Here is a 461,373-nt window from a genome sequence, read left to right as displayed (position 1 = left end):
TACATGATTACTGTACTGATTCAACTGCGCAAGGAGTACACCCTGGAGTCACTACACGGAGAAACTGCCCTTGAGGAAATATTGGCAACGCTGGAGATGGTCGACAAAATGTTCAGTAGGAACCCCGTATTCGTAACCGCCATTTTCAAATTGTGGTTTGATGCGTTAGGGCGTAAAACTATCTCGTTGCCAATGGTAGAAAAATTTCTGGGCCAGTCTCGTGCAGCCGTCAAAAAAATAATTACCAAAGGTGTGGATCAAGGTGAGTTCCCCGATGACGTCGACCCCCAAGCCTTTGCCATCACTTATCTGTCATTTTTATACGGCTTAATCTATCAATGGATGGTTTCTCCTGATGAGGTAGACCTGTCAAGTTCTCTGGAAAGCTTTAAGGGTTACTGCAAGTTAATGCTAAAAGCTGACAGCTAAATCTACTTATTGCCCAATTTATTAGTAATCTCTAACAGAACAGAAATCTCTCTAATCGCAGTTTGTGCCTAGCACCCTCGCGGCTCTTCCATTAAATATCGTCGAAACACAATAAATAACGGCAACACATCAAACGCAACTAATAATTGTCAACCTTGTTTTATGGTGGCATTATCGCCCTAAACATACTTAATACAATTAACTAAGTATGTTTAAAAAGATAAAAGGGCCCTAAACACGGTTTTTAAAAACAATACCAGCTTAAACCTAGAGAAAATCAACACAATGAGCGATATTTTCAGAAATTCATTGAACTCTGCTGAAGAAGTAAGGCAATTAGAAAAATGTTCTCTTTCTGACATGATGCCTGTCAAAACAATCTATGAAGCATTAAAAATTGCAGCCAACCGCAGCCCCGAAAAATCGGCTATCAAACATATAGAAACACCTGAAGACCTCTCCCCGAGAGATATTAACTTTGCAACTTATCTGTCTCTCGTCGAGCAGGCAGCTAATTTGTTTTACCGACATTCAGCCGGCAATCCTCCAATTGTTGCCGTTATAGGCCCTTACTTACCAGAAACCTTGATCGCCATGTGGGGAGGCGCAGTTGCCGGGCGATATGTGCCTATCAACCCATTTCTATCATTGGAACATACCGTAGAGATAATAAAAGCTGCCAAGGCAACCATTTTAGTAACAGCCAACAGTAGCTGCGGTGCCAATAATGAAAATACCTTGGCCGCGATTAAAAAATCAGTTACCAGCTTAAAAACGATTTTTATCTATGGCGATGCTACCGGCGAAGAGCAGAAATTTAACGAAGCCCTCAAAGAATCACGAACTGGCGGTCTTGATTTCAACCCGGCCAGCAGCGGCGATATCGAGTGCGCTTATATGCATACTGGCGGAACAACTGGAGCTCCAAAACTCGTCCGCCACTCTCACCAAGGCCAATTGATTCAAGCCTGGTTATGCGGTATCGCCATGGGTCCTGATGAAGACGCAATTGTCGGGCATGCAATGCCTAACTTTCATCTAGGCGGAGCTATTGCTAACGCATTGCGTTGTCTGCTGTTCAGACAAACATTGGTCTCTCTTACCCCTGATGGTTTTAGAAATAAAGATTTAGTGCCAAGGTTTTGGGATATTGTCGAGCGATTTGGCATGACATCAATCACTACAGCACCCACCACAATCGCAGCCGTTCTCAGCCACGACGGACCCGGACCCGCAACATTAAAAGAGTACACCTCGGGTGGTTCTAGTCTTGCCCGAGAGCTCATCCATTCATTTCATCGAAAGTACGGTATATGGTTGAAAGAGGTGTGGGGCGGCACAGAATTTCACGGGATACTCTCCTTTCACTATGGATCTGACGTAGAGCCGCGAATTGGTTCTTGTGGTCGTGTTGTACCCTTCCACAAAGCGATGTCAGCCATTCTCGAGGGGAATAAATTTGTCCGGGCGGCTGAACCAGGGGAACGAGGAACCATTATCGCAGCCGGACCAACCACAATGAGTGGCTTTGTTGACAGCAGTAAAGATTCCGAGTTTTTTATAGAAGGTGGTCCCGACGAACTTCAATGGGCAACTACCGGGGATATCGGCTTCGTCGATGAAGACCACTTTATCTGGATCTATGGTCGAGAAAAAGACGTCATTATTCGAGGGGGGCATAACATTGACTCGGCCATGATTGATGATGCACTCATGTCCCACCCAGACGTATTACACGCCGCCGCTGTTGGCAAACCCGATGCCAGTAAAGGCGAATTGCCAATGGCCTACATTGAGCTGCGGCCAAACGCCAAAACAACCGCTGACGAAATTCTTCTCTTTGCACAGCAGAACATCCCCGAGCGGGCAGCTGTACCAGTAGAAATTGTGGTAATTGATGCTATCCCATTGACCGGAGTCGGCAAGGTATCCAAACCACCTTTGCGAAACGATGCAATTCTCCGCGTGGTTAAAGAGCAATGCCTGACGTCAATGCCAACAGAGAGCATCAGCATCAAAATCTCCGAAGATGGTGGTCGAACAACGGCCATTGTGGAACTAGCGCAAGACAGCGAAGCCGAAACAGAAAATAAAATAAAGAAATTAGAAGCAGCACTGGGGCCATTTACGTTTGCTTTCAAAGTAGAGGCCCTGCAGAAAAGCATCTAAACCCGGAGGCTAGGTGCAACCACCTCACCCACTCCGAAGTAAAAGAACGAGGAAAAACCAATGAGCTACCTCAAACCCAGAACAGAATTGCGAACTCACACCGTAGAAAACATGCCTCCGCCTTTAGAGAATGTTAATGCGTTCGATATGGATCTCGCTTTGAAAGAAGGCGTTATCAGAGAAGGTGGTGATTGGGCGATAAAAAACCTGACAAGCCTTGGTGCCAAGGTACTCGACCCTGAATGGATCGACAAAGCTTCACTGGCCAATAACAACGGTCCAGAGCTGCGCCGCTTTGATCGCTTTGGGCAGCGAGTGGACACGGTTGAATTTCACCCCGCCTGGCATGATGTGATGGGTTTAGCTTGGGAGCATGAAGTTCACGCAATGCCCTGGATACATAACAAAACCGGCGGCCACGTTGCCCGGGGTGCGGCAGAGATACTGTTTTCTCAGCTTGAATGCGGCGTGCTCTGTCCGACTGACATCACTTATGGGATTGTGCCCATGTTGCGCAAGCAACCAGAAATGGCCAAACAATGGGAAAGCCTAATGCTTTCCACTCAGTACGACTCGCGCCCTATTCCCCACTGGGAAAAGACCGGTGTTAGCATTGCTTTTACTTCAACTGAAAAGCAGGGTGGCTCGGATATCCGCAGCAACTCAACTCTTGCTAAACCTACTGGAAAGACCGGCCCCGGCGAAGAATATCTTATCACTGGTCATAAATGGTTTTGCTCAGCCGCAGGTGCTGACGTTATTTTCGTGGTGGCTCAAACTGCAAATGGCCCCGGTTGCTTTCTTGTACCACGCTGGCTGCCTGATGGCACACGAAACCCAATTTCTCTTGAGCGGCTTAAAGACAAGCTCGGCAATAAATCTAACGCATCAACCGAACTGGAATTTGAAAGCACTCATGGCTGGTTGATCGGAGAAGAAGGTAGAGGCATACCCACTGTTATGGAATTTATGCTTCACACGCGTTTTGGATGTGCACTGATTCCCACGGGAATGATGCGGCAGGCACTATCACAGTCAATTCACCATTGCTTGCACCGAACCGCATTTGATAAACGCCTGATAGATCAACCATTAATGCGCAAAGTTCTGGCAGACATGGCCATTGAATCAGAAGCTGCTACCACATTGATGATGCGCGTTGCCCGAGCATTTGATGCATCGTCAACCAATGAAGACGAACGTGCATTTGGGCGAATCACAGTGGCTGTTGCCAAATACTGGATTAACAAGCGAGTGGTTTCTGTTGTACATGAAGCCATGGAGACACTGGGGGGCGTAGGCTATATAGAGGAATCCGTCATACCCCGGATTTATCGAGAAGCCCCTATCCATGGAATTTGGGAAGGGCCGGGAAATGTCATTAGCCTGGATATTCTTAGAGCATTCCGCAAAGAGCCTTTGGCGGGCGAGGCCTTTTTTGCGGAATTAGATGCCGTAAGGGGTGAAGATCGACGACTGGATGCGACCATCACCGAAATAAAGAAACTGGTATTTGAGGACAATATGCCAGAACTGGACGCCCGTTACCTCGCAGAGCGCATGGCTGTTGCTATGCAAGCGTCACAGTTAATTAAATATGCACCCAATGCTGTTTCTGACGCTTTTTGCCTGACTCGGCTTGAAGGCCAGAGTGGGTACGCCTTTGGCTCAATACCAAGCTTTGTTGATATTGACGCCATTATCAAACGCGCATGGCCCGCGGCTTAAACTCTTTTTTAGAAATAACCGCCGCATCATTGAAGGGAAAAACAGGAACCTGAATATCAGGTTCCTGCCAATCAAACGTTAATGTTGCCGAGCAATCGTATCGACGCATTAGCTTTCCATATTAAGCCTGTTTACGTGCGTATTGATAACTCAACCACCATTACCCTTAAACGGAAAACGATAGCCACACTCGCCCAAACCATACCCCACGGTGGTTTCACCGTTTTCGCCAACAAGTTGATATTCCATAATCTGTTCGGTCATGCAGAACGTATCGAGGGGAATAAACCAGCGGAAGATATTCTTGGCGGTGAACTCCCATTCCCGTCCCTTCTCATCCACCACTTTCCAGTGCATGGATTTAATCCCCTTGTTGTCGTCGTAATATTCATTTTTAGGTGTCATCGATTTCACCCCCAACCACTCGCTACCGTCGTGCATCATTTTGAGATAAGCAGACTGGCCATGAATGGACTGACCGTGAACAGTTGCAAAGGTGATATTTTTGCCCGGGAAATAGGGCCAGGCTAAACGATAAGTATGCATAATGTCCCAGTTGCGAGGGCCATAACTCAGATCTCGATAACCGCTGCCATTATTAATACTCACCACTCCCTCATCGCGAGTGGTAACAGACCCGGTGATTCGGTATGGCCCCTCAAGGTGCACATTCATCATCTCTTTTGCAAATGTGCCTTCCTCATCCTGACTCATTTCCACACAATCAATCATGGGTGGGTTATAGATCCCTTCCCAGGTCAGGTCGAAAGAAAAATCCTTGCTGGAAAACTGAATGCGGGATGTTTGTAATGGTTCAGATGCCGTAAATTTAACACCTGCAATTTCAAACCCGTCAGCCAGCCTTTCGCTGAAATAAGGAAGGTTCATATTAATACGGGTAAACAACGGCTCACCGTCTTTGAAAAAAATCACAAACCCGTTGGACTCTTTCTGGTTTTCCAGAATACCCACTCTAATCATGCAACCAATACGGGTATCCGGGTCATAACAACCGTAAAAATAGCTCTGATTCCATTTTTCGTTATCGGTAGCCGGTACGTAGCCTTCCGGGTCCCATTGCTTTTGTTCGCTCATTCGTCTTTCTCTCATTTATTCGTTGAAGTGGTTAACCGCCATTACCTTCCCAGGGCAGCCGGTAACCACTTTCGGCCAATCCATAACCCACGCTGCCATCGCTTAAGGTGTATTCCATAAATTGCTCGGTGAGCACAAAGGTATCGAGCGGGAACAGCCAGTTAAAAATATATTTGGCGGTAAATTGCCAGGTACGATCTTTCTCATCGACGATGGTCCAGTCCATGGTTTTAATCGCCATGTCGTCTTCACCATAAGTATTCTTGGCATCAACACTTTTAATGCCAATCCAGTCTTCACCATCGTGCATCATTTTCAGATAGGCGCTGTGGTTATCGGTAGAAACACCGTGCACGATCGCAAAAGTAATATTTCTTTCAGGAAAGTACGGCCAGGCCAGGCGATAATGCTGCATCGCGTCCCAGTTGCGGGGGCCGTAGGATACATCTCTGTAACCCGTGCCATTAATATCGATTGTTTCTTTATTGCGAATAGTAATGCTGCCCGTGATGCGATACGGGCCTTCCAGGTGTACATTCATCATCTCGCGGGCAAAAGAGCCATCTTCATCCTGGCTCATCTCAACGCAATCTTTCATCGGCGGGTTAAAGATGCCTTCCCACACCAGATCACAAGCAAAGTCTGCTTCGTCAAACTGCACCCTCACTTTATTGAGTTTCTCAAGAACGGTGATTTCCATACCGGCGATTTTCATGCCGGGGTTCATTCTTTCAGGTGTGTAAGGCAAGTTCATATTGGCGCGAGTGAACAGCGGCTTGCCATCTTTAAAGAACACAAACCAGGTATTAGATTCGTTTAGGTTCTCTTGAATCCCTACACGAATAAAACAACCCACTTTGGTATCGGGGTCATAACAGTGACACACCAGGCTTTGATTCCATTTCGGGTGGTCAGTCGCAGGGACATAACCTTCCGGGTCGACTATTTCATTCATGCAGTTTCTCTCTTTAAAGTTTTTCTTTTTCACACGCCGTGTCATAGCGGCGCTCGTTAACAATTTAAATAGAACTCAGCCTGCAACCAGCTGATAAGCCATTCGAATAACCATGAACCACAAAGCTGCACTTGCAACCAGATACATGCCAAAGCGCGCCATTACATGATTGAAAGTGCAATGAATCAGGCTGTGCAGCACTCGAAAAATGGCAAATACCCAAGCCGTTATCAAATAGGTTGGATCGACCAGACCAAGGGTAAATATGGCCAGCACTACGGCATAAAAAATCACCGGTAGCTCAAACAAATTTTTCAGGTTATCGGAAGGGTTTGAAACATCTGGAGGTGACCGTTCCTGTAACGCCTGTGACGTTATTTCTTCATCCACAAAGTTTTCATTGATGAAAGGGATTCGTTTGGCAAACAGGTAAACCCAAACCAGCATAGTGAGTAAAAACATGGTCAAAACAGGTAAGAAAATTTCATTCGGATTCATCATATTTTCCTTTTAGCTTTTTTAATAATGCTGGCAGTAACAGTGCCCGATTATGGCGTTACAGATAAAACAAAAGCAGCATGGCTGCCCTGCCCAACCACTTTCAATATCGGAAAACAAATAACCCGAAAAATGGTATATCTAGGGAGTCAAAGGCAAATAATCAGTAATGCAGCGCAAATCGCCACACACCACGCATCAAAAGTGTGTCGCAGCCAACGCGGTGCATGTTTCAATTCCATAAACTGAAACCCCACCAGCCAGATTTTCACAAAAGCCATGATAATGACACCAGACACTGCCAATGAAACATTTCCCTGCGTACTCTGGGCGGTTTGACCAAACCACCAGCCAATACCGGTAGCAACAACCAGAAGCAGCCAGGTCAACGTAAACGGGTGAGTAATCAAAGCCTGTTTATTCGTCATGGATGGGCCGTCATAGAAGGTAAAAAAGTGCAAACAGCGCAATCCATAGCAGATCAACCAAATGCCAGAAAATAGCGCCACTCTCGCAAGTGCGAATATTCGCGGTATTGATAGTCGGCTTGCGGCTGGTAGCTCTTAACACCAACAATACGGCAATGCCAATAAGCACATGCACGAGATGAATACCGGTAAACACAAAGAAATACATGAAAAAATCATTGGTTGACGGATTAAACCCCGCGCTTATTTTGTCACCCCATTCAAAGACCTTGTTTATAACAAAACCAAAGGCGCATAAAAGTGCTAATGAAAAATAGCCACTCACGGAGCTGTCGTGCCCGGTTCGGCATTTTTCGACGCCCAGCGCCACAAACCAGGAACCGGTCAACAATAGCAACGTGTTAACAATACCTGTCCACAAATCCAGATGCTGACGAGACGCCGCAAATACTTCCGGCTGTTGAATGTGTCCCAAAGCGATAAGGATAAAAAAGACAGCGAATACAATCAGGTCTCCCGCCACAAAAACCCAAATACCCTCTTCTCCCGGTATTTTGGTTTTCAACACGGGTTTGTCGGGCGTATTTTGCACCGTCGGTTGGGTTCGCAATCTAAAACTCAACGATTATTCAGGCTGCACTTTTTTTGCTGCCTGCAACAGGGTTAAACTGGAAATCAGTATCCAGAGAAAAAAGGCGATATAAGGAATCCACATAGCAACGATACCGTGCCAGGCGAATAAGCCATCCTTAAAAAACAGAATAAGCTGGCCTGGTACATATAAGACCGCTGCCCAGATATTGAGGTAAGCAACCCAGCGAGGGAAAGGCTCACGACCTTCTTCAGCGAACAGGATAGGCAATGCAATCGCGACACACCAACTACAGAAAACGGGTGCCGAAAACAGCGCCAGAAAGTAAGCCAAATCGGCAAACATCTGAACATTAATGGCGTGAGCGGCATCGACTCGATAAACCATCATGGCCCAGCTAAAGCCCACCAGAATAGCGATTATGGTTCCCAGTCCTGCCATCATTAATTGAACATAGGACAAGCCAGCGGTGCGTTCAAAACGTCGTGTTTGCAAAAATATGCCCGCCCCCATAGGACCCAGGAAAGTCAACGCAATAATCATAAATACCGTGCCGACCCGAATTTGAAACAAATTCTCGGTGGCTTTGCGGACAAACTCCAGGGCGGATTCATCGGCACTGAACAGGGGAGGAATCATGCCTCCCAAGACCGAACCACCAATAACAAAAAAGATCACAGCCAGCAGCCCGGACCAACCACAAATGACTAATGTTCTTTTGAATAAGGGGTCGTTATTTGATTGCAGCATTGTTAGCTCCTTTTATTAAATCTAATGTACGCATCCCGCGGTCGCGGGTCTATGACTGAAACCAGTCATATTCTATAAACCGTTAGTGTCCCAGACGAGCCAGCAACTGAGTGCGCCCACTGACTCCCAGCTTTTTATAGATGCGTTTCAGGTGGTTTTCCACCGTATATATTGAAAGACACAACTCGCGACCAATGAGTTTGTTGCTGTATCCCTTCATCAATTCGAAAACAACTTGTTGCTCTCTTTTCGTCAACAGGGCAACGATATCGCCCGGCAACGTCGTTCCAGGCATCGGCCTGGCAAAAAAATGAGCACGCAACGACTCCTCAACCAGATAATCCTTAGCTGAACCAAGCCAGCTATCCAGTGTATTCATCGCCCGATCCACGCCAAGATGCCAACCTTTGCGCCGCTCAGGTTCAAACATCATTAAACCGATGACCAGAGATAAATCCTTCGACAAAACCTTCTTGCAGGTAGCGGTTTCCCAAAAACCCTCCTGCCCAAGGGTTTGCCAGTAACGCTGGTTTTCGGCCTGATACGATACCGGCACCATCTGCGCATCTTTGTAATTAACCCCTGTAAAACCGCATTCGGGGTGATCATTCAATGCATGCTGCAACATGGGATCGTATTGATGAATACTGCGGGCATAGAGATCGATGATCCAGTCCTGCACACCGGTATGAAAGAGAAAATTTACAGGCTGGCTTGGTTGTTTGCGATCATGCAGTAACAAAGCCACTGCGCTGGCATTGGCCCGTTTGACGCAATCCTCCCCGAAAGACGCATTGAGCTGTTGAAACTCGGCATTATCGGTCAGCATATTGACTCTCCAGTTTTGGATCCGGGCAATTATTTTCGGCCAAACGTCGTAATAATATTGCGAAAAGCATCTTCACTTTCCTGAGCGGTTAGCGGCGGAACATAAGGCGTGTGTAAAACGGTATGGGATGCTGCGCTCTGATGCTTTTTCAGTTGCTCACGGCATTCATCCGGGGTGCCGGCAATAGCAAATTTTTCAACCAGAGCATCTGAAGTCACGTGTTCCAGGGCTGCCGGCCCGTCCTTCAGCAATCCTGCCACCACAGCATCCCGATCTTCTGATAACCCTTCATAATCGGCAATAAAGGTGGTAATCGGATAGGCAGCATAACAACCAACCTGAATGCGCGCTCGCCTCAGTGCTTCCTCACGATCTTCTGACACGCTGCAAATCAGATAGTTAGTGACGTCAATATCCGCCAGAGTTTTACCCACCCGTTTGGCACCTTCCTCAATATGCGGATTCATATGCTCTTCAATAAAACCGGGTGACAATAAGAACCCCATCGCACCATCCGCTTTTTCTCCGGCAAGACGCAACATCGCTGGCCGTAACGCGCCTATATAAATAGGCACTTCCGGACGAACCATTGGCCGAGAACCAAAAGGGTTAACAGGTGGTGTCGAGAAACGGTAGAACTCGCCCTGATACTGTAACGGCTCACCAGTGCGAATGTGCTGCCAGTAAAGACGCATAATATGAATATATTCACGCATCCGCGTCGCTGGCCGATCAATATCAGTGCCATTGTAATGCTCGGCAAAGCTCGCGCCACCTGGCCCCACAACCAAACGAACCCGTCCCCCCGACAGCTCATCTATGTCAGCCGCCGCATTGGCCATTTCAAAAGGAGTGCGCTGGGCAGCAGCGGCAAGACCAATACACAAGTCTATATTGTTTGTTGTTACGGCCGCCTGGCTCTGAATAATAAAAGCGTTGCGATAAAATTCGTATGCCCAGACTGAATCAAATCCGGCATCATCAGCAAGCCGCGCCAGTTCAGCGAATTTATGTATTGGCTGATTAAGCCCGGGCATGGAAATACCCAATTTAGATGTAGATTGAAGACTCATCACATACTCCTTATTTGTTTATTCCTGATTCATTGCTGGCTTACCCTATTGGCAAAATTCAGCGAGATATTCGCCAAATTAACCCTGTCCTGTAAACTGCGCATCACCGTAGGTGCCACCTCTACCGCTATTCCCAATTTTTCTATTTCCGTTGCCTGATGGGCATCAGCCTTGTCAATAATCAGCCCGTCAATCAGCTCTTTGTAATACTCCGCGATCGATAACACCGTACAAGGCATATTTAACTCCCGCAGCATTTTTGCCGTTGGCCCCTTAATTGCTTCACCGGCAACGATGGGCGACACAGCAATAACCGGCGCGTTACAGGCTTTAAGGGCGGCGCTAACACCTGACAATTCCAGCATGGGGCGAACACTCACAAACGGGTTTGACGGGCAGATAATCACCGCTTGAAGTGCAGAAGATGCTAAAAGCCCAATGAAGTCTGGCTGCGCCACTGCCGATTCAATTCCGGCGAAACCAAAGCCGGTCACTACCGGCTCACAGCGTTCGCGAACAAAATAATGCTGGAAAGAAAGTTCACCCGATTGGGTATAAACACGGGTGGAAACCTTATCATTACTCATCGGTAAAATTGGGTGCTCTACGCCCATCTTTTGACAGAGGTAACGGGTAACCTGTGTCAGATTGTTCCCTTCATCTAACAGCTGCCGTCTTAACAAATGAGTCACCAGATCACGGTCACCTAACTGAAACCAGGTATCGGCGCCATAGTCTTGTAACATTTGCATCGCATTCCAGCTCTCGCCAGCCAAACCCCAGCCTTGCGCCGTATTGTTTCTGCCTGCCAGGGTATACATTAACGTATCAATGTCCGGAGAAATCGGTAGCCCTAAGTGCTCAAAATCATCTGCGGTGTTTGCAACAACCGTCAGCTCATCGGGCTGCAGAATTTTCGACAACCCCAACGCCAGCTTGGCACCCCCCACCCCGCCACTCAGGGCGATAACAGGGGTTGATGATTGCTGATTATTCTGGCCCATTTACCCTCTTCTTAATCTGTTTTGTAGCTCTGATTTATAGCTCGGATTTATAGTTCTGTTTTATAGCTCTATATTAATTTGTAATAATTTTTCGTCGCTTCTGTTTGTGGTTAACCATTCGCTGTTAACGGAAAAGATCCTGCTCCCGAGCGCGAATTAATCCCTTCGACCCCTCTACGGACTTTTTTAAAGACACGCCTCTAACCAGCACCACGGGAATAGCATTATCTGCCTGGCCCATCAAAATTGAGGCTGCGGCAGCCAGCTCATCGGCAACAGCAATTTGAGTCACCTCTAGGGGGCGAGCAAACAGGTCAGCTTTACCAACTTCGTCAACAACGGCCTCAAAACCGGAAGTGCCTATGGCAAAACCGGCAATACCGTTTCGCCAGGCTCGCCCCGCACTGTCACTAATAATAATATTCAGGTGTTCTACCCCGGTCGCCAGCTGTAATTGATGCCGAAGCTGATCCGCACTGCTATCCGGATTCTGAGGTAACAGCAATACACGGGGATTGTCGGGACTGCTACTGATATTCGACTGATCAATACCTGCATTTGCGTGCACGTAGCCAAGTCGATGCTCCACAATCACGGCACCCGGACGGTGCCTGATCACTTCTACCGATTCATCTAAAATCAACTGAACCAGCCGTGGATCTTTCTCTACCTTGTTAGCCAGTATTTCGGCCTCATCCGTCACGCTAACGTCATTCAGGTAAGCGTAACGATCCTCGGCTTTTGAAATCACCTTTTGGGCCAAAACCAGGCAATCCCCTTCCAGTAAACGAATAGACATTTTTTTCAGGGAGGCGAGAATTATTGACACCAGATCATCACCAGGCTCCACCAGTGGAAAACCTTCGACAGCGATCAGCCTGAGTTCGTTAGCTGACACGATAATCAGCCTGCCCGCTCAACACGTTCGACCGCGGAATTTACCAGCGGCACTAACTCAGAAGCATTATAGGTACTGGCTATTCGATCCTCTGGTGGCTGCTGATAAAGTGTCGTTCGCTGACGAGGTACCCGCCCTTGATAATCAATAAATGCATCCATTTTTTCCGGGGGCATTTCCTGACCATGTTGAGCTCCGGCAGCCCGCGTGATCGACTCATTCATAAGCGTACCGCCAAGATCATTCGCACCGGCTTGCAAAGCCAGTTCATTACCACCTGGCCCCATTTTCACCCAGGAAGTCTGAATGTTATCAATATGCGTATGAAACACGAGCCTGGCCACAGCGTGCATTAATACAGTTTCTCGCAAAGTCGGCCCCTGCCGCGAACCTCCTTTTCGATAAATTGGTGCCTCATCTGCTACAAATGGCAACGGCACAAATTCGGTGAAGCCTCCGGTTTTACGCTGTAAATCCCGCACTCGGATAAGATGCCTGGCCCAATGTCGAGGGTGATCCACATGGCCAAACATAATGGTGGCTGTCGTTCGCAAACCGACCTCGTGGGCTGTTTCCATAACCCGCAACCACTGTGCGGTGTTAATTTTGTCAGCACACAATATTGCTCTTACTTCGTCATCAAGAATCTCGGCCGCCGTACCAGGCAAACTTTTTAGCCCGTGTTCTTTTAGCCGGGTCAGATAGCTTTTTAAATCCAGCCCAAGTGTTTCAGCACCCTGGGTGACTTCAAGTGGCGAAAAGGCATGAATATGCATATCCGGTGTTGCCGCTTGAATAGTTTTTAAAATCTCAAGGTATGTGTTGCCATCGTATCGAGGATGGATTCCCCCCTGCATACACACTTCGCTGGCACCCCGTTGCCAGGCCTCCTGAGCACGGCGGGCAATCTCAGCCTGTGAAAGGTCATAGGGTTTGCCACGCAGTTCTTCCGACAATTTTCCTTTTGAAAAAGCACAGAACTTGCAGTTGAAATAACACAGATTGGTATAGTTAATATTGCGATTAACGACGTAGCTTACCTCATCACCGCAAACGCGCTTTCGAAGCTCGTCAGCCTGCTGACAAACATAGGCGAACTCCGGCCCTCGCACCTGAAACAGGCGCACTATCTCCTGCTCAGTCAATAGCTCGCCATGAAAGGCCTTGTTCACAATTGACTGAAGCGCGATATCCACCTGACGCATTTCAATCGGTGAAGCGAGCTGCTCTACAACCTCGGCAGGGGCCTCTTCGCTTCGACCGGCTACCCAATCGTCGGTCCGCGGATAGCCTTCACTATCAATTGAGCGTAATACCCGCTGTTTCAATGAATTTGCCAGCCAGCGATCTGGCTCCAGCGCATAAGCCGGATAAATACTCAGACGTTCATGCAGGTGTTTTCCTGCCAAATCGGTTTCCCGAGCCAGCTTGGACAAATGCGGCCAGGGAGCCTCCGGGTTTACGTAATCTGGTGTTACCGGGGATACACCACCCCAGTCATTAAGCCCCGCGTTCAATAATTGGGGCAATACACCGGGGCTAAGGTTGGGAGGTGACTGAATGCTCATCTCACTGCCAAAAATTAGTCTGGCTACTGCGATTGTCCAGAGCAGTTCGTTCAGGTCTGGCTCCGGTGCTTGAGCCATTTTTGTGCCCTGTTTGGCGCGAAAATTCTGAATAATAATTTCCTGAATATGACCATATTGCTGATGCAATTGTCGCAAATCCAGCAACGACTGAATGCGCTCTAACCGAGTTTCACCAATACCAATCAGAATACCACTGGTAAATGGCACTTTGGCTTGCCCGGCATCGGCGATAGCTTGTAACCGTTTGGCAGGATCTTTGTCTGGAGAACCGTAGTGAGGCATGCCCTTTCCACACAACCTTTCTGAACTGGACTCCAACATCAGCCCCATGGAAGCAGACACCGTGCGAAGCCTCATCAGCTCATCCGGCGTCAAACAGCCGGCATTGATGTGGGGTAACAGCCCGGTCTCGTCGAAGCAGGCTTTGGCTACGGCGTAAAGGTAATCAATGGTCGAATCACAGCCCAGTTTCAACAACGCTTCTCGGGCTGCCTGATAACGCAATTCCGGTTTTTCGCCGAGGGTAAACAAAATCTCCTTGCAACCCTGAGCTTTGGCTTGCTTAACCGTCTTTAAAACCTGCTCAATGCTTAAAAATGGGGTTTCGAGCTTTTTTGGTGTCTGGGCAAAAGTACAGTAATGACAAACATCACGGCAAAGTTGAGTAAGCGGTATGAACACCTTACGAGAGTAGGTAATAACATTGCGATAATTTTCATCCCTCAGCGCCCTGGCGCGCACCATCAGCGAAGCAGTATCGTCGTGTGTTGCCAGCGCCAAAGCTTCGTTATCCGAAGGAAGGCAACCGCCGTTCTGCCAGGAAGAGGAATCAGCCATGAACATTTGCCGGTTGTTGAAATTCATGGAATAACGGGCGAGATTGAACCTGTTCTGTTGATGAGCCCTCCAAAGGGTAATCTATCAACGCTGTCTGACAGATCTTCTCAAGGCAGCGGCCGGTTTCAGAATCGTCTTGCAACAACCTGCTATCCATCAATTTGTGCAAGTCCTGTGGACTATCAATATCGAATTGCATATCGGGCATAGACACAATAGAAAAATCGATGCCTATCCGTTGGGCTTCAATCTGATGCCGCCGCAAACTGTTCACACCATATTGAAAGCAGAAACCTTCGGTGACTTTTCCTACAGGGCAGATCAAAAGATTACTGCCTTGCTCTGCTCTGTCAGGCACTATCGTAATGGTTGGATGTTCGGGGTAAGTTTCAACTAACGAGTCAATTCTTGCTGTTTTCAACAAAGGTAAATCACTGTGAATCACCATCATGGAGCGAATCTTGCTGGCATTTAACCAGGCGGCTCCCTGCGCAACAGCACTATTTAATCCAGACAGATCTGGTTCGGGAACATTCGACTCCCATAAAAACTCGCAACCCGCATCTAGCGCAATTTTCTCGATCTCTGGGTCATCCGATATCACTAAAACCCCTTCAAGCCGGGTTGAAGCGAACACGTTTTTTATCACATCACACGCCATCGCCCGAGCCAGACTCTGGCGCTGACAAGGACTCAATACCGAGCTCAGGCGCTGCTTGGCACCGGACAGGGCTTTTATTGGTATCAGTGCCCACATGGCACTATCGGCCGACCGACACAATGCGCCTAAGCATCATCTATACCCGTAATTCGAATACCTGAATGACATTGATATTGCTTATTAATAAAGATAAGTAGCGATGTCAGCGCCTCTGTTGCGGCTGAATTAGCGATGGAACCTGCATGAATCCCCCGCATTCCCGCAGCTTCTACCAACTCAACTACCTGCTGCCGCGCTTCTTTTTTGTTACCACATACCAGCACATCGCAGGGCAATTCCGAGCCTTCTTTCAGGTGATGTGCGGCAACATTTTGAAAAGCTGAAACCACCTGCACATCATCACCCAGAAAGTCTTGCGCACGCACAGCGGCAGAGCCTTCTTCAGGCAATTGCACTCGCGCCACTTTGGGTGGAACCAAAGGTACGGTCACATCAACCAACACTTTGCCCGACAACGCACCTTTTACCGATTCAAGTGTACTGAGCTGATGTGAAAATGGCACCGTCATAACCACAATATCAGCAGCGTTAGCGGCATCTTCATTCGTCATCGCTGCAACCGAAATAGCGTCACTACCGCGCGCTTTGGCAATAGCCGATAATTGCTCAACCGCATCAACCGCTTTGCCCAGTGTCCGCGAGCCGATAATCACCGGGTATCCGGCCTGCGACCAGCGGCGCGCCAGACCTGTACCTAAATCACCCGTTCCACCCAGAATAGCTATCGTTTGTTTATCAGACATACTTCACTCTCAATTTTTATAGTAAATGCCGACTTTAATGTAATAAGAGCCAGTTTTAATAAAACATCGATGTTATCAATTACCTGCCTCGGCACTCGCTCGACGGGCATGTAAACTTGTCATTTACCTGTTTAGCGAACGGATTAGAGTCCCTGTCCCTCTGGCCGGTGTTTTGGCCAAGCCGCCAGCAACGAACCCAGATCAGAAGGTGGACTGCCGTGAATAATCACTTTGTCGGCACCGGAATCAAGCAGCATTCTCATATAGCCGGCACAGGTATCCGCATCACCCACCGCGTTGCAGTCGTTAATCCACTCTTGCGGGAACATATCCCGAAACCGGCGCAATGTATCCAGCTCACGGGACACACTTTCATCCCCCATACCACCTTTTGACTTACCGGCATCCTCCATCACAGCAGCCTTTATCTGCTGCGCCTTGTCGGGGTCCCAACCATTCACACGAATCAAAACATCGATATTGGGTAACATAAAATAAGTAATCATACGGCGTACAATATAGTTAAGCATTTTCTCTTCGCTAACATCACAGGCCGTTACTGCCACGCCACATATTTTCACATCGGCAGGATTGCGGCCGGCTTCTTCCGCGGCTGTCTTCACCACCTTAACTGAATGCTCTACTGCCTGTTTGTTCAAACATGAATATAAAATAACACCATCAGCATGCCGTCCTGCCCATGCCAGAGTCTTGTCACCCATTGCCCCCATATAGATTGGCGGCGGTACTTCCAGTGTCACCCCCAAAGCGGCATTGTCGAGCTTCCAGCCATCGTGCTCCGCCGTCACCACCTCGCCACGCCATAACGCCTTGAGTGTGTCGATATAGCGCCCAATTAACGGCATGGTCGAACGAGGTACGCCAAACATATCCGACAATTTAGGCTGGCCATGCCCCATACCCAGAATAAACTTGTTGCCCGTCATCAGCATCATTGTGGAAGCATATGAGGCAACCACCAGCGGGTTGCGCGTTTGCAGGTTCTGAATAAGCCCGGAAGCAATCGTCGAGTTTGGCGCTGCGGCCAAAGCTGCACCACTGAGCACACCAATATCTTTAGTGCCGGGGCGTTCGCTGATCCAGACCGTCGACAAGCCAATTCGCTCACCTTCTTTAGCTTGATCAATGAGTGGTGTTGGATCGGGAATATGCCCGCCAAGTGTCCAATAACCAAGTTCGGGGTAATAAGGATGCGTCATTGTAAATTTACTCCTGTAAGAGGTATTCAACGCTGAAATTCAGCCCTGCAATCGCGTCGAAGTTGTTTAATTATTGTTTTCACCCACTAGCGTCAGCAGCTCGGAAAGTTCTGTTATCCGAAAATCCGGTTCTACTGCTTCACCGCCAATGTGCATCGGTGTGATCATGCCCTCTTCCGTAATGAGGACGGTTTTGATGCCCACAGATTTAGCCCCGGCAATATCCTGCTCAAGCGAATCGCCTATAAACAAAACCTGCTCGGGATCAAGGCCGGATTTGTTCAATGCCACTTCAAAAAAACCTTTATCGGGCTTACAAGAGGCGGCTGCTTCTGAACTGGTGATATGGTCAAAATATTCCGCAAGATTCCCTCGCTCAATCAATGTATCCAATTGGTGAATATCACTGTTGGATACCACGCTGGTGTATAGCCCTTGAGCTTTCAGTGATGCCAACGTCTGGTGGCAATCCGGTTTCAGTTCCAGCTGAGTAACCAGACCGTTTTCCATCAAGTTCGAGCACCAACTGATCTCCTCCGCAGGTGACGACAACTCAATCTTGGCGAAAAACTGGCGACAAATCTCTTCAAAATAATGCTGAAAAAGGTAAAAAGAACGCTCTGTAAACTTCACATCGGCTGCTTTTGTGGCCTCCATCAAGCGAGGTACCAACTCTTCTGCAGACAGCCCGAGACTGTGGCGTTCACGCACCTGCTGGCACACGCTCAACATCACATCAGGGTACCTGCTGTAACTGTAAAGTGTACCGCCCACATCGAAGAACAATCCTTTAATCATCATTTGACCTTAACTATTGATAGCTTGCATGTGCACTGAGTATTGCTCGGCTGGTTATATACTTCGAGCCGATTGCCGGAGGGCAAACAACTCGAAGTACCGTAATATTTACGCTGACAACCCAAGCTGAGCGGAAAGCTCCTGAACTGCATCAGGGTCCGGCTCGAACCCCATGGGTTTATTCCAGGCTCGCCCCAACATTAATGTCTTTTCACTGGTTTCCAGCACCAGCTTTTCTATTGCCTCGGCTTGATCACCTTCCGCGTTCGCAGCAATGGCGGAGCCAATAACATCACGCAACAAACGTGCTTGCTGCTGCAATTGAACGAAACCATTCTCGGGGTTTTCCAGCGCGCTACTGGCTGCTTCAATCGCTGCCTTTAGGCTCACTTTGGTTTCATCATCAACAACCAGCTCGATCAACCGTTGTGCCACATTCGAGTGCTCCTGCAAATCCTTTCGCATCGTACTGTGTACCAATGGCAAATGGCCTAAGGTGATATCCAGCGCAGCCAGAGAAAGTTGAATCTGTTGTTGTGCCAGCTCGTTTTCTGTATCAATAGCCGGAACAACGTTGTCTTTCAACGACTTGATAATGACCTGTAATTGAACTTCGATATCCGGGATCATGCCATTGCCTCCTCTAAGGTTTTTTTCAATCCTGCCAGCAACAAATAACTGATAGAAGAAAGCCAACAAACCACAACATCCTGGTGGCTTTTACCGCCTTTAGAGACCCGATAACCAGTACCCATGCATATGATGGCGGCCTTCCAGGTATTCATTACGTCGTAGTATTTCAACCGTACCGGATCAACCGGCAGGCCGGTGGCTTTTTCGTATTCTTTCAACAAATCGGCCGTCGGCATTAAACCGCTGGCCAAGTACGTTTCACCATCTTCGGCAAAATGACCAAACTGATAAGCCGTTAACCAACCCAGATCCTGATGTCGGTCACCCAGACTAACCAGCTCCCAATCCAGCCAGGATGTTATTTCCGCTTTATCTTCATCAAACAGAAAATTACCACTGCGCAGGTCATTGTGAACAATGGAGACATGATCAACTGGTGGTGCATTGCGCTTTAACCAGTTAGCCGCAGCCTGAATCAAAGGCTCTTCCTCGCCGCGATCTTCTTCCCAGACACGGTGCCACCAGTTAATCTCCTTGACCACACTTTCATTACTACCGGCTTCTACTTTGTCGAAACCGGCAATATCAAGAGCACTGGCGTCAAATTTATGGAGGTTCGCAATTTGAGCAACAACCTGGGGAGCCAGTTTTTTCCGTAGCTCCGGCCCAAAGTTCAAACCCACACCCGTCACCTGGGTCGATGGAATTGCCGAGGGCTTTGCCACCCCCGTAACGAAACCGTAGACAATGGCGGGATAAGGCAGAAACTCGCCAGTTTCGTCAATCCAATAGCTTTTGGGAACCGGCATAATTCCAGCATCGGCAACTACCTGAACAATCTCGGCTTCGCGCAAGAAGCTGGTTTCAACCACCGGCTCCATTGGGCACATCCGTAATACCATCGGGGTAACGACTTCTTCAGAAGAGCTGCCATCCTCGCCATGCCAATGTAGCTCAAACGCCATCTGTAACATGGATGCACCGCCAGATAACCAGCGAGGTTTTTCCAGTCGAAATTCGCCAGACACCTTATTTTCAAGCAGCTTACGAGTACCCTCTACCAGCTCGTCCAAAGTGACCGGTGTATAAGTGCCAGTTCTTTTAGCACGATTCTGCATCTTACGTGTCAACACCGCATCAACCTCGGCATCGGTAGGAAACCGTTGCCTCAACTGCTCGATAAATGCATCAGTTGGATATTGCCGATAATCAATTGTATTACTTTGACTGTTACTCATTCACTGCCCCTCCTAATTAAAATGGACCATTTTTATTGACGAACTCAAGGTAATCCGCCGGCCAGCACACTTCCAGCCAGGCAAATCCCGGCTGACCATCATAAGTGGCACGCGCAGCGCCCTCTCGCAACACAATATCCGGATCGGGGATCAATGGATAGTGCCCGTAGAACGCCGCCACAATCTCGGTTTCCCTGCCAGCCTCATCATAAACTGTTGTCTTGAGCGACTGCTGCCAAAGGTCCCGATCAAACTGAACATCTGTTTTAATATCGGTAATTTCCGCCAATATACCGTCTTTACAGACGTATCCGCGTAGATTATCCCGGCCAAGTGCAAAATAACGCCAGTAATGAACAGAGACACAACCATCAGCAGATTTACCTTCGAACCAGTTGTAATGCTGGAAAGCACCCCAGACACGCGAACCCCAACTGTGGTCCCGATGAGCAAAGGCATCAAAAATAGTTTCCTTGCCATTCAAGACAAATCGGCCTTTGGCACGGCCCGCCTGCTCAATACGATTCACCGCTGTATACCCCGGGCAACCGTCCTTATGAGAGCCGTAGGCATAAGGAGGGTGTAACGCATCAAAACTGAACTCAATTGTCGCCTCATCAGTTTTCCAACACACATCTGCGTGCTGGAATTTCAAATCCTGCTTAAGGGAATAGTTTTCAATTTGCCAGTCAGAAAAATCCATATCATCAGAAATTTTTCTGTCGGCCAAACGCTGTTGAATTGGCTGACTTCCAACACCGGGACCGAATATCGCCAGCGCCGCACCGGCTTCCCCCGCTTTGTTGACCCAAGTATAGGTAAATGCGGCAATGCCCTCATCGGGTAAATGAATCGTATAAGGAATGGACTCTCGTGCAAACTCAGCGTCAGGGAGTTCATGCCTATTGTCATGAACTGGATCGATGGCCAGATCAGCTCGAGCAAGTTTGATTTCGTCGTACATTGCATTCCCCCATTAATTGATCTGCTTTCTCATTTCTTTATTTATGTATTTATGTATTGCACTTTTGACGTATTACATTGGCGCCAATATTGAAAAGATATACTAAACGCTCACAACTTGATCAACTTGACTATTTGCGAAAAATACTTGATCTTTTACGAAATTACTCTCAAGCAAGCAAACCATTATGTATCTAGTAAGAAGTGGCGCTATCTCCGGGTTTGAGTCACTCGTACAGAACTTCGGTGCAAACCCTGTTCAGCTGATTCACGAAACAGGGTTGAGCGATGCTCTGTTCCGCAACCCCAACAGCTATATTTCCTACGCGAAAATGGCACTACTGCTGGAAAAGTGTGCGGTCAGGTGTGGGGCACCCCTGTTTGGCCTTTTGCTGGCAGAGAGAAATGCTCCTGGTGTTCTCGGCGATCTGCCTACGACTATTTCTCAGGAGCCCACTGTCGGGCAGGCGCTAGCCGAGCTGGATCGTCATATCTACCTGGTAGCCAATGGCGTTCACATTGCACAGATAACACATGGTAAAGATGTTCAACTGGTGATGAGTTTCGACTTCCAGACCCCCCTAGGTCTCAATCAGTTGACACAGCTATCCGTTGCCCACATGGCTAATATTACCTCCCGGTTAACGGGTTTAGACCGCTACGCATTAAAACTTAATCTGGTTCAGCCACCGCCTTCCGGGTCAACTGATACCCGCAGCCGGTATTACCCGCAAACCCAGTTCAGCAGCACCTTTGACGGCCTGATTCTGCCAGCAAAAGTGCTGCAACAGAAAACCAGTCTTGACGAAACAGCAATACAGTTGCATTTTCAGCAGCAACTTAATCACCTTCAAGCGTGCTACCCGAATAGCCTGCAAAACCAGGCACGGGTTATTATCGGTCAACTTCTGCCATCAGGTGAATGTAGCATCGAGAAAGTAGCCGCCAATCTGGATTTACATCCAAGAATGCTGCAGCTGAAATTACAGCAGGAACAAACCAACTACCGGGATCTGCTCAATAAAACGCGACAAACCATTGCCGAACAGCACCTGGCCCAGGGCTCTATATCCATAACCGATCTGGCACTGAATCTCGGCTTTGCCGAAGTTGCCGTATTCAGCCGAAGCTTCAAAAGCTGGACGGGAATGTCACCAAAGGAATGGCGGGCAAAGCACAAGTCATCATAGTTAAAAGTGAATAAACTCTAGAAGCCCGTACCGTTGTTCCGGGCGCGCTGTCGAAACTTGAGCGGCGACATACCAAGTTCTTTGGAAAAGTATCGGGTCAAGTGACTCTGGCTCGAAAAACCGGACTCAAGCGAAATGGTCAAAATATCGATATCCGTATTTGCTAACAGTTCTTGCGCTCGCTTTATTCTTTTCAACAATAACAAATGATGCGGTGAAACACCCACTTCCTCCTTGAATTTTCGTGTCAGGTAGGATGGAGAGATATTTAGCTCATGCGCAATATCCTCCACACGTATTCTGTTCTTGATCTCCAATGTTAACCGCTGCAGGGTATACGCCACCTGCCGGGAATAAAAATCCTTCGTCGGTTTCAGACCATTATCTTTTTTGCCAAGGTAGTTGAGAATATACAACTCCAGAGCTAACAGTTGTGCCTCAATATAGGTTTGCGGGGGCTTTTCCGAAGCTGACAGAACATTGGTTAAATGATTGCACGCAGTATAAATGTAGGCGTTAGTAAACGAGCCAACAAATACACTGTCATCAGATTGACTCAGAATTTGATCATACAGGTCCTGCAAACAGTCACAGGTAGCAGGATTCTGAAACATCACGGCTACCACATCCACCTCGCGGTTAATGCTCCATCGCATGGCCTGGTCGCGAGGAACAATTGTGATATCACCCGGCATGGCATAATCAACAGACAGGTTTTCCCGATCAATCATGCGTCTTATTTTCGCACGCCCACCATAAATCACGGTCAATAGTGGATACGTTAAGGGTTCTATATCGTACTCATCCAGATAACCGTGCCACCGTTGTATCAGACAATTGGAAACCCCCATGCCAGTCGCTTCGACGAAGGCGTCAATGCCATGCGATTGATTGATAACTCTGGACTGTTTAATCATTGCATCGGGAACTGACAAATTTTTCATAATTATTTTTTCCAATCACAAACAGAACCAAAAACGGTAACCTTTACGGGTATCGTCATTCGTTTTATAAGCATTATGTAAAACTACAGGAAATCAGACACCTTCACCATCACAGAAAAGCCACTATTTGGTATCCGTTGACAAACGATTCGCTAAAGAACACAGCACCTGCACCGAAAATCAAGAATGTGAAAAAAATACAATGGATTATGAAAGACTCACTTTTACGAGAGTTGTAGAATCTTCCCCATAGTGGTATTTAGATAAAACAGTAACCTGCAAACTGGAAGGTTTTGTTCCGATGAAAAAAACCGGAGCACCCAAAAACAGATACAGGCAGAGTCACGAAAACAATAACAACCCGATGTACCCGCATACATATTGTCAGGCAACGTCATTTGAGGGGTAGATCACCGGCGATCGGCAACAAGCCGATAAAAATCGAAAAATTCACCCAAAAACAGAAGGTAACGCCATGTACCCGGACATCACAACAGACATTCCCGCCCTGAATGTTAAACACGACAACCGCCACAAACTGGATGGATCAGAGCTGGCAAGAGAATCTACCGCATACATGATTGAAATCCCCGAAGAGAACATTGGTGGCTTTCTCTACACTTGGGTCAACGGCTTGGGTAAGGCCGGTGCAGCAGTAACGCTATTTGGCGCTGGCGTTGGAGATACACCAATTTTTGAACTCTGCGATGACATCCCCGTACCGGCTGAAATGGACTTCTATGATTGGCACGTTGGCGGCCTCCATAAACAATTGAAAGAGCCACTCAAAACGGCTTCACTTACATTCAAGAGCGAGCGTGTCAAAGTGGAATATCACTTTGAAGCCAACCATCCTGCCTACGCCTACAGCACTCACGAAAACGGCTGCCCACAGTGGATTGCCAACGACCGCTTTGAACAGCAGGGGCGTGCCCACGGCAAAGTCGAATTTGACGGGCGCACCATTGAATTTGATGGCTACGGGCAACGAGATCACTCTTGGGGAACCCGCGAATGGGCCGTTAATCAACACTGGAAGTGGGTTCATGCACAGGCAGGCCCAAATCTGAGCCTGCATTTCTGGGAGCTGTTTGCACTGGGCAAAAGCCATTTATGTGGGTTTGTTTGCAAAGAGGGTGAAATGGCACAGGTTGTAGCGGTCGATACCGACTTCTCATGCAATAAAGGGTTAAGCCCAAAATCAGTGTCAGCAAAAATCACTGACAGTAAGGGGCGAATAACCGACCTTAGCGCGACGGCTTACCACGCGTTCCCTTTCCCGGTTCACGAGCTGATCACCCTTTTTGAATGCCCCCTCAACCTGTCCATTGATGGCGTCGACGGCGGTGGATGGATGGAAATGATGTGGCCCAATGACCTGATTGGTTATATGAAAGACAAAACCATCGATTAAGACTCGGCAGTGAATAACAAAACAAAGTAATGAACTCCCACGGGAAAAAATTATGACAGTTAACTCAAAACAGAATAGAACCGATTTCGAACCCGAAATCGAAAAAATGCTCAATGACTCCCTGCTCGTTAGAGCGGAGCCTGCCTATAAGGTGAGAACACTTCCGGAAGTACAAACATCACTGGAATCTTTTTTTAAAAATGAATCATCACTCATGTCACCCGGCGTAGAAGGCCTGAAACGACTCGGTGGAGGCGCCTCAAAAGAACAATTTGTCTTTAACTTAACCCAGACTGGCGCCCCAACTCAACGCTGTGTCTTGCGCATGGACCCGCTGGAGAGTGCAGTAGTCACCAGCCGGGAAAGAGAGGCAGCTATTCTGGATTTAATGCAGGGCGTCGTACCGGTACCCAAGGTGTTATGGGCCGATTACAACGGCGACAAACTCGGTCGGCCAGCAGTAATCACAGACTTTATCTCAGGGGTGACGAAACCCAGCAACAGCACCAGTAACGTTTCCGGCTTCGGCACAGCTTTTGACAAAACTACCCGTGAAGCACTGAGCAAACCGTTCATGAAGTACTTCGCCGCTATGCATTCCGTTGACTGGCGCGATTGTGGATACGACTGCTTTCAGGCACCAACAGAAGACCCATTTCAGGCGGCCCGCTGGCAGCTTAATTGGTGGACAAAAGTCTGGCACGATGATGTTTCCGAGGGCTACCCATTAATGGGGTTGGCAGAGCAATGGATGCGAGATAACTTACCCGCAGCAAATCCTGATGATCTGGTGTTTGTTCACTCGGATTATCGAACCGGCAACTATCTCTATGACGAAGAAACACTGGACATCACTACCATCCTCGATTGGGAACTGATTCATATTGGTGACTACCACGAGGATCTTGCATGGGCCGCTATCAGAAGCTGGAGTACTGTTGAAGATGGCGTGCTTTTAGCCTCGAGCCTGATGCCTCTCGAAGAACTCTGTGGCCAATACAGCGAAATGACCGGTCGCCCGGTTAATATGAACTCTTTGTATTTTTATCAGGTGCTCGGATTATACAAATGCGTCGCTATCTGCTTGGCAACGTCTGTCAACGCCGCTCGCAATACCCACAATCATCAGGACGCGCTGTTAAGCTGGTTGGCCGCCGCCGGTTATGCGTTCTTGTCCGACCTTCACGCATTACTAGAAAGAGGAAACGCCAAATGATCCCCTCTACAGAACTACGACTAAATACCATGATGCGCGCCATGAGCGAGAGTATTCTTCCTGCGCTGGACCCAACTGACTCACTTGCTCAAGAGCAGGCAGGCCTTCTGATGGGGCATATTAACGCCCTGATTCAGCAGCAAGGAAAAGAAGCCGAAATTGATCAACAGGAATACCATGATCTGTCCGAGCTGGCCCATCAACTGCTTTCAATTGCTGACGGTGGCGAACAAACTCAAGCGGCCATGTCGGAAGTTTCGAAAGCAATAAAAAACGCTTGTCGAATATCACTTTCTATTGCAACAGAAAAGCTCATCATTGCCGACGACGCCAGCGCTGCCTTTAAAGCAGCTGCCCGGCAACCTATTCTGGATTACGCCCGCCTATCAACGAATCGTGGGCAAGAGTGGTTTAAGCCAATGGGTTTCTGAAGACCACCTCTTCTCCCATCCAAATCACTTGTTAATAAATAGGAGAAGACGTGCTGTTGTCCAAAATCAGGCACTGGCAAAACAAAGCACCACGAAAAAGGGCTTCCATTGTGAAGCCCTTTTTTACTTTTCGACACATGCATCTTTAGATTACGCTGACTTTAGGTTACATTGTAATGATGCTTGACGCGAACAACTATCATAAAAACCTTTAGACTATCCGGAACCAAACATGACCTCCCCAATCCTGATTGACAATAACAACGGCGTGGAAACTGTCACGCTAAACCGTGCCGAGCAAATGAACGCAATAGATGTCGATATGGCGAAAGCCCTGTCCGAATATTTCACTCAGCTAGCTTCCCGAAAAGAGGTTCGCGTTGTCATACTGCGCAGCGAAGGCAAACACTTTTCTGCTGGCGCCGACCTGGATTCTCCGGCTTTCGTGAAAGACACAGAGGGCCGTATCCATAAACAGCTCGACATGCAGCAACTCTATTCCGGCATCATCCGCGCAATGCGTTATTGCCCGCAGCCCATCATCTGCCTGATTCAGGGCGCAGCTGTCGGTGGAGGTTTCTCTCTCACTCTTGGTGCAGATGTCCGCATCGGCTGCCCTAACACACGTGTTAGTGCGGCCTACTTGCGAATTGGTCTTGGTGGTTGCGATATGGGCTCAGGTTATTTATTGCCCCGATTGATAGGTATGGCAGCAGCTTCGGAATTATTATTAACCGGTAATTTCATGCATGCAGAAAGAGCCCTGACAACCGGGTTGTTAAGCCAGGTCGTTGAGCTGGAATCTTTATTGGCAACTGGGGAATCATTGGCTGAAGACATGTTAAAAGCCTCGCCACTAGGCCTGAGGTTAACTAAAGAAACACTCAACATGTCGCTCAATGCCGGGTCGTTTGATGCTGCATTAACAATGGAAGACCGTCAACAAGTCATGCTCCACGAGACCTTCGATCACACAGAAGCGGTGGATGCCTTTAAAGAAAAACGAGCCCCTATATTTGAAGACAAATAAAAACCAAAACAAATAGTTACTGTTTTGAGCGTATAAAAAAAGAGGCCATATAGACCTCTTTTTAATTGCAACTACTAAACAAACTGTACTTAGTAGCGATATCCCACTGTTAATCCGTAAGTCCTGGGACGACCGGCGACACGGGAAGCTGCTTCGGATGAAGAGTTAACCGCATTCCAGTAATACTCATCCGTTATATTTTTACCCCAGAGCATTACTTTCCAGTGACCGTCTTCAGATTCATAACCAATACGTGCACCGACAGTTGTATATCCATCAATTTCCAGGTAATTGTCGGTAATGGATTTATGAAAACCTGCTGCAAGACCGTTAACTGGAGATGCGCCTGGTGCAGGAGCGTATGCCAGCGTGATATCGTCAGCATCAAAGGCGCCGTCCGAATCGGACTGACCGATCACATTCACGCCCATAAAGAACGTGCCGCCGTTATCCAAAGACGTACGATAATCCAGATCAGCACTATAAGTTAGTTCCGGAGTCAGCGGTAAGTCATTACCCGACAAATCACGCAGGTTACCCAAAACATCGTAACCCTCGTATTTGTCCACCTCAGACTTCACGTAAGTGGCAGCAATTGTCAGAGTTAGCTCATCAGTTAATTGCGCTGTGATATCTGTCTCAATACCGGTGATGGTTGATTCTGGAACGTTAACAAGACGATCTAAAGTGCCAAATACTGGATCCAAAAGCTTGCCGCGGACCTGCTTGTCCTCATAATCGTAGTGGAAAACTGCACCATTCCACTGCACAGAACTATCAGCTAATGAAACCTTGAAACCTGCTTCGTAGGCTAATACAGACTCTTCTACCACTGGAGCAAGCTGAATATGCGTCGCTGCGGCAATCGTAGGAAAGCTGCCCGCTTTATAGCCCTGAGAAATATTGGCATAAATCAAGGCATCATCTGAAGCCTGCCAATCGAGTCCAATACGCCAGGATACATTATCTTCAGCTAGCGTTTCCTTAAATGGGAATCCCGGAACGCCTTCCAGCGTTGGTCCATTTAGCGCAGCGCAGTCAAATGGATCAATCGGATCAAACGGAACCCCTGCAAGAGTTCCGAGGAAATTGAATGTAAAAGTACCATTACTGTTCAACCCCGTACCGCTAATATCTGGCTCGCCTGGTGCATTGTACGGATAGAAAAAGCAGACTTCGCCATCAATTTCCGTATCAGTGTAACGAGCACCCGTCTTCAACGTCAGGTCTTCAGCTATATCAAAATCCACATTGCCAAATATTGCGTAGGACTCAATATCCTGCTCGTTGGTAGTACCACTACGATTAATACTGACTCCAGCACGGTTACTGGTACTATTCAGTAATTGCAGCAGTTGATCTTCATAGGTGCTGCTATCTTCATAATTCGCACCAACCACCCAACGCAAGTTATCGCTATCTCCCGACAAGCGTATTTCTATAAAAGTGGACTCAATATCTCCTTTTGTATGGAGAAAATCAGCTGTAGATAACGCATAGCCGTCACCATCTTGCACCTGATTTTGCTCATAATCACTGTGAGCAGCCAACGCCGTCAATGTCAAACTGTCACTCAGGTCAAAATCACCACGCACAGAGGCTTGAATAAACTCCTTATCACCCGAGTTTTCAAAAGACCAGTCAGCCGACTCAGGATCTTCCTCGGCGAAAGGATGCGCAAACTGCAGAGGCGGATTTACCATGTCGGCATCAAAACGTTTTGGAACCGCGGCTATAAATTGCGATGCCTGTGGATCAGACTTGTCTGTCCAACCATTGATATTCAAATTGATTTCAGCACTGTCAGACGGCTCAAACCGGACCGAAAGTCGCGCAGCAGTATATTCTTCTTCACCATTTTCCTGGTTAGTTGTTACGCTTTCCTGCCAGTCATCGGCATTCACCGTTTGAAAAGCCAAGCGTGCACTCACGGTATCACTCAAGGCCCCATTAACAAATCCATTGGCTTCAACCCGGTCAAATTTGCCATAACTCAAATCCCCGCCATAGGAAAATTCTTCCGTTGGTTTGGCGGCGATAAAGTTAATCGCCCCGCCAGTTGAGTTCTGACCAAACAATACGCCCTGCGGTCCTTTCAACACTTCTGCGCGCTCCAGGTCATAAGCACTATGAGCCGCCATCACCGGAAACGGCAACGGAATCTCGTCCACATACAAACTCGTGGCCGGGTATACACCCAAAGAGCTTTCATTAAAACCAACACCTCGCAGTGTAAGAATCGGCGTATTTTGCTGGCTGGTGGCAAATGTCAGTCCAGGCACAGAGGAAGTAATCTCTTCGAGGCTCGTCAGTTTTTGCTCCGCCAGTTTCTCTCCTGAGATGGCTGAAATTGAAAGGCCAATATCATTGGCACTCTCTGCCCTTTTGTTCGCCGTCACAATTATCTCTTCAAGTGCAGCGTTGGCCACGGTTGGCACCAATTGCGCTGAAAGCAACAAACCGGCAACCACCGCTTTCCTCTTAAAGCAACTCAAATGATTTAAATTCACTATTCCCATTTCTGCTCCCCTCGCTAAAAATTAAGGATTTTAATTATTTAAGCCAATCCATTTACAACACAAAACACAAATGAATTGAATTCATTTGTGAGACTAGCAAACAATAACAAATTTTGTCAACAACTATAAAAGTCAGAAAAACAAGCCATAAGCTGGATAAAACAGGGAGAAAACAGTGATAATCTTATGCGCTACAGCATGAAATCAACACAAAATAATGAATACAAATCATTAAATAAGAGCATTATCGTTGGCGCGCAAATCCATGAATCCGGAAATTACCGTTAAGCAAACGAAAGGAGCGGCCGAATATGTAGGCTACGAAACCATAGTCAAGGCCGCTAATGAGTTATACTTATTTAAAACAACGCAACTCTTTACTCGTGTTACTCGTGATTCCAGGCCCCGCCAGAGTCAGGCGGCCGCCCACACACCGATACAGCGAACCACCCCAAAACTCTTATTGGCAAAGCAAGATATTCCATTACTGCCTAATGCCGATTACTATAGGAAGCGGATGTTGAGTAAAACTCAACAGCGCTAACGGTTACAAAAAAGCAACTACAGTCATAATAAGGCTCCCATGAAAGCAACCCGACTCGAAGGCTCACAAGGCATTTACCTGACAGCCGATATTGGCGGTAATCCAGCCAACCCCGCTGTCATTTTTCTTCATGGCGGCGGCCAGACACGTCACTCATGGAAACAGGCCGCCAGTGAACTTGTCGCCATGGATTATCATGTGATCTCACTTGATCTGCGCGGACACGGCGAAAGCGACTGGTCGCCAACTGGCGATTATTCACTGGATGCCCACATCGCCGATCTGAAAGCCGTTGTTGCAATGCTTGAAACACCGGCCGTACTGGTCGGCGCCTCCCTGGGAGGCGTTATCTCCCTGGTTGCGGCAGCAGAGTTTACCTCCAGCGAGATTTCGGCAATTATTCTGGTTGATGTCGTGCCAAGAATGGAAAAGTCTGGAACAGACGCGATACGGGCCTTTATGTCAGCCAACGAGCAGGGTTTTGAAAGCGTCGAAGAAGCCGCTGATTCTGTCGCAAAATACCTCCCCCACCGCCCCAGACCAAAAAACACAGAGGGTCTGAAAAAAAACCTCCGGGTCGGCGATAACGGGCGCCTATTCTGGCATTGGGACCCCGCTGTCATGAATGGTATTGACGACCCCAGTTACTTCGCCATGCGGATGGAGGCCGTAGCCCCACAACTCGATCAACCAATACTGTTATTGAAAGGTGACAAGAGCGAGATTGTCTCGGAAAACGGCGTTGCGGCCTTGCAACAGATTGTGCCCCAGATTCAATACATCGAAATTGATAACGCCGCACATATGGTAGCGGGTGACAACAACGACGTTTTCAACGCCGTTATTGAACAGTTCATTCGGGAGAACTCTCCACCCATAAAACTCTCCACCCATAAAACTGGCCACCCATAAACTGGTGCCCAGGGAGCCATTACCAGGGTAGCTACTACCGGAAAAGCCAGCCCCGAAACTTGAGGTCGCAACCCGGAAAGCAACGATACCGGCTCTCAGGATAATTTGCCCGGCCTGATGCTCACATCAGGCCGCTGAAATACCACCATTCATACTAATCGCCTGACCGGTCAGCTTGGCAGCACCAGGGCCACATAAGAACAAAATCAGCTCTGCCATATCTTCAGGCATGACAACACCAAGATTTGCCAGCTTACCTGCACTTTCAAACAACTTGGCAGAAAAGGGGTCCGACATGATTCGCTCGTTCAGCGGCGTACCTCCAACCAGAGAAGGCGTCAAGACATTAACCCGAATACCATCTCTTTTAGCCTCAATCGCCAGCGTGCGCGAGAACACCACTATCGCCGCCATACCACCGCCAATCACCGATTCTCCCGGCGTTGGAACCTTGGCAGCGTCAGAGGCAATATTAAGAATAACCCCAGCCTTTTGCTCCCTCATGTAAGGCAAGACTGCACGACTCATCAACATGGGCGGCAACGCCTGACCGGTCAGTATTCCGGCAATCTCATCCATGTCGGTTTTAAATAATAATTTAGGGAAATACTCGGCCGCCACAGAGTTGATCAAAACATCAATACCCCCAAGCGCAGCATATGCCTGATCCACTGCAGCCTGAGCCTGAACGGGGTCATGAGCGTCCGCAGCAATAAACTCCACTTGAACATCAGGCTTTACTGCTTCTACAGTAGACTTTGCCTGAGCACCTCTGTCCCGACTCCGCCCAATCAAGGCAATCCGCTTGCAACCATGCTCCGCAAACAAAATAGCAGCAGCCAAGCCGATTCCCGAGGTTCCACCGGTAATCACTACTGCACTTTCAGAAATCTCTCTGACTTTTCCGATTGTATCTGTACTCATAAACGTGTATCTCTCTCGTTGTATCTGATGTTAAATCCAGCGGCTTGTTTGATATAAATCCGCCTGAGCATAACTTCCCGCGACCGCAACCTACTCACCCTTGTGCACACCCTCATCAATCATACCGCCTTAAAACATGACAACCAGCACACCCTCGCGCTTGCCAACAGCATCAGCCATTAGAGACAGAAAACACTCGACGTATTCTGCACCATGCCGCAGAGCACCAAACGTCTTGCAGCTCTCACAGCACCCAATAATGCAATCGATCATAGTGGCCACGCATGCCACTCAACTGTTTTACTCAACTGTTTTACTCAACTACTCTTTGCACGGACCCGGCTGCATAACAAATATTAGTGAATATAATTTATTATGCTATCAAAAATAAAATCGCAATAAAGCCAATATGCGCAGACAATAGCACTAAAATATTAATGAGTAAACTTCATTTATAACCATAAAATTTACACAAGGAAACCGATTTTTAACCATCCTGGCTTCAATCACCCCAAAATCGCCTGACAACCTGTTTGATAAACAAACACCATCGAAATACACTAGCATCCGAACCTTAGACGGAAGAGCTTTTCGCAAACGAACTTCATCGTCGGCATGCCGGTATTTTGTCCGCCAGTTGCTGACATACCAACATCTGCCGGGAGACAACCGCCTCCCGACAACACCATAATACTAACGAGTACGAGCATGACGCTGATCGAAAAAACGCAATCAAAACGTACAAGAAATCTGCGTTTACCACCCGAGAAACGCGTTGCAGATATCATCGCAGCAGCACGAAAGATACTGTCAGAAAAAGACTACGAAGCCGCCTTAATTTCAGAAATTGCAGAAGAAGCCGGAATTGTCGAAGGAACCATTTATCGCTACTTTGAAAACAAGCGCGACCTATTCATCAAGGTAGCGGAAGACTGGTTTGAAGAAATACTCAGCCAGAACAAGAGTTTTGCCAAAGTCGATGGCACCCTGAATCAACTAAAAAGTGTTATCTGGTGGGTACTGTCAATCATTCACAAAGAGCCCGCACTCACTCGCTTTGTTCTGATGGAACTTCGCCCGCATCCAGACTACACAAAAACACGGGTATACGAACTCAACAAAAAATTCACAGAAGAAGTCATGGCTGTATTCAGAGAAGCCATGAAAAGCGGCGAACTTGATGACAAATACGAACTTACTTTTGTCAGAGACATGGTCTTTGGCTGCATCGAACATCAAACCTGGTCATACTTGAGACACCTTGGAGATTACTCAACCGATGACCTGTCAGAAAAAATTGCCAATATCATGTACAACGGCCTACTCAAAAACAGCCCCAAGAACGACAACAATATTGACAATGCCATCAGCCGACTTGAAACCATTGTGGACGAGCTGAAAATTCATTCGCATCAGGTATAGAAATAAACAATCGGAGACTCCAACACCTTTCACGCAAACCTAACGGGAAAAAGCACCACCTCTCTGCCCAACAACAGGAACAACCGGCTCATAGGCTCCCGCTTTAACAATCGCATAGCGGTAGGCATAGTCACCAAACAACCTCAGCACCGCAGCCGAAATCAACAACCAAGCGGCCATTCCCGCAAAATCATTAATCATTATCGCCAGCATCAGAAGGCCGCAAGGGATCACAACACCAGTCAACCCCGCACCCAACAGGTACCAGCGTTGCACTGCTCCTCGAAGAAGAGCATCCAATGAAGCTTTGACCGCAATCGTTCTTTTTATAGAAGCGATATAGGCCGCAGAAATAAAGAGTGTAAGCACAGCAAGCACTACCGCCAAATTAACCAACAAGGATTGCTGCTCCTGATTGGACTCGGAGCAGAATAAGGCAATATAAATAATCAACGCACTCAATCCGGAATGAGCGATAAAAGAAGCGGGCAAAAACAAAGTACGCCACAGAGTGACTGCTTTCATGGATCGCAGCATCATTCCGGCATACAACACCACCAGCACAGCCAAACCATCAGCGAGTATTTCCAGATATCGCTGAAAACCACCAAGATCAAAAAACAATTCCGCAGCCAGCAGCAACAAGGACGTAGCCATAAACAAGCTGATAAAGAGCGTTCCTCTAGCAACCCAGGATGTTTTTACCCGGGTCACTGCACGCCAGGCAATGAGCGCACGCCCACCCAAATGCGCCATCAGTGCAATAACAGCCAGGCCAACAAGCGCAACCCCCGCCATCATTGCCCACAGATTATCAAGGGCACTTCCAAGCAAAAAAAGTGCTGCGCCAACCCCCTCCCCAAGAAAACTGACCACTTCGAGAAATTCCATGTGCTCCACAAAGCGAACACCACCTGTGACAAATTCACGTTTTGTCGTTACAAAATACTGTTCTGCCCGGATAGCCCCAACGCTATTATTCATGTTGCCAACCCCTTTTCCAAACCTCTGCATTTAAAACAAGATAATGATCGAAACCCCATTCAAGGCGTCAAATAATGAACACTGGGCTTGGTTCCTGCCTCTGGCGCCAACGTAAAGGAATCTCTCTGCTCCAGCAGACGACTGACATTACTTTTCGGATCATCCAAATCACCAAAGTGTCGGGCGATGGTTGGGCAAGTTGAAACACAGGCCGGCTCCAAACCCTGATCGATTCGATCCACACAGAAATCACATTTGATCACCGTTTCCTCAGTCCATTTCTGGTATTTAACCTCTTCGTACTCAGTCAGGCCGTCACCGAAATAACCTTCATCGAGAAGCCCCTTCCCAACGTAATGACGATGACCATAGGGACAGGAAACATCGCAACTCCGGCAACCAATGCACTTCGAGCTGTCGACTCCGACAATGCCGTCTTGCCGCTGAAAACTCGCCCCCGTTGGGCATACTTCTACGCAAGGAGGCTCATCACAGTGATTGCATAAAATCGGCAGAAATTCCCGTCGCGCATTAGGGTATTCACCCACTTCCCGCTCATGCACTTGCGCAAAGTAAATACCCGGCGGTGTGCCGTTAGAAGCCTTGCAGGCAATAGTGCATGCCTGACAACCCACACAGACTTTTAAGTCAATCACCATACCTAAACGAGACATGAAATCTTACCCCCACAAACTTTTGAGACAATGTCACTAAAACCGGTAACGACACCTCGACATACCCGTATCATTTGCGCACCCCCAGGTGACTGACTTTCAATTTTGGACTGGCATCAAGCGAGCCGCCCAGCGCGTCGATATTGTCGAGACTGTAATCAATAATAGAACCCGCATGGGCGCCGCCTTTTTTCCGGGAGCGCGGCGGTAGAATACTGGCCCAGTTGCCCGCAGAATGATCGAGTCCGACACACTCCGGATGAATACACTCGGTCAACTTGGCTACACTCTCGACCTTACTACCGGAGGCGTTTTCAAGTTCTATCACATCGCCATCCCTGATACCTTTCTGTTCTGCCGTTTTGCGATTCAGCAGCACAACCCCTGCATAGGGGTAATGTTCACGCAACTCAGCCAGCCAGGGGTTAAAGCTGGAAAAACTGCCGGTCATAAAAGGCCATTTGAAAGTGACTGCATACAAGTCAAAACCCGGCTTAACCGTTCGATACCCCGGACCGGGAACCCAGTCTGGCAACGCCTTATACCTGGAAACATCCCAATCAACCCCCATGTCATGGGTTAATCTCTCAACCTTTTTACCGGCGTCAAGAATATATTCGTAATAAATCGGGATACGCGGCGAATAGAAAGGTCGTGGATACTTTTCTTTTACGGTTTTCTTCCACTGAATTCGACCATCCCGCTCCACATCCTTGAGCGTCATGGCACCCCCCGTCATCGACTGAATCCAATGCTCGGTGATATCTCTGTGCGTGTACTTTATTTCAGGCTCCAGTTTTGCACTGCCACCCAGCTCCATAAAGTGATTCACAAGCTGATTAAATTCCGGCAACACTCCCACCTTGTCGATCAGATCTATCCAGGTATCCACAAAGTGCTTTCGCCCAATATCAATAACCGGCTGACGCAGATTGATACAATATTCGTCGGTTACGGTTGATCCCATGGTGTCGGGAATATTATTGGCCCCCATATCGAGGCGCTCCAGCTGTGTTTGGGCGGGCAAAATGATGTCTGCAAACTCAGCGGTTTCATCGACGTGAGGCACAATCGATAACTGAAAACCAAATTTCTTCTGATACTCGGCCTGGAACTTCGGGTTGCCCTCATTCATCACATCGTTTGAAACGATCTGCACATAAACTTCGGTGTTATGAGGCACCTTGTCGTTAAAATTCTTTGGTTCAACAACATTCAGTTTGGCGGTAGAAGAGCCCATATAAATACCCGCCAGCGTCAACGAATCGCCCGCCATGGTGGTCGGTTCGGACGCCTCTTTGGGAGGAAATGGCCCGGGAAAATTATCGGCGTAGGTGGCATTTTTACCTGGCACTATAAGACCATCCGACTCCTGCATTCCGGAACCCCTGCCCATCCAGACACTGTTTTCAGAGAACTCAGGATGATGTGCATAAACGCAGTCCGACAACAGTCCACCAGGCACATCGATAGCGCCCACAATGGTATTCAACTGCGCAATAACAATGCCGGATTCATGCGCGCCTGCATGCTGACTCAGCCCTTTATACCAGTGGGCGCAGGCGGGCCTTAAGGGCAGATCATGCCCATCTATATTAATGGTTTGACCGATGGCTGCAGCTGCACCAAACTCACCCGCAATGCGCTCAATCGTGGCGGCAGGAACCGTGGTAATTTCCTCGGCGTATTCTGGCGTGTATTTCTGTAAATGCTCTTTAAACAATACAAACGCAGGTACACAGGGCTCACCATCAACTTCAAAATCACCATCCATTGCGGCGTTGGCAAGCGTCTTGTCGTCATGACACTTCGCCCGCTGATCATTAATATCCCATATCATGGGTTTGCCGCTGTCCGCGCTCCGAATATACCGACCATTCACACGGCGAACCAGATAAGGTGCATTACTCAACCTATTCAGAAATGCGGCGTCATAGACACCCAACTTATTGATCAGCACATTCATCATTGCCAGCATCAACGCAGCATCTGTTCCCGGCCTGATAGGTATCCACTCGTCACCCACTGACGCGCTATTTGAGCCCCAGGGATCAACCACTACCACTTTCATACCCCGAGTTCGGGCCATCGACATTTCAAGCGTTGAGGATACGGCTGCCCAATTTGACATCGCCCCTTTATTGGAGCCGAACAACATCAGATAGTTACAATGATGGAAGTCGGGGCCAGCATGAAACCCGCCATGTACCTGCTGCAACACCGGGTGCACGTTATTACCACAGAAGGATTTTGAAGCAGTCGCCAGATTAGGGCTACCAAAAGACCCCAGCATACATCCGGCAAACCATGGAAAAGTAGAAAAGTCTGTATAACCCAAAACCAACCCGGTTGGATTGGTTTCATGGCAATGCCTGAGCTTTTCAGCAGCGGTATTAATTGCTTCTTCGTAACTGATTTCGACCCAACCCGGATCCACTCCCAAACCTTTTTCCGGGTTCGTTCGCTTTAAAGGGCGAGTAACTCTTCTGTTGCTATAAGAGGTCATAATCTGTGCATGACCCTTCGCGCACAGTCGCCCCTGACTAAAGGGGCAGTCTGGATCACCCTTGACTTCGACAACGATACCGCCTGTTTTTTTAGCCAACATGCCGCAAGTTCCGGCAGGGCACCCGTAGCAGGTTGTTTTAAACCATTCACCTTGCTCTGTCGTTTTTACGTTTTTTGCTGCAACGGTTTGCATGGAGATTACCTTTAGCTATCTATATTGCACCTGAATCTTGAGATGTAACATGGAGTACGCTTTTACGGAATTCGGTGCAGCATTACGCACCTTACCAAGCTCTTACTATCTCTTTCAGAAACCCCGGCCAAAAAGAGTATCCCAGTTTTCAGCTTCCATTATTGATTCAGGTCAACTTTGACAAACTAAATAAATAGTATTCTTTAAAAATAGCAAGTTAGACAAAATTAAAACATATCATATTGTTATAAAAGGTTTTTTTGTAAAAAATAAAACAAAATTAAATTCATTAATAAGGATTTATTGAGCAGACCGAGCACTCATAACGATCAAAACAAGCATAAGTGCCGATTAACCCCTACCAACCACGCCCGGATTCATACAAAACCAACAAAAAACAGAAGACAACTGCAATGAGTGAAACCCACCCAAGCACCGAAAACCTGAAAGCAACCAGCCTGCCTAGTGTCTGCACGACAGAATGCCAACCGTGGGAGCTGCAGCTAACGCCAACCAAACAGGAAAGCGTCGCCACAGAAACACCCGTCGCTATCACTTTCAACGGAATCGCCTACGCGGTAATGATGGCAACACCGGACAATCTCCACGACTTCGCCTTAGGGTTTTGCATCAGCGAATCAATCCTCGAAGACCCTGACCAGCTACTGAGCTGCGAAGCAGTTTCCAGCGACGCGGGGCTGGAACTCCGCCTGGAGATCACCGGCAAGCCGTTTGCAAAACTAAAAGCAAGGAGGCGCAATCTCACCGGTAGAACCGGGTGTGGATTATGCGGAGTTGAAGCCCTAAACCAGGCGATTCCCGACTTGAAACCTGTAACCGATCAGAGTCGAATCACGCACCAGGCCTTGCAAGTCGGCCTGAAAAATCTTTCAAAACTACAATCCGTCAACCAGCAGACAGGCGCGATGCATGCTGCAGCCTGGTGCGACAGCAACGGCAGCATCAAACTCATTAGAGAAGATATCGGAAGGCATAACGCACTGGATAAAATGATTGGCGCACGAATTAGCGCCGACCAAGATGATACTGGATTTGCGCTAATCACCAGCCGCGCCAGTTATGAAATGATCATGAAAGCAGCGAGAGCGAATATAGGCATTATGGCTGCAATATCAGCACCAACATCACTAGCAATAGAACTCGCCAGAAAGTGCGGCGTCGGGCTGGCAGCATTCACCCGCCACAACCGCCACACAATCTACACTCACTACGAGCGCTTTCTGGAGGCTTCCAAAAATTCCTATACTGCATCTGAATAATCAGACGTCACCGCCATTCAGACACCAAACTCATACGCAGACGGTTGTTACAACGCCTGCTTTGAGCGATTAATCACCTTAACCTGGGTAAACTCCTGTAACCCCTCCAAACCAAATTCCACCCCAATTCCAGACTGCTTTGCCCCTGCAAAAGGAACCGTAGGATCTATATCCAGGTGAGTATTGATCCAGACCGTACCACTATCCACCTCCTGCGCAATCTCGCTGGCCTTATCCAAATCTTTTGACCAAACCGATCCACCCAGACCCACCTCAAGCCGGTTTGCAGAGGCTATAGCGTCATCGATATTCTTATACGAGATCACCGGCAAGACCGGACCAAACTGCTCCTGATCAACGATATCATCACCATCCTTCACATCCCGCACAATTACCGGGCGAATAAAATAACCTTTACCACCCTCAATCTTCCCACCACACAGGACCTTGCCGGATTTGGCTGCACCATCAATCAACCCAAGTAATTTTTCGTATTGCATCCTGTTATTGACCGGGCCGAATTGAACTCCGTCACCAAAACCGTCACCCACTACCGCCGCCTCAGCGTGCCGTACCAGCTCATCACAGAGGTCATCATAAATACTTTCATGAGCATAAACCCGCTTAACCGCCAGACACACTTGCCCGCAGTTTAAAAACGCCGCCTGGTACAACTTCGCCGCAACATCTTTGACATCCACATCAGGCAGCACAATAGCCGCATCATTGCCGCCCATCTCCAGAGTAACGCGCTTCAACGTACCTGCCGCACTCGCCATTACGCGCTTCCCGGTTTGCGTCGAGCCGGTAAACGACACCTTCGCCACCCCGGGGTGCTCAGTTAAATATTGACCCAGATCATTTTGATCTATCACAGTATTGACCAGTCCGGCCGGAAAAACCTCAGCACAAATTTCGGCCAGAATAGTTGCCGATACCGGGGTCGTCGGCGCAGGCTTAATGATGCAACTATTTCCCGCAAGAATGGCATTTGGCACTTTGAAACAGGCGATATGCAGAGGAAAATTCCAAGGGATTATACAAGCGACAACTCCTAGCGGCTGCCGGTGCAATTCGACTCGCTTCTCCTCATTATCAATCAGGGTTTCAACCGGCAAATCCATATCGGCAAAAATACGAACAAAGGCCTCAGCCCAGGCAACCTCGCCTTGCGCATCAGGTAACGGCTTGCCTTGCTCAAGGGTAATCGCTTTCGCCAACTCTTCCGCACGAGCATTCAGCCCATCAGCCAGTTTCATCAACGCCTGCCGACGCTCCGCAATCGATGTTTTTCGCCAAAGCTTCTGAGCTTCAGCCGCCGACTCAACGGCCCGATCAACCAGCGCCTCATCAGATCTGGCGATAGTGGCAAACGCCTCCTCTGTTGCAGGATTAATGACCCCCATCACCCCAACACCCTCAACCGGCTTACCACCAATCCACAACTTATAGTCAGACATATCTAGCCCCCAGCTAATGTTTTACAAGATTATTAAAAACAACAAACGCTAAAACCACCGCAGCAGCCCCGCACACACAAAACAAGAGTATATAATGAATTCAACTTATTACAAAAACAATCAGAAACCTTCAAAAAAAGCACAGAAAATACACAAAAAACCTAAAAAACAGAAAAACAGCTTGCGACAGAACAAAAGCCTATTGATATAATAAATCTTATTCATTAGCATTAGATATGACTACGCCATGAGCATAAAGAAGCAATCGTAACGCGTCAACGGCACCCAAAAACTCCGAAACAGTGTGCAAAAACCACCTTGGGTGAACGCGACTTACAACAGAATCTTTCAGCGGGCGAAAGCGCTGTACTTTTCAATCAATCGATTCAGAACAAAAATTTGATCTTGCTCCCAAAGCGCTTGGCAATACCAATTCAGATGAAAGCACCGGGCAAGAGAAGATGAAAAACGATTGCATTAGTTGAGCATATGAAAAACAACGTACATCAGCTCAACATAACTTTTACACAGGATATAAATCAGGCCACCCGCTACTGGAGCAATTAAAAATGCAAACCAACTTACATACCCCCAGGCGACGCAACCCGAAACAAGAGCACCCATCAAAGCAAAAATAATTGCCGCAATATTCCCGTATCGAAGAATGAGACGAATAGCGAAAAAAGAATCCTGCATAAGACAACCCCTTAGCAAAAATATAAACAACAGCAGATACGAAAACAATTACAGGCGACTAGAAATAGACAGTTTACGCCAAGCATCAAAACAGGCGTTTGTCGCAAATCAAGCACATACACCAAAACAAAAATGACATTAACCGCTCAACGACTACTTTAGAAAAATAAAAAAACAGCAACAGGAAATAAAATGACTACCTATAAACAGCTTCCCCGCTATAGATATTTCGTACTGGCATCCCTGTGGCTGACCATCATTTTTCTGTATCTCGACCGCGCCAATATCTCTATGGCCGCACCATTTATCAAGGAAGAACTGAACCTGAGCGCCACAGAAACAGGCTTGATATTAAGCATATTCTATTGGGGTTACATGGTGGGCCAAATTGCCGGGGGCGTTGTATCCGACCGTTACAACATCAGGCGATGGACATTGGTTCTTTATTTTTCCTGGGTAATCACCACCATGCTGACTGGCCTTTGCCGCACCGCAGGCCAACTCGCCTTTATTCGAGTACTGTTCGGCATTGGCGAAGGTGCCGTTATCAACCCGGTTACAAAACTTCAAAACCATTGGGCTTTCCCCCAGGAACGCGGTTTTGTAAATGGTATTTACGTTTCGTCCGGCTATCTTGGTCTTGCGGCGGGAATCCCCTTGGTAGGCATGCTTATTTCGGTATTCGACTGGCGCATGATGTTTTATGTTACCGGAGCGGTAACACTGCTAGGCGTTATTGTTTTTTGGCTCTTTGTGTACGATCACCCAGGCGATCACCCCCGAATATCTGAAGAGGAAAAAAATGCGCTACAAGACGCGCTAGTAAAAGATCGTGTCAATTACGACCCTACGCAGGCTAACCAAGCTCCATTATCGTTTTTTCAGGGTGTGAAAATTCTATTTAGTGATTGGACATTCTGGGTGATCTGCACCAGCATTTTCTTTATTCTTGGCGTCTACTTTACCTGTTTTGCCTGGATTCCCGGGTTTCTGGTTATGGAGCGGGGAATGTCCAGCCTTAACAGCGGACTGTCTCTCACTCTCCCCTACTTAGCCGCTGCAGTTGGAGCAATTGTTGCCGGTTATTTGGGCGACAAGTTAAACAGCCGCAGCGCCGTTATTATTCTGGCAACCCTGCTAACAATCCCCCCCATTCTCGGCCTGTTTTTCGTCGAAAGCCCACAATTAACCATCACCATGCTTTGCCTGACATTTTTCTTTAATGCCGCTGCCGTCAGCAAGTTTCTGGTTCTGACATTTGATCTGTATCCAGCCGAAATTATCGGTGTCGCCCTGGCGGTAGAAATGGGCTTGTTTGCTGGCTCCGGAGGCATAATCGGGCCAATCTTGATTGGCTACACTTACGATCTTACCGGATCTTTTTTTACCGGATTTGCCAGCATGGCTGCAGGTATGATGATCGCAGCCATCATGATGGCTGCGATTTATTTCCATGAACGAAAATTGAAAATCCAGAAAATGCTGAAACTCGCACAAGCGTGAAATGATTGGGATAAACAGCAAAGGGCTGAAGCAGCACAAGTAAAGGCTGCTTCCGCTACTCAGAAAACGCTGATAAGCGCCGATTTACAACAAAAACCATGGCACGGAAAAACGGCAAATTAGAACCAGCGCTACTTACGCACTAGCTCCCTATCCCAGCAATCACTGGTAACACCCTCTTTCTTCAACTTGAATTTTTCAACACGATCGCTGGGTGTTTTTGGCAAACTATCTCTGAACGCGATGTAACGAGGCACAGCAAAATAAGGCATACGCGACTCACACCATTGCACCAGCTCAACTTCGCTGACGGTATACCCCTCCTTCATCACGATAACCGCTTTAACTTCTTCTTCGCCAAGCTCTGAAGGAACACCCACCACGCAAGACTCCAGTACCGCATCGTGCGCATTAATTCCGGCCTCCACTTCAAACGAGGAAATATTCTCCCCCCTGCGACGAATCGCTTGCTTTTTCCGATCGGAAAAATAGAAATAGCCATCATCATCCCGATACCCCAAATCACCCGTGTGGTACCAAAGGTTCTTAGTCAGCTCCAGCGTCGCTTCGGGCATCTTGTAATAACCGGGTGTACCTACATACGGTTTTTCCGGGCGGGTAATAATTTCACCAACAGTACCGTTCGGAACCTCGATATCATTCTCATCAACAATTTTGACACTATACCCTGTAATAGCTTTACCACAGGATCCGGGGCGCCGCTCATCATACGGGTTAAAGAGACATAACAGGCACTCCGTCAACCCATACAACTCTTGCAAACGAGTATTAAAACGCCGCTCAAAATCATCCCAGATTCCTACAGGCGCGGCAGCACCCAACATCAGACGCAACGGGTTATCTCCGTCATCTTCACGAGGCTCCTGCTTCATAAGTAACGGAATAATACTGCCGATATAATTTGCAACTGTGCAGTTGTATTTGCGGCAGTCATCAAACATCCGACTCACGGAAAACCGCTTCATGTGTACCGCTTTTGCTTCGGCCATGATGGCGGGACCAACACTCAAGACAATCGCGGCGACATGGAAGAACGGTAGCGCGTTATATAACACATCATCTTCCGTATAACGGGCAAAGTGCTGTGCCGTTTTACACACCTCATACCAGTAGTGATGCGAAATCATGACCCCTTTGGAGGGACCGGTAGTGCCAGAGGTGAAAATGATGGATGACAATTCGTTGTATTTCAGCTCCACCTCGGGTGGCCGCTCAGAGTGATCCAGCAATTGCTCGAAAGAAAGCAGCTCCGCCCTCGAAATCCCTTTTGTTGTAACACCTGAACCGCTGGGGAGAACAACAACAAACCGTAAATGGTCTACCAATTCGGCAATGCTGGCCAAGTGCTCCAGGTACTCCTCGTCGATAACAATACCCACGCTATCTGACTGATTGATCTGGTGAGCCAAACCGTCTCCACGCTGTGCAATATTAATAGGAACGTTCACCGCCCCAAGGCGATTGAGCCCGAACCAGCAATAGAGAAATTCAGGGCAGTTGGGCAACATAACGGCAACTTTATCGGAATGCCCCACACCAAGAGCGCCAAAACCATTGGCAATTTTGTTAGTGCGGCTATCGAGTTGCGCAAACGTGATCTTTGTGTCGATAAACTCAAAGACAATATGGTCGGGATTATTTTCAGCTTTCTCCTGAACAATACGGGTTAATATTTTTTCTTCCGTAGCATGCTTTTTCATTTGCCAGGATTGCCACTTGCTCTCGGCATTTACAAACTTATCGTCCCAAGCCCCCATCTTCTACCTCACTACTATTTTTTACCAACAGATACTTATATTTATCGATCTTCAAGGAATAAGAACTGCCCTGCCGCAGACACCACCACACTCCAGCGAGTCGAACGCTGACACAGCATTCTGCATAGGGTAAGTTTCAATTGCCGCTTTCAGCTTTCCAGCATTTGCCAACGCGATAACGTCGGCCAAATCCTGATAACTACCACTGTAAGGTTTCATAATTGAAGCACCCCATGGCAGATCAACAGACGAGACCTGGCCCGCTTCAAAAGGTATCGACCCACCACTTAAGCCCACCACTTGTATTGCGCCGTAAGGTGCAATAATGGACGAAGCCAAACGCAAACTTTGATCATTGCCTACCAAGTCGATAACTACATCAACCCCGGTCTGAGCGGTGTAATCCAGAATCTTTTCCCCTGTAGTATCACTGGCAATCACTTGCATATCAGTAAACGGCTCAACAGCCAGAAGTGCCTGCTCGGAAATATCAATGGCAATAATTTTGGCATCGGTCAGCTCACGCAAAAACTGCACGGCGAATTGCCCCAAGCCACCAACACCGATAACTGCAGCCGTTGTGCCTGGCACTAACTTGTCTTTTGTCAGCCGGACTGAATGATAGGGAGCCAAACCGGCATCAGCCAGAATAGCGGCAAATGTCGGCTCCAGATCACCGATAGGAATCACCGACGAAGCTGGCACTGCAACGTAGTCAGCCATGCCACCATTAACGCTGACACCCGGCGTAGGCGGCGGCACTGCTCGCTCGCCCGATTGCTGGCAAGCATTTTCACGACCGTGAGCACAGGCTTTGCAACTGCCACATGACCAGCAGGGATGCACCACCACCTTGTCGCCAATACTCAACGAACTGTCACCACCCAACCGCACAACCTCACCGGCTATTTCATGCCCCAAAGTAATATCTCTGGGCATAGCACCCAAGCTGTCGTGCCGAATGTGAATATCCGTTTGACACAGACCTGCAGCAAGCACCCGGAGCAATACTTCGTTCTCCTTAATAACCGGAACGTCCACAGGTTCATAACTGACAACCCCTGCCGACTTAAACCTTACCGCGTTCATGGTTTGGGGAATGCCTGTATTCATCATGCGCTCCATTATTATTCAGCTTATAGGCGGGATTCCCGCTTATGGTTTTAAACGCTTACTGCTTTTATTGTGTGTTAATAACGCCTTTGGCTTTCAAGTCGTCAATCGCTGTTTCGCTGTAGCCCCAGGCAGCCAAAACCTCTGAACTATCCTCACCAATAGCTGAAGGCGTTTTTGTGATTTCCGATGGCGTATGACTAAACCTCGGCGCAGGTGCCGGATTGATAACACCATCGATATCAACATGAGTCTTTCGATATTGGTTGTGCGGGTGATGAACGGCTTCGTTAATATCAAGAACGGGAGCAAAACAGGCGTCAGAGCCGTCGAATATTTCACACCATTCAGCCTGGGTTTTACTCAGAAAAACGCTGCCAAAACGATCGCGCAGCGCCGGCCAACCGGCCTTATCATTCTGCCGGGGCAACTCATTCTGGTCGAGGCCGAGACGATCTAACAAATCGGCGTAAAACTTCTTTTCCACTGCGCCCACAGAGACATAACGGCCATCACTGGTTTCATAAACATCATAGAAAGGGGAGCCTGAATCAACCACATTCTCCCCCCTATCAAGCGACCAAAAACCCGTTTGATAGTAACTGTAAACCAATGACATGAGATTGGCCGTTCCGTCAGAGATCGCTGCATCGACCACCTGCCCGGAACCACTGTTTTTTACCTCGTATATCGCCGCCAGTATGCCCATCGCCAGATACAACGAGCCGCCACCGAAATCGCCCACAAGATTCAAAGGTACCGTGGGTGGCTGACCTTGGCGCCCAATCGCATTGAGTGCACCGGTAATGGCAATATAGTTAATATCGTGGCCTGCCACCTGACTCAACGGGCCATCCTGCCCCCAGCCCGTCATCCGGCCATAGACAAGAGAAGCGTTGCGCTTGAGACATTCATCGGGCCCAAGTCCCAGACGCTCCATAACGCCTGGGCGGAAACCTTCAATCAGCACGTCGGCTTTACTGATCAGATCAAGAACCGTTTCTCTGCCTTCTACCGATTTTATGTCAATTGCCAGAGAACGTTTGTTACGGTTGAGCAAATCATATTTGGGTGGCACGGGAATACCTATATCCGATGCCACCAGGCGATCAATCCTGACAACTTCTGCACCCATATCTGCCAGCAACATGGCACAAAAAGGCGCGGGTCCTATGCCAGCCATTTCAACTACTTTCAGGCCCTTCAAAGGTCCCATGCGTCTCCCCCTTGTTTTATGAGTCACCCGCTAGGCGATCAAATCTAATATACCGGCCCGTGCTGTCCACAAAGCTCGCTCAATGTCTTAAAAGATTCTCTCGCGTTTCGCGTCGATCCCCTCCAGCATGGCTTCGAGGCGATTCTCAAACATGGCATCTTTAAAGAAAGACTCATCCGAGGTATCACCCTCAAAACTCATGGTTTGCAATCCGGCTTCCTTGGCTATCTGAGCCATCACCATCTGGCCGTTAGTGGAGGAGCGGCAAGTTCTGGTCGCATGAAAAACAATGCCATCGGCATCATAATCCCGACACTCCTTCATTATCGTATGCTTCAAAAATTTCGAGTGATGATTGAAAGGGCAAAGAAGATAGTGTTGCGCAATCCCCATAAGCGGGTCGTCAACATCGATAAGTTGGGGTTCGTTCCAGAACGAGCTATGGGTATAACGACCTGCCATCACAGCCACATCGTACTTGGCAAATTTGTTTGCAAGCCACCCGACTCTATTCCAGTTCATGAAACCGTCAAAGATCAACCGATACTTTTCATTAGGAATAGCAGGCGTACCGTCTACCAGGCGTTGTTCAATCTCCTTCTTAACTGCCTCGAAGTAGTCAACCAACTCCTGATTTCCCGGCAAAAAGTTAATCGGTGCAATACTGGCGATCCAGTCCCAATACACCGCCGGAGCAGGTTTTGCCCGACACAACTCCATCGCTTCGAGACGCAGCTCTCCCGCACGTTTGATGTAGTACATCGCTTCCCGAAGACCTTCCCAGTCAAATTTCCGACCAGACTGCACTTCCAGGAACTCAATAAGTTTGTGTAGTTGCTTAACAACAAATTTCGAGGCCTCTTCCCATTCTTCACCCTTCAAGTACTCTGCATCGTCATTGTTGCCCCAAATCAATGGGTACGACACTTTGAAGAACGGAAGCTTTTTGTCGAACAATCGATAAGAAATTTCGTCCCACTGCTGCCCGGTACTACAGCCTGCATAACTGTTGACAAAAATGTCTGGCAACGGCAGCCGGCTGGCCAGCAGCTCACGGGCTTCAAACTCCTGCCTTTCTCCATCAGTCATTGAACCAACCGCCTCTTTGCGGCGAGCACTTTCCTGAGAAAGCACCGCACAACCAAGAGTTGTACGAGCATAAGAACACACCTCATTAATGAAGCCGTATTCTTCGCCCGCCCGTTGTGCAGGTCCTTCTTCGTGTAACGCGGCCATCCGCGCTGCGTAGGCTTCACTGTGGCAATATTCCAATCCGGCAGCCTGAAAGAGTGGATTCACCGCCGAACCGTTATACCAAACCACCTTCGCACCCCTTTCATTGGCGCTGAACAGACGATCCCAATAATCCTTAACCATTTTGCCGCCTTTTTGAGTACTCTCAAGACGGTTAGATGAGGGCGCCTTGCTGGCCGACAACCTATCGTTGGTAGACATACGCTACTCCTTTCAATTGTATTTACCTAAAGTCCTAGAATCCGCGCCGAATCATTTCTACGAATGATTCGACTCGTGTACGAATTGACTCATACGGAATGCCTTCATGCTCTGTCTCCAGACGGAGGTGCGGCACCTTATGCCGCTCAAGCCCTTTGCGTAACTCTGGAAAATAGAGCATATGTGGCTCACAAAACTTGGCCATTAACGTCACAACACCATGAGCACCACTCTCTTTTACCGAATTAACAAGGTAATCTGCCCACTCAACACTCTTCTGCGCCCGGGTACAACAAGGCACGTTAACGTTCCTGTTAGCATACCAATCCGTCAAGGCGTCAAAAGGATCTCCAGCTTCTGGAACATCCGTCGATATATAGCGGAATCCGGTGAAAAGGTCGTCGTCTACGATCACGGCACCACAATCTTCAATCAGCTCCATAATTTCCGGTCTTGGCGCATGACACATATGTCCGGAAAGGTGTAACTTAACCAAGTCGGGACTGCCCGACTGAGCCTCTTCCAGAAGGGGAACAAGCTTCTTCAGCATTTCGGTATGCTCTTCAATATGCATAACCATGCTGGACTTAACCAACGTCTGCATTTGCCGAGGACTGATTTTTATGCGCCCCGCCTTTCGAAGCGCATAGACTTCCCGAAGAAGCTGTCTGTTTTCGTTATAAAGCTGAATACTCCTCGAAAGCGCCTTCGCTGTCAGAGTGACCCCACATAGCGTCTCCAACTGCTCTTTCACTTTGTTATTTTTAACACTGACCTCTTCAAAGGTCGTAGGCTCATCCATTGAGGCGGGATACTGAGCAAGGAAAACCTTCTTTTTGTCTTGCTCCTCTGGCTTATCCTGCAATTGAAACCAAATCGCATCGACCGCCCCCAACAATGCAACACAGTGATCGACAGCAAACAGTGCATCAAAAACTTCAAACTTGTTGGTGACGGCCTGATCCACAACACTGCGGGTGTAGCCGCAGTAATATTCATGCAACAACGTCCGACCCAAGGTTATTTGCTCGCTATCTTCCTGAATCAACACAGGCAACGCACCTGCTGCATGCACCAATTCAGAAGGGAAGTTCATGGGAAACAAACCGACTACTTCACGGTTATTTTCCCGCTTCCACTGCCTGGCATACTCCAACGGCTGCGCAGCGCAGCGCTCCAGCTCAGCAAAAATTGACTCCACATAAACCTCCAAAAAATCAGATATAACAGAAACACCAGCCACGGCTTGACAGATCACAGCAAGGCAAAATACTAATGAATATGACTCATTATATCAATAACATTTTAAAAATTTTAGCCCCAGAGGAACCGTTAAGCCGAAACACTAACTCTGATAACCACTGACAGCTCAAGCTCTGCAAGCCTGACTACAAAGATCAAAGAACACCTCGACAGCTCTCGACAGCAGCGCCAACTGCATCCCCCAAACCGCTTACAACAATACGCGCAGTTGCATTAATAACTTAAATTCATTAGTATTCAAAACAAACTAAGCCGCTCTAACGCACCACCAGCAGGAAGGACGCAGACAAGAGCAGCATTCTACTCTGGCCAGTCAGAATTCACTGAGAGGCGACAAAATGAAAGACCATATTATGGGTATCGATTTTGGCTCCACGACCGCCAAAACAGTTATCCTTGATCTGAATGGAGCCATCGTCGCAAGCAATGTCTCCCAATTGGGAAGTGTAAGCGGTGCGGCGGTAGAAGCTTCTATTGCTACGACGCTGAAACAGGCCGGGCTAACCCAGGACAGAATTGCACGCACCGTCAGCACTGGCTACGGTCGACGTCTGATAGACATCGTTGACAAATCCTACACCGAGATTACCTGCCACGCCAAGGGTGCCATCGCCATGGCCCCTGAAGCAAAAATGGTTATTGATATTGGCGGCCAGGACAGCAAAGTCATTGCCATCGACAAGAATGGCATGGTAGACAATTTCGCCATGAATGATCGCTGTGCGGGCGGTACAGGCAAATTTTTCGAAGTGCTGGCCAGAGCAATGGAAGTGGATCTGGACGAAATGGGACAGCTGGCATTAAAAGCGGTTGAAGACTTCTCCATATCCAGCATGTGCGCAACCTTTGCCGAAACAGAGGTGATTTCACTATTGGCTGAAGGTAAACCCAAAATCGAAATTCTCGGCGCGGTTCACAGAGCGATTGCGAAACGAACAATGGGGCTTGTTGCTCGCGTCGGAAAAAGAACCCCTACCGTCATGACCGGCGGCGTTGCCAACAATGTGGCTGCACTGAAAGCCATTGAACAGGAACTCGGCTCACCCCTGATCAAGCCCGCTCACCCTCAAATTGCCGGGGCTCTTGGCGCAGCTATCCTGGGGCTGGAGGAATACCGGGGAATGTCAAAAAAAGATATTGTCGGTGACGAGCCGGATCTGATTGACCCCCACCGATCTAACGAACCAAAGTGCAAGCCGGATGGATTAATGAGCAAAATAAAGAACATCGTCAATCACTGACGCACCTAATTGCTTTAATTTTATATTGCCTGGTATACAATTCTGCTTTGGCTCCCAAGCCCAGCAACAGGTATTGTTTTTAGCAAATGACCACCACACCAAAGATCCGCAATTCCAGACTGCCTCCGATGGAGCGCAGAGCCGACATAATGGCCGCTGCGCGTAGTGTTATTGCGGAAAAAGGTCATGAAAACATCTCACTGTCTGAAATTGCCCAGCGAGCGGGCATTGTAGAAGGCACCCTGTATCGATTCTTTGAAAACAAGCAGGAAATGCTATCTACCGTTGTAGCCGAGTGGTACCGGGAAGTAACAGAGAACGCCCCCAGCGTAGAAAGTATACGCGGCACGTGGAACAAGCTGCGTAGCCTCATCGCCAGAGATTTGAAAATCATCAAGGAACACCCGGAACTAACCCGGTTCATACTGGCTGAGATTCGTCCCGATCCTACCTACACAAAAACAATATTCTACAAGCTGAATCGCCGCTATGCCGACGAAATTAAAAACCTCTGCGCAGAAGCTATAGAAAAGGGAGAGTTTCGCGATGATGTCTCACCTAACCTGCTACGAGACATGGTCTTCGGTTGTATTGAGCACAGTACCTGGGCTTACCTGAGAGGTGCTGGCGACTTTCCATTGGACGAAACTGCCGACGGCATAGCTAATGTAGTCTACGAAGGCATGCTTAAGCAACGGCCAACAACACCTTCCGATCTCGCCCAAATTGCTGAACGACTGGAAACCATCACCAGTAATCTTGAAAAAAAATTGCAGCAACCTTAACCAAGAACTGCCACAAACGAGACTCCATCCATTCAATACCAATCCTCTGCCTCAAGCAAACGGGAATGGTATTTTACGAACCGCCCCGAATTGATAGTACGGATCAATATTGTTAGAATGCGTACTTCTTTGTTCAGCAATATTTACTCTCTCGTTTCAACTTAACAAGCTGCGAATAACACCCAGAGGCAATATGTCCGAATCTGATCTGTTGCAAGAACTATCCCCGGAAGGCGTTCTTCGCCTGACCATGAATCGCCCTGAAGTTCATAACGCCTTTGACGACCACCAAGCTTTGAGGCTAATTAACGCACTGGAAGCCGCCGCAACCAATCCAAATGTCAAAGTAGTTGTGCTTCAGGGAGAGGGAAAAAGCTTCTCCGCCGGAGGTGATATTAACTATATGCGCCGCATGGGCAGCAACACCTACGAAGAAAATATTGCCGATGGCAGTCAATTGGCGAAGTTGATGAAAACGCTTAACTTTCTGCCTAAACCCACCATCGTGCGTGTGCAAGGTGCAGCCATGGGTGGCGGTGTTGGTCTGGTATGTTGTTGCGATATTGCTATTGGCGGCCCAAAAGCCAAGCTAGCGTTGAGTGAAATCAAAATCGGTATGCTGCCTGCCACTATTTCTCCCTATGTAGTCAGAACCATCGGCGAAAAAGCATCTCGCAGGCTGTTTATGACAGGCGAAATGGTGAATGCAGAGTGGGCATTAGCTCTGGGCTTTCTGAGTGAGGTTGTCGCAGAAGACACTCTTGATGCCCGCATCGACGAAATAGCAGGCATGCTGCTAAAAAATGCGCCCCAAGGACTCGGCAAAGCCAAACAGCTGGCATTCGATGTTTCTCAGGGTGAGATCAACGACACAATGATTGAAAATACCGTAAAATTGATCGCTGATGTGCGGGATTCAGATGAGGGCCGTGAAGGACTGAGCGCTTTTCTGGAAAAACGCGCGCCAAACTGGTAAAAAGACCACTCGTCAACATTCGTGTTGGATTTTTACACCTTTGACTTGAACATTCCATGTAATCTACGAGGAACACAACATGACTGAAAACAAAATCGTGCGTGTCGCCAACGCGCAAGGCTTCTGGGGCGACAGCCTGCTGGGGCCGCTGCGCCTGGTTGAAGAAGGACCGGTAGATTACCTGACCTTTGATTATCTCGCCGAAATCACCATGAGCATCATGCAAAAGCAAAAGATGCGCAAACCGGAAACCGGTTACGCCATGGACTTTCCTCCGATGGTGAAGAAAATCCTGACGACCTGTAAAGAAAAAGGCATCAAAATCATTGCCAATGCCGGTGGTGTAAACCCTAAAGCCTGCCTGGAAGCGACCAAACAGGTTGTTAAAGACCTGGGGCTCTCTGGAATCAAAATTGCTATTGTCGAAGGCGATGACATTATGGACCGCCTTGACGAACTGGCTGCCGCTGGTGAAAAGCTGGAAAACATGGATACCGGCGCCTCTCTCGATTCCATCCGCGATCGCATTACCAGCGCTAATGTCTACATCGGTGCAGCACAAATTGTTGAAGCCCTGAAAGACGGTGCAGACATTATTATTACTGGCCGTGCGGCCGACCCATCTCTGGTTGTCGCACCCCTTGTCTACGAGTTTGGCTGGTCACTCGAAGACTGGGATAAAGTCGCTGCCGCTACAATCATGGGCCACATTATGGAATGTGGCGCTCAGTGTACTGGTGGTAACTACACAGGCTGGAAACAGGTCAAAGACTTTGCCCGCATTGGCTATCCGATTTGTGAAGTCAGCGAAGACGGCAGCTTTGTGGTCACCAAACACGAAAATACCGGCGGCCTGGTATCGGTGGAAACTGTGACTTCGCAGCTTATGTACGAGCTTGGCGACCCGAACAATTATCTGAGCCCGGATTGTGTTGCCGATTTCACCACTATCAAGATGGTTCAGCAAGGTGAAAACCGTGTTGCGGTATCCGGTATCAAAGGCCGTCCTGCTACACCAACGTTCAAAGTCTCCATCTCGTATGCCAATGGCTACAAGATTCTCGGCACCCTGTGTATCACAGGCCCCGATGCTATCGAAAAGGCACACTTGATGAAAGATATCGTCTTTGAACGCATGGCCATGCACGGCGTGGAAATACCCGAAGAAGACCGGTTTCTGGAATTATTCGGCACCAATGTTCTGTATAAGGGCCTGGTTCCCGCCAATGATCAACCTCATGAAATCATGATGCGCATAGGCGCCAAGGGACAAGATCAAAAAGCTCTGGAAGTACTGGGCATGGAGATCGCGCCTTTGGTCACGTCTGGCCCTCCCGGACTCACTGGTTTTGCTGGTGGACGTCCACGCGCCACAGAAATTGTCGGTTACTGGCCCGCACTTATCGATAAAAGCTTGATCACCACCACCCACACTGTAGAGGAAGTATAACCATGGCTAAAGTACAGTTAATGGAAATTGCTATCGCACGTTCCGGTGACAAAGGTGATGGCAGCAATGTCGGCATCATGGGTAAAACACCCGCTATTTACGAGTTTCTGAAAGAAAACCTGACAGAAGAAGTTGTTAAGGACTTCTTCAAGGAGATCTGCTTCGGCAAAGTGAAACGTTTCGAGATACCGAACCTGCAAGTATTAAACTTTCTGTTGGACGACTCGCTCGGCGGCGGCGGTACTGAAACCCTGATTCTCGATGCACAGGGCAAAGTTCACGGACCCGGGTTGTTACATATGGAAATGGATGTGCCAGACGAGCTGCTACAATCTGTCCGTAATTAAGCGACACTGACCTCAATACTGTAAAGGGAAAATAACCCAATGACTGCTGCATTATCTGTACTGGAAAAACTGAAAATTCAGGCACAGAAGCAGCAAAAAAGGGTTATTTTCCCCGAACAGAATGATCCCAGAGTGCTCGAAGCAGCAGCAACCCTGCAAAGAGAGAACCTCTGTAAACCTGTCTTTCTTGTCACACCAGACGCGCCTACAGACTGCGAAATATTTTCAGAACAGCCGGAATATCAGCAGTGGCTAAACAAAGCTGAAGCCATACTGGTTGAACATCAGCGGAAGAAAAATCTTACCGCAGAACAAGCTCGACAGGCACTGAAAGAACCACTATTACTAGCAGCCGTATTACTGAATGCGGGTTATGTTGATGCGGGCATTGCAGGCTCCCTTGCCACTACTGCCAATGTCTTACGAGCCGGAATTAAAGGCGTCGGGCTAACCCCCGGCACTCATCTGGTATCCAGTACATTCCTGATGGAATGGCCCGACAAGGCGCTTACTTTCGGGGACTGCGCTGTAAACCCTGACCCAACGGCTGAGCAACTAGCTCAAATAGCCATAGACAGTGCTGCAACTCACTTCAAATTGACCGGAGAAACACCCAAAGTCGCCCTGCTCTCTTTCTCCACCAAAGGCTCGGCAGAGCATCCGAATATCGACAAGGTTCGCGAAGCACTCAGCCTTGTTAAGCAACAAAAACCCGAATTAGATATTGATGGTGAACTGCAGTTTGACGCCGCGTATGTCGAAGAAATCGGCACCCAAAAAGCACCGGGCTCGGCCGTAGCTGGCCACTGTAATGTATTCATCTTCCCCGACCTGGGCGCTGGCAACATAGGTTACAAAATTGCTGAACGATTAGGCGGCGCCAATGCTATTGGCCCGGTACTACAAGGCATGGCAAAACCCTGGCTGGATCTATCACGCGGCTGCAAGCCTTCAGATATTGTCGACGCCGCCGTGATCGGCGCCGTACTTGCCTAACGCTCTAAATACTGTAATTTATCCGGCACACCGTCCCAGTCCTCAGCATCGGGCAACGGTTCTTTTAGCTCAGAAATAACCGGCCAAATATTCGCCAGCTCGGCGTTCAGTTGCAAAAACTCCTGCTGCCCTTCCGGGAGATCCTCTTCCGCAAAAATGGCTTCCACCGGGCACTCCGGCTCACATAAAGCGCAATCGATACACTCGTCAGGATGAATAACTAAAAAATTGGGGCCCTCGTAAAAACAATCTACGGGACAAACCTCAACGCAATCCGTATGTTTGCATTTAATGCAATTTTCAGTGACAACAAAAGTCATTTGGGACTACCTTTATTTATTAATTTAACTGGTCCATAAAAGCGGATAAATTTCAATAACCCGTATTGCGAGAAACTTCCCCGTCTGACAACTCCATAAAGGAAATCCCTTCCATTTTTACTGGTACACCGCCATAGTGTTTTCCTTCAAGTCCTTCTGTAAAAAAACCTGCAGTCGTCATAAGAGTTGCGCCTTCAATCCATCCTGCATTGCAATCAATCTTGAGCTAGAGAGCGCGGCTGTGCGCAAATAAAGAGTTTTCTGATATTCAGGATTATTCATTAAGGCTATGAAACTCGACACCGATGGGTATTCAACAATAAGAATATCGTCCCAGTGCTCATCAGCCGTCATGATTAAATCGGCGACAGCATGGCCCGCATAAACTATTTTTACAGGAACCTTTTCAACCAATGGCATCGTCGCCTTAGCGTACATTCCATAAGCCTCGCTACCGGAACAGGGCTCACCCACAAAGCCTTCCGGAAAATCAGCCTGATCCCTGTAACGCAGCAAGTTGAGCATCACAACCGGTTTATCTTGATCCAGTTCTGCCAGTTTAGAAATATCGATCACAATTGATCCCATTTGTATCAATTCCGCGTTGCCCGCTATTTAGCCCCCAGGCTCTGAAGAGCCAGAAAGCGACTTCTACCCCATCGATAAATTCGGCTGCCCGGTTGCCGCAGTAACCCCGCCGTCAACGGGAACAATTGCACCCGTCACATAAGAAGCGGCATCAGAAGCAAGAAAAGCGGCCACCTGAGCAATCTCTTCTGGTTGTGCTGCTCGCCCCATCGGTATCGCCCCGGTTACCTTCGCTATAAGAGGTGCATTCTCGGTAATAGGTGCTGACAACGGCGTATCAACAAAACCGGGGCAGACCGCATTAACACGAATGCCATCAACTGCATGATCAATCGCCAGTGCCCGGGTGTAATTAACAACACCACCTTTGGCGGCGTTATAACAACTCAGCCCGTAATCACCTGCCATTCCGGAAATAGACGCATTATTAATAATCACCCCACCACCTTGTTGACGCATATAGGGAATCGCGTAATGGCAACAGTGGTAAATGGAATAAAGATCGATCTCCAACACTCTCTTCCAGTCTTCAAATGCCAACTCGGGTGTTTTCGCCATAGCCGCAATTCCGGCGTTATTAAAAACAACATCGAGCCGACCTAACTTGGCGACTGTTGAATCCACCATGGTTTTTACTTGGGCGTTATCGCTGACATCGCACTTTAAAAAAATGGCATTATCGCTGCCCAATTCACTAACCAAGTCCAAACCCTTCTCTTCATTCAGGTCTACAACTGCAACTTTGCCACCATCCTCAACAAAAAGTCGGCAAAACGCCTCACCCATACCCGACGCACCACCAGTGACGATGGCCACTTTGTCCTGAAAACGTTTCATACGAAAATTTCCTGTTCCGGTTTCTGTTTTTTCACACTGAATCGGTGAAATTGATTGAACTTCACTTTGCTAATACATCGAAGCGCCCGCATCGACAGGTAAGATAATACCGTGCACATAACGAGCCTCGTCCGAAACCAACCAGCCAACAGCGTTGGCCACGTCTTCTGGCTGAATAGCTGCCACCGGCAAGCTGTGCATGCTTTTAATGATTTCCTGCGCTTGTTCTTTCGTTCCTCCGGTCCCACCACTAAACAGGTCGTAATAGAATTGATTCTCTGACATCGGCGTCGCTACCGAAGTGGGGCAAACCGTATTTACCCGGATATTATTTGGCCCCAACTCAGTCGCCAGCGCCCGGCCAAGGCCGGTAACTGCGTGTTTGGCCGTGGCATAATGTCCAAATCCAGCATTCCCACCTTTAATGCCGGCAACAGAAGATATCAAAACAATGTTTCCTCGCCCGGCCTCTAACATATGCGGTATGGCCGCTCGAGCGGTATTCCAGATACCCGTAACAGACACATCCATCATCCGCTGCCATTCGTTGTCGCTTAACTGATGGATGGGAACCCCGCCCGAAAAAACACCCGCGTTAGCAACCACAATATCCAGTCGGCCAAAACGAGCCATGATTTGCTCAACCACTTTTGACATATCATCAAATGATCGGACATCAGCCGCAAATGAAAGACATTTGCCACCGACCTCTTCTACCATGGCAATTGTTTTGTCTCTGTCATCAAGTGTCGTCGTTTGATAAGGAACTGTGTCGTCCGATTCTTTAAATCTACCGGTAATAGCTATTGAGACACCTGCTTTCGCTAATTTAATAGCAATAGCTCGGCCAATCCCGCGAGCTCCACCCGTTATCAATGCCACCTGGCCCTCCAGTGGTCGTTCCCCCATCACATTCCCCTCATCGTTATCGAATAAATATCAATCTGTTTTTTTAGTGAACACCAACATGCGTTCCATTCAACCTTGCACGTGAACAGATGTTCCACCATCAACCAGCAAATGCGCTCCCGTGGTAAAACTCGAGACAGGGCTGGATATGAACACCACCGAATCCGCTATTTCTTCAGCGGTCCCCAATCGACCAAACAAGCTGCTATCAACCGTTTTCTGGTAGAGGTCAGGCATGTTTTTTCGAATGTTGTCCCAAGCGCCATCTTTAAAATAAATATCTCCCGGTGCGATGACATTGACCCGAATACCGTCCTGCCCGAGCTCCAGCGAGAGAGATTTCATATAGTGTGTAATACAAGCCTTGCCTGCCGCGTACACAGGAAAATCTGGCGTGCCGTACGTTGACACTTTCGACCCAATATAAGTCAGCGCACCACACTCAGAACGCTTAAGAGCTGGCAACGCGGCCTCGATCAAACTGGCGGTAGCTTTAATATCAGTATCAATCATCACCTGCCAGTCGTGTGTTGAAAGACCACTGACGTTGTGTACCACAATATCCAGTTCACCTACTGACTTGACCCAATCCGCAAGCGCCTCGGCGTCATTGATATCTACCGAAGCGCCCCGGATAGTGACGTTGTAAACCGACATCCGCTGGCACATGGCATCTACCTTTGATTGTGATCTGCTGCAAAAGGCGACGTTAGCGCCTTCACGAGCGAAACACTCCACAATGGCCGCACCGATGCCGGCAGTGCCACCCGTAACGAGAACATTCAGCCCCGACAATTTAAGATCCATACATCCTCCGTTGATTAATACCCACCCAACAACCGTGAACCAGACCGATTAATCGACCAGATCCATCACCACTACCGGTATCTCTCGAGTTGTTTTTTTCTGGTATTCAATCTGGATAGGCTGCTCTTCTGTAATCGCTTTCCAGTATTCTTCACGTTCCGGGCTCGTAATCGTTCTTGCGACGGCCTTTGAATGAAAACCACCTACCTGTATTTCGCAGCTGGGGTTCGCCAACAGGTTTTTGTACCAAACGGGGTGCTCCACTGTCCCCCCCCTTGAAGCAACCACCACGTAATTGCCTTTAATGCGATAGTACTGCAGCACGTTCTGCCGCAGCTGCTTCGATTTTGCGCCGATAGCCGACAACATCAGACAGGGAACTATTCCACCGATGCCAATCAAGGCTGTGTCCCACATATGTGCTTGTTCAGGATCACGTTTATACAACTCCAGATGGGCTGCCAACTGCGCCTTAACCTCTTCCGGGAGCGCTGCCATCTCATCTTTTGTCTTTACGTCATTTTGATAATACAGATGATCTTTATCCATTTTTTTTCTCCTTATTCGGCGTATTAACAGCCGTTATCTGATTCAACTTTTTCTACCTGCCCCGATTGCGCTGATTTATAGAGCGCGTCAATCACTTTCATATTTTCAATAGCATCGTCTATACCCCAGCGAGGTTGAGTACCCGTCAGAACACATTCTGAAAAATGTTCCAACTGCACCGCATAACGATTCACGGCATCAAACTCAAATCGTTCGACGCCCTTATCAGTGGACAGTAGTACCGGCGCATCTTCATTCAGCATATGCGTCACCCGAATCACCCCTTTCGAGCCGTACACATTGAGATAGCAGATATACTCATGCTCCAGGCTAGACTTAACCGTCGCCAGTGCGCCAGATTCAAACATTAACGTTCCCAGAAAAGTGGCATCAACATCGTGACGAGTGCGTTGAGCACCAAACACCTGCGTTGGTGTCTCGCCCATTACCAATCGAGTTGCACAAACGGTGTAACAACCGGCATCAATGAACCCACCACCACCCAGCTCGGGCTTCCAGCGGATATTGTCTTCGTCAGCCGTAAAGTTCACCGTTAATGCCGAGCTGATATGAACAACATCGCCAATCACTCCTTCAACAACCCATTTAGCGGCCTGGTTCAGCTGAGGATTAAACCGGTGGGTAAAAGCTTCATAAAAAAGCACGTTGTGTTCGCTGAGAATTTGTTTAATCTCTCTCGCCTGCGCCGTATTTAGTGCCACAGGTTTTTCCAGCAAAATATGCTTGCCTGCTTCGGCTGTTTTGCGCGTCCACTCCAGGTGCATGGATATAGGCAGCGGATTAATCACCACATCAATGTCCGGGTCGTCCAATAATTCCTGATAGGAGCCATAGGCCTTCTCTACGCCACACTTGTCGGCAGCGCTTCTTGCGGCTTGCAGATTGCGGCTGGCTAAGGCCGTTACAACAGAGTTATCCGTTTCTCGCGCGGCGGGAATATGCGCAGACAGGCCAATATCCGCTGTACTTAAAATGCCATATCGAATTTTTTTCATAAAACCCCGTGGATTCCTCTCTACAGAACAATGCCTGATTTGATTTTTTGATCAATCAAGTCATTGCCCGGTTGACAGCTTTGGTCAAGGCTTGCTTTCTTGTCAGCAGGTAATTGTTGCCAGTTCCCCTTGCTCAGGCTGACGCCAGCTGTGACTTCCTTGATCCATTGATCCGTGGAGTCAACACCGCAGAATTCGGCAATAGTTCGAAGCTGTTTCTCAGGATTTGCACAGAAGCGGTCATAATCCACATGAAGCACTTGTTCATCAGGCATATTGGAAAATATGTCGAATCCTTTTTTGATGTCGGCAGACCATGCGTGACCAAGAATCTCAATGGGTATTGACCAGTTGTCCATGGCCTCCTTGGTCAAGTTTTCCGGCAATAAAAACTGAAATTCTTCAGGAACCTTATCGACGTGAGTTCGATCATCTGAAAGGAAGGGGTTCACTCCCATATACTCCTCAAGTTTTTGTCCCATGATGACAAACTTGAACCCGACATGATTCCGCATTGAGTAGCAGGTATCCCTGCCATCCCGAAACATGTGTATATATCGGGATTCGGGCCACATCTTTAGCATTTCCTCAACATAGACGATGCTGGTTCCAGAGCGTTCGACCCAGACTTTCTTGTCAAGACGAAGCATCAGCCATGCCCACAGGTCTTCATAGTGCTGTCGTATACCCTGGAGAGGTTGAGCTCGCACCACAGGCTCCAGCTCGTCGTAGAGTTGATCAGGGTAATCTGAAATATGGGGCAGGAATGTCATGCACAAGGCGGGAACATAAGTTTGTGCGTTGAATTTTGCCCCGTTTTTTTTGTAGGGGTAAAGCATTTCCTGATATGGACAACCCAATCTCAGCATGTGATTCATCAGGTCGGGCTTCAGATTGATGCGGCGCCAGAAATCTTCACCGTCTATTTTTTCTTCCGTAAACGCCCAATCCAAGTTTGACTGAAGATTACACACATCAATAAGAAATTCGGAAACACTGAGTATGTCCGTGTGCTGATTAAGTAGACTTGACATCATGGTAGAGCCACAACGTCCTGAACTCGCAATGATTGTACCGCTCATGATTTATTCCTTTACTAAAAAAATACGCCTGCTAAGGCTTTTATTATGTTTCTGCTAAACCCCGTTAAAGAACTGTGCCATCGGCGATGCGACGTTCGATTAATTCCATCCCGGGACGGCAGGCTTCCAACAGAATTTTCTGCTGATCCTCAGGTAATTTCTTCCATGCGCCACCACTTTTCTTAACTTTACTGGCAGTGGAATTCAGCCAGTCCTCAGGGCAATCCACCCCCAGGAACTCAACGACGGTTTTCAGCTGTTCGACAGGGTTGTCACAAAACCGGTCGTAGTCGATATGGATTACATTCTCTTTGGGTAGGGAGGCTAAGGTTTCAAACCCCTGTTTAATGTTGTCAGACCACATTCCTCCAATCATGTCCAACGGTAGAACGTATTTATCAAACGCCTCTACATCGAAACACTCGGGCAAGAGGAAACGAAGATGCGAAGGAACCTTGTCTACATTTTCACGATCGTCAGAAAAGTATGGGGATACTCCCAGATACTCTTTTATTGCCTCTCCGCCAAGGACTATCTTGAAGCCTTCGTGCACGGACATTGATCGAGCCGTGTCCATACCATTTCTGAACACATGAATGTATTTTCCTTCAGGCCAAACCTTCCTTATCTCACTAGCAAATGGAACACTACCTCCGGATCTTTCAACCCAGGTTTTTTTGCCGAACTTGTTCATCAGTATGGCAAACAGGTCTTCAAAATGATCACGAAGGCTTTGCACAGGTTGCGCTATGACTTGAGGTTCCAGCTCATCGCAAAGCGCATCGTGGTCATCCGTAAGATGGGGCAACATTGTCATTTGCAATGAAGGCACTCCGGTTTGTGCTGAAAACCGCGAATTCGGATCACGGTAGGGATAAAGCATTTCCGGGTAGGGTCGATCATTTGCGAGCAGGACATTCATTATCGGCGGTTTAAAATTTATCCGCTGCCAGAATTCCTGACCGTCGATTTTTTCACTCCCAAATGCTGCATCAAGTTCATAACCGTTACTCGCAATATCAATAAAAAACTCTGAAACACTGAGAATGTCTGCGTGTGTATTAATCAGATTCGACATCATGGTTGAGCCACAACGGCCTGAACTAATAATGAATGCGCCCGTCATTTTCACCCCTTATATTTTTCAATTTGGTTTTAATATCTATTTGTTTTTGCTAACTATTCGATTTTTTACTTGCTTTATTAAGCGCCCAAAATGCCCTTATAAGCATTCATTACAGCGTCCACTACGGACTTCTCACCACTGACCTCTGCAATGCCGTCTGCAGTCAATGCTTGTAGCGTGCACTGCCCGGTAGCAACCAGTGCCCAATCAGAAAACGGCAGCCGAATTTGCATATCAGAATCTGCTGGGGCCTGTGCCAAAAACTCTACAGCGCCATTTCGAATAGCCAATCCGTACCCGACACCCTGATCCGTAAAATGTATCAGTACCGTCGCAGACAGTTGTTCAACACCCTCAGGGTTAAAGTGATTTTCCATCAGTTTGACAATAGTGGCGGGTGAAGAGTTAGCAACGGTAGCCGGATGCATATTGGTCAATGGCGCTTTTTCTGGCCGTTGAGGGGCTGGAATTTTGCCTTCCAGCTCACAGGCTTCTGTTAGAAGGAAGTTACGCGTTTGAATACCACTGCGTGTTGTTTGTGCCATTTTTCGCAACACGTCGGCTTTCAATTGTTTTGCCTCTGTATTGTCAGGTTCAACACTCAGCGCGTACGACATCAGCTTGGCAACCAGATTGTATTGCTTCGCCGCCATGGCTTTGCGGCCACGATTTATTACCGCATCAACACCACCAAAACCTTCGACGATAACCTCGCCCATCTCCTGCTGAGTGGGTGGATGTAAATCTGCAGTATCCGTTGCCCACCAACCAATAACACCCAAATAAATACCACGAACAATGTATTCCACATCAATATAGGCAGGAAACAGCGCAAGGTTTTCGTTCACATGTTTAGGCAGGTGAATCTGCTGCACCAAGTCGTCGGGACTCAAACCACGGTTGATCCCTTGCAGCGTTTGCTGAAATAAGAATGCATAGGCGTCGCGATGTAAAGTGGCTAGCTCATAGACATTTTCTTTCCCGGAAACCGGATTTCCATGACAGCCAATCAGGTGTTCAGGGCAGATTTCACGTATCTTATCGATACCCTCAATCAGGTTAACCGGGTTTCGATACTCACCGCCTCGCAAGGTATACAGCGGAAACATCACCGGCATAATCGCGGTGTTGTGTTGTATCAAGTCATATTCAGGGAAATAGCTGATCAGGCTATCGGGAGCATCGGCCATGGCATGATGAAAACAAACTTTGACGCCATTACTAATTCGAAATAAAGTAAGCGAACATTACCCGGAGATATAAGCCAAATCCGGATGGCCAAAAAACGATTTCAATAGTCGTGGCAATTTTTGCAAACGTCGAAGCTGCCGGTAAACAGTGCTCCGAAGTTGTTCTTTGCTGTTAATGATCTTTTTACCGACGTGATGGTATTTGATATAGCCCCAAACAGACTCGTCAGGATTCAGCTCCGGCGAGTACGGCGGCAGGAAGAACAACCTGAGCTTGCCGTCGAGACTCTCAACATAGTCTCGAACCCGACGAGCATGATGAACCGGGTGGTTATCGAGGATCAGGAAAACCGGCTTGTCAACGTCTTGCACCAGAGCCTTGAGGAAACCAAGAAACGCATCGGTGTTCATGTTGCCCTGAATGGTCTTAAAGCGAAGCTCGCCGCGAGGCGAGATGGCCGAGATCAGATTGATGCTGAAGCGACTGCCCGTATTACGGATGATCGGAGTTTCACCCCTGGGTGCCCAGGTGGTGCCACTGTGATAATCAGACCGAATGCTGGCTTCATCGCCGAAATAGATGGTGGCGCCGACTTTTTTTGCTTCCTTGCGAATTTCCGGGTAGGTCTCTTCTTTCCATTGTTTCACGGCCTCTGGCTTTTGCTGGTAGGCCCGATGCAGGGGTTTCTGAGGCGTCAGCCCCAGGTTTCGAAGCAGACGACCGACCGAGACATCGCTTAACCGGACGTTGAACTTTTGCCGGATGAGCTCACGCACTCGGCCCCGAGTCCACAGGGCAAAATCAAACTTCAACTGGTCCGGCGTAAAGGTCGTTATCCAGATATACAGCTCCCGGATCTGAGCACCGCTCAGTTTCTTGGGACGACCGGAAATCTGCTTGGCCTTGAGCGCGTCAAAGCCACCCTCGCGGTAGGCAGCCAGCCATTCATAGATTCGTGCTCGGCTCATCCCCAGCGCTTTGATGACGACTTCTGGACTCTCGCCATCCATGACCCGTTGAACGGCGCGAACGCGAATGGCTTCTAATGTTTTGTGATCAAGTTTACGACCGTCATCGTGGCGCATGTGTGTAAATATCCGATAAGCTTGGCGAACGGAGCCTACATTATAAATGATGTTCGCTTACTTTCGAACCCATTAGTAATAACTACTTCATCGCCATCCTGAACTTCGTGAGTAACCGGCAAATGGCCATTAACATTTAGTGCAGGGTCTTCAAACTGGGGAATACAAAAGCCGTAGGTTGCTGATGAATCTGGGCCTGTTTTAGGCAAGTACATACCCATCTGCTTAATGGCTCGATCAACTGCATGGCGCAATGTACCCGGATCAACTAATCCAAAAATACTGTTTTCAGTTTGCGGGTGCCCGTAAATAGGAATGTCCCGATCGGGGTGAGCTTCAAGAATAGCTCTGGCTCCACCGGTGTAATGATTGTGGGAGAAAATAATGGCTACAATAGGTTTGTCGCTGATTTCAGCTTTACGCCTGAGCAACTCTTCACCACAACCGCGATTTAAACCCGTATCAATAAGAATAAATCCGCTATCACTTTCAACCAGGGTAAAGTTCGCGACTGCAAAACCCGTCAGGCAATGCACGCCATCACGAACCTTCTGCATCTTAACTTGGCCCCAAGGGCCTTCCACCATGATCCGGTTATAGTCTTCATTGAGAACCGCACCATGCCCGGCAGTACCCGTCTTATCGTCCATTTCACCTCGGTAAAATCGGGGTGGCTGGTAATTATTTTCCATGGGTTAATTCCTATCTCTTTGAATTTTTTATTTGAATTTTATTTATTGTTTAATCGCAAAAGCCTGGACGTAATCACCTATTGGAGACCCCATGGTACCGGCCCCTCCCGCCACAATAACCACGAACTGGCGGCCACTAGCGGGCGAAACATACGTCATCGGGTTGGCACTTCCACCTGTCGGCAGGCGAGCTTTCCAAACCACTTTACCTGTACGAATATCAAACGCTCTAATTGCCCGCTCGTGGGTAGCGCCAATAAAGGCAAGACCGCTGCGCGTGGTAAAAGAGCCACCAAAATTGGGCGAGCCTATAGTTAGCGGGACTCCATACTCTGTACCCAAAGGCCCACTGTCCCGCCCTGTACCAAGAGGTACTGACCACAGAAGTTTGCGGGTAGTGAGATCAACAGCACTCATGCGGCCATAAGGTGGTTCGTTACAAGGCACTTGTAACGGTGAAACAAAAGTACCCCAAACAAACGAGTACGGTGTTCCATGCATTGGCGCACCGCTAATATGGTATTGCTGCTGCTCGTCATTGTTAGATGCTTCTCGAGGAATCAACTTAATCATAGAGCCAATATGCATATTGTTGACCAACATCACGCCGTGTTCAGGGTCGACCGACACGCCTCCCCAATTCATGCCACCACCCACACCGGGGTAAACGAGCGTGAATTTTTCCGAACCAATCGGCGTGTAAGGGCCTTCATAACGAATCTGATGAAACAGAATACGACACCACAGCTGGTCAAAGGGGGTGATACCCCACATATCCTTTTCTTCCAAAGTCTCGGTAGAAAATGACGGCATTTCCGTCGAAACAGGCTGTGTGGGAGACATCCAATCACCGGACATGGCATCGTTAGGAACGGGTTGCTCCTCTACATCAGCCAATAGTTCGCCAGTGCGGCGATCCAACATAAAGACTTGACCCTGTTTCGTGGGCTGCAGCAGTGCCGGTACTTTTTTGCCGTCCACTTGAACATCTACTAATGTGGGTTGTGACGCTACATCGTAATCCCAAAGATCATGGTGCACCGTTTGGTAATGCCATTGCGGCTCACCAGTTTCAGCATTCAAAGCAACAATAGAGGAACTGTATTTATCCATCTCCGCAGTGCGATGACCGCCCCAGTGATCAGGCGTTGCATTACCGGTTGGCACATAAACCATGCCTAGTTCTTCATCGCCGCTCATTGGTCCCCAACTATTAGGCGTGCCACGAGTGTAGATTTCACCCTCTTCTGGTTCACCGTGCTTGCCTGGGCGCCCCAAATCCCAAGCCCATGCAAACTCTCCGGTAATCACATCAAAGGCACGAATCACTCCGGACGGTTCACCAACCATCACGTTGTCGGCAATCCAGCCATTAATCACCACGTTATTACGGACTACAGTCGGTGCCGAACTCATATAGGAAAAGCCCGGATCTAATTTGCCCATACCGCGTTTTAGATCAACCATACCGTTGTTACCAAAGGACTGGCACAACTTACCGGTGTTTGCATCGACTGCGAAAAGGCGAGTATCAAAAGCTGCCGCGATAATACGCTGAGGACATTCACTGGCAGATTCTGATTCAGCATAGGCGACTCCACGGCAAGTTCTCACCACTGAGCCTCCTGTAGGGTCAACCTCGGGATCGTAGCGCCAGCGCTCTTTTCCTGTTTCAGGGTCCAGCGCTATAACAATATTGGTTTGGGTGCAAAGATACAGCGTGTCATTAACCATCAACGGTGTAGCTTGAAAATGGCTTTTTTGACCTTTTTGAACAACCCCGGTTCGATAGCTCCAGGCTGGCTCCAGTTGATCGATATTTTCAAGATTGATTTGCGTTAATGGCGAAAATCGAGTGCCTGCCAGGGTGTTGCCATAATGCGGCCATTCACCATTTTCAGGGCCAATAAGTCTTGCATCGACAGCAGTATCAACGGTCTGAGGAAACTCCCCTGGCTCGTCGTTAGGTTTTAACGCCGACCCCAACAGAAGCAGTAAACTGGCGATAGAAATCACCAGGCATACTTTTGCGCCAGCAATAATCCCACCAGAGGATCGCAGCCATCGCGATATATAAGGAAAGGCCAGCCAGATACCAAAACCTGCCGGAATACATACCCGCGGCGCCAGTGCCCAACCATCAAATCCGGCTTCATAGATCGACCATATGAACGTGATCAAGACAAACAGCGAATACAACCATAAAGAAGATGCTTTCCCCCTCCACAACTGGATGCCCGCGCCAAGCACAATAAGCCCACTAATAAGGTAATAAGAAGAACCACCGAGCAAAACCAGCTTCATACCACCGCCGATAAGCCCGAGAGCAAATAATGACAATAAGGCTGCAAGAACCCATGGTCGTCTGTTTTTTGTTGAAACGGTTTTCATTCATTACCCTCTTTTTGTCGATTCTGCGGCGACTTTTTCACTCTATTTAGCGGTCACACTGCCCCGTTTTATGGCATTAAGTTTATCCAGATAATACCGGCATTCCTCATGGAGCTTTGCACGGGTGACGTGATAATCAGACTCAAGATCGCAGACTAATCTACCACCATGCTGCCCGCTGTGGGACTATCAATATCGATTCCAGGCATGCTTGTTATACACGTCTATTTCACCTAACCCCGAAAAACAAACAGATGTGTTTTTTTGTTTGCCAAAAATTGCCTTCCAATAACCGGCTAGAGCGTAACATGTAACTGACCAGTTGAACAATGAGGGTGAGGCCATCCGTTAGCAACTTAGATAACCCCACCCACACGTCTCCTTTTTACAATCTATCGCTTCTTTTAGAACCTGTAAGTGATATCGGCACTCCACATACGGGGTGGCCCATCAAACCCATAACGGTAACCGCCAATGCCATTCAACAGGAAAATCGAGGTCTCGTACTGCTTATCTGCGAGGTTTTTCACCGACAGAGACACTTCCCATTTTTCAGCGCTATCCAACAAATACGCTCTGGCATTCACCGTTCCATAACCATCCACTGTGGAGGCCGGGTTATCGGCAGGGTCATTGGTAAACTCATCTCTGGCACGACCGTCTAACTGCAGCCCCATAATGTTGTCGCCAACGTAAAACTCATAGTTAATCGAACCAGCCAATGTCCAGGATGGTGCAATTGGCATTTCCCAATCATCCACAAACCCCGCACTGTTCGGTACGTCGTAGAGTGTGGATTCCAAAATGCCTGCGTTTAGTTTCAGAGTCAGACCTTCGATAGGTCTAACGGTTAAATCGAACTCTGCACCATAGAGTTCAGCATCGCTATTGGTGAGATATGATCCAATATCAATAAAGCTGAGGGTGTGGTAGTCGGTGTAGTCATAATAAAACGCCGCCGCATTCAAACTCGCTTTTTGATCCCAGAACGTGGTTTTTATTCCCACTTCATAAGCAATCAGTTCTTCTTCTTTATAAAAGTAATCATCTATCGCCAACCCAGCCGATACAAAGCCATGGTTATAACCCGGTGCTTTGGTACCGCGACTAATAGAGCCGTAAATCAACATATCGTCGGTAGGCTTGTAGTCCAGCTCGATTTTGGCGTTCCATGAATCCTTGCTAAAACTGTTACCGCCAGTAGTATCGTTCAATAGATCTTCCGACAGCAGAGCACCACCGGCAACATCAGTTGTATGCTTAAACGCTGCCCACTGGTCGCGACCTGGCGCACCGGTTGGTGAGCCGTATTGCGCAAAACGAGAGTCCATCTCTTTTTCATCTTTAGAAAACCGAACACCGGCAACCAAAGTGAATTTTTCATTGAGGTCAAATTCTCCGTTAGCAAAAACGGCGTAGCCTTTCAGTTCCTGTTTTGCATCGGCATCAAACAACAAGCCGCCAGGCAAGCCAATTAAATGCCCCACATCCACAAATAATGGCGCAATCTGATCAACATTCTGACTTTGCTCCAGATAATAGGCACCCACGGTATAGCGCTGCTCTCCCAGGTCGATAAACGCCCGCAGCTCTTGTGAGAACTGATGACTGGAGTTGTCGTAATGGGTTTGACACAGCCACGCCTGAATACCGTCGCAGTCCTCCAACAGGTCACGTGTGTATTCGTTATAAGCCGTGACCGAAGTAAGTTCGACACTATCGGAAATGGCCCAATCCAGCGTGTTGGACACTGTTCTAGAACGCGCACGCTTGAGCTCTCTGGGTCCACCTTGATCCACTTCTTTGTATTTGTGAACAGGAGCAAAACCAAAGCCATCGAGTGTGCCCTTAGGTAACGTACTTAACAAACCATCGGTAGGGCTTTGAGTAATGGCGTCGCGCCATACACCAGAGGTATTACCTTGCGAAATACTCTGACTGATTTTCAGCACATCGGAAATGTTCTCTGTTGGCTGAAATGCCAGCGTCAAGCGCACGGACTCATTATCCGTTTCTCCGGCGTCGGGTTGATTGCCTGTTTGGTGATCAAGGTAACCATCACTCTTGGAGGTATAACCCGCAATACGGAACTGAAAATTATCCGTCACAGGAACGTTAACAAAGCCGGAAACACGTCGAGTAGCATAAGATCCAAAGCCTACTTTAATTTCGCCCTCAAACTCCTCTGTCGGGTCGTTGCTGATAAAGTGCATCACGCCGCCCGTACTGTTACGGCCAAATAAAGTGCCCTGTGGTCCACGCAAGACTTCCACACGCTCCTGATCGTAAAGCGGAAACGAACCGGCACCTGTGGTAACAAAATACACATCGTCAACATAGGTGGCGATCGGAGCTTCAGTGGCATCGTTGTAGTCGTTCTGAGTCACGCCTCGGATGGAGTAGTTAGGGTTGGTACCCGGGCCAAAAATGGCCGTGTGTTCAATATTAGGGATAAAGTTAACTATGTCATTCGAACTCTGCATACCTAAAGCTGATAACTCATCTCCCGATAAGGCCGAAACAGAAATACCCAGATCACTAGTGCTTTGCTCCCGCTTCTGAGCCGTCACGACCACTTCTTCAACAGTCGAGGCAATGGCCCTTCTTTTAGGTTGATCTTCGGCTAATGCCCCACTGGCAAGGCTGGCTGCCAACAGTGCGCTCACCCCCATCGTGCTCGCTAAATAACGCTTATTCTTATTCATGATATTCACTCTCTATTTTTTATGTGACGCCACCGTTATGGTGGCTATCGAGCCAGTACCCTACTACTCACTACCCGGATACCGGATTTCGACTCTTTTATCGCAACGAATATTTTTAAAAAAATGCTAAATTTCAACGATCTACTCTTGCTGAAACCTCTGTTATGCACACCCTATAATCAAGCGGCTCATAGGTATTTCGCCCTCTTGCATCAACTGGTTAACACTGACCAGGTCAACAGCATGAAACATCACCAAAGCGCCTAATAAAGGCCACGATTTTTCATAGCTCTTTCAGTGCAGCCGTCTCCACAGCCCTATGTTTTTTGCGAACAGGAATACGTTATGAGCGTTATTCATCGATCAACATATAAAACTCGAACGCCGTTTTGTATGACATAGAACTGTCACCTGAACTGTGACTAACACATTCCAGTTTTTCTAATTTTTATATCGCTCTCATCCTTATCAAGCACCTGCTGTGCGCTCCACCTTCACGGGCACACCGGTCATCCAGGCCATATAGCTTCGAGGCTCATGGGTATCTGCTCCCGTCGGGATCAGCTGGTTGTAGTTGGCACCCGGTTTATTTGAGGCTACTTTCAGACCGAACGCTTTCTTGTGACCAAAACCATGGGTCATCGCAACCGCTCCGGGGCGAAGATCGTTATTTATCAGCACCTGTGTCTCGACGCTGCCGTAATCGTTATAGACACGGATGGCATCTCCATCGAATAGCCCCAGCCGCTCGGCGTCTGACCCGGATATATTTAATGGGTTGGCGTTATTGATACCCTTGCGGAACATAGGCACATTACTTAACCAGCCGTTATGCATATGAATGGTGCGCATGCTCACCAGCTTCAATGTATCCGGACCTTCATTTTGCAGTTGAATGAAAATCTGTTCGCAGCGGTTCTGTAATCCAGCTTCTGCAAAATTAGGTGGGCAGCAATTAATTTTTCCATCCTGATGAAAGATGGCTTTTTCGTAAACGGTGCTCTTGGGCGACTGTTCAATCATCGCTGTGCGGTGAGGCATTTGACTGATTTTGTCAGTGGAGAGATCACGGCTGGCCAGCATTTGATTAAGCGTTGAAAAACCATTTTCGTTCAACTCGCGCTCAAACAGTTCACTGGGCCCCATCTCTAATGCCAGCTTGCACAAAATCCACCAGTCATCACGACGTTCGTGTTTCGGAGCAACAAGGGTCTCGGTGTGCTGCACATAAGGTCTTAACTGTGCGCCATTGGAAAACAAATTAATGTCTTCGCGCTCTAGCCAGTCCGTCGCAGGGTAAACGTAATCACACATCTCCACCGTGTCAGTCGGCATGATGTCGGTAGCAACCATTACCTCAAGCTTTCTAAATGCATCTCTAAGCTTTGCTTCCGCAGGTACTGACAACAGTGGATTACCCGTGAGCACAACAAGGGCCTTTATATCGCCGTTGTTAATCAGCTCTGGAAGGACAGTAGTGGGCAGAGGGTTATAGTTATGAGCAAGGGTTAGAGTACCAACCGATGTTTCGATAGAAATCTCTTTTTCGGGCAGGGGTCCATCTGTTCGACAAAACCCATCGGGCAGGTAAGTGCCACCCTCCTTGCCAAGATTACCCGTCAGAAAATTGATCATTTCCGACAACCAGAAAGCCATCGTACCCTGGCGCCCTTGATTGACGCCGGTTGAGATATAAACAGCGGCCCCGTCTGCAGCCATATATTCGACTGCAACTTCGCGTATGGTATCGGCATCAATACCGGTAACCGTTGCAACCCGCTCAGCGGGATACTTCGCCGCGAAGTCCAAGACTCCGTCCACATTTTTTCCATATCGCTCGATCAGAGCTTGATCGAAGCCTCCGCGAACATTGATTTCATTTAATAGCGCGGCCAGAAAATACACATCGGTATCGGGTTTTATTCTGAGGGTCTCGCCAGTTTCCGGTGTTGAAGATTCAATTTTTCGCGGATTAACAAAACGAACCTTGCCCCCTCTAGCCTTGATCTGCTTAAGGGTATCGCCATTGTCGTTAGGAACTGACACCAGACTCCAGTGGGAGACCTTGGGGTTAGATCCAATACATAAAAGATATTCGGTGTTATAGAGGTCAGGGGCCATCCAGATAGACGGGCTGCCATACATCTCACCTGCGGCATAACTTTTGTTACTGAAATCCTGAGACAGCGGATTAAAAATCATCCGAGTCGGTATCTGCTCGAAAAAGCTGCCTACCAACCCATATAAGCGGGAGTTAAATCCTATAGGGTTGCCAAAATATACGGCGATAGAATCGGGCCCGTATTTATCTCGTACTGCTCGTAACTTCTCTCCTGCCTCCGCCAGAGATTGCTCCCAGGGAATTCGCTCAAAATCACCCTTGTCTTCAGCGCGTGAGTTTTTCCTTTTTAGTGGATAATTCAATCTGTCAGGATCGTTGTGCACTTCCAGCCACGACAACCCTTTATTGCAAGGTGTGCCCTTGCAGGGGTGGTCCGGGTTCGGTTTTAATTTTGTCACTTCTCCCTGATCATCCAGCTCGGCAAGCATGGGGCAATAGGGTTCACAAATTCTGCAAAATGTTTCTTTTTGAGCAGTCATCTACACTATCCTCAGAAAATAATTAAATTTTCAGGCACGTTCCGCCTTCAAATTTGAGCACTTAATTCCCACCGGCCACGGCCAACATCTCATGTACAGCGGTGAGCTTTACTCTGGGTCTGTTTTGAGCCCGACCGGCAACCCGCTCTTGATGATCGATTTTTCCCCAGGCCTTTTTATCAACAACATTTGGCTGTCGTTCAGCAACAAGATCAGCCACCTCCATATAATTAAGTGCACTAATATTGAGCTGATTGTTTTTCAGATCTTTGAGAAAACATTGCACCGTATCCCGGGCACATTTTTTATTGGAGCCGATAACGCCTTTGGCGCCGCGCTTTATCCAACCGGTTACATAAACACCTTTCAGCGGTCGGCCTTGATCGATCACTCGACCGCCCTCGTTCTCGATGACACCGTATCGGCTATCAAAAGGTAACCCCGGGAATGGCGTACCGCGATAACCAATCGCTCTGAGAATCAAACCAGCATCGAGCAACGATTCTTTTTCGGTAGCCCGCGGCTGTAACTGACCGTTTTCGTCATGCACCAGGTGGTTGGCAACAACCAACACCTGCTCAACACGGCCATTGCCAACGAGTTCAATCGGCGAGGATAGAAATCGAAACACAATGCGTTTATTTCCCGCAGTGGGTACAGATTTAGCCAAACGCTGCAAAGTGACGACTTTGCGACGAGTCACCCAATCGGCATCGTCTAAAACAACTTCATTAGCCTCGGGAAGATCATCTGCTTCAACGACAACGTCGACACCTTTAATGTGCTCCAGCTCCTCAAGCTCGGGGTTATTAAACGCGCCTTGTAGATGGCCGCGACGCCCCAGTAATACCACTTCTTCTATCTTGCTATTGCGCAGCGCTTCAAGCGCGTAGTCAGCAATATCGGTGCGCTCAAGTTCGTCGACAGGCATGGTTAGAATACGCGCAACATCAATCGCTACGTTCCCGTTTCCTACGACGATTGCTCTCTTACAAGACAAATCAAACTTAAGATTGCTGTAATCAGGGTGCCCGTTGTACCAAGCAACAAATTCTCGTGCCGCCCAACATCCATCCAACTCTTCCTCCCCAGGAATACCCAACCGGGTATCGCTGCTAGCACCGGTTGCATAAAATACGGCGTCGTACCAATCCGTTAGTTCCGAGTGACGAATATGTTTTCCGACTTCCACGTTGCCAAAAAAGCGAATTTCCGGACGTTTAAATACGAAACCGAATTGACGGTCGACAACTAACTTCTTCTCAGGATGATCCGGAGCAACCCCGGCCCTGACCAGCCCCCAAGGTGTTGGCAAACGCTCAAAAATATCAATCGAGACCTCAATGTCATGCTGTTCTAACAGCTGTTCTGCGGCATACATGGCAGCGGGGCCACTACCCACAATGGCAACCCGGCAGGAAATATTTGCGACGCTCATGCGGCCACCCCGGAGTGAGAAGTTTTTTGTGCCAGATCGATAAAATATTCGCGGTTAATATCTTCATAGTGCCGCCATTTTTCAGGCAACGAACCGGCCTCATAAATCGCCAAAACCGGGCAAGCTTTGACACAGGCACCGCAATCTATACATACCTCTGGATCAATGTATAATTGCTCGGCAGTCTCAAATTTTTTGTCGTCTGGACCCGGGCTGATACAGTCGACTGGACAAATCTCCAGGCAAGAGTAGTCCGCCACACAGGGTGCGGTTATCACGTAAGCCATGTTGTTTCCTCTCTAAGAAATTTCCCGCGCACTAAAACATAGGCGCAAAATTATCGAATATTATTTACCCCATATCGCCTCGAAAGCCCGATAGACTTTTTCCCAGTTATTGTCACGGTCAGAGATGCAAGCATCCCCGGATTGAATAGCACCTTGTAAAGACACCACACCAGTCATCACGTCAGCCCATTTTGAGTGCGATAGCTCAAGATGTACCGCGCAATCACCGGGGTCTGAATCGATATATTCAGCCGCTCCTCGCCTCAATGCCAAACCAAACGAACAGTTGAAATCGGTAAATGTGAATTTAATGGTTACTTCAAGATCGTTGATCGGTTTTGGGTCGACATTATTTTCAAGTAATTTAATGAAAGTTCCCGGCGGGGTTTTAAGCACCATGTCAGGGTTGGCTGGCGGCAGAAAATCATTGGCAGGCGGAAGGTTCTTGTCGATTTTCCCTTCCAGATGCAGTGCATTAGTCAGCAGAAAATTACGGGTTTGTATACCTGTACGCGTGGCTTGCGCCATTTTTCGCAACGCATCTGCCTTCACTTGTCTGGCCCGGCTGTTCTCTGGGTCAACGATTAACACTGAAGATAATAGTTTCGCTGCGAGATTATATTTTTTCTGATGAAACGCCAATTCGGCCCGGTCGATGACGTTATCGGCGCCACCAAAGCCTTCTAATATAATCTGGTGATATTCTTCTGGCTGAGGCGGGTGAAGGTCTGCGGGATCTCCCGCCCACCAGCCTACGAACCCGCGATAGATACCACGGATAATATATTCCAGATCAATATAGGCTGGAAAAAGAAATTCCTTCTCCTGAAGGTATTTGGGGAGCTTGATTTCTGCTATCAGTCGCTCGGGATTTAAACCAAGGTTAATACCCCGCACTGTCTGCTGATAAAGAAAGGCGTAGGCATCTCGATGAGCGGTTGCCATCTCGTACACTTCTTCTTTGCCAACGACGGGAAAGCCGTGACACCCGATCATATATTCCGGCTTGATCTTACGAATGCAATCAATACCGGCAATCAGGTCCTGCGGAATCCTGTAGGTTTCAGCCCGTAATGTATAAAGCGGAAACAGCATGGGCATGATCGCCGCATTGTGTGTCACCAGGTCGTAATCGGCATAATGCACAATCAAGCTATCAGTCGCATCAGACGAGGTATGATAAAAAGTGATACTGACACCGTCGATGTTGATCTTCTCACCATCGGCAACAAGGTGCGTCGGTGACATGTGCCCGATGCCATTTAGCTCGGGAGTATCAAAAACCGGAGAATTAAACCCGTACATTACCCGGGCATCGTCCCCTTCCTCCGGCAAATACTGCCCCACCTGCGTTTGCCCACCCCGCATGGTGGCGGCATTCTTAAAGCCCAGTAAGTTCTGCTCTACCAGAGGATGACTATATATAAAGACATCGGGATATGCCTCGGCTATCGCCGCGGCCCCTGCTGTGTAGTGGTGGTGAGAATAGATAATAGCAACAATAGGCTTGTCACTAAATTCAGCTTTGAGTCTTAACAACTCTTGGCCACTGCCAAGGTTAGTACCGGTGTCTACAAGAATCCACCCATTCTCACTTTCAACAAAAGTGCTATTGGCATAACCAAAACCGGTCACTACCTGAACGCCCGGACATACAGGTTTGCACTCAACCTTTCCCCATGAGCCATCCCGAATAAAGGCCAGGTAGTCTTCATTCACCAAGGCCCCATTGTCGGCCCGGGTTACTTTATGGTCTAAACCACCACGGTAAAACAATGGTTCGGCCAACGCTGTAATGCTGAATGGTTTATTCATCTTTCACTCGTATATTCGTGCAGGCTTCAAAATCAACCGTGCTTGTCTTCCACTCTTATTTCGGGGAATTTTTCAAAGTAGTAAGGATAACGAGCGCGAATTTCTTCACGGGTTACACTAAAATCCTTCTCAGGCTTATAGATCAGCGCCCCACCGTGTCGGCCACGAGGATGATCTGCTACGTATTTGTCCATTGCTGCTTCTGCAGCGTCGGTCCACTCTAGATCTGCACTCTTATAGATACCCTTAAGTGTGCTCATGTTGTCTGCCATGTACGTGTGGAAATAAACATGGTGCACGCGAGCAGGGTCGAGCTTGTCGATATCTCTAACCAGCCCTTTCAACATGTAATCGATCATATCGATGGAATCACCCATCGCCGCATGGGGGTCAGGTTTGTCATAACATTCACGGTATAGATAGGCCATCATAGTGGCGTTGGACATCATGGAAGATGCGGGATCACGATGCGTAATGACAAACTTAACGTCATCAAAAACTTCGTCTATGACCGGTAAAAAGGGTAAGTGATGGGGGCTTTTTAATATCCACCTTTGGCTGTTGCCTCGCGACCACTGCAACACCTGAAGCGCTCTCTTCAGAAAGGTATACAACCTTTTCGGGTCCATATCATTCCAGAACCACTGCCGCCACTTTGGCGTATCCACATGATTGAGATTGACGACAGGTAACCCATCCATATGAAAAAGTAGACACTCTTCTTGAGTACCATCGTAAGGGACGTCAATCATATTCTTGAAATATGGGCAGATGTTATACCACTCTTCCAAGCCTTTCTCATAAAACGGTGCGCGGTTATCTTCTTCTTCACCGCTAAACTGTTTTAAGGAAGGTACTGGTTGCCAGCCTTCCCAAAACTTCATCGAATTAAATCGTTTATCGGCCGACATAATATTACTGAGGTTAGTCGTGCCAGATCGAGGCAGGCCTGCAATCAGTACAGGCGATTGGATTTTTATATCATTGATTTCTGGGTGTCTCAGAAACAGCGCTTCCATTCTGCTACGCTGAATAATACTGTCCGCAAAAGATGCCGCAAAAAGCCCTTTACCCGCCTCACTCATACTATTGTCACGATTCGCTTCTTGCATAAAGCGATCAAAAGAATCAAAAATATATTCATCGCGAAACAGAGGTACATCTAACTGACTTTCCGCAAATTCAACCACGGCTTCAATCGTATAATCAATAGGAACAGCGGCCCTTGCCGCCAAGGTCTTCTGCCCCTTTTCTGAAATCTTTGGATCTGCCAGGTCGTCAATGTAAATCGTTGACATATAAAACATTCCCTCTAGTTAGTACAATTATTAAAAGCTTCGCTCGATGACCCACATCAACATATGCAGGGGAGGACTGAGCGCACTTTTTATTATTAATGTGGCACAGCGGGCAGACCTACTCGCCTACTGTCAAAATTAGTTCCTGTCTATGCAGGTTTCTTATCTATAGTTCTTTAATAGCCAACAAAATTTATTACAAACAAATAACACGAGATTAATATTAGAACTCCGACCTTCTTTGTACTTGATATATTACGACAGCTGCTTGATAATTTACGACACGCCCTATTGAGGTAGAAATATGTATTTAATTCGCAGCGGCGCTTTCGAGGGCCTAGGGAGGTTAATTCAATCTCTCGGCGCCAACCCTGTCACCCTTGCCAAAGAAGTTGGATTAACTCCGGCACAGTTCCGAAATCCCAATGGCTATATTTCCTACAATAAAGTGGCCGAGCTGCTGGAAAAAGCGGCGGTTGCCTGCAATACACCATTTTTAGGGTTAATGCTTGCCCCCAGGCAAGATATGGGTGTATTTAGAGATCTGGTCGCCTCCATTTGTCAGGAACCAACAGTTGGTGATGCCATCAGAAAAATGGACCATTACTTGTATCTGCACGCCAGTGGCATACATGTAACACAGGAATCTCGGGGAGAAAATATTCGAATTCACATTAAATTTGATTTCAATACACCCTTCGGCACAGATCAACTACTGCAATTCAGTGTTGGCCGTTTGATTCATCTAATAGAAACATTGATGAATGGTGATCCATACCGATTCGGAATATTTTTGCAGCAATCTATTCCTGCAGGAACCATTATCCCCGACAAACCACCTTTCTCTCAGATACAGTTTTCTGGCCCTTTTGACGGCATGCAAATAAGCGCAAAAGCTTTGGCTCAAAAACCAAATGTCGATAAAAATGCTTTGCAAGTACATTTCAACGAATACCTGCAATACTTGAAAGAACGCTACCCAAACAACCTGCAGAATCAAACGAAGGAAATCATAGGCCGGTTACTGCCCTCTGGAGATTGCAGCATTGAGAAAGTAGCAGTAAATCTGGATTTACACCCCAGAAACCTGCAAAGAAAATTACAAAAAGAAAACACCAGCTACGGGGCGCTATTAAAAGAAACACGCCAAACAATTGCAGAACAATATCTACACTATGGACAAATCCCGATTACCGACCTGGCGCTAAATCTTGGTTACGCAGAAGTTTCGGTATTCAGTCGCCACTTTAAAGCCTGGACAGGGTATTCACCCAGAGAATGGCGGCATAAGCAGTCACCGCCAAATAACGAGCAATAGCAGCTGGAATAAAAAGAGGGTTTAACATGCTGCAATTTTTACTTTTGCAAACTCGATAAACCCTCTTCTAATGCTCTGACTATTTCTGCCGGAATTAGAACGGCCCCTGCTTTTTCACAAAATCAACATACTCTGGTGGCCAGCCTACTTCCAGTTGCCCGCGGCCAGGTTTGCCGTCAAATGTTGCACTGGCGCCACCCTCCATCAAGTGCAATTCGTCACTCGGAACAAGATTGTAGTGAGCAAAAAAGTTGGCATTAACCACCGTTTCTCTTCCTGCTTCATCCTGGATAATTGATACCAGCTTTTCTTGCAGAAGATCATCGGTAAACGTGACATCTGTATCCAGCTTGGTGATTTCTGCCAGCAAACCGTCTTTACAAACATAACCTCGTAAATTCTCACGACCTGCTACTAAATATTTCCAGTAATTAATCGCTATTTTGCCGTCGGAGCTTTGCCCCTGGAACCAGTTGTAATATTGAAAAGCACCCCACTTACGAACACCCCAGCTGTGATCACGATGTCCGTGACTATCAAAAGGGATTTCCCTTCCGTCTATCACAAATCGGCCTTTAACCCGACCAGATTGCTCAATACGATTAGTGGCCACATACTGAGGGCAACCGTCTTTATGGGCACCATACGCATAGGGAGGGTGAATGGCATCGAAACTGAATTCTAACAATGCTGTGTCGGTTTCCCAACGCAAGTCCGCATGCTGGAATTTAAGATCCTGTCGCATTGAAAAGTTGTCAATTTGCCAATTGGAAAAATCCATATCTTCAGGCACTTTCCGGTCTGCCAGGCGCTGCTGAATCGGCTCGTCACCGACTCCCGGCCCGAAAATAGCCAGAGCCGCACCTGCTTCACTGTCTTTGTTAACCCAAGTGTAGATAAACGCTTTAATGCCTTCTTCGGGTAACGTAACAATGTAAGGAATAGACTCCCTGGCAAACTCAACATCAGGCAATTTGTGACGGTTATCGTGGACAGGGTCAATCGCCAAGTCAGGGCGAGCAAGTTTAATATCCTGGTACATTTTTTTACCTCAAAACTGGAATATTAGCGGGTTTCAGCAATATGCTTTGCCGCGATATAAGCAAACGTCATGGCGGGCCCAAGGCTGGTACCACCACCGGGATAATAGCGCATCACAGTATTGGCGTCTATCCCCACCGCATACAATCCTTCAATTACCGAGCCGTCTTCGCTAACCACCTGAGCAAGTGCATTTGTTTCCACTCCAGCCAGTGTACACAGATCACTGGGGCGTATTTCAAGGGCATAGAATGGCGGTTTATCGAGCGGTGCCAATCCGGGGTTTGGCTGGTGGGCGGCATCCCCCATATAAGCCGAGTAAGCATCTTCCCCACGACCAAATTCAGAATCTTTTCCCTGCTGTGCATCTTGATTAAAGTGCGCAAACGTATCTTCAAGCACCACAGCTTCCACACCGATGGAATCGGCCAGAGCCTTAATGGAGTCAGCCTTGATCAGGTAGCCTTTTTTAATCCAGGATTTCTTCGGAAAGGGCCAGGGTTTTACCATTCCCATGCCATACTTTTTGATAAAACGGGAATCTGCCAGCAACCAGACTTTTTCAACACCCAGGCGCGCGCAATTCTCACCAAAAGATTGGTAGTGAAACCCCTCGTTCAGGAAACGTTTACCCGTAGCGGCATCCACCATCATGCTGCCTGGGGAATGACGGTCAAAAAATAACGAAGGGAAAATGGCTGTGCTGCCATCACTCCGTTGGCATTTCGAGGCTGGCACCCAGATAGCATTCGCTACATTGTCCGCTTTAAACACCCCACCGGCCTTTTGCGCCATGATAATACCGTCGCCGCGACTGCCTTCCGGTTGCACATTGTAGCCAGCCGCTGTTTGTGGAATGTACCTTGCCCGCATTTCCGGGTTGGCGCCAAAGCCACCGCTGGCAAGAATAACCGCTTTGTCCGCACGGATTTCTTCTCTCACGCCATTGATCTCTACGACAACCCCCACCACCCTGTTATTGTCCACAAGCAAGTCGCGCACTCGCGCGTTGTGACGAAGTGTGACCCCCGCATCCTCTGCAGATTTCAGAAGACGGGCAGCAAGCGCATTACCGTTGGCCAAAAAGGTACCGCGACCATATTTCAATTTATCCATAACAAAGCTGAAAAATCTCGAAACCGTCGTTTTAAACGCAGCAAATGATTGACGCCATTGCTGCATTGCCACTGCATCCGCAGGGTTCAGCTGCATACTGCCAAATAACCCCATCTCAGGGATCGGCGGACGCAGCTTGTCAAATAATGGCCCAAGCAACGTGCCACTGTATTCTGCTGTTAACAGGCAACGCCCGATGTTGTGACCCGGCTCAGACGGCTCATAATCGGGAAAGTTGGTAGCGGTCAGTTTAAGCTCTGTGTTGTCTTCCATGTAATCGAGCATTTCTGTGGCTTTATGAATATAAGCTGATAACTTTTCTGCGTTATATTCATCACCAAGAATGGCCTTTACATAGCGTTCAGCCATCACAAAATCATCATCAATACCCAGACTTTTCTGGTATCGATTGGCGGGCACCCAGACACCCCCACCGGAACAAGCTGTCGTGCCGCCAAAATATTCGGTTGCCTCCAGCAGCACGACATCCAAGCCATGAAGGGCTGCGACTGTCGCAGCAGTCAACCCTCCGGCACCAGAGCCCACTACAATTAGGTCGGCACTCATTATTCACCCCTTATTAATTCTTGATTAGCTCAAACAATACGACTCGAGCAGTAATGTTATTTGGAAATATGTTATTTTTAGTTATCGATTCATCATTCATTCAACGCGTCGCGTACGCTGTCAGCCTCAACCCAGCGCTTTATCGCTTCGTGATTATGGCGCAGCATAAACTCGGCATCTTGCAAAATCATATGGCTCTTTGCCCGCGACTCCATTGCCAGCTGTTGGCGATCAAGATTGCCCACATCCTCAAGAAATATTTCAGCAAACCGGCAAGTGTGGTGCTCTTGCTGAAGGCGTTGTTTAACATTTCTTGCCTTTGGCGCAAACAATCGCGCTTCCCAACGCGTGGTTTTACGTGAGGCGGGCCAAAACTCCATCGTGAAAAAACCACCAGGGGAGTAAAAGATAATGTAATTTGGAAACAGCCAACCTATCTCCGTGGCCCAGTCAGTTGCCTTGCTTGGATTAACCGATGGATGGTTCATTATCGTTTCGACATCGCTCTTGTCAGCCGCACCAAGCACATTTCCAGAATCAATTCCCGCGTAAGCCAGTTTCTCAACAGCCGCGCTGTCAGGTATCTGATAATCGGGGTTGCCAAACGTGGTCATCGCCCTATGCGAGCCTAAATTTCTCGCATGTAAGGGTTTAGAAAAAGGGTTACTTTTATTCGAAAATGTTGTGCCAAGGGTATTCGTATGCAAACAAGGTACGTGATAAGACTCGGCAAAAGCATCCGCGGTGATTTTCCAGTTAGCATTCTGCGTTGCAGAGATAACACTCGCATTATCCGCCGAAGGCGCTGGAAGCCCCTTAAACGAACGACCAAATTCTCCCAAAAATTCTTCGAGCGACACTTCCGGCTTTGTTTGCAAATTAATGAATATCCAGCCTTCCCACACTTCGCAGGCGATGGGAGTAAGGCCACACTTATCCAAATCGAGATCGAAAAAGCTCTCTCTGTCAGGCACCCCCATGCAGTCGCCATTGTTGCGGTATGTCCAGCGATGATAATTACAGACAAACCGGCTGCCCTTTCCATGTCGTTCAAGTACCAACATGTTGGCGCGATGAGAGCAGACATTGTGGAATGCCCGAATCCTGTCCTGCTTATCGCGGGTTACCAACACAAAGGCGTCGCAGACTTCCACATCTTTAACAAAAAAGGTGTCTGACTCTGGCAACTGTTCAACTCTGCCCATGCACAACCAGGCACGTCCAAATACTCGTTCACGCTCAAGCTGATACCACTCTTCAGAAATATAGGGTTCTACAGAGACTGGCGCGGTACCCAAACCGTTGGGTACCGTTAATGAAGGAAACTCTCGCTTGGCGCTCTGCCTTACTTTGTCATCCATCAAACCCTCCTGAAAAAACCCATTCACCCACCGAAGGGCGAGGGGCCTTTTTCAATGTGAATATTGTGTGGAAAGGGCGAGAGCCGAGCCCGGGGCTGCTTGTGTAACTCAACAGACATAGAGGCATGCACCAATGAAAGCAGCAAGCAAAATAATCTTCCTTCTTCCTCCGGCATCGCATCAAGCCCATAGTCCTCGAGCCAGGATAGCGCATCCTCAGCCCGTCCAAGCATGGCATCGTAAAATTCTGAAATCTCTTCCATCGACGCTCGTGAGCGCTGGTCCCAGCGAATATCATTGGTTTTACCGGCCCAGAAAGGAACGAACTTCTCCAAGTCCTCAAACCCTTTAGGTAAGGTCGTCGGCTCTGTCATGATTCGCTCCCCCATGTCACCTAATACAACACGCTCAATACTCGACCACAATCTTGCCAAAATGCTTACCAGCAATCTGGTGACGGAAAGCATCGGCAAGCTCGCTGAGCTTATAAGTAGAATCAATGACCGGTTTGATACCACTGGCATTAATAGCTTTCACCATGTCTTCTTGCATTCTGCGGTTACCCACCATCACGGTTTTGATCTGAATCTGTCTGTGGATCATCAAGCTCAGGTTCACTTCTGCGCCGAAACCTTCGAGAATACCAACAGACGAAACATTGCCACCAATACGGCAAGCCGTAATAGATTGGTTCAGCGTACTACCTCCTACGTCCAACGCATGATCAACGCCCCCACCAGAAAGCTCATAGACCTTTTGGCCCCACTCTGGTGTTTCTTTGTAATTAATCAGTACATCGGCACCTAAAGCTTTCATGCGCTCGAGCTTTTCATTGGAGGAGGATGTCGCAAACACAGTAGCGCCCGCCGCTTTCGCAAACTGAAGCGCAAAAATGGAGAAACCACCACTACCTTCAATTAATACTTTGTCACCAAATTGCAGATCACAATCGGCAAAAAGACTACGCCAGGCAGTTAACGCGGCGCAAGGTAATGTTGCCGCTTCTGTATAACTGTAACCTTCCGGCATCAACGTCAGAGAATGTTCATCCACAGCACAAAGTTCGGCACCATAACCATCACAGCTGTCACCAGGGATTTTGGCAATAGTTTCAGGGGTACCAGCTCCATCTATCCAATCGGGGAAGAACAAAGACATCACTTTGTCACCTACGGCCCACTTTTTAACATTCGAACCCACCGCAACAACCTCACCAGCACCATCAGACATTGGGACAATGCCTTCGCCTTTGGTGGGTTTAATTCCAGATACCACAATGTAATCATGGTAGTTCAGTGAACTGGCATGCCAGCGAACCAGCACCTGATTGGACGCGGGTGTTGGATCAGGCAAATCGATGTATTGAAAACTCTCAAGGCTGCAGGGTGCTTTCACAAAACAGGCTTTCATATTAACTCCTGGTAACAAGTAGGTAATTTCTGCCTTAACCAGCAGAAGGAATTTGAAAATCCCAGGGCAGGCGGAAACCGCATTCCCCAAGACCGTAGCCAATAGTACCGTCATCGAGACGATATTCCATCATGGATTCTGTACAGATAAACGTATCTACCGGAAAATGCCAGCTAAACAGCGACCTGCCACTAAAACCATATTTTTTGCCATCTTCATCTTCGATATCCCACCGAACACGTTCGATAAACAGGCTTTCTGAATAGGTGATCTTCTCATCAACAGAGGTGACCTGACGCCATTCTTTACCATTATTCACCATTTTCATGTAAGCATTTTCACCTTTCAGAGAAATGCCATGAACACAGACCGCAGACACATTGTTGTCAAATAAAGGCCAAGCCAAACGATAGTGTTTTAAACCATCCCAATCTCTCGGCCCAACTGCCAGATCCCGGAAACCACGGCCATTGGATATTGAAACGTCCAGACCATCTCGCAACCTCAACTCGCCGCTTACAGAACAAGGTCCTTCCAGATGTGCAGTAGCAATATTCTCGGCAAAAGCGCCATCGTTATCCCGAGTCATGGCGATAGAGTCATGCATGGGGTGGATAGCGGTGAAGGTTAAATCAAAACTGAAATCCCGATCTTGAAAGCTGATACTCGCGCGCTTTTGCGCATCAACGCCAAGAATTTTCATGCCCGCTATTTCGATGCCATTCTCCATGCGCGCGGAGGTATATGGCAGGTTCATGTTAATCCGGGTATACAGCGGCAAGCCGTCTTTGAAGAATACCAGCCATGAATTACTTTCCTGTTTGTTCTCCATAATACCCGCGCGAATAAAGCAGCCTATGCGGGAATCCGGATCATAGAATGTAAAATAATGACTTTGATTCCAAAGAGGATGTTCGTTTGCCGCGCAATAGGCTTCCGGGTTTAGTCTGCTGTTCATAAATAATCCAGAGTCTGAAAATCAAGATGTTTAACCGGCGACATAGCCGCCATCAACAGACAAACAAGACCCCGTTACAAAGGAAGCCAAATCAGACAACAACCAGATAGCCATTTGAGCAATTTCTTCTGGCTGCCCAAATCGACCAATGGGATGAACCGACTCCAGATACGTTTTCAACTCAGGAACTTCCGCAACTTTTTCCAGCAACATTGGGGTCGCAATAGCACCAGGTAATATGGCATTGACGCGGATATTCTGGCTTGAGTAATCAATAGCAACCGCTTTTGTCAGTCCGCACACGCCGTGCTTTGCTGCTGCATATTCCGTTGATTGTGGAAAGGCCACAACACCAGCAGCAGAAGCCGTGTTCACTATCGAGCCACCACCAGACTTAAGCATTGCCCGCAACTCATGCTTAATGCAGAGAAATACCCCGGTCAGATTGATCCCCACACATTTATTCCACTCTTCCAACGACAGGTCCGCGGCGACCTTGCTCGACTGTGGGTAGCCCGCATTATTGAACGCACCATCAAGGCTACCATAGGTTTCAACCGTCGTATTCACCATGTTAATAACGCTGTCTTCGTTGGCGACATCTGTTTTAGTAAAGGTAACACTGCCCGGTCCGGCCGCCAGAGAAGCACACAGATTCTCAGCTTTTTCTTCATTTAAGTCGGCGATGACGACGTTGGCCCCGGCCTGTGCCAAAAGCGTAACACCCGCCTCTCCCACTCCGCTTGCGCCACCGGTTACTATGTATGTTTTATCTTTAAAATTCATTGCACCCTTTCCTGTTAACAGCACTGCTGTGAAGATCGACACCCGTGACTAAAACCATTAGGGAAGTCTTATTTTTTACCCAGAATCTGATCCACGATATCAGCAATATTGGGATTGCTGACAGCCTCAACAGAACGCCAACCTACATGATTGTCCGGACGAACCAGCACGGCACCAGCATCACTGATACCCGACACCTCCTGCCATTCCCCGTTGAGGTCGAGATAATCCGCACCGGCAGCCCCTATAGAGACAACCTTAACCGGCACACTCGCCTTCGCAGCAGACGCTTTCCATTCAGCATTCTCTGGCCCGGTAATCAGTGCGAACGTTTTACCTTCTACCAGATCCAGGGTGGAAATCCGCTTGCCATTCAATTGCACCCAGGCATGAGGAAGTCGATGCCCGGGCCTTGTAGTGGGGATATAGTCGTCTCCCATCGGGCTTTTTTCCGGTAGCGGGGTGCCGTCACTTATCACTGCACCGCATTCGTAGCTAAAACCAATCTCTCTATCCTGAGCCTGGAACTCCGCACGTTGTGTTTTAATGACTTCCTCAAGACGGGCTCTACGACTGGCACCGTCATCCGTGTCGGCAAACAGGTTCAGCATTGCCTGACGATTAACCTCGATCGGTGCCCCTGGAATCATGCCAAGACCGGCATCTATCACCAGATGATTCTGGAAAGTAAACAGTGCCCAGCTGACATTGCGTCCGGTAACTGCGCGACGCTCAGCCTCATAGGAGTCGAGCAGACTTTCATCAGCTTCTCCTTTAAGTACACTCGCCAGCTTCCAGGTCAGATTATGGGTATCCTGAATTGCCGAGTTGAGACCGAGACCGGTGGTGGGGGGATGCCTGTGAGCCGAGTCTCCCACCAGAAATACCCGTCCATCCCTGAAGCGTTCCGCCAAAACTCCCTGCACTTTCCACTTGTTGGTGTGCATCACCTCAATGGCGGAATCGGCGGGGATTCTGAGCAACTCCTTAATTTTCTCCACAAGCTCGTCCAGCTCGATAAAATCTACCGTATCTGGGTCAAACGAGAAATGCATTAACCACTCCTCAGAATGACGATCATAGTTGCTCGGCCCCATAGCCACCATGACACCACTACCCCAGGAACCGCCATTCTCGGGGTTGATAAACCAGCGAATCATGGGTGAATCGTCGTCCAGATACTGCGAGAAATCGGCTTTGAAATGCACAGAAATCATATCGAACAGCCGTTCGATACCTTCCATTTTGATTCCCAGCTTTTCACCGACAAAGCGTCCGCCATCACAACCGAGCATGTACTCCGCTTTAACCCGGTAATGCTCACCCGTTTCCCGAACAAGGATCTCTGCCGTTACGCCTTCTGGGCTCTGTTCAAAGTCGACCAGTTCATGGCCAAAATTGAGATCTATTAACTCCTGCTGACAGGCAAACTCATACATCACTGGCTCAAGGTGTAACTGCGCATAATTTGCAGGCCAGCAGGGACTGTGCTTTTCATACTTCCCTTTGAGACTGCCGCCGCCAAAAGCATCCATAACATGAATGGTTTTACCATCCAGCGGGCCGTTGCCACCCAACGAAGTATACCAACCTACCGACGCCATATTTTCTGCAGGGGTACTGCGCTCATAAATCGTTTCACTGAGGCCTATCTCGCGAAAAATTTCCATAGTGCGAGCGTTCAGGTAGTGCGCTTTAGGCGCAGGAGAGGTTGTCGGGTATTTTTCTACCAGATATGACTTAATACCGAGCCGTGACAAAAAAATCGCAGACGAGAGGCCGCTGCCAGCGCCCCCCACAATTAATACGGGTATTGAAATTTCTTTCATGGAGTAACTAACCTCATTTCATTCAGTGATATAGCTTTAAGGCTGATTCTGGTGTCTCTTCAATAGCGCAACTTACTGGCACAGTTTGTTAGCCCGACAGACCAAGACAACCCTACCTTGATTTTCTATGTTTATCTCTTTGCATAGCAGACTGCACACGCACGGGTCGTGCGGAAAGATCCGCGGGCAACCTTTATTATTATCAAAAGCAACTATCAATAAGCCGTTACAAAAACCGGCTGTATTAGCCGTGTCGCTATCAACCATCCTTGCGGAAATCGCTCATAAGTATCAGTGACATCCGCCACAAACATAGCCTCTGGCGTTATTTCTGACTGCCTGCCACGGAAGACCGTCATCAAAAAACCTGCTTTAGCAGTGTCTGGCCCGGTTGCCGAAATCAGAAAATTACTAACGACATGGCGAGTAGCCACTACAGCATTGGCTTGTCGCGCCGCAAAAAAGATTCCGATCGCCTCACGACCTCTATGCTCACCGGCATTAGGAGAAGGCTCGCCAAAGGTCAACATGCCGTCCAATGTAAAAAAATCCGCCACTTCAGCAGCCCGGCCATGGTCGATAAGACTGAAGAAACGGGAGGAAAGATTGATAATTTCCAGGCTTTGCAGCGCTTCCATCACAGTTACTCTTTTATTGTTCTTTTGTAATAATTTGATCCAGCATCATACAGCTCGAAGGGTTACTGCAAAGGCACGTCATCACCCATACCTCGAGGGCCAATATGGGGTCTTTTCTTAAGCTCCAGCTCTGCTTCACCCGCCTCCAGGCGCCTGCATAAATCTTCAGGATCCACATCAACACCAATAGGGTTTTCCTTGAATTCTTCGGTGTAAAAGAACGCTGTGGATTCTTGAACCGTATCGAAGTTCTCAACCTGCAATTCCACCTGATTGCCATCCGGATCCCGGTAGTACATAGACGTGGTTGGACCGTGGTTAATACACCAGAACGGCTCAATCCCCTCAGCTTTCAGCCGTTTGTAATTCTCAAGTAAATCGGCCATGGATGCGTATGTAAAAGCGCAGTGATCGAAACCCTGAGTACCTGCCTCAGGCTTTTTCAAACCAGGAATATGAATAAACGCAAAACGGTGGTGCTCTTCGTCATAGGTAATAAAGGACACCACCTCATTACCAAAAGTGAGTGTTGCATCCAGTACTGTCTGGTACCAGGAAATCATGGGTTTGTAATTGGATGTACGCATGACCACATGCGCAAGCTGAACTGGTTTAGTCATTCTATTCAAAACTCTCCAGAAGCAATAATTATTAATTCGCAATTGAGTCAGTTACATGAAATTGCGGATTCTACGCCGCAACTCAGACTTTCTTAATCTCGAAATGAAATCTATACAAATTTGTCCAAATGGTCAATAGAAGTTTCAGTTTAAAAACAAGGGTTACGCGCCGTTATCGATCACCAGCCCATTTACGATGTCTGAATGTGAAGGGGCAGTTGCGAGCAGCGACTGAAGGCACGATTGAACCAGGATCTGTTAAGCAGTATATTACTTGACCACTTGGAAAGCATTGAGTATTCTTAACCACAAAAATGCGCTCTGCTTTTGACCTTCTCCGAATCAGGGAAATCCAACCGTTTTCCTCGGGGTCTGACAGACTTGCCGAGCCAGACTTCTCAGAATATGCGCCCCTGCGTAACCCCTGCAACAACCAAACACAAGCAACGAGATATAAGTAATGTACGATATTGAAAGATTAAAGCTGCAACAGAATTTTAAAGACAAGTCTCACTGGGTTTGCCCCGCCAACTTCTATAAAGATGTTAACAATGGTTTAGCGGGCAGGGAAATTCAGATTCATGATGTAACTTTGCGCGATGGCGAACAAACCTTTGGAGTCGCCTATAGCGTTGCCGAGCGCGTACGTATCGCCGAAGCTCTGGATGATATTGGTGTGGCGCGTATTGAAGCGGGGATGCCAATCATTTCAGCAGAAAACCGGGCCGGAATTAAAGAGGTGATTGCCTCAAACCTGAATGCTGAAATCACTGCCCTGGTTAGAGCGCACAAAATGGATATTGACCTCTCCGAAGAGTGCGGCCTGAAGACCGTTATTGTTGAGCATTGCCTCAACCCTTACGTTAATCAGGAGGGTTATGGCCTGGATACCCCCGGAATCGTCGCCCGGTGCGCTGAAAGCATTAACTACGCTCAGGAAAAAGGCATAAAAGCCATTTTCATGGGGTGGGATATGACGCGTATCGATGATATGGATTATCTTGAAAACTTTTATAAATCACTCGCGTCACAGTGCGATCCTGCAGCCATTGTGCTGGTAGACACATTCGGCGCAGCATTGCCCAGAGCGGCTGGTTTTCTGGTTCAAAAAGTGAAGGAGTGGGTTCCTGGGATTACCATTGAATACCATAATCACAACGAATTCGGACTGGCAAACGCCGGTGTTCTGGAGGCCGTATCATCAGGCGCAGATGTCGTTCATTCCGCCGTCAATGGGTTGGGAGAAAGGACAGGTAACGCAGCAACTGAAGAAATTGCCGCCATGCTGGAACTCATGGCCGGCGTTAAAACCGGTATTGATCTTAGCCGACTGATGGAAGTATCCATACTGGTTGAAAATGCCTCACGCCGCCCGGTACCGGCCAATAAACCCGTTGTTGGCAGAGGCCTGTTTAACGTCGAAACCGGTGTCGCTGTTGACCTGATAACAAAAATGGAAAGCAAAGGCTTTGATATGTCAGTGTCGCCGATGGTGCCGTCCATTGTTGGACAGCCAAAAACCGAACTTGTGCTCGGCAAAAACAGCGGTAAGGCAACCATTGAATATCATCTGCACCGACATAACCTGACCGCCACACCTGACCAGACTGAAGAAATTCTGGGACAAGTCAAATCAGAAGGTCGCCTGCAAAGAACACTGCTGTCTGACCCGCAGTTCCTGGCGATATGTAATAAGGTGCTCTAACACACCACACAGACAGAAAGATTACTGAATAAATTCAGTAGCCGGGAACTCATTACCCTCTTCTTACCCACTTCGGGATTTAAGGATTACACACTCTTAAATCCCGTTTTTTTTACAGCCCGGCTATCCAACAAGCCGTTTAAGAAAACCAGAAAACACCTTACAACAACACCCGCCTGAAATCCGCCAGTGCGTCGGCGAGAAACGCATTAAACTTGCCAGCCAATGCACCATCTAATGCGCGATGATCCCAACTAAGGCTCAAAGGCAGAATCAACCGGGAAACTATCTCGTCGCCCTGCTTTTGCAGTTGCTCCCTAGCCTTACCCACACCCAAAATTGCTACCTCCGGCGCATTGATAATCGGCGTAAAATACGTACCACCAATACCTCCGAGAGAAGAAATAGAAAACGACCCACCTTGCATTTCGTCCGGCTTTAACTTTCCTTCTCGGGCTTTTGCAGACAGCCCTCTGATTTCCGAAGCTAACTCATACACACCTTTTTTATCTGCATCACGAACCACCGGCACCACAAGACCTTTCGGGGTGTCGGCAGCAAAACCAATATGGTAGTAACGCTTCAGCACAATATCATCACCATCCAAACTGGCGTTGACTTGAGGGAACTGCTTGAGAGCTGCAACACAAGCTTTCATAAGCAGCGCTAACAAGGTCACTTTATTATCAGGTTGCTCGCTATTTAACTGTTGGCGAAACATCTCTAACCCGGTGATATCGGCATCTTCATGATTGGTAACATGAGGGATGGAAACCCAGTTCCGGTGTAATGCAGCGCCACTTATCTTTTGAATCCGGGACATAGGCTGCCGCTCAACCTCCCCGAATTTGGAAAAGTCTACCTCAGGCCACGGCATTAAACCCTGCAGCCCCAGTGTATTCGATACTTCAGATCCAGCCGATTGCATTTTTGTTTTTACAAAATTCTGCACATCTTCTTTGGTTAACCGTTGCCGGGGGCCGGTTCCCTGAATTCCCGCCAAAGATACGCCCAATTCTCTTGCCAAACGGCGCACAGAAGGCGACGCGTACACATCCTGACTATCAGAGTGAGTATGCTCAGAAGCAGTACCAGAACTCGCAACTAACGCAGTAGCCTGCCCCTTTTCAGCATCAACCTTTTTCGCCTCAACTTGCGGTGTAGCACCGCTGTCCGATTTAGCCGTTTCAGTTTGAGCAGCCTTCCCGCAATCAGCAACAGCCTGATCATCACTAATCTGCTCAGGGCCTTCTCGCTCAATAACTGCTATCAGTGATCCTTCGTCAAGCTTATCCCCAAGCGCCACCTTCAGCTCACGGAGCGTACCCGCAAACGGGGAGGGAATTTCCATTGAGGCTTTGTCGGACTCCACAGTAATCAGGCTAGTGTCTTCTAGAATATGGTCGCCTGGCGCTACCGAAATTTCGATAACCTCTACCCCGGCTGCACCGCCAATATCCGGCACAAACACCTCAACTTTATTGGCAACCACATCGTTAGTAACCACATCGTTAGTAACCACATCAGTCGCCGACGCGGCCTCAGCCGGGTCGGTTTCACACGCGCCCTGACTCTGAACAGGTTCTGGAGAGGTCATCAATTCAGGCTCGGACAAGGCTGGTTGTTCAGAATTTTCTTCTGACGATTCCTCAACAATGGCCACGAGAGAACCCTCATCAACCTTATCGCCAATGCTGATCTTTAACTCGACAAGCTTACCTGACAACGGCGATGGTATATCCATCGTGGCTTTATCTGACTCGACGGTAAATAGCGTATCTTCAGCCGCAACAAACTCACCCGGCGTCACTGCTATTTCGATCACCTCAACTCCGGTGGCACCCCCAATATCAGGCACAATCACATGACTTAATCTAGCCAATTCTCTCTCCAATTTTTACAGCCAGCACACCTTGGCAATATTCATGGGCCTCTGATTAATCAGTTATTCCGCACCCCATACACACTCTTTACTCGCAATGGCTGCACGGGGTTAATCAGAGGCTCTTTATTATTTCGAAATCACCCCTTAGCAGTCCCAAGGGGCATCGGCTCCCGTTTCTATTGCATATTGATCAATAACTTTTGAACACAACGCCGAATCTATCCGCCCTTGCTGGGCAAGACGACTAACACTGGCCAGTACAATATGGTATCGATCCATCTCGAAGAAACTTCTCAACGCTGGCCGCGTATCACTGCGGCCAAAGCCATCAGTCCCCAATGTTGTAAAGTCTGCATCAACGTACTCGCTGATTAGCTGTGGCAATGCGCGAATATAATCAGTGACCGCAATTACCGGAAGTTCGCCATTAAACGACTTGCCAACATGATGCTCTTTACGCTGGGCTTCAGGGTGCAGCAAATTCCAACGCTCGGTATCTCGCGCTTCGCGGGCCAACTCTGTGTAGCTGGTGACACTCCACAATTCGGCACTGATCTGCCATTCACTGGCAAGTAGCTCTGCCGCCGCAACCACTTCCGGCATAATAGCGCCAGACCCCAATAAGCGAACAGTGCCAACACTTTTGGCGGCCTCAATGGTTTTGTAGCAGTAGGCGCCGCGAATAATATCTTCTTCAACGCCAGCAAGCATTGAGGGCTGGGCATAGTTCTCGTTCATTAATGTCATGTAGTAAAAAACATCTACCTGATCTTCTAGCATCTGCTTCATGCCATGATTCAGAATAACGGCAACTTCACAGGCAAATGAAGGATCATAAGCACGACAATTGGGCACCGTTGCAGCCATGATATGACTGCTGCCATCCTGGTGCTGCAGACCTTCTCCTCCCAATGTTGTTCGGCCCGAGGTGGCTCCCAGAAGAAAACCACGCACGCGCTGGTCGGCACCAGCCCAGATAAGGTCAGCAACCCGTTGAAAACCAAACATCGAGTAATAAATATAAAACGGTATCATTGGTGTTTGGTGAACCGAGTAACTGGTACCTGCCGCAACCCAGGAACTAATAGCTCCGGCTTCGTTGATACCCTCTTCCAGAATCTGTCCGTCCTTCGCTTCCAGATAACTTAGAATGGAGCCAATATCTTCCGGCTCATATTGCTGCCCGGCGCTGGAATAAATACCAAACTGCTTAAACAGGTTGGCCATGCCAAAGGTTCGCGCTTCGTCAGCGACAATCGGCACCACACGAGGCCCGACCTCTTTGTCTTTCATTAAGCTCGCCAGCATGCGGACAAATGCCATGGTGGTCGACATTTCTTTTTCAGCGGCTTCCGTTGCGAACTTACCGTAATTAGCCAGATCGGGAACCATCAGCGCTGGCGCCTGCGACTTGCGTTGAGGCATGAAACCACCCAGTTCCTGGCGGCGTTCAAGAAGGTACTTTAATTCCGGACTATCCTCAGCGGGTTTGTAAAAGCTCAGGGATTCAACCTGCTCATTGGTCAAAGGCAATTGGAATCGATCTCTGAATTCCAGCAACGCACTACTATCCAGCTTTTTCTGCTGGTGTGTCGTCATCTTGCCTTGACCAGCTTCACCCATACCAAAACCTTTTTTAGTCTGGGCAAGAATAACGGTCGGGCTGCCCTCATGCTTTTGGGCAGCATCGTAAGCGGCATAGATTTTTACCAGATCGTGGCCACCGCGCTTCAGTCGATCAATCTGTTCATCCGTCAGCCCCTGTACTAATCTAGCCAGCGACTCATTTTGACCGAAAAAGCTTTCTCGATTATAACGGCCATCTTTGGCGGCGAATGTCTGAAATTGACCGTCAACGGTCTCTGAAAACGCCTTAATCAAAGCACCTTCTGTATCACCCGCAAACAACCCATCCCAATCGGAACCCCATACCAACTTAACGACGTTCCAACCCGCACCCGAGAACAACGCCTCCAACTCATCGATGATGCGGCCATTGCCGCGAACGGGGCCATCCAATCGCTGCAAGTTGCAGTTCACGACCCAGATCAGGTTATCCAGCTTTTCACGTGCAGCAAGTGTGAGTGCCGACATACTTTCTGGCTCATCCATCTCCCCGTCGCCGAACACTCCCCAGACTTTTCTGCCTGAAGTATCCAGCAAACCACGATGATTCAGATAACGCATAAAGCGCGCCTGATAAATCGACGAAATTGGGCCAATCCCCATTGACCCCGTAGGAAACTGCCAGAAGTCCGGCATCAACCAGGGATGAGGGTAACTCGATAAACCTTGCGCACCAACTTTTCCTGCCGAAATTTCCTGCCGATAGTGCTCCAAATCGGTTTCACTGAGACGGCCTTCAAGAAACGCTCGAGCATAAATGCCCGGCGCCGAATGCGGCTGATAGAAAACCAGATCACCGTCAAAGTCATCTGTGCTTGCACGATAAAAATGATTGAAGCCAACTTCAAATAAATCGGCAGCACTGGCGTAACTGGCAATATGTCCGCCCAGCTCTCCGTAAGCCCGGTTCGCCCGCACCACCATTGCCAGTGCGTTCCACCGCATAATGGAGGCCAGTCGCTCTTCTATCGTTAAGTCGCCGGGAAAATCAGGCTCACTTTCTACCGACACGGTATTGATATAAGGGGTTCTAAGGCTGGGGCGCCACTGAACGGATGGCAACCTCGCCATGGCAGCAAGCTCATCCATAATCGCTTTCGCCTGATCCACACCGGAATACCGAATGACACTTTCAAACGCCTCTTTCCATTCCAGCAATTCTTGCGTATCTATACCCTCGCGCTCTGACGCGGAAGAAGCAAAGCCAATATTATTTGCACCGACTGAACTCATAACACCCCCGATTATTTACTGGATAGTATAGACGCCCGAGGAAAGTATTTTTCACCAATATTGTTGACTAAAACCGTAATTTACAGCATATTATTCTGACTAATTACATTTTTTCAGAATAATGAACCTCGATTCTATTGATTTAAAGATTCTTAAAGAGCTCCAAAAAAACAGCGCTCTGTCAAATGTAGAGTTGTCCAGAAGAGTGCACCTTTCACCCTCACCCTGCCTGGCACGTGTTAAGGCGCTAAAAGAAGCAGGCGTAATCCGCAATTATGTTGCGTTGCTAGACGCCAACAAACTCGGGCTTCAACTGAACGTGTTTATTTTTATCACGTTGAAGGATCAGAACCGGCACTCTCTGGAAGAGTTTGAAGCCACAGTATGCAGTTACGAAGAGGTGATGGAATGTTATCTGATGACAGGCGATTCGGACTATCTGATACGAGTCGCCACTCGAGATATTTCAGCGCTGGAGCATTTCATTGTAGAAAAGCTGTCACCTATACCCCAGGTGGAAGGCATCCGCTCTAGCCTGGCGCTAAAGCAGGTGCGCTACAAAACGGCACTGCCCTTGCCACTGAAGCCTGCCTGATTCCGTTTTACTCATCAAGCATTGCGAAGCCGGTTTAGCGGCCAGGTATCAAAATAAGTGCCACACCCCACGTCATCCGAGCCAGGCCTACGCCACTCCATCATCGCCATGGTGGATTGTGCATTACCGTATAGCCTCCAAGGTGTGTGGCTAACGGCTACACCGTGAACAATATGCTCCCGATCATCCACATCGACGACTCTCATCTCTATCGCGATCACGTAATCACCGTTGCGAACCACTTTCGCCGAGCCCGATTTTGCTCCACGCACTTTACCATCAACCAGTGCATACCCATGCTTGAACTGATGTTGCTTGCCTGCTGGAGCGAACCTATCAAACGCAAAAATGGCATGAACAACATAACCTTCACCAAAATGCGCATTATTCCAGGTCATCGGTGAAAAATTATTCTCGGGTCTCGGCCCCCAGCTATGATCCATAGTCGAAACACAATCAACAGAGTATGTTTCATCACCGATGGTCAGCACCCCTTTAGCTCGAACCGACATATCAAAATGCGACGCGTAGGCAGAACCAAAACCGGTATTGGCGATAGCAGCCTCTTGGTCATCCGTAGCTAATGGGTCCATAGAAGCATCATGAATATCATAGGGTTCCATAATGCTGGTGAAATCGAGATTAAATGCCACCCCATTCGCTTCGTATACCAACGAGTATTCTCTGAGTGACTTTGCGTGAAACGACAACCCGCTGGGCAATACGAATTTTGTTGCTTTTTCTGGTAGCGGATTATGGTTGATGTAATCAATATAAACCGCGTCATCAAGACTATCTGACCAGTTGTCGATGATCTCAACATCCGAAACCGTGACACCAACGCCAGCGCGGTGAACAATATAAATCCAGCAAAAAATATTTTGCTCAGGAATATAAATATTGAAATAGCCCGTCTCAGCCCAATCGTGCGGAATATCTACAGGAATATGAAAATTGAGGTCACTTTCTTTGATCATTGTATCCATCTACGTTTGCAAAACTTAACGAGCTGTATAACCACCATCGACGGCAATACCCGCACCGTTTACAAATGAGGCTTCATCAGACAACAGCCACTTAACCGCATAACCTATTTCTTCAGGCTGACCAAATCGACCAATGGTATGTCGGGCCAGAGCGATGTCGTGATGTTCCTTAAAGTTTGGATCATTCACGAGGTCTTCCGTCATCGGCGTCACGATCATGCCAGGCATGACAGCATTCACCCGCACACCTGTAACGGCTGCTTCACAAGCTGATGCCCGGGTAAGTCCCATAACGCCATGTTTGGATGCACAGTATTCGGAGGCATAAGGGTTGGCAACAGCACCGTTTCCGGAAGAGGTATTCACAATAGCACCACCACCCGTTTTACGCATGGCGGCAATCTCGTATTTCATACAGAGAAAAACGCCTTTAAGATTGACATCTAATACCCTGTCCCAGTCGTCAACCTCAAGCTCATCCACCAGCTTGTTTACCATAGGCAAACCGGCATTATTAAAAGCCCCATGTAATTGACCAAAGCGCTCTACCGCCAGATCAACCATTGCTTTAACCTGATTAACATCACAGACATCCACTCGCATGGACTCGATACCGCCGCCAAAACCGCGAATCAATTCGGCGGTTTCGGCGGCAGAATCACCATCAAAGTCTGTTACAACCAAGTTGGCATTAAGTTCGGCCAGTATTCTCGCTGTGGCCCGCCCGATTCCGGAACCAGCACCAGTAATCACTATTGTTTTGTTGGAAAACATCAGGCGGCTCTCTAACTAAACAACGGACTAAGGTCACCCAGCAAATCTATGACAACTTTTGTATTGAAATACTCTTTCGTGCTGAATAATTTGCCATCCCGATATTCCTGCAAAAATACATATTGCTGGTGATAGTCACCCGCATCCGGCGTTCCATGCCCCTTGCACTCTACAATCAATTTATTCGGATCAGCCAACCCCTGAATCCGGATATCATAAAACTTGACCCGTAAAAACTGATCGGCAAACTGAAATACACCACTACAGGCCGCCTTCCCCTCTGCCCTGTCGGGCATACCGATAGAAGGCCCATAAGGGAATTCCATAATGACATTTTCATGGAGGTTGTCATACCAACCATCCATATTTCGCCCAAAGTCTTCAAGCACTTTTGTGGCGAGCAGAATATTACTTTTACGAAGTGCCTCGGCGTCTTGCGACATGATATTTCCCCTTTTAAGTTGCATGAAAGCCCGGCTGCGCAAAGAACGCTACAATGAAGCGCGCAGCCAGATAGGCTATGATTTTCCAAATATTCCGGTGTTCAACATTTCGGTATCCATAAATTCAATCACCGACGAAAATCTGTCTCCCTTCACCGTCGCCACAAATGCGTAGTACGGCTGTTTATACGGACCAGTAGGACCCACACCTTCACCGGATGCAAGCATCACCACACGATCGCCATCGACGATGGGGTCTTCAAATGTGAGTGCTGGTGGTTCAATAAAGTCCGATAACGCCGGCAGCAGTTTTTCAATCATTTCCTGTGGGCCATAATACTTGCCCGAAGCCTCGGTAGTTCCAATGACAGTGTATTCACCGTCATCTGCAAGCAGGCCAAAAGCTGCCGGGAAGTCCATTGACTCGATGGATCGCATAAACTTGTCCGCCACATCACGAGTAGACATATTTTCTCCTTATTTTTGTAACCGCATGAATATTTTTTCTGCACCGTGCTTGATAAACACGTCAATGATTCTGAAATCGCAACGTCGGTGCCACCCCTTGAAAAACTGCCAAATATTGACAGGTTGGTCAGCTTACCCCTATTCTGCCGATCCGACAAGACGCCGAAATCAGACAAACAACCATGGATGACAGGGGTATCTCATGAGCAATAGACTGACAAATAAAGTCGCGGTGGTAACTGGCGGCGCTTCCGGCATTGGCGCAGCAACTTCAAGGTTGTTTTTAGCCGAGGGGGCGCGCGTTGTAATTGCCGATCTCAATAAAACCACTGACACTGACCTTATCAATACCATAGAAGAAGTCGGCAGAGATCACTGCCTATTTATTCAAACAGATGTCACTAACGAAGAACATGTCAAAGCTGCGGTAGATCTCGCAGTCACCACATGGGGCCACCTAAACGCCGCTGTTGCCTGCGCAGGAGTACCCGGTCAAGGTAGCGATATTGAGTTGGAAGAAAGCGAATGGAACAAGATTATGGACGTCAATGCCAAGGGCGTTTTTTTTGTCACCAAACACGCTGTCCCGGAAATGATTAAGGTCGGCGGCGGCTCTATTATCAATATTTCGTCGGTATACGGCGTAGTAGGCGCGCCAGGATTTGCGGCCTATTGCGCATCGAAAGGTGCGGTGCGCACCTTTACAAAATCCACGGCAATAGAACACGCCCAACAAGGTATTCGCGCAAACTCTATTCACCCCGGAGTAACCGAAACACCGATGCTACAAGGTATTTTTGATCGGTCAGAGAATCCCGAAGAAACCCGGGCAGCGTTTTCGGCACAACAACCAAACGGTGAAAATGCTTCGCCAGAAGATGTCGCCTGGGGTTGCGTCTATCTCGCCTCCGATGAATCCCGTTTTGTTAATGGCGTAGAATTACCAATTGATGGTGGCATATTAGCGCGATGATAAACAAACAGAAGCGATGGCGGCAGAGGTCTGCGAACTAAATCCTTATTCCGCCATCGCTCCAAATCGGTTTATGTCTCGGACGACGACGCCTGAGGGTCAGTCCGTTTCAATAAATTCACGCAGAACATCAACTGTCTGTCTTCTTATTTCAATGATTGATCTTAGCTCACTATTGATTTTGATAGTCAAAAATGACTTTCTCTTCAGCTAGGTAGGCACTGATTTTCTTTACATCAATAAACTGCTCTTCATCCTGCTGCAAAATAGCACTGGCTTTTTGCCCTTCGGAAGACGACATGGCAGCCTGCATTGCATCCATGCTTTCCCACCAAACCTCGGTGAGGCCATCAGCAGGTCGCTGCCAGCCCCGCTCGGCAGCAAACGCTTCAATTTCAGGGGAAGGTATTTTGTGGCTCTGAATATATTTCACAAAACCCATTGCCCTGGCATGCTCTTTAACCAACGTTCCATGTTCTACCAGCCAGCGACGCTTAAACTGCTCATCAGTCATCTCCGGTTTTTTCCAGACATCCACAACCATCTTTATCATCGACTTTCTCCTGAAGTACTGTTCACGTTAATGATCCGAACGCTCTGACACAACCATCTCAACACGAATATACTTCGCCGAAAAAATAAAAAGAATCATGCTTAAAATCAAAGAAATGGAAGTAAACAAAAACAACGCATATCGCAAACTTTCAGGGCCCAGATCCGGCTCAAGATAATCACTGAGCATGCCCACTGACACCGGACCCAAACCAAGTCCTATCAGGTTCACCATTAACAAAACAATGGCGGAGGATACGGCCCTCATGCCGGGCTCAACCAAACTATGGGTTACCGTGATTAAGGGTGCCAGATACCCAGCCAGCAAAATTGCAGGCACGATAAAAAACATCAAGGCCTGTATGCCACTCGTGCTAAAGAACATAGCAATGACAAAGGGCAATGGCAAACCATAAGTTGCCACCAGTATCCAGGGGTACCAACGCACATCTTTGGCAGCAAACTTGTCCGCGAAGTAACCCGTGGCCCAGGTTCCCAGCGCACCACCCACACCAATGGAAATAGCGAGCCAGGTACCGATTGTGCCAGTTGAAAGCCCATAGCTCCGAATCAGAAATGATGGTGTCCAGCTGAACAGGCAATAACCTGTAAAGGCGCACATGGATCCCCCCAGAACCATCAAGCGGAAAGTTTTCTTCGACCAGAGCAATTGCACGGTATCGGCGAAGCTCGGAAGCTGGTCAGCGTTTTTAGCCTGGGCAGATGAATGTACAAGACGCGGAGGCTCGGCAACCGTGAACCTCATCAGCACTGCGAGCAGCAACCCGGGAATACCGACAGCCATCAATGCCACGCGCCAGCCAAAATATTCTTGCAGCCAACCACCAAGAAGAAAACCGACTAACATGCCCACATTAACACCGCTATTATAAAAACCTAACGCGCTGGCACGCTCCTTCAGCGGAAAAATATCAGAGATCATTGAGTGAATGGGTGGACTGCAACCTGCCTCGCCTACGCCCACGCCCATTCTCGCAAACAGCAACTGAACATAACTCTGGGCGAGACCACACACGGCCGTCATCAAACTCCACAAACCCAAGCACGAAGCCACTATATTGCGACGATTTGAACGATCTGCCAGACGGGCAATAGGCAGCCCCATCGTTATATAAAACACAGCAAACGCAAACCCTGTGAGCAGCCCCAGCTGAGTGTCCGACAGGCCAAGTTCAACTTTTATGGGTTCTTGTAAAATCGCAAGAATTTGCCGATCTACAAAATTGAACATATAGGTAACTGAAAAGATACCTAAAACGTAGTAGCGGTATTTTTTACTCTTATATGATTTATCCGCATCAATTAATTCCACAACCACCCCCTTGAAAACCATTTTTATCCGTCAGGTCTTGTATTTCTGATCTTGTCGTTATTCATTTACCGTCCGTAAACACTGACTTTTTTGTGATCTTCCTGCTCAACATCCATAAGATCAGCCACTTGAAATAACATCTATCTTTTCAGCGTATCCCCAATAGCAAAAAATTATTTGAGCAAGATGTAAAGCGTATTTGGTCAGCACACAAGAGTATCATCAACATTACTTGATTGAAGCAAACAATAATACTAAAAATAAAAAGATGGAAGCTCTGAATTGACGAAAATAGCTCCACGCATAAGCGGTTTCTATGTGAAGTAGCCTCTATAAAAATAGCCTCTATAAATAGATGACTACCAATGAACAAACAGCCACTCTCCCCAGCAATCTACCTGAACGATTCATCTTATTAACGAAAACCATATTGACTTAAATAGATCACTTGGTCAAGATTGAGAGTAGCGATGAAAAATACGCTGATGATCAAAAATAAAAAACTCCGGGGTTATTGTGTATTTGATACAAGAGGTAAGCCGGTCATTATTACCGCTGGCAGTAGCAGCATTGACCGTATTGCCCGCTCGAGTCGTCCGTTTATGAGTAATCAACACCTTATGGGATGGCATCGATTCATTCCCGGCTTATGTTCAATGAAGCCAGTTTCACTGCGGTACAGCCGACGCCGTAGATGGCGCCATAACTGTCATCTACCAAGGCTGTTACCAGAGGAGAAGAATCTCAATGAATACCAAATTTGACCCGAATTCCCAGGGTACCCTTACCGCTAACCTTGGTCTTTCAAATGACCCGGTGCCACTGGAGCCTTATCGCTCGCAAACATTTTTCAAGCTGGAAAGGGACAAAATTTTCCGCCGTGCGTGGTTATTAATGGGGCGCGTAGAAGAACTGCCCGAGCCGGGGGCATATGTGGTCAAAGAAGTGCCTCCCTGTAACGTATCCTTGATTATTACGCACGCAAAAAATGGCTCAATTCAGGCTTTCTATAACAGTTGCTCCCACAGGGGCAGTAAAATCGCCACGGAGACTTCCGGCAAATTAAGCCGTTTTGTCTGTCCTTACCATAAATGGACCTACAGCAATGATGGTGATTTGATAGGCGTACCTGACCAGGCCAACTTTTTTGATATCGATAAAAAGAGCTGTGGCCTTACACCGGTGGCTACTGATACCTGGGAAGGTTGGGTATTTATTAATCTGGCAACAGAGCCGGAAGTCAGCCTGGAAGAATTTCTGGGGCCGATGAAAGAACATCTTTCAGGCATGCTATACCCCGGTGCCGATAACCCGGTCGTGTTTTCTGCCAAACTGGATGCCAATTGGAAAGTTGTCGCCGACGCATTTATTGAGACTTACCACATACCACACATTCATCCGCAGACGATCGGCTCGACGTTCTCCTCCCCAATAAACCCGCACTCCCGATTACTGGATGCCTACTCTCTGGGAACCCACCAGGCTGTCTCTATGTACGGCAACCCCGACTACCAGTTAAACCCGAACAATCAAGCAGAAATACTCGGTCATAGCGGTGGTGATGCTGGCAGTGTTATTGCTGCCAGCAATCAGGAAGCGGCAGCTGCCTTCCTCAAGCACCCGGCCATAAACCCAACTGCCTCAACCCATTGGTCGATGGACGTCAATAACCTGTTCCCACATGTTCAGATTGATTGTGGGCCCGGCGGATTCTGGACTCACTATTTCTGGCCACTCACACCCAACACATCCCTGTATGAAGGTCGCTTCTATATGGAAAAGGCATCCAACATGCGCGAGCGCTATTTGCAGGAGCTCTACCTCGGTAGAGTGGCCGACATCATTCTTGAAGATCTTGTTAATGTTGGCAGAACCCAAGAGGGCATAGACACTGGCGGCAAAATGTTCATGCAACTGCAGGACAGCGAAGTGGCTATTCGGCATTCCATGAGCAGGATCATGAAGTGGGTTGAAGCCGACACTGTTAGGGAGGCCCTGTCATGACTGAGCAATCAAGTTTACTACCCAAAGGTTTTGAGGAACTGACACCTTTTCTGAATAAGTGGGCCACAGCAACAAGTGCAGAAAGACTGGCCGCCAGAGTAACCTCCTCAATGGAAGAAATTCGTGAATTTTACGATGCAGTACTTCCTCGAGCTGATGAAGCCATGACTTTAATTGACGAGTACTCGCTGGACAATCTACCTGAAGATGTCGCTCGTTTATGCCAACTCGTGCTGGGGCTCTGCCAGGCAGCAATGGCGGTAGAAGTTCATAATAACCCTCGGGTACCTAATACCCCTTTCCCAAATGGCATCAGCCTGTTAAAGGGAACGGCGCCGTTTGGCTAAACAATTGCAGAGCTTTAACCACACAGTTTTTGAATAAATGGAGAAGTACATTGCAGAATCAATTGGAACATAAAGTCGCCATGGTAACAGGAGCCGGATCGGGGCTGGGCCGCGAAAGTGCAATCAAGATGGCTTCCAGAGGCGCCAGTGTGGTTGTCTCTGATCTACACCTTGAAGCCGCAGAAGAGGTGGCCAATGAGATCGCTCAGTCTGGCGGTAATGCCATCGCGGTGACCTGTGATATCGGAAAAGAAGACAGTATTGAAGCTGCCATTGAAAAAACAGTTTCCCATTATGGGAGAATCAATGTTCTCCACAACAATGCCGCATTGACATCGCCTGCCGCCCTCGAAGCCGACGTTGACATTCTGACCATTCCCACCGAAATGTGGGACAGTATTATGCAGGTAACCGTAAGAGGCACAATGTTGGGCTGCCGTTATGGCGTTAAGGCCATGCTGAAAACCGGCGGCGGCAGTATTATCAACACATCATCGATGTATGGCGTATCGGCGTTCAACCGTCAAACCGCATATGGAGTATCCAAGGGTGCTATCAACATCCTGACAGAGTATGTCGCCACATCCTTCGGACGCAAAGGTATTCGTTGCAATGCCATTGCCCCGTCCATGATCAAAACACCACTGCTGATGAGTTTTATTCCAGAACCATTGATTCAGCTTAATGAAGACGCAACCCTGACGCCATTCCTGGGTGAGCCTGAAGATATCGCCAATATCGTTGCTTTTCTGGCTTCTGACGATTCCCGCTATCTAACAGGGCAAGTCATTCGTGCTGACGGCGGTACTACTGCCCACCTGCCAACCTACTCTGATGCAAGACGTTTTTTTGGGGATGACTAATCACGCTAAAATCAGTCCGTTACTTTCGGTCATATAGCTTCTAACAAGTAATGTTTGGTAAATGGCGACAAAAAAAGAGGGCACATGTGCCCTCTTCTTCACATAACCAGTATTTAAAAGTTCATACTGAATGTTACGCCATACTCAGCAGGCCTTGCTGCATAACGAACAATATCGTCGTAGGCCTGAATGGTGTTTTGCCAGTAATATTCATCCGTAATATTTTTCCCCCAGAGCATCACTTGCCAACGCTCGTCAACTGAACGAATACCTATATTCGCATTAACTATTGTGTAGTCCCTGATTTCAAAGTCCTTTCGCACACTTGAATCCGGCGTCAGAATTCCAATACTTTCAGACTGACCAATCAAGCTGACACCAATCATTCCTTCAAGCTGATCAGTGAGCGCAAGCGTATAATCACCGCGCAAATTGAAAGTCACTATTCAGGAAATCGCGTTCAGGACAGCGTTGTATTTGCGCAACACTAAGAGAAGAAAACATTCAGACAGCAAAAATAACTTACATTCGTTCCAACAGTTCCCACCTCAACTCACTGTTCGTCGAGAAGCGGCTTACCCTTACTGCGAGTATCAGACCTGATTAAGGTTTCCTTTTAACAGTGGAATTTACGATATCAAATCAAGCCCTGTGAGCTAACATATCCAGAGCAAACTCAGTTTCAAGACCATTATCACTACACCAGGCGCGAGCAAGATTGGTTAAGGCCTTACTGTGCTGGACAACTAGAAGAGATAAGTCGTTATAAACGGTTTCGCCCTGAAAGCTCTTCAACAGCTCGGTAATTCCGCTCGAAAGTTTAGCCGTGTATTCAACGAGCAGGCCCGTATCAACATCGACATTACGGTAGGCCTCTTCAGCCGTTTCAATCATTGCCTGCACAGATAAAATGGATTGTTGATCTTCACTCTGCAACACAGCAACCGCTTGTCCAGCCAAAACCAATAACAACCGCAACTCCTCCCGAACAAAACGGCGTCGATAAGGAATTCGTTCCAACACGCCCTCGACAGTGCGGATAGCCAAATGTAACTGCTCTTGAACAGGTTTGTTGTCGGCATCGACAGCAGGCAATACCACCTTCTTTAACGTGGTCAAAACAACAGACAGTTGAAAATCAATATCAGGCTGCATCGGTCAACTCCTCCATATACTCCCGAAGTTGCTCGAGAAGCATATAACCTATCTTTGAAAAGGTTGTGATCACAATATCCTGATGAGTTTTACCGCCCTTCGCTGCTCTATAAGCCGTACCCAGTGAGTGCACCACCGACATGAAGTTGCACAGAACCCGGTAATAGAGCAACCGTTCTTTATCAACACTTAAACCCGAATAGTCTTCATAACGGCGAAAAAACTCCTGTTCTGACAGTAACCCACAAACCAAGTGCGTCTTGTCATCTTCAGCCACATGACCGAAAAGCTTATAGGTTGACCAGGCAAGGTCCTGGTGCCTGTCACCAACCAGCGCCAACTCCCAATCCAGAAAAGCCGTGATATCCAGGGATGTTTCATCAAATAAAAAATTACCGCTACGGTAATCACCATGCACAAGTGAAGGCGTTTCGATGGATGGTGCATTGGCTACCAACCATTGATACGCGACCTCTAACAAGGGAATATCGGCGCCACGGTCTTCTTCCCACACTCGCCGCCACCAGTTGATTTGCTTGATCACACTGCTATTGGTTCCAACTACCGGCTTCTCAAACGAGGGCAACACACCCTCCTCGAAAACAGGCAACGTATGCAATGTCGCCAGGTGCCGAACAAATTGATCCGCCAGCTTTTCTCGACGCTCGGGACCAAAATTAATACCTATGCCTGTCACCTGTTTGCTGGCAACTGTTGAAGGCTTTACCACACCATTAGCAAATGCGTAAACCAGTGCAGGGTATGGATAAAATTCGGCCTCGGCATCCAGCCAGAAACAATCGGGAATCGGTAATTTATTTTTCAACAGAGAAAGCAATTCGAACTCGCGCTTTCGGCTGGTCTCAACCACCGATTCTGCAGGCTCCATACGGACAACCATTGGCGTAACAACACCTGCTTCAAACTGGTCGTTTTTTTCGGCGCTAACAAAATCAAAAGCCATCTGTATTTTTGAGGCTCCGCCGCTTAACCAGCGTACGTTCATCACTGAAAAGTCACCTTGGTAATATTTGCCAATCAGCGCTTTGGTCGCTTCCTCCATTTGCCGGAGGGGTATATTTTCAAACACGGCGCCAGAGCGCCCTTGCATTTTGCGGGTTAAGACTCTGTCTATTTCTGGCTCAACGGGATATCGCTCGCGGACACCCGCTATAAATTCACTGCTCGGATGCTGACGTGTATCGTTTAAAACCGCTGACATGAAGCGCTCCTAATAGCATGGAAAACTTTTTTCACACACAGCCGAAGTTAGTTATTTCTTTACAACCACCCACGGTCGGACCAAAGATATCGAGCACAGTCAAACGCTTTAGACAAATGCTGATTTTATTTCAGCTTTCACGCCTGCAATGGCTTTGTCAGCGACTTCTGGCCCCATATTCAAACCTTCGGTATGAAAGAATTGAATATTGCCAACGCCCATTAACCCAAATATATGCTGAATATAGAGGCTCTGCGTATCCAGCGGCGTTCCTTGATACATACCTCCGCGCGCAGTCACAACATAAACCGGGCGGTCTTCCAGCAGCCCCACGGGGCCGGTGTCGGTGTACTTGAATGTTTCGCCCACTCGAACGATGTGATCAATGTAGCTCTTGAACACTGCAGGTACACCGAGGTTGTACATCGGCAAGCCGATCACCACCGCTTGCGACAATCGCCATTCTTCTATCAATCGGTCAGACAATTGAAGTGCAGCTTGCTGCTCGGGAGAGCGGTCATCCTTTGCTGCAATAAAAGCCTGAAAAAGAGCCACATCAAGATAAGGCGTATTCTCAATGGACAACTCCCGATGAGTCACTTCTGAGTTAGGGTGTTTACTTTGAAGCTTCTTAACCAGCTCTGTACTTAGCGCGGATGACTTGCCCTGATCGCCGAAAAGGCTACAGGTAATATGCAGGATAGTGTTCATATGTCTTCTCTTTTCATTTGATTAACCCGATTATTGAAAGGTTGTTTTTAAACGCTCGGCCCAGCAACAAAGCAAGCGCATCCCATGTACGTCATGCAAGAAATTTGCTGCATCTTTCAATACAATTCAGTTACCGGATACTTTATCCATTAACGCACCAAAGTCTTGCGGCAGTTCTTCACCGCGCCAGGCGATATGCTGGTCAGGCCTCACGAGTAAATATTCACACTGATAAATACTTTTAGCGTGCGGTTCATCCACATTAAGAACTTCCAGAGGAATATCGCTGCTCTCTACACACGAACTCATATCCGCGTCACCGAAATTAATCAGCGTAAAGTATTTGCCTAGCTTTTCATGAATGGAAACACCGTCCTCTAAAAACAGGTGAGGCAACCTGCTGCCGGGCCAGGTTGATGGCTGATATTCGATAGGGTCTACTTCCGGAGCCCCTGCTTGTGAAAAAATGATCGGGGATTCGTAACGATACCCCAGCTCAACACCCCAACTTTCATTTTCAGCGTTACCCAATGCTTTAATCTGTGCACCGAGTTTTTCACGATTCTGTTGTGCATCTGTAGTATCGGAGTCGATATCTCCTGCGGCTGCATACAACTCTGTCATTTCGATGCGAACCCCCATATGCCGTTTAGACGCATTAAGATGCCACCAAGCAGTGGTACGTCGCTCGACATCGTAAGCGTTGAACAGCTCTGGTCCGCCCCAGCCCTGTACCTGTGCGGCAACAACCCAAGCCACACCGCAGGCATCGGCAACGCCAGAGTTCATGCCGTAGCCACCCGTAGGAATATACTGGTGAGCCGCATCGCCAGCAATAACCACCCTGCCGCTATGATATTTCTCCGCCACTACAAAATGTGCAGACCAGGGGTTTGCTTGTAAAATTTCATACTCAAAATCGCAGCCAATCCAGGATTGAAGCACCTCATCTGCATCCCAGGTACTGCCGTCATCTCCCGGCGGTAACCACGCTTGAAGCGTCCAGGTATCAATATCATTCTGAGCAATCAGCGTGCCTGCACCATTCTGGTAGTGCCAAGTCACACCCCAATTCTGGAGCAATTGGGTATCGGTAGAGTGAAAATGAACCATAAAGGCACTGGCAACATTTTGCTCGCCTTCCAGCTCAATACCGAGAGTGCGCCTTACTCGACTGCCTCCACCATCACAGCCAATCAAGTAAGAACACTCAATAATGGATTTTTCGCCAGTGACGGGTGAAGACACCTCAACCACTAAGTGGTCGGTATGCTCTTCAAGCACACCCTCGAATTTGGTTCCAAAACGCACATCCACCAGAGGGTTAGCATCAATTTTGGCTTTCAGTACAGGCTCAATCGCTATCTGGCTAACACGTAACGGCTGCTGACCAGCTTCGGACCCATCGTTATTCTCTCTAATTCTGGCTTTCACTTCATTCGCTGAAGGGTATTTGAAACGATGCAATTCATAACCATTCATATGAGTAACCCAGGCGATATCGAAAGGGTTATCACCATGAACACCTGCTTTACGAATATCTTCGACAACCCCCAGTCGGCTAAACAACTCCATGGACCGCCCGTTGGTAAGGTCCATTTTAGGGTGGCGCGTAGTCTCCAGGTTACGTTCAATAAGAATAGACTCCACTCCGTAACGGGCAAGCTCAAGCGCGGTGGTCATACCAACCGGACCACCACCAGCAATCAATACTTTCTTATCGGCCATTCTCTATCTCCAAAAAGCCTTATTTATATATTGGCAGAATAATTCATTAATTAAATTTTCCACTTGGTCAGTATATAATAAATAAGCAGCCCCCCACTATCAACAGAACTTCACATGATTAATGGAAATATACGTATGCCAGTGGGTGTTGAGACTGTTTCATGGAGCACAAGAACCAATAAATCAGTTCATGCAATAGAGCCAGAAAGGTCAAAAAAGAGCTGTTGCGAGTGAGCCTGGTGAGACGCTGATGCCGACTACAGCGATATACCAGAGAACAAATTTAAGGTAACAATTTCAGATAAAAACGATTTCAAAAAGGAAAGCGATATTCCTCAGAATTTCAGCTTCAGAAAAAACATCCCTGCCGGTCAACGCTTTATATTCTGTTGAAATCGTAAAAGGCGTGCCCGCCACACCAATTATCAGATAATAAAGCCTTGCGGGGTCGCACTGGCGAACAGAGCCTTCACTTTGACCACGACGGATCATATCAATAACCATATTAAAATGGTCGCGCAAAAAGTGATCAATAACCCACTTTAAGCGAGGTGTGTCCTGATTGCCTTCTGAGGTAAATATTCTATGGATCTGCGGAGAGCCTGCCGAAAATCTTACGAAGTCCTCGATAAAAGTTTTTAGCTCTGCCCGAGCGGACTGCTCGTCATTGGCATTTATGTCTTGCCGGGTTTTTTCAATATAGTTTTTTACTACATCTTCAACCGTTGCAATCCATAGCTGGTCTTTTGACTGAAAATGGTAAAGCACCAATGTGTGTGTAACACCCGCCCGTTCTGCAATAGCACGAGTAGACGCGCCTTCAAAGCCATGCGAGCCAAAGCATTCAAGTGCAGCCGACAGTATTCTTTCACGAACCGCATCACCGCGGCGTTGCCTGTTTTTCTTTTTAACGGTTTCCAATGAAATCGACTCTTGGTAGCTTTTAGAACAGTGGTCATCATTATCAGCCGCCATACTAGCACGTATGGCCTGGAACATGTAATATCAGCCACGACTCGCAAACTTAACAGTCTGTTTTTATTGAGTTCAATCAGGTAAATCAACAAATAATCAGGGAATATGGTATGTCGCAGAGCTACGTGCCGCCACTTTCCCATTCGCAGTAATTTGACTGTGCATGTACACAGAGCCTCTGGTTATCCGCACAAAATCAACTTCCATCTCCACCCAGGCCTCGGCCGGAACAGGCGCGATGTAATCCATATTGAGGTTCCGCGTCGGCAAGTGTTTGCCAGCAAGATCAGTGAACGGTTTTATCGCGGCAATCTGAATATCGGCAAATGTCGCAATAGCCCCACCATGACACATTCCGGCAATGTTCAACTGATGCGGACTGACACGAAAAGCGAAGACATATCGGCTGTTGACCTCCTTCCTGTACACAGGTCCAAAATGGTCACCAAATCCGTTATCAAGTTTTACCAGCTCAAAGCCATCCGGTACTACACGAGACATAAATTCTCCAAATCACCTTATTTGATCAAAGCAAGTAACTTTACAATAAATTAATGGATAACACCTCAAAAAAAACCGCGCCCCTTTAGGAGCGCGGTTTCAATGACCGGCTTTCTTGAGTCGATAAGACCCAATACCTTCGATCAGTACTTGTAGCCTACAGTCAGGCCGTATGTCCTGGGACGGCCAGCCACTCGGGCACCACCTTCAGACGAAGCAATAACCGAGTTCCAGTAATATTCATCAGTGATGTTCTTACCCCAGAGCATAACTCTGAAACGCCCATCATCAGACTCATAACCAATACGGGCACCGACTGTGTAATAGTCTTCGATGACAAAGTAGTTTTCTGTAATAGACTTGTGGAATCCGGCATCGACACCCAAAGTGCCTCCTCGTGGAAGAGTGTCGTAAATCGACAGGTCATCACCATCAAATACGGCATCCGCATCCGACTGGCCAACCACATTGACACCCATAAACAATGCGCCACCATTTTCCAACGGCGTCCGGTAATCCAGATCCAGGCTATAAGATAATTCAGGAGTCAGAGGCAAACTTTCTCCAGACAGGTCTCGATTATTTCCATACGCATCAAACGCGTAGGGAACACCATTTAATGTCATTGGGTAATCGTCAACTTCCGAGTCCAGGTAGGTAACAGCCATGGTCAGCGTCAGTTTTTCTGTTAGCTGTGCGACAATATCCGTTTCAACACCCGTAATGGTTGATTCCGGTATATTTACCAGTCTATCCAACGCTCCGAACGGGATCACTTCCGTTTTACCCCGAACCTGCTTGTCTTCATAGTCATAGTGGAACACAGCTCCATTCCATTGAATGGAACCATCGGCCATGGTCATTTTAAAACCAAGTTCATAGGCCAATACCGACTCTTCGGTAACCGGGGTCAACTCACTGTAACTATTTGCTGCCAGAGTGGGGTAGCTGCCCGCCTTATAACCCTGCGAAACATTGGCGTATACCAAAGCATCGTCCGTTACCTGGTAGTCCAGTCCCACACGCCAGGACACATTATCTTCAGAAAGTGTATCTTTGTAAGGGAACCCGGGCACACCCACGCCAGGGAGTCCATTAAGGGTGAAACAATCATCTAATCCTATGGCTTCAGGAGTCCCAGTAACACCACCAAGAATGTTGAAAAGCGCGGCCACATTACTACCAAACCCGCTAGTATCAATCGTTCCAGGCGCATTCTCTGATGCATAGTTGCAGCTGAAAGCATCAATTTCGGTATCGGTATAACGCACACCAATTTTAAGAGTTAAATCTTCAGCAAGGTCATAATCAATATTCCCAAATACAGCATAGGATTCTATTTCCTGCTCAAGAAGTGAGCCATTCTGATTGATATATAAAGTCTGCGGACGATATGTTGTGTTATCTGTATAACGAAGCAGCTGATCTTCTGAGGTCTCGCTGTCTTCATAGTTGGCACCAACCACCCAACGCATGGAGTCAGTCTCTCCAGCCAGACGAATTTCAGCAAAGGTCGACTGAATATCAGCCTCGTTGTGAATAAACCCGGCAAGCACCAGAGGAGAACCGTCTCCGTCCTGAGTCTGGTTCTGCTCATAGTCGCTATGGGCAACCAGGGCTGTCAACGTCATGCTGTCATTAAGTTCAAAGTCACCACGAACAGACGCTTGAATGAAATCCTTATCACCTGCAGGCTCGTCATCTGACGACCAGTCGGCAGATTCACCTTCTTTTTTGGCAAAGGGCACCGCAAACTGTGTTGCAGCATTGCCTGGCGCCTGATCAAACCGCTTGGGTGTGGCAGCAATCATCTGCAATGCCTGCGGATCAGACTTGTCCGACCAGCCGTTAATATTCACATTGATCTCTGCTGTATCACTGGGCTCAAAACGCAACAAGAGTCGAGCAGCGGTGTAGTTCTCTTTACCATTTTCTTCATTGGTCGTGACACTCTCCTGCCAGTCACTGGAGTGAACCCGCTGGAATGCAAGACGAGCAGCCACAGTATCGCTCAACGCACCGCTGACGAAACCGTTGGCTTCAACCTTGTCAAAAGTGCCATAACTGACATCCCCACCAAACGAGGCTTCCTCGGTAGGCTAGGCAGCAATAAAGTTAATCGCGCCGCCAGTGGAGTTCTGGCCAAACAATACACCTTGCGGGCCTTTCAGCACTTCCGCGCGTTCAAGGTCATAAGCACTGTGTGAAGCCATCGCCGGGAAAGGCAACGGAATTTCATCCACATACAGGCTGGTAGCCGGATAAACACCGATCGAGCTCTCGTTAAACCCGACCCCCCGCAATGTCAGAATAGGTGTATTTTGCTGGCTGGTAGCAAATGTTAGCCCCGGCACTGCGGAAGTAATTTCTTCAAGACTGGTCAGCTTTTGCTCTGCCAGCTTGTCCCCGGGCAAAGCGGTAATAGAGAGGCCGATTTCATTGGCGCTCTCGGCACGCTTTTGTGCCGTTACTATAATCTCTTCCAAAGCTGCATGCGTTGTGGCAGAGCCAAACAACAATGCAGGCATCAGGAGCGACGCGGCGACTATTGGTTTTTTCTTAAAAAGTTCACTCATCATGATTCCCCTCTAGTGATTAGTGATTTTTTGATTGGTTCTTTATTATTTGTAATTACTATTATCTCTCTGGCCAGCGCTATTATTCTGTGTAATATGTGCTGGTCCGCCGAAGATATCACCTCTTCTATCCACAGTTCAACTGGTAAAAAAACAGCAAGAAGAGCAACTGGCTGCGACCCTACTGACATTAGACCAGCTTATTACAGCAGGCAAGCTTTTTGTTTCAGCCTCCCAATTAGTTCTTCATTTAACCAACCGGAAGCAAACCCGTGTTGCCAAAAGAAACAATTCTGTCATTTTTAGCACCCATGTTTATATCATCGTTGGACTGTTTTCAGACCCGCCGCAAACAAGATTCAGGGAAATGAAGAAATTTATGTGTTTGAGTCAGCAGACGTTATCTGTGGCTGGCCATTAACCCTCTGGCTGTAACATATAGCGGCAGTAGCTTTTCAATGCTTCAATAGACTTTCGCAGGTCGGTTTGCTGCGGCGAGACAAGCCACTGATAAACCAGACCAAACAAATTAGACATGTAGGCGGATGCAAAGGATTCCGCTTCAATATAAGCGATCTCACCGTTTTCCATGCTTCTTTTTACCAGCAGTACAATCGCATCCCTGCCCTCCCGGTTGCAAGCCTCTAGCTGGCTGCGCAATGGCGATTCTTTACTGACTGACTCATACCACAACAGGTACATAACCTTGATGTTTTCCGGCTCCTTGCGGAACATGGCATCCACAGCATCAATTCTGGCGAGTATTGCATCGAGACCTGATAACCCTTTGGTGTACTCCCTGATGTATTCCACCCAGAGCTGACGATGCCGGGCAATAATGACACTGAACAGGCCATCCCTGGTACCAAAACGGGCGCTGGCCAGACCACGACTGTAACCTGCACGCTCGCCGATCTCTTTCAGGGTGGTTTTCTGTGTGCCGTGTTCAAGTATCAGTTGTGTTGCCGCTTCCAACATCTTTTTGTCAGACAACTCTGTACGCTCAGCCTGTGTTCTCTTTGTTGCCATAGTTGCTCGCAATGAAGCTTAATCAGGTTTTACCTGCCTACCTGATTAGCCGGTTTCAAAACAAATGTGCAATAGCCTTTAAGGTTTTCCAGTGATTTACCCAAATCAATATCTTCCGGAGACACCAGCCATTGATAAATCAGACCGAACATGTGCGATAAATACGCAATCGTGCAGGAGTCGGCATCGATGTCGCTGGAAATATCACCCGAATCGATGCCTTCCCGGATCACTTGCACCAATCGATCACGACCATGGCTGTTATATTCCTGCAATTGCTTGTGCAACGAAGAATGATCACTGACCGACTCGAACCAGATAGTATAAACCGCACGTACTTCTTCAGGCTCATTATTGAGAATAGCTTCCACGGCATCTATTCTCGCCAATAATGCATCCACCCCCTTTTTACCTGCCGTAAATTCAGAAACGTATTGCCTCCACTTCTGTTCGTACAGCGCTGTTATATGCCGGAAAAGATTCTCCTTTGAACCAAATCTGGAGCTCGCCAGGCCACGGCTGTATCCAGCACGCTCACCGACTTCCTTTAAACTTGTTTTATGCGTACCTCGCTGAATAATCAGCTGTTTCGCTGCCATCAACATCCGGCTATCAGACAGCTCGGTTCTTTCAGCCTGGGTTCTTTTGGATGTCATTAAACAATGCCCCGCCGGTGACTGGCAGACGACTGAAGACTAAACAAATGCACCTTGTTGCACACCACAACCGATTTCAATGGCTTCTCACGATTTTATACCCGGCACGATACTACCCAAAATAAAGATTGATGGAAAGTGAACAGAATGCCCGACATTGTTAATAGGGATAACGGCTAAAGGAATACAACACAGGGTCGTACCGAAATAGCTTCAGCTATCCGGCTCACTGTGTGACAGGCAATACTCGGCAAGTTTTTCTTCAGCCTGGTCTCCAAACAGTATCTGACAGGCTTTTTTAAGCCCCGGAGCATTAATCAAGTCTTCATGGCGGACAACCAGGGATATTTTGGATCTCCGCCGCAGAAAATCCTCCAGTTTGGTAATCATCTCACGGCGCGCAGCCAGCTCAATTTCACCCCGGAGGTATTCGGCATTTTCAATCAGCAACTTGCTTCTTGCCGGGTTTTCCCTTATTGCTTCCAGTATTTCCAGAGCGTTTACCCCATAGCGGCGCCATAACCTTGTCGTCAGAGGCTCTGATGAAGAGGAATCGGTCATGGCATCCAGTTTCATCAGTTCAGCCTGATGCAAAAACTCATCGTGAAGTTCCTTGTCGGGTTCTCCGTACCATTTCTTATCCGGGTATGGAATATCTATGCCCAATGATGCAATCAGGTCAGTCACTTCATTCCCCACATTCAGGCAATCAGTCAGTTTGCCGCCAAAAATACTCAAATGCCGGTCTTGAGAGTGAACCTCAATCTGGTGCTTGCGGGACAGTTTCACCCAATCGGCGATCCCATCACCGCCTTTCTGCGCCAAGGGCCTGACACCACATCTTTCAGCAATAATATCGTCTTTCGTTAAGGGGCTATCCAGATCCAGCAAGGCATTCACATTACTGAGTACAAAATCACGATCTGCATCTGTTACCCGGGTTTCCGGTTCATCAACCTGTGTATCGGTAGTGCCAATACAGGTTTTTGGCCCCATCGGAATAACAAAAAACAGTCTCCCATCGCTGGCAAAGAATGCCAAGACCCGGTTGCTGTCGGTGATTTTGTCCACCACCAGATGAATCCCTTTGGAAAACAGGTGGCGATATTCCGTTTGCAGCCCAATGCTTTTATTGTATCGATCAACCCAGGGGCCGCAGGCATTAATCAGAACTTTTGAGCGGATAGTGATTTTTTCACCACTGATCGTATCCACCGCCCGGGTCAGCCAGGTGTCCTGATCCCTCACCGAGTTTTCAGACTCGACATAGTTTGCCGCAATACAATCGTAATCCATTGCTGTACGAATAAAATTAAAGACAAACCGCGCATCATTATCATAGAGATAACAATCGGAGTATTCAAAACCGCCCTGCGCGTTGGTGGTATTAATGACAGGATCAAGTTTCTCCAGCTTCCTGACAAAATGATAGCTGGGCGCCCTGGTAACAAACCGGCCAATCACCCAGTAAAGTAATGTGCTCAGATAAACCATGAAAACCGGAAACCGAAACCCTTTGGCGATGGTGGTCAGAAAACGAATTTCCTTCACGGTTGAAGGGTAACTTGCCATCAGGTGGTTGCGGCTCTTGCAAAGTTTATTCACAAGAAACAGTTCACCGCTTTCCAGATACTTGATTCCGCCCCAGGCGAGGTTCGATGACTGAGAACTGGTGCCTGATGCAAAGTCCTGACGATCGATCAGGGCCACTTTGACTCCCTTCGCAGACAGCGCCGCAGCCGAGACCGCACCGTTGATGCCTCCCCCCAAAATCAGGACATCGAAAGTTTCACTGGCAAGTTTTTCTATATTACTGTCTCTCAGACTCATCGACTTAACCGCACTTCTCTTCTCACTAACCGCCTAAACTACCAGGCTTGTTGATTAACCGGGCAACACAATCGTGCCAGTCCGCCAGCAAAGCCCGCCGACTATTTGCCGTTAACTGTGGATTGAATTCTTCTCTGGCTTGCCAGCCTGCGTGTAACCGCTCAAAACTTTCGAAAACACCGCTGCCAATACCACTGAGATAGGCAGCACCCAAGGCTGTTGTCTCCAGCATCGCCGGCCGCTGTACCTTCATATCCAGAATATCTGCCAGAAACTGCATGAACCAGCGATTGGCAACCATGCCACCATCCACTCGTAATACAGAGGGAGAAATACCATCTTCTGCCATAGCGGCAAACAAGTCCGCCGTCTGGTAAGCAACGGATTCCAGTGTGGCTCGAACAATTTCGGCAGGCCCTGTGCCCCGCGTCAATCCAAAAATGGCGCCACGCACTTCGGGATCCCACCAGGGAGCGCCAAGCCCGGTAAAAGCCGGAACCAGATAGACACCATTATTGCCAGACAGACTACGGGCCATTTGCTCTGACTGACTGGCCTTTTCAATTAACCCGATACCATCCCTCAGCCACTGCATAGCTGCACCCGCGATAAAAATTGACCCTTCTATAGCATAGGTAGGTTGGCCATTCAGCTGGTAGGCAATCGTTGTCAGCAGGCGGTTTTTTGACAAAACAAGCTGTTGCCCCGTGTTCATCAGAACAAAACAACCTGTTCCATAGGTACTTTTTATGGAGCCTGGCTCGAAGCAGCACTGTCCGACTGTTGCCGCTTGCTGGTCACCAGCTACACCCGTGATGGGAATAACCTTGCCGAATAATGGCAGATCCGTTTCACCAAAATTATCCACGCAATTCAACACTTCCGGCAGAACCGGGGCGGGAACATTAAAGTGCCTTAACAATTCTTCGTCCCACTTACCACTGTCGATATTATAAAGACTGGTACGGCTGGCATTAGTGGCATCCGTTACATGGGATTTGCCACCGGTTAACCGGTAAACAAGAAAACTGTCGATCGTGCCAAAAGCCAATTCACCTCGTTCTGCCGCCCGCCGGGCACCAGAGACATTATCCAGAATCCAGCTGATTTTTGATGCAGAGAAATAAGGGTCGATCAGCAGTCCGGTACGTTGCTGTACATCCTCTTCGGCGCCCTGCTTCTTTAGTACGCCACAGGCTTCAGCCGTTCTGCGGTCTTGCCAGACAATGGCGTTATAAACAGGCTTTCCTGTGCTCCGTTCCCAGACAACCGTTGTTTCCCTCTGATTGGTAATACCAATACTGGCAATTTCAAACCCTTTGGACTCGGCCTCCAGCATTGCCTGACGGCTGGTTTCCAAGGTGGTTTGCCAGATAGTTTCCGGATCGTGTTCAACCCAACCCTCATGGGGATATATCTGGGGAAACTCCTGCTGCGCCACAGAAATTTGATTCGCCTGGTTATCAAAAACAATCGCACGACTACTTGTAGTCCCTTGATCTATTGCCAGGACACAGGGTTTATTGCTCATGATCAGAACTCACTGTTGAAATTTGTTGAAATACCATTGCACAGTTCCTCTATACTTAGACATTTAACATGCTTATTCAACAAAAATATGTGATCCTGAGTGGACTAAACCTTACGTTTCAGTTGAAAGCCCTGCACATTTGGGAAAATAATTGTGTCGTGCATTTATCACTGATTGGCAATGGAGAAACCTATGACGCTTGATACAAAGGAAAAACTCAGTCGCTTAACCGTCACCTTACACTGGCTAGTGGGTGTATCCATTATCGGCCTGCTCGCCGTTGGCACCTACATGGAAAAAACAGAAACGCTTTTCCTTTACCCCCTTCATAAGTCCTTTGGGGTCATCATTTTCATCGTGGTCCTGGCCAGGGTATTTTGGCGTATTAAAAATGGCTGGCCACCACCGGCCAACCGCTACAAAAAAATCGAACAGGTCTTAGCGAAAATTACTCACTGGGTATTGATTCTGGGAACCGTCATCATGCCGATCTCCGGTATGATCATGTCAGGCGCCGCAGGTCATGGTATACACATCTTCGGCCTTGAGCTGCTGGCCATGAACCCAAACCCTCAGAATCCGGAGGAAATGCTTCCACTCAACAAGCCTCTTGCCGGAATCGGCCATGAAACACATGAAATCATTGGCAAAGTAATGATTGTCGCCGTACTGCTACATATCATTGGCGCATTCAAGCACCACTTAGTGGATAAAGACGGTACATTGAGAAGAATGCTGGGAGCTGATCTCCGTAGCGAATAAAATTTTTGTTCCAATTACACGTTCCGTTTCTTGTTCACACCAGTTGAATCGGTGTGGGCAAGAAATGGAAATCAAACCTAGCTGTCATCAGAAAAAATAGCACTTTCGCAAATATACCCAAGAGCCCTGGATGTATTCTTGATGGATTTATCATCCTGCTTATCAATCATATAGGTACTATAAAGCGCAATAACAACAGCCAAAGCATCCGCGACGTCGTCAGTTGTTCTGGTGCGACTTTTGCCACGCTTTTTTATCGTTCCAGTTGACTTTTTTGCCATCTCGGAGACTTTTTTGATCATGCCGAAATAAATCTCTTCAACATCCTTATCATGGGGCATGGTATCTCTGACAGCCACAATAATAGCCTTGTGCTTTCTGAAGGTTTCCACCATAGATCGCACGGCATCCGAAACATCCTTTCGTTCAGCGGCATCCGCGTTGGATGTCCAAGTGCCCAGATTCACCGAAAGTTCCTCGGTAAAATGATCCAGCAACCGTGTCACCAGTTCGCCTTTATTCTTGAAATGCAGATAGAAGGTTCCGCGAGAAATTCCGGCTTCCTTGGATAACTCCTCGATCGTCAACGCTGCAAACGTATTGCCTTTTTCCAACAGCCTTTCAGTAGCAGACAAAAGCCTCGATTCAATAGAGGGCTTCTGGCCACCGCGTTTCGCACGTGTTCGCCTCGTAGGTCTAGATGGGATATTCAAAGCCTACCGCTCCTTCCAACTGGTCAGTCAGGATTATACATATTCCTGACATTGAGATGACCTTTCTTGATAAAAAAAACGATAGCAGAAATCTGCTACCGTAAAGTCGAGAGGATTTTCTTAGAGGCTGTGTTTTCAATAAACTCAGGCTGCTGCTTCCTGTAGAGAAGGGTTATCTTCATCATGAATAATCACCATGCCCGCATCACCATCCAGCGTGATGGTGGCGCCATCCGGTATCAGTTCAAGTGCGCCTGGTATTTGCACTCCGGGTAAACCATATTCCCGCGCCAGCAGCGCCCCGTGGGAAATCAGGCCTCCAGTTTCCAGCACGATCCCTGTAATCAACATAAATACGGGGGTCCAGCCTGGGTCTGTAGAGTGCACAATCAGGATTTCACCTTTGTTCACTGTACCAATCTGCGACAGTTCACGCACGACACGAGCAACACCTGTAACCTTGCCAGTGCTGGTCGTTTTACCCGTAAATACGCCGTCACCGTGTTGCGCAACTGCATCCACATTTGCTGCCAAACCAGCCTGAATATACTTGGAAGGGTGAACAACTTTTCTGTCAATGGCATCAAAATTCTTCTTACGTGCTTTAATCTTTGCCTGAGCCAGAGCCATATTCGCTTTACCATCCAGAGCGTCGTAGAGCTCCTCTTGAGTCAGGAAATAACCATCATGGGCTTCGCTCAAGACACCGCGCTCTTCACAGCGACGCATAATTTCTTCGTAACCCAATTTAATGGCATAGGTAGACCAATCCATCACCTCACGCTCGTTATCACGGTACAGCAAGCTGTTGTGCGAGAAATCGATCAGGAAGCGGAATTGCTGCGCCTTCACCAGACCGTTTTCCTGAGCAAGCAAATTCTGATAGACATGCTCTATGGTCTCTTCAAGCTGTTCACGTATTTTCTCTTCCTGAATAAGAGGGTCTGGCGTTCCCATCAACCCTTTGAAGAGAGCAACATCAATGCCGGGATTGTCAGCACGGCGGTCAAATTCAATATCCCGATCAGAGTGGCCACGGTGACCGGAAAGGCGCATATGTTCCTCATGTAGCTTCTTGAATTCCGGTCCATTAATGCACTGCTCCACGTAATCGAAGAAACGGGCATCAGGGTACTGTTTCAGCAATGAAGTGAGTTCCGGCGACTTGTAAATCAGGTCAGCCATTTTCCACAACCGATGATTTTCGATAGTCGTGATCGTGGGTTCACGGGTGCCGGTAACCAGAGTCATCATCAGGTTGGTGCGTTCACCGTCATACCAGTTTTCCAGTATCCAGTTAGTCCAGCCCAGCGATTCACGCATGTGCCACAACAGTCCGTTCCAGGGCGGGTCATAAGACGAGATCTCGAGGCGAACAACCTTGGCGATGTACTGACGTAAATCGTAGTCAGACATAGCACCCAGCGCTTCAACAGAGAGAGGCTGAGTCTCTTCACGGTATTTTTCATTATTGATAAAATCATCGCGAATTGCGCGCCACCAGTTGAGTCCCATGTCCGGGCGCTCTTTCTCCACCTTCTGGAACATGTTGAGGTAACGTTCCCAGTCAAACGGCGCATTTAACGCTTCTTCATGCCAGGCTTCAGGAATCTTTTCCAGCATAGCCGGACGCAACTGAGGCGGCACAGCCAGCTTAATCAGTTCAAGGTCGTTCTTGCAGTTGTAATAAGAAACGCCCTTGTGGTATCGCCACAGACGGCCTGAAGTGTAGTCGAGTTCGGGGTAACCATAGGCATGAACACCGACACTGTGACATTGATTCAAGCCCCAGCAACGCCAGGAAAACATCAAGGGTGAGATTGCACCGGTCCACATTTCTTCAGGGAAGGTGCGCGACCAGATGACGTCGTATTCCAGAATGTCGTCATTGCCCTGCACACTGGCGGTAACATCGGCATCCCAGGAAAACTCTACACCGGTAATCGGTCGGGCCTGGAGCACATAAAACTGTCCACCTTGATAAGCCCACTCGATATCTTGCGGGAATTCGCCGTATGTGTCCTGAATGCGGGCACCAAGAGCAGCCAATTCCTTGATTTGTGTATCGGACAAGGAGAAAGCTTCGCGCTTTTCCCCGGCTGTTTCCTCTTCAGCAATACCCAAGCCAGTTTCCTGATTGCGAATAATGCTGACTTCTTTTGAGCCCAGGGTTTTGTTAAGAATTTTCAAATCACCGTGGCGAACAATCAACTCATCCGGAGTAACAATACCTGACACGACGGCTTCGCCCAGCCCCCAACTTGCATTGATCATGATCTCGTCAGTTGCCGCATTCAGCGGGTTACCGGTGAACATCACACCGGACACTTCCGACTCAACCATGGTCTGAACCACAACAGCGATGGATGACTCAAAATGATCGAAACCTTGGGAGTTTCGGTAAAACGTCGCTCGAGCAGACCACATGGATGCCCAATCGCGCTTAACGGCGTCTATCAGATTATCCGTGCCCCGAATATCCAGGTAAGTATCGTGAAGCCCTGCGAAAGATGCGCCCTCCAAATCCTCTGAAGTACCGGAAGATCGAACAGCAACATAAAGATCACTGCCCATTTTCTCATAAGCGTTAGCAATATCTCGGGCGACCGATGCTGGAACTTCCGCTTCGGTAATCCAGTCACGAATTTTTTCCATGCACTGGTCCAGCTGAACAGCGTCATCATAATTAACGGTGGCCAACTCGTTGGAAATCATTTCACGCAGGTTTTCCATATGGCTGACATAAGCTGCCGTACCCACAACAAACCCGGGAGGCACATCAAAACCGGCCGCGGTCAAGCGACCCAGGTTAGCGCCTTTACCACCAACAGTCGGCAATTCAGTTGCCAGCTCATCTTTAAACCAGATTATATTCGGACTAGTGCTATGCATTTTTTGACCCCTTGATTGCTTTTGAAACATTGGATGCCATGAAGACTTCCGATTATATTTAGAATAAGTGTCAAATTATAATGAACATTGTGTTCATTTTTCAACTGATTTTATAGAACCATTTGTTCGAATGGTGCAACTTACTTAGATAGTTGTGCTGCTATAAAGGGTTATCGGACAGCTAGCGCCGAGAAAAGTAAACCAGCAGAAATACAGAAGCCAGAATCAGAGCAGAGCCAAACAGCTGCTCGGCGGACAAGACTTCACCGAGCAACAAAACCCCACACATAATGGCTATTGCAGGTGTAACATATGCAAAAGTACCCAGGATAACCGGACGTGTTGCATGAATCAGCCAGTAATAGGCTGCGTATGCGAGAAATGAATTGAAAAACGCCAAATAAAACAATGCCGTTATCGACTGCGAGCTCCATTGAGGCTCTTCGGGACGTTCAAAAGCATAACTAATCACCCCCATAAGCACAGCCCCAACCATAATATGAAGCGCTGCTGTCATAATCGATTGTGTGTTAATTGTGTATCGACGCAACACCATAGAGCCTGCCGACCAGCAAAAAGCAGCAATCAAAATAGCTCCGTAACCGTAGAAAGGGATTTCCTGCTCCGCCAGACCGAAACTCATCAACAGAACCAGCCCGGCAAGACCAAGGAGAATACTTGCCCAAGTCAGTTTACTAACCCGATCGCCAGCCGAACCAAACGAACCGAACCAGGCAATCCACAGCGCCGAGCTACTCATAATCAAGGCCGTCTCACCCGATGGCACCCATTGCTGCCCCCAAGCTGTAAAACCACTAGAAAACACCTGCATAATCACGGCGGTGCCACAAATGAATAACCACTCTTTCCTGGAAGCCGGTAACTTTTCACCACGCCAAAATGCGAACGCCAACATCAATGGCGCGGCGATTAACAAACGGATACTACAAAACAGGAAAGGCGGAATCTCTTGAACAGCAACTCGAATAGCCAGGTAGCTCGTACCCCAAACCAGATAAACCAATATCAAGGCAATCGCTATATTTATGGATTTCGTCAAATCAACACCCTTATCTGAAAAAACCCCGACCAACGTTAATTGATCGGGGTTATAAGAGCTTACTACTTAGCGGTTAGAAATTATAGGCGAATGAGACACCATAAGTTCTTGGTTTGGAGGCAAGACGATAAACATTATCCAGCCCCTGAGTCGCATTGTTCCAGTAGTACTCATCTGTCAGGTTTTTGCCCCAAAGAGCAACTTCCCATGTCAGGTCGTCAGCCTTCACACCGATACGGGCATCGACAGTGGTATAGGCATCCACATCGAACATATCGGGGTCTGCAAAGACACCTGGGCGAGTTGCCGGTGATATCTGAGTGCTGGCAAGTACTGCCTTATCAGCAAAAAGACCCGTAGTTTCGTCCTGATGTACGACACTAAGGTCAACAAACCCTAACAGAGCATCTCCTACAGGCACTTCATAGTGCGCACGAGCAGAGATATGCAACTCTGGCGTGTGAGGGAAGGAAAGGCCATCGTAGGAGATATTGTTACCTAAAGGTCCAAAACTGTCAGAAGACTTTGGCCCTTTATCCACTTCCGTTTCGGTATAGGAAACATTCAAAGACACCGTCAGATTCTCAGTTGGCAACAAGTCCATTCCCAGTTCAACACCTTTCACGGTTGATTCAGGAACATTGACCAAAGCCTCCAGAGAACCAAAGACATTGTCAAAGATACGGCCACGTAACTGTTTGTTTTCATAGTCGTAGTACCAGGCCGCACCATTCAGACGCATGGCCCCATCCATCAACGTGCTCTTGAAACCCAACTCATAGGCCAAAACAGATTCCTGGGTCACAGGGTGAACCTGAGCATCCGTCGAGGAGTTTACAGCGGGAATACTGCCTGACTTGTAACCTTTACTGAGGTTGGCATAGACCAGGAGATCGTCATTTGCTTGCCAGTCCAGTCCAATCCGCCAGCTGGTATTGCGCTCATCCAGCTCTCGCTTAATCAGCCCGGGGACATAGAAGCCCGGGGTGCCTGGCACAAATGCCAACGGATCCATACCTGGCTGAAGAAGCCCTGAAGTACATCCGCCAGGCTGAATGGCGGCGGGATCAGCAGGACCGACACCTAACCAGAGGCCTGAAAACAATGCGGCCATCGTGCCGTCACCCGTATCAGATGTACAGCCCTCGTATTCACGATCATCTTCCGTATGGCGCATACCCACGTTTAACGTGAACTGCTCATCGATGCTCCAGGCAATGTTACCGAATATGGCCTTGGTTTCTACTTCCTGATCAGCTGTTGAAAGCGCTTCTGCAATACCAAAGGCCGCTACCGAATTCTGTGAAAAGAAGTAGGTGGTATCGTCTTTCGATTCATCCTCTGTGTAATTAACACCCACTACCCACTTGATATCATCCATATCACCGCTCAGACGCAATTCCTGGCTAATGGATTCAATACTACCGTCATTTCTCAGGGTGAAATTCTGAAGGTTTGCACCATCAGTATCCTGATAGAAATCCTGTTCGTAATCGGAATAGGTGGTAATTGACGTCAACGTCATGGTGCCGGAAAGGTTGTAATCAAACCTTATGGAAGACTGCATAAACTGATCATCACGCTCAAGCGGGTTCGCCGGATTCGCATCCCAGTCGGCATCTTCGGCATCATTCCCTGCTCTCGGATAAGCGTCGTAAAGCGGGTTAGCACCTGCGTCAACCGAATGGTGCGCTTCGATCAGCTGGCCTGCCTGGGTGTCAGATTCATCCTTCCAGCCCTGCAAAGTAAATTTCACACTCAAGTCTTCAGTCGGCTCCCATTCAGCGAGAAAACGCGCAGCAAAGACATCCTGCTCACCCAACTCGTCATTGCGGGTATAACTTTCCTGCCAGCCTTCGTCTGATTGAATCAACATACCACTCAAACGAACCCGAAAGTTGTCGGCAAGAGCACCACTCACATAGCCTTTGGTCTCAAACGTATCGAAAGAGCCATAACTAGCTTCAACGCCAGCCTCAAATTCATCGGTTGGTTTTTCGGCAATAAAGTTAACCGCACCACCGGTGGAGTTCTGACCAAACAAAATGCCTTGCGGACCTTTCAACACTTCGACCTGAGCCAGATCAAAGGCGATATGCCTGGTCATGACCGGATACGCCATAGGCGCTTCATCCAGATAGATGGAAACGGTGGGCGCAGAAGCCAGCGAGTTATCATCAAACCCGATTCCCCTTAAAGCGTAAGTTGGCGTACCACGAGGGGTTTTTGTAAAAACAAAACCCGGCACCACTTTACCGAGGTCACTGGCATTTGAGATACCCGTTTCTTTTAACGTATCCGAAGAAAGCGCATTGATGGACATACCAACATCCTGAGCACTCTCGGACCTTTTCTGAGCAGTAACCACAATTTCTTCAAGCGCTGCTGCGGTAGCATCAAGTGATACCAACGGTGCAAGCCCTATCATCATGGAACCCCATAGAACATTTTTCTTAAACGTTTTCATAGTTTTGTTCCCCGTAATTTTAGATGTATCTATCAATCCGCATCACCAATGCTTCCCTTCGTTTCGAGCGCAACGGCACACCAAAACTTCCGATACATTTGTTCTATCTTCGATGCGGCAGGGGACTATATTCTTAAATTAAACACACTGTCAATTATTAATTGACTATTAGTTGATGTTATAGATACTCAAAGGCCATATTAATCTCACCAGTATCTACCCCAAAAGTGCAACGCAACCGGCATACGGCAAGTTATTCGCCTGATGCGGACACCTCGGGAAAAGCAAGATCGTGATATCCAACGGAATAGGCAAAACAGGAGGGAATTATGAGACCATTGAAATTACCGGCGTGATGCTTCTCCCACTGATTTTGGCGGGAAATCTACCCTTTCATTAGCAACGAAGAAGCAAACAACCGACTTCAGGCAAGCGTCAATGCCGAGGCAGCACTCATCCGAAAAAGTGACAATACAATGGGGAAATACCTTTCGACCCCGGGTCAAAAAAATTCTGCAGGGTTATCAAAGCTTCAGCCAGCGCCATCCCAACCTGAAAGTGGCGGGCAGTCAAAATTCCGGAGTAGTAACAAGCCATCCCTCACTTTTAAGCCCACAAGGGCCTTGAAACACGATATTTATGTGCTAGCCTTTGATAGGCCGGAAATTATAAATACAGGTAACCCTCATGGACAGAATCTGGCGGCTGCGTTTCACTGCAGCCATTTTTCTCACTTGCGTTTGCGCTTCTTTATCACTCTGGGCCAATCACCATAACGACAACGAAACCGTAGTGGTTGTATCCACCCGTCTGGCGATGGTTGCCAGACTGGACCCTATCACTATTGAAGTCAGCAAAGTCTACAAAGAGGGTGAAGATGAAGTTCGCACGGTTGATCCTCGCCGGGACGTGCCCCCGGGAAGGAGTATTGTCGGCTGGGTGAATCATGTCACCCAGCAAATGGAGGCCGCCGGATTTGTACGCCGAGAACGGGAAAATGAACACGGCGAAATTACCTATGAGTTCGTCAAGCAGGCCCCGGTCATTGCACGTATATCGTCCCTCATGACCATCACTGGCGAAGCCACAGTAACCCGCAGCATCAACGTAGCGTTGGACCTGGAAAAACCACCCTGGCCTACGGTGAGAGAACAGACGCAGACATGGTTTGACCCCAGTGTAACCATGGAACAACAGGGCCGGATTCTGGCCGACTATAAACGCTGGGTCAGCTCAAGCATTGATCACTTTATCATTACGAATGAACGCAATTCTGTGGCGCTCACAGACGAAAAAAAGGAACAGTTGCGAAACCTGCAACGCACAACGGTCAGGCAGACAAAACAGGCTTCCATCGAAGGTGGCAAACCTCCCACTATCAGTGTCGAAGTCAGCTCACGAGTAGTTAACCGAAAACTGGGGGTAAACTGATGAACACATACGCTTTTTCCTTTGGCCTGCTACTATTATTACTCATACCTTTTTCCTACACCCAGGCTGATCCGACCGAAATACAAATCACCGTCGCCTACAAACTGACAACCACCCCCGCAGAAATTGAAGTCACCGCCTCACACACGGAACAGGTTTCCGATTCGGCAGAACGAAAAGAAGTGGAAGTGGTGCGCTCCGGCGGATTAGCAGGTGCGCTCGGTGGCGTCACCACAGCCATCGACACGGCGGGTTATACCAAAGTGAATACGATTGTTCGCAACGGCAAAACCTATGACATTTATGAGCAATCAGGAAGTTCCAGTGCCCAGTTGCAGGGCACAACGACAATTAAGGTTCACTCAACACCAACTTCTGAGGGAATACAACTACACGCCGGATCAATCACTGTTCACATCACAACGGAAGGCGATGCTCCCGGCAACACGCTCAATGACAAAAAACAGCAACTCAGAGTTGATCTGGAACGACTGGGCGCCCAGATCATCGATCAACTCAACAGAGCTGTTCCCTTTTCACAAAGCGATATCGACAGTCTGTTTAGCTATCAGCCCACACCCATTACAAAAACCATCACTTATCGCGTCAAGGGAGAACAGCGAGAGCTTTCCATTACTGTCAACTCCGAGGCCAGCAGAATAATTGATGCGCCCCTCGGAGAGGATGTGTGAAACACCGAAAACGGCAAATCACCGCCAGATTAATTCTCGCAGCCGTTTTTGCAACATCCTGTCATGCACTGGAAGAAGAGACTCTTTACGGCTTATGGTGGACACCAGGGGGGAATATTGTCGATATTCGTCCCGATCACCACGGCAAACTGGTCGGCACACTGGTGCATGTGCTGCCGGGAAATCAGGCCATCGGCTTCGCTCGCGGCCAACTGGCACTGACTAGCTTTCAGTTCAACGACAGCAGTCATGACATAAAATTTGAAGTATCTACCCGCCCGATAGATACGGCAGAAAATTCCCCTGCAGAAATTGGCTGCCGGTCACCCGACTGGATTGCCTTTGAAGGCAAGCTGACAACACCTGACCGTATTTCTGGCGAAGCCGTTGCGCCTGAATTTAGCCTCACCGCTACCGACACCTGCACGATGGTCAGCGAAGACCGGTTCACATTACCACCCTATCGCCGCTTTCAATTTTCGGAAATAGCACGACTCCCCGATCGTCAGATTTTCGAAGCAACGGTTATCGGCAACCCCTACCAAAAACTCACAGCCAGTGTTGACTACCCCCAGGGGTTGCCTCATTCCCGTGGTTTTCCCACCATTAGGGTAAGCACTGTGAATGACGAGCCAGTGCCATATGCTGAGGTTGTCTGGCAAGTTACGAGTACTGTCGGCAATAGCGGCATAGCACCTCGACACTACCGCACAGAAACCAATGCAGAAGGCGAGGCCGCACTCAGATTTACCTTGTTACCCAATGGCCGGTTTGCGCCGATCAACCAGATGCGCCAGGAAAACGTTCCTGCAACCCTGCCACAGGGTGAATGGCTGATCTCGGCAACTGTACCAGAGCTGGGAATCAATCAGGCAGTCAATTTCACCCAGTTACTGGATGGGCCAGATGCACTGATCAGTTTTATGTCTGGCAACCGGCCTGCATCGGAACTGGTCATTCCCATTGAGAATATTGGCGAGGATCAGGCTGTCGCCCTTCAGGTAACCGATTTAACCCACAGCGGCCTATCCGAAATCACTGTAAAACTGGTCGCCCACGAAATGCACTACCCAAAAACAAAAACCGATCCGTTACCCTACCCGGATGCCCATCCATACGACGAGACTCTCTGCGTTATTCCCCGAAACCCGTCTCGCCCCGGCATCTACGATTCAAACCCGGATCTGACCATCACCTTTGGACCAACCCCTCGAAACTGCCACCTGAAATTGCCCCGTCGCGCTGAAGGAATCAGGGTAATGGCCAAAATAGACCAACCAACACTCAATGTTCAATACCTGAATGTGTATCTCTCCTCCACACAAGCCAACGAATCAAAACTGCGTTCTTACCTAAAAACAGCTTATGAAAACCTGGACTACTTCCGCCAACCCGCACGCCAGGCACCGTCGGATCAGCTACAGTTGATTCGCCAGAAACTGGGCTATATTGACAGGGCTTTTGCGCTGCTGAACGACCCAAAAGGTAACGATGGCAAGATCAATAACCGGGTACAGTTTTTTGCCGCCAACGCCTACGCCGAGCTGTTAAGAGAGAGCGCCTACCAACACGAAAGTGATATGACAGCTTCACTTTACAACGGGCTTGGTCGGGACAGCCCGGAAAGAGTACGCGTGCCCGTGCGCAACGCCCACGAGCAACAACAACTGGTTCGGGCATCCATCAGGGCTGTGCAATCCATTAATTGGGAGGCTGGCCGCAATGTGCTGCTATCCCGAATTCCCACTATCGACCAGCTAAGCGCCACAATGGATCAGATTGTGGCCATGCCCTTTGAAATGGCCTGGATCATCGTCAGCGGTGAAACCTGGGATGGCACCAATCAGGACGCTGTGGACCGCCTGCTACTGGGCCTGGACATCGCCAGTTTCAGAGTTGCGACACCGCGTTGGCTGAATGATGCCTGGGAAATGGTGCAGCGCAGAAAACATACCCGCAGGGCTCGTCAGCGCATAAAAGAAGCGCGCAATGCCGGACTTGATGACATGCATATGCACGACGCTTACGACAATGACCGCTTCCGCCGCCGCATGCGTGAGCAGCAACACAACATGACAGCCGATGAAGCGGCCCAAATGGATGATCGGCTCAACGCATTGCTGATACAGGCTGCCTGGGAAAACAAGGATATTCCATCAGACCTGCGGCAGCGATTGCGCTACACCATGAATCGGGTTGCCAATTCAAGATCTGGCCGCAATCTGGCAAGAGCGTTAGATGAGCTTGAAGAGATTATCCATCGCACCCCCGAGTTAGCTAACTCAGCACGTGGCAGGCTGGCCGTTCGCATCGGCGCCATGGAGCACTGGCTGAAAGCGATGAATGAGGCCGCTCATTGGCGCAGTCTGGTTAAACAGCGCAAGGCCCGCATGCTGCGCAAGGATCAGCACTTTGTTTCGGCTGATGGCAAAACCGAGGTATTCGTGGAATACCAGATAACACCTCGCCGCCGGGTAGACTACGCCATTGCCCAGCACTTTGACGATCGCATTGAGATTCACGTTGTCGACCTGACAGGACAGCTTCAATCCCTGGGCATTACTGTAAAAAAATCCAAGCGCCGCCAGCACCGCGAAAAGACGGCACTCTACGGCGAGCTGTTTGAAAAGGCCATGCGCGAACGCTTCCCGGACAAAACCATCCTAGTCAAGGCCACGGAACTCTACTGGCGAGAAAGCAATGTGGAGGCTCGACTAAGCCAGCTCACCCGCACCATGGGCTTATTACGCTAAGTAGATGAACGCAGATGGAAGCAACTTAAACGGTTATTCCGGTTATGATAGAACAAACTGATGTGGCACCAACAAGGTGGGGCCATGAAAAACTGGTGATTATATGTCTGAGGCAATTTACGGGTTTGACTGCACAACAATCAGTGGAGAGCAGCAGTCTCTCGCTGATTATCAAGGCAAGGTACTGCTGATTGTGAACACAGCCAGCCAATGTGGATTTACGCCACAGTACAAAGGTCTTCAAAAACTGTATGACGAATTCCGCGATCAGGGCTTTGAAATTCTCGGGTTTCCCTGCAATCAGTTTGGCGCTCAGGAGAAAGCAAACAATCAGAATATTCAAAATTTTTGTGAGCTGAATTACGGTGTCAATTTCACCCTCTTCGCCAAGATAGAAGTAAACGGTGTTAATGCTCACCCGCTCTACAAATACCTCAAAAAAGAAGCAAAGGGTTTATTGGGTAGTGAACCTGTAAAGTGGAATTTCACCAAATTTTTAGTCGACCGAAATGGAAACGTTATACGGCGTTACGGGTCTATAGATACACCGGAAAAAATTCGCAAACATATTCACAAATTGCTCAAACAACATTAACCACTGTGACATCCTCCCTACCCGGAGATATCTTTCACACATCCACGCTCTGCTTTTATAAAATCAGAATTTATTTATAAAATTTTCCTGATAGTTTTTACCAATCATCACCTGGCTGCACCATAGCGGTACAACGTTGTGGTGCATGCAATCAAGAATGGTGCGCCTTAAATGCGATTTTTTTGTGCGAAAAAATTCCGTTACGGTGCAAAAAAAATTCTCATCAGCAACCAACACGAACCACTTTCTCTTTTTTAGAGAGAAAATGAAATATCTGTAACCTTATGATAAAGATAAAAAAAGAACCCATTATCAGCGACGAATCCGGCACTTGGCACGCATATTGAATTATCAGGTCAGATCATTTTTTTAATCTGCCATGGAGTTTTTTATGTCCCCCTTTGCAATAAAAAAGATAGCCTCTTGGTGTGTTGCCACCTTGACCTTCCTGTCGCTCGGTTCTGCAAATGCCGCAAACATCGGCTGGCCAGAAAAAGAAGAGCTGAAGTTCGGCTTTATCAAACTGACAGATATGGCCCCCATTGCCATTGCCTATGAAAATGGCTATTTCGAAGACGAAGGTCTGTATGTCACTATCGAAGCACAGGCCAACTGGAAAGTACTGCTGAACGGCGTGATTGATGGCACCCTTGATGGCGCGCATATGCTGGCAGGGCAACCTATTGCTGCCACGATGGGATTTGGTACCAAGGCTGACATCATCACCCCATTCTCTATGGATCTGAACGGCAACGGTATTACTGTTTCCAATGAGATCTGGGAACAAATGAAGCCAAATATTCCCAAAATGGCGGATGGCCGTCCGGTGCACCCCATCAAGGCCGATGCACTAAAACCAGTGGTTGAAAAATACAAGGCCGAAGGCAAACCTTTCAACATGGGTATGGTATTCCCGGTTTCCACTCACAACTATGAACTGCGTTACTGGCTGGCCGCTGGAGGCATCCACCCCGGCTATTACGCGCCGCACAAAGGGGATATCTCTGGCCAGATTGATGCCGATGCATTGCTTTCCGTAACACCGCCTCCGCAAATGCCAGCCACACTTGAAGCCGGTACTATTTACGGCTACTGCGTGGGAGAACCCTGGAACCAGCAAGCAGTATTCAAAGGCATTGGTGTGCCGGTGATTACTGACTATGAAATCTGGAAAGACAACCCGGAGAAAGTTTTCGGCATCACCAAAGAGTTTGCCGAGAAATACCCCAATACGACACTTCGCCTGACTCGTGCGCTCATCAGAGCCGCCATGTGGCTGGATGAAAACAACAACGCTAACCGCCCTGCCGCTGTAAAAATTCTGTCCCAATCCAACTATGTTGGCGCAGATTACGACGTCATTGCTAACAGCATGACCGGCACCTTCGAATATGAAAAAGGCGACAAACGCGATGTGCCTGATTTCAACGTATTCTTCCGTTACAACGCCACCTACCCTTACTACTCAGACGCCATCTGGTACCTCACTCAAATGCGACGCTGGGGTCAGATTGCTGAAGACAAGAGCGATGACTGGTACAAGGAAATGGCCGCTAAAGTCTACCGCCCGGACATTTACTCGAAAGCTGCTCAATCACTGATCGACGAAGGTCTGGCTGATGCCAAGGACTTCCCAGACTTCACCAGCGAAGATGGCTTTCGCGACCCCCAGACACACTTTATCGACAACATCGTATACGACGGCACCAAGCCTAATGCCTATATCGATAAATTTGCGATCGGCCTGAAAAGTGGAGACAAGCTCTAAGCTTGTCTTCCTCCCGGCATCGTATGAACACCAGGGTTTTACAGGAAATTCACCATGATTACCTCCGTATCCTTCGCCAACAAGTTTGAAAACAAGGCAGCTATGTCAGAGATGATGAAAAGCTTTATATCGCATGCGCTCAAAACTGTGGGCATTCCGCTCCTCGGTATCGCAGTATTTTTGATGGTGTGGGGTGGTGCCGCACAGAGCATTGACACCTCCCTCGGTAAGTTCCCGGGCCCTGCAGCGGTCTGGGAGCAGTTCGGCGCGCTCTATGACGAACATGTCACCGAACGGGGAAAAGAAAAAGCTTTCTACGAAAGACAGGAGGCACGTAATGCCAAACGTCTGGCGGTTGACCCGAACTTCGAACCAAAAATTCGGGCCTATACCGGCAAGGAAACGTTTCTTGACCAGATCATCACCAGTCTGGTCACGGTGATGAGTGGCTTTTTCACTGCTGCCGTATTTGCCATTCCGCTGGGGATTGCCATAGGCCTCAGCAAGACACTGAATACAGCGGTGAATCCGATCATTCAGATATTCAAACCGGTTTCACCTCTGGCATGGCTGCCTTTGGTCACCATGGTCGTTAGCGCCTTATATGCGACACCGGACCCGATCATACCAAAGTCATTTCTGAACTCGATGATTACCGTAACTCTGTGCTGTATCTGGCCAATGGTCATTAACACGTCTGTCGGCGTTGCGTCTATTGACAGTGATCTGGTGAATGTCAGCAGGGTATTGCGCCTACCCGCACTGCGCCATGTACAAAAAATTGTATTACCCGCCTCTATCCCGATGATTTTCACCGGCATGCGGATGTCTCTGGGCATTGCGTGGATGGTATTGATTGCCGCAGAAATGCTGGCACAAAATCCGGGGCTGGGAAAATTTGTCTGGGATGAATTCCAAAACGGCAGTTCCGACTCACTGAGTCGAATCATGGCTGCCGTAGTCGTTATCGGTTTCATCGGTTTCCTGCTGGATCGCGGCATGCTGGAGATGCAGCGCATTGTCTCCTGGGACAAAGCCAGCGCTTCACGCTAGCCTGCAACAACCGCCAGCAATTAGTTTTCTGGAGATTAATATGAGTACATTTCTCGACATCACTCACGTAGATATGGTGTTTGATACACCCAAAGGTCCGTTTACCGCTTTAAAAGAAGTCGACCTGAAGATTGAAAAAGGCGAGTTTGTCTCTTTGATCGGGCACTCCGGCTGCGGCAAATCAACCGTGCTGAATATCGTAGCAGGGTTATATCAGGCATCCCGTGGAGGGGTAGTTCTTAACGGCAAGGAAGTCTCCGAGCCGGGCCCGGAACGCGCTGTGGTATTTCAGAATCATTCACTGTTGCCCTGGTTGTCGGCCTACGAAAATGTTGAGCTGGCTGTTAAACAGGTATTTGGCAAGTCAAAAAGTAAAGCCGAAACCCGTGAGTGGATTGAACATAACCTGAAACTTGTACATATGGATCATGCTATGGACAAACGCCCCGATGAAATTTCCGGCGGCATGAAACAGCGTGTCGGTATTGCACGGGCACTGGCCATGCAACCCGACGTACTGCTGATGGATGAACCCTTTGGCGCCCTGGACGCACTGACACGCGCCCATATGCAGGATTCGCTGATGGAAATTCAGAACGACTTAAACAATACCGTGATTATGATTACCCACGATGTTGATGAAGCCGTTTTGTTATCCGATCGCATCGTGATGATGACTAACGGCCCTGCCGCTACTATCGGAGAAATACTGCCCGTAGAGCTGGAGCGTCCAAGGGATCGCGTCTCACTGGCATCAGACCTTGAATACATGCGTTTGCGCTCCGCCGTGCTGACATTCCTTTACGAGAAACAGCGCAAAGTCGAAACCATCTCACGAAAAACCACCTCTTCCAAAAAGAACGCCGGTGACAAAAAAACAGCGGCAGCTTAAGGAAGTTCTATTCAACTTTCGACCATCTTGGTCGCTTTTTAAATTTATCTTCAGGAGTAGTCATTAATGAAAAAATTCCAAAAGAGCTTGTTGAGTGTTGCCGTGGTATCTGCCGCAACCGGGTTCACATCACTGTCAATTGCTGACGAATTTACCGAAGCTCTTACCAGTGGCAAGGCCTACGGTGACTTTCGCCTCCGCTACGAGGCTGTCGATCAGGATAATGCGCTGAAAGACGCCGATGGTCTTACCCTCCGCTCCCGTATCGGTTATACAACAGGCACCTTTAACGGTTTGTCCGCTACCATTGAAGTAGAAGACAGCCGCGTTGTTGCCGGTGTTGAGGATTTCAATGCGGCAGGTCTCAACAATAACGGTACTTACTCTGTTATTGCAGACCCTGAAACCACTGAGCTGGATCAGGGCTATATCCAGTACAAAACAGATTCATTAACGCTGAAGGCTGGGCGCCAGGTTATCACTTACGACGGCCACCGCTTTGTTGGTCACGTAGGATGGCGTCAGGACCGTCAGACATTCGATGGCTTCACCCTGCAAGCAACACCAGCCAAAGGACTCACGATAAATTACGGATTCATTGATGAACGCAACCGGATTTTTGCAGAAGATCGTGACATTGATTCAAAAGATCACCTGTTTAATGTTTCCTACGATACAGCTATTGGTAAATTGGTGGGCTACAGCTACTTGCTGGAAGATGAGGATGCTGATGTAGAACTGGATACCTATGGCGCCAGCCTGACCGGTGCTGCTGATATCTCGGAAGGTACTAAACTTTTGTATAGCATTGAGTACGCTACACAGGAAAATGAAACGACCGATATTGATACCGACTATATGCTGGTCGAGGCAGGCGTAGCTGTCAGTGGTATCACCGCAAAACTGGGTTACGAAGTGCTGGGTTCAGATGACGGAATGGGTGGTTTTGCCACACCGCTGGCCACGCTGCATAAATTTAACGGCTGGGCTGATCAGTTTCTGGCTACCCCAGCCCAGGGCCTGAAAGATGCCTACGTTTCTGTCAGCGGAAAACTGGCTGGTGGCGCATGGGCAGTTGTGTATCACGATTATGAAGCCGACGAAGACACCGCAACTATTGATGACTTCGGTGATGAGATCAACATCTCCTACGCGAAAAAATTCGGCAAGCACTACTCAGCAGGCATCAAATATGCCGCCTACGATGCGGGTGATACAGCAACGGGTAAAGTAGATACTGACAAGCTTTGGGTTTGGGTAGGCTTTAGCTTCTAAACAGTCAAAATCTGACTGACCTCCGGGTTGCAATATCTGGACCCGGAGGTTTCATCCGCAAGCCACTACTGCCCCCTATAAATTCGAGGAATCCGCTCAGGCATCCGCGTCAACAACTCATAACCGATAGTACCCGCACAGTGAGCAACCTCATTCACGGATAGCTGTTCTCCCCAGAGAATCACTTCATCACCAATCTGCACACCAGGCAAATCCGTGACATCAACCGTGATCATATCCATCGATACCCTGCCGACCAGAGCAGCGCGCTGCCCATTAATCAGCACCGGCGTGCCACTGGGAGCATGCCTGGGATAACCATCGCCATAACCAATGGTTACCGTGGCTATACGAGAATCCCGCGGCGCGCACCAGCTCCCGCCATAACCAACTGATGCTCCACGAGCGACATCACGCAATGCAATTACAGCGGACTGTAAAGTCATTACCGGTTTTAGATCAGCTTGCGCCGCGCCTTCCGAAGACTCAGATATCGGAGAGTTACCGAATAACATATACCCGGGTCGATTCCATTCAGCTCTCGATTCTGGCCACGCCAACATTCCTGCAGAATTGGCAAGGCTTCGAGATACGGGTAACCCATCAGTCACCGTATTGAAAAGTGCCATCTGTTTACGGGTAAGATCATTATCAAGTTCATCCGCGCAGGCGAAATGCGTAGCTACCACGATATCCGACTGCACATTGGCGCTATCGACTAACCGAGGATAAATAGTTTGCAGTTGATTTGGTGAAACCCCCAACCGGTTCATACCGCTATCAACTTTTAACCAAACTTTAATAGCGGTATCTAATGCTGCCTCTAAAATAACGCCTGCCTGTTCTTGACTGGCGACCATCAACCAGAAATTCTGCTGCGCCGACAACTCAACTTCCTCGGCAGAAAAGGCACCTTGTAGCAGTAGCACAGGAATATTTATGCCTGCTTCACGCAACTCCATCGCTTCTTCAATGCAGGCAACACCAAAAGCCGACGCAAGCGGCTCAAGTGCACGCGCGACTTCGATAGCACCGTGACCATAGGCATTTGCCTTAATGATCGGCATCGCCTTCCCGGTACCGGACAATTCGCAGGCAATGCGGTAATTATGTTGCAACGCAGCCAGATTAATTAGCGCTTTTGCAGGACGGGCCATTCAAGCTCCTTAACAGCACAGACAATCCCGAAGGACGAATCGAAAAACAGTCAATAATGATATTTTCGTGCGCTGAATAATGATTGCGCCGACAGCCAAACATCGCCCACCTCGCCTTCACCTACCGGCACACCGTCAATCTCAATCACGGGTACAATTTCCTTTGATGAGCTGGTCAGCCACACCTCATCCGCCTCTCGTAGTTCCTGCATGGAAACCACCCGTTCTTCCACGGGAATTGAGCCGTCCTTGCGCAGAATATCCACCAGAATCTGCCGCGTAACACCCGGCAAAATTTGACTGTCCAGGGGAGGCGTTGCTACCACACCATTTTTGACCACAAAGACATTGCAGGCGCTGGCTTCAGTCAGCTCATTGCGATTATTGAACAGCAGGGTCTCGTCGTAACCTTGTGCAAACCCCTGCTGGAAGTGCAGTACATTGCCAAGCAGCGCTGTGGACTTGATATCGCAGTGTTCCCAGCGCATATCCTGCGTTGTGCACACACGGTATCGCTTTGTTTTGCTTTTATCTGCTAAAGGCTCTGGTGCGATTTCAAAGGTATAGGCAAATACCGTGGGTTTCACCCCCTCAGGAAAAGCGTGGAAACGCCGACTGTCTGCACCACGGCTCACATGTAGATAAATACCCAGATTACCCGCACCATTTCGAGCAATTAACTGTTCGCAGATCTGCTGCCATTGCTGATGATCAATCTCACAATCGATCGACACATCGGACAAGCCCTTTGTCATCCGCTCCAGATGCGGTTTAAGCCCGACTATCCGACCATTGTAGGAAGGTATCACCTCATAGATGCCATCACCAAATAGAAAACCCCGATCCATCGGCGAAATTTTCGCTTCGCTCATTGGTAAATACTTACCGTTCAGAAAAACTGTGCTCATTCGTACCCTTTGTGTTTTGCTGAACCGCTAACCGGCAAAACCGGTTAACCGCCGCAGCTGAAATATCATATCCGCGCCATCTTCGGCCAGAAGACCGTCTTCAGTCAAAGTGTTTTGCCCGCTAATGCCATCAACACTGCCACGATCAGACAGGTATTGTAACTCGGCCCGGTTATCGAAATCTGCCAGCAGATCAATCTCCCGTAACCAGCCTAACAGTACCACCAATGCATGGCAGCCCCAATTGGATACATCCGCCACCACCAATTCGTCGCAGGTTGAAACGGCGGGAATAATATCCAGTTGCATAAGTGCTTCCCGTATGTTCCCCATGCCAACTTCATTTCCGCCATCGCCAATCGCAATCGTGGGGCAGCGAGCCATGCCAATCAAAACATCGTAACAGTGGCTATAATGAGCAATCGATTCGCCCCGCATATTATAATAGCCTCCATCCACCGCTTGCCCCGGTTGTTCAATCGAAATCACCACAGCAGGGCAATAACGCTCCAGTAACTTACCCGCTTCCTGCTGCCGGTCACGGGTTGACGCCCCCACCGCAATCGGTACCACACGAAAGTCATTCTCGAGCACACTCGCCAGCGGCGTAGCGCAAGCCAGCACTGGCTCCTTGCCAATCGCAGCCAATGCCCGATAAAGGGCGATGGCGCCCACGGGGCCGTCGGTTTCGAATGTATCCTTTACCGGGAATCCAGTGCCGATCATCACCGTGCCGCAGCAATTATCCAACAGCTCGGCCGCCCGAAGACAATAACCGGATCGCAAGGCCGGGCGGACTGTTGCCATTCCCCGCAGGTTGCGACTGACAAGCAAACGTTCTATCTGGTCGCTGAGTGTTTCAGCCTCATTGATAGCAATATTTACAGGCATGGCCGTGGCTCAGTGGCATTAAAGCGATTATGTGCTTCTGCATTCAGTACACGGCATTGCTCCAGACTCACCGACTCAAAGCTGACTGTGCCACCTGGTCGCATTTGGGCAAGCCTGTCCGTATCCAACCTGATAACAGAACCAATCTTCGGATACCCACCAATGGTTTGCCGATCATTAAGCAGCACAATGGGTTGACCATCTGCCGGAATCTGAACGGCGCCATGGCAAATACCTTCCGACAAAATACCCTCAATATCGGCCTTGATTGCCGGGCCTTCCAGCCGATAGCCCATACGATCGCAGTGGTTGCTGACCGCATAACTGGCAGCAAAGAAGATTTGCTGCTGGGAGGCTGGGAAATAGCGATGCTGGTAGCCGGGCAACATTCGCAGGGTTGCCGTCATACTGTAGGCCGGTTGCTGCGCTGCCGCCAGAAACCAGTTGCGACCTGACGAAAATTCCGGGCAATCAAGGCAGTCATTCGCCTTTAATGCCTGTCCATTCAAACCACCGATGCCCTCTCGCACAACTGTTGCAGTACTTCCGAGCCGCGGGGCCACCTGAAAACCACCCGTCACCGCCAGGTAAAGCCGAAGCCCGACAGAGGCATACCCGACTTCAATCACATCACCTTTCTGAAGCCGGTGGCTTCGCCACTGTTCCCGCCTCTCGCCATTAACTTTAAGTGGCGCTGCAGCGCCAGTAATGGCGAATCTGACCGACTGCTGCGCCTCCAAAACCAGACCACCAACCGACAACTCCAAAGCCGTTGTTCCCGGTTCGTTTTCACACAACCGGTTGGCCCAATTAAACGCTGTCATATCAAGAGGTCCGCCGTTGGTCAGGCCGAACCGGTGTTGCCCAAACCGACCCTGATCCTGAATCAGGCAGAGAATACCGGGGCGCAGTACTTTTAAACCACTCATCAAAGAACTCCGCTTCCGTTAGACAACCGTCGATCCAGGCAGAGTACCACCGAGATGCAGAAATTCGGCTTTATCAATTGCCCGGAAGCGCACTCGATCCCCAACAGCAACCGGCATCGCCGACAGCCCCTCTCTGCTCAATGCCTCTGGATGAAACATTGGCACAGGACACAAGCCGATCAGGTTCCACCCCCCTGGAGAAGTGGCCGGATAAACTGCCGTCTGGCGGTCTGCAATCGCTACCGCTCCCGCAGGCACCTGCAAGCGGGGCGTTTCCAGACGTGGGGTAGCAATGCGCTCATCCAATTCACCAAGATAGGCAAATCCCGGGGCAAAGCCAATGGCATAAACCCGATACTCGCGGCTTTTGTGAATATCGACCACTTGACCCGGAGTCAGCTTGGCCCGCGCCGCTACTCTGCCAAGATCCGGACCCGCTTCGCTACCCCCGGCGCAACCATAGAATACGGGCAGCTCCACCAGTTTGCCGGATGAATCCTGTTCTGACGACAACCTTGAAAAATCATCGCGCACCATTTTTTCAACCGATTGGTGATCGGTCTTGCTGGCATCAAACAACACCAGCAAAGAAGCATAGGAAGGGACCAAATCCACAAGCAATGGACCCATACTCTGATCGAGCTGCCTGGCCAACTGCTGTATCTTTGCTAATGTTCGGGGGCTAAACTCAGATAAATCGCCTCTCTCTTCACCCCCTGCCGAGAGGTAGACAATCAGGGCGTTTTCACCCGCCACCTCAATCTTCACGCGCCATCAGCTCCCTGATCAACTGAATCACCGCAACACTTTCAGCGTTGTCGCCGTGCACACAAAGACTATCCACATCCAGAGCCAAAACATGTCCGTTCAGCGTGGTAATTGTTGCCTCCGACTTCAACTGTTCAACCTGAGCCAGCATTTTTTCACGAGTATGAACTGCTTCCGGTCTGTCACGAGCCAACAGTGTGCCATCATCGTCATAGCAGCGGTCGGCAAACGCCTCCAGCCATAATGTAATACCGTGCTTTTGCGCTTCATGGCGATGCTCGTCCGCAGCCATTGTGGACTGGATCATCAGCGGTAATGGCTTGTGGTAACTGGCGATAGCCTCAAACACAGCCTCACGGACATTGAGTTTGGCCATCATATCGTTGTAGAGGGCGCCATGGGGTTTCACATATTCAAGCTCGAGTCCCTGAGACCGTGCCATACCCTCCAGAGCGGCCATCTGGTAATGCATAAAGGCAACGATCTCTGCCGTGGAACAGGCCATGGAGCGGCGCCCGAACCCTTCCGGGTCAGGGTAGCCCGGATGCGCCCCTATCTGCACGTCATACTGTGCCGCCAGTGCGAGTGTATGACGCATGACGGCGGGACCACCGGCATGGAAACCACAGGCAATATTAGCCTGATCAATGTGTGGCATCACCACCTCATCAACCGCATGGCCATCAAGCGCTGCATTTTCACCAAGATCGCAATTGAGTTTGAGTTTCATGGTCATTGATCGTCAGCGTATTCTGTTCGGTTTCATTACGTTGCTTTATACCTTAGACAAAAAAATGCGGCGTTAACCATTTTCCAGGTCTGTCACCAGCATGGCACCCGGGCTATGGGTAATACACAGGGGCGGCTTTGCCTGCTCCAGCACGACTTGAGGCGTAACGCCGCAGGCCCAGAATACCGGAATCTCACCGCTGTACACCGTCACTGCATCGCCAAAATCAGGGCTGCTAAGGTTTCCAATACCAATAAGCGAGGGGTCGCCGATATGCACTGGCTCCCCATGAACATCCGGAAACTGGCGTGATATTGCAACAGCACGACTCACATCCTCGGGTTTAAATGGCCGCATACTCACCACCATATTTCCCTGAAAAGGTCCCGCTGCCTGACAGGGGATATCCGTGCGATACATCGGAACGTTGACAGCCTCACTGATGTTGCGAATCTCCAGACCGGCACCGAGAAGTGCTTCTTCAAAGGAAAACGAGCACCCCAGTAAAAAGACCACCAGATCATCTGACCAGTACCGGTTAATATCATTGACCTCATCAACCAGCAAACCTTCCCTGAAGATCCGGTACATCGGCACATCAGTGCGAATATCGATACCCTCACCCACATCCTGCATGCGCCAGTCTCCGGGGTTGCCGACACTCACCAGAGGACAGGGTTTCGGATTCAAATTGCAAAACTGCCGGAAGTCTGCAGCCCAGGCAACCGGCAGGATAACCAAATTACATTGCACATAACCCGCAGCCAGCCCCGACGTATGCCCCCGGTAGCTACCCGCTCGAATGCGTTGACGCAATTGTGATGGCGAAAGCTGTCGCTCCATACCCATTCCCTGTAAAAAACACGGCTACAACACCGCAAAGCATACGGAATTATACGTGTGAATGGGGTAAGGCAGATACCCGTGCTTCAGTCAAAGCCAACGACTAGCAATATCTATACAAGAGGGGGGAAGTGCTGGCGGCTACTCAGTACCGTTCTTACTCACAATACTGTATTCAAAGTGCTTTTCCGCCGACAGTGAATTATTGATCAGGCAAATCTGCTCGGCCTTCTCGAGCAACTTGCCTGCCCTTTCAGCATCGGAATCAGCTGATATGGTGAGCGCAACCGTTGTGGTGATATCGGTAAAGCTGGTGACATTACCGACTTTATCCAGCTTACCCTGCGCTTCGCATTCAATGGATAGCCAGGGAAATTTCGACGCACTGGCAACAGCTCTGAAAGACAATATCAGGCAACTCGCTACCGAGGCCATCAGCAGAGATTCCGGTGACCAGTCATCTCCGCTGCCGCCATACTGAACAGGTGGCGATACTTCGATATCAGCAAGCCCATCGGCTGCCACAGACAAGGCGCCCGTCGCAGATGCATTCGCCTCCACCAGGTAAAAATGAGGTAGCGGTTGCATTGATATCTCCTCAGAAAATCCGGTTACGTCCCATACACCAACTGCTCGCACACCCGTTGGCAACGTTTCTTAAAATACACAGCCAGAACTAAAAATCCACTACAAAGTTTGCATGCATACTGCGCCCTGGGGCAAGCAGATTTTCAGACGCCGATGAATAGGTAATATCGAAAAGGTTTTTCATTTCCATGACCAGACGGAAATGGTTATCTTGACCAAACTCGATACCGGCTGAGAGGTTGGCCGTTACCCACCCAGCATTTTTATCAACCACATTCAGCTCGGACTCTTCATCCGAACTGCTTTCACCACGGGCATAGGCATCCAGCCAGTAGTTGCCAACGCCGTGCAGGTGCCCTCCATATTTGATCCCGGCAATACCACTGAGTCTCGGTAAACCGGAATCATCGGTATCGAAAGTATCAAACCGGTTTTCCCGTTTTGACCAGGTTAACGCCGTGTATAAAGTTGTCGCATCACTGAGACGATATTCAACAGCGGATTCAAGGCCAACCGTTGTCGCCTCGCCAATGTTTACATAGATTTCCGCAGGTGTTCTTGTTGTACCACCAATACATGTGGGGGAAGCGTCACAGGCCACGTGATCGATATAATTTTTTGCATCTGTCTGAAATGCCGTCAGATCAAACTGTAACTTGTCATTGTTATAGCGCCAGCCCAGCTCGAAAGTATCTGATTTTTCAGGCTCAAGTGCCGGATCAGGATTGACAAAAGTCCGCGCCACCCCACCTATGGCCAACTGCAATAAAGACGGATAAATGTAACCTTCTGAAAAACTTGCCCGCAGCACCGAACCCTCACTCAACTCCCAGGTAGCGGCCAGCGAGGTAATCAGCTCATTGTCATCTTTGGGCGGCGTAATCAGTCCCGGACGCGTACTTTCTTCCAGCTCGGCATCCACCCAGTATTGGCGAATGCCCGCAGTCAAAGCCAGCCGATCCGTCAGTTGCCATTCATCCTGAACAAACAGCGCACGGGTTTCCAGTGTTGCTTCATCATATATTTCAGTGGCCAGAGTCAAAAATGGATTGAGATGCAAATACTCCTGCCTGTCCTGCTTCACCTGATCATCCGTATATTGAATGCCTGCAATCAAATAGTGGCCTTCGGCAGGGTGAAAGTCTATTTGCGCCAATCCGCCAACCGTCACCAGTTCAGACTGGGAAAACGTTTCCTTTTCAGTGCCAAACACCTGAGACCAATAGGTTTCAAACTCACGATCACTCACCTGTCGATAACCATTCACCTGCACCTTTTCCACAATATCAGACGGGTTGTCCCAGGTATAAAAAACGCCGACCTTTTCCCGGTCACGTTGTGGAATCTTCATCGCAAATTCGTTAAAGGGAAAGGCAAATCGCACCTCGTCTTCCACAAAAACTTCCGAATAGGCGTCGTGATCATCCCAGATCAACGCCAGTTCATGGCGGCTTCTCTCGCTGCCTGCCCAGTGTTTTGCCAGATAAACAGAGCGGCTGTCACTGGCTGAAGAAGTATTCTCTATTTCTCCTTCCGGCGTATCCCGATCACCCTGCTGATCCTTGGCAAAGGAAACCCGGTAATCAAAACCGGACCAGGAACCATAACCACTGAGAAAGTACTGCTCTCCCTCGGTAGCAGAGTCCCAGCCGGTAGAGGCCGTTACCTGAAAAGGTCTTTCTCCTCCTTTGCGAGTGATAAAGTTGACTACACCACCCATGGCCTTTGGCCCATAAAGCACAGACCCGGCACCCTTGATCACTTCCACTTTTTCCACCATGGAAGGGTCCAGCGTCAGCGGTACCCCCTCACCCCGGTGATCAGTTATTTCCTGACCGTCAATCAACACGGCCACTCTATAGGAATCTTCACCGCGAATGCGAATTCGCTTCATACCGGCTTGCCCGGCATCGGTGATGGTTAAGCCCGGCACATCGCGAAGCACTTCAGCCAGAGACTCAGCAGCTTTCCACCTTATTTCCTCCGAAGTAATCAGTGATGCCGCATGCGGACAATAAAGCAAAGGCTTCGGCGTCCGGGTACCAGTAATCAGTATTTCAGTCATCGGACCCGGTTTCTTCGCACTTTCCGCTACACAGGTTGCATCCTGACAATCTGATCGAACTGATGCTCCAGCCAAATGACTGACCAACGCTGATGTAACAGTAACTGCCAATATCGTTTTTTTCATGTACATATTCCCTGCTTGCCTCTGTTTACCCAGCGCTCAGGCATTGATCTGATAAGTAAATTTCAATCGCTTCTGTATCGGTGTCCATGATGCTTTCATGCTGTCGAATATCAACCAATCGTTGATACGCAGACTCATAATCCGGGCAAGGTTGGTAACGCCCGGTATCCGGCGTATTGAATAACAACCCACAATATTTGAGGCTTCGCATCGGTAACGGAGCCACCCGTTCCATACCTGTACCCGACTTCAGCCAACCAAGCGTAAGATCAACGGCCTGCTCACAGTTGATACCCCACTGCTTTTCCAGCAGTGTTCTATCTACCGGAAAACGTTCATTGCTCGCTGCATCTATATCTGCGCTACTCCCGGCTCCATAGAGACACCGAGGTTGACCACAGAGGGCAGCGACCACACAGATAATTGACACCTTACGCCACATGACGAGAGTCTAAGGGCCGCAAACCATATTTTTCTTGATGGCGGTCAAGGGGAACGGCGCGGATTCAGTTCATTCTTCACGCAGTTGATTCATGACAACTGAGACCCGCCAATGAGCACAGGAAATATCCCGGTTTTACTGAAACTGGCGTTACTGCTTTGTGCCTTTGCCTGCAACGTGAATGCTGCTTATACCCTCGATCAGTTCCAACTGGATGACGTTCAGGGCTGGTTCCCCTCTGCCAGCGAGCTGGAAACACAGACCCAGGAACCGGGTTACCGGCTGATAAAGGAGGGCAACACGGTCATCGGTGCTCTGCTGTTGACCAGTCAGATAAACCCGATACCGGCCTACTCCGGAAAACCCATTTCTACACTGGTAGCGATAACCCCTGATACCCGGATAGCCGGACTGAAAATAGTGCAACATGAAGAACCGATTCTTGTCGTTGGCGTAAAAGAGACCGACATAAGCCATTTCATCAACCAGTATTTGAATCTGAAAAGCACCGACAAGGTTCGCGTGAACGCCTCGGACCGCCCCGGCTATGTCAGTGTTGATGGCATAACCGGAGCCACCATTACGGCGATGGTGCTTAATCGCAGCATCATGTCTTCGGTAGAGAAGGTTTGTGCCGCGTTGCAATGGCCTGTTCAGGATACAACCGCCGGAGAGAGGGTGAATGTAGTCAACGCAGAGCTTTCCCTTGAGCAACGCTGGCAACAGCGAGCGGACACCTGGGCAAGTCAGAAATTCGAGGCGTGGACAATTGTTGGCGCGCTACTGTTACTGACTTTGATCCTGCTTTTTCAAGACTGGCTGGTCAGACGACCAGCTTTATTCAGATGCTTGCGCTACGGATTCCTGATCTTTACCGTTATCTTTATTGGTTACGTGTCTTCTGCACAACTATCAGTTGTGAATATTCTGGCCTTTATCCAAACCATCATTCATAACTTTACCTGGGACACTTTAATGATCGACCCGGTCGCCTTCTTCCTCTGGTCATTTGTGGCCATTTCGGTGCTGCTCTGGGGAAGAGGCGTTTTCTGCGGCTGGCTATGCCCTTTCGGGGCCATGCAGGAACTGATACACGATCTGGCCAGTAGACTGAACATGCCTAAGTTTGAATTTAGCCCCATGATTCACGAACGCCTGTGGGCATTGAAGTACCTGATTCTGATCGTGCTGGTAGGCATTTCGATGGATTCTTTTTCAACAGCAGCAAAACTCGCCGAAGTAGAGCCGTTCAAAACCAGTTTAACCATGAAATTTATGCGCGACTGGGGCTATGTAACCTATGCTGCAGGACTATTAACTATCGCAGCATTCAACTCGAAATTTTTCTGCAAGTACCTCTGCGCACTGGGTGCCAGCCTTAGTATTTTAGGTCGTTTTAAGATTTTCGACTGGCTGCGACGCCGCAATGAATGCGGAAAACCCTGCCAATCCTGCGCTGCGCGGTGCCAGATCAATGCCATCAAGCCAACCGGGGGAATTGTTGACAATGAATGTCATCATTGCCTTGAGTGCCAGCTTATCTATTGGGATGAACACAACTGTCCACCATTGGTCGAGAAACGCAAAAAACGTGAAAAACGTGAAGCGAACGCGAGGATAAAGGCAGCCAATCTTTCATAACGCCCCGGTTACGGCGATCTCTTTTAAAATCCTTGACTTTAATCAACACAGTTTTCCCGCGACAAGGCCACACTAAAAAGAGGGTTATTCAACTCAGAAGTGTATTCCAAGGCTCGCTCCAAGGCAAAAAGGGAAATCAAAAATGACCATTCACTTGAAACCAATTACGGCTGCATTTGCAGTGGCCGCATTCACTATCAGCCCCTGGGCAATAAGTGCGGAAGAAAAATCAGATCATCCCGGCACCAGCGGATCCGAAGTTCGCTACATGGGTGCTCCCACAATGGCCTCAGATGTAGACATGACGCTGCATCCTAATGGCCCCAAAATTACTCCGCAAGAGTGGAGTGAGTCCACAAAAATATACTTTGAGCGCTGTGCCGGTTGCCACGGGGTTCTCCGTAAAGGCGCTACCGGCAAGCCTCTGACCCCGGACATCACACAGCAACGCGGCACAGAATACCTGAAAGCACTGATTGCGTTCGGCACGCCCGGCGGCATGCCAAACTGGGGTTCATCCGGCGACATGACCGATGCACAAATTGATGCCATGGCTCGCTATATTCAACACAATCCATCACAACCTCCCGAATTTGGCATGGCAGACATGAAGGCCACCTGGAAAGTACAGGTGAAACCGGAAGATCGCCCCAAGAAACCACAAGGCAGCTTTGATATTGGAAATGTTTTCTCCGTCACTTTGCGAGACAGCGGCCAGGTTGCCCTGATCGACGGCGACAGCAAAGAGATTATATCCATTATCAACACAGGCTACGCTGTGCATATCTCCCGCCCGTCCAGCTCGGGCCGTTACATGTTCGTCATTGGTCGCGACGCCAAAATCAACATGATCGACATGTATATGAAGAAACCACAGACAGTAGCCGAGATCAAGATTGGCTCAGAAGCACGCTCTGTGGAAACCTCCAAATACAAGGGTTACGAAGACAAGTATGCGATTGCCGGTTCTTACTGGCCGCCCCAGTATGTACTGATGGATGGCGAAACGCTGGAACCGAAGAAGATCGTCTCTACCCGAGGCTATACGGTTGACACTCAGGAGTATCACCCTGAACCACGTGTTGCGGCCATTGTCGCTTCCCATGAACATCCCGAGTTTATCGTCAATGTGAAAGAAACCGGTAAGATTTTGCTGGTCAACTATGAAGATCCAAAGGCCCTTCAGGTGACCGAACTGGAAGCTGCCCGTTTCCTTCACGACGGTGGTTGGGATTCCACCAAACGCTACTTCCTGACGGCGGCCAACAAGTCAAATAAGATTGCTGTCGTTGACTCCAAGGAACGTGAAATGGAAGCGCTGATTGACGCAACCCAGATCCCCCACCCCGGTCGCGGAGCCAACCTGAACACCAAAGCCTACGGCCCGGTCTGGGTCACCAGTGCTCTGGGTAGCGACGAAATTACTCTGATCGGCACTGATCCTAAAAAGCATAAGGAACACGCCTGGAAAGTACCCAAAGTACTTAAAGGTCAGGGCGGTGGTTCGCTGTTCGTCAAAACTCACCCAAAATCGAAAAACCTTTGGGTAGACACTCCACTTAATCCTGACACCAAGATTAGTCAGTCCATTGCCGTTTTCAATTCTGACGATTTGGATGCCGGTTACGAAGTGTTGCCAATTGCGGAATGGGCCGGTGTTGCCGATCGGGGGCCTGCCCGAGTTGTGCAGCCGGAATACAACAAAGCTGGCGATGAAGTCTGGTTCTCGGTGTGGAATGGTGCTGAAGCCGAATCTGCCATCGTAGTGGTGGATGACAAAACCCGTAAGCTGAAAGCAGTGATCAAGGATAAGCGCCTGATCACGCCAACGGGTAAATTCAATGTCACCAACACCATGAAGGATATTTATTAACTCATTACTTACCTTGATGACTTACCTTTGAAAAACTGGGCCCCTGTAACACAGGGGCTTTTTTTATGGTGGGCGCCCTTTGTTTACAGCTCTTTTCTCCTGCAGGCAATCAATATCAACAAGAGATCACCAGCAATTTTTTGCTTCAGGAGAGCCGATTTTTTCGCCTTGACTTTCATCAAGCAATCTTTCCAGAGGAAAGAGTAGAGTGTTATCGCCTTACCTGTTTTCAGGAGGGGTTACCTATATTAATAAAAGGAAGATAGCGATGTCTGAAGATAACGATCTGAACCCCGGTTCAGGTGAGATTCCTCTTATGCAGAAGGTGCTGGACAACCCTTTCATTCTGCTGTTCATCGGTATTGCGATACCAACCCTGACCTACATAGTCTGGGGAATTATGGAACTGATTTCATTACCCATTTCGCAATAATTCGAAACCAGCTTAACGCGGAAAAATAAAAACTGGACTTGTATAAGGGGAGCTACCATGTCAAGCATCTCACCTCCAGCGAAGAAAATCTGGTGGAAAGAACCAATAGAAAAAGGCGAACTGCTCTGGATATCTGTGGTTGTCGTTTGGGGAATCATTCTCACTCTGATGATGCCGTTCTGGCATATTTACGGCGAACAGAACCTCTCCAGCGAAGCCTACAAAACTACTCCCGCCGCTTATCTGGCAAAAGCTCAGGCGGTGGTTGATCAATATACCGTTCGAACAGATGGCGATCGGAAAATACCCGTGGTTAAACCGCCAGCCGGCACCGATATCTATCTGGTAGGCAGACTATGGGAATGGTGGCCTCACTTTGAACTCAAGAAGGGTGAAACATACCGGCTTCATGTTGCCTCCATTGACTGGCAACACGGCTTTTCTCTCCAGCCAACCAATCTCAATGTACAGGTACTCCCTGGGTACGACATGGTATTAACCGTCACCCCCAACAAAACAGGCGAGCACACCATTGTTTGTAACGAATATTGCGGAATCGGGCACCACAACATGCTGGGCACGATTTACGTTGTTGAATAGGGGGAAGTCATGACTACTCACATTTTCCGAACCTGCCCGGACACCGGACTGAAATGGCACCGCCCGGCAGAAAATCTGATGAAACTGCATGCAGTCGCTGCTGTCGTATTCCTGTTAGTTGGTGGCGTCCTCGGCCTGGGAGTCGGTTTAACACGCTGGCCAGAAGTGCATCTGCTGGCCCCTGATACCTTTTATCAGGTGCTGACCGGACACGGCATTAACGTACTGATTTTCTGGATCATCTTCTTTGAAATGGCAGTCCTGCTGTTTGCCTCCTCAATTTTACTGGGCTGCCGAATGGCAACTCCGAAGCTGGGGATGGGCGCCTTCCTGCTGATGGTGTTAGGCGCGGTACTGAATAATTACGCCGTGCTGGTGAAAGGCAATTCCAGCGTTATGATGACGTCTTACGTGCCACTTCCTGCGGATGCACTGTTCTACGTCGGACTGATTCTGTTTGCTGTTGGTGCGCTGATTAACTGCTTTATTTTCCTCGGCACACTGGTGATCGCCAAAGAAGAGAAAACCTACGAAGGTTCAATCCCTCTGGTAACATTTGGGGCTTTAACGGCCTGTATTATTGCAATTTTCACTATTGCCTCAGGCGCTATTATCCTGATCCCCACCCTACTCTGGAACCTCGGCTTTATCAGCAATATCGATGCGGGTGTTTATCGCTTAATCTGGTGGGCATTTGGTCACTCTTCGCAGCAAATCAATGTGGCCGCCCATGTGTCGATCTGGTATGCGATTGCAGCAATCCTGTTTGGTGCCAAACCGCTATCCGAAAAAGTCAGTCGCTTTGCATTCCTGTTATATATCGCTGTGCTGCAAATTGCCTCAGCTCACCACCTGCTGGTAGATCCAGGCCTCAGCTCCGAGTGGAAAATCTTCAATACCAGCTATGCCATGTATCTGGCAGTGATGGCGAGTATGGTTCACGGCCTTACCGTGCCCGGTTCCATCGAACACGCACAACGTGCCCGTGGATTCAGTGCAGGATTGTTCGAATGGCTGCGCAAGGCGCCCTGGGGCAACCCGGTTTTCTCAGGCATGTTTATATCCCTGGTGGGCTTTGGCGTACTGGGAGGCATAACCGGTGTGGTCATGGGCGCAGAGCAAATCAATCTGTTAATCCATAACACTATGTATGTTCCGGGCCATTTCCACGCCACCGTCGTGATCGGCACAACGCTCACCTTTATGGCTATCACCTACTGGCTGGTGCCCATCCTGTTCCGTCGACAACTGATCTGGAAGAAACTGGCCAGCTGGCAACCGTGGATTTTTGGGCTGGGCATGACTGGCGTGGCGCTGTTCCTGATGGGTGCAGGCACACTGGGTGTACCACGCCGCCACTGGGATATTCTGTTTACCAGCGCCGACGGCGGTTACGAGTTCTCTGCCGCTGCCTTAACCATGATGAGTCTCAATGGCATGTCGGTAATACTCGCCGTGGTGGGTGGCGCAGCCTTCTGTCTGATCGTGGTTGGATCGTTATTGTTTGGTAAAAAGATTGGCGAGAACGAGAAAGTGGGCGACCCCATGATTGTGCCACCCGTTTCAGACGAGGAATACGCAACCAATACTTCATCATGGACCATTCCGGGAACCCTGGTGCTGGTCGCTGTATTCTTCGTCGCATTCGCGCTGTATTACTTTATTAACTGGAAGTATCTGTCACAAACCTGGGGTTTGAGCTAACGGCCCTGTTGTGAAAAAGGGGGCTTTCGCCCCCTTTTTCAAGTGACCGGAACAACTTTCGCATAGGCCACCTGTATCAGGAAACATTGTGTTTGCCCAACTAGTCGATATTTTCAAACTGCGTATCGGGGTTTTGATGGCCATTACCGCTCTGGCGGGGTTTGCAGTCACACCCGGGAAATCACTCTCCAGCCTTGAAGTACTGGTACTCGCACTGTCGGTGCTGGGAGCCTCTGCTGCCGCTGGCGCTTTCAATCAATATGCAGAACGCGACCTTGATGCACGCATGGCACGCACACGATCCCGCCCCTTTGTCACCGGTGCCGCCTCGCACAACAAATCCTGGCTGTGGCTGATTGCCGCACTGCTACTGATATCGGTTGGCATGGCGTGCTGGATGTTTAACTTCGCCAGCGGATTTCACGTGTTTATGGGTGCTTTTGTCTATGGCGTCGTTTATACACTCTGGCTGAAACAACGCACCGTCTGGAATATTGTGATTGGTGGTGCCGCCGGCAGCTTTGCTGTTCTTGCCGGTGCAGCAGCGGCAGATCCCTCACTGAATATGCCATCATTACTGCTGGCTGCGGTGCTATTCCTGTGGACACCTCCTCACTTCTGGGCGCTGGCAATTGTACTCCACAAGGATTACGCCACGGCCGGTGTCCCCATGCTACCGGTTGTAAAAGGTGATGAGACCGCCGCAAAAATCATTCTGGTCAACATTCTGATTCTGGTTGCCGTTTCACTGTTGCCAGGCTTCTACGGCATGGGCTGGGTTTATCTGTCTGGCGCGATCCTGGGCGGAGCCTACTTTATCTATAAAGGGGTATTACTGGTTCATGATGCCAACCCCAAAACTGCCATACGATGCTTTATTGCCTCTCTCGTTCAGTTAACCCTTTTGTTAATCGCTGCCATGATCGACCCGCTGCTTTAGCTTGCCAGTGAATAGAAATGAGTACTTAATGAGATTATTAATTCCTTTTATCGTCTTTTGTTTATCCGCAAACTGGCAACTTGTACTCGCGCAGAACACCGATCACCCGGCAGCAGTTGCTGACGGATTTGACCGATCTAACGCATTGGAAATCAGTCAAACCGCCATCGGTAACAAAGTAGATGACTATTTGTTTTTTACCAGTCAGGGCGTTCGCAAAAACCTTTCTGAGTACAAGGGAAAACCTCTGGTTATCAGTCTTATCTACACCTCGTGTCATCATATTTGCCCCACTACAACCAAACACCTGGACACGGTCATCGGTAAGGCCAGGAATGCGCTCGGCAAAGACAGCTTTCACGTCGTAACCATCGGCTTTGACACGGATAACGATACCGCAGATGCCATGCGGATATTCGCCAAACAGCAATCAGTACGTGCAGATAATTGGGATTTTCTGGCTACCGATAAAAAAACCATTACGTCGTTTTCGAAACAACTGGGGTTTCAGTTTTTTCCTTCAGCGAGTGGTTTTGACCATCTCATCCAGACATCACTGCTGGACAAAGATGGAGTGGTAGTCCGCCAGGTTTATGGTATTCAGTTCGACACGCCTCACTTGATAGAACCCCTCAAGCAACTGGTGTTTGGCGAGCAGCCCGATCAGTCGTTCTTACAACACATCGGCGGCAAAATCCGCTTGTTCTGCACCGTGTATGACCCCTATTCGGATACGTACCAGTTTGATTACTCCATTTTTGTAGGCCTTGTAGTCGGATTGGTAATGGGTGGGTTTATGGTTTTTTTACTGATCAGAGAATGGAAAAGCAGCAACGCTGCAAGGAAAGGAAACCGGTTGTGATAAGACGGCTGGAGGCGCAGACACTGGCTCTGTTGCAAAAACTGGAGAAAGGTTTTAACCACCTATTCGGGGAAGATCAAAACCCCTGGTATCAGCTGGGCGCCCTTTCCTTTTACTTTTACTGGATCGTAGTTATTACAGGTCTTTATCTATTTATCTTTTTCGACACCAGTATCAACGGTGCTTTCGAATCGATGGAAGCACTTACCCACCATCAGTGGTATGCGGGCGGTATCGCACGCAGTTTGCACCGATATGCCTCAGAGGCAATGGCAATCACTGTCAGCCTGCACATGTTACGAGAATTCTCTCTGGGCCGTTTTCGCGCTGCCCGCTGGTTTTCATGGTTTAGCGGCATACCGTTACTGTGGTTGCTTTTTGCCTCGGCAATTGGTGGTTACTGGCTGGTGTGGGACCAGTTCGCCCAGTACATTGCCGAAACCACCTCTGAGTGGTTCGGCTGGCTGCCACCCATTGGCGATTCGCTGGCGCGAAACTTTATTTCCAACCAGACCTTGAGCGACAGGTTCTTTTCGCTACTGGTTTTTCTGCACATAGCACTCCCCCTGTTCCTGCTGCTAGGAATGTTTATCCACATCAAGCGAATCAAGATGCCCAGAACCAGTCCGCCAAAAACCCTGGCCCGGCTGACATTACTGGCCTTCCTTGTCTTATCGTTAATCAAACCTGCTATCAGTATGAATAAAGCTGACATGTCAACGGTGGTCAGCAGTATCAACCTCGACTGGATTTACATGAATGTCTACCCACTGCTCGATATCCTCGGATTTGGCCAGGTCTGGGCACTGCTGGTAGGGTTTTCATTTCTGGCGGCGATACTGCCCTGGTTGTCACCCGATAAAAAAATCATATCAAAAGCGGCCGAGGTCAACCCGGCAAACTGCAACGGCTGCAGCTGGTGTTTTCAGGATTGTCCTTTTGAAGCCATCACCATGGTTGAACACGAGTACAAAAAAGGGCACCGACAAGCGCAAGTTGACCCCGATCTTTGTACCGCCTGTGGTATCTGTGCAGGCTCATGCCCTTCCGCCACGCCCTTCCGCAATGTGGAAGAATTAGTGTCTGGCATCGAAATTCCCGATTTCTCGCTGGATCACCTGCGTGACGAGACCCGTCAGAAAATAGAATCCCTCAGCGGCCATCAGGGAATTCTGGTTTTTGGCTGCGATCACGCACTCGATATCAACAGCATTGAGGATGACCAAACAGCGGTGATCAGCCTGCCTTGCAGTGGCTTGCTACCGCCTTCGTTTGCCGATTACGTTTCCCGTCAGCCACAGGTTAGCGGCGTTATTGTGAGTGGTTGCAGCGGCGAGAACTGTTATTTCCGCAAAGGCAGCGAATGGACTGAGCAGCGCTTTAACAGTGAGAGAATGCCACACCTGCGCACCAAAGCAGGCCAGCAGAAGGTTAAATTGTTGTGGGCAAACAAAGGAGAAGAAAGAGCCCTGCAAGAGGGCATTTCGCAGTATCGATCGGAACTGGCAGCGGCAATTTCTAATCAGGATGACACCATATCAACACACGTGCAGGCCGTAACTGAGCCAGAGGAAAAGCAGTATGACTAGCCACAAAACCTGGAAGTCATGGCTCGGTCAGGGACTTTGCTTCGGCCTGTTTATAGTGTTTATTGGCTATTTCTCAAATTCTCCGGTTTATCACCGAGGTGATGCCAATCAGGCAATGATAAAACTCAGCCTGCGACACTCGGGAAAGATTCTCGGTGAATGTCGTGAACGATCAAAAGATGAAATGGCCAAACTTCCGGAGAACATGCGTATCAGCAAAATCTGTCCACGCGAACGTTCACCGCTTCTGCTGGACATGCTTATTGATGATGAGTTGATCTACAGCAAGGCACTGCCACCGAGAGGCCTGCATAAAGACGGCATATCATCCATTTATTTTCGCAAGTCCGTTCCGGCGGGGAACATAAAGTTAAAGGTTCGCATGAAAGATCACATTGATATGGCGGCGTTCCCCTATCAGCTGGAAACGCCCGTAACACTCAAACCAGGACAAGTGCTGGTCATCGATTTCGATTCAAAGGAGAAGCAATTTACGCTTTTGTAGCACCATGGGGATCAACCACTTCCATTTGCCAAAAACCGCTGCAGCAGCTCAAAAAAAATAAGGCTAGAGGACAAAATAATAATGAAAAAAATAATATTTCTGTGCTTAAACGGTACGCCACTTTTTTGCTCCAGCAGGCGCAGCAACCAGTCAGAAAAGAAATAAAGAATTGCCGCCACCAAAGTAAAAAGCACTATTTCCACAATTTTCTCCGTTATCTTTTTAATGTCACAGGTATACGGCAAAAACAGTTTTTGAACCAGTTTACAGATCAAGAATAATGCAAAAAAACTCATCAGATAATCCGCAGAAAACACTGGCAAAAATCACCTTGGCGGTATTGGTTGCTACAGTGCTGATCAACTTACTCAGCGCTTACATTCGTCATACCGAATCGGGACTTGGCTGTCAGCCCTGGCCGGATTGTTACGCTGTCATCGGCCAGTATGTTGCCGCTGAAAAACCGGGAGATATAGCACAGAAAGCATTAGCACCTGCCATGGTCGCCAAACAGATACACCGCACTGTCGCCACACTTCTGGTTATCGGGGTTTTGCTACTGATCCATCAAAGCCGCAAACCCATGGCTATGAAAAACGCCAATCAGTCGCTGCCCTATCTGCTACTGGGGGTTATTGTGCTGTTATCCATTGTTGGCCCTGCCAGCTACCTGAAAACACTTCCCGTTATCGCCGTGATCAACTTGTTAGGCGGGCTCGCCCTGACGGGAATCAGCTGGTGGCTCTACCTGCAATTGAGTCAACAGATCTGTTCTGAAAACACACCACTGCAAATAGCCAAATGGCAGCCGTTACTGTGGCAGCTGGCAGGGTTGTTGCTTATCCTGCAAATCGCTCTGGGAGCCTGGCTGAGTGCCAATTTTGCAGCCTCGGCCTGCAACGCTCTGTTCTCCTGTCAGGCAACGGGAGATTACCTGAACACCGGTAGTGGCAGTTTCTGGTATTTCCGCGAATTGCAACTGGATAAAACCGGGCGCGTTATGTTCGATGCCAGTTCGTTGGAAATTCATCAGATGCATCGCTGGTCGGCAGTGCTGACAGGCATGACATTACTGCTCGCAGCAGGCAGTTTGTTGCGGCATCTGCCGCACCTGTCCACCCTTGTAGCAGGGCTTGTGCTGACGCAGTGGTTACTGGGTGTACTGATTATTGTTTTTAAGATCCCCATGACTTTAGTCATGGTTCACAATCTGAATGCTGCCCTACTATTGCTATCGGTAATGTCTGTTAACTTTCGATTGATATCCATAAAAAATGTTTAATTTTCAAGACCGTTACAATAAACAGATCGCGTTCTGGCTGTTTGTTTGCGCCACTGTCATCCTCACCATGATTCTGCTCGGTGGCGTAACAAGGCTCACTCACTCAGGTCTGTCCATGGTGGAATGGCAACCTCTGATTGGCATTATCCCGCCCCTCAATGAGGCAGACTGGCAACAGGCCTTTCACAAATACCAGCAGTTCCCGGAGTACCAGAAAATCAACCATGGTATGGACCTGGAAGGCTTCAAAATGATTTTTATGTACGAATACCTTCATCGGCTCCTCGGTCGTTTTATTGGCGTACTGTTTTTATTACCACTGCTGTTTTTCTATTTCTGCCACAGAATCCCAAAAGGGCTTACCCATAAGCTGGTCATCATTTTTCTGCTGGGTGGGCTGCAGGGGCTGCTGGGTTGGTATATGGTAAAAAGCGGACTGGTGGACAACCCCCGTGTCAGTCAGTATCGGCTTACTGCTCACCTGGGGGCGGCGGTGTTCATTTATGGCTATATTCTCTGGGTGGCTTTCGGTCTGGTTGGCAAGCACCAGCAACGCTGGTATCCGGCTGGCCTAAGGAATTTTTCATACCTGTTAACCAGCCTGATATTCCTGATGATACTATCCGGCGGACTGGTGGCAGGAACACGAGCCGGACTTGCGTATCCCACCTTTCCGCTGATGGGAGATTCCTTTATTCCACAAGGACTCTATAGCATGGCACCAGCCTGGCTTTCTGCATTTGAAGACATCACAACCATTCAGTTTAACCACCGTATGCTGGCCTACCTTATCCTGACCCTGGGTCTTCTCCTGGTAATCCATATCTGCCGCAGCCATGTGAGCGCTCAACTGCGTGCTGCGAGTTACTGTCTGGTCGCGGCTCTTCTGATTCAGGTTACGTTGGGGATCACCACACTACTGCAACATGTGCCTGTTGCATTGGCGTCGTCTCATCAGGCTGGAGCGATAGCACTGTTCACTGTCGCGCTTTTTATCAGCCACAACCTGCGCAGGCAAAAAACCTTCCTGCCTGCGGTAGCCTGCTCTTGAACAGAATAACGGTTATTGCTCTTGCCGCGGCCCTTCTTCTGATGGCGGTTATCGGATCCAGCCTGTTACACGAAAATACGCAAAAACCGCTACCCGTTCTCGAAGGGCTGGGTGGGGACTTTACTTTGCCTGGCACCGAGGGCAGGGATGTTTCTCTATCCCGATTCCGGGGCAAAGTGGTATTGCTTAATTTTGGCTTTACCAGCTGCCCTGATGTCTGCCCAACCGTACTGGCAAAAATGCGTAAAGTGCTAGAGCTGTTGCCTGACGCGGCCAATGACCTGCAACCGTTATTTGTCACCATTGACCCCGAGCGCGATTCCCTGGAGCACTTACATCACTACCTGTCTTACTTTCATCCATCCATTATTGGGCTGAGAGGAAACAGCCAACAGCTGCAGCAGGTCGCATCACTGTACAAAGTGCTTTATCAAAAAGAGGACATCAACTCCGCACTGGAATACGGATTTCTACACAACGACCATATTTACCTGATAGACCAGCAAGGCAAAGTGAGGGCCATGTATTCTGGTTCAGCTACCCCTCAGGCCATAGCCGATCAAATTGCCTCTCTTTTATAAGACCGATATTTGAACATGAGCACGCCATATAGTCTGCCAGAGTTACGACCTCACACCCGAGCACTTGCTATCGGGTGGATCTGGCTGGGAGTTTACGCTCTGGTAGCCGCGGGTGTGCTGGCAGTGTTACTGGCACTGTCGAGAACACCATTAATGCAAGAGTTGATGCCTGGCAGCAATTTTTTCAAAGTGGCGCTGGTCGTGCATGTGGACCTTTCCGTGGTGATCTGGTTTTTTGCCTGTACCGGTATGTTGTGGAGTGTCTTTGGAGCACCCAGGGAATCCACCTGGAATAAAACTGCATTCTGGCTGGCGGTGGTGGGCACCGTACTGATCAGTATTTCTCCTTTTTTTGGTACTGCCCAACCACTGCTAAACAATTACGTACCCGTGATCTTACAGCCGCTCTTTTTTACCGGGCTGATAATCGTGTCACTGGGACTGGTTATTCAGGCGCTATACTTTCTGGCAAACTGTTGTTCTTCAGCGGAAAACACCCCGTCAACGGCGGCACTGCGTTTTGCTCTGAGCCTGTCTGCACTCTGTGTACTAACGGCTGTCATTTGCGTAGCCATCGCCTATTACAAAATTCCGGATTCGATCACTGGTGAATTTTACTACGACCTACTGTTCTGGGGCGGAGGGCATGTCATGCAGTTCTCCAACACAATATTACTGTTGGTGGCCTGGATCATTCTGGCAGCAGCCTGTGGTAACGACTTGCGAATAAAACCCCGGCTGGCAATCATACTGTTTTTTCTGGTAGCCGTACCCGTCGCCTGGGTGCCGTTCCTTTATCAGCATCCAGTGGAATCTACCGAGCATATCCTGGGTTTTACGGAATTGATGCGCAAAGGCGGGTTGGCTTCAATCCCTATCGGCGTCCTGGTTTTCTTCAGCACCTTTCGATTCCCCAAACTCAACGACCAACAAAAACCACTCCGCGCAGCGCTGATCTGTTCTATCACTCTCTTTGCCGGTGGTGGATTGATGGGTTTTATGATCAGAGGTTCCAATACGGTTATACCTGCCCATTACCACGGCTCTATTGTCGGCGTTACGCTCGCACTGATGGGTGTTGTGTTTGCACTGCTACCCCGGCTGAACAAACCGATAAAACACCCCAGGCTCGCCTACTGGATGCCGTGGTTATACGGTATTGGGCAGGTTGTGCATATCACCGCCCTGGCATGGTCTGGAGGGCATGGTGTTAAACGCAAGGTTTCGGGTAGCGCCCAGCAACTCGATAGTATTCAGGAAATTATTGGCATGGCCGCAATGGGGATCGGCGGACTTGTTGCCGTTATTGGCGGCATTCTGTTTCTGGTAGTTGTCATTGCTGCATTGCGGGGACCCGCAGAAAACAAAATGCTTGATAACCGTCAATCGATATAACAAACTATTCACCTAGAATCGCAGCTAACCTTTAGGTACTTTATAACCCATGTGTAAACTGTACCTGTAAGCCTTGCCTGTCACTGTTTTCAAAGGCGCAGGCTGAATTATTCTGAATGGAGACCCGCAATGAAAAAAATCCTTATTCCGCTAATCACAGTCGCATTGTCCACCAGCGCTTCTTTTTCACTTGCCGGAGATGCGGCAGCAGGCCAAGCCAAAGCTGCCATGTGTGTCGCCTGCCACGGTGCCAACGGTATCAGCACCAATGATATGTGGCCAAACCTTGCTGGCCAGAAAGAAGGCTATTTAGCCAAACAAATGAAAGATTTCAGAGACGGAAAGCGTAATGATCCACTAATGGGCTCCATGGCCAAAGGTCTTTCCGATGCAGACATTGCTAACTTGGCAGCCTACTATTCAGGCCTCAAATAACCTGATCCGGATACAAAAAGCGCAGCCTTTGGCTGCGCTTTTTTTCATTGAAAAACCCACTATTCATAGTTTTTTAATGCGGACAAATCAAGCACCTTGATCTTTCGTCCATCGATATCAACGACACAATCTTCTTTCATGCGATTAAAAATTCGGGACAATGTTTCCGGCTGAATCGATAGCTGGGCAGCCATCATGTGTTTGGCCACCGGCAATTCAAATACCGGTTCTCCGGCACCATTCTCATTCAGCATATTCAAAAAGTAACGGGTAACACGGTTGGTTGAGTTCTTCAGCGACAACATCTCTATTTCCCGAAGACGACCGTGAAGCCTGTCGCAAAGATCACCGAGCAAATCAAAAGCCAGATCACCATCTTCACGAATAAGGGCCTTGTAATCCTGATTGGAAAAAGAAATCAATTCGGTTGCTTCAACAGCCTGCGCTGTCAACGGGTATTCCGGTATATCCTTGAACATCAGGGCAACCCCAAAAGACTGGTCAGCCCCGAACAACTCTATAATTTTTTCAGTGCCATCTGGTATCAGACGAAACAGCTTCACCTTGCCGGAAATAACAAAGTAGAAACGTTCAGCCCTCTCTCCCTGCATAAACAGCTTTTTTCCCCGAGGCAAATCCACTAAAAGTGCAGACTGCATCAAAGAGGCGAGCTGTTCATCACTCATATTTGAAAACAGGTGATGCTTGCGCAATATCTGGCCGTATAATTTTTTATATTCCATAGAACTACCTTTATTTAGGTTGTCTATCCGGGGCCTGCCTCACTACTTGCTTGCAAACACTCTACCACTGACCACACTTATTCAAAAGGGTGTCGCAATACAATAGTTTCAACCCGATCAGGGCCGGTAGAAATAATATCGATTGGCGTTGAGAGAATTTCTTCAATACGATTAATGTACGCACGTGCATTGGCTGGTAATTCGTCGAGATTTTTTGCACCTACCGTTGATTCTGACCAACCCGGCAGAGTTTCATAAACAGGCACCAACCCTTGGTAATCATCTGCATGACTGGGCATGGCGACATCAAAACCATCTGTATCGCGATACCCCACACAAATACTGATGGTTTCCAACCCATCCAGAACATCCAGTTTGGTCAGACAAATGCCCGATACGCTGTTAATACGGATAGCCTGCTTGAGCGCCACCGCATCAAACCAGCCACAACGCCGCTCACGCCCGGTAGTCGCACCAAATTCGTGCCCTTTGGTGCCCAAATGCCTGCCGACATCATCGAATAATTCGGTAGGAAAAGGTCCGGAACCGACTCTTGTCGTATAGGCTTTGGTAATTCCCAGTACATAATCAAGATAGAGAGGGCCAAACCCACTGCCAGTAGCCGTGCCACCAGCCGTGGTGTTGGAAGAAGTAACAAAGGGGTACGTACCGTGATCAATGTCGAGCAAGGAACCCTGCGCCCCCTCAAACATGATGTTCTGGCCCGACTCTCGAGAGCAATGCAGCAGACTGGTAATATCCGCGACCATCGGTTCCAGCTCATCGGCCCAGGCCATCGCTGCCGCCAATGTTTCATTGTAGTTCACCGCTGGCTGACCGTAATATGAAGTGAGCATGAAATTATGGTAATCCATGACTTCTTTTAGTTTAGCGGGAAACTTCTCTCGATTTATCATATCGCCGAGCCGCACCCCACGACGGGCAACTTTGTCTTCATACGCAGGCCCGATACCACGCCCTGTGGTGCCTATCTTGGCGCTGCCGCGAGCAAGTTCGCGGGCTTGATCCAGGGCAATATGAATGGGCAGGATCAAAGGACAGGCAGCGGACAACCGCAGACGCTTGCGAACAGGCACACCCTGCTCTTCCAGCTCACGCATTTCCTTCAGCAGGGCTTCCGGCGACAAAACCACACCGTTACCAATTAAGCAGCTGACATTATCACGCAGAATACCGGAGGGAATCAGGTGTAAAACCGTCTTCTTGCCATCAATTACCAGGGTGTGGCCAGCATTGTGACCGCCCTGAAAACGTGCAACCACACTGGCCTGATCTGTCAGAAGATCCACCACTTTGCCCTTGCCTTCATCGCCCCACTGGGTGCCGAGCACGACAACATTCTTACCCATATTTTTTACCAATACTTGCCAAATTTCAGAAAATGAGAAAATTATTCGGAGACAGTGACTACCCGGTAGTCACCGTTGTCGAAAACCAGCTGACGGTTACAGTGCAATTCAACGAAATCGGGTTGTTGTCCGGCAAATCCGCAGACCACCCTTTCACCCCTCGCGCGCAGCTCCAGAATGGTTTGCTGTAATCCTTCATCATAGCCCGCCGGGGCGTAGATACCACCCTCGACAGTATTCACTGAGTCATTACCCTCAGTACACGTCAATGCCGCCAGGTCATTGAGATTGACATTAAACCCTGTTGCCGGGCGAGAGCGACCAAATGCCTCACCAACGTGATCATAGCGCCCACCGTTGCCAATAGCCTGCCCGTGTCCGGGAGCAAAGGCAGCAAATACAATACCTGTGTGATAGTGATACCCACGAAGTTCACAAAGATCCAGGTAAATTTCCGCATCCGGAGCAGTTCGACCCAGTTGTGTAACCACTTCAGCCAGCTCATCGAGAGCGACTTCCAGTTCCGCCGGAGCCTCGGCAAAAACATCGCGGGCTTTATCAATAACCGTCACATCACCCGCCAGGTCAACCAATTGTCGCAACATTTCACCAACGCTGCGATCATTAACGTTTGTTGCCAGCCAGCTTTCCAGTTCCGGCACGGCCTTGCGCTGTAACAGGTCAAACAGGTCCTTCTCCTGCTCTTTGGTCAGTTCAGCAACTTCGAGCAAACTGCGGTAAATGCCGACGTGACCCAGATCGAGATTGATCTTTTTCATACCAGTCGTGCGTAGGGTCTGCACCAGCAGATTGATCACTTCCAGATCGGCCGCAAGGCTGGCCTCTCCGTACAGCTCCACACCAATCTGGATTGGACAACGGCTCTGTAAAGGGCTGCGCGGCCGGGTATAAAGTACCGTACCGGCATAACACAGACGACAAGGGCCTTTGAGACGCAAGCTGTGAGCATCCATTCGTGTTGTCTGTGGCGTAATATCAGCTCTCACGCCCATCATGCGGCCACTGAGCTGGTCTGTCACCTTGAACGTCAGTAAATCGAGGTCCGAGCCCGTGCCACTCAACAGTGATTCGGAAAATTCAACCATCGGAGGAATAACCAGGTCATACCCCCAGCTGTGGTAAATATCGAGTAAACTTCGGCGCAAACGCTCCATTTTCAGTGCGCGGTTAGGAAGAATTTCTTCTACACCATCCGGTAATAACCAGCGGTCAACCACTGTCATCGCTTTATCCTTCTCATCCAGGGCAACATTAAAAGCCAGCCCTCTTCAAAAAATATAGTGCTCCGGCGCCAATCAGCATACTGACAAGCCCCATCCTTCGCATATGACGGTCATCTATATTGGCCAGCATACCGGCCATATTACGCCAACGCCCCGGCGACAAAAAAGGCATAATTCCTTCGAGAACAAGCATTAGACAAAAGGCCCTTGCCAAATCAGCCCACATAGGTGCACCTGTTTTTTTCTTTTTTCTCAAGACAACAGTAAACAACAAAAAACCGGGTTTCCCCGGTTTGCCAATTCTAACATTGTCGTATCATCAATGCCGCACTTTTTGTGCGGCATTGACATACCACAAGGGCGCTTTAGTCACCTTTCCGGCTGTTTAAATAACGGAAAAAGTCACTTTTCGGGTCAACGAGAATGACATCATTTTTACTGGAAAAGGATTTTCTATAGGCGTCCAGACTACGCAAGAACGCGTAAAATTCCGGATCCTTATTGTAGGCGTCAGCATACACAGCTGTTGCTCTCGCATCACCTTTACCACGAAGTTGTTCAGCGGTACGGTAAGCATTGGCTTCGATAATGGTACTCTGACGATCAGCATCAGCACGTATTTTCTCGGCCTCTTCAAAGCCTTTAGAGCGGGTTTCCCGGGCTTCCTTCTCCCGTTCAGCCTTCATACGCCTATAGACCGGCTCACTGACTTCGTCAGGCAGATCAATTCGCTTAACCCTCACATCAACCACATCAACACCCAATGACTCCCGCACGGTTTTATTCAAATCATTGGTGATATTCTGCATTAGCATATCGCGTTCACCGGAAACCACCTCGTGCAGGGTGCGAGCCCCAAACTGATTCCTCAACCCGTCGTTGACCCGGCTGGCAAGCCGGTTGTGGGCCACTTCTTCATTACCACCGGTGGCCCGGTAATACTCACCCACATCAGCAATGCGCCATTTTGCATAGGAATCGACAATCAGGCGCTTTTTTTCGGTTGTGTAAAAACTTGCGGGCTCGGCATCCAGCGTCAATACGCGGGAATCAAACTTGCGTACATCCTCTGCAATAGGCCATTTCACGTGCAGCCCTGGCGCAATATCGTCATCCACCAGGCTTCCGAAACGCAGCTTCACAGCGCGCTCGGTTTCCTGCACCACATAGAGGGTGCTGTTCGCCAGCAAAAGAACCACGATGGCACCGATGATTATTGTAGTAAATCGACTATTCACACCTGTGCCCTCCTATCGAACATCTCTGCGACGAACATTACTGGTTTCCCGGCGAAGCCTGTCGATCACCTGTTCAGCCACTTTCTCCAGATCTCGGGGAGAAAGGCTTTGAGGAGAAACCACTTCACTAGCCTGTGGCTGGACAATTTTGTCCAGCGGTAGATACAACATGTTATTACCACCTTCTACGTCAACCAGCACTTTGGAAGCATTGCTCATCACGTCTTGAACCGCATCCAGATACATCCGCTGACGGGTCACTTCCGGTGCTTTTCTGTATTCGATCAGTAGCTGGTCAAAGCGTTGAGCCTCACCCTCGGCTTCGGCAATAACTTTCTCAAGATAGGCGTTAGCTTCTTCTATCGTGCGTTGAGCGCGGCCTCGGGCCTCGGGAATAATACCGTTGGAGTATGCCTGAGCTTCGTTTACCAGACGTTCACGATCCTCCCGCGCCTTGATAACATCATCGTAAGCTTCTTTAACCTGGGTCGGTGGCTTACCTTCCTGAATGTTAATGGTTCTGACGTAGATACCGGTTTTGTAAATATCAAGATAGGATTGCAGGCGCGTCTTAACTTCTTCAGCAATCTTCTCACGCCCGGTTGAAAGCACTTGATCCAGTGTACTACTGCCCACAACATGGCGCAGAGCACTCTCGGTGGCATGTTTAAGGCTGATTTCAGGGTTTTTAACCTGCAACACGAAAGCCTGCACATCGCTGATGTTGTATTGAACCGTCAATGGCAGCTCAACAATGTTCTCATCCTGCGTCAACATCAGGCTTCGCGTAGTGGTGTACTGCCGCTCCTCGGTAACCCGCACCTTAAGTACGCTGTCAACCAGCGGTGGATTCCAGTGCAAACCTGCCCCGACCGTTTCAAAATACTTGCCGAGCCTGAGTACAACGGCACGCTCTTTTTCGTCAACCTGATAAAAACCCAGCAAGCCCCAGGCAACAGCAATGATGCAAACGAGAATGAATAACAGGCTCTTCCCTGAACCACTGCTGTTACTGTTTTTACTGCCACCTGAACCGCCAAACAACCCGTCCATGCGCTTGCGGAATTTCTTCAGCACTTCATCCAGGTCAGGCGGACCATCATTCCGATTGCCGCCGCTGTTGCCACTCCAGGGATCTCTATCACCACCGGGCTCATTCCAAGCCATATCTGTCTCCGGTTAAAAATGTTATTTCTAGCTATGCGAAAGGCTGCTGATTGTAGCAAGCCTCAACGGAAAAACCACAGCAATCTGACAATGGACGTGTCGACTGTCAGGCAATTTTCTGATTTTCGGTCTGTTCAACCACTTTTAACTGTTCTATGGTCAAACCCTCGGATTTCAAGAGCCGCTGCAACTCCCGGCGCGGCACTCTTAACTCAAGCAGCGCAGCCCCTGTTTCAGTCGTAGTCTCGGCAAGCACCGCCTTGCTTTCATAAAGCTGAGAGCGCAACCGTGCATGCACAGGCGCCAACTGAACGGTTTCATGAACAATATCTTCTGCCAGCAGCTCACTAATAGCCTGCAACAGCTGTTCACAACCCACCCCTGTTTGCGCTGACAACCAGACCGCCACAGGCCTGCCGTTATGGTCGCGGTCAATACGGGGAGCAACATCATCCAGCAAATCAATTTTATTATGAACAATTAATGTTGGTAGCTGGTGCGCATGAATCTCTACCAGCACCTCATCGACACGTTCAAGCTGGGTGTGCCGATCTTCAGAATGCGCGTCAACCACATGCAACAGCAAACTGGCACTGGCGGCCTCCTCAAGCGTAGCGCGGAACGCTTCAACCAGTTTATGCGGCAAATGACTGATAAACCCCACCGTGTCAGCCAGGATCGTCGTTCCCACATCGGCCAGCTCAATGCGCCGCATGGTTGGATCCAACGTAGCGAACAGCTGGTCTGCCGCATACACTTCCGATTCGGTAATACGATTAAACAGTGTCGATTTGCCTGCATTGGTGTAACCCACCAGAGAAACCGTCGGAATGTCTGCACGCTGCCGCGAACGGCGCCCCTGATCGCGCTGCTTACGCACCTTATCAAGCCGTTTCAGAATTGATTTGATTCGCTCACGCAATAATCGACGGTCAGTTTCAAGCTGGGTCTCACCGGGACCGCGCAGGCCAATACCACCTTTTTGCCTCTCCAGGTGAGTCCAGCCCCGGACCAACCGGGTGGACATATGCTCTAATTGAGCCAGTTCCACCTGTAACTTACCTTCATGGGTGCGCGCCCGCTGGGCAAAAATATCCAGAATCAGCCCGGTGCGATCAAGCACCCGGCACTGCAGGGATTTTTCCAGGTTGCGCTCCTGACTCGGTGACAGGTTGTGATTGAAAATCACCAACCCGGCACCAGTCTCCTCAACGACAGAGCAAAGCTCTTCCAGCTTACCGGTACCGATAAACAGTTTCGGATGCGGAGTTAATCGCTTGCCTGTAATCAATGTGACCGGATCGCCACCAGCAGACAGAACCAGCTCTTCAAATTCTCTGGGATCTTCCGGTTCTTTTTCGCTGGCCAAGTCCAGATGGACAAGCACCGACAACTCACCGGATTCCGGTCGTTCAAAAAACAATCAGCATCTCCGGAAGATAAAATGCCCTAGCTATTGTGCGGATCAGAGTCTTCCTCTTGCCCTGGCGTGGCCATTGGCAAACGCACAGGTCGCGAAGGAACGATAGTTGATATCGCATGTTTGTAGACCATCTGGCTGACAGCATTTTTTAAAAGCACCACAAATTGGTCAAAAGACTCTACCTGGCCTTGCAACTTGATGCCGTTAACCAGAAAAATTGACACCGGCACGCGCTCCTTGCGCAATTGGTTCAGGAAAGGGTCTTGTAGATTATGCCCCTTTGACATGTTAGATCTCCTTTATAAAAAATAAACAAACCATTGAAAATACAGCAAGTTAGAAAAAGACCTGAACTTATTTTTCAATGTAGAAAACCGCTATAAACGGGCAGCCAATGATACTATTCGGCCTGCCTATTGTATATGGATCCTTTATGCAAAAATTTCAAGCAATTATCTAAAATTTCTTTCGGGCTTATTAGCGTTCCGTCCTCATTATCCAAGTAAAACCGCTGCAAATCAGGCCATTTTCTCAACCATGTCAGCTGCCGTTTGGCCAGCTGCCGGGTAGCAGCAACACCTTTTAACAGCATTTCATCATAGCTGAGATGCCCCTCCAGAAACTGCCACATTTGCCGGTAACCTACAGCACGAATAGCCGGTAAATCAGCATGAAGGTCGCCTCTCTCAAGCAGTGCGCGCACTTCTACCTCAAACCCCTGTACCAACATCTGCCGGAAACGCTGCTCAATACGCTGGTGAAGCCACTTGCGATCATGGGGCAACAATGCCAATTGAAAGATCTCGTAATCATCCTCAATCGGAGCACCGCCACCCCCCTGTTGATGCTGCTGGCGATACACTGACACCGGCACCCCTGTAGCACGAAAAACTTCCAGCGCTCGCTGAATTCTCTGAGAATGATTGGGATGAATTTTTGCTGCAGTGTCCGGGTCAACTTCCATCAACTGCTGGTGCATTACAGGCCAGCCTTTTTGCGCTGCTTCCGTCTCAATTGCCTGGCGAATAGCGGGATCAACGGCTGGCGCGTCCGACAACCCTTCCAGCAAAGCTTTGAAATAAAGCATAGTGCCACCTACCAGCAAAGGAATACGGCCCTTGGCAGTAATATCAGCCATTTCCCGGCGGGCATCGGTTACAAACTGCGCGGCAGAATAGGCCTCGGATGGATCGCAGATGTCTATCAGCCGGTGAGGTGCTTTTGCCAGTTCAACCGCACAAGGCTTGGCTGAACCAATATCAAGCCCACGATACACCAGCGCCGAATCAACGCTAATAATGTCAACTGGCAAATATTCGCGAAGGGCAATCGCCAGATCGGTTTTACCCGTTGCAGTAGGGCCCATAAGGAATATGGCGGGCGGTCTGAAAGGCAAAAAAGAAGCGGGTTGCGAAGCATTCGGTTCTTCGGCCACTATCTGCCCCGCATAAACAGTTTGTCGAGCTCTTCCAATGAGATTTTTGTCCAGGTGGGGCGACCATGGTTGCACTGCCCACTGCGCTCAGTCATTTCCATATCACGCAGCAGTGCATTCATCTCGGGAACAGTCAGTTTCCGGTTAGCTCTGACGGAACCGTGACAGGCCATGGTCGACAGGATTTCATTAAGGTGATTCTGTATTCTGTCACTGCTGCCATGCTCGAGCAAATCGGCAAGAACATCGCGCACCAACGGTTCCACGTCAGACTCCCTTAACATGGCAGGAACCTGACGGACCAGCAGGCTTTCGGGCCCCGCTCGCTGCAACACAAACCCCAGACTCTCGAACTGCTCACTGTGCTCTTCAGCGCCGTCCGCCTCACGCTGGCTCACGGCAATTGTTTCTGGCACCAATAACGGTTGCGACGTTATCCCCTGCGCTTCGAAAGCCTGTTTCATGCGCTCATAGGTAATTCTCTCGTGGGCGGCATGCATATCGACCAACACCAGCCCTTCGGCATTTTCCGCCAGAATATAGACGCCCTTGAGCTGGGCAATGGCAAAACCGAGTGGCGGAATTTCAACATTATCGGTACCACTAACGCCAACAGCCCATCCCGCCGCTGGGGTAGCAGCCGAGTTGCCGAAGACATCATCACCATGCAAAGCCTGGTAACCTGCCATTTGCTCACCGACAGAGCCCGACTGCGAAAGGCTTGAGGGCTGAAAAGATGACGGCCGGGACTGTAACCCTCCCAAAGCATGCTGAAAGCTGCTCTGTGGAGCCACCCCTGTTTGCTCCGCGCGCGCCTGCCCGGTAAAGACAGGAAGCGGTGCCGCCACATCGCCGGGACGAACATCTGCCACGGCGCGATAAAGGCTGCGGAATAAAAAATCGTGCACTGTGCGGCTATCGCGGAACCGGACCTCATGCTTGGTAGGGTGCACATTCACATCCACTTCAGCCGGATTCAACTCCAGAAAAAGCACGTAAGCCGGGTGTCGACCATGATAGAGCACATCCTGATAGGCTTGCCGCACCGCATGCGTCACCAGCTTGTCGCGAATACTGCGCCCATTAACGTAAAAGTGTTGCAAGTCAGCCTGACTGCGGGAAAAAGTCGGCAAGCCAACCCAACCCCAAAGGCGCAAATCTGCCGCCTCCATATCTACATAAAGGGCGTTTTCCATAAAGGCGGGGCCACACACTCCGGCCACTCTGCGCTCCTGTTCAAGCTGCGAACCGGCAGCAGGAAATGAGCGCAATGCCTTGCCGTTATGTCGCAAGGTAAAGCCTACATCAAAGTGGCTCAACGCCAGTTTTTTTACAATATCGTCAATGCGGTTGAGTTCGGTTTTTTCAGCCCGCAAAAACTTGCGCCGCGCCGGGGTATTAAAAAACAGGTCGCGCACTTCAACGGTGGTTCCCTGCGGGTGGGCCACCGGTTGCAGGCTCGCTTCCATCTCGCGCCCTTCAGTTTCAGCCTTCCAGCCAGAACCCTGCAGCTGATTATTTGACAGTAAAGCGAGCCGGGAAACCGATGCGATACTCGCCAGCGCTTCACCGCGAAAACCCAGTGTTGCCACGGCTTCCAGATCATCAAGCTGGACAATTTTGCTGGTCGCATGACGACTCAGCGCCAGTGGCAAGTCGTCTTTCTCCATACCGCTGCCGTTATCCCGTACACGCATCAACTTGACTCCACCGGCATCCACATCAATATCAATACGCGTGGCACCCGCATCAATACTGTTTTCCAACAGCTCCTTGATAACCGATGCTGGCCGTTCAACCACTTCGCCAGCTGCTATCTGATTGGCAAGGCGGGGAGAAAGCAGATGAATCTGTGGCATAAAACTCTCGAATGATTAAAGACTGATAAATTAAATCAGGATGTCGGTATTTTTATCCGCTGACCTACTTTGATGTGCGTGTCTTTGAGGCCGTTGTGGCGCAAAATTTCGTTCACACTGACGTTATAGCGCAACGCTATGGCCGACAAGGTATCGCCATTTTGAATGATGTGCTCCTTGCCACGCTCCTGAGCAAGTGCCGCCAGCAACGTTCCTGCGGGTGGATTGGCGGTAAAATACCCTCTAACGCCATTAAAAATCGCTCTGGCCATTTTTTTCTGATAGTGGTGATCATTAAGACGGCGAGCCTCACTCGGATTAGAGATAAAACCTGTCTCCACCAGAATAGAAGGAATATCCGGTGACTTGAGCACCAGAAAGCCTGCCTGCTCCACCCTTTTTTTGTGCAATCGGGTGATACCGCCAATTGACCGCAATACATCCTCCCCGACATCCAGACTGCTACTCAAAGTCGCCGTCATCGAAAGATCCAGCAGTACGCTGGCCAGCATCTCGTCCTTGTCGTCAAGGCTGACACTGCCCGCCCCCCCAATCAAATCAGCACGGTTTTCACGCTGTGCCAGGTAGCGGGCGGTTTCACTGGTGGCGCCCCGACGCGACAGGGCGAATACCGACGCACCATTGGCTTGCGGTTTACTAAAGGCGTCGGCATGGATAGAAATAAACAAATCAGCCCTGCGGCTGCGTGCTACTTCCGTACGTTTTCGCAAAGGGATGTAGTAGTCACCATCCCGAATCAGCGTTGCCTTAAAGCCCTTACTGCTGTCCACCAGTTTTTTTAGCTCCTGGCTGATAGCCAACACCACTTTCTTCTCTCGAATCCGGTTAGGTCCGGAGGCGCCCGGGTCTTCCCCGCCATGCCCGGCATCAATCGCAATGACAATATCTCGGCGCGGATTTTCAGCAATATCCTCAAGGGTTTTTTCGGTCTCCTGAGTGCGGTCATACAGGTCAACAACCAGACGATCTCCGTACTGCTCATTTCTCTTCAACACAAAACTGCGCGGATTGACCGATGCCTTCATATCCAGCACCACCCGCAAATCTTTCTGATTGTGGGTTCCGCTGCGAATCTTTTGAATAGGCGTATTGGACAGATCAATATTGTCAAAACGGCTCTGAGCAGACGCTTTTGGAATATCAATCACCAATCGATCAGGGTTATTCAGCGGAAAAATCTTGTGGTCCACCGGGCCGCTCAGATCAAACACCAGTCGGGTATGGTCAGGCGCACGCCACAGGCGAACGCCTTCAATCGTTGAGGCAAAGGCAGCTGGAATAGATAACAAAGCAAGAACTGCCGTTATGATCAACGGGGAAACCCTTGGCACCAGCGTGTTTCTGTTCCACCCGGTTTTTGTGCTCAGAGCGTTAGACACCGACCCTACTTTCCCCTTAATGACCTATTTTTGTGTGGCGCTGTCACTCACCATAAATATTCGCACCTGGCTTTTCAAATCAGAGCCACCGCCTCTGACAAGCTGGATCAGGTCGACAAACTGTCTGTCGCCAGCAGACCTCGCTCGCTAAGACTTTCCAGCACGACACGTCGACCTTCGCCCGCAACCTCAATCTTCACGCGTAAATCAGGCTCTGTCAAAACGCCCGCTCCCCGTTCAGGCCATTCAACCAGGCAATAGTTCCCTTCCGTCAAATAATCCCTGATACCCATAAATTCCAGCTCTTCCGGGTCCGCCATGCGGTATAAATCAAAATGATAAAGTGTTTTACCGTCGAGGCTATACGGTTCCACTAGCGTATAGGTGGGGCTTTTCACAGCGCCCTCATGCCCCATAGCTCTCAGTATACCGCGGGTCAGTGTGGTTTTACCGGCACCCAGTTCTCCTTCCAGAAACACCAGAATGCCATCGGGCAGCACAGCACCCAGCTCGGAGCCGAACTGCACCATGGCATCTTCACCGTAAATACTGCGGGTAATGACACTCATGTTGGCGAATTCACCAAGGCCCGCAGATGTGGCATCAAATCCGTCGCTAACAGTCCGCGTGGACCATTCACTTCTGCCGCTCTGTCGGCAGCCCCGGCGTGCAGACAAACGGCCAACGGTAACGCTTCAGCGGAAGAAAGTTGTTGGGCCACCAGGCCGCCAACAACGCCACTGAGGACATCACCCATACCACCCGATGCCATGCCGGGATTACCCGCCATACAGACACCCACAGGACTGTAACTCTCGGTACAGACCAGACTGCCTGCGCCTTTCAGTACTACCGGGCAGTTAAACCTCTGTTGCAATCGTTGAACAGCCGCGAAGCGGTCACCCTGAACCTCCGCATTACTGACACCAAGTAACCGGGCAGCCTCTCCGGGGTGCGGCGTTAAAATCCAGTGATCGGTTTCCAGCCCACCCCCATTGCTCGCCAGCAACCCCTTACCCAGCATATTCAGCGCATCGGCATCCACCACCATAGGTAAACCACTGGCGACCGCTTTTTGCAGCATTTGCTCGGACCAGGGCGACTGCCCCAACCCCGGTCCAATAATCAGAACTGTAGGGCCGTTTTCCAGCAATGGTTCCAACTCCTGGCCCGAAGCCACACCCTTAACCATAAGCTCCGGTCGCCTTGCCAGAATGGGCGCCACATGTTCAGGGCGCGTGGCGACACTCACTAACCCTGCACCAACCCGCAGCGCCGCTTCAGCGGCCATTGCCACCGCACCGCCATACCCATGGTCACCGCCAATCACCATCACATGACCAAAATCACCTTTGTGGGCATCCGCCTTGCGAGCAGGAAGCGCAGCAAGTAAATCCGTCAGATCCAGCATTTCTGCTGCCGGGTCAACACGCCGATAAACATCTGCGGGCACCTCCAGATCGTTAAACAACAGCTCACCGCAAAGCGAGGGGCCACGACCGGTTAACAGGCCCCGTTTAATACCAATAAACGTGACCGTCACATCGGCCTTCACCACCACATCGCCAGCAGCGCCGGTATCCCCGGAAAGACCGGAGGGAATATCCACCGCCAGTACCGGCAAACCACTGTGATTAATACAGCGAATAGCCTGTGCGAAAGGCTCTCTTGCCTGCCCGGAAGAACCGCCTTTAAACCCTGTACCCAACAGTGCATCCACCAGCACACCTGTCTGCAACGGCAGGCACTCGACAAAGGGCACCATCACCACGCCCGCAGCCTCAGCATAGTTAAAAGCAATTGCCGCATCACCTTTCAGTTTACTGGCGGGTGCCACTTGCACTACTTGCACTTCAAGGCCCTGTTCAGCGGCCAGTGCTGCAATCACGTAGCCATCCCCTCCGTTATTACCAGAGCCACAAAAGACGGTAACCGGTGCGTCTGGCCAACGAGCGGTAATCTCGGCAAAAGCCGCCCTGCCCGCCCGTTTCATGAGGCGAATACCGGCAACACCGAAATCTTCAATGACAATACGGTCCAGCTCGCGGCTTTGTTCAGGGCTATAAAGCCCTTTGTTATTCAACCCTGAGGGCAATGCATACGGGGTATTTACTGCTAAATTAGATGCCACAGTGAAAAGTCCAAATTTCTTAATCAAGATCTGGCAAAATTATACGGCAATTACCTCAACATAAAATGCCTGCAACCAACACATCCCGAACAAATATGCCAGAAACAGCCACGCCCACAGATTACCAACAGCTCGCCCGACAAATTAAACAGTGGGGGGCAGAGCTGGGTTTTCAGCAGATTGCCATCACCGACACTGACCTGAAGCAAACGGGCGAGCGCTTGAACCAGTGGTTGAGCAAGGGCTATCAGGGCGATATGCGCTGGATGGGCGAGCACGGCAGCAAACGCTACAACCCACCAGAACTGCTCCCTGGCACCACACGTGTGATAACCGTGCGCCTCGATTATCTGCCAAATGACGACAACCTGATTGCCGTGCTCAAGAATGAGTCCAGCGCCTATATCTCTCGCTATGCACTGGGGCGCGATTACCACAAACTGATTCGCAAGCGTCTCACCACCCTGGCTAAAGAGATTGAAAAGGCTGTGCCCGGAGAAGCTGTAGTGCAACGGCCCTTTGTGGACAGCGCCCCAGTGATGGAGAAACCCCTTGCCGTTAAGGCAGGGCTAGGCTGGATGGGCAAACACACGCTGGTAATCAACAGTAACGCGGGTTCATGGTTTTTCCTGGGGGAAATCTACACCAATCTGCCACTGCCAGTAGACGAACCTGTCGAACACGATCAGTGTGGTGAATGCTCGGCCTGCCTGAAAGTATGCCCCACTGACGCCTTCCCTGAACCCTATGTGCTGGACGCCCGCCGCTGCATCTCTTATCTGACCATTGAGCACAAAGGCAGTATTCCGGAAGAGTTCCGTGAACCGATGGGGAATCGTGTCTTTGGTTGCGACGACTGCCAGGCAATTTGTCCCTGGAACAAAGAAGCTGCACCTGCCAGCGAAAAGGATTTCTCTCCCCGGCACAAACTGGACAACAGTGAGCTGCTAAAGCTGTTCCGGTGGAGTGAAAGCGAGTTCCTGAAATACACCGAAGGCTCGCCCATCAGACGCATCGGTTACGAGCGCTGGCTGAGAAATCTAGCCATCGGATTAGGTAACGCACCCACGTCAGACGCCATAATTCAAGCGCTGCAAACTCAGGAAAACCACTCATCTGAGCTAGTCAGAGAACATGTGGGCTGGGCATTGGGGCAGCATCAACAACCCGGCAGAAAAAGAAAACGGAAAATCAAAGCCTGAAACTGGCCCGGCCAGAAGACAAACGGCAACGGCACCCGAACAGCCGACAATTTCGCTGATCAAGCGCGTTATTTTGTTCACAACAACAAATCATCATGCAGAACACGCGTAATATATAAGGCCTGCGGCAACACATAGGGATTCACGAATTTTCGCACGAAAACCACAAACGCCCCACGCAGACAAACTGCAATCCTTGCGCATAATCAATATTCAAGCCTTAAACCACGATAATTAATTGCCGTACTTTGATCGCTTAGGGTAAAGTAATACACTAGAAAAGTACTTATGCTTACTTATAACTACAAGAACAACCATAAATTTACTTTACACAGCAGCAATACCCTGCCTTGAAACTAATAGGAGAAACCTCTCAATGAGCTTCGATCACCACAAAATCTTCGTCGGCGGCCAATGGATCACGCCTAGCTCCGACCAGCGCTCACCCATTATCAATGCCTCAACAGAAGAAGTCATCGGCAGTGTTCCAAAATGTAACACCGCAGATATGGATACCGCCGTTGCCGCCGCACGCGATGCCATGAAGAGCCCTGCCTGGGGTGGCCTTGACGGCAAAGGCCGTGCAGCTCACATACTCCGCTTTGCTGATGCCATTGAAAAACGTGGCAAGCAACTGGCTGAATCGGTGAGCTTGCAAAATGGTATGCCCATTAATGTCGCCGATACGCTTGAATCCGAGTTCGTAGTAGGAGTATTACGCTACTACGCCGCACTAGCTGAAGGCATGGTCGACGAAGAAGTACGCCCATCCCCCACTGGTGCGACAACTATTGTACGTCGCGAACCTATGGGAGTAGTGGGCGCCATCATTCCTTGGAACTTCCCGGTAGCACTGTCGATTTTCAAAATCGCTCCCGCCCTTGCTGCCGGTTGCGCCATCGTCATCAAACCTTCGTCTGGCACTGTGCTTGATAGTTATATCTTGGCCGAAGCTGCCGCTGAAGCTGATATGCCTCCAGGCATCATCAACTGGGTTCCTGGCGACCGCACTATTGGCTCACACCTGGTAACGCACCCTGGCGTCGACAAAGTCGCCTTTACCGGCTCCACCGGAGCAGGCCGTATCATCGCTGAACAATGTGCTCGCTTACTGCGTCCAGTAACACTGGAGCTAGGTGGTAAGTCAGCCGCCATCGTTCTGGAAGACGCCAACATGGACGCTGTTATACAAAGCTTGCCAATGACCTCCGTGCTAAACAATGGTCAAGCGTGCTTCTCATGTACCCGCATTCTCGCACCTGCCAGCAAATATGATCAGGTAGTAGAAGCCATTGCCAGCGGCGTTGGCAACCTACCCGTAGGTGAAGCGCTGGACCGCAACACCGTCATCGGCCCTATGGCTTCTGCCGGGCATCGTGACAGCGTACAAAACTATATCGATCTTGGCTCCTCTGAAGCCCGTGTTGTTGTTGGTGGTGGTAAAACAGACCGCGAACGCGGCTACTTTGTGAAACCAACAGTCTTTGCAGACGTTGACAACAACTCTCGCGTTGCTCAAGAAGAAATCTTCGGCCCAGTACTGTGCGTTATCAAATACAAAGACGAAGACGACGCCATTCGCATCGCTAATGATTCCGACTTTGGCTTGGGCGGAACAATTTGGTCTGAAGATCGCGATCACGCCAACGACCTGGCTCGTCGCGTTGAAACCGGCACCATCGGCATCAACGGCTACATGCCAGATCTGAATGCACCGTTTGGTGGCGTAAAAGACAGTGGCCTTGGCCGCGAGTTGGGGCCAGAATCACTAGGCTCATACTTGCGTTACAAATCGATCTACCAGCTGGGATAAGCAACCCCAGCGAATGGTTGTTACTTTGTAGCAACCATTCGGATCACACAAAAAAGCCCGCGAAAGCGGGCTTTTTTTATGCAGACATTTGCGGATATATCTGGTTATGAGATGGCGAAAGCCTCTTCTTTACGGCTAGGGGCGGGCGTTTGAAACGTTCAACAGCTAATATTTTGTTTCCTCAAAATATCCTGCTCTTCCAGAACATGGATAGCCTTCTTTTGTTTTATGAGCATTGAGCCTGGAGTCCTGCTTTTTTCGCTTAAAAGTTTTCTGACAAACTGGGCAGCGATATATATAGGTTGGCCCACTGCTAGAAAAACTCGTTCTGCTGGTTGTCCTTACTCTAGGTCTTGCCGGAGAGCTTTTCGGTATATCCAGGCTTGCTAATGCGCCTCCAGAATGTTGCGTAGGAGAAATATTTAAGCTTGGCGATAACTCAATCTGGTAACGCGGTATAAATGTTTGGTTGACGACAGAAGCATCATTGACTTGATTAATCTTGTACGCCCTGATTTGCCCGTTATCCGCTCGCGCAGCGTAAAGTAAAATATTGCCGTTTTGGGCTTGGCGTAGTGAATATGGCTCAATAATCCGAGTTCTTCGGTTTCCTTCGTTATCTGTGTAATCCAGATTGACGCACAATCTATTACCCGCTGCGAAACGAATTATTTCCAAGGATCGGCCACTTAGAGCCTTTAAGTTAAGCTGGCCATAGGCTGGACGATAAATATTGCCTTCTCGTGATACTGCACCGAGTACCGCTCTTCTTTCGGTCTCTGGACTTTCTATCCATTCAAAAAATTCTGGCAATGCATCCCAATACAATTCAAATGCGGGAAGAGCAGGAAGCTGGTGAGCCAGCATTGGCTCCCAGTTCTGGGTCAATGCTTCCCTGTAATCATCCATATCGATTAGCTTTGGCTTTTCGATTTCCTTATAAGCGCACTTTTGCGCCAAAACATCGCTGACCACTGCAGGAGCAGGCAATTGATCGTTTCGATACAAGTTGACCACATCGTATAAATCTCTTGGTCTGCCGCGTTCGCCAAGTGCCCTTACTTTTTCACCGAATACTTCCGGGTAAGAATAGCAATTCACATGAATGCCATCGCCAGGCACATCGCTATAAGAATGGATTACGGGCTGCCTTGAAGGGTGCATAACCAGCACTTCATCCGCTGTCAGATCAAGCTTGATCTTCGGCATGGATTTTTTTCCACTCGCAAAATAACTGCCGTAATAAATGCGGCCTTGGCAGGACTTTCTACCTCTTGGGTTTCCGTATATGTCGAACTTAAACCTGTCTTGAGGCAGTTCAATACCGCAGGCTTCGTACAACCATTCCGCTACTTCCGAAAATTGCTCCGTTAGAAATTCTTCATCAAGATGGCTTTCATCTTTCAGGGTGAAATCCAAATCCTCAGAAAAGCGGTAGGTTTCGAAATAACATTTTTTAAGGCAGGTGCCGCCCTTAAACACCCAGCTATCAGAAAATGCCGCGTTTTGGTGAATAGCAGCCAGCAACCAGCCGAGCACATAATCTTTTTCAACAACAGCCGGAGTTAAGCCAGTTTCATCAGCAACGGAAAGTATTTCGTCTTTGCTAATCAAAATTTATATCCTTTGGGTATCCATAGCCGCCACCTAGTCACAAGGCTTTTGTCGGTTGCCGTTTTATCAAGCTGCGTATATCCCGTTGTAAGGTTATTCGCGCACTCATCAATGAAGGTTTGCTCAAAACCAAGTACTTCAGCCAGAAAGCCCAGCTTTTTGAAGAGTGCTCCATTGCCGATTAGTTTTGCGTAGGTCAATAGCTTGTCGAAATCGCTTTGCTTGCCATAGAGCTGCTTGAACTCTTTCAAGCAATCGACGGTATGCTGTAAACCAGCACCGAGATAGGGGTCGTCAATTATGTCGAGAACTGTTTTATAGGGATCAGAGACGCTGATTTTAATCTGGTCGCGCCAGATCGTTTTTGTCCCGAAAATCTGGTCATCTGGGATATGTTTAACGAAAAAGTTAACGCCTTGATGTTCAGCATTTCCAAAGGCGGTACGCTTACTGGTGAGTACGCAAACAGAGCGGAATAATTGCTCTGTCAGCTCCCAATGTTCAAGCGCACTCCAGCCACCCACATAGCCAGGACTGTATAGTTCGGGCACAAGTATCCATGGATCTTCCAAAACTTGTGTTTTTCCAAGTGCAGTTGGCTGGACTGGTACATAGAGACCTCTGGCCACACGCCGAAGAACGCCCTGGTTATGCCAGCCAGCTAGCAGCTTTGCCGCGTGTGACCTGTCTAAACCCAAGGCATCCATAGCGTCATCAACTCGGATGGTACCCGAGCTATGCCGTAGAACGGTGGCTAGCCTTCTCTGGCGTGTTGAAACTTGGTTGCCCATATCACTACATCAATTTACGTTAAATTCTACTTTTACGAGACTAGCACGTACCTTGATATAGCGCTATAAAAAAATACACATACAGACCTATAAAATAGAATAACTCGCATTTTGGTATAGTCATACGTCATATTCAAATTACTTATTATAAGCCCCTGCAAACAAAAACATTGAGCCGTAACCTGGCCTCAAATTAGCCGTTGTTACCAAAATATCCATCGCAACCTCTCTGGCAGCGATTATTTATTCAAAGGGCAAACCAACAGCAAAAGCCATATCTCGACACGTCAATATGCCCGTATCGTCAAAATCTGGGTTACCGAAATCAGTCTAAACCCATTGGATTATGGGGCACACTCTTTACGACGAACAAAAGCAACCCTGATATACAAACGTACTAAAAATTTACGCGCTATTCAGCTTTTGCTCGGTCACACAAAGCTGGAGAGCACCGTTCGGTATTTGGGAATTGAAGTTGACGATGCCTTGGAGCTTGCGGAACAAACTGAGGTATAGATTTTCGGGAGGGGCGCATCGCCCCTCGGCCAGAAGCGGACACTGAATAATACAACAAACTTAGTACGCTAGGTCATCACCGATAGATTTACACTGTTCGTAGGTTCATCCTTATTTTGATTTAGAATTATGTTTGTGTATAACTCTAGCTCCTTGCTCCAAGGGATTTCGAGTATTGGCACAACACCGCGAATTTTTATATCTGCAAGCCACGGCGCTACTTGATCAACTAACTTCCCTTCTGGAGCTGGGGTGCGTTCACTAATGCGCTGCACAGTCACATCCTTCCAAGGAATAAGTGCAATTTCCCGTAATGCTGGAATCACATGCGGCCCATATAAAATGAGGCCATTTTTGGTGATGCTAGTAAAAATAATTATCCCTTCTTCTTTTTCTTCCTGCTTGTCATATAGCACCCCACTTGCCAATAATTGTTTTCTCGGTACCTGTGTATTGCTTGCCTTACTATTGGTGTTAGGGGCGCTAGTATTGAGTCCATACTCAGATAGAATCAATTTCCATACAAGGTTTGATTTCGGGCTGGAAAATGCGATTCCAAGTAACCCTCCAATAAAAATCGCATAATCAAAATTAAACCCTAGAATTAATGAGCCAGCATACAAAAACAGCGCCCACACAGGTGTCGCGATAGCAACTCTGAACAAGGCTCTTAGAACTGGTTTTCTGTTCATTCGTTGAATTCCATAATAAATCTTTGGTCAGTGATCGGCCACTTTCGGACATTAACTTTTCAGAATAACACTAAGGGCTATACCTGGTTTCGCCTATTAGAAGACGTTGACGATTTAGTAACAGACACGACAACAGGAGCGTCCTTGTTGACTAACTTGTTAAGCCGTTACCTTTTTAAATTTAGAACACTTTAAATACATTCAATAACAGAATTTCTAAATGGTGTGCTACTGTGTTGGGTCCAATTTTTAATGAGTTTGGGTGACCGCATGCATTTCTCCTATCCAAGCAGTCCTTTAGCTCTTTTTTTACATTTTTACCAATTATGGATAGCGCACAGATTCTCTCTAAAAAGTCACTTTCTTTCATTTTTCCAAGATCATCTGTTGTTCTTGCAGGCTTCCATTGGTTATTTACTCGTTTTGCTTCTTTATTGAAATCTGATAAATGATTTTTGTGTACATATTTGTGCAATATATCGATAGCTACTAACCATGACATTACAATTGAAGATCTATATAGCTCGTATTCATAGCATTTAATTGCCTCTTCGGCGAAAGAGCGTGTTGTGGTATTACTAATGTTTTGCAACTCGGATCGTAATTCTATAGCCACATTTACTGCAGCAGGACCAAGCTTGTTTATGCCAATATTTTTTAAATGGGTTTCGCCAGATGGGGCCAGTTCCCAGCCTTCGGGTATTCGTATGGCAAGGCCATTAGTACGAGTTAGAATAGACGATGTGTTTGTTCTTTTAGGTATTTTTAAACCAGCACTAGCCGCTTGAGCTGTAATGTCTTTTACTTGAGCTGGCTTGTCAAAGGTACTTAGAACCATTAACAGTTTATCGGGCAGGCTTATTTCTTTTTTATGTAGCCATGTCTTTAAATCATTGAGTTCTAGCAAAATTAAATTTCCTTATTTAATCTTCAGGCTGCATTTTTGTAAGAAAGTGGTGATCACCAAGGTGGGAGAGTGTTATTTCTTCCAATTTTTCGTAATCGATATACCCCCTATCTTTACCACGGGCATCAATTAATGCTTGTGGATAAGCTTTTGGTAAGTTTTTAGGGTCTGTTTTTATATAACAAGTATATATTTGGTTTGCTGTACAAGGGTCAAAACCATTATCTTTCAAAAATTTACAAAACAGCAAAATTCTTTCGCTATTGTTTTTAGGTTGATACTTACCGTAGAACTCAGCAAGGCCTTGCAAAGGCACATTCTTATCTATGGCGGGTTTATAGGCTTGTACCGCTGGCTTACTGGCAGTTGTAGTGCCTGTTCGTTTAGATGCTTTTTTCTTACTGGTTTTTGGTTTATTTACTTCTGCTGTATTTGATGAACCTGCAGAATCAGTGTTTTCTGAGCTGGGTGGATTAGCCAGCATAGCTTCTATCTGATCTTTAAAGTCAGCATAGACCTTTTCGACGAATTCAATATCGCCTTCAACATCGATAATGCCTTGAGAGGCGTTGATGTGTAGCTTTGTTGTCATTTGTAAATTTCCTTATCTATACGTAATTCTCCTGAGACTACCCGACTAACTGCTTGCTTGCAAGAGAAGGGATATTTTTCTTGCAAGAAATAATTGAGACTGCATGGGGGGGTGAATAAATTAGATTATTAAGAATCTTTTGTGGGCTTAACATTTGTATATCGCGCATGCGTATTTTGCCGAAATTGATATTCGGCATGATTTCGTTACTTCATGATTTAAATAAGGTTTTTTCATATTTTCCGAATCCTTCCAGAACAAAGCGAGAGAGTCTCGTTGTCTAAATTGCTAGGGTTCCTATTATCTACCCTGCGCGTCTAACTAACTCCTTGTTTTAGTTGCGGATTAGAAATGACCGTGGTGCGGAAGCACGCACTCAGTATAACGCTGCAACTAATAGCCACCCAAATGAATGTCCGTTATGGGTCGAAAACAGACACAGAAATCCGCCTAACTGAATATCAATTAAGAGAATTTGAGAGATTTTTGATTTTTTGAACATCCTTGTTCCTCTGAATTTATTTAAAAAACACTTCCCGATAATACTTTAGCTCTTCGATAGAGTCTTTGATGTCATCCATGGCGAGGTGTGATCCTTGTTTGGTAAAGCCTTTGAGTAGCTCAGGCTGCCAGCGGCGGGCGATTTCTTTCACACTGCTAACATCGAGATTGCGGTAGTGAAAGAAGGCCTCCAGCACTGGCATTTCACGGGCGAGAAAGCGACGATCCTGGCAAATGCTGTTGCCACACATGGGCGATTGGCGGGCATCAATATATTGGCTGAGAAATTCAATGGTGGCTCGCTCTGCTTCGGCCAGGGTGGTGGTGCTGTTAAGCACTCGTTCGGTGAGGCCAGATTTGCCGTGTTGATTGGTGTTCCATTCGTCCATGCCGTTCATGGTTTCTTCAGATTGGTGAATGGCCATGATGGGGCCTTCGCCGAGGATGTTAAGGTTTTTGTCGGTAACGATGGTGGCGATTTCAATAATGACATCGTTCTCGGTGTCGAGGCCGGTCATTTCAAGATCAATCCAGATCAGGTTAAGCGGGTCTTTCTGTGGGTTGCCTGTATCAGGGGTGTTATTGGTGTTAGCACTGAGGTCAGTCATTGGTTTCTTCTTTGGCTTTATGAACAATCTTTTCTAGTAATTCGATACGTTTGTTACGTTTTTCTATTTGCGCTTTTAATGCGGGCTTGCTGCCGTTTTCGGCTTTGCTCAGTTGCGCTTCAAGCGTTTTTATCTCACCGGCAAGCACTTCGGCCTCGCTTTTCAGCACATGAATTTTTTCGGCACGATCGGCCTTATCAAAAATCAGCGCTTCGGGTGGTGGGTGTTGCTCTTCAAAAGGGTCTGGCCGTTTGGGTGTGGCGAGAAACTGCTCACCACTGTTGAACTGGCGCTGATTCATAAAAGTGGGCGATACAATTTCGATACCGGCACCATGCAGTTGGTCCAACACTTTTTGATGCAGTTTGCTGCGCATGGTGAGAATGTGTTTCACCTCTGGGTAATAGGCGGCAACTCGGTAGGTAACGGAGAAATCCCCCAGTTTACGAATTTGCACAAAAGGATCTTGCAGCTCGCAATTAAGGGCGGCTTCTTTAAGTAATGGTTCTACCTCATGATGTGGCACGTCATAACCCAATGACAACTCACAGGAAATAATGGTGCCAGAGGAGCGCACAACGGTAATGGGGCTGGACGCCAGAAACAGATTGGGCAGGGTTACCAAGTCTCGGTCTTCGGTTTGAATCTCGGTGTGAAACAGCCCTCGCTCGGTGACGCGCCCGAAGTGCTCGCCTGCGTGAATAAAATCTCCGAGCCGAAAGCTTTTTACCGACCGCAGCATTAGCCCCGCCATGACATTCGACACGAAAGTAGTGGATGAGAGCGCAATAACACCTGTTAACACAAGCCCCAGTAAACTGAGCAATTCACCCCGCGTGGTTTCGCTGATTGGCAGTGACAGAATAACGGCAATAATGCCAATCGCCGTGAGAACCAGCATAGTGAGCTGGCGTGGCAAGCGTGAGTCTGTGCTGGTGTTCACTACTCGGCTCATGAGTAACCGGTTGGCAACCCATAAAATAATGCAGGTGATAGCCAGGACAGTCAGTAACGGCATATAGCCGTCAAGGGATTGTAACAATCGCTCAAGCATGTCCATTTGGTTTGTATCCCCTGCGGTCTTTTCAAAATGATCTGTTGCTGCCAACCCGCTTTCAAGCATACGGGTCGCGAGAGGCCCTTCTATCTCTCGTTCACCATATGCTATATCCTTGCGACGCACTAAGCCACCTATAGATCACTGAATATTCATGGCAAAACGTCGGTTAACCGCCCAACAGAAACGTCGAATTCGTGCAAAGCAAGCGCGGCAACAGCAAAATGCCGACACCAATGCAGCGGATATGCTGCATGAAGAAAGCGCTTCTCTTGGCCCGGAACTGGCTGGCACTGTTGTGGCCAATTACGGCGCACAGGCCGATATTGAAGCGCAAGACGGCACGATTACCCGCTGCCACTTGCGTGCCAACCTGGAACCACTGGTGACCGGGGATAAGATCACCTGGCAAAGCGGCGAAACCACAGGTGTGGTGGTCGCAGTAAACGAGCGAACTTCTGAACTCTGCCGCCCGGACAACAGGGGCGATCTACGCCCTGTCGCAGCCAATATTGACCGTATTGTGCTGGTATTTGCACCAAAACCGGAGCCACATGCCAATTTAATTGATCGCTATCTGGTTGCCGCAGAAACTCAGGGTATCGATACATTATTGCTCTTGAATAAAGCCGACTTACTGGATGATGAAGACACTCTTATTGGGCTTCTGGATAGTTACCAACAACTGGGTTATGACACTTTGGTTGTTTCTGCCAAAAATGCCGACAGCGTTGCGCCGCTCGCACAATACCTAAAGCCTTTCACCAGTGTATTTGTGGGGCAATCGGGCGTGGGTAAATCTTCACTTCTCAATACCTTGGCGCCCGACATATCCGTTGCCGTTGGGGAGCTTTCAGAAGCACGAGACAAGGGGACACACACCACAACCACTTCTCGACTGTTTCACTTGCCTGATGGCGGCGATGTGATCGATTCGCCGGGCATTCGGGAGTTCGGGTTGTGGCATATGGCCCCGGAAAATGTCGCCCACGGTTTTATTGAGTTTCGGCCCTTTCTTGGTCTGTGCAAGTTTCGGGACTGCCAACACAGGCAAGAGCCAGGCTGCGCGATAAATACTGCCGTTGCTGAAGGAAGAATCAGTCAGCAGCGAATCGATAGCTATTGGCTGATCGTCAACAGCCTCATATCTAAATAGTTGCTTTGAATCAAAATACTTAAAGCAAGCAAATAGAGCCTAGAACAAGGCGATGTTACAATCCTGCGCTGAAAAGCTAATACACCCTACAACTTCACATTGCTATTATCGGTAAAGCTATGACGCCCTCAGAGACAACACAATCAGCATCAACCTTACCCATGCTTGTTGAGCCAGAAACCTTGCTAGAGCACCTTTCAGACTCCAACATTCTGATTGTAGATCTTTGCGGTGACGCGCTATACAGCAGCAAGCATATCCCCGGGGCCGTACATGTTTCGCCACAGGAAATTATGCGCCCGGAACCACCGGCTAATGCCAAGCTGCCTACGCAGGAGCAACTATCAGCCCTGGTATCTCGGCTAGGGATAACCGAAGACACACACGTTGTTGCTTATGACGATGAAGGCGGCGGCTGGGCGGGCCGTTTTCTGTGGACATTGGATGTGATTGGCCACACCAAGTGGTCATACCTTAATGGCGGCGCTGTGGCCTGGATTAATGAGGGGTTTCCCGTTACGGACGAAATTCCAGACCGGCAGGCCATTGAGCGAACAGTGAATATCGATACCACTCCTACCAGCGACGTTAACGACATACTCCGCCAACTGGATAACAGCAACTTCGTGGTATGGGATGCCCGCAGCCACGGCGAATACACAGGCGAGAAAGTGATGGCAGCAAAAGGCGGCCATATTCCCGGCGCTATCCATTGCGAGTGGACTTCGCTAATGGATCAAGATCGTAACCTTCGGTTACGCGAAGATGCCACTGAATATTTAAAAGGGCTGGGTTTAACCCCGGATAAGCAAATTGCAACACACTGCCAGTCTCACCACCGCTCCGGCTTTACCTATCTGGTGGCAAAACTGCTTGGGTACCCGAACATCACCGCCTATCCGGGTTCGTGGTCCGAGTGGGGCAATCTGGAAAATACACCTGTTGAGATGGGCGAATGAGCAATAAGCCTTCAGCGACAGGTCAGGCAAGTGCCGACCAGTATTCGACCGATCATGTGGGTGAGTGCTTTGCCGCGTTACAGCGTATTCTCCCCCAGCACCTGCTTTCCCGCTTGGGAGCAAGGCTGGCAGAGTCGCGGATTCACTGGCTAAAAAACTGGCTAATAAAAGGCTTTTCTAGCGTTTACAAGATTAATCTTGCTGAAGCGGAATCCGCCAACCCCGACGATTACGAGAACTTTAATGCCTTTTTCACTCGCGCGTTAAAGCCCGACTTAAGACCTGTGGATAGTGGCCCTGAGACTGTGGTCAGCCCTGCAGACGGCGCTGTCAGCCAAATAGGTAACATCAGCACAGGTGCGGTTTTTCAGGCTAAGGGTAAATCTTTTACGGTGGAAGCACTGTTGGGTGCCAATGATCAAGACAGCCATGCTTTTCAGGAAGGGCTCTTTACCACGATTTATTTGTCACCCCAGGATTATCACCGAGTGCATATGCCAATTGAAGGGCGTTTGCTCTACTGCCGTTATATTCCGGGCAAGCTGTATTCGGTTAATAATGCCACCGCCAGCCATATCGACGGCCTGTTTGCTAAAAACGAGCGTCTAGTCTGTGTCTTTGATACACCCGCTGGGCGTTGTGCCGTCATTCTGGTAGGCGCCATGATGGTAGCTGGCATAGAAACCGTATGGCACGGCCAATACACCGCTCAAATGCCTTTGACCACTACCTATACTGATCGTCATTCGGTGTCGCTGAAAAAGGGGGAGGAGCTGGGCCGTTTCAAGTTTGGCTCGACAGTCATTTTATTGTTCGAAAAAGATGCCGTGGAATGGCAACCGCATTTCCAGCATGGCAGCACAACCCGAATGGGAGAAAAGCTGGCCCGCCAGGTTACCGGGGCGACAGAATAAACGTTTTAGCTATAAGAGCGTTCACCTAGGAAGCGCTGTTTAATGCTACTGATGATGGCCTTACCCGGATTCGACTTGCTGTCAGAAGAGACATTCGCCACCACATTAGCGTAGCTGCAATCCATCACCAGCCCGGATACTTTTCTGAGATCAATATCGAACCCTGAAGGCTCCAGATCACGTGCTATCGCGAGTTTTGAGACCGAGCCGGCTGATCTGGAACCCAGTGCTTTCAGGGCTTTCCTGGCAGCATTTTCATCTTTCAGTTCAATCAGCGTATAGCCTTCGGAGTTTTTCCCGGCGTCGGCGTTCAGAATGGCAACCTGAGGCGTTAGACGAGACTTGGCATATTGTTCCATGACCACACCAATGTCGCCAGTCGTCAACTCTACGATTGTGCCGGTAGGATACAGGCCGATAGACTGGATAAACTCAACGACAAGATCTTCCTGAAACCCCCTGCCACGCATATTGTAGATCAGGCTGATGGCTCTGGAAGGCGCTACCGGATCGGACGATTCCCTCGGATTGGAGACTGCATCATAGGTTGTGGCTATTCCGGCAATACGTGCCAGCAGCGGAATTTTTTCACCCGCAACACCCTCTGGAAATCCGCTGCCATCAAATCGTTCGCAGTGATAGCGAACAATGGCAACAACACGCGGTTCCACTTTACCGGACTCGCGCAACATCTCTACGCCAAATTCAACGAACTGTTGGTATTTCTTCTCTTCTTCCCGTGTTCGCCTTTTCTTACGCAGCAGCTCGTTGCCTAACTTGAGTTTGCCTATATCTTTTAGCAACGTCCCCAAACAAAGAGCGCTGATGTCACTTTTCGACATACCAATATAACGTGCAAACTGAACAGCCCACAGGGAAGAGCGCAAACTGTGATCATGACTGTGCTGATCTTTCAGACGCAGGCGCAACAACCAGGTAAAAGCGTCGGGGCACCGGATCACACTTTCAACCATTTCATCCACATGGCTTTTCAACTCCAGATAATCAAAGTTCTTGCCCTTAGATATCTGTTTTACTGCCAGCGTGAATGCACCCCTCAGGTTCAGCAAAACCTTTTCGGCCTTACGCGATTCAACCTTCAACGATGCGGTGGATTGGTAGGTGTTGTGGTTAACAACAAGTGGTTTACTCTTCACTGTCCGGGGACGAGTGGGAATACGAATCAACTCATCCAGAGAGCCATTCGAAGGAATAGTCCGAGCAGAAGGAGCGACGCCGGTTGTAGCGGATATCGGCCCTCGACCTTTGGTGATATCGATATAAACGTAATCACAGTAGGCTTGAAGGGATTTTATTTCCTGGTGATCACGGATCATCAAGCCCTGAATTGGAAAGGGCGTTTGCGACCATGGGCGATCGAGACTGGAAACAAACATTCCCAGACCTACATCGGAAGCCGAAATTTTGACCTGCTTGATACCCAAAGTGTTTCACCAAACTGCCGGAATGCGCAGCCTCAGTCCGTTAGAGCTATTTGCTAGTGTAGTCCAAAACACCAGCAAAAAACTGTGCCGGGAGTATCAAAGATACTACCCGACTCGAATACTGTGAATTCTGACCAGGTCAAATGCAATATTTGTGGAACAGTCGGTTATTTCTGGCGACAATTGGCGAAAACAGTGGCGTTTAGCGGTGATACGTCTCTGAAAGCTCGTGAACGGCTTCTATAAAAGCCCCCGCGTGATCGGGGTTTATGTCTGGTGTTATGCCGTGCCCCAGATTAAAAACATGACCTCCTCCGGCGCCAAACTGACCCAGAATAGTGGCGACTTCCTGACGAATCCTTGCGGGGTTGGCCCTGAGAATGGCGGGATCCATATTACCTTGCAGGGCAACGCGGTCACCAACTCGTTCACGGGCATGACCAATATGGGTCGTCCAATCAACACCGATGGCATGACAAGCTGTGTCTGCAATCATTTCCAGCCACTGGCCTCCCCCCTTGGTAAAAAGAATGACCGGCACAGGGCGACCTTCATGTTCCTTGATTAAGCCTGCCACAATCTGTTGCATGTATTGCAGGGAGAATTCCTGATAGGCACTGTGCGACAAAGCACCTCCCCAGGTATCAAAAATCTGTACCGCCTGGGCACCAGCCGCTATCTGAGCATTCAGATAAGCAATTACCGAGTCGGCAAGCTTTGACAGCAGCTGATGCATCAACTCCGGCTGATTGTAAGCCATGGTTTTGCAGCGAGCGAAATCTTTACTGGAACCACCTTCGACCATGTATGTTGCCAGTGTCCAGGGGCTGCCAGAAAACCCGATCAGCGGCACACGACCATTCAACTCCCTGCGTATGGTCTTGACTGCATCGATCACATACGGAAGTTCGGATTCGGGCTTCAGTATTGTCAGTGCATCAATATCGGCTTCGTTCCTGACCGGTTTGCGAAACCGGGGGCCTTCACCTTCTTCAAAATAAAGCCCCAGCCCCATAGCATCAGGAATAGTCAAAATATCGGAAAACAGAATTGCGGCGTCTAAAGGAAAACGTTCCAACGGCTGCAAGGTCACTTCGCACGCCTTCTCCGGATTGGTACACAGATCCATGAAACTGCCCGCTTCGGCACGGCTGGCACGATACTCAGGCAAATAACGACCGGCCTGGCGCATCATCCAGACAGGTGTGACATCAACCGGCTGACGCATCAGCGCCCGTAAAAAACGGTCATTTTTGAGTTCAGTCATGCACAAAGTATCCCATTCGTTAGCCCTAATTAATGGCTGATTTTAGACGTCAAGATAATCGAGGATACCTTCAGCAGCCTGGCGACCCTCCCAGATAGCGGTGACCACCAAATCAGAACCGCGTACCATATCGCCACCAGCAAAAATTTTCGGGTTACTGGTCTGAAATTTGAACGTCTGGCTTTCTTCTGCAATAACGCCCTGCCAGCTGTTGAGTTCAACACCCTGATCGGCAAACCAGGATGCAGGGCTCGGCTGGAACCCAAACGCCACCAATACGATATCTGCGGGCAACACTTCTTCACTGCCCTCAATAATCGTTGGTCGACGACGGCCATCAGTATCAGGTTCGCCCAATTCGGTAGTGACCACCTTGATACCTTCTACTTTACCGTTACCGACTATTTCCACAGGCTGCCGGTTGAACAGAAACTTTACACCCTCTTCTTTCGCATTTTTCACTTCACGACGGGAACCGGGCATGTTTTCTTCGTCTCGACGGTATGCACAGGTGACACTGACTGCTCCCTGTCGAATAGAGGTGCGGTTGCAGTCCATTGCTGTATCGCCCCCACCCAGTACAACAACACGCTGGCCGGCAACACTGATAAACTCTTCGGGCGATTTCTCCCACCCCATATTACGATTGACGCTGGCGACCAAAAACGGTAGCGCGTCATACACACCGGGAAGGTCTTCACCCGGGAATCCACCTTTCATATAACTGTAAGTACCCATGCCCATAAAAACGGCATCGTACTCGTCCATCAACTGGTCGATAGTGATATCTGTTCCGATTTCAGTGTTCAAACGAAACTCAACGCCCATGCTCTCGAAAATTTCCCGGCGCAACTGCATCACGGATTTTTCGAGCTTGAACTCGGGAATACCAAAAGTGAGCAGGCCACCGATTTCCGGGTAGCGATCAAACACAACCGGTTTTACCCCGTTGCGAGCCAGAATATCGGCACAGCCAAGTCCTGCCGGGCCAGCACCGATAACGGCAACTTTTTTATCTGTCCAGACAACACTTGAAACATCCGGTCGCCAGCCCATGGCAAAGGCTGTATCAGTAATATATTTTTCGGCATTACCGATAGTAACGGCACCAAAATCATCATTGAGGGTGCAGGCACCTTCACAAAGGCGATCCTGGGGACAAACACGACCACAAACCTCTGGTAAGGAGTTGGTCTGATGACAGAGGTCTGCCGCTTCCATAATGTTGCCTTCGGCAAGCAACTGGAGCCAGTTCGGAATGTAATTGTGAACCGGACATTTCCATTCACAATAGGGATTACCACAAGCCAGGCAGCGATGCGCCTGGCTGGCAGCCTGTTCCTGCTGAAAGGGCTCGTAAATCTCCACAAACTTGTGGGTACGACTTTCCATATCTTTCTTTTGTGGATCCTGACGACCCACTTCGACAAACTGGAAATGATTGTTTAAACGCTGAGACATAGTTGTACCTGTACGTTTAACACACGCTTACTGCGGTGCGGCGCGGCAGCTTTCGAGCAAGCCATGCAAATTGGCGGCCTTGGGCTTAACCAGCCAAAACTTGGTGGTATAAACATCAAAATTTTCAAGGACTTCCGAGCCCCATTCGCTACCTGTTTCACGAACAAACTCTTCTACCTTGCCTCTCAAAAAATGACGGTGCGCCTCGGTTGACTCATCACTGATCCGGCGTATTTCGACCAGTTCGTTGTTGTAACGATCAACAAACCGGTTTTGGATATCCAGCACATAGGCAAAACCGCCTGTCATACCAGCACCAAAATTACGTCCGGGCGTGTTCAGGACAGTAATAACACCACCTGTCATATACTCACAACAATGGTCACCAGCGCCTTCTATAACAGCATGTGCACCAGAGTTTCTCACACCAAAACGTTCGCCCGCGCAGCCAGAAGCAAACAACTGCCCACCAGTGGCACCATAGAGACAGGTATTGCCCATAATCGAGGCTTCGTGAGAAGCAAACCGGCTATTCCGGGGCGGACGCAGTACCAGCTTTCCTCCGGCCATGCCTTTACCAACGTAATCGTTGGCATCACCATCCAGATAGATATGCAAACCACCCGCATTCCAAACCCCTAGCGACTGCCCGGCAACGCCAGTCAAGTTCAGAGTGATCGGGTTGTCAGCCATGCCAAGATTGCCATGTCGCTTGGCAATTTCACCAGAGAGTCTGGCGCCAATAGAGCGGTCACAGTTGACGACATTGTAGCTAAATTCCCCGCCACTGGTGGACTCTATGGCAGGCAGGATATCTGCCACCATTCGTTCAGCCAGCTCGCCCTTATCAAAAGGGTGGTTCTTTGCTACCTGGCAGGTTTGGGGCTTGCTTTGCAGGAGCTCATCCGTATAAATAATCCGGCTTAAATCCAGTTTCTGCTGCTTGCCGGTTTCACCCGGCAACACTTCCAGTAAATCTACACGGCCAACCAGTTCAGCCAGTGAACGAACACCCAATCGGGCAAGCCACTCACGTGTTTCTTCGGCCATGAAGCGGAAGAAGTTCATGGCCATTTCCACTGTACCCTTGTAATGCTCATCCCGGAGTTTCTGGTTCTGGGTGGCAACACCAGTAGCACAGTTATTCAGGTGACAAATGCGCAAATACTTGCAACCCAAAGCGACCATTGGCGCGGTGCCGAAACCAAAGCTTTCTGCTCCCAGAATCGCAGCTTTTACCACATCGAGGCCCGACTTCAGACCGCCATCGGTCTGTACGCGAACCTTACCACGCAGATTGTTGGCTCTGAGGGTCTGGTGCGTTTCGGACAGACCCAGTTCCCAGGGCGATCCCGCATAACGGATTGAGGCAATAGGGCTAGCTGCAGTTCCGCCGTCATAACCTGAAATAGTAATCAAGTCTGCATAGGCTTTTGCGACACCCGCCGCAATCGTACCGACACCAGGACGCGATACCAGTTTCACAGAAATCAAGGCACTCGGATTGACCTGTTTGAGATCAAAAATGAGCTGCGCCAGATCTTCAATTGAATAAATATCGTGATGCGGCGGAGGCGAAATCAGCGTTACGCCGGGCACCGAATAACGCAATGTTGCAATCAGGTCGTTAACCTTGCCGCCTGGTAGCTGGCCACCCTCACCGGGCTTTGCGCCCTGCGCTACCTTGATCTGAATAACTTCAGCACTGGACAGATAGTGCGGAGTGACGCCAAATCGACCGGAAGCTACCTGCTTGATCTTGGAAACCTTGATGGTGCCATAACGGGCAACATCTTCACCACCCTCACCGGAATTCGACCTTCCCCCCAGTGTATTCATCGCTTCAGCAAGTGCTTCATGAGCCTCCGGGGACAATGCTCCCAGAGACATACCTGCCGAATCAAAACGCGAGATAATATCACTGACCGGCTCAACTTCCTGCAAGGAAACAGGCTCAATACCTTTTTTGATGGTTAACAAGTCACGCAACGTCGCGACTGGACGCTTGTTAACCAGCTCGGCGTACTTATGCCATGCGGCGTAATCATTGTGCTGCACCGAGTCATGCAGAGCAGCGATCACATCCGGGTTAAAGGCGTGATACTCCTGTCCATGCACATATTTCAGCAGCCCGCCAGGATTAACCGGCTTGCGGCTACTCCAGGCATCTTTCGCCAACCCGGATTGATCCTCTTCTATATCGGAAAAGTCCGCACCCTTGATGCGGCTTGGCGTATCTTTAAAACAAAGTTCAACTACTTCATCAGCCAAGCCTACGATTTCGTAAAGCTGGGCACCGCGATAAGAGGCAATGGTTGAAATGCCCATTTTTGAGAGGATCTTGAGCAGTCCCTTATTGATCCCTTTGCGGTAGTTGGTAAAGGCTGTTGTGGTATCACACAGCAGCTCGCCAGTTTCAATAAGATCACAGAGAATGTGATAGCTCATATAGGGATAAACCACCGAGGCGCCATATCCTATCAAAGTCGCTATCTGGTGCGGGTCTCGCGCATAAGCTGTACTGACCACAATATTGGCATCACAACGCAAACCCTGGTCAATCAAACGGTGGTGAACAGCACCGGTAGCCAGCAGACTGTGAATTGGCTGCTTGCCCTGATCGATATCCGAGTCAGACAGAATCACGATCGAGATGCCATCGCGAATTGATTTCTCAACCTCGTCGCACAATTTCAGTAATGCTTCTTTCAGGCCCATCTCTTGAGGACGATAATTGATACTGAATTTTTTGACCTGATAACCCTGATCACCATCTCGTAGCGCATGGTATTTCCTGGGCGAAAGCACAGGGCTGCCCATATTAATACGCTGAGCATGCTGCTCGGTTTCAGTAAACAGATTGAGTTCCCGACCCAACTCGCAATTCAGAGACATCACCACCGATTCGCGCAACGGATCAATTGGCGGGTTCGTCACTTGGGCAAACTGCTGCCGGAAATAATCAAAAAGATTACGGTGTTTCTTCGACAATACTGCCATCGGCGTATCATCGCCCATTGAGCCGACTGCCTCCTGACCACTCTCAGCCAGAGGTCTTAACACCTGGTCGCGCTCTTCCAGAGAAATCTGGAACATTTTCATATAGCGACGCACGACATCGCGACTCATTTCACCCTCGATGGCAATAGACTCGCATTCCATGGTGGCTTCAATTTTTCGAGAGCCTTTCCGTAACCACTGGCGATAGGGTTTACCCGTCGCCAGCTGGCTATCAACTTCATCCGTGTGATGTACTGTGCCGGTCTGGGTGTCAATAGACATAATGTCGCCAGGCCCCAGACGGCCTTTGGCGACAACATCTTCGGGTTTGTAATTGTAAACACCGACTTCGGATGCAACGGTAATAATATCGTCGTTGGTCAGAACCCACCGTGAGGGCCGCAAGCCATTGCGATCAAGGGTACAAACCGCATAACGACCATCGGTGATGACCAGGCCTGCAGGACCATCCCAGGGCTCCATGTGCATCGACGTATATTCAAAGTAAGCGCGCTGTGCCGGATCCATGTCAAAAACATTGTGCCAGGCGGGTGGCACCAGCATCCGCACAGCACGGTGTAATGGCATGCCTCCAGCCAGCATAAATTCCAGCATATTATCAAGGCTGGAAGAATCTGAGCCGGTGCGATTTACCAGTGGCAGAGCTTCGCTCAGGTCTGGCAAGAGAGGAGAAATACTCTTCGGTGTGCGCGCGACAGACCAGTTCCTGTTACCGGTAATCGTGTTGATCTCACCGTTGTGGGCCAACATCCGAAAAGGCTGGGCCAGAGGCCAGCGTGGCATGGTGTTGGTGGAAAAGCGCTGGTGGAAAACACAAATTGCCGTTTCAAGGCGCTCGTCTGCCAAATCCTGATAAAAAGTGGGCAAATCAACCGGCATCATCAGACCTTTATAGCTGATCACGCTAGTGGACAGGCTGGCGATGTAAAACGAGGCATCATCTTGCAGGCGATTTTCAATGCAGCGTTTTGCCATAAACAGGTTGGCATTCATTTCCTCAACCGGCTGCTCAGGACCACTGACAAAAACATGCTCAAAGACCGGCACGGACTCAAGCGCAATTTCGCCAAGGCAGTTATTGTCGGTTGGCACTTCGCGCCAGCCTGCAACTTCCAGCCCCCGTCTGGAGATTTCTTCGGCAAATACCGACCGCGCCCGCGCCTGAAGAGCAGGATCCTGACTCAGCATAATGGCACCAACGGCATACTGATCCGGCAATTCAAGCGCCAACTGATCTCTGGCTACCGCACGCAAAAATCCGTCGGGCTTCTGCATCAATAAACCACAACCATCACCGGTCTTGCCATCAGCGGCAATACCTCCCCGGTGAGTCATGCATGTTAAAGACTCAATAGCTGTTTTCAATAATCTGTGGCTGGCCACACCCTTGGTGTGGGCTATTAAGCCAAAACCACAGTTATCTTTGAATTCGTCTAACCGGTATAAACCCGTAGGCATAACAAAACTCTATTAAAAATCAAAACATTAGCCCTTGCGAAAGCATACGTACGCAAGGGCGGGAGGCCAAAAGGCCGGGTATTTTACACGCGGGACAGGAATGCGGCAAATAACCGGCGGAATGAAAATCAGGGTAGAACTAAACCTCTCTGCAGCTTTCCAGGGTCTTAAGAAGCTGCTCATGATCAATATCGGACGTGATAACAGCCGACCCGATTGATGATAATAAAACCAGCCGCAGACTACCGTCCAGAACCTTTTTATCTACCGCCATCAACTCAAGGAATTTTTGCGAAGTCATTCCTGTGGGAGCCGCGATAGGCAAACTACACCGTTCAATCAGCGCTTGTACACGTGCCACATCTGACGCATTGATCATACCCTGCCGCATAGACAAGTCTGCAGCCATGACCATACCCGCCGCAACAGCCTCGCCGTGTAACCAGTCCTTGTAGGATTGCGCCGTTTCAATCGCATGGCCAAAGGTGTGACCAAGATTGAGTATGGCGCGGATACCACCTTCCCGTTCATCCTGCGCCACCACTTCCGCCTTATTTCTGCAAGAGCGTTCAATAGCTTCGGAAAGAGTCACTGTATCCCGTCGCAACAGGGGATCAATATTATTTTCCAGCCATTGGAAAAAATCAGCATCTGCTATCAGGCCGTATTTGATCACCTCGGCCAAACCCGCCCTGAACTCCCTGTCAGGCAGGGTTTCCAGTGTTTTCGTATCAGCAACAACGGCTTGCGGCTGGTAAAAAGCACCAATCATGTTCTTGCCCATCGCATGATTGACGGCCGTCTTGCCACCAACAGAAGAATCCACTTGCGCTAGCAGGGTGGTTGGCACTTGTATAAAATTAACCCCTCGCTGGTAACTGGCCGCAGCAAAACCTGTCATGTCTCCAACAACACCGCCACCAAGAGCAATCAACGTGGTGCTTCTGTTGTGCTTGCCTGCTAACAGAGCATCAAAAACATTATTCAGCGTCTCCAGGTTTTTGTATTGCTCGCCATCGGGCAACAATACTGTGTCGACCTGGTAATCGGACAGTTGGCTTAATAGGGTAGAAAGGAACAGGGGCGCGATGGTTTCATTGCTAACCACCAGCACCTGATTACCTTTTATGTGCTCTTTGAAAACCTCGGTCCGTGACAACAGGTTTTCACCAATATAAATAGGATAGCTGCGCTCACCCAGCTCAACGGTCAGGATTCTCATCAGATTTGGAAATATCTCTATGTAACGCGACGGGCAAATTTAACACAGAAAGGAATGCGGACGTTAATTCTCGAGCAGACTACGTATTTGTTCTTCAACCTCGCGAGCAACCAGTTGCTGACTGCGGCTTTCCGCCTGAACAACCAGGTCTGCAACTTGCCGATAAAGAGGGTCACGGGTTTTCAAGAGTTTGGCGAGCACTTCCCGAGGGTTATCCACCTGTAGTAGCGGTCTTTTGCGATCACGACTGGTTCTGTCTACCAACTGATCAAGTGTTGCGCACAAGTAAACCACCAAGCCCCTTTCACTCAGACGGCGCCGGTTGGTTTCATTCAGAACGGCACCACCGCCGGTCGCAAGCAAAATACCAGATCGCTGTGTCACTTCGTCAAGTAGCAGGGACTCTCTTTTTCGAAACCCCGACTCGCCCTCGACATCAAAAATCCATGGGATATCAGCTCCACAGCGTTCTTCTATCTCGGTATCAAGATCCACAAACGTCAGATTAAAACTTTTTGCGAGCAGGCGGCCAATCGTGGTCTTGCCGGCCCCCATAGGGCCGACAAGAAAGATATTTGAACTTCTACGCATTAATAAAACTGACTACTAATCAAGCAATGCGTCATCAATTATTTTGGGGGTGATGAAAATCAGAATTTCTCTCTTTTCCATATCATCGACATCTTTTCTAAACAGGCGACCAACGAAAGGAATATCTCCCAGTAGGGGTACTTTCTCCTGTTCGTCCACTGTCTGCATCTGGAATAACCCTCCCAGCACCAGAGTCTGCCCATCTCCAACAAGGGCCTGTGTTTCAATCGATGTAATATCAATAATAGGCTGGCCATTAAAGACGAGATCACCAACTGAGTCCTGCGATACATTCAGATCCATAATAACCCGGTTATCTGGTGTTATCTGCGGTGTAACCTCCAGTTTCAACACCGCTTCCTTGAACTCAACTGAAGTGGCACCGCTTGAAGTCGATTTCTGGAAAGCAACTTCAGTACCGGCCTTGATCACAGCTTTCTGCTTGTCACCCGTCAACACTTTTGGCTGTGAAACAATTTCACCCTTGCCATCGTTTTCCAGGGCACTAAGCTCGAGGTCAACAAAGGTATTGCTGGTCAATAATTCAACAGCAAAGCTACCTGCTGGATTTGTCACCCCCAAATCAACCCCCAAGGTGGAGTCATTAACCAAAATGGTTCCGCTGCCAGGAGTAAAGGGCTGTTGTGTAGGGAAACTATCGCTAAAGATAGCCCATGGATTATTCTCACCGTCAAAGCCTTCCAGACTTCCACTGAAACCGAATTGATCGTTACCGGTTTTCCTCGCGCCCTGAAGCCCCCAGCGAGTACCAATTTCCTTGCGAAAATCGGTATTGGCAATAACAATCCGTGCTTCAATCAGGACCTGGCGTATTGGGATATCAATTTTTTCAATCAGGATCTTGAATTCAGCTATTTTGTCTTCCGTATCTGTCAGGATGATAGTGTTGGTTCGCTCATCGACAATGGCAGACCCCCTCTCAGACAGGATGCTATCCGTAGCGTTTTCGTCGCCACCACCCCCGGAACCGCCCTCATCTGCATCAAACAATTCAAACAACTCTCTGGCGTCTGCATAGCGCACCCGAATAAATTCGGTACGCAATGGCGCAAGCTCTTGTAGCTGTTTGTTTGCTTCGACCTGCAGGCGTTCGCGCTCGGCGATTTCCGCCGCTGGAGCCACCATCAGAACATTGCCTTCCTGACGTTTATCCAGTCCTTTTGCTTTCAGCACAATCTCAAGTGCCTGATCCCAAGGCACATTGTTCAGGCGCAGGGTAATATTGCCCGACACGGTATCACTGGCTACCAGATTCAAATCCGTAAAGTCGGCAATCAGCTGTAGCACCGAACGGACTTCAATATCCTGGAAGTTGAGGGAAAGTTTGTCACCAATGTAAGCAAAACGCTTTTTCTTCTCTTCAACTTCATCAACCGTTAAAGGCTTGACGCTGACAACATATTTGTTATCCGCCTGGTAAGCCAGATAGTCAAATTCACCGACAGTATCAATTGTGATAATCGTTGTTGAACCATCATACTTCGCGTCGATTTCCTTTACCGGCGTGGCAAAATCCACTACATCCAGGCGGCGATCAAGGGCTTCGGGCAATTTCGTCCGAAAGAAGCTCAACTGCACATCGGAACCGACCTGAGTAATGTCAACACTCACAGAAGGATCCGAAAGCTCGACACTGACCAGTCCTTCGCCTGTTTCGCCACGCTGAAAATCAACATTGGAAATGGCTGCATTGGAAGAGTCTGCAACATCTGATGTTGTTGAAACATGACTGGCAACTGTCGATCGCGATACAACCGCCTCGCCTTCCGCACTGCCTACAACAAGATTCAGGGTGTTACCCACAACTGAAGTTTGGTAAGGGGCCAGTTTTGCCATATTCAGAATCAGCCGGGTCCTGTCTGCGGTGCTCAACACTACAGCACTGCGGGCATTCTCAAATGAAAGCGCATATTTCTTTTGTTCAAGCTGGCTGATCACGCCCGGGAAATCCAGCACAATTCTGGCCGGATTATCAATAGTGTAGCCTTTTGGCTCAGGAGGCGTATCCGCGAACTGCAATTTCACTTCAAAGCGGCCGCCCGGTAGCGTGGCAAAGCTCATATCCTCCAGCTGAACTGGCTGCGACCATGCCAGTGGCGCAAACCCCACCACTGCGGCAAGACATACCATAACTGTTTTCTGTAGATACCTTTTCATGCCTCTTCCCCACATCACAATTCTATCCCTTCTGTTAACCTTTCTCCTGGAGTGCCAGCGCCCTGGGGCGCTCAATCCAGCTGCCTTTCCCATCGGGAACAATCTCGACAAGATCAATTCTCGAACCGCTGACGGACACAATTTTACCGTGATTCTTGCCCATATAATTGCCCACTTTGACGCGATGAATACCACCCTGCCCATCGTTGACCAAGGACCACATGACACCGTCTTTGGTCACCGTACCCACCAGAGTCAGTGCTGAGAAATTGAAACTTTCCAGATGCTCTTTTTTACGGCTCATGTCAGGCTCAACCGTTTTGCGCCCTTTGATACTCTCTTCCGGGCCCAATAGCATCGGCGGCTCAAAAGGGCTTCTGAACGCGATAGCGGCGTAATTAAATGTTTTGTAGGCGCTGAAGGTGGGCAATGGCTCTATTTCTCCAGCAGGCTTTGCTTTTTCAGCAGCCATAAACTGGTGGAGATCACTGTGCTCCTGTTGCGAACAACCCTGAATCAGCAATGCACCAGCGACCAGCAAGGCAAGGCGATAAATATTCATGGTTACTCACCCTCCTGAGCTTTATAACGATAGGTTCTGGCCTCAATTTGCAGCTTCAGGATATTGCCTTTCTCGTCCGCTGCGATCGAATAATCATGCATGGTAACGATGCGCGGTAAACCGGCAACACCACTCACAAATGATGCAAAATCGTGGTACCCGCCCCGCGCGATAATCCTGATAGGCAATTCCACATAAAAGTCAGAACTCCTTTCCGGCTGCAGAGTAATACTGTCAAATGTTAGACTGCTGCCCTGGCCAATCTCGGTAATATCCTCTAGAAGACCAGGTACCTCCGTATCGCTTGGCAACTGCGCAAGAAGAGCGCCAAAGGATTTTTCTACGTCCGCCATCTGTTGACGGTACGCCTCCAGATTAGCCGCCTGAAAGGCTTTCTCACTGAACGTTTTCCGGAGTCTTACCTCTTCACTTTTTGCGATTTCCAATTGAATACCGAGATCCTTGATATGTAAAAAATACACACCAACCAGTATCAGCGCAAAAACCAGCACAAGAATCAACACTCGCAGAGCAGCAGGCCAGGTACCGATACTGTCTACATCAAGCTCGTTGAAATCGAGCTCTTTAAGCTCTTGAAATGAATTAGCTAAAGACATCGACTAAGCACCTCCCTGAGCATCCACACTGGAAGGCTGTGGATCCTCCAGCTTCACGCGCATTTCAAATTTGCTGCCCTGCTCACCCAGAGCCTGGTTAGCCTCCACAACCGTGAGGTTCGGATCCACGAATTTACCGGCTTCGTCCAGTTTTCGCATCAATGCCGAAACCCGGTTATTGGATTCAGCAAATCCGGTTAAAGATATTTCCTTCCCTTTGCGTTCCATTTTTGTGAAGTACACACCATCGGGCACCGCGCGCACAAACTCATCATAAATCTTCACGATATCAGGCCTGTTACCCTGTAAATTCTGAATCACTTCCATGCGATCCAGCAGGTCCTGACGGCGTTTTTTCAAATCCTTGATTTCAGAGACCTGTTTGTCCAGAGCAGCAATGTTTGATTTCAATAACTGATTTCTGCTGAACTGGTCATCAAGTCGATCATTTGCTGTCAGGTTCCAGCCAAAAGCAAAAACCGCCGCTAAAATCACGACCAAACCCAACAAACCCAGAAATTCTTTCTTTTTCTCCTGGCGATGCTCATCACGCCAGGGAAGCAGGTTGATATTAGCCATAACTACTACAACCCCCTCATCGCAAGCCCGGCGGCAATCAATAACGCCGGGGCATCATTATTAAGCGCAACGGCATTCACGTGATTTGAAACCGCCATATTGGCAAACGGGTTCGCCACCATCACTGGCAACCCTAGCTTCTCCTCCACCTCTTCCCGCAACCCTTCCATCGCGGCAACACCCCCAGCAAGCACGAGCTGATCGATATAATTGTATTGGCTGGAAGAGAAAAAGAACTGTAACGACCGCGATATCTGTTGAACCAACGCATCCTTAAAAGGCTCAAGAATCTCGGAAACATAATCTTCGGGAAGACCTCCGTGCTTTTTTGCCTGCCCCGCTTCTTCCATGGACAATCCGTAACGACGCTGAATTTCTTCGGTCACCTGCTTGCCTCCAAACAGCTGCTCCCGTGTATATACCGTCTTGCCATCAACCAGCACACTGAGGGTGAGCATGGTCGCACCGATATCAGCAATAGCAACAACCTGACCATCCATATCTTCCATCTGATCAAGCAGCAGCTGAAAAACCCTTTCAACAGCAAAGACTTCTACATCCACCGCCCTGGGGGTCAGCCCTCCCATTTCCAGCGCCTCGGCAAGAACATCCACATTCTCCCGACGGCACGCGGCCAGCAGAACATCGACCAACTCCGGATTACTTTCGGATTCACCGATAACTTCAAAATCCAGAGCCACTTCATCCAGGGGGTATGGAATATACTGATCAGCTTCCAGCGCTATCTGCGTCTCCATAGCCTGATCGTTGAGGCCCGCAGGCATTTCAATCACTTTGGTAATAACAGAGGACCCCGATACTGCAGCTGCTGCATTGGTGGCTTTGGCTCTGGACTGCGCCACCACCTTGCGAATGGTTTCCGACAGAACTTCAACATCGTTGATATTTTTTTCAACCACTGTGTTGGGCGGCAACGGTCTCACCAGGTAGCTTTCCACCCGGTAACCATCTCCGTGCCTGCTCAACTCAAGCAACTTGACCGCTGAAGAGGTAATATCCACCCCCAGCAGTGCTTTCGGTTTCTTGTTGAGGAAATCAAAAAATCCCATTTTTATTCTATTTCCCGATAGTTACGAAGATCTTCTAATGCGCAACTTTAACCATTTGGCGCAACTTTGCAAGTGCTGTAATGATTATCTTATCGCCTTATAATGGCGATCCGTTAAATTTAGCCGAGCATCAAATTATCAAATTCCAACATTTTAAACGCTTTGCTCTCTGGATGTCCGCCCTGTCATTAGGCGGAACATTACTTGTGAGCGCATCGTTATACCTCTACCTTAGCCCCAAATTACCAACGGTGGAAACCCTAAAAGAGGTAAAATTACAGATTCCATTGAGGATCTATTCACAAAATTCGCAATTAATTGGCGAATTTGGTGAGAAACGGCGCACACCTATCTCATTTGAAGATATTCCGGCAACTTTTATTCAGGCGCTATTATCCGCCGAAGACGACAGTTTCTACTCTCACAACGGTGTTGATTTCAAAGGCCTGCTTCGCGCAGCGTCACAGCTTGTGGTCAGCGGAGAGATCCAAAGCGGTGGCAGCACCATCACCATGCAGGTGGCACGTAACTTCTTTTTGAGCAGCACGCAGACATTCACCCGGAAGTTTAATGAGATTCTCCTGTCTCTTCGAATTGAGGAAGAGCTCACAAAAGAAGAAATTCTCACACTGTATGCCAACAAAATTTATCTTGGAAACCGCGCATACGGGGTCGAGGCCGCAGCACAGGTTTACTACGGTAAATCCATCAAACAGCTGAACACTGCGCAGCTCGCCATGATAGCGGGCCTGCCAAAGGCCCCGTCCGCCTATAACCCTATTGCTAACCCCGAGCGGGCGCTGATACGTCGCAACTGGATTCTCAAGCGCATGCACCACTTGGGATACCTTACCCCGGAACAGTTCCAGCTCGCTGTAAATCAACCGGTATCGGCCAGCTATCACGGCTACAAAACAGATCTTTATGCACCCTATATTGCCGAAATGGCGCGCAGAGAGATACTCGACAAATTTGGCAGCCAGGCGTACACCGATGGCTATCAGGTATTTACCACTGTGGACAGCGTATTACAGGCCACCGCCCAACAGGCCATACAGTCGGGCGTAACTAACTATGACACCCGGCATGGTTATCGGGGGCCCGAACAGCGCATTGCGAACACTGAGAAATGGCAGGAAGTACTCAGGCAAACCTCCAGTATCGACAACCTGAGACCGGCCATTGTATCCGGCGTAACCGCCCAATCGCTGGACATTGTTTTCGCTGGCAATGCAACTGGTGTGGTTAACTGGGAAAATGGTCTAAAGGGGTTACGCATGTACCGTACCCAAAATAGCCGCTCAGCGCCCATTGAATCGACCGAGGGCCACTTCAAGCCGGGAGACCTGATCAGGGTAACGGCAGCAACCGATGGCAGCTGGAAAATAGCTCAGTTACCACAGGCTCAGGCGGCCATCGTCGCCTTAAATCCTGACGACGGCGCCATTCGCGCGCTGGTTGGCGGCTTTAATTTCAGCCAGAGTAACTTTAACCGGGCGACACAGGCAGAGAGACAGCCCGGCTCAAACTTCAAACCTTTTATTTACACAACAGCATTGGAAAATGGTTTCACTGCCGCCAGCATAATCAACGATGCACCTGTGGTCTTTCAAGACAACCTTCTGGAAAGCTATTGGCGACCGGAAAATGATAGCGGCAAATTCTACGGCCCTACCCGCCTGCGAAAGGCACTGTATCTGTCTCGCAACATGGTCTCTATCCGCCTGCTGCGTGCACTGGGAGTAAACCGCGCTATCGATGGCCTGGAGCGATTCGGCTTTGACGCAGCATCACTGCCCAGAGACCTGTCTCTGGTATTAGGCAGTTATGCTACCACACCCTTGAAAATCGCGACGGGTTATGCCGTGCTTGCCAACGGTGGCTTCAAGGTGGAACCTTATCTTATTAGCCACATCACAGATAAAGATGGCAACGTTTTATTCCGCGCCACACCGTTGACTGTCTGTCGAGATTGCAAAAAGAAAGCAGAACCACTGGAGGACCTTGCAACTCAAGAGAACAACGACTCTCTTGGTCTCGCGCTAGACGACCTGGCAACAGAGTTGGCGCTCGAAGAACCGGCTGTAAAAAACTCACCTTCAACAACAGCGCCAATAAAAAAATCGCATTCCATACCATCGATTGATCTACCTGCGGCACCCAGGGTCGTTGATGAGCGGGCAGCTTTTATCATTGATGACATCCTCAAGGATGTCATCAAAAAAGGCACCGGCAAAAAAGCACTTGTGCTCAAACGCGCCGATATCGCCGGTAAAACAGGCACCACCAATGGCCCTCGCGACGCCTGGTTTTCGGGTTACAGTCCCCACATCGTTGCAACAGCATGGCTCGGGTACGACGAAAATCGCTCACTTGGTCGCAATGAGTACGGCGGTTCTGCTGCTTTACCTATCTGGATCGACTTTATGGCTACCGCATTAAAAGGCAAGCCCGAGGTTATCAGACTACAGCCAGAGGGGCTGGTTACCGTAAAAATAAACCCGACCACCGGAACCCGGGCCAACCCTTCGGACCCTAACGCAATTTTTGAAATATTCCGCAAGGAGGACGTTCCTGAGCTGTCAAAAGATGCCCCCGACTCCGGAGGAAGCAAAAGAAACAATTCTGTGCTGCCGGAAGATATTTTTTAAATGCATGGAACAGCAACCCGACACAGAAAGTGACTTCTCGCCGCTCAATCCCAGACTTCACGCCAGCACACCTGGCCAGTCATACTCAGTGTCGCCTATGACATAAAAGTAGGGGTTCAGTAAGTCTGCTTTCATGTTGTAGCGCAGAACACTCAGATTGTCGTCGACAACCCGACCACCCGCCGCTTCTACAATTGCTTGCGCCGCCGCAGTATCCCACTCGGAAGTCGGAGCCATTCGGGGATAAAAATCGGCAACACCTTCCGCAACAAGGCATAATTTTAAAGAGCTGCCGATATTTAAGATTTCCACTGAATTAAATTTGCCAGTGACTCGTCCCAACAGCTTTGTCAAAGCGTCAACGCCATGTCGTCGGCTGGCAACCACTGTTACCGGCTTTCCATCCTGAAGCTTGCACGTCTGAATCGCCGCCTCAACACCATTCTCACACTTGAATGCACCCAGCCCTTGCCCGCCCCAGTAGGAAATGCGCTTTACCGGCACATACACCACCCCCATGACCGGCACCCCATTCTCGATAAGTGCGATATTGACCGTAAACTCACCATTGCGTTGAATAAACTCCTTCGTGCCATCCAGAGGATCAACAAGCCAATACCGCCGCCAGGAGCTTCTCTCTTCATAGCCCGGTATTTCTGCCTCTTCGGAAAGCACCGGAACACCAGGCAACAAAGCACCCAAGCCGTCACAAATAATGCGGTTAGCGGTCAGATCGGCTGCCGTAAGCGGGGAATTATCACTCTTCATCGTGACATTTATGCTTTCAACACTGTTATAAATCGTGAGAATAGCCTCGCCGGCCTGGCGGGCGATTTCAACCACAGATTTCAAGACCGCTTTAACAGGGATCTGATCAAGAGCATTGTCACTATGAAAATTCATTCTTTCGCCTTATCCAGTGTTGCGTTTTAATACCTCTTCTACAATCCTTTGCATCCAGACAATCACTTTAGCAGAACTTAACTCTCCACGAGCACAACAGTATTTTGAACATTAACTGGAACACCATTGACACCGTATTACTGGACATGGACGGCACCTTGCTGGACTTGCACTTCGACAATTTTTTCTGGCTTAACCACCTGCCACAACGATACGCAGACCATCACAATGTTTGTCCCGACCAAGCCATTCGAAACCTCCATCAGCGATTCAACGAAAAGCGCGGCACTCTGGACTGGTACTGCCTGGAATACTGGTCCGATGAGCTTTCACTGGATATACGGGCGCTCAAGGATGAAATTCAACATCTGATACAGGAGCGTCCTTTCGTGCAGGAGTTTTTGCAGCAACTCGCAGCAAAAAATAAAAAAAGAGTGCTTGTCACCAACGCACACCCCAAAAGCCTTGAACTAAAGCTCTCGGTCACCGGCATTCAGGGAGCTCTGGATACCATTATTTCTTCCCATCAATACGGATATCCCAAGGAATCACCGCTGTTCTGGCAAAAACTGCAAAAGGAAATACAGTTTGCACCCGACAAAACCCTGTTTATCGATGATTCTGAAACCATCCTTGAAGCAGCCCGCGCATATGGTATTAGCCAGGTTCTGGGAATACGGCAACCGGATAGCCAGCAGCAACCATCCAGTAGCAACCGGTTCCCCAGCATTACTCACTTTAACGAAATATTTCCCGACAACAGCCCCGGCACCTCGTGAAATCGAGCAACCACGATGAATCAACCACAACACCTTCAGACAAAAAGATACGTCTGGACAAATGGCTGTGGGCTGCCCGCTTTTTCAAAACCAGAGCACTCGCCAAAGAAGCGATTACCGGAGGAAAGATTCATATCGACGGCCAGCGGGCAAAGCCGGCAAAAGAAATCAGTGTTAACTCAGAACTGAAAATCACTCGTGGCCAGGAAGAGAGAACTGTCGTTGTCACTGCATTATCGGCACAACGCCGAAGCGCCAACGAAGCGGCTCTACTTTATCGTGAAACAGAACAAAGCCGACGCACAAGAGAAGAGCAAGCTGCTACACGGCGTGCTGCAAGGGATAGTTTCCAGCCTCCGCGCCAGAAACCCGACAAAAAACAGCGTCGCCATATCCACCGCTTCAAACAGGATAATAGTTGACTGCCTACCTAATCCCAGACTGTTAATGCAACGCTTCACAGGCAGCGTTATCATTCATGGGCACTGGACAGAGGCAAGCATCTCACCTACATTGCGCGCCCCGGTACTCACAACCTGCAAATCACCAATGGCAAACATAAAATCAGACGCAGACAGAATACAGCGCTTCATTTTCGAGCACTCCGATATTCGCGGCGGCATCGTTACGCTGGAAGCAAGCTATCAGGAAATTATTCGACATCGCAACTATCCACCGGCAATTGCGAATCTGCTGGGCGAAATGCTGGCTGCTGCCGGACTCATGAGTGCCACACTCAAATTTGACGGAGTCATCACCCTGCAAGCACGTGGCGATGGCCCGCTCTCAATGATCATGGTGGATTGCACCCGACATCACGCACTGAGAGGTTTGGCGCAATTTGACAACTCTGCGATTTTTACAGACGACGCCAGCCTTGGCCAACTTATCGGCAAAGGACATCTCGCTGTCACCATAGATCCGGCCCAAGGTGAGCGTTACCAGGGTATTGTTCCACTGGAATCCGCATCACTTTCAAAATGCCTGGAAGACTATTTTTCCCAATCAGAGCAGCTGCCCACCCGATTCTGGCTCGAAGCGGACCAGAACCGCTCTGGAGGCCTGTTACTGCAGGCGCTTCCCAGGCAACTGGAGGCAGATGAGGCAAAAAACCGGCAAATTTGGCAACATGTTACTCAGCTGGCCGAAACAATAACCGCTGAAGAGCAACTCAATCTCGACCAGGAAACCCTGTTATTTCGCCTGTTTCACCAGGACCAACTGCGTCTTCTGGGTTCAACCGAGCTGCAGTTCAAATGCAGCTGTTCAATGGAGAGAACCCGACAGGCTCTGAGCAGTATTGGCCAGGAAGAACTGTTGTCCATCATCTCGGAACTGGGCGAAGTTACCATGGATTGCCATTTCTGCCAGCATTCGTACCGCTTTAGCGAGGAAGATATTAAAAATATCTTTTTCGGTCAGCCTCCAGTGCTGCACTAATCAATCATTTTCTGGCATAATTGCCCGCCTTTAAATACCCGGGCTCCGATATGGTGCAGTTCGAAGATCCGGTGAACAAAAGCGGTGCCCCCGCAAAGACTACAGGACAGGATCAACACTATGACGCAAATTGAAAACTCTGCGGTAAAAACCTACACCGATCTGAGCTCGGCGGAGCTGATTGAAAAAGCTATTCAACGGGGCGAAGGTCGCCTGTCTGATACTGGTGCACTGGTTGCCGTTACCGGTGAGCGGACCGGCCGCTCCCCCGCAGACCGTTTTATTGTTGAAGAACCCAGCACTCAGGATGATATCGCCTGGGGAGCAGTCAACCGCCCATTCCCGCAAGACAAGTTCAACGCACTCTGGGACCGGGTAGAGGCACATATTGCCGAGCGCGACCGCTTTATCTCACACCTGCACGTCGGCCAGGACCAAGAGCACTATATTCCGGTTAAAGTGACGACTGAAACTGCCTGGCACAACCTGTTCGGTCGCAACATGTTTATCCGCCCTGGAAAATACAACCCCGCCAACAAGGAAAAGTGGCAAATACTCCATGCCGCCAACTTTGTCTGCGATCCGGAAAGAGATGGCACCAACAGTGAAGTAGTCGGCATCATCAATATTGGTCAACGCAAAGTATTGATTGCAGGCTTGAAATACGCTGGCGAAATGAAAAAAGCCATGTTCTCGGTACAAAACTTCCTGCTGCCAGAAAAAGATGTTATGCCTATGCACTGTGCGGCCAATGTTGGAGAAAACGGTGATACCTGCCTGTTCTTCGGCCTCTCCGGTACCGGTAAAACCACTTTGTCTGCAGACCCTGATCGCTATCTGATCGGTGACGACGAGCATGGCTGGGCCAAAGGCTCTGTCTTTAATATGGAAGGCGGCTGCTACGCAAAAACCATCAACCTGAGCCAGAAAAACGAACCCGTTATCTGGGACGCCATCCGTTTCGGCGCTATTGTTGAAAACGTGGTCATCAGCGAAGAATCCCGCACCGCCGATTATGATGACACCAGTCTCACCGAGAATGGCCGTTGCAGCTATCCACTGGAACATGTGGAGATGCGCTGCCTGGAAAACCGTGCAGGCGAACCCAAGAATGTGATCTTCCTGACCTGCGATGTATCCGGCGTATTACCCCCAGTATCAATCCTGTCAAAAGAAGCTGCAGCCTACCACTTCCTGAGTGGCTACACCGCTCGCGTGGGCTCCACGGAAATGGGCGCCGCATCAGGCATCCAGCCAGCGTTCTCAACCTGTTTTGGGGCACCCTTTATGCCTCGCCCGGCCGGGGTTTATGCCGAACTGCTGATGAAGCGTATTGAAGAGTTCGACAGCCGAGTCTATCTGGTTAACACTGGCTGGACGGGTGGCGCTGGCGGCGCTGAAGGCAAAGGCTCCCGTTTCCCGATCCCGGTCACCCGCGGCATTATCGCCGCGATTCAAAGTGGCGCTTTGGAAGACGTAGCCACAACCACGCTGCCTGTTCTCAATCTGGAAATCCCTAATGATGTTCCTGGTGTGGACAATAGCTACCTGAACCCTAAAGCTACATGGGGTGATGATGCAGCTTACGACGCACAGGCTGCCAAACTGGCAGGACTGTTTATTGACAACTTCAAGAGCTTTGAAGTGCCGCAAAATATTGTTGATGCGGGTCCTCAACTGTAATTGAAATCGCACTACCCGACAGTACAAGGCGCTCAAATCAAGAGCGCCTTTTTTATGTCAAACAGATATAAATTTTCTTTTTCAACGTTACAATTGGCCCAGTGATTTCTCCTGCGACAACCCCTTTTTATAGTAGTGGAAACTTTTCTCCTGATCGCCAAGCTGGGCGTTTAATCGAGCCAGCTCGACATATGTTTCTGCGCGAGGCTCAAGCGCCAGAGATGACTCAAAATAATCCCTGGCCTTGCCCCAAAACTTATTTCTCTGACAAATCCGCCCCAATGCAAGCTGCAATTCAGCACTGTTTGCATGACCCGACAACCACCCCTCGGCCACTTTTAACTGGGTCGCAGGATCCTCACTCCCAAGCAAGCCAAAACGTCTCACCAGCTTGTCATCCCATTCGTTTTTAAGAATCTTCTTCAGCAATTGCTCTGCTCGGCTGAATTCCCCCACCCGCTGGAGACTATCAAGATAGACCTCCATAATCTGCCGGCTCCGACGCATATGCGAAGGTATTTCCTGCCAGAGTGAGACAAGCATTTCGGGCCCGGCCTGCCCGTTACTAACCTGCTCTTTCAACAACTCCGAATAAACCCTGATCTCCAACATCGCCAGCTGTTCTTCGGGTAAAGCGCGATAGCGACGGCAATCAGCCAGCAATTTCTCGGCATTTCCCCAATCATGTAATCCCTGATAGGCTTCTACCAACATTCTCAACAATTGCACGTGACTCGGTTGAGCCTCATGCAAGCGGGTTAATAGCGCCAGCGCCTCTTCATAATGGCGTTCAGCGATCAACAGTCTGGCTCGCAGCAGATCAGCGGCAAACATATCACCGCCTGATATCTGCTCTGCTCGTTGCAGCAGTTTGCGTGCCGCTTCAAAATCACCCAGCTCTAGGGCAGCAAAAGCAGCAGTAAGACAGTTAACCAAAGGCAGTTCAGATCGACCAGCAGACTTTTTTAATGTGCGAATAGACTGTGCCCAGCGCCCCTCAATAAATTGCAGTAGCCCTTTGGCTGTTTGCTTTCGCCCACGCTCTGCACGGTTAAACCAGTGCAAATGAAGACCCTGGCCCGGTGCCCGAATCAGCCGCCACGTCGCGCCGACAGCCCGCCACAGCAAGCTGGCCAGCAGGAGTATTAACAGTGCTGTCCAGATACTCATATCAATGCTGTAGTTGCCATAAGAGATCAGCACATAGCCACTGTCATACTGCATTTGCCAGGCTATCAATCCGCCCACTAACAGTACCAATGCGACAATCAGCAGCAGTCGCCTCATGGCGCAACCTCACGATCACCACCAACCTCGGAGTCAGCCGGTGAAACCTTGCGGCGTTTGTGCCAGCTGTCAATATACTCTCTCAGCGCTTCAAGACTACCGGAGATATCAGGCAACGTCTGAACCACTGGCTGCTGTGCAAGGTCATCCAGTTGTGTCACTAACCGGTCGGCATTATCGTTCAACTGAAAATACTGACGGACCCAGTGTTGGGCCTTATCCAGACTCGCTTTAAAGACTGCCTGCTCTTCCCGCAACAGGCTCAATTGTGCCTGCTCCAGCAGGATACGCAGATTATGGCGCACAAAGAGTTCTTCTTCTTGCGATAAAAGAGGTTCGACAGGTTTATCTCTGCGCTGCACACGAATCAGGTCTGACAGCTGCGAAACCAGATGCTGCATACTGCTCAACAGCCTACCTTGCCAGCCCAGTACAGCCTCATCCTCTGACGTTGTAGGCGACGGCTCTTTTTCACCGGCAGGGTTCCGATCCAGCAAAGGCAACTTGACGAGCTGATCCGACAAAGCGCCCAATCGCAGAAACAAGCCTTCCCTGTCAACATCAACAACCATCTGCAGTACCGTGATATCCTCCGCCAGACTTTTGCGCACCGGAAACAGATCCACTTCGTCCAGATCCCGCAGTATTTCATCCGCCGTATTCAATAGTGCTACAGGGTTTTTAGTACTGCGCTCAGTGACCAGTCGCTGATTAGCCAAGCGCATCAGATATTCCGCCTCCGCCAGCAGCCAGTCATTTCGAGTCGTTGTCGACAGCTCTCGCAACCTGTTTGACTGACTATTGAGTCTCAACTGCAAATGATTGGTCGTTTCCTCCAGCACAGCAGATTGTTTCACTCGCTGCATTCGTTCTTCGCGCAGCATCGCCTCCAGTGCGGTGACAGTTTGCTGCTGACGATTAATCAACTGCAACAATTCATCGCCCTGATCTCTCTGCGTATACATCCAGTACCCACCCATAGCCAGGGCCGCCAGCAATAAAATAATCAACAGCACGCTGAAAATTCCACCACTTTTAGAGGCCTTTTTAGTCGGGGTATCTTTTTGGTTTGAAGTACCCTGCTTGTCTTCGGAGGTTTGGGGAACAGCCTGCTCAACAGGCTTTTCTTGCGTCTGGCTTTTACCCGTTTCATGGTTTCCAGACGAACCTGCTTGCGGGCCCGGCTTGGCCTTTTCGGTTACAGAAGGCGTCACAACAGACGAGTCCTGACGGGGTTTGGTTTTTTTTGTTACAGCAGGATTACCGGCTTTTTTAGTGGATGCCTTCACCTCTGTTTTCTTATCGACTTTGCTTTTCGACAGTTTCTCGCTCGATTTTTGGCGTGCTACCGCAGGCCCGCTTGCCGCTACCGAGGCCATGTCATCTGAAACCTTGGACTGCGAGGTTAGCGAACCCTCACCAACGGGAACATCTTCGGACTTGCCGGGCACTGCTTGCCCTGCCTGCTCGGATTGAAGCGCTTCCTGACCGTTATCAGGTTGCCCTTTCCCGGCTTCATCTTTCACAGCCTTGTCACTGGGGTTTTCTTCTTTAGCCACCGGTCATTCCTATCATGGTTTTAATCCTTACTGTACCACCGTAATAATGCTGACACCATGTCCTCGGGCAAAGCTGATTCAGCCACGATCACTGTGTCAAACTGGCTCTGCCGGGCCAGTTCTGCCACACGGTTGCCTGGCACCAGAACCGGCAACTTGAGCAACGATCTGATCAATGCGGGATGTTGCGAACAGCTCAATATTATGGAAAGCAGATTTTCCAGCAACTCACCACTGTGTACCACCACCGCACTTAGCTCGTTCGCCAGCAACCCATCGCAAATGGCACCGGCAGCGGCTGTACTCCTCTGGCGTTGGTAGAGAGCAATTTTTGTCACCTCAGCTCCCCTTTCGGAAAGAATCGTTTCAAGCAGATCTCGACCACCCTCTCCAGCAAAGATCATCACCCGTTTACCGCTCATATTTTGCAATTGAGGCAGCTTTAATAAACCCTCACTGCTCATCTGTTGCCCATCCGGTATTATCGCATCGATATTCAACTCGGACAGCAACTGCGCTGTGCTTCGGCCAATAGCAAAACAGCTGGCCTGGGGAGGGAGCTGCAAGCCCTGCCTCTGAAGCCTGGCTACAACCTGATTAACGGCTGTGCGACTGACAAAAACCAGCACATCGGCCTGCTGCAATAAAGCATTGTCAAGCGCCTCAGGCGTATTAACAATCTGCATGACCGGATAGTGGTGAATACTGGCTCCCTGCGCGGATGCCATTAAAGAAAACTGGTCATTGCCTGACTCAGGGCGAACCAACAGCAGGTCCATACCTTTCAAGGAAACTGTATCGGCGGACTCAGCCACCATAAACGGCCTGTAGAATCCTGTCTGCACCACGCGCCAGCAGGCGCTCGGCCAGAGCGACGCCGAGCGCTTCGGCCTCGACTTCGGAGCCCCGAATTTCGTCACGCAGAATTTCGCTGCCATCTGGAGAGCCAACCAACCCTCGCAACCAGATTTCAACATCGCCGGATGCCTGCTCCTGACGCTGGGCAAAACAGGCAATGGGGACCTGACAGCCGCCTTCCAGTCGCTGGTTCATCGCTCTCTCGGCCAATACGCATTGAGCCGTTGGCTGGTGGTGCAACGGTTGTAACAACGACAACACCATGGTATCCATCAGCCGACACTCAACGCCAACTGCACCCTGCCCTCCGGCAGGCAGTGAATCCTCTGCAGACAAACGCTGACGAATGCGGTCAGCCATTTCAAGCCGCAGTAATCCGGCCGATGCCAGTAGAATTGCATCGTACTGCCCATCGTCCATTTTCTGCAATCGGGTGTTCACGTTCCCCCTCAGATCAAGAACCTGCAATTCGGGAAACCGTGCCCGTAACTGGCACTGCCGACGCAAACTGGAGGTGCCAACCCTTGCGCCTTCAGGCAGGCTTTCAAGACTGTCAAAATGATTCGAAACAAAAGCATCTGTCGGATCTTCCCTTTCACAAATGACCGACAAGCCCAGCCCATCGGGAAACGCCATTGGAACATCTTTCATCGAATGCACAGCAATATCGGCACGACCATCCAACAAGGCATTTTCCAGTTCTTTCACGAACAACCCCTTCCCGCCCACTTTTGCCAGAGGAGTATCCAGAATCTTGTCGCCTCTGGTCGTAAACGTCACCAGCTCTACAACCAACTGCGAATGGTGTTCAAGCAAGCGAGCTTTTATATATTCTGCTTGCCAGAGTGCTAGTGGGCTTTTGCGGGTAGCAATGCGCAGTAATTGTTGACTCATAGGTTAAAGTGGCTCAAAAAGGGTTAAATCTGCTGCTCTGAAATCATAACAGCCCAGAATAAAAAAGAGTGTTAGCCACTCCCGTAACGAGGTTGCCTGGAACGCATTCAAGCGCTATAACTGATCCAGCAGCTTGCGCAGTGGAGCCACGTGGCGTCGACTGACCTGGGGACGAATATCGAGCCCTTCCAACCTGACAAAAAACTGCCCATCGGTATTGCGTTCCAAACCCTCTATATGCCCCAGAGAGATCAGTGCATTGCGATGAATCCGCACAAAACGACCATCGAACTCCTCTTCCAGATCCTTGAGGGTTTCATCCAACAGCGCTTCCCCTTCCGTATGATACGCCGTGACATACTTATGGTCCGCCTGAAACAGGCGCACCTTGGCAAGATCAATCAGGTCTACACCACGGCGTGTCTTCGACGCGATATGTGAGCGCCCATCACCGTTTGCCAACTGTGGCGCCTGTTGTAATTCCTCGAGCTGCGCCTTATTAACGCGCTTCGCTCGCGTCACAGCCTGCTCCAGCTCTATCTGCTTCACCGGCTTGAGGAGATAACCCACAGCCTGGGAAGAAAATGCTTCCACGGCATAGTCATCATATGCTGTACAAAAAATAATGGCCGGCGGCGGCTCCAACTCAGCCAGATGCTGCGCTGCAGCCAAACCGTCCATCCCCGGCATACGAACATCCATAAACACCAGATCGGGTGAGGCTTTCTGAGCAACGGATAATGCTTCTTCCCCATTTCCCGCCTGCCCCACCAGCTTCGTGTCAGACACATTGGCCAGCATCCGGGTCAGCCTGTCCCGAGCCAGCGGCTCGTCATCCACCACCATTATTTTTATCATCGTTTATTACCGAGCAACCGAATATTTAATGCGGGTAATATAACAATTTTCTGTTGTTTCTGCAGTCACACGGGCACTACCGCCAAAGTGTGCATGCAACCGCTCACGAATATTGTGCATGGCCATTTTATTGCCCTTGTTCTGTTGCTGGACGCGATGCAGCGGATTAGTCACAACAATTTCAATCTGGTCACCACGCCGCTTTACCTCAACCGAAATTTCACCACCTTCCTGAAGCAGCTGAATACCATGATAAACCGCATTTTCCACAACGGGCTGGAGGGTCAAACAGGGGATCATCACACCTTCACCGTAATCACCGATCTGCCATGTTGTCGTCAGTCTGTCACCCAGCCGTAGTTTTTCCAACGCCAGGTAGCGTCGGCAGAGAGACAGCTCATCCCGCAGGGGCACCAATACATGTGTATCCGTCAGCGCGTGTCTAAACAGATCGCACAGGTCCTCAATTACCCTTTCTGCCTTTTCCGGATCCGAGCCGATCAGACTGGCAACCATGTTCATACTATTAAACAAAAAATGGGGGCGAATCCGCGATTGTAGCGCCTGAATACGGGCCTCAAGCTCTGCTCGCTGCCTGACCCGCAACTGCTGTTGCAAAAACAGATACCGGAGCATAATACCCGCAGGAATAGCTGCGATAATGAGAAATTCGACAGGTCGCCAGAAATTAAAAGCCGATTCAACCGATTCCGGAGATGACCACCACAACACCGCCTCCGCAAACGCACCACAAAGCAAAGCCACTAGCAAAATTGCCATGAAACCCAGAGTAGCCGCCCTGGTAACATCCTGCTGCGACAACCAGGGCCGGAGTTTACACAGCAACAAAGCACTTAACAGAGAAATCCACAAGGCCATCATGGAGACTTTGGCAAAGAACACCCAGTCAAACTGCTGCAAACCACTATTGACAACAGCAATCAATAGCGCCAATAGCTCTGACATCACCACGACGGCCAACAGGCCCTCTCCCTGACAAAAATCGGGCAAAAAGCCGTCTTGCGGAGAAGCGGAACGCGCTACACTCTCAAATTCTTTATCCATCAATGCCCCTCTGCCAAAAGCTGTTATCAGGTGCCTCAGCCATTCCATGGCGACTGGTAAGTTCTACTTGTTCAACTTATTGTTATTGTGTCTAAAAAAAGCGCCGACAGTGAAGCATGACACCATGATTCGATCAACATATTCGTCGAAAACAAAGCTAAAAGGCATGAAAACATCAGAAAATACCGGCCTTCAATTCGACAAAAAATGCAGAAAAGTAAAACAAGGTTGACCGCGATCGTAAACAATGGTTTACTTTTCAGTATGTTGAAATTAAGCGAAGTGTTGCCGCACTTTAACGGCAAAAAATCTGAACTGGCCTCTGCCCTGGATATATCCAAACAGGCTATTTCCCGCTGGGACGAGGACAAACCAATCCCGGAGCTACAGGAAAAAAAGTTGCGCTACGAAATATTGCCTGGCGTCTTTGACGATCAGAACGAAGACACCCGTGACGCAACCAACTCCGCCTGGGGTGGTCGATTCAGCGAAGCCACCGATGCCTTTGTGGCGCGTTTTACCGCATCCGTAAGTTTTGATCAGCGCCTGGCAAAACACGACATTCAAGGCTCCATTGCCCATGCCACCATGCTCACTAAGGCGGGGGTGCTGACAGACACAGAACTGGACGCCATCAAACAGGGCCTTGCCGGGATTCTCTCGGAAATCGAATCCGGTACATTCGAGTGGTCAATTGCGCTGGAAGATGTGCATATGAACATTGAAGCCGCCCTGACACAAAGAATCGGCATCACCGGTAAAAAACTGCACACCGGCCGCTCACGCAATGATCAAGTCGCCACCGATATTCGCCTCTGGCTGAGAGATGAAATTGATCTGATAGCACTGGAACTGCAACGTTTGCAACGAGGCATTCTGGGCCTGGCCGAGCGAGAAGCTGATACCATCATGCCCGGGTTTACTCACTTGCAGACTGCACAGCCCGTCACCTTCGGCCATCATTTGCTCGCCTGGAACGCCATGCTTGAACGGGATTACGGCCGCCTGCAGGATTGCAGAAAACGGGTTAACCAGTCACCTCTGGGTGCTGCAGCGCTGGCAGGCACTACCTATCCGATTGACCGCCAGCTAACCGCCGAGCTACTGAATTTCGAGTCCGCTACCAGCAATTCGCTTGACTCTGTCAGTGATCGCGATTTTGCCATCGAGTTCTGCGCTTTTGCCAGCTTGCTGATGGTTCATCTCTCCAGAGCATCGGAAGAACTGGTTCTCTGGACTTCTGCCCAGTTCAATTTTATTGATTTACCGGATCGCTTCTGCACTGGCTCTTCCATCATGCCACAAAAGAAAAACCCGGATGTCCCTGAACTGGTCAGAGGAAAGACAGGTCGCGTCAATGGCCACCTGATTTCGCTGCTGACACTCATGAAATCACAGCCACTGGCTTACAACAAAGACAACCAGGAAGACAAGGAACCATTGTTTGATGCGGTTGACACAGTCAAGGACTGCCTGCGGGCCTTCGCTGATATGGTGCCGGCCATCAAGCCGAAAAGAGAGAGCATGCGTGAAGCCGCCCGCCGTGGATTTTCCACAGCAACCGATCTGGCAGATTACCTCGTTCGCAAGGGCATCCCTTTCCGGGATTCCCACGAAATAGTCGGCAAGGCGGTCGCCTATGGCATCGCACAGAACAAGGATCTTTCTGATATGTCTTTAAAGGAGCTGCAGCAATTCTCAGGCACCATTGAACAGGATATATTTGACGTGCTGACTCTGGAGGGGTCGGTAGCCGCACGGGATCACATTGGCGGCACGGCACCCCGGCAGGTCATCGAAGCCGTTAAGCAGGCGACGCTTCGGCTTGACAACTAATCAAGGAAATCCCCCGCTAGCGATTGATTTGAGTCATAACGGCAGCTGACATAATCGTTACAATGAACATGAGTGAGAAGGCCGCTCTTTCATTGATCTAATCAGGAGACAAACTGTGCAAAAGCAAGAGAAAATTCTGGTCGTTATCGATCCTTCCCGGGATGAGCAACCCGCCCTAGAGCGAGCAATAACCAATGCGCAAATCAGGGAAGCGGAAGAGCAGTCGCATCTGGTTCTGCTGGTAACCGCGGGACGCTCTGTCGGAACCAGAAATCTGGCGTGGATTAACCAACTGCAACAGTCCGTCGAGAGCGAAGGCATTGACAGCGAGCTGATCGTCAGCTGGTCGCAAGAATGGTCTGCCAACATACTCAATACTGCCAATGAATTGCATGCCGACATGGTCATGCTGCCGCTCTACGATCAACAGACCGGCAACCAGTTAATCAGCGATGAAAAGTGGGCGTTGCTGAGAAAATGTGAATCCCCCATCCTGCTAGTGCGGCCGGGCGGTAAACCAAAACGCAAGTCTATTCTTGTCTCAGTCAAAATGCAGGATGGGTCTTACGATGACCTGAACCAGCGCATTCTCGAACGCGGCTCTTGGGCGGCATGGCGATACGGCGCTGAACTGCATGTGGTCAATGCATACAGCGATTCCATGAACTTCCCTGATCGGGGCAAAATCAACAACATGGTTAAAATCGAAAACGACAACATCCATATTCAACAAGGAGAGCCTGGAAAAGTGATCTCTGAAGTTGCTGAAAAAGTGGATGCCGATATGATTCTGGTTGGCACCAAACGCCGTTCCGGGATCAAAGCAGCACTGCGAGGCAACACTATTGAGAAAATAGTCGGAAGCCTTTCCCAGGACGTCATGTTAATGATCTAAAAAACGGAGACAAGCCAGCCGGGTTAGACAGCCAGAAGCTTTTGATAAAACAAATAATCATTGTGAGAAAAGCAGCAGAAAATGACTTCTTCAATGGTATTCTGTTCCGCAAGCTGTTCCCGCACGGCATCAACGGCGAGCCTCGCTGCAGCCTTGAACGGGTACCCGTAAACACCGGTGCTGATGCAGGGGAATGCCACTGAAGTCAGCTCCTTTTCAACAGCCAGTATCAACGCACTGCGATAACAACGGGTCAACAGATTTGGCTCGTTGGCATTGCCACCCTGCCAGACTGGACCGACAGTGTGGATAATATACCTGCAGGGCAATCGATAGGCCGAAGTGATTTTAGCACTACCGGTTTCACAACCACCCAGACGTCGGCACTCAGCCAGAAGCTCTGGGCCTGCGGCCCGATGTATCGCCCCATCCACCCCGCCGCCACCCAGCAATGATCGCTTCGCAGCGTTTACAATTGCATCCACTTGTAGCGTTGTAATGTCACCTTCACAGGCTGTTAACTGCGCCATTTTTTATTCTTCCGTATAACCGCCGTTATCTCCACTTGACATAACCCATAGCCACGCCGAACACATTCATCTGACAACCTGAAACCCAATTAATTTTGGCGAAAAAATCTGCATTCTGTTAGCATGCGCGGCTTTTCGCATCACCATCCCCCAAGGCCACTCTATGTTCCAGCTTGGATCTTATCTTCCCAGCAATCTGAAAAATGAAATTCTGTCGGGGCTCACCGTTGCCCTGGCACTGGTTCCGGAAGCAGTGGCCTTTGCCTTTGTCGCTGGCGTAGAACCAATGGTGGGCCTCTACGCAGCATTCATGATGGGGTTGCTGACAGCGATTTTTGGTGGTCGCCCTGGCATGATCTCAGGTGCAACAGGAGCTATGGCGGTCGTCATGGTTTCCCTGGTTGCCGAGCACGGTGTGCAATACCTGTTTGCGGCAGTGATACTAACCGGCATTTTACAAATGCTGGCGGGCATTTTTAAACTCGGAAAATTTATCCGCATGGTGCCGCATCCGGTGATGCTGGGCTTTGTAAACGGGTTGGCCATTGTGATTTTTCTCGCTCAACTGGGCCAGTTCACCATAAAAAATCACACGGGTGAAATGGTCTGGATGTCTGGCCAGACACTTTACATCATGCTTGGGCTTGTAGCGCTGACCATGGCGATAATTTACTTTCTACCCAAGCTTACTACAGCCATCCCGGCATCTCTGGCTGCCATTGTTACCGTCACATTATTAGTTATTAGCCTTGATCTTGATGCCCGCAATGTGATCGATTTTGTTCGCGACATGGTGCCCACGGAACAGGTCGCCACTGTCACTCTGGAAGGAAAACTGCCCGTGTTTTCACTGCCCGATGTGCCTTTTTCAATGGAAACCCTGATGATCATCTTGCCCTATTCGGTCATCCTGGCCGCCGTCGGCCTGATCGAATCACTGCTCACGCTGACACTGATTGATGAGATCACCAATACCCGCGGCCGCGGGAACAGGGAATGCCGGGGGCAAGGCATCGCCAATATTGTCAATGGATTTTTCGGCGGTATGGGCGGCTGCGCGATGATTGGCCAAAGCATGATCAATATTAATTCCGGTGGCCGCGGTCGATTGTCTGCCGTTTGTGCCGCGCTGGTTTTATTGATCATGATTCTGTTTACAGCCGATCTGATTGAGATGATTCCACTGGCTGCACTGGTAGGTGTGATGTTTATGGTGGTACTCGGTACTTTTGAATGGTCCTCATTCCGTATTATCGGCAAGATACCGCGCAGCGATGCTTTTATTCTGGTATTGGTGTCCGGCGTCACGGTCATCAGCGACCTCGCCATTGCGGTCATTGTTGGCGTTATTGTCTCGGCACTGGTTTTCGCCTGGAACCACGCCAAACATATTCATGTAGAAAGCTATATGGACAATAATGGTTATAAAGTTTACGAGCTGCGCGGACCCGTGTTTTTTGGCTCTGTTGCCAGCTTTAAAAAGCTGTTTGACCCGGAAAACGACCCGGATCACGTTGTTATCGAATTCCAGCGATCACGTATCAGCGATCACTCGGGCATTGAGGCGCTGGATGGACTGGCAGACCGCTACCTCCAGCTGGGCAAGCAGCTGCACATTCGTCACCTGAGTTCGGAATGCAGGATCTTACTGAAGCGCGCAGGCAGCCTGTGCGAGGTCAATGTTCTGGAAGACCCCAATTATCATATTGCGACAGATGAGCTGGCTTGACCTAACCACCAGAACTCGCTAGCACCTGTTGTAACCAACGGGAAATATCAGCGATCTGTTCAAGACAAACCTGATGCTCCATAGGGTATGTCCTGTAATCCGGCCGATAACCCATTGCCTGCAATGTCTCCACTGCCTTGCGGCCCATCTGTTCCTGCACCATCGAATCATAGATGCCGTGCATCACCTGAATCGGTATTCGGGCATTGGCCTGGTTCAGCTCGACCGTGTTCGCTGTCATAAAATAGGTAGAAAGCGTTAACAATCCAGCCAAAGGTTTCGGGTAGGACAGTGCCACCTGATAGGCAACTGCACCACCCTGAGAAAACCCCGCCAGCACAATTCTTCTGCTATCGATACCCCTGCCAATTTCCTGCTCAATTAACTGCTCCACCCTATCGGCAGAAACCATCAATTGCCCGATATCGACCTTGCGCTCAATATTCATTTCCAGAATGTCATACCAGGCAGGCATTACAGCGCCGCCATTGATGGTTACCGGAATTTCCGGCGCATGAGGAAAAATAAATCGCACAGCCATATCTGCTGGTAATTTCAGTTCGGGAACCACTGGCTCAAAGTCATGCCCGCTGGCACCAAGGCCGTGGAGCCAGATAACAGCAGCATCCGGATGCTGACCGGTTTCAAGCTCGATATATGGCAAGTCGACACTTTCGTTATTTTTATTCATCGTCAAAATCCAGTGCAACAAACTCTCCGGCCTGCTCTGTGCAGACCCGACTCAACAAATCTCTGAATGTTTCTGCGGTAGTAGTACAGACCCAAACTCCGTTTTGTAAGGCGAAATGATAACCACCGGACTTAGCCGCGAGCCAGATTTGCAGCATGGCTGGCTGACGGGAAATAATCACCTTTGAACCATCAGCCTCCATTGTTAGCGTCATCACACCTGCGCTGGTTTCGTAATCGATATCCACACCGCATGCATCAATCGCTTCTTCTACCGCCAGCATCAGCTCATCGCCTCGCTGATTAAATTCACTTTCGTTCATTCAGGGTTCTCCAATGAGGTACGCAAGTATATACTCTCGGTCAATTTCTTGAATTCAAAAATGCAGGTTTTCAATGCGACTAACAATGGTTTTTCTGCTGCTGATTGTCAGCTCCACCTTATCAATTAGCGGCTGTGGCAATAAGGGGCCTCTGTATCTCCCCCAAGAGGAGCCGGTAGAACAAACCGGGCAACCTGCTTCTGAAAAAACGAGCTGATTGATACCCCTTACAAGCCATGACACATTTTAACTATCACAGCGGCGAGCTTTTCGCCGAAGGTGTACCCTTAACCGCTGTTGCAGCACGCTTCGGCACACCTACTTATATCTACAGTCGCGCAGCGCTAACTGAGCATTACCTCGCCTATGAGCAGGCCCTGGACGACTATCCTCACCTGATCTGCTACGCCGTTAAAGCCAACTCAAACCTGGGTGTCCTCAATATTCTTGCACGACTTGGCGCCGGTTTCGATATCGTTTCCATTGGCGAACTGGAGCGTGTATTGGCCGCTGGCGGCGACCCTGCGAAGATCGTTTTTTCCGGCGTTGGCAAACAACCCGCAGAAATGGCCCGCGCACTGGAAGTAGGCATTCACTGCTTCAACGTTGAATCGGAGCCAGAGCTTGAGACGCTCAATCAGGTCGCCAGGCAAGCAGGCAAAGTGGCTAACATATCTCTTCGCGTCAATCCCGATGTGGATGCCAACACGCACCCCTATATATCGACAGGTTTGCGAGAAAACAAATTCGGGATCGATATCCTCAGTGCACCAGAAGTGTATAGGCAAGCCAGCCAGCTCAACCACGTAAACATTGTCGGTGTAGACTGCCATATCGGTTCCCAACTGATTGATACGTCGCCATTTCTGGATGCTCTGGACAGGGTTCTGGTACTAATTGACGAGCTGGCCAGTGAAGGCATACAGCTCCGTCATATCGATTTGGGCGGCGGCCTTGGTGTGCGCTACAAAGATGAACAGGCACCTCACCCCGCTGACTATATCGGTAAAATCAAACAACGCCTTGTCAATCGAAAGCTGACATTGATTCTGGAGCCCGGCCGCTCCATTGCCGCAAATGCCGGCGTCTTGCTAACACGCGTTGATTATCTGAAAACCGGTGAAGAAAAAAACTTCGCCATCGTTGATGCCGCCATGAACGACATGATCCGGCCGGCTTTATATCAGGCCTGGCTGAATATCGATCCGGTTGCACCCCAAAAAGGAGAGATCCGTTGTTGGGATATCGTTGGGCCAGTTTGCGAAACAGGTGATTTTCTCGGCAAGGATCGTCATCTAACCCTTGCCGCAGGTGACCTGCTTTGTGTTGGTTCCTCCGGCGCTTACGGTTTCACCATGAGCTCAAATTACAATAGCCGCGGGAGGGCCGCAGAAATCATAGTAGACGGAACACAAATGCACTGCGTGCGCCAGCGGGAAACCGTTGCGGACTTGATGCAAGGTGAATCTGTTCTGCCGGACGCGCCAACACCCACAGCGGGAAAAAGCTGACATGTTATTGCGCTTTACCAAAATGCATGGCCTGGGTAACGATTTTGTTGTCATTGACGCGGTGACACAGGATATCACTATGACACCCGAGCTGGCCCGCCGCCTGGCAGACCGGCGTTTTGGTATCGGTTGTGACCAGGTTCTGGTCGTAGAGCCACCCACACAACCTGATATCGACTTCCGTTACCGCATCTTCAATCAGGATGGCAATGAAGTTGAACAGTGCGGCAACGGTGCCCGCTGTTTTGCAAAATACGTTCGTGATCGCCGTATGTGCGGCAAGAAAATCATCCGTGTGGAAACCAACACCGGCATGATTGAGCTCAAAACGCAGCAAAGTGGTCGCGTCGAAGTGAACATGGGAATACCCGTACTGGCACCTCCCGCTATTCCGTTTGTTGCCGATCAGCAGGCCATCACCTACCCACTGGAGGTCAACGGCCAGCTTTTATCTATCAGCGCCGTTTCAATGGGCAATCCGCACGCCATCCTCCTGGTAGACAGGGCTGACACAGCGAAGGTAGAAACCCTTGGCCCCGCTATCGAACACCACCCCCGCTTTCCCAACAAGGTGAACGTCAGCTTTATGGAGGTTGTCAGTCGCAACAAAATCAACCTGCGTGTATTCGAGCGCGGCGCCGGAGAAACCCTTGCCTGCGGTACCGGTGCCTGTGCAGCGGTGGTAGCGGGCAGGCTGCAAGACCTGCTAGACTCTACAGTGACGGTAAACCTTCAAGGAGGGAGCCTGGATATTCATTGGCCCGGAGAGGGCGAAGCTGTCATTATGACCGGGCCAGCAACCACGGTTTTTCATGGGCGAATAAGAATATGAGCAAAGATAAAAAAACCATCATCAGTGCCGCGGAGTTACAAGAAGCACAAATTCTCACTTACCTCCAGGAAAACCCGGGGTTTTTTGAAGACCACCCGGATCTGCTCGAAAATATTCGCCTGCCCCATGAATCCGGCGAAGCGGTATCCCTGATTGAACGTCAAGTTTCCGTGTTACGGGAACGCAATCTTGAAATGCGCTCCCGGCTCGGCAATATGCTGGAGTCAGCGCGGGCCAACGACAAACTGTTCGAAAAAACCAAACGACTGGTTCTGCGCCTGCTGGAAGCACAGGATTTAAACAGCGTAGTAGAGACACTTTATGACAGCTTGGGTACGGACTACCAGATAGAAAATTATTCCCTGTTACTGCTGGGCGACAAACACGAAATACCCCAAAGTACCGCCAAGGTTGTGGGACTCGATCAGGCCCAGAACCAGATTGGCGCCCTGTTGCGGACCAACCGCGCTATCTGCGGCATTATCCGCCAGGAAGAAATGGCCTTCCTGTTTGGCGAAAATGCCTTTCAGATTGGCTCCGTTGCCGCCGTACCTTTAAGTCATGGCACTACTTTTGGCATCCTGGCCATCGGCCACAGTGATCCGCAGTACTATCGCAGCAGTATGGGCACTCTGTTTCTTACCTATATTGCTGATATTCTTAATCGCATCATGCCGAAAATGCTTTGAAAAACGCATATCCCGAAAAAGAACACTCGTACCAGACCGGCAAAAGTTTTCGCAACAATAACTGCGAACCGCCAATCTCATGACCCATTCACCACTTTTGCCTCAGGCCTGTACCGCTTTTGCTGAACACCTGACCAGCGAAAGGCAACTCTCCTCACATACCGTTAAGAGTTATCAACGCGACCTGAGCAAACTGATGGTCTGGTGTCAGTCGAACAACCTGCTCTACGCTGCCGACATCAACAGTCACCATATACGACAGTCACTGGCACAATTACACCGCGTCGGATTGAGTGGACGAAGCCTGCAACGCTGGTTATCGTCATTGCGAACCTTTTTCAATTTTTGCCTGAGAAATGGCTGGACTATCGCCAATCCTGCCAACGGTATCCAGGCGCCAAAGAGCCCGAAAAAACTGCCCAAAACTCTGGATGTAGATCAGGTTACCCGGTTCGTTTCACTGCCTGCCAGCAACTGGATTGACTGCCGGGATCATGCAATCATCGAGTTATTCTACTCGTCAGGGTTGCGACTTGCCGAATTGATCAGCTTGAATATTGGCGATATTGATCTCCGGGGCCAGACTATGACCGTAACAGGAAAGGGCAACAAGACCCGAAGCCTGCCTGTCGGCAAACACGCAGTAGAAGCCGTAAACATCTGGCTACAGCGCCGCAGGGAAATAGTGAATGCCGACGATACCGCCCTGTTTGTCAGCAAACGGGGAAAGCGTATTTCTGCCCGCACCATTCAGGACCGCCTGCAACAGCTCAGTGTGCGACAGGGCATGCATGGCAAGGTTCACCCCCACATGCTACGCCATTCCTTTGCAAGTCATCTGCTTGAATCCAGTGGCGACCTGAGAGCCATTCAGGAACTTTTAGGTCATGCCAATATCTCCACCACCCAGGTGTACACTCACCTTGATTTTCAGCACCTCGCCAAGGTTTATGACAACGCTCACCCTCGGGCCAACAAAAAATCACAGTAGCGTCCGGCAGGCAACCAATACCAGAGCAACTTTATCGACAACTATCACTCTAACCTGACTGCAATAAAACAATGGAGCGTTATCGTGCGAAAAACTACCCACCTGATCTTTGCTTCCCTCTTCTTCATAGCCAACCTGTCGGTGCTCCCTGCCCTTGCCCACGATGATCTGCAGCGGCGAGCCATATCCACCAATGGATTTGGCGAAGTAAAAGTAAAACCGAATATGGCTGTGATCAATCTCAGTGTCCGCGCCCACCATCAGTCAGGAAAGGCTGCCAAACAAGACGTAGATGACCGGGTGAATAATTTTCTCGCTGTTCTGAAAAAAATCGGCATCAGAGAAAAGGATATTGTTGCTTCCAGCCTGAGAGTATCTCCCCGTTACGAACACTATTCAGGCAGCCGACAATTCAAGGGCTATGAAGCAACACGCACCCTGACAGTGACCTTATACGAGCTATCAGACTTGACAGATGTAATGGACAAAGCGCTGGAAAACCGACTGGAAGGCATTGACCAAATCAGTTATGACCACAGTGAAGCGGACAAATACCAGGCACAGGCACACCAACTGGCCATCGAAAATTCCAAAACCAAAGCCAGGGCTCTTGCAGCAGCCTATGACACAGCGCTTGGCCCGGTGATCACAATCAATTATCACCATAGAAACCCGGTTTACGGCGGCATGAAAGCGGAAATGTCAGATAGCGTGGCTGCCGTAGCTATGTCGCGTTCGCAGCCTGGCACTTACATTGCAGATGAACTGGTATTCAGCGACAGCATCCAAGTCAGTTTTGACCTGATTGTCAGCGAATAACGGTATCAAACATGAGCGATTTATCCGACACCGGCTTCAACCCGGACAAGGTACAACAACCAAAGGTAGGCATCAGCGCCTGCCTGCTGGGTGAGCATGTTCGCTATGATGGCCATCACAAGTTCCACCCATTGATCAATGAACTGTTGACCCCCCGGTTAAATCTGCTGCCCTTCTGCCCCGAAGCTGCAGCCGGACTCGGTATTCCACGGCCACCTGTCCGGCTAATAGAAACACATGGAGAAATCTCTGCCCTCGGGGTTGAAAACCCCCAACTGGACGTAACCAGACAACTCATCCGCATCAGCGAACACTTCGCTGCCCAGCCAAACAACCTGGTGGCCTACATCGTCAAGTCCCGCTCACCCAGCTGCGGCGCTGGCAGTACACCACTATTTGATGCACAAACAGAGCTGCAGGACCATACCGATGGCTTATTTGTACAGGCACTGAAGAAGACTCACCCCGATTTACTTATTGTCGAAGAAAGCTGGTTAAGCTCGTTCGACAATTGTCACCAGTTTATTGCCAACTGCTATGACAAACAGGCGATGCAACACGCTCTTGACTGAGCTTTTAACTGTCGATATGCGCGTAATACTGATATCAGAGACAGCCAGCTTCGGTCCTGTTGCTGACAAAATAAAAGGGAGCTTCCGCTCCCCTTTATTTAACACCATCGAAACATGATCTTCGCAAACCTTTCGGGCACTTCAAATCACAAATCGGTTGTACTTATTATGTGCGATTACTCTCAAAACCGGTTAGCTTTCAGGTAATGCTTCGAATTCTTGCCTTTTGCTTTCGAACCATTGTTCCATCGCGCCGGGTTCTTGCATTAACTGCTGCATTTCATTCATTGCTTTGAGATGGCCTTCATCATTATTTTGAAACATCTCCATACCATGAGCTTTACTTAGCCCTGCCATTTCTTCAAAAGTGTTTGCATGAAACTCTTCGTCACAAGCTCCACCAAGTTGCTTACAGGTCATAGTTTTCATGCGACTTCTCCTTGTTCGTTTCACACAGAACGACAAATCAGCAACCGCAAAAAGCAGAGCTTTTTGGTATCCGAGTGAATTTTCCCTGTTATGTTACAGGCAAGGCTATATGGCTTCGCTACCGGTCTCTCCGGTGCGAATACGCGTCACTTGTTCCAGCGACGAAATGAATATTTTCCCATCACCTATCTTGCCCGTGTTCGCAGCTTTAATAATTGTTTCCACGACGCTATCAACCATATCGTCATCAGCCGCAATTTCCAGCTTCACCTTGGGGAGAAAATCAACCACGTACTCCGCACCGCGATACAACTCAGTGTGCCCCTTCTGGCGACCAAACCCTTTTACCTCGGTAACAGTGATACCCTGTACCCCAATATCGCCCAACGCTTCGCGAACATCATCCAGTTTAAAAGGCTTAATAATGGCAGTAATAAGCTTCATGATTCCTAGTCCTGTATTCTTCTGTATGTTTTTCTAAAAATCTTCTTTTGCAAATACTGTTCAAAGCAGTCCTCACAAGGCACATTCAGCAGTATAAGGCGCCAAAGATACACGCTCTGCAACCAAATTGCACGCTCGGCCAGCACACAGATTTCCTGAAATTGAGTTAACTCAACTTTATCCAGGTACAAAAAAAACAGAGGGCCAATGCCCTCTGTTTTTATGCGCTGAGTATTGCAATCAGCTTCCGGCTGTAAATTCCGGATAGGCTTCCATACCACATTCTGCAAGGTCAACACCTTCGTACTCTTCCTGCTCAGTAACACGAATGCCAATAACAGCTTTCAGAAAGCCCCAGACAATCAGGCTGGCAACAAATACCCAGATAAAGATAGTCGCAGCACCGATCAGCTGACCAGAGAAGCTAGAACCACCATCTTCAGTAAGAGGATTTGTGATCGGAACCAGCATCAAACCCAAGAAACCAACAACACCGTGCACAGAGATTGCACCTACGGGATCATCAATTTTTAGCTTATCAAGAGTAACGATGCTAAATACAACCAGAGCTCCACCAATACCACCAAACAACGTTGCCTGTAGTGGCGTAGGTGTTGAAGGCTCAGCAGTAATAGCAACCAGCCCAGCCAAGGCGCCGTTCAAAGCCATTGTTAAATCTGCTTTACCAAACATAAAGCGGGCAACGATCAGAGCAACAACCAAACCACCAGCGGCAGCAGCATTAGTATTCATAAATACTACCGCTACACTGTTTGCGCTTTCTACACTGGCAGTCGCCAATACCGAACCACCATTGAAGCCAAACCAGCCCAACCAAAGGATGAACATACCGAGTGTAGCCATTGGCAAGTTACAGCCGGGGATTGCATTCACTCGACCATCAGCAGTGTACTTTCCTTTACGTGCACCTAGCAGTAAAACACCTGCCAAAGCAGCAGCAGCACCTGCCATATGTACGATACCGGAACCAGCAAAGTCAGAGAAACCAAGATCACCCAGTGTATACATACCAAACACTGGTATGCCGCCCCAAGTCCAAGCGCCTTCCATTGGGTAAATAAAGCCTGTCATGACTACAGCAAAAGCCAGGAATGCCCACAATTTCATACGCTCAGCAACAGCACCAGACACAATAGACATAGCTGTCGCAACGAATACTACCTGGAAGAAGAAATCTGCAGATGGCGCATAGGTAGCAGGTTCTTCCGCTCCGGCAACACCGTCAGCAACGATCCCACTGAGGAACCACGTCATATCGTCACCACCATACATAATGGCGTAGCCACAAATCATGTACATAGTGCAAGCTACCGCGTAAAGGGCAACGTTTTTAGTTAGGATTTCAGTGGTGTTTTTTGCACGCACCAGACCTGATTCCAGCATAGCAAAACCTGCTGCCATCCACATAACCAGGGCACCACAGATCAAAAAGTAGAAAGTATCAAGAGCATACTGTAATTCAAAAATACTATTTTCCATTTCGAACCTCGTTCAGTCAGAATTTGATGGATCAAACGGCTTCGTCACCGGTCTCACCGGTTCGAATACGGATCACTTGTTCCAATGGAGAAATAAAGATTTTCCCATCACCAATTTTGCCGGTATTGGCCGAGTTCACTATCGCCTCAACAGCAGCATCGACCTGATCGTCGGGCAGCGCCAAATCCAGCTTGATTTTCGGCAGGAAATCAACAACATATTCCGCACCCCGGTAAAGCTCTGTGTGGCCTTTCTGGCGACCAAAGCCTTTTACTTCTGAAACTGTTACGCCCTGAACACCAATCGCAGCCAAAGCTTCACGAACGTCATCCAGTTTGAACGGCTTCACTATTGCAGTAATCATTTTCATAAAGAGTCTCCTTTTAGGGGAGTGGTGTGTGGCCGGAAAATGGCCACACACCATCCGGAACTTACAAGCTTTTTGATATAGAGAAGATAAAGCTGCCGTCAGTCACTGAATCTGCTACACCTGATTCTTTTGAATCAATATCGGTATCGACATAGCTCAGGCCAAACTCAAGACCAACCCACTCTTTGGTAAGAGAAATCGAGTAATCTGCATAGTCATCGCCATCGGCAAGAAATACGTTGTCACCCGGATCAGCATTATTGGAGTCGCGGTCAAAGCTGTTGAAGCCATAATGCAGACCCAACCCATAACCACCACCCAGATCAAACGAGTAATCAGCATAAACGTAGTAGAATTCACCTGTTTCAAAATAATAATCATCGGAATACGCTAAACCGAAAGTAAAGTCAGATACGGAAATACTGGCGTAAAACTCTTCGTAATCATCCTCATCCGGCGTTCCGGGGTAATCGTAATAAATGTAACCCACGTCATAACTGACTGAATCGTTAATTTCACCCGCATAGCCAGCGTAGTAATCAAGCTCAAGGCTTTTTGCGAAATCAACATTGGATCCCCACATACCGACGTAGAATCCACTGTCAAAACCGACATCAAACCCACCTTGAACTGCCGGGCTGGTATCAGTTTGCGAATAACCACGGAACTTATAGTCAGTGGCTAAAGTGACATTACCACTTACTTCTACGGCGTTAGCAGCAGGAATCATTGCAGCGGCCAGAGCCGTCATTGCCAGAGCTTTCTTCATTGTTTTCATGGTTTTCTCCTCTAAATGTCAAACCACTTGTTAATTTATCGGCGACTAAAATTAGTCTCGCAAGGATCTTTGCATATGCCATGCCAACTTCGTAAAGCCCTTTAACAATCCGTTTTTCGGGCATATTCACCAAAAAGGGGCAAAAACAGTTGCACCAATATAGTGCTGCATCTTGTTTTTGCACTGAAATAGCGCTTACTTGGGTGGTCTTATACAGTAAAAGATTTGCTAGAATTAGATCCTTGTGAAATACAGATCTTCAGGAATCAAGCCTTCATGCGACCAGACCAGATGTTCAACCAGTTCTTCCAGCAATTTAGCAATGTACTAGGCCCGGGGGCTGAAACCCTTAACAATGAACTGCAACATAAAATGCGTGCCGCCGCACAGGTCGCCTTCGATAAACTTGATCTGGTGTCTCGAGATGAATTTAATGCACAAAGAGCCGTTCTTACCCGTACACGCGAGCGTCTTGAACAACTGGAACAACAATTAGCCGAGCTGGAAGCCCGTCTGGATACCGACCAATAAGTTTCAATCCGGAGCCAACACTATATCGCAAGCGCTACATGCGTAGCGCCAGTACCTCTTGACCACCCTGCCACCAATCAGAGGGTGAATCAGGTAACCGCATCAATCATTGAGACCAGGGAGGGTCCATGACACTTGCCATCGTACACAGCCGAGCCAGATTTGGCATCGCATCCCCCCCCGTCACAGTGGAAGTACATCTTTCTAATGGATTGCCCAGCCTGTCGATTGTCGGGCTGCCTGAAACAGCCGTTAAAGAAAGCAAAGACCGGGTGCGTAGCGCATTGCTGAATTCCCATTTTGAATTCCCCGCTCGCCGTATCACCGTTAATCTGGCGCCAGCGGATCTGCCAAAAGAAGGTGGCCGCTTCGACCTGCCTATTGCGCTGGGTATACTCGCAGCATCGGAGCAAATACCGGCTGACGCATTGGCGCTCTACGAATGTATCGGCGAATTGGCTCTGTCCGGAGAACTGCGGTCTGTAGACGGCGTATTCCCTACCGCCATTGCCTGTGGTAAGCAGCAACATTCATTGATTGTACCCATCGAGAATGCCAATGAAGCAGCACTTGCTGGCTCGACCACTGTCTATGGCGCTCACCATTTACTGGAAGTTTGTGCACACCTGAATGGCAATCAGCGCTTACCAGCAGCCGTGTTTACCTCTCCCGACAATGGCTCACTAACGCCTAATAACTTCAACGAAATTATCGGCCAGCATCAGGCCAAACGCGCACTGGAAATTGCTGCTGCCGGAGGCCATAACCTGCTGTTTACCGGGCCTCCTGGAACAGGAAAAACCATGTTGGCCAGCCGCCTTCCCGGCATTCTTCCACAGCTGACTGATGAGGAACTGGAACAGGTTGCTGCTATTTATTCCGTTTCCGGCCAGGGCTTGAAAGACAACCTTTACCAACCGCCTTTTCGTTCACCGCACCATACTGCATCAGCCGTTGCCATGGTGGGTGGCGGCAGCAATCCAAAACCGGGGGAAATATCTCTGGCTCATTGTGGTGTGCTATTCCTGGATGAGCTGCCAGAATTCCCCCGTAAAGTTCTGGAGGTATTACGGGAACCGCTTGAATCCGGCGAGATCATGATTTCCCGTATTCAGGCCCAAACACTGTACCCGGCAAAATTTCAATTGGTTGCGGCAATGAATCCGTGCCCTTGTGGATATTTCGGCAGTAACCGCTGCCGTTGTACCCCGGATCAAGTTGCTCGTTATAAAGAGAAAATTTCTGGCCCGTTGCTTGACCGCATTGATTTGCAAGTACAGGTACCGGCCATTCCGGGCAAACAGTTACTGGAAAGCAAGACCGATGGCGAAGACAACAGTGTCATCCGGCAACGAGTCATTCAAGCCAGAGAAGTTCAGCGCGAACGCTGTGGAAAAATTAATGCCCTCCTGTCTGCGAACGAAATTAAACAGTTCTGCCAACTCGATCAGAAACAGAAAAACCTGATGCAGCAAGCAATTGACAAACTGGGATTGTCGGCCCGAGGGTTTCATCGAATATTAAAAGTGGCGCGAACGATTGCTGATTTGGAGGGCAGCGAAAAACTGACAACAGCCCATATTGCAGAAGCCTTGAGTTACCGTATTTAATTAGCCCGTCTTTTCGCCTGTTATTTTTTCTGACAAGGATCGATATTATCGGGAGAATCGCTGAACGATGGCTTTCCAAATCGGGCTTGTTCCCACCAACAACCCGTTCATAATCAATCTGACATCGAAACCAGTACATTAAAATGAAGATACGACACTTTTTTATACTTCACCTGGCCCTCTCAGTTACCGTGCAGGCATCACAACCTGAAACGGCCGAATATTGGTATGAGGCGGGTAAAAACGCTGTCACACGTAATACCGATATTGCGCTTGCCGCTCAAGGTAACGTTCAGCAACAAGCCAGAAATATTATCCTTTTTGTGGGTGATGGCATGGGTATTTCCACCGTGACTGCCGCCCGTATTCTGGACGGGCAGATGCGGGGTATGACCGGCGAAGAGAACGAACTGTTCTTCGAGACATTTCCGCATCTCGCGCTTTCAAAAACCTACAACACCAATCAGCAAACACCCGATTCCGCAGGCACCATGACGGCGATGATGTCAGGTATAAAAACAAAAGCCGGACTTATCGGTGTCAACCAGAAAACTGTTCGCGGTGATTGTGACTCGCAAAAAGGCAATGAGACGGTAACCGCGCTGGAACTGGCTGAAATTGCAGGCATGTCTACCGGTGTTATTTCTACAGCGCGTATTACCCACGCCACGCCTGCCGCCACTTACGCTCATATAATGGACCGCGATTTTGAAGATGATCACGATGCTACAAAGCTATCAAACCCTGGTAACTGTGTGGATATCGCCCGCCAGCTGGTAGAATTTCCACAGCGCTTCAAGAACAGCTTTCCCTGGGTTGACGGTATTGAGGTTGCTCTGGGCGGTGGTCGTCGCAGCTTTATCACCGGCGCCAAGGGTGCTGATCCGGAAGATGGTGGCAAAGGAGAACGGCTTGATAACCGCGATCTGACCCGCGAATGGCTGCAGAATTACCGTAATGCTGCCTATGTCTGGAACCAGATCCAGTTTGATGCCATTAATCCTGCCAAAACTGATCATTTACTGGGTTTGTTCGAGATGTCACATATGGAATATGAGCTCGACCGAGCTACAGATACTGGTGGGGAACCCTCTCTCAGTGAAATGACTGAAAAAGCCATTCATGTGCTGAAGAAAAATCGTCGTGGCTTCTTTCTCCATGTTGAAGGTGGCCGTATCGATCATGCACACCACGCCACCAACCCCAAACGGGCATTGCTGGATACTATCGAACTGGCAAAAGCAGTAAAAGTGGCCTATGAGCTTACCGATCCCACTGAAACCCTGATTATTGTGACTGCTGACCACAGCCATGTTTTTAATATTGCTGGCTACCCCACTCGCGGCAACCCGATTCTCGGCAAGGTTGTCGGCAACGATAATGTCGGCAATCCTGAAAAGTCCGAAGCCCGGGCTGCAGACGGCATGCCGTACACCACGCTGAATTATGTCAATGGCCGGGGTTTTCGTGAATTGCCTGATCACAATACGGCCGATGCCATTTATCAACTGCCTATCAACATGCAGGGACGCAGCGATCTTTCGGAGGTAGATACTTCCGGGGAAGGGTTTCACTCCGAATCCATAGTGCCCCTGGCCGCTGAAACCCATGGTGGAGAAGATGTCGCCATTTATGCCACCGGCCCGGGTTCTGCATTAATTAATGGGGTAATGGAGCAAAACGAAATTTTTCATGTCATGATGAAAGCTGGTAACCTCAGTGGCAAAACAACGCAAAGAAGCCCTTAAAACAGCTCGTTTTATGATCCCTGCTCGACATTGCGCAGAACCATAAACTTGGGAATACTCAGCTATGGAATACCAGACCACCAATGCGATTGTTCACCCCAGTAACCACCTGGATGTGCTATCCAGGGTAGAAGTCAGTCATTTGCTTGATACCAGCCGCGGAGGGCTGTATCAGATATTCCGCAACTGCTCATTGGCGGTACTGAACTGTGGCAGTCAGCTGGATGACGGGCGTGAGCTTCTGGAGCGATATAAATCGTTTGATATATCCATTCTTCAGGAAGAAAAGGGGGTCAGCCTATATCTAAAGAACGCACCGTCAAACGCCTTTGTCGACGGTGAGATCATTAAGGGTATAGGTGAGCATCTTTATGCCGTGCTCAGGGATATTCTTTACGTCAACAATGAGATTGCGAATAACCCTAAATTCAATCTGGCATCATCTGAAGGCATTACCGATGCTGTTTTCCATATTTTGCGCAACGCCAATACTCTGCACTCTGGCACCGAACCAAAGCTGGTAGTTTGCTGGGGCGGACATTCGATCTCACGCGAAGAGTACGATTATTCCAAACTGGTAGGTTACGAGCTGGGTCTGAGGGGCCTTGATATCTGTACGGGCTGTGGCCCTGGTGCCATGAAAGGTCCAATGAAGGGTGCAGCGGTGGGCCATGCCAAGCAGCGGTTACCCGGCAGCCGTTATCTAGGTTTATCCGAGCCGGGAATTATCGCTGCCGAGTCGCCCAATCCTATTGTCAGTGATCTGGTGATCTTACCGGACATTGAAAAGCGCCTGGAAGCTTTTGTGCGGGTGAGTCACGGTGTCATCGTTTTTCCGGGTGGCGTGGGAACCGCAGAGGAGATTTTTTATACCCTGGGCATACTCCTGCACCCCAACAATCGCAATATGCCCTTTCCTCTTATTTTCACTGGCCCGGAGGGTTCTTGTGAATACTTCGACAAAATCGATGCTTTTATCGCCGCAACACTGGGAGATGAAGTGAGAAAGTACTACAGGATTATTGTCAATGATCCTCAGTCTGTCGGTAGAGAAATTCAACAGGGCGTCAGCAGCGTCCGATCCTACCGCGAGGAAAGAAATGACGCCTTTTATTTCAACTGGGGCCTGACCATCAGCCCCGAATTTCAGGCACCATTCAGGCCAACTCACGAAAACATGGCCAACCTGCAACTACACAACAAACAGCAACCGCACATGCTGGCGGCGAATATTCGCAACGCGCTTTCCGGTATCGTTGCCGGCAACGTCAAAGAAGAGGGGCTTCGCCTGGTGGAAAAAGGCGGTCCATTTCAGCTACAAGGGGAAAAAAACATTATGCAGCCACTGGCCGAATTGCTGCATTCCTTCGAAGAAATGCACCGCATGAAACGACCCGATAATAACTACAAGCCCTGTTATCAAATCCATTACTGAACAGACCAGCCTATCAACCTGTGGTCGCTGCCTATCGAATGTTAAACCACCGGATAAATCGTGTTAATGTTACCGGTCATCAACTGCTGGTATCACTATGCACACCGGACTTATTATCATCGGAGATGAAATTCTCTCTGGACGGCGGGTAGATAAACATTTGCCAAATCTGTCGACATTACTCGCCGAACGAGGCATGACCCTCGACTGGATGAAAATTATTGGCGATGACAAACAGCTTCTCGACGAAACCCTGCAGCAGTCTTTTGCGAGCAACGATCTGGTATTCTGCACTGGCGGCATCGGCATTACACCTGATGATCTGACTCGTGAAGCCGCTGCCCGGGCAGCTGGCGTACCATTAACCCGGCATGCCGATGGCGTTAAGCTGTTGGAGGTGCTGGCCAAAGAGCGCAATATCACTTTAACCGAGGGGCAATACCAGTTGGTAGATTTTCCCCAAAACGCAGAATTAATCCCCAATTCGGTAAACGGTGTTCCCGGTTTCAGTGTCAATAATCACCACTTTATGCCCGGCTTTCCCGATATGGCACGAACCATGATGGAATGGGTGCTGGATCACCGTTATCCGCACTTGCACAGCAGCAGATACCGGGAGTACTCACTGCTGGTAAGGGGTGTTTACGAGCATCTGCTTATTCCGGTAATGGATAAAATTATCGAAAAACATGCAACGGTCAAAGTATTCTGCCTGCCGGGAATGGATATGGATCAGCCCCGCAATGAAGTCGGCGTTAAAGGCGTTATGCCTGATGTTCTCAGCGCTTTTGAGTTGCTGAAAAGCCAGCTCGCTATGCACAACTATCGGTGGGAACCATTAAATTAAGCCGCAAATTATCGCTTGCCTGATTATGGAAGGCTGTTTATTCTTGATCGTGGCAAAACAGACCGTTTGCCTTCTGCCCGATTCGGGAACCAGGCTGGCCCACAAGTAAATATAATCAATAAACAGATGCTCAAGCCATTGCGTTAGCGCAGGAGTATTGAATTTTGACATCGCCATCACCCGACGAAGTATCACCACAACCCTTTGACCAAAAAGGTATTGTGGTCTCATTGCTTAACCGGACCAAAAAAACCATCCAAGCTTCTCGTGAGTTTTCCTCGGGTTTTAGCGGCATCTATGTATCGGCAGCAAAAATTTCTGTCCTGTTAAACCATCGTGAACACATTACAGAAGCAGAGCTTCACGATGTGTTGTCAGAACTGTTTGACACACTGACGACACACCCGGCGATGAGCACAGTAAGAGACTTCACGAGCCAAATGCGTGAATGGAATGTGCTCCCGAATGAACAGTCAACCGAACAACTTATTCGCTCGGTAATAAACCGGGTATCGAAAGCCAGCAATGGTCTGGTACCAGATGCCATTGTCGACGAGTTCTGGCAGTTCTTTAATGAGCTGGCCGACGAGCCGGAGCTCAACGGCATTGGCGAAATCGGTATCGATATCGCCAGAATTATCGTTGAAGCCTATGAACCACTGCTGGTGAAAATCATTAACCAGCTGAAAGATATTCGCAGCTCAAGAACCGATCAACTCGGCCAGGTGCTCAGTAATGTCCGGGAAGTCCGACAGGATCTGATAATCTTCAGACGACAAATCCGCGCATTGCGGCACATCCGCAAGTTCCTTGATGTTGACCCTGAAGATTACCAGCAACAAGCTGTTGTTATTGCTGATATGGTCCGAGAATTCGGCCCATTCTTTATTAAAATGGCTCAGGTTGCCGCCGCAAACTCTGACCTTCTACCGGATGAAATCTCAGCAGCACTGGCGGTATTTCAGGAAGATGTCGACCCTATGTCGGCAGAGGAAGTGGAAAGCGCGATAAGAGAGTGCTTCGGCGAACCCTCTCATAAGCGGTACTTCAATTTTGATGCCAGCAAACCATTAAAATCCGGTTCCATTGCTTCCGTTTACGTGGCTCATCGCGTACTCAATCCGGCATCCAGGCATAAATTGCTGACCCCGGTGGTTGTTAAAGTAGGACGACACAACCTGGAGCGTGAGTTTCTGATTGGCAAAACCGTCATCAAGGTGGCTATTTTAACCAGTCAGTATTGGGCACCTCATGGCAAGCTGGCGCCGTTTCTCAAATCCTGGCTGGATCAGACCGACATCTTCGTTGAAGGCTTTAATGAAGAGCTGGACTTTGAACAGGAAGCCCTGAATCAATCCAAATTTGCTGAACGGGCGAAATTTTCCAGCGGCTGGAGCGTGCCGAAAGTCTACAGTGCACAGCACCGTATTATCGAAATGGAACTTATCGACAACTCAACCGGCTTGAACAAGGCTTTTGCTCAATTATCCGGAAAAGAATCCCGGCGCACCCGACGCAAGGTCGCCAGGGCCTACCTGAGAGCCCTGCTGACCCACAGTCTGATTCATCAGGAGTTTCACGGCGATTTGCACCAGGGCAATATACTGGTGAACAAACAGGCTAATCTGTATTTCATCGACTGGGGTAACTCCGTCGATCTGTCCGAACTGTGGCTACCAGCTGTGAGATATCTCTTGGCCGTTTTTTTGGGTGATGCTAAAGGTGTTACAAAGCAGATCATCGCTATGGCTGCCAACCAGGAATTTGCCGCAGAGAAACACCGCGATATAGAGAACGTTGTAGAAAAATCCTTTGCCGATGCCAACATCAGGCCGCCAGGCCCGGCATTTCTGTTCAACCTGATACAGGAGGGAGAGGAAGGCTGGAAAAAGCGTATTGAACAAGCTATGAACCTGACAACTGCCATTACCCGGCAAGGCATCACTATTCAGGGCAGTTACATGCACCTTGGTCGATCTCTTTCCGCCATGACAGGTTCATACATGAGCCTTTACAAAGGACTTTCGCGACAAGACATGTTGATGGATGCCATTGCAGTAAGTGCCACTTTCCCGGCCCTGACCTCATACAGCTATTTGTGGGGTATTATCAGAACACGGTCCTTGAAAGTTCCGTTATAGTAACGCAACCTGACCATATTCACCCATCACATATCCACCCATTAATGGACGTATCAATCTCACCAAGGAATCATCAGATGACGAAGCTCCCCAATCAATTGTTTGCTCTGCTCCTGTGCCTTAGCGCAACTGTCAGCACCTATGCCGATGACCACCATCCCGAGACGCCTCATTTCAAAGTCACCACCATCAACCAGAATATCCATTTCCTGCAAGGAAAAGGTGGCAATATTGCCGTACTCACAGGTGATGATGGCATTGTCATGATCGACAACGACTATAAAGAAATGGCACCGCCCCTCGAAAAGGCACTGCAACAGTTTGGCGGAGCAGCTTCACTATCTTTTATTATCAACACCCACTGGCATGGCGACCACACCGGGGGCAATCTTGTGTTCGGCGAACACGCACATATTGTGGCTCACGAAAATGTTCGCAAACGGCTGTCCAGCTCTCAGAAAGTGCCTTTTTTCAATATGATCACAGAGCCACAACCCGAACAGGCATTGCCGAATCTGAGCTATTTGAGCACCATGAACCTGTATCTCAATGGTGAACATATTCAGTTGCGACATTACGGCGTTGGCCACACCGACGGTGACTCCGTTGTCTTTTTCAAACATGCCAACGTTGTGCATATGGGGGATCTGTTCTTCAACGGGTTTTTCCCTTTTGTCGATGTGGACAATGCGGGCAATGTCCTGTCTGTCGCAAACTCCATTGCGCAGATTCTGCCTCTGTTGAACGACAAAACAGTGGTCATCCCTGGCCACGGCCCAATCGGTAGCAAACAGGACTTAGTTGCCTTCCACGATATGTTACTGGGCACAACCGCTGAAGTACGCCAGATGAAAGCAAGCGGCGCGAGCCTTGAAGAAATGCAGGCAAAGGGCCTGTCGGAAAAGTGGAACGCGTGGACTGACGGTTTTCTCAATACCGATGCCTGGATCAAAATAGTGAACGCCAGCCTCTAACGATTTGAACAGCTCCGGGCCTGATGAGAGACGGGCCCGGCATTTTTTCCCAACATTTTTCCAGCCAGCAACCTGACTCATCAATAACAGCCTGCTAGAATCCCCGGCCTGTTTTTCAATATCACTCATCACCCGGCAGAAATCTTCTTGACTCAACTCAACCCCCAACAGAAAGCTGCCGTGAAGTACATCGATGGCCCCCTGCTGGTACTGGCTGGCGCTGGTAGTGGCAAAACCAGTGTTATCACTCGCAAGATAGCTTACCTGGTAGAGCAATGTGGCATCGAGCCACGGCATATTGCCGCGGTTACCTTTACCAATAAAGCCGCCCGCGAAATGAAAGCGCGAACCAGTAAATTGCTGACAGGGAAAGGCGCAAAAGGTCTGACTGTCTCCACATTCCACAACCTGGGGCTCAACATTATTCGCCGGGAAATCCGGCTGCTGGGCTTTAAACCCGGGTTCTCGATTTTTGACGGGGAAGATGCCAAAGCACTGTTAAAGGAATTAATGGTTCGCGGTTCCGACCTTGATACCGACCATCTGGATCGCGTGCAGCAACAGATCTCCCACTGGAAGAATGAACTCTGGTCCCCAGAAACCGCCCTGTCTCATGCTGAAAGCGGCGGAGAGCAGGCAATGGCCGTTGTCTACCAGCACTATGCCCGAGCGTTGCGGGCTTACAATGCTGTCGATTTTGATGACCTTATTTTAATACCTGTACAACTGTTCAGAGACAACCCCGACATTCTGAGAAAATGGCAACAGCGTATTCGCTATCTGCTGGTGGACGAATATCAGGATACCAACCTCGCCCAGTACGAACTGGTCAAACTGCTTACCGGCATCAGAGGCTCGCTCACCGTGGTGGGTGACGACGATCAGTCAATCTATGCCTGGCGCGGTGCCCGCCCGGAAAACCTGGAACAGTTACAGCGCGATTATCCCAACCTGAATGTCATCAAGTTGGAACAGAACTATCGCTCTACTGCCCGGATACTGCACTCAGCCAACCAGCTGATTGCCAACAACCCTCACGTATTTGATAAATCCCTGTGGAGCGAGCTGGGCCCTGGCGACCCCCTGCGGGTAATCCGTACAGCCAACGAAGAGGCCGAAACAGAACGGGTGGTGAATGAAATTCTCGATATGCGCCTGCGGCTGGGCTGCGGCTTCTGCGATTTTGCGGTGCTTTATCGAGGCAATCACCAGGCCAAACTGTTGGAAATCAAGTTGCAGGGACAAAATGTTCCCTACCACCTCAGCGGCGGTACTTCATTTTATGCGCGTACCGAGATCAAAGACATCATGGCCTACCTGCGGCTGCTGGTGAACCCCGACGACGACAACGCCCTGTTGCGTATCATCAACACACCACGGCGCCAGATCGGCACATCCACTCTTGAAAAACTGGGGGAATACGCCAAGGAAAGAGGTATTCCGCTGATGAGTGCTATCGACGAATACGGACTGAAAACCCAGCTACCCGCCCAGAATCACGAACGCTTACTGCGTTTCAAAAACTGGCTGACAAATGTGGAACGCAACTGTGTCGACGGCGACCCGATTGAAGCTATAAGGGAAATGATTGAGGACATGGATTATCTCGGCTGGCTACATCAGAACGCCAGCAGTGATGCAGTGGCAGAAAAGCGCATGGAAAATATCAACTTCCTGATTGCACAGCTGAAAAACACCCTGGAAAGAATCGAGGAAGATGGCACTTCAGCCAACCGTGAAACACCAATTGAGGACGCGATAGCCAAGCTGATTCTCAGAGACCTGCTGGATCGTCAGGAGGAAGAGTCTGCCGATGACAAGGTTCAGCTTATGACGCTGCACGCTGCGAAAGGACTCGAATTCCCCCACGTGTTCCTGATCGGCATGGAAGAAGACCTACTACCACACCGCAACAGCATAGAACAAAACACACTGGAAGAAGAGCGACGCCTGGCCTATGTGGGCATCACCCGCGCCCAGCGTTCACTGACAATGACAATGGCAGGCAAGCGCAAGCTGTTCGGAGAAATTATTGAAACCACCCCCAGTCGGTTTATTGATGAGCTACCACAACAGGACATCATCCTCGAAGGTTTTGGCACCCCGAACCCGGAGGTTGCGCAAGCTAAAGGACAGGCGTCCCTGTCGGCACTGAAGGAGCTGTTTGGGTAAAGGGTAAAAATGTTAGCTGCGAAATCACTTTTCGGAAAGCGTCGTTGCCCCAAACAGCTGATCAGCTAATACGCTGATTTTTGACACAGCTCCAACCACCGAACCAGACCCGCACCACGATATTTCTGGCGGTGCAAGATAAAATAGAAATAACGGTGTAAATCCCGGTTTTTCACCCTTAGCGGAACAAAGCGTCGGTGCGAGAAAGCATCGGTTAAAGCAATTCGGGATAAACAGCCGATACCCATCCCCGCTGCAACAGCACGTTTAATCGCTTCGGTATGCTGTAATTCCAGCAACACGTGAAGATCCGGCAAAAGACCGTGCATCGCCCGATCAAAGGATTGCCGGGTACCGGAGCCCTGCTCACGCAGAATCCAGCGCGCGTCCAGAAGATCCTGGTCCGAAAGCTGTTGGCGATTTGCGTAAGGGTGATCAGGCGCGCAAAAAACCACCAGTTCGTCTTCCTGCCAACGCACGACATCAAGCTCTGAATGATGGATCTCTCCTTCAATAAGCCCTACATCCAGCTCAAAGTTCAACACTTTGGCCGATATCTCTGCCGTGTTTGCAACATGCAAGGATACCTGCGGGGCCGGATCAGTGTCCATATACTGCGCCATCAGGTTGACAGCCAGATAGTTACCAATGGTAAGCGTTGCGCCCACTTTAAGAGGGCCACTTTGTGCGTGTTTCCCCAGCGATGATTCCAGCTCTTCAGCCCTCTCCAGCAATTCTTCTGCCTGGGGTTGCAGCATTCTGCCCAATTCATTGAGCTGCAGTTTTTTGCCAATGCGATCAAATAACTGGATATCAAACTGCTGTTCAAGATCCTTGAGCGCACTGCTGGCAGCCGATTGAGACATGGCCAGTTGTTCAGCCGCACGGCTGATATTGCCGGTATGGGCGGTGGTAAGAAAGACCTGAAGTTGGCGCAGGGTATATTTCATTATTGAAAAAACCGATAAGCAAAATAGATATAAGTCATTTTACAGGTATGCAACGATAAATCTATAGTGACCAGCATGAATTTGTTGAACCACTCAACCAGACAAAGGTAATCCCGAGATGAGCAATTTGAATCATGAAACTGTCACCGCTATTCACCACTGGACGGATACGCTATTCAGTTTCAAAACAACCCGGGACAGCGGATTCCGCTTTCGCAATGGTCATTTCACCATGCTGGGACTGGAAGACAACGGACGCCCTCTGCTGCGCGCCTATAGCATCGCCAGTGCGAACTACGAAGATGAACTGGAGTTCTACAGTATCAAGGTGCCAGACGGCCCACTGACATCAAAGTTACAAAATATCAAAGTGGGCGATCAGGTTCTGGTAGGCCGCAAGCCAACCGGCACATTGACTGTTGACGAACTTTTACCAGGCAAACATCTCTATCTGCTCAGTACGGGAACTGGCCTGGCGCCGTTTCTCAGTGTGATCAAAGATCCGGAAGTGTATGAGCACTTCGACAGGGTCATACTGGTTCACGGTTGCCGTTATGTCAATGAACTGGCATATCAGGACATTATCACCCGCCAGATAGCCAACAACGAGTATTTTGGTGAGTTGGCAGCAGAGAAACTGATCTACTACCCTACCGTCACTCGTGAACCTTTCCGCAATAACGGACGGATCACCGACTTAATGAAAACCGGCAAGCTGTTCAGGGATATTGGCTTACCCACACCAACCCTGAGTGATGACCGTTTTATGATCTGCGGCAGCCCCGCCATGTTGAAAGATGTCTGTCAGCTGCTTGACGAAAAAGATTTCCGTGAAACACGTGCAGGCAACCTGGGCCATTATGTAATTGAACGGGCTTTTGTTGAAAAGTAATGACCACAAGAGCAGGAATATGGCTGGTCGGACAGCCGTTTTCCTGCCCCCAGTAATCTGATTGGCGTATCCGGTTTTGATACCGGCTCCCCATAAAAAAACCGGGAGGCATTCAAACTGAATGTGAGCTGCTATCCTGCGCCAGAAGAAATGCCTGAAAAGCCGCTTTATCCATTGGCCTGGCTAAATAGAACCCCTGTATATAGTCGCAACCCATATCTCGTAAATAATCCAGCTGTTTTTCTGTTTCGACACCTTCCGCCACAACAGAAATACCCAGGGTTTTTGCCATTTGTATAATCACTTTCACCAGCGTTTCAGCCTGTGCGGATATACCCAGCTCAGCAATAAAACTTCTATCAATCTTCAACGTTTCCACCGGGTACTTGCGCAAATAATTTATCGCTGAATAGCCGGTGCCAAAATCATCGATCGAAAAATTAACACCTCCCCGTCTGAGAATCTCAAAGTTCTCAGTCACCGCCTTATTTCCCGTCATGAAGAGCGATTCGGTAATTTCGAACGTAATATCCCAGGCAGGTACACCGGATTCATTCAGTGATTCCAACAAGTTCTGCGTGTAGCCTGGCGAATAAAACTCCTGCGGAGAGCGATTAATCGAAAAGTTCAGTTCATGCCCTTGCTTTTTCAGATCGTTATAACAGGAAAAAACATCTTTCGAGATGGACAAGCCCAAATCACAAATCAAACCGGATTGCTCGGCGATGGGGATAAACTGATCCGGTGGAATTATCCCTTTCTCGGGGTGATACCAACGGCACAAGGCTTCACAGCGCGTATATTGCTCCTTCCTCAGATCATAAATAGGCTGATAATGTACCTGGAACTCACCCTGAGCAATGCCCTGCTTGATTGCCTTGGTGAGTTCCAGATAACGACCGGCTTCATTGCGCATTGTCACATCGTAAAAAAACAGCGCATTGCGACCGGAGCGTTTACTTTCATACATAGCGCGATCGGCGTGCTGGATCAGTACCTCGGCATCGTCACCATCACCAGGATACACCGCCACACCAACGCTGGCCGTTATCGCCACATCGATCTCTGAAACTATCAAGCCATTACTGAAACCTTCCGTAATATAACTCACCCGTTTTTCGATATCGGCAGGATTTGTCACGTCCTTTAGCACGATAATGAACTCATCGCCCCCCAACCGACCCAAAACATCATAAGGCCGAATACGCGACCTTAACTTACTAATTCGAAATAAAGTAAGCGAACATTACCCGGAGATATAAGCCAAATCCGGATGGCCAAAAAACGATTTCAATAGTCGTGGCAATTTTTGCAAACGTCGAAGCTGCCGGTAAACAGTGCTCCGAAGTTGTTCTTTGCTGTTAATGATCTTTTTACCGACGTGATGGTATTTGATATAGCCCCAAACAGACTCGTCAGGATTCAGCTCCGGCGAGTACGGCGGCAGGAAGAACAACCTGAGCTTGCCGTCGAGACTCTCAACATAGTCTCGAACCCGACGAGCATGATGAACCGGGTGGTTATCGAGGATCAGGAAAACCGGCTTGTCAACGTCTTGCACCAGAGCCTTGAGGAAACCAAGAAACGCATCGGTGTTCATGTTGCCCTGAATGGTCTTAAAGCGAAGCTCGCCGCGAGGCGAGATGGCCGAGATCAGATTGATGCTGAAGCGACTGCCCGTATTACGGATGATCGGAGTTTCACCCCTGGGTGCCCAGGTGGTGCCACTGTGATAATCAGACCGAATGCTGGCTTCATCGCCGAAATAGATGGTGGCGCCGACTTTTTTTGCTTCCTTGCGAATTTCCGGGTAGGTCTCTTCTTTCCATTGTTTCACGGCCTCTGGCTTTTGCTGGTAGGCCCGATGCAGGGGTTTCTGAGGCGTCAGCCCCAGGTTTCGAAGCAGACGACCGACCGAGACATCGCTTAACCGGACGTTGAACTTTTGCCGGATGAGCTCACGCACTCGGCCCCGAGTCCACAGGGCAAAATCAAACTTCAACTGGTCCGGCGTAAAGGTCGTTATCCAGATATACAGCTCCCGGATCTGAGCACCGCTCAGTTTCTTGGGACGACCGGAAATCTGCTTGGCCTTGAGCGCGTCAAAGCCACCCTCGCGGTAGGCAGCCAGCCATTCATAGATTCGTGCTCGGCTCATCCCCAGCGCTTTGATGACGACTTCTGGACTCTCGCCATCCATGACCCGTTGAACGGCGCGAACGCGAATGGCTTCTAATGTTTTGTGATCAAGTTTACGACCGTCATCGTGGCGCATGTGTGTAAATATCCGATAAGCTTGGCGAACGGAGCCTACATTATAAATGATGTTCGCTTACTTTCGAACCCATTAGTATCAGCGATTTCGACAAGAACCTTGTCACCCATGGCGTGACCAAGACCGTCGTTGACTTCCTTAAAGTGGTCAAGGTCAATAAATAGGACAGAAAAACCCTGATCATTACGCTCACACTCGTCTATCAGGTGGCTAATATACTTGTTCAGCTGAAAGCGGCTGGTAAGCTGCGTCAGTGGATCAATCGTCGCCAATTCCTCAAGCCTTCGCAGATAGGCAACTCTCTCTATCACTTGTTTGCGCACAAAATACACAATAAAGCTGGCTAACAGGCAGATTGCCAGGGCAATAACCCAATAGGCGATCAATACCGGCATCGGGGCATGCCAGCCCAGCTTTGGCGCAATCGCTAATTGCCATTCACCACCCGGAACCTGTATATCAAAAATGTGTGCAGGTTGATCAAACAGCACATCCTTGCCCATAAAGGTTGCACCCAAGGCACCCAACCCGTCTTGCCCCCTCATAGCCAGGTCATACTTGGCGGTTAAAGAGTAGAAACCGGAATCAGCAAGCAACTCTTCGAAATTGATGACAATAGCGACCAATCCCCAAAGATCGCTTGATGCCAGATGAATGGGAACCCGTGCAACCAGCTGCTCCCCCCCTCCCTGTACCAGCTCAACGGGGCCGGCAAGTATAATTTCACCGGAATTTACTGCTCGCAACGCGGCTTGTTTCTGACGCAAATTTTTTCGGTAATCCAACCCCAGTGCCGCTTCATTGCCTGCCAGGGGGTAAACTGCCGAAATGATCAGGTCAGGAGCCAATGCCACATGGCGTATATTTAATTCAGGATCGATCAGACGCTCGGCCAGTGCAGCCAAATCATCCTGTGACAAACCGCCCAACGCCGAGATATGAGCATCAAAACCACGCCCGACAGCAATATTGGCGTCGATTTTTCCTTCCAGCTTGGCAACCAGTGCATTGGCTCGGTAGCTGGTTTCTTCAATAATTGAATGCTCGTAACGATGAATCAGATAATTAACCAGCATGGTTGCCGGAATAAGTAACACACAAAAAGTAATGGCCGAGACCAAAAGCGGCGCTGAAAGTTTCCCCTGTTGACTGAATACGTTATCGCTAGCCATTACTAAACCGCTAATTGATAAAAAAGCCGGAACAGCACGCGCAGGTTTTTGCTGTTTTTATTGTCATAAACGACATGCTATACCAGAGTCTGACGCGGGAACACCCTTTTACAATCGATACGGGAAATTTGTGACAAAGGAAACAGGATTGGATTAACGACGCAGAGTATCAGAAAAAAACCGTATACTAGGTTAAATTTTTTTGAAGGGTAGACAGTCAAGTAAAACTCATTGTTATCCCGCAGTGACCTTCCCTGCTCTGCTGCATAAAAAAACCGCGCGCCTTCTCAGGCGCGCGGTTGCGATGTTATCAAAAAAGAATTACTTGCTGTTTTCCAGCATATAGTCAACAGCCGCGCTGATTTCATCACCGGAACAGTCCATGCACAGCCCCTTTGGAGGCATGCCGCGAATACCGTTGATGGCATTGCTATAAAGGGCATCAACACCCTGGGCAAGCCTGCCAGACCAGTCCGAAGAGGAACCCATTTTGGGGGCACCAGCTGCGCCGGAAGCATGACAGGTAAAGCACTTGGTATCATACACCTGTTGTCCGCTACGAGGCTCACTGCTTGAGGCTGCTGGCGCGACAGAAGCAACTTCACCTTCCAGGGCAACTTCTCCAGCAGGAGACAGACGCTCAGCAACTTCCTGTTCCTGCTTGGTAGTCAGTTTGAGTTCTTCTGTGTCTGAACCACAACCAATCAACGTGGCAGCGAGGGCCAAAGCAGAAAGGGCGGCAACCATATTCTTAAGTGGACGCATACTTGTCTCCAAAACTTGATAGGTACGTTCCTGTGACTTTATATTCATTCCCAGGAATTTTCGCGCCCATTATAACGACTCCGGCAAACAACGGAAACGAGTACACCGGACTTTTACCCTCATTATCAGGAATAAATTAATGGGCAAACAGGGATTTTGACAGCGCGATTCTGGCATGCTTGTTCATGCTCGGTTGCAATTGTTTATCAACCATTTCCAGCCTTCTCCGCAACCCCGCCTGGTTAGCTATCTGAATGGCAAGACCGGGGCGGGCATTCAACTCCAGTATAACCGGCCCGCGATTGCGATCCAGCACAAGGTCTGCACCAAAATAACCCAGCCCAGTCATTTCGTAACAACCCGAAGCAAGCTCAAGGATCGTTTCCCAGTGAGGAATACTGAGGTGCTCAAAAGAGTAACCTGTATCAGGATGACGGCTGACTCGCCGCTCATTCTGCACAGCATAGCGACTACAGCCCGTGACAATGTCCAGCCCTACACCGACCGCTCCCTGGTGAAGATTTGCCTTACCATCAGAGGCGTGTGTTGAACAGCGTAGCATCGCCATCACGGGCACACCGGTGTACACAATCACCCGAATATCCGGAACGCCCTCATAACTGTAATTAACCAGATACTCATCGAAATCAATCAGCGCTTCTATCATCACTGTATCCGGACGTCCACCCAGACTGTAGAGCCCGCTGAGAATATTCGAAACGTGGCGTTTGATCTCTGAAAAACTCAGCACACCGCCAGTCGATTTAATGAACTCTTCACCGCGTCGCGCAGCAATCACCAGAATGCCTTTGCCACCACTGCCTTGAACAGGCTTAATAACAAAGCTTTCCAAGCCGTCCAGCAATTGTAATAAGTCGCGAATCTGATATTGGAAACTGACCACACCATATAACTCCGGCACCGCCATGCCGTGCTCCTGGGCAACATGTTTGGTCTTCAGCTTATTATCAACCAGCGGAAACCGGCTGCGAGGGTTGCAACGGGCAATATAATTTACATTGCGACGGTTCATACCCAGCACACCGAGTTCACGCAATTTTTTTGGCGAAATAAACTTCATTACGGGCGAGGGGCACTTTTTTGTTCCGCGGCTGCATCATTGAGATACCGAAAACGGTAAAGCTCGAACAAACGATAACCACTGTATTTACCCAGTATCAGAACCACACCAAGCACCGACAAAAGAAGCTCCGGAAAGTTAAACGTGAGGTGTTCAACCAGGCGGCTGGTCATCACCAGAAATGCCAGCACAGCTGCAAAAAGACTGCCGCCACCCTGAATTAGTACCTCATGTCCGCCTTCCTCTTCCCATAAAATGGACATGCGCTCAATTGTCCAGGCCAGAATAATGGTCGGGAAAAAGGTGACAGACAAGGCCTGATCAAGTCCCAGTTTGTAGCTGACAACACTGAGTACTGCCATCAGTAGAATGACCATGATGACTACTGCCGTCACTCTGGCCACCAGCAACAAGTTAAGGTGACTGAGATAATTACGCAGCCACAATCCGACACCAACCACGCAGAGAAAAATCGCCAGCCCGACGGCGAGCGTCGTCTGCATAAAGGCCAATGCAATCAGGATTGGCATAAAGGTACCAGACGTGCGGATACCGATTAATACCCGAAGCAGAACAATCACCACCGCACCAACCGGAATCAGCAGAATGCCTTTGAACATTCCCTGCTGTTCGACAGGCAGGGAGTAGATAGAAAAATCCACCAGCGGTTGCCCTTCAAACTCATTTTCCATTAACACGACTGTCTTTGCTGGCAAGGTATTTTTGACCAGTGCAAATTCAATTTTGGAGCGCCGCCCTCCCTCTACATCCAGAATCGAGTCACCACCACGCTGCCAGATAAAAAAATTCTCTGGGATTCCCTGTATTCCCGTGGCCGGGTCAAACACTAGCCACTCATTGCCGGTGTATATTTCAACCAGCTCAGCCAGTGATTGGCGACGACGGCCGTCTTCAAGAAAAACACCCCGAATACGCTGGGCCGGTATCCCGGCCGTTGCCAGTGCATCCAGTATCAACACCACCCTGGCGCGACTCTCGGAAAGTTTCTGTTTTTGAAGCATGTCACCAGCCAGCAAAAAAGCTGCATCCTGATCCAGCTGTTCCCGCAAAAGCAATTGCAGCAAACTCGCAGTAAACTCGATAGCACCGGATGTTTCCTCCTTGAGCCTGTTAACAACTCTCTCCATCGCTGCACTCTGGTCTGCTTCAAGGTAAGGAGGATTAACTTCCGATACCAACTGCGGGGGCAGGTCGGCATCATCACGTTGGTATATCTGCGCCTTGTAATACAAAATTGCCGATTTTTCCAGACTCGGTCTCTCCCAACGCGCACGCCGTCGTGAATTGTCGCCCTCAACAAAGAAACTGAACCCGGATGATGCGAAATGCTCATCGAGAACGCCCCAGCCAACACCTTCCTCTGGCAACGCTAACGACACATTAACCGGACCACCAGAGGGTGCGAAACTGACTTTCGATTCAACCGTCCACACATCTCTGGACTCCCCCGGCAATAGAGGAAAATCCATGACAAAAGCTTTGTAAAGCGCAAACGACCAACCGGCGGCAAAAAGAAAACCGGCTATCAGATAAACCTGAAAACGGGAAGCAGATATTGACATGTCTATTGCTCTTGAGTGGCAACTTCAGCAGGTGCTGTAGCTGGTATATTGCCTTTAAGTATATACCTGCGACTAACATCCACGACAGCGGTATCCGTCAAAAAGTTACGACCTATCAGCACCGGATATTTCAGATCACTGCGATCTGCCAGCGTGACTTCAACCCTCTCATTGATGTCACCCATTCGCAGCCGCATTTCGACGACGTAACGCCTTTCACGCATGCCTTCATGCTGCTTGATAGCCACCTTGCGAACCAGAGGGCGCTCCAAAACAAATGGCTGACTGTCTTTTTCTCCCTGCACAGAAAAACGCACCCATCTGTTACCTTCCCGCTCAAACAGAACTATATCGCTGGCATGAATGGAGGATGACTCAGCGCCCGTATCAATCCGGGCCCGGAACTTCAGATTATGTTCAACCAGAGTGACCATTTCCACAGCACCAACAACCGGTAAATCACCACTTTTCATCGCTTTCGGCGGGGGCTTGACGATTGGCCTGACTGGTAATTTTGGACAAACAATCGTGGTAGAACATACTTCGCACACTGGCACAGGCGGACAGCTCTCAACTTCCGCGATCGGATGAACAACAGTCTCGATCTCGGGCTGTTTTTCGGGCTGAGATTGTGGTTGCGGTTGTGGTTCAACCACAGCGCACCCCCATAACAATGCCACCAGACTAACAATAACTACATGCTGCCACAAAACCGTAACCCCTTTTATTTCACAAGACTGGCAGTATAACTGTAAAGCCGCGGTGTGCTAACCCAGCAAAGCCAGAAGACTACATGATGATCGCCCGGATGGAATAGACTAAACAGTCCTCAGGCTATATGATTGCGCCCCTTAAAGCACCCGTAGCTCAGCTGGATAGAGTACCGCCCTCCGAAGGCGGTGGTCACAGGTTCAAATCCTGTCGGGTGCGCCAGACACAAACAGCCCCGCCTTAAGCGGGGGTTTTTGTGGCTGGACCACCGGCGGCTAAATGAGCACCTAGAGGTTCGAGCCGAGCACGCATTGCGTGCGAGACAACATCGCCGTCAGGCGATGACCCGAAGGGCGAACTACAACGCAGTGAGTCATCCTGTCGGGTGCGTCAGACACAAACAGCCCCGCCCTAGCGGGGTTTTCTGTGACGGGACCATCAGCGGAGACTAAAGGCGTACGTGATGGAAGCTATCAGAGGCATATACTGATCCTGACGCTGGATTATCCTTTCTCATTAACTTATTCTCTCCAAATGATATTCAGAAAAAATATGAGGCGTGCCATGCACAAACTTCTTCGGATTATTCCATTACTTTCCTTATTTGCCCTGATTGGCTGTGACGAACAAAGGCCAGAACCAAACCCTGCGGTCCTCGCGGGCGAAGCGATTTTTATGGATAACTGTTCAAGATGCCACCCGCGTACAGGACGTGGTGACTACCTGAAGAAGATTCCGGTTTCCCTGTTGATTATGAAGTCAGAGCACGAACTGAAAGCCTGGATACGTGGCAGCGAGAAGCATCGGGAAATGCCTAACTTTGATAATCTGAGCGAAGATGAGCTGGCGGCATTAGCAAGCTATTTGCACAACGAAATCTCTAAATAGTACCTGCCGTATTGAGCAGAAACCGCCAGTGGAAATAAAAGCTGGCGGTTTCTGAGGCCTTGGAATCGGGGCAGCTATCACGATCTGAAATCAGATCAACGTTAAACCTGCTCAATTTCCGTTAACACACCACAAAAATCTTTGGGGTGTAAAAACAGCACTGGTTTCCCGTGCGCGCCGATTTTAGGCTCGCCATCACCCAATACCCGGGCGCCTTCAGCAATCAGCTGATCGCGAGCAGCAATAATATCGTCCACCTCGTAGCACAAATGATGTACGGCACCACTACTGTTCCGCTGAAGGAATCCAGCAATCGGGGAGTTTTCCCCTAGCGGCAGTAACAGTTCAAGCTTGGTGTTGGGAAGTTCAACAAAGACTGTGGTTACACCGTGATCAGGCAAATCGATCGGCGCCGAGACTTTCGCTCCCAGAGTGTCGCGATAATTCTTTACTGCGGCATCAAGATCCGGAACAGCAATGGCCACATGGTTTAATCGTCCTATCATCATCATTCCTGTTAACAGTTTTCAGTCTGATTGTTTGAATGCATTAATAAGTTTCTGAGCAGCAACAGTGGGAGGCAATCTACCCGCAGTGACATCCGCTTCAAGCTGCGCCACCAGCGCTTTCACCTGACGGTGTTCTTTTAGATCTGTTAACAAGCAGTCAGCAGTTTCACTCCACATCCAGGCACGGGATTGCGCAGCACGACGGCTGTCGATTTCACCTGCGGCACTCAGGGCTTGCCGGTATTCTTCCACGGTATCCCATATCTCGCCTATACCCTCTTCCCGCAGGGCCGAGCAAGCTAACACCCGCGCCTTCCAGTTTTTACTCCGGGGATGCAGAAAATGCAGTGCCATCGCATAATCGGACACCGTTCGATTGGCAGCGGCCTGCTGATCCCCATCCGATTTATTCACCAGGATCAGATCTGCCAGCTCCATAATACCGCGCTTGATACCCTGCAATTCATCGCCACCGCCAGGCAGCAATAACAACAGAAACATATCGGTCATCTCAGCCACAGCCGTTTCAGACTGACCGACACCCACTGTTTCAACAATCACCACGTCGAAACCCGCTGCTTCACAAAGCAACAGTGTTTCGCGGGTGCGACGGGTCACCCCCCCCAGCGTTTTACCCGCAGGGGATGGCCGGATAAAGGCATCAGGATTGCGACTGAGCAATTCCATTCGCGTCTTGTCCCCAAGAATAGAGCCACCGCTCAATGCAGATGTAGGGTCAACGGCTAGTACAGCCACCTTGTGACCCTGAGCTATAACATGATTACCAAACGTTTCGATAAAGGTGGACTTGCCAACGCCGGGCACGCCGGAAATGCCAAGACGAATTGAATGGCCGGTATCCGGCATCAGCGTCTCAAGCAATTCCGTTGCTTGACTGCGGTGATCAACCCGGGTGGACTCAACCAGTGTAATCCCCTTGGCAAGCGCCCTGCGGTCGCCGCTTCTTATTTGTCTGGCAAGATCAATAATATCCATAATCCTGATGCCAAGTGGCCAACCGGGTTACTCAAACTCGATAATGGGCTGATCCACAACCAGTGAATCACCTACTTCTGCAGAAATTTTCAGTACAACACCATCCTGGAGTGCACGTAAGCTGTTTTCCATTTTCATGGCTTCCACTACAGCCAACTCCTCACCCTGTTTCACTTCATCACCTTCTGCAACCGCCAGGGAAACCAGTAAACCGGGCATTGGCGACAACAGGAATCGTGACATGTCCGGCGGCTCTTTGTGGAGCATGTAGTTGTTCATTTCAGCAGTTTTCGGGGTTACCACAAGCGCACGTTTTTCTGCGCCCCGGTGGAAAAGTACAAGTTCGGAGCCGGAACGATCCACCTGAACACAAATATTTTCACCATTAATACAGGCCTTGAACAATGGCCCACCAAGCTGCCACTGAGTATCGATTCGATAACCGGTACCATCCAGTTCAGCATTAAAACCGGTTTCGTCCCGGGTAATGGTAACCGCCATATGCTGACCATCAATAATCACGACCCAATCTTCAGGTGGCCGATAGCTATGACCTGGCATCTGGCCGCTCTGCATCGCACTTCGATCACGAAGCTTTTTGTTAACAGCCGCAGCGACCAGGGCGGTAATGGCAGGCTCATCCTGCGGCACCAGATCAGCACTGAACCCGTCCGGGTATTCCTCAGCAATGAAATTGGTCGTGAGGTTACCGGCCACAAACCGGGGATGGACCATCAGCGCATTCAGAAAGCTGATATTGTGATTAACACCGCGAATATAGTATCCATCCAAAGCATCTACCATGCGCGCAGTAGCCTGTTCGCGAGTCTCACCGTAAGTGATGAGCTTGGCGATCATGGGATCGTAATACATGGATACTTCACCACCCTCATAAACGCCGGTATCGACACGAACACCTTCGCCTTCAGGGGCGATGTATTTCAACAGCCGCCCGGTGGAGGGCATAAAATTACGGAACGGATCTTCAGCATAGACGCGCGTTTCAATAGCCCACCCGGTTAGCGTGACCTGATCCTGAGTGAGAGGCAGCTTTTCACCTGCCGCGACATTAATCATTAATTCAACCAGATCCTGGCCGGTTACCAGTTCCGTCACCGGATGCTCAACCTGCAATCGCGTATTCATTTCCAGAAAGTAGAAATTCATCTGTGCATCGGCAATAAACTCCACTGTACCGGCTGATTTGTAGTCCACTGCTTTAGCCAGTGCTACGGCCTGTTCACCCATCTTTCGGCGCACATCTTCTGTCAGAAACGGTGAGGGTGCCTCTTCAATAACTTTCTGATGGCGGCGCTGAATGGAGCACTCACGCTCACCCAGATAAATGACATTGCCGTGGCTGTCGGCCACCACCTGAATTTCAATATGGCGGGGTTCCTGAATGAATTTTTCAATAAACACCCGATCATCACCAAAACTGGAACGAGCCTCGTTGGTTGCGCGCTCAAAACCCTCGCGGCATTCTTCTGCATTCCAGGCCACACGCATACCTTTGCCACCACCACCTGCGGAGGCTTTCAGCATCACCGGATAACCAATGTCCTCACAAATATCCAGGGCCTGCTCAACATCCTTAACCACATCGGTATAACCGGGAATGGTATTCACACCCGCTTTCTCGGCAATCAGCTTGGAGGTGATTTTATCACCCATGGATTCAATCGCTTTAACTCCGGGGCCAATAAAAGTAATACCGGCCGCATCCAGCGCCTCGCAAAACAGCTTGTTCTCGGAAAGGAAACCGTAACCCGGGTGAACGGCGTCAGCGCCGGTCTGTTTACAGGCGTCAATAATTTTCTCGATGACCAGATAGCTTTCTGAGGAAGCAGCCGGACCAATGTGGACAGCCTCATCAGCCATTTGCACGTGCAGTGCATCACGATCAGCACTCGAATAAACGGCAACTGTTCCTATTCCCATGGCTCTGGCCGTTTTAAACACCCGGCAAGCGATCTCTCCCCTGTTTGCAACTAGTATCTTCTTGAACATAACCGTCTCTTTTTAATTTTTTGAATTTCCAACGCTCGACAACAATGGCGGCAACCGCGTCAGTGATGATGGCCCCACCAAGTTTGATTTATAAAGGTATGTTGCCGTGTTTACGCCAGGGGTTTTCCAGCTGTTTGCCTTTCAGCATCGCCAGTGAACGGCAAATTCGTTTGCGTGTGCTGTGCGGCATAATCACGTCGTCAATATAACCCCGTTTCCCTGCGATGAAGGGATTGGCAAACTTGAGCCGATATTCCTCGGTTCTGGCCGCGATCTTGGCATCATCACCGATGTCCTGCCTGAAAATAATTTCCACCGCACCCTTAGGCCCCATGACGGCAATTTCGGCAGTCGGCCAAGCAAAGTTAACATCCCCGCGCAAGTGCTTGGAGGACATCACATCGTAAGCACCACCATAAGCCTTGCGAGTAATCAGCGTGACTTTTGGCACCGTACACTCGGCATAAGCATAAAGCAGCTTGGCACCATGCTTTATAATTCCACCATATTCCTGGCTGGTGCCGGGCATAAAACCAGGCACATCAACCAGGGTTAATACGGGAATATTGAAAGCATCGCAGAAACGTACAAAACGGGCAGCTTTACGCGAAGCATCAATGTCCAAGCAACCCGCCAGCACCATCGGCTGGTTAGCAACGACCCCAACCGTTGAGCCTTCCATACGCACAAAACCGATCACAATATTTTTCGCGTAATCTGGCTGAATTTCAAAAAAATCGCCCTCATCGGCAATCTTCACTATTAGCTCTTTCATGTCGTACGGTTTGTTGGGATCGTTAGGAATCAGTGTATCCAGTGACAGCTCGGTACGGTTTGCGGGGTCTTCGGTTGGCCAGACCGGTGGTGACTCCTGATTATTGGCTGGCAGGAACCCCATGAACCGGCGTAACTTCAACAGAGCATCCACATCATTTTCAAACGCCATGTCAGCCACACCAGACTTACTGGCGTGAGTCAGGGCCCCGCCCAGCTCCTCTGATGTCACCTCCTCGTGTGTGACCGTTTTCACAACATCCGGCCCGGTAACAAACATGTAGGAGCTGTCTTTCACCATAAAAATAAAATCGGTAATGGCTGGCGAATAAACCGCTCCGCCCGCACAAGGCCCCATAACCATAGAAATTTGGGGTACAACACCTGAAGCCAGTACATTTTGCTGAAAAACATCTGCGTAACCGCCCAGTGATGCCACACCTTCCTGAATACGGGCCCCTCCGGAATCATTCAAACCAATTATCGGCGCACCCATCTTCATGGCCTGCTCCATCAGTTTGCAGATTTTTTCAGCATGCGCCTCCGACAACGACCCGCCAAACACGGTGAAATCCTGACTATAGATAAAGACAAGACGACCATTAATGGTGCCATAACCGATCACCACACCATCGCCAGGAACGGTGGTTTTTTCCATACCGAAGTCTGTGCAACGGTGTTCCACAAACATGTCCCACTCTTCAAATGACTCGGGGTCCAGTAACAATTCGATCCGCTCCCGAGCGGTCAGCTTGCCTTTACTGTGCTGTGAATCAATCCGCTTCTGACCGCCACCCAGGCGGGCCTCATTACGCTTGGCTTCCAGCTGTTCAATAATCTCGTGCATTACCGGCTCCTAGTTCTGACCCATTCATTTTTTGTTATCTACGCACAAATTTCAGCGACACACACCGATCTCAGTTATTGCCACCGATCAGCTTCAATACTTCGCTTGCAGCTTTGGGAATATTGGTGCCCGGCCCATAAACAGCGGCAACTCCGGCAGCGTAAAGCTCGTTATAATCCTGTGGAGGAATCACACCGCCACAGACAACCATGATGTCTTCAGCCCCGGCTGCTTTCAGCTCGCTGATTAACTGGGGCACCAGGGTTTTATGACCCGCTGCCTGCGAAGAAACCCCCACCACATGAACATCGTTCTCTACCGCCATGCGAGCTGCTTCCTGTGGTGTCTGAAACATCGGGCTGATATCCACATCAAAACCAATATCGGCAAAAGCGGTCGCAATCACTTTAGCGCCGCGGTCATGACCATCCTGCCCCATTTTTGCCACCAGCATCCGTGGGCGCCGCCCGTGAGATTGAGCGAAAGCCTCCACATCGTTCTGGATCGCCTTAAACGCTTCATCCCCTTCATAAGCAGAGCCGTATACGCCACTGATAGAGCGCTGCTCCGCCTTGTGCCGCCCCCACTCCTTCTCAAGAGCATCAGAAATCTCACCCACACTGGCGCGGGCACGGGCCGCATCAACAGCAAGGGCAAGCAAATTACCCTCGCCGGAGCGCGCTGCCTCCGAAAGCTTATCCAATGCCAACTGACAGACCTCACTGTCGCGCTCGGCACGCAGCTTTTGCAATCGAGCAATCTGCGAAACTCGTACAGCACTGTTATCAATATTGAGAATTTCCACTTCCGGCTCTTCTGCCAACTGGTATTTGTTGACGCCGACAATCACCTCTTCACCCCGGTCAATCGCAGCCTGACGCAATGCCGCCGCCTGTTCGATTCTCAGTTTTGGCATACCGGATTCAACGGCCTTGGTCATACCGCCCATTTCTTCAACTTCTTCGATCAGTACCATTGCCTCTTTAACAAGCTGATCAGTCAGTGATTCAACATAGTAGGAGCCTGCCAGAGGGTCCACTACCTTGGTAATACCGGTTTCTTCCTGGATCACCAGCTGGGTGTTCCGGGCAATGCGTGCCGAGAAATCGGTAGGCAGCGCCAGTGCTTCGTCCAGCGCATTGGTGTGCAGTGACTGTGTACCACCGAGCACTGCTGACATGGCTTCAATGGTGGTTCGCATCACATTGTTATAAGGGTCTTTACTGGTAAGACTGACACCTGATGTCTGGCAGTGTGTGCGCAACATCAATGATTTGTCATCCTGGGGGTTAAACTTCTCTTTCATCAGCGTCGCCCACAGAATGCGTGCAGCGCGCAGCTTGGCAATCTCCATAAAAAAGTTCATACCAATCGCAAAAAAGAATGACAATCTAGGCGCAAACTTGTCTACATCCAGCCCACTGTCAATGGCCGTGCGGACGTATTCGATACCATCGGCAATCGTGTACGCCAGTTCCTGAACATTCGTGGCACCCGCCTCCTGCATATGGTAGCCGGAAATGGAAATGGAGTTGAACTTGGGCATATTTTCGGCGGTGTAACCGATAATGTCAGACACAATCCGCATGGATGGCGCTGGCGGGTAAATATAGGTATTTCGCACCATGAACTCTTTCAGGATATCGTTCTGAAGCGTGCCAGCCAGTTTGTCTGGCGTCACGCCCTGCTCTTCAGCAGCGACAATGTAATTGGCCATAACCGGCAATACCGCACCGTTCATCGTCATGGATACAGACACGTTATCTAACGGAATTCCGTCAAAGAGAATTTTCATATCCTCTACCGAGTCAATGGCGACACCGGCCTTGCCCACGTCGCCTTCAACACGCTCGTGATCAGAATCGTAACCACGGTGCGTTGCCAGATCAAAGGCTACCGAAAGCCCTTGCTGACCAGCAGCCAGATTGCGACGATAAAAAGCGTTAGACTCCTCAGCAGTAGAAAAGCCCGCGTATTGCCTGACCGTCCAAGGGCGCCCTGTATACATTGTCGCTTTAGGGCCACGTTTAAACGGTGCGAACCCCGGCAGGCTATCCAAATCGTTGATACCAGACAAATCCTCCGGTGTATAGAGAGGTTTTACGGCTATTCCTTCCGGGGTATTCCATACCAGGTCATCGGGTGAGCGGCCTTTCGATTCTTTGGTAGCCAGTTCGGACCATTCGTCCAAAGTACGCTTGGGGAAATCTGTCATCTTTACATCTGCCTTCTAAAGGTTTGTTATCGGTACGCTCAGGAATCCGGGAATGCCTGACAAACAGGTGCGCCAATATGCCCCAGAACATTCAAACCCACAAGGTCCAATTTACCCCTAAAAACTCACATAATATTTCATATAACATGATATATTTGCCAACAGACTACTAATAAGGCTCTATAAACTCACTTCTTTATGCGTTATGGCTACAATATCCCTGCATCATGTTAATGCCTCTCTGGAGGGCTGCCGCCAACACGGCATCAATGACCTCGCTTTACTGGCCCGGGCAGGCATCAACCCCACAGCAATCACTCAGAACACCGGACGTATCCACACGGATCAAGTTGGCCGACTGTTTCGACTGATTCAACAAGAGCTCAATGACGAGTTTATGGGGTTTACCCGGTCTCGCTGCAAATTCGGTGTATTCAGTACATTGTGTGACCTGCTCAGCCACTGCCAGGTATTGGGGGAAGTCCTCAGAAAGGCGATAGATCTCTACAATCTGCTAACCGATGATCTGACAATATCTCTGGAGATCAGCGGCAACAGTGCTGAACTCAGCCTTGTTCTGACTGAACCGACACTGGATCACCAACATTTTCTGGCAGAATTCCTGCTGGTAATATGGCACCGATTTCCCAGCTGGTATATCGGAGAGGCCATCCGTTTGAGAGAAACCCATTTCTCCCATCCGCCGCCAGCCCACCGCAATGAGTTGCGGATAATGTTTCCGGGACCATTACATTTCAACCAGTCCAGCAACCGCCTGGTTTTTGATGTGGGCTACTTGCAGAAACCATTACTCAGGACAGCCAAGGAGCGGGAAGTATTTCTGGCAAACTACCCCGTCGATATCATGACGATTCCAGGCGCCGATGGAAGTCTTGAAGCCCAGGTAGAAAGGGCTATCGTTGCGAGCAACACCCGCAGGCTCGAATTTCTAAAAGCCGAACAGCTCGCCGACAAGATGGGAATCGGCAAGCTTTCCCTGTATCGCGGCCTGCAAAAGGAAGGCACCGGCTTTCAGCGGATAAAGGACAACATTCGCAGAGAAGTGGCTATCGAACTACTCACCCAGCATGATCGGTCTATCGACCAGATATCCGAAATCGTAGGCTTTTCAGAGCCCCGCTCGTTCACCAGAGCTTTTCGACAGTGGACAGGTTTATCCCCCCGGCAGTACCGTACATCCCACCTGAATTCGAACGGATAAATTTGGATTGTGAGCGCTCACTAATTTTTTACGTATTGCAGGTAAAGGCGGAGCGTTTGATACACGGACTTATTGAGGATTATAGAACTGCGGACAGAGTTGCTCCCGGGTAAGCGCAACGCCCATCTCTCGAGTAACCTCTTCCAGAATAGGGGCATATTCCGGAGGCACTCCACCATCGCGGTTAAGCCAATTCCAGACATGCTGCTGACGAATAAGTACTCCCGTTTTACGGCTTATAGCTCTGGCCGTTGCCGTTTGCCCACCTATTATTTTTATAGCTTTTCTCAGCGCTTCTACCGGTGTCATTACCACACTCCTTTGTTACACCGGGATAATAACGTGACCCAAATCACACTACAACTATAGTTGTCTGGCGAATTACAACACATGTTGTAATATGCCCGAATGAACAAAATGGCAAACCGAATAAAATACGCTCGCGAACAGGCCGGGCTATCACAACGGCAGCTGGCTTCTCTGGCGGGACTGACTCAGCAAATGATTTCCAAGCTGGAAAAAGGCCGCTCCCGGTCCACATCTGGCATCATCAGTATTGCTCAGGCTTTGCAGGTCTCCCCCGAATGGCTTTGGCTTGGATCAGAAAATAATACGCCCACAGCTCAATGCCCTCACCACGACTGCCCTTTTTGCTCAGATAAATCTCTTTTCGCAAACTGGAACGCACTGACAGAGCGACAGAAATTGCGTTTCAGAAAAGAGATTATGTGCGCGTCGAATTAAACCCTCATTCAGCCCACTTTTGCAAAAAGGGGGTTATGCGTGCGCCAGAATGACCGTTTAAAAACAGAAAGCGGGGCCAATGGCCCCGCTTTTGATATAAAGACCAACCGTGGATTATTGATCCGCTTCCACTTTCTCAACATCCGCTGGCGCTTCATCTTGAGGTTCTGCCACCTCTGATTCGACTTCTTTCATAGACAGCTTGATCCGTCCACGTGCATCAACGTCCAACACCTTCACTTTTACTTCCTGACCCTCCTGAAGGTAGTCCGTTACTTTCTCAACACGCTCCTGTGCAATCTGGGAAATATGCAACAACCCGTCAGTACCCGGCATGATGGTTACAAACGCGCCAAAATCAACAATGCGAGCGACCTTGCCATCATAAATACGGCCAACCTCAGCTTCGGCGGTAATCTCCTCGATACGGAAAATAGCATCCTTGAGGCTTTCGGCATCGTCACTGTAAATACGAATACTGCCATCGTCTTCAATATCAATGGTTGCGCCGGTTTCTTCAGTCAAAGCTCGGATAGTAGCGCCACCCTTGCCAATGACATCACGGATCTTGTCCGGATCGATTTTCATTGTGTGAAACCGTGGCGCATTTTCAGAAACTTGTTCACGACCAGCAGCGATGACCTTATTCATCTCACCGAGGATATGCAGACGTGCATGCAATGCCTGCTCCAGAGCGATTTCCATAATCTCCTCGGTAATGCCTTCGATCTTGATATCCATTTGCAGGGCCGTTACACCTTTGGCAGTACCGGCAACTTTAAAGTCCATATCACCCAGGTGATCTTCATCACCAAGGATATCGGTTAAAACCGCAAAACCCTCATCTTCCTTAACCAGCCCCATGGCGATACCCGCTACCGGAGCCTTCACCGGCACACCGGCATCCATCAGAGCCAGACTGGAACCACAAACAGAGGCCATAGAACTGGAGCCATTCGATTCAGTGATCTCCGAAACAACGCGAATGGCGTACGGAAATTCTTCTGCTGATGGCAACACTGCGGCAATACCACGGCGCGCCAGACGGCCATGACCGATTTCGCGACGGCTGGTAAAACCCACCCGACCACACTCACCTACCGAATAAGGAGGGAAGTTGTAGTGCAGCATGAATGGATCATCGCGGCGACCCTCAAGTGCGTCGATCATCTGCGCGTCACGCATGGAGCCCAGCGTGGCAGCAACAATGGCCTGCGTTTCTCCACGGGTAAACAGAGCCGACCCATGAACTTTTGACAGGATACCCACTTCGACATCAATCGCCCGTACCGTCTTGCCGTCGCGCCCATCAATTCGGGGTTCGCCCCGAATAATGCGGCCACGCACAATTTTCTTTTCCAGCTTCTTGAAGGCATCACGAACATCTTCTTCACTGACACCCGCTTCTTCATTGGCGAGAGCGGCCACAGCAGCGGCGCGCAATTCGTCAATTTTAGTCACACGCTGCTGCTTGTCTGTAGTCCGGTAAGCTTCGTCAACACCCTCGCCTACCTGAGCTTGCAGCGCTGCGGTAAGATCAGTATTTTCGGCAGCAGCAACCCATTCCCAGGCAGGTTTACCTACTTCACTAGCCAGCTCCTGCACCACCTGAATGACCGCTTGCATTTCCTGATGAGCATACAGAACGGCACCCAGCATAATATCTTCTGGCAGCTCACTGGCTTCCGATTCCACCATCAATACTGCGTCTTTTGTACCTGCAACCACCATGTCGAGCTGGGAGTTTTCCAGCTCTGAGTAGGTTGGGTTAAGCAGGTAGCCCGCATCCTGATTGTAACCAACACGCGCAGCGCCAACAGGACCGCTAAAAGGAACGCCGGATATAGCCAAAGCCGCAGATGTACCGATCATGGCGGGAATATCCGGGTCTATATTGTTTTCTGCTGACATGACCGTACAAACGACCTGCACTTCATTTTTAAAACCGTTGGGAAACAGAGGGCGAATAGGACGGTCAATCAACCGTGATGTCAGAGTTTCTTTCTCACTGGGCCGAGCTTCACGCTTAAAGAAGCCACCGGGTATTTTACCGGCTGCGTAGGCTTTCTCCTGGTAGTGCACACCCAGAGGAAAGAAATCCATACCTTCTTTAACAGTTTTAGCGGCGACAACGGTACACAGTACCTGGGTACCATCCATAGACACCAGTACAGCGCCCGTCGCCTGACGAGCAATGCGCCCTGTTTCCAACGTAACCGTGTGGTTACCGTACTGAAATGATTTTGTTACAGGATTCATAATGTTACCTATCTGGTTTTAAAGTTAGCGCTCTTTCGCTATACCAGCTTTAGCTGCTCGGGTTACCAATCGCCACCCGGATAAAGTCATCAAAGATGAAGATTGGTAACTCGATCAACTGTAAAGCCCGGCAAGTACAGAAACGCATAAAGAACAACGGCTCCCGATCCGAAGAAGGGGAGCCGCTATCGACTCTTAGCGACGCAGTCCCAACTTGGCGATCAGCGCCGTATAGCGGGTAGCGTCTTTGTTTTTCAGGTAATCCAGCAGCTTGCGTCGCTGGTTTACCATGCGGATCAAACCACGACGAGAATGATGATCTTTTTTATGATCACCAAAATGCTCTTGCAGTTTGTTGATGTTCGCGGTCAACAGGGCTACTTGTACTTCCGGAGAACCGGTATCGCCCTCTGAGCGTGCATGGTCTTTAACCAATGCTTCTTTTTCACTTGCTGATAACATGACTTTTTCTCCAATATGCGGTGAATGATTCAGGGTAACCGCGCATATTTACAGTGACCCTAATTAAAAACTTCAAACAGCTGCCCCGCTATTCGCTACTAAGCGAAACAGGCTTTCAGCAGATTAGTAAACCACCAGCCTTTTCGGCGCTATTCGACCGTCATCCATAATCTCGGCGACGCCCAGAAGCGCCCCGCTTTCGGCGAAGACGCGCACTATACAGCCTTCTTCGCCGAGATCATAGACTCCCGGAACGGAAACCGGCTGCCCCTGCTGGAAATACCAGGCAACAGATTCAAGTAAATACACCGCCGGCAAATGACTTATTCCGGCATCCATCGGCTTTAAAAACCGATCCAGACTCTCGGCTGTACCTGCTTCACGCACAGCTTCCAGCCCATCTAGCGCAATTGCATCGGACTCATCAAACGGACCCACAGCCGTTCGGTGCAATTTACTGACATAAGCGCCACAACCCAGTGCAGCACCCAGATCCTGAGCCAGTGTTCTGACATAGGTGCCTTTACTACAATGAATCTCTACATCTGCTTCGGCACTTTCTCCCGGCCTGAAATCGAGCAGCTCAAACCGCCGAATCACTACCGGCCGTGGTTCCCGTTCAATTTCGATGCCTTCTCTGGCCAGTTTATAAAGCGGCTGCCCCTGGTATTTCAGGGCAGAATACATCGGTGGAACCTGCTCGATTTCGCCGCGGAAGCAGCCCATCGCAGACACCACTTGTTCCTGGGTGAGACCTGCGGCACTGACCTGACCAAGCACCTCACCATCGGCATCACCACTTGCTGTAGCCATTCCAAACCGGAAGGTGCTGCGATAACACTTGTCAGCATCCAGTAAAAACCGGGTAAATTTGGTGGCCTCTCCCAAGCAAACAGGCAACACCCCTGTAGCCAGAGGATCCAGGCTCCCGGTATGCCCCGCCTTTGCCGCAAAAAACAGCCATTTAACCTTTTGCAAAGCCGCATTTGAACTTATCTGAAGAGGCTTATTCAGTAACAGAATGCCATTGACCGAACGGCCCTTGCGACGACGAGCCAAACCTATTTCCCGTTTTCTGGCGTATCGGTGTCTGTCGTTTCAGAATCAGCAGGTATAGCATGCTGATGCCGCTGCTCATCTGCACTGATAGCACGATCAATCAATGCTGACAGGTATGAGCCCTGCTTGCCACTATCATCACAAATAAAACGCAGTCTCGGCGTGACCCGCATTTTCATGACCCTGGCCAGCTGAGAGCGCAGGAAACCGGCAGCACCATTCAGTACATTTGTTGCCAGCTGGCGCTCTTCATCACTATCGAGGTCAACAAAAGTAACGTATATCTTTGCCGTTGATAAATCACGATTCACTTCGGCTGCAGTAATTGTTACCAGCCCAACACGCGGGTCTCGAAGCTCATCGCGAATCAGCTGCGACAGCTCTCGCTGCAACGCATCACCAACCCGATCTTTGCGGTTAAATTCTCTCGGCACTGTTATCGTCTCTTTATACGCTATTAACCCGTTACGGGCATTGCCCGGTTTTAAAGCTCCCGGGCAATTTCAACGATATCGAACACCTCTATCTGATCGCCGTTCTTGATATCGTTGTAATCCTTAACACCAATACCACACTCCATACCGTTGCGCACTTCATTAACGTCATCTTTAAAGCGGCGCAAGGACTCCAGCTCACCTTCATAAATAACGACATTGTCACGCAACACACGGATCGGCTTATTGCGATAAACTGTACCTTCAACCACCATACAACCGGCAATAGCGCCCAGTTTTGGAGAGCGGAAAATATCCCGAACTTCAGCAATACCAACGATCTCTTCTCTGCGCTCTGGCTCCAGCATGCCGGACAGAGCCTGCTTAACTTCATCCAGCAGATGATAGATAACGCTGTAGTAGCGAAGATCCACTTCTTCCGCTTCTGCCAGACGACGAGCCGATGTATCGGCACGCACATTAAAGCCCATGACAACAGCACCGGAAGTGATAGCAAGGTTGATATCAGATTCGGTAATACCGCCGACACCAGATGCCACTACATCCACAGCAACTTCATCTGTGGAAATATCGGCAAACGAAGACAATATTGCTTCAAGAGAGCCACGCACATCGGTTTTGACCAGTACAGGCAGTACTTTGCGCTCACCTTCTTCAAAGCTGGCAAACATATTCTCCAGCTTCGCTGCCTGCTGACGCGAAGCACGATCGTCACGCGTTTTCTTCTGGCGCAGTTCAGCCACTTCGCGCGCTTTACGCTCGTCGGCCACCACCATAAATTCTTCACCGGCATTCGGCGGCACATCAAGGCCAAGCACCTCGACGGGTATCGATGGGCCCGCTTCAGAAACCGGACGCCCTGCTTCATCACTCATGGCGCGAATTTTGCCGACGCTTTCTCCGGCCAGAACAAAGTCCCCCTTGTTCAGAGTTCCGGCCTGCACCAGTAATGTAGCGACGGTACCACGCCCTTTTTCAAGGCGGGACTCGACCACCACGCCTTTTGCAGGCACATCCACAGGGGCCGTTAATTCAAGCAGTTCAGACTGTAACAGAACCGCTTCCAGCAGCTCATCAATACCTTCACCTGTATGGGCAGACACTTTCACAAACTGAGTATCTCCACCCCAATCTTCAGGAATAACATCCTTGGCTGACAGTTCGTTGGTTACCCGATCAGGGTCGGCACCATCTTTATCAATTTTATTGATCGCCACAACCAGCGGCACACCGGCTGCACGGGCGTGCTGAATAGCCTCTTCGGTTTGCGGCATCACACCATCATCTGCGGCCACCACCAGAATAACGACGTCCGTAGACTGGGCGCCACGAGCACGCATGGCAGTAAACGCGGCGTGGCCAGGAGTATCCAGAAATGTGACCATACCCTTAGGCGTATCCACATGGTAAGCACCGATGTGCTGGGTGATACCACCGGCTTCACCAGAAGCGACTCTGCTCTCGCGAATATAATCGAGCAGCGATGTTTTACCGTGGTCAACATGCCCCATCACCGTGACAACCGGCGCTCTTGCCTGCACCAGATTCTCTTTATCGCCAAGAGACTGCAACGCCTGAGCCAAAGCATCTTCAACAGCGTCGGCGTCACGTGCCACCGGGTTATGACCCAGCTCTTCTACCACTAATGTCGCCGTATCTCTGTCTATCGACTGGTTAACTGTCACCATCATGCCCATTTTGATCAGCTCTTTAAGCACAACCGCTGCTTTCACGGACATTTTCTGGGCAAGATCAGCAACCACAATTTCGGCAGGAATCTCTACATCAATAACTTTCTTCTCTGTAGGCTTCTGGAAGGTATGTTTGTTTTCAATTTTAACGGCAACCGGCTTACCGCTCTTCAGGCGGGGTTTGCTTGTTTCTGCATCCAGATCGTCAATCTCTTCAAGATCAACCAGCGCCTTCTTGCGCTTTTCGCCTTTAACAGCCCGTTTTTTCTTTGGTTTGTCGTCATCATCCTTATCTGGCGCCATTGGCGCTTCGTGCCGGAAATGCTTTTTGGCGTGCTTCGCAGCGGCATCTGCTTCCTCTGCTGCTGCCGGAGCAGCAGGTTCAGACACTTTCACTTTGTCTTTATCTTCAGCTTCTGCCTTTTTTGCTTCTTCAGCTTTTTTGAGTTTGGCCTGCTCTTCCGCTTCACGCCGAGCTTCAATAGCCGCCAATCTCTTGGCTTCAACATCATCAACCAGGGATGTTTTTTGAACCGGCTCAGGTTGCGGCTCGACCCTTTGCTGCTCTTCGACTTCAACAGCCGCGGCCATTTCTTCGGCCGAGCGCTTCACATAGGTACGCTTTTTGCGCACCTCCACATTGACCGTCTTGCGGCCTGCGCTGGTTTTAAGCGTGCTGACACTTTTGCGCTTAAGTGTGATTTTCTTTGGCTCACGGGCACTGTCACCATGCAACCCCTTCAGGTATGCCAACAGTTTTTGTTTTTCCTCATCGCTAACACTGTCATCAGCACTGCTATGGGGAAGACCTGCCTCTTTCATTTGCGTCAACAAACGTTCAACAGATGCTCCAACCACTTTGGCAAGTTCACTTACGCTAACTTCTGCCATTAGTTTTCCTCAATTTCAATTTTCGATATTCGCTGCGAGTTGTCATCCACATCCCAGCAACAAATTCTTACTCTTCCTCTGCCGTCTCGGCAAACCACGGTGCCCGCGCTGTCATAATTAACTCAGCAGCCCGCTCGGAATCCATACCCTCGATTTCCAGCAAATCATCAACCGCCTGCTCTGCCAGCTCTTCCATGGTGGCAATGCCTCGCGCAGCCAGAACGTGTGCCAGCTCATCATCCATACCAGCCATCCCCAGCAAGTCCTCCGCTGGTTCTGATTGCGCAATTTCTTCTTCCGAAGCCAGCGCCATCGTCAGCAATGCATCTTTGGCGCGAGCTCGCAGCTCTTCAGCAATCTCTTCATCAAAGCCTTCTATTCCCGCCATTTCTTCCAGCGGAACATAGGCAACCTCTTCAACCGTGGTAAAGCCTTCCTCAACGAGCACACCGGCGACATCTTCATCCACATCCAGATACTTCATGAATGACTCGATCACCGAACCGGCTTCTTCTTCCTGCTTGCTCTCTGCCTCCTCAACGGTCATCACATTGATTTTCCAACCAGTTAACTCGGAAGCAAGGCGCACATTCTGGCCACCTTTACCAATCGCCTGAGCCAGATTATCCTCCGCTACTGCAACATCCATTGAACGCGAGTCTTCATCCACTACTATCGATTCAACCTCGGCAGGAGACATCGCATTGATGACCAACTGTGCAGGATTATCATCCCACAACACGATATCAATGCGTTCACCGTCCAACTCATTAGACACAGCCTGAACGCGGGCACCACGCATCCCCACGCAGGCGCCAACCGGATCAATTCGACCATCGTTGGTTTTTACAGCAATTTTTGCACGTGATCCGGGGTCTCGGGCTGCGCCGCGAATTTCGATCACTTCTTCCGCAATCTCCGGCACTTCTACCCGAAACAGTTCAATCAGCATTTCATTACTGGAACGACTCAGGCGCAGCTGCGGACCTCTGGCCTCAGTATCGATTTTCTGCAAAACCGCACGGGTACGATCATTGATACGAAAAACTTCACGACCAACCAGCTCCTCACGAGGCAGTACGGCTTCAGCGTTGTTTCCCAGATCAATGATAATGTGGTCTCGCGTAACTTTCTTTACAGTACCATTGAGCAGCTCGCCTTCACGTCCGCGATATTCATCCACCACGAGTGCACGCTCTGCATCTCGCACTTTCTGAACAATTACCTGCTTGGCAGCTTGGGCAGCAATACGCCCAAAGCCGATATTCTCCACCTGCTCTTCGTAAATATCACCTGGCTTGAGAGACGTATCTTTTTCATGAGCCTCCTCAACGGTAAACTGGGTACCCAGCTCTGCCAGCGTGTCGTCATCCATCACTTCCCACCAGCGGAAAGATTCGTAATCACCGGTGCTGCGGTTAATGACAACGCGGATATTCGCATCTTCGTCATAGCGTTTTTTGGTCGCTGTTGCCAGCGCCTGCTCAATCGCTTCAAAAATGACTTCCCGGGAAACACCTTTCTCATTGGAAACCGCTTCCGCAACCATCAAAATTTCTTTGCTCATGCTTGTATCTCTCAGTTATTCGCTAAAAGCGCGGAACAACATTGGCCTTTTCAATACTTTCAACGGGAAACAGGTATTCATGACCATCAGTGATCACCAATACATCTTCACCCTCTACACCACTCAGACGACCTTTATACTTCCGCCTGCCTTCATAGGGAAAACGCAGCTTCAAACTGACATCCTCACCCACATACTGTTCGAACTGTGCCAGTGTATAGAGAGGCCTGTCCAAGCCGGGAGAAGACACCTCAAGGGTATATTCCGACTTAATCAGATCCTCAACATCCAGCAAGCTGCTCGCCTGCCGGCTAACCCGCTCACAGTCCTCTACAGAAACGCCCGAATCGGAACGATCTATATAAACTCTCAACAGTGCCTGTTTGCCCTGCATCAGGTATTCCAACCCCCAGAGCTGGCACCCTAACGCTATTACCGCAGGCTCAATCAACACTCTGAGCTCTTCCTGCCTTGTTGCCACAGAATCACCCTCAACCAACCGAATATCATTCAGCCAGAACCAAATTCAAAACAAACCCCGGAAAACAAAAAGGGCCCTGTACACCAGCGCCCATCAACCGAGTGGGGTTTTACCACCTAACAATTCACCGCCTAACAAAAAGCCCCATACAGGGGCCTTTCGATTTGCATCTCCACGATGCAGATGTCTGACAGCTGAGATTCAGCGATTGCTGGACCTGCTACCTGCGAGTGGTACTTTCGAAAACCGTCTCCGAGGGAGCTCACTCCGTTGTGGGCGCGGATTATACCCATAATCGACCATCACAGACAACAAGCAGATAAAAATATCCACCGACCCTCTACATTTGTGCCTGCAGATAATTAGCCAACCCTACCTTCTCAATAAGACCGAGCTGCTGCTCCAGCCAATAGGCGTGATCCATCTCGGTGTCATCCAGCAGGATTTCGAGCATCTCTCTGCTAACATAATCTTTCTCTGCTTCACAAAGGGCAATGGTTTCTTTCAGTGTTTTAGCAACGGCATACTCGATATCGAGGTCGCTTTGCAACATTGCCGGAACGTCTTTGCCGATATGAATGGCATCCCGTGTGGTCATATCGGGCACCCCTTCAAGAAACAAAATACGCTCAATCAGTTTCGCTGCATGGCCTTTTTCATCATCAAATTCATGATCAATGCGCTCGTAGAGCTTGTTCAAACCCCAGTCCTGATACATCCGCGAATGAATAAAATACTGATCCATCGCCGCCAGCTCACTGGCAAGTAGCACATTTAGAGCCTGTATGACCTGTTCATTACCTTTCATGATTAGTCTCCACCACCAATTTTGCTCTGCAGATAATTCTGGATACCGGCGTTCCCGATTAAATACTGTTGTGATTCGATCCAGTCAATGTGTTCTTCTTCATACTCCAGAATATCTGACAACAACTCCCTGCTAACGTAATCCTGCTTTTCTTCACACAGCGCTATGGCATTTTTTAAAACAGGCAGCTGTTCAAGCTCAAACTTCATGTCGCACTGCAACATTTCTTCAGCATGCTCACCCAAATAAATTTTCCCCAAGTCCTGAAGATTGGGAAGGCCTTCCAGAAAAAGGATGCGCTCGATCAGACTATCAGCCTGCTTCATATCTTTTATGGATTTTTTGTAACTATGCTGATTCAGTGCCTCCAGCCCCCAGTTTTTATACATCCTGGCATGGAGAAAATACTGGTTAATTGAGGTGAGTTCAGACTTTAGAACTTTATTCAGGGCTAAAACGACTTCCTGACTATCCTTCATGGCAGAGTCCTTGTACTTCATTATGAATTAGAAAAAAACCGGCAAACGGCATCTAAAGAGTATAGATTTGAGTACAGGAAACGCCAAGCAAAAGATCGGCTGGAGATAAAAAAGAAGAGTTAGAACAAGACCTGGATCTCAGGCAACTTCGTAAAAATCAGCATGATTATTGACATCAACCAGCGCTTCACTGATAACCTGCCTAGCAACTGCCGAACAGCGCCCGCACTGACCGGAAACACCCAGATTGCCTCGGACATCACGCAACGAGCGAGCCCCGTCATAAACGGCACTTCTGATTTGGCGATCGGTCACACCTTTACACAAGCAAACGTACATAACACACCCTGAATGATAACGATTCTCACTTTATATGCAAATGAGAATCATTGTCAACACCTTGTGCCGTATATCCAAACCCAAAACAGCTAATCTTTGATGTAAATCAAAAGCCGTGATTCATAGAAAGCAACCGATACACATGGCCTTCAGTCATGCCGGGCAAGCTGGAGGCATAATAGCTGTCTGTCATGGCAGCAGGCAGGCGCGTGCGAAGCGATCAGAAAAGCTTCGGATCGATAAGATCCAGATCAATACGATGAAAACAAAAAAAGGCCTGAAGCAATCGCCTCAGGCCTTTTCAGTATTTTGGTAGCGGGGGCTGGATTTGAACCAACGACCTTCGGGTTATGAGCCCGACGAGCTACCAGGCTGCTCCACCCCGCAACAAAGTTCCAACTGTAAAAGTTGAGGAGGCTGGTACCCCCTGAAGCCCACCGGCTCATGACTTCCGGCTTCGTTTCAAATCAGCCCTTTGGGTGGCTGCTTTGAAGGCGGGAGATTATAGGGGCCACTCTGAAACCGGTCAAGGGATATGTCAAACAAATATGTATCGAAACAAATCCCTTCGTTTTACCCCCAATGCCTTTGAAGTTAAGAAGAGAGAGGGATAAAATCCGCGCCTTTGCCAATTTTTTTACGGACGCCGCTATGCCCGGATTACTACCCGACATTGATCCCGATGGTTTGCTTGAATACTCTGTCGTCTTCACTGACCGCTCCCTTAACCATATGTCCAGCACCTTTCAAGGTGTCATGAAAGATATCTCAGGCACGCTGAAAAGTGTCTATAACGCCGACGCCGTGGCTGTTGTTCCGGGAGGAGGCACTTACGCCATGGAATCTGTTGCGCGACAGTTCGCCACGGCAAAGAAATGCCTGGTGATCCGCAATGGTTTTTTCAGCTTTCGCTGGACCCAAATCATCGAAATGGGCAACATCACAAAGGATCATATTGTGATGAAAGCTAGGCCGTGTGGCAACGATCCGCAAGCGGCATTTGCCCCTGCTGACATTGATGACGTCGTAAAGCAAATTCAGCAGGAAAAACCTGCTGTGGTATTTGCCCCTCATGTTGAAACTTCGTCCGGCATGTTGCTCCCTGACGAATATATCACCCGGGTAGGTGAAGCTGCACGGTCAGTAGGAGGCCTCTTTGTTCTCGACTGTATCGCCTCAGGCACTCTCTGGATTGACATGAAAAGCAACAACGTGGACGTGCTAATCAGTGCCCCACAGAAAGGCTGGAGCGCTTCACCATGCAGCGGTCTGGTTATGCTTAATGACCGAGCCTTGAAGCGTGTCAGCGAAACCACCAGCACAAGCTTTGCCTGCGACCTCGGAAAATGGCTGTCAATTATGCAGGCTTATGAAAATGGCGGTCACGCCTACCACGCAACCATGCCGACTGACGCTCTCACCAGTTTCCGGGATACAATGAAAGAGACGGAAGCCTATGGCTTTGACAAGGTCAAGCAGGAACAGTTGGCGCTGGGCAAGAAGGTACGCGACATGCTGGAGTCTTTCGGATTCAAAAGTGTTGCCGCAGAGGGCTTCAAGGCTCCGGGCGTTGTCGTCAGCTATACTGACGACCCTGAAATACAGAATGGCAAAAAGTTTCTTGCACAGGGCTTACAGGTGGCAGCGGGCGTTCCGCTACAATGCGATGAACCTGCAGATTTCAGAACTTTTCGTATCGGTCTGTTTGGCTTGGATAAGTTGCATCACATAGACAGGTCTGTAGCGAACCTTAAAACAGCCGTCGAAAAAGTACTGGCCCGCTGAAACCCAAAAACGGGCTCTTCAATCCAGGAAACACCCGTATCCGTTGATACAGGTATTCAAGGTCAGCACAGGGACTCTCTGAATAATGACAGATTACTGCTAGCCTACAGGTATTTACTACTAAGGCAGCACGCTGCAGTAAGACTGGCTGTCTCTCAAAGACCGGCAACACAGTGAGTGTAAAGACCTATAGGTCCCTCGGGGCACAACCAATACCCGAAAGATAACGCCGGAAATTCAAGCCAGGTGTTTGTCCAGAGATCTTGTTATTTCTTCTTCCAGCATGGTTTTAAGTGCCTTCATAAACAGCCCCAGCTCTACCTTTACGGTTAAACTCTCATTATCGAAAGTTACTCTGGCATTCACCGCAGGATATTTGTAATCGACACATTTATCTCCTTGCCATACATAATCGCCCCCATGCTTTTCCTGCAGGTTGCGCACAACCCGTTCGGCTTTCTGACGGATCTCTTCGGGAGGCAGATGATGACTGCGTCGAATACTGATATCACTCATGTTGTGTTCCTGGCTTTAAATTATTGAAATTTACTCACCAACAACCTGCTGCTGGTAGAGCTCGTGGCAGCGAGCCATAAATTGCCGTTGCACGTCACCCATATAGGGTGCTAATAGTGCCACAATTTGCAAAATACCGCTTTGAATAAAATCGTGCTGATTCGTATCCAGTCTCCGCAGGCGCTGGTAGCTGATCCAGTATGACAGTGTCAGTGAAATACTGTCCGCCAGCTCATCAAGCCCCACAACCGTCAAACTTCGCTCATCAAACACACCTCTCGCCACCATGCTCTGAAGCATATGAACAACAAAGCTGTGCTTCAGCTCCAGCAACGCGTGTAGTCGACGGTTAATTCCAGGGTATTTCTTACCGATGTCGAAGAGATTCCTATAGATGAAGCGGTACCGATAAATCTCCTCAAAAAGAATGTAAAATTTCAGCCAGTTGTCTTCGAGGGCATCATGACTGTTGATGGGATCATGCAACAGCGCTGTCATACCGTCTTCAAACCGGGCAAAGAGCTGTTCAACCAGTTCCTCCTTACCCTTAAAATGGTAATAAAGGTTACCGGGACTGATATCCAGCTCGTTGGCTATATCCACCGCCGAAAGATTTGCCTCTCCTTCGCGATTAAACAGCTCCAGACTTACTACCAAAATCAATTCACGTCTTTTCATGCGCCCATTATATTTGCAAAAAAATATTTTTTTAAAAAAACCTGATTATTAGTATGCGCTTTCTAAAAATTATCGATATCTTGCCATTGAAGTACAGAACAAAACACTTTCAATGGAGACATCTCAATGAGCGACTTTAAAGAAGCTATTGATAAAACTGAAGAATTGGCTCGAAAAATATGGCTCGCAGGCCTTGGCGCCTACGGACAAGGCTTGGACAATGTTCAGAGTGGTTACGACAAAATGAATGATCAGGCTCGCACTCTTTTTGACGAGCTGGTCGAGCGTGGTGAAAAAATTGAATCGGAAGCAAAAGAAAAGCTCGAAGAAACCAATGACATGCTGAAAGACGCTTCAGACAAACTGAAAAGCCGTCGCAAAAAGCTGAAAACCCAGGGCGAAAAGCTGTTGAATAAAACAGAGCAGCTGAAAGATGATGCCTTGAAAATCAACATCGTCGAACGCCTTGAAGAAATTCGCAACAAGGTTGCCGATAAACTGGTTTTACCCGAATTGCCAAAATTTGATCGCCAGGAAACCCTCGACGATTTAAGCAAGCGCCTCGAAGAACTCACTTCCGCAGTAACCAATCTGCTGAAAGGGTCCAAGAAAACAACCACGAAAAAGGCCCCTGTCAAAAAGGCTGCTGCAAAAAAAGCTGCCGCCAAAAAAACACCGGTCAGAAAGACTCCAGCGAAGAAAGCAGCCGTGAAAAAGCCTGCGGCTAAAAAAACAGGCGTGAAGAAAACTGTTACACCAAAGTCGGCCGCGAAAAAAGCACCGGCTCCCCAAACGCCAGCACCTGAGGCAGCTGAAAAGCCAACACCCGCTGTACAACACGTTGCATAGTTTGAGATTTTTTACCCCCCCTTGCTCTTTTTGAGCAACTAGTGCTTCAGGCCATCCCCCATAGGCCTGATTTTGACAGGCCGCCCTCCCCCCTTGGGCGGCCTTTTTTTTACCTTCAATTTATTGATTTACAAGGAATAAGTTTAGGCCTTAAACCTCTTGCAACTTAGTTTATATGACGCAGGTCTAAGTTTCACAAACTCCAGCTGGCAAACGACTGAAAGGCATATACACTGCTATGAGGAATGGGGGTTACGGTTATGTACATCAACAAAGCTCACTTCTTTACCCTGCACGCTAGCAGGCACCTCTCTATCAAATCCAGTGCAAAATTCATTGTGGCCGCGCTTTTATTATCAACAACCCATTTTGCACATGCAGAGGGACTCTTTCTTCCCAATGACTTTGTGGGCAGCGCAAACCCACACTCTCCGATTGACAAGAAACTTTCCAACGATGAGCTTGCCGAACGTGCCGCTGAACTGCGCGACCAGCGTTTGTCCATCACCCAGAGAACACTGAACCACCAATGGCTAAGCCAGCACCAAGATAACGATGCCATAGAGGGTGGCAAAGCCTTTTCTCAATTATTTAAACGCGGCTTCAAAAAATACTGGGACAGAAAACGTGAAACTGATTTTGCTGACAAAGACTATGTTCCTGACTCTAATGGCGGCGGTCGGGTCAATGAAATGGATTACAAGGTCCGGGTATCATCTGACACGATAAATTTTGGGCTGACCTACGAATTTTAAGGTTGCTCTGCTAGACTCACGGCCCACTCATTGTCAGGGCCGAGTTTTGGAACCATCAACCCACACCAACACCCCTCCGGGTGCCACCGCCGGTCCGCTACGCCGTATTATCTCTCTGGTTTACGATTGGTTACTGCTGCTGGGCATCAGCTTTGCTTATGGTGTTGTCACCCTGTTGCTACGAAAACTTTCAGGCGAGGATACAATGGCACCCCCACAGGGTATGGAATCGATTGTGATTCTCTCCGGCCTGTACCTCTGTTATGCCGCATTTTTCAGTTGGTGCTGGATACGTCGAGGACAGACATTGGGAATGAAATCCTGGCGCATGCAACTCATCCAGACCGACAGCAGGCCAGTTTCTGTTATGACTTGTGTCAAACGGTGTATTGTTGCGCCACTCTTTATCATTGCCGGTGGTATCGGGTTCTGGTGGTGCTGGTTTGATAAAAACGGCGACAGCCTGCAGGATATTTTCACAGGTACACGAATCAGATTGCTACCAAAAGAGAACGGCACAAGAACACAACAAGAGAGCTCGTAACATCAGCCGCGCCGAACAATACAGCAGCGGGAGAATCGGTTAGCCAGCCTTTTTCAACAGCAACAACCCTACTATTGCCAGCACAAGTGCAGGCAACAGCACGGCTATTAACGGACTAAAACCAAACACAATACTTGCCGGACCCAACAAGTCCTGAGTGATTCGGAACACGACCCCGACAATCACGCCGGCAAACACCCGATACCCCATTGTTACAGACCGCAATGGACCAAACACAAAGGAGATCGCCACCAATACCAGACTGGTAATAGTCAACGGTTGCAGCAACTTCTCCCAAAATGCCAGACGATAGACCTTGGAATCACGCCCCTGATCATCCAGATAATCCATATAACCATGCAAACTCATGATTGCCAGGGAGTCAGGCGGCATAACCACCAGATGCAACAGGTCTGGAGATAGCGCAGTATCCCAACGCCGGGTAACAAAACTCTCTGTAGTGGTTTTACCCGGTAAAAAGTGAGTCACCACCCCGTTTTCTTCTAACCAATAACCGCCCTGATAGCTGGCTCGCTCTGAAAAGCTGACCTGTTGTATCTGGCGCCGCTCATCAAACCGGTAACGGGTAACCCCAAACAGAACGCCCCCGGGGTAAACTGCATTGAGGTGCATGAACTCATTGCCCTCACGATTCCAAAGTCCGCTGCCTGCCTCCTGCGCGGTGACACCGCTGCGCAATAACATTCTATGGCTTTGCGCCAACTGATCCGTATGAGGCACCACATATTCACCAAACAGAGTACCAAACAATACCAACCACAGAACCGGTTTCAAAACGAACCAGACAACGCGCTGTACCGAAACCCCTGCAGCACGCATAACAGTCAACTCACTGTTATTGGCCAGCACGCCAAGTCCCATCAGACAGCCTATCAGCGCTGAAATGGGGATGTTCTCGTAGATGCGGGCAGGCAATGTCAGCCCCACATATTTCAGCATTTGAAAAAACGTGTAGTTGTTTCTCAGATCACCGGAACCGTCATAGATTGCGCCAATCGCATCCAGCGCCACAATTACCATCAGCACCAACAATACTGCCCCGCTTGTTGAGCTGGCCACATGTCTCGATAGCAGCCGCATCAGGTTTCTTGCCTCCGGAGCAATTGCTGATTACGCTTCTGGCTGCTGCGCTGTTTAAGTATCGGCCAAGAAAGGGCTCCTAGCCCTATAAGCAAAAACAGACAATGAACAGGCCATAGTCCGAGCTCAATAGGCATCTTGCCCTCCTCCAAAGCACCTCTGGCAGCCTTTAGCAACACAACATAGATCACATATGCCAGTATCGCCGGGAACATCTTGGCAAAACGCCCTTGCCGGGGGTTGGTTTTACTCAGGGGCACTGCCAACAATGAAACAACCAGCACCAAAAAAGGAACGGACATACGCCAGTGAAATGCTGCCTGATGCTCAACCGAATCAGACCCTATGAGCTCAAGAGTATGCAGCGTATCGACTTTCGGGGCTCGTTTATAGAGCCTTGGCTTATCAAGCCGCAAACCATGCTCGGCAAACTGCGTTATCTGGTAATCAGCCTGTCCGGGAATACCCTGTACACGGTAACCATTTCTCAATACCAGATAACCGGCTTCATCCAGGCTGCTTCTTTTCTGAAAACCGCTCTCGGCCAGCACCACAACCAACTGCTGGGTTTCGCCATTTCCAGCGTTATTTTGGGCCAGAAAAACCTGGCTCATTTCACCACGTTTATCGATACTTTCCACATAGGTAGTGCCACGCCCTTGTTGCAACGCGTGAAACTGGCGGGGCAGCAAACTGTCCAGCTCGCCGCGCGCCCTTTGGGTATCCCATAGCGCCTCGGACTTGCTCAACCCTGCCGGGGCAGCAAACAAACTCACCCAGGCAACAATGCCTGCCACTCCGACCGCTACCAACATGGTATACAGCACTAGCTTCAGGTCACTCACGCCACACGCCGAAAGCACCGTCATCTCGTTATCCAGGTACATCCGGCCGTAGGCCAGTAATATGGCAAGAAAAAATGCCAGCGGCAAAATCAACTCAACAAAACCTGGCAGCCGATAACCAATCAACGCAAACAGAATGCCGGAGTCAAGATTTCCAGTGGCCGCATCAGCCAGATACCTGACAAAACGACCACTGACTATCACCAGCAGCAGGACAGAGCACACGGCTACTGTTGAAGCAATCAGATCCCGGGCGATGTAACGAAAAATCAGCAAATTAGCTCTCAACAGTTGGTGGGGCGAAAAGCTTCGCGTAAACTGACCCCATTATCCACGATTTTGTACTACTTTGTCTTCGGAGAAACCATGCTTTTCAATGCCAATGCCCGTAAGCCCGTCACTCAAAAAACATCATGCCTGGTAGTGACAGTTCCATCAGACAACAAACTGACAGGTGCGGCTAAAAATATAGACTCGGCAACTGGCGGCATGGTTTCACGCTTGATAAAACAGCAGGATTTGAAGGGCAAACTCGCCGAAACCCTGATGATTCAGGAGCCTGCAGGACTGCAAGCTCAACGACTGTTACTTGTCGGCACCGGCGACAACCCACTCAACGAGCAGGAATTTTCCAAATTCGCCAGCGCAGTTGCCAGCTCACTGGTCAATGCGCCCGTTAAAGACGCCGCTATTTGCCTGGGTGACATCACCGTAAGCAAGCGTGACCTGAGCTGGCAGGCACAGCAGCTAAGTCGGATAATCTCCGGGCAAACATACCAATTCAGCCTGCTTCAGAACAAACATAAAAAAGCGACCCCTCTCAACAAGATTTCCATACTGCTGGAATCCCGCAAGAATATCGACTGTGTGGAAGCGGCAATGAAAATCGGTACAGCTGTCGCCAGCGGCATGAAGGTCGCACGCGAACTGGGCGACCTGCCCGGCAATATATGCACCCCCGGTTATCTGGCCAGACAGGCCCGTTCAATAGCAAGGAAAAATGACAAAATCAATTGCACTGTGCTCTCTGAAAAGGAAATGCATAAGCTCGGCATGCACTCATTGTTGTCGGTATCAGCAGGCAGTGCCGAGCCTGCGAAACTCATCACACTCAGCTATCAGGGTGGCAAAAAGAAGGATAAGCCCGTGGCTCTGGTTGGCAAAGGTGTCACCTTTGACTCGGGAGGCATCAGCCTTAAGCCGGGCGCAGCGATGGATGAGATGAAATATGATATGTGTGGTGCAGCCAGTGTTCTGGGTACTTTCATCACTATTGCCGAGCTGGAACTACCCATCAATCTGGTGGGGGTTATTCCTGCTGTAGAGAATATGCCCAGTAGCACTGCAACCAAACCTGGCGATATCGTCAAAAGCATGTCTGGCCAGACTATTGAGATCCTCAATACAGACGCCGAAGGCCGCCTCATTCTGTGCGATGCATTAACGTATGTGGGCCGCTTTAAGCCAGACACAGTGATCGATATTGCAACCTTAACTGGAGCCTGTGTCGTCGCTCTGGGTGAGCACGCTACTGGCCTGTTTAGCAATGACAAATCACTCGTAGAAGAATTACTCGCCGCTGGAGAAATCGCTGATGACCGAGCCTGGCAAATGCCCATATGGCCGGAATACGATCAACAGCTGAAAAGTAATTTCGCGGACATGGCTAATATTGGTGGTCGTAACGCGGGCAGTTCTACTGCGGCCTGCTTTTTAGCCCGCTTCACTAAAGAGTATCGCTGGGCACATCTGGATATTGCAGGAACGGCCTGGCAGTCCGGCACAAAAAAAGGGGCCACCGGTCGGCCTGTGCCACTGCTGGCCACATATTTGATAGAGAAAATCTCTCAAAAACAGGCATCGCCAGACAAACCCGTTAGCAAATGACCAAGATAAACTTTTACCGGATCAATGGCGGCCGCGAAGATGCGCTCAAGCTGGCATGTCAGCTTGGCGAAAAAGCGGCGCAACAGGGTATGTCCGTATTGTTTCACACGGACAGAAATACAGCAGAAGCCTTCAGCCAACTGCTCTGGTCCTTCAGATCCAGCGCTTTTATCCCGCATTCTCTGGGAAGCGATTCCGGCGACGCGATTGCCATCAGCAGTGAAGATGAACCCGGTGAACATCACGGGCTACTGATAAGCCTGAAGCCAGAAACACCCAAATGGTTCAGCCGCTTTGAGAAGGCGATTGAAATCGTATACGATGATCAGCAGGTTATTACCAGCAAGCGTGAAGCTTACCGGCACTACAAAAGTCGCGGATACCCACTGCAGTACCACGACCTAAGCAAACAGCCCGTACACTGAACGCTGCCACTTGAAGGTCAATTCATTCCATGAGTAACAGCTTCCGCACCGGCAATATTGACACCAGAGACCTGTTTTCTGATGACCTCACCACCGATTCAGATACCGGGCAAACCGATATTAAGGGTCAGACTGATTCCAGCGAAACTGAATCATCAACACCAACCCTGGCAGAACCGGTTAAAGCACCTCAGGAAATCATCGACGAACTGGATTCCCTTCGCTTCGTACTCAATGAAGGTCCTGAGTTTCAACAGGACATACCGCTACTGGAAGATATCGAAAACATACCCGCAGAAATTGCGGAAACCCTCAGCACTGCGACGCCCGCAGATATTGATGTGCCCATCCTCACAGATACCTGTGATTCAAAATCAACGCCCCCGGATACCAGCTCGCAGGCATCACTCTCGGACATCGCCCGCGCCAACATCGATTCACTGCTTGATCAGCTAGTAACAGAATATTTGCCCATGCTGGAATCCCGACTGCGAGCGGAACTGGACAAAAAGATTCGCACTGTCATCGATGCAGGAAGAACATCGCCGCCTCCGCAAGAGAGCATCGCTATCGACAACGATACATCCATCGACTAGCGATTGTCGGATCAGTATAATTCCGGACCTGTGTCGTTTGGCCGAAGCCTGTCAGTGGGCCAAAACCATCACGACAGATAACAAATTTGTCCGTAAAGCCATCCTCCCTTACAGCATAAGTCAGAAATAATGGAAAAAACTTACCGTCCTCAAGATATAGAAAGCAGCTGGTATCAAACCTGGGAAGAAAAAGGTTACTTCAAGCCTTCAGGTGAAGGGGAGTCTTATAGCATCGCTATACCTCCTCCCAACGTCACCGGCAGTTTACATATGGGGCATGGCTTTCAGGAAGCCATCATGGACGCCCTTATCCGTTATCACCGCATGCTCGGTAACAACACTCTGTGGCAAGTGGGAACTGACCACGCAGGCATCGCTACACAAATGGTTGTAGAGCGAATTTTGGATGCAGAAGGATTATCCCGCCACGATCTGGGTCGGGAAAAATTTATTGAAAAAGTCTGGGAATGGAAAGAGGAATCAGGCGGCACCATTACCCGTCAGTTGCGCCGTCTTGGCGCTTCACCTGACTGGAGCCGTGAGCGCTTCACGATGGACGATGGCTTATACGAAGCTGTGCAAGAAGTCTTTATTCGCTTGCATGAAGATGGCCTGATTTACCGAGGCAAACGACTGGTCAATTGGGATCCCAAATTACATACCGCCATTTCCGACCTGGAAGTTATTTCAGAAGAAGAGAACGGTTACCTTTGGCACTTCAAATATCCACTCACTGATGGCAGTGGTCATCTTACCGTAGCCACCACTCGCCCCGAAACCATGCTAGGTGACACAGCTGTTGCCGTTCATCCAGAAGACGAGCGCTATCAGCACCTCATTGGTAAAACCATAACTCTGCCACTGGCTAATCGTGAAATTCCCGTTATTGCCGATGATTACGTAGACAAAGAGTTCGGCACCGGTTGCGTCAAAATCACCCCGGCGCACGACTTTAATGACTACGAGGTCGGGCAACGTCACAACCTGCCCATGATCAATCTGTTTAATGACGATGCGCAACTGAACAGTAATGCTCCGGAAACCTATCAGGGAATGGATCGCTTCGATGCCCGCAAACAAGTGGTCGCGGATCTCGATGCCTTAGGGTTACTGGACAAAGTAGACGATCATAAACTCAAAGTTCCTCGCGGAGATCGCTCCGGCGTCGTGATCGAACCCTACCTGACCAACCAGTGGTACGTTAAAACTCAGCCACTGGCCGATAAAGCGATCGAAGCCGTTGAAAATGGCAGCATCGAGTTTGTACCCAAGCAATACGAGAACATGTACTTCTCCTGGATGCGCGATATCCAGGACTGGTGTATCTCCCGCCAGTTGTGGTGGGGACATCGCATCCCGGCCTGGTATGACGACAAAGGCAATGTCTATGTAGGTCGCTCTGAAGAAGAGGTTCGCACTAAATACAATTTAGGGAGCATATCACTCAAGCAAGACGACGATGTGCTCGACACCTGGTTCTCTTCAGGGCTGTGGACCTTCGGCACGCTTGGCTGGCCAAACACCAACGATAACCCGGAAATTGCCAACTTCATCAAAACGTTCCACCCGACCAACGTGCTGGTAACCGGTTTTGATATTATTTTCTTCTGGGTTGCGCGCATGATCATGCTGACTCTGTATTTTATGGATGAAGTTCCCTTCAAAACCGTCTACGTACACGGGCTGGTGCGGGACAGTCACGGACAGAAAATGTCCAAATCCAAAGGCAATGTACTCGACCCTATCGACCTGATCGATGGCATTGATCTGGAGACGCTGGTACAGAAGCGCACTGCCGGAATGATGGTGCCGCATTTACGGGAAAAAATCGAAAAACAAACCCGGAAGGAATTTCCCGAAGGACTTGCCGCCTACGGAACCGACGCCCTGCGCTACACATACTATTCACTGGCCTCAACAGGTCGTGATATCAATTTTGACGTCGGCCGCATTGAAGGCTTCCGCAACTTCTGCAACAAGATCTGGAACGCCAGCCGTTATGTACTGATGAACTGCGAAGATCATGATTGCGGGCAAAACAACACCGATGATTACACCTTGTCTCTGGCAGATCGCTGGATTATCAGCCGCCTGCAAGAAGCCGAAAAAACCGTTGCCGACAGTATTGCTCTATACCGATTCGACCTCGCTTCACAAGCCATCTATGAATTTGTCTGGAACGAATACTGCGATTGGTATCTTGAGTTGTCTAAGCCAGTGCTCTGGGATGAAGAGGCCGCCGAATCACTCAAAAAAGGCACACGTCGCACACTGATACGCGTGCTGGAAGCTATCTTGCGTATGGCGCATCCGCTGATGCCCTTTATTACTGAAGAGATCTGGCAGCGAATTAAAACGCTCGCAGGGAAAGAGGGCGAAACGATCATGCTCCAACCCTACCCGATTTCTGACAGCAGTAAAATTGATAAAACTGCAACGGCTGATATTGAATGGGTAAAAAATGTTATCGTCGGCATTCGCAATATCCGTGGAGAAATGAATATCCCACCTGGAAAATTGCTGCCCGTATTCTTCCAGAATGGTGGCTCCGAGGATCAACGTCGCTTGAACGAAAACCGCCACTTTCTGACTAAACTGGCAAACCTCGAATCGATTTCCTGGTTAAATAACGAAGACCAGGCACCTATGTCTGCCACAGCTCTGGCGGGTGAGATGGAAATACTGGTGCCAATGGCTGGCTTGATCGACAAAGCCGCAGAGCAGGCCAGGCTCGACAAGGAAATAGACAAACTCAATAAAGAGTTGCAACGGCTGAACGGCAAACTCAGCAATGAAAAGTTTGTGAGTAATGCACCGGAAGCTGTTGTAGCGAAAGAACAGGACAAACTCGCTGATGCGAAAAACGCGTTAAGCAAAATGCAGCAGCAACTTGCAGCAATTGCGGAGCTGTAAATTGACGACGCAGCCCCTGTGGAGCACGACATGATAGGAAAACTGGTTTCAAAATCTATCGATCTCGCCACCCTGCCAGCCCGCATGACTATTCGCGGCTCAATCAGGGTGCTGAAAGCTACCGATCTGCTGCCGGGAGGCATGGAGCAGTTTCAAGAAGACATGAAATCCTTGCTAAGAGAGCTGGATGCGGATTTTGATCGTGACGTAGAGGATATGACCGAGCAAGAGCGTGAAACCATTGCCATACAGGAAATCCAACGGGCGGAATACCATATCTCCGGCGCGCTGATCAGCATGCTGCGGCTTGTGCGGCTGGCAACAGCTGACCAGCATCGGATTATCGAACACCCTGCGATCGACAACCGCATCCGTTAGCTGACTTTCTCCCCCCGAGCCTGCTGATCCGCATGATAACTGGAACGCACCAACGGGCCTGAAGCAACATGCTTGAAGCCAATACTGTAGGCGTAATCCGCATACTCCTGAAACTCATCCGGGTGTACATACCGTTCCACCGGCAAATGCTCTTTTGACGGTTGCAGATACTGGCCGATAGTCAACATTTCAATGTCATATTCGCGCATATCGTCCAGTGTCGCCAGCAGTTCTTCCCTGCTCTCGCCCAGGCCAACCATCAGACCCGATTTTGAGGCAACTTCAGGGTTGCGAGCCTTGTATTGCTGCAATAGCGTCAATGACCATTTGTAGTTGGCTCCTGGTCTCGCCTGCCGATACAGCCTCGGTACCGTCTCCATATTATGGTTAAAAACATCAGGAGGGGTTGCCGTAAGGATATCCAGGGCCGACTCCATACGACCTCGAAAATCCGGCACCAGAATCTCTACCTGCAGATGAGGTGAACGCAGACGGGATTCGCGAATACAATCTGCAAAGTGCTGGGCACCACCGTCTCTGAGGTCATCCCGATCTACGGATGTAATGACCACATACTTCAGACCCATTTCGGCAATGGCCGACGCGAGGTGACCCGGCTCTTCCGGGTCCAGGGGATTGGGCTTGCCATGCCCGACATCACAAAACGGGCAGCGACGTGTACAGATGTCACCCATAATCATAAAAGTTGCTGTACCGCCGCTAAAGCACTCCTGCAAATTCGGGCAGGATGCTTCCTCACAAACCGTGGACAGCTTATTGCTACGCAGAATGCGTTTGATTCCCTCCACTTTGGGCGAATTTGAAATACGAATTCGCATCCACTCCGGTTTGCGCTGAAGATTTTCGACAGGAATGACCTTTACCGGGATACGCTCCACCTTCTGCGCATCACGTAGCTTTTCGCCCTGCTGCAAGCGGCGAGTTCGTTTTGGCGGTGTCAGATCAGAATCAATCATAAAACGGTTCAGGTCCGGTGTTTTTGTTTTTAGCCAGGTATTTTGTGGCCGCCTGCTCTGAAAAGACGCTCCGGCAAAAACAGTTCAGAAAAAAGCTCATTCATCCGTCACGCTGTGGCGAAAAATTCTCTACCAGAGGCCGGTACTGCACATTGACGGAATTATAACCCAGTTTGTTAACCAGCATTGCAGCCAGATATTCCGCAACTTCGCCCTGAATAATTGTCTGCCGAGTACAATCGCGCATTTGCGTCATCGGCACGTTCAATCCACAGGGGTTAATTCTGTGCCAGGGACCCAGGTCCATATCCACGTTAAAGTTAAAACCGTGATAGCTGCACCCGCGACGAACTCGCAATCCCAAAGAGGCAATTTTTTCACCACCTTGCGTGTATACACCCGGCGCGTCAGAACGGGAGGATGCATGGATGCCCCAGTGGGCCAAGGTATCAACCAGGCTTTCTTCAATCAGTGTCACCAGTTCGCGCACACCCAGCTTCATACGTCGCAAATCAAGCAACAGGTAACCTGTAATCTGACCAGGGCCGTGATAGGTCACCTGTCCGCCCCTATCACTTTGCACGACAGGAATAGCGCCAGGATTCTGGATGTGCTCACTCTTACCCGCCTGCCCTTGGGTAAACACCGGGTAGTGCTCCAGCAACCAGATTTCATCAAGCGTGCTGTCGCTTCGCCTATCGGTGAAGACTTTCATGGCCTCGAATGTATCGTTGTAGTGGCAAAGACCCAGATAACGGATAAGCAGAGACTTTTCAACCGCTTGTGCAGACGTTTTTTCCGGCACCCCAGCAGGCATTACAGCACCATTTTGACCAGTTTATTATCTTTCAGGTCATCAAAAATGGACTGCAATTGCGGTTTTCCCGTTGCAATAATGGTTACAGTGATTGACTGGTAGGTACCTTTACTGCTGTCACGAATCGAAATACTGGCTTGATCAAAACCCGGCGCATGACGCTCCATAACGTTAACAACCAGACTGTGCAACTCATCCCCGGCATCACCCATCACCTTGATAGGGTATTCACAGGGAAACTCTATTTTAGGTGCTTCAGGATTATCACTACCCGACATGACGTTTACCCGCTTCATGCCGTTTAACTGAACAGTCCGGCAAAAAAGCGCATGACCATATCCCATAAACGAGAGAAGAAGCCTGCTTCCTCGATCTCGCTACCTGCCACCAGTGGCATATCCAGCAGTGTTTCACCCTTGTAGGTTATTGTCAGGCTACCAAGTTCCTGCCCTTGATTCACGGGCGCTTCAATCACACCATCAATATGTGTGGTAGCCACCAGATCTTTTTGTGAACCGCGCGGAATTGTCAGATAAACATCTCTGGGAACCACCAGGTTAATGGCGTCCTCCTTACCAAACCAGACCTTCTGATTTTCGGCCACAACATCGCCGTCAGCGTAGACTTGTGTTGTTTCAAAGTATCTAAACCCATAAGACAGCAGCTTTTGTGACTCTCTTGCCCGGGCTTCATCGCTTTTGGTACCCATCACAACGGATATCAGGCGCATACCACCACGCAATGCGGAAGCAACCAGACAATATCCCGCTTCTTCTGTGTGCCCTGTTTTCAAACCGTCTACAGACTTGTCGCGCCACAACAGACGATTGCGGTTGGGTTGATTAATTCCGTTAAATTCGAAATATTTTTCGGCATAAATACTATAGTGTTCGGGGTAGTCCATAATCACCGCTCGCGCCAGCAACGACAAATCCCGCGCAGTCGTCAGATGCCCTTCTGCCGGCCAGCCGGTTGCGTTCAGGTAATTGGTGCCATGCATGCCCAGCAAACGGGCCTGCTGGTTCATGACATCAGCAAACGCACCTTCGCTGCCAGCCACAAATTCTGCCAGGGCAACACTTGCATCATTGCCAGACTGAATAATCACACCGCGCAGCAGATCATTCACGGAAACACTGGTGCCCTCGCGAATAAACATCTTTGAGCCGCCCATTTCCCAGGCATTAACGCTAATCGGCACCTGATCCTGTCCGGAGATTTTGCCGTTGTGCATTTCTCCGGCGACGATATAACTGGTCATCATTTTGGTAAGGCTGGCGGGAGGCAATTGCTCATCCGCATTGTGCTCCACCAGTACTTTACCCGTGTCTGCATCGAGTAATATCCATGCCGAAGCCGCCAGTTCCGGCGGAGCCGGAATCAGCACTTGCGCGTTAACGGCAACGGCAGTATTAACAAGCAATACAAGGCAAAAGCTAACAAGAGTATTTTTAGTCATGATCAATTTGATAAGGGCAGTTGTCGATAATAGAGGAAAGAAGAGTGGCCGGAGTTTAGCACGTTGTACACCATAGATTTAAGGGCAAGTTTCAATTTCTCTGGCAATTGGAATAAAGAACTCAAAAATGAAGTAAGTAAACCTCACGTTAATCGTAGACCACAAAAGCCTGAATATTCTCAGTCTTGTGCAACAGATTTCTCAGCTTGAGAAGCTCAATATTGTCGGTTAACGGCCCCAGCAACACTTTGAATATCGCCTCGGGATGCTGCTTTTCACGAATCACGACCGGAGTGGCCGTCACTTTCTGCAAGCGGGTAAGCAATTGCCGTGCGGAACCCTCTGAGCTGAAAGCGCCTGCCTGCAAAAAAGTATTGCCCGGCAACTGAAAATCGTAACCATCCAGGCGTGCACTTCTAAGCGGACTGGTATCAGCCCTCGCCACACCGGTTTGAGCGGGTTTCGCGGGAGTGCCTGCCGTGACTATCGGCCCGCCAACCTTTTCGATAGAGGGCTGCTCAACCACATTATCCTGATAACGATTGAAGGTTCTCGGGTCGATGGCTTCCACCTCGACCCTGGCGGTACCTTTATCGGAATAACCGAGTTTCTTCGCCGCCGCATAGGACAGATCAATAATCCGGTTACCGTGAAATGGCCCCCGGTCATTAACGCGCACAATGACACTGCGCCCGTTTTCCAGATTCGTCACTTTGACATAAGCGGGGATACGCAGGGTTTTATGGGCAGCCGTCATGCCGTACATACTGTAGGTTTCACCATTGGAAGTCTTACGCCCGTGGAACTTGTTGCCATACCAGGAAGCGACCCCCCTTTCTTTATAGACAGCACCGGCAGGTAACAGCCGGTAGGTCTTGCCAAACTGAGTATACGGATCAGGATTACCCGCCTTGGTAATGGGCTCGACTTTGGGTTGCGCATCAGGAAGATTGCGCACATCAATATCTTTTGGTGGCGGACCATCACCGTACCCATAACCGCCACCGGAAGAGCAGGACTGCAACAATGCAGCCATCAAGGCGGTCAAACCCAGCCAGGCAAATATGGTGTATTGTTTTGAAAGTCTAGCTCGCAAGACCATTCACCCGCTCAAGAATAAGCTGACTCAACTGATGCACAGCCATGGCATACAAATGGCTGTGGTTATAGCGCGTAATGGTATAAAAATTTGGCAGCGCAAGCCAAAACTCGACGCCACCATTTCCCTCCAGCTCCAGAGGAAAGGCTTGCATTTCACCGGGCAGCTTATCCACCGGCGCAAACCCCAGCTTTTCCAGATCATTCAATGTGTTGGCCAATGACAGCTGATTAAGGCGCTCCTGATCGTAGCCCTCGGTTACCCGCGCTCTTGTTACTACCGGCTGACCCGCTTGCCACTTGTGAGCCGCAAAATAATTCGCCACACTGCCAATCGCGTCGGTGGAGCTGTTCCAGATATCAACAAACCCGTCACCATCAAAGTCTACTGCATAGCTGCGGTAGCTGCTGGGGATGAATTGCCCGTACCCCATGGCCCCGGCATAAGACCCGGTCAGTAGTAGTGGGTCTTTTTTCTGCTCGCGAGCGAGCAACAGAAATTCTTCCAGTTGCCGGGTAAAAAACTTGCTTCGTTTGGGGTAATCAAACCCCAGCGTGGAAAGCGCGTCCACCACCCGCCAGCTGCCCTTGTTTCGACCATAGAAAGTTTCCACACCGATAATGGCAACAATAATTTCCGGCGCCACACCAAACTGCTTTTCAGCACGGGCAAGCGCTTCGCGGTTGTCATTCCAGAACCTTGCACCTTCGTCAATGCGCTTCTCACTGATAAAAATGTCCCGGTAGTCTTTCCAGGGCTTTACCTTCTCGGCAGGCCTGTTCATGGCATCAATGATCGGCTGTTTTTTCTCGGCTGCAGCGAGCACCCGTTCAACCTCGGCCAGATCAAAACCATGTTCGCTCACCATGCGCTGGGCAAAGACCACGCCTTGAGGGTGATTTCTGTAATCCGCCCACGCATCGCTACTTACTGCTGCTACCAGACAAACAAACCCGTGCAAAACAAATCGATTTACGCTCATCACATTATGTCCCTCTGACTTCAGAGGCCTCTCCTTTTTTCTGTGCTGATAGCCATCAGCATACCAAACCCGAGCATCAGGGTGACAATGGATGTGCCCCCGTAGCTAACCAGCGGCAGCGGTACACCCACCACAGGCAATATACCGGACACCATACCCATATTGACAAAAATATACACAAAAAACGTCAGCGTGATACTGCCCGCCAGCAACCTGCCAAACATGGTTTGCGCGCGCAGACTGATCAACAGACAGCGCGCAATAATCAACAAGTAGGCACTCAAAAGCAGTAACACTCCGATAAAACCAAAATCTTCAGCCAGCACCGCCACAATGAAATCCGTGTGACTTTCAGGCAAGAAATCAAGTTGCGATTGCGTCCCTTGCATCCAGCCTTTCCCATGTATTCCACCAGAACCAATAGCGGTGGTCGCCTGAATAATGTTCCAGCCAGCCCCCAGTTTATCCGCCTCCGGATTAAAAAGCGTGAGAATACGCTGTTTCTGGTAATCTCTTAAGAGAAACATCCAGAAAACAGGTGCAAAAATTGCGACCAGCAATCCGCATGATCCCAGATAACGCTTGGGCAGTCCTGCCAGAAATAATGCGAAACAGCCCGCTGACGCCACCAGAATGGCGGTTCCCAAATCAGGCTGAATAGCAATCAGTACTGCTGGCGCCGCAATCAACACCAACGCCCAAAAAACATGTTTGAATCGGGGCGGTAAAACCCGGCCTCCCAGATAACTGGCCACCATAAGCGGCACTGCCGCCTTGAGAATTTCCGAGGGCTGAAAACGAAACCCACCGATGTCAAGCCACCGCTGTGCGCCTTTGGCTCCGGAGCCCATAAATACCACTGCAATTAGCATCAGAATACCCGCCGCATAAGGCAGCGCCGCCCACCGCTCCAGCATGCGCGGCGGAATCTGGGCCGTCAGCAGCATCACCAGCAGGCCAATCCCATACCAGGTAATCTGACGCTTCATGTAAAACTCGCTCTGCCCACTGGCACTATAAATCACAAACAGGCTCCCCCCCATAAAGACAAGCAACATCAGCAACAGGGGCATATCCAGGTGGACGCGATTCCAGCCTCGTGAGCGATACACACCTGCCCCCGGCTGTCTGATACGGTGGACATATTCACCCGGCATTATCATCAACCTCTGAGTGATTGACACCCGTCACCGGTAAATTCTGCATATAGGCGTCCATCAGCTTCCTCGCGATCGGAGCAGCTGTCGAACTACCATGTTCACCGTTTTCAACCAGCACGGCCACAGCAATAAGCGGCTCATCAGCTGGCGCGAAGGCAATAAAAAGGGCGTGGTCACGGTTCATCATGGCGACTTTTTCAGCGTCATACTCTTCATCCTGCTTTATACCGATCACCTGGGCAGTGCCGGTTTTACCGGCAATACGATATTCCAGCCCCCGATTGATGGCCTGTGCTGTTCCCCGGCGGTGATGTACCACATCCTCCATCGCATTAATCACATAGCGCCAGTTCGCCGGTTTAATATCCAGCGTTGTTTCCGACAGATCATCACCGGCTTCTTCATTATCGGAGCCATATCCAGCATTCGGTCTAACCAGGCGTGGCACCCGCATCTTTCCCCGGGTAGCAAGTCCGGCAACCGCAACCGCCAGCTGCAGGGGTGTTGCCAGCGTAAAACCCTGACCGATACTGGTGTTAATCGTGTCACCCGGATACCACGCAATACCACGAGCACCGCGCTTCCATGCCCGCGATGGCATGATGCCGGCACGTTCTGAGGGCATATCTATGCCGCTTTTTTCACCCAGTCCGAACATTGCCCCATATTTGGCAATCAAATCAATCCCCATTCTGTTGCCGATATCGTAATAAAGCGTGTCGCAGGACTGCACAATCGCAGTATGCAGATCAATCGAACTTCCGTGGCCACCTTTTTTCCAGTCGCGATATTTACGTTCCTCGCCTTTCAGCTGGAAGTAACCGGGATCATAAATCGTGTATTCGGGCGATATGGTTTTGCTCTCCAGCGCAGCCAATGCATAGATAGGTTTTACGGTCGAACCCGGCGGATATTGGCCCTGCAGGGCCCGATCAAACAGGGGGCGGTCCCGGGATGTCAGTAGTGCCTGATAATGCTTATGGCTAATCCCGGTAACAAACAGATTGGTATCAAAACCGGGCTTGCTGGCTAAAGCCAGCACACCGCCTGTCGCTGTCTCAATGGCCACCACCGCGCCACGGTAATCACCAAGGGCTTCCATGGCCGTTTTCTGAAGATGGTAATCCAGATACAGGTGAAGGTCCGTGCCGGGAACAGCTTCAATATGCTCCAGCTTGCGCATGACCCGCCCGCGAGCATTCACCTCCACCTTTTCGTAACCCACTTCGCCCAGTAGATCATCTTCATAATATTTTTCGAGACCAGTTTTACCCACCACACGGGTGCCACTGTAACGAACCGGGTCCAGCTCCCGGATTTCCTTATCATTAATACTGCCAACATAACCCAGCACATGAGCCAGGTTTTCACCCATAGGATAGTAACGCAGTAGTTGTGCTGTCACCTGAACGCCCGGCAATCGATGTTCATTGACAGCAAGAATACCCTGCTCTTCATCACTAAGATTAAACCGGAGAGGTACCGTTTCGTAGGGTCGACGACGTTGCTTTAGCTGTTTTTGAAAACGCTGGATGTCATCATCGGTTATATCGATCAACAGCTTCAATTCTGCGAACAGCGTATCAAGGTCCTCTGCCTGCTCGACAACGACGGACAAATTCACACTCGGACGGTTATCCGCCAGTAATAAGCCATTGCGATCATATATGAGACCACGCGGTGGCGGCACTGCCCGCGCCAGCACCCGGTTATTCTCCGAGCGGGTAACGAAGTCTGCATGCCGGGAAATCTGCAAATGAGCATAGCGCCAGATCAGGCCGCCTATCATCAGCAAAACAATTAATACCGTAAAACCGAGACGGCCAAAAAACAGCCGGTATTCCCGTTGAGGATCTTTTAGCGCGTAATCATTGTTCATCAATAATCAGGCTGTTGCCTTGATTGTTTTTACAACATCGAGAAAAACGTTATTCACTTCATGAATGTCAAATCCTGCGGCCTTAACATTTTCAACTGTCTTCCGGTTCATATCAGGGCCAATTTTTCTCGACAGTACAGTCATGAAGTCCATCATGATTTTAAAGGGATAATATCGGCTGCCGGTATGCTCGAACATATAAAGCTCACCACCGGGCCTTAGCACTTTGCGCAAGGCCTTCAACGCCGCAACCGGATTGGGAACCGAGCAGAAAGTACAGGAAGTAAACACCTGATCAAAACTGTGTTCCTCAAAATCCATGTCATGTACATCCATTACCCGGGCGTCAATCTCACCGTTGTACTGCGCAATCCTGGGGTTTGCCTGTTCAAGCATTTTCGGGCTTATATCCAGCGCCACAATTTTGCGCCCTTCCGGAAAACACTGAATATCCAGCCCCGTCCCCAGTGCCAGAAACAGAATCCTGGCATCAGCTCTCATATGAGAAAATAAGTCATCCTTGAAAGGCTTCCAGCGTTTTTCCGCACCCCTGCCTGCCATCAAATCAAAGGTTGGCGCTGCTTTATCCCACTTCTTCTGTGTTATCAGATCAACCATATTTCGGATTCCTACTGAACCTGTTTAAAGCTGCTGAACACCTCTGACCTGTTGATTGACAATCCAGATCATTACAATTGTGGCAAGGCCACAGACAGCACCAACCATAAACGCAGTACCGGCTCCCAGCGGGGCCATGGCAGACCACATACCAATCACCATACCGCTAACCATACCGGTCACCATCAGCGGCACCATCAGCTCCATGGCGCCCAGACAAATTGATGCTGGCAGCCACAGAACACCAGCCAGTAGCATACCGAGAAACATCATCACAAACATGGCGATTATCATATTCCAGCCTGCCCCGGTAATCAGACTGACAAACCAGCCGACAACAGCACCCACCAGAATGTTGGCCAGCAAATCACCCAAAACAAAAAACAACCGGTTATCCATGTTGAAACCCCTCATAAAGCCTGCACCCATTGTAGGAAAAATGCCCAGAATGACAATGAGTTATCAGCTTTATTTATCAGCACCCTTCTGCCGGGCTGATGTATCGAGGACGCCCTGTACTTTGCCGCTACCGGTGATAAGGGTGTCCGACATTGATACTCCAGGCCCGGTAGAGTTGTTCCGCAAGAAGAATTCGCACCAGGGGATGGGGCAGCGTCAGATTGGAAAGCGACCAGCGAGTGTTGGCTCGCGCCATACATTCTGGGGCCAACCCATCCGGCCCACCGATTAACAAACTGTAATTATCACCACTGCCGAGCCATTCACTCAACTTGCCAGCCAACTGTCCGGTATTCCAGGGATTGCCTTTAACATCCAGCGCAATCACATGGTCACGGGGGTCAACCGCCTTCATCATTGCCTCGCCTTCTCTGGCAATAGCACGCTGAAGATCACTGCCCTTGCCACGCTGCCCAAGAGGCAGTTCTACCATTTCCAGTTTCAATTCAGGGGGAAGCCGTTTAGCGTATTCAGAGAAGCCCTGTTCTACCCAGCCGGGCATACGGGTTCCTATGGCAATTATTTTTAATCGCACTGGAGGGTTACTCTTCAGTAGCAGTATGGTCGTCCGGGCGGACAGACCAGAGTTTTTCCAGTTCGTAGAAATCGCGGGTAGCGGGCAGCATCACGTGGAGCACCAGGTCGCCATAATCCACCAACACCCATTCAGCCCCATCCATTCCCTCAATACCAAGTGGTCGAAAACCAGCCTTTTTGCCCTCTTCCACCACATGCTCGGCCAGAGATTTTACTTGCCTGGTTGAAGCGCCGCTGGCAACAACCAGTGTATCCGTGACATCAGTAAGATCGCTGACATTCAGGGTGACAATATCTTTTCCTTTAATGTCTTCGAGGGCGTCAATGACGATATCTGTCAGTTGTTTACTCATATATTTCCTGATTTTTCCAATGGCCTGTGCAGCCTTGATGAATGAAAGTGCTTACCGTTATCGGTAAAGGCCCTGCTCTCTGATATATTCAATGACCGAATCAGGCACCAGATAACGCACAGATTCACCCCGTTTCAAGGATTCTCTAATGCCTGTGGCTGAAACCGGCAACAGCGTCATTTCCGCAATGGCTATATGGCCACAGGCGGAATTCGGCAAGCACTCCAGCTGTTCACGATGTTGCCGGATAAACACCGCCACATCGCCCTCTTCCGGCGGGAGCCAGCCAGGCCTCGCCACAGCAACAATATGCGCGAAATCGAGCAACAGCCGCCAATGCTGCCAGCTGTTAATCGTCAACAACGCATCCATGCCTATACAGAGGTACACCGGCACATGAGCGCCCATTTCGGCCCTGACTGCCCGCAAGGTATCGATTGTGTACGAAGGGCCGGTGCGCTTTAGTTCACAGTCATCAGCCTTCATGCCAGGCTCACCCGCCACAGCCCGCTCCAGCATTGCCAGCCGATGCGCCGCCGATGTCGATGGCGTATCGCGATGCGGGGGTTGTGCCGAAGGAATCATGCGCATTTCAGCAAGATTTAGACGCGCCTTCAATTCCAGTGCTGTGCGCAAATGACCGATATGAACCGGATCAAACGTACCACCGAAAACACCAATAGACACGGTTAGCTACGTACCTCACCATGACCGTAAACCACCCATTTCTGTGACGTTAGCCCCTCCAGACCAACCGGCCCGCGAGCATGTATCTTGTCAGTAGAAATACCGATTTCTGCACCCAGACCATATTCAAAACCGTCGGCAAAACGGGTGGAAGCATTCACCATGACCGAGCTGGAATCCACTTCGCGAAGAAAGCGGTCGCTGCGATATTTGTCGCCGGTGATAATGGCATCGGTATGCTGTGAACTATAGCGGGCAATGTGTGCCATTGCCTCATCCATATCTGCTACTACTTTAATCGACAAGACCGGCGCCAGATATTCCGTGCTCCAGTCTTCTTCTGTCGCTTCGACGCAGTCAATAATGGCGCGGGTTTTTTCGCAACCACGTAATTCAACACCTTGCTTCACATACGCTTGCGCCAATCGAGGCAAAATACTTTTGGCGACAGGCTCCGCAACCAACAGCGTCTCCATCGCGTTACATACACCATAGCGGTGTGTTTTGGCATTAACGGCAATATCAAAGGCCATGTTCAAGTCGGCTTTGTCATCAATGTAGACATGGCAAATGCCGTCCAGATGTTTGATCACCGGCACTCTGGCTTCAGCACTGATTCTTTCAATCAGACTTTTGCCTCCACGGGGCACAATCACATCCACAAAGTCTGTCATGGTAATCAGCTCGCCCACCGCTGCTCGATCCGTGATTTCAATGACCTGAACAGCAGCAACAGGTAATCCGGCCTTGTCCAACCCCCGTTCAATGCAACGCGCAATGGCCTGATTGGAATGAATCGCTTCGCTGCCACCACGCAGGATAGTGGCATTGCCGGATTTCAGGCACAAACTGGCAGCATCAATTGTCACATTCGGGCGGGACTCATAGATAATGCCTACCACACCGAGAGGCACCCGCATTTTGCCTAGCTCTATACCGCTGGGCCGCGTCTCAAGAGCTGATATTTCGCCAACAGGGTCACGCAACCTGGCAACCTGCTGCAAGCCTTCAATCATGCCATCAATTCTGGCATCGTTTAATTCCAGTCGGTCCAGTAGCGCCTCATCCAGTCCGTTTTTGCGACCATCGGCCATATCGGTTGCATTGGCCGCCATCAACTCGGAGCGACTGGCACTCAACACGTCGGCAATTGCCAGCAATGCTGTATTTTTGGTTTCCGTGCTGGCTGCAGCAATAACACGGGCAGCCTCGCGGGCTCGTTGCCCCAGCTGCTGCATATAGGATTTCACATCCATTGATGATTCTCGGCACTCAAAAAGCAGCATTATACCGATGGCTGCTCCATAAATCCGCAACTGCCGGTGGGCAATCCCGACAAATAAAAAACAGCATGAGTTACCGGGACAAGTGCCATCAGGGCGTTATCACCGGAGTCCGGGGCGTGAGAACAGGCCCATTGTAGGGGTAACGACTGTAGGCTCTCCGACCAGAGGGAGAGCGCTCATCCTCACGGACATGGCGCCGGTAAGTCGGCTTTTTGTAAATACCTGGATCGGAGCGGCGACTGAACCTGCGCTTTGCGCCTTGATAACCAGGGTAATACGGATAATAGTGATCTTCCCGGTAAATAACAGGGGGCAGTGTGGGCTGAGTGGCCACCATACGGGCTTTTTCTTCCGCAATTCTCGCAGCATCGCGATCCTGCCGGTCCCGCTTGAGCCGGTCGGCAGTTTTCGACAACTGCTCAATCAGCGCATTGGAAACGGCCAGATTTTCAGCCCCGGTGCTGCCTGCACCCGGGGAGTCGACTACTTCAACTTCTTTCAGCAATAGCGCTCCGGCAGGTAACTGATCGCCATAACCCACATTGCCCCCGGTATCCAGATACTTATAGACCACCGCAGCCTCGGCACTGAAAGCCAGCGCCACCAACCCCGGAATAACGGCCTTGATCAACCCTTGCACTGTCACTGGCAATTACCCTGCTCGAAACAATCATCACTACTGTGACAATATAGCAGCTGGAAAGTTAGTCGGCCTGAAAAGGCTATTGCGTTATTCAGACACGCTTCTCAAAATGATCTAAAGCCTTAACCCGCCATCAATTTCGAAAACACGCCCCGAGATATAATCGTTTTCCAGAATAAACGCGACAGTTTCAGCAATATGCCCAGGCTCTCCTGCACGCCCCAGAGGTACCAGAGATGCCAATTTGTCCTGCACTTTTTCCGGCATGCTTTTCACCATATCGGTATTGATAAAACCCGGCGCAATAGCAGCCGCACGAATATTGTAACGCGCAAGTTCTTTTGCCCAGGTGGTCGCCATGGCAACCACCCCGGCCTTGGCGGCTGAATAATTGCTCTGTCCGAGGTTTCCAGCGCGAGCAATACTGGAAATATTGATAATCACACCTTCATCAATCCGGGACTCAACCATGTGCGCCGCAGCTTCGCGCCCACAAAGAAAGACTCCGGTGAGATTAACATCCATCACCGCCTGCCATTCGGCAAGCGACATTTTTGCAACGACCTGGTTATCTTCAGACTTCACCAGCAGTCGATCGCGAATAATGCCCGCATTGTTGATCAACCCGTTAATAGCACCAAAATCGTTGACTACCTGCTGAAAAGCAGCCACAACTTCATGCTCACTGGCAACATTTGCCCGGTAGCAGCGAACATCCACACCGAGTTTCTGGCATCGGGACTTTACGCTATTCAAACCTTCATCGGAAACATCGACGAGCGCGAGCCTGGCACCGCGTTCAGCCAGGTTGACTGCTATCCCTTCACCAAGCCCTCGCCCTGCACCAGTAATGACTATTACACGGTTCTGAATATTCATTTACTTGCCAAGAGGTTTGAATATTAACAGCAACTTCGGTAGCAGCGTCATGGAGCCCAGCAGCGCTGCCAGCATTGCCAGGCCGGTCAACAGTCCAAAATAAACCGAAGGAATAAAGTTGGATAACGCCAGAATGGAGAAGCCGACAATAATGGTTATTGCCGTATAGAACAGCGCACGACCAATACTGGCATGGGCGCGATGCATGGTGGCGACATAGTCACCATCCACCTCAAACTCCCTCTTGAAACGGGTAATATAGTGGATGGCGTGGTCCACGCCGATCCCCACCGTAATGGCCGCAATGGTAATAGTCATCATATCCAGAGGAATACCAAACAACCCCATACCGCCAAGTACGACACCTGCTGCCAGCAGGTTAGGCAACATGGCCACCAGTGAGATGGACAGTGACCGGAACAGCACCAGAAACATCAGCATAATGCCAAGAAAAACGGCGCCCAAAGTTAAAATCTGCGAGCGGAACAGGCTCTGCAGCATATTGTTATATAACACCAGCAACCCGGTAAACTGCACCTGACCCTCTGCCAACCCCACCTCATCGATCGCAAAGCGACGGATTTTTTCGAGCAGTTCGGACCGCTTCAAATCGCCAATGGTTTCGCGGGTACGCAATGTGATACGCGCCTGATTCAATGCATCGTCAATATAGGGGTCCAGCAAAAATTCGGCATTGCCACCCGTGAGGCTCTGACGCACCAGGGCCAACTCCAGATCATTCAGCCTGTGTCCCATCAAATCACTGGCAACGTCGTAAACCGTCACCAGAGAACTGACCTTGCCTACCTCGGGCAAACTTTCCAGATAACGATGAAGCTTTTCGAGGTCCTGAATACCTGCCCCGGTAAACCAGTAACTGTTGGCTACCGGTGTTGCCTGCCTGTCTGTGTCCCCGCTTACCGATGACTCGTCAGCAAACGGATCATCCTCAAATGGATCCTGTTCCTCGAAGGCATCTTCTGCAGCAAACGCTTCATCGGCAAATGCATCGTCTCCAAAAGGATCATCCCCATCACCATAGGGGTTGTTTTCATAGGGGTCATTTTCAACGGCACCTGTCGCGGGTTCAAAACTGACCTCGGGAGCCGCCGGTGCATTGAGAATAATATCAAGCGGCGTTGTACCACCCAGGTTAGCGTCAATCACCGACAACCCCTGATACAACTCGGTATCAGAACGGAAATAATCGATAAACCGGTTGTCAACCTTGAGTTGCGTAACACCCCATCCACTGACAATCGCAGCAACCAGAGCCAGCAGCAACACCCAATTACCATGCTTCTCAGTAAATTGGGAAAACAACACCGTAACCGCCGCCGAATTGTCACCGCTATCGTTATTTCTGCCTTTACCCAACAGCATCATTCCGGCAGGGATCACTACAAATGCCAGCACCAGAGCCACAACGATGCCTATCGTCATCATCCAGCCAAAATCAATCACTGGACGAATATCACTGACGACCAGCGATACAAAGGCCACAATGGTCGTTAACACGGTATACAGACACGGTCGCGCCATATAGGAAACCGTCTCGCGTACCAGTATCAACTGATCTGCATCCGGCAGACTTTGCTGCAATTCCCGATAGCGCACAATCAAGTGAATCGTCAGGGCAAGCGTAATAATCAGCAGCAAAGCAACGAAGTTGGAAGAGATGACCGTCAGGCGCCAGTCGATCCAACTCAGGTAACCGAGCATCATTTCGACCGTCAGCACACAGGTCAGCAGCGGTAAAACCACCCAGCGCAACTGCCGGAAGATCACCGCCAGAGTGACGATAATGAAGACCACAATTCCTGTACCAAAAATGCGCAGGTCACTTTTGATAAACTCGATCATGTCCGCAGTGATCATACTGGGTCCACCCAGGAAGAGCGTTGCTTCACTACGGTACTTGTCTAGCAAGCCGCGCACATGAGCTACCCGCTCACGATCCCGCTGCGCCTGCAGCGTGCGGTAATCGAGAAATTCCTGACTGACACGCAATAATTCAGCCTGTTCATCAACGGTCAGCCCTGCCTTATCACGCTTGAGCCTCAAGGCATCGCGGTGACGCACCAGCTCCAGGTATTTACGATCAAGCTCCAGATTAGCCAGCACTGCTGTTGTCTGACCATCCGGGCCAAGTATCAGATCCCGGTAAATCGGGCTTTCCAGAAACTCGCGTTTGGCCTGAACACGGTCGGTATCTGCATCCATCAAAGTTCGCGGCTCATCCTTCAACTGCGAAATCGAAATTTGCGGACTGTACAGCAATGGTACGTTGAGAATAGAGGTTGTTCTCGATACCCCGCGAACCTGTGCCAAATCATCACTGAGCGCTTTCAGTGTTGTCAGCGATTGATCAGAAAACAAATCCGACGTCTTCGGGGTGTAGGTGACCAGTAAAAAGTCACTGCTGCCGTAACGCTGTAGCGATTCCCGAAAATAATCGAGATCGGAATCATGCTCCAGCGTTAAAGAATCAGCCGATGCGTCCAGTTTAAAGTTAGGCAGCCCAAACGCCATAGCCACAGCCATAAGCATAACCAGCAACAGGGATATGGCGGGGTGGCGCAGCACCAGTGCCTCGTAAGCGCCAAGCAAACGTTTTGACATTAATACATTCCATGCACAATAAAACGGCTGTCATTATCCTTAATAAACGAACCGGTTGCATCCTCTTTGCGGGGTTTATCGCTCCAGATGCCCCAGATTCCTGTCAGGATCAATCACGTCCCTAACCCGCTGCTTCAAGGCCTTCACATCCGGAAATCCACCCTCACTTTTACGCTCCCAGAGTAAGTCGCCGTTGAGCCGAATCTCAAATACACCACCTTCCGACGAAGGCACCAATGCCACTGCAGCCAGATCATCGGCAAAGGTATGCAGCAGTTCCTGCGCCATCCAGGCAGAGCGCAGTAACCAGTTGCAGCGCGGACAATAAATTATCTCGATGCCGGGTTTTTCTGTAACAGGTTTTGGGGAAATATTTTTTTGGGCCATAATAAAATCCTCTGAATAGCGGGTTTTGCGTTACCCTATTGCACTGTTGCCTGGCTGTCATCGACAATCATCAAGTTAGGGCAAAATAATGAAACGTGCCGCCCATAAAAACTGATTACTCACACAACGACAAACGGGTTGACCTACAAAAAGGCAGATAAATATCAATGAAAGGGGTAATCCTCGATTGCGACAGCCTGAGACCCGCTGACCTTGATCTGTCGGCACTAGCCGAATTGCCCATCGCGTGGACAATTTATCCCACCACCACACAGGAGCAAACTGCCCAACGCATTGCCGATGCCGATCTGATACTCACCAATAAAGTTGTGTTGGGTCGTCAGGAAATACTTTCCGCGCCCAATCTGAAATACATCGGCGTACTGGCTACAGGAACCAATGTGATTGACGTCTCCACCGCACAGTTGCGCAATATTACCGTCACCAATGTCACCGGCTACGGCACTGCCTCTGTAGTACAGCACTGCTTTGCATTAATTCTGTCGCTGGCCACCCGGCTACCTGATTACAATTGTGCGGCCCTTAATGGCCAATGGAGCAAAAGCCCTTTTTTCTGTCTGCTGGATTACCCGATACAACAACTTTCAGGCGCCACTATGGGTATTGTTGGATATGGCAAACTGGGGCGCAGTATGGCAAAGATTGCCAGCGCTTTTGGCATGCACGTCAAAATTGCCGGATTACCCGGCCGTCATCCGGGCAGCGCTTCCCGGGTACCTCTGGAAGAATTGCTATCACAGGTGGACGTGCTTTCACTACACTGCCCGCTAACACCAAACACCACAAACCTGATTGGCGCCAAAGAACTGGCAATGATGAAGCCAACAGCATTATTGATTAACTGTGCCAGGGGCGGCATCGTTGACGAGATGGCGCTTGCAACAGCATTACGACGCGGAAAGCTTGGTGGAGCAGGCGTAGATGTACTCAGTGAAGAACCGCCTCGACACCACAACCCATTACTCGACCCGGGTATTCCCAATCTGATTGTGACACCTCATTGCGCATGGGGGTCAAGAGAGTCGCGCCAAAAGCTAGTCCTGGAGGCGGGGCGCAACCTGCGATCATTTCTTGGTATCTGCTGACATCATGGCCAGTGGGAAAAGAGTCATTACAACAATCGCTCAAGGGTTATTGTGTTTTTCAGATAACCTTTCATAATGCAAGGTCATAATCAACTTACCCATTAAATAACATGGATAGATCATGGACGACGATGTTTTAACCAGACTCACCGCGGTTGAGGATCTACCCGCCTTGCCTACCGTAGTCTCGTCGGTGCTGGAAATGGTTGACGATGGCCAGTCGTCACTGGGTGAGTTAGCCACCGTCATCCAGCAGGATGCTGCCATATCAGCTGCTCTGGTAAAAATGGCCAACAGCGCTTTTTACGGATCGCGTTTCTCGGTCAGCAATGTCAGCCAGGCACTTTCACTTATTGGCCTGAGTGCAACCATACCGCTGGTGGTTGGGCTCTCCTTGCGCGGCCTGCAAGAAAGTTTTAATTCATCCATTAACTTTGAGCACTACTGGCGGCGCTCAGTGTTGTCTGGCAGTGTCAGTGCCTGGCTGTGTCGCTTTACTGATATCAAAAAAGAGGATGCTCTGCTGGCAGGGCTCGTTCAGGATATTGGCCTGCTGGCTGCCAGTGCGACCTATCAGGAGCAATACCGCCAGTGCGACATCTCAACCTGGCATGACCACTGTGCCCTGAGCAGTCTTGAAGAAAAACTGTTTGGCTTTGATCACACTCTGATCTCCGCTACCCTGCTGAAAAACTGGGGGTTTCCCCACCGCACAGTTACCGCTGTTGAGCTAAGTCATACCGAACCCAATCTGCTGGAACGGGACCTGACCTGGTGTGTCACCGGCTCAAACCTTATTTCAAATGCGATTATGCGCGGCCTTGATTCCGGGCGCCTGGTGGAAGAAATCAAAGAAGTCATGGACTCGTATTGGTTACCAATAGCACCTGACGATTACGATACCCGCCTGTTTGAATGCCTGGAACGGATCAGTGAGCTTGAGCAACTATTTGAGGTTCGCTTGCTGCCAAATGACATGGAAGCAATCCTGAACAAATACAAAGAAACGCTGAACGGCACTGCATAACAACCCTTCCCGACCAACACCTGTTTAAAACGGCAGCAAGGCTCTTCACTTTTTCCAAAAACACAGACCTGCGTTTTTAAAACATCATTGCTATTTATCAATAACATTGCCGCACAAATCCGATACTATTGGCTCTTGTTTGCGCTTTACCCGTCATCAAAAAGAGCTCTTTGAATGCTGAATATCACTGATCTGAAGGCCGAACAGCGAAAGGTGCCGCTTTTCAGGCTGGCTTTCCGTCCCTTCTTTCTGTTCGGTTGCCTGTTTTCAATATTTTCCCTGATCATCTGGGGCAGCTTTCTCAGCAACCCGGCCATCAACATGCAACCCTATGGCGGCTGGTTCTGGTGGCATGGGCATGAAATGCTGTTCGGTTTTGTCTGCTCGATTATCGTCGGTTTTTTGCTGACTGCCGTGCAGAACTGGAGTGGCTTGCCGGGTATTTCCGGCTGGCCCCTGGCGGGATTGTTCGCGCTCTGGGCAACCGGAAGACTGCTCATGATCACCCCCGTTCTTCCTCCTATTGTTATCGCTGTTGTCGATAGCCTGTTTTTACCTGCCGCTGCAGCGGTGCTGGCCCATCCCGTGATCACAACAAAATTGTGGCGCAACCTGGTTTTTGTGCCATTGCTATTACTACTGGCCCTGGTAAATGCAACCACTCATTACCAACTGATTAATGGCAGCAATTTTTCACTGCCCTGGACCCAATCAGCAATACTGATTATCGCCCTGATCATGTCGGTGCTCGGCGGTCGTGTCATCCCGTTTTTCACTGCCAATGCCACCCGAACGGAAAAGCCCCAGCCACTTGTCTGGCTGGAAGTGCTGGCGATCGGCAGTGTTGTTATTCCCTTGTTCTACAGTCTAGGCTCAGGTGATATTGGCACCAACAAGTTGGTCGGCGGTTGTTTTATACTTGCCACTGTTTCGCATACTCTTCGCTTTGCCCGCTGGCAGTGCTGGTTAACGCTCAACAACCCCCTGCTCTGGTCTCTGCATCTGGCTTACCTGTTTATTATTGTCGGCTTTGCGCTATTAGCCAGCTATCACTTAGGGTTTAACATCACGCTGACAACAGCGTTACATGGTATAACCGTTGGTGGCATGGGGTTGCTGATTCTGTCCATGATCAGCCGCGTATCCCTCGGGCACACAGGACGAATGCTGATTGTCAGCCAATGGATTGTAGGAGCTTATGTCGCTTTAGCTATTGCCGCTGTTGTGAGACTGGTTGCACCTCTGGCAACAGGGTATACAACACATATGTACCTGTTAAGCATCGCCGCCTGGGTAGCAGGCTACCTGATTTACGCAGTGGTTTACTGGCCAGTACTCACACAACCAAGACTGGATGGCAGGCCAGGCTAATCGCGATCATTGCCTGTCACTGCTGCCAGTTGCCTGTCGTGCCAGTGGCTGAGTAATAACTGGCTGGCAATCGCCCCCAGCAGGGCCAGCATCATATCCCACTGCGCATCCCAGATATCACCCTGAGTGCCGAGAAAATCAACAGAACCATCGCCTCCGATTTCAGCTGACCACCATTCAATCAGCTCGTAAAAAGCACTGAATGCCAGGCAGAAGCAGATCACCAGAAATACGCGCCAGCCGCGAACACGAATCAGGCGATAACGGATAAAAATCTCCCGGGCAATAAGCGCAGGCACAAAGCCCTGAGCGATATGACCAATACGGTCATAGTGATTACGGCTGAAATCAAACATGTCCTGCATCCAGAAACCAATCGGCACACGGGAATAAGTGTAATGAGCACCCACCAGCAAAATAACAGCATGGATGACAATCAAATAGTAAACGATACGGGTAAGCGGAAATGTCTGCCGGGTAAACCAGAGCAGGGGAATCGCGATCACCACCGGGACTGCTTCTGCCCACCAGATATTGCGACTGGCCGGTTCGATCCACGACCAGACCATAACGCCAAGCACCAGCGCAAGTAAAATCAGCAACTCCCGATTAGTCGCCATTTATCAGTCTCCCCAACGAGGCAAAAGCGCTTGCTCAATCTCGAGTTGATCAAGAATCCTGGCCACCACAAAATCCACCAGATCTTCCACCGATTGCGGATTCTGATAAAAACCTGGCATGGCTGGCAGCACAGTGACACCCAATTTTGAAAGCGTCAGCATATTCTCCAGATGAATCGAGGACAGCGGTGTTTCCCGCGGCACAACAATCAGCTGACGCTTTTCCTTAATAGCCACATCTGCCGCCCGTTCAATGAGATTATTGCTGGCGCCACAGGCAATTGCGGAAATAGTGCCACCACTGGCCGGGCAAATTACCATTGAAGTGGCGGCCGCAGAGCCCGATGCTGCCGGTGCAAACCAGTCTTCTTTGGTAAATACCTGGATCTGACCATCTTCCGCATCAAAATTAGCTGTCAGAAAATCCTCCAGCGCTGAATCAGCCGGAAGCGAGAGCTCCGTTTCAGTTTCCACAACAATGCGCGCAGCATTTGAAATCATAAAATGGACATTGCAACCCACCTGTACCAGGCAATCCAGCAGTCGCAACCCATACTGAGCCCCTGAGCCACCGGTCATCGCCAGTGTTACTGTTCGATTTTTCATGAATTCTGCAATGCCTCTATTAATTGCTGATGGAAACCACCAAAACCACCGTTGCTCATGATAACAATATGGGATGCGCCTGTTTCAGCACTTTTTGCAACCGTCCTGCTGACCAGCTCATTGATGCCGTCCACCACCTCAGCAGGCACAGCGCCATTGCCCACCACCGCTGCCAACGACCAATCGATATTATCCGGCTGAAACCACAGCGCATAGTCAGCTGCAGCAGTAGCTGCGGCCAGTTGATCCTTGTGAACACCCTGTTTCATCGTATTGGATCGAGGCTCAATCACCGCAATAATTTTTTCTGAACCGACACTTTTCCGTAAGCCTTCAAGCGTGGTGGCAATCGCTGTCGGGTGATGTGCAAAATCGTCGTAGACCCGAATATTCTTGACAGTTGCAAGGTGTTCCATGCGCCTTTTGACACCCGCAAATTGCGATAATGCTTCGGCAGAAACGTCCGCAGTCACCCCCACATGACGTGCAGCCGCCATCGTTACCAGCGCATTATTAACACTGTGTTGACCCGTTTGCGTCCAGCTTACCTCACCCGCTTTTTTACCTTCGAAAATCACTTCAAAATGGCTGCCATCACTTTTCAACAGGTTGGCTTGCCAGCGACTCGTGGTTTCATTTTCTTCGCGGCTAAAAGTGCCACCGGTCAACTCGGTTTCACTCCAGCATCCCTGCGCCAGCACCTGCTGTATATTCCTGTCATTTGCAGGCGCAATAATCAATCCATTACCCGGCACCGTGCGAACCAGATGATGAAACTGGGTCTGGATTGCCGCCAGATTGGGAAATATGTCGGCGTGATCAAATTCCAGATTATTCATGATCAATGTGCGCGGACGATAGTGGACAAATTTTGAGCGCTTATCGAAAAAAGCACTGTCGTATTCATCCGCCTCAACCACAAAAAAAGGCGACTCACCTAGCCGGGCGGAGACACCGAAGTTCACTGGCACCCCCCCGATAAGAAAACCGGGCTGCATACCGGCGTATTCCAATACCCAGGCAAGCATGCTTGATGTGGTGGTTTTGCCGTGGGTCCCGGAAACCGCCAGCACCCATTTTTCATTGAGAAACTGATCGCCCAGCCACTGAGGGCCGGAAACATAGGGAATACCTTTTTCCAGCACATATTCCACAGCCGGATTCCCTCGTGACAGCGCGTTGCCAATTACCACCAGATCCGGGGCGGGTTCGAGTTGTGAAGGCGCATAACCTTCAATCAGACCAATACCAGCCTGCTCCAGCTGGGTGCTCATGGGGGGGTAAACATTGGCATCACAACCGGTAACCTCATGCCCGCTGGCTTTCGCCAGTTGAGCCAGGCTGCCCATGAAGGTGCCGCAAATACCCAGAATATGGATGTGCATTGAAGAATCTCTTTTATTCGTGCAGCACAAAATACCCGAACGGCTGTGACAAGCAAGTCTCTAGCACCAATTTTTGATGACAAGACAGTAATATTGCCCGATTACCCATTTGGATTAGTGCCAACACACCACCGGCAACCCCTGCCTGCAGGGTCTGCATTTGTTTTTTTGCTACGACAATGCCATCCCATATCGTAAAATCACTTTTTTCAAGTTGCCTGTGAATTCATTGAAAAAATCCAGTATCATGCGCGCCTCGGAAATCGCAGGTAAATGTATCCAATGTCGACGAAAAACGCCTTTTATGCACAATCCGGCGGAGTGACTGCCGTTATTAATGCTTCCGCTTGCGGCGTAATTGAAGCCGCCCGCGAACACAACGATAAAATTGGCACCGTCTATGCCGGTCGCAATGGCATTATTGGTGCGCTTCGTGAAGAGCTGATCGATACCAGTCTGGAATCTGCCGAAGACATCGCGGCGCTCAGACATACGCCTTCGGGTGCCTTTGGATCCTGCCGCTACAAGCTGAAAAGCTACGAAGAGAACCGGGAAGAATATGAACGCCTGATCGAAGTATTCAAAGCTCACAATATCGGCTATTTTTTTTACAACGGGGGCGGTGACTCGGCAGATACCTGCCTTAAGGTCTCAAAAATTTCCGAGCAGATGGGTTACCCCATTCACGCCATTCATATACCCAAAACCGTCGACAATGACTTGCCGCTGACTGACTGCTGCCCCGGTTTTGGCTCCGTGGCCAAATATGTTGCCGTGTCCACCAAAGAGGCAAGCCTCGACATTGCATCCATGTGCCAATCTTCCACAAAAGTATTTATTCTCGAAGTGATGGGGCGTCATGCCGGGTGGATCGCTGCCGCAGGTGCATTGGCCGCAGATCAGGCCGGAGATCCACCGCATATTATCCTGATGCCGGAAGTCCCGTTTGAAGAAGAGAAATTCCTGGCGACCGTTGATCAAACAGTCAAGGAAAAAGGTTACTGCGTTATCGTCGCCTCGGAAGGCACACAGAACGCTGCAGGTGAGATTATTGCGGCATCAACCCATACTGATGCTTTCGGCCACAAACAGCTGGGCGGCGTTGCACCAACGCTGGCAGGCATAATCAAGGCAAAACTCGGCTACAAATACCACTGGGCTCTGGCTGATTATCTGCAGCGCTCGGCTCGCCATATCGCCTCAGCCACAGATGTCGAACAAGCCTATGCCAGTGGTCGTGCAGCAGTTGAGCTGGCCCTGCAGGGTAAAAACTCCGTGATGGTGACTATCGAACGCAATGAAGGCCCTGAATATTCCTGGCGCATTGGTGAAGCCCCTCTGAACGAGGTTGCCAATGTAGAAAAAATGATGCCTGCCAGCTACATTACGGAAGACGGCTATGGTATTACTCAGGCTGGTCGTGATTACCTGGAGCCATTGATTCAAGGAGAGGATTATCCCCCTTACAAAAATGGTATGCCCGTTTACGCTCGACTGAAAAAACAACTGGTAACAAAAAAGCTGGCCACAGAATTCAAAGTGTAGCTTGATCTTACGGCGCGCTGGATGAAAGAAAAGAGTTTTTCAAACTTCCAGCAAAAAAGTTACCGGCCCATCGTTGCACAAACTCACCTGCATATCGGCGCCAAACCTGCCGGTAGCAACTGGCAGACCGCTCTTGCGGGCTTCTGCAACAAAATAGTCATACAGTCTCTCGGCCTCATCCGGCACCGCCGCCGACGAAAAACCGGGCCGCAAGCCTTTTTGGGTATCCGCCGCCAGAGTGAACTGGGAAACCACCAGCAGTTCACCCCTTACATCCCTTAAACTGCAATTCATCTTGCCAGCATCATCAGGAAATACTCGGTAGTCCAGCACCTTCTTCAGCAGTTTTTCCGCTTCGACATGAGAGTCCCCTTTCTGTACACCCAATAACAGTAAAATGCCCCGGTTTATCTCACCGGTAGCGCAGTCAGCCACCATCACTTTTGCGTAACTGACACGTTGAATAAGAGCCCGCACAACAATCCTTATACCCATTAACCATACGCAGAGAATATCAGATTTCATACTGCTTGAACCGGACTAACGATCAAGGGCATACGGAGGCTTGTCCGGCACAGCTTGTGGAACCACCCGCAGAGCGATAGCATTAACGAGGTTAATCTCTGGATAGCACGACATGAACACTAAGCTGATACCGGTGATCACTGCCTTTTTTTTGCTTTTCAGCGCTGGTTTTGTACCGCGGTGTTTTGCCCAATTGCAACAGGAGAAAAGCCCCCACACAGAGAAGGTCGAAGAGCATCCTGATAACACCGACACAGAGAGCAAACCCTGGTATCACAGCAGCCGGGATTATGTGGTGCATCACGCTGACAATATTGCACAGTGGACCGACACTTTTTTCGGTGACAAACGCACCGAACAGGAAGCCGCTTATTCCACCCTTCGCCTGCGGTTGAAACACAGCTGGAATGAAGACGATGATTTCGATAGCGATCTGGGACTGCGCGGAAAACTGCACCTGCCTCGCATCAACAAGCGTCTCAGCCTGCTCTTTTCGGATGACGAACAAACCAGTGATGATGACCTGATTGCGGACGACAGGGATAGCTCTGACGACATCGCCTTGCAGTACAGGGCGCGTGAAAAAAAATATTACCGCATTGACCTGAAAGCCGGTCTGCGCTCATCAGGGAACCCCAAGGGTGCTGTCCGTTACCGATATGAACGACCGATTGAAGACACCCTGATTGGACGGTTCAGCAGCGAACTCTACTACCGTGGCGGAGACGGGCTAGGACATCGAGCACGACTGGAGTTCGACAAGATTCTGGACAGCGACAAGGTGTTCCAGTGGCATAACAAAGTGAACTGGGAAGAAGAGGAATCCGGTGTTTCCTGGGTGACCGGATTCGCACTCAAAAAACGCCTGACTGAAAAAAAAGCGGTATCCTATTATGTTTCAGCGAATGGCAGCACACAACCTGATGGCCTGACCAACAGTTACGGGCTTGGCATCCGCTATCGGCAGAACCTTTTTCAGCCCTGGATATTTGCAGATATACAGCCCGGCTACCGCTGGGTCAAACAGGATCAGCATGACGACAGACACGGCGTTGCATCACTGGTGCTCCGACTGGAAGTAGTCTTCGAAAAAGACTTTTCTCAATAGCCCGCTCTGCTGCTCTGCAATGCGCAGACGTCTGCAAGATTCAGTCAACCGCCAGATTCTCTGACTGTTTGCGAGGCAAACGGACAACAAACGTCGTGCCCTTCCCTTGCTCGGTTTCAAAAAACAACTGCCCCTGATGACCCGTTACCACAATATTGTGTGCAATTGAGAGCCCCTGCCCCGTACCTTTGCCAACACCCTTGGTGGTGAAAAACGGTTCGAAAATGCGCTCGGCAACTTCGGCAGGTATGCCATTGCCCGTATCTTTAATGCGGATTTCCACCCACTCATCATCGCTGCTGGTGGCAAGCGTAATGGTGCCTTTCTCGACGCCTTTATCACTGTTCGACTCATCAATGGCATGGGAGGCATTGACAATGAGATTCAAGAAAACCTGGTTGAGTTCACCCGGCAAGCACTCCACCATGGGCAGATCGGGGTCCAGTTGCTTCTCAACTTCCGCCACATACTTCCACTCATTAGCACTGACCGTGAGTGTTGTCTCCAGCGAGTGGTTAATCTGAGTCATGGTTTTACTTTGCGCTTGCCCCGGATGTGAAAATTCTTTCATGGCACTGACAATATCACTTACGCGTTTAATGCCATCCATCGAGTCAGAAAGTGCTTTCGGAACTTCCCGGGACGTATATTCGTAATCGAGCTTTTCAAAATTCTCCTCCAGCTCGGCAATTTTCTCTGGCGAAAGAGCTCCCGCCCCCTCTTTAATTGATTGAAGTATCTCGCCATAAGGCTCGATTAACTGATTCACATCACCAAAAAAGTCCTGCACAAAGAGAATATTGTCACCAATAAACTGAATAGGCGTATTAATTTCATGGGCGACCCCTGCTGCCAACTGACCAATGGATTCCAATTTTCGCGACTGGGAAAGCTGCTCTTCGAGTTTTTTGCGCTCGGTAATATCTTCAACAATGGCCACAAAAACAGCTGGTTCGGTAGCATAAGAACGGTGCAAATTCACCTTGGCCAGATAGATTGATCCGTCTTTGCGCTGGAATCTGGTTTCAAAAATGGCAGGTCCCTTTTTACTGGAAGCCAGAGGGGATACCGAATCATCAAACTCTTCTCGGCTGTAATCATTCATCAGGTCAAGCAAGGTCATTGTTTTTAATTCAGCGGAGCTAAACTGGATGTTTCTTTGCGCGCCTTTATTGGCCCCCAAAAACTTGAGACCCTCTTCCTCAAAATAATAAATTTCGCTGGAAGATTCATCGAGAATATAACTGAGCCTGGTCGACTCCTCCTGCGCTACTTGCCGTTCCCGCACCTCCTGCTCAAGCTTCACATTGCTCTGCTCGAGGTTCTTAGCCTGAACTTCCAGATCATGGGTACGTTCTCGAACTTCCTGGCCGAGCCGTTCAGCAACCTCTTTCTCAACATCCAGCTTGCGCTCGAAATAAACTGTCAGCAACGTTATCAGCAGCACCACTACCGTTGCAGCGGCAACCGTCAACCCAATCCCGAGCTGGCTAAGGCCGTGAGCAGCTCCTCCCATAACAGCGTCTGGAATCGGGGTATAGATCGCGGCAGCCATGCCAGTGTAATGCATGCCGCAAATCGCAAAGCCCATAATCAGAGCAGCGGCCACTTTCAATCTGAATGCCTGACCGGTTTTGAGATTGATTCTGGACATCATCCAGAGCGCCACAACAGAAACCACAACCGCAATCACAATAGAGATTGAAAATATCAATGGGTCATAGCTCAATGCAGCGGGCATGACCATGCCCTCCATACCGGTGTAATGCATTCCGGCGATGCCACAGCCCAATATCAGCCCACCACCAAGAAGTCGACCCGCGCCAACTTTTTTCCCTGAGGAAGCATAAATGGCACAACACGCAGACAACATTCCAACAAAGAGCGAGGCAAGCGTGATTGAAATATCGTAAGAGAAGGGCATATCCATACTGAAAGCCAGCATGCCGACAAAATGCATCGACCAGATACCCAACCCCATAGAAAAGGAGCCGGCCAGTAACCAGTAAAAGGCTGCTCTACCCCGCAATTCCGCATAACGCTTGCTGAGCGAAAGGGCCGTAAATGAAGCAAGAACAGCAACCCCGTAGGAAAGCATCACCAGACCAATATCAAAATACCCACCACCCATTTCGACAGGACCAAAGAAAGCAGCCATCATGTAACTCCTGATATATTTATTATTCTGTACACCGAGCCTTACTACCTTTCCAGTACCTAAACAGTGATCGCGCTTCTGATTCAGGTTCTCTGCCGACCAACCACTATCGTATTACTGAAATGGATAGTAGATGTCACTCAAACTGTTTTCAACCAAACAGCGGGCGAACTTTTTAGCAGGATATGGATAATACCCGCAATATGACCACAACCCTCACCAGGACAACCAAATGAATGTTCGCTTTATCGATCGAATCAGCGACTGCAGCGCTGCAGCCTGGAATCTCGTGGCCGGTATCGACTACCCGTTTCTGCGCCACGAGTTTTTAGATGCACTGGAAACGAGCGGCAGTGTCGGTGGCGAATCTGGCTGGCAACCCTTTCATGCCCTGTTATTTGATCAGGATATGTTGGTGGCCGTTATGCCGCTTTACCTGAAAAGCCACTCTTATGGGGAATATGTTTTCGACTGGAGTTGGGCCGACGCCTACCAGCGTAACGGTTTACCCTACTACCCGAAACTGGTGACCGCAATTCCCTTTACACCCGCAACAGGAAACAGAATAGCCACTAACAATCTCGAAGCAGCCACCGCCTGTGATTATTTTTGCAAAGCTATTACCCAGCAACTGAAGCAGAAAAATTTCTCGGGATGGCATGTATTATTCCCGGAACAAGAAGAGAGTCTGCACCTTGAAAAAGCCGGATTACTTGATCGAATCGGTGTCCAGTACCACTGGTTTAATCAGGGCTATCAATCTTTCGATCACTTTCTAAACACCTTCAAATCACGCCAACGCAAGAATTTGCGCAAAGAGCGACGGCGGGTTTATGAGCAGAACGTATCGCTATCCATACTCACCGGAGACCAGCTGACTCCCGATATATGGCAGCATTTTTATCGATTTTACCAGGCCACTTACGCCAAACGAAGCGGTCATGGCGGTTATCTGACCAGAGAATTTTTTCAATTGATAGGAAAACACATGGCAAGCCAGATCGTTATGGTGATGGCCTATCAGGATGATATACCGATTGCTGCCGCCCTGAACTTTCAATCCAGCAACACGCTTTATGGCCGCTACTGGGGAGCCATTCGGGAGATCGACGGCCTTCACTTCGAAACCTGCTACTACCAGGGCATTGAATACTGCATTGCTAACGGTTTGCAGCGATTTGATCCCGGGGCACAGGGCGAGCACAAGATCCAGCGGGGATTCACGCCAGTCAATACGCACTCCATGCATTGGATTGCCCATGAAGGCTTTCGCAAAGCCATTGGCCGTTTTCTTGAAGAGGAATCCTCCCAGGTGTCTCGCTACACTGAGCACTCGAAACAGTTTCTACCATTTAAAAATACCGACTAACGTAACATCACCGTTTTGGTGAAAGACCACCGTCGGCGTTACAGCAAAAAACGATAAAACTGAGGAAGCCATCAACCATTACCTATCGCCCAATTTGAATGCCTCATTTTTAACCATCCTCATAGAGACGATTCAACCCATTCAGCGCAGCAATGCGATAGGCTTCAGCCATGGTTGGGTAGTTAAAGGCCGTACGAATAAAATAGTCAATGGTATTGTTTTCACCCGGTTGATTCATGATAGCCTGGCCAATATGAATAATCTCGGTCGCCTCTGCGCCAAAACAATGTATGCCCAGGATCTGGTGTGTTTCCGGATGGAACAACAGCTTTAACACCCCCACCATATTGCCGGAAATTTGCCCACGGGCAGTGTCCTTGAAAAAAGCGCGGCCAATTTCGTAGGGGACTTTAGCCGCTGTCAGTTCCTGTTCCGTACGGCCGACTGAGCTGATCTCGGGAATCGTGTAGATTCCTGTAGCTACATCTTCGACAAATTGGTTGCTCTCTTTACCTCGTGCCGCTGCAGCGGCAGAACGGCCCTGATTGTAGGCGGCGCTGGCCAGGCTGGGCCAGCCAACTACATCACCCACTGCGTAGATGTTTTTAATGGCGGTCTGATAGCGGTTGTTGACCTTCAGCTGACCGCGATGATCAGGCTCAATTCCCAAGGCTTCAAGCCCCATATTGTCAGAGTTCCCCATACGGCCATTGCACCACAGCATGGCATCAGCCCTCAGCTTCTTGCCGGACTTCAGCTTCAAGGTAATGCCCTTGTCATCAGCAATCACTTCGCTGTACTCCTCCCGGTGTCGAACCATGACGCCGGTATCCCGCAGGTGATAACTGAGCGCATCAGAAATCTCGTCATCAAGAAATTCCAGCAAATAATCGCGACTGTTAATCAGGTCCACCTTCACCCGCAAGCCGGAAAAAATAGATGCATACTCACAGCCAATCACTCCCGCCCCGTAAATCAGCAATTTACGTGGCGTGTGCTCCATATCCAGAATACTGTCGCTGTCGTAAATTCGAGGATGATTGAAATCAATGTCATGCGGATGATAGGGGCGCGAACCTGTAGCAATAACAATACTTTCCCCGGTAATCACGTCCTCACTGCCATCACTGAGTGTGACAAACACCGAATGTTCGTCCACCAGACGGGCATGCCCGGTCATGCGCTGAATACCGTTGCGGGAATAAAATCGTGACCGCATATCCACCTGCCGCTGGATCACCTTTTTCATTTCCCCCTTCAGATTTGGGAATGAATAGGAGCGCGGGTGCACATAGTCACTCAACAACGGGTTATTGGAAAATCGCAACAACTGCTTGATTGACTGCCGCAACGCCTTGGACGGAATCGTTCCCTTGTGTGTGCAATTGCCACCCACCTTGGGCTGCATCTCAATAACAGCGCAGCGTTTACCACGTTTAACAGCATTCATGGCGGCACTTTCACCTGCGGGCCCACTGCCAATTACAATCATTGTAAAATCGCAACCCCGGTCAGACATGATAGCTCCCAAACGGTAAGTAAAATGAGTGATTAATCCGGTCGCCAGTATATGCCTGGCTGGTCGGTAACTGCTACGAAAATCCGGGCCTGACAACCGCATTCTGGCTGCAAGCATAACATCAGCCCGGAATAGTTAAACAGATTGCAGTGGTGTAAGATTGCCTGGCAGGACTGTTAGCAGCCTATAACAAAAATCGGTATCAACTGTCAGCCTTGCGCCCGCTTTCAAAAAACCAGCGTTCGAGGCGCCAGCCGTGGCACATCAGACCTCGAACACACTGATACTAAAAAATGCTAAAGGAGAGGATAATGATAAACACAACCGGAGACGAACTGTTCCGAAAATCAATGAAGTTCTGTGCATGGTCAGGTTTTCTGGCCATTGTGTTTTTTATCATCGGCGGTGTTTTCCTGGGAGGAATGCTACCGCCATTGCTCAATGCCAGCGAGCCCCCTGCCGAATTCGTCAGAAAGGTTTCAGAACACCTTTTTGAAATCCGTATCGGCTCTGTTATTTTGATGCTGTCGTTCGCACTGTTTGGTCCTTTTGGCGCCGGAATTGCCGCACAGACACGGCGCGCTGAAAGCAATCCCGTTTTTTCCTATGTCCAGATTGTGTTCACTGCCTGCGGCACAATGGTCGCCTTGCTGGTAGCATTTGCATGGGCGCTGATGGTATTCCGCCCGGATGTTTACCACCCATCATTGGTCCAGATGTTCGCGGATCTGGCTTATTTTCTTGCCGTTTTTTCTGTTCCTGTTTTCGGCGGCTGGTGTGTTGTCATTGCCCTGCCCATTCTGTTTGCAGAGGAAGGCAGGGAACCCTTTCCACGCTGGGTGGCCTACGTCAACCTGTGGGCCGTTGTTCTGTTTGCACCTGGCCAGCTTGTTCTGTTCTTCAAGGATGGTCCTTTCTCCTGGCACGGAATAGTTGCACTGTGGATTCCATTTGTCGCGTTCTTCCTGTGGATTTTAATCATGTCGATTGCCATGCTGCAGGCGGCAAAGCCGGGCGATACTGAGTCGGCATGAACACCCACTCACACCAAAACCGGTTGATAATGGAATAAACAGGCGTATTCATGAACCATACTCCTGACGCCGGAACATTTGCGAACAAATCGCCAGTCAAACCAGCAGTCAAAATTCCGGGCGAGCTGGGGATCTGGCTGTTTGTCGCTGGCGATCTCATTGTCTTTGCTGTTTTCTTTATCGTCATCGCACTCGGGCATAAAGAGCAGGCCAATATATTCGCACAGTCACGTGCCGCTCTCGACTTGTGGGTTGGTGTATTGAACACATTGCTACTGCTAACCGGGTCCTGGTTCGTTGCCGTCGCTGTAGACAAATGCAGACTCAAACACCATCAGGCAGTCAGTCGCTATTTTACTCTGGCGATTTTGTGTGGCCTCAGTTTTGTTGCGAACAAGAGCTTTGAGTGGGGAAATAAAATCAAGGCGGGGATTACTCCGGAAACAAACGACTTCTACATGTACTTCTTCGTTTTTACCGGCATTCATCTGTTACACGTTCTGATCGGTATCGGCATACTTTTTATTATTCGCAGCGTCAGTCGGCGCCCAACCTTACGCGAGCGCGATATTCGCACCCTTGAGAACGGCGCAACTTTCTGGCACCTTGTAGACCTTTTATGGGTAGTGCTTTTCGCCCTGCTCTATCTGCTCTAAGGTCTGACAATAGTGAATACGAAAACAGGCAACCTCGTGCACAATGCGATGACTCTCGCCTGGATTGCACTCATTACAGCCACGGGCGTTGGCTGGTGGCTGGGGCATACCGCACAGAGTGGTCAGGAGAACGTTCAGCTCGCAACGGCGGGGATCATCGTGACAGCATTTATAAAAGTCTGGATTGTAGGCTTCCAGTTTATGGAGTTGAGGCACGCTCCCCGCTGGCTGCGACACACTTTTGACGCCTGGGCTCTCACTGTGTGCAGCACGCTCATCATTATCTGTCTAACATGACTACTGGCAATTTCCAAAAGCACGGCGGTCAATAAAATTTGCTTGCCGAATAGCGCCGATTAACATAATCGATACACAGGCAAACAAAAGATAAAATAATGTGAGGTCTTGCTGATCTCCCGTCTCTGATACTTCAACTTTTTCCAGCTGCTGCCCTTCAATCGGCGCTGCCTCAGAATTAACACCCGGTGCTTCAACCGGAGCCGTTAAACGCAGCTCCAACCCAAAACCGGCCGCCTGTTGATTGACATACTCTCGCAAGGTTTCACTATCAGGCATCAAATCATGTTCGGTAACTAGCTGCTGGTAACGCTCAATCATGGCCTGCAACGTGGCGTTATTGGCCTGCCAATAATTTTTGCGTACCGCTTCCAGCATCCGCTCTATCAGCATCGCCTGCGCTTCAGGATTTACCTTCTCAAACCATTGGTTAATTTCCAGCTCGAGTTTGTCTTCAACATAAACTTCAAAAAACTCCTGCCATTGGTCATCGCGCACAATATTCGGGTCCACCACCTGCCAGCCCCAGAAGTTGGCAATATTGGCAGACATCGTCACTGCACCGCTATAACCCTCTTTCTGCATTTCCTGAATCCAGCGTTTATTGAAGTTGCGGGTTCGAAGCTCTTTGGCAAGAAAAGTCGAGGCTTTTTCCATTTTCCCTTTATTGGCATCACGCAGGTTACTGATCAGCATTTCCGGGCTTTGGCCATCCAGATTTCTCACCGCCATGGCCAACGAACCGAAATACTCAAAGGGATCATCCGAGGTTATCATGCCGTACAGGTTTGACGATCGAGAGAAGGCCACAACATCCGTGCCCGAAAGCTGTTTGCCGTATAAACCGTCGACCTTCTGCCCCCAGCGCTTGTTGTCGGCACCAAAGGCGTACCCCATTTTGGCCAAGTAGTTATCGGCAATCTTCGCATCGGTTTCCCAGGTATCGCTGTTGAACACCGGCCCATCCACGCCGGAACCATATTGCCCCGAAGCATTGGAAAAGATACGCACCGTGGACAGATACTGCGCTTCATCCTGGGCAGCACCTTCACCAATAAGCTGCTGCTGTATGCGCTGACTGTTATCCCAGAGGGAGTTGTTGTCCTCTTTGAGCTGGGCTACCTGCTGAACAGCTTTGGCCAATAGCTGCATCACATTGGGAAATGCATCGCGGTATAACCCGGTTGCAGACAACACCACATCCACTCTGGGGCGCTTTAATTCCGAAGCGGGAATAATCTCGGTATCGACAACCCGGCCATCATCACTCCACACCGGGCGAACGCCCATGGCTTTCATCGCTTGACCTTCCAGCACACCGTAGTGGCGCATGGCCTCTATTGACCAGAGTGAGAACGCCATTTTATCCGGATAGCGATTATGCTCCTGATAATAGTTGGCAATCATTTCTTCCACCAATTCTTCGCCCTGCTCATAAGCGGCCTTCGTCGGCAACCGTGATGGATCAAAACCATACAGATTCAAACCCGTGGGCAATGATTCCGGGTGGCGAATCGGATCGCCGCCTGTTTTTACCGGGATATAAAGGCCGGACAATCCTTTCACCAGGCTATCCAGCTCCTGAATATTCTGCATGTTCTGGTAATACTGTTTGCCCGTAGTCACAAATTCGCGCAATGCCTCGGGCAATTGTTCGACATCGGCATCACCAACAACAAAATCACGCACGGTTTTATAACCGCCCAGGTCTTCTACTGCCGACGAAGCCTCATGAAAATGTCCGCTGTGATCCTCAGTATGATTTATCGGGGCGCTATCTTTGTCACTCTTGCTGAGGCCATTATCATCGTGACGGTGCTGTGGCTGTTTGTCGTGATCGTGCGAGTGGTTTTCATCATGCTCATGATGTTCCGCGCCTTCTTTATGGTGATGGTCCGCAACCGACGGATAGCTCACTTCAAAGTCGCTGGCCAGTTCAATAAACCGTGCACCCAGCATTTGCACCACAGTAGAAATCACCAGCTTGTGCTCGGCCAGCTCGCCAAAACTGTGCAACCCCAGCGGCTGATTCTCCGCCGCCAATTCACCCAGATAATCGTGAAGCGCTACCAGAAATCCGTCAAAATCAGCGTCTATAGCCTTGCGCCCCCAACCGAAGTCCTTACACAGGCTCTCTTCAATGCAGGTATCCACAATCTGCGCAGCTGTTTTCTGCTTGACGCCACCGTCGTCCAGCGACTCATGCTGATGCATGAGTTCGTGAATATCGGCAGTAACACCCTGTAATCCTGCTGCCGCATAGGGTGGCGTCATATGACTGATTACCACAGCACCACCACGGCGTTTGGTTTGCATGGCCTCACCCACATCATCAACAATAAAGGGATAAAGCACTGGCACCGTGCCTATGGATAAATTACCACCATCGTAGCGCGACAACCCCCGCTCCTTGCCGGGTAAATACTCTTGCGAACCGTGTGTACCGAGATGGATAAAGGCATCGCTGCCCCACACTTCGCGAGCATAAAAATAGGCTGCCAGGTAATAGTGATTCATAGGCACCGTCGTGGTGTGGTAAAGGGTTTGGTCCTGATCTTTGCTATCACCCCGCGGCGGCTGGCGCATAATCAGCATATTGCCGTTAACAATTCTTGGAATCACAAAAAAGTATTCCCCATCTCGTTTCACCACCATAAAATTATCTTCGGGATCTCCCCAGAATTCAGATACTTTAACTACAACTTCTTCAGGCAAAGTCTTCAGCCAGTTGCGGTATCGCGCCACAGGCATCAGATCGGCGAGATCATCTTCCAGTAACTCTTCCAACTCAACACTGCGGTAAAACGGGTTGAGTGTTCTGTCCGCCCGGTCGCTGTAATAATCATGCTCATAGGGTTCAACCCGATAACCTTCGTCATGCAACCGGTGACTAATGGTGTGCAGGCTGTCAGGCACATTCAAAAACGAAGCGCCGAGATCCTTGTCGCCCCAGAACATAACAGTGATTTTTTTCTCATGATTGGGCTTTTTGCTCAACACGGCCAGTTTCAACACTCTTTCCAGCATGAAATCCAATTGATAATCGATAATTTCCGTAACGCCCGTTTCCTGATTGACCGCCGCAACTATGGTCGGGTCTATCACCCCGGCGGTTTCCGGCAACACCAGTGTAAAGGCCATCATACCGGGGGAAATGCCCTGTTCACTGGCTTCCCAGTCCTGCTGATTGCCGTCAAAAAAAGTTAATGCCTGCACAACGGGCTTACCGAGCTTTTCGAACTCTGCCTTTCGGCGGTTGGCAAAATGAATGGTGCGAAAATTAATAAACACATCAACAGCGGTCTCGCCGTTTTTCTGCAACAGATCAATCAGGTCATCGGATAGCGTCCAGGTTTCACTGAATACCGCAAAAACATCTGCTCCTTTTTCTTGAAGGCCTGCTACCGTAGCGTCAACCAGTTCCGTCTGACCTGCTTCAATTGCTGCACGGGGAATCAGCAGGCCGATGACCATCGGATCATTTACCTGACTATTCATACCACCCAAATCTTTGCCAGAGCCGTTCTGGTTTAACCAGGTCTGATAGCCACTGAGAGAATCAAATACTTGCCCGTCATATTCAGGGTGGTAAATACCGGCTCGCGGGTAAACAATCGGTTTGCCAATAACACGGGAATCGCCGGAGAATATTCGATAGCGAATGTAACTCAGCATTCGGCTGAAGTTTTCTACTCCACCGTTGTCGTAATAGGCAAACAATGCCTGCGCCTGCTCGTCTGTCAGGTTATTGCGAAGGTCCGTGTTATCTAACGCTTTAACAGGCATAAACCGTTTTTCGCTGGCGCTAATAAGCGGCGCATACTTGCCAAAGTTCTGCTGTGTAAAACGGGCCGAAGCATCATCAAGAATAATCAGGTCATACTGTTCGAAAAAACTCTTTGCCTCCGACAAATCTCCCAGATCCCGCTCAGATTTCTGGGTGATTTTCAGTGGCCCATCTTTTGCGAGCTGTTTGATCAGCGTCACCTTGGCCTTGTTGCTGTGATCAGCACTGACAAACAGAATTTTTTTTTCATTGGCCTGCGCGGAGGTCAGCGTCAATAGAAAAAATGCGGCAACAAAAACCAGCTGGATAAGTTTCATTAAGGGTGTCTCGCCAATCAGATGAGTAACAAATATCAATTCAGTGTGGAGATGAAGAAGCCATAAAGCTGAAGGCTATTCAGGCACATAAACAATCGAGCCATCAGCCATTTTGTAAGCAGTACCGGCTTTCACGCCTTCACCGCTGCCTATTTCACCGCTGCTTTTATAGGTTTCTATTTTCTCCCCGTTTTTAATAATCATTTCCATATTCGGTGAACCCGCATTTTTTATAACGGTCACGTTCTCTTCCAGAAAAGGGTTCATGGGGTTCTGGGCAATGGCAATTAACAGGGCTGCTATCAGCACCAGAAACACATCGACCAGATTAACCAGGGAAAGCGCAGGGTTGATTGCCTCGTCTTCATCAAGCAGCTTCACGCTCATTCTCCATGGTCGCTAATGGCTCGTCATCCGGGTTTTCCTGACTGTTCAGCAATGGCAGTAAATCGACCAGCTCTGTAGCCAACCAGCGCTTTTTAATGCTGGCAATCCAGAAAGTAATAGAAGCAATTACCAACCCGAAAATAACCGCCGAAAAAGCCACAATCAGATTGTCACTGATACCCTGTACATTGCCATCCGCCAGGCTTTTAAGCGCTGGCCCCATGGGTACCATTGTCGCAATAAGGCCCAGCATTGGGGCTAAACGACTCACCGTTCGCACCGCTTCCAGCTCTTTCAAGGCAGCGACATCCAGATAATCTTTCGTCAATATCGCATTGTTTTTACCGGGTGCTTGAGCCAGATAAAAATGTTCTGCCAATGGGTAACCTTTAATGACGGCGTTTATGCCATCGACTCCACTCACCGCCTGTTGATAGGCTTGGCGATAATAACGACGCTGTAAAACCTGACAGCCAAACTCACCCAGCGCATAGAGACTATAGGCAAACAGTAAAACCAGCAGCACCAGCACTGGCGCCAGAAACAGGTCTGATAATTGATACATCAATTCTTCAAGACCCTGTATGTCCAAAGAGAGCACGTCCATAGTAAAAACCTTATTACACAAATTAATTTGCAGGCTCTCAGGCAGATAACCTGCAAATCCGGTTAAGTCATGATTCAGATATACGACTCAGGCAGTTCATAGCAAAACCCATCAGAAGCATTGCCCAGAAGCCAATGACTCAGAATACATAATCCAGAGCAACCCGAAATTCTGTGCCTGACTCCTGCGCCAACGCCACACTGCTGCTGTCAGCATCCAGCCCTTCCAGATTGGCCCAACGTGCATATTGTTTATTGAAGAGGTTGAACACACCGAGCTTCAGCTTTGCCTGCTTGGTCAGGTTATAGTGGCCAAAGACATCCACAATGCCGTAACCACTGGCGGTAACGCTGGTGTCACTGGAAACACGGGTTTTCTCTCGCACCAGTGTCAGAGTAGTTTCCACGCCCCAGGTGTCATCTGTCGAGCTGTAAGCAATACCAAACACACCGGTTAAAGGCTCTACCGAATCAAGCGGCCGATCAGCCTCCTCGTCATCACCTTTTGCATAGGCAATGCTGCTGTTGAGCTGCCAGTGATCAGCAAGCTGCCAATTTGCAGTTAATTCGGCGCCATAAATACGCGCTTCACCAATATTGATATCCTGGAACTGGCTGATAGCGCCTTCCATACCCACAAACTGGCTGTCGATGAAATCATCATAGTGATTATCAAATATCGCAAAGCTCAGAAACGCATTTTCAAGGGAGGCTTTTACCCCCAACTCAACCCCGCGACTGGTTTCCGGCTTCAGGTCAGGGTTGGGTACGGTGGCATAATTGAAATTGAGATTAACAAACGACTGATTTGCTTCATCAAAATTTGGCGGCCTAAAACCTTCAGCGTATTGAGCAAACAGCGAAACTTCATCGGTCAGGTCATATATCACGCCAAAGTTTGCCGAGACTTCGCTTTCGGTAACAGACTCAACAGGAAAACCATCAATACCAACCGCGCTATCCGCGTCGGCATCCATCTCATAGTAGTCATAACGAATACCGGGAATCAGGGTAAAACCGCTGTCACCCAGCACCATTTCGTCCTGCCAGAAGATACCGGTGCGCGTGGTTTCGGTATCAGGGAACGTCTTGTTCGGGAACGACTCGGCACCAGAGAATGGAAACGCCAGAATGTCGCAAGTCTGCGAACCAAATTGCACATCAGTTTCACAGCGGTTACGAGGACGCTCGGTGTCGGTCAACTCGTAACTCACGCCGTAAACCATTGCGTGCTGTACAGACCCCGTTGCAAACGATTTCACCAACGTGGCGCCACCCCCTTTCACTTGCTGATTGAACTCAAAGTCGGTGTCCCTTATTGCCGCCGTACCAAAAGGCGCAAAAGGGAACGAATAGCTGGTTCGCTGCTGCACGGTATTTTGTATTGCATCCGTTTTTTGCCAGAACAAATGACTGTCAATATGGTCGGCAAATACTGCACCCAACTGCCAATGGTGGCTCAGGCTTAAGCGGTAACGCTCAGTTTCATCGCGTCCAACAGAATCCAGCACACTGCCACTCACATCACTGTCGAGCTGATAATCGACATCCTCTTGCAGCGCATCAAATGCGAGGCCCAATTGATGGACGTCACTCGGAGTCCACACCATTTTCAGCAGTAGAGCATCAGAACTACCATCCTGCGGGTTCAACTCACCATCACCTTCGATTTCTTTTTCGTGGAAATCGCGCCGCGTATACTGACCAATAAAACCCCAGTCACCTTGTTGCGTCGCCGCCGTAAAACCAACCTTGCCCTGCTCATCAGCGCTGGAAGCCTGTGACCGCAAAGCAAAATAGGTGTCGCGCCCATCGGCCAGGTAATCCTTCGGGTTTTTGGTATTTAAAATAACCACCCCTCCCAGCGCGTCTGCGCCGTATAAAGCTGAGGCGGGGCCGCGAATAACTTCAACACTCTTAAGATCATCCACCTCAAACGCGTCACGCCCGTAGGAGGCGGGGCCAGCAGCATAAATATCATTGCTTCTTACACCGTCAATCAACGTCAACACACGGTTACCGCCAATACCTCGGATAATAAAGCCCTGATTACCGCCACGACCCGCCGTGTCCATAGATAAACCCGGCTGATAACGCACCAGATCATCGAGATCATTCGCTACCTGGCGCTCGATCTCCTGAGCAGAAATAACGCTAACCGTTCCAGCAATATCGCCCAACTCACGAGGCAACCGGGTGGCTGTAACAACAACATTTTCCATGGCGCCAGATTGAGATTGATGAGATGAAGTTTGATTTTTTCTTTCATCCGCCAACACAGTAAACGACACAGGAAGTGCCAATAGCGTCAAAAAGAGGGCCTGCTTGTTCATTGCACGAGTCTCCGGTTTGTGGATTTCCGGAGATGATAATGATTATCATTACATATGTAAACAATAATCATTATCGTTTGTAGCTTTTAGCAAAAAAAGGCTTTAATCCCTTCCTTGTGTTAAAAGGATACAGCTATTACTGAATCAGCCGTGTCATCAAGCGAAATAAGGTGGTTTGAAAAGTTGAATAATTTTTTGGGAGTGCTCATTGTTATCGGCGGTTCAACTAACAGATTTCACCTGTTCATCTGAACAGAAAATATGATCATACAGCTCAACCGAAATGCACCTTCTCCCGTAAAGATTTACCACAGTTTGAACAGAAATTATCGGCCGAAGAAATGTGGTGATTGCAATCAGTACAAGCACTCCGCTTGTTCAGAAGCTCACCCAGTTTGATGGTTACCACCCCCGTCAACAGCGCAAACATGGCGACACCCGTGAGCATCAAAAACGCTGCTACTACTTTCCCCATAACCGTAACGGGCACCATATCACCATAACCGACCGTGCTCATCGTCACAATACTCCACCAGCAGCCAATATAGGCATTGGGGAAGGTTTGCGGTTCAACATAGTAGATAAGATTTCCAGAAAGCAATACCAGAATAATAATCGCTGCTAACACCACGAATACCACATCAAATACTTCAAGCATGGATGAAAACAACAGGCGCAGCGCACGTAGGTAACGTAACAGCTTGAGCAGGCGCATGATCCGCAACAGGCGGATTGCGAGAAAACCGTGCCCCAAAAAGAGTAAAGGTAACCAGGTAAGTAAATCAATCAACCCGTAAAAGCTGAGCGCATAATGTACTGGCTGTCGGCCAGCGTACAAACGTAAAAAATACTCCAAAATAAACATCAGGGTAACGGTAATTTCTACCACCTGGATAACCGTATGCGCTCTCTGCGAGATCCCGGGGATAGTGCCAGCCATTGACAGCAGCACACTGCCAAAAATGACCAGCACGCCGATCAGATTGGCATAGCGCCCCAATGGTGATTGCAAATCGAACAGCAGTCGGTTCAACCAAACCTGTGCAGGATTACTCAGCTCTCGTTCTATGCGCCATTTTGGAGGTAACTTATCAGCCAGTTTTGTCATATTCGGTTCCTGCACTTGTTAAGTGTTTATTTGTGTTTGGCATTTTGTTGGGGTACCGATGAAGGATTCACAGTATTGGTTGAATTGGTTGTTTGTGGCGATGGTTTGGCTGTTAATGGCGCACCAATGGGTTCTGTATGATAGATACTCCACGCTAAGGTCAGAGCTAGGATTACAACCGTTAGTACCGAGGTGGCAACTATTTGACGGTGCTGAGACACAGACTTCCGCTCTTGAATAAGACGACAAACATTTGAATATGCGTTATTCCAGATTAACAGCGATGTTTCAGCGTGGAGCGGCTGTTTGCCGCCCCAAGGGTTGCCTTCGGTTGGAAAGTATTGTGATAGCACAGCCAAAAATGATTTTAGCTCTTTCTCGGAAGCATCCAACAAGTCTGCATGGAAGGCGTAACACAATACTTCGCCTCTTTGCTTCATGGAATTATCGTACTCGAATTTTTGCACGGTTTTTCCTTAAACACTTAACGAGCCTGTAGAAAAACGCAATTGCAGTCAGGTTTTAGCGTGGCCACTATCGTTCCCTGGCGACTGCTCATACGTTAACCAATCTGTTTAACATAATCGCTCCTTATGCGTACTATCAGGGCAAGCGTGTGGATAACCTTGTGCATTACCCTATCGCTCCGTAGTTCATAATCTTCTCGATATTATGCACCAGACAGTACAATTTCCATTGCCCCTCAACTTTCTTTTGCCCCCGCAACGAGAAACGGCTTAACCTTTTGTTTGTGCCAATGTTGCCAAATACCGGTTCCACCGTTGACATGCGATGGCCATAAATCACTTTACCCTGTTGGCTGTCCACCCGGCGCTTCATCCACTCTGTCGCAGAGTCCTTGCTCTTCAGCATAAACGACACCAGACGACCATGCCCCTTACGATGATCCGCTGATAATGGATTGCGCAAGCACTCTTCCTTGCGAGGGCAAGCTCGGCAATCCGTTAAGCGGCCTTCAAACACTATCTGAGTATTGCCGTTGGCTTGCGGTGTCTCCCGGTGAATCCACATCGGTTTTCCTTCAGGGCAGGTACAGGTTTTTCTGTGGGCGTTAAACTCGAACTCACGGGCGGGAATCACTGGCTTGAGACCTTTGACGCTATCCTGGTGCCGTTTGCCGTACTTGGCTTTCTGCGTGTTGAAGCGTGGATCGCGTGAGCGGAACTGGTTGTCGGGAATATAGGCATTGATCTGTTGTTCCCGCAGATAGCGGTCATTGCTCTGGCTGGAAAACCCTGTGTCGGCCGTTATGGTGACCTGATCCTGATAAATATCCTCACTCAACTTGAGCTTTTTGTAACGCTCTTTGATGGTTTCCAGCACCGGTTTTAGCGTGTGTTGCTCCTGGCTGGCGCCGAATGCCTGAGCATCGATAATGATCTGATGCTTTTTATCCACCGTGGCCACCCCGTTGTAGCCTTGAATCGTCCCTTTGCTGGTGGTCATCTTGGCCGATTCATTGTCGGTGAGATTGCTCTTCACCTCTCTCTGCTGTTTGCCTTGGCCCCTCCGTGGGCGTTGCGTCTTTAGGAACTGGTCAATCCGCTTAAACTGCTTCTCTAGGGTTTCCATCTCCTGAGTCACCTGCCATTTGCGGTCACGCTCATCACGTTTGCGACCGTCTAGTTGTTGGTGCGCTTCCAGGCACTGGCGAATCCGCTTTCTCAACTTGTTGCTTTTCTGCTCCAGCTCCGCAAACGTGCCAGAATGCTCCTTTGACGCATTGGAGGACATTTTACAGCCGTCGATGGCAAACAGTTCGTTGCCCAATAGTCCTTGCTGATCGCAGACCAGTAGCACCTGTTCAAATACCGCTTCAATAGCATCCGGGTAGCGGCTGACAAAACTGGCAATGCTGGTGAAGTGCGGTACAAAATCGCAGGCGAGCGCCTTGAAAATAATATTGTGTTCGCATTGCCACTGAATCTCGCGGCTGGAAGTAATCCCTTTGGAATAGGCAAACAACACGATCTTCAAAAGGATGGCCGGGTCATAGGCGCGACGTCCGCCTTCATCATTGTTGAACTTGTCGTAAAAGGCCGATAGATCAATATGGGTATCGATCAGATGATGAAGGGTAAACTCGAAGGTGTTGGGCTGCAGCTGACGCTCAAAATTGATCACCACCATCGCGTCTTGTTGGTAGTTATACTTCTTGAAATTAGGCATGATGAAATCCTTTTCCCGAGGCCAAATTTTAGCAAAAACACCTTGATTATAGGAGTTTTTCTACAGCTTCAACGCCTTGCTTTGGGGCAGCCGAAACGCAGTGTAGGCTGTCCCAGCCGCGCAGCGGCGAACAACAGCAACTTGTTATGTGTGACGCTACTCATGACACACAACCACTAATTTATTACCTGATGGGTCCCGCAGATAAGTTGCATAAAAATTTGGATGCGCTTCTTCTCTAATGCCTGGAGCTCCTTCATCTGCTGCACCAGCCGCTATTGCAGATTTATAAAATTCGTTGACCTGACCTCTGGTTCTAGCAAGCAATGCAACATTAACCCCATTGCCGGGAGTAGCAGGTTCTCCGTTGTATGGCTTACCAATCCACAAACAATTTTTACCCGTGTGAATGTCTTCAGGATTGCCATAACCAGCGAAGGTTTCGCCAGTTGATTGCCTGCTGTAACCCAATGAAGGCATGACACGATCATAGAATTCTATTGATTTTTGAAGGTCATTTGTTCCTATCATGATATGGCTAAACATGGTCAGCTACTCACTACACATAACGCCGCCAACACAGGCCGAGCGGTAGCGAGGTCCAGCCCAATGTGGCTTTTTGCATTGGGCGATTGTGCTTGGCTTTGTTAGCTGTTGATACTTGCATCACGCTCAAGCACCCAACAGCGTGGATTATTTGAAAAACCAATCTGCTCATAATATGAATTGGCTGCTGGTGCTGCAATAAGGATTAGTTTGCAACGTGGCCCAAGCTGCTCTTGAGTGAGAATCTGCAACTGCTTACCAATACCCATTTTTTGATATTGTACAGATACGGCTAAATCTGACAGATAGCACGCATAATGAAAATCTGTCATGCAGCGAGAGATACCCACCAATTTTTCTGAATCCCAAGCACTTACCACTAGGTTGCTGTTTGAGATCATACCCTCTATACACTTGCGATCTTGAATTGGACGACGCTCGCCTAGAGTGGATTCAGATAATAACGATATGAATTGATCCACAGTTATCGGATGGTCAATTTTATATTCGATGCTCATAAGTTCCTTTTACAGCTAACGCCCCGCTAAACGGCGAGCGTTAGCGAGTCCGGTGGAGGCCACGCTTTTTGTGGCCGGAACGAATTTGAGCGGTTTGTTAAGCATTATGCCCAAACTATTTCTACCTCACTTGGTTTTCGCTTATTCTCTTGGCCAAATTCGGCATTGAACAACCGAATATGGTGGCCACCTCGTAGAATTAATTCCGCAGCCTCTTCTAGAGTGGATACAAAAACTTTTGTCGCTTCATAATTCAGGGGCTTACCGATTTTCTCTGCAAGCTCTTCCGAGTGAAGCGCGTAGAAACCGTCTTTGGGTGTTGCAACGAACTTTTTCCCTTTAACTGATCCTTCAGTTCCCCAAGCTACTATTTCTAACACTTTCTTTGGCACAATTTCTCCTAGATGCTTAACGCCCGGCTCACCGAGAAAATTTTGGTGGCGACTTTTTTGGAACAAAAAAGGTGACAGTAAAATTTGTCCGGTGGAGCCGCTTGTTAACTGCCGACATTATGCTTCGCCGCCTTTTTTACTATTGAGTTATAACCCCAGGTATTGATGGAGTCAGTTTCACTGACAACTTCTGGAGACCCTAGATTAATTTCTAATTTTCCGAGAAGTGCACCGCCTGTTTCCGTTATTGTTTTTATGTGAGCAAAACCTTTTTCAAGAACGGAGCATTTATCTAGTTCTTCTGCGCTAGGTGGCAACGGACCAACCCAATCTAGTAGCCCCGCCAAGAAAATTCTGGGATCTTTCTTGCCACTTTTTTCAACAAGCGCCAGCACGACACCACATGAAAACCTGCCGTCACCAATAGGCACAGACCAAAACTGTCCTTGCACCATCGTGCTTGTAGATTTTGGCTTAATCGGGTAGTTCATGATTTCCATTTTGTGCAGTTAACGCCCACATAAAAGGCGGAGCGTCAGCGACGTCCAGCGTAACGAAGTGGAGCGATTTTTGATGTGTTTGTTAAGCATTTCATAGCACCTGCACAGTTTCATTAACTATAACGAATGCCTGTGTGCGCCTTTTTGCATTTTGCTCATATAGATACTCCACATTATTGGCTTTTGATAAATCGTCAACTTCTGCGGCGATAGCAATTGCAATACCCATACTTTTTTTCTGCTGATATAGAAACTGATATTCTGCCCACTTTTCCTGGAATTTCTTAGATTTAGAAGACGGTAATACATTTATTAGTTTCCTTGCAGCTTCGTCATGCTCTGGAAAATGCTGAGTTACCAAAACAGCAGGGTTTGCATCGGGATGCTCAAGTTCACGTAAGAAAGGAACCAGTAAATTTTTAAATTCTTTTACCGAGGAATTATATTCCTTTTCAATGTCTCGTCGCTTCGCCAGCCGGTGTGCTAGTAATACCGATAATAGAACACATAATATTGCTCCTATTGATATTGTCGGGTCATACATGGCACATACTTTCCTTGATGCTTAACGCCCCGCTAAACGGCGAGCGGTAGCGAGTCCGGTGGAGGCCACGGTTTTTTGTGGCCGGAACGCATTTGAGCGGATTGTTAAGTGTTGACGTATTGCACATACTCTTCGTATATATCCCTATCAATTTCTACGCCCTGGTTGCCGCCATATAACCGATCATTTTTGTCTTTTCTTGGGCCAGAAATCCAGTAGTGATCTCCAGACTCTACCTCGAAGTAGTTTGCTTTGAAACCGCTACCTTTTAAGCTTTGGAATCGTAGACCTCGATAATAGAGCGTTTTACCAGACTTAGAAAAGTAAACCCTACCGATTCGAGCTTCGCCTTCAATTCCCTCAGATTTATCTTCGATGTACATTATCTTAGAACGAGATAACTTGAACTCTTCTGGCAGTTGATCAGATTCGAACTCTCGTTCTTCCTGCTTACCTTGATGTCTGCTCATATTTGACACTTAACGCCCACATAAAAGGCGGAGCGTCAGCGACGTCCAGCGCAACGAAGTGGAGCGGTTTTTGATGTGCTTGTTAGTGTGCGCCAGGCACTGCCGAAGCTTCAGGGATTCTGCGATAGTGCAGGCAATTAAAATAGAGGCTTTGAAGGCTTGGATTGGCAACAACCACGCAGGTGAACTTTGCGAATGAGTGGAAACTGATTGTTGGATTTTTGCACTCATTTCCATGTGTCTCGAATAGCCTAACCTTGGCACTTAATATCGTTTACTCATGAACCAAAGCATACTGCACGTTTGAGTGTGAGCCAACCGGTAAACACCTGAATTTACCATACGGCACGTTTAGCTCTGAGCTCAAAAACTTTGAAAAAGACAAAAACCCCTCAAAGCACACTAACGCTTTGCACACGGGCCGAAGCAAGCGTAGCTTGCGAAGGTCCGGGCCGCGAAGCGGCCAAAGTGCTGCAACTTGTTATGGGGTTTACCGTGCATAGTATGCTTTTTCAACCTCACAACTTTCAGATGAAATTATGACTGTAGGCGAACCGCCGCCCAGCATTCCTTTTGGAACTCCGCCGACACCAAATACAGCCCAGGTTGCATCGGAAGCCGAGCTTTCAAACAGTTTGTATGGCTCGTATTTCTCAAGATACATTTGATTTAAACGCAGATGCTCCATTGCGATTTCAAAAGCTTTATCTTTCGTGCATGAATCTTCTGCCACAGAATTTAGTGCAATTGTCGTCAGCGCTATAGCATGCAATACCTTATGCACAAACATCCTGTCGTTTTTCCCCATAACATTTGTATATCGCGCATGCGCGGTTTGCCGAATTTGATATTCGGCGACACTCTTTAACTTTATGATAACTATAGATATTTTCTGACATTTCCGAATCCTTCCAGAACAAAGCGAGGGGGTCTCGTTATCTAAAATAAGGGGATCTACTTATGTCATCTGACAGAACCGCTAACTTTTTGTTTTTCCTGATAATTTAATTTTCTCGGGAATGATAACGCGCATTGGCTCAGTATAAAGCGAGCACAGAATTTGACAACAGGGTAATAAACTGTATAAATAAACAGTATATTTTTTAGACTCAAACAAGGAGGTTTTATGTCTAGCCCTTTTCTCGAATCTATTCGCAGAGACATTCGTTTACGTGGTTACAGCATCCGAACGGAGAAAGCCTATCTGTATTGGATTCGGTTTTATATTAATTTCAACAATAAACGACACCCTTCTGAATTAGGCGGGCCAGAGGTAAAAGCATTTTTAAGCTACTTGGCCTCAGAACGACATGTGGCGGTAAACACTCAAAAAGTGGCTCTGAATGCTCTGGTGTTTCTTTACCACAAAGTTTTGAATCGGGATTTAGGTGATTTGGGCTTTACTCTGGCGACCAGACAAAGAACCTTGCCCGTTGTACTTACGGCTGATGAGGTTTCAAGAATCCTGGCCTGCCTGCAAGGCCGCAATCGACTGATTGTTGAGTTACTTTATGGCAGCGGTCTGCGTATTTCGGAGTGTCTACGCTTACGTGTGCAGGATGTCGAGTTATCGCGTTGCGCAATTACTGTGAGGGACGGAAAGGGCAACAAAGACAGGCAAACATTACTCAGCCACAAATTGATTCCCGAGCTGGAATTGTTTATTGAAGCGGTTATTCAGTTACAGCAACAGGATAACGAGCAAGGTGTCGGGCCTTCTTTGCCTTTTGCGCTTGGCAAAAAATACCCTAATGCTTATCGATCCCCTAAGTGGATGTTTATTTTTCCCTCCACATCTTTATGCAAACACCCTATCACCGGCGTAACTTGCAGGCACCATCTGCACCAAACCGTTTTAAGAAAAGCGCTTGGCAAGGCAGTGTACGAAGCAGGGGTTTTAAAGAAGAAGGTCAACTGCCACACTTTTCGTCACTCATTCGCAACACACTTACTGCAAAATGGAACAGATATTAGAAGCGTACAGGAATTGCTTGGCCACAATGATGTAAAAACAACCCAGATTTACACTCATGTGATTGGCCAGCATTATGCCGGCACAAAAAGCCCTTTAGATAACCTTGCCTGAAAAGCGGCGCCAATAAAGATACGCCGCTCAAATTATTACTGGTAATTCTCCATCGGCAAGCAGGAGCACATCAGGTTACGGTCACCAAAAACATTATCTATGCGACCAACCGGCGACCAATATTTACTTTGCCTTAATGAGTCGAGCGGGTATGCCGCTGATTCTCGAGAATAGGCGTGTTGCCATTCGTTGGCAGAGACCGTATCTGCGGTGTGCGGCGCGTTGCAAAGCGGATTGTCGTCTGCAGGATAATCCCCTGCTTCAACGGCAGCTACTTCTTCGCGGATTTGTTTCATGGCTGCGCAAAAGCGGTCCAGCTCATACTTGGATTCACTCTCGGTTGGCTCGATCATGAGTGTGCCGGGCACAGGGAAAGACATCGTGGGCGCGTGAAAACCAAAATCGATGAGTCGCTTCGCGACATCGTCTACGGTGATTCCTGATGCTTCTTTTAATGGCCGGAAATCCACAATGCATTCATGCGCGACACAATCGTTGGCACCGGTATAAAGAATGGGGTAATCCTGTTGAAGCTGTTTAGCCACGTAGTTGGCATTCAGTATCGCCACTTGCGTGGCTTGTTTAAGGCCTTCTGCACCCATCATTTTTATGTACATCCAGGTAATCGGCAAAATGCTGGCACTGCCCCATCCGGCGGACGAAACAGCCCCCACAGAGCTACTGCTTTTCAGGCTCAGATGATTTGGCAGAAATGGAGCCAGGTGTTCAGCTACAGCAACGGGGCCAACACCAGGGCCACCCCCACCGTGCGGAATACAGAATGTTTTATGCAGGTTTAAGTGGGAAACATCACTGCCAAACTTGCCAGGCTGACACAACCCCACCATCGCATTGAGGTTGGCACCATCCATATAAACCTGACCACCGTATTGATGAACAATATCACACAGTTCTGTAATGCCTTCTTCAAAAACCCCGTGTGTGGATGGGTAAGTAACCATAATGGCCGCCAGCTCATCACTGTGTTGGGCCGCTTTGTGACGAAGGTCATCGAGATCAACATTGCCGTGATCATCACATTTCACAACAACGACTTTCATGCCACACATTTGCGCAGAAGCCGGGTTTGTGCCGTGAGCAGAACCGGGAATCAGGCAGATATTGCGTTGCTCTTGTCCTCGACTTTCGTGATACGCGCGAATGGCCAGCAATCCGGCATATTCACCTTGTGACCCTGCATTGGGTTGCAGGGATACCGCCGCATAACCAGTGGATGCGCAAAGCATTTGTTCAACTTCGGCAATCATTTTCAGGTAACCCTGCACCTGATCTTGCGGCGCGAAGGGGTGGATATTGGAGAATTCTGGCCAGGTGATGGGCAGCATTTCAGCCGTTGCATTCAGTTTCATGGTGCAGGAACCCAGCGGAATCATAGCGCGATCAAGCGCAATATCCTTGTCCGCCAACATACGTAGATAGCGCAACATTTCAGTTTCTGAGTGATGGGTATTGAAAATCGGGTGAGTGAGCACCGGATCATCGCGCAGCAGGCTTCCAGCGATACCGCTCTCTGCGCCTTGTTCAACAGCGGCAACCGACAAATTACTGCCTGAGCTGAATACCCGCCAGAGATTTTCTACATCCGATGGCGATGTGGTTTCATCCAGCGAGATACCCACACGGCTGTCATCAATTTCCCGCAGGTTAAAGCCCTGCTCTCTGGCGGCCTGATGAATCGCCGAGGTATCAGCTCCCGTATTAACCGTTAAGGTATCAAAGAAGCCTTTGTTGACAATGGAAAATCCAAGCTGCGCCAAACCGGTGGCTAAGACCGTTGTTAACCGATGCGTGCGCTCGGCAATTTTACGCAACCCGTCTGGCCCGTGATAAACCGCATACATGCTGGCAATAACGGCTAACAGCACCTGTGCGGTGCAAATGTTACTGGTGGCCTTTTCACGACGAATATGTTGCTCGCGGGTTTGCAACGCTAACCGATACGCTGGCTTGCCTCGGCTGTCCAGAGAAGCGCCCACCAAGCGACCCGGCAATGAGCGCTTGTACTGCTCGCTGGTTGCCATATAACCCGCGTGTGGCCCACCGAAGCCCAACGGCACACCAAAACGCTGAGTAGAACCCACTGCGACATCGGCCCCTAATGAACCCGGTGACTTCAACAGTAACAGGCTGAGAATATCGGCAGCCATAACCACCAAGGCTTTGTTTTGATGGGCCTGTTCAATCACAGCACTGAAATCGGTCACACTGCCATCCACCCCGGGATATTGCAGCAAGACACCAAAACATTCGTGATTAGCCGCATCTTCCGGATTACCAATAACCACATCTACACCGATGGGTTCGGCCCGGGTTTCAATAACAGCAATGGTCTGCGGCAGGCAGTTTTCATCAACAAAAAATACGCTACCCTTGGATTTGGACATACGCTGGCACAATGACATGGCTTCCGCCGCCGCAGTGCCCTCATCCAGCAAAGAGGAATTCGCCAGGTCCATACCTGTAAGGTCGGTGATCATCGTCTGAAAGTTTATCAGCGCTTCTAAGCGACCCTGTGAAATCTCCGGCTGGTACGGTGTGTAAGCGGTATACCAGGCCGGATTTTCAAGAATATTGCGCAGAATCACATTGGGCGTATACGTGTTGTAATAACCCTGACCGATAAACGATGTCATTACACGGTTCTGGCTCGCCAGTTGACGTAATTCGGCCAGTGCCTGCTGTTCGGTCATGCTATCGCCCAATGCCAGTGTGGAACGATCACGGATATTCTCCGGCACAACGGCATCAATAAAGCTGGCCATACTGTCGTATCCAAGGGTGCCAAGCATGGCCTGCTGCTCCTGCGCCGAAGGCCCGATATGACGAGAAATAAATTCGTTGTTTGCTTGCAGCTCTGCCAGTGATCTCATGTCAAAAATTCCGAATTTGTTTGTTACTACTGAATACTGATGAACAGGTAATACCCATCCCGGTTAATTGAATCGCTTTACATTCGTTCGCGATGACATAATTCTGATCAGTGCGAGACGGTGTATAGGCTATTTAGCATGACTAACAATAGTTCTTTAATTAGCGCTTATAGCGCTGTGCTACAAACGGCATTTTGCATACGGTAACCGGCCTAGGCTTGCCCCGCACCAACGCATTCATCGCGGTGCCTGCAGCCGCAAAATCACTGCTGACATAGCCCATCGCAATTGGTGATCCGGCACTGGGGCCAAAACCGCCGCTGGTCACCACACCTACCTGATTACCAGTAGCATCAACCAATTGTGCACCTTCACGCACTGGCGCTTTACCTTCAATGGCAAGACCGACTCTTTTGCGATCTGCACCATTTTCTATCTGCTTAAAAATAACATCCGCGCCGGGAAAACCACCCGCTTTATCACCACCCGGGCGACGTGATTTGCTAATGCTCCACAACAGTGAAGCCTCAACAGGCGTTGTTGTGACATCCAAATCATGACCGTACAAACACAGCCCGGCTTCCAGACGCAGAGAATCACGCGCGCCCAAGCCAACTGGCTCTACCTGTTCAAAGTTCAACAACTTGCGTGCCACCGCTTCACAGTGCTCTGCGGGAACTGAAATTTCAAAACCATCTTCACCGGTATAACCCGATCGGGTGATATAACAATCAGCCCCTTCAATCGCTACCCTGCAACCTTCCATAAACACCAGCTCGTTCACGGCTGGGGCCAGCTCGGCCATCACATCTTTTGCCGCAGGGCCCTGCAATGCAATCAAGCCACGCCCTTCCAAATAATCAATTTGAAAACCCTGCATATGTTCACGCAGGTAAGCCAAATCCTGTTCTTTACAAGCGGCATTTACCACGAGAAAGAAGGTATCTTCCGCCCAGCGAACAATCATCAAATCGTCGCGGATACCTCCCTGATCGTTCGTGAACAACGCGTAAGTTTGTTTATTAACCGGCAAGGCGGCCAATTCAACCGGCACTAATTTCTCCAGTGCTTGCGCAACGCCTGCTCCTGAAACGACTACCTGCCCCATGTGAGAAACATCAAACAAGCCTGCGCCTGCGCGAGTATGCAGGTGCTCTTTCATGATACCCATTGGATATTGCACCGGCATTTCATAGCCAGCAAACGGCACCAGCTTAGCTCCTAATTCGGAGTGAAAACTGTGAAGGGGCGTTGTTTTAAGAGAATCACTAATTGCATCAGAAGACATAAATTGCCCCAGCACGTAAGCCATGAAACATAGGAGGAAGAGATGTACAGAGGCGAGCATAATAGCCAGCCATTACCAATTTGTTAAATTAATAGTTAAAATCACATCATTAATTATGTAAATACCTAACTCCGCCGACATAAAGCATGAAAAACCTGCCAACTGATTTACTGCGTACTTTTGTTACCGTTGCCGAGATACAGGGGTTTACACACGCAGGGGAAAAACTTGGACGCTCGCAACCCGCAATCAGCTTACAAGTAAAAAGGCTGGAAAAACTGTTAGATCGCACACTGCTCGCACGCAATGGCAACCAAATAGAGCTGACAGAATCAGGGCAACAGCTATTTCGTTATGCCAAACAAATTCTGGCCTTGAACGACGAAGCCATAGACCAGTTCAATCAAACATCGGTGAGCGGCAATATCCGCTTTGGCATTCCCAGTGAATTCGCGACAACATTATTGCCAAAAATACTGGGCCGTTTCACCCAGGCCTACCCCAATGTCACTTTGGAAGTCACCTCCGACTTGAGTAAGCACTTGCTAACACGAGCCAATCGATACGACCTGATTTTGGCATTGCACGATGACCCGGCCAGCGCCGGTAAAAATCTGGTCAAAAAAGATCAGCTGGTCTGGGTAGCCGGGCCGGACTACGATCCGTCATCGGCGAAACAGGTGTCGCTTATCGCGGCCCCCGACGGCTGCATCTATCGACAACGTGGAACCGAAAAGCTAACCGCTGAAGCGCTAGACTGGCGAATCGTTTACACCATTCCCGACCTAACCGGTATTGAAGCAGCCATTGCCGAAGGCCTCGGAATCACCGTGCTGGCAAAAAGCACTGTACCGGAAACGCTGAGAATCTTGAAACCCTCGGAGAAACTGCCAAAGCTGGGGGTTATTGGCATCAGTCTGATTCAACGTCAATCGGCACCTGAAGCGGCTACAAGATTGATGGAGTATGTCAAAATGAGCCTGACCTAGCAGACGGTTACAGTTAAAAGGACAGAAATGAAAGACTGTATTGCATTAATTGGTATGCCCGGCGCTGGAAAAAGTACCGTCGGTGTCTTGCTGGCCAAACAATTGGGAATGGATTTTCTGGATACTGATATCGCCATTCAGAATCGCGAGGGTAAAACCCTGCAACAGATTCTGGACCAAAGCAGTTATTTGCATCTGCGACAAATTGAAGAACAGGTGCTACTGGAAACCGCGCCAAATAGCACGGTTATTGCGACCGGTGGCAGTGCCGTTTACAGCAAAGACGGCATGGCGCATCTGGCAAAGTTTAGTCGCATCGTTTACCTGCAATCATCGCTTTCGACACTTCAGGAACGAATCAACAACCACCAAACCCGTGGCATAGCCAAACGGCCAGAGCAAAGCTTTGAGCAGCTGTTTGAAGAGCGAACCGCACTCTACCAGCAATATGCCGACATTACGGTCAGCTGCGATAAAACCGGCCCGGAGCAGCTGGTTGAAAACATTATTGCGGCATTGAATTGAATCTATTCTGAAGAACCAGTTTATGGCATAAAAAAACCGGGCTTTAACACCCGGTTATTAAAGCCAGCACACTGCTGACCTATGTCAGCAGTGTAACCGGGTAATCCGTGTCAGCTTAACCACACTTTGAATCACCACAGCTTAGGCAGGTCATGCAGCCGTCCATCAGAATCACCGCTTTGGTCATACACTTGTGGCACAACTGGGCGCTTTCCGGGTAGGGATTGTCCTTGGCATCTGCTGTGGCATTCACCGGTACCGATTTGGCTTCATATTCGGCGCGCTTTTCTGCCAGGATCGCCTGCTGATGGGCACCCAGTTCGGGGTTTTCCAGCAGGCCGATCTTCATCAGATGGTCTTCAATGGCTTCGCCAATTTCCGCCACAATGGAGGGACTGAACCTGCCACCTTTCTTGAAATAACCACCTTGTGGATCAAACACCGCTTTCAGCTCTTCAACCAAAAAGGTGCAATCGCCACCCTTGCGGAACACGGCCGAAATAACCCGGGTCAATGCCACAATCCACTGGAAGTGATCCATATTTTTCGAGTTAATAAAGATTTCGTAAGGGCGACGCTGCTCGTGGTCAGTTCCCGCGTTGAGCACGATGTCATTAATGGTAATGTACATGGCGTGATCGGACATGGGGGTTTTGATTTTGTACGTAGCCCCGTGTAGCTCTTCCGGGCGACTGACGTTTTCATCCATCTGCTCAACGGCACGTTCCAGCTCTTTGGCACTCTCGGTACCTTCCGGAATTCTGTCGTCATTGGATGGTGTCAGGACTTTATAGCTGACGATTTTTTTATCGAGTTTTACTGTCATGTTTGTAACCTGGATTCTGTTTTTATTAAGCCTTTTCTGTCAGCTCTGTTCGGCCTGCTGCTTGAGCAGAACACCTATCAGAACTTGCCGTAGTAACCTTCTTTCAGTGCATCGAACAAGTTGGCAGCAGTGTGCATTTCACCGTCGTACTCCACTTCCTCGTTACCCTTAAGTTCAACTTTTGAGCCATCTTCAAGCGTAAACTGGTAGGTGGTGTTCTCAAGATCTTTCTCTTTTACCAGCACACCCTGAAATGCCTCAGGATTAAAGCGGAAGGTGGTACAGCCCTTAAGACCGTTATCATAGGCGTACATATAGATGTCTTTGAACTCTTCAAAGTCACAATCCGTGGGTACGTTAATGGTTTTTGAGATTGAGGAGTCCACCCACTTCTGCGCGGCGGCCTGCACATCCACATGCTGTTTGGGGAGAATGTTTTCACTGGAAACAAAGTAGTCTGGCAGTCTTTCTTCATCCGACTCGCCAAACGGCATGGCTTTTGTATTTACCAATTCACGATAGGCCAGCAACTCATAAGAGAACACATCGACTTTCTCTTTGGATTTTTTACCCTCGCGAATCACATTGCGAGAGTAATGGTGTGCAAAACTTGGCTCAATACCATTACTGGCATTATTGGCAAGCGACAGCGAGATAGTCCCGGTGGGCGCGATGGACGAGTGGTGCGTAAACCGGCAGCCCTCTTCCGCCAGCGCCTCTACCAGCGCAGGGTCCACCTCGGCAATTTTCTGCATGTACCGGCTGTAACGGGCATGCAGTACTTTGCCTTTTAGCTTACTGCCTACCACGATGCCATCTCGCGCCAGCTCGGGGCGGCGATGCAGCATGGCTTCAGTGACCTCAAACTCTTCATCCATGATCGGGGCGGGCCCTTTTTCACGGGCCAGATCCAGACCGGCACGCCAGCCAGCCAGCGCCATTTCACGGGAAACGCGCTCGGTAAATTCAAGTGATTCGGCACTGCCATAGGCCGTTTGCAACATGGCCATAGTCGATCCCAACCCCAGGAAACCCATACCATGTCTGCGCTTGCGGGTGATTTCTTCACGCTGCCCCTGAAGAGGTAAGCCATTGATTTCAACCACGTTATCGAGCATGCGGGTAAATACGGCGACGACTTCGGCAAAGTTATCCCAGTCGAAAGCTGCTTGATCGGTAAAGGGGTTTAATACAAATTTGGTCAGATTCACCGAACCCAGCAAGCAGCTCCCGTAGGGTGGCAAAGGTTGCTCGCCACAGGGGTTGGTTGCGCGGATGTTTTCGCAGAACCAGTTGTTATTCTGCTCATTAACCTTGTCAATCAGAATAAAGCCGGGCTCGGCATAATCGTAGGTGGACGTCATAATGACATTCCACAACTTGCGCGCCTTGACCGTGCGGTAGATACGACAGGCCACCAGACCTTTATCGTTGCTGATATAACCATCCGTCGTTGGGAACTGATGCCAGACAATGCTCTCGTCCAGCAGTTCATTGCCGTCTGCCTCTTTCGCGCAAATAGGGAAGAACAATGACCAATCGTCGTCATTTTTAACCGCTTCCATAAATTCTTCTGTTACCAGCAGCGACAGGTTGAATTGTCGAAGGCGACCGTCCTCACGCTTGGCGCGGATAAAATCCACCACATCGGGATGACTGACATCAAAGGTTGCCATTTGCGCCCCGCGACGCCCGCCTGCAGAAGAAACGGTGAAACACATCTTGTCGAAGATATCCATAAAGGACAGTGGACCGGACGTGTAGGCACCCGCTCCGGAAACATAGGCGCCTCTCGGCCGCAGGGTAGAAAATTCGTAACCTATACCACAGCCTGCTTTCAGTGTAAGACCCGCTTCAAGGTTCTTCTCCAGAATACCGGCCATAGAATCTTCAACAATGCCAGACACGGTGCAGTTAATGGTGGAAGTCGCAGGTTTGTGCTCCTGGGCACCGGCGTTGGAAATAATTCGCCCGGCAGGTATGGCGCCATTGCGCAATGCCCAGACAAACCGTTCGAACCAGTGATCCTGCTTGCCTTTATCCTCTACATTCGCAAGTGCTCTGGCGACGCGGCGGTAGGTGGCATCGATGGTTTCATCCACCGGATTGCCCTCTTTATTCTTGAGACGGTACTTCTTGTCCCAGATATCTTCCGAGGCGGCTTGCAGTTTGATTTCAATCGCTGGTGCTTCTGACGTGGATTTCAATGCTTCAATAGACATAGTATGCGTTCTTGCCTGTTTTTAAGTTGTTCTGTTTATAGGCTGGTCGGTGCTGATTAGCTGGAAACCGTCATCCGGAGCATTCACCTGAACAGCGGTGACCAATACTCCCGAATTACTCAATTTATCCATTACGCTTTGTTCGTTGCTGCTGCCTGGTTATTTATACCCGGCACTGCTTACCTGGTTTCTACTTAGCGGCAAAACAGGCGCTGTTCGATTTAATCCGGCTTTATTCTTCGTGTTTCCCAACGTTCCTGCTTGTCCTTCAACCCTGTGTAAATCGTGTATGCCTCTGCAACACGAAAACCAGTATATACAACATATTGTGCTTTTGACCAGACCAACACTACAACCTGTAGTGTTTTTTTATTAAAAGCACTAAACCTGTCACTTCTCCCACTGCAGCCAGTCCCGCCCCCTGTCACTCAAAGCCCTACGGCGAAGTAAGGACTTCGCAACCAGTATCAGGACAAGGCCAAACCATCAGCTTGCAGAACCCGATATCATCATCTGGTCAGCAAAACTGTCCAGACCGGACACAACCCAGGTCCAGTCACAAACTTGGCAAAGGCACAACGTTCACTCATAATAAACACCTCTTATCCGGGCCTATCCGCCATTACACTAACCCCGTCAAGACTTTCCACAGGACCTCCCCATGACTATTACCGCTAATTCTGCCGTATCGTTTCACTACACACTCACCGACAGTGAAGGCGTCGAACTCGACTCATCGCAAGGCCAGGAGCCACTGGAATACCTGCATGGTCATGGCAACATAATCCCCGGCCTTGAAAAAGCCCTGGAAGGGAAAACGGCTGGCGACAGCCTGGAAGTAGCCATTGAACCAGCTGAAGGTTATGGCGAAGTTCAGCCGGAACTCATTCAGGAAGCGCCTCGCTCCGCCTTTCAAGGCGTTGAAGATCTGCAGCCCGGTATGCGCTTTGAAGCGGAAACCAATCAAGGCCCGCTCCCCGTTGTCATCACCGCAGTCTCTGACGAGACTGTCACCGTTGATGGCAATCATCCTCTGGCCGGCAAAGTACTGAACTTTTCTGTAACCGTGGAAGATGTGCGCGAAGCGACGGCTGAAGAACTCCAGCACGGACATATTCACGGGCCCAGCTGCTCACACTGACAATGCACAGCCGGATAGAATTTACCGGGTAGCACACGCCTGGCAAGTTATTTCAGAACGAACAGAGCAACAAAAAAGGCCACAGCATGTAAGGTGTGGCCTTTTTTATACTCTGCCGCGTTTACGATTCAGCTGCTGCTTTAGACATCAATAGAAAGCTCCGATACAGCCATTATTGTGCCCAAAGCCACACCTGCAAGCAGGCTGGGAACCACATTGACAGGCAAGACCAGCATCGCCATGACACCACCAATGGAAAGGCCTGCTCCCATAGCTGAAAGACAGCGCCAGTACAGTTTTTTCATCGGACCTACCCTCCAGGGTTAACCCTTACCAGATCAATCAATGAAAGGTAATTTATACGCCTGATAATGATGGTTGTCGCTGAAGCCTATCGCAATCAGAGTGTCGCCTGCTTCGCACTCTGACAATTCCTAACCAAACCCTGAAAGCCCCACAACAACGCTGCCAGCACCACCTCATTGGATTGCACAGAAAACGACCCTGACGATAAGCCAAAAATCTGTTAGGGTGCTGCTCTTGAAATTCAGGGCTCTACAGAGAAGTCAGCAGTCCTTGAACAGCAAAACCATCGGGAATACAACCATGAATGAACAAACCCAAGACACCAGCATGAACCCTGACGAACTCTATCGGGAAGATGTTTTTACCGACCAGAGAATTGGCTCCATTCGCCAGTTGACACCGGTCACACCAACCGGAGAAGAGGATAACAGCCGTGAAGTTATCTATATCGGGTCAACCCAGGTAATGTCTCCCATGGGAGCAATACCGATCAGTTTTGAGCTGGATGCCAACAGTATCGGTGAAGCAGCAGAAAAGTTCGGGCCGGAAGCAGAAGCCGCTGTCGAGCGCACCGCCAGAGAAATTGAGCAATTGCGCCGTGAACAGGCATCAAAAATCGTTGTACCTGGCCAAGGTGGCGGTATGGGCGGCGGCGCGCCGGGCGGTGGCATTATCACTTGATGCTGAACCAAATCAGGTTATTCGCATAAGCTGTGCAGGTTCTTAATATTCGGACCGGCAAAAACAGGTGAAATGAAAACGCTTGCAAAGGACTACGGCCATTAGCGGCGAGAAACGTTTTGTGGGCTGAACGTTTCGGACTCGCGCAGAATTCATTTGTCATTATTCAGCGGCGCCCCAGAATGCAGGCAGGCAATCAGTAACCGATTATTGCTCTGCGGGCACCAGCTGCACGAGCACCCATGGCTTGATCACAGCAGCCCAGAGCAATGCATCCTCCTTCAGCCAGTCGACGGCCTGCTGGTCACTGACCAGCCCTACCTGTCCCGACTCCATCCATTGCGCCACTGCCCGCTTATTGTCCTGCGACATCTGCCAGGCAACTTCAATCAGGTCAAGATCTCCGGCAACATAAATAGCCGAGCCACTGGCAAACCAGCGCTGTAAATCTGTCCAGGGAATTTTTGCCGTTTCAGCAACAATCTTTGCCTTTTCAGAATCTTCAATGTTTCTTTTACCTGTCATACCGTTATTGATCAATTCGCCACCTGTATACCTGAAAACCACTGACACCCGGCTAGCTTATTTCAGAACATATTCACAGTTTTTTAAAAAACCGGGGACAGCCATTTTACAACCCTCCTTCAGCAGGTAATATAGCTGCCCTCTAAAAAGGATATTTTATGCTTACTATCAATAAATACTTCAGCGGCAATGTTGCCTCCATTGGCTTCGAAACCGCAAAAGCACCCGCTACTCTGGGTGTTATGGCGCCAGGCGAATATGAGTTTGGCACCAATAAACGGGAAACCATGAAAGTGATCACAGGTGCATTAACCGTTCTGTTGCCAGGCGCAACCGAATGGCAAACATTTAATGAAGGCGAAAGTTTTGTTATTGAAGCAAACAACAGCTTTCACCTGAAAGTTGACGTTGATACCGGCTATCTCTGCCTGTATGAATAAGAAACCATCAGCCGCTGCACTCAGAAGAACATCACAAACTTACAACTGAGCTCTGACATACCAGCAGGAAGCCTCCACCTCCATCCCCTGCTGTCGCGCCCAGGCCAGCCCCACTTTCACCAGGTCTTCCGCATGTCCCTGTCCACGACCGACCGGCGGAACATAGGTGCGATAGAAATCAATTCTGTTGCTGCTGAGTAAACGGTACTCGAGCACAGCCTCCTCGCCACCATCAAGCGTTGTTACAAAACGCTGTCGATCATGTTCGTGAATCACTGCCATCAGAACCCCTCTGTCACCTGACATCATTCCCCGGTACGTTCTGGCCCAGAACCAGACGCTGTTTTTGCTGGCGACTCATTTTTTTTATAGCCGCCTCACGCCGTGAAGCACTGCGCCTGTCGTGGCCTGTCTCCTGATAAACAATGTCTACCGGCTGCCTGCCATAAAAAAACTTCGCTCCCCGACCACCCTTAATCCCGCTACTCGCCTGCTGATGTTCTTGAAAACGTCGCTCGACATCCGTTGTAATACCCGTATAAAGCGAGTCATCGCTGGCGCGAATAATATAGACATGCCAGTTCATTGCTTTACCAGCCGTTCACCACAGTGACGGCACAGGTAGCTGGCGAGACCACGTTCGACTTTATTGTGCCGTCGCACACCCAACTGATGCTCCCGGCAATGACAGCGATAATCGACGGTTTTCTGCCGACGACGGGGGATACCGGAAAGATCGAACTGACAGGTCACACTGTCATCGGCGCCGAACGCAGCCATCACCGACCGCCACTCCTGTCCATGCGGCAAAACTCCGGAGCCCGACCGCCCGTTGCCTCTGCCATACAACTGCTCGGTTACGTAATGCGCTACCTCGTGAGGCACAGTGTCACGAAGATTGTCTTCAAAATATTTTCCAAACAACCACGGGTTATAACGGATTTTTCGATGGATGCTTAACCCCCGCCCCGAGACGACATACATACCCGCTGCCCGCCCCCTGAGATTAAACAACACCGGTACCTGTTCAAACTTACGGCCATACAGCTGCTCTGCCTTATCAAGGTAGAGGTAAGTGGCCTCAATTACCTGCTGGCGCTGCTGGTCATTAATCGGATGGACATTCATGCTTTGTGTGGATGTTTCCGTTATCAACTGCGAATGATTTTTATGACTCGCCTGACACCCCGATGTACAGGCCTTAAGAGCTTACCCATCACCATTATCCAGCAAACGATTCACCACACAACCTCTCGAACAGTAAACACGTATAATGCCGCCATGCACTATGACCTGCACTGCCATACAACCGCTTCCGACGGCCAGCTCTCACCGCAGGAACTGCTTTCCCGCGCCGCAGCTAATGGCATCGACTGCCTGGCTATTACAGACCACGATACCACTGCAGCCTACCACCTGCTCGACATCAATGATCAGCGCCTGCAACTGATTACCGGCATCGAGCTGTCCACACAGTGGCGTGGCATCAACGTTCATATTGTCGGCCTGAATTTCGATCTTAACAGCAGTGCGATTTTGGAAGCCGTCAACCATCAGCAACAAATTCGCCTGAAACGCGCTGAAAAAATCGCCGAAAAACTCGCCAAAGTCGGCTTTACGAATACGCTCGAAGGCGCAACGTCTATTGCTGGCAACAGCACTATCGGTCGCCCTCATTTTGCCCAACACTTGGTTGACACCGGCGCTGTCAGTGACCTGAAGCTGGCTTTTAAAAAGTATCTCGGCTCAGGAAAAGCCGGCGATGTAAAACAGCTCTGGCCCTCGTTGCGCGATGTCGTACACTGGATTCGCGAGGCCAACGGCATTGCCGTACTGGCTCATCCAGCAAAATACAAACTGACCTATACCAAGCTGGGGCAGCTTTGTGATGACTTCATTGAGGTTGGCGGCCTGGGGTTTGAAATCAGCTCCGGGCTACAACTACCTGCCGTTACCCGCCAAATGGCCAGACTATGCCAACAGAAAGGTCTGCTCGCCTCTTGCGGATCAGACTTTCACCAACCTGGCCAGCAATGGGCTGAACTTGGCCGCTACTCTGCACTCCCGGAACACGTAGAAACAGTTTGGCAATCATTCTAGGGCCATAAACCGAACCATTCATCACAACTCGGCAGCTTAAGCCGGATTTTTTGTTTTATACTGTCCGATGATTCTTTTTGTTATTTAGCAACCCATGAAAAAACCACCTTCGAAACAGGATATCCGCAGACAACTGAACAGTCAGGTTGATGATTTTCTGGCGGAGGGAGGCAAAATCAGGGAAATTCCCCGGGGCATCAGTGGTCGGGAGGACTTCAATGGCGCTCAACGCCCAATACACCAGCTATTTGACCAACCCAGGCAACCGCGCACCCCCATTCCGGAAGTACTGGCTGCGCTGAACGAACGACAGAAGAAACACCCGGACAAAAAAATCGTTCGTAAAAAGGCGCAACCAAAACTTAAAACCATTTACGACGATTTTGGTGAGCCTGTTCGCAAAGTATGGGTTGAAGAATAATCGTAAAAATACAACTGTTAATCTTTGGGTTTCACATACAGCACCAAGCTGTGACCAACAATTTCGTAGCCTTTTTGGGCCGCCACTTCTTCCTGAAGAGACTCGATCTCGTCACTGTGAAATTCAATGACCTTACCCGTTTCTGTGCACACCATGTGATCATGGTGCTCACCGCGATCAATTTCATACACCGCTGGCCCGCTATCAAAATTGTGTCGCTCAACCAGACCCGCAGACTCAAACTGGGTTAGCACCCTGTAGACGGTCGCAATACCCACATCTTCCCCGGCCTCAACCAAATGCCGATAAACGTCTTCTGCACTCATATGGCGCGCTGATGAGGTCTCTAGAATCTGTAAAATTTTCAATCTGGGCGCAGTTACTTTCAGCCCCGCATTACGTAACTCTTCGTTTTCATCACTCATTAAATCAGTAACCCCTTCTCAGTCGTAGGTGGATTCTGTATTATCCCGGTTCGCACAGTCAACCGGAACCCAATCATGCGCCTTGCCATACGCATTGTTATTTGCCTGACACTCACCACGATGGTCAGTGCCTGTAGTTATTTCAAATTTCCTGGCGCCCACAAAGTAGTGGTACAACAGGGCAACATCATCACACAGGACATGGTTGACAAACTTCGCCCCGGCATGACTCGTGCTCAGGTTCGTTTCATTATGGGCACGCCATTGATTGCCGATACCTTCAACCAGAATCGCTGGGACTATGTTTACACACTGGTGGATAACCAAGGCAAGGAAGTGCGAGAGCGATTGATCATTTTTTTCACAGGTGATCAGTTGGAGCGCATCAGCGGTGACTTCGTGCCTGCCGGCGCCACGACCCCCGCAGCCTCGAAAGGCAGCTCCTGATCTGATCATCGCGGTAACTCAGGCATTTTTGCATCGTCAGATGCTTTCTCCTGTTTCGCTTTTTCAGCCCGCCGTTTCCTGACTTCTTTCGGATCAGCCGTTAACGGGCGGTAGATTTCAACCCTGTCCAGAGGTTCCATCACATATCCATTCGGTTCCTTCAAGCCGCGAGTACCCAGCGCCTGGCCGAAGATGCCCATCTTTGCACTCTCCAGATCGATCTCGGGGAATACATCGACAATACCGGACTGCACTACAGATTCCATCGCGGTGGTACCTGCAGGCACCTGCAAGGCAATAATTTTCTGGCGGTGAGGCAAAGCATAGGCCACCTCAACAGTTATCATTGTCGGTTCCGGTTTGCTCTCGTCATTCATAGCGGCATTGTCACTCGTAGAGGTACTGTCATTCATCGCGTTATCGGTAAATTTTTTCCGCTCTTTTGCAAATGGCGTCAACCATATTATTGGCCACATTACTGAACAGACTGGACGAGGCAATGCTGGTCGCCAACCCCCTGCCTTCAAACTCCAGCACCAACGACACTTTGCAAGCGTTATCAGCAAGCGGCTTGAACGTCCACTCACCCTCAAGTCGCTTGAACGGCCCACTTTCCAGCTTCATGCCGATACTGCCCGGAGCAATCAGATTATTACGAGTCGTAAAGCTCTGAGCAATCGCACCTTTTTTCAGATCCAGGCGGGCCACCATATAAGCCTCGCCCTGCTCCAGCACCTCGGCACCCACACAGCCGTCCATGTAATCCGGGTACGCTGCAATATCATTGACCAGTTCAAACATTTTGTCGGCCGGGAACATCACCAAAGCACTGCGGTTAATTGTTGTCAGCATCAGAAAAAAGTCTTGTATACGCCCAGACAAAGGATGACCAATACAGCCGGTGGCGCAATATAGCGCAACACCCACTGCCACGCGAGAAGCACCCAACCCTTTTCATCAATCAACTCCTCATGCACAAGTTCATTTTTCATCATCCAGCCCACAAATAGCGCGATAAAAAGGCCCGTCAAAGGCAGCATCACGCTGGCTGTCAGAAAATCCATAAACTCAAAGAAATTGAACCCGGCCAACCTGTTATCAGACCACTCATTAAAAGATAGCAGGCTTCCCAACCCCAGCACCCAGACCAGAGCGCCAAGCAGCAGGTTGGCAGTAATTCGGTGAAAGCCGCGTGCCTCCATCAAATAGGCAACACCCGGCTCCAATAATGCGATAGCCGAACTCCAGGCCGCAACACCGACCAGAACAAAAAACAGTGTCCCGAAAAACAAGCCTCCCGTCATATTGCCAAACACAACAGGCAAACTGACAAACATCAGACTCGGCCCTGCTGCTGCTTCCATGCCCGCGTTCGCAAACACAATGGGGAATATAGCCAAACCAGCCATCAGAGCAACAACGGTATCAGCAATACCAACGGTCAACACCGTACTGCCAACTTTGGCATGCTTCGGCATGTAGGCACCGTAAGCCATAATAGACCCCATGCCCAGACTGAGGGTAAAAAAAGCATGCCCCAGCGCTTCAAGCACGCCATTAAAAGTCAGCGCTTCAAAATCAAAGCGGAACAAAAAATTGAACCCTCTGGCGAAATCACCCTTCTGATAGGCAAATATCATCAACACTACCAGCAACACAAACAGTAACGGCATCAGGATTCGCACAGCAACCCCCAACCCCCGGGTCACCCCTCCCGCCACAACACCCACCGTGAGCAGCATAAACACCGTTTGCCAGAATATCAGCGTGTCTCTATCTGCCAGTAACCGGCCAAACTGCAAATCTGCGCTGGCAGCGCTCGCACCCTGAAAAGCTCCACGGGCCATCTCGCCAATGTAATGCAGCGCCCAGCCAGCGATGACCGAATAATATGAAAGAATCATCAGTCCGGCGGCAACACCCAGCCACCCTATGCCATTCCAGATACCATGCAATCCCGCCTCACTGGTAATCATACGCATGGTATTGATCGGGCTTTGTCGCCCACGCCGACCCAACATTACTTCAGCCATCATCACCGGCAATCCAACCAGTAAAATACAGCCCAGATATACCAGCACAAAAGCACCACCGCCATTTTCTCCGGTGATATAGGGAAATTTCCAGATATTGCCCAGCCCCACAGCAGAGCCGGTTGCCGCCAGTACAAACGTCCAGCGGCTTGCCCATGAACCATGCATTCCCCGATTGGAAGTAGACTGCTCTGAGTAACCCGTATCGTCCGACATTCTGTAGTGTCCTTAACCAATGCGTTTGAATTGTACCGGCATTTACCCCCCACACAAAACAGCAACAAATTTGCGACAAATGTTAGGTTTGTAAAGCGCAACTCTCTATAATCGCGCCCATGGCCAAAAAACCCGACAAAAAACCGCAAAGCAGCACCATCGCACTCAATAAACGTGCACGTCACGATTTCTTTCTGGAAGAAAAGTTCGAGGCAGGCATCGCCCTGCAAGGATGGGAAGTGAAAAGCCTGCGAGCGGGCAGAGGTCAGCTGGTAGACACTTACGTACACCTCAAAAACGGCGAAGCCTTTTTAATAGGCGCACATATCGCACCATTGGAATCCGCGTCGACACACATTAACCCCGAGCCAACACGCACCCGTAAACTACTGTTACACGAGCGTGAACTAACCAAAATTTTTGCCGCCGTTAACCAGAAAGGCTACACCTGCGTCGCCACAGCGCTCTACTGGAAAAAACATCTGGTTAAGTGTGAAATAGCGCTGGCAAAAGGCAAACAGACCCACGACAAACGCGAAGCCAAAAAGGACCAGGATTGGGAGCGCCAAAAACAGCGCATCATGAAAAATGCCTGAATTAGCACATCCTTCAAAATGTAAAAAGACATCCACTTCCGGGAATTATTCGCCTGCAAGATGTCTAATCCCGCAAGATATCTGTGTTAGAATGCTGGCGATACAGGATTAGGTACTGGTTATTTTCCCCTGTTAAATAACCGAGACACATTGATTTCATAGCCAAGTGGTTTTAGGCAAGGCGCGAGAGTCGAGATTCGCAGAATGTATACGCAATACGTGAGCACATCGAACCCGAACCGCCGCGCAACATAGAGCTACCCAGCGAAGAAAAAGGGGGTGACTGGATTCGACGCCGGTTACAAAACTTTTACTGCATGCCGAGATGGCGACCAATCTCGTAAATCCAAAGTCGCAAACTTATAGTTGCCAACGACGACAACTACGCGCTCGCTGCCTAAACACCAGTAGAACGCCATCTGACTGGAGCCGTGCTTATGCGTCCAGCGCTTCATCTACCTCCGGGTAGCGGCGAAGCACTCAGGTGTCATACTTCATAAGATCGCGCTGAAACTTGTTCGGGGTGGACGCGTTAAAACCTTACCGAAATCGCCACTTCATGCACCCTGTTGGCCGGGTTGTGAAGGGCTAAAATGAATAGACCAAACTAAGCATGTAGAGGTAAAAGCAGCGGACTGACGGACGGGGGTTCAACTCCCCCCACCTCCACCAATTCAACGAACAGTAACGTACAATACTGATCTGAAAGCCCCGTAAAACGGGCTTTTTTATTGCCTATTGATATAGCAACGACCATTAACGTCTATTTACATCTACCCCCAACAGGGGTACATTCTGGGGGCATTAGAGCAACTAAAAAATTAGATACCCCCAAATGAGCAACGGAAAGCTAACTGCCATACAAATCAAAAATGCCAGCCCAAAAGAAAAGGATTACAAGCTTTTCGACGGTGGAGGCCTATTTCTACTCGTCCGCAAAGATGGTTCTAAATATTGGCGACAGAAATACCGCTTCGGAGGAAAGGAAAAACAACTCGCTATAGGGGTATATCCAGATGTACAGCTCAAGGAAGCTCGCGAGAGGCACGATAACGCCAAAAGGCAACTAAGGGACAATATCGACCCAAGCGCAGCGAAACAGGCTCAGAAACGCGCACAAGCGGAATCATCTGCAAATAGCTTTGAGGCCATTGGTATCGAGTGGTATCAAAAAACCCAACATGAATGGTCGGACAATCACAAAACAAAAGTAGAGTGGATGTTAACCAAGAACCTTTACCCTTGGATTGGCAACCGCCCTATTTTAGAAATCACAGCCCCTGAGCTATTAAAAACTCTCAGACGTATCGAATCGCGCGGCGCATTAGAGACAGCCAAACGAACAAAACAGGTTGCCGGTAAAGTTTTTCGATATGCCATCGCCACCGGTAGAGCTGAACGCGATCCATCTCAAGATTTGAAAGACGCACTAGCAAAACCCGTGAAGAAGCACTTGGCTGCCGTCACAGACCCCAAGAAGGTCGGCACACTGCTATTAGCCCTCGATGGCTACGAAGGCACCCTCCCCGTTAAAACAGCCCTTAAATTGGCTCCTCTGCTGTTTGTTCGCCCCGGCGAATTGCGCCATGCGGAATGGTCAGAAATAGATTTAGAAGCCGCTGAGTGGGTCATACCGGCACACAAAATGAAAACCAAGGCTGAACATCTGGTTCCGTTGTGCAAACAGGCAATAGAAGCTCTGCTAGAACTCCACCCCCTTACCGGCCGCAGCCAATATGTATTCCCCAGCGCCAGATCTCCGCGCCGCCCTATGAGCAATAACGCAGTATTAGCAGCCATGCGTCGTATGGGCATCGATAAAGATGAAATGAGCGGTCATGGCTTCCGAGCGATGGCCCGCACCATTCTGGATGAAAAACTGAAGTTTCGCCCAGACATCATTGAGCACCAGCTTGCCCACGCAGTGAAAGACCCCAACGGCAGAGCGTATAACCGCACCAGTTTTATTGAGGAGCGTACCGAAATGATGCAACGCTGGGCGGACTATCTAGACTCACTAAGAGAGCAGGCAAGACATGGCAACGTGATTGCCGGAAACTTTGGCACTGCATAAACTGAACAACCCAACCTAGCTCGACGGAGCGAAAGGGGCGGCAACCCACCGCCCTGGGTTTGGGCTTCAACTTAAGCTGCTAGGGGCATTAATTGGAATGAACCGAGATAAAACAAAAAAAGAATTCCTTCAAGCCACGGAAAAACATTTTGACATAAAAAGATATTCAGAAATTAGAACAATGGGGATGGCCGAGTGGTTCAGGGCCTTATGCATACGCTCACTAATAAACAGAGCTTTCAACAACAACGACCTTTCAACTGCCTTAGGAAGTACAGCCGATATAGTCACATCCTTGATTTTCTCCCCCCTACCTCTAGATTTCGATGAAAAAAGACCAGGGTTTGACCCGCTATCTCTGCTGTTCAATGAGAATTATAAGGCCGTACATGATCTATCACTTATGGAAATGTATGATGGAAAGGAAACCATAGAAAAACATATGCAATGGCTAACTCCTTTCTTTAAAGAAAGAGAACAAATGTTTTCTACTGCTTCTTTTGCTGAAAGTCCTGAACAGATATTCAAAAGTTACCACTCCGCTCTTATAGATAATGATATTTATTCAGGATCTGCCAACCATGCTCAAGTTGGCGTAGATTTAGGGGCTAGCGATGATGACCTAAAAGAATCATTTTCGATATGGTTAAAATCGAAAAGGCTAGAAATGAATCATAAAAAGGGCTCTCAAAACATCAAAACTAGCTTTAGTTCTGACGACTTGGAAGAGTGGGTCACGAAAGGAGTGCTGCCCTATATCGATCTTTTCTTAGTTACAAAAAAACTGGGAGTCAATATACCTTTTCACCGCCTGGGAAAGTTAATTTTTCCCGAAGAATATGATATTGATACTGGAGAAAGAGTTAGAAAAGTGACCAAGCCATTAGCTGAGCACTTATTAAGAACTGATACTTTAAACGCATTACAAGCTTCCGTTCTGCGGCAGCTTCGACATTCGGAATAAAAGAACCAGAATATGGTTCCGGAAAAGTATCCTCCACTTTTCATTACTCGCCAACTCAGAAAATATGCCAATAATGAATAGGCATGACATTAACCGTATGGAGGTAAATAAGTCATGCCTACAAACATTCACACTCCCAAACCGCCCAATACAGCCACACCACCAGATCGCCTGCTCAGGTGGTCAGATGTTCAACCAATCGTAGGAATCTGCCGATCTCATGCTCACCAACTAGCGGCTAAGGGGTTGTTCCCTCAACCGCGCAAGCTAGTACCAGGGGGCAGAGCTTCCGCCTGGGTCGAAAGTGAGATCATGGAATGGGTAGAACAGCGTATAAGTTTGTATAACGCTGACAGCCCGGAATCTGCATAAGGGGTGAGACATGAACAGCAAAAAGGCCACCCCAAAGAGCAGCCCCAAATCACTAAAGAAACTGCATGATAATTCCAGTAAAGGCCAGTGTCTAAGACTCGAAAAAGCCTTAAGAGACAACCCCGACGGCCTGACAACCATAGAGCTGGTTGAGCAGTACGACATCTTGCGCCCAAGCGCCCGTATCAGCGAATTACGCTGGGATAAAGGGCTAAACATTAAGACGATCACAACTACTGCTGAAACCGCACAAGGCTACATTCACAGAAACGCGCGTTACGTGCTTTTCCCCGGAAAGTGGCAGGAGGAAGCAGCATGAGTGACCGATACCTAGTGCAAGTTGAGGAGTCTCAGATCACCCCTGTCATTGTAGTTGCTGACAACCCACAGGAGGCCGAGGAACGTGCTTTAAGGGGCGAAGGCAACCCCAGCGACCCGTGGAGAGAAGAACCGCGTATCAAGCGTGTAACACGCCTGGAGCGGTGATATGGGAAAGCGTCCTAATGCCAAGGGGCGTGTCGATGCTCCTGGCGGCTTCGCTGGCATTCCTCGCGTGGTGATGAAACACCCTGATTACCAGAGCTTATCAGGTGGCGCTGTGAAGCTACTACTCGAATTGTCCAGTCAATTCAAAGGCAAGAACAACGGTGATCTGACAACTGCCCATTCTGTTGTTGGCAACAGGGGGTGTGGGGCTAAAGACACGGTAAAAGCCAACACTCAGAAGCTGATTGATGCGGGAATGATTATTCAGACCAGAGAAGGCCGATTCACAAACCCTGGAGGAAGATGCGCCTTGTACGCACTCACTTGGTTAGCCATTGATGAATGCCCAGGTAAGGACTTGTCTGTTTCGCCAACGAGCACACCGCCAAGAAAATTCAGTTTGAAAATTAACAAAAACCCATGCCCAGAAACCAGGCACGGTTCGTCCCAGAAACTAGGACGACAGAATCAAAGAGATGCCAAAGGAAGGTACTCATCGCCCCAGAAACTAGGACGATTGAGGGTAGTCACTTAGCCCAGAAACTAGGCTCCTTTATATATATACCATATGGATGTTATTAATTTAGACTGATTACAGGTGATGATAAGATGCGTTGGCGCGAAATTGACGAGATTTTTAAGGAAGAAATATGAAAAACATCATTGGAATATCCGTAGCTATCTTATTAACACTTTTGGCCTTTGGGTGTGCGCCAACCAAACAACAGTATCAAACTGGCACCTGGTACGATCACTCAAAGCTCCCACCCGGTACTGATACCACTTATTACCCTATTTATGTTCCCAATCCACTTTACCCTGCAAATGCGGTAGCTGAAAAAGTTGATGGTTATGCGGTTGTCGAAGTAACTGTTTCCATACAAGGAGAAGTTACTAGCGCGAAGTTGCTGGAAGAACACCCCAAAGGATGGGGGTTTGGTCGAGTATCTTTGTCTGCCGCACCCAAACTCAGGTATAACCCCCGAATAGTAGATGGGAAAGCGGTAGAAATGCACGGGGTCTTGTACAAGTTTACGTACAGAATTCAGCCGTAATGAGCCAGAAGTATGTCAATCCAGCCAACAATTTTCTGGAAGTTAATATACAAGATTAAAAGTGTAATTCACCTAATGATTTAGGAGAAAAAAGAATGGGTGGCCCAGGTAGCGGCACATGGTATCGGTGGGACAAAGAAACAACTATTGAAGAGATTAGAAGAATAGATATTCGCTATCTGAGAAAACAACGCTGGTTGAGCACTTCTGAAAAACACTATCTGACTGGCTCGCTATCCTGGACTTCCGGAGGCGAACCAAGTGGCTCTATCAATTTCGCCAGTTACCATGACCGGTTAGAGCTTAGTTTCAAATACATGGAGGGTGGTGGTGAGTGGCAACCTGTAAAACAAACGATATGGCTTGATCACACACCCTGCCACTATGGCGGCTCACGCAAGTGGCTACTCTGCCCTAGATGCAACAGGAGGGTTGGTGTACTGTGTGGTGCTGACAAACTGTTCCTTTGTCGTCATTGCTACCAGATACCCTACCGCTCACAAAATGAAGGTTATCTCGACAGGCTGATTAGCAAGAAACACAAACTTGGTAATAAAATATTTGAGGATTACGATGGCGACGGTTGGTTAAAGAAAAAGGGAATGCACTGGAAAACATTTGAGCCGCTACAAAAGAAATACTGGGAGATTGAAACCCAGATAGATCAAGCAATATGTAGGCGGTATATAGCTTTGTAAAAACAAGGAACCACTATGTCTAATCAAAATATAGCTTTTTATGCCTGATCTTCCCTGAAGTGTTTTTCCAGGCTTTGCTATTACCGTCTTCGAAATGAGCCTGAACTAACCCTGCGAGCATATCTGCCACTTGGATGCTGTAACATTTACTGCTGTCCTGCGGAGCAACAACCAACTTGGCTTTAGATTTCTTATCAAACCATAATTTTGTCTGCAAATAGTCCCCCATACTGTTACCACTCTTTACCTTAATCGACCTTGGATCAGGGATAAGGTGTATAGTTTCGTAGTCTTTCCAGTTATGTAATTCTGAAAGACCTAGCATGTAGTTATAGAGCTTGTTTGCGTCGTCTCTGATATGCGCCATGACATTGGGCTTGTAACATGTAATTGCAGAGTACTTAATTTCAGGATATTTTTCTGTTAGCTTTACAGCTTCCGTTGCAAAATATTCCCTCTCCATACCAGACATCTCTGCCCACTTTTTTTCCTTGGAGGTGTCCCAAGAAAATCGCTGATAAAGGGATCTAACAAATCTCGGAAGGTGTTTTTTTGTTTCAGCCGTATATTCGACACATGCAAGTGTCAAGCATCTACTAGAACCGCCTTTGCGATAAGGCTGATCAAAAGACCAACCAAGGTCTCCGCTCTCATCAAGCGCAATAATAATTTTATTTGGCAGATCCATTAGCCTTTTACTTTATTCTAGGCAAAAAAAAGTGTGGCCCCTAGAGCCGACGCTCTTACAGAGCGTTTACGATACTTTTGTAGCTTTGGACTTGCTACTCTGGCGTCGCGGTTATCTAGGATTTACCCACACCGCAGAAATTATCAGTGAAGGCAGCTGAATACACAACCATATTCCGACAAATGGCATTTGTATATAAGCAATCCTCAGGGGGTATTTATGGGGGTATTTATAAAAACATATATCACTATTACATTTAATATCAAATAGATAGATAATCAATTAAAGAGACCCCACCCCAAATAAAACCCCCAACGGATAACCGTTGGGGTTTTTTATTATCTATCTGTTTAACGCCTCTTTTTCGTCGCCTTAACAAGATTAATCTTCAAGGTGTGTTGTCTGGTTAAAGCTGATTAATGACTTGGTGTTCAGGCAAAGTTCGGAAAAAGCCGTGTTGTTTTTGGTGTATTGCACCCAACGCCGGGTATCGGCTTCAACATAATGTGCGATAGCAATAGCAATTGTAATGCCATGCGCAACAAAGAGAATATTCTGTTCTTCATGTCTGCATACAATGTCTTCAATTGCACTCACAATACGTCGCTTAACTATATTCTGGGACTCACCACCCGGCGCGGTAAAGTCGGGCTCTGAGGCCAGTCTGTCCAGAATACTGGGTTTAGCACTTAAAGACTCAAAGGTTCTTCCCTCCCAATCACCAAGACCAAATTCCATTAGCCTCGGCTCAAGATTTACCTCAAGATTGAATGGCTTGGCGATCGATTCGGCGGTTAATCGGGCTCGTTGCAAGGGACTGGCATAAATCACATCCGGTTTCATGTAGTGGTGAAAATGATTACCCAGCTTTCTGGCCTGTTGCAGACCGGACGGGGTCAATTCTGTATCGGTATGACCATGCCACACACGATCAATATTGGCGTAAGTTTCTCCATGCCGGACAAAGCCGATTCTGCCTTTGTGTTTCATTGCACTGCTCTACTCGATTTTCAAACCACCAAAGGTAAGCCTCCATCATACATCCATCAATATGTTGACACACCCTGTTTTGCAGGTGATAGATACCCACGAGGATGCTTGATGAAGGTTCGGCAAGCATGCCAGACATCAGCAAATCATCAATAAATGCTATTGATAACTATTATCATTAAATATAGAATGCACGCCTGATTCAACCAATAACTATTCTCTGAGAAGGAAATCAATCGTGCTTAAAACCAACAGACAGGCGTTCGCCGCGATCATCATCGCAACGTTAGGCGCCGCACCCGCTTTTGCTGACAATGCCGAAATCGAGGCGCTGAAAAAACAAACCCAAATGCTGATCAAACAGCAGGAAATTTTACTCAAACGCATTCAAGAACTGGAAAAGCCAAAACCGGCAGTTCAGACTGGCAACAGCCTGCAACAGGTTGTCAGAAGCAGCACCAGGCTGAAAGATGCTATCGTGCTGTCGGGGGTTGTTGAGGTGGAAGCCGGTTATAGTGACCACGACACGGACGGTTCTTCAAGTGATCTGGTGGTAGCCACGGTAGAACTTGGCCTGGAAGCACAGTTAACTGACAACATCAGTGCCAGTATTGTCGCCCTCTATGAAGAAGACGATACCGATCTGGAGATTGATGTGGCTACGATCACTTTGGATGATCTGGCAGGCACCGGCATCGCTCTGACATTGGGCCAGGACTACCTCCCTTTCGGTGCCTTTGACACCAACCTGGTCAATGACACACTGGTTCTGGAAGCCGCTGAAACTCGCGAAACTGCAGCGCTATTAAGCTGGGAAGCTGCGGGCTTTAGTGCATCAGTCTTCGTTTTCAACGGCGATGCCGACGGCGGCAGTGACACGTTGGAAAACTTTGGCGCCTCAATCGGCTGGGGCAACGATAACATTAACCTCGCTGCCGACTACACCAGCAATCTGTTTGACAGCGATGGCTTTGGCGGGTTTATCGAGGACAACGCCGCAAACGGCTTTGACGATATTGACGAAGCCGAAGGCGCTTATATCGTGCGGGCAGCACTCAACCTTGAGAGCTTCAGTTTTCTGGCGGAGTACTTGGGCGCAGAAGAATCCACTATTCCAACGACTACCTGGATTAACCGTGAACTGGAAGTTCTTCACACCGAAATGGCTGTTGCACTCGGCGACTGGACCCTGGCCCTCGCCTACCAGGAAACGGATGACGCAGAGGACTTTTTACCGGAAGAGCGAATTTCTTTTGGCGTCACCACAGCCATTACTGACAACATAGGTATCGGTATCGAATACTGGAAAGATGAAGACTATGATGGCCTCGATAGCGACAATCTGGTGGTCCAGTTGAACACCGCTTTCTGACTGAACATATTGAACATGAATAAGGTTTAACAACCGAACTAGGAGCTCGTCATGCTTAAAACCCTTAAAACCACCGGTGTCGCCCTTTCTACGACATTCCTGATCACGGCACTCCCCGTTCAGGCGACAGAAGAAACCGCCGTTGCAGAAAGCTATGCCAACATCGCTCACGCAGTTTTCGAAGACTCGCTGATCACCGGCAAAGCCCTGCAAACTACACTCGACGCTTTCATAGCCAAACCCTCTGAAAAAACCCTGGCCGAAGCAAAAACAGCCTGGAAAGCAGCCCGGGTTCCCTATCAGCAAAGCGAGGTATTCCGTTTTGGCAATACTGTCGTTGACGACTGGGAAGGCCAGCTCAATGCCTGGCCCCTGGACGAAGGCCTGATTGATTACGTTGACAACAGCTATGCCTCTGAAATGGGCAATATCGGCGCAACCATTAATATTATTGCCAATGCCACTATTTCACTGGGCGACAATACAATCGATGCCAGCAGCATTACTCCCGAACTGCTGGCCAGTCTCAATGAACTGGGTGGCAGTGAAGCCAATGTTGCCACGGGTTACCACGCTATCGAGTTTCTGTTGTGGGGTCAGGATCTCAACGGTACCAAAGCCGGTGCAGGTTCACGTTCCTATACTGATTATGTGCAAGGCAAAGGCTGTACCAACGGCAATTGCGACCGCCGGGCGGCTTATCTGAAAGCGGCAGCCGAACTGCTGGTCAGTGATCTTGCCGACATGGAAGCACAGTGGCAGCCAGGCGGTGAATATCGCAAGCAACTACTGGCTAAAGACACCAAAGAGATTCTTACTATTGCCCTGTACGGTATGGGCAGCCTGTCATTGGGTGAGCTGGCCGGTGAGCGGATGAAAGTGGCTCTGGAGGCCAATTCGCCAGAGGATGAGCACGACTGTTTTAGCGACAACACGCATTACTCTCACTATTACGATGCACTGGGTGTTCGCAATATTTACGCGGGTGAATACAAACGTGTGGATGGTTCCGTAGTCAAAGGCCCATCGATCGGTAATCTGGTCGCGAAAAAAGATGCCAGACTACACAAGTCCATGCAGGCAGCTTTCCAGAAAACTGACAAGAAAATGATGGCGTTGGTTAACAGTGCCGAAAGTGGCGAAGCGGCATTTGATCAAATGATTGCCGAACACAATACGAAGGGCCACAAGATTGTATCCGAAGCCATCGCTGCACTGGTTGCACAAACCCAGCTGATTGAGAAAGTGGCTTTGACACTGGGTATTGAAAATCTAAACCCGGATACCGCTGATCACGAATTCTGATGACGACAGCCGCTTCCATTTGTTGGGAAAGCGAAAGCCACCGAAGAAGGCGCCCGGAAACGGGGGCCTTCTTCGTCTAGAAGTACCAGATCCGGATGACAACGACACCGTGGAACATTTCCTGCCAGCACTGAACAGGGTAAAACTTTACCTGCACCTGAAGCTGCGTTTTTCCACGCAGCTCATGCAGCAATTGGCAACACTCGTTCTTTTGTCAGCCACCATTTCGGCCACTGCAAATTCTGGCCAGGCACCAATGAATCACATTAACAGCGGTGGTGACACCACGATTCACAGCAGCAATCGACAGGCTTTTTCTCAACCCGCCAGCAATATGCCGCTCATGAAAAAAATGGACTTTCACGTTGGCAACAGCTTCTTTCGCAACCCGTGGGTTGCAGCACCAGCCTCAACTACCGCGCGAGACGGCTTAGGGCCACTGTTCAATACCAACGGTTGCCAGAACTGCCATATTCGAGACGGTCGCGGTCATGCTCCCGGTAAAAATGACCTGAATGCAGTTTCAATGCTGGTAAGGTTGAGCATTCCGGCGACCACGGAAAAAATGGAGCAACAGTTAATCACCGATGGGGCTATTGCCGAACCGGTTTACGGTGGCCAGTTACAGGACTTCGCCATTCCCGGTGTGAGACCGGAAGGTCAGATAGACATTCATTATTCCACCATCATCAAAGCATTCAGCGATGGTGAAACTATCGAATTACGCAAACCGACGGTAAAGCTGCATCAACTGAATTATGGTGAACTTCATGCGAATGTCATGACCTCGGCACGAATCGCACCGGCAATGATTGGTCTGGGTCTGCTGCAAGCCGTGGACGAACAAACACTGCTCGCTCTGGCGGACGAACAGGATGCCAATGGCGATGGTATTTCCGGTCGCATCAACAGGGTCTGGGATATCGAACAGCAAAAAACGGTAGTCGGCCGTTTCGGATGGAAAGCAGGCCAACCTTCGCTCAAACAACAAAATGCAGCAGCTTTTAGCGGTGACATGGGCCTGACGACCTCCCTGTTCCCGACTCAAAACTGCACTGCCACACAACAAACGATTTGCTCTGCTGTTCCAAACGGCGGACAGCCCGAAGTTTCAGATAATATTCTCGATCATGTCACCTTTTACAGCCACAATCTGGCCGTTCCAGCGAGAAGAAACCATAGCGACCCCGACGTTAAGCTTGGCGAAAAGCTGTTTGCCAACGCTGGCTGTCATAATTGCCACATTGACCAGATGACTACCGGAGAATCGCAATTCGCTTGGCTAAGCGGGCAAAAAATAGCGCCTTACACAGACCTTCTGTTACACGATATGGGCGAAGGGCTTGCTGATAACCGTCCGGAATTTATGGCTACCGGACGCGAGTGGCGCACTGCGCCACTCTGGGGGATTGGCTTGACCAAAACGGTTGCCGGTGAAATGAATTTCCTCCATGATGGCCGCGCCCGCAACCTGATGGAAGCCGTTTTGTGGCATGGGGGCGAAGCCGAGGCTGCCACTGATGCGGTACTGAACATGAACTCGCAAGAGCGTCACGCGCTGATACAATTTCTGCAATCGCTCTAGGGTGCCTCTATGGTCGGCTTTTAACGATATAATTTTGAAGTTACCGGTTTCAAAAGCGCACTTTCTCTAAAGGTAAATTGATGAAATCACTACCCATATGGCTACTCTGCCTGTTATTACTGGTTGTTTCCTGCAAAACGCAACCCACCCCTGAACAGCAACTGCTGACCGACACTACGCGGCACGTTATTTTGCCAGCACTGCAACGGTTCAGTGACAGCACCCAGGCGCTCGTCACCAGCAGCGAACAGTTCTGTGAACAACAGGGACAAAAAACCGCGCAAGACCTTGCGCAATTACAGGACAACTGGCGCAAATCCATGAATGCGTGGCAGGCTGCCAAGATCATTCCATTTGGGCCCATCAGCATCGATAACCAAAGCTGGAAAATTCAGTTCTGGCCGGACAAACACAATCTGGTCCGCCGCAAGCTACAAGCATTACTCGATGGAGAGGATGCCCTGGATGTAGAGCGCATAGCAAAGGCCAGTGTTCTGACACAGGGGTTAACAGCGCTGGAATACCTGCTGTTTGACGAACAGGGCGGCCATCCCGATCAATACCAGAGCACCCCGAAAGGCCAGCGACAGTGCCAACTGCTGATTGCAGTCAGCCAGCACACGCACAAGGTGGCTGCCGGTTTGAATGAGGCCTGGCAACCGGAACAGGGCAACTATGCAGCCATTCTCACGAAACCCGGTGAACAGAACCCGACATTCACGGATAGTAACAGCGCTATTGCTGCACTGGTTGACGCACTGGTGGCCACCACCGAAGCCGCAAAAGGAGGGCAGCTGGCTCAACCGCTGGGTTATAAAAGTAAAGGTGACCGGCCCCGCCCCTATATGAGTGAGGCCTGGCGCAGCCGCTATTCTACCCAGGCTGTCGCGGCCAATTTACAGGCCGCAAAATTGCTGTATAGCGGCGGCACTGGTTACGGCATGGACGACTACCTGAGAAGCCGTAACCAGAAAGTGCTGGCCGAAAAAATCAACGCACAATTTGATACCGTATTAACAACCGTTTCGCAGGCTCCTGCTATCTTCGACGCTGTTACCGACAAACAGCAACGCCAAGTCATTGAACAGATTTATCAGGACCTGAAGATCTTGGTGGGCACACTGAAAAATGAATTACCTCCTGCCATGGGAGTACAACTGGGGTTCAATTCCAACGATGGAGATTAGTCGCCGCCATTTTTTGTCACTGGCTGCAGCGAGCGCTGCGAATTTATACTTTTCTCCACTGAATGTTGCCTATGGCGCGTCAGAACATACCCTTGCCACTCCGTTGCTGCTCTCTGCCTGTGATGACAAAGAAGATCAGCACTGGATAAGCGGTTGGCATATTGACGGTACAGAAAAATTCAAGCTGTCCATTCCACAGCGCGCCCATGCCGTCAGTTTTTGTCCTGCCAGGCCATTGGCGATCTTTTTTTCCCGTCGTCCCGGCAGAGAAATGTACAGTGTTTCACTGGCAACCGGTCAACTGCTGAAAACCGTACAAAGCCCGGAGGGTTATCACTTTTACGGGCACGGGGTGTTCTCAAGAGACGGCAGCCTGTTGTTCACAACCGAAAACAACTACCAACAGAATCGTGGCATTATTGGCGTATATGATGCGACCAACCTGCAGCGACTGGGAGAATTCAACAGTGGTGGCATTGGCCCTCACCAGCTGGAGTTGATGAGTGACGGCAAAACACTGGTGGCCGCCAATGGCGGTATTCAGACTCACCCCGATAAGGGCCGTGAGAAATTGAATATCAGCACCATGCAATCCTCACTCTGTTATCTTGACACTCACAGCGGGAAGATGATCGACAATTTTTTGCCGGAAGACCCTCAAATGAGCATTCGTCACCTGGCGGTTTCCTCCAGCGATCAGGTTATTGCGGGCGTACAGTACCAGGGTGAAAAAAGCGCCCTGCTACCGCTGGTGTTAAGCCACCGGGGTGAAACATCCCTGCAACCGATGCAGGCTGATGAGCTGGTCTGGCTGGGGCAAAACCAATACATCGCCAGTGTCGCGATTGATGATGCCGGTAAAACGGCGATCACCACCTCGCCGCGGGGGCACTCCATATTGATCTGGAACATGGAAAATAATCAGCATCAGGGCACCATTCCGTTTAGCGACGTAGCAGGGGCAGTGTATAGCAGACAAGGGAATCAGTTTATTGTCAGCAATGGCTCGGGGCAGATAATCTCGATTCATGCGGAAACCCGGAAAACGAGCAGCCTGTTTACCCATTCAGCGTTGCGCTGGGATAACCACCTCACTTTATGGGGGTAGCTATTTGTGGAAGTGGCTATTCGTGCAGATCACTGCACATGTGGGCAACTATTTATTCGGTCAACAACGAGACTCCATTAACCTATGATTTTGAATCGACGCGACTTTATCCGACACTCTCTTTCCGCCCTGGCGCTGGCCAGTTTACCCCGTATCACCCTGGCACAGGACACTGATGGAAAATACGATTACGTACTGATCGCCGAGGAAGCACCTTTTGAGATCCTTCCCGGAACAACGACCCCCGGCATGTCATTCAACGGCGGCTTCCCCGCCCCGGTATTGCGCGCCAGACAGGGTAAGCGTATCCGTATCAACTTTATCAACCGGCTCAAGGAACCCACCACCATTCACTGGCACGGTATTCGTATCGACATCGCCATGGATGGCGTACCTTTTTTAACCCAACCACCCATTAAGCCCGGCGAAAACTTTGTCTACGATTTTATTTGTCCCGACGCCGGCACCTTCTGGTATCACCCTCATGTGAACAGCCTGGAACAACTCAGCCGCGGCCTTGTGGGAACCTTGATTGTAGAAGAGGAATCACCCCTGCCTTTTGATGCCGACATTATCCTGCAACTGAAAGACTGGCACATGAACAAGGATGGCAGCTTCAAGCCCTTTTCGTCGCCGAGACAGGCAGCCAGAATGGGCACCCTGGGCAACGTCAAAACAGTGAACGGTGAAACGACAAAAGGAACGATTTCACCTGTTGTGGAAATTCCGGCAGGGGGCGCAATTCGTGCTCGCCTTGTCAATCTTGATAATACCCGGGTATACAACATCACGCTTAAAGATTACCCGTGCCAGGTACTGGCCCACGATGGCAACGCCATTGCCGAGCCCTACCCCCTGGACGTTCGGCCCACCGGGGCAGGCATGCGGCTGGACCTCGGTCTCATTGCACCTGAACAGGCAGGTGAAGAGGTGATTATTTATGACCGCAAGGGCAAGTTTAACTTTGAAATCTGTCGGCTGCGTACGGTTGAGTCCGGTCTGCCAAAAAGAACTGAAATACCTGCTTTGCCATTAAACCCCATTGCCAGCCCCGACCTTGAGAATGCAGAAACCCGCCACTTTGTATTTGAGTGGGAGGGTGCCCTCTCCCCCAGTAACGCCGACGGTGAAGTGAACCACCGTTTCTGGATGATCAACAAGCGGGCCTGGGAAGGTGCTGGTCCTCAGCGCATACCGGAACCACTGGCCGAGCTTGAACTGGGAAAAAGTTACATTTTCGAGCTTCACAACGCCACACCTCACGCACATCCGATCCATTTGCACGGTTACAGCTTTACTGTTCTCGACTCCAGCAAAAGGGAAATCATCCCCTACCACACAGATACTATTCTACTGGCAAAGAACGAGCGCGCCCGGATTGCCTTTGTAGCCGATAACCCCGGTCGCTGGATGTATCATTGCCACGTAATTGAGCATATGAAAACCGGGTTAATGGGTTATATTACGGTAGGCTAATACCACCGATTCCTCACTATGAACCTGCACTACTGTGCGGGTTTGTTTTTATCTGCTTCAGTATTCGTATCAGCAGGTTCATCAACCGCCAGAATCCCCATTTCCCGAGCCCGTCGCTCCCAGCTTTTACGCGCCTGGGCCTGCATATCTTCCTGGCGATCAAGTTCATCAACAATTTCCAGCCCGAGCATTGTTTCAATCACATCCTCAAGCGTAACAATCCCGGACATACCACCAAACTCATCGACCACCAGCGCAATGTGCTCACGCTTTTCAATAAAACGATTAAACAGGTCGATGATGGGAAATGCCTCGATGACAACCAGAATATCGCGCCTGACCATCTGTAGCTGACGATTGCCATTACCATCGGCAATTTGCTTGAGAATATCATCCTTACGAACATAACCTGTGATGGCTTCCTGGTTATCGCCATCGTAAACAGGGATACGGGTAAACCGCAGTTGCGGGTACTGTTGGTGGAATGCTTCCAGTGTCATGTCGGCTGGCGCTGTCCGGGTTACGACCCTAGGCGTCATCACATCCTTAACCCTGATGGTATTAAAACGCAGTAAATTGCGGATTATTTCAGTTGCCCCTCTTTCAAGCACCCCCTCCCGTGCACCTATTTCCGCCATGACCATAAACTCAGATCGGGAGAACATGCCGCCTGATCTGTCCTTGCGCAGTTTTCTGGTCATCAACTCTGTCATGGCAATAAACGGCGACAGTATCACCACCAGTATAGCCAGCGAATTAACCGTAAAGGGAGCCAGCTCTTTCCAGTAGTTAGCCCCCAGCGTTTTGGGAACAATTTCCGAAAGGATCAGAATCACCAGTGTCATTGCCGCGGGAACAGCCACACCTGTCATCAGTGGATTGCTGTCCGCCCAAATTACCGATGCCTGTTCCCCAACACCAATGGCTCCAACCGTATGAGCAATCGTATTCAATGTCAGGATCGCGGCCAGCGGCCTGTCTACATTGGTCTTGAATGCCGCCAGTTTGCGACCAATATGGCTGTGGCGTTTTTGCTGAAGCTGGACGTAGGCTGGGGTAATACTCAACAGGGCGGACTCCCACAGCGAGCAGAGAAAAGAAAATAATACCGCCACCAGTACAAAAATCATCAGGGTTGAAATCATATCGCCCCTCCAGGTAATGAGTTGATTCCCAGATGTCCTGCAATGTTCATAGAACACGCCTGATTTATCGCCACTAATCAACCCCTCTGCAAGATCTGTTTGCTGATTCAAATCACCTCGCCACCAGTAAAATCAAGGTAGACTGGTAGCGGTAAATGGAGACTTCATCATGCACGATTTGACACTGCTGGTCATTATCTGGCTTGGGGTTTTTGCTGCGTCCTATGCCGCACACCACACCCGACTCACCCCCGTACTCTGGTATCTTTTTTTTGGCGCCGCAATGGTTAACGTTGGCTGGCTACCGGAACACATGCCCATATTTATCGAAGACTTTTCCGAGCTGGGCATTATCCTGATTATGTTTGCACTAGGCTTTGAAGAGAATACAGATAATTTTCTCAGCAGTATCAAACGCAGTTGGGGCATTGCGTTTTTCGGTGCACTTGCCCCCTTTGGCATCGCCTATTTCACCACATTTTACTTCTGGGGAGACACCAATACATCACTGCTCTGTGGCTTGGCGATGACGGCCACAGCGGTGTCGCTCACCATGGTATCCCTGAAAACAGAGGGCCTTAGCAAAACGCCCGCCGCCACCGGGATTATGACATCGGCAGTGCTCGACGATATTGCTTCCCTCGCACTTGTCGCCATTCTGGTGCCAATGGCAACCGGTGAAGCTACTGTATCCATTGCCGGAACCGGTTTAATTATGGGCAAAGCGATACTGTTCTTTTTACTGATTACATTAATCGGTGGCTGGCTGTTCCCGACCAGCGAAGGCTGGGTTGGCAAAATCCCGTTTATCGGCCCTTTCAATTTGCGCGACGTTCTGGCTATGGCAAGGGGGGAATACACCGTACTGGCGCTACTCGTGGTGGCCGTTGCGGTAGGTATTCTTGCTCATGAGTTTGGTTTTCATCCGGCTATTGGCGCCTACATGGCAGGACTGGTGATCAAGCGTGAGTATTTTGATTTCCACACTCACCGCGAAATTGATTTTTATGAGCAAGCCAAGCAGATTATCGACAACGTGGCCTTTTCCTGGATAGGACCGGTATTCTTTGTCACCCTCGGTACCAAGCTGATTTTTGACGGCCAGATATTACTGGGCATTCTGCCATTTGCCTTACTGCTGTTTGTCGGCCTCTTTGCAGGGCAGATTCTGTCTGCGGCTCTGGCTGCAAAATTTACCGGCCATTTCAGCTGGCCAGATAGCTGGATGATCGGCTTCGGCATGCTGGGCCGAGCGGAACTGGCATTCGTGGTCATGGACATTGCTTACGTTGAACACCAGATCATGTCTACCGAAGCCTTCTACACCCTGATGCTGGCGGCTTTTCTGCTGAATGTTTCCGTGCCACTAACCATCCGCTGGTGGAAACACCACTTCAGGGTGATTACCACAGGTTAGGGACAGCAACACTTTGTCTTCTCAATTTAAAGCAGACTAATCTCTTTTGTCAGACTTGGAGAATTTTTTACCCTTGTCCGGCTTTTGAGTGTTTTTTTGCCTGGTTTTTCTCGGCTCCGATCTGGCTTTAGATTTGAATTCTGGTTTAGAGCCCCTGACTGTGTCGCTCATCGGCGTAATATTCAGCTTCTGCTGACAAACCCAGGTGTTCTTCAGAACCTTGAGAATTTCTTTTGGCATGCCATCAGGCAAATCCACTGTACTAAAGTCATCGTAAATTTCGATGTGCCCGATATAACGACTTTCCAGCCCCGCTTCATTGGCAATGGCGCCAACAAGGTTGCCCGGCTTAACTTCGTGCTGATAGCCGACATCAACCCGATAACGGCACATGTCCACTTCCGGGAAGTCTTTCAGCGGCTTTGCTTCTGTGCTCACACCGGAGAAATCCTTGTGCTGGGTGCGAGATTTGTCGTGGCGATCCTGACGCGGCCTCTCGTCAAGATCTGACGAACGTTTTCTGGGTCGATCCCGGGGATCATCAACCGGTTTCGAACTCTTTTGCTCGGGAATATCCTTCAATTGCAGCGACTGGCTGCCCTGAGCAAGAAATGCAAGTGCAGAAGCAATGGTCTCTGCAGTCACTTCATTGTCCTTCTGGAAATCGGCAATCAACTGCTGGAAAAACACCAAATCTTCATTGTTGATGGTGTCACTGATACGCTGTTTGAATTTCGCTACCCGCGTTTCATATATATCACGGCTGCTTGGCAGGCGCATTCTTTCGATGGACTGTTTGGTCGCTCGCTCAATGGCACGCAGCAGACGTTGCTCACGCTGGTTGACAAACAAAATGGCCTCGCCGGAGCGTCCGGCCCGCCCGGTCCGACCAATGCGATGAACATAGGCCTCCGTATCGGTGGGAATATCATAGTTGATAACATGACTGATACGCTCAACATCAAGTCCTCGGGCGGCCACATCTGTCGCCACCAGAATATCCAGTTTGCCTGCCTTGAGTTGGGCAACGATCTGCTCCCGGCGGGCCTGGGGTACATCACCATTAAGTGCTTCGGCGGCATAACCACGCGCACTGAGCTTGTCCGCCAGCTCAGTGGTGGCAATCTTGGTTCTGACGAAAGTGATAATGCCATCAAACGTTTCAGACTCCAGAATACGGGTCATGGCATCCAGCTTCTGGGCATTGTTATTAACTTGCAAATAACGCTGTTTGATGGTGGTTGCCGTTGACGTTTTTGAGGCAATTTTGATTTCTTTCGGCTCTTTAAGGTACTTCTGTGCAACTTTCCGAATTTCTTTTGGCATAGTTGCGGAAAACAGAGCAATCTGGCAATCATCCGGTGTATGACCCAGTACCCACTCCACATCGTCGATGAACCCCATGCGCAGCATCTCATCAGCTTCATCCAGAACCAGGGCTTTGAGCTGATCCAGCTTCAGCGTGCCACGCCGCATATGGTCCATGACACGACCAGGCGTACCCACCACCACCTGAACACCGCGTTTCAGCTGACGTAACTGGGTGCTGTAACTTGAACCACCGTAAATCGGCAACACATGAAAATTATTCAGGTACTTGGCATAACTCTGGCAGGCTTCGGCTACCTGAATCGCCAGCTCCCGGGTAGGCGCCAGCACCAGAATTTGCGTCACTGCGCTGCCCACATTCACACGACCCAGCAAAGGCAGAGCAAAGGCAGCGGTCTTTCCCGTTCCGGTTTGAGCCTGCCCGACCAGGTCATGCCCTTCCATCAACAATGGAATACATTCCGCCTGAATCGGTGAAGGGGTTTCATAGCCAAGCTGTTGTAGTGCTTTCAGCAATGGAGCTGCTAATCCGAGCGATTGAAACGCCGGGAGTTTTTCGTCTGTAGACATGATAGTGATAACCTGGGGTTCGAATTGCGAAACATTCGCAAAGTGGTAGGACCAAACGGGCGCGTATTATACGGCAATTGATCAATCAATGTTCACTTTCTTTATTTAGCGCGATTAGGGCTTTGGCAAACACCCTGCGGGGCTTTACCATAGATGGCTGTGAATGAACGAGCCGGAACCATGACAATCTGGGTTGATGCCGACGCCTGCCCCGGGGCTATCAGGGAAATTTTGTTCAAGGCCGCCGTGCGGACAGAAACACCGCTGATACTGGTTGCCAATCACGCCTTGACCGTGCCGCGCAGCCCTCTCATAAAGATGAACCAGGTGGCACCCGGTTTCGATGTTGCCGACAATTATATTGTGCAACACGCAGCTTCAGGTGATCTGGTCATCACTTCCGATATTCCACTGGCTGCCGAGCTGATTGAAAAAGAGGTCCGCGTGATCACTGCCAGAGGAGAGGTTTATACAACACAGAATATTCGTCAGCGGCTGAATATGCGTGACTTCATGGAAACCATGCGATCATCCGGCGAGGTGAGTGGCGGCCCTTCAGCACTGGGGCAGAAAGACAAACAGAATTTTGCCAACGCCCTTGATCAGTATCTGGCCAGAGTCCGCAGTTAACCAAAAGCCGACATCATGGAGCTGAAAGTTCCAGCTCTCTGGGCAAACCATAAATATACCCCTGCGCAAAATCGGCACCCAGTTCCGTCAGCTTTTCAACGGTTTCCCGGTTCTCGACAAATTCGGCAATGGTTTTGATTCCCATGACTCTGGCGATATCAATGATCGATTTCACAAAGATCAAATCGACGTCATCCTTGAGGATATCTTTCACGAACATACCGTCAATCTTGATGCAATCCACCGGCAGGTTCTTGAGATAACCGAAAGAGGAAATGCCGCTGCCAAAATCATCCAGAGCAAACCGGCAGCCGGACTGCTGCAAGCGACGCATGGCACTGGAAACCCGAACCAGATCCTTGATCAGTACGGTTTCGGTAATCTCGAAATTGAGTTTGCCAGGAGGCAGGTCAAGCTTGCGGATAGTGGTTTCAAGAAACGCCAGAAAGTGGTCATCGCCCAAACTTTGTCCCGACAAGTTCACCCAGTAACTGCGCGTATCCTCAATCACCCTCTCCTGTTTCAGATACTCTACAAGTTTTGTAAAAACCCAGCGATCAACCTTGGTACACAAGCCATAACGCTCTGCGGCAGGCAGGAACGCGGAAGGCGGGATAAAAGAATTGTCATCCGTGTTGCGAAGCCGTAACAATACCTCAATCCGCTCTGGCCGCTCCGGTTCCTGGAGTGGGACAACCCGTTGGGTAAACAAAACAAACTGTTCGCGCTCAAGTGCTTCATGTAGACGCTGGGCCCAACGCATCTCTCCCTGCCGATGAATAACGCCTACATCGCCATGTTCCACGGTATACACCCGATTGCGACCGGCATTTTTCGCCGCGAAACAGGCAACATCCACTTTCTGAAGCAGTTGGGAAATATCTCTATCGTCATCCAGAATGGGGGCCACACCAATGCTGGCGCCAATTCTGAAGGGGATACCACCCCACTTGAATTCCAGCTCTTCAATAGCAGAACGGATTTTTTCCATTACGTTCTGGGCCTGATGCACATCGCAGTTGTAGAGCAAAATGGCAAACTCATCGCCGCCCAGTCGGGCTACCACATCATCCGAGTGAACCTTGTCCAGCAAGATGCCCGACACCCGCTTTAACAGCTCGTCACCCGCCGCATGGCCACAGGCATCATTGACCGATTTAAAGCGATCCAGATCCAGCATGCAGAGTGTATGCTCACCCTCCTGCCCAGCAGAAAGGCCATCCATCAAGGACTCCAGAGACTGCCTTAAAAATCGCCGGTTTGGTAACCCGGTGAGAACATCATGATCCGCCTGATAGCGCAGTTTTTCGGAAAACTCCCTAGCCTCGGTAATATCCTGCATTTGCAAAATGGCATAGCGAAAACAGTGATCATCATCGACAATGGCCGCCATACTGACAATGGCGGCAAAAAATTCCCCCCCTTTCAGCTTGCACTCCACTTCAAATTCACAACTGTCCTGCCGGTTCTGGCGAAGGGCGTCGAAGTGTTGACGCAAATCATCACTACTACTTGAAATGCAGAGATTTTCCAGCTGAACGTCCTCATCAAGGCCCGCACCGGTGAGCTCATTAAAGAGCTGATTTCGCAGAAAAATATGTCCCTCTGCGTCAACCAGGGCCATCCCAATTGGCGCTTTAAAAAATGCCTGCTTAAACCGCAACTCGCTTTCCCTGCGTGACCGCTCGGATTTTTGCCTGGCCTCCACCTGCCGCAACAACTGATCATTGCGTTCCTGCAATTGGTGCGTGCGTTCGGTAACAAGTGCTTCGAGCTCTTTGTCACGGCGCTCAATAATATCAAGCATGGCATTAAAATCATCGGTCAGCATGCCTAGCTCATCATCGTAATAACGCTCTCCCCTCAAGGCATAGTTCTTGGTTTGCATCACTTTTCGGGCAACGCTGGAAAGTGCCCTGAGCGGGCGGGTCACAAAGACCTGAATCCGGCTGGCAAGCCACCCGCCCAGTATCAGCGCAGCTGCCGTTGACAGTAACAGCGAGCTGAATGTACGCCAGAACGCCTTGTGCAGCTCCCGGTCATGAACCGTAATAGTGAGTGATGCGACAGAGCGCCCGTTATCAAGAATGGGAAACTTAAAGTGGCGAAGATGCTGGTGATCAAACAGTCCCGACAAAAATACTTGCGCTTCCGGCTCGTCATCACCGTCGAACGTAATCGCCGCCAGGGTTTTCTTTGGTGTCACTATTTTTGCCGACACAATCGCTGAATCGCTGCTCAGTGCAGACAGTATGCTGTAGGTCGATTCGACATCTTCAAACAGCACTGCTGCCGATACATTACTCACCACCAGCATGGCCTGACTTTCAATACGTTGTTCGAAATAGGCTTTATTCTTCCAGAAGCTGTCCACGATCCAATAGGCGCCAACACAGAAGACAACGACCAGTACACTTATGGCATTCACCACGAGCAGCTTGGATTTTATGCTGAGTTGCCCAATCATGATCGAGATCCGTTCCCCTAATTTAATTCCCGAGCTAACCGAAGTAGTTTTGAGCTTATTTGAAAGCTGGCTTTATCCAGCACTGCTTCATTAACAGCAAAACGTAATTTGAGGTCGCGTGAAAAAAACTGCACTGCCCCCTTCCCGAACCCTCCGGCAATGTCTGTAACCACTAACAATCCGGGGTGAGCAGAGGCAAGCAGCCCCGGAGTTGCCCGATTCGCCGCTTCATCCCAGAATAGTAAATCGCAATCATTCAGTTGCGCCGGATCCAGCAGCACTTCCGCTACGCGACCATTGCCCACTGAACGCTGCCGAATCGAACCCTCGAATTTTGCAATCGGGGAAAGACTGTTGAAACATAACCACACCTTGCCCGTTTCAACCGGTTCGGACCAGCTGACAAACTTCACTAGATGAACCAGATAGGCGGCCTTAAGCTCCTTCTCGATATTGGTATCAGCCTCAGCACAGAAGCAGGATAAAAACAGACAAGGCACAAAAATGCGTCGTAGCACACAAAAACGAGTAACCACCAAAGACCATAATCGCGGCAGGTTTTTCACGGACAGAGGCCCTTTAAAGACATCATGTATTCCCCTCTCTCACGACACACTCACCTCTCATTACCTCCTGCAAGGCTACCGAGCCTAAAGACCTAAAGTATCCAGTCATATTCTAACCGCACAAAAAACTCGCGGCCGGGCACCGGACCACCTATACCGGTTAACGTTTCCTGAGGTCGCTTATTGCCCAGATTCTTGGCATGCACGCTCAGTGTCAGGGGCCTTTTGCCGCCACTGACAACAAAAGGCAGTCGATACTGAACACCAAAATTCAAGTAGGCGTAACCGTCAAAGGTGTTTTTCCGTGCATTGCCGTTCTCCAGCAGAGCCCAAAAAGCCGGTACTTGATACTTGTCGCGCCAGCTCACTTCCAGAGTCGTTGAAATAGCAGGCGAGGGATTCCAGGTCATGCCAAGGTTAATTTTGTGCCGGGAAGAATAAGTAAACTCAAGGGGGTAGCCCGCACTATCGGTGCCACCACCAACCTCCTGATTATGCTGGTAGGCCCAGTTAACAAAAGCAGACAAGTCCCTGCTGTGTACTACGTTAAACGCCAGTTCAACCCCCCTGACTCTGGCATCATTGGGATGATTTTCAAACCCCAGCACAGACGGCCTCTGGGCTGATGGGTAAGCAATCACAATGGGATCCTCCACATCATTTTGGAAAAAATCCAGTCTGCCTTGCAGGTGTTTGGTAAAATCGTAAGCCACACCAAATTCAAAACTTTCAATATATTCCGGTTGAAGATCATCGCCGGGAGAAAACACGGCGAGCGGCGTTGCCGTACCAGCCACTTCTGTCGAGAGAAACCAGGAGGCCTGGTAAAGCTCGGTAAAGGACGGGTAACGCGCAGCCCTGTTCCAGCCAGCTCTGAGTGTCAGTTTTCTGGTTGGCCTGGCAACAATGGCAACCCGGGGGAACAGCTCACTGCCAAAGAGCATCGGGGATGTTTTGCTGTCGTATCGAACGCCAGCAACAATATTGAGTTTATTGTCCAGAAGATGGATATTGTCCTGAAAAAATAGCGCGTGCTTGTTATAGGAGACGATGTCACCCCCCTGATCAAATCCTTTTCCGTGCATCATATTGAGGCTGCCTGCACCCTCAAATTCATGCGAATGATCACCGGCCGAGAGCCGACGAATCTCGGCTCCAATCAGAAAATCGTGATTTTTTACACGATGAACACCTAACTGTGCAGTGCCGAAAGCCTGGTAGCCGTGATCCGCGCTCTTGGTAAAATTAGAGCTCTGCTGCGGGCCATGGCAGGCAGCACAATGACTGCCATCCCGGTCTGAATAGGAAGCCTTGGTCTCGAAGCTCCAGCTCTTGTCAGTTGCTTGATGAGCAAATGCCGCACTGAAAATATTGACTTGCTGATCGATATCTTCTGCCGTGCGGGCAACACCCGGTCCAACCACAACATCCCGATAACCATCGAAACTGTCATCGCGACGGTAATAGCTCGCCTGCCAGCCCTGGTATTTTGCCTTCACAAACAGATCATAAGCGTCGGCATTGGCATCGGCTTCATCTGACCATATTTCAGAGGGCAACTGCCCGGCGCTCTTGCGTACTGATGCAAAAATTGATGCCTCTTCATTCAGCTTCGCACCATGGGTAACGTTGTAGGTTCGCGTATTGCGATCACCAATATAGGCCGAAGCCCGTGTCTGCTGAAATTCGTCACCAGAGAGTGTCACAATATTGATCACACCATTAAGGGCATTCTCACCATAAAGAGCAGACCCTGGCCCCCTGACCACCTCCAGATGTTTCACATTTTCAATATTGAAAAAATCAAACCCCGGATGCTGAGGGAAACCACCCTTGTTCCAGGAGTTATAGGGGACACCATCGATCATCAGCAAAACCTTGCTGGTAAAAGGGTTGGAACCGAAGCTGCGAATATCGATAGTCTGGACCATCGGATTCCAACGCACATTGACGCCGGGGACCAGACGAAGTAAATCAGGGATGGTACGTGCCGTAGAGCGCCGGATCTGATCATAGGTAATCAGCGTGATCGAACCCGGAGCAGCCGAGAGTGGCTGTTTTGTTTTCGTTGGGGTCACTACCGGGTAATGGGCAAGCTCTTCCAGATCGAGTTCCAGAAGCTCATCCAGAGTTGCAGCCTCTGCGAAAGAGACAACATCACACCACAGTAGTACCGCAAGGGCCATTACCGACCCAAACCGCGATACCTTCATCCTATTTTGCCTGTCTATAGTATTTTTATTGGTATTATGGCCGGATGATACGCAGATCAAAGATACAGAACAACTTTCAGCTGTTATACGCTCCCCCGATGAGAGAACACGATGACTTCTGCCCGCGGACAATTTTCAACCCGTAGCGGGTTTATTCTCGCCGCTGCCGGTTCGGCAGTAGGACTGGGCAATATATGGGGCTTTCCTACCAGAGCCGCAGAAAATGGTGGTGGCGCCTTTGTGCTCACCTATTTTGTACTGGCCTTTTGTCTGGCCTACCCGGCTCTGATGGCTGAACTGATCATCGGCCGACACGCAAAAGCCAACATGGTTATCGCACTGGACTGTATCTCCCCATCCCGACGCAGTAAATGTGTTGCTCGCCTGACCGGAATCTGGGGTATTACCACCGCTTCTTTAATCCTCAGCTTTTACAGTATTGTTGCCGGCTGGATGATCGCATTTATGCTATCCCCGGCCCTGCAGGTAGCGGGGCTTCAGGCACCAGCCACCTGGTTAACCGCGTTTGGAGACAGCCGCAACCTTCTCTTTAGCGGTATTTTCATGTTGTTAACATCGAGTGTGATTGGCGCAGGGGTAGAAAAGGGGATTGAAAAGTGGTCCGGTCGATTAATGCCTGCCCTGCTATTACTGCTGGTATTACTCATTTTCTATGTGTTGTTTCAGGATGGCGCTATTGAGGGTCTGAAAGTTTACCTGGTACCCGACTTTAACAAAATCACCGAACCCTCACTGCTTATAGGCGCTCTGGGGCAGGCCTTCTTCTCTCTGTCACTGGGTGTTGGCACCATGCTGATTTATGGCTCTTACCTCAGAAAAGAAGAAAATCTGCCTGCAATGGGCGCGCTGGTCACGCTAATCGATACATCCATAGCATTTCTGGCCGGTTTGCTTATTCTGCCTGCCATGTTTGTTGCCCAACAGCAAGGCGTAACGATTTATGACCACACCGGGGCTCTGATTGCTGGACCTGACCTGATTTTCCAGGTGTTACCTGCATTGTTCAGCGACATGGGCAACACGGGCGTGTTTGTCGCCGTTATTTTTTTCTGTCTGATGAGCATTGCTGCACTCACCTCTTCTATATCTATGCTGGAAGTACCTGTCGCATACGCCATCGAATCCCGCAACATGCAGCGCAAACCTGCTACCTGGATCATTGGCGGCATCATTTTTCTAATGAGCTCTCTGATCGCCGTAAACTTCGATACTCTGTTTAGCCTCACAGTCAAAGTGACAACAGAATACAGTCAACCTTTGCTCGGTTTGATGCTGTGTATTTTTGCTGCCTGGGTATGGCACCGGGATCATGTTCTTGAAGAAATCCGCAACGGCCATCCGGAAGTCGAACACAGCCTGTTCTGGAAGGTGTGGCCAGCCTATGTGCGTTACTGCTGCCCGGTACTGATCGCGGCAACTTTTGCACAAGCACTTTTTGGCGCTTGAGGGTTCTATCTTAAAGCCAGCGGGAGTTCTTCGAAAACTGGCTGCGCAGAAACTCCATCTGATCACCGAGAATCCGCCGCGAATTAGTCAATGCCAAATACTCAGCATTATTAGGGCGGTAGGGCAATGCCACCAGCTCCATCCCGGATTCCTCAAGCAACCAGTCTGCTTTGTGCTGATTGCAGCGTCGGCAGGCCGTCACCACATTTTCCCAACGGTCCTCCCCTCCGCGGGATACAGGCACAATATGATCGCGAGTCAGTTCCGACGAGGGGAAAGGCTGTGCACAGTACAGACAAAGATTCCCATCCCGGGCAAACAATGCCGGATTATTTAAGGGGTAATGACTCCTAGGCCTGGCCAGATGCGCGCCAGAACAGGCAACAATACTGGGCAGCGACATTTGCGAACGGCTCCCGGTAAGGCGGGAGTGTCCGCCCTGTACCTCTTTAACCACATCGCCCAATGACCAGGCAACCAGTTCGCGCGCATAGAGACACACCGCTTCCTGCCAGTCAATCCACTCGATGGGTTGTCCCGCCATATTGAGTCTCAGGATTCTGGGTTGCATGCACACGCTCCTGTCAGCCCGACCATTCCAGTGATCTTGTTCAGGCAACAAAAAGGCAAAACCCCTGCCAACCAACCGTTCGCAGGCGCTTTAAACATTTTGGTATCTTCCGCAGAGGACGAGAGAGGAAGGCCTTTTCGGTCAACGATAGGCCGCCGGATACCGATCAACCGGGATCGTGTTAATTCCAACCCAATGGCGTGATTGCTACAGTTGAAGGCCGCTCCCCCCGGATAGCATGAGATCTCATCATAACTCTGGGTGTATTGCTGTCAATATCAGAAATATGACAAGCATTTTGGAAAATGTATTTCTCAAAAAATAAAGCTCCGCCATAGTAATATGGCGGAGCCAAAGGCAGTATAGGAAAGACGTTGATCTACCCTGAAAACAATCGAACATCCCTGTTGTTCCCTGATCGTTACACATCCGTGTATTTCAACGTCTTAGATTGCAGTATGGTCCTTTACCGTGATGACGGGTATCAGCAAACACCCCCAATTGTTGTAGGATATTTCCTACAACGAAAAATTTAGCTCCCCGGATAATTGACCCATGAGAACACCTCAGTTAGGGTTGCACCTGCTTTTCCTTGGCAATCGTATAATTCTGGAGTCCGCATGGCCAGCCGCAAAAAGCCCATTGATTTTGAAAAAAGCCTCAACGAGCTGGAAGCGTTGGTAGAGGATATGGAACAGGGCAATCTGAACCTGGAAGAATCCCTGAAAGCATTTGAAAAAGGCATCAAAATAACCCGCGATTGCCAACAGGCATTGACTGAAGCAGAACAGAAGGTCGAATTATTAAAGGGGGGGCAAGTACCACCAGTGGAGCAAGAAGATGATGCTCAATAGAGGCTATCAATAATGGGGCACGCTGAGTTTTTGACTTTCTCCAGCCAATCCCAGCAGAGAGCCAACCGATCACTCGAACATTGCCTGCAAGACATACACTCAGCACATGAACGCTTGGCCGCGGCAATGCGCTACAGCGTCTTGTCGGGCGGCAAGCGCATCAGGCCCATGCTGGTTTACGCTTCAGCATTCGCCGTTGGCGAGATCAATTCAGATTCGGATCTGGTTGCCAATGCGGTGGAGCTTATTCACGCCTACTCGCTGATACACGACGATCTGCCCGCAATGGATGACGATGCCCTTCGCCGGGGCCAGCCTACTTGCCATATCGCCTTTGACGAAGCAACGGCCATTCTGGCGGGTGACGCACTTCAATCACTGGCGTTTGAGCAATTGACGCTACTACAACACACCTCTCCCCAAATCAGCCTGAACCTGGTTCGTACCTTGGCTGAGGCCTCGGGAAGCAGGGGTATGGTGGCCGGGCAATCAATTGATATCAATGCCGCGCACCAGACCCTCGATCTGTCACAACTTTCAAATATGCATAGTCTGAAGACCGGGGCGATGATCGTTGCCAGCATCCTCATGGGGGCGCTCACCACCGGAACCGCTAGTGCTCAACAACTGACCAACCTGAGACACTATGCTGAGACAATTGGACTGGCCTTCCAAGTACAGGACGATATTCTAGATGTCATCAGCAGCACCGAGGTGCTTGGCAAAACGCAGGGAGCCGATCAGTCGCTCAACAAGCCCACCTTTGTATCATTACTCGGGCTCGATCAGGCAAAACTTAAGCTCGAGCAACTCTACCAGCAAAGTCTGACGGCACTGGAAAGTTTTGATCAGAGGGCCAACCATCTGCGGGACATCGCACATTACATCGTTCACAGGGATCATTGACAGCTCTCCCTCCAAAGTACCACTGATACCGAATTTCCAGCGCGCAGAAGGTATTTTTATTGTAAAATCACCCGCTTCCGCTTTTGAACCTGAGTAGTACAGGCGCCCCTGACGGCACAATGATGGCTAAGACGTTCACAAATATTCCGCTAACTCGCCCGGCTACCCCCTTGCTGGACCGCGTTGACCTGCCTGTGCAGCTGCGCGCACTGGACGAGAGTCAATTGCCCAAACTGGCAGATGAGCTGCGGGAATATCTGCTTTACAGTGTCGGCAAAAGTGGGGGCCATTTTGGTGCCGGTCTCGGTGTGGTTGAACTGACCATCGCCCTGCATTATATCTACAACACACCTCACGACCGCCTGGTCTGGGATGTTGGCCATCAGGCTTACCCGCACAAGATTCTTACTGGCCGCCGCGAAGCCATGCCGACCATTCGTCATGCCGATGGTCTTTCCGCATTTCCAAAGCGCAGTGAAAGCGAGTTTGATGCATTTGGTGTAGGGCATTCCAGTACTTCCATTAGCGCCGCTCTGGGCATGGCTCTGGCCAGCGCCCATGAGGGCAAAAAGCGCAAGGCCGTCGCGATTATCGGCGATGGCGCGATGACCGCAGGCATGGCATTTGAGGCCATCAATCACGCAGCCCATAAAAAAGCGGATCTACTGGTAGTGCTCAACGACAATAACATGTCCATTTCCCACAATGTGGGCGGGCTGGCCACGTACTTTTCAAAAATCTGGTCCAGCCGCTTTTACAATTCGATTCGCGAAGGCGGCAAGAAAGTACTGCGGTCAGTCCCCTCAGCTGCTGCTTTTGTCCGTAAAACCGAAGAACATTTGAAGGCAATGGTTGCTCCGGGTATCGTTTTCGAAGAACTGGGGTTTAACTACATTGGCCCAATTGACGGGCACGATCTGCCACTGCTGGTGCAAACCCTGCGCAATCTGAAATCTCTGAATGGCCCCATACTGCTACACACCATTACCAGTAAAGGCAAAGGTTTTGCCCCGGCCGAGAAGGACCCGGTAGGTTATCACGCACTTAACAAGATTGAGCCTTCTCACCAGCCGCCTATTGCGGTAGCAAGCACCTCATCACTGAAAGCCGCGACACCAAAGCCAAAATACCAACAGGTGTTTGGAGACTGGCTTTGCGATATGGCAGCAAAAGACAAACGTCTGATTGCCATCACTCCAGCCATGTGTGAAGGTTCCGGCATGGTGAATTTTGCCCGGCAATACCCTGATCGATTCCACGATGTAGCCATTGCAGAGCAGCATGCTGTCACGCTCGCTGCAGGAATGGCATGCGAGGGAATCAAACCGGTCGTCGCGATCTATTCCACCTTTCTGCAAAGGGCTTATGATCAGCTCGTTCACGACGTTGCGCTGCAAAATCTCGATGTTCTGTTCGGCATAGATCGCGCCGGCCTTGTAGGAGAGGATGGCGCAAGTCACGCAGGCAGCTTTGACCTGAGTTATCTGCGCTGCATTCCCAACATGATCGTCATGACGCCATCGGACGAAAATGAAACCCGGCAGTTACTTTACACTGGCTACATCCATTCCGGCCCCGCAGCCGTACGCTACCCTCGCGGCACAGGCACAGGCATTGACATCAATCGGGAAATGACAGCGTTGCCCCTGGGTAAAGGGGTCGTCAAACGCAAGGGCCAACAGGTCGCAATTCTGAATTTTGGCACACTATTACCAGCAGCCATTGCGGCAGCGGAAGCCCTGAACGCTACTGTTGTCGATATGCGCTTTGTTAAACCACTGGATGAAAACCTGATTAACCAGCTGGCCTCCAGCCACCAGTTAATCGTCACACTTGAAGAAAACAGCATTCAGGGGGGAGCAGGAGCAGCCGTCAGCGAATACCTGGCTGCATCGGATATTGCACTACCCGTGCTACACCTCGGCTTGCCGGACTATTTTGTCGATCAGGGTAGCCATAGCCAACAACTGAAAACCGTAGGACTTGATGCCGACAGTATCGAGAAATCCATTCGCAGTCGCATAGGCCATCTGACACTCAACCAGTCTGTCAATCTGTAACCTAACACCAGCTTTCATAGACCCCGGCAAACAGATTCACTTCTGCTATCGTTCGATTTTTACTGCTGACTTGTTACAATTGCCGCTTTCCCAGCAACTCACCAAAACTCTCCGCATTGACAGGCTTTGAGAATAGGTACCCCTGCCCGAAGTCACAGCCTGCTGACTTCAGCAGGCTCATTTGTTGTTCGGTTTCTATACCCTCCGCTATCACCTGTAACCCCAATTTTCCCGCCATCACAATAATGGCTTCGCACACCGCCATATTATCATTATCCGACTCAAGCTGATGAACAAAAGAGCGATCAATTTTCAGGTAATCAATATGGAGCTTTTTTAAATAGGACAGGGACGAATACCCGGTTCCAAAATCATCCACAGCCACTTCGATTCCGGCATTGCGAAAAGCAAGTAATTGTTGTTTAACCTCAGGTCGCTCGTTCAACAGCAAACCTTCGGTAATTTCCATGGTAATGTCTGAACCGGAAAGGCCATGAGACTCAATACACTGTTCCCAATAGTCAAACACAGGGCGATCGTTACTCTGCAGTTGTATCGGCGATACATTAACGCTGATTTGAAAATCCCCCGGATACATTTCCCGCCACTGAGCGAGCTGCTGCGCAACAGCGCTGAGTACAAACTCACCAATCGCCATGATCAAACCGGTATCTTCTGCCAGCGGAATAAAATTAACCGGACTGACTTCCCCCATCACCGGATGTTGCCATCTCACCAGAGCCTCAGCCTTGACAATCCGCCTGTTGCCGAGGTCAATTATCGGCTGATAGGCAACCCATAGCTGCTCTTTCTCCAACGCCTGACGCAGCTCGTTGATCATCTGCATCCGTTGTCGGGCCGCAGCCTGCATTGATGGCGTAAAGTATTCAAAGCAATTCCGCCCACGCTGTTTGGCTGCGTACATCGCCTGATCAGCACAGCGCAGCATACCGTTAATACTGTCGGCATCTCTTGGGTAGACACTAATACCAATACTGCCCCCCAAAAACACCCGTTCCTGGCCTAATTCAAAGGGCTGGGACAGGGCCTCAAGAATGTTCCCGGCAATGCGTTCGATGATACTGAGTCGCGAATATTCGATAAAAATAACGAACTCATCACCCCCGAATCGGGCCAGCGTATCGCCTTCCCGAATACATTTCATAATGCGAACACCGGCCTGCACCAGCAATTCATCACCCACGGCATGGCCAAGCGTATCGTTAACTGTCTTGAAGTGATCGAGATCAATGGAAAAAAGGGCTATTTGTCGATTGGTGCGGTGCAGTGTTTTAATTGCCTGCCCCAGCCGGTCAAAAAACATTCTCCTGTTCGGCAACTCTGTCAGGTCATCGTAGTTAGCCTGACGCCAGATAATGTCTTCAGCTTCCTTGATCTGGGAAATATCGAAAAACTGCGCAACCCAGTGGCTGACTTTCCCGTCAGCGTCATGAATACCGCTAATGGTTAACCACTGTGGACACAGTGTTCCGTCTTTTCGGCGCTCATTAAACTCACCTTCCCAGCGACCATTAGCTTCCAGTGAAGCCCACATGGTTTCATAAAAAGAGGGGGGGTAGAGTTTTGATCGCAAAATTTTTGAGGTTTTACCAACAGATTCTTCACGGGTAAACCCCGTCAGTTTGGTAAACGTATCGTTGACGTTGAGAATTTTTCCTCTTGGGCTCAGAATGACCAAGCCTTGCTGATTGTGCTGATAAAGCTCGCGGGCAATCTGCATTCTGGTTTCGTCAGCTTTCTGCTCAGAGACATCAATCACAACACCATGCCATATGATGCTTTTATCTGTCTGCTGCTCCGGCGCCATTTGACAGTGAAAAACACTCTCACGCTCTCCCGGCAAAACCACCCGGAATTCGCTATCAAAAGGTGTGGGAGTTTTCTGACATTTTAGCCAGTGGGAAAGAAAAGCGTCCCTGTCTTCAGGGTGAATCCTTTCTATCAGTCGCACAGGGTCACTGGCGAGCTCTTCCGGGGAGACCTCATACAGATCATTGATGCCCGGGCTTATCCACAACAGATGTTGTCGGCCATTGGGGAATGACCGAAGCTGAACCAGTGCTTTATGAACCTGTGCTACAAGTTGAACCGGCAGGTCGCGGGGCGTTTGTTCCGAATACTCTGCCCGGGATGGCAAACGCCTGACCTCAACATTACCCTTTTTATTCAGTCCAACGTACAAATCCACTTCCGACTTGGAATACGACACTATCGTTCCCGTTATATTTATAGGTAATTATGTGCGAGAGACTTTCTACCAGAGATTCACGGGCATAGCAAATAACAAACATATCAATTTAAAACATCGTACAGAGGGGAATAGCTGCAAAACCGCAGCTCAACTACGGAAAGATACACACTAAACCCGAATTCTTGCGCCAAAAACAGCACCTAAAAAATCTGAATTCAAGCCTGTTTGTAAACAATCTATTCGTCACTTTTGATTTCAACCGCGCAGAGTATTGCGCCGTTACCGTGCCGTTTAGCTATCCGCACACCGTTGTTCCCGACCACAAACTGAACGGGAACAACGGCATCAATCTATCCGTCTCCGGAATGGCGATAGCGCATTGATTAACTGCTGCCCATAGCGTTTTGTCACAACGCGTCGATCAAGAATGGTGACTCGCCCAGTATCCGTTTCAGTGCGCAGCAACCGACCACAAGCCTGATTTAATCGCAACGAGGCATCCGGCAACATCAGCTCCATAAAAGAGTTGCCACCGCGCTTTTCCACCCATTCCGACAGTGTCGAATGCACAGGGTCATTGGGCACAGCGAAAGGCAATTTAGCAATGATGACATGACGACAGTAATCACCCGGAAAGTCCATCCCTTCGGCGAAGCTGGCAAGCCCAAAGATAATACTGCCTCTGCCGTCATCAATAGCCTCTTTGTGGCGAGCAACCAGCTTCTGATTTGACCACTGTCCCTGCATCAGAATATTGTCTGATAGCGCGGCAGGAAGCCCCTCGTAAACCTGTTCCATCTGTCGTCGCGACGAAAACAGCACCAGGGTACCTTCACTCTCATCAATATGATTCCGGAGATAATCGATCACTGCGGCCGTATGGGCCTGAGCATCATTACCCTCAGCGCCAATATCCGGAATAATCAACTCCCCTGCATTTTGATAATCAAACGCCCCCGCAACCGTCATGTAATCAGCCTCTGCGGGGGTGCCTGCCGCTTGTTGAAAACGTTCAAATCCCCCCAGGGCGCGCAGCGTCGCGGATGTAATCACAGCACCGTAACAACGCTGCCACAATCTCTGCTGGAATATATTGGCCGCACGGGTGGGAGACGCAGACACACGAATGTCCACGCCGCCAGAGTTTTCTTCAAGCGTTAACCAGCGAGCACTAGGAGGGCCAGAAGTATCATCTTGCTGGGCGTAGTATTGCCAGAGCCGAAGTGCCGACTCGGCCCGTCCCTGCCAGATACCAACAAGTTGAAACAGCTGCTCCAGATCCACACGCGGAATAGCCGAATTAACGTCTTCCATTGCCGAACCAATACTGTCGGTGAGTTGCTCAAGTAGCGCAACGAGATAACCCAGTGTTTCCGCCAGTTCATTGGCTAGCTCTCGCAACTGATCGCCAGGGTCACCATTCGGAAAACACCAGAAAGAACTGTCATCACCACCTGGCTCAATATTGTCTTCCACTAGCTGATTAAAAACCGGGTAAGCCAGCGCCAGGGCTTTCTCTGACGCAATGGCGGCAACAGACAGCTTCTCAAACCCTGCGGCAATATCACTGATCGACACCACCAGCGACAGTCGCGCGTCTACTTGCGCAATCAACTTTTGCAGCCAGCTCTGCGATGCATTGAGTGCACAGTGGGCGCTGAAGTGTTTTGTAGCAGTATCAGAAAGCCGGTGCCCTTCATCAAATACGTATATTGTTTCCTCAGGAGCTGGCAGTATGACACCCCCTCCCAGGGCTAGATCGGCCATCACAAGGTCGTGATTGGCAACAATACAATCGGCGTCTTCCAATAAGTCCCGCGCATTAAAAAAGCAACAATCACGAATATGTCGGCAGCGGCGCCCCGCACACTGACGACGATCCACCGTAAGCGGCTGCCAGTCGATGTCGGAAATAGCGGCTTCCCAGCTATCCCGATCACCTTCCCACTCACCCGACTTCAGCGCTTTATCCATTGAACGATAATTTTCGACAATGCGCTCGCTGGGATTAAACAGCAACTCGTCTTCAAACAGAAATTGTCCGGATTGCCGGTTATCCGCAGAATCAAGGCATTGCTCAAGCTTGAGTGGACATAAATAGCGACCACGACCTTTAGCCACGGCAAAGTCGTAATCCCAACCGGTATGTTGTAATACCGATGGAATATCTTTATTAATCAGCTGTTCCTGCAGCGCGACTGTACCCGTGGCGAGTACCACTCTTTTCTCGCAGAATCTGGCAAAAGGTAAAACGGAGAGCAGGTAGGCAAGCGTTTTACCCGTGCCGGTACCCGCTTCCACTACACAGATACCGGCACCTTCTTCAGGGATCCGGTGGCCATCGGCATCTGCTCGAATTTTTGCCAGAGAGCGGGCAATCGATCCAATCATCTGCTTTTGCCCAAGACGCGGTTTCAGCTGATTGGAGGATAGGAAGCGGCTGTAAGCGCTTTGTATCTCGTCCTTGAGCGATTCGTCCAGAACTGTCGTCATTTGCCCAGCGAATCCAATCGGCTACACACCGGGTTCGCATAGCTGGCAATTGCCAAATCCCGGTATGCCGAATCTATATTCGCCATTCGGTCATTAAAGCGATCTTCAATAGCCTGCCAGTTTTTGCACTGGATACCGGCTTTCCACTGGTCAACCGTATTGTTACTGCCATAAAGCTGCTGATAAGCAATGATGTTGGTCGGATGCAGGCGGTAAATATCGAAAATCTGCCGGTCGACCTCTGTAGCGACGCTGTCAGCAGAATCGAGGCCGGTGATCGGCGTACCAAAAGCAACATGAACATGCCCTTTTTCACCAACCAATCCACGATAAATGCTCAGTAGATCTTCGTGCTCCTGCTTGCGGTAAACACCCTCAGAACGAATGGCGTGCAACTCCCTCGCCTTGTCATTATCGCAGGGGTCCAGCTCGTAAGAAATTGCCACCGGCACCAGGTTCAGGTCAGCAATGGCATCGCTGAAAGTCTCGCTTTTCTGTTTGCTCAACGTCAGCATTTTAATCAGTGCTTTATCCGTTTTGTCTTTGCCATTTTTAGCCCGCCCTTCTTGCTGGGCAATCCAGATTGAGCTGTTTTCGTTGATCAGCGAATGTCTGATATAGCTGGATAATTGTAACAGCGCTGCCAGCTTTTCCCTTCGACCGGCAACAGAGCGACGCACAATAAAACTCTTGTTGATTCGCATCAGATCCGAGGTAAACGGTTTGGAAAGCAGGTTATCACCAATGGCGATGCGGACGGTATCACGGCCACTGCGGTGAAGGGCAAGATCCACCATTGCGGGATCCATGGCAATATCCCGATGATTACTGATAAACAAATAGGATTTACTGGCGTCCAACTGTTCCAGTCCGGAGACGGTTACCTCAGCGCATACCCGTCGAAGCAAGCCCTCCAGTTGTTTGCTGATCTTGTTCTGAAGCTGGCTAACCGTATTGATACCACCCATGGTACGGCGCAATGCCCGCCTTACGAAGAATCGCAGGATACCGCCAAACCACTTGTTTAGCCGGGGAAACTTCATCAACACGATCACATTGTGCAGTTCGGGGTCTTCCACCAGGCGATCCAGAACAGTTCGGACCTCTGTGTCGTTATAGGGTCGAATATCCTCGAAGTCAGTAATATCAGTCATGCCGTTCTCGTTCTAATTATATTTTTTATTTTAGTTATATTGCGCAATCCAGCTATGACCTATTAACGGCCATTAAACCAGGGTACCTCACGGGCATAATCGTCAACCAGATGCGCTACATCAAGAATCATGGCAAACAATGCCATACGTATGGTGAGCCCGTTATCTGTCTGACGGAATATGGCCAGGTTGGGATTGCCGTCCAGGTCAGGATCAAGCTCATTGGCCTCGGCGCGGGAATCACGCGGCAACGGGTGCATAATCACCGTATTGGGTTCGCAGTGCGCCGTATAGATTTTCTGATTGAGCCGAAAGCGACCACGGTATATATCAGCTTCATCCCGTGTGGGGAAACGCTCTTCCTGGATTCGGGTAGAGTACACAATGTCCACATGGGAAATACTGCCTTCGAGCTTGTCTGTTATTTCCACCTGCAGGCCTGCATTGCGCATCGCATCCACCAAATCTCCCGGCATAGCCAATTCCACCGGTGAAACCAGGCAAACCGTGACCCCCGTGTAAAACATCAACAGCTTACACAGTGAGTGCACCGTACGCCCGTATTTCAAGTCACCAATCATGGCAATTCGCAAACCGTCAATATGACGCCCGCGTTGCTGCATTTCCTTTTCAATGGTGTACAAATCCAGTAGCGCCTGACTGGGGTGCTCATTGCTGCCGTCACCACCGTTGATTACCGGTACCCGGCTGGCAGCAGCAAACTCGGCTACCGACCCTGAAGCAGGATGGCGCATACAAATCACATCACTGAAACCCGACAGCACTCTCGCGGTATCGCGCAATGATTCACCCTTTACCAGTGCCGAGGATTCAAACCCGGTGGTTTCCCTTACTTCACCACCGAGCAGGTTAAAAGCACTGCCAAAACTGATACGGGTACGGGTACTGGCCTCAAAGAACATACTGCCCAGAATCGCACCCTCCAGCACTCGGGTAATTTTTCTGCGCTGTGCGTAGGGCACCATGCGATCCGAGACCCTGAAAATATTGTCGATATCGGACCGTTCCAGCTGGCTGACCGAAAGAATGTGCGCCCCTTTGAATTCCACAGTAACCTTCTAGTTTGATCTTGATTGTTGGGTTGAATAACCTCATTTTGCGCGGGCATTTTAGCCCCTTTCCACGCCCCATTAAAGAAAGTTGTCACAGAGCGGTCATATTCGTACAGCGGGATCGTTAACCCGGCTTACAGTATTGCATCACCCCATTCAATCAGCGACAGTAAAATACTTTTGTCTCTTTCACTCACATCAGCTGCATTGATGCGCTGCTCAATTTCGGTGGTGTACTGGTCCAGTGTCAAGTAACCTTCAGCCGGACTCGTCAGTCTCTGAAATCGGAGCTCTTCCCACTGTGCAAGCTCCTGCTCTGACAGGCTGTCCGGAAAGTTCCTCGCGCGGTACAGGAACAATAACGCCTGATACCGTTTGTCCTGAAACTGAATAGCACCACTTGCCAGCTCTTCCGCACTGGCATTGCGAACTTCAGCCAACAACGGCTTGTCAGCATTGGGTAAAAATCCATCATAAAGCTGTAGCTCGGGATCGGTAACTGATTCAAATTCCCTGTCAGCAAAAGCAGCGGCCACATTGCTGGCCAAAACAGGCTGACGCTGAAATTGCTCTTCCAGATAACGCCAGTTTTGTTCACAACGCTCGATATCAATTCCAAGCCGTTCAGCGGCAGCCGGATCAAGCAGCTTTGGCGTGGTCACAACCGGGCATTTGTTGAGATGCACAGCTTTTAGCGGCAACCGCTCTACCCCTGACGGCAAGTCATCAGCTGGGGTGAATACCCGTTCCGCGATCTGTTCCGACGTCAGGCCGACCAACGCCTTCATATCGCCCATCAAATTAATACAAAGAACAGCATTTTTGTTAACCGGGTGCTGCGCCAGCGGCATCATCAATCCGAGATAGCCATTCTCACGAGGCAGTTTTGAGGAAACATGTAAAAACGGTTTGCGTTGAACAAGACCTACCAGCCCGGCAACCTGCTGCTTGCTTCTGTTGCTATAAAGGTACTGATAGAGTTGCGGCTGTTTCTCGCGCACCAGCCTGGCCAGTGCGATGGTTGCGAGCACATCGGACAACGCATCGTGAGCAGCATCGTGACTCAGACCATTGGCAGCGGTAAGTTCCTCCAGTTTGAAGCAGGGCGACCCATTCTCATAGTCGGGCCAAATAATGCCATCAGGCCGCAGCGCCCGTGCCAGGCGCATCATATCGATTATGTCCCAGCGTGAGTTATTCTGCTTCCACTCCCGCTCATACGGATCATAGAAATTGCGATAAAGGGTATAGCGCGTTACTTCATCATCAAAACGAATGCTGTTATAACCCACGCCGCAGGTACCCGGTTTTGACAACTCTGCGTGAATGCGCCCGATAAACTCCTTTTCTGGAACGCCTTCCCGTTCAGCTTGCTGGGGAGTGATACCTGTCACGAGGCACGCCACGGGCTGTGGCAGAATATCCCTGACGGGCTTGCAATAAAGCACCAGCGGATCACCGATGATATTGAGATCTTCATCCGTGCGAACACCGGCAAACTGGGTAGGCCGATCACGGGAAGGCACCGCCCCGGTTGTTTCGTAATCGTGCCAGTAAAGTGTGTTTATCATTAGACCCTTCCCTGTTTGTGACACTATCTTACTCGAAACAACAGGTTAACGCAGGGACGTTGCACACCTCGCACTCAGCCGAAAAATGATCAGGACAATAACTGCTATCTACCCGGCTCGGTACAAAAGGCAAAAAAAACGGCGCTAAAAGCGCCGTTTTTCTATTTGATACAGGCTACACCACTACTCTACAACAATCTCGGAGTAGGACATTTCACCAATCACACGACGGTTGCGCTCTCTGCCCTCATCCGTTGCGTTATCCGCAATCGGACGGCTCTCGCCATAACCAACCGTTGAAATGCGACCAGCCGGAATACCATACATCTCGGTAAGCTTGGCTTTGACGGCAGCAGCACGACGCTCTGACAGCTTCTGGTTGTAAGCATCTGTACCACGCGAGTCTGTGTGTCCTTCAAGAACCAGATCAATATCTTCATGGGCCTTCATAGCGTTTGCTACAGCTTCCAGTTCATCACCATAAATGGCACGAACAATCGCTTTATCAAACTCGAATTCTACATTCAGACGAACAGTAATCGTGCGCTTTTCCGGTTCAGGAGCAGGCTCAGGGGCAGCAACAGGTGCTGGTGCAGCTGCAACCGGCTCCGCAAAGTGGTAGTTAACACCTACCGTTAATGCACCATCAAAATTATTGTCGCTTAACTCATATAGCGCACGAACATCACCGCGCAGTTCCCAGTTGTCATTAAGCATGTTGGACAGACCGACACCGAAGTGCAATTGCTCTGTTGTTTCATCTTCCAATGTGTTGCCATCCAGCTCGAAACGGCTGACACCACCAAAGACAAATGGCCGTATTCCATCTTCGGCCAGCATTTTGATCAGACTCAGTGCAACAACATCAAGATCATCACCGCCAACGTCAGTCAGATAGCTCAACTCAAAACCGATACCATCGTCCCGTAAATAACCCAACTGTGGACCCAGATCGATTGACTCCAGATCGCCACCCGCCAGATCGCGACCAGAATCCAGATAGTACGACGCAGCCGAACCACCCAGATACCAGTTGCCATCACTGGCTGCCGCATTCATCGATGCAGCAGCTAAACCAATCATCCCTACGTAACCTATTAACTTTTTCATTGCTTTTCCCTTCTCTATAAATAAACAAATGACCATAGGGCAGGGCAGAGTCCGACTCTCGGCTCTGCCTCCACCCTTTCAAAAATTTTCAATCCACACATATTCTAGACGTACAAAAAGTGTGACGCAATTCACATTTTAACATAGTGACAAACGGTCTTTTATTGAACATCAATGGCACCTTCTTCAATCCTGGCCTTCCATATCTGAGGGCCTGTCTGGTGTACTGACTGACCTTTAGCATCGACAGCAACAGTAACCGGCATGTCCCGTAATTCAAATTCGTAGATCGCTTCCATACCCAGTTCCGGGAAAGCAACCACCTCGGATTTCACGATAGCCTTGGAAACCAGATAAGCGGCTCCACCCACCGCCATCAGATACACGGATTCGTTATCCTTGATCGCATCAATGGCTACTGGACCGCGCTCGGCCTTGCCAATCATACCCAGCAAACCGGTCTGTTCGAGCATGGTTCGGGTAAATTTGTCCATTCGGGTCGCAGTAGTGGGGCCAGCAGGTCCAACCACTTCATCCCTGACCGGATCAACCGGGCCAACGTAATAGATAAAACGGCCTGCCAGATCAACGGGCAACGGTTCCCCATTTGCCAGCATATCCACCATTTTCTTGTGGGCGGCATCACGGCCTGTGAGCATTTTGCCGGAGAGCAGCAACGTTTCACCCGGCTGCCACTGTTTAACATCATCCCTGGTGATGCTATTCAGGTCCACACGTCGCACACTGTCGCCAATCTCCCAGGCTATTTCGGGCCAATCATCAAGGTTCGGTGGTGTCTGCAATGACGGACCGGAACCATCCAGCACAAAATGGGCATGCCGGGTAGCCGCACAGTTGGGAATCATCGCAACAGGCTTGTTTGCCGCATGGGTCGGGCAATCTTTGACTTTCACATCCAGAACCGTGGTTAGCCCACCCAGCCCCTGTGCACCAATTCCCAGTTTGTTGACCTTTTCCATCAATTCAAGCCGTAATTCTTCGGCACGGGTTTGCGGACCACGGGCCTGCAGCTCATGAATATCAATCGGATCAAGCAATGCTTCCTTTGCCATCTGCATGGCCTTGTCAGCAGTACCGCCAATGCCGATACCCAGCATACCGGGCGGACACCAACCCGCACCCATAGTGGGCACCATGTTCAACACCCAGTCGACCACAGAGTCAGACGGATTCAGCATGGCAAACTTGGATTTAGCCTCTGAACCACCTCCTTTTGCAGCAACGTGCACCTCTACCGTATCACCGGGAACCAGCTTGTAGGTGATCATTGCCGGGGTATTGTCACCGGTGTTTTTACGGGCACCATCAGGGTCTGCAAGGACAGAAGCACGCAGCACGTTATCCGGGTTCTGATAGGCACGGCGAACACCTTCGTTGATCATATCCTCAACGCTCATATCAGCTTCCCATTGCACATTCATACCCACCTTGATGAATACGCTGACAATGCCGGTATCCTGACAGATAGGCCTGTGCCCGGTTGCACACATCCGCGAGTTAATCAAAATTTGCGCCATGGCATCCCTGGCAGCCTGCGACTGTTCTTTCTCGTAGGCTTCGTTCACCGCCCGGATAAAATCAACCGGGTGGTAGTAAGAAATAAATTGCAACGCGTCAGCAACGCTGTCGATCAAATCATCTTGTCGGATCAGAGTCATTTTTCTCTCAGTAATAGTCTCGGTGAAAGTTCATGTTTTAATGGGTGCACCCGGTGAACTGTCAATAACACAAGTTTAACCGGCAGGCTGTCCTAGCCGCTGCTTGATTTGCAGCAAGTCCTGATTAACCCTGCGGCGATTGGCATCAATGGCCTCAACCGCTTCCTCGTTTTCACTGACACGTCGGGTCAGCGTCGTCTGCCACTGTTTGATAGACTGATCCAGGCGATTCAGGCGATCCACCAGCGATTGCATCTGGTCTTTTGCTTCCTCAACTTCCAGTTTCGAAGTAAGTGAAGCACTGGTAACGGTATCAATGGATTTCTTAATTGCAGCCAGCTGCCCTTCAAGGGTGGCAACTTCCCTCTGGCGAGCCACCGCGGAATTCTTCAGCCCTTTCACCATTTCGGCATTATCCGCAATCGCCTTTTTGTTGCGGTCGTTGGACACACCCCAGAGCTTTTTAATCTCCGACCAGTGTTTGGCAAGTTCTTTTTCATGATCGCCCAGTTTGACCGCAAGGGCCGCACCAGACTGATTTAACGACTCGTCTGTGGAGGCCAGCCTGCCCTTCAATTCGTCAAAACTCGCCTGCAGGCTGGTTAACTGCTGATATTGCAGCCAGCTAAAATAGCCAGAGCCAATAAATGCGACCAACAGCAGTAAAACCAGAATTTTCCACATGCCGCCAGCAGCTCTGTCTACCGGTTTTTTAGTGCCTCGACTTGCGCCCGAATGACCACCCGAACGCTGTCGCTGTTCGCGCGCACCCGCACTACTGTCAATACGATCACCCCTGTCGGGAACAATCGGATCCATTCTTTCATAAGTTTTACCGGAATCCTTTTCACTCATAGCTGCTTTCCACCGAGCCCTGATTTGGCTCAATTCTGTTATGGTTCAACCTGCTCTGGTCTCGTAGACAGTCAAAAGTCAAAGCCTGTTTTATTACGCTAAAACAGCAATTATACGCTGCTGCGGATTTTTTCGATAATCTCCAGCAATAAAAATTACATAAATAGCAGGCACAAAAAAGCCGGCACTGAGCGCCGGCTTTTTGCCACTGCCATTTACAGGTAGCAGAGAGAAGCTACCAGAACGGCAGTCAACACCAGACTGGAAACAATCACACCGCGAACAGTGGTAATAGGACCCTGCTTGCCCATCAAGCCATTTGCCTCCAGAGCAACAATGATCGCCAGAGCAACATACATCCCCATACCACCGCCATTAACAGACAGCAGGTTATCCGCACCATAACCCATATGCGGTGATGCCAGCATGCAGTAAGCCATTGGGCCGGAAAACAGTGTATTGGTGCGAGATGCCAGCAGCGCTTTTGCGCCTGCCGAAGGGCCATCGCCCTCAACCATGCCCAGCGCAATTTTCTGGTTTGGCCAGATAATCAGCCACACGTTCAGGAACATAAAAGTACCCATCAACGCACCCAGCACAATATAGTCATTCATGACACCTTGCTTGTGCACACCACCCAGCAGAATCAAGCCGGTAATAAAAGTGAACATGGCTCCCCAGCGGAACCACCACAAAGCACTCGGCGCCAATTTCGCCTTGGCATCAGACAGCGCCTCTGGCGTTGCTTGCTTGAAGTAACCACCCTGCACAAAGTTGAAGTAATAGAGCATGCCAATCCAGGTAATACCGAACAGCAGGTGCCCCCAACGGGCCAGAAAATTGATGTATTCGAGGGACATGAGAATCTCCTTGGGATAAATGTCAAAAATAACACTGTTGTTTTAAGCCAAATAACCCTTTGTTTTGCAGGGTTTTAATTGTAGTAACAGGCGTATTGTAGCTCTTTCTGCATAAATAAAAAGGCTACTGTTAAAAAAGATCAACCGACGATTTTCGGCATTACCGGCGTATTCGGCAGTTACCTGATTCCGGCAAGCAGCGTCCTGTAAGGACGTTACACCCCAGTAAAGAACCGGACTCTTGCCTGTATATCACCTGTAATCATGATCAAGGATAAGAGACTGGCAGGCCCAAAACACGACAGCGTCCACAAAAAATATATGTTTTTCATAGCATTTCTTGTTATTTCCTTGAACAAGACACACGCCGACGCTTTAATAATGGCTGAACATTAAAGCCTGCGCACAGCCACTTTTACAGGAAACGGACTAACGACTTAACTGTAGGGAAACAAATGGAAGCCGCCTCCATATCATTCAATGCCAGTCTTCACGCCATGAAATCCCGGGTGACGAGATATTCTATCTATGGCTTGTTGATCGCCGCTACCGCAGTAGTGGTGGCAACCATGATCACAGCGGTATACGTCGACCACCATATAACCATCAAATCCCTTCTGCGTGCTCAGAAGCAAAATGTCGCTCTCTGGGTGCTGGACTTCATGCTGTTCGGGTTCGCTTTCTGGGGTCAATATGTCAGCACCAGCCTGTCAAAAAATGTGCGCCACCTGGTCAACGAACAGACCGCTGAGCTGGTGCAAAAAACCGAAGTACTGGAACGCCAGGCAATACACGACACGACTCACGATTCACTCACCGACTTACCCAACAGAATTCTGCTGCGTGACCGCCTTGACCAGGCCTTGCTGGCAGCACAACGCAACCAGCGCCTGGTAGCGCTTCTGGTGCTGGATCTGAATCGATTCAAGGAAATTAATGACACCCTTGGCCATTTCAGTGGTGATCGTCTATTGAAACAGATTGCCATCCGCCTCCGAGAAGTTGTCTACAACACCGATACCCTGGCTCGACTAGGGGGTGACGAATTTGCCATCGTTTCATCAATTGCATCGGAGGAGGATGTCTACACCGTCATAGAAAAGATCCAGCGTGCATTCGCCAGCCCTTTTTCACTGAATAAAATGCAGCTCGATGTACAGGCCAGCATCGGCGTTGCCTTTGCGCCCAAGCACGGCCAGAATCTGGAAAGTCTGATGCAATGTGCCGACGTCGCCATGTACATAGCCAAAGAAGATAAACGGCACTATTACATCTATGAAGCAGCCATGGACAAGCACAGTTCCAGGCGCCTGAGCATGATCGCCCAGTTACGGCAGGCCATCACCAAAGGAGACCTGTGCCTGCACTACCAACCCCAAATAGATACAAAAACAGGCCAACTCACCGGTGTCGAAGCACTGGTACGATGGAACCACAACGAATATGGTCTGGTACCACCGGATGAATTTATTTATCTGGCAGAGCAGAGTGGCTTGATAACAGAGTTGTCGCGCTGGGTACTGCGCACTGCAGTCGAGCAGGCAACTGACTGGTCCCGCCAGAATAAGCAGATCAATGTAGCGGTAAACATCTCCCCGGCAACCCTTCTGGACCCTGACTTGCCTGACTTTCTGGCAGGTCTGCTCGCATCTTCCCGACTGCCCAGGAACACTCTCGCACTGGAAATCACTGAACTATCCCTTGTCAGGGACCCGGATCTGGCCTTGGACGTTCTCAATCAAATCGTTGCTATGGGCGTGGCCATTGCGATTGATGATTTTGGTACCGGTTACTCATCAATGTCATACCTGAAAAAAATGCCCGCATCCCGACTCAAAATTGACAAGACCTTCGTCGCCGACATGCTGGACAACGAGAATGATGCCGCCATTGTTCGAGCCACCATTGGCCTGGCTCATGATCTGGGTATGCAGGTCATAGCAGAAGGAGTAGAAACGGAGGACATTGCGACAGCGTTACGCGAGCTCTCATGTGATTCTCTGCAGGGTTATTTCTTTAGCCCGCCATTACCCCTGAAGGCACTTGAGCTGTGGATTTCAGCAATAAGCGAAAAACAACCGGAATATACCTGAAGTCGCGTAACATCGGTGCACAAAATACGGGCATTAAAAAGCCCCGACCTTTTTCAAAGTCGGGGCTTTCAAGCTTAAGCGTGCGGGCTTACATCATGCCGCCCATACATTTTTAACTATCTGATTTAATTACCTATACACTCAACTTGCCAACCTGATACCCCTCATTATACCCCACCTGATCACTTAAGCTGTACTGACTCATGCTTGATCAGACACATTTACAATGGAATTGATCTTTGAGGTACTGTTGCCCTTTATTGGAAGGTTGCTAGGTTATTTATAGAGTTATTCTTACACGGCTTGTTACTCCTGCTGCCTTGATTCAACCCATTGTATGATTGCACTTTCATGCCACCCCACCGAACGGGCACCCGTCAATTGTATTTGTTTCGGAAACTTTCCCTTGGCAATCTCCAGATAAATTGTTGAGCGAGACAACCCTGTTATTTCCTTTACTTCCCTCAATCTCAGAATTTTACAGTTCATTTCACGTCTCCGTTTTTGTGTATAGCGGTTTTATGCTATGCACAAAGACGGAGAAAACAATGGAATATCCGTCCAAACCCGGAAGAACTTTTATCGCGCAGAAAAACTGTTCGACGAAATAGCCCAGCCATTCAGTACATTGAAAAAATGTACTTCACACCTTGAACGGTTTTTGAGGGTTACGGCTAAGGATTTTATGTTCTAGTGGTGGCACTTATCTGTGGCAGCTACAGACTTAGCTGCAAGCAAGTCCTTCATGAGTAATTGGCATGAAGGCACATTGGTTCCAGTGGAACCAATGCCGTGAATGATTTGATCCCTGTTTAACCCATTAACCTGGGATCACAGGCATTCACAAACACACCCTTCCATTAACTCACACACCTAAAAAGGAGGTGATGCCAGCAATAATGAGAAACCGGCAACGATGCGCCAACCCGTCTCTGTGGTGACTTTACACAGAGACGGGTCTGAAAATTCGGCAATAATCGTAGTCAATACAATGCATTAGCAGCCACATCGCTGATACAAAAGCAGTAAAAACGCCGACACAGGCACCCATGCGACCAACGACTAAACCCCATTTAAAGGTTTGATCAATTGGCACAGTACGCAACCCGCAGGCATTAACCCCTGTTCAGGCGTACCAAGCATGAGGAGCCAGTCATTTGCCCTAGAGGTTTTAACCCTCCGCAGGCTGAGCGTACCAGCACAGCACGACCGGTGCTTAATCCGGTTTAACACTTACCAATTTCAGGGTTTGTATGGGCAACGTGGGCGGCAATCGTAATTATGGTTATGGCAAACAACTAGCATGGGCGGGTAAAAATGCACTGGCTGATCGTTATGGTCAGGGGCATTTCAGTACCCGTGCAACTCACGAAGAGCGCTGGAACCAATTTGTTCATTTTTTAAAGGGTGAAGGAATTAACGATACTAGAAATATTACCTCGACCGTTCTGAACAAACATAATCAGCTTTTGAAAGAATTAGTTAGCAAGGGAGAAATGAGCGTGGCCTATGCTCAAAACCGATTATCAACTGTCAACGTAGTGCTGGAAACCATGCGTAAAGATACCGTGCTGAGGATTAAGCCAGCGCAGATTATAGGGCAACGTTCTCACGTCCGTTCAACCATTCCCGCAACGGTCAGACCGGACGTGCTAAAAGCCATCACCGTTAAACACGGTCAAAACCGGACGATGCTCATTGCTCAACTCACCCGTGATCTGGGTTTACGTTTTAAAGAAGCTTCTTTACTCGATACACGCAAAGCCCTCCGCCAGGCCAGGCAACACGGGCGTATCAATATTACTCAAGGCACCAAAGGCGGACGAGGCAAAGGGTCAGACCGGTGGATACCCGTCAGTAACCAGTGTCTGCAAACCCTAAAAGCCGCCACTCTCATACTGGGCAAAGAACAGAGTCTAATTCCGCCAAACTCCAGCTATAAGCAATGGCGAGTCCACCGGTATAACCAGTGGCGTGCCATGACAAACCAGACAGCCATCAATGGTTTTCACGATATGCGAGCCGCTTATGCCTGCGAACGTTATCAAGCCATTACCGGTTATCCCGCGCCTGTTATTGCCGGAAAACGACAAGCCGATAAAGCACTGGATAAAAAAGCCCGTACTATTCTCGCCCAAGAATTAGGCCACAATCGCACCGATGTGGTTTCGGCTTATATCGGCAGCAGTAAATAACGTATTGAAAATTATGCGCCCGGCTAACCAACAACAAGCCACACAACATATGGAGCATTTATTAAATCGTAAGCTGAAAGGTAATCGAAGCACTCGCGTTAAAGAACATACACAGCGTGCAAAGAAAATTGCGGCTTTAATATGGAAACGGTTTCAAGTTGGCCCGTACCAATATCAACTCAAACATTTAAAGTGGTATCTGGACACACAAATCCGACTCTTTAAAGCAGCTACGCAGTATCGTCATTGGCTGACGGTAAAAAATATAATTATCGCATTGGGAAAGGAAAGTGACTGGATAGGCGGGCTGGGTAAGTCTGGCTGGCGATGAAGTGTCGAAGGCCTGCAATCCGACGGCACGCCTTGGTTTCCAATCAGTGCATATCGAGCAAGCTCGACACCCACTGACCGGACGCTATAGGTACTTTTTGGAATTCGTCAAACACTTACGTTTGGTAAGAGGCGCGGTAACATAGTCTTCATCGAGAAAACGGATAAGTTCTTTTAGTTGTTTTTTATCTTCGGGTATAACCAATTTTCCAGCATCATTAATATTTATGGCGATATGGTGTTCTTCTGGAAGTTCTTGATTAAAGTTACCAGCAATAGAATGAATATCATTCACAGTTAAATTCTCTAGCACTTTGTTTTTTTGAAGCAATGCGATTTTTTTACGAATGATTGAATCTGCGTTTTTCTTAAATGAATCCTGGTCTTCAAATTCAAATAAATCACTACCAGCAAATTCATCCAAATCGGCATTAGTCGCCTCTCTATAGTAATCGCCTAAATCGAGAAAGCGTTTAGTATTATGGTATGAGACAAAGTACAGTATTCCATTGTCAAAATGAGCAGTTAACTTGTCTTGCAAAACTAACCCTGGCTCCTCTAGTTTTTTATAAGTATTGCCTGACCCTATAATAGTAATACCTCTTTTTAGAAGCTTCCCTGAATCAAATACTTGCAAACTTACAGTCTGGACTTGTTCATCCCAAACACCAGTAAAGAGCGCTTTTATTCGATGAGTTTCAGAATTCAAATCAAGGACGGGGCAGGTTAACGGATTGCCAATAGCGTTACTTATCGCATCAGGTATTGGGTAATCCACTATGGAGAAAATTTCGCCCGTATCAACGTTATAGCTACCAGTAAATTCGATGACCTGCCCCTCCGCTATCAGATCATCCTTCTGAGCAACGAACAGGCCAGCAAGTTCTGTACTTAAGCCTGCCGTCAGAGGTATCCGACGTACTGGTGTTTGAGAGTCGTCCAACAAGGCGAAAAGATTGATATTATCGGGCATTCGGTACATCCTGTATCATGTATTCGGTTAACTGTACGACCTGAGTAATACTCTTACAGTCGGTGATATTTTGGCGAGTTATCAGAACATAGGTGATATCGCCCTCAATACTGACTTCGTAAAAGTGGTACCCAAAGAAGCCAAGCATGGGGTTAAAGTGGTAGGCATGGGAGTTGTAGACAATAAAAAAGAAAATCACTGCAATGAATGCCAGCACTGACACACTAATGGTACTGCTTCCCTGATTCATCAGCGGCAACAAATACACCAAAAGAAAACCAACGATTTCCTTGTCTACCGTTTTCACGGCCTTAATTTTTACCGGCAACTTTTCCAGATTTCGGCCAGATAGCCAAATCAATCCGAAACACAGCAGGCTCATCAAAACAGCCGCAATAAGATAAAGCCCACCCACTTGCCAGTTTTCAGCCATGTTCTTTCCGATTGCCTGTTTGCCATCCCAGCTGTTACTGATTTCAACAAACCACAGCGTCAAGCAAATAGGGGCAAGCGAGGTTGCAACCATCGCTAGTTTGGCGACTTTATTGAGCATGGACTATTTTTCCAGGGTCGGGAACAATATCTTTTCCTCTCATCCACTCAATTGCCTTATAAATTCGAGACGCTTCGTACTTACTCTTTTCCTCAGACCATTCATAAAAATGCTGCACCAACAGGTCTTCTGATAACGGCTCTTGTTTCTTTAAGATATCTTCCCAGCAGGCATATAGCGTTGCCACAATTTCGAGCTGATCAGATTTGGCTTTACGGAAGAGTCTAATCAGAGCATGGATGCCGTCTTTTTGTGGCGCAAAGTATTTATCAAAGTCTACCTGATGTTCACCAGCTTTTTCTAAGGGCGTGTATTTAGGGACTTTATCCCTGTTATAGCTAAACCATTTTTTGTCTTTTAATTGCTTATCGATAGATCGCGCCATCCTATTGTCATAAGGCCCAGCAACTTGCTTCAAGAACTGGGTAGGTAACTGCATGGATTCTGTTTTTTGGCAAAGATAAATAAGTTTTTGCAGTTTCAGGTGCCCCAGCGTGGGCTCTTTGTGTAATTGATGGACAATCTCAGCAGCAAGCAGTGTTCGTTTGTAGTAATCCGCGCCTTTGGGTTTAAAGGGAACAATATTGTCCAGCGGTCGCACATCTGCAGTTTGTTCAACTTCATGGGTATGGCTAAAGGCTTCTTTTAATACCGCCTGCATCAGTTGCTCGGCGTGGGTTTGGTTCTGATTTATCTGGTTTTCCAGTTGATCACACAGAGCTAGAAGGTTCTTAACTTTACTCACAATAACTTCTTGCTCTATCTTGCTGCATAATGGAATCATTGCGCCAGATACAGTTGCTTGATTAATTTTTGGCATGCTCTTCTGAGCGCCAGTAGCATTTTTTCGGAAATATTCTCGGCAATAAATACTCATAAGTACATGGTGCAAGTAAACTTCAGAAACTGAAGTAACTGGCTTTAGTTTCATCATCAAATCCGGGTAAATGAAGCTGCTTTCTTCACCATGGTAAATCGCCGATACGCCAACGAAATCCATGGAGTTTCCTCTTTGAATTAAAATATCTCTGGCCTTAAGCCACAAAAATGAATCTTTTGAAACTTCTTCATTGATATACTTTATTTCTGAATCAATAAATTTTCCGGTTGTAGTTGCGCCTAACTTTAGTGTTTTTGTTTGTGTTGGAAAATCTACAGTTCTTGGTGAGTATCCATTTCTTGGGTTTTCGTAGATGACATCATTTAACTGGCACCACTCCCATCTCTCAGGCAATTCAAATGTCTTATCCTCGTCATTGATTGACGATAACGTTTTTTGCGCTTTGATTTTTTTATCTTTAACTAGTTGCTCTTTTTCGGCAGCGATGCGCTTAAGCAATTCGCTGGCTGGTTCAACACCAGGGTTTTCCGCGCGCCAGTCGGCGGTAAGCTTTCCTTCGATAGCGTCCTGCAATATCTGTTGGCGTAGTTTTTTTAGCAGGGTTTGTTGATAGGTGAGTTCGACTTTGAATTCAGAGTCTTCATTCTCGATACGTTGAAATTTTTTGAGAATAGCTAATTGTTCTGCCTTTTCTGGCAATAATATTTCAAGGGGCAAAAGATGCTTTGGCTTTATCTCAGTTTTAATACCACCTTTTACTTGATCTTTAAGTAATTGAATAAAAAGCGGCGACTTTAAGAACCGTTTAAAGTATTCGACACTGACCTTACTTTCATCAAAGGTGTACGATGAATAGTGAATTGTAGCAGTGACATCATCTTTTCCGTGATAAACACCTAATGCTCCTTTAGCTACATTGATACCAGATATAACCAAATCACCCTGTTTGATCAATATCATATCGGTTTTACTAGGCTTGTTGGCTATATGGAAGTTACCCGAAAAGTCTATCTTGTTAATCCGTTTAAGCTCTTCGATTTCGTTAGCATCAGGTTTGTACCGCCCTTCGCGTTCAAATAGAAAATCACCAACTTTTACTTTCTTCCAGACTGCCACTACACCAACTCCTTACGCAGTTGATCCAGTAACTGATCACCTTTGGCAAAAGACTGGTGCAGCAGATCGAGCAGTTCAGCACTGCTGTGCTGTTTTGCTTCTTCGGAGCGGTGCGGGTTTTTAATATCGAGGTTGTAGCCATTGGCCTTGATGGTTTTGATATCCACCTGCCAGGCCTGTTTGTTTTCTTCTCTGTTCGTCCACCAACTTTTCAGTGGGTCGAATTCTGCCAATTGAATGGGCTTCGTTTTGGAATAGGCTTTGTAGCCTTCCGGTAGTTTGTGTTCGTAATACCAGATATTTTTCGTCGGTTCGCCTTTGGTGAAAAATAGCAGGTTGGTGGCTACCGAAGCATAGGGTTGGAACACAGAATTAGGTAGCCGCACGATGGTGTGCAGGTTACAGTCTTCCAGCAGTTTTTGACGAATACGCTGTTTTACGCCATCACCAGTGAGTGAGCCATCGGGCAGTACTATCGCTGAACGGCCTCCTTTTTTTAATAGGTGAATCATCAGAATCAAAAACAAATCAGCCGATTCTTTGGTGCGGTAGGTTTGCGGAAAGTTGTTTTCGTTATTGTTGGACACCACACCGCCAAAGGGAGGATTGGCGATGATTACATCCACCCGGTCTTTGCGGGTATATTCACTTAGGGGGCGTTGCAGTGAATCACCAAAGCGGATATTCGGCGTCAGAATGTCGTGCAATATCAGGTTAGTATTCGCCAACATATAGGGCAAGGGTTTGTATTCCCAGCCACGTATATTCTTGCCGATGGCCTCACGCTCAGCAACACTATTTGCTGTGGTTTTGAGGTGTTCTATTACAGCGGTTAAAAACCCGCCGGTTCCACAAGCCGGATCCAGAACGGTCTCTCCGTGTGCAGGGTTAACCATCTCGGTCATAAATTGGGTAATGGCGCGAGGGGTGTAGAACTCGCCCAAGGTACCAGCGCTTTGTAGTTCGCTCAAAAATGTTTCATAGATCTGCCCGAATAAGTGCAAATCTTTGCTGTTATTAAAATCAATTTCGTTGAGCTTGTTAATCACCTGGCGCAGATGAATACCGGATTTCATGTAGTTGTAATTATTTGCGAAAACTTCATGCACTAATACGGCACGGCGCTTGGCGGTAGACAGATCTATCTCGGACAAAGTCGGGAATAGCTTTCGATCCACAAACTGTAGCAATTCATCGCCAGTCATGCCTTCGTCGTCACCGGCCCATTCATCCCAGTGCAGCTCGGTAGGGATGGGCGAGGTATAGTTGTCGTCCATCAATTCCAGCTCTTTATCTTTGTCGCTGAATATTTTCAGAAACAGCATCCAGCCCAATTGCAGAATGCGCAGCTCGTCACTGCCGGTGCCAGTGTCTTGCCGCATGATATTGCGCGCGGATTTTACGATGCCTGATATGTTTGCCATGTTTAATTATTGTTCCAATGAGATTTTTCGTAGTCGCTTTGATCTTCACGGCCTAGTGGCTGGGAAGAACAGCCACTGCGCACGAAAAAATCTTCTTTGCCTTCATATTGGGTGAATACTGGTTTGCCGCTTTTCGAGACCTTAATACGGCAGATCTGAGTGTCTTCTATTGTTGGGAAACTGATTTTAATATGAGATATCAGTCCAGCACCGATGTATTTTTTTATAAGTTCAACAAGGTGCAATTCAAAGCCATCGATATTAGGCTTCGACAAGGTAGAAATGTCATCGGCCAATCCCAGCATATTCTGGTTATCGTCCACGCCAATAAACAGATTGCCACCTTCACTGTTCATAAAGGCAGCAATGGTTTTGCCGATGACGTATTCCAGCTTTTTATTAACCTCTTTACTACGCAAGTCGTAGCGCAGAGTGGATTTAAATTCGACGGTATCACTCTCACCTGCCAAAATCAGCTCTTGTACTACTTCGTTGGCGGGCTCTGTATGGCTAAGGTCGATTCGTGATTTAAGTTCCGTGTAGATAAGCTGGGCTCGCGCCTGTAAAAAAGCGTCGTAATCATTACTTTCAATACCAAAGCCTTCCAGATCGATAAAGTGGGTTTGCAGTGCTTTGTTAAGCTGGCTATTTTCGTCTTGAAAGTCGCTGATGTATTGAGACGGGGCTTTGGCACCGATCTTACGCTTATTGAGGTGATCACTGACAAAAGTGATGTTGACCAGACTGTTGCTGTTTAGCGCTGTTTTGTTTTTCAAATAGGCTTTGGGGAAGAAATGGTGGTAATTTTTGCTGCTTGCTACCTTCAGCCATGAGTTATCAAGAATCACCTTGCCGTTATCTTGAAAGTCTTTTGGTTCTTGATAGGCCAACAAACACAAAACAGCCTTGCAATAACTGTTTCCAGCACTGAAGTTGGTATCAATCAATGCCTGCGGCGAATCAAGATAAACCTTGATATCACTGTAGTCAGGACGTTTATCTGCCAAAATTAAATCAATACGCTTAATATCTTGCGCTAGTTTCGACTCGGTAGAACTGGAGTAACGGGAAGACAACGAAATACGCCAGAAAAACTCTTCCAAGTACTTTCGCTGAGCCGCTGCGGGTTTGTCTTTATTCCTGTAAAAGAAATAGGCAAATGGAACTAACAGTGAATCGTAGGGTAGCAATTGAGAAACTGGTATGCGATAGGTAGTGCGCAAATAATCAACGCTATCTTTTAACGCAGAAATCACGCCATACCAACTATCGATAATACTTTGTTTATCTAATGCCAAAATAGTTTTGCGCTTACATTCCTTGGTGCGGCTTAATAGAAGCGCCAAAAGACTAAGTACTACGCTACTGGATACACCTTCATACTTAATATCTTTTAATTCCTTGATGAAATCATCCCACTTCACCTGCATATCGAATTGCTGTTGTTCGTCGTAAGTCTTAGCTGACATAATTTCGAAAAGTGTCAGGGTTTGGCCACCCGTGTTGATACGGGTAAATACTTCAATAGCTGAATCAATGTCTTCTTTTCTAAGAATAACGGTTGAAAAATCATAGGTATCGAATGCTCTGGAATAAGAATGAATTTTCTTAAAATCCGCGTCAGAAAAACGATCTTTGATATCAGTCATTCTATCCATGAAATTCAATACATCTGACAAAGAAATATAGTTGTCGTTAGCAGGTTCCTCCGTGATCACCTGCTCGTCATTATCATTGATATCCACATCAAGGTTAACGACAATACTGCCGTAGTCGGTAATCTTCTTCTCACCAACTTTCTGTATGTGCGCACCCAAATAGGCTGCAAAAAGTGAAGTAATTCGTTGCTGGCCATCGAGCACATACTGCACTTTAACGCCATCTGGGGTTTCTGGAATATTTAGATTGCCGACGTTTTTGATATCGTTGATACGTTCGTCAGTTTGCCACAGAATAAAGGTACCGATGGGATAGCCTTTTAGAATACTGTCTAACAGCTTGGCAGTTTTGTCGATAGTCCAGACAAAATCGCGCTGAAATTTTGGGATTTTTATAATACCCTTCTGAATCTCGTTGATTAGATCAGCGTACTTCTTAGAGTCTGGTTTGGGTTGTTCAAAGTTCATGTGATTCCTTTCTACGCTACCTGATACAGGGCACGTTCCAGTTGGGTTAATGCTTGCAAGTATTGTGGCTTGCCGCCGAATAACTTGATGATTTCAGTCGGTGTTCCGAACTGGTCAAAGGGATTGACCTTGAGAACTTTGATGTCTTCAATATTCTCTATACCTTCATCGGCGTATTTATCTAGCAGAGCGTCCAATACCTTTCGTGCTTGCTCACCATACTGAGTGAATACGTCACGTTTTTTTACTTGTCTTGCACGCTCAGCGCGGGTTAATGGCGGTTGATCGAAGGCGGTGTGACAGATCATATCGAAGATGTCCATTTCCTTGCCAATGGCTTCTTTTAGATTTTCCAGCACGACACCTTGCTCCGTGAGTTCATCGATAATAGCTTGCTTTTTTTCAGTGCTTTGCCATTTAGTGAGGAAATCATTTAGCGTTTGGTATTGCTCACGCACCTTTTGGCGGGTGTAGTCTTTCAGGCTGCCGGTGATTAACTTACCGTTACTGTCCATGTACTGAATACGTTCATTAAGCACCGCAACATTTACGCCATTGACGTAATACTTAGGTCGTGGCTCTCTAATGATCTCACCGCCGCCGATGATTTCCGGCGGTTCAGTAGGTGGCTCAAAAATAATTTCTTCTCCTTCATCGCCTGTGATAGTGTCACCTTCCCCAAGCTCTTCTTCTGAAGTTTCGAACTCATCACCTTCACCTAGCTCTTTCACTCTCACTGGGTCGCCGTCGAAATCGGGGTCGGCAAACAGGTCGGTAACATTACGGAAATCGAGAATAGTAAAGAAAGTTTTACCAAACTCTTCGTTAATGCGAGTGCCTCGACCAATGATCTGCTTGAATTCAGTCATGGAGCCGATGTTGCTGTCGAGCACGATCAGTTTGCAAGTTTGTGCATCTACCCCCGTTGTCATCAGTTTAGAGGTGGTGGCGATTACCGGGTAGGGTTCTTCGGGGTTAATAAAGTTATCCAGCTCGCGCTTACCTTCTTCATTGTCGCCAGTAATTTGCATGATGTATTTTGGATTATTCGCCATTAAATCGCTGTTTGCATTAGCAAGAGCGGAGCGCATTCGCTGGGCATGGTCGATGTCTACGCAGAATACAATCGCTTTGTCGAAGCGATTTGTTTTTTTCAGATATTCTGTGATTCTGTCTGCGACGGTTTGGGTACGCTCGTCGATTACTAAGTTTTTGTCGTAATCTTTTCGATTGTAGATGCGGTCTTCCACCAGCTGTCCGACACTGTCGGTTTTTCCCACCTCTGGCCGCCACCCTTCCAGATCCACATTCAAACCAACGCGCAGCACTTTGTAAGGGGCGAGAAAGCCATCCTGTATACCTTGCTTGAGCGAATATGTATAAATCGGGTCACCAAAGTATTCGGTGCTTGAAACGGTTTCCGTTTCCTTCGGAGTTGCCGTTAGGCCTATATGGGTAGCAGTACTGAAGTAAGCAAGAATTTCGCGCCATGCACTGTCTTCCGAGGCACTACCACGATGGCACTCGTCGATCACAATCAAGTCAAAAAAGTCTCTGCTAAATTTTCGGTAGGCATCTTTATCTTCGTCGTAATTGGTAAGTCCTTGATACAGTGCCAGATAGATTTCGTAGGATTTGTCGATTTTCTTATGCTTTATCACCGTCATCTTGTCCTTAAAGTGACGAAAATCACCGCGCCTAGTTTGATCAATCAGTGCATTGCGGTCAGCAAGGAACAGAATGCGCTTCTTGGCACCGGCTTTCCATAGGCGATGGATAATCTGAAAGGCTGTATAGGTTTTTCCCGTACCTGTAGCCATTGTCAGTAGAATACGTTGCCGGCCCTTGGCGATAGCCTCTACCGTTCGGTTGATGGCAATTTGCTGGTAGTAACGCGGACTTCGACTGGTACCATCAAAGAAGTAATCTTGGGAACTGATACGTTCCTCTTCTGTGGATTCAATACCTTTGTATTGCTTATATCGCTGCCATAATGATTCGGGTGAAGGAAACTCGCTTAATGGAATTTCACGCTCGATCACACCACTGGTGCAAGTGCGGTCATGCTCATAGAAGCCATCACCGTTGCTGCTGAAAACTGAAGGAATATCCAGAATGGTGGCGTAATCCAGTCCTTGCTGTATACCTGCTTTGACAGAGTGTTTGTTGTCTTTGGCTTCGATCACTGCAATCGGAATGTTGGGCTTGTAGTAAAGGATGTAGTCCGCTCTCTTGCGCTTACCGCGAACTGACAGGTTGCCTTTTACATAAATACGCCCATCGGTGAAACTGACCTCTTCCCGGACTTGCTTCTGCATGTCCCAACCCGCTTGTTCCAGTGCCGGGTTGATAAATTTTGTGCAGATATCTCTTTCTGATAAGTCTGTTTTAGAAGTCATTTTCTATTAGTATCCTTGATTCAAAGCTTACCCGAGTTAATAAACTTTGAATATATTAGTTTCTTTGGTGATTAGCTGAATCAACTTGGGATGAACAAACAATCTCTCCCTTCCCACCTGCTGCTCGACTAACACTCCAATACTTACCAGTTTTTTCAGATATTCAGAAGCCGTCTGACGCTTGGCAATGTTAGCCTCTATCAGATTACTTATGCGGCAGTACGGCTGTTCAAAAATCGTATCAATTAGTTCACGGCTATATATTTTGGGTAACTGCTCCCGCACATAATCGGCGGTGTGGTCTGCCAGCTTACGAATACTAATAATTTTCTGTGTTGTCCATTGCGCTGTGCTTTCTACCGCTTGCAGCATATAGAGCAGCCAAGGTTCCCATGCCTGCTCGCGAGTCACTGTGAGTAGATTGCTATAGTACTGGCTTTTGTTAGCGATGATGTAACGGCTTAAATACAAAATCGGCAGATTAAGCAATCTTTCCTGCACTAGGTACAGGATATTCAAAACTCTCCCGGTGCGACCATTACCATCTGTGAAAGGATGAATTGCCTCAAACTGGTAGTGCATCACCGCCATACGTATGAGAGGGTCTAGCTCTGGGTGCTCATAAAGCAGTTTTTCCCAGTTACTTAACAGGTCACGAAGCACTTTTTCACCTTCAGGAGGTGTATAAATGATCTCGCCAGTTTTATCGTTCGCCAAGGTTGTACCAGGAACTTTGCGCACGCTCATATCGACACCCTTAATCTGGCTGCAGATGGATTCGGCCATATTAGTATTGATCGGGCGCTTTGATAACTCCTGCCAGCCTTCGTATAAGGCCCTGCGATAACGCAAGGCCTCCTTAGTCGCTAAATCTGCGTGGGCATTATCACCACCGGCAAATTGAAAAAGCTTATCTGTGGTCGTGACGATATTCTCTATTTCAGAGCTATCTTTGGCCTCTAATAATGGCAAAGTGTTGATCAACATAGCCTGATTGGGAATTAATTCCGCCGCCTGCTTGAGTTCTGCCAATGCGGTTCTGGCTTCAATACAGCGTTTCAAAACGGCTTTGGTTTCCAGTTCGACCTCAGGTGGTAAAAGAGGCAGGTCGTTATATGGTTTTTCAGGGTTCCAGTTCATATATTTGCAAATTATAGTTTTATCGACACGTTGGTAGCTTATGTCGATGACATCGACACGTCAATCTATTATGTCGATATAAGTTAAAAATGCAGACATATATGTGCTATGAAAGGGGGTTTTGGTAAAATATGGCTATGTTTTATGATTTTCTAACCCTATTTTTGCATTATGGTTAGAAAATATAGTTTTAAGGTGCCTGCTATCCGTCTAATTGACTGCTACTCTCTCGTCCAATTGCCTGTTTCAAATATCGCATCATTGAGAAGCTGGGAGCTAACTTCTCAAAAACGACAATTTTTGATCAAGACAAAAACAGTGCTCTCCAATTTTATGAAATTTTAGTGGTGAATTATTGAGCTATTGAGAGGCGCAGAGGAATAGGATTCGCATGGCTAAATGGTTAGATTTTGATGTAACACTTGAGGTAACATTGTTATTTTTTAATATTAAATAAACATAGTAAAAACAAATAGTTATAGATTTAAATCAAGTCCTCTTCTACTTCGCTCCTATTGACACCACATCAGCACCATCACGCACCGCTTCGAGATAGTCAGCCCAGCTCTGCATCATTGTGGTTCTCTCAGATAAATAGATCGACCGGTTATAGGCTCTAGAAGTGGCTGTGCCCGTTAGATGAGCCAACTGAGCTTCAATGACCTCTGGCTTCCAGCCCTGCTCATGTAAGATAGTGGATGCCGTAGCTCTGAACCCATGAGCCGACATCACATCAGCAGAATAGCCGAGTTTTCTCAGCAGGTTGGTCATGACGTTTTTAGATAGTGGCTTGCCAGAATCGCGCTCATTTGGGAATACATACGATGAATAACCTGTTACCTCTTGAACTGCCTGTAAGTGCTCGATGACTTGATCAGCCAGGGGAACCAGATGTTCCCTACCGCGCTTCATATCTTCAGCAGGAATGACTAGTATCTTTTGATCAAAGTCGATGTAATCCCACCGAAGGTTTCTAATTTCTCCAGGTCTCAGGAATAACCTGGGAATGAGCTTCAACGCCTCAGCAGTGCAGTAGCTGCCTAAGTCTGAATTATCGATATCACGGATCAATTGACCTAAATCCTTAGATCGAGTAATTGCCGCACGATGTTCAACCTTCGGCATGGGTTTAAGAATATCGCTAAGGGGTAAACCTTGAGCTGGATTATTACGTGTAAACCGGTGAGCCAGTGCATAACCGAAAATACGGTTGATAACCGAGAGTATAACGGGAGCTTTGCGAGGATGACCTCCTTTCTCAATTGACAGCATCACTTCCGTAATATGCCCTTGATCGACAGCATCAACCGACAGCTTACCGATAGACTTCAACTCTTGCTCGATCCATCGTTTTACCTTCTTTGCGTGATCAGAAGACCACGAGGACTCTTGCTGTTCCCACCAGGCTAATGCAATGATTTTGAATGTTCGCTCTACTGCGACAGTTTCACGCTTTCTGGAGCGCCGTTCTGCTGTAGGGTTAATACCCTGTACCAGGAGAGCACGGGCCTGGGCAGCCAGGTTTCGAGCTTCAATGAGGGGTATCGTGGGGTACTGACCTAAAGCCAGTTCCTGGTACTTCCCAGCGTACCGGAAACGTAGTCGCCACAACTTAGAGCCACTGGTTTTTACCAGTAAATACAAGCCGTTACCGTCACTTTTCTTAATTTGCTTCTGACCTTCAGGGCAGGTCAAACGCTTCACTTCCATCGCTGTTAATGCCATAACATCACCTCAACAGGGGTATCGGTAGGGGTATCATGAGGGGTACCGGTGCTTTAAATACCCCTATTTCGAGAAGAGATATTCACCGATACCCCTCATTAAACCCTAAATACCCTGCTATTTACTGGGATAGTATAGGACTAAACAAGACGAACAGGCAATAAAAAAGCCCGCAAACACTTGGCTTGCGGGCCTTCTTGAGACTTACTAGGTTTTAAGCAGCTTGCTTACATCATACCGCCCATACCGCCCATACCACCCATACCGCCCATATCAGGCATGCCACCACCAGCATTATCAGATGGTGCATCAGCAACCATGGCTTCAGTGGTAATCATCAAACCGGCAATGGAACCCGCAGCCTGCAATGCAGTGCGAGTAACCTTGGCAGGATCGAGAATACCCATTTCGATCATGTCACCGTACACGCCCGTTCCGGCGTTGTAACCAAAGTTACCCGTTCCCGCTTTAACTTTATCCACTACAACGGAGCCTTCTTCACCAGCATTGGTCACGATCTGACGCAGAGGCGCTTCCATAGCGCGACGTGCCAGGTTGATACCGACAGTCTGATCTTCGTTGGCACCCGTTAACCCTTCAACAGCCTGCAGTGCCCGGATCAACGCAACACCACCACCAGGAACCACACCTTCTTCAACTGCAGCACGAGTAGCATGCAAAGCATCTTCTACGCGAGCCTTTTTCTCTTTCATTTCCACTTCAGTTGCTGCGCCAACCTTGATCACAGCAACACCGCCAGCCAGTTTCGCTACGCGCTCTTGCAGTTTTTCACGATCATAGTCAGATGACGTGTCTTCGATCTGTGCACGAATCTGATTAACACGTGCTTCAATTGCAGCGTGCTCACCAGCGCCGTCAACAATCGTTGTGTTGTCCTTGGTCATACTGATGCGCTTGGCAGTACCCAGGTGATCCAGAGTGGCACTTTCCAGTTCCAGACCCACCTCTTCAGAAATAACCGTACCGCCTGTCAGAATAGCGATATCTTCCAGCATCGCCTTGCGACGATCACCAAAGCCTGGCGCCTTACAAGCAGCCACTTTCACGATACCACGCAGGTTGTTAACAACCAGTGTCGCCAGAGCTTCACCTTCGACGTCTTCAGCGATAATAACCAGTGGCTTACCGGATTTGGCAACCGCTTCCAGCAATGGTAATAATTCACGAATATTGGAGATTTTCTTGTCGACTAACAGAATGAATGGACTTTCATGTTCCACACTCATGCTGTCTTGATTATTGATGAAGTAAGGCGACAGGTAACCGCGGTCAAACTGCATCCCTTCAACAATATCCAGCTCATTTTCCAGCGCAGAGCCTTCTTCAACCGTGATCACACCTTCTTTGCCAACCTTCTCCATCGCTTCAGCAATGATATCACCCACGTGAACATCGCTGTTGGCAGAGATTGTCCCAACCTGGGCGATTTCTTTGTTGTCGGTGCAAGGCTTGGCAATCTTGGCGATTTCAGCCACAGCTGCGATAACCGCCTGATCAATACCACGTTTCAGGTCCATTGGGTTCATACCGGCAGCCACTGACTTCAGGCCTTCGTTAACAATAGCCTGCGCCAGTACAGTTGCGGTAGTGGTACCGTCACCGGCTTCGTCAGAAGCCTTGGACGCCACTTCTTTAACCATCTGCGCACCCATGTTTTCGAACTTGTCTTTCAGCTCAATTTCCTTAGCAACAGAAACGCCGTCTTTCGTGACGGTTGGGGCACCAAAAGATTTATCCAGAACCACGTTACGACCTTTAGGGCCCAGTGTCACTTTTACGGCATCCGCCAGAATATTAACGCCATCCAACATCGGGTTGCGGGCGCTATCACCAAATCTTACGTCTTTAGCTGACATTATTTGTTTCCTCTAACTTAATTTCTTACAAATGGAAGGTTTGTAACAAGTCTCTTTTGCAGAGCATTATTCTTCGATAATAGCCTTGATATCGCTCTCACTAAGAATTACCAGCTCTTCACCATCAACTTCAATAGTGTCGCTGCCTGCGTACTTGCCAAAAACAACCAGGTCGCCTTCTTTAACATCAACAGGGCGAACATCACCGTTGTCCAGAATGCGGCCATTACCAACAGCAACAACAACACCCTGATTGGGTTTTTCCTGGGCAGAACCTGGCAGCAAAATACCACCAGCTGTTTTCTCTTCCTCCGCCTGACGGCGAACAACTATACGGTCGTGTAAAGGACGAATTTTCATTTCAGTGTTCTCCAACTTTCTTTGAGTTCATATACACGGGTATTCGGAAAATCCGAAACTGAACCCTATGTGGAGGCGTCCTTTTGCATTTCAAGGGTTTCGGCGAAAAAATTTCATGGATTTTTATTATCATCTTCTCGCCAGAATTCACCTTCCAGCGTATTCCTGGTCTTATTGGCGGCTTTGCCGGATCGGTTGTGATGCACTTCGTATTCCGGACTTTCGGCCTGGGTGTAGGTTTGGCTGTAAGCCTGATAACCGGAGACCTGCATATTAGCTATGATTTTGTTAACCAACCTCCGGCGGGTAAAAGGTATCAAGCCGACAAAACCAATGGCATCAGTGCAAAATCCGGGAGTCAACAACAGCGCGCCACTAACTGCCAGAATCAAACCCTCTGCCATTTCCCGGGCTGGCAACTCACCACTTGCCATTTTTTGCCGGGCCCGAAACAGCGTTTCGAACCCCTGCTGCTTTAATAGCGCGTAACCCACCGCCGCTGTTAGCAACACCAGACCGATGGTTGGCGCCGCACCAATGTGCTGACCCACTTTAATCAGCACCCACATTTCAACAACGGGCATAACAATAAACAACAGTAATAAGGGCATAGTGCTTCCTGTAGAGTACAGTTTTTATAGTTGGGGCTGAATAAAGAGAATTCAAGGAAAACCGGTTAACATAGGCACCCATGAACAGCAAAGAAAAAATCTATGCCGTACTGAATATGATCCCGGCAGGAAAGGTTATCAGTTACGGTCAGCTAGCGTCTCTGGCGGGTCTGCCAAGAGCCGCCCGACTGGCAGGCGCCATACTGGGCCAACTGCCAAAGGACACCAGCCTGCCCTGGCACCGGGTGATAAAGGCTAATGGCCGGATTGCTTTTGATGAGGGCAGCCCCGCCTTTAAACGGCAAAAGCAGCGCCTGCTTGATGAAGGAATCGCTGTTGCCGACGGCAGAATCAAACTATCGCAGTTTGGCTGGCACCCATAACATCAATCACTGTTTTCACTGATGTGGGCGTTCAGCGAAAGATGATGACCCGCCAGCCAAACGAGAATCAACACCGGCAGCCCCATCAACGCGGTAATGAGAAAAAAATTCGAATAGCCAACTGTCTGAACAATAGTCCCGGAATAGCCACCGATGATTTTTGGCATCAATGTCATTAACGAGCTGAAAATGGCATATTGCATGGCGGTAAATGACACGCTGGTCAAGCCAGACAAAAATGCAATAAAGGCCGATAGTGCCAGACCACTGGAAAGATTATCTGCCGCAATCACTGTGTAGAGCATCCAGATATTATAACCTGTTTCGGCCAGAAGCATGAAAAGAATATTGGTCGCAGCCGCCAGCAAAGCCCCCAGAAAAAGCAACCGCATCACGCCGATGCGAAGCGCCAGCACGCCGCCAATAAACCCGCCCACAATGATCATCACCAGACCAAAAGCTTTTGAGGCATTGGCAATCTCTTCCTTGCTATAGCCCATATCCTGATAAAACAGATTGGCCACGACACCCATCACAATATCGGACACCCGGTAAAAACCGATCAGCAACAACAGCAACAGCACAACCTTAAAACTGTAACGACTGAAAAAATCTTTTACCGGCGCAATATACGCTTCTTTCACCATCTGCTTATTGGCAACACCTGCTTTCAACAGCAGCCACGCCGCGGCAATAGCACAGACACTGGCCAAAAGCAGGCGCGTAGCCTCTGCCACAACAGAGGACAAGGTACCGTTAACAATGCTGCTGGAGAGAAGCAGTTTAATGTCAATCACCATTGATGCGCTTTTGACAAAGGCCAAAACGAATATCGACACCGAGCACAAGAACAGCACAAAAAATCGTGAATAATCCGTATTGCTGTAATCACCGGATGCAAGTGCTGTTACGGGCTCGCTGATAACCAGTGTGGTGACCACGCCCACCAGACCACAAAGTGCCATGACCAGATAAGTATTGCGCCAGGCGTAATAATGATAGTCTTCTGGTGTCGACCCCCAGAAACTCGCCAGATAGAGTGCGCCGGCACCCGCCACTATCATACCCAGACGGTAACCGCCGCTATACATTGACGACATCACCGGCTGCAACGTCACACTGCCTGTCTCAATGCGATAGGCATCAATCACAATATCCTGTGTGGCGCTGGCAAACCCCAGGGTCACCGCCCCAAGTGCGATCATCGTCAATCGCAGCTCATCGCCCGATGCCGGGTTTACAAACGACATAAAACAAATCGCCGCAATAATGCCAAGCTGTGAAAACAGCAGCCAACTGCGACGACGCCCCAGCAACCGTCGCAACCAGGGAAGAGGCAACTTATCCACCAGAGGCGCCCAGATAAACTTGAAGGAGTAACCCAGGGCTGCCCAGCTAAAAAAGGTCACCGTGGCTTTTTCAATACCGGCTTCGTTCAGCCAAACTGACAGGGTGCCAAAAATAAGTGCCAGCGGCAGACCGGCAGAAAACCCCAGAAACAGCATGGTGATAACCTCAGGCCGGGAATAAACCCGAATCGCCTCACCCCAGCTAAACCTGTCATTTTGCTCTGTCATTTATGTGCTGCCATTAATACGCTGCAATTTGATCGCTACCCTATCAGAATTTTCCGTCAATGCTATACAATACAAACCTTTCCGATAACACTGCGCCAACATGTCCGCCATCCTTGAAGTACGCAATCTGGTCAAAACCTTTCGCAAGCTGCGTGCGGTGAATGATATTTCATTCAGCATTCCGGCAGGCGCCTGTTTCGGCCTGCTGGGACCAAACGGCGCAGGTAAAACCACTACCATTGAAATGATTGAGGGCATCAGCAAACCCACCAGCGGCGAGATTCTATATAGAGGAGAGCCCCGCGGTGAACAGTTTTCGCTGGAGTCAGGTATCCAGTTTCAATCAACCTCACTGATGGACTTCCTTACCACAGAAGAAGTGCTAAAACTGTTTGCCAGTATGTACCCGAAAACCAGACCCGTTGAGGAACTGGTGGAACTCTGTCAACTGAAAGACTTTCTCCGCACTTACGCCACACAGCTCTCCGGTGGCCAGCGCCAGCGGTTACTGCTGGCCGTCGCATTAGTCAACGATCCATCCATTCTGTTTCTGGATGAACCGACCACCGGTCTTGATCCTCAATCACGGCGCAACTTCTGGGAGCTGATTCGCAATATCAAGGCTCAGGGAAAAACCATATTGCTGACTACCCACTACATGGATGAAGCAGAAGTACTCTGCGATCAACTGGTCATTATGGATAACGGCAAAATTATTGCCGAGGGATCACCAAAAGCCTTGTTGAAACAACATTTTGGCCATAGCTATGTCTGCATTGATGAGGCTGACTTTCATCTGGATGAAACGCATTTCCCGGAAAATTCGGTTTTCCAGACAGACCATTACGCATTGGAAACCTCTTCCGTCAGCGAGACCATCAACCGGCTGATCAGCCTGAACGTGGATTTAAAATCACTGCGGGTACGCAACCCGACACTGGATGATTTATTCCTGAAGCTCACTGGCCACCATCTACGAGAGTGATCAACCCGATGAAGCAGATTCTGACACTCTGGATGGCACGCAACCGGGAATACTATCGGGACAAGGGCTCTCTGTTCTGGTCCTTTGTAGCAACCCCCCTCATGGTGGTTGTACTGGCACTGGCGTTTTCCACAGACAAGCAGGCCATCCTGAAAGTCGGCGTCATAGAAGGGAAGCCTTCCGCCCATGAAGCACTTTTTAAAGATGACGCAGCCATTGAAACAATTGTCTACACACACGTCGAAAAAGCGATCACTCGTGTCCAGCATCATCAACTGGATATCCTGATTGCCCTGAACGGCAGTAACAGCTACTGGATCAATCCCGAATCCAGCAAGGGTTTGTTGCTGGAGAAATACCTGCTCAGTCAGTTTCCTGATACCCAGTGGCAACGGGAAGCTGTGAGCGGTCGTAAAATACGCTATGTCGACTGGGTCATCCCCGGCATCCTGGCCATGAATATGATGTTCAGCGGCTTGTGGGGCATTGGCTACGTGATTGTTCGCTACCGGAAAAACGGGGTTCTGAAACGGCTGCATGCAACCCCCACCAAAGCCTGGCAATTTTTGCTGTCGCAGGCGCTGTCCAGAATGGTCATCATGGTGACCGTCACAACGCTGGTGTATATCGGCTGCAATCTGTTTATCGACTTTGTCATGATCGGCAGCTATGGCCTGCTGATACTGATCATGATACTCGGCAACCTGTCGATCATCGGCTTTTCGCTGATGATGGCTGCGCGCACAGCCAGCGAGGAACTGGCAAACGGTTTACTGAACCTGATCAGCTTTCCCATGCTGTTGCTCTCGGAATTGTGGTTCTCGCTGGATAGCGCCCCGGAATGGCTGGCGACCCTGTCTCAATGGCTGCCCCTGACTCACATTGTCAGAGCCGCCCGGTCAGTTATGCTGGAAGGCGCAGGGTTTACGGAAATAGCACCCAACCTGGCAGCACTGTCCGCCATGATGCTGGCATCACTCATTATTGCGGCCACGTTGTTTCGCTGGCATAAGCAGTAGGCTCAGGTGTCGCTTGACGGTGCTTACTCTTGCCATTCCTGTATGCTGGTGCTTATCAGAGAAAGGCGAAGCTCAGAGAGCGGCGAAACCGCTAATCCTGCACCATGGACCGGGCGCTTTTAACAAATTTTTCAGCTTTTTCTTCCGATGGGGAATCATCGGTTATCTCCAATGGTTCAGGAATGACAATCCCCCGCTGGCAAGCAGGTCGATCAGCCATCGCCTGGTGCCAACGCTGTAAATACTCCAGCCCATCAACACTTACCCCGGACCACTGATAAGTGCGTGTCCAGCACCAGTTGGCAATATCTGCAATGGAAAAGTCATCCGCCAGCCACTCACTTTTTGCCAACTGGCTGTTTAACACTTCAAACAGACGGCGGGTTTCATGTTGATAGCGGTCAATCACAGGCTGAATCTTGTCCGGCCAGTATCGATAAAAAACATTCGCCTGCCCCATCATGGGCCCAACACCGCCCATCTGAAACATTAACCACTGCATTACCTGAAACCGCTGCCGGGTGTCGGTGGGCAAAAGGCGTCCGGTTTTTTCTGCCAGATAAATCAGAATGGCACCGGATTCAAAAATCGTTAGATCATCATTGGCGCGATCAACAATAGCCGGGATACGACCATTGGGGTTAATCGCCAGATACCAATTCTGCTTTTGCTCAAGTGCTGTCAGGTCAATACGCTGGACACGATAGGGCAACCCCAATTCCTCCAGCGCCACAGACACTTTCCAGCCATTGGGGGTGGAAGCCGTATACAGGTCAATTTCCGCTTCAGACATCACTGCCTCCCGACATGTCCATCATACACGCGCAAAAATTGCGAAGACTCATCAAAGCTAAACCTTAGCAAAAAACAGCTGACGATAATCAGACAAAAATAACCACCAGCGCCAGTAAAATAACCATCAGCATCAGTGAACGGGTATACAGCGCTTTCACCGATTCAACATCGGCGATCTGTTCTGTCGGCGAATCGCTCTGACCAAAATTCATAGCGCCTTCAAGATAACCACCCAGAACCACTGCCGTGCTGTCGACACTGTTGGTTAAACTAACCTGCCACTGGCGAAAACAATCCGAGAAATTTCCCACGACCGAAAGCGTCAGCCCCATCAAGCGGGTTGGCAGCCATTCCAGCAACCAGAGCCAGCGCGTAATCACCGCCTTTTCATGTTTGCCATCCAGCTCCAGATCCCCATGCAGCTGTGTGAGTCGATACAAGACAGCCGCCGGAGCGCCCAGCAGAAAATACCAGAACACCACTGCAAAATAGTGTTCAAAATACCGATAGGAAATCGCCTGTAACACCTCACGGTGCAGCTCACCCTGATTGCGAGCTCGACCCTCATGGTGGCTCAGGTTGAACACCGCTGCCTGATGAAAAGCCGCCTGAAAATCACCTCGCGACAGCGCCTCGGTATAGACATAAGCCTTTGATGTCACATCCTCCCGGCCAAAAGCATACAACAGCAACAAGACGTTCAGTACCAATACAGGAAGACCAAACAACAGGCCTTTTGCAAACCAGAGCACGACCATTAAAACACCTACTGGCACCAGCAGCGAAACCGTCAGATAAGTCTTCGGCCGCTTGCCCGAATCTGTACTTTTCCTCAAGTACGTTAACCAGCTGACATACCAGCCATCCCGTTGAATACCCGGCACCGCGCCACTGAAATAGATAATCAACAAACTGATAACAACCACCAGGAATGCCATATGCTGTCTCCTATTTCACTGTTCTATCGTTTCTATGGTTGTCCACCAGTGCACCTCTGAAACGCGGCCAATCAAAGGATGGTCCGGGATCCGTTTTTCGGCCGGGCGCAATATCGCTGTGCCCCACAATTCTTTCTTCCCTGATAGCCGGACATAGAATCATCAGCTGCCGGGCAAGTTTGGCAAGGGCGCCGTATTGCTCGCTGGTATAAGGTTCGTCATCAGTGCCTTCCAACTCAATACCAACAGAAAAGTCGTTGCAGTTTTCCCTGCCCTGAAAACAGGACTGCCCGGCATGCCAGGCACGGTTTTCAAGCGATACAAACTGCGTAACCTGACCACAGCGGTCAATCAAAAAATGAGACGATACCTGCAAATCGGCTATTTCAGTAAAGTAAGGGTGTGCATGACAATCCAGCTGATTGGTAAAAAAATCACTGATGTGTGCATTGCCATATTCGCCGGGCGGCAAGCTGATATTATGAATCACCAGCAGAGAGATTTCTGCATCCGCAGGGCGGCTGTTAAAGTTGGGTGACGGAATCCGGTTAACACCTCTCAGCCACTCACAACCCGACAATTCACCATTCGGCAAGTTGTCAGCTGAAGACTTAACAGAATCTGTGTTCAAAATCATACCCGCACTACCGTTATAGCGAGAGCATAACCAAATCACATGGTTAACGATAGCGCCTATCGGGTTATGAAAAGCGGGTAAAGCTAAAAAATCAGCCGAATAAAAACAGTAAAGCCGCTGTTAGTGACATAAGTAACTTACTTGAATGACAGCCCAAAGTCGGAAAAAGGCTCACTGAAAGCACCTAAATCAAACATGACCATGATTTCAGGCAGTCTGGCGCTGATGTCGTATCCCCTGAATAACATTCTGCAAAGCTCTATCAAACACCTGCCCGTTATCCAGCACTGTCAGCTTTTTATCCTTGATATTTTTGGCAATTTCATAACGGGAAATTTCAGCAATTTTGGCGCCCTGCCGATTCACAAAAATGTATTTCCCCGGAGGCGAAATAATACCCGCCACCTTGCACCGGTGAGAAGTGGATTGCTGATCAACGAAATCAACCCAGGCGCCCCGGCCCAGTGCATCAGCCAGACTCAAATAATCATCATCCATTTTCTCTGCCTGTGATTCCGTATCAGTTGAATCACCGGGCAGATCTGCGCTCAACTTATCCACCTGTACAAGCTCAAGGTGGGGCGCGGTAGAACCGGCATCCGCCGGAGAATCCGCAGCTGAAGGTTTGGCTTCAGATTCAGTCCGGCTTTCAGCGACTGTCGCTTTTGTATCAATCGTTTGTTTGTCTTCGACGACTTTACCGGACTTGTAAAGTAGCTGTTCAAGCCCGCCAATCAAACGCCCCAGTTTATAGGGATCATAGGCAATATCCTGCAATCGCTGCCGGGCCGTTTCAATAACCGGTTTTGACTTGCTCGCAGGAATACCTTCGTTAAGTGTTAAATACAGTAAATGGTCAATCACCCTGACCGCTGTTTTCCACTGATTGGAATCCCGGCCATATTTCAGGTGCGCCATAAACAGCACCCGGCACCAGGCTTCCTGCGCGAAAGCCACCAGCACCCTTGGCAACCGTCGACCTTTCATGCGATTACTGAGCAGTGCCTTCACCTGACGATGGGCATAATTCACCTTCTCGCTGGCTGCAACTTCATCGACAATACGCTGCTCCATCATGAGAACACGTCGCCGCTCTTTCTCTACCAGGGCAATAAAATCCAGCAGCAGTTCAGTTAAAGCGCTGTTATCAACCGACTCGGATTTGCCAAGTTGTTCTATAACGCTGGCAACACCCTTACCCAACGCATCGGACTGAATATCCTTTTCATCACTGTAACCGATGGCAACATCCGCAATCTCATTTAGCAGCTGTCTGGCCGGGTGCTCCTGTTGATCAAAAAAACTGCCATCCCTCAGGGCAATTCGTAAAATCGGCATTTCAAGCTTTTGCAATTGCCGGTTAAAACCGCCTCCAGCCAGGCTTTGCTGCTGGCGAATCTGATCAAACATTTGATCAAGCACTTGCACCACTTTATGGTCACGGCTGCGCAAACCCTGCCCCTGAGCCTGAAGACGAGACTGAATCAACCCCAGCATGGATTGATCCGAATCCGCATCCTCAGCTCTGCTCTCCTGCAAGCTGGAAACCAGCGCCACAAGATCATCCATCGCCATCGTGGGGCGGCTCCCACCCATATTTCCCGGAGCAGTATCGCCACCCGACTGGTGGATAACCTCCTGCAACTGATCAATCAGCTGGCTGGCCTCGCTCACCTCGTTACCGGTATGCACAGCAGCATTCGGCTTCGATAATGGCGAATGCGAAGCTGCATTCAAACGCGCGGAAGTGGCCCTCAAACGATTCGCCTTTCTCGCCATATCACGGGCACGCTGCCGCTTTTCCAGATCAGGCAACACGCCAATTTCACGCAAGCGGTCATTGGCCACATTCAGCCAGTCATTCATTTCTTCAATCAAATAACGGTCTATCAGCTTGAAAAAAACCAGCTTGGAGCGAACGGGCAGTTCCAGCTCACTCAAGGAATCTCTCAGTGCATGGCAGATAACTTCCGGACCAAGGGGGTTATTGTGAGCAGTGACCGTAGCCGACGCCATAAAATCGAAACGCGCCACCAGGCTCTTCAAGACATCCTTGCAACGGCCTGACAGCTTCGACACCATCGCTTCGGTGGCAATGGTTTCTTCCAGCGCTTCGTTATCCAGCACCTCCAGCTCATCAGCATCGTCAACGTCGGCCCGCTCCACATGGCCCTGATAATTCTCATCAGCCAGGCTGTTGAAGGCATATTCAATGGCATTCAGAAAACGCTGCTCAATACCTTTCCGGCCCAGTCGAATCAAGCGCATGGCATCAAAATAGGTTGCCTGCTCAGTGTTATTTTCTGCCCGGTCGGCAAGGTCAAAAAAGGTGTCGTCCACACGTTCAAAACAGCTTGCCAGCTTTTCGCTGAAAAACTGTCTGGACTGCCCTCGCAACTGCTGCAACGGAAGCGGCAACTTGTGAGCATTGCTGGATTGTGATGCCGAATCAATCAACTTCAAGTGACTTTCTGCCATACGATTGACCACCTAAGATAAACCAAAAGATGTACCAAAACATAAATCAAAATACTTCATAGCGAAATTATTGACCAGACATATGACAATCGATAGCCGGAGAAAGCAGCCTGCTTCTCAAAACAGATTATTTTTATTCGCCAGATTCTGAAATCATGACCTTTATCACACTCTGACCGTTATCAAGCTGCCATTTCTCAACAATTGCAACTTCGCACCACAAGCCCCCACCTACTATTGCCCGCAATGGCAGAAACGGGAAAACGCCCGCCGTTGCGAACACACGTAAAGCCCTCAGGAAACAAGCCCCTTCACCCTCACCAGCGGATTGTTATAATAGCGGCCCACTCAAGGACCCGCTGTATGACTCACAATTCAGTAGCCATTTCGCCAACACTGTCACCTGCATTACTGGCAGATATCAAGATTGCCGTGCAGCGTGCACTCGAAGAAGATATTGGCACCGGTGATATTACCGCCGAGCTGATTCCCGGAGACGCAATAGCACAAGCACAAGTCATTACCAGAGAACATGCCATTGTCTGCGGCCAGCCCTGGGTGGATGAGGTTTTTCGCCAGCTGGATCCAAAAGTGAATGTAAGCTGGCAGGTCAGTGATGGCGATACCATTGAGCCCAACCAGGTACTTTTTACGCTTTCCGGCTCCGCACGAAGCCTGCTTACCGGTGAGCGAACTGCATTGAATTTTTTGCAAACGCTATCTGGAACGGCAACAACAGCCAGCCAATATGCAAAACTGGTTGGCGGCACTGATATTAAAATTCTGGACACCCGAAAAACTTTGCCCGGCCTGCGACTGGCGCAGAAATATGCCGTCAAAACCGGGGGCTGCCATAACCACCGTATCGGCCTTTATGATGCATTCCTGATTAAAGAGAATCACATTGCCGCCTGCGGCGGAATTGCCGCAGCCGTCACCAAAGCCCGACAAATTGCACCTGGAAAACCCGTAGAAGTCGAAGTGGAAAATCTCGAAGAACTGCAACAGGCGCTGAACGCCGGCGCCGATATTGTTATGCTCGATAACTTCAGCAAAACAGATTTACACCAGGCCATCGAAATTAATGAGAAGCACCCAGAGGGAAAAGCCAAACTGGAAGTTTCCGGCAATCTGGACGCCAACAATATCTGTGAAAAATCTTTGAGTGGAATTGATTACCTTTCTTCCGGTAGTTTAACTAAAAACTGTCAGTCGATTGATTTTTCGATGCGGTTTGTTGAATTCGACTAATCACCTTTTGGTAAGGTTCAAGTCAAGCCTAACCGATGACACACTATCACAGACTGTATGTAACCGACCATTATTGTAGTAACGAACATAATCCGCTATATATTGCTTTATATGATCTCTTGTTGGCTGAACCACGTTTAAAATCCAATCGTGCTTCAGGTTACCAAAGAAATGTTCGACAACCACATTATTCCCAGCACATGCCAACATCATTCATTGACGCTCGAACACCATACTGTTTTAGCAGCTTCCTGTGGGGTTTACTCGTGTACCGCGAGCCTCGATCACTGTGAAACACTAAACCGTGCTTGAACTGGCGCAGGTAACGCTTTCATCCTCGCCTTGCTGACACTAATCTATGTCATGCGATTTTCAGTATACCAGCTGACGATACGTCGTGAGCGCTAGTCCATGATGATCGCCTACATCCAATCTTCATCCAGACACAAGTAAATAATGTCGCCATTTGCCCCTCATTAATATGTCCGATGGTATTAAGCCAGAACACACCCGATGAACTTAGCCTTTAGAAACAACAAACCCCAGTAAAAATACCGGGGTTTGTCAGTGATCTGGGCTCCGATAATCGGAGCCTTTTCAAACTATCAATGAGTATTTCACAAAAATGGTAGCATTAGAGTGTCATTCTACCAAATATTAACGACACTCCGATGGAGCATATTTTGCTGGCAAGGTACCATTCGCAGCAACCACTAATCCTCGAGTTGTAGCTGTCGCATTTGTCACAGAGGCACACGCCCAATCGACAGCACCATTCGCTCCACCAAGCAGAGCGCCATTAACATTCGGCGTAAACACCAGCGTAGTACCTGCTGCGTCAGCGGGAAGACCAGTAGTGCCTCCGGCACCCAGAGTAATTGTAATAGAGCCGTCGGCGTTACTAATCACGACGTTAGCAATAAACTTACTTTGTTTTTCCGCTATAGGTCGCAAATTATACTCGTTGGCACCAGCGGTCACGCCAGGCAACCCGTCAGTCACAAATGCCTCCGACACCAACACTTTGGGTGCGGTCGCAGCGACAATAGCCTCACTAATTTTGGAACGTACCGTATAATCTTGATACGCTGGCAACGCTACCGCGGCCAAAATACCGATAATCGCAATTACGATCATCAGTTCGATCAGGGTAAAACCTTTTTGCATTTGTTGTTTCATTGTCTCTCTCCGTTGAGTTTTAAATGACAGGCTGGTTACAGCAAGCTGCGTGCCAAGTACAGATTTTCCGTAAATAACGGCTAGAACCGATATTCCTGACGGGTGCAACTGACAATATTTGTCACTTTAAAACCATCCGTTGCCTCTCAACAGCGAAAACCGGTTGACAACAACTAAGGGGTGTAGTCACTGGCACAACCTTGTATTAAGATGGCTTACAGCAATTGAATTAAAAAAACCAGCAACCGCGTTTCAACAAAGCAACGATAATTATGAATGCGCCAATGACGGAACTGAAAGGGCTACCCAAACGGCTGGTCACTGACGGCCTGCTCGACGAAGCCAATGCCCAGGAACTGCTCCAGCATTGTCAGAAAGAGAAACTGGGCTTTGTACAGCACCTGGTAGCCAGCAATACTTTACCCGCCCATCTGATAGCCAATATCGCAGCCAACGAGTTTGCCACACCGTTATACGATATCTCGGCCCACAATATTGACAGCTGCCCTGCCGATGCCATTAATAAAAAGCTGATCAACAAACATCAGGTACTGCCACTGTTTAAAAGAGGGGGCCGCCTGTTTGTTGCTGTCAGTGACCCAACCCAGCAACATGCGTTAACCGAGATTCGCTTCCAATCTGGCGCCTCCATTGAGGCAGTGCTGGTAGAGCAGGACAAACTGGTTACCGCCATTGACAGGTTTCTGAACAGCCAGGAAGAAGACCTGGGCGATGCGCTGGGCACTATGGACGATATGCACCTGGATGATCTGGACATTCAGGCGGTTGACGATGATGCGCTGGATAATACCGGCGAAACCTCGGATGCCGATGATGCACCTATTGTGCGCTTTATCAACAAACTGTTGCTGGATGCGATTAAGAAAGGCTCTTCAGATATTCACTTTGAACCTTACGAAACCACCTATCGCGTGCGATTCCGAACCGATGGCATTCTGGAAGAGGTTACCAAACCGCCCATAAACCTGGCGCCTCGGCTTGCGGCCCGTTTGAAAGTCATGTCGCAACTGGATATTTCCGAGCGCCGGGTGCCGCAGGATGGTCGTATCAAGTTGCGTATTTCGAAAAAACGCGCCATTGATTTTCGGGTCAACACATTACCGACCCAATATGGAGAAAAAGTCGTACTGCGGATTCTCGACCCCACCAGTGCCCAGATGGGTATTGAAGCCCTTGGCTATGAGCCTGACCAGAAGCAGGCCTACTTGAAAACCCTTGAAGAACCTCAGGGCATGATTCTGGTAACCGGGCCTACCGGCAGCGGTAAAACCGTTTCACTCTATACTGGCCTGAATATTCTCAACACCACAGAGCGGAATATTTCCACAGCGGAAGACCCGGTAGAAATTAACCTGGAAGGTATAAACCAGGTACAGATCAACCCGAGAGTGGGGCTGACCTTTCCCGATGCCTTGCGGGCGTTCCTGCGTCAGGACCCCGACGTGATTATGGTGGGTGAGATCCGCGACCTGGAAACCGCCGAAATTGCCATTAAAGCTGCGCAAACCGGGCATATGGTACTTTCCACCCTGCACACCAACAGCGCCCCGGAAACACTGACCCGGTTGCAGAACATGGGCGTACCGCCGTTTAATATTGCCACCAGTGTCAGCCTCATTATCGCCCAGCGGCTGGCACGCCGGCTCTGTTCACACTGCAAAAGACCGGCAGACGATATACCGGACAAGGTATTAACAGACGAAGGTTTCGACAGCATTGCCGTACCGAGAGAAGATATTACCCTGTTCCACCCGGAAGGCTGCGCCAAATGTGCAAAAGGCTATAAGGGCCGGGTAGGTATTTATGAAGTGCTGAAAATGTCGCCTGCGGTGTCGCGCGTGATTATGGAAGGTGGAAATTCACTGAAAATCAGCGACGTAGCGAAACAAGAAGGCTTCAGAACTTTGCGCCAGTCCGCACTTCTGAAAGCCGCTGAGGGTATAATCAGCCTGGAAGAGGTTAATCGCGTCACCAAAGACTAGCGTCAAGGATTAACACCAAGGAATAAAATATGGCAAACGCAACAGCCCAGACTTTTGTTTACAAGGGAAAAAGCAAAACCGGCAAACCGGCCCAGGGAGAAATTCAGGGCACCAGCCTGGCTATTGTCAAGGCGCAGCTTCGCCGCCAGGGTATCACCGCCACCAGCGTAAAGAAAAAATCCAAGCCCCTGTTTGGCGGCAGCAAACCGATTAATTCTGCGGATATCTGCACCTTTACGCGCCAAATGGCAACCATGATGAAAGCCGGTGTTCCGCTGGTGCAAAGTTTTGATATTGTTGCCGAAGGCGCTGATAAGGAAACACTACGGGACTTGATCAACGCCATTCGCGATGATGTTGCCTCCGGACTCAGTTTTGGCGGCTCGTTGCGTAAACACCCGAAATATTTCGACAGCCTGTTCTGTAGCCTGGTAGAAGCCGGCGAACAATCCGGTGCACTGGAAACCATGCTGGACCGCATTGCCACCTATAAGGAAAAAACCGAATCGCTGAAAGCCAAAATCAAGAAAGCCCTTACCTACCCCGCTGCCGTTGTTGCCGTGGCGATTATTGTTACCGGTATTCTGCTGGTGAAGGTGGTGCCCACCTTTGCCGAAACCTTCAGTAACTTTGGTGCCGACCTGCCAGCCTTTACCCTGTTTGTACTGGGTATATCCGAAACGGCCCAGGAATGGTGGCTGGTCTGGGTAATTTGCCTGATTGTCGGTTTTTTTGCAGTCAAATCGGCTTATCAAAAGTCACCCAAATTCGTGGCAACGGTGGATAAACTGTCTTTAAAACTGCCAATTGTCGGCGAGATTCTCTACAACGCCATTGCCGCGCGTTTTGCCCGCACACTCTCCACCACCTTTGCCGCCGGTGTACCGCTGGTTGACGCGCTGAATTCTGTGGCCGGCGCTGCGGGCAATGTGGTGTATCTCGAAGCCATTCACAAGGTGCGCGATGATGTTACCACCGGTATTCAGCTTAATCAGGCTATGAAAGCGACTCAAAAATTTCCGGTCATGCTGCTGCAAATGGCATCAATTGGTGAAGAATCCGGTGCACTGGATGAAATGCTGGAAAAAGCCGCCGATCACTATGAAGAAGCCGTTGATAATTCAGTGGACAACCTCACCACTTTGTTAGAGCCAATGATTATGGCTGTGCTGGGTGTGCTGGTGGGCGGTTTGCTGATTGCCATGTACCTGCCTATTTTCCAGCTTGGCAGCGTGGTATAAAAGAGCAAATTTAAAGGGCACAATCCCGTTTAAGGTTATTACATGATAGAAGCTTCAGGGCTGCCCGTTACCGTGCTTTATGCCATCGTCTTCATTTTTGGCCTGCTGGTTGGCAGCTTTTTAAATGTGGTGATCTACAGGATTCCATTACAGCTGGAAACATCGTGGCGCAGGGATTCTCTGGATTTTCTTGGCATGGAGCCTGACAGCCACCCCGCCGAAGCACCCAATATCGTGGTACCGGCATCCCGCTGCCCAAAGTGCGGCACAGCACTTAAACCCTGGCACAATATTCCGGTACTCAGTTATTTATTCCTGAAAGGCAAATGTGCCAGCTGTGCCAGCCCGATTTCACTGCAATACCCTGTTGTCGAAATTACCTGCGCACTGTTAACCACCCTTGTAATCGCCAATGACGGTTTAACCGGAAAAGCAGCCATGATTCTGCTATTCAGCTGGACACTGATCGCCCTGACCGGGATAGATTTCAACAAACAGCTGTTGCCGGACAACATTACCCTGCCTCTGTTGTGGCTGGGTCTGATCGCCAATCTGAATGGTACCTTTGTGCCGTTAAATGACGCAGTGATTGGCGCAGCTGCAGGTTATCTGGTGCTATGGAGCGTATTCTGGCTGTTCAAGCTCATTACTGGCAAGGAGGGTATGGGGCACGGCGACTTCAAACTGCTGGCGGCACTTGGCGCCTGGCTGGGCTGGCAGCAGCTGCCACTGATTATTCTGCTCTCATCAATTGTGGGTGCCGTTGTGGGAATAACCGCCATTATCGCTTTCGGGCGAGACAAACAGATACCCATACCCTTCGGGCCATACCTGGCCACCGCAGGCTGGATTGCTCTGATGTGGGGTGACCTCATAACAGAAAGCTATCTGAACCTGCTTGGTTAGGGAACAGCGCCAGCATGCTTGTGATCGGCCTCACCGGAGGCATTGGCAGCGGTAAAAGCGCAGCGGCAAATCTTTTCCGGCAAAGAGGTATTACTGTCGTTGATGCCGACATCGCCGCTCGGCAGGCAGTAGAAAAAGGCTCTCCGGCACTGCAATCTATTGCCCGACACTTCGGCCCCGATTCGCTGTTAGCAGATGGCACCCTCAACCGGCAGCGCCTGCGCGAGATAATCTTTGATAATCCTGAACAGAAACAGTGGCTGGAAAACCTGCTACACCCGCTGATTCGGCAGTTCATTGCAGATCAGCTGGGACAGTCCGTCAGCCCTTATTCGATACTGGAATCACCTCTGTTACTGGAAACAGACCAACACCGTTTAACTGCGCGAGTGCTGGTAGTTGATGTTCCCGAAGCGCTGCAAATTGAGCGGGCCAGTGAACGGGATCAGAATACCCGCAAACAGATAGAAGCCATTATCGCCAGTCAGATGCCTCGTGAGCGCCGCTGTGAGCTGGCGGATGACATTGTAGACAACAGCGGTGACCTGAAAATGCTGGAGGAGCAAATTGACAAGCTGCACAGGCAATATCTGACCCTGGCAAAAAAAGACCGTGATATTTAGCCGGAACGCTCTGCCAGTGATCGCTTTTTCTGAATAAAATAACCTTGCAACCTTTTGAATGTACCCAATTCTCGCGAGCATGTAATGACCAACCCTGACAGCCCTCCTGAACTCAACTGCCCCACTTGCCAGAAAACGATCCGCTGGAGTGAAGATTACCCCTGCCGACCATTTTGCTCAAAACGTTGTCAGCAAATCGATTTTGGAGACTGGGCTTCGGGGCAACACAACATTCCGGGAGATGAACTGCCTTTACATGGAGACGAAGAGTTTCAGGACGACAGCTTTCACCATTAGCTCCCCGGATCGCGCACGCCAAACTGATGAGCAGTCTGCAGTCGTTCAGGTGCCGGAGACGCGTGGCTGAATCAGCAGCTCAACAACCGACTGATTGGCTTTCGGAAACGGGTAATCCGTCAGGCTATCCAACGTCACCCAGCGTATCAGCTGACCTTCACTGCCTTCAGGCTCACCGGAAAACGCCGTAACTTTCCAGAAGTCGAGCAATACTCGTTTATCCGGGTAATCGTGGCTGACCTGGATGAATGGCACACTACTCTCAACCCGAATTGAGAGCTCTTCATATAGCTCCCGATGCAACGCTTGCTCAACGGACTCTCCGGCATCCACTTTGCCTCCGGGAAACTCCCAAAGCCCACCCTGATGCAGGTGGTCTGGTCGTCTGGATATCAGAATGCGACTATCGCCGCCAACAATCACCGCCGCCGCAACATGCACACGTTCAGGAGTGTCATCTTGAGAATCAATATTTTCAGGTCCGGTATTCAGCATTAATTGTCACGTAGTCGTGGGAAAAATCCGTAGTCCAGACCGTTTCACAAACCTGGCCACGATTTAACAAAACACGAATGGTGATTTCATCCCGGTTCATCACCGCCTGCCCCTGCTGTTCCGTATAGCTTGCGGCGCGACCACCCTGATCCGCAATCAGCACATCATCGAGGTAAAGCTGCACAGCATTGACATCGAGATCGGCAACTCCGGCACGCCCGACCGCTGCCAGAATTCGCCCCCAGTTCGGGTCAGAAGCAAACAGTGCCGTTTTGACAAGTGGCGACTCGGCAATCGTGTAGGCAACCGCTAGGCACTCGTCAACACTGACACCGCCATCTACCACAACCGAAACAAACTTGCTGGCGCCTTCACCGTCTTTAATAATCTGTTGTGCCAGATCGATAAATAGCGATTGCAGTGCTTCCCGATAAAGTTGCTGTTCGCTGCCACCAAGTTCGGCAAAATCAACGCCCGAGCAGCCGGTCGCCACCAATACGGCCGAATCATTGGTTGAGGTGTCGCCATCCACCGTAATCCGGTTGAAAGAAACATCAACCAGTTCGGTAATCCACTGCTGCAACAATTCCTGCGATATATGCAGATCGGTAGCGACATATGCCAGCATGGTCGCCATATTCGGCTTGATCATACCCGAACCTTTACTGACGCCAGTTATCGTGACTGTTTTACCCGCCAGCACCAATTGGGAGCTGGCCCCTTTGGGGCGGGTATCGGTCGTTAAAATCGCGGTAGCGGCGGCATCCCAGCCCCTTTCAGTAAGATTCTGAATAGCTGAAGGAAGCGCTGTAATGATTTTCTCAACCGGCAGCGGCTCGCCGATAACCCCGGTAGAAAATGGCAATACCGCTGAACGGTCAACAGCTTGCAGGTCAGCTAATGCCTGACAAACCTGAAGCGCATTTTTATGCCCTTGTTCACCGGTGCCGGCGTTGGCATTACCCGTGTTGGTGACCAGATAACGCAACGAAGAACAGCACGTGTTCTCGGCAAGATTTGTTTTTGCAATTTGCACGGGTGCCGCGCAAAACGCGTTTTTGGTAAAAGCCGCCGCTATAGACGCGCCTGCCGTAATTTCCATCACCACAAGATCCTTGCGGCCCGCTTTTTTAATTCCGGCACTGGCAACGCCTAATCTGAAGCCCGCAACCGGATGCATGAGCGGAAATGTGTTTTCACCTACAGCCATTTTTCTATTCACTATCGTAATTGCGCCTCAGTTATGAGGAATAACTGTGCGCCTAAACAAAATCAACCTTAAAAAGAACGCCACCTGAAACCCTATTTGCACTAGCGAGGAAACCCGGTTTATGGCCGTTATCAAACACATGACTAGAGCAACCAATATTCTATTCAATGTACGGCAGCGAATTTTTGAGAGCCAAGTTAAACCGTTAAAGAACTTCTGATTAACCCCTATCCACAGTCATTGCGAGCAAAACGATACCATCCAATGGCCGAGAGATAAGATATTTTTAGATTGCCACGTCACTTCGTGACTCGCAATGATTAATCAATCAGCGGTTCCTTAAATTAATGAGAATCACAAAAACCTGCCAACACAGCAATGAAGGAAACAGACCAGTTCTTCTAGCCGAGACGGCCATGGCACTGCTTATACTTCTTACCACTCCCGCAAGGACAGGGATCATTCCTGCCCACTTTCTGGCCCTCCCGCACAAAGGGCTGCGCAGTGCCGACTCCGGCATCGGGGCTTTCAGAGGGTATCGAAGACATCTCTTCGTGTTGCATTTGCAGCTGCTGGCGCTCTCGAGCCTCCCGCTGAAGCCGCTCCATTTGCTCCACTTCTTCATGCTGCCGAATTTCCACCCGCGCAAGGAAGCGCACAGTATCATGCTTTATATTGCCCAGCATTTGCTGGAACAGCTCGAAAGATTCCCGCTTGTATTCCTGTCTGGGATTCTTCTGCGCGTACGCCCGCAAACCGATACCCTGACGCAGATAATCCATATTGGCCAGGTGCTCTTTCCATAACGTGTCGAGCACCTGCAGCATCACCTGACGCTCGACAATACGCATATCCTCCTGACCGATCCGGGCACATTTCTCTTCGTAACTCTTGCTTGCAGCCTCCCGGATTCGTTGCCGCAAACCGTCTTCATTGAGACGGGATTCATCATCCAGCCACTTCTGTACCGGTAACTGCAAACCAAACTCGCCCTGCAGATAGTTTTCCAGCCCGGCAATATCCCACATTTCTGCCAGACTCTGCGGTGGCACAAACTGGCTGATGGCATCGTCAACAACATCGTCTCGAATATTGTCGATAATATCGGCAATATCTTCGGCTTCTAACAGATCATTGCGCTGTTGGTAAACCACCTGCCGCTGATCATTGGCGACGTCATCAAATTCAAGTAACTGCTTGCGAATATCAAAGTTCCGGCCTTCAACCTTGCGCTGGGCTTTTTCAATGGCGTTGGTCACCATGCGATGTTCTATGGCTTCACCTTGCTCCATACCCAGTGCGCGCATCATGCCCTTGACCCGGTCAGAAGCAAACAGGCGCATCAGCTGATCTTCAAGAGACAGATAAAACCGTGAAACGCCGGGGTCTCCCTGCCGCCCCGCTCGTCCGCGCAACTGGTTGTCAATGCGGCGGGACTCGTGACGCTCAGTACCCAGAATATGCAGCCCCCCAGCTTCGATCACCTTGTCGTGCCGTTGCTGCCAGTCCGCCTTGATCAGGTCAATTTTTGCCTGACTGGGGTTGTTCTCTTCGGCTATTTCTGCCTCCCAGCTACCACCGAGCACAATATCGGTACCGCGCCCGGCCATATTGGTGGCGATGGTCACAGCACCCGGGCGCCCCGCTTGTGCAATGATATGCGCCTCCCGCTCATGCTGCTTGGCGTTGAGCACTTCATGAGGAATTTTTGCCGCTTTCAAAAGGCGGGACATTTCCTCTGAAGTTTCAATGGATGCCGTGCCTACCAGCACCGGCGCACCTTTTTCAATACAGCTTCTTACATCTTCCACAACAGCGCTGTATTTCTCTTCCCTGGACATGTAAATCAGGTCATTCAGATCCTGACGGGCAATGGGTACATTGGTTGGAATGACAACCACGGGCAATCCGTAAATCTGATGGAACTCGTAGGCTTCGGTATCTGCGGTGCCGGTCATACCTGACAGTTTTTCATAAATCCGGAAATAGTTCTGAAAGGTGGTCGATGCCAGTGTCTGGCTCTCGCTCTGAATCATCACACCTTCTTTTGCCTCAATCGCCTGATGCAGCCCTTCAGACAAGCGACGACCGGGCATGGTGCGACCCGTATGCTCATCAATCAGAACCACCTGCCCTTCCTGAACAATGTATTCAACATCCCGGTGAAACAGGTGGTGCGCTTTCAACGCTGATTGCACATGATGCAACAAACCCAGGTTGGTGGCCTGATAGAGACTGTCTCCCTCAGCCAACAAACCTTCTTTCAACAACAGGGATTCCAGTTTCGTGTGCCCATCTTCGGTTAGTTCAACCTGGCGCATTTTTTCATCAATGCTGAAGTCACCGGGCTGCTCATCACTGTCCAGTTTTAGTAACGGGATCATTTTATTGATGTGTTTATAAAGGGCAGAACTGTCCTGGGCGGCACCGGAAATAATCAGCGGTGTTCTTGCCTCGTCAATCAGAATGGAGTCCACCTCATCGACAATGGCAAAAGACAGGCGGCGTTGTACCTTGTCTTCCAGTCGCAGCGCCATATTGTCACGTAGGTAGTCAAACCCGAATTCGTTGTTGGTACCGAAGGTAATATCGGCATCGTAAGCCGTACGTTTTTCGTCTGTCACCTGTCCCGAGGTAATCACGCCCACCGTCAGACCAAGGAATTCATAAACCGGCTTCATCCACTCGGCATCACGTCGGGCGAGATAATCGTTGACTGTCACAATATGAACACCACCATTCAGGGCATTCAGGTAGGCAGGCAGGGTAGCGACCAGTGTTTTACCTTCACCGGTGCGCATTTCGGCAATTTTGCCATCATGCAGCACCATGCCACCGATCATCTGAACATCAAAGTGGCGCAGCCCCAAGGTTCGTCTGGCCGCTTCGCGAACAGTTGCGAATGCTTCCGGCAGCAACTGATCAAGCGTTTCACCGCCCTCAAACCGGGTTCTGAATTCATGGGTTTTTGCTTTGATTTCAGCATCTGTTAACGCTGCGAGGCTTTCTTCATAACCATTAATACGTTTCACGACCTTGCGCATGCGTTTTACTTCGCGGTCGTTTTTACTTCCAAATACTTTGCGTAACACTTTGCCGGCCATATCGGTTCCAAAAAATTCTACATTCAAACCACAATTCAGGTGCGGTATTACACGGGTAATACACCTGATTCAAAGACGGTGCAGACTATATCAATCTGCACGGAGAATGGTAGCTTTAGAGAACGGTTCTTCGGATATAGCTGGCAGGGTCGACAGCGCGACCGTGTTTGTAGACTTCAAAGTGAACATGTGGGCCGGTCGAACGACCGGTAGAACCCATCGTGGCAATCACCTGGCCTTTTTTGACCACATCGCCAACATTGACCCGGTTTTGCTTGTTATGCCCATAGCGGGTGACATGACCTTCGCCGTGATCAAGCTCAATCATGTTGCCGTAACCGTGACGCTCGCCGGACCAGGTAACAACGCCAGCAGCAACGGCGACAACATCAGCACCTTCAACACCAGCAAAATCAACACCGTTATGCCAGGCTTTACGACCATTAAACGGGTCCGTACGGTGGCCGTAACCGGACGACATCCAGCCTTTGTTGATCGGGCGACCGGTTAAAGCGCTGGCTTTTTGCAGATTGCGCTCACTGAGCATTGACTCCAGAATGCCGAGTTGCTGCTCACGACTATCAAGCTGTAATTGTGCTTGCTGAAAGAGTTGATCTATGTCTGCAACTGGTTGCAGTTCAGCGACTTCGCCCTCAGGACCACCAACCGCTGCCAGACGACTGAAATCAAACTCACCATCATTTAAACGGGCAAGATCTGTGAGCCGTTCACCGAGAGCATCCAGACGAACCAGGCGGGATTGCATTTCCGCCAGCTTCAGGGTCAACGCCTTGATTTTTTGCTGCGCCTGCTGCTCGGACTCTCCAAGCGTGGCTTTTTGTCTGGCAAGATCCCGCTTCATCACTGCCAGGGAATCTTCCAGGAAAAAATTTAACTTCCCACCACCCACTTGCATACCCAGATACAAACCGCCAGCGGCAGGCATGCCCAGCAGACAGACAGACAGCAACACTTTCGCCCAGAGGCCAAGCGTCAACGAATGGGTGCGATCTTCACGATTGCTGATAAGAATAACTTTCATCAATCACCGGTGCTGTTCTGTTCCAAATTATGATGCTGCAAATCCGTTGTGCTGCAACAGTGCGGCAGCCATACTAACACAGCCTTAAATTATCGTAAATTTCTGTTTTTCGACGAAATTTGGAGGAATTATACCGCAACAACCGGTTTCACATATGAGATGGGTGCCTCATCTTCATTATTCTCGAAGGTCACCATTTCCCAGGCATCCTTGTCAGAAATCAGCGCCAGAAGAGAGGCATTATTGAGGGCATGCCCTGATTTATAGGCGTCAAACTCACCTATCAGGCTGTTCCCCAGCAGATAGAGGTCACCAATGGCATCCAGAATCTTGTGTTTGACGAATTCATCCTCATAACGCAATCCGTCCTCATTGAGAACCCTGTATTCGTCAACAACAATGGCATTATCCTGACTACCACCACGGGCCAGCCCTTTTGAGCGCAGGTACTCAATTTCGTGCATAAAGCCAAAAGTACGGGCACGGCTGACTTCCTTGACAAACGACGTACTGGAAAAATCCAGCGATGTTTTCGCGGTTCGGTTATGAAATACCGGATGATCGAAATCAATGGTAAAGGTGACTTTAAACCCGTCAAAAGGTTTAAAGCAGGCCACTTTGTCGCCATCCTTGACCACCACCGGCCGCTTGATACGGATAAAGCGTTTGGGCGCTTCCTGCTCCTTGATCCCTGCAGACTGGATCAGGAACACAAACGGTCCGGCGCTGCCATCCATAATCGGCACTTCAGCAGCAGAAACATCAATCACAGCATTATCAACACCCAGTCCTGCCATAGCCGACAGCAGGTGCTCAACCGTGGATACGCGCACGTCACCATTCATGAGGGTGGTAGAAAGCGTCGTATCGCCAACATTTTCGGCGCGAGCCTTGATCTCGACAACCGGATCAAGGTCAGTCCGCCGAAAACTGATGCCGTGGTTAGCAGGAGCGGGGTGAAGGGTCAGGTAGATCTTTTCGCCCGTATGCAGCCCCACGCCTGTGGCGCGAATAGTATTTTTTAAGGTGCGTTGTTTAAGCATGTTGCAGTTTCACGCCCCTCTGGCCAAGCGATAAGACAACGGTTACAAGACAATAAAGCGAGCACGATAATGCTCTTCAAGAATCGGGCTATATTAGCAGAATAGAAGCACTACATCCATACACTCGGAAATGATACGGAGTCCACAGAAACCGGCTCAGAGGGGTATCTTGCCGGTTTCTGTGGGCGTCCGAAAGGATCAGTCTGCCTGTCTTCTCAGAAAAGCGGGGATATCGAGGTAATCCATATCCGGCTCTGTCCTCATTTCCAGCTTGCGGGCAGCGGCAGACTGCTGACCAGCAACCGATCCGCGGCGTCCTACCGTCGGTTTATCCAGTTCACCATAGTCCACTTCGCCATCCGCTTTAATCAACATCGGCTGCGCCTCAGCCAGCGTATTATCAATCACTTTCTTTGGCGCTGCGCGTTCGACCCCGGAACAGAGTCCTGTTGCGACAACTGTCACCCGCAGATCACTACCCATGGCAGGGTCAATAACCGTGCCCACCACAACCGTTGCATTATCAGATGCAAACTCTTCCACCGTGTCACCCACGTCGGTGAATTCACCCAGAGACAGATCCGGCCCGGCGGTGATGTTAACCAAAATACCTCGCGCGCCCTGCAGGTCTATATCCTCCAGCAGTGGACTGTGAATCGCCAGCTCTGCCGCCTCACGTGCACGATCTTCGCCGGAAGACTGACCGGTTCCCATCATGGCCTGCCCCATTTCAGACATCACCGTTCTCACATCGGCAAAGTCAACGTTGATAATGCCGGGATGAATAATCAGGTCAGCAATACCCTGTACCGCACCCAGCAATACATCGTTAGCGGCCTTGAATGCCTCCAGCAGACTGGTCGTTTTACCCAGCACCATCAGCAACTTCTCATTGGGTACAGTGATCAGCGAATCGACGCGATCCCGCAACTCTTTAAGCCCATCCTCGGCAATAGCGATTCGCTTGCGACCCTCAAAGACAAAGGGCCGCGTGACTACCGCCACAGTCAGAATGCCCATTTCCTTGGCAACATCGGCAACAACAGGCGCTGCCCCAGTGCCTGTGCCGCCACCCATCCCCGCCGTAATGAATACCATGTCGGCACCCTGCAGGACATCCGCAATACGATCGCGATCTTCCATTGCTGACATGCGCCCCACATCAGGATTTGCACCTGCACCCAGGCCCTTGGTAATACCATTACCCAGCTGCAATACCGTGGCACCCTTGACATCTTTCAATGCCTGCGCATCGGTATTGGCGCAAATAAACTCTACACCTTCCACCTGACTGTCGATCATGTGACGAACTGCGTTGCCGCCACCTCCACCGACACCGATGACCTTGATTTCCGCGCTATCCGGAATGCTATCTATGATTTCAAACATAACGATGACCCCTCGTTGTTGGTACTTCAGTTGTTACAAAATTTTCAATTTACAGATTCCCCTGAAACCATTGTTTCAGGCGCCCAAAAAAACTTTCGCCAGTATCCCGCCGCTGCCGGGAGCGCTTGCCCCCTTCCCGCTGTTGCTGCATGCCGTAGATCAGCAACCCCACACCGGTGGAATAAATCGGGTTATCAACGATATCCGACAGTCCGTTCACATCATGCGGAGAACCGAGCCGAACCGGCATGTGGAAAATCTCTTCTGCCAGCTCTACCACACCTTCCATCTTGGCTGTACCACCGGTCAAGACGATGCCTGCGGCTACCAGATCTTCAAAACCACTGCGGCGCAACTCGGCCTGAACAAGGGTGAACAATTCGTCATAGCGCGGCTCGACCACTTCAGCCAGCGCCTGCCGGGAAAGATCGCGGGGTGGCCGCTCGCCGACACTGGGCACCTTGATGGTTTCATCCGGTCCGGCCAGCTTTGCCAAGGCACAGGCATACTTGATTTTCAACTCTTCGGCATGAGCCGTTGGCGTCCGCAATGCCATAGCAATATCATTAGTCACCTGATCACCGGCAATCGGGATGACACCGGTATGCCGTATGGCACCGTCTGTGAAAATAGCAATATCGGTGGTTCCGCCACCAATATCGACCAAACACACACCTAACTGTTTCTCATCATCAGTAAGCACTGCATAACTGGAAGCCAGTTGCTCAAGAATAATGTCATCCACCTCCAAACCGCAGCGGCGGATACATTTCTTGATATTCTGCGAAGCGTTGGCTGCGCAGGTCACCAGATGCACTTTCGATTCCAGCCGGACCCCCGACATACCCAGGGGCTCACGAACACCTTCCTGGTTATCAATGATGAACTCCTGTGGCAACACGTGCAGTATTTCCTGATCCGCAGGAATTGCCACTGCACGAGCAGCATCGATCACCCGCTCGATATCCAGCGGGTGCACTTCACGATCTCGAATAGCGACAATGCCATGCGAGTTGAGACTGCGAATGTGACTACCGGCAATACCCGCATAGACAGAGTGGATGTGGCAGCCGGCCATCAGCTCGGCTTCTTCAACGGCACGCTGTATCGAATGCACTGTGGACTCGATATTCACCACCACCCCTTTCTTTAAACCAGAAGAAGGATGCAAACCGGTGCCAACGATCTCCAACTTACCGCCGGGACTGGCAAGGCCAACAATGGCCACCACCTTTGAGGTACCGATATCCAGCCCGACTATTAAATGTTCATCATTTGAGTTCGCCATTTTCGACCTCATGCTTGTTCCGGCTTGTGCCAGCGCACAGCCATACCGTTGTCATACCGTAAATCCAGTTGTGCTACCCGGTCGGCCTGTTTTTTTAATTCCCGCTCCCAAACCACCACGAAACGCTCAATTTTTGTCATCAAATCGCCTCTTCCCAGCACCAAAGTCGGTGCACTATCGAGCGTCAGTCGCCAGCTGCCCCGCTCGCTCATGGTGACGCTTTCGACGCGCAACCCCGCTTTCAATAATTCCCCGGCAATTTCGCGGTAATGTTTCATCACCGGTTTTTCCCAACCTTGCGGTCCGCTCAGAAGGGGCAGTCGTTGTAAGCTGCTGTTATCTGCAATTTGCAGCGATTCCCCGCTACTGTTCAGAAAACCCGTTTTACCCCAGCGGGCAACAGGTATTTCCTCTTCTACCTCAATCACGATGCTGTCTGGCCACTGCCGACTGACCGTGGCCGTGCTGACCCATGCATGGGTTTCCATACCCTGCCGCAAGCGCTCCAGATTGAGGCTGATCATGCCACCCTGCAGTAGAGGCTCTACCCATTGCGCCAACTCATCCTGAGTGACATTGCTGTAATCACCTTTAATCACAATTACCTCAACCGGCGCATCCAGATACCGGTAGCCCTGATGAGCCGCCCAACCCGCCGAAATAACAGCAGCCAGAACCAGAGATACCCGCAATACCGCGAACAGCCAGAACAGGCGCTCCCTCATTGAACGCTTGTGTACTGGCCTGATCGCACCGCTGTGTTTTTTTCGGCTGATACTCATACTTAAAGCGAGCTCTCCAGAATTTTTAACACCAGGCTGTCAAAATCATCTCCCGCCGCAGCCGCAGCCATTGGCACCAGGCTGTGGCTGGTCATCCCGGGGACTGTATTCACTTCCAGCAGCATAAATTGCCCCCGACCATCTTCCATCACATCGACACGTCCCCAGCCGCAACAACCCAGACTGTCAAACGCCTGCTTCGCCAACTGCTTCAAAGCCTCTTCCCGGTCGGCATCCAACCCGCAAGGGCAGATATAACGGGTGTCGTCGGCGATGTATTTGGCATCGTAATCATAAAATTCGTGATCTGTTTCAAGCCGAATCGGCGGCAACACTTGCTCACCCAATACAGCGACGGTGTATTCCGGACCATCAATCCATTGCTCGGCAATCACTTCCGAGTCATATCTGACCGCTTCCCGCCAGGCCATTTCCAGCTGATCAGCACTGGACGCACTGGTCATACCAAAGCTGGAACCTTCGCTGGACGGCTTGACCATGGCTTTGCCACCCAACCGATCCATCACACTCCGCCAGTCGGTTGCTTCATCAAGCTCGGCAAAATCTGCGGTAGGTAAACCGTCACCCCGCCATATTTTTTTGCTGCGCAGCTTATCCATTGCCAGTGCAGAAGCCAGCACACCGCTACCGGTGTAGGGCATATTCATCAGCTCCAGAGCACCCTGCAAGGTACCGTCTTCTCCACCCGAGCCGTGCAACATAATCAATACCCGATCCAGCGAGTAACCAGGGAGCCGTTGAAGCAAGTCATCACCCGCATCAATAGCCACAACATCCAGCCCCAGGCTTTTCAGGCTGGCAATAACCGCTTCACCCGATTGCAGGGAAACCGGTCGCTCGGAGGATGTGCCGCCATAAAGCACGCCTATTCGCCCTAATCGCTGCTTCAAATCCGGATCAACCACTTTCTTCATTGTCTGCATCATCCCTCGCTTTACCGGAGTTGCCGCTCGGCCAGAATTCTGACCAGTTTGCCAACGCTGCCAGCGCCCTGAGTGATGACAATATCGCCGCCACTGACGATATTTCGCAACACATCGGCAACCTCCTCAATCGGCCCTACATGAATCGGGTCAACAAGGCCACGCTGACGAATGCTGTGACAAAGCTGCTTGCTGGTCGCACCCGGAATTTCATCTTCTCCGGCGCTGTAGACATCCAGCACAATCAACACATCACAACTCGACAACACCTGCACAAAATCTTCATAGAGGTCTCGGGTTCGGGTATAGCGATGTGGCTGAAAGATCATCACCAATCTTCGCTCCGGCCACCCCTGCCTTACCGCCTGAATAGTCGCCGCGACCTCCCTTGGGTGATGACCGTAGTCATCCACCAGCATGGCCTCGCCTTTTTCTACCAGGTATTCACCATAGATTTCAAAGCGGCGCCCGACACCTTTAAAACTGGACAGACCTTCAATGATCGCCTCATCACTGACCTGCTCATCTGTGGCCACAGCAATCGCCGCAGTAGCATTGAGAACATTGTGGGTGCCGGGACAGTTGATGCGGATATCCAGCGGCGCCAGGTCACCGGGCCGATAAACTCTGAAAGAACTACTGCTTTTTGCTGACTGCATGTTCTCAATCCGAAAGTCCGCATCATCGGAAAAACCATAAGTCAACACCGGCCGGAAAATCTCGGCCAGCAGCTGACGAACACTGTCATCGTCAACACACAATACCGCCAACCCGTAGAACGGCAGGTTATGAAGAAACTCAACAAAGGTTTGCAGCAGCTTGCTGAAATCAAAGTCGTAGGTTTCCATATGATCGGCATCAATATTGGTGACAACCGCAACCATTGGCTGTAGATGCAAAAACGACGCATCACTTTCATCAGCTTCGGCAACCAGATAGCGACTCTCGCCCAACCTGGCATTAGTGCCAGCGCCTTTGACCAGCCCACCAATCACAAAAGTGGGGTCTTTGCCATCAGCCGCCAGTATGGACGCCAGCATACTAGTCGTCGTAGTTTTACCGTGTGTGCCTGCCACCGCTACGCCGTGGCGATAACGCATCAGCTCCGCCAGCATTTCGGCGCGCGGCACAACCGGAATGCGCTGCTCTCGGGCCGCGACCACTTCCGGGTTATCACTTTTTACAGCAGAAGACGTCACCACCACATCCGCAGCGTCGATATTTTCTGCTGCATGCCCGAAATAAATGGTCACACCCAGTTGCTGTAGCCGATCAGTATTGCCACTCTCGCTTAAATCAGAACCACTGATTTTGTAGCCCTGGTTAAGCAACACTTCGGCAATGCCACACATACCGCTACCACCAATACCCACAAAATGGATCTGGTGGATGCGACGCATTTCGGGAACCGGATAAAAGCTGTTAGCCACCATGGCATACCTCTTCACAAGCGTCAGCTACCACCGTTGCAGCGTCTGTTTTAGCCTGTTTCCTGGCCCGCACAGCCATGGACCGTAACTGGGAGCGGTTGCTTAACCACTGCTGCAGCACCTCGGCCAGGCGATCACTGGTCATCTCATTCTGCGGCAAGAGTACTGCCGCACCCACATTCGCCAACCAACGCGCATTGGCCGTCTGATGATCATCAATGGCATGCGGGTATGGCACCAATATCGAACCCACACCCGCAACGGCAAGCTCGGAAACCGTCAGCGCACCTGACCGGCACAGCACCAGATCAGCCCAGCCATAGGCTTCTGCCATATCACTGATAAAGGGTTCGACCCTTGCGGCAACATTTGCCCGCCGGTACGCCTCGAGGGTTTGCTGTTCGTGTTGGCGTCCACATTGGTGTCTGACCTGAGGGCACAGGTCTTCGGGCAGTTGCGTCAAGGCCTCCGGCAGGCATTCATTGATCGCCTGAGCGCCCAGGCTACCCCCCAGCACCAGCAATCGAAGCTGACGGTCTGCAGCTGCAACGTGATGGTTCGGTTCCGGCAGTTGTGCAATTTCGGCGCGCACAGGATTACCGCAATATTCAGCGCCAGCGATTGCGTTGGGAAACGCCACCAGAATACGTGTCGCCATTTTTGCCAACAGTTTATTGGTCGTACCCGGTACGGCGTTCTGTTCGTGGATCACCAGTGGCTTGCGCAAAATTCTTGCCGCCACACCGCCGGGGCCGGACGCAAAACCACCCAAACCCAAAACCATATCAGGCCGCTCGGCACGAATAATTTTCAATGCCTGCCAGACAGCCTTGACCAGTAATACCGGTGCCCTCAACCAACGGTTCATGCCTGCACCCCGCAGACCTTCAACCCGTATGTAATGAAGCGGGATGTCCTCAGCTGGCACCAGCTCTGACTCAATACCCGCACGAGTACCCAACCAGACCACACCCACACCGCGCTGACGCAATTCCCGCGCCACCGACAGGGCCGGGAAAACGTGTCCGCCTGTACCACCAGCCATTATCAGCACCTTATTACAGTTCCGCTCTGTCACGTCTCACCTGTTTAGCGACTGCCGCCACATCATCCATTTCACTGCCAATCCTTAACGTCAGCGCCACCATCACACAACAAACCACCAGACTGCTGCCTCCGTAACTGATGAAAGGCAGTGTCAAACCCTTGGTTGGCAGTAACCCGGAAGTCACGCCAATATTAATAAAAGCCTGCCCAGCCAGCAGAATTGCCACGCCGAAACAACTATAAGCGGCAAACCAGTCTTCCCTGCGCACTGCCTTTTTGGCAATGAGAAGAATGCGCCCGACCATCCACGAAAACAGCGCAACAACCGTAATCACACCAACCAGCCCGAATTCCTCGGCAAAAATAGAGAAGACAAAATCAGTATGCGCTTCCGGCAGATAAAACAGTTTCTGAACACTGTTGCCGATGCCAACTCCGAGCCACTCACCCCGACCATAAGCAATCAAAGACTGGGTAAGCTGATAGCCACCGTTAAACTGGTCAGCCCAGGGATCCAGAAAAGTCACTAGTCGCTGAACCCGGTAGGGGGACAACACCGCAATCCCCACCAGCGCCGCAACACCCGACAGCATTAGCAGGCTGAATTGCCACAGACGAACACCAGCAACGAACAGCATGCCAAGTACCGTACAGGTCATGACTACGGCAGACCCGAAATCCGGTTGCACCAGCAGTAGCAGAGCCACCACTACCAACACGCCCACCGGTTTGGCAAACCCTTGCCATTGCTGTCTCATCTGTCGCTGGTGACGCTCCAGATAACCGGCCACAAATAAAATCATCACCAATTTGGCGACTTCAGATACCTGCAGGTTAAAGGGTCCAAGGGGAATCCAGCGCTGGCTGCCATTTACTTCACGACCCACTCCCGGAATCAGCACCGCAACCAGCAGCAGCAGCGTTGCCAACAGCAACAAAAATCCGTGGCGATACCAGAATCGGGAAGGCATATTCACAACCACAAACGCTGCTACCGCACTTATGACCAGAAACATCATATGCCGTTTGAGAAAGTAGAATGCATCACCATAACTGTGATCGGCAAAGCTCACCGATGCTGAACTGATCATCACCAGACCAATGGACAACAGCACAGCAACAGCAACCATCAATTGTCTGTCGAGCCCACCCTGTCGGATCGCCTTCAAATAAGGCATTTGCAGAACGAGCGCTGTCATACCTGAGCCCTCACTGCCGTCACAAACTGATTACCCCGGTCTTCAAAACCATTGAACATATCGAAACTGGCACAAGCAGGGGACAGCAACACGATATCACCGGCACAAGCCGCCTTTTTCGCCGCACTGACTGCTGATGCCATCGAGGTTGCGAAGACCACTTCTGCTGCATCGTCAATCGCATCGGCAAGTTGACTGGCAGCTTCGCCCATCAGAATTGCCAGTCTGACCTTCCCTTTCAGGCAGGCACCGAGTGGTGAAAAGTCCTGACCTTTGCCCTGACCACCGGCAATCAAAATCAGATTGCACCCGTTTGCAAGCCCTGCCACTGCCGCCTGCGTTGCCCCCAGGTTTGTCGCCTTGGAGTCATTGATATAATGCACACCGGCCTGCTCCGCCACCGCCTGGCAACGGTGTGGCAACCCACCAAACACTCTGATGGTGTCAAGCATGCTCGCCCTCGGCAAACCGATAGCGGAACCCAGAGCCAGTGCGGCAAGCACGTTCGACAAATTGTGACGGCCTTTCATCGCCACTTCAGACACTGGCATCAACACATCAAACTGATACGCCAACCAGTCTTCACCATCCTGTTCTCGCACACCAAATGCGTGAAAGTCTGGTGCACCCAGACCAAAACTCCAGCGTTTCACCGTATCGGGCACCAGCGGCTCACTGAGTGGATCATCACGATTCACAACCACCTGCTCTACACCGGCAAAAATCCGATGTTTTGCAGCATGGTATTGCAGTATCGAGTCGTACCTATCCATATGATCCGGGCTGACATTCAGCACAACCGCCGCAGTAGCCCCGAGCTGACTGACTGACTCCAGCTGAAAACTGGACAGTTCAAGCACGTATAATTCGCAATCATCGTCAAGCAGATCAAGCGCTGGCGTTCCCAAATTGCCACCCACAGCAACACGCTTTCCTGCGTCTTTACACATTTGTCCGAGCAGACTGGTTACTGTGCTCTTGCCATTCGAACCGGTAATCGCCACAAACGGTGCTTTTACAGCCTTGGCAAACAGTGCAATATCACCGGTTAAACTGACGCCACTTTTCGCCACCCTTTGTAACACCGGATGTTGCAATGGAATGCCGGGACTGACGAAAACCTCATCGGCAAGTGCCAGCGTTTCCACCGTCAATCCACCCGTTTCAAAAGCCACGTCAGGAAAAGACTGCTTGAGCTGCGCCAATCCGGGCGGGTTCTCCCGGGTATCCACCATCACAAAGCGTTCACCGGCAGCGGTCAGATAACGAGCCACAGACAAGCCGGTGGCACCTATGCCCACCACCACTTTCAGCTTGTCACTCGCTATCATTTGAACCACTGTTTCACCTTGCATCGTTTTCATTGCACTTCATTAATTAGCGCCGTGCCTCATCTCAGCCTATCGCAACTTCAGGGTTGCCAGGCCAATCAGCACCAGAATTACGGTAATAATCCAGAAGCGTACAATCACTCTTGGCTCCGGCCAGCCTTTCAACTCAAAATGGTGATGAATGGGTGCCATGCGAAAGATTCGCTTGCCGGTCAATTTAAAACTCGCCACCTGTAAGATCACCGACACCGTTTCAAGCACAAACACGCCGCCCATGATGAAAAACACAATTTCATGGCGGGTTATCACAGCAATAACACCCAGGGAGGCGCCCAATGCCAGCGCCCCAACATCCCCCATAAACACTTGTGCGGGGTAAGTGTTGAACCACAAAAAGCCCAGCCCTGCACCACCCAAAGCCGCACAGAACACCACCAGTTCGCCCGCACCATCGATATAGGGAAGGTGCAGGTAATCCGCAAACTGCACGTTGCCAACGGCGTAGGCAATAATTCCCAATGCCGCACCCACCAGTACTGTTGGCATAATCGCCAGCCCGTCCAGACCATCAGTGAGGTTAACGGCATTACTGCTGCCCACTATTACGAAGTAACCAAGCACGATATAAAAAACACCCATATCCCAGGCAACCTGCTTGAAAAAGGGAACGATCAACTGGGTTTCCGCCGGTGATGCAGCAGAGCTGTATAAAAAGACGGCAGCGCCAATGCCCGCTACCGATTGCCAGAAATACTTCCAGCGTGCAGGCAACCCGCGGGAGTCTTTCTCCACTACCTTGCGGTAATCATCTACCCAGCCAACAGCACCAAACACAAAAGTGACCAATAACAGTGTCCAGACATAGTGGTTATTCAAATCCGACCAGAGTAGTGCACTGACAAAAATCGACATCAGTATCAAAGCACCGCCCATGGTCGGTGTGCCTGCCTTGCTGAGATGGGTCTGAGGGCCATCACTGCGAACAGACTGACCAATTTGCAGGTAATTCAGCCGTCTGATGACGACCGGGCCGAGCACCAGAGAAATACCCAGAGACGTCAGCATGCCCAGAATTGCCCGAAAAGTAAGATACTTAACCACGCCAAAAGCGCTTACGTATTGAGTGAGATAATCGGCCAGCCAAAGCAACATGATCAGTGTTCTCCCGTTTTATTCGACGGTTCAGTGAGCATTGCGACAACCTCATCCATTGCCGCCGAACGGGACCCCTTCACCAACACCACAGTATCCGGGCCAAGCGCACCCAGCAACGCCTCTACCAGCTCCGACTTGCTGTCGAAGTGGCTGGCATCGCCTCCCTGAATCACGCATTCACGGACACTATTGATGGACAGTTCGCCAGTGGCCAGCAGGCGACTAACGCCCTTCTCGGCGGCATAGCGCCCAACCTCTTCATGAAATATGACCTCTTGCTCACCCAATTCAGCCATGTCACCCAGTACCAGCAACCGCTCCCCGGAGAAACTCATCAGCGTATCGATAGCGGCTTTCACGGATCCAGGATTAGCGTTATAGCTATCATCAATCACCAGAGACCCATTGATACCTTCATGCAATGAAAGCCTGCCGTCGACAGATGACATACCTGCCAGCCCCCGGGCAACGGCCTGCAGGGGTGCACCAACAGCACAGGCGCAGGCAGCAGCGGCAAGCGCATTGGCAACATTGTGCTTGCCACTCAAAGCCAGCCTCACAGCAATCCTGCCTTTGGGCGCCAGCAGCACAAAAGCACATCGGCCTTTCTCGTCCTGCTCAATATCTACTGCTCTGAAATCGGCATCTTCACGGCTGGTCGAGAAGCGGAGGGTTCGAATAGCAACACTGCGGTTACACCACTCGTCCGCATAGGGCTCATCAAGGTTAATGACCGCTGTTCCGGCGGGGTTAACGCCGCTATAGATCTCGCCCTTGGCACGGGCAATGGCGTCAACGCCACCAAACCCCTCTACATGTGCAGGCATAACATTATTGACCAGCACCACATCGGGCCAGGCAAGACTGCAGAGATAACTGATTTCACCGGGGCCACTGGCGCCCATTTCCACCACAGCAAAATCATCGGATGAACGTAGCGAAAATAATGTCAGCGGCACGCCAATGTGGTTGTTGAGATTGCCCTTGGTCGCTGTCACCTTGCCACATTCACGCAAAATCGACGCCAGCATTTCCTTAACTGTGGTTTTACCGCCACTACCGGTAATGGCAATTAACTTACCCTCAAACCTGTCCCGATACATACGCGCCAGCTGCCCCAACGCCAACGTCGTATCGGCAACAACCCACTGGGGAACACGAAGATGCTGAACTGCCTGGCGAACCACCAGTCCCGCCGCTTTTTCGGAAACTTGGGGCAGGAACTGATGTGCATCAAATCGCTCGCCCTCCAGCGCGACAAATAGCTCGCCCTGACGCAGGTTGCGGCTGTCAATCGAAACGGAGCTGAACTGGCAATCGGGGTACATCAGAGTGCCACCGTGAGCAATTGCCGCCTGGGAAAGCGTCATGGGCTTCGACATCATCAGTCTCCCCGCCGCCTTAATGCCAGGCGCGCCTGGGTAATATCGCTAAACGGCAATCTGGTTTCACCTATCACCTGATAGGTTTCATGCCCCTTGCCTGCCAGCAACACTGTATCTTCCAGCGCTGCCCGCACCACTGCATATTCAATAGCCTCTGCGCGGTCAACCCGAATCTTGGCGCGACCATCCGTGCCTGCCACAATGGCATCAATAATGGCTATTGCCGACTCCCCTCTCGGGTTATCGCTGGTGACAATGACATGGTCTGCAAGTTGACTGGCAACCTCTCCCATGAGTGGTCGCTTACCCTGGTCCCGGTCGCCACCACAGCCGAACACACACCAAAGCTTGCCTTCACAATGCATTCGCAACGCTAACAACACCTGCTTGAGGGCATCTGGCGTATGTGCATAGTCCACGACAATCTGAGGCCTGCCTTTGGGAACTACCTGTTCCATGCGTCCTGGAATCGGCTGTAGTTTCGGTACTGCCGCCAACACATCTTCCAGCGCAAACCCCTGCATACAGGCCGCAGCAATAATTGCCAGCAGGTTGGATAAATTGAACTCACCCAACAGGCTGCTTTTCAACTGCCCTGAACCCCAGGGGGTCTTTACCTCAGCGGTAATACCACCGGCCGCCAGCTCAATACCGGAAGCGTGGATTTCGGCATGAGTGTCTTTCAATGAATACCGGTAGAGCTCAATATCATCACGTAACTCCGCTGACAGACGAGCACCCATGGCATCGTCAACGTTGATAATTGCACAACGGATGCCTGGATAACTGAACAGTCTGGCTTTGGCATCGGAATACGCATCCATGGTGCCGTGGTAATCCAGATGATCCTGACTCAGATTGGTGAAAATTGCGGTATCAAAGTGCACAGCCTCCACCCGCCCTTGCGTCAGACTATGTGATGACACCTCCATCGCCACCTGGCGCACACCGAGTTCTTTCAGCTCGGCGAGAATAGCCTGCACCGCAACAGCATCCGGTGTAGTCATGCCAGTACTGATCAGGGTTGAAGTATCCGGTTTGACAACACCATACCCCAATGTACCCAACACACCGGAAGTCTGCTCCAGAAAACCGAATAACTGTGCCAGCAACTGAGTGCAGGTGGTTTTGCCGTTAGTGCCGGTAACGCCCGTCATAGATATAGACCGGGAAGGGTCACCATAAAATGAGGCTGCAATAGCGCTGGCCTTGTGCAGCAACCCCTCGATCTCGATAACCCGGTCTTGCCGGTCAATCCCGCCCCCGGCCTCGGCCAGTACCACAGCCGCGCCTGACTGAAGCGCCTGCGGTATAAACTTTCGCCCGTCTGCAACCGTGCCGGGCACAGCAATAAACAGGTCGCCGGGGCGAACAGAACGGCTGTCCAGCGTGACCCCGGAAATCAACGTATCAACCCATTCTTCGGGGAGCTGAACACCTGGCAATTCGACATCAGCCAGAAGCTGGCGCAATGTCATATTACCGGCAACCATAGAACCCATTAGATAGCACCTCCTGACGCTGGCAACTCTCTGCCAACAATTTCCTTCGCAGCCTTCTCAGACGCATCAGCGGCCAGCAACTCTCCTGCGGACAGACGTGGCGGGATATTCAACATGCGCAATGCATCAGCGGTCACACTGGCAAACACCGGCGCCGCCACCTGACCACCGAAATATTGCTCTCCGCGCGGATCATTGATAATGACAACCGTTACCAGGCGCGGATCATCTGCAGGCGCCATACCTGCAAAAAGCGCCACGTAGCGATGCTCCTGATACCCCTGCTTGCCAACCTTGTGTACGGTGCCTGTTTTACCCGCCACCTGATATGAAGGGATCGCCGCACGGGTACCGGTACCACCTTTCTCGGTGACCGTTTTCAGCATGGTGCGCACCTGACGTGCAACATCACCACTGAGCACCGGTTCGCCGGGATAATCCTCTTCAACTTTCAGTAGTGACACTGGCTTTTTCAGACCATCATTAGCCAATACACTGTAAGCCTGAGCCAACTGCAATGCCGTTGCAGAAAGCCCATAGCCAAACGCAAAGTTAGCCCGAACAACGGGCTTCCAGTTTTGATATTGCGGCAGACTGCCAGGGCTTTCTCCCGGGAAACCCGTTCCCGGACTTTCCCCTATGCCAACCCGTTGAAACATATCCCGAATATGGTCTGGCTCCAGAGCCAACGCTACCTTGGTGGTACCCACCTGGCTCGATTTGGTAAGAATGCCGGTTACATCAATCAGCCCGTAATTGATAGGGTCTACAAAGGTTTTCCGACCCACCCTTAAATAACCGGGTGCAGTGTCAATCGGTGTGCTGGCGTTGAACTTGCCGCTTTCGAGAGCCGCCGCCATGGTCAAAGGCTTCATCAACGAACCGGGTTCCAGCAAATCTGTCACCGCGCGGTTGCGAAGCGCATCCGCATTAAGCTGACTGCGATCATTAGGGTTGAATGACGGCTGATTAGCCATTGCCAGCACTTCACCGCTTTTTACATCCAGTACCACTACCGAGCCCGAACTCGCCTTGTGCCGGGAAACAGCCGCTTTAAGCTCGCGATAAGCCGTGTACTGCAAACGCAGATCAATACTCAGCTGCAAATTGCCGCCGGGCTTTTCACTGCTAACCAGGGCCAGATCCTTTATCACTCGCCCCTTGAGGTCCTTGAGGATTTTCTTGGCACCAGGCACGCCTGTCAGCACGCCGTCGTAGGCCAGCTCCATACCTTCCTGCCCACGATCATCAATATTAGTAAAACCAATCAACTGCGCAGCCACCTCACCGGCGGGGTAAAAGCGCTTGTATTCATCTTGTGCATAAATACCCGGCAGCTCCAAACGCAGAATTTTATTCGCGCTATCCGGCGTCAGGTGTCTGGCCAGATACATAAATTCCTTATTGTCATAACGGCGCAGCCTTTCCCTGAATTGCTGAACAGTAATTCCCAGCTCCGTGCAGAGCTTTGTCAGATCCACCAGGCTCGCATCCAGCTCCCTGGGATTTACCCAAAGAGAAACAACAGGGGTACTGACGGCAAGCGGTGTACCACGCCGATCAGAAATAACCCCGCGATAGGCCGGGATCGCCTGCGTGCGAACTGTACGAGCAATGCTCTGCCCCTGCAGAAACTCGTAACCGCGATCGGCATCAGGCATCACCTGCAAACCGGCGATATGCCAGATAGCCGCGGCAGGCAACAGCGCAAGGCCAGACAACACCAGCAAAAAACGCCAGCGCGGAATAGTCAATTTCGTCTTCGCGACTTTACTCACCGTTGCACCATTACTATGTCATCAGGCTCAGGCACCTGCATATTCAACTTGGTTACAGCCACCTGCTCCACACGACTCAGAGACGCCCAGGAACTCTGCTCCAACAGATAGCGACCCCACTCCACTTGAAGACTGTTTTTTTCCCGCTCCAATAACGACAGGTCGGCGTATAACTGCCGACATAAATGACTGGTGTAAATCACCGCCACCGAAGACAGCAGCACGCCAACCCACAGCGCAAGCACCCCAACCTGTCGTTTCACAAACCACCACTTTCCATTTCAATGACTTCAGGCAACTTTTTCTGCCACCCGCATCACTGCACTTCGGGCTCGGGGATTGCGTTCAACTTCCACGCTCCCGGGCTTAACAGCCTTGCCCACTGCCCGCATGCGACGAACAATGTCCTTCTCCATCACAGGTAAACCTTTGGGAATAGGCTTTCCCTGTACATTTTCCCGAATGAATCGCTTAACCAGGCGATCCTCCAGCGAATGAAAACTGATCACCACCAAACGACCACCTACCGCCAGCACATCCAGAACAACCTCCAGGAAATCCTGCAAGTCTTCCAGCTCCCGGTTTACAAAAATACGGATCGCCTGAAATGCCCTGGTCGCAGGATGCTTACCCTTCTCCCAAGCTGGGTTAGCCGCAGCAATAATCTCTGCCAACTGGCCGGTACGGGTGATGGCTTGCTGCTGTCGCGCCTCCACAACAGCTCGCGCCATACGCCGAGCGAACCGCTCCTCACCGTAAACTTTCAAAACACTGGCAATATCAGCCTCTTCCGCCACTGCCAGCCAATCCGCAGCACTGACCCCCGCCTCAGGATTCATCCTCATATCCAGCGGCCCGTCTCTCAGAAAGCTGAATCCGCGCTCAGAGTCATCCAACTGTGGGGAAGAAACACCCAGATCTAACAGCACGCCCGCCACCTCGCCAACCTTGCCACGCAACGCCACCTGTTCAGCCAAATCTGCGAAGGAGCACTGCACAAACTCAAATCGCGAGTCATTTTCAAAACCGGTTTTTGCCGCCTTTAATGCCTGCGGATCCTTATCAATAGCCATAACGGCACCAGCCGTTGATAGCCGGGAAAGAATCGCCCGGGTATGCCCGCCACGACCAAAGGTGCCATCGACATACCAGCCATCCGGATCGGTGACCAGTGCCGCTACAGCCTCATCGAGAAGAACCGTTTGGTGCTCTACTTTGTCGGACATCAAAATCTCTCCCTTTTACAAAGACAGGGATTGCATTTCTTCCGGAATCGTCAGATCACCTGACGTCTCGGCCAGCCAATCCTCGCGGCCAGCATTCCAGCTATCCAGACTCCACAATTCGAAGCGGTGACTTTGCCCCACCAGCATGACTTTCTTTTCCAAACCGGCGTGCTGACGCAGCTCCGGCGGAATCAGCACACGACCATTGCCATCCAGCTCAAGCTCCCGCGCGTGTCCGATTAGCAGTCGCTGCAGCTTTCGGGTTGTCGGGTTAAACGTCGGCAGGCTCGCGATCTGAGCTTCAATTTTTTCCCATTCGGGCAACGGGTAGATAATCAGGCAACTATCCTGTATATCGATAGTGGCGATAAGCGCGTTACCACAGCACGAAGCCAGCGAATCGCGATACCTTGCCGGTATAGCCATCCTGCCTTTGGCATCCATGTTAATTTCGTTGCTGCCCCGAAACACCGCTTCTCTCTTACAAGGTTATTGTTTTTAATGGAAAAACCACTTTGCACCACTTTTTCCCACTTAATCGCCACTATATGCCTGAAAAGCACAAAGTCAACCATTTGAAAGAGGTAAAATTCGCGAACATGGTGCTAAATCACACAAAACCACCATGAACGTGTCGAGATCTAAACAGGAGCAAAAGCAATAACAGGAGTAAAAACAGAAAAATACAAATCCAACCTAAAGAACTACTTTAAGTTAAATGCATTTTGAGAATATAAAATGGATTTTTTAAGTCCTTGTGGTTGTTTCTTGACCAGCTAGACCGATTAGAGCTACACGTTTTGATCAAGAAGAAAATCGGAGTCAGCCGATAAGCCGGGTTCTGTCTTGGGCAATCATTCATCTAGGGTGCACGTCACCGTACACCTCCAGCAACCTACCCGAATCCAGCGCGGGCCACGCCAATGGATTCCTATTTGGTCTTGCTCCGGATGGGGTTTACCGTGCCACAATCTGTTACCAGTTGCGCGGTGCGCTCTTACCGCACCCTTTCACCCTTACCTGTGCCTGACTCAACATCAGGCCATCGGCGGTCTGCTCTCTGCTGCACTTTCCGTAGGCTCACGCCCCCCAGGTATTACCTGGCACCCTGCCCTGTGGAGCCCGGACTTTCCTCCCCTCTGCACCCCCTACCACTCAAGAGAGGTAGCGAGAAACATAAGCGACGATTGCCTGGCCGACTCCGGCGGCAAGATTAACACGAAACGCAAACAACACAAATAATGTCTCCATTCGCCATAAAAAAAGGGGTTTTGAGGAAATTCGCCAACAAATTCACAATATCTACCTGAACCAATCGCTATTTAGAACGTTGCGAATTTTGTAGTCTTGATGGCTGATC

General features: G+C 49.5%; 418 protein-coding genes, 2 tRNA genes, 3 other RNA genes and 1 pseudogene (1 of these 424 cut by a window edge). 144 read left to right on the top strand and 280 right to left on the bottom strand.

From position 1 onward, the window contains the following. From H7A02_02695 to H7A02_02685, 3 genes are all read left to right on the top strand, one after another. Positions 1 to 429 carry the 3' portion of a TetR family transcriptional regulator gene (locus tag H7A02_02695; protein ID MCP5171167.1) on the top strand. 186 nt of this gene lie to the left of the window's left edge, so 429 of the gene's 615 nt are visible here — the last part of the coding sequence; its start codon lies off the left edge, out of view; its stop codon occupies positions 427 to 429. A 285-nt stretch (positions 430 to 714) separates the two neighbouring features. Then, entirely contained in the window at positions 715 to 2,598 is a 1,884-nt protein-coding gene (locus H7A02_02690) for an AMP-binding protein (GenBank protein MCP5171166.1), read from the top strand. 60 nt (positions 2,599 to 2,658) lie between these two features. Then, on the top strand, positions 2,659 to 4,326 hold the full coding sequence (locus H7A02_02685) for an acyl-CoA dehydrogenase family protein (protein ID MCP5171165.1): 1,668 nt from the start codon (positions 2,659 to 2,661) through the stop codon (positions 4,324 to 4,326). A 150-nt stretch (positions 4,327 to 4,476) separates the two neighbouring features. Here the strand turns inward: H7A02_02685 and H7A02_02680 are convergent, their stop codons facing one another. The 18 genes from H7A02_02680 to H7A02_02595 all read right to left on the bottom strand — a co-directional run bounded on the left by H7A02_02680 (position 4,477) and on the right by H7A02_02595 (position 21,191). Next, positions 4,477 to 5,421, bottom strand: coding sequence for a hypothetical protein (locus H7A02_02680; protein MCP5171164.1), 945 nt, complete (start codon positions 5,419 to 5,421; stop codon positions 4,477 to 4,479). 31 nt (positions 5,422 to 5,452) lie between these two features. Further along, on the bottom strand, positions 5,453 to 6,376 hold the full coding sequence (locus tag H7A02_02675) for a hypothetical protein (GenBank protein MCP5171163.1): 924 nt from the start codon (positions 6,374 to 6,376) through the stop codon (positions 5,453 to 5,455). A 75-nt stretch (positions 6,377 to 6,451) separates the two neighbouring features. After that, the gene (locus H7A02_02670; GenBank protein MCP5171162.1) at positions 6,452 to 6,874 is read right to left on the bottom strand and encodes an MAPEG family protein; all 423 of its coding nucleotides are present in this window, start codon (positions 6,872 to 6,874) and stop codon (positions 6,452 to 6,454) included. Positions 6,875 to 7,023: 149 nt separating this feature from the next. Beyond that, on the bottom strand, positions 7,024 to 7,302 hold the full coding sequence (locus tag H7A02_02665; protein ID MCP5171161.1) for a cytochrome C oxidase subunit IV family protein: 279 nt from the start codon (positions 7,300 to 7,302) through the stop codon (positions 7,024 to 7,026). A gap of 10 nt (positions 7,303 to 7,312) precedes the next feature. Next, entirely contained in the window at positions 7,313 to 7,924 is a 612-nt protein-coding gene (locus H7A02_02660) for a cytochrome c oxidase subunit 3 (protein ID MCP5171160.1), read from the bottom strand. 3 nt (positions 7,925 to 7,927) lie between these two features. Beyond that, positions 7,928 to 8,644, bottom strand: coding sequence for a hypothetical protein (locus H7A02_02655; protein MCP5171159.1), 717 nt, complete (start codon positions 8,642 to 8,644; stop codon positions 7,928 to 7,930). Between the two features lie 82 nt (positions 8,645 to 8,726). Next, positions 8,727 to 9,473: a hypothetical protein gene (locus H7A02_02650; protein ID MCP5171158.1), complete on the bottom strand. Its 747-nt coding sequence runs from the start codon at positions 9,471 to 9,473 to the stop codon at positions 8,727 to 8,729. A gap of 29 nt (positions 9,474 to 9,502) precedes the next feature. Then, on the bottom strand, positions 9,503 to 10,546 hold the full coding sequence (locus H7A02_02645) for an LLM class flavin-dependent oxidoreductase (GenBank protein MCP5171157.1): 1,044 nt from the start codon (positions 10,544 to 10,546) through the stop codon (positions 9,503 to 9,505). A gap of 29 nt (positions 10,547 to 10,575) precedes the next feature. Next, positions 10,576 to 11,550 (bottom strand): 2-phospho-L-lactate transferase, encoded by a 975-nt coding sequence (locus H7A02_02640; protein MCP5171156.1) that lies wholly within the window; start codon positions 11,548 to 11,550, stop codon positions 10,576 to 10,578. A 124-nt stretch (positions 11,551 to 11,674) separates the two neighbouring features. Continuing rightward, positions 11,675 to 12,448, bottom strand: coding sequence for a coenzyme F420-0:L-glutamate ligase (cofE, locus tag H7A02_02635; protein MCP5171155.1), 774 nt, complete (start codon positions 12,446 to 12,448; stop codon positions 11,675 to 11,677). A gap of 5 nt (positions 12,449 to 12,453) precedes the next feature. Continuing rightward, positions 12,454 to 14,874 (bottom strand): 5-amino-6-(D-ribitylamino)uracil--L-tyrosine 4-hydroxyphenyl transferase CofH, encoded by a 2,421-nt coding sequence (gene cofH / locus H7A02_02630; protein ID MCP5171154.1) that lies wholly within the window; start codon positions 14,872 to 14,874, stop codon positions 12,454 to 12,456. Next, positions 14,867 to 15,631 (bottom strand): 2-phospho-L-lactate guanylyltransferase, encoded by a 765-nt coding sequence (cofC, locus tag H7A02_02625; GenBank protein MCP5171153.1) that lies wholly within the window; start codon positions 15,629 to 15,631, stop codon positions 14,867 to 14,869. The genes cofH and cofC overlap by 8 nt, the downstream gene beginning before the upstream one ends. A gap of 29 nt (positions 15,632 to 15,660) precedes the next feature. After that, positions 15,661 to 16,338: an NADPH-dependent F420 reductase gene (npdG, locus tag H7A02_02620; protein ID MCP5171152.1), complete on the bottom strand. Its 678-nt coding sequence runs from the start codon at positions 16,336 to 16,338 to the stop codon at positions 15,661 to 15,663. 143 nt (positions 16,339 to 16,481) lie between these two features. Beyond that, positions 16,482 to 17,558 carry a TIGR03857 family LLM class F420-dependent oxidoreductase gene (locus H7A02_02615; GenBank protein MCP5171151.1) on the bottom strand — a complete coding sequence of 359 codons (1,077 nt, stop codon included), beginning with the start codon at positions 17,556 to 17,558 and terminating at the stop codon, positions 16,482 to 16,484. A gap of 66 nt (positions 17,559 to 17,624) precedes the next feature. Continuing rightward, positions 17,625 to 18,359: an HAD family hydrolase gene (locus tag H7A02_02610; GenBank protein ID MCP5171150.1), complete on the bottom strand. Its 735-nt coding sequence runs from the start codon at positions 18,357 to 18,359 to the stop codon at positions 17,625 to 17,627. 105 nt (positions 18,360 to 18,464) lie between these two features. Continuing rightward, entirely contained in the window at positions 18,465 to 18,986 is a 522-nt protein-coding gene (locus tag H7A02_02605) for a hypothetical protein (GenBank protein ID MCP5171149.1), read from the bottom strand. Further along, a complete protein-coding gene (locus H7A02_02600; protein ID MCP5171148.1) occupies positions 18,983 to 20,227 on the bottom strand; it encodes a phosphotransferase family protein in 1,245 nt (414 codons plus the stop codon). Before H7A02_02600 ends, H7A02_02605 begins: the two co-directional genes overlap by 4 nt. 16 nt (positions 20,228 to 20,243) lie before the next feature. After that, positions 20,244 to 21,191 carry a hypothetical protein gene (locus tag H7A02_02595; GenBank protein MCP5171147.1) on the bottom strand — a complete coding sequence of 316 codons (948 nt, stop codon included), beginning with the start codon at positions 21,189 to 21,191 and terminating at the stop codon, positions 20,244 to 20,246. Positions 21,192 to 21,378: 187 nt separating this feature from the next. Between H7A02_02595 and H7A02_02590 the strand changes: the two genes are divergently transcribed. Continuing rightward, the gene (locus H7A02_02590; protein ID MCP5171146.1) at positions 21,379 to 22,380 is read left to right on the top strand and encodes an AraC family transcriptional regulator ligand-binding domain-containing protein; all 1,002 of its coding nucleotides are present in this window, start codon (positions 21,379 to 21,381) and stop codon (positions 22,378 to 22,380) included. A gap of 17 nt (positions 22,381 to 22,397) precedes the next feature. Here the strand turns inward: H7A02_02590 and H7A02_02585 are convergent, their stop codons facing one another. Beyond that, positions 22,398 to 23,324 (bottom strand): helix-turn-helix transcriptional regulator, encoded by a 927-nt coding sequence (locus tag H7A02_02585; protein ID MCP5171145.1) that lies wholly within the window; start codon positions 23,322 to 23,324, stop codon positions 22,398 to 22,400. A 475-nt stretch (positions 23,325 to 23,799) separates the two neighbouring features. Between H7A02_02585 and H7A02_02580 the strand changes: the two genes are divergently transcribed. From H7A02_02580 to H7A02_02565, 4 genes are all read left to right on the top strand, one after another. Then, a complete protein-coding gene (locus H7A02_02580) occupies positions 23,800 to 24,738 on the top strand; it encodes a hypothetical protein (protein ID MCP5171144.1) in 939 nt (312 codons plus the stop codon). Positions 24,739 to 24,790: 52 nt separating this feature from the next. After that, complete coding sequence (locus tag H7A02_02575; protein ID MCP5171143.1) at positions 24,791 to 25,954, top strand: phosphotransferase family protein; 1,164 nt, start codon at positions 24,791 to 24,793, stop codon at positions 25,952 to 25,954. Continuing rightward, positions 25,951 to 26,385 carry a hypothetical protein gene (locus H7A02_02570; GenBank protein MCP5171142.1) on the top strand — a complete coding sequence of 145 codons (435 nt, stop codon included), beginning with the start codon at positions 25,951 to 25,953 and terminating at the stop codon, positions 26,383 to 26,385. Before H7A02_02575 ends, H7A02_02570 begins: the two co-directional genes overlap by 4 nt. A gap of 232 nt (positions 26,386 to 26,617) precedes the next feature. Continuing rightward, on the top strand, positions 26,618 to 27,415 hold the full coding sequence (locus tag H7A02_02565) for an enoyl-CoA hydratase/isomerase family protein (protein MCP5171141.1): 798 nt from the start codon (positions 26,618 to 26,620) through the stop codon (positions 27,413 to 27,415). Between the two features lie 89 nt (positions 27,416 to 27,504). Here the strand turns inward: H7A02_02565 and H7A02_02560 are convergent, their stop codons facing one another. Then, positions 27,505 to 29,934 carry a TonB-dependent receptor gene (locus H7A02_02560; GenBank protein MCP5171140.1) on the bottom strand — a complete coding sequence of 810 codons (2,430 nt, stop codon included), beginning with the start codon at positions 29,932 to 29,934 and terminating at the stop codon, positions 27,505 to 27,507. A gap of 583 nt (positions 29,935 to 30,517) precedes the next feature. On the opposite strand from H7A02_02560, the gene H7A02_02555 reads away from it, so the two are divergent. Further along, a complete protein-coding gene (locus H7A02_02555) occupies positions 30,518 to 31,390 on the top strand; it encodes an alpha/beta hydrolase (GenBank protein ID MCP5171139.1) in 873 nt (290 codons plus the stop codon). Positions 31,391 to 31,516: 126 nt separating this feature from the next. Here the strand turns inward: H7A02_02555 and H7A02_02550 are convergent, their stop codons facing one another. Both H7A02_02550 and H7A02_02545 read right to left on the bottom strand, forming a co-directional pair. After that, positions 31,517 to 32,314 (bottom strand): SDR family oxidoreductase, encoded by a 798-nt coding sequence (locus H7A02_02550; GenBank protein MCP5171138.1) that lies wholly within the window; start codon positions 32,312 to 32,314, stop codon positions 31,517 to 31,519. A gap of 129 nt (positions 32,315 to 32,443) precedes the next feature. Beyond that, entirely contained in the window at positions 32,444 to 32,587 is a 144-nt protein-coding gene (locus tag H7A02_02545; protein ID MCP5171137.1) for a hypothetical protein, read from the bottom strand. Between the two features lie 435 nt (positions 32,588 to 33,022). Between H7A02_02545 and H7A02_02540 the strand changes: the two genes are divergently transcribed. Beyond that, positions 33,023 to 33,736 (top strand): TetR/AcrR family transcriptional regulator, encoded by a 714-nt coding sequence (locus tag H7A02_02540; protein ID MCP5171136.1) that lies wholly within the window; start codon positions 33,023 to 33,025, stop codon positions 33,734 to 33,736. A 39-nt stretch (positions 33,737 to 33,775) separates the two neighbouring features. On the opposite strand, the gene H7A02_02535 is transcribed toward H7A02_02540, so the two are convergent. The 3 genes from H7A02_02535 to H7A02_02525 form a co-directional block, all read right to left on the bottom strand. Beyond that, positions 33,776 to 34,720, bottom strand: a complete 945-nt coding sequence (locus H7A02_02535) for a dimethyl sulfoxide reductase anchor subunit (GenBank protein MCP5171135.1) — start codon at positions 34,718 to 34,720, stop codon at positions 33,776 to 33,778. A 59-nt stretch (positions 34,721 to 34,779) separates the two neighbouring features. Continuing rightward, positions 34,780 to 35,379 (bottom strand): 4Fe-4S dicluster domain-containing protein, encoded by a 600-nt coding sequence (locus H7A02_02530; GenBank protein MCP5171134.1) that lies wholly within the window; start codon positions 35,377 to 35,379, stop codon positions 34,780 to 34,782. A gap of 85 nt (positions 35,380 to 35,464) precedes the next feature. After that, positions 35,465 to 38,095, bottom strand: a complete 2,631-nt coding sequence (locus H7A02_02525) for a molybdopterin-dependent oxidoreductase (protein ID MCP5171133.1) — start codon at positions 38,093 to 38,095, stop codon at positions 35,465 to 35,467. A 413-nt stretch (positions 38,096 to 38,508) separates the two neighbouring features. On the opposite strand from H7A02_02525, the gene fdhD reads away from it, so the two are divergent. After that, positions 38,509 to 39,375: a formate dehydrogenase accessory sulfurtransferase FdhD gene (gene fdhD / locus H7A02_02520; GenBank protein MCP5171132.1), complete on the top strand. Its 867-nt coding sequence runs from the start codon at positions 38,509 to 38,511 to the stop codon at positions 39,373 to 39,375. A gap of 47 nt (positions 39,376 to 39,422) precedes the next feature. Here fdhD and H7A02_02515 read toward each other — a convergent pair whose 3' ends face one another. Further along, the gene (locus tag H7A02_02515) at positions 39,423 to 40,835 is read right to left on the bottom strand and encodes an aldehyde dehydrogenase family protein (protein MCP5171131.1); all 1,413 of its coding nucleotides are present in this window, start codon (positions 40,833 to 40,835) and stop codon (positions 39,423 to 39,425) included. Positions 40,836 to 41,312: 477 nt separating this feature from the next. Continuing rightward, positions 41,313 to 41,531 (bottom strand): hypothetical protein, encoded by a 219-nt coding sequence (locus tag H7A02_02510; GenBank protein ID MCP5171130.1) that lies wholly within the window; start codon positions 41,529 to 41,531, stop codon positions 41,313 to 41,315. Positions 41,532 to 41,723: 192 nt separating this feature from the next. Between H7A02_02510 and H7A02_02505 the strand changes: the two genes are divergently transcribed. Beyond that, positions 41,724 to 43,034 carry an MFS transporter gene (locus H7A02_02505; GenBank protein MCP5171129.1) on the top strand — a complete coding sequence of 437 codons (1,311 nt, stop codon included), beginning with the start codon at positions 41,724 to 41,726 and terminating at the stop codon, positions 43,032 to 43,034. Between the two features lie 131 nt (positions 43,035 to 43,165). Here the strand turns inward: H7A02_02505 and H7A02_02500 are convergent, their stop codons facing one another. From H7A02_02500 to H7A02_02480, 5 genes are all read right to left on the bottom strand, one after another. Next, the gene (locus H7A02_02500; GenBank protein MCP5171128.1) at positions 43,166 to 44,812 is read right to left on the bottom strand and encodes an ATP-dependent acyl-CoA ligase; all 1,647 of its coding nucleotides are present in this window, start codon (positions 44,810 to 44,812) and stop codon (positions 43,166 to 43,168) included. A gap of 51 nt (positions 44,813 to 44,863) precedes the next feature. Further along, complete coding sequence (locus tag H7A02_02495) at positions 44,864 to 45,901, bottom strand: alcohol dehydrogenase catalytic domain-containing protein (protein MCP5171127.1); 1,038 nt, start codon at positions 45,899 to 45,901, stop codon at positions 44,864 to 44,866. A gap of 91 nt (positions 45,902 to 45,992) precedes the next feature. Then, positions 45,993 to 47,141 (bottom strand): CoA transferase, encoded by a 1,149-nt coding sequence (locus H7A02_02490; GenBank protein ID MCP5171126.1) that lies wholly within the window; start codon positions 47,139 to 47,141, stop codon positions 45,993 to 45,995. A gap of 87 nt (positions 47,142 to 47,228) precedes the next feature. Then, on the bottom strand, positions 47,229 to 48,596 hold the full coding sequence (locus tag H7A02_02485) for a 2-hydroxyacyl-CoA dehydratase (GenBank protein ID MCP5171125.1): 1,368 nt from the start codon (positions 48,594 to 48,596) through the stop codon (positions 47,229 to 47,231). 34 nt (positions 48,597 to 48,630) lie between these two features. Further along, on the bottom strand, positions 48,631 to 49,692 hold the full coding sequence (locus tag H7A02_02480; protein ID MCP5171124.1) for a 2-hydroxyacyl-CoA dehydratase: 1,062 nt from the start codon (positions 49,690 to 49,692) through the stop codon (positions 48,631 to 48,633). A 505-nt stretch (positions 49,693 to 50,197) separates the two neighbouring features. On the opposite strand from H7A02_02480, the gene H7A02_02475 reads away from it, so the two are divergent. The 6 genes from H7A02_02475 to pta all read left to right on the top strand — a co-directional run bounded on the left by H7A02_02475 (position 50,198) and on the right by pta (position 55,654). Beyond that, positions 50,198 to 51,100 (top strand): 2-hydroxyglutaryl-CoA dehydratase, encoded by a 903-nt coding sequence (locus tag H7A02_02475; protein MCP5171123.1) that lies wholly within the window; start codon positions 50,198 to 50,200, stop codon positions 51,098 to 51,100. 86 nt (positions 51,101 to 51,186) lie between these two features. Then, entirely contained in the window at positions 51,187 to 51,885 is a 699-nt protein-coding gene (locus H7A02_02470) for a TetR/AcrR family transcriptional regulator (protein ID MCP5171122.1), read from the top strand. 193 nt (positions 51,886 to 52,078) lie between these two features. Beyond that, the gene (locus tag H7A02_02465; protein MCP5171121.1) at positions 52,079 to 52,861 is read left to right on the top strand and encodes an enoyl-CoA hydratase/isomerase family protein; all 783 of its coding nucleotides are present in this window, start codon (positions 52,079 to 52,081) and stop codon (positions 52,859 to 52,861) included. 79 nt (positions 52,862 to 52,940) lie between these two features. Further along, complete coding sequence (locus H7A02_02460; protein MCP5171120.1) at positions 52,941 to 54,311, top strand: DUF1446 domain-containing protein; 1,371 nt, start codon at positions 52,941 to 52,943, stop codon at positions 54,309 to 54,311. A 2-nt stretch (positions 54,312 to 54,313) separates the two neighbouring features. After that, positions 54,314 to 54,658, top strand: a complete 345-nt coding sequence (locus H7A02_02455) for a hypothetical protein (protein MCP5171119.1) — start codon at positions 54,314 to 54,316, stop codon at positions 54,656 to 54,658. Between the two features lie 39 nt (positions 54,659 to 54,697). Beyond that, positions 54,698 to 55,654, top strand: coding sequence for a phosphate acetyltransferase (pta, locus tag H7A02_02450; GenBank protein MCP5171118.1), 957 nt, complete (start codon positions 54,698 to 54,700; stop codon positions 55,652 to 55,654). Here the strand turns inward: pta and H7A02_02445 are convergent. The 19 genes from H7A02_02445 to H7A02_02355 form a co-directional block, all read right to left on the bottom strand. Next, positions 55,651 to 55,974, bottom strand: a complete 324-nt coding sequence (locus H7A02_02445) for a ferredoxin family protein (protein MCP5171117.1) — start codon at positions 55,972 to 55,974, stop codon at positions 55,651 to 55,653. The genes pta and H7A02_02445 overlap by 4 nt on opposite strands. A 177-nt stretch (positions 55,975 to 56,151) precedes the next feature. Next, positions 56,152 to 56,562: a DUF1330 domain-containing protein gene (locus H7A02_02440; GenBank protein ID MCP5171116.1), complete on the bottom strand. Its 411-nt coding sequence runs from the start codon at positions 56,560 to 56,562 to the stop codon at positions 56,152 to 56,154. A gap of 63 nt (positions 56,563 to 56,625) precedes the next feature. Further along, the gene (locus H7A02_02435) at positions 56,626 to 57,399 is read right to left on the bottom strand and encodes an SDR family oxidoreductase (protein MCP5171115.1); all 774 of its coding nucleotides are present in this window, start codon (positions 57,397 to 57,399) and stop codon (positions 56,626 to 56,628) included. 69 nt (positions 57,400 to 57,468) lie between these two features. Continuing rightward, positions 57,469 to 58,308 (bottom strand): mycofactocin-coupled SDR family oxidoreductase, encoded by an 840-nt coding sequence (locus H7A02_02430; protein ID MCP5171114.1) that lies wholly within the window; start codon positions 58,306 to 58,308, stop codon positions 57,469 to 57,471. Positions 58,309 to 58,377: 69 nt separating this feature from the next. Then, the gene (locus H7A02_02425; protein ID MCP5171113.1) at positions 58,378 to 59,115 is read right to left on the bottom strand and encodes an SDR family oxidoreductase; all 738 of its coding nucleotides are present in this window, start codon (positions 59,113 to 59,115) and stop codon (positions 58,378 to 58,380) included. A 48-nt stretch (positions 59,116 to 59,163) separates the two neighbouring features. Continuing rightward, positions 59,164 to 59,664 carry a nitroreductase family deazaflavin-dependent oxidoreductase gene (locus tag H7A02_02420; GenBank protein ID MCP5171112.1) on the bottom strand — a complete coding sequence of 167 codons (501 nt, stop codon included), beginning with the start codon at positions 59,662 to 59,664 and terminating at the stop codon, positions 59,164 to 59,166. 23 nt (positions 59,665 to 59,687) lie between these two features. Further along, complete coding sequence (locus H7A02_02415) at positions 59,688 to 60,680, bottom strand: Gfo/Idh/MocA family oxidoreductase (protein ID MCP5171111.1); 993 nt, start codon at positions 60,678 to 60,680, stop codon at positions 59,688 to 59,690. Between the two features lie 20 nt (positions 60,681 to 60,700). Then, positions 60,701 to 61,762, bottom strand: coding sequence for a sulfotransferase (locus H7A02_02410; protein ID MCP5171110.1), 1,062 nt, complete (start codon positions 61,760 to 61,762; stop codon positions 60,701 to 60,703). Positions 61,763 to 61,826: 64 nt separating this feature from the next. Then, entirely contained in the window at positions 61,827 to 62,888 is a 1,062-nt protein-coding gene (locus H7A02_02405) for a sulfotransferase (GenBank protein ID MCP5171109.1), read from the bottom strand. A 77-nt stretch (positions 62,889 to 62,965) separates the two neighbouring features. Next, complete coding sequence (locus tag H7A02_02400) at positions 62,966 to 64,078, bottom strand: SCP2 sterol-binding domain-containing protein (protein MCP5171108.1); 1,113 nt, start codon at positions 64,076 to 64,078, stop codon at positions 62,966 to 62,968. 57 nt (positions 64,079 to 64,135) lie between these two features. Further along, positions 64,136 to 65,164 carry an IS630 family transposase gene (locus H7A02_02395; protein ID MCP5171107.1) on the bottom strand — a complete coding sequence of 343 codons (1,029 nt, stop codon included), beginning with the start codon at positions 65,162 to 65,164 and terminating at the stop codon, positions 64,136 to 64,138. 35 nt (positions 65,165 to 65,199) lie between these two features. Beyond that, complete coding sequence (locus H7A02_02390; GenBank protein MCP5171106.1) at positions 65,200 to 65,856, bottom strand: MBL fold metallo-hydrolase; 657 nt, start codon at positions 65,854 to 65,856, stop codon at positions 65,200 to 65,202. A 42-nt stretch (positions 65,857 to 65,898) separates the two neighbouring features. Beyond that, positions 65,899 to 68,247 (bottom strand): membrane-bound PQQ-dependent dehydrogenase, glucose/quinate/shikimate family, encoded by a 2,349-nt coding sequence (locus H7A02_02385; protein MCP5171105.1) that lies wholly within the window; start codon positions 68,245 to 68,247, stop codon positions 65,899 to 65,901. Positions 68,248 to 68,651: 404 nt separating this feature from the next. Continuing rightward, positions 68,652 to 70,952 carry a TonB-dependent receptor gene (locus tag H7A02_02380; protein ID MCP5171104.1) on the bottom strand — a complete coding sequence of 767 codons (2,301 nt, stop codon included), beginning with the start codon at positions 70,950 to 70,952 and terminating at the stop codon, positions 68,652 to 68,654. Between the two features lie 468 nt (positions 70,953 to 71,420). Beyond that, the gene (locus H7A02_02375) at positions 71,421 to 73,553 is read right to left on the bottom strand and encodes a molybdopterin-dependent oxidoreductase (protein MCP5171103.1); all 2,133 of its coding nucleotides are present in this window, start codon (positions 73,551 to 73,553) and stop codon (positions 71,421 to 71,423) included. A 61-nt stretch (positions 73,554 to 73,614) separates the two neighbouring features. Further along, positions 73,615 to 74,991 carry an FAD-dependent oxidoreductase gene (locus H7A02_02370; GenBank protein MCP5171102.1) on the bottom strand — a complete coding sequence of 459 codons (1,377 nt, stop codon included), beginning with the start codon at positions 74,989 to 74,991 and terminating at the stop codon, positions 73,615 to 73,617. After that, entirely contained in the window at positions 74,988 to 75,278 is a 291-nt protein-coding gene (locus H7A02_02365) for a 4Fe-4S binding protein (protein ID MCP5171101.1), read from the bottom strand. The genes H7A02_02370 and H7A02_02365 overlap by 4 nt, the downstream gene beginning before the upstream one ends. A 60-nt stretch (positions 75,279 to 75,338) precedes the next feature. Further along, positions 75,339 to 77,093, bottom strand: a complete 1,755-nt coding sequence (locus tag H7A02_02360; GenBank protein ID MCP5171100.1) for an MBL fold metallo-hydrolase — start codon at positions 77,091 to 77,093, stop codon at positions 75,339 to 75,341. Between the two features lie 32 nt (positions 77,094 to 77,125). Continuing rightward, complete coding sequence (locus H7A02_02355) at positions 77,126 to 78,391, bottom strand: sulfotransferase (GenBank protein MCP5171099.1); 1,266 nt, start codon at positions 78,389 to 78,391, stop codon at positions 77,126 to 77,128. 304 nt (positions 78,392 to 78,695) lie between these two features. Between H7A02_02355 and H7A02_02350 the strand changes: the two genes are divergently transcribed. After that, positions 78,696 to 79,709 (top strand): AraC family transcriptional regulator ligand-binding domain-containing protein, encoded by a 1,014-nt coding sequence (locus H7A02_02350; protein ID MCP5171098.1) that lies wholly within the window; start codon positions 78,696 to 78,698, stop codon positions 79,707 to 79,709. A gap of 94 nt (positions 79,710 to 79,803) precedes the next feature. Here the strand turns inward: H7A02_02350 and H7A02_02345 are convergent, their stop codons facing one another. From H7A02_02345 to H7A02_02300, 10 genes are all read right to left on the bottom strand, one after another. Continuing rightward, positions 79,804 to 80,751, bottom strand: a complete 948-nt coding sequence (locus H7A02_02345) for a hypothetical protein (GenBank protein MCP5171097.1) — start codon at positions 80,749 to 80,751, stop codon at positions 79,804 to 79,806. Between the two features lie 23 nt (positions 80,752 to 80,774). Then, positions 80,775 to 82,433: an FAD-dependent oxidoreductase gene (locus H7A02_02340; protein MCP5171096.1), complete on the bottom strand. Its 1,659-nt coding sequence runs from the start codon at positions 82,431 to 82,433 to the stop codon at positions 80,775 to 80,777. Between the two features lie 92 nt (positions 82,434 to 82,525). Then, on the bottom strand, positions 82,526 to 83,794 hold the full coding sequence (locus H7A02_02335) for an aromatic ring-hydroxylating dioxygenase subunit alpha (GenBank protein MCP5171095.1): 1,269 nt from the start codon (positions 83,792 to 83,794) through the stop codon (positions 82,526 to 82,528). 23 nt (positions 83,795 to 83,817) lie between these two features. Next, the gene (locus H7A02_02330) at positions 83,818 to 84,183 is read right to left on the bottom strand and encodes a hypothetical protein (GenBank protein ID MCP5171094.1); all 366 of its coding nucleotides are present in this window, start codon (positions 84,181 to 84,183) and stop codon (positions 83,818 to 83,820) included. Between the two features lie 19 nt (positions 84,184 to 84,202). Continuing rightward, entirely contained in the window at positions 84,203 to 85,204 is a 1,002-nt protein-coding gene (locus H7A02_02325) for an NAD(P)-dependent alcohol dehydrogenase (GenBank protein MCP5171093.1), read from the bottom strand. Positions 85,205 to 85,238: 34 nt separating this feature from the next. Next, a complete protein-coding gene (locus H7A02_02320) occupies positions 85,239 to 86,162 on the bottom strand; it encodes a hypothetical protein (GenBank protein MCP5171092.1) in 924 nt (307 codons plus the stop codon). Positions 86,163 to 86,192: 30 nt separating this feature from the next. Continuing rightward, positions 86,193 to 86,948, bottom strand: a complete 756-nt coding sequence (locus tag H7A02_02315) for an SDR family oxidoreductase (protein MCP5171091.1) — start codon at positions 86,946 to 86,948, stop codon at positions 86,193 to 86,195. 68 nt (positions 86,949 to 87,016) lie between these two features. Continuing rightward, a complete protein-coding gene (locus tag H7A02_02310; GenBank protein MCP5171090.1) occupies positions 87,017 to 88,777 on the bottom strand; it encodes an FAD-dependent monooxygenase in 1,761 nt (586 codons plus the stop codon). Positions 88,778 to 88,992: 215 nt separating this feature from the next. Further along, complete coding sequence (locus H7A02_02305; GenBank protein MCP5171089.1) at positions 88,993 to 89,415, bottom strand: nuclear transport factor 2 family protein; 423 nt, start codon at positions 89,413 to 89,415, stop codon at positions 88,993 to 88,995. Positions 89,416 to 89,477: 62 nt separating this feature from the next. Beyond that, complete coding sequence (locus tag H7A02_02300; protein MCP5171088.1) at positions 89,478 to 90,035, bottom strand: VOC family protein; 558 nt, start codon at positions 90,033 to 90,035, stop codon at positions 89,478 to 89,480. A gap of 460 nt (positions 90,036 to 90,495) precedes the next feature. Here H7A02_02300 and H7A02_02295 point away from each other — a divergent pair, with 460 nt between their 5' ends. Continuing rightward, positions 90,496 to 91,740 (top strand): homocitrate synthase, encoded by a 1,245-nt coding sequence (locus tag H7A02_02295; GenBank protein MCP5171087.1) that lies wholly within the window; start codon positions 90,496 to 90,498, stop codon positions 91,738 to 91,740. 160 nt (positions 91,741 to 91,900) lie between these two features. Here H7A02_02295 and H7A02_02290 read toward each other — a convergent pair whose 3' ends face one another. Further along, positions 91,901 to 93,622 carry a dihydrolipoyllysine-residue acetyltransferase gene (locus tag H7A02_02290; protein ID MCP5171086.1) on the bottom strand — a complete coding sequence of 574 codons (1,722 nt, stop codon included), beginning with the start codon at positions 93,620 to 93,622 and terminating at the stop codon, positions 91,901 to 91,903. A gap of 147 nt (positions 93,623 to 93,769) precedes the next feature. Beyond that, complete coding sequence (gene mdeB, locus H7A02_02285; protein ID MCP5171085.1) at positions 93,770 to 96,484, bottom strand: alpha-ketoglutarate dehydrogenase; 2,715 nt, start codon at positions 96,482 to 96,484, stop codon at positions 93,770 to 93,772. 118 nt (positions 96,485 to 96,602) lie between these two features. Between mdeB and H7A02_02280 the strand changes: the two genes are divergently transcribed. Continuing rightward, positions 96,603 to 97,079 (top strand): Lrp/AsnC family transcriptional regulator, encoded by a 477-nt coding sequence (locus H7A02_02280; protein ID MCP5171084.1) that lies wholly within the window; start codon positions 96,603 to 96,605, stop codon positions 97,077 to 97,079. Between the two features lie 14 nt (positions 97,080 to 97,093). On the opposite strand, the gene H7A02_02275 is transcribed toward H7A02_02280, so the two are convergent. From H7A02_02275 to H7A02_02260, 4 genes are all read right to left on the bottom strand, one after another. Continuing rightward, positions 97,094 to 98,065: a hypothetical protein gene (locus tag H7A02_02275; protein ID MCP5171083.1), complete on the bottom strand. Its 972-nt coding sequence runs from the start codon at positions 98,063 to 98,065 to the stop codon at positions 97,094 to 97,096. A gap of 15 nt (positions 98,066 to 98,080) precedes the next feature. After that, positions 98,081 to 98,839 (bottom strand): glucose 1-dehydrogenase, encoded by a 759-nt coding sequence (locus H7A02_02270; protein ID MCP5171082.1) that lies wholly within the window; start codon positions 98,837 to 98,839, stop codon positions 98,081 to 98,083. Positions 98,840 to 98,850: 11 nt separating this feature from the next. Then, positions 98,851 to 99,282: a PhzA/PhzB family protein gene (locus H7A02_02265; protein MCP5171081.1), complete on the bottom strand. Its 432-nt coding sequence runs from the start codon at positions 99,280 to 99,282 to the stop codon at positions 98,851 to 98,853. A 75-nt stretch (positions 99,283 to 99,357) separates the two neighbouring features. Next, positions 99,358 to 99,750 carry a hypothetical protein gene (locus H7A02_02260; GenBank protein MCP5171080.1) on the bottom strand — a complete coding sequence of 131 codons (393 nt, stop codon included), beginning with the start codon at positions 99,748 to 99,750 and terminating at the stop codon, positions 99,358 to 99,360. A gap of 202 nt (positions 99,751 to 99,952) precedes the next feature. On the opposite strand from H7A02_02260, the gene H7A02_02255 reads away from it, so the two are divergent. After that, a complete protein-coding gene (locus H7A02_02255) occupies positions 99,953 to 100,723 on the top strand; it encodes an SDR family oxidoreductase (GenBank protein MCP5171079.1) in 771 nt (256 codons plus the stop codon). A gap of 172 nt (positions 100,724 to 100,895) precedes the next feature. Here H7A02_02255 and H7A02_02250 read toward each other — a convergent pair whose 3' ends face one another. The 3 genes from H7A02_02250 to H7A02_02240 form a co-directional block, all read right to left on the bottom strand. Next, on the bottom strand, positions 100,896 to 101,276 hold the full coding sequence (locus H7A02_02250) for an EthD domain-containing protein (GenBank protein ID MCP5171078.1): 381 nt from the start codon (positions 101,274 to 101,276) through the stop codon (positions 100,896 to 100,898). 27 nt (positions 101,277 to 101,303) lie between these two features. Next, the gene (locus tag H7A02_02245) at positions 101,304 to 102,599 is read right to left on the bottom strand and encodes an MFS transporter (protein ID MCP5171077.1); all 1,296 of its coding nucleotides are present in this window, start codon (positions 102,597 to 102,599) and stop codon (positions 101,304 to 101,306) included. A 461-nt stretch (positions 102,600 to 103,060) separates the two neighbouring features. After that, complete coding sequence (locus H7A02_02240; protein ID MCP5171076.1) at positions 103,061 to 103,240, bottom strand: hypothetical protein; 180 nt, start codon at positions 103,238 to 103,240, stop codon at positions 103,061 to 103,063. A 262-nt stretch (positions 103,241 to 103,502) separates the two neighbouring features. Between H7A02_02240 and H7A02_02235 the strand changes: the two genes are divergently transcribed. From H7A02_02235 to H7A02_02225, 3 genes are all read left to right on the top strand, one after another. Beyond that, on the top strand, positions 103,503 to 104,612 hold the full coding sequence (locus H7A02_02235) for a Rieske 2Fe-2S domain-containing protein (protein MCP5171075.1): 1,110 nt from the start codon (positions 103,503 to 103,505) through the stop codon (positions 104,610 to 104,612). Continuing rightward, complete coding sequence (locus H7A02_02230) at positions 104,609 to 104,959, top strand: hypothetical protein (protein ID MCP5171074.1); 351 nt, start codon at positions 104,609 to 104,611, stop codon at positions 104,957 to 104,959. The genes H7A02_02235 and H7A02_02230 overlap by 4 nt, the downstream gene beginning before the upstream one ends. A gap of 80 nt (positions 104,960 to 105,039) precedes the next feature. Further along, positions 105,040 to 105,822, top strand: coding sequence for an SDR family oxidoreductase (locus H7A02_02225; protein ID MCP5171073.1), 783 nt, complete (start codon positions 105,040 to 105,042; stop codon positions 105,820 to 105,822). Positions 105,823 to 105,935: 113 nt separating this feature from the next. Here H7A02_02225 and H7A02_02220 read toward each other — a convergent pair whose 3' ends face one another. The 13 genes from H7A02_02220 to glpK all read right to left on the bottom strand — a co-directional run bounded on the left by H7A02_02220 (position 105,936) and on the right by glpK (position 119,736). Beyond that, on the bottom strand, positions 105,936 to 106,265 hold the full coding sequence (locus H7A02_02220; protein MCP5171072.1) for a TonB-dependent receptor: 330 nt from the start codon (positions 106,263 to 106,265) through the stop codon (positions 105,936 to 105,938). 199 nt (positions 106,266 to 106,464) lie between these two features. Next, positions 106,465 to 106,977, bottom strand: a complete 513-nt coding sequence (locus H7A02_02215; GenBank protein MCP5171071.1) for a hypothetical protein — start codon at positions 106,975 to 106,977, stop codon at positions 106,465 to 106,467. Beyond that, the gene (locus H7A02_02210; protein ID MCP5171070.1) at positions 106,967 to 108,199 is read right to left on the bottom strand and encodes a phosphotransferase family protein; all 1,233 of its coding nucleotides are present in this window, start codon (positions 108,197 to 108,199) and stop codon (positions 106,967 to 106,969) included. The genes H7A02_02215 and H7A02_02210 overlap by 11 nt, the downstream gene beginning before the upstream one ends. A 108-nt stretch (positions 108,200 to 108,307) precedes the next feature. After that, positions 108,308 to 108,910, bottom strand: coding sequence for an NAD(P)H-dependent oxidoreductase (locus H7A02_02205; GenBank protein MCP5171069.1), 603 nt, complete (start codon positions 108,908 to 108,910; stop codon positions 108,308 to 108,310). A gap of 126 nt (positions 108,911 to 109,036) precedes the next feature. Then, positions 109,037 to 110,638, bottom strand: a complete 1,602-nt coding sequence (locus tag H7A02_02200) for an FAD-dependent monooxygenase (GenBank protein MCP5171068.1) — start codon at positions 110,636 to 110,638, stop codon at positions 109,037 to 109,039. 297 nt (positions 110,639 to 110,935) lie between these two features. After that, the gene (locus H7A02_02195) at positions 110,936 to 111,613 is read right to left on the bottom strand and encodes a TetR family transcriptional regulator (protein MCP5171067.1); all 678 of its coding nucleotides are present in this window, start codon (positions 111,611 to 111,613) and stop codon (positions 110,936 to 110,938) included. 96 nt (positions 111,614 to 111,709) lie between these two features. After that, the gene (locus tag H7A02_02190) at positions 111,710 to 112,114 is read right to left on the bottom strand and encodes a PaaI family thioesterase (protein MCP5171066.1); all 405 of its coding nucleotides are present in this window, start codon (positions 112,112 to 112,114) and stop codon (positions 111,710 to 111,712) included. A gap of 143 nt (positions 112,115 to 112,257) precedes the next feature. Beyond that, positions 112,258 to 114,117, bottom strand: coding sequence for a TonB-dependent receptor (locus H7A02_02185; protein ID MCP5171065.1), 1,860 nt, complete (start codon positions 114,115 to 114,117; stop codon positions 112,258 to 112,260). 96 nt (positions 114,118 to 114,213) lie between these two features. Then, positions 114,214 to 114,693 carry a TonB-dependent receptor gene (locus H7A02_02180; protein MCP5171064.1) on the bottom strand — a complete coding sequence of 160 codons (480 nt, stop codon included), beginning with the start codon at positions 114,691 to 114,693 and terminating at the stop codon, positions 114,214 to 114,216. Between the two features lie 414 nt (positions 114,694 to 115,107). Further along, positions 115,108 to 115,719 carry a TetR/AcrR family transcriptional regulator gene (locus H7A02_02175; GenBank protein ID MCP5171063.1) on the bottom strand — a complete coding sequence of 204 codons (612 nt, stop codon included), beginning with the start codon at positions 115,717 to 115,719 and terminating at the stop codon, positions 115,108 to 115,110. Between the two features lie 29 nt (positions 115,720 to 115,748). After that, positions 115,749 to 116,375, bottom strand: a complete 627-nt coding sequence (locus H7A02_02170; protein MCP5171062.1) for a TetR/AcrR family transcriptional regulator — start codon at positions 116,373 to 116,375, stop codon at positions 115,749 to 115,751. 213 nt (positions 116,376 to 116,588) lie between these two features. Next, positions 116,589 to 118,205, bottom strand: a complete 1,617-nt coding sequence (locus H7A02_02165) for a glycerol-3-phosphate dehydrogenase/oxidase (protein ID MCP5171061.1) — start codon at positions 118,203 to 118,205, stop codon at positions 116,589 to 116,591. A gap of 25 nt (positions 118,206 to 118,230) precedes the next feature. Further along, the gene (gene glpK, locus H7A02_02160) at positions 118,231 to 119,736 is read right to left on the bottom strand and encodes a glycerol kinase GlpK (protein MCP5171060.1); all 1,506 of its coding nucleotides are present in this window, start codon (positions 119,734 to 119,736) and stop codon (positions 118,231 to 118,233) included. Between the two features lie 192 nt (positions 119,737 to 119,928). Between glpK and H7A02_02155 the strand changes: the two genes are divergently transcribed. Next, positions 119,929 to 120,498, top strand: coding sequence for a cytochrome b (locus tag H7A02_02155; protein ID MCP5171059.1), 570 nt, complete (start codon positions 119,929 to 119,931; stop codon positions 120,496 to 120,498). Between the two features lie 77 nt (positions 120,499 to 120,575). On the opposite strand, the gene H7A02_02150 is transcribed toward H7A02_02155, so the two are convergent. From H7A02_02150 to H7A02_02135, 4 genes are all read right to left on the bottom strand, one after another. Next, positions 120,576 to 121,211: a TetR/AcrR family transcriptional regulator gene (locus H7A02_02150; GenBank protein MCP5171058.1), complete on the bottom strand. Its 636-nt coding sequence runs from the start codon at positions 121,209 to 121,211 to the stop codon at positions 120,576 to 120,578. A gap of 144 nt (positions 121,212 to 121,355) precedes the next feature. Beyond that, the gene (locus tag H7A02_02145; GenBank protein ID MCP5171057.1) at positions 121,356 to 124,103 is read right to left on the bottom strand and encodes a hypothetical protein; all 2,748 of its coding nucleotides are present in this window, start codon (positions 124,101 to 124,103) and stop codon (positions 121,356 to 121,358) included. Positions 124,104 to 124,284: 181 nt separating this feature from the next. Next, positions 124,285 to 125,163: an EamA family transporter gene (locus H7A02_02140; protein ID MCP5171056.1), complete on the bottom strand. Its 879-nt coding sequence runs from the start codon at positions 125,161 to 125,163 to the stop codon at positions 124,285 to 124,287. Positions 125,164 to 125,236: 73 nt separating this feature from the next. Next, positions 125,237 to 127,630: a TonB-dependent receptor gene (locus tag H7A02_02135; GenBank protein ID MCP5171055.1), complete on the bottom strand. Its 2,394-nt coding sequence runs from the start codon at positions 127,628 to 127,630 to the stop codon at positions 125,237 to 125,239. A 687-nt stretch (positions 127,631 to 128,317) separates the two neighbouring features. Between H7A02_02135 and H7A02_02130 the strand changes: the two genes are divergently transcribed. From H7A02_02130 to H7A02_02095, 8 genes are all read left to right on the top strand, one after another. Beyond that, positions 128,318 to 129,061 carry a hypothetical protein gene (locus tag H7A02_02130; GenBank protein MCP5171054.1) on the top strand — a complete coding sequence of 248 codons (744 nt, stop codon included), beginning with the start codon at positions 128,318 to 128,320 and terminating at the stop codon, positions 129,059 to 129,061. Then, positions 129,061 to 129,753, top strand: a complete 693-nt coding sequence (locus H7A02_02125; GenBank protein ID MCP5171053.1) for a hypothetical protein — start codon at positions 129,061 to 129,063, stop codon at positions 129,751 to 129,753. The genes H7A02_02130 and H7A02_02125 overlap by 1 nt, the downstream gene beginning before the upstream one ends. Continuing rightward, positions 129,750 to 132,506, top strand: a complete 2,757-nt coding sequence (locus H7A02_02120) for a hypothetical protein (GenBank protein ID MCP5171052.1) — start codon at positions 129,750 to 129,752, stop codon at positions 132,504 to 132,506. The genes H7A02_02125 and H7A02_02120 overlap by 4 nt, the downstream gene beginning before the upstream one ends. 103 nt (positions 132,507 to 132,609) lie before the next feature. Further along, positions 132,610 to 133,101, top strand: coding sequence for a glutathione peroxidase (locus H7A02_02115; GenBank protein MCP5171051.1), 492 nt, complete (start codon positions 132,610 to 132,612; stop codon positions 133,099 to 133,101). Between the two features lie 379 nt (positions 133,102 to 133,480). After that, entirely contained in the window at positions 133,481 to 134,869 is a 1,389-nt protein-coding gene (locus tag H7A02_02110; GenBank protein ID MCP5171050.1) for an ABC transporter substrate-binding protein, read from the top strand. A 54-nt stretch (positions 134,870 to 134,923) separates the two neighbouring features. Beyond that, positions 134,924 to 135,922 (top strand): ABC transporter permease, encoded by a 999-nt coding sequence (locus H7A02_02105; protein MCP5171049.1) that lies wholly within the window; start codon positions 134,924 to 134,926, stop codon positions 135,920 to 135,922. A 40-nt stretch (positions 135,923 to 135,962) separates the two neighbouring features. Further along, complete coding sequence (locus H7A02_02100; GenBank protein MCP5171048.1) at positions 135,963 to 136,814, top strand: ABC transporter ATP-binding protein; 852 nt, start codon at positions 135,963 to 135,965, stop codon at positions 136,812 to 136,814. 66 nt (positions 136,815 to 136,880) lie between these two features. Then, positions 136,881 to 138,089, top strand: a complete 1,209-nt coding sequence (locus H7A02_02095; protein ID MCP5171047.1) for an alginate export family protein — start codon at positions 136,881 to 136,883, stop codon at positions 138,087 to 138,089. Between the two features lie 65 nt (positions 138,090 to 138,154). Here H7A02_02095 and alr read toward each other — a convergent pair whose 3' ends face one another. The 10 genes from alr to H7A02_02045 form a co-directional block, all read right to left on the bottom strand. Continuing rightward, positions 138,155 to 139,246 (bottom strand): alanine racemase, encoded by a 1,092-nt coding sequence (gene alr / locus H7A02_02090; GenBank protein MCP5171046.1) that lies wholly within the window; start codon positions 139,244 to 139,246, stop codon positions 138,155 to 138,157. Between the two features lie 50 nt (positions 139,247 to 139,296). Further along, positions 139,297 to 140,154: a D-amino acid aminotransferase gene (locus H7A02_02085; protein MCP5171045.1), complete on the bottom strand. Its 858-nt coding sequence runs from the start codon at positions 140,152 to 140,154 to the stop codon at positions 139,297 to 139,299. A gap of 27 nt (positions 140,155 to 140,181) precedes the next feature. Continuing rightward, positions 140,182 to 141,045: a DUF4392 domain-containing protein gene (locus H7A02_02080; protein MCP5171044.1), complete on the bottom strand. Its 864-nt coding sequence runs from the start codon at positions 141,043 to 141,045 to the stop codon at positions 140,182 to 140,184. After that, a complete protein-coding gene (locus H7A02_02075) occupies positions 141,036 to 141,974 on the bottom strand; it encodes a biotin-dependent carboxyltransferase (GenBank protein MCP5171043.1) in 939 nt (312 codons plus the stop codon). Before H7A02_02075 ends, H7A02_02080 begins: the two co-directional genes overlap by 10 nt. 18 nt (positions 141,975 to 141,992) lie before the next feature. After that, the gene (gene pxpB, locus H7A02_02070; GenBank protein ID MCP5171042.1) at positions 141,993 to 142,742 is read right to left on the bottom strand and encodes a 5-oxoprolinase subunit PxpB; all 750 of its coding nucleotides are present in this window, start codon (positions 142,740 to 142,742) and stop codon (positions 141,993 to 141,995) included. Continuing rightward, positions 142,732 to 143,472, bottom strand: coding sequence for a 5-oxoprolinase subunit PxpA (locus tag H7A02_02065; GenBank protein ID MCP5171041.1), 741 nt, complete (start codon positions 143,470 to 143,472; stop codon positions 142,732 to 142,734). The genes pxpB and H7A02_02065 overlap by 11 nt, the downstream gene beginning before the upstream one ends. A 72-nt stretch (positions 143,473 to 143,544) precedes the next feature. Further along, a complete protein-coding gene (locus H7A02_02060) occupies positions 143,545 to 144,315 on the bottom strand; it encodes a putative hydro-lyase (protein ID MCP5171040.1) in 771 nt (256 codons plus the stop codon). A gap of 141 nt (positions 144,316 to 144,456) precedes the next feature. Further along, a complete protein-coding gene (locus tag H7A02_02055; protein ID MCP5171039.1) occupies positions 144,457 to 144,903 on the bottom strand; it encodes an OsmC family protein in 447 nt (148 codons plus the stop codon). Positions 144,904 to 144,991: 88 nt separating this feature from the next. After that, positions 144,992 to 147,094 carry a TonB-dependent receptor gene (locus tag H7A02_02050; protein ID MCP5171038.1) on the bottom strand — a complete coding sequence of 701 codons (2,103 nt, stop codon included), beginning with the start codon at positions 147,092 to 147,094 and terminating at the stop codon, positions 144,992 to 144,994. A 25-nt stretch (positions 147,095 to 147,119) separates the two neighbouring features. After that, entirely contained in the window at positions 147,120 to 147,524 is a 405-nt protein-coding gene (locus H7A02_02045; GenBank protein ID MCP5171037.1) for a hypothetical protein, read from the bottom strand. 123 nt (positions 147,525 to 147,647) lie between these two features. Between H7A02_02045 and H7A02_02040 the strand changes: the two genes are divergently transcribed. From H7A02_02040 to H7A02_01975, 14 genes are all read left to right on the top strand, one after another. Beyond that, the gene (locus tag H7A02_02040; GenBank protein MCP5171036.1) at positions 147,648 to 149,177 is read left to right on the top strand and encodes a 4Fe-4S binding protein; all 1,530 of its coding nucleotides are present in this window, start codon (positions 147,648 to 147,650) and stop codon (positions 149,175 to 149,177) included. A 142-nt stretch (positions 149,178 to 149,319) separates the two neighbouring features. Beyond that, entirely contained in the window at positions 149,320 to 151,050 is a 1,731-nt protein-coding gene (locus H7A02_02035; protein ID MCP5171035.1) for a c-type cytochrome, read from the top strand. A 268-nt stretch (positions 151,051 to 151,318) separates the two neighbouring features. Next, positions 151,319 to 151,483, top strand: a complete 165-nt coding sequence (locus H7A02_02030) for a hypothetical protein (GenBank protein ID MCP5171034.1) — start codon at positions 151,319 to 151,321, stop codon at positions 151,481 to 151,483. Between the two features lie 57 nt (positions 151,484 to 151,540). After that, complete coding sequence (locus H7A02_02025; protein MCP5171033.1) at positions 151,541 to 152,083, top strand: cytochrome c oxidase subunit II; 543 nt, start codon at positions 151,541 to 151,543, stop codon at positions 152,081 to 152,083. 9 nt (positions 152,084 to 152,092) lie between these two features. Beyond that, on the top strand, positions 152,093 to 153,787 hold the full coding sequence (locus H7A02_02020; protein MCP5171032.1) for a cbb3-type cytochrome c oxidase subunit I: 1,695 nt from the start codon (positions 152,093 to 152,095) through the stop codon (positions 153,785 to 153,787). 136 nt (positions 153,788 to 153,923) lie between these two features. Continuing rightward, positions 153,924 to 154,727 (top strand): protoheme IX farnesyltransferase, encoded by an 804-nt coding sequence (cyoE, locus tag H7A02_02015; protein MCP5171031.1) that lies wholly within the window; start codon positions 153,924 to 153,926, stop codon positions 154,725 to 154,727. 28 nt (positions 154,728 to 154,755) lie between these two features. Further along, on the top strand, positions 154,756 to 155,589 hold the full coding sequence (locus tag H7A02_02010; protein MCP5171030.1) for an SCO family protein: 834 nt from the start codon (positions 154,756 to 154,758) through the stop codon (positions 155,587 to 155,589). After that, the gene (locus tag H7A02_02005) at positions 155,586 to 157,178 is read left to right on the top strand and encodes a cytochrome b N-terminal domain-containing protein (protein ID MCP5171029.1); all 1,593 of its coding nucleotides are present in this window, start codon (positions 155,586 to 155,588) and stop codon (positions 157,176 to 157,178) included. Before H7A02_02010 ends, H7A02_02005 begins: the two co-directional genes overlap by 4 nt. Continuing rightward, positions 157,171 to 157,683: a hypothetical protein gene (locus H7A02_02000; GenBank protein MCP5171028.1), complete on the top strand. Its 513-nt coding sequence runs from the start codon at positions 157,171 to 157,173 to the stop codon at positions 157,681 to 157,683. The genes H7A02_02005 and H7A02_02000 overlap by 8 nt, the downstream gene beginning before the upstream one ends. Before the next feature lie 280 nt (positions 157,684 to 157,963). Beyond that, a complete protein-coding gene (locus H7A02_01995) occupies positions 157,964 to 158,965 on the top strand; it encodes a COX15/CtaA family protein (protein MCP5171027.1) in 1,002 nt (333 codons plus the stop codon). After that, positions 158,958 to 160,016 carry a COX15/CtaA family protein gene (locus tag H7A02_01990; protein MCP5171026.1) on the top strand — a complete coding sequence of 353 codons (1,059 nt, stop codon included), beginning with the start codon at positions 158,958 to 158,960 and terminating at the stop codon, positions 160,014 to 160,016. The genes H7A02_01995 and H7A02_01990 overlap by 8 nt, the downstream gene beginning before the upstream one ends. Then, on the top strand, positions 160,013 to 160,597 hold the full coding sequence (locus H7A02_01985; protein ID MCP5171025.1) for an SCO family protein: 585 nt from the start codon (positions 160,013 to 160,015) through the stop codon (positions 160,595 to 160,597). The genes H7A02_01990 and H7A02_01985 overlap by 4 nt, the downstream gene beginning before the upstream one ends. 15 nt (positions 160,598 to 160,612) lie before the next feature. After that, positions 160,613 to 161,992 (top strand): cbb3-type cytochrome c oxidase subunit I, encoded by a 1,380-nt coding sequence (locus H7A02_01980; protein MCP5171024.1) that lies wholly within the window; start codon positions 160,613 to 160,615, stop codon positions 161,990 to 161,992. Positions 161,993 to 162,121: 129 nt separating this feature from the next. Continuing rightward, complete coding sequence (locus tag H7A02_01975; protein ID MCP5171023.1) at positions 162,122 to 162,427, top strand: cytochrome c; 306 nt, start codon at positions 162,122 to 162,124, stop codon at positions 162,425 to 162,427. Between the two features lie 59 nt (positions 162,428 to 162,486). On the opposite strand, the gene H7A02_01970 is transcribed toward H7A02_01975, so the two are convergent. The 13 genes and pseudogenes from H7A02_01970 to H7A02_01910 all read right to left on the bottom strand — a co-directional run bounded on the left by H7A02_01970 (position 162,487) and on the right by H7A02_01910 (position 176,374). Then, complete coding sequence (locus H7A02_01970) at positions 162,487 to 163,170, bottom strand: Crp/Fnr family transcriptional regulator (protein ID MCP5171022.1); 684 nt, start codon at positions 163,168 to 163,170, stop codon at positions 162,487 to 162,489. Positions 163,171 to 163,247: 77 nt separating this feature from the next. Beyond that, the gene (locus H7A02_01965; GenBank protein MCP5171021.1) at positions 163,248 to 164,540 is read right to left on the bottom strand and encodes an adenylosuccinate synthase; all 1,293 of its coding nucleotides are present in this window, start codon (positions 164,538 to 164,540) and stop codon (positions 163,248 to 163,250) included. 41 nt (positions 164,541 to 164,581) lie between these two features. Then, the gene (locus H7A02_01960) at positions 164,582 to 165,784 is read right to left on the bottom strand and encodes an ATP phosphoribosyltransferase regulatory subunit (GenBank protein MCP5171020.1); all 1,203 of its coding nucleotides are present in this window, start codon (positions 165,782 to 165,784) and stop codon (positions 164,582 to 164,584) included. A gap of 28 nt (positions 165,785 to 165,812) precedes the next feature. Continuing rightward, a complete protein-coding gene (locus tag H7A02_01955; GenBank protein MCP5171019.1) occupies positions 165,813 to 166,010 on the bottom strand; it encodes a DUF2065 domain-containing protein in 198 nt (65 codons plus the stop codon). A 139-nt stretch (positions 166,011 to 166,149) separates the two neighbouring features. Then, complete coding sequence (gene hflC / locus H7A02_01950) at positions 166,150 to 167,022, bottom strand: protease modulator HflC (protein ID MCP5171018.1); 873 nt, start codon at positions 167,020 to 167,022, stop codon at positions 166,150 to 166,152. A gap of 12 nt (positions 167,023 to 167,034) precedes the next feature. Then, entirely contained in the window at positions 167,035 to 168,189 is a 1,155-nt protein-coding gene (hflK, locus tag H7A02_01945; GenBank protein ID MCP5171017.1) for an FtsH protease activity modulator HflK, read from the bottom strand. A gap of 106 nt (positions 168,190 to 168,295) precedes the next feature. Continuing rightward, a complete protein-coding gene (hflX, locus tag H7A02_01940) occupies positions 168,296 to 169,612 on the bottom strand; it encodes a GTPase HflX (protein ID MCP5171016.1) in 1,317 nt (438 codons plus the stop codon). A 26-nt stretch (positions 169,613 to 169,638) separates the two neighbouring features. After that, positions 169,639 to 169,899, bottom strand: coding sequence for an RNA chaperone Hfq (hfq, locus tag H7A02_01935; protein MCP5171015.1), 261 nt, complete (start codon positions 169,897 to 169,899; stop codon positions 169,639 to 169,641). Positions 169,900 to 170,012: 113 nt separating this feature from the next. Beyond that, the gene (gene miaA / locus H7A02_01930; GenBank protein ID MCP5171014.1) at positions 170,013 to 170,978 is read right to left on the bottom strand and encodes a tRNA (adenosine(37)-N6)-dimethylallyltransferase MiaA; all 966 of its coding nucleotides are present in this window, start codon (positions 170,976 to 170,978) and stop codon (positions 170,013 to 170,015) included. 68 nt (positions 170,979 to 171,046) lie between these two features. After that, positions 171,047 to 172,906 carry a DNA mismatch repair endonuclease MutL gene (gene mutL, locus H7A02_01925; GenBank protein MCP5171013.1) on the bottom strand — a complete coding sequence of 620 codons (1,860 nt, stop codon included), beginning with the start codon at positions 172,904 to 172,906 and terminating at the stop codon, positions 171,047 to 171,049. Positions 172,907 to 172,941: 35 nt separating this feature from the next. Further along, positions 172,942 to 174,216, bottom strand: a complete 1,275-nt coding sequence (locus H7A02_01920; GenBank protein ID MCP5171012.1) for an N-acetylmuramoyl-L-alanine amidase — start codon at positions 174,214 to 174,216, stop codon at positions 172,942 to 172,944. A gap of 197 nt (positions 174,217 to 174,413) precedes the next feature. Continuing rightward, complete coding sequence (tsaE, locus tag H7A02_01915) at positions 174,414 to 174,875, bottom strand: tRNA (adenosine(37)-N6)-threonylcarbamoyltransferase complex ATPase subunit type 1 TsaE (protein MCP5171011.1); 462 nt, start codon at positions 174,873 to 174,875, stop codon at positions 174,414 to 174,416. After that, positions 174,872 to 176,374 (bottom strand): annotated as a pseudogene (locus tag H7A02_01910) (NAD(P)H-hydrate dehydratase). The gene tsaE and the pseudogene H7A02_01910 overlap by 4 nt, the downstream one beginning before the upstream one ends. A 158-nt stretch (positions 176,375 to 176,532) precedes the next feature. On the opposite strand from H7A02_01910, the gene queG reads away from it, so the two are divergent. Both queG and H7A02_01900 read left to right on the top strand, forming a co-directional pair. Then, positions 176,533 to 177,639, top strand: a complete 1,107-nt coding sequence (queG, locus tag H7A02_01905; protein ID MCP5171010.1) for a tRNA epoxyqueuosine(34) reductase QueG — start codon at positions 176,533 to 176,535, stop codon at positions 177,637 to 177,639. Positions 177,640 to 178,015: 376 nt separating this feature from the next. Next, the gene (locus H7A02_01900; GenBank protein ID MCP5171009.1) at positions 178,016 to 179,452 is read left to right on the top strand and encodes an aldehyde dehydrogenase; all 1,437 of its coding nucleotides are present in this window, start codon (positions 178,016 to 178,018) and stop codon (positions 179,450 to 179,452) included. A 165-nt stretch (positions 179,453 to 179,617) separates the two neighbouring features. Here H7A02_01900 and H7A02_01895 read toward each other — a convergent pair whose 3' ends face one another. Further along, positions 179,618 to 181,066, bottom strand: coding sequence for a nucleotidyl transferase AbiEii/AbiGii toxin family protein (locus H7A02_01895; protein MCP5171008.1), 1,449 nt, complete (start codon positions 181,064 to 181,066; stop codon positions 179,618 to 179,620). Continuing rightward, positions 181,063 to 181,857, bottom strand: coding sequence for a type IV toxin-antitoxin system AbiEi family antitoxin domain-containing protein (locus tag H7A02_01890; protein MCP5171007.1), 795 nt, complete (start codon positions 181,855 to 181,857; stop codon positions 181,063 to 181,065). The genes H7A02_01895 and H7A02_01890 overlap by 4 nt, the downstream gene beginning before the upstream one ends. 192 nt (positions 181,858 to 182,049) lie before the next feature. On the opposite strand from H7A02_01890, the gene H7A02_01885 reads away from it, so the two are divergent. Further along, entirely contained in the window at positions 182,050 to 182,373 is a 324-nt protein-coding gene (locus tag H7A02_01885; protein ID MCP5171006.1) for a tyrosine-type recombinase/integrase, read from the top strand. Between the two features lie 68 nt (positions 182,374 to 182,441). Here H7A02_01885 and H7A02_01880 read toward each other — a convergent pair whose 3' ends face one another. The 5 genes from H7A02_01880 to H7A02_01860 all read right to left on the bottom strand — a co-directional run bounded on the left by H7A02_01880 (position 182,442) and on the right by H7A02_01860 (position 186,733). Then, positions 182,442 to 183,065, bottom strand: coding sequence for a hypothetical protein (locus tag H7A02_01880; protein MCP5171005.1), 624 nt, complete (start codon positions 183,063 to 183,065; stop codon positions 182,442 to 182,444). Between the two features lie 181 nt (positions 183,066 to 183,246). Continuing rightward, positions 183,247 to 183,972, bottom strand: a complete 726-nt coding sequence (locus H7A02_01875) for a hypothetical protein (GenBank protein ID MCP5171004.1) — start codon at positions 183,970 to 183,972, stop codon at positions 183,247 to 183,249. Positions 183,973 to 183,988: 16 nt separating this feature from the next. After that, positions 183,989 to 184,564, bottom strand: coding sequence for a hypothetical protein (locus H7A02_01870; protein MCP5171003.1), 576 nt, complete (start codon positions 184,562 to 184,564; stop codon positions 183,989 to 183,991). 518 nt (positions 184,565 to 185,082) lie between these two features. Next, positions 185,083 to 185,673 carry an oligoribonuclease gene (gene orn, locus H7A02_01865; protein MCP5171002.1) on the bottom strand — a complete coding sequence of 197 codons (591 nt, stop codon included), beginning with the start codon at positions 185,671 to 185,673 and terminating at the stop codon, positions 185,083 to 185,085. Continuing rightward, the gene (locus H7A02_01860; GenBank protein MCP5171001.1) at positions 185,666 to 186,733 is read right to left on the bottom strand and encodes a mechanosensitive ion channel; all 1,068 of its coding nucleotides are present in this window, start codon (positions 186,731 to 186,733) and stop codon (positions 185,666 to 185,668) included. The genes orn and H7A02_01860 overlap by 8 nt, the downstream gene beginning before the upstream one ends. A 151-nt stretch (positions 186,734 to 186,884) precedes the next feature. Between H7A02_01860 and rsgA the strand changes: the two genes are divergently transcribed. The 3 genes from rsgA (at position 186,885) to psd (ending at position 189,759) form a co-directional block, all read left to right on the top strand. Then, positions 186,885 to 187,886, top strand: a complete 1,002-nt coding sequence (gene rsgA / locus H7A02_01855) for a small ribosomal subunit biogenesis GTPase RsgA (GenBank protein ID MCP5171000.1) — start codon at positions 186,885 to 186,887, stop codon at positions 187,884 to 187,886. Positions 187,887 to 188,005: 119 nt separating this feature from the next. Continuing rightward, positions 188,006 to 188,845 carry a sulfurtransferase gene (locus H7A02_01850; protein ID MCP5170999.1) on the top strand — a complete coding sequence of 280 codons (840 nt, stop codon included), beginning with the start codon at positions 188,006 to 188,008 and terminating at the stop codon, positions 188,843 to 188,845. After that, positions 188,842 to 189,759 carry a phosphatidylserine decarboxylase gene (gene psd, locus H7A02_01845; GenBank protein ID MCP5170998.1) on the top strand — a complete coding sequence of 306 codons (918 nt, stop codon included), beginning with the start codon at positions 188,842 to 188,844 and terminating at the stop codon, positions 189,757 to 189,759. Before H7A02_01850 ends, psd begins: the two co-directional genes overlap by 4 nt. A 5-nt stretch (positions 189,760 to 189,764) precedes the next feature. Here psd and H7A02_01840 read toward each other — a convergent pair whose 3' ends face one another. The 11 genes from H7A02_01840 to H7A02_01790 all read right to left on the bottom strand — a co-directional run bounded on the left by H7A02_01840 (position 189,765) and on the right by H7A02_01790 (position 205,230). Further along, positions 189,765 to 191,204, bottom strand: a complete 1,440-nt coding sequence (locus tag H7A02_01840) for a DUF3391 domain-containing protein (GenBank protein ID MCP5170997.1) — start codon at positions 191,202 to 191,204, stop codon at positions 189,765 to 189,767. Between the two features lie 202 nt (positions 191,205 to 191,406). Then, the gene (hemE, locus tag H7A02_01835) at positions 191,407 to 192,471 is read right to left on the bottom strand and encodes a uroporphyrinogen decarboxylase (protein ID MCP5170996.1); all 1,065 of its coding nucleotides are present in this window, start codon (positions 192,469 to 192,471) and stop codon (positions 191,407 to 191,409) included. 42 nt (positions 192,472 to 192,513) lie between these two features. Then, positions 192,514 to 193,932, bottom strand: coding sequence for an FAD-dependent oxidoreductase (locus H7A02_01830; protein MCP5170995.1), 1,419 nt, complete (start codon positions 193,930 to 193,932; stop codon positions 192,514 to 192,516). A 27-nt stretch (positions 193,933 to 193,959) separates the two neighbouring features. Then, on the bottom strand, positions 193,960 to 198,411 hold the full coding sequence (gltB, locus tag H7A02_01825) for a glutamate synthase large subunit (GenBank protein ID MCP5170994.1): 4,452 nt from the start codon (positions 198,409 to 198,411) through the stop codon (positions 193,960 to 193,962). Between the two features lie 139 nt (positions 198,412 to 198,550). Next, complete coding sequence (aroB, locus tag H7A02_01820; GenBank protein MCP5170993.1) at positions 198,551 to 199,633, bottom strand: 3-dehydroquinate synthase; 1,083 nt, start codon at positions 199,631 to 199,633, stop codon at positions 198,551 to 198,553. Between the two features lie 63 nt (positions 199,634 to 199,696). Beyond that, positions 199,697 to 200,224, bottom strand: a complete 528-nt coding sequence (gene aroK, locus H7A02_01815; GenBank protein ID MCP5170992.1) for a shikimate kinase AroK — start codon at positions 200,222 to 200,224, stop codon at positions 199,697 to 199,699. A 15-nt stretch (positions 200,225 to 200,239) separates the two neighbouring features. After that, complete coding sequence (pilQ, locus tag H7A02_01810; GenBank protein ID MCP5170991.1) at positions 200,240 to 202,375, bottom strand: type IV pilus secretin PilQ; 2,136 nt, start codon at positions 202,373 to 202,375, stop codon at positions 200,240 to 200,242. Positions 202,376 to 202,436: 61 nt separating this feature from the next. After that, on the bottom strand, positions 202,437 to 202,958 hold the full coding sequence (locus H7A02_01805) for a pilus assembly protein PilP (GenBank protein ID MCP5170990.1): 522 nt from the start codon (positions 202,956 to 202,958) through the stop codon (positions 202,437 to 202,439). 8 nt (positions 202,959 to 202,966) lie between these two features. Continuing rightward, positions 202,967 to 203,581 (bottom strand): type 4a pilus biogenesis protein PilO, encoded by a 615-nt coding sequence (locus H7A02_01800; protein MCP5170989.1) that lies wholly within the window; start codon positions 203,579 to 203,581, stop codon positions 202,967 to 202,969. A gap of 3 nt (positions 203,582 to 203,584) precedes the next feature. Further along, positions 203,585 to 204,160, bottom strand: a complete 576-nt coding sequence (locus H7A02_01795) for a PilN domain-containing protein (protein MCP5170988.1) — start codon at positions 204,158 to 204,160, stop codon at positions 203,585 to 203,587. 5 nt (positions 204,161 to 204,165) lie between these two features. After that, positions 204,166 to 205,230 (bottom strand): pilus assembly protein PilM, encoded by a 1,065-nt coding sequence (locus H7A02_01790; protein MCP5170987.1) that lies wholly within the window; start codon positions 205,228 to 205,230, stop codon positions 204,166 to 204,168. Positions 205,231 to 205,403: 173 nt separating this feature from the next. Here H7A02_01790 and H7A02_01785 point away from each other — a divergent pair, with 173 nt between their 5' ends. Beyond that, a complete protein-coding gene (locus H7A02_01785; protein ID MCP5170986.1) occupies positions 205,404 to 207,881 on the top strand; it encodes a penicillin-binding protein 1A in 2,478 nt (825 codons plus the stop codon). 57 nt (positions 207,882 to 207,938) lie between these two features. On the opposite strand, the gene cysQ is transcribed toward H7A02_01785, so the two are convergent. Further along, positions 207,939 to 208,784 carry a 3'(2'),5'-bisphosphate nucleotidase CysQ gene (cysQ, locus tag H7A02_01780; GenBank protein MCP5170985.1) on the bottom strand — a complete coding sequence of 282 codons (846 nt, stop codon included), beginning with the start codon at positions 208,782 to 208,784 and terminating at the stop codon, positions 207,939 to 207,941. A 110-nt stretch (positions 208,785 to 208,894) separates the two neighbouring features. Between cysQ and yrfG the strand changes: the two genes are divergently transcribed. From yrfG to H7A02_01760, 4 genes are all read left to right on the top strand, one after another. Further along, positions 208,895 to 209,563 (top strand): GMP/IMP nucleotidase, encoded by a 669-nt coding sequence (yrfG, locus tag H7A02_01775; GenBank protein ID MCP5170984.1) that lies wholly within the window; start codon positions 208,895 to 208,897, stop codon positions 209,561 to 209,563. Further along, complete coding sequence (locus H7A02_01770) at positions 209,560 to 209,985, top strand: hypothetical protein (GenBank protein ID MCP5170983.1); 426 nt, start codon at positions 209,560 to 209,562, stop codon at positions 209,983 to 209,985. The genes yrfG and H7A02_01770 overlap by 4 nt, the downstream gene beginning before the upstream one ends. A gap of 127 nt (positions 209,986 to 210,112) precedes the next feature. Continuing rightward, positions 210,113 to 211,003 carry an Hsp33 family molecular chaperone HslO gene (gene hslO / locus H7A02_01765; protein MCP5170982.1) on the top strand — a complete coding sequence of 297 codons (891 nt, stop codon included), beginning with the start codon at positions 210,113 to 210,115 and terminating at the stop codon, positions 211,001 to 211,003. A 120-nt stretch (positions 211,004 to 211,123) separates the two neighbouring features. Continuing rightward, on the top strand, positions 211,124 to 212,686 hold the full coding sequence (locus tag H7A02_01760; GenBank protein ID MCP5170981.1) for a phosphoenolpyruvate carboxykinase: 1,563 nt from the start codon (positions 211,124 to 211,126) through the stop codon (positions 212,684 to 212,686). Positions 212,687 to 212,773: 87 nt separating this feature from the next. On the opposite strand, the gene H7A02_01755 is transcribed toward H7A02_01760, so the two are convergent. The 6 genes from H7A02_01755 to H7A02_01730 all read right to left on the bottom strand — a co-directional run bounded on the left by H7A02_01755 (position 212,774) and on the right by H7A02_01730 (position 219,207). Continuing rightward, the gene (locus H7A02_01755; GenBank protein MCP5170980.1) at positions 212,774 to 213,973 is read right to left on the bottom strand and encodes a tetratricopeptide repeat protein; all 1,200 of its coding nucleotides are present in this window, start codon (positions 213,971 to 213,973) and stop codon (positions 212,774 to 212,776) included. Further along, complete coding sequence (locus tag H7A02_01750) at positions 213,970 to 215,532, bottom strand: uroporphyrinogen-III C-methyltransferase (GenBank protein MCP5170979.1); 1,563 nt, start codon at positions 215,530 to 215,532, stop codon at positions 213,970 to 213,972. The genes H7A02_01755 and H7A02_01750 overlap by 4 nt, the downstream gene beginning before the upstream one ends. 20 nt (positions 215,533 to 215,552) lie before the next feature. After that, positions 215,553 to 216,350, bottom strand: coding sequence for a uroporphyrinogen-III synthase (locus H7A02_01745; protein ID MCP5170978.1), 798 nt, complete (start codon positions 216,348 to 216,350; stop codon positions 215,553 to 215,555). Beyond that, positions 216,340 to 217,284, bottom strand: coding sequence for a hydroxymethylbilane synthase (gene hemC, locus H7A02_01740; protein MCP5170977.1), 945 nt, complete (start codon positions 217,282 to 217,284; stop codon positions 216,340 to 216,342). The genes H7A02_01745 and hemC overlap by 11 nt, the downstream gene beginning before the upstream one ends. Before the next feature lie 114 nt (positions 217,285 to 217,398). Next, positions 217,399 to 218,139 (bottom strand): response regulator transcription factor, encoded by a 741-nt coding sequence (locus H7A02_01735; protein ID MCP5170976.1) that lies wholly within the window; start codon positions 218,137 to 218,139, stop codon positions 217,399 to 217,401. A gap of 9 nt (positions 218,140 to 218,148) precedes the next feature. After that, entirely contained in the window at positions 218,149 to 219,207 is a 1,059-nt protein-coding gene (locus H7A02_01730; GenBank protein ID MCP5170975.1) for a histidine kinase, read from the bottom strand. A 414-nt stretch (positions 219,208 to 219,621) separates the two neighbouring features. On the opposite strand from H7A02_01730, the gene argH reads away from it, so the two are divergent. Both argH and H7A02_01720 read left to right on the top strand, forming a co-directional pair. Beyond that, positions 219,622 to 221,043, top strand: a complete 1,422-nt coding sequence (gene argH, locus H7A02_01725; GenBank protein ID MCP5170974.1) for an argininosuccinate lyase — start codon at positions 219,622 to 219,624, stop codon at positions 221,041 to 221,043. 115 nt (positions 221,044 to 221,158) lie between these two features. Beyond that, on the top strand, positions 221,159 to 221,938 hold the full coding sequence (locus tag H7A02_01720) for a universal stress protein (GenBank protein ID MCP5170973.1): 780 nt from the start codon (positions 221,159 to 221,161) through the stop codon (positions 221,936 to 221,938). A gap of 23 nt (positions 221,939 to 221,961) precedes the next feature. Here the strand turns inward: H7A02_01720 and H7A02_01715 are convergent, their stop codons facing one another. Continuing rightward, a complete protein-coding gene (locus H7A02_01715) occupies positions 221,962 to 222,468 on the bottom strand; it encodes an O-acetyl-ADP-ribose deacetylase (GenBank protein ID MCP5170972.1) in 507 nt (168 codons plus the stop codon). A 163-nt stretch (positions 222,469 to 222,631) separates the two neighbouring features. Here H7A02_01715 and H7A02_01710 point away from each other — a divergent pair, with 163 nt between their 5' ends. Then, positions 222,632 to 224,197, top strand: coding sequence for a SulP family inorganic anion transporter (locus tag H7A02_01710; GenBank protein MCP5170971.1), 1,566 nt, complete (start codon positions 222,632 to 222,634; stop codon positions 224,195 to 224,197). A 1-nt stretch (position 224,198) separates the two neighbouring features. On the opposite strand, the gene H7A02_01705 is transcribed toward H7A02_01710, so the two are convergent. Further along, on the bottom strand, positions 224,199 to 224,888 hold the full coding sequence (locus tag H7A02_01705; GenBank protein MCP5170970.1) for a carboxylesterase: 690 nt from the start codon (positions 224,886 to 224,888) through the stop codon (positions 224,199 to 224,201). Beyond that, positions 224,881 to 225,210, bottom strand: a complete 330-nt coding sequence (gene cyaY / locus H7A02_01700) for an iron donor protein CyaY (GenBank protein ID MCP5170969.1) — start codon at positions 225,208 to 225,210, stop codon at positions 224,881 to 224,883. Before cyaY ends, H7A02_01705 begins: the two co-directional genes overlap by 8 nt. Positions 225,211 to 225,283: 73 nt before the next feature. Here cyaY and H7A02_01695 point away from each other — a divergent pair, with 73 nt between their 5' ends. From H7A02_01695 to H7A02_01665, 7 genes are all read left to right on the top strand, one after another. Beyond that, a complete protein-coding gene (locus H7A02_01695; protein ID MCP5170968.1) occupies positions 225,284 to 225,427 on the top strand; it encodes a lipoprotein in 144 nt (47 codons plus the stop codon). Positions 225,428 to 225,446: 19 nt separating this feature from the next. After that, positions 225,447 to 226,721, top strand: a complete 1,275-nt coding sequence (lysA, locus tag H7A02_01690; protein MCP5170967.1) for a diaminopimelate decarboxylase — start codon at positions 225,447 to 225,449, stop codon at positions 226,719 to 226,721. Position 226,722: 1 nt separating this feature from the next. Further along, positions 226,723 to 227,553, top strand: coding sequence for a diaminopimelate epimerase (gene dapF, locus H7A02_01685; GenBank protein ID MCP5170966.1), 831 nt, complete (start codon positions 226,723 to 226,725; stop codon positions 227,551 to 227,553). After that, complete coding sequence (locus H7A02_01680) at positions 227,550 to 228,242, top strand: DUF484 family protein (GenBank protein ID MCP5170965.1); 693 nt, start codon at positions 227,550 to 227,552, stop codon at positions 228,240 to 228,242. The genes dapF and H7A02_01680 overlap by 4 nt, the downstream gene beginning before the upstream one ends. A 79-nt stretch (positions 228,243 to 228,321) precedes the next feature. After that, positions 228,322 to 229,233, top strand: coding sequence for a tyrosine recombinase XerC (xerC, locus tag H7A02_01675; protein MCP5170964.1), 912 nt, complete (start codon positions 228,322 to 228,324; stop codon positions 229,231 to 229,233). Positions 229,234 to 229,317: 84 nt separating this feature from the next. Continuing rightward, positions 229,318 to 230,052 (top strand): SIMPL domain-containing protein, encoded by a 735-nt coding sequence (locus H7A02_01670; protein MCP5170963.1) that lies wholly within the window; start codon positions 229,318 to 229,320, stop codon positions 230,050 to 230,052. Between the two features lie 11 nt (positions 230,053 to 230,063). After that, on the top strand, positions 230,064 to 230,624 hold the full coding sequence (locus H7A02_01665; GenBank protein MCP5170962.1) for a DUF523 domain-containing protein: 561 nt from the start codon (positions 230,064 to 230,066) through the stop codon (positions 230,622 to 230,624). 192 nt (positions 230,625 to 230,816) lie between these two features. On the opposite strand, the gene H7A02_01660 is transcribed toward H7A02_01665, so the two are convergent. From H7A02_01660 to H7A02_01640, 5 genes are all read right to left on the bottom strand, one after another. Beyond that, positions 230,817 to 231,053: a DUF1059 domain-containing protein gene (locus tag H7A02_01660; GenBank protein MCP5170961.1), complete on the bottom strand. Its 237-nt coding sequence runs from the start codon at positions 231,051 to 231,053 to the stop codon at positions 230,817 to 230,819. Between the two features lie 105 nt (positions 231,054 to 231,158). Beyond that, the gene (gene glnK, locus H7A02_01655; GenBank protein MCP5170960.1) at positions 231,159 to 231,497 is read right to left on the bottom strand and encodes a P-II family nitrogen regulator; all 339 of its coding nucleotides are present in this window, start codon (positions 231,495 to 231,497) and stop codon (positions 231,159 to 231,161) included. 240 nt (positions 231,498 to 231,737) lie between these two features. Next, positions 231,738 to 232,997: an ammonium transporter gene (locus H7A02_01650; GenBank protein MCP5170959.1), complete on the bottom strand. Its 1,260-nt coding sequence runs from the start codon at positions 232,995 to 232,997 to the stop codon at positions 231,738 to 231,740. A gap of 31 nt (positions 232,998 to 233,028) precedes the next feature. Further along, positions 233,029 to 233,367, bottom strand: coding sequence for a P-II family nitrogen regulator (locus H7A02_01645; GenBank protein MCP5170958.1), 339 nt, complete (start codon positions 233,365 to 233,367; stop codon positions 233,029 to 233,031). Positions 233,368 to 233,428: 61 nt separating this feature from the next. Next, complete coding sequence (locus H7A02_01640; protein ID MCP5170957.1) at positions 233,429 to 234,124, bottom strand: hypothetical protein; 696 nt, start codon at positions 234,122 to 234,124, stop codon at positions 233,429 to 233,431. Positions 234,125 to 234,421: 297 nt separating this feature from the next. Here H7A02_01640 and H7A02_01635 point away from each other — a divergent pair, with 297 nt between their 5' ends. From H7A02_01635 to rep, 8 genes are all read left to right on the top strand, one after another. Further along, on the top strand, positions 234,422 to 234,676 hold the full coding sequence (locus H7A02_01635) for an accessory factor UbiK family protein (GenBank protein ID MCP5170956.1): 255 nt from the start codon (positions 234,422 to 234,424) through the stop codon (positions 234,674 to 234,676). A gap of 128 nt (positions 234,677 to 234,804) precedes the next feature. Continuing rightward, positions 234,805 to 236,286: a YifB family Mg chelatase-like AAA ATPase gene (locus tag H7A02_01630; GenBank protein ID MCP5170955.1), complete on the top strand. Its 1,482-nt coding sequence runs from the start codon at positions 234,805 to 234,807 to the stop codon at positions 236,284 to 236,286. A gap of 143 nt (positions 236,287 to 236,429) precedes the next feature. Then, positions 236,430 to 238,034, top strand: coding sequence for an alkaline phosphatase (locus H7A02_01625; protein ID MCP5170954.1), 1,605 nt, complete (start codon positions 236,430 to 236,432; stop codon positions 238,032 to 238,034). A gap of 64 nt (positions 238,035 to 238,098) precedes the next feature. Beyond that, on the top strand, positions 238,099 to 239,469 hold the full coding sequence (locus H7A02_01620) for an LOG family protein (GenBank protein ID MCP5170953.1): 1,371 nt from the start codon (positions 238,099 to 238,101) through the stop codon (positions 239,467 to 239,469). A gap of 97 nt (positions 239,470 to 239,566) precedes the next feature. Beyond that, positions 239,567 to 240,316 (top strand): competence/damage-inducible protein A, encoded by a 750-nt coding sequence (locus H7A02_01615; protein MCP5170952.1) that lies wholly within the window; start codon positions 239,567 to 239,569, stop codon positions 240,314 to 240,316. Between the two features lie 164 nt (positions 240,317 to 240,480). After that, positions 240,481 to 242,457 (top strand): AarF/ABC1/UbiB kinase family protein, encoded by a 1,977-nt coding sequence (locus H7A02_01610; protein MCP5170951.1) that lies wholly within the window; start codon positions 240,481 to 240,483, stop codon positions 242,455 to 242,457. Positions 242,458 to 242,534: 77 nt separating this feature from the next. Continuing rightward, complete coding sequence (locus tag H7A02_01605; GenBank protein ID MCP5170950.1) at positions 242,535 to 243,431, top strand: MBL fold metallo-hydrolase; 897 nt, start codon at positions 242,535 to 242,537, stop codon at positions 243,429 to 243,431. Positions 243,432 to 243,578: 147 nt separating this feature from the next. Beyond that, the gene (gene rep / locus H7A02_01600; protein MCP5170949.1) at positions 243,579 to 245,603 is read left to right on the top strand and encodes a DNA helicase Rep; all 2,025 of its coding nucleotides are present in this window, start codon (positions 243,579 to 243,581) and stop codon (positions 245,601 to 245,603) included. Between the two features lie 65 nt (positions 245,604 to 245,668). Here the strand turns inward: rep and H7A02_01595 are convergent, their stop codons facing one another. Further along, entirely contained in the window at positions 245,669 to 246,553 is an 885-nt protein-coding gene (locus H7A02_01595; GenBank protein MCP5170948.1) for a LysR family transcriptional regulator, read from the bottom strand. Between the two features lie 118 nt (positions 246,554 to 246,671). On the opposite strand from H7A02_01595, the gene H7A02_01590 reads away from it, so the two are divergent. After that, the gene (locus tag H7A02_01590) at positions 246,672 to 247,445 is read left to right on the top strand and encodes a ferredoxin--NADP reductase (GenBank protein ID MCP5170947.1); all 774 of its coding nucleotides are present in this window, start codon (positions 246,672 to 246,674) and stop codon (positions 247,443 to 247,445) included. Between the two features lie 112 nt (positions 247,446 to 247,557). Here the strand turns inward: H7A02_01590 and H7A02_01585 are convergent, their stop codons facing one another. From H7A02_01585 to H7A02_01555, 7 genes are all read right to left on the bottom strand, one after another. Next, entirely contained in the window at positions 247,558 to 248,631 is a 1,074-nt protein-coding gene (locus H7A02_01585; protein MCP5170946.1) for a bifunctional diguanylate cyclase/phosphodiesterase, read from the bottom strand. 60 nt (positions 248,632 to 248,691) lie between these two features. Beyond that, positions 248,692 to 249,720 (bottom strand): IS630 family transposase, encoded by a 1,029-nt coding sequence (locus H7A02_01580; GenBank protein MCP5170945.1) that lies wholly within the window; start codon positions 249,718 to 249,720, stop codon positions 248,692 to 248,694. Between the two features lie 35 nt (positions 249,721 to 249,755). After that, positions 249,756 to 250,892, bottom strand: coding sequence for a sensor domain-containing diguanylate cyclase (locus H7A02_01575; protein ID MCP5170944.1), 1,137 nt, complete (start codon positions 250,890 to 250,892; stop codon positions 249,756 to 249,758). 321 nt (positions 250,893 to 251,213) lie between these two features. Beyond that, complete coding sequence (locus H7A02_01570) at positions 251,214 to 251,657, bottom strand: cytochrome c5 family protein (protein MCP5170943.1); 444 nt, start codon at positions 251,655 to 251,657, stop codon at positions 251,214 to 251,216. Between the two features lie 136 nt (positions 251,658 to 251,793). Continuing rightward, positions 251,794 to 252,738, bottom strand: coding sequence for an alpha-L-glutamate ligase-like protein (locus H7A02_01565; GenBank protein ID MCP5170942.1), 945 nt, complete (start codon positions 252,736 to 252,738; stop codon positions 251,794 to 251,796). Next, positions 252,738 to 254,321: an inactive transglutaminase family protein gene (locus H7A02_01560; GenBank protein MCP5170941.1), complete on the bottom strand. Its 1,584-nt coding sequence runs from the start codon at positions 254,319 to 254,321 to the stop codon at positions 252,738 to 252,740. Before H7A02_01560 ends, H7A02_01565 begins: the two co-directional genes overlap by 1 nt. 2 nt (positions 254,322 to 254,323) lie before the next feature. Then, a complete protein-coding gene (locus tag H7A02_01555; GenBank protein ID MCP5170940.1) occupies positions 254,324 to 255,031 on the bottom strand; it encodes an ATP-dependent zinc protease in 708 nt (235 codons plus the stop codon). A gap of 146 nt (positions 255,032 to 255,177) precedes the next feature. Between H7A02_01555 and H7A02_01550 the strand changes: the two genes are divergently transcribed. The 3 genes from H7A02_01550 (at position 255,178) to H7A02_01540 (ending at position 255,920) form a co-directional block, all read left to right on the top strand. Then, a tRNA-Arg gene (locus H7A02_01550) sits at positions 255,178 to 255,254 on the top strand. A 32-nt stretch (positions 255,255 to 255,286) separates the two neighbouring features. Next, positions 255,287 to 255,426: non-coding RNA, RtT sRNA (locus H7A02_01545), on the top strand. Positions 255,427 to 255,596: 170 nt separating this feature from the next. After that, on the top strand, positions 255,597 to 255,920 hold the full coding sequence (locus H7A02_01540; GenBank protein ID MCP5170939.1) for a cytochrome c: 324 nt from the start codon (positions 255,597 to 255,599) through the stop codon (positions 255,918 to 255,920). A gap of 101 nt (positions 255,921 to 256,021) precedes the next feature. On the opposite strand, the gene mce is transcribed toward H7A02_01540, so the two are convergent. From mce to scpA, 5 genes are all read right to left on the bottom strand, one after another. Further along, a complete protein-coding gene (gene mce, locus H7A02_01535; protein MCP5170938.1) occupies positions 256,022 to 256,426 on the bottom strand; it encodes a methylmalonyl-CoA epimerase in 405 nt (134 codons plus the stop codon). A gap of 21 nt (positions 256,427 to 256,447) precedes the next feature. After that, entirely contained in the window at positions 256,448 to 257,425 is a 978-nt protein-coding gene (gene meaB, locus H7A02_01530) for a methylmalonyl Co-A mutase-associated GTPase MeaB (GenBank protein ID MCP5170937.1), read from the bottom strand. A gap of 27 nt (positions 257,426 to 257,452) precedes the next feature. After that, positions 257,453 to 259,435 (bottom strand): acetyl/propionyl/methylcrotonyl-CoA carboxylase subunit alpha, encoded by a 1,983-nt coding sequence (locus H7A02_01525; protein MCP5170936.1) that lies wholly within the window; start codon positions 259,433 to 259,435, stop codon positions 257,453 to 257,455. A gap of 88 nt (positions 259,436 to 259,523) precedes the next feature. Beyond that, positions 259,524 to 261,056 carry an acyl-CoA carboxylase subunit beta gene (locus H7A02_01520; protein ID MCP5170935.1) on the bottom strand — a complete coding sequence of 511 codons (1,533 nt, stop codon included), beginning with the start codon at positions 261,054 to 261,056 and terminating at the stop codon, positions 259,524 to 259,526. A 70-nt stretch (positions 261,057 to 261,126) separates the two neighbouring features. Next, the gene (scpA, locus tag H7A02_01515) at positions 261,127 to 263,271 is read right to left on the bottom strand and encodes a methylmalonyl-CoA mutase (protein MCP5170934.1); all 2,145 of its coding nucleotides are present in this window, start codon (positions 263,269 to 263,271) and stop codon (positions 261,127 to 261,129) included. Positions 263,272 to 263,476: 205 nt separating this feature from the next. Between scpA and H7A02_01510 the strand changes: the two genes are divergently transcribed. Further along, positions 263,477 to 264,493 carry an AraC family transcriptional regulator gene (locus H7A02_01510; GenBank protein MCP5170933.1) on the top strand — a complete coding sequence of 339 codons (1,017 nt, stop codon included), beginning with the start codon at positions 263,477 to 263,479 and terminating at the stop codon, positions 264,491 to 264,493. Positions 264,494 to 264,562: 69 nt separating this feature from the next. Here the strand turns inward: H7A02_01510 and H7A02_01505 are convergent, their stop codons facing one another. Continuing rightward, a complete protein-coding gene (locus tag H7A02_01505) occupies positions 264,563 to 264,802 on the bottom strand; it encodes a helix-turn-helix domain-containing protein (GenBank protein ID MCP5170932.1) in 240 nt (79 codons plus the stop codon). 108 nt (positions 264,803 to 264,910) lie between these two features. Here H7A02_01505 and H7A02_01500 point away from each other — a divergent pair, with 108 nt between their 5' ends. Further along, on the top strand, positions 264,911 to 265,237 hold the full coding sequence (locus H7A02_01500) for a helix-turn-helix transcriptional regulator (protein MCP5170931.1): 327 nt from the start codon (positions 264,911 to 264,913) through the stop codon (positions 265,235 to 265,237). Between the two features lie 114 nt (positions 265,238 to 265,351). Here H7A02_01500 and pnp read toward each other — a convergent pair whose 3' ends face one another. The 11 genes from pnp to H7A02_01445 all read right to left on the bottom strand — a co-directional run bounded on the left by pnp (position 265,352) and on the right by H7A02_01445 (position 276,115). After that, complete coding sequence (pnp, locus tag H7A02_01495) at positions 265,352 to 267,496, bottom strand: polyribonucleotide nucleotidyltransferase (GenBank protein ID MCP5170930.1); 2,145 nt, start codon at positions 267,494 to 267,496, stop codon at positions 265,352 to 265,354. 195 nt (positions 267,497 to 267,691) lie between these two features. Further along, entirely contained in the window at positions 267,692 to 267,958 is a 267-nt protein-coding gene (gene rpsO / locus H7A02_01490; protein ID MCP5170929.1) for a 30S ribosomal protein S15, read from the bottom strand. Between the two features lie 123 nt (positions 267,959 to 268,081). Beyond that, complete coding sequence (gene truB, locus H7A02_01485; protein ID MCP5170928.1) at positions 268,082 to 269,017, bottom strand: tRNA pseudouridine(55) synthase TruB; 936 nt, start codon at positions 269,015 to 269,017, stop codon at positions 268,082 to 268,084. Between the two features lie 2 nt (positions 269,018 to 269,019). Next, complete coding sequence (gene rbfA / locus H7A02_01480) at positions 269,020 to 269,451, bottom strand: 30S ribosome-binding factor RbfA (GenBank protein ID MCP5170927.1); 432 nt, start codon at positions 269,449 to 269,451, stop codon at positions 269,020 to 269,022. 50 nt (positions 269,452 to 269,501) lie between these two features. Continuing rightward, entirely contained in the window at positions 269,502 to 272,054 is a 2,553-nt protein-coding gene (gene infB / locus H7A02_01475; protein MCP5170926.1) for a translation initiation factor IF-2, read from the bottom strand. A gap of 67 nt (positions 272,055 to 272,121) precedes the next feature. Beyond that, positions 272,122 to 273,621: a transcription termination/antitermination protein NusA gene (gene nusA / locus H7A02_01470; GenBank protein MCP5170925.1), complete on the bottom strand. Its 1,500-nt coding sequence runs from the start codon at positions 273,619 to 273,621 to the stop codon at positions 272,122 to 272,124. A gap of 22 nt (positions 273,622 to 273,643) precedes the next feature. After that, positions 273,644 to 274,102 (bottom strand): ribosome maturation factor RimP, encoded by a 459-nt coding sequence (gene rimP, locus H7A02_01465; GenBank protein ID MCP5170924.1) that lies wholly within the window; start codon positions 274,100 to 274,102, stop codon positions 273,644 to 273,646. Positions 274,103 to 274,442: 340 nt separating this feature from the next. Further along, positions 274,443 to 274,910 carry a bacterioferritin gene (bfr, locus tag H7A02_01460; protein ID MCP5170923.1) on the bottom strand — a complete coding sequence of 156 codons (468 nt, stop codon included), beginning with the start codon at positions 274,908 to 274,910 and terminating at the stop codon, positions 274,443 to 274,445. Positions 274,911 to 274,912: 2 nt separating this feature from the next. Continuing rightward, on the bottom strand, positions 274,913 to 275,389 hold the full coding sequence (gene bfr, locus H7A02_01455; protein ID MCP5170922.1) for a bacterioferritin: 477 nt from the start codon (positions 275,387 to 275,389) through the stop codon (positions 274,913 to 274,915). A 138-nt stretch (positions 275,390 to 275,527) separates the two neighbouring features. Beyond that, entirely contained in the window at positions 275,528 to 275,728 is a 201-nt protein-coding gene (locus H7A02_01450) for a bacterioferritin-associated ferredoxin (protein ID MCP5170921.1), read from the bottom strand. 310 nt (positions 275,729 to 276,038) lie between these two features. Continuing rightward, positions 276,039 to 276,115: transfer RNA gene (locus H7A02_01445), tRNA-Met, on the bottom strand. 264 nt (positions 276,116 to 276,379) lie between these two features. Between H7A02_01445 and H7A02_01440 the strand changes: the two genes are divergently transcribed. Then, positions 276,380 to 277,513: an alanine--glyoxylate aminotransferase family protein gene (locus H7A02_01440; GenBank protein MCP5170920.1), complete on the top strand. Its 1,134-nt coding sequence runs from the start codon at positions 276,380 to 276,382 to the stop codon at positions 277,511 to 277,513. A 237-nt stretch (positions 277,514 to 277,750) separates the two neighbouring features. Here H7A02_01440 and H7A02_01435 read toward each other — a convergent pair whose 3' ends face one another. Next, positions 277,751 to 278,029: a polyhydroxyalkanoic acid system family protein gene (locus H7A02_01435; GenBank protein ID MCP5170919.1), complete on the bottom strand. Its 279-nt coding sequence runs from the start codon at positions 278,027 to 278,029 to the stop codon at positions 277,751 to 277,753. 30 nt (positions 278,030 to 278,059) lie between these two features. Beyond that, complete coding sequence (locus tag H7A02_01430; protein MCP5170918.1) at positions 278,060 to 278,707, bottom strand: TetR/AcrR family transcriptional regulator; 648 nt, start codon at positions 278,705 to 278,707, stop codon at positions 278,060 to 278,062. A gap of 126 nt (positions 278,708 to 278,833) precedes the next feature. Here H7A02_01430 and H7A02_01425 point away from each other — a divergent pair, with 126 nt between their 5' ends. The 3 genes from H7A02_01425 (at position 278,834) to H7A02_01415 (ending at position 280,855) form a co-directional block, all read left to right on the top strand. Next, positions 278,834 to 279,556: a phasin family protein gene (locus tag H7A02_01425; GenBank protein ID MCP5170917.1), complete on the top strand. Its 723-nt coding sequence runs from the start codon at positions 278,834 to 278,836 to the stop codon at positions 279,554 to 279,556. 260 nt (positions 279,557 to 279,816) lie between these two features. Then, positions 279,817 to 280,311 carry a hypothetical protein gene (locus H7A02_01420; GenBank protein MCP5170916.1) on the top strand — a complete coding sequence of 165 codons (495 nt, stop codon included), beginning with the start codon at positions 279,817 to 279,819 and terminating at the stop codon, positions 280,309 to 280,311. 46 nt (positions 280,312 to 280,357) lie between these two features. Continuing rightward, positions 280,358 to 280,855 carry an RDD family protein gene (locus tag H7A02_01415; GenBank protein MCP5170915.1) on the top strand — a complete coding sequence of 166 codons (498 nt, stop codon included), beginning with the start codon at positions 280,358 to 280,360 and terminating at the stop codon, positions 280,853 to 280,855. A gap of 39 nt (positions 280,856 to 280,894) precedes the next feature. Here H7A02_01415 and lptG read toward each other — a convergent pair whose 3' ends face one another. Continuing rightward, positions 280,895 to 281,956 carry an LPS export ABC transporter permease LptG gene (gene lptG / locus H7A02_01410; protein MCP5170914.1) on the bottom strand — a complete coding sequence of 354 codons (1,062 nt, stop codon included), beginning with the start codon at positions 281,954 to 281,956 and terminating at the stop codon, positions 280,895 to 280,897. After that, the gene (gene lptF / locus H7A02_01405; GenBank protein MCP5170913.1) at positions 281,956 to 283,077 is read right to left on the bottom strand and encodes an LPS export ABC transporter permease LptF; all 1,122 of its coding nucleotides are present in this window, start codon (positions 283,075 to 283,077) and stop codon (positions 281,956 to 281,958) included. The genes lptG and lptF overlap by 1 nt, the downstream gene beginning before the upstream one ends. Before the next feature lie 90 nt (positions 283,078 to 283,167). Here lptF and H7A02_01400 point away from each other — a divergent pair, with 90 nt between their 5' ends. From H7A02_01400 to H7A02_01380, 5 genes are all read left to right on the top strand, one after another. Beyond that, a complete protein-coding gene (locus tag H7A02_01400; GenBank protein MCP5170912.1) occupies positions 283,168 to 284,688 on the top strand; it encodes a leucyl aminopeptidase in 1,521 nt (506 codons plus the stop codon). Then, positions 284,685 to 285,113, top strand: coding sequence for a DNA polymerase III subunit chi (locus H7A02_01395; GenBank protein ID MCP5170911.1), 429 nt, complete (start codon positions 284,685 to 284,687; stop codon positions 285,111 to 285,113). The genes H7A02_01400 and H7A02_01395 overlap by 4 nt, the downstream gene beginning before the upstream one ends. A 29-nt stretch (positions 285,114 to 285,142) precedes the next feature. Then, positions 285,143 to 285,709, top strand: a complete 567-nt coding sequence (locus tag H7A02_01390; protein MCP5170910.1) for a hypothetical protein — start codon at positions 285,143 to 285,145, stop codon at positions 285,707 to 285,709. Between the two features lie 129 nt (positions 285,710 to 285,838). Further along, complete coding sequence (locus tag H7A02_01385) at positions 285,839 to 288,622, top strand: valine--tRNA ligase (protein MCP5170909.1); 2,784 nt, start codon at positions 285,839 to 285,841, stop codon at positions 288,620 to 288,622. A 30-nt stretch (positions 288,623 to 288,652) separates the two neighbouring features. Further along, the gene (locus H7A02_01380) at positions 288,653 to 289,000 is read left to right on the top strand and encodes a hypothetical protein (protein ID MCP5170908.1); all 348 of its coding nucleotides are present in this window, start codon (positions 288,653 to 288,655) and stop codon (positions 288,998 to 289,000) included. Here the strand turns inward: H7A02_01380 and lipA are convergent. The 18 genes from lipA to H7A02_01290 all read right to left on the bottom strand — a co-directional run bounded on the left by lipA (position 288,997) and on the right by H7A02_01290 (position 305,844). Next, positions 288,997 to 289,977, bottom strand: coding sequence for a lipoyl synthase (gene lipA, locus H7A02_01375; GenBank protein MCP5170907.1), 981 nt, complete (start codon positions 289,975 to 289,977; stop codon positions 288,997 to 288,999). The genes H7A02_01380 and lipA overlap by 4 nt on opposite strands. Before the next feature lie 100 nt (positions 289,978 to 290,077). Next, entirely contained in the window at positions 290,078 to 290,794 is a 717-nt protein-coding gene (lipB, locus tag H7A02_01370) for a lipoyl(octanoyl) transferase LipB (protein MCP5170906.1), read from the bottom strand. Next, a complete protein-coding gene (locus H7A02_01365; GenBank protein MCP5170905.1) occupies positions 290,794 to 291,072 on the bottom strand; it encodes a DUF493 domain-containing protein in 279 nt (92 codons plus the stop codon). The genes lipB and H7A02_01365 overlap by 1 nt, the downstream gene beginning before the upstream one ends. A gap of 23 nt (positions 291,073 to 291,095) precedes the next feature. Next, entirely contained in the window at positions 291,096 to 292,253 is a 1,158-nt protein-coding gene (locus H7A02_01360) for a D-alanyl-D-alanine carboxypeptidase (protein ID MCP5170904.1), read from the bottom strand. A gap of 148 nt (positions 292,254 to 292,401) precedes the next feature. After that, the gene (locus tag H7A02_01355) at positions 292,402 to 293,355 is read right to left on the bottom strand and encodes a septal ring lytic transglycosylase RlpA family protein (GenBank protein MCP5170903.1); all 954 of its coding nucleotides are present in this window, start codon (positions 293,353 to 293,355) and stop codon (positions 292,402 to 292,404) included. Then, on the bottom strand, positions 293,339 to 294,334 hold the full coding sequence (mltB, locus tag H7A02_01350) for a lytic murein transglycosylase B (GenBank protein MCP5170902.1): 996 nt from the start codon (positions 294,332 to 294,334) through the stop codon (positions 293,339 to 293,341). The genes H7A02_01355 and mltB overlap by 17 nt, the downstream gene beginning before the upstream one ends. A 20-nt stretch (positions 294,335 to 294,354) precedes the next feature. Further along, positions 294,355 to 295,491 (bottom strand): rod shape-determining protein RodA, encoded by a 1,137-nt coding sequence (gene rodA / locus H7A02_01345; GenBank protein MCP5170901.1) that lies wholly within the window; start codon positions 295,489 to 295,491, stop codon positions 294,355 to 294,357. After that, the gene (mrdA, locus tag H7A02_01340; protein ID MCP5170900.1) at positions 295,481 to 297,373 is read right to left on the bottom strand and encodes a penicillin-binding protein 2; all 1,893 of its coding nucleotides are present in this window, start codon (positions 297,371 to 297,373) and stop codon (positions 295,481 to 295,483) included. Before mrdA ends, rodA begins: the two co-directional genes overlap by 11 nt. Before the next feature lie 6 nt (positions 297,374 to 297,379). Beyond that, positions 297,380 to 297,991, bottom strand: a complete 612-nt coding sequence (locus H7A02_01335; protein MCP5170899.1) for a class I SAM-dependent methyltransferase — start codon at positions 297,989 to 297,991, stop codon at positions 297,380 to 297,382. A gap of 24 nt (positions 297,992 to 298,015) precedes the next feature. Next, complete coding sequence (locus H7A02_01330) at positions 298,016 to 298,390, bottom strand: hypothetical protein (GenBank protein MCP5170898.1); 375 nt, start codon at positions 298,388 to 298,390, stop codon at positions 298,016 to 298,018. A gap of 127 nt (positions 298,391 to 298,517) precedes the next feature. Then, a complete protein-coding gene (gene rlmH, locus H7A02_01325) occupies positions 298,518 to 298,985 on the bottom strand; it encodes a 23S rRNA (pseudouridine(1915)-N(3))-methyltransferase RlmH (GenBank protein MCP5170897.1) in 468 nt (155 codons plus the stop codon). Between the two features lie 7 nt (positions 298,986 to 298,992). Further along, a complete protein-coding gene (rsfS, locus tag H7A02_01320) occupies positions 298,993 to 299,340 on the bottom strand; it encodes a ribosome silencing factor (protein ID MCP5170896.1) in 348 nt (115 codons plus the stop codon). Positions 299,341 to 299,397: 57 nt separating this feature from the next. Continuing rightward, positions 299,398 to 300,027: a nicotinate-nucleotide adenylyltransferase gene (gene nadD, locus H7A02_01315; GenBank protein MCP5170895.1), complete on the bottom strand. Its 630-nt coding sequence runs from the start codon at positions 300,025 to 300,027 to the stop codon at positions 299,398 to 299,400. A 2-nt stretch (positions 300,028 to 300,029) separates the two neighbouring features. Then, positions 300,030 to 301,265, bottom strand: a complete 1,236-nt coding sequence (locus H7A02_01310) for a glutamate-5-semialdehyde dehydrogenase (protein ID MCP5170894.1) — start codon at positions 301,263 to 301,265, stop codon at positions 300,030 to 300,032. Between the two features lie 136 nt (positions 301,266 to 301,401). After that, on the bottom strand, positions 301,402 to 301,959 hold the full coding sequence (locus H7A02_01305) for a DUF4124 domain-containing protein (protein ID MCP5170893.1): 558 nt from the start codon (positions 301,957 to 301,959) through the stop codon (positions 301,402 to 301,404). Positions 301,960 to 302,070: 111 nt separating this feature from the next. Beyond that, a complete protein-coding gene (locus H7A02_01300; protein ID MCP5170892.1) occupies positions 302,071 to 302,835 on the bottom strand; it encodes an SDR family oxidoreductase in 765 nt (254 codons plus the stop codon). Beyond that, positions 302,836 to 305,457: an MMPL family transporter gene (locus H7A02_01295; GenBank protein ID MCP5170891.1), complete on the bottom strand. Its 2,622-nt coding sequence runs from the start codon at positions 305,455 to 305,457 to the stop codon at positions 302,836 to 302,838. A 75-nt stretch (positions 305,458 to 305,532) separates the two neighbouring features. After that, positions 305,533 to 305,844, bottom strand: a complete 312-nt coding sequence (locus tag H7A02_01290) for a SelT/SelW/SelH family protein (protein ID MCP5170890.1) — start codon at positions 305,842 to 305,844, stop codon at positions 305,533 to 305,535. 167 nt (positions 305,845 to 306,011) lie between these two features. Between H7A02_01290 and H7A02_01285 the strand changes: the two genes are divergently transcribed. The 3 genes from H7A02_01285 to H7A02_01275 all read left to right on the top strand — a co-directional run bounded on the left by H7A02_01285 (position 306,012) and on the right by H7A02_01275 (position 309,348). After that, positions 306,012 to 306,950 (top strand): D-2-hydroxyacid dehydrogenase, encoded by a 939-nt coding sequence (locus H7A02_01285; protein ID MCP5170889.1) that lies wholly within the window; start codon positions 306,012 to 306,014, stop codon positions 306,948 to 306,950. A 121-nt stretch (positions 306,951 to 307,071) separates the two neighbouring features. After that, positions 307,072 to 307,977 (top strand): HDOD domain-containing protein, encoded by a 906-nt coding sequence (locus H7A02_01280; GenBank protein ID MCP5170888.1) that lies wholly within the window; start codon positions 307,072 to 307,074, stop codon positions 307,975 to 307,977. Positions 307,978 to 308,151: 174 nt separating this feature from the next. After that, a complete protein-coding gene (locus H7A02_01275) occupies positions 308,152 to 309,348 on the top strand; it encodes an NnrS family protein (GenBank protein ID MCP5170887.1) in 1,197 nt (398 codons plus the stop codon). On the opposite strand, the gene H7A02_01270 is transcribed toward H7A02_01275, so the two are convergent. From H7A02_01270 to mpl, 3 genes are read right to left on the bottom strand one after another with little or no spacing between them, the layout of a single operon-like run. Continuing rightward, positions 309,345 to 309,968, bottom strand: a complete 624-nt coding sequence (locus tag H7A02_01270; GenBank protein MCP5170886.1) for a DUF2238 domain-containing protein — start codon at positions 309,966 to 309,968, stop codon at positions 309,345 to 309,347. The genes H7A02_01275 and H7A02_01270 overlap by 4 nt on opposite strands. 3 nt (positions 309,969 to 309,971) lie before the next feature. Continuing rightward, positions 309,972 to 310,574, bottom strand: coding sequence for a UbiX family flavin prenyltransferase (locus tag H7A02_01265; GenBank protein MCP5170885.1), 603 nt, complete (start codon positions 310,572 to 310,574; stop codon positions 309,972 to 309,974). After that, on the bottom strand, positions 310,571 to 311,959 hold the full coding sequence (gene mpl / locus H7A02_01260) for a UDP-N-acetylmuramate:L-alanyl-gamma-D-glutamyl-meso-diaminopimelate ligase (protein MCP5170884.1): 1,389 nt from the start codon (positions 311,957 to 311,959) through the stop codon (positions 310,571 to 310,573). The genes H7A02_01265 and mpl overlap by 4 nt, the downstream gene beginning before the upstream one ends. A gap of 282 nt (positions 311,960 to 312,241) precedes the next feature. Here mpl and H7A02_01255 point away from each other — a divergent pair, with 282 nt between their 5' ends. Continuing rightward, positions 312,242 to 313,504, top strand: coding sequence for a 6-phosphofructokinase (locus H7A02_01255; protein MCP5170883.1), 1,263 nt, complete (start codon positions 312,242 to 312,244; stop codon positions 313,502 to 313,504). A gap of 39 nt (positions 313,505 to 313,543) precedes the next feature. On the opposite strand, the gene H7A02_01250 is transcribed toward H7A02_01255, so the two are convergent. Then, positions 313,544 to 313,999 carry a D-tyrosyl-tRNA(Tyr) deacylase gene (locus H7A02_01250; GenBank protein MCP5170882.1) on the bottom strand — a complete coding sequence of 152 codons (456 nt, stop codon included), beginning with the start codon at positions 313,997 to 313,999 and terminating at the stop codon, positions 313,544 to 313,546. Between the two features lie 142 nt (positions 314,000 to 314,141). Between H7A02_01250 and H7A02_01245 the strand changes: the two genes are divergently transcribed. Next, the gene (locus H7A02_01245; protein ID MCP5170881.1) at positions 314,142 to 315,137 is read left to right on the top strand and encodes a hypothetical protein; all 996 of its coding nucleotides are present in this window, start codon (positions 314,142 to 314,144) and stop codon (positions 315,135 to 315,137) included. Positions 315,138 to 315,177: 40 nt separating this feature from the next. Here H7A02_01245 and H7A02_01240 read toward each other — a convergent pair whose 3' ends face one another. After that, on the bottom strand, positions 315,178 to 317,298 hold the full coding sequence (locus tag H7A02_01240) for a PAS domain S-box protein (protein MCP5170880.1): 2,121 nt from the start codon (positions 317,296 to 317,298) through the stop codon (positions 315,178 to 315,180). A 229-nt stretch (positions 317,299 to 317,527) separates the two neighbouring features. Between H7A02_01240 and H7A02_01235 the strand changes: the two genes are divergently transcribed. After that, a complete protein-coding gene (locus tag H7A02_01235) occupies positions 317,528 to 318,664 on the top strand; it encodes an N-acetyltransferase (GenBank protein MCP5170879.1) in 1,137 nt (378 codons plus the stop codon). Positions 318,665 to 318,773: 109 nt separating this feature from the next. On the opposite strand, the gene sthA is transcribed toward H7A02_01235, so the two are convergent. After that, positions 318,774 to 320,183 (bottom strand): Si-specific NAD(P)(+) transhydrogenase, encoded by a 1,410-nt coding sequence (sthA, locus tag H7A02_01230; GenBank protein MCP5170878.1) that lies wholly within the window; start codon positions 320,181 to 320,183, stop codon positions 318,774 to 318,776. 311 nt (positions 320,184 to 320,494) lie between these two features. Between sthA and H7A02_01225 the strand changes: the two genes are divergently transcribed. Genes H7A02_01225 through H7A02_01215 form a run of 3 tightly spaced genes read left to right on the top strand, consistent with a single transcriptional unit; the run spans position 320,495 to position 322,170 of the window. After that, entirely contained in the window at positions 320,495 to 321,217 is a 723-nt protein-coding gene (locus tag H7A02_01225) for a hypothetical protein (GenBank protein MCP5170877.1), read from the top strand. A gap of 50 nt (positions 321,218 to 321,267) precedes the next feature. Beyond that, the gene (locus tag H7A02_01220) at positions 321,268 to 321,873 is read left to right on the top strand and encodes a cytochrome c oxidase subunit 3 (GenBank protein MCP5170876.1); all 606 of its coding nucleotides are present in this window, start codon (positions 321,268 to 321,270) and stop codon (positions 321,871 to 321,873) included. Between the two features lie 12 nt (positions 321,874 to 321,885). Beyond that, the gene (locus tag H7A02_01215) at positions 321,886 to 322,170 is read left to right on the top strand and encodes a cytochrome C oxidase subunit IV family protein (GenBank protein ID MCP5170875.1); all 285 of its coding nucleotides are present in this window, start codon (positions 321,886 to 321,888) and stop codon (positions 322,168 to 322,170) included. Here H7A02_01215 and H7A02_01210 read toward each other — a convergent pair whose 3' ends face one another. The 14 genes from H7A02_01210 to H7A02_01145 all read right to left on the bottom strand — a co-directional run bounded on the left by H7A02_01210 (position 322,171) and on the right by H7A02_01145 (position 336,652). Further along, positions 322,171 to 326,274 (bottom strand): cobaltochelatase subunit CobN, encoded by a 4,104-nt coding sequence (locus H7A02_01210; GenBank protein ID MCP5170874.1) that lies wholly within the window; start codon positions 326,272 to 326,274, stop codon positions 322,171 to 322,173. It lies immediately after the preceding gene. Positions 326,275 to 326,349: 75 nt separating this feature from the next. Continuing rightward, positions 326,350 to 326,661 carry a DUF2149 domain-containing protein gene (locus H7A02_01205; protein ID MCP5170873.1) on the bottom strand — a complete coding sequence of 104 codons (312 nt, stop codon included), beginning with the start codon at positions 326,659 to 326,661 and terminating at the stop codon, positions 326,350 to 326,352. Then, complete coding sequence (locus H7A02_01200; GenBank protein ID MCP5170872.1) at positions 326,642 to 327,268, bottom strand: MotA/TolQ/ExbB proton channel family protein; 627 nt, start codon at positions 327,266 to 327,268, stop codon at positions 326,642 to 326,644. The genes H7A02_01205 and H7A02_01200 overlap by 20 nt, the downstream gene beginning before the upstream one ends. A 139-nt stretch (positions 327,269 to 327,407) precedes the next feature. Then, a complete protein-coding gene (locus H7A02_01195; protein ID MCP5170871.1) occupies positions 327,408 to 329,600 on the bottom strand; it encodes a TonB-dependent hemoglobin/transferrin/lactoferrin family receptor in 2,193 nt (730 codons plus the stop codon). A gap of 274 nt (positions 329,601 to 329,874) precedes the next feature. Then, positions 329,875 to 330,708 carry an ion transporter gene (locus H7A02_01190; GenBank protein ID MCP5170870.1) on the bottom strand — a complete coding sequence of 278 codons (834 nt, stop codon included), beginning with the start codon at positions 330,706 to 330,708 and terminating at the stop codon, positions 329,875 to 329,877. Positions 330,709 to 330,734: 26 nt separating this feature from the next. After that, positions 330,735 to 331,175, bottom strand: coding sequence for a hypothetical protein (locus H7A02_01185; protein MCP5170869.1), 441 nt, complete (start codon positions 331,173 to 331,175; stop codon positions 330,735 to 330,737). A gap of 166 nt (positions 331,176 to 331,341) precedes the next feature. After that, positions 331,342 to 332,898: a transposase gene (locus H7A02_01180; protein MCP5170868.1), complete on the bottom strand. Its 1,557-nt coding sequence runs from the start codon at positions 332,896 to 332,898 to the stop codon at positions 331,342 to 331,344. Between the two features lie 156 nt (positions 332,899 to 333,054). Continuing rightward, positions 333,055 to 333,444, bottom strand: a complete 390-nt coding sequence (locus H7A02_01175; GenBank protein MCP5170867.1) for a VOC family protein — start codon at positions 333,442 to 333,444, stop codon at positions 333,055 to 333,057. A 101-nt stretch (positions 333,445 to 333,545) separates the two neighbouring features. Beyond that, positions 333,546 to 333,962: a GNAT family N-acetyltransferase gene (locus H7A02_01170; protein ID MCP5170866.1), complete on the bottom strand. Its 417-nt coding sequence runs from the start codon at positions 333,960 to 333,962 to the stop codon at positions 333,546 to 333,548. Between the two features lie 104 nt (positions 333,963 to 334,066). After that, positions 334,067 to 334,354, bottom strand: a complete 288-nt coding sequence (locus H7A02_01165) for a hypothetical protein (protein ID MCP5170865.1) — start codon at positions 334,352 to 334,354, stop codon at positions 334,067 to 334,069. Positions 334,355 to 334,458: 104 nt separating this feature from the next. Then, positions 334,459 to 334,845: a hypothetical protein gene (locus H7A02_01160; GenBank protein MCP5170864.1), complete on the bottom strand. Its 387-nt coding sequence runs from the start codon at positions 334,843 to 334,845 to the stop codon at positions 334,459 to 334,461. A 100-nt stretch (positions 334,846 to 334,945) separates the two neighbouring features. Beyond that, the gene (locus tag H7A02_01155; protein MCP5170863.1) at positions 334,946 to 335,398 is read right to left on the bottom strand and encodes a hypothetical protein; all 453 of its coding nucleotides are present in this window, start codon (positions 335,396 to 335,398) and stop codon (positions 334,946 to 334,948) included. Between the two features lie 104 nt (positions 335,399 to 335,502). Continuing rightward, complete coding sequence (locus tag H7A02_01150) at positions 335,503 to 335,868, bottom strand: 1-deoxy-D-xylulose-5-phosphate synthase (protein MCP5170862.1); 366 nt, start codon at positions 335,866 to 335,868, stop codon at positions 335,503 to 335,505. Between the two features lie 490 nt (positions 335,869 to 336,358). Next, on the bottom strand, positions 336,359 to 336,652 hold the full coding sequence (locus tag H7A02_01145) for a hypothetical protein (GenBank protein MCP5170861.1): 294 nt from the start codon (positions 336,650 to 336,652) through the stop codon (positions 336,359 to 336,361). 342 nt (positions 336,653 to 336,994) lie between these two features. On the opposite strand from H7A02_01145, the gene H7A02_01140 reads away from it, so the two are divergent. Further along, complete coding sequence (locus tag H7A02_01140) at positions 336,995 to 337,954, top strand: integron integrase (GenBank protein MCP5170860.1); 960 nt, start codon at positions 336,995 to 336,997, stop codon at positions 337,952 to 337,954. Between the two features lie 35 nt (positions 337,955 to 337,989). On the opposite strand, the gene gcvP is transcribed toward H7A02_01140, so the two are convergent. Beyond that, positions 337,990 to 340,845, bottom strand: a complete 2,856-nt coding sequence (gene gcvP, locus H7A02_01135; protein ID MCP5170859.1) for an aminomethyl-transferring glycine dehydrogenase — start codon at positions 340,843 to 340,845, stop codon at positions 337,990 to 337,992. Between the two features lie 160 nt (positions 340,846 to 341,005). Beyond that, the gene (gcvT, locus tag H7A02_01130; GenBank protein MCP5170858.1) at positions 341,006 to 342,133 is read right to left on the bottom strand and encodes a glycine cleavage system aminomethyltransferase GcvT; all 1,128 of its coding nucleotides are present in this window, start codon (positions 342,131 to 342,133) and stop codon (positions 341,006 to 341,008) included. Between the two features lie 146 nt (positions 342,134 to 342,279). Between gcvT and H7A02_01125 the strand changes: the two genes are divergently transcribed. Both H7A02_01125 and H7A02_01120 read left to right on the top strand, forming a co-directional pair. Beyond that, on the top strand, positions 342,280 to 343,122 hold the full coding sequence (locus H7A02_01125) for a LysR family transcriptional regulator (GenBank protein ID MCP5170857.1): 843 nt from the start codon (positions 342,280 to 342,282) through the stop codon (positions 343,120 to 343,122). Positions 343,123 to 343,149: 27 nt separating this feature from the next. Next, on the top strand, positions 343,150 to 343,647 hold the full coding sequence (locus tag H7A02_01120; protein MCP5170856.1) for a shikimate kinase: 498 nt from the start codon (positions 343,150 to 343,152) through the stop codon (positions 343,645 to 343,647). A gap of 115 nt (positions 343,648 to 343,762) precedes the next feature. Here the strand turns inward: H7A02_01120 and H7A02_01115 are convergent, their stop codons facing one another. Together H7A02_01115 and H7A02_01110 are read right to left on the bottom strand one after the other, a co-directional pair. Next, positions 343,763 to 344,473: an NrdJb gene (locus H7A02_01115; GenBank protein ID MCP5170855.1), complete on the bottom strand. Its 711-nt coding sequence runs from the start codon at positions 344,471 to 344,473 to the stop codon at positions 343,763 to 343,765. 77 nt (positions 344,474 to 344,550) lie between these two features. Further along, on the bottom strand, positions 344,551 to 346,695 hold the full coding sequence (locus H7A02_01110; GenBank protein MCP5170854.1) for an adenosylcobalamin-dependent ribonucleoside-diphosphate reductase: 2,145 nt from the start codon (positions 346,693 to 346,695) through the stop codon (positions 344,551 to 344,553). A 661-nt stretch (positions 346,696 to 347,356) separates the two neighbouring features. On the opposite strand from H7A02_01110, the gene slyD reads away from it, so the two are divergent. Further along, positions 347,357 to 347,836 carry a peptidylprolyl isomerase gene (gene slyD, locus H7A02_01105; GenBank protein MCP5170853.1) on the top strand — a complete coding sequence of 160 codons (480 nt, stop codon included), beginning with the start codon at positions 347,357 to 347,359 and terminating at the stop codon, positions 347,834 to 347,836. Positions 347,837 to 347,976: 140 nt separating this feature from the next. Here the strand turns inward: slyD and H7A02_01100 are convergent, their stop codons facing one another. Beyond that, positions 347,977 to 348,141 (bottom strand): hypothetical protein, encoded by a 165-nt coding sequence (locus H7A02_01100; protein ID MCP5170852.1) that lies wholly within the window; start codon positions 348,139 to 348,141, stop codon positions 347,977 to 347,979. 328 nt (positions 348,142 to 348,469) lie between these two features. On the opposite strand from H7A02_01100, the gene H7A02_01095 reads away from it, so the two are divergent. Then, a complete protein-coding gene (locus H7A02_01095; GenBank protein MCP5170851.1) occupies positions 348,470 to 348,823 on the top strand; it encodes a hypothetical protein in 354 nt (117 codons plus the stop codon). Between the two features lie 207 nt (positions 348,824 to 349,030). On the opposite strand, the gene H7A02_01090 is transcribed toward H7A02_01095, so the two are convergent. Then, on the bottom strand, positions 349,031 to 349,348 hold the full coding sequence (locus tag H7A02_01090; protein ID MCP5170850.1) for a DUF2288 domain-containing protein: 318 nt from the start codon (positions 349,346 to 349,348) through the stop codon (positions 349,031 to 349,033). A 158-nt stretch (positions 349,349 to 349,506) separates the two neighbouring features. Here H7A02_01090 and H7A02_01085 point away from each other — a divergent pair, with 158 nt between their 5' ends. Further along, positions 349,507 to 349,788, top strand: coding sequence for a pyrimidine/purine nucleoside phosphorylase (locus tag H7A02_01085; protein MCP5170849.1), 282 nt, complete (start codon positions 349,507 to 349,509; stop codon positions 349,786 to 349,788). Between the two features lie 39 nt (positions 349,789 to 349,827). Here the strand turns inward: H7A02_01085 and H7A02_01080 are convergent, their stop codons facing one another. Genes H7A02_01080 through H7A02_01070 form a run of 3 tightly spaced genes read right to left on the bottom strand, consistent with a single transcriptional unit; the run spans position 349,828 to position 350,916 of the window. Beyond that, entirely contained in the window at positions 349,828 to 350,094 is a 267-nt protein-coding gene (locus tag H7A02_01080) for an N-acetyltransferase (GenBank protein ID MCP5170848.1), read from the bottom strand. Next, positions 350,084 to 350,374, bottom strand: a complete 291-nt coding sequence (locus tag H7A02_01075; GenBank protein MCP5170847.1) for a GIY-YIG nuclease family protein — start codon at positions 350,372 to 350,374, stop codon at positions 350,084 to 350,086. Before H7A02_01075 ends, H7A02_01080 begins: the two co-directional genes overlap by 11 nt. Beyond that, positions 350,371 to 350,916 (bottom strand): SprT-like domain-containing protein, encoded by a 546-nt coding sequence (locus tag H7A02_01070; GenBank protein MCP5170846.1) that lies wholly within the window; start codon positions 350,914 to 350,916, stop codon positions 350,371 to 350,373. Before H7A02_01070 ends, H7A02_01075 begins: the two co-directional genes overlap by 4 nt. A 153-nt stretch (positions 350,917 to 351,069) precedes the next feature. Here H7A02_01070 and H7A02_01065 point away from each other — a divergent pair, with 153 nt between their 5' ends. Together H7A02_01065 and H7A02_01060 are read left to right on the top strand one after the other, a co-directional pair. Next, complete coding sequence (locus H7A02_01065; GenBank protein ID MCP5170845.1) at positions 351,070 to 351,888, top strand: PHP domain-containing protein; 819 nt, start codon at positions 351,070 to 351,072, stop codon at positions 351,886 to 351,888. Between the two features lie 94 nt (positions 351,889 to 351,982). Beyond that, positions 351,983 to 352,309 carry a hypothetical protein gene (locus H7A02_01060; protein ID MCP5170844.1) on the top strand — a complete coding sequence of 109 codons (327 nt, stop codon included), beginning with the start codon at positions 351,983 to 351,985 and terminating at the stop codon, positions 352,307 to 352,309. Between the two features lie 17 nt (positions 352,310 to 352,326). Here H7A02_01060 and fur read toward each other — a convergent pair whose 3' ends face one another. After that, positions 352,327 to 352,734 (bottom strand): ferric iron uptake transcriptional regulator, encoded by a 408-nt coding sequence (fur, locus tag H7A02_01055; GenBank protein ID MCP5170843.1) that lies wholly within the window; start codon positions 352,732 to 352,734, stop codon positions 352,327 to 352,329. Between the two features lie 75 nt (positions 352,735 to 352,809). Here fur and H7A02_01050 point away from each other — a divergent pair, with 75 nt between their 5' ends. Beyond that, positions 352,810 to 353,181, top strand: coding sequence for an outer membrane protein assembly factor BamE (locus H7A02_01050; GenBank protein ID MCP5170842.1), 372 nt, complete (start codon positions 352,810 to 352,812; stop codon positions 353,179 to 353,181). A 5-nt stretch (positions 353,182 to 353,186) separates the two neighbouring features. Here the strand turns inward: H7A02_01050 and H7A02_01045 are convergent, their stop codons facing one another. The 3 genes from H7A02_01045 to H7A02_01035 all read right to left on the bottom strand — a co-directional run bounded on the left by H7A02_01045 (position 353,187) and on the right by H7A02_01035 (position 355,382). Then, positions 353,187 to 353,528 carry an RnfH family protein gene (locus tag H7A02_01045; protein ID MCP5170841.1) on the bottom strand — a complete coding sequence of 114 codons (342 nt, stop codon included), beginning with the start codon at positions 353,526 to 353,528 and terminating at the stop codon, positions 353,187 to 353,189. A gap of 70 nt (positions 353,529 to 353,598) precedes the next feature. Then, a complete protein-coding gene (locus H7A02_01040) occupies positions 353,599 to 354,033 on the bottom strand; it encodes a type II toxin-antitoxin system RatA family toxin (protein ID MCP5170840.1) in 435 nt (144 codons plus the stop codon). Beyond that, positions 354,033 to 355,382, bottom strand: coding sequence for a sodium-dependent transporter (locus H7A02_01035; GenBank protein MCP5170839.1), 1,350 nt, complete (start codon positions 355,380 to 355,382; stop codon positions 354,033 to 354,035). The genes H7A02_01040 and H7A02_01035 overlap by 1 nt, the downstream gene beginning before the upstream one ends. Positions 355,383 to 355,549: 167 nt before the next feature. On the opposite strand from H7A02_01035, the gene smpB reads away from it, so the two are divergent. From smpB to H7A02_00985, 10 genes are all read left to right on the top strand, one after another. Then, positions 355,550 to 356,026, top strand: a complete 477-nt coding sequence (gene smpB, locus H7A02_01030) for an SsrA-binding protein SmpB (protein ID MCP5170838.1) — start codon at positions 355,550 to 355,552, stop codon at positions 356,024 to 356,026. Between the two features lie 275 nt (positions 356,027 to 356,301). Continuing rightward, positions 356,302 to 356,698, top strand: a transfer-messenger RNA (tmRNA) gene (ssrA, locus tag H7A02_01025). Between the two features lie 163 nt (positions 356,699 to 356,861). Next, on the top strand, positions 356,862 to 358,100 hold the full coding sequence (locus H7A02_01020; GenBank protein MCP5170837.1) for an integrase arm-type DNA-binding domain-containing protein: 1,239 nt from the start codon (positions 356,862 to 356,864) through the stop codon (positions 358,098 to 358,100). Positions 358,101 to 358,197: 97 nt separating this feature from the next. Continuing rightward, a complete protein-coding gene (locus tag H7A02_01015; GenBank protein MCP5170836.1) occupies positions 358,198 to 359,064 on the top strand; it encodes a hypothetical protein in 867 nt (288 codons plus the stop codon). Positions 359,065 to 359,178: 114 nt separating this feature from the next. Continuing rightward, the gene (locus tag H7A02_01010; GenBank protein MCP5170835.1) at positions 359,179 to 359,436 is read left to right on the top strand and encodes an AlpA family phage regulatory protein; all 258 of its coding nucleotides are present in this window, start codon (positions 359,179 to 359,181) and stop codon (positions 359,434 to 359,436) included. A gap of 10 nt (positions 359,437 to 359,446) precedes the next feature. Beyond that, positions 359,447 to 359,755: a helix-turn-helix domain-containing protein gene (locus tag H7A02_01005; protein MCP5170834.1), complete on the top strand. Its 309-nt coding sequence runs from the start codon at positions 359,447 to 359,449 to the stop codon at positions 359,753 to 359,755. After that, complete coding sequence (locus H7A02_01000; GenBank protein MCP5170833.1) at positions 359,752 to 359,922, top strand: hypothetical protein; 171 nt, start codon at positions 359,752 to 359,754, stop codon at positions 359,920 to 359,922. The genes H7A02_01005 and H7A02_01000 overlap by 4 nt, the downstream gene beginning before the upstream one ends. A gap of 1 nt (position 359,923) precedes the next feature. Continuing rightward, on the top strand, positions 359,924 to 360,457 hold the full coding sequence (locus H7A02_00995; GenBank protein MCP5170832.1) for a hypothetical protein: 534 nt from the start codon (positions 359,924 to 359,926) through the stop codon (positions 360,455 to 360,457). Between the two features lie 115 nt (positions 360,458 to 360,572). Next, positions 360,573 to 360,977, top strand: coding sequence for an energy transducer TonB (locus tag H7A02_00990; GenBank protein MCP5170831.1), 405 nt, complete (start codon positions 360,573 to 360,575; stop codon positions 360,975 to 360,977). Positions 360,978 to 361,072: 95 nt separating this feature from the next. Next, the gene (locus H7A02_00985) at positions 361,073 to 361,675 is read left to right on the top strand and encodes a hypothetical protein (GenBank protein MCP5170830.1); all 603 of its coding nucleotides are present in this window, start codon (positions 361,073 to 361,075) and stop codon (positions 361,673 to 361,675) included. Positions 361,676 to 361,694: 19 nt separating this feature from the next. On the opposite strand, the gene H7A02_00980 is transcribed toward H7A02_00985, so the two are convergent. Both H7A02_00980 and H7A02_00975 read right to left on the bottom strand, forming a co-directional pair. Further along, the gene (locus tag H7A02_00980) at positions 361,695 to 362,363 is read right to left on the bottom strand and encodes a DUF3800 domain-containing protein (GenBank protein ID MCP5170829.1); all 669 of its coding nucleotides are present in this window, start codon (positions 362,361 to 362,363) and stop codon (positions 361,695 to 361,697) included. Positions 362,364 to 362,744: 381 nt separating this feature from the next. Further along, on the bottom strand, positions 362,745 to 363,353 hold the full coding sequence (locus H7A02_00975) for a histidine phosphatase family protein (protein MCP5170828.1): 609 nt from the start codon (positions 363,351 to 363,353) through the stop codon (positions 362,745 to 362,747). A gap of 238 nt (positions 363,354 to 363,591) precedes the next feature. On the opposite strand from H7A02_00975, the gene H7A02_00970 reads away from it, so the two are divergent. From H7A02_00970 to H7A02_00945, 6 genes are all read left to right on the top strand, one after another. Next, the gene (locus tag H7A02_00970; GenBank protein MCP5170827.1) at positions 363,592 to 364,725 is read left to right on the top strand and encodes an LbtU family siderophore porin; all 1,134 of its coding nucleotides are present in this window, start codon (positions 363,592 to 363,594) and stop codon (positions 364,723 to 364,725) included. Between the two features lie 51 nt (positions 364,726 to 364,776). Next, complete coding sequence (locus tag H7A02_00965) at positions 364,777 to 366,030, top strand: peptidase (protein ID MCP5170826.1); 1,254 nt, start codon at positions 364,777 to 364,779, stop codon at positions 366,028 to 366,030. A gap of 184 nt (positions 366,031 to 366,214) precedes the next feature. Continuing rightward, positions 366,215 to 367,615 (top strand): c-type cytochrome, encoded by a 1,401-nt coding sequence (locus tag H7A02_00960; protein MCP5170825.1) that lies wholly within the window; start codon positions 366,215 to 366,217, stop codon positions 367,613 to 367,615. Between the two features lie 80 nt (positions 367,616 to 367,695). Beyond that, positions 367,696 to 368,802 carry an imelysin family protein gene (locus H7A02_00955; protein MCP5170824.1) on the top strand — a complete coding sequence of 369 codons (1,107 nt, stop codon included), beginning with the start codon at positions 367,696 to 367,698 and terminating at the stop codon, positions 368,800 to 368,802. After that, positions 368,792 to 369,910 (top strand): DUF1513 domain-containing protein, encoded by a 1,119-nt coding sequence (locus tag H7A02_00950; protein MCP5170823.1) that lies wholly within the window; start codon positions 368,792 to 368,794, stop codon positions 369,908 to 369,910. Before H7A02_00955 ends, H7A02_00950 begins: the two co-directional genes overlap by 11 nt. 84 nt (positions 369,911 to 369,994) lie before the next feature. Then, positions 369,995 to 371,386, top strand: a complete 1,392-nt coding sequence (locus H7A02_00945; protein MCP5170822.1) for a multicopper oxidase family protein — start codon at positions 369,995 to 369,997, stop codon at positions 371,384 to 371,386. Between the two features lie 29 nt (positions 371,387 to 371,415). On the opposite strand, the gene H7A02_00940 is transcribed toward H7A02_00945, so the two are convergent. Next, a complete protein-coding gene (locus H7A02_00940; GenBank protein ID MCP5170821.1) occupies positions 371,416 to 372,528 on the bottom strand; it encodes an HlyC/CorC family transporter in 1,113 nt (370 codons plus the stop codon). Positions 372,529 to 372,700: 172 nt separating this feature from the next. On the opposite strand from H7A02_00940, the gene H7A02_00935 reads away from it, so the two are divergent. Then, complete coding sequence (locus H7A02_00935) at positions 372,701 to 373,948, top strand: cation:proton antiporter (GenBank protein MCP5170820.1); 1,248 nt, start codon at positions 372,701 to 372,703, stop codon at positions 373,946 to 373,948. Between the two features lie 36 nt (positions 373,949 to 373,984). Here H7A02_00935 and H7A02_00930 read toward each other — a convergent pair whose 3' ends face one another. Then, positions 373,985 to 375,847, bottom strand: a complete 1,863-nt coding sequence (locus H7A02_00930; GenBank protein MCP5170819.1) for a DEAD/DEAH box helicase — start codon at positions 375,845 to 375,847, stop codon at positions 373,985 to 373,987. Positions 375,848 to 376,027: 180 nt separating this feature from the next. Between H7A02_00930 and H7A02_00925 the strand changes: the two genes are divergently transcribed. Next, complete coding sequence (locus H7A02_00925) at positions 376,028 to 376,477, top strand: YaiI/YqxD family protein (GenBank protein MCP5170818.1); 450 nt, start codon at positions 376,028 to 376,030, stop codon at positions 376,475 to 376,477. A gap of 13 nt (positions 376,478 to 376,490) precedes the next feature. Here the strand turns inward: H7A02_00925 and H7A02_00920 are convergent, their stop codons facing one another. From H7A02_00920 to H7A02_00910, 3 genes are all read right to left on the bottom strand, one after another. Then, the gene (locus H7A02_00920) at positions 376,491 to 378,944 is read right to left on the bottom strand and encodes an EAL domain-containing protein (protein ID MCP5170817.1); all 2,454 of its coding nucleotides are present in this window, start codon (positions 378,942 to 378,944) and stop codon (positions 376,491 to 376,493) included. Positions 378,945 to 378,961: 17 nt separating this feature from the next. Further along, positions 378,962 to 379,510 (bottom strand): YfiR family protein, encoded by a 549-nt coding sequence (locus tag H7A02_00915; protein ID MCP5170816.1) that lies wholly within the window; start codon positions 379,508 to 379,510, stop codon positions 378,962 to 378,964. Between the two features lie 92 nt (positions 379,511 to 379,602). After that, positions 379,603 to 381,723 (bottom strand): TonB-dependent receptor, encoded by a 2,121-nt coding sequence (locus tag H7A02_00910; protein MCP5170815.1) that lies wholly within the window; start codon positions 381,721 to 381,723, stop codon positions 379,603 to 379,605. Positions 381,724 to 381,834: 111 nt separating this feature from the next. Between H7A02_00910 and H7A02_00905 the strand changes: the two genes are divergently transcribed. After that, positions 381,835 to 383,190, top strand: coding sequence for a sodium-dependent transporter (locus H7A02_00905; GenBank protein ID MCP5170814.1), 1,356 nt, complete (start codon positions 381,835 to 381,837; stop codon positions 383,188 to 383,190). Positions 383,191 to 383,200: 10 nt separating this feature from the next. Here the strand turns inward: H7A02_00905 and H7A02_00900 are convergent, their stop codons facing one another. Then, complete coding sequence (locus H7A02_00900) at positions 383,201 to 383,761, bottom strand: HNH endonuclease (protein MCP5170813.1); 561 nt, start codon at positions 383,759 to 383,761, stop codon at positions 383,201 to 383,203. A 620-nt stretch (positions 383,762 to 384,381) separates the two neighbouring features. On the opposite strand from H7A02_00900, the gene H7A02_00895 reads away from it, so the two are divergent. From H7A02_00895 to dxs, 3 genes are all read left to right on the top strand, one after another. After that, positions 384,382 to 384,615 carry an exodeoxyribonuclease VII small subunit gene (locus H7A02_00895; GenBank protein MCP5170812.1) on the top strand — a complete coding sequence of 78 codons (234 nt, stop codon included), beginning with the start codon at positions 384,382 to 384,384 and terminating at the stop codon, positions 384,613 to 384,615. A gap of 12 nt (positions 384,616 to 384,627) precedes the next feature. Continuing rightward, the gene (locus H7A02_00890) at positions 384,628 to 385,521 is read left to right on the top strand and encodes a polyprenyl synthetase family protein (GenBank protein ID MCP5170811.1); all 894 of its coding nucleotides are present in this window, start codon (positions 384,628 to 384,630) and stop codon (positions 385,519 to 385,521) included. 122 nt (positions 385,522 to 385,643) lie between these two features. Next, positions 385,644 to 387,581, top strand: a complete 1,938-nt coding sequence (gene dxs, locus H7A02_00885) for a 1-deoxy-D-xylulose-5-phosphate synthase (protein ID MCP5170810.1) — start codon at positions 385,644 to 385,646, stop codon at positions 387,579 to 387,581. 73 nt (positions 387,582 to 387,654) lie between these two features. Here dxs and H7A02_00880 read toward each other — a convergent pair whose 3' ends face one another. The 9 genes from H7A02_00880 to H7A02_00840 form a co-directional block, all read right to left on the bottom strand. After that, complete coding sequence (locus H7A02_00880; GenBank protein MCP5170809.1) at positions 387,655 to 389,811, bottom strand: EAL domain-containing protein; 2,157 nt, start codon at positions 389,809 to 389,811, stop codon at positions 387,655 to 387,657. Between the two features lie 327 nt (positions 389,812 to 390,138). Then, positions 390,139 to 392,286 (bottom strand): ATP-dependent DNA helicase DinG, encoded by a 2,148-nt coding sequence (gene dinG, locus H7A02_00875; protein MCP5170808.1) that lies wholly within the window; start codon positions 392,284 to 392,286, stop codon positions 390,139 to 390,141. Continuing rightward, the gene (locus H7A02_00870; protein ID MCP5170807.1) at positions 392,283 to 393,440 is read right to left on the bottom strand and encodes a 1-acyl-sn-glycerol-3-phosphate acyltransferase; all 1,158 of its coding nucleotides are present in this window, start codon (positions 393,438 to 393,440) and stop codon (positions 392,283 to 392,285) included. The genes dinG and H7A02_00870 overlap by 4 nt, the downstream gene beginning before the upstream one ends. 62 nt (positions 393,441 to 393,502) lie before the next feature. Next, complete coding sequence (locus H7A02_00865) at positions 393,503 to 394,510, bottom strand: aspartate carbamoyltransferase (protein MCP5170806.1); 1,008 nt, start codon at positions 394,508 to 394,510, stop codon at positions 393,503 to 393,505. 137 nt (positions 394,511 to 394,647) lie between these two features. Continuing rightward, positions 394,648 to 396,084 carry an exodeoxyribonuclease I gene (gene sbcB / locus H7A02_00860; protein ID MCP5170805.1) on the bottom strand — a complete coding sequence of 479 codons (1,437 nt, stop codon included), beginning with the start codon at positions 396,082 to 396,084 and terminating at the stop codon, positions 394,648 to 394,650. Between the two features lie 183 nt (positions 396,085 to 396,267). Then, positions 396,268 to 397,194 (bottom strand): OmpA family protein, encoded by a 927-nt coding sequence (locus H7A02_00855; protein ID MCP5170804.1) that lies wholly within the window; start codon positions 397,192 to 397,194, stop codon positions 396,268 to 396,270. Positions 397,195 to 397,355: 161 nt separating this feature from the next. Further along, complete coding sequence (locus H7A02_00850; GenBank protein ID MCP5170803.1) at positions 397,356 to 398,873, bottom strand: fumarate hydratase; 1,518 nt, start codon at positions 398,871 to 398,873, stop codon at positions 397,356 to 397,358. A gap of 75 nt (positions 398,874 to 398,948) precedes the next feature. Then, complete coding sequence (locus H7A02_00845; GenBank protein MCP5170802.1) at positions 398,949 to 399,728, bottom strand: hypothetical protein; 780 nt, start codon at positions 399,726 to 399,728, stop codon at positions 398,949 to 398,951. A gap of 215 nt (positions 399,729 to 399,943) precedes the next feature. Continuing rightward, positions 399,944 to 400,588 (bottom strand): urate hydroxylase PuuD, encoded by a 645-nt coding sequence (locus tag H7A02_00840; protein ID MCP5170801.1) that lies wholly within the window; start codon positions 400,586 to 400,588, stop codon positions 399,944 to 399,946. Between the two features lie 455 nt (positions 400,589 to 401,043). Between H7A02_00840 and H7A02_00835 the strand changes: the two genes are divergently transcribed. Next, positions 401,044 to 402,681 carry an EAL domain-containing protein gene (locus tag H7A02_00835; GenBank protein ID MCP5170800.1) on the top strand — a complete coding sequence of 546 codons (1,638 nt, stop codon included), beginning with the start codon at positions 401,044 to 401,046 and terminating at the stop codon, positions 402,679 to 402,681. A gap of 306 nt (positions 402,682 to 402,987) precedes the next feature. On the opposite strand, the gene H7A02_00830 is transcribed toward H7A02_00835, so the two are convergent. After that, positions 402,988 to 403,170, bottom strand: a complete 183-nt coding sequence (locus tag H7A02_00830; GenBank protein ID MCP5170799.1) for an AlpA family transcriptional regulator — start codon at positions 403,168 to 403,170, stop codon at positions 402,988 to 402,990. Between the two features lie 764 nt (positions 403,171 to 403,934). Between H7A02_00830 and H7A02_00825 the strand changes: the two genes are divergently transcribed. Then, positions 403,935 to 404,876: an integrase domain-containing protein gene (locus H7A02_00825; protein MCP5170798.1), complete on the top strand. Its 942-nt coding sequence runs from the start codon at positions 403,935 to 403,937 to the stop codon at positions 404,874 to 404,876. A 4-nt stretch (positions 404,877 to 404,880) separates the two neighbouring features. After that, a complete protein-coding gene (locus tag H7A02_00820; GenBank protein MCP5170797.1) occupies positions 404,881 to 405,207 on the top strand; it encodes a hypothetical protein in 327 nt (108 codons plus the stop codon). Between the two features lie 84 nt (positions 405,208 to 405,291). Here the strand turns inward: H7A02_00820 and H7A02_00815 are convergent, their stop codons facing one another. The 11 genes from H7A02_00815 to H7A02_00765 all read right to left on the bottom strand — a co-directional run bounded on the left by H7A02_00815 (position 405,292) and on the right by H7A02_00765 (position 420,351). Further along, positions 405,292 to 406,179 carry a DUF4868 domain-containing protein gene (locus H7A02_00815; GenBank protein MCP5170796.1) on the bottom strand — a complete coding sequence of 296 codons (888 nt, stop codon included), beginning with the start codon at positions 406,177 to 406,179 and terminating at the stop codon, positions 405,292 to 405,294. Beyond that, on the bottom strand, positions 406,169 to 406,732 hold the full coding sequence (locus tag H7A02_00810) for a hypothetical protein (protein MCP5170795.1): 564 nt from the start codon (positions 406,730 to 406,732) through the stop codon (positions 406,169 to 406,171). Before H7A02_00810 ends, H7A02_00815 begins: the two co-directional genes overlap by 11 nt. Further along, positions 406,722 to 408,689, bottom strand: coding sequence for a restriction endonuclease subunit S (locus H7A02_00805; GenBank protein MCP5170794.1), 1,968 nt, complete (start codon positions 408,687 to 408,689; stop codon positions 406,722 to 406,724). The genes H7A02_00810 and H7A02_00805 overlap by 11 nt, the downstream gene beginning before the upstream one ends. After that, positions 408,689 to 410,113, bottom strand: a complete 1,425-nt coding sequence (locus H7A02_00800; GenBank protein ID MCP5170793.1) for an N-6 DNA methylase — start codon at positions 410,111 to 410,113, stop codon at positions 408,689 to 408,691. Before H7A02_00800 ends, H7A02_00805 begins: the two co-directional genes overlap by 1 nt. A 2-nt stretch (positions 410,114 to 410,115) precedes the next feature. Beyond that, on the bottom strand, positions 410,116 to 412,239 hold the full coding sequence (locus H7A02_00795) for a DUF262 domain-containing protein (GenBank protein ID MCP5170792.1): 2,124 nt from the start codon (positions 412,237 to 412,239) through the stop codon (positions 410,116 to 410,118). A gap of 11 nt (positions 412,240 to 412,250) precedes the next feature. After that, a complete protein-coding gene (locus tag H7A02_00790; protein ID MCP5170791.1) occupies positions 412,251 to 414,638 on the bottom strand; it encodes a DEAD/DEAH box helicase family protein in 2,388 nt (795 codons plus the stop codon). A 36-nt stretch (positions 414,639 to 414,674) separates the two neighbouring features. After that, a complete protein-coding gene (locus tag H7A02_00785) occupies positions 414,675 to 415,778 on the bottom strand; it encodes a Fic family protein (GenBank protein ID MCP5170790.1) in 1,104 nt (367 codons plus the stop codon). Positions 415,779 to 416,279: 501 nt separating this feature from the next. Then, positions 416,280 to 417,503: a tyrosine-type recombinase/integrase gene (locus H7A02_00780; protein ID MCP5170789.1), complete on the bottom strand. Its 1,224-nt coding sequence runs from the start codon at positions 417,501 to 417,503 to the stop codon at positions 416,280 to 416,282. 227 nt (positions 417,504 to 417,730) lie between these two features. Beyond that, entirely contained in the window at positions 417,731 to 419,380 is a 1,650-nt protein-coding gene (gene groL, locus H7A02_00775; protein ID MCP5170788.1) for a chaperonin GroEL, read from the bottom strand. Between the two features lie 66 nt (positions 419,381 to 419,446). Continuing rightward, entirely contained in the window at positions 419,447 to 419,740 is a 294-nt protein-coding gene (locus H7A02_00770) for a co-chaperone GroES (GenBank protein MCP5170787.1), read from the bottom strand. Positions 419,741 to 419,853: 113 nt separating this feature from the next. Then, positions 419,854 to 420,351, bottom strand: a complete 498-nt coding sequence (locus H7A02_00765; protein ID MCP5170786.1) for an FxsA family protein — start codon at positions 420,349 to 420,351, stop codon at positions 419,854 to 419,856. 80 nt (positions 420,352 to 420,431) lie between these two features. Here H7A02_00765 and H7A02_00760 point away from each other — a divergent pair, with 80 nt between their 5' ends. Further along, positions 420,432 to 420,734 (top strand): MGMT family protein, encoded by a 303-nt coding sequence (locus H7A02_00760; GenBank protein MCP5170785.1) that lies wholly within the window; start codon positions 420,432 to 420,434, stop codon positions 420,732 to 420,734. A 2-nt stretch (positions 420,735 to 420,736) separates the two neighbouring features. On the opposite strand, the gene H7A02_00755 is transcribed toward H7A02_00760, so the two are convergent. Further along, the gene (locus tag H7A02_00755) at positions 420,737 to 422,311 is read right to left on the bottom strand and encodes an MFS transporter (GenBank protein ID MCP5170784.1); all 1,575 of its coding nucleotides are present in this window, start codon (positions 422,309 to 422,311) and stop codon (positions 420,737 to 420,739) included. A gap of 100 nt (positions 422,312 to 422,411) precedes the next feature. Between H7A02_00755 and H7A02_00750 the strand changes: the two genes are divergently transcribed. Beyond that, a complete protein-coding gene (locus H7A02_00750; GenBank protein ID MCP5170783.1) occupies positions 422,412 to 423,296 on the top strand; it encodes an ABC transporter ATP-binding protein in 885 nt (294 codons plus the stop codon). An 8-nt stretch (positions 423,297 to 423,304) separates the two neighbouring features. Beyond that, positions 423,305 to 424,315, top strand: a complete 1,011-nt coding sequence (locus H7A02_00745; GenBank protein MCP5170782.1) for an ABC transporter permease — start codon at positions 423,305 to 423,307, stop codon at positions 424,313 to 424,315. 91 nt (positions 424,316 to 424,406) lie between these two features. Here H7A02_00745 and H7A02_00740 read toward each other — a convergent pair whose 3' ends face one another. From H7A02_00740 to H7A02_00725, 4 genes are all read right to left on the bottom strand, one after another. Next, the gene (locus H7A02_00740) at positions 424,407 to 425,108 is read right to left on the bottom strand and encodes a glutathione S-transferase N-terminal domain-containing protein (protein ID MCP5170781.1); all 702 of its coding nucleotides are present in this window, start codon (positions 425,106 to 425,108) and stop codon (positions 424,407 to 424,409) included. An 88-nt stretch (positions 425,109 to 425,196) separates the two neighbouring features. Then, positions 425,197 to 426,048, bottom strand: coding sequence for a regulatory signaling modulator protein AmpE (gene ampE, locus H7A02_00735; GenBank protein MCP5170780.1), 852 nt, complete (start codon positions 426,046 to 426,048; stop codon positions 425,197 to 425,199). Between the two features lie 10 nt (positions 426,049 to 426,058). Then, positions 426,059 to 426,685 (bottom strand): 1,6-anhydro-N-acetylmuramyl-L-alanine amidase AmpD, encoded by a 627-nt coding sequence (gene ampD / locus H7A02_00730; protein MCP5170779.1) that lies wholly within the window; start codon positions 426,683 to 426,685, stop codon positions 426,059 to 426,061. 207 nt (positions 426,686 to 426,892) lie between these two features. Beyond that, the gene (locus H7A02_00725; GenBank protein MCP5170778.1) at positions 426,893 to 429,163 is read right to left on the bottom strand and encodes a DUF1631 domain-containing protein; all 2,271 of its coding nucleotides are present in this window, start codon (positions 429,161 to 429,163) and stop codon (positions 426,893 to 426,895) included. Positions 429,164 to 429,526: 363 nt separating this feature from the next. Between H7A02_00725 and H7A02_00720 the strand changes: the two genes are divergently transcribed. Then, the gene (locus tag H7A02_00720; protein MCP5170777.1) at positions 429,527 to 430,414 is read left to right on the top strand and encodes a carboxylating nicotinate-nucleotide diphosphorylase; all 888 of its coding nucleotides are present in this window, start codon (positions 429,527 to 429,529) and stop codon (positions 430,412 to 430,414) included. Here H7A02_00720 and H7A02_00715 read toward each other — a convergent pair whose 3' ends face one another. Together H7A02_00715 and H7A02_00710 are read right to left on the bottom strand one after the other, a co-directional pair. Beyond that, complete coding sequence (locus H7A02_00715) at positions 430,415 to 430,600, bottom strand: IS3 family transposase (GenBank protein MCP5170776.1); 186 nt, start codon at positions 430,598 to 430,600, stop codon at positions 430,415 to 430,417. Positions 430,601 to 431,071: 471 nt separating this feature from the next. Then, the gene (locus tag H7A02_00710) at positions 431,072 to 431,593 is read right to left on the bottom strand and encodes a pilin (GenBank protein ID MCP5170775.1); all 522 of its coding nucleotides are present in this window, start codon (positions 431,591 to 431,593) and stop codon (positions 431,072 to 431,074) included. Between the two features lie 272 nt (positions 431,594 to 431,865). Between H7A02_00710 and pilB the strand changes: the two genes are divergently transcribed. From pilB to H7A02_00685, 5 genes are all read left to right on the top strand, one after another. Then, positions 431,866 to 433,596 carry a type IV-A pilus assembly ATPase PilB gene (pilB, locus tag H7A02_00705; protein ID MCP5170774.1) on the top strand — a complete coding sequence of 577 codons (1,731 nt, stop codon included), beginning with the start codon at positions 431,866 to 431,868 and terminating at the stop codon, positions 433,594 to 433,596. A 29-nt stretch (positions 433,597 to 433,625) separates the two neighbouring features. Continuing rightward, positions 433,626 to 434,837, top strand: a complete 1,212-nt coding sequence (locus H7A02_00700) for a type II secretion system F family protein (protein ID MCP5170773.1) — start codon at positions 433,626 to 433,628, stop codon at positions 434,835 to 434,837. A 42-nt stretch (positions 434,838 to 434,879) separates the two neighbouring features. Continuing rightward, positions 434,880 to 435,743: a prepilin peptidase gene (locus H7A02_00695; GenBank protein MCP5170772.1), complete on the top strand. Its 864-nt coding sequence runs from the start codon at positions 434,880 to 434,882 to the stop codon at positions 435,741 to 435,743. A gap of 14 nt (positions 435,744 to 435,757) precedes the next feature. After that, complete coding sequence (locus H7A02_00690; protein ID MCP5170771.1) at positions 435,758 to 436,366, top strand: dephospho-CoA kinase; 609 nt, start codon at positions 435,758 to 435,760, stop codon at positions 436,364 to 436,366. 84 nt (positions 436,367 to 436,450) lie between these two features. After that, positions 436,451 to 436,663, top strand: coding sequence for a DNA gyrase inhibitor YacG (locus tag H7A02_00685; GenBank protein ID MCP5170770.1), 213 nt, complete (start codon positions 436,451 to 436,453; stop codon positions 436,661 to 436,663). 45 nt (positions 436,664 to 436,708) lie between these two features. Here H7A02_00685 and mutT read toward each other — a convergent pair whose 3' ends face one another. From mutT to rnpB, 21 genes are all read right to left on the bottom strand, one after another. Further along, positions 436,709 to 437,158, bottom strand: coding sequence for an 8-oxo-dGTP diphosphatase MutT (gene mutT, locus H7A02_00680; protein ID MCP5170769.1), 450 nt, complete (start codon positions 437,156 to 437,158; stop codon positions 436,709 to 436,711). Beyond that, complete coding sequence (gene argJ / locus H7A02_00675; GenBank protein ID MCP5170768.1) at positions 437,139 to 438,368, bottom strand: bifunctional glutamate N-acetyltransferase/amino-acid acetyltransferase ArgJ; 1,230 nt, start codon at positions 438,366 to 438,368, stop codon at positions 437,139 to 437,141. The genes mutT and argJ overlap by 20 nt, the downstream gene beginning before the upstream one ends. A gap of 401 nt (positions 438,369 to 438,769) precedes the next feature. After that, on the bottom strand, positions 438,770 to 441,472 hold the full coding sequence (gene secA / locus H7A02_00670; protein ID MCP5170767.1) for a preprotein translocase subunit SecA: 2,703 nt from the start codon (positions 441,470 to 441,472) through the stop codon (positions 438,770 to 438,772). 115 nt (positions 441,473 to 441,587) lie between these two features. Further along, complete coding sequence (locus H7A02_00665; protein MCP5170766.1) at positions 441,588 to 442,514, bottom strand: M23 family metallopeptidase; 927 nt, start codon at positions 442,512 to 442,514, stop codon at positions 441,588 to 441,590. A 128-nt stretch (positions 442,515 to 442,642) separates the two neighbouring features. Then, positions 442,643 to 443,557, bottom strand: coding sequence for a UDP-3-O-acyl-N-acetylglucosamine deacetylase (locus H7A02_00660; GenBank protein ID MCP5170765.1), 915 nt, complete (start codon positions 443,555 to 443,557; stop codon positions 442,643 to 442,645). Between the two features lie 198 nt (positions 443,558 to 443,755). Then, entirely contained in the window at positions 443,756 to 444,946 is a 1,191-nt protein-coding gene (gene ftsZ / locus H7A02_00655) for a cell division protein FtsZ (GenBank protein MCP5170764.1), read from the bottom strand. A gap of 49 nt (positions 444,947 to 444,995) precedes the next feature. Continuing rightward, positions 444,996 to 446,234, bottom strand: coding sequence for a cell division protein FtsA (gene ftsA, locus H7A02_00650; GenBank protein ID MCP5170763.1), 1,239 nt, complete (start codon positions 446,232 to 446,234; stop codon positions 444,996 to 444,998). A gap of 8 nt (positions 446,235 to 446,242) precedes the next feature. Next, entirely contained in the window at positions 446,243 to 447,016 is a 774-nt protein-coding gene (locus H7A02_00645) for an FtsQ-type POTRA domain-containing protein (protein ID MCP5170762.1), read from the bottom strand. Positions 447,017 to 447,018: 2 nt separating this feature from the next. Beyond that, positions 447,019 to 447,963, bottom strand: a complete 945-nt coding sequence (locus tag H7A02_00640) for a D-alanine--D-alanine ligase (GenBank protein ID MCP5170761.1) — start codon at positions 447,961 to 447,963, stop codon at positions 447,019 to 447,021. A gap of 8 nt (positions 447,964 to 447,971) precedes the next feature. Further along, on the bottom strand, positions 447,972 to 449,393 hold the full coding sequence (murC, locus tag H7A02_00635; GenBank protein ID MCP5170760.1) for a UDP-N-acetylmuramate--L-alanine ligase: 1,422 nt from the start codon (positions 449,391 to 449,393) through the stop codon (positions 447,972 to 447,974). After that, positions 449,383 to 450,468, bottom strand: coding sequence for an undecaprenyldiphospho-muramoylpentapeptide beta-N-acetylglucosaminyltransferase (gene murG, locus H7A02_00630; GenBank protein ID MCP5170759.1), 1,086 nt, complete (start codon positions 450,466 to 450,468; stop codon positions 449,383 to 449,385). Before murG ends, murC begins: the two co-directional genes overlap by 11 nt. Continuing rightward, positions 450,449 to 451,615: a putative lipid II flippase FtsW gene (ftsW, locus tag H7A02_00625; GenBank protein ID MCP5170758.1), complete on the bottom strand. Its 1,167-nt coding sequence runs from the start codon at positions 451,613 to 451,615 to the stop codon at positions 450,449 to 450,451. The genes murG and ftsW overlap by 20 nt, the downstream gene beginning before the upstream one ends. A gap of 17 nt (positions 451,616 to 451,632) precedes the next feature. Beyond that, positions 451,633 to 452,967, bottom strand: coding sequence for a UDP-N-acetylmuramoyl-L-alanine--D-glutamate ligase (locus H7A02_00620; GenBank protein MCP5170757.1), 1,335 nt, complete (start codon positions 452,965 to 452,967; stop codon positions 451,633 to 451,635). 69 nt (positions 452,968 to 453,036) lie between these two features. Then, positions 453,037 to 454,119: a phospho-N-acetylmuramoyl-pentapeptide-transferase gene (locus H7A02_00615; protein ID MCP5170756.1), complete on the bottom strand. Its 1,083-nt coding sequence runs from the start codon at positions 454,117 to 454,119 to the stop codon at positions 453,037 to 453,039. 2 nt (positions 454,120 to 454,121) lie between these two features. Continuing rightward, the gene (locus H7A02_00610; protein ID MCP5170755.1) at positions 454,122 to 455,492 is read right to left on the bottom strand and encodes a UDP-N-acetylmuramoyl-tripeptide--D-alanyl-D-alanine ligase; all 1,371 of its coding nucleotides are present in this window, start codon (positions 455,490 to 455,492) and stop codon (positions 454,122 to 454,124) included. Between the two features lie 14 nt (positions 455,493 to 455,506). After that, complete coding sequence (locus tag H7A02_00605) at positions 455,507 to 457,000, bottom strand: UDP-N-acetylmuramoyl-L-alanyl-D-glutamate--2,6-diaminopimelate ligase (GenBank protein ID MCP5170754.1); 1,494 nt, start codon at positions 456,998 to 457,000, stop codon at positions 455,507 to 455,509. 8 nt (positions 457,001 to 457,008) lie between these two features. Beyond that, a complete protein-coding gene (locus H7A02_00600) occupies positions 457,009 to 458,670 on the bottom strand; it encodes a penicillin-binding protein 2 (GenBank protein ID MCP5170753.1) in 1,662 nt (553 codons plus the stop codon). Between the two features lie 113 nt (positions 458,671 to 458,783). Then, positions 458,784 to 459,050 carry a cell division protein FtsL gene (gene ftsL, locus H7A02_00595; GenBank protein MCP5170752.1) on the bottom strand — a complete coding sequence of 89 codons (267 nt, stop codon included), beginning with the start codon at positions 459,048 to 459,050 and terminating at the stop codon, positions 458,784 to 458,786. Positions 459,051 to 459,077: 27 nt separating this feature from the next. After that, a complete protein-coding gene (rsmH, locus tag H7A02_00590; protein ID MCP5170751.1) occupies positions 459,078 to 460,013 on the bottom strand; it encodes a 16S rRNA (cytosine(1402)-N(4))-methyltransferase RsmH in 936 nt (311 codons plus the stop codon). A 15-nt stretch (positions 460,014 to 460,028) separates the two neighbouring features. Continuing rightward, on the bottom strand, positions 460,029 to 460,484 hold the full coding sequence (gene mraZ / locus H7A02_00585; protein ID MCP5170750.1) for a division/cell wall cluster transcriptional repressor MraZ: 456 nt from the start codon (positions 460,482 to 460,484) through the stop codon (positions 460,029 to 460,031). 343 nt (positions 460,485 to 460,827) lie between these two features. Beyond that, positions 460,828 to 461,216: RNase P RNA component class A (gene rnpB, locus H7A02_00580), an RNA gene on the bottom strand. Positions 461,217 to 461,373: the final 157 nt, after the last annotated feature.

Source organism: Pseudomonadales bacterium (assembly GCA_024234435.1).
In the GTDB taxonomy this organism is placed as follows: Bacteria; Pseudomonadota; Gammaproteobacteria; order Pseudomonadales; family Porticoccaceae; genus JACKOF01.
Note: the sequence above shows the minus strand (reverse complement) of the source record. Positions and strands in the feature narration are given on the sequence as shown.

Bases quoted from the DNA above. Each gene is read 5' to 3' on its own strand.
- H7A02_02690 (MCP5171166.1), top strand. From the start codon at position 715: ATGAGCGATATTTTCAGAAATTCATTGAACTCTGCTGAAGAAGTAAGG.
- H7A02_02685 (MCP5171165.1), top strand. From the start codon at position 2,659: ATGAGCTACCTCAAACCCAGAACAGAATTGCGAACTCACACCGTAGAA.
- H7A02_02680 (MCP5171164.1), bottom strand. From the start codon at position 5,421: ATGAGCGAACAAAAGCAATGGGACCCGGAAGGCTACGTACCGGCTACC.
- H7A02_02675 (MCP5171163.1), bottom strand. From the start codon at position 6,376: ATGAATGAAATAGTCGACCCGGAAGGTTATGTCCCTGCGACTGACCAC.
- H7A02_02670 (MCP5171162.1), bottom strand. From the start codon at position 6,874: ATGAATCCGAATGAAATTTTCTTACCTGTTTTGACCATGTTTTTACTC.
- H7A02_02665 (MCP5171161.1), bottom strand. From the start codon at position 7,302: ATGACGAATAAACAGGCTTTGATTACTCACCCGTTTACGTTGACCTGG.
- H7A02_02655 (MCP5171159.1), bottom strand. From the start codon at position 8,644: ATGCTGCAATCAAATAACGACCCCTTATTCAAAAGAACATTAGTCATT.
- H7A02_02650 (MCP5171158.1), bottom strand. From the start codon at position 9,473: ATGCTGACCGATAATGCCGAGTTTCAACAGCTCAATGCGTCTTTCGGG.
- H7A02_02645 (MCP5171157.1), bottom strand. From the start codon at position 10,546: ATGAGTCTTCAATCTACATCTAAATTGGGTATTTCCATGCCCGGGCTT.
- H7A02_02640 (MCP5171156.1), bottom strand. From the start codon at position 11,550: ATGGGCCAGAATAATCAGCAATCATCAACCCCTGTTATCGCCCTGAGT.
- cofH (MCP5171154.1), bottom strand. From the start codon at position 14,874: ATGGCTGATTCCTCTTCCTGGCAGAACGGCGGTTGCCTTCCTTCGGAT.
- cofC (MCP5171153.1), bottom strand. From the start codon at position 15,631: ATGTGGGCACTGATACCAATAAAAGCCCTGTCCGGTGCCAAGCAGCGC.
- npdG (MCP5171152.1), bottom strand. From the start codon at position 16,338: ATGTCTGATAAACAAACGATAGCTATTCTGGGTGGAACGGGTGATTTA.
- H7A02_02615 (MCP5171151.1), bottom strand. From the start codon at position 17,558: ATGACGCATCCTTATTACCCCGAACTTGGTTATTGGACACTTGGCGGG.
- H7A02_02610 (MCP5171150.1), bottom strand. From the start codon at position 18,359: ATGATGATTAAAGGATTGTTCTTCGATGTGGGCGGTACACTTTACAGT.
- H7A02_02605 (MCP5171149.1), bottom strand. From the start codon at position 18,986: ATGATCCCGGATATCGAAGTTCAATTACAGGTCATTATCAAGTCGTTG.
- H7A02_02600 (MCP5171148.1), bottom strand. From the start codon at position 20,227: ATGAGTAACAGTCAAAGTAATACAATTGATTATCGGCAATATCCAACT.
- H7A02_02595 (MCP5171147.1), bottom strand. From the start codon at position 21,191: ATGTACGACGAAATCAAACTTGCTCGAGCTGATCTGGCCATCGATCCA.
- H7A02_02590 (MCP5171146.1), top strand. From the start codon at position 21,379: ATGTATCTAGTAAGAAGTGGCGCTATCTCCGGGTTTGAGTCACTCGTA.
- H7A02_02585 (MCP5171145.1), bottom strand. From the start codon at position 23,324: ATGAAAAATTTGTCAGTTCCCGATGCAATGATTAAACAGTCCAGAGTT.
- H7A02_02580 (MCP5171144.1), top strand. From the start codon at position 23,800: ATGTACCCGGACATCACAACAGACATTCCCGCCCTGAATGTTAAACAC.
- H7A02_02575 (MCP5171143.1), top strand. From the start codon at position 24,791: ATGACAGTTAACTCAAAACAGAATAGAACCGATTTCGAACCCGAAATC.
- H7A02_02570 (MCP5171142.1), top strand. From the start codon at position 25,951: ATGATCCCCTCTACAGAACTACGACTAAATACCATGATGCGCGCCATG.
- H7A02_02565 (MCP5171141.1), top strand. From the start codon at position 26,618: ATGACCTCCCCAATCCTGATTGACAATAACAACGGCGTGGAAACTGTC.
- H7A02_02560 (MCP5171140.1), bottom strand. From the start codon at position 29,934: ATGGGAATAGTGAATTTAAATCATTTGAGTTGCTTTAAGAGGAAAGCG.
- H7A02_02555 (MCP5171139.1), top strand. From the start codon at position 30,518: ATGAAAGCAACCCGACTCGAAGGCTCACAAGGCATTTACCTGACAGCC.
- H7A02_02550 (MCP5171138.1), bottom strand. From the start codon at position 32,314: ATGAGTACAGATACAATCGGAAAAGTCAGAGAGATTTCTGAAAGTGCA.
- H7A02_02545 (MCP5171137.1), bottom strand. From the start codon at position 32,587: ATGATCGATTGCATTATTGGGTGCTGTGAGAGCTGCAAGACGTTTGGT.
- H7A02_02540 (MCP5171136.1), top strand. From the start codon at position 33,023: ATGACGCTGATCGAAAAAACGCAATCAAAACGTACAAGAAATCTGCGT.
- H7A02_02535 (MCP5171135.1), bottom strand. From the start codon at position 34,720: ATGAATAATAGCGTTGGGGCTATCCGGGCAGAACAGTATTTTGTAACG.
- H7A02_02530 (MCP5171134.1), bottom strand. From the start codon at position 35,379: ATGGTGATTGACTTAAAAGTCTGTGTGGGTTGTCAGGCATGCACTATT.
- H7A02_02525 (MCP5171133.1), bottom strand. From the start codon at position 38,095: ATGCAAACCGTTGCAGCAAAAAACGTAAAAACGACAGAGCAAGGTGAA.
- fdhD (MCP5171132.1), top strand. From the start codon at position 38,509: ATGAGTGAAACCCACCCAAGCACCGAAAACCTGAAAGCAACCAGCCTG.
- H7A02_02515 (MCP5171131.1), bottom strand. From the start codon at position 40,835: ATGTCTGACTATAAGTTGTGGATTGGTGGTAAGCCGGTTGAGGGTGTT.
- H7A02_02510 (MCP5171130.1), bottom strand. From the start codon at position 41,531: ATGCAGGATTCTTTTTTCGCTATTCGTCTCATTCTTCGATACGGGAAT.
- H7A02_02505 (MCP5171129.1), top strand. From the start codon at position 41,724: ATGACTACCTATAAACAGCTTCCCCGCTATAGATATTTCGTACTGGCA.
- H7A02_02500 (MCP5171128.1), bottom strand. From the start codon at position 44,812: ATGGGGGCTTGGGACGATAAGTTTGTAAATGCCGAGAGCAAGTGGCAA.
- H7A02_02495 (MCP5171127.1), bottom strand. From the start codon at position 45,901: ATGAACGCGGTAAGGTTTAAGTCGGCAGGGGTTGTCAGTTATGAACCT.
- H7A02_02490 (MCP5171126.1), bottom strand. From the start codon at position 47,141: ATGGGACCTTTGAAGGGCCTGAAAGTAGTTGAAATGGCTGGCATAGGA.
- H7A02_02485 (MCP5171125.1), bottom strand. From the start codon at position 48,596: ATGTCTACCAACGATAGGTTGTCGGCCAGCAAGGCGCCCTCATCTAAC.
- H7A02_02480 (MCP5171124.1), bottom strand. From the start codon at position 49,692: ATGAACTTCCCTTCTGAATTGGTGCATGCAGCAGGTGCGTTGCCTGTG.
- H7A02_02475 (MCP5171123.1), top strand. From the start codon at position 50,198: ATGAAAGACCATATTATGGGTATCGATTTTGGCTCCACGACCGCCAAA.
- H7A02_02470 (MCP5171122.1), top strand. From the start codon at position 51,187: ATGACCACCACACCAAAGATCCGCAATTCCAGACTGCCTCCGATGGAG.
- H7A02_02465 (MCP5171121.1), top strand. From the start codon at position 52,079: ATGTCCGAATCTGATCTGTTGCAAGAACTATCCCCGGAAGGCGTTCTT.
- H7A02_02460 (MCP5171120.1), top strand. From the start codon at position 52,941: ATGACTGAAAACAAAATCGTGCGTGTCGCCAACGCGCAAGGCTTCTGG.
- H7A02_02455 (MCP5171119.1), top strand. From the start codon at position 54,314: ATGGCTAAAGTACAGTTAATGGAAATTGCTATCGCACGTTCCGGTGAC.
- pta (MCP5171118.1), top strand. From the start codon at position 54,698: ATGACTGCTGCATTATCTGTACTGGAAAAACTGAAAATTCAGGCACAG.
- H7A02_02445 (MCP5171117.1), bottom strand. From the start codon at position 55,974: ATGACTTTTGTTGTCACTGAAAATTGCATTAAATGCAAACATACGGAT.
- H7A02_02440 (MCP5171116.1), bottom strand. From the start codon at position 56,562: ATGGGATCAATTGTGATCGATATTTCTAAACTGGCAGAACTGGATCAA.
- H7A02_02435 (MCP5171115.1), bottom strand. From the start codon at position 57,399: ATGAAACGTTTTCAGGACAAAGTGGCCATCGTCACTGGTGGTGCGTCG.
- H7A02_02430 (MCP5171114.1), bottom strand. From the start codon at position 58,308: ATGGGGGAACGACCACTGGAGGGCCAGGTGGCATTGATAACGGGTGGA.
- H7A02_02425 (MCP5171113.1), bottom strand. From the start codon at position 59,115: ATGGATCTTAAATTGTCGGGGCTGAATGTTCTCGTTACGGGTGGCACT.
- H7A02_02420 (MCP5171112.1), bottom strand. From the start codon at position 59,664: ATGGATAAAGATCATCTGTATTATCAAAATGACGTAAAGACAAAAGAT.
- H7A02_02415 (MCP5171111.1), bottom strand. From the start codon at position 60,680: ATGAAAAAAATTCGATATGGCATTTTAAGTACAGCGGATATTGGCCTG.
- H7A02_02410 (MCP5171110.1), bottom strand. From the start codon at position 61,762: ATGAGCGGTACAATCATTGCGAGTTCAGGACGTTGTGGCTCTACCATG.
- H7A02_02405 (MCP5171109.1), bottom strand. From the start codon at position 62,888: ATGACGGGCGCATTCATTATTAGTTCAGGCCGTTGTGGCTCAACCATG.
- H7A02_02400 (MCP5171108.1), bottom strand. From the start codon at position 64,078: ATGGCCGATGCTCCCGATAGCCTGATCAGCTATTTCCCTGAATATGAC.
- H7A02_02395 (MCP5171107.1), bottom strand. From the start codon at position 65,164: ATGCGCCACGATGACGGTCGTAAACTTGATCACAAAACATTAGAAGCC.
- H7A02_02390 (MCP5171106.1), bottom strand. From the start codon at position 65,856: ATGGAAAATAATTACCAGCCACCCCGATTTTACCGAGGTGAAATGGAC.
- H7A02_02385 (MCP5171105.1), bottom strand. From the start codon at position 68,247: ATGAAAACCGTTTCAACAAAAAACAGACGACCATGGGTTCTTGCAGCC.
- H7A02_02380 (MCP5171104.1), bottom strand. From the start codon at position 70,952: ATGAATAAGAATAAGCGTTATTTAGCGAGCACGATGGGGGTGAGCGCA.
- H7A02_02375 (MCP5171103.1), bottom strand. From the start codon at position 73,553: ATGACTGCTCAAAAAGAAACATTTTGCAGAATTTGTGAACCCTATTGC.
- H7A02_02370 (MCP5171102.1), bottom strand. From the start codon at position 74,991: ATGAGCGTCGCAAATATTTCCTGCCGGGTTGCCATTGTGGGTAGTGGC.
- H7A02_02365 (MCP5171101.1), bottom strand. From the start codon at position 75,278: ATGGCTTACGTGATAACCGCACCCTGTGTGGCGGACTACTCTTGCCTG.
- H7A02_02360 (MCP5171100.1), bottom strand. From the start codon at position 77,093: ATGAATAAACCATTCAGCATTACAGCGTTGGCCGAACCATTGTTTTAC.
- H7A02_02355 (MCP5171099.1), bottom strand. From the start codon at position 78,391: ATGTCAACGATTTACATTGACGACCTGGCAGATCCAAAGATTTCAGAA.
- H7A02_02350 (MCP5171098.1), top strand. From the start codon at position 78,696: ATGTATTTAATTCGCAGCGGCGCTTTCGAGGGCCTAGGGAGGTTAATT.
- H7A02_02345 (MCP5171097.1), bottom strand. From the start codon at position 80,751: ATGTACCAGGATATTAAACTTGCTCGCCCTGACTTGGCGATTGACCCT.
- H7A02_02340 (MCP5171096.1), bottom strand. From the start codon at position 82,433: ATGAGTGCCGACCTAATTGTAGTGGGCTCTGGTGCCGGAGGGTTGACT.
- H7A02_02335 (MCP5171095.1), bottom strand. From the start codon at position 83,794: ATGGATGACAAAGTAAGGCAGAGCGCCAAGCGAGAGTTTCCTTCATTA.
- H7A02_02330 (MCP5171094.1), bottom strand. From the start codon at position 84,183: ATGGGGGAGCGAATCATGACAGAGCCGACGACCTTACCTAAAGGGTTT.
- H7A02_02325 (MCP5171093.1), bottom strand. From the start codon at position 85,204: ATGAAAGCCTGTTTTGTGAAAGCACCCTGCAGCCTTGAGAGTTTTCAA.
- H7A02_02320 (MCP5171092.1), bottom strand. From the start codon at position 86,162: ATGAACAGCAGACTAAACCCGGAAGCCTATTGCGCGGCAAACGAACAT.
- H7A02_02315 (MCP5171091.1), bottom strand. From the start codon at position 86,948: ATGAATTTTAAAGATAAAACATACATAGTAACCGGTGGCGCAAGCGGA.
- H7A02_02310 (MCP5171090.1), bottom strand. From the start codon at position 88,777: ATGAAAGAAATTTCAATACCCGTATTAATTGTGGGGGGCGCTGGCAGC.
- H7A02_02305 (MCP5171089.1), bottom strand. From the start codon at position 89,415: ATGGAAGCGCTGCAAAGCCTGGAAATTATCAATCTTTCCTCCCGTTTC.
- H7A02_02300 (MCP5171088.1), bottom strand. From the start codon at position 90,035: ATGACTAAACCAGTTCAGCTTGCGCATGTGGTCATGCGTACATCCAAT.
- H7A02_02295 (MCP5171087.1), top strand. From the start codon at position 90,496: ATGTACGATATTGAAAGATTAAAGCTGCAACAGAATTTTAAAGACAAG.
- mdeB (MCP5171085.1), bottom strand. From the start codon at position 96,484: ATGAGTTCAGTCGGTGCAAATAATATTGGCTTTGCTTCTTCCGCGTCA.
- H7A02_02275 (MCP5171083.1), bottom strand. From the start codon at position 98,065: ATGGATACAATGATCAAAGAAAGTGACCTCAATTTTCATATTCCTGTA.
- H7A02_02270 (MCP5171082.1), bottom strand. From the start codon at position 98,839: ATGTTTTCCAACAAAACAATAGTGATTACTGGTGCTGGTTCCGGAATC.
- H7A02_02265 (MCP5171081.1), bottom strand. From the start codon at position 99,282: ATGTCGCAAGACGCCGAGGCACTTCGTAAAAGTAATATTCTGCTCGCC.
- H7A02_02260 (MCP5171080.1), bottom strand. From the start codon at position 99,750: ATGTCTACTCGTGATGTGGCGGACAAGTTTATGCGATCCATCGAGTCA.
- H7A02_02255 (MCP5171079.1), top strand. From the start codon at position 99,953: ATGAGCAATAGACTGACAAATAAAGTCGCGGTGGTAACTGGCGGCGCT.
- H7A02_02250 (MCP5171078.1), bottom strand. From the start codon at position 101,276: ATGATAAAGATGGTTGTGGATGTCTGGAAAAAACCGGAGATGACTGAT.
- H7A02_02240 (MCP5171076.1), bottom strand. From the start codon at position 103,240: ATGCCATCCCATAAGGTGTTGATTACTCATAAACGGACGACTCGAGCG.
- H7A02_02235 (MCP5171075.1), top strand. From the start codon at position 103,503: ATGGGGCGCGTAGAAGAACTGCCCGAGCCGGGGGCATATGTGGTCAAA.
- H7A02_02230 (MCP5171074.1), top strand. From the start codon at position 104,609: ATGACTGAGCAATCAAGTTTACTACCCAAAGGTTTTGAGGAACTGACA.
- H7A02_02225 (MCP5171073.1), top strand. From the start codon at position 105,040: ATGGTAACAGGAGCCGGATCGGGGCTGGGCCGCGAAAGTGCAATCAAG.
- H7A02_02215 (MCP5171071.1), bottom strand. From the start codon at position 106,977: ATGCAGCCTGATATTGATTTTCAACTGTCTGTTGTTTTGACCACGTTA.
- H7A02_02210 (MCP5171070.1), bottom strand. From the start codon at position 108,199: ATGTCAGCGGTTTTAAACGATACACGTCAGCATCCGAGCAGTGAATTT.
- H7A02_02205 (MCP5171069.1), bottom strand. From the start codon at position 108,910: ATGAACACTATCCTGCATATTACCTGTAGCCTTTTCGGCGATCAGGGC.
- H7A02_02200 (MCP5171068.1), bottom strand. From the start codon at position 110,638: ATGGCCGATAAGAAAGTATTGATTGCTGGTGGTGGTCCGGTTGGTATG.
- H7A02_02195 (MCP5171067.1), bottom strand. From the start codon at position 111,613: ATGGCGGCTGATAATGATGACCACTGTTCTAAAAGCTACCAAGAGTCG.
- H7A02_02190 (MCP5171066.1), bottom strand. From the start codon at position 112,114: ATGTCTCGTGTAGTACCGGATGGCTTTGAGCTGGTAAAACTTGATAAC.
- H7A02_02180 (MCP5171064.1), bottom strand. From the start codon at position 114,693: ATGATGAGTGAACTTTTTAAGAAAAAACCAATAGTCGCCGCGTCGCTC.
- H7A02_02175 (MCP5171063.1), bottom strand. From the start codon at position 115,719: ATGGCAACAAAGAGAACACAGGCTGAGCGTACAGAGTTGTCTGACAAA.
- H7A02_02170 (MCP5171062.1), bottom strand. From the start codon at position 116,375: ATGACATCCAAAAGAACCCAGGCTGAAAGAACCGAGCTGTCTGATAGC.
- H7A02_02165 (MCP5171061.1), bottom strand. From the start codon at position 118,205: ATGAGTCTGAGAGACAGTAATATAGAAAAACTTGCCAGTGAAACTTTC.
- glpK (MCP5171060.1), bottom strand. From the start codon at position 119,736: ATGAGCAATAAACCCTGTGTCCTGGCAATAGATCAAGGGACTACAAGT.
- H7A02_02155 (MCP5171059.1), top strand. From the start codon at position 119,929: ATGACGCTTGATACAAAGGAAAAACTCAGTCGCTTAACCGTCACCTTA.
- H7A02_02145 (MCP5171057.1), bottom strand. From the start codon at position 124,103: ATGCATAGCACTAGTCCGAATATAATCTGGTTTAAAGATGAGCTGGCA.
- H7A02_02135 (MCP5171055.1), bottom strand. From the start codon at position 127,630: ATGAAAACGTTTAAGAAAAATGTTCTATGGGGTTCCATGATGATAGGG.
- H7A02_02130 (MCP5171054.1), top strand. From the start codon at position 128,318: ATGGACAGAATCTGGCGGCTGCGTTTCACTGCAGCCATTTTTCTCACT.
- H7A02_02125 (MCP5171053.1), top strand. From the start codon at position 129,061: ATGAACACATACGCTTTTTCCTTTGGCCTGCTACTATTATTACTCATA.
- H7A02_02115 (MCP5171051.1), top strand. From the start codon at position 132,610: ATGTCTGAGGCAATTTACGGGTTTGACTGCACAACAATCAGTGGAGAG.
- H7A02_02110 (MCP5171050.1), top strand. From the start codon at position 133,481: ATGGAGTTTTTTATGTCCCCCTTTGCAATAAAAAAGATAGCCTCTTGG.
- H7A02_02105 (MCP5171049.1), top strand. From the start codon at position 134,924: ATGATTACCTCCGTATCCTTCGCCAACAAGTTTGAAAACAAGGCAGCT.
- H7A02_02100 (MCP5171048.1), top strand. From the start codon at position 135,963: ATGAGTACATTTCTCGACATCACTCACGTAGATATGGTGTTTGATACA.
- H7A02_02095 (MCP5171047.1), top strand. From the start codon at position 136,881: ATGAAAAAATTCCAAAAGAGCTTGTTGAGTGTTGCCGTGGTATCTGCC.
- alr (MCP5171046.1), bottom strand. From the start codon at position 139,246: ATGGCCCGTCCTGCAAAAGCGCTAATTAATCTGGCTGCGTTGCAACAT.
- H7A02_02085 (MCP5171045.1), bottom strand. From the start codon at position 140,154: ATGAGCACAGTTTTTCTGAACGGTAAGTATTTACCAATGAGCGAAGCG.
- H7A02_02080 (MCP5171044.1), bottom strand. From the start codon at position 141,045: ATGCCTGTAAATATTGCTATCAATGAGGCTGAAACACTCAGCGACCAG.
- H7A02_02075 (MCP5171043.1), bottom strand. From the start codon at position 141,974: ATGAGTGGTTTAAAAGTACTGCGCCCCGGTATTCTCTGCCTGATTCAG.
- H7A02_02065 (MCP5171041.1), bottom strand. From the start codon at position 143,472: ATGAAACTCAAACTCAATTGCGATCTTGGTGAAAATGCAGCGCTTGAT.
- H7A02_02060 (MCP5171040.1), bottom strand. From the start codon at position 144,315: ATGGAGCGACAGCTTTCGCCATCACAATTGCGTCAACGCATTCGAGCG.
- H7A02_02055 (MCP5171039.1), bottom strand. From the start codon at position 144,903: ATGCAACCGCTACCTCATTTTTACCTGGTGGAGGCGAATGCATCTGCG.
- H7A02_02050 (MCP5171038.1), bottom strand. From the start codon at position 147,094: ATGAAAAAAACGATATTGGCAGTTACTGTTACATCAGCGTTGGTCAGT.
- H7A02_02040 (MCP5171036.1), top strand. From the start codon at position 147,648: ATGAGCACAGGAAATATCCCGGTTTTACTGAAACTGGCGTTACTGCTT.
- H7A02_02035 (MCP5171035.1), top strand. From the start codon at position 149,320: ATGACCATTCACTTGAAACCAATTACGGCTGCATTTGCAGTGGCCGCA.
- H7A02_02030 (MCP5171034.1), top strand. From the start codon at position 151,319: ATGTCTGAAGATAACGATCTGAACCCCGGTTCAGGTGAGATTCCTCTT.
- H7A02_02025 (MCP5171033.1), top strand. From the start codon at position 151,541: ATGTCAAGCATCTCACCTCCAGCGAAGAAAATCTGGTGGAAAGAACCA.
- H7A02_02020 (MCP5171032.1), top strand. From the start codon at position 152,093: ATGACTACTCACATTTTCCGAACCTGCCCGGACACCGGACTGAAATGG.
- cyoE (MCP5171031.1), top strand. From the start codon at position 153,924: ATGGCCATTACCGCTCTGGCGGGGTTTGCAGTCACACCCGGGAAATCA.
- H7A02_02010 (MCP5171030.1), top strand. From the start codon at position 154,756: ATGAGATTATTAATTCCTTTTATCGTCTTTTGTTTATCCGCAAACTGG.
- H7A02_02000 (MCP5171028.1), top strand. From the start codon at position 157,171: ATGACTAGCCACAAAACCTGGAAGTCATGGCTCGGTCAGGGACTTTGC.
- H7A02_01995 (MCP5171027.1), top strand. From the start codon at position 157,964: ATGCAAAAAAACTCATCAGATAATCCGCAGAAAACACTGGCAAAAATC.
- H7A02_01990 (MCP5171026.1), top strand. From the start codon at position 158,958: ATGTTTAATTTTCAAGACCGTTACAATAAACAGATCGCGTTCTGGCTG.
- H7A02_01980 (MCP5171024.1), top strand. From the start codon at position 160,613: ATGAGCACGCCATATAGTCTGCCAGAGTTACGACCTCACACCCGAGCA.
- H7A02_01975 (MCP5171023.1), top strand. From the start codon at position 162,122: ATGAAAAAAATCCTTATTCCGCTAATCACAGTCGCATTGTCCACCAGC.
- H7A02_01970 (MCP5171022.1), bottom strand. From the start codon at position 163,170: ATGGAATATAAAAAATTATACGGCCAGATATTGCGCAAGCATCACCTG.
- H7A02_01965 (MCP5171021.1), bottom strand. From the start codon at position 164,540: ATGGGTAAGAATGTTGTCGTGCTCGGCACCCAGTGGGGCGATGAAGGC.
- H7A02_01960 (MCP5171020.1), bottom strand. From the start codon at position 165,784: ATGACAGTGGTTGACCGCTGGTTATTACCGGATGGTGTAGAAGAAATT.
- H7A02_01955 (MCP5171019.1), bottom strand. From the start codon at position 166,010: ATGTGGGCTGATTTGGCAAGGGCCTTTTGTCTAATGCTTGTTCTCGAA.
- hflK (MCP5171017.1), bottom strand. From the start codon at position 168,189: ATGGCTTGGAATGAGCCCGGTGGTGATAGAGATCCCTGGAGTGGCAAC.
- hfq (MCP5171015.1), bottom strand. From the start codon at position 169,899: ATGTCAAAGGGGCATAATCTACAAGACCCTTTCCTGAACCAATTGCGC.
- miaA (MCP5171014.1), bottom strand. From the start codon at position 170,978: ATGGGCCCTACTGCAACGGGTAAAACCGATCTGGCGATTGCCCTTCGC.
- mutL (MCP5171013.1), bottom strand. From the start codon at position 172,906: ATGCCACAGATTCATCTGCTTTCTCCCCGCCTTGCCAATCAGATAGCA.
- tsaE (MCP5171011.1), bottom strand. From the start codon at position 174,875: ATGAGTGTCATTACCCGCAGTATTTACGGTGAAGATGCCATGGTGCAG.
- queG (MCP5171010.1), top strand. From the start codon at position 176,533: ATGCCAGAAACAGCCACGCCCACAGATTACCAACAGCTCGCCCGACAA.
- H7A02_01900 (MCP5171009.1), top strand. From the start codon at position 178,016: ATGAGCTTCGATCACCACAAAATCTTCGTCGGCGGCCAATGGATCACG.
- H7A02_01890 (MCP5171007.1), bottom strand. From the start codon at position 181,857: ATGGGCAACCAAGTTTCAACACGCCAGAGAAGGCTAGCCACCGTTCTA.
- H7A02_01880 (MCP5171005.1), bottom strand. From the start codon at position 183,065: ATGAACAGAAAACCAGTTCTAAGAGCCTTGTTCAGAGTTGCTATCGCG.
- H7A02_01870 (MCP5171003.1), bottom strand. From the start codon at position 184,564: ATGACAACAAAGCTACACATCAACGCCTCTCAAGGCATTATCGATGTT.
- orn (MCP5171002.1), bottom strand. From the start codon at position 185,673: ATGACTGACCTCAGTGCTAACACCAATAACACCCCTGATACAGGCAAC.
- H7A02_01860 (MCP5171001.1), bottom strand. From the start codon at position 186,733: ATGGACATGCTTGAGCGATTGTTACAATCCCTTGACGGCTATATGCCG.
- rsgA (MCP5171000.1), top strand. From the start codon at position 186,885: ATGGCAAAACGTCGGTTAACCGCCCAACAGAAACGTCGAATTCGTGCA.
- H7A02_01850 (MCP5170999.1), top strand. From the start codon at position 188,006: ATGACGCCCTCAGAGACAACACAATCAGCATCAACCTTACCCATGCTT.
- psd (MCP5170998.1), top strand. From the start codon at position 188,842: ATGAGCAATAAGCCTTCAGCGACAGGTCAGGCAAGTGCCGACCAGTAT.
- hemE (MCP5170996.1), bottom strand. From the start codon at position 192,471: ATGACTGAACTCAAAAATGACCGTTTTTTACGGGCGCTGATGCGTCAG.
- H7A02_01830 (MCP5170995.1), bottom strand. From the start codon at position 193,932: ATGTCTCAGCGTTTAAACAATCATTTCCAGTTTGTCGAAGTGGGTCGT.
- gltB (MCP5170994.1), bottom strand. From the start codon at position 198,411: ATGCCTACGGGTTTATACCGGTTAGACGAATTCAAAGATAACTGTGGT.
- aroB (MCP5170993.1), bottom strand. From the start codon at position 199,633: ATGAGAATCCTGACCGTTGAGCTGGGTGAGCGCAGCTATCCTATTTAT.
- aroK (MCP5170992.1), bottom strand. From the start codon at position 200,224: ATGCGTAGAAGTTCAAATATCTTTCTTGTCGGCCCTATGGGGGCCGGC.
- pilQ (MCP5170991.1), bottom strand. From the start codon at position 202,375: ATGGTATGTCTTGCCGCAGTGGTGGGGTTTGCGCCACTGGCATGGTCG.
- H7A02_01800 (MCP5170989.1), bottom strand. From the start codon at position 203,581: ATGTCTTTAGCTAATTCATTTCAAGAGCTTAAAGAGCTCGATTTCAAC.
- H7A02_01795 (MCP5170988.1), bottom strand. From the start codon at position 204,160: ATGGCTAATATCAACCTGCTTCCCTGGCGTGATGAGCATCGCCAGGAG.
- H7A02_01790 (MCP5170987.1), bottom strand. From the start codon at position 205,230: ATGGGATTTTTTGATTTCCTCAACAAGAAACCGAAAGCACTGCTGGGG.
- H7A02_01785 (MCP5170986.1), top strand. From the start codon at position 205,404: ATGTCCGCCCTGTCATTAGGCGGAACATTACTTGTGAGCGCATCGTTA.
- cysQ (MCP5170985.1), bottom strand. From the start codon at position 208,784: ATGAATTTTCATAGTGACAATGCTCTTGATCAGATCCCTGTTAAAGCG.
- hslO (MCP5170982.1), top strand. From the start codon at position 210,113: ATGGCAAACATAAAATCAGACGCAGACAGAATACAGCGCTTCATTTTC.
- H7A02_01760 (MCP5170981.1), top strand. From the start codon at position 211,124: ATGACGCAAATTGAAAACTCTGCGGTAAAAACCTACACCGATCTGAGC.
- H7A02_01755 (MCP5170980.1), bottom strand. From the start codon at position 213,973: ATGAGGCGACTGCTGCTGATTGTCGCATTGGTACTGTTAGTGGGCGGA.
- H7A02_01745 (MCP5170978.1), bottom strand. From the start codon at position 216,350: ATGGTGGCTGAGTCCGCCGATACAGTTTCCTTGAAAGGTATGGACCTG.
- hemC (MCP5170977.1), bottom strand. From the start codon at position 217,284: ATGAGTCAACAATTACTGCGCATTGCTACCCGCAAAAGCCCACTAGCA.
- H7A02_01730 (MCP5170975.1), bottom strand. From the start codon at position 219,207: ATGGATAAAGAATTTGAGAGTGTAGCGCGTTCCGCTTCTCCGCAAGAC.
- H7A02_01715 (MCP5170972.1), bottom strand. From the start codon at position 222,468: ATGGCGCAGTTAACAGCCTGTGAAGGTGACATTACAACGCTACAAGTG.
- H7A02_01710 (MCP5170971.1), top strand. From the start codon at position 222,632: ATGTTCCAGCTTGGATCTTATCTTCCCAGCAATCTGAAAAATGAAATT.
- H7A02_01705 (MCP5170970.1), bottom strand. From the start codon at position 224,888: ATGAATAAAAATAACGAAAGTGTCGACTTGCCATATATCGAGCTTGAA.
- cyaY (MCP5170969.1), bottom strand. From the start codon at position 225,210: ATGAACGAAAGTGAATTTAATCAGCGAGGCGATGAGCTGATGCTGGCG.
- H7A02_01695 (MCP5170968.1), top strand. From the start codon at position 225,284: ATGCGACTAACAATGGTTTTTCTGCTGCTGATTGTCAGCTCCACCTTA.
- lysA (MCP5170967.1), top strand. From the start codon at position 225,447: ATGACACATTTTAACTATCACAGCGGCGAGCTTTTCGCCGAAGGTGTA.
- dapF (MCP5170966.1), top strand. From the start codon at position 226,723: ATGTTATTGCGCTTTACCAAAATGCATGGCCTGGGTAACGATTTTGTT.
- H7A02_01680 (MCP5170965.1), top strand. From the start codon at position 227,550: ATGAGCAAAGATAAAAAAACCATCATCAGTGCCGCGGAGTTACAAGAA.
- xerC (MCP5170964.1), top strand. From the start codon at position 228,322: ATGACCCATTCACCACTTTTGCCTCAGGCCTGTACCGCTTTTGCTGAA.
- H7A02_01665 (MCP5170962.1), top strand. From the start codon at position 230,064: ATGAGCGATTTATCCGACACCGGCTTCAACCCGGACAAGGTACAACAA.
- H7A02_01660 (MCP5170961.1), bottom strand. From the start codon at position 231,053: ATGAAAACTATGACCTGTAAGCAACTTGGTGGAGCTTGTGACGAAGAG.
- glnK (MCP5170960.1), bottom strand. From the start codon at position 231,497: ATGAAGCTTATTACTGCCATTATTAAGCCTTTTAAACTGGATGATGTT.
- H7A02_01650 (MCP5170959.1), bottom strand. From the start codon at position 232,997: ATGGAAAATAGTATTTTTGAATTACAGTATGCTCTTGATACTTTCTAC.
- H7A02_01645 (MCP5170958.1), bottom strand. From the start codon at position 233,367: ATGAAAATGATTACTGCAATAGTGAAGCCGTTCAAACTGGATGACGTT.
- H7A02_01635 (MCP5170956.1), top strand. From the start codon at position 234,422: ATGCGACCAGACCAGATGTTCAACCAGTTCTTCCAGCAATTTAGCAAT.
- H7A02_01630 (MCP5170955.1), top strand. From the start codon at position 234,805: ATGACACTTGCCATCGTACACAGCCGAGCCAGATTTGGCATCGCATCC.
- H7A02_01625 (MCP5170954.1), top strand. From the start codon at position 236,430: ATGAAGATACGACACTTTTTTATACTTCACCTGGCCCTCTCAGTTACC.
- H7A02_01620 (MCP5170953.1), top strand. From the start codon at position 238,099: ATGGAATACCAGACCACCAATGCGATTGTTCACCCCAGTAACCACCTG.
- H7A02_01615 (MCP5170952.1), top strand. From the start codon at position 239,567: ATGCACACCGGACTTATTATCATCGGAGATGAAATTCTCTCTGGACGG.
- H7A02_01605 (MCP5170950.1), top strand. From the start codon at position 242,535: ATGACGAAGCTCCCCAATCAATTGTTTGCTCTGCTCCTGTGCCTTAGC.
- H7A02_01595 (MCP5170948.1), bottom strand. From the start codon at position 246,553: ATGAAATATACCCTGCGCCAACTTCAGGTCTTTCTTACCACCGCCCAT.
- H7A02_01590 (MCP5170947.1), top strand. From the start codon at position 246,672: ATGAGCAATTTGAATCATGAAACTGTCACCGCTATTCACCACTGGACG.
- H7A02_01580 (MCP5170945.1), bottom strand. From the start codon at position 249,720: ATGCGCCACGATGACGGTCGTAAACTTGATCACAAAACATTAGAAGCC.
- H7A02_01575 (MCP5170944.1), bottom strand. From the start codon at position 250,892: ATGGCTAGCGATAACGTATTCAGTCAACAGGGGAAACTTTCAGCGCCG.
- H7A02_01570 (MCP5170943.1), bottom strand. From the start codon at position 251,657: ATGCGTCCACTTAAGAATATGGTTGCCGCCCTTTCTGCTTTGGCCCTC.
- H7A02_01565 (MCP5170942.1), bottom strand. From the start codon at position 252,738: ATGAAGTTTATTTCGCCAAAAAAATTGCGTGAACTCGGTGTGCTGGGT.
- H7A02_01560 (MCP5170941.1), bottom strand. From the start codon at position 254,321: ATGTCAATATCTGCTTCCCGTTTTCAGGTTTATCTGATAGCCGGTTTT.
- H7A02_01540 (MCP5170939.1), top strand. From the start codon at position 255,597: ATGCACAAACTTCTTCGGATTATTCCATTACTTTCCTTATTTGCCCTG.
- mce (MCP5170938.1), bottom strand. From the start codon at position 256,426: ATGATAGGACGATTAAACCATGTGGCCATTGCTGTTCCGGATCTTGAT.
- meaB (MCP5170937.1), bottom strand. From the start codon at position 257,425: ATGGATATTATTGATCTTGCCAGACAAATAAGAAGCGGCGACCGCAGG.
- H7A02_01525 (MCP5170936.1), bottom strand. From the start codon at position 259,435: ATGTTCAAGAAGATACTAGTTGCAAACAGGGGAGAGATCGCTTGCCGG.
- H7A02_01520 (MCP5170935.1), bottom strand. From the start codon at position 261,056: ATGCACGAGATTATTGAACAGCTGGAAGCCAAGCGTAATGAGGCCCGC.
- scpA (MCP5170934.1), bottom strand. From the start codon at position 263,271: ATGACAGATTTCCCCAAGCGTACTTTGGACGAATGGTCCGAACTGGCT.
- H7A02_01510 (MCP5170933.1), top strand. From the start codon at position 263,477: ATGGCTACAATATCCCTGCATCATGTTAATGCCTCTCTGGAGGGCTGC.
- H7A02_01505 (MCP5170932.1), bottom strand. From the start codon at position 264,802: ATGACACCGGTAGAAGCGCTGAGAAAAGCTATAAAAATAATAGGTGGG.
- H7A02_01500 (MCP5170931.1), top strand. From the start codon at position 264,911: ATGGCAAACCGAATAAAATACGCTCGCGAACAGGCCGGGCTATCACAA.
- pnp (MCP5170930.1), bottom strand. From the start codon at position 267,496: ATGAATCCTGTAACAAAATCATTTCAGTACGGTAACCACACGGTTACG.
- rpsO (MCP5170929.1), bottom strand. From the start codon at position 267,958: ATGTTATCAGCAAGTGAAAAAGAAGCATTGGTTAAAGACCATGCACGC.
- infB (MCP5170926.1), bottom strand. From the start codon at position 272,054: ATGGCAGAAGTTAGCGTAAGTGAACTTGCCAAAGTGGTTGGAGCATCT.
- nusA (MCP5170925.1), bottom strand. From the start codon at position 273,621: ATGAGCAAAGAAATTTTGATGGTTGCGGAAGCGGTTTCCAATGAGAAA.
- bfr (MCP5170923.1), bottom strand. From the start codon at position 274,910: ATGAAAGGTAATGAACAGGTCATACAGGCTCTAAATGTGCTACTTGCC.
- bfr (MCP5170922.1), bottom strand. From the start codon at position 275,389: ATGAAGGATAGTCAGGAAGTCGTTTTAGCCCTGAATAAAGTTCTAAAG.
- H7A02_01450 (MCP5170921.1), bottom strand. From the start codon at position 275,728: ATGTACGTTTGCTTGTGTAAAGGTGTGACCGATCGCCAAATCAGAAGT.
- H7A02_01440 (MCP5170920.1), top strand. From the start codon at position 276,380: ATGCCCGGATTACTACCCGACATTGATCCCGATGGTTTGCTTGAATAC.
- H7A02_01435 (MCP5170919.1), bottom strand. From the start codon at position 278,029: ATGAGTGATATCAGTATTCGACGCAGTCATCATCTGCCTCCCGAAGAG.
- H7A02_01430 (MCP5170918.1), bottom strand. From the start codon at position 278,707: ATGAAAAGACGTGAATTGATTTTGGTAGTAAGTCTGGAGCTGTTTAAT.
- H7A02_01425 (MCP5170917.1), top strand. From the start codon at position 278,834: ATGAGCGACTTTAAAGAAGCTATTGATAAAACTGAAGAATTGGCTCGA.
- H7A02_01420 (MCP5170916.1), top strand. From the start codon at position 279,817: ATGTACATCAACAAAGCTCACTTCTTTACCCTGCACGCTAGCAGGCAC.
- lptG (MCP5170914.1), bottom strand. From the start codon at position 281,956: ATGCGGCTGCTATCGAGACATGTGGCCAGCTCAACAAGCGGGGCAGTA.
- H7A02_01400 (MCP5170912.1), top strand. From the start codon at position 283,168: ATGCTTTTCAATGCCAATGCCCGTAAGCCCGTCACTCAAAAAACATCA.
- H7A02_01395 (MCP5170911.1), top strand. From the start codon at position 284,685: ATGACCAAGATAAACTTTTACCGGATCAATGGCGGCCGCGAAGATGCG.
- H7A02_01390 (MCP5170910.1), top strand. From the start codon at position 285,143: ATGAGTAACAGCTTCCGCACCGGCAATATTGACACCAGAGACCTGTTT.
- H7A02_01385 (MCP5170909.1), top strand. From the start codon at position 285,839: ATGGAAAAAACTTACCGTCCTCAAGATATAGAAAGCAGCTGGTATCAA.
- H7A02_01380 (MCP5170908.1), top strand. From the start codon at position 288,653: ATGATAGGAAAACTGGTTTCAAAATCTATCGATCTCGCCACCCTGCCA.
- lipA (MCP5170907.1), bottom strand. From the start codon at position 289,977: ATGATTGATTCTGATCTGACACCGCCAAAACGAACTCGCCGCTTGCAG.
- lipB (MCP5170906.1), bottom strand. From the start codon at position 290,794: ATGCCTGCTGGGGTGCCGGAAAAAACGTCTGCACAAGCGGTTGAAAAG.
- H7A02_01365 (MCP5170905.1), bottom strand. From the start codon at position 291,072: ATGTCGGGTAGTGATAATCCTGAAGCACCTAAAATAGAGTTTCCCTGT.
- H7A02_01360 (MCP5170904.1), bottom strand. From the start codon at position 292,253: ATGACTAAAAATACTCTTGTTAGCTTTTGCCTTGTATTGCTTGTTAAT.
- H7A02_01355 (MCP5170903.1), bottom strand. From the start codon at position 293,355: ATGGTCTTGCGAGCTAGACTTTCAAAACAATACACCATATTTGCCTGG.
- mltB (MCP5170902.1), bottom strand. From the start codon at position 294,334: ATGAGCGTAAATCGATTTGTTTTGCACGGGTTTGTTTGTCTGGTAGCA.
- rodA (MCP5170901.1), bottom strand. From the start codon at position 295,491: ATGCCGGGTGAATATGTCCACCGTATCAGACAGCCGGGGGCAGGTGTG.
- mrdA (MCP5170900.1), bottom strand. From the start codon at position 297,373: ATGAACAATGATTACGCGCTAAAAGATCCTCAACGGGAATACCGGCTG.
- H7A02_01335 (MCP5170899.1), bottom strand. From the start codon at position 297,991: ATGGTTGATCTGATAACACAGAAGAAGTGGGATAAAGCAGCGCCAACC.
- H7A02_01330 (MCP5170898.1), bottom strand. From the start codon at position 298,390: ATGGATAACCGGTTGTTTTTTGTTTTGGGTGATTTGCTGGCCAACATT.
- rsfS (MCP5170896.1), bottom strand. From the start codon at position 299,340: ATGAGTAAACAACTGACAGATATCGTCATTGACGCCCTCGAAGACATT.
- H7A02_01310 (MCP5170894.1), bottom strand. From the start codon at position 301,265: ATGCAGCAGCTGGGGCAACGAGCCCGCGAGGCTGCCCGTGTTATTGCT.
- H7A02_01300 (MCP5170892.1), bottom strand. From the start codon at position 302,835: ATGAATATTCAGAACCGTGTAATAGTCATTACTGGTGCAGGGCGAGGG.
- H7A02_01295 (MCP5170891.1), bottom strand. From the start codon at position 305,457: ATGTCAAAACGTTTGCTTGGCGCTTACGAGGCACTGGTGCTGCGCCAC.
- H7A02_01290 (MCP5170890.1), bottom strand. From the start codon at position 305,844: ATGGCCCAAAAAAATATTTCCCCAAAACCTGTTACAGAAAAACCCGGC.
- H7A02_01285 (MCP5170889.1), top strand. From the start codon at position 306,012: ATGAAAGGGGTAATCCTCGATTGCGACAGCCTGAGACCCGCTGACCTT.
- H7A02_01280 (MCP5170888.1), top strand. From the start codon at position 307,072: ATGGACGACGATGTTTTAACCAGACTCACCGCGGTTGAGGATCTACCC.
- H7A02_01275 (MCP5170887.1), top strand. From the start codon at position 308,152: ATGCTGAATATCACTGATCTGAAGGCCGAACAGCGAAAGGTGCCGCTT.
- H7A02_01270 (MCP5170886.1), bottom strand. From the start codon at position 309,968: ATGGCGACTAATCGGGAGTTGCTGATTTTACTTGCGCTGGTGCTTGGC.
- H7A02_01265 (MCP5170885.1), bottom strand. From the start codon at position 310,574: ATGAAAAATCGAACAGTAACACTGGCGATGACCGGTGGCTCAGGGGCT.
- mpl (MCP5170884.1), bottom strand. From the start codon at position 311,959: ATGCACATCCATATTCTGGGTATTTGCGGCACCTTCATGGGCAGCCTG.
- H7A02_01255 (MCP5170883.1), top strand. From the start codon at position 312,242: ATGTCGACGAAAAACGCCTTTTATGCACAATCCGGCGGAGTGACTGCC.
- H7A02_01250 (MCP5170882.1), bottom strand. From the start codon at position 313,999: ATGGGTATAAGGATTGTTGTGCGGGCTCTTATTCAACGTGTCAGTTAC.
- H7A02_01245 (MCP5170881.1), top strand. From the start codon at position 314,142: ATGAACACTAAGCTGATACCGGTGATCACTGCCTTTTTTTTGCTTTTC.
- H7A02_01240 (MCP5170880.1), bottom strand. From the start codon at position 317,298: ATGATGGCTGCTTTCTTTGGTCCTGTCGAAATGGGTGGTGGGTATTTT.
- H7A02_01235 (MCP5170879.1), top strand. From the start codon at position 317,528: ATGAATGTTCGCTTTATCGATCGAATCAGCGACTGCAGCGCTGCAGCC.
- sthA (MCP5170878.1), bottom strand. From the start codon at position 320,183: ATGTCTGACCGGGGTTGCGATTTTACAATGATTGTAATTGGCAGTGGG.
- H7A02_01225 (MCP5170877.1), top strand. From the start codon at position 320,495: ATGATAAACACAACCGGAGACGAACTGTTCCGAAAATCAATGAAGTTC.
- H7A02_01220 (MCP5170876.1), top strand. From the start codon at position 321,268: ATGAACCATACTCCTGACGCCGGAACATTTGCGAACAAATCGCCAGTC.
- H7A02_01210 (MCP5170874.1), bottom strand. From the start codon at position 326,274: ATGAAACTTATCCAGCTGGTTTTTGTTGCCGCATTTTTTCTATTGACG.
- H7A02_01205 (MCP5170873.1), bottom strand. From the start codon at position 326,661: ATGAGCGTGAAGCTGCTTGATGAAGACGAGGCAATCAACCCTGCGCTT.
- H7A02_01200 (MCP5170872.1), bottom strand. From the start codon at position 327,268: ATGGACGTGCTCTCTTTGGACATACAGGGTCTTGAAGAATTGATGTAT.
- H7A02_01195 (MCP5170871.1), bottom strand. From the start codon at position 329,600: ATGAACAAGCAGGCCCTCTTTTTGACGCTATTGGCACTTCCTGTGTCG.
- H7A02_01190 (MCP5170870.1), bottom strand. From the start codon at position 330,708: ATGACAAAACTGGCTGATAAGTTACCTCCAAAATGGCGCATAGAACGA.
- H7A02_01180 (MCP5170868.1), bottom strand. From the start codon at position 332,898: ATGCCTAATTTCAAGAAGTATAACTACCAACAAGACGCGATGGTGGTG.
- H7A02_01175 (MCP5170867.1), bottom strand. From the start codon at position 333,444: ATGTTTAGCCATATCATGATAGGAACAAATGACCTTCAAAAATCAATA.
- H7A02_01170 (MCP5170866.1), bottom strand. From the start codon at position 333,962: ATGAGCATCGAATATAAAATTGACCATCCGATAACTGTGGATCAATTC.
- H7A02_01160 (MCP5170864.1), bottom strand. From the start codon at position 334,845: ATGAACTACCCGATTAAGCCAAAATCTACAAGCACGATGGTGCAAGGA.
- H7A02_01155 (MCP5170863.1), bottom strand. From the start codon at position 335,398: ATGTATGACCCGACAATATCAATAGGAGCAATATTATGTGTTCTATTA.
- H7A02_01150 (MCP5170862.1), bottom strand. From the start codon at position 335,868: ATGAGCAGACATCAAGGTAAGCAGGAAGAACGAGAGTTCGAATCTGAT.
- H7A02_01140 (MCP5170860.1), top strand. From the start codon at position 336,995: ATGTCTAGCCCTTTTCTCGAATCTATTCGCAGAGACATTCGTTTACGT.
- gcvP (MCP5170859.1), bottom strand. From the start codon at position 340,845: ATGAGATCACTGGCAGAGCTGCAAGCAAACAACGAATTTATTTCTCGT.
- gcvT (MCP5170858.1), bottom strand. From the start codon at position 342,133: ATGTCTTCTGATGCAATTAGTGATTCTCTTAAAACAACGCCCCTTCAC.
- H7A02_01125 (MCP5170857.1), top strand. From the start codon at position 342,280: ATGAAAAACCTGCCAACTGATTTACTGCGTACTTTTGTTACCGTTGCC.
- H7A02_01120 (MCP5170856.1), top strand. From the start codon at position 343,150: ATGAAAGACTGTATTGCATTAATTGGTATGCCCGGCGCTGGAAAAAGT.
- H7A02_01115 (MCP5170855.1), bottom strand. From the start codon at position 344,473: ATGACAGTAAAACTCGATAAAAAAATCGTCAGCTATAAAGTCCTGACA.
- H7A02_01110 (MCP5170854.1), bottom strand. From the start codon at position 346,695: ATGTCTATTGAAGCATTGAAATCCACGTCAGAAGCACCAGCGATTGAA.
- slyD (MCP5170853.1), top strand. From the start codon at position 347,357: ATGACTATTACCGCTAATTCTGCCGTATCGTTTCACTACACACTCACC.
- H7A02_01100 (MCP5170852.1), bottom strand. From the start codon at position 348,141: ATGAAAAAACTGTACTGGCGCTGTCTTTCAGCTATGGGAGCAGGCCTT.
- H7A02_01095 (MCP5170851.1), top strand. From the start codon at position 348,470: ATGAACCCTGACGAACTCTATCGGGAAGATGTTTTTACCGACCAGAGA.
- H7A02_01090 (MCP5170850.1), bottom strand. From the start codon at position 349,348: ATGACAGGTAAAAGAAACATTGAAGATTCTGAAAAGGCAAAGATTGTT.
- H7A02_01085 (MCP5170849.1), top strand. From the start codon at position 349,507: ATGCTTACTATCAATAAATACTTCAGCGGCAATGTTGCCTCCATTGGC.
- H7A02_01080 (MCP5170848.1), bottom strand. From the start codon at position 350,094: ATGTCAGGTGACAGAGGGGTTCTGATGGCAGTGATTCACGAACATGAT.
- H7A02_01075 (MCP5170847.1), bottom strand. From the start codon at position 350,374: ATGAACTGGCATGTCTATATTATTCGCGCCAGCGATGACTCGCTTTAT.
- H7A02_01070 (MCP5170846.1), bottom strand. From the start codon at position 350,916: ATGAATGTCCATCCGATTAATGACCAGCAGCGCCAGCAGGTAATTGAG.
- H7A02_01065 (MCP5170845.1), top strand. From the start codon at position 351,070: ATGCACTATGACCTGCACTGCCATACAACCGCTTCCGACGGCCAGCTC.
- H7A02_01060 (MCP5170844.1), top strand. From the start codon at position 351,983: ATGAAAAAACCACCTTCGAAACAGGATATCCGCAGACAACTGAACAGT.
- fur (MCP5170843.1), bottom strand. From the start codon at position 352,734: ATGAGTGATGAAAACGAAGAGTTACGTAATGCGGGGCTGAAAGTAACT.
- H7A02_01050 (MCP5170842.1), top strand. From the start codon at position 352,810: ATGCGCCTTGCCATACGCATTGTTATTTGCCTGACACTCACCACGATG.
- H7A02_01045 (MCP5170841.1), bottom strand. From the start codon at position 353,528: ATGATAACTGTTGAGGTGGCCTATGCTTTGCCTCACCGCCAGAAAATT.
- H7A02_01040 (MCP5170840.1), bottom strand. From the start codon at position 354,033: ATGCTGACAACAATTAACCGCAGTGCTTTGGTGATGTTCCCGGCCGAC.
- H7A02_01035 (MCP5170839.1), bottom strand. From the start codon at position 355,382: ATGCATGGTTCATGGGCAAGCCGCTGGACGTTTGTACTGGCGGCAACC.
- smpB (MCP5170838.1), top strand. From the start codon at position 355,550: ATGGCCAAAAAACCCGACAAAAAACCGCAAAGCAGCACCATCGCACTC.
- H7A02_01020 (MCP5170837.1), top strand. From the start codon at position 356,862: ATGAGCAACGGAAAGCTAACTGCCATACAAATCAAAAATGCCAGCCCA.
- H7A02_01015 (MCP5170836.1), top strand. From the start codon at position 358,198: ATGAACCGAGATAAAACAAAAAAAGAATTCCTTCAAGCCACGGAAAAA.
- H7A02_01010 (MCP5170835.1), top strand. From the start codon at position 359,179: ATGCCTACAAACATTCACACTCCCAAACCGCCCAATACAGCCACACCA.
- H7A02_01005 (MCP5170834.1), top strand. From the start codon at position 359,447: ATGAACAGCAAAAAGGCCACCCCAAAGAGCAGCCCCAAATCACTAAAG.
- H7A02_01000 (MCP5170833.1), top strand. From the start codon at position 359,752: ATGAGTGACCGATACCTAGTGCAAGTTGAGGAGTCTCAGATCACCCCT.
- H7A02_00995 (MCP5170832.1), top strand. From the start codon at position 359,924: ATGGGAAAGCGTCCTAATGCCAAGGGGCGTGTCGATGCTCCTGGCGGC.
- H7A02_00990 (MCP5170831.1), top strand. From the start codon at position 360,573: ATGAAAAACATCATTGGAATATCCGTAGCTATCTTATTAACACTTTTG.
- H7A02_00985 (MCP5170830.1), top strand. From the start codon at position 361,073: ATGGGTGGCCCAGGTAGCGGCACATGGTATCGGTGGGACAAAGAAACA.
- H7A02_00980 (MCP5170829.1), bottom strand. From the start codon at position 362,363: ATGGATCTGCCAAATAAAATTATTATTGCGCTTGATGAGAGCGGAGAC.
- H7A02_00975 (MCP5170828.1), bottom strand. From the start codon at position 363,353: ATGAAACACAAAGGCAGAATCGGCTTTGTCCGGCATGGAGAAACTTAC.
- H7A02_00965 (MCP5170826.1), top strand. From the start codon at position 364,777: ATGCTTAAAACCCTTAAAACCACCGGTGTCGCCCTTTCTACGACATTC.
- H7A02_00960 (MCP5170825.1), top strand. From the start codon at position 366,215: ATGCAGCAATTGGCAACACTCGTTCTTTTGTCAGCCACCATTTCGGCC.
- H7A02_00955 (MCP5170824.1), top strand. From the start codon at position 367,696: ATGAAATCACTACCCATATGGCTACTCTGCCTGTTATTACTGGTTGTT.
- H7A02_00950 (MCP5170823.1), top strand. From the start codon at position 368,792: ATGGAGATTAGTCGCCGCCATTTTTTGTCACTGGCTGCAGCGAGCGCT.
- H7A02_00945 (MCP5170822.1), top strand. From the start codon at position 369,995: ATGATTTTGAATCGACGCGACTTTATCCGACACTCTCTTTCCGCCCTG.
- H7A02_00935 (MCP5170820.1), top strand. From the start codon at position 372,701: ATGCACGATTTGACACTGCTGGTCATTATCTGGCTTGGGGTTTTTGCT.
- H7A02_00930 (MCP5170819.1), bottom strand. From the start codon at position 375,847: ATGTCTACAGACGAAAAACTCCCGGCGTTTCAATCGCTCGGATTAGCA.
- H7A02_00925 (MCP5170818.1), top strand. From the start codon at position 376,028: ATGACAATCTGGGTTGATGCCGACGCCTGCCCCGGGGCTATCAGGGAA.
- H7A02_00920 (MCP5170817.1), bottom strand. From the start codon at position 378,944: ATGATTGGGCAACTCAGCATAAAATCCAAGCTGCTCGTGGTGAATGCC.
- H7A02_00910 (MCP5170815.1), bottom strand. From the start codon at position 381,723: ATGAAGGTATCGCGGTTTGGGTCGGTAATGGCCCTTGCGGTACTACTG.
- H7A02_00905 (MCP5170814.1), top strand. From the start codon at position 381,835: ATGACTTCTGCCCGCGGACAATTTTCAACCCGTAGCGGGTTTATTCTC.
- H7A02_00900 (MCP5170813.1), bottom strand. From the start codon at position 383,761: ATGCAACCCAGAATCCTGAGACTCAATATGGCGGGACAACCCATCGAG.
- H7A02_00895 (MCP5170812.1), top strand. From the start codon at position 384,382: ATGGCCAGCCGCAAAAAGCCCATTGATTTTGAAAAAAGCCTCAACGAG.
- H7A02_00890 (MCP5170811.1), top strand. From the start codon at position 384,628: ATGGGGCACGCTGAGTTTTTGACTTTCTCCAGCCAATCCCAGCAGAGA.
- dxs (MCP5170810.1), top strand. From the start codon at position 385,644: ATGGCTAAGACGTTCACAAATATTCCGCTAACTCGCCCGGCTACCCCC.
- dinG (MCP5170808.1), bottom strand. From the start codon at position 392,286: ATGACGACAGTTCTGGACGAATCGCTCAAGGACGAGATACAAAGCGCT.
- H7A02_00870 (MCP5170807.1), bottom strand. From the start codon at position 393,440: ATGACTGATATTACTGACTTCGAGGATATTCGACCCTATAACGACACA.
- sbcB (MCP5170805.1), bottom strand. From the start codon at position 396,084: ATGATAAACACACTTTACTGGCACGATTACGAAACAACCGGGGCGGTG.
- H7A02_00855 (MCP5170804.1), bottom strand. From the start codon at position 397,194: ATGAAAAAGTTAATAGGTTACGTAGGGATGATTGGTTTAGCTGCTGCA.
- H7A02_00850 (MCP5170803.1), bottom strand. From the start codon at position 398,873: ATGACTCTGATCCGACAAGATGATTTGATCGACAGCGTTGCTGACGCG.
- H7A02_00845 (MCP5170802.1), bottom strand. From the start codon at position 399,728: ATGAGTGAAAAGGATTCCGGTAAAACTTATGAAAGAATGGATCCGATT.
- H7A02_00840 (MCP5170801.1), bottom strand. From the start codon at position 400,588: ATGTCCCTCGAATACATCAATTTTCTGGCCCGTTGGGGGCACCTGCTG.
- H7A02_00835 (MCP5170800.1), top strand. From the start codon at position 401,044: ATGGAAGCCGCCTCCATATCATTCAATGCCAGTCTTCACGCCATGAAA.
- H7A02_00830 (MCP5170799.1), bottom strand. From the start codon at position 403,170: ATGAACTGTAAAATTCTGAGATTGAGGGAAGTAAAGGAAATAACAGGG.
- H7A02_00825 (MCP5170798.1), top strand. From the start codon at position 403,935: ATGGGCAACGTGGGCGGCAATCGTAATTATGGTTATGGCAAACAACTA.
- H7A02_00815 (MCP5170796.1), bottom strand. From the start codon at position 406,179: ATGCCCGATAATATCAATCTTTTCGCCTTGTTGGACGACTCTCAAACA.
- H7A02_00810 (MCP5170795.1), bottom strand. From the start codon at position 406,732: ATGCTCAATAAAGTCGCCAAACTAGCGATGGTTGCAACCTCGCTTGCC.
- H7A02_00800 (MCP5170793.1), bottom strand. From the start codon at position 410,113: ATGGCAAACATATCAGGCATCGTAAAATCCGCGCGCAATATCATGCGG.
- H7A02_00795 (MCP5170792.1), bottom strand. From the start codon at position 412,239: ATGAACTTTGAACAACCCAAACCAGACTCTAAGAAGTACGCTGATCTA.
- H7A02_00790 (MCP5170791.1), bottom strand. From the start codon at position 414,638: ATGACTTCTAAAACAGACTTATCAGAAAGAGATATCTGCACAAAATTT.
- H7A02_00785 (MCP5170790.1), bottom strand. From the start codon at position 415,778: ATGAACTGGAACCCTGAAAAACCATATAACGACCTGCCTCTTTTACCA.
- H7A02_00780 (MCP5170789.1), bottom strand. From the start codon at position 417,503: ATGGCATTAACAGCGATGGAAGTGAAGCGTTTGACCTGCCCTGAAGGT.
- groL (MCP5170788.1), bottom strand. From the start codon at position 419,380: ATGTCAGCTAAAGACGTAAGATTTGGTGATAGCGCCCGCAACCCGATG.
- H7A02_00770 (MCP5170787.1), bottom strand. From the start codon at position 419,740: ATGAAAATTCGTCCTTTACACGACCGTATAGTTGTTCGCCGTCAGGCG.
- H7A02_00765 (MCP5170786.1), bottom strand. From the start codon at position 420,351: ATGCCCTTATTACTGTTGTTTATTGTTATGCCCGTTGTTGAAATGTGG.
- H7A02_00760 (MCP5170785.1), top strand. From the start codon at position 420,432: ATGAACAGCAAAGAAAAAATCTATGCCGTACTGAATATGATCCCGGCA.
- H7A02_00755 (MCP5170784.1), bottom strand. From the start codon at position 422,311: ATGACAGAGCAAAATGACAGGTTTAGCTGGGGTGAGGCGATTCGGGTT.
- H7A02_00750 (MCP5170783.1), top strand. From the start codon at position 422,412: ATGTCCGCCATCCTTGAAGTACGCAATCTGGTCAAAACCTTTCGCAAG.
- H7A02_00745 (MCP5170782.1), top strand. From the start codon at position 423,305: ATGAAGCAGATTCTGACACTCTGGATGGCACGCAACCGGGAATACTAT.
- H7A02_00740 (MCP5170781.1), bottom strand. From the start codon at position 425,108: ATGTCTGAAGCGGAAATTGACCTGTATACGGCTTCCACCCCCAATGGC.
- ampE (MCP5170780.1), bottom strand. From the start codon at position 426,048: ATGGCATTCCTGGTGGTTGTTATCAGTTTGTTGATTATCTATTTCAGT.
- ampD (MCP5170779.1), bottom strand. From the start codon at position 426,685: ATGATTTTGAACACAGATTCTGTTAAGTCTTCAGCTGACAACTTGCCG.
- H7A02_00725 (MCP5170778.1), bottom strand. From the start codon at position 429,163: ATGGCAGAAAGTCACTTGAAGTTGATTGATTCGGCATCACAATCCAGC.
- H7A02_00720 (MCP5170777.1), top strand. From the start codon at position 429,527: ATGACTCACAATTCAGTAGCCATTTCGCCAACACTGTCACCTGCATTA.
- H7A02_00710 (MCP5170775.1), bottom strand. From the start codon at position 431,593: ATGAAACAACAAATGCAAAAAGGTTTTACCCTGATCGAACTGATGATC.
- pilB (MCP5170774.1), top strand. From the start codon at position 431,866: ATGAATGCGCCAATGACGGAACTGAAAGGGCTACCCAAACGGCTGGTC.
- H7A02_00700 (MCP5170773.1), top strand. From the start codon at position 433,626: ATGGCAAACGCAACAGCCCAGACTTTTGTTTACAAGGGAAAAAGCAAA.
- H7A02_00695 (MCP5170772.1), top strand. From the start codon at position 434,880: ATGATAGAAGCTTCAGGGCTGCCCGTTACCGTGCTTTATGCCATCGTC.
- H7A02_00690 (MCP5170771.1), top strand. From the start codon at position 435,758: ATGCTTGTGATCGGCCTCACCGGAGGCATTGGCAGCGGTAAAAGCGCA.
- H7A02_00685 (MCP5170770.1), top strand. From the start codon at position 436,451: ATGACCAACCCTGACAGCCCTCCTGAACTCAACTGCCCCACTTGCCAG.
- mutT (MCP5170769.1), bottom strand. From the start codon at position 437,158: ATGCTGAATACCGGACCTGAAAATATTGATTCTCAAGATGACACTCCT.
- argJ (MCP5170768.1), bottom strand. From the start codon at position 438,368: ATGGCTGTAGGTGAAAACACATTTCCGCTCATGCATCCGGTTGCGGGC.
- secA (MCP5170767.1), bottom strand. From the start codon at position 441,472: ATGGCCGGCAAAGTGTTACGCAAAGTATTTGGAAGTAAAAACGACCGC.
- H7A02_00665 (MCP5170766.1), bottom strand. From the start codon at position 442,514: ATGAAAGTTATTCTTATCAGCAATCGTGAAGATCGCACCCATTCGTTG.
- H7A02_00660 (MCP5170765.1), bottom strand. From the start codon at position 443,557: ATGCTTAAACAACGCACCTTAAAAAATACTATTCGCGCCACAGGCGTG.
- ftsZ (MCP5170764.1), bottom strand. From the start codon at position 444,946: ATGTTTGAAATCATAGATAGCATTCCGGATAGCGCGGAAATCAAGGTC.
- ftsA (MCP5170763.1), bottom strand. From the start codon at position 446,234: ATGGCGAACTCAAATGATGAACATTTAATAGTCGGGCTGGATATCGGT.
- H7A02_00645 (MCP5170762.1), bottom strand. From the start codon at position 447,016: ATGAGTATCAGCCGAAAAAAACACAGCGGTGCGATCAGGCCAGTACAC.
- H7A02_00640 (MCP5170761.1), bottom strand. From the start codon at position 447,963: ATGATGCAGACAATGAAGAAAGTGGTTGATCCGGATTTGAAGCAGCGA.
- murC (MCP5170760.1), bottom strand. From the start codon at position 449,393: ATGGTGGCTAACAGCTTTTATCCGGTTCCCGAAATGCGTCGCATCCAC.
- ftsW (MCP5170758.1), bottom strand. From the start codon at position 451,615: ATGCCTTATTTGAAGGCGATCCGACAGGGTGGGCTCGACAGACAATTG.
- H7A02_00620 (MCP5170757.1), bottom strand. From the start codon at position 452,967: ATGATAGCGAGTGACAAGCTGAAAGTGGTGGTGGGCATAGGTGCCACC.
- H7A02_00615 (MCP5170756.1), bottom strand. From the start codon at position 454,119: ATGTTGCTTTGGCTGGCCGATTATCTCACTCAATACGTAAGCGCTTTT.
- H7A02_00610 (MCP5170755.1), bottom strand. From the start codon at position 455,492: ATGACGCTTTCCCAGGCGGCAATTGCTCACGGTGGCACTCTGATGTAC.
- H7A02_00605 (MCP5170754.1), bottom strand. From the start codon at position 457,000: ATGGTTGCCGGTAATATGACATTGCGCCAGCTTCTGGCTGATGTCGAA.
- H7A02_00600 (MCP5170753.1), bottom strand. From the start codon at position 458,670: ATGCCTGATGCCGATCGCGGTTACGAGTTTCTGCAGGGGCAGAGCATT.
- rsmH (MCP5170751.1), bottom strand. From the start codon at position 460,013: ATGTCCGACAAAGTAGAGCACCAAACGGTTCTTCTCGATGAGGCTGTA.